Genomic DNA, 452765 nt, shown 5'->3' on the forward strand with positions numbered 1-452765 from the left:
TCCAAGGGATTCGGGCTGATCAACCGCTTCTCCGAAGACATCGATGTCACGGTGTTTCGGGACGATATCGGCGAGCCGGCGACGATTGAGGAGCTTGACGCGTTGAGCGGCAATAAGCGCCGGGCGCGCCTCGATGCGATCAAGGAGGCCTGCCAAGCCTATATCAATGGCCCGCTGCGCGGCGAGTTGACCGCGATCCTAGAGGACCGGCTCCGAGCCAGCGGCCTCGATGCGGGGGCGGCACGGGTTGAAGCCGACGACGCCGATGCTGACGGACAGACCCTTCTGATCTGGTATCCCGCGGCGACGCCGCGATCGGACTATGTGCGGGCGGCGATCAAGATCGAGTCGGGCGCCAAATCCGCGCTCGACCCGAACAGCGAAGTGCCGATCAAACCTTATGTTGACGATGATCTGCCGGCGCTCGATCTGACTGTTCCGGCCGTGCGCACGGTCGATCCCGTACGCACCTTCTGGGACAAGGTGGTGATCCTCCACGGGTTGCGGCGCTGGTTCGACAAGCGTGGCGAGCTGCGCGGGGGCGGCCAACGCGTGTCCCGTCATTATTATGACTTGCACATGCTCGCTGGGGACCCGGTCGGCGAAGCCGCCCTCGCGGACACGGCGCTCGGCATAGACTGCGTCGCGCATGCCCGGATGTTCTTCAATCGACCCGACTCCGATCTCGCGAGTGCTGCGCCCGGCTCGTTCGCGCTCGCCCCGCATGACGCGATGATCGATCAGTTGCGTGTCGACTACCGGGCCATGCAAGGCATGATCTTCGGCGACCCGCCGGCTTTCGAGGCGGTGCTCGCCAGCATCAGTTCGCTCGAGACCCGTCTGAACAATAAGGGTGCGCGCGAACGCGGGGCGGCGCGATGAAGCAGTCGGAGGGCGTTGTCGGCGGAGGGCAAGAGGCAGTCGCCAACCGCGCAGGCGAAGCGATCGTAATACCGCTGCGCAAGCGACGGCTCCCGAAATCCCTGCGGCTCGCCATGAAAGGGGATAGCTAAATCTACCCTCGTTCACGCTATAGCCCTCCAACGTCCCAATGAAATCAAGGCGCTGTGTTGCGATGTTGGCAAGCCAGAGTTCTCTACGCTATCATACGATGACGGCTCCTGCTTTATCCTATAGCGACCGAGCCTACTCCAGAGCCCTACTGCGAGCCTAGGTTCGCGAGTATTTGTGATATGCGAAGAAATTCTTGAGGCTGGTGAGAGCCGCCGTGGTCCTCACTTAAGAACTGCGATCAACTGGGCCACAAGCTTTTCGCGATCTGCGGCACGCAGCTTATCAAGATTGATCTGCTTCCATCGGACTGCCGGGAGCTCTGCCGCTCCACCGACGCCCAACAGAGCCCAATCCGGCTTCCCGCGCTTGAATCCGATCAGAAATTCCCGATGCTCCTCCGGCATCTTTCCAGATACCTCGGCGATCAAGTCCTCGCGGGCCTTCAACAGCTCATCCAGCGAGACTGGGTCTGACGTCATACCCTCGAAGCCGTGCTCGAATTCCTGGCGGATATCCTTTCGCCGCGGCACCACAACTTCCGAAATGGGCCGGTCATGGCTGATGAGATAGACGATGAAAGCGCGTCTCAGGTCGTCGCTTATGCCCTCATTCGCCAGAAGATCGCGGATGTCAAAAAGATCGCGAGGATGTTGGCGGTCAAAGGCGGCGACGATTTTCCCTGCGTAGAGGTCGGCGAAGGAGACGACCTGCGTTTCCGCAAAGCCAAAGCTCTCCTCGACGTTCGGAAGCACGGATCGCATCTCGGGATCGAAGACGCAGCCACGAAGGATAGGAGTCACTTCGATCTTGATCTGGGCGTCGGCCCTTTGAAGGGTCAGTTTGGTAACGATGCCTTCCGCGCGGTTTACGACCTCGTTCATTTTGACGCCCGGAATTCCCTTGGCAATGGCGACAGCCATTCTTTTCATGCCCGCATCGATCGCGGCCAATGATTCCGGCCGCCCGGCCACAGGTAGGTAGGTCAGGTCGATATCGACTGATAAGCGCGGCATATCGCGCACGAATAGATTGATTGCAGTCCCGCCTTTGAGAGCAAAATCCTTTTCCGCCGCAACGAATGGCAGGGTTTCGATCAGCAGCGCGACCTGATGCTGATAGCGCTCAGACAGGGGCACTGATATCCTCCGGCACGGTGATCAAGTATTTCGGATCAAGTTTTCCGCCTTTCACCAGCATGCGCTTTCCCTTCCCCAAATCGACCTTGTCACGGTCTATCCGCTTCAGCCATGAATGGTTGTGGCGGTCAGCGAACCAGAAGAACAGCCGTTTGACTTTCACGTTTCTGCAATCGTCCAGCAATTTTTGCAGCTTCCGGGGACCAAGATTGCGCAAGCCCTCAACGAGCATGTCGACCTGGCGGAAGCTCTCGTTGCTCGGCAACTCGTCGAGCAGTTCAAGCAACGCGCGTTCGGGCGATGAGACCGTCAGCGGCCATTCGCCCTCGCCCCATATCTGCTTGAACGGTCCTGCCCGGAATTCATCGGTGGCGACCCCGGTATTGCTCTGGACATTCCAGGCGTAGTTCTTGAGCCCCTTTGTCACGGGGGCGGCTTTGAAGAGCGTTGTGCTCTTGCGGAAGGTGAAGCGTTCTTTGAGCGGAAGCTTGGACAGCCATCCGGGCGGAGGATGCGGACCGTAGAGATAGACGACGGTCGGCCCATTTGCCCTGAGGTAGTGCGAAAAGCCTTGCAGTTCGAGCGCCGTTCGCCCTCCGACGATCAGGGGGCGCTCAAGCAGCGTCTGAAGCGATATGACAGCTTTTTGCCACGTCAGAGTGCCAAGCGGGCGCTTGAAAGTTCCACGCACCGGCTGAACCAGCCAGCCAGCCGAGACATACTGGCTGCGCAAGCCTGTCGAATAACCATGCTTCGTCATCCACCCGGAATCGACCAATAGGCCCTCCGGGAGGGTATGCTCGAGGAAGTTTAACTTTCCGCCAGAATGCTCAGTCATACTTAGCAATACGGCATTATTTCAAACCAAAGGCAAGTTTATGAATTTGCAAATTTGCTAAGCCTGACTATGCAGAAAGCTCATAGCCAAAACCAACTGGCGCCACCAGATGGTCAAAGACGCATCTGCTGGGTCTTGGAGCTTTTCAGCTGCCACGCTTGCGCGCGACACGCTCGGCTCGTGACAGATCACCGTCGTCTGGTCAATCACGACGGTCAAGCCGCCATCAGACACCGCGATCAAGTTGCTCGCCAGGCAGGCTCCCGCAAGTAGCTAAAGAACAAACCATGAACGAACGGTATCGGCGCACCGCGAAGGGGAAGCCGTCTTAAACGGGCCATGTCCGTGCGGCTCGAGGAAGACCGCGCGCCTCTGTTGCTTCAATGGGCAGGGCTGGCACAAGCCGCCCGTTGTCCTCGGACTCAAAACGCTGCCTGCCACGGGCCGTGTCGAAAAATGCTACATGAAGGAGCTGGGATCATGCGTTGCCCCCATCTCGGCCGAACACATCATTTCGGATTCCGTCTGCCGCGTATTGATGGCGACGGCGAGTTTTCGATCTCAGGCGTTCCCTGGCTGGAGGCGGGCGAAACGAAGATCATGGCGCCACCTCAGGCAAAATGTCTCTGTACCAAACACAACAGCGCGCTGAGCCCGCTCGATGCCGCTGCACATTATTTCTTCGCGTCGCTTAAGTCATATCTCGAACATGATGCCGGGTCGCGACACGCCATTCTATCCGGGCATGACCTCGAACGCTGGATATTGAAAATCGCCAAAGCAGCAGCCGTGTCCCGCAACCTGGCACGCGGAAGAGAACGACTGTCGGGTGCGTTTTCGCGGGATGAAGCAATTCTCGACATGCTTGACGACCCCCGACATTGGCCCGAAGGGGCGGGGCTTTAGCCGTCCGCGACCGGCGCCTTCCAACTCGGTATTAACGGTTAAGCTGATATTGGCTGTGATCGACAGACGACGTCATCGACAGCACAATGTGGGAATGGTCATGGCCGAGACGCAAATTGAATGGACCGACGCCACCTGGAATCCAGTTGCTGGCTGCTCCATCGTCAGCGCGGGCTGCACGAATTGCTATGCCATGGAAATGGCGAGACGACTTCAGGCGATGAATGTTCCGAAATATAAAGGACTCACGCGGCGCAGCGGAAAACGAACCGTTTGGAACGGCGTGGTCCGTGAAGACAAGGCCGCCTTGGACATTCCGCTGCGCTGGAAGAAGCCGCGAAAAATCTTCGTTAACTCGATGTCTGACCTGTTTCATGATCGGGTGACGGACGCCTTCATCCTGAGAGTGTGGGCCGTCATGCGTGCCACGCCCCACCATCACTATCAGATCCTTACCAAGCGTCCGGAGCGGATGGGGGCGCTGGTTCGCTCCAAGATCGGCGAAGTTCTGCCGAACGTATGGCTCGGCACCAGTGTCGAGAGCGCCAACGTCGCGGGTCGCATCGATCATTTGCGCACCATCCCGGCTGCAATCCGTTTCATCTCATTTGAGCCGCTGATCGGCCCGGTAGGGTCAGTCGATCTTCGCGACATCCATTGGGCCATCGTCGGCGGAGAAAGCGGAAGATCGGCTCGCCCGATCCGTGAAGAATGGATCGATGAAATCTTCGATCAGTGTGCGATGCACAACACCGCGTTCTTCTTTAAGCAGTGGGGGACATGGGGGAAAGACAACAAGCGTCGTTCCAAAAAGGCCAATGGGCGCGTATATCGCGATCAGGTCTGGGACGAAATGCCGAAGGCTTCGCTCGCGCTCTGAGAATGACGCCTCTGGATAGCAGGATTCATTGGGGGGCGAATGTCGAAAAAGCCGTATTCATGGGTCGCAGGCGCGGTTCTTGAGGAGCACTCAAGACGCAAGCACAAGGTCATCGCCGAATACGTCGCGCGATATCTGGCCGTGCGCTGCCAGCTTCCTCAACAGTCCCGGTTTCGTCTTGCCATTGTCGATGGTTTTGCAGGCGGCGGCCAATACAAGTGCGGCAGTCCCGGGTCTCCGCTGATCTTTATAAACGAGCTTCGTGTCGCGACGGAGCAATTCAACATCAAGCGTCAGGCCGAGGGGATGTCGCCGCTCGACATCGAATGCCTGCTCATCCTGAACGACTTCGACAAAGAGACTGTCGAGCTGCTGAAAACGAATGCCGCTTCGCTCATCGCCGTAATCAAGGAGAACGTGTCGAAGCTTCACCTTCGCGTCGAGTATCGGAATGAGAAGTTCGACGAACTCTATCCCGAGGTGAAGCAACTGCTCGAGCGCGGCAGCTATCACAACGTCCTCTTCAATCTGGATCAATGCGGAACAGGCAGCGTCGAAATCAACACGATCGGCGACATCGTCGCGTCGTTCACGTCGGTTGAAATCTTCTACACATTCGGCATCCAGACGTTGCTGACGTTCCTGCATCAGACGGACCGGGGCGCGCTGGCCAGGCAGCTTGCGCCGTTTGGCGTCAGTCCGGATGATCTATCGCAACTCGATAGTTTGATGACCAAGGACGCTTGGCTTGGCGCAGCGGAACGCATGGTGTTCGAGTCGTTTCGGCGCTGCGCGAACTACGTCAGTCCCTTTTCCATCCACAATCCGGACGGGTGGCGTTATTGGCTTATCCACTTCGCAAATTCGGTTCGTGCGCGTCAGGAATACAACAATATCCTGCATCAAAACAGCAGCGCCCAGGCACATTTTGGCCGGTCCGGTTTGCACATGCTGTCTTACGACCCGAGTGAAGCCGACAGCATGCTCTACGTGTTCGATGCGGCGGGAAGGGCGGAAGCAAAAAAGCAGCTTCACGATGATATTCCGCGGCTCATCACAAATTACGGCGATGCAATTCCGGTCGGTGAGTTTTACGCCAGCATCTACAACGCGACCCCGGCTCACATGCTCGACATCAACTCAGCGATCATCGAGAATCCGGACCTCGAGGTTATCACCGAACAAGGCGGCGGGGAGCGCCGCAAAGCCAACACGATCAAGACCAGCGACATCCTGCGCTTGAAACAGCAGCGCAGTTTCTTTCCGATTTTCTTTGAAAATCAAAGCAGGATAGGGAAGAAATGACGCACGCCATCGTGGTCGCATGACGATTGGTGCCCGAATGGCGGATCATCGGAATACGCTCGCCCTTGTCGCAGCCGCTGCCACCCTGGCGCTTGTATTGGGGTTTGCCTATGGCGCCACCTTCAATGGTGGTTGCGAGCAGATCAAGGATGCTCAATTTGGTTGTCTCGAATGGTGGTTTTCCCGCTACCAGACGTTGATCGCCATGTTTGGCGCGATTTTCGTTGCTTGGCTTAGCGTCCAGCCTGTTCTGAAGCAGCTCAAGCTGTCCTCGGTGCAGACCGCTGTCGCCTTGCAACAGGTTCACGCAGATCGTGAAAAACGGCTGGAGAACTGGCTCAAGCCAGAATTGGCCGCGCTGGAAAAACTGTCCGAAGACCTGGCGCGTGGCTATTATGAACGTGAGGATGACCATGGGGTGCTTCCTCACTGGGTATGGGATATGAACCAAACGGTCGACAGCACCCGCGGCCGTTTAATTCGGCGGTAGGACAGAAACTTCGGGCCTGCGGAGATAACAGCCGCCCGTCAAAACCTCATCGACATTCTCGGGCGGCTCACCAAGTGCATGTCAGACTACAATGGGTCTGTCTACGCTGACGATCCGGAGTACGATTTCTCCGACGACGACCGGGCGAAGATTGACGCAGCCGAGACCAAGGCGCGGGAAGATCTGCCGACCCGAATTGACGAGGCGTCAGTGGCGATCAAGAAATTCGCTGAAGCTGTGGCAGCGGACCTTCGGGAGTTGCGTTTGAAGCGTCGGCTCTATGATCAGATGCTGGCGAGCGCCAACCTTCCGGCGGAGAAGTTGGAATAAGGCGTCTGCGATCGCGTGAGACAACCGGCGATACGGATTCTTATCCGCGACGCGAATCAAACATGCGAGAGCTGTTCTCGCGAGGATTTCTGAAATGGCCGCTGATCGCCCCCGCCGGGTTTTCCTTGATGCGAACGTCGTGATCCGGGCCGGCAAGCCGCCCGGCGGTCCGCTGATCCCGCGGGTCGCTGATCTGGTAGACGCCGGCTATATCAAGGTTGTCACGACCGATCTTACAAAAATAGAGATCGCAAAAAAGCATGCGGCTAACGATTTCGAGGTCATCGGCGACCTGACCAGGAGACGAGTCCGCGACCTGGCTGATGAGATTCTCGCCGTTAAACTCCCCGAGATTTCTCCGGTTGAACTGCAGCAAAGACTGATCGAGAAGTATCATGCTGCGGTGGAGCAGATGTTCAGCTCGCTGCGAGCGGAGACGCTTTCGATCGATAGTGTGAAGCCGTCCGTCGTATTCGACGCATACGCGCGCAGGACCGGCCTGTTTGGCGACGACGCCAAGAAGGATCAATTTCCAGATGCCTTCATCTTCGAAGCCCTAAAAGCGACTGTCACGAAAAGCGATCCGCTGACGATCGTCTCGGACGACAAGGACTTTGCGGCGGTCATCAAGAACGCTGAGCATATCACCGGGCTGAGATCGATCGCGGATCTCTTCGCCAAGCTCGGGCTGACAATCGAAGCGGCCCCGGACGTCAACGATTTTGTGGATGACAATCGCGATGCGATCGTCGGGGTCGTTCATGAAGAACTCAATCAGTGGGGATTGCAGGTCAGCGATGTTGACGATGCAGAAATCGACGAAGCGGACGTGGAAAATGTGAACTTTCTCGACTTCAGGACATTTCGGACGATCGGCCCAGGCAAGGAGATTCTCGTCGTCGGGCGCATCGAGATGGACGTCAAAGTCTCCTACCACCATCCCGATTGGGACACCGCCACTTACGACAGCGAAGACAAGGTACTGCTGCCGCACCACACGGTGGAAGGCGAGAAGAACATAGATGTAGAAGCCAATTTTAGTATGACCCTGACCGTCGACAAGCACGGCAAGCCGACATCGGTTGCTGAGTTCTCGTTCGACGACGATGATTTCGTCTGGGTCGCGATCGGGCCAAACGACTTCGACTACAAATAGGTCTTTCGCGGCTCGTGAAATGGTTAGATTTCGCGCGGTGCGTACACGTTGTCCGGGTAGGGAAGCCTTTCGTTGACACGCCGTAGGAGCACAAGATAGCCCCGCACAGCCAGTTGGAGTTCGGCGCCATCACCCAGGGGCTTGTCTTTGAAGGCGTGAATGGTGTTGCGCCGCTCCTGCACCAGATCAAGGAGGGCATTCCCGTCAGCGCCGATGAGGTCATGCTCTTTCACGAAGATCTTCAGAGGCTGGAGCGTAAGTCCGTCAGGACTGAAAGCCTTTTGCTTTTTGTGATCGAACGCATTTGCCTTCTTGAGCACGTCCAGGTCGGCTTTGTAGTCCATGTAAAACACCGACAGGAGGAGTTTCAGCGTTCCTTCGAGCAGACTGCCGAGGTTCGACCAGGCGAGAATGAGTTCTCCGTCCGACAGCGCAGTGGAGGGTTCACGTAGCCACAAACGCAATGTCTTTGACAGCGACGCCTGCCAGTCGAGGCGGCTCTTGGTCAGCAGGCCCGCGGCTTCAACAGGCGCCCAGCCGTTGCTTGCTGCCCAAAAGGTCGCCAAGCCGCTGTTCAGTTTTTCGATCCGGGAAACGACGTCCTCGATTGTCATGCGTGACTTATCCGTCGCCAAGCCGAATCGGCCAGCCGTCGATTGGCAGGCCAGAGCTTTACGATCTGACGCAGCCCTCAGGCAACTCGGGGTTCAGAGGGCACGTCGTTAATTGGGGCTTATTGCGGCGCAGCATAAGTGCCGCACGTACGGTCCGACAACCCAGCGGGAGGCGAGATTCAGTGCATCCGCGAGTTCGTGAAACTAGAATGTTCGCGTGATAATCGATTCGATCTATCCCACCGTAGCTACGGACGATTTTGCGCGTCGCTTCTCGCAGCGCGGCGGAAATCTCATGTGGCTGCTCGGGGCTGGCGCTTCGGCGGCCGCCGGCATTCCGACGGCGTGGGACATGATTTGGGAATTCAAGCAGCAACTTTACGTCAGCCAGCGCCGCGTTTCTCCGAAATCCGTTCATGTCCCGGACGGAGATGTTCCGCGTGATGGGCCGATCGCTAGATCTCTACCGACGTCGGCACTCGGGTCGCTCTCCCCGGAAAGTGACGGTACACAAGACGACAGAATTCAAGAAGGACGAGATCGACGGCTGCATGGAAGCGCTGCATCAGTGCGAAGCGGTCGATCTCGTGCAGGTCGTGGAGGACGTCGGCTGGAGAGGTGTTCGCATCGATCGCGACCGCCAAAGCGGCAAAGGGAAGCCAACGGGTTATCCGGTCGATCGTGGTACCCTGATCCCGCTCGGAGACCGCGAGTGTCTGCTGTGGATGCATGGCGATGTAAAAGGCGTCGCGGAGCGCTCGTATTACCAAGGCGGCCGCAGCACGCCTCGTCCGATTCAACTGGTCCGTCATGCAGGGCACGGCTCGTGGGACGAAACCGCCCGGTCAGCTCTCGCGCTCGCGAAGATGGATTGGAACAACGACGCACTGTACGACATGCTGCCGGTGACCATGGCATACGCAAAAACGCTCGCGCGCGTTGTCAAACGAATGGACGGATTGGGCTCCGCTCCCTATCAATTTCGTTTCTTCATGTGACGTCGACTGGCCAACCGCGAGCCAGAATAATGATCCGAGTCAATTAGTTCCCGATATACAACAAGTGGATATTTCTGTGACAACATCTCTTGACGGAGAAATTCGCGACGGTCGCCATCATATGCAGGTCCGCGTCTATTTCGAAGATACGGACGCCGGCCAGATTGTTTATCACGCCAATTTCTTGCGCTTCATGGAACGGGGAAGAACGAATTACCTGCGTCTGCTCGGGACCAATCAGCGGGAGCTACTCAAAGAAGCGCACGACGATGCGCCAAGCTTCGCCTTCGTTGTCCGTTCAATGACAATCGATTTCCTAAAACCAGCGGCCTTGGACGACTTGCTTGATGTCATCACAATCCCCGCAGAGGTGAAGGGCGCATCGATTACCCTGCTGCAGGAATGTCGACGCGAAGACGATCTTTTGGTCGCGGCCCGCGTGCGGGTAGCATTTATCTCAGGCGGAAGGGCGCAACGGATCCCGAAGGCGCTACGGCTCGCTATGGAAGGAGCGTAGAGAATCTACGCTTGTTCACGCTATAGCCCTCCAGCGCCCCAATGGAATCAAGCCGCTGTGTTGCGATGTTGGCAAGCCAGAGTTCTCGGGCATCGTCTATCACGCCAATTATCTGCGCTACATGGAGCGCGGGCGCACCAATCATCTGCGGCTGATGGGTGCCGAGCAGCAGGCGCTGTTCGATCAGGTCGAGACGGAGGGTGCGGGCTTTGCCTTTGTGGTGCGCTCGATGCATCTGGATTTCCTCAAGCCGGCGCGGATGGACGACGTGCTCGACGTTGTGACATGGCCGGTTGCGGTGAAGGGCGCCTCCATCATGCTGGCGCAGGAGGTGCGGCGCGGTGAGGATGTGCTGGTCAAGGCCGAGGTGCGCGTCGCCTTCATCGGCGGCGGTCGGGCGCAACCGATCCCGAAATCGATCCGCACGCTGATGAAGGCCGATCTGATTTCGTGATCGCCCGATAGGGGAAGGCCTATCGACTCCGCTGGCCGCGGCGATAGATTTGCGGCCTCAATCCACCGATGAGGCCATCATGTTGCGCCCGCCGCTTCCGCCCTTCACCCGAGAGACCGCCGCGCAGAAGGCGCGCATGGCCGAGGACGCCTGGAATTCGCGCGATCCGGTGCGCGTCTCGCTTGCCTATACCGAGGACAGCCGCTGGCGCAATCGCTCGGAAGTGTTTCAGGGCCGCGAAGCGATCGTCGCATTCCTTACTCGCAAATGGGAGAGGGAGCAGGAGTACCGTCTGATTAAGGATCTCTGGGCTTTCGACGAACACCGCATCGCGGCGCGCTTCCAGTACGAATGGCACGACGCGAGCGGTCAGTGGTATCGCTCCTACGGCAACGAGCAGTGGGAGTTCGACCAGCACGGCCTGATGCGGCGGCGCGAGGCCTCGATCAACGACATCGCGATTGCGGAGCAGGATCGCCGCTTTCACTGGCCGGCGCCAGGATCGCGCCCGGCGGATGTGCCGGGGCTGGGCACCGATCCGTTCTGAATTGCTTCCTCTCGCTCTCCCCGCAGACGGACCGCAAGCGGGGTGGTGTGAAATCAGCGCCTCGCCAAAAACCTCGTGATCGCGCCACCCAGCTTTGCATTGTCCAGCGGTTGCGTCAGCGAATCCCTTGCCGTTGCCAGGACATGCTCCGGCACCTTGCCGTCGCGCAGCTCGCAGCACACCAGCGCAAACTCCAGGTCGAACTCCGGATGTGGCTGCACGGTCAGTGTCGCGCCGTTCGCGTAGAGCAGGCCGGCATGCGGCGTGAATTCTGAGGAAAGGATTGTCAGCGCATCGTTCGGTGGCTCGATGACCTGGTCCTGATGCGAGGCGGCGATGGCGACGGTTTCGCCCTGGACGATGCCGTTCTCCGGCAGCACCTGATAGACGTGCCGGCCGATGCCCCAGCCCTTCTCCGACTTCTGCACGGTGCCGCCGAGCGCCTGCGCGATCAGCTGGTGGCCAAAGCAGACGCCGACCATCCGCGTCTTGTTGGCGTAAGCCGTGCGCACGAAATTTTCCAGCGGCGCGATCCAGTCGAGCCCGTCATAGACGCCGGCGGCAGCTCCGGTAATCAGCACAGTGTCGAGCTTGCTCGGATCGGGCAGCGCATCGCCATTGGGGATGCTGACGACATCGACTGCGACCGTCGGATCCTCGGCGCGAACCATGCGCTCAAACATGTCCGGAAACGAGCCGTGCTGTTCGCGATATTTTGGCGGAACCCGTCCGGTCTCGATGATGGTGATGCGTGCCATGGGCACCTCAGGTAAGAGATCAGCCATATCCGTGCAAGCGTTCGATCATCCCGGCGTGGGTTGATCATCGAATGCGGCAAGTGACTTGCGCATGGTCTCGACGAGATCGAGCGCCACCGGCGAGGGGCTGCGCTGCGCCGGAAACACCGCGGAGAACTCGAAGTCGATGCGCGGCAGGAAGCGGCGCACGACGACGCCGCGTGTGGAAAATTCCTGCGCGGTGAAGGGATCGCAGATCGCGACGCCGAGTCCGGATGACACCAGGCCGCACATGATCTCGGACAGCGCGGTCTCGACCCGCAGCACGCGGCGGACATCGTGACGATGGAAGATCTGGTCGACGAGGTGCCGGCTCGACGATCCCGCCGACAGCGAGATGAAGGTCTCGCCCTCGAAATCACGCGGCTCGAGGACTTCCTTCTCGGTGAGGCGATGACCCATCGGCAGCACGGCGACGCGCGCCGGCGCCGGCAGCTTTTGACTCGGCAGGCCGGAATGCGCGATCGGCACCTCGGCAAAGCCGACGTCACATTGATTGTTCAGCACCCAGTCGACCACGATCGGCGAGATCACGCCGAAGAAGGCGAGGTTGAGGTTCGGCCGCTCCTTCAGGAAGTGACCGGTCAGTCGCGGCAGATAGCCGTTCGAAAGTGCGGGCAGTGCTGCGATCCGCAGCGAGCCGGTGCGGCGGCCGCGGATTTCCTCGGCTGCGGCGGTGATGCGTTCGAGGCCGATGAAGGAGCGCTCCACTTCGGTATAGAGCGCCATCGCTGCCGCGGTCGGCACGAGGCCCGTGCCGCGCCGTTCGAACAGCTCCATCTTCAGCAGCGCCTGGAGGTCGCGCAGCAACCGGCTCACCGCCGGCTGCGTGACGGTCATCAGCGCCGCCGCCTCGGTGACGCTGCCGGTGAGCATCGTCGCGCGGAAGGCCTCCACCTGCCGCGAATTGATCCGCGCCATCCCAAAATCCATTCATAATATTTAGGCATGCAGAGGGTGCCATTATTCATTGGACGATGGAAGCCGGGGTTTGCGATCTTTTTCATCAGAGCTGGAGACAGCCCGCTTTTTCGGCAGATTGGAGGGGTTCAACCCTCCGATCGCACCAAAACCGCGGAGCAGGGCCGGAGCCTTGCCCTGGGGCCGGGATCGGTGCGGAAGGAAATGCGGAAGGCGCTTTGGCGAGTGAGACTTGTCGGCACGTCACGTCATCCCGGTATTGGAGATCGGTCCACATGAAGACTTTTCGCCTTCTGACAGCAGCCAGCGTCGCGGCGCTCATTGCCGTCCCTTCGGTCGCCTCGGCCCAGCAAAAGACGCTCTATGTCGCCGGCTATGGCGGCTCGTTCGAGAAGACCATCCGCGACGAGGTGATCCCGAGCTTCGAGAAGGAGAACGGCGTCAAGGTCGAATACGTCGCCGGCAACTCCACCGACACGCTGGCGAAACTGCAGGCACAGAAGGGCAATCAGCAGATCGACATTGCCATCGTCGACGACGGCCCGATGTACCAGGCGATCCAGCTCGGCTTCTGCGGCAAGCTCAATGGTCTGCCCGCGGCCGATCTCTACGATACCGCGCGCTTCAAGGACGATCGTGCCGTTGCGATCGGCATCGTCGCGACCGGTCTGATGCACAACACCAAGGTGTTTGCGGAGAAGAGCTGGGCGCCGCCGACCTCGTGGAATGATCTGAAGGACACGAAGTACGCAAAACAGCTGGTCATTCCGCCCATCAACAACACCTATGGACTCGAAGCGCTGGTGATGCTGTCGAAGATGAACGGTGGTGGCGAGTCCAACGTCGAGTCCGGCTTCAAGATCTTCAAGGAGCAGATCAATCCGAACGTGCTCGCCTATGAGCCGTCGCCGGGCAAGATGACCGAGCTGTTCCAGTCCGGCCAGGCCGTGATCGCGGTGTGGGGCACCGGCCGCGTGCAGAGCTTTGCCAACACCGGCTTCCCCGTCGACTTCGTTTATCCCAAGGAAGGCGCGGCAACGCTGCTGACAACGGCCTGTCCGATCGCCAAGTCGAATGCCTCGCCGCTCGCCTCGAACTTCGTCAAGATGCTGCTTGATCCCAAGATCCAGCTCGTGATGCTGAAGGACTACGGCTACGGCCCCGTGCTGAAATCGCTGCTGGTGCCGCCGCAGCTCGGCAAGATGGCTCCGATCGGCGAACGCGCGGCCAAGCTCTACAATCCGGACTGGACGGTCATCAACGAGAAGCGCGAGGAGTGGACCAAGCGCTGGAATCGCGAGGTCGAGCGCTGATCTGATCGTCCGCAGCGGAGACAGCTCATGGCCTATCTCGAGCTCGATCGGGTGGCAAAACAGTTCGGCGCGCAGACCGTGGTCGATGACTTCAGTCTCGCGGTCGGCAAGGGGAGTTCATTTCCTTTCTCGGTCCCTCCGGCTGCGGCAAGACCACGACGTTGCAGATGATCGCGGGCTTCCTCGATCCCACGCGCGGCGCGATCCGCCTGGAAGACAAGGATCTGACCGCGATCCATCCGGCCAGGCGCGGGCTCGGCATCGTGTTCCAGAGCTACACGCTGTTTCCGCACATGACGGCGGCGGAGAACGTCGCCTTTGGTCTCGAGATGCGCAATGTCCCACGCAACGAGCGGGTCGAGCGCGTCGCTGCCGCGCTCACAATGGTGGGCCTCGCCGGCTACGAAGACCGCCATCCCCGCCGGATGTCCGGCGGCCAGCAGCAGCGCGTGGCGCTGGCGCGTGCGCTGGTGATCAAGCCGAGCGTGCTGCTGCTCGACGAGCCGCTCTCCAATCTCGACGCAAAACTGCGCGAGGAGATGCAGATCGAGCTGCGCCAGATCCAGCGCACCATCGGCACCACCACGATCCTCGTCACCCACGACCAGAACGAGGCGATGTCGCTGTCCGACCGTATCGTCGTCATGAGCCAGGAAAAATCGAGCAGATCGGCACCCCGCAGGAAACCTATGAGAAGCCGGCCTCGGCCTTCGTCTCGCAGTTTTTGGGCAAGACCAACGATTTTGCCGGGACGATCGATCGGACGGTGACGCCGGCGCGGTTGGTGGCGGGCGCCTGGAGCGCGCCGGCGACGGCCGGGCTCAGTGGCCCTGTCACCGTCAGCATTCGTCCTGAACGTATCGGCTTTGGCGATGCGGGCCTCGGCGCAAAGATCGTCGCGCGCATCTTCCAGGGCAATCACTGGCTGTTCCAATGCGACTGCGAATGCGGCCCGGCGATCGTGATCCGCCAGAACGACGGCAAGCCACAGCCGGCCGAAGGCGAGGCCGTTCACCTCACCTGGCGGCCCGAGGACATGAGCGTGCGCGCGAGGACCGTCGCATGAGCGGGGTCGCCGAGGAGCGCAACGCGCGCGCACCTTGGGCGCTGACAGCGCCCGCCTTGATGCTGTTCGTCGGCGTGCTGCTGATTCCGCTGGCGATGACCGTGCTGCTGTCGTTCCACGATTGGGGCCAGTACAAGGGCATCGAGCCGGTCTTCATCCTGAAGAACTGGCACGAGATCGCGACCGATCCCTATTACGCCGAAATGTTCTGGCGGACGTTTCGGATCGCGATCCTGACCACGCTGCTCACCGCTCTGCTCGGCGCGCCCGAAGCCTACATCCTCAACCGCATGAGCGGTCGCTGGAAGAGTTTTTTCCTGCTGGTCATTCTCGGGCCGCTGCTGATCTCCGTGGTGGCGCGCACGCTCGGCTGGGCGCTGCTGTTCGGCGGCAACAACGGCCTCGTCAACAAGCTCTTGATGTCGGCCGGGCTGATCCGCTTCCCCATTCCCTTCATGTTCACCGAGACCGGCATGGTCGTTGCGCTCGCGCATGTCATGATGCCGTTCATGGTGCTGTCGGTCTGGGCCGCACTGCAACGGCTCGATCCGCAGATCGAGAACGCCGCGATGTCGCTCGGTGCCGGCCCGGCGACCATCATCCGCCGCATCATCATGCCGCAGATCATGCCGGGCGTGCTGTCGGGCGCAATCATCGTGTTCTCGCTCTCGGCCAGCGCCTTCGCGACACCCGCGATCATCGGCGGTCGCCGGCTCAAGGTCGCGGCGACGCTCGCCTATGACGAATTCCTCAACACGCTGAACTGGCCGCTCGGCGCCGCGGTCGCCACGCTGCTGCTGGTGGCGTTGGTGCTGATCGTGGTCGGCAGCAACGCGCTGATCGAGCGCCGCTATGCGGAGGTGTTCCGATGAGACGGAACGGCCCGCTTGCGCTGATCTTCCACACCATCTTCGTTGTCGTGATGGTGGCGCCGATCCTGGTGGTCTGCCTCGTTGCCTTCACGCCGGAAGGCTTTTTGTCGCTTCCGACCAACGGCTTTTCGCTGCGCTGGTTCAGGGCGATCGGCAATTATCCCGAGTTCATCCACGCCTTCTGGGTCAGCCTTGGGCTCGGCGCGCTCTCGTCCTTGGTGGCGCTGCTGTTTGCGGTGCCGGCGGCGCTCGCGATCGCCCGTCATCGCTTCCGCGGCCGCGATGCGCTGGCGGCCCTGTTCCTGTCGCCGCTGATGATTCCGCATGTCGTGCTCGGCATCGCCTTCCTGCGCTTTTTCACCTCGGCCGGCCTCGGCGGCAGCTTTGCGGCGCTGATCATCGCGCATGTCATCATCGTATTTCCGTTTGCGCTCCGGCTGACACTCGCGGCTGCCACCGGCATGGACCTCTCCGTCGAGATGGCGGCGGTCTCGCTCGGTGCCGGTGGCTGGACGCTGTTTCGCCGTGTGACCTTGCCGCTGATCCTGCCCGGCGTCATCAGCGGCTGGGCGCTGGCTTTCATCCAGTCCTTCGACGATCTGACCATGACCGTCTTCCTTGCGGCACCCGGCACCGAGACGTTGCCGGTGCGCATGTTTCTTTATATCCAGGACAACATCGATCCGCTGGTGACGTCGGTCTCGGCCTGCGTGATCGCGATCACCATGACCGCCCTCATTCTGCTCGATCGCTTCTACGGGCTCGACCGCGTGCTCGCCGGCAAGGGCGACACGGGACGATAGGAGAATCTATGCCCAAGGACTATGACGTCGCCGTCGTCGGCGGCGGACTGCTCGGCTCCGCGATTGCCTGGGGCCTCGGACGGCTCGGCAAGAGCGTGGCCGTGCTCGACGAAGGCGACATCACCAAGCGCGCCTCGCGCGCAAACTTTGCGCTGGTCTGGGTCCAGAGCAAGGGCTCGGCATGCCGGCCTACACGGTGTGGACCGTGCGGGCGTCGCAGGCGTGGGGCAGACTTGCTTCCGAGCTGAAGCAACAGACCGGCCTCGATGTCTCGCTCCAGCAGAACGGCGGCTTTCATCTCACGCTCGGCGACGACGAATTCGGTCAGAGAGCCGAGCTGGTCAAGCGTATGCACAACCAGGCTGGTGCTGCCGACTACAAGATGGAGATGCTCTCGGCGTCCGAGGTGAAGAAGTCGCTTCCGCTGATCGGGCCGGAGGTTTCGGGCGGCAGCTATTGTCCGCTCGACGGCCACGTCAATTCGCTGCGCACCTTTCGCGCCTTCCACACCGGCTTCAGGGAATTCGGTATCGACTATTTCCCGGAGCAGCCGGTCTCGGCGATCAGCAGGAGCGGCGGCGAATTCCGCCTGAGCACGCCGACGGGCGAGCTTCGGGCCGCCAAGATCGTGCTGGCCGCCGGCAATGCCAACCAGACGCTGGCGCCGATGGTCGGCCTCTCCGCGCCAATGGGCCCGACCCGCGGCCAGATCGTGGTGACCGAGCGCACCATGCCGTTCCTGCCGCATCCGCTGACCACGATCCGGCAGACCGACGAGGGCACGGTGATGATCGGCGACAGCAAGGAGGACGAACTCGACGACCGCGCGCTGAAGCATTCGATCAGCGCGGTGATGACCGATCGCGCGCAGCGGATGTTTCCGCATCTCGCGCGGCTCAACGTGGTCCGAAGCTGGGCCGGCATTCGAGTCATGCCGCAGGACGGCTTTCCGATCTATGACCAGTCGGAGACGCATCCCGGCGCCTTCGTCGCCTGCTGCCATTCCGGCGTGACGCTCGCCTCCAACCACGCCTTCGAGATCGCGCGCATGGTCGCGCAAGGCGCGCTCGAGCCCGAGCTGGTCGGCGCGTTCTCGGCGAACCGCTTCGGCGGCGCGGGCGCTGCGAACACCAGCGGCTATTAGAGATATCAAGGAGCCAAGAGGCATCCCATGTTTAGACGATCCGAACAGGACAAGCGCCCACACGTGCAGATCTTCGTCGACGGCGTTGCCGTCGCGGCACGCCAGGGTGACACCGTCTCCGCCGCGCTGCTGGCATCCGGCCAGGACGCGCGACGTTCCACGGCAGTGAGCGGCGCGCCGCGTCTGCCCTATTGCATGATGGGCGTGTGCTTCGACTGCCTCGTCACCATCGACGGCGTCGGCAACAGACAAGGCTGCCTCGTGCCCGTCGCCGAGGGCATGCAGGTTGAAATCCAGAGGGGCAAGCGGGAGATCGGAAAATGACTATGGCTCCCAAGCGCGAAGATTACGACGTCGTGGTAGTCGGCGCCGGACCCGCGGGTCTCGCAGCCGCCACGACATCCGCTGAAGCCGGCTTGTCGACCCTGCTGCTCGACGAGAACATCGGTCCCGGCGGCCAGGTGTTTCGTGCCATCTCGTCCACGCCGGTGACCGAACGGAGCCAGCTTGGCGCGGACTATTGGATCGGTGCCGATCTCGTGCAGTCGCTCCGCGCAAGTAGTGCCGAGGTCATCCACCGTGCCACCGTCTGGAGCCTCGATCGGAACCTCGACATCGCAGTCTCGATCGGCGGCGCCTCGGCCTTCGTCAAGGCGAAGCGCGTCATCCTCGCCAGCGGCGCGCTGGAGCGGCCGTTTCCGATTCCAGGCTGGACGCTGCCGGGCGTGATGACGGCAGGTGCCGCGCAGACCATGCTGAAATCGTCGGCGCTGGTCCCGGATGGCCGCACCGTGATTGCGGGGCAGGGGCCGCTGCTCTGGTTGCTCGCGGCGCAGATCTTGCGCCTTGGGGGCCGCATCGACCGCATTCTCGACACCACCGCGCGCGGCAATTCTTTCGCGGCGCTGCCGCACGCGTTCGCCTTCCTGACCTCGCCCTATTTCGCCAAGGGCCTGTCGATGATGCGCGAGGTGAAGGCGAAAGTGCAGGTCGTCTCCGGCGTCACTGAGCTTGCGGCGATCGGCGATGGTCGGCTCACGAGCGTCAACTACGTCGCGGGCAGCAATCGCGAGACCATCCCGACGGATCTCCTGCTGCTGCATCAGGGCGTCGTGCCGAACGTCAACCTTGCGATGTCCGCAGACGTTGAGCATCGCTGGGACGAATTGCAACTGTGCTGGTCGCCGGTGCTCGACGCGAGCGGCAATTCGTCGGTTCCCGGCATCGCGATCGCCGGCGACGGCGCCGGCATCGGCGGCGCGAATACTGCCGTGGTCCGCGGTCGCATCGCTGCGCGCGCGGCGGTGGAAGCACTGGCGCCCGCCGCCGCTGCGAAGCTTCCCGCGATGGCGACGCTCCGCGCCGATCTCGCCAAGGCTGAGCGCGGGCGCATCTTCCTCGACACGCTGTTCCGCCCGTCGCCGCAGTTCCGCATTCCCTCGGGCGATACCATCGTCTGCCGATGCGAAGAGGTCACCGCAAGGACGTTCTCGACTCCGTCGCGATCGGCGCGACCGGACCGAACCAGCTCAAGGCCTATCGCCGCACCGGCATGGGCCCGTGCCAGGGCCGGCTCTGCGGCCTCACCGTCACGGAGCTGATGGCCCAGGTACGTAGCAAGAGCCCGCAGGAGATCGGCTATTATCGGTTGCGCGCGCCGGTGAAGCCGATCACGCTGGCCGAGCTCGCCGCCGTTCCGAAGAGCGAAGACGACGTCAAGGCGGTGGTGCGCGGATGACCGAAAACGTGGATGCGATCGTCGTCGGCGGCGGCATCCACGGATGCTCGACCGCGCTGCATCTGTGCCTGGCCGGCTTGAAGCCGGTGCTGATAGAGAAGGACTATGCCGGTCGGCACGCCTCGGGCGTCAACGCCGGCGGCGTGCGCCAGCTCGCGCGGCACATTCCGGAAATCCGCTCTCAATCCGCTCGATGGATATCTGGGAGAAGATCAAGGATATTCTCGACGACGATTGCAGCTTTGAAAGCCACGGCCAGGTACTTGTCGCCGAGAACGAGGAGGAGCTCGCGGTCTGCCGCGCACGTGTCGCCGAGCTCAACGCACTCGGCTTCACTCACGAAGAGCTGATCGACGCGGCTGAACTGCGCCGACTGGTGCCGGCCGTGGCCGAGACCTGTCCGGGCGGCGTGGTCTCGCGCCGCGACGGCGCCGCCAACCCCGCGCAGACAACGACGGCATTCCGGCGCAAGGCTGAGCAACTCGGCGCGACCGTGCGCGAGGGCGTAGCCGCCGGCAACATCCGCTACAGCGACGCGCTTTGGCATGTCGATGTCGGCCCTGAAACCTTTGCCGCGCCGGTGCTCGTCAACGCTGCCGGCGCCTGGGCCGGCAAGATCGCGGCTGCGCTCGGCGAGCCGGTGCCGGTCGAGACCGTGGCGCCGATGCTGATGATCACCTCGCGCGTGCCGCACTTCATCGACCCCGTCGTGATCCTGCGCGGGCGAAAGCTCTCCTTCAAGCAATTCTCCAACGGTACCGTGTTGATCGGCGGCGGCCATCTGGCCACCCCCTACCGGGATCGCAACGAGACGGTGCTGGACTGGAAGAGCCTCGCGACCAGCGCGCGCACCGTGTTCGAGCTGTTCCCGGTGATGCGCAGCGCCAGCATCGTCCGCGCCTGGGCCGGTATCGAGGCAAAAATGAAGGACGACATTCCCGTGTTCGGCCCGAGCAGCCGCCACAAGGGGCTCTATCACCAGTTCGGCTTCTCGCTGCACGGCTTCCAGCTCGGCCCCGGCGCCGGCGCCGTGATGGCGGAGCTGATCGTCAATGGCGGCACCCAGACCCGAATCGGCGATCTCGGCATCGACCGCTTCCATCCCTCCACGCTCTAGGAACAAGAGGACGTCATGAGCATCACCCGCAGCATCCGCACGCCCATCATGCACCGCGCCGTCGAAGCCAACGGCTTCGTCTTCGGCCTCGATCTTCGTGACCGATCTCTCCAGGAAAAAGGAAATGGATGCCGCCTGGACCGAGTTCTTCGGCGACAATCTGCCGGCCCGCGCCACCGTCGGCGTCGCCGATCTCGGCGGCGGCGCGCTGATCGAGGTGGTGGTCACCGCCCTCAAAGGCTGAAGTGCTCGCCGGCGGATCGGACCGATACGGCTTGATCTCGCTCGTCGACGGGTTTAGTTAAGCCAGCTCCCAACAAGGATATTCCCAGCCATGGATTTGACCCCGACCGCAACGCCTTTCCGCATTGCTCACGGGGAATTACATGCCTGCTTCGATCATCCTGTCGCGCCTGTCGCTATCCGCGCCTGACGGCCGCTCGCTTCTCTCCAACATCGATCTGACCTTCGGCGCCGAACGCGCCGGTCTTGTCGGCCGCAATGGCATCGGCAAGACAACTCTGCTGGCCGCGATCACGGGCGAGCACGTTCCGCAGTCGGGGCGTGTGATCGCCAGCGGAACCGTTGGACTGCTACGCCAGGACGCCCAGCTCCGCGCGGGCGCGACGGTCGTTGACCTCTTCGGCGCACGCGATGCCCTGGATCTGCTGCGCAAAGCGGAACGTGGCGAAGCATCGGCCGAGGATGTCGCCGAAATCGACTGGACTCTGGCGACGCGGCTCGCATCCGCCCTTGCTCGGGTGGGGTTCGATGTCGCACCCGACCTGGAATTGGACCGCTTGTCAGGCGGGCAGGTGACGCGCGTTCGTCTCGCGGCGCTGCTCTTCACCGGGCCGGACTTCCTGCTGCTGGACGAGCCCACCAACAATCTCGATCGGGACGGGCGCCGTGCCGTGATAGATCTCCTGTCCGCCTGGCGCGGCGGCGCGATCGTCGTCAGCCATGACCGCGCCCTGCTCGAGACGATGGACGCGATCGTCGAGCTGACATCGCTCGGAGCGACGCGCTATGGCGGCAATTGGAGCAGCTATCGCGCGCAGAAGTCCGTCGAACTCGCGGCCGTCAGGCACGACCTCGCGCATGCCGAGAAGCACCTGTCCGAGATCGACGGCAAGGCGCAGGAGGCGGCCGAGCGGAAAGCGCGCAAGGACAGAGACGGCAGGAAGAAGCGCGCCAAGGGCGATATGCCGCGTATTCTCGCCGGTGCACGTCGGGATCGCAGCGAGGACAGCGGCGGCAAGACTGCGCAGGTCACTGAGCGGCGGCGCGCCGAAGCGCTCGATGCGGTGGACACCGCGCGCCGGCGCATCGAGGTTCTTCAACCGCTGTCGGTAAAACTGCCTTCGACGCAGCTGCCGGCGGGGAGGGAGGTCGTTTGGCTCGATCACGTCAGTATCTTCTATCAGCCGGAGCAGCCGATCCTGCGCAATCTATCGCTCACCATCACAGGGCCGGAGCGCGTCGCGATTATTGGGCCGAACGGCTCCGGCAAGACCACACTATTGAAGCTCGTTGCTGGCGAGATGCGCCCCGTCTCGGGCACCGTGCGGGTCAGGCCTGACTTCGCGCTGTTCGACCAGAAGGTCAGCCTGCTCGATCCCGCGATCTCGATTCTGGACAATTTCGCGCGCCTCAATCCAAGAGCCGGCGCGAATGAGTGCCACGCCGCGCTGGCGCGCTTCATGTTTCGCGCCGATGCGGCCCTGCAGATCGTCGGCAGCCTGAGCGGCGGGCAGCTGTTTCGCGCGGGGCTTGCCTGCGTGCTGGGTGGATCGACCCCGCCGTCGCTGCTGATCCTGGACGAGCCGACCAATCATCTGGACCTCGAGGCCGTCGAAGCCGGCTTGAGGGCCTATGACGGCGCGCTGCTCGTCGTCAGCCATGACGAGGCGTTCCTGCAGGCCATCGGGGTCACGCGCCGGCTCGATCTCCTCGCCGGCCCCGATGGTGGCTGGATCAATGGACGGGTGCTGCGCGCCAATGGCGGGATCATCTGATCCCGCCCGATCGTCCGGATATATTCTTAAAAACCCGACGCTCCGCCCCCCAGCGCGTCGGGTGGAACGAATGAGTATCAATCGGTGATCCCAACGCCGTTGTTGTGACTCGCACCGCACCAATTGACCACTCCGGGAAACTACCGCGTCGGAACCAGGCTGCGCCTGCCTGTGCGCCGTGGCGTCTACGCGCTGCCACCAGGCTCCAGCGCTTCGCCCATCTCCAGCGGATGCGCCATGGCCTCGTGCAGCGCGTCGCGATCGAGCTCGCCCTCGGAGATGCTGATGACGACGCAGGCCACACCGTTGCCTATGAGGTTGGTCAGTGCGCGGCACTCACTCATGAACTTGTCGATGCCGACCAGGATCGCGATCGACTGGATCGGAATGTCGGGCACGATCGAGAGGGTCGCGGCGAGCGTGATGAACCCGGCGCCGGTCACGCCGGATGCGCCCTTCGAGGTGATCATGGCGATGCCCAGAATGCCGAGCTCCTGCCAGATGGTCAGATGGGTGTTGGTCGCCTGCGCCAGGAACAGCGTCGCCAGCGTCATGTAGATGTTGGTGCCGTCGAGGTTGAAGCTGTAGCCGGTCGGGATCACGAGGCCGACCACCGAGCGCGAGGCGCCGAGATGCTCCATCTTCTGGATCATCTGCGGCAGCACGGTCTCGGACGACGAGGTGCCGAGCACGATCAGCAGCTCGTCCTTGATGTAGGCGATGAAGCGCAGGATCGAGAAGCCGGCGAGCCTGGCGATCGAGCCCAGCACGATCAGCACGAACAGGATGCTGGTGAGATAGAACGTGCCGATCAGGGCGGCGAGGTTGAGCAGCGAGCCGAGGCCGTAGGCGCCGACGGTGAACGCCATCGCGCCGAACGCGCCGATCGGCGCCACGCGCACGATGATGCGGATGATGCCGAAGAACATCTTTGCGGCCTTGTCGATCGCCTCCGCGATCGGCTCGCCGGTCTTGCCGAGGAAGGCGATGGCGAAGCCGGAGAGGATCGAGACCAGCAGCACCTGCAACAGGTCGCCGCGCGCGATCGCGCCCACATAGCTGTCCGGGATGATCGCCATCAGATGGGCGACGATACCCTCTTCGTGCGCCTTAGTGACATAGGTCGCCACAGATTTCGGATCGATGGTGGCGGGATCGATATTGAAGCCGTGCCCGGGCTGGGAGATCTCGCCGACCAGGAGGCCGATGGCGAGCGCCACGGTCGAGACGGCCTCGAAGTAGATCAGCGACTTCAGTCCGACCCGGCCGACGCGCTTGAGGTCGCCCATCGAGGAGATGCCGTGCACCACGGTGCAGAAGATCACCGGCGCGATCATCATCTTGATCAGCGCGATAAAGCCGTCGCCGAGCGGCTTCAGGGCCTTGCCGAGGTCCGGGTAGAAGTAGCCGATCAGCACGCCGAGCGCGATCGCGATCAGCACCTGGACGTAGAGGACCTTGTACCAGGGCTGGTGCCGGCGGTGGACAGCTGGCTGGATCGCGACTTCTGTCATATGATTTGCCCCGGAACGCATTGATCTTGCATCATTTACATCATGTGATGTTCGCCGCATAAGCAACAATCACATTTTTGTCGGATCGCACGAAGGTCAATCGCTGCACCGCAATGGGGGGGACATGTCGCACGCAACGGGCTCGGACGAGCAGGCGCATAGCTATTTTCCGCGTTGGAAGTTGAAGAGCTCGGGCGTGATCATGCCGGAGGAGCGGCTGTCATGGGGACAGACCGTTGTTTCCGGTCTCCAGCATTGCGTTGCGATGTCGGGGTCGACGATCATCGCGCCGCTGCTGATGGGGTTCGATCCCAACGTTGCGGTGCTGTTCTCCGGCGTCGGCACGCTGATCTTCTTCGTCATCGTCGCGGGCCGGGTGCCGAGCTATCTCGGCTCGAGCTTCGCGTTCATCGCCGTCGTCATCGCCGCCACCGGCTATGCCGGGCATGGCCCGAACCCGAACCTGTCGGTTGCGCTCGGCGGCATCGTCGCGGCCGGTGTGCTGTACGGCGCCATCGCACTGGTCGTGATGTGGTCGGGGATCGGTTGGGTCGAGCGCTTGATGCCGCCGGCCGTGACCGGTGCCGTGGTTGCCGCGATCGGCCTCAACCTCGCACCCGTAGCGGTCAAGGCGGTGAGCGCCAACGCTTTCGACACCTGGATCGGACTCGCGACCGTTCTGATCATCGGCGTGGTCGCCGTGGCGGCTCCCGGCCTGTGGCGCCGCCTGCCGATCATCCTCGGCGCGATTGGCGGATATGTGTTGTACCTGCTGTTCGCGAACGGCCTCGGCTTCGGCAAGCCGATCGACTTCACGCAACTCGCGGCCGCGCCGTGGTTCGGCCTGCCGAACTTCACGACGCCGACCTTCCACGCTGATGCGATTGTTCTGATCGCGCCGGTTGCAATCATTCTCGTTGCCGGAATCTCGGTCACATCAAGGCCGTCGGCGCCATGACCGGCCGGAGCCTCGATGGCTATCTCGGCCGCGCGCTGTTCGCCGACAGCCTCGCGACGATCGTGGCCGCCTGCGGCGGCGGCACCGGGGTGACCACCTACGCCGAGAACATCGGCGTCATGGCGGCGACGAAGGTCTATTCGACTCTGCTGTTCGCCTTCGCCGCGACCGTGTCGCTGCTGCTCGGCTTCTCGCCGAAATTCGGCGCGCTGATCCTCTCAATCCCCGGTCCGGTCATTGGCGGACTTTCGATCGTGCTGTTCGGTTTGATCGCGGCGATGGCGGGCCGGATCTGGGTCGAGAACAAGGTCGATTTCGCGAACCCTGCGAACCTGATCACCGTCGCCGTGGCGCTGACCGCCGGCGCGGGCGACCTCACGCTGAAATTCGGCGCGTTCACCATCGGCGGAATCGGGACCGCCACTTTCGGCGCAATCATTCTCTACCAGATCCTGACCTCTCCGATCGCGCGCCGCGCGGAATGAATCCCAGGGATGCCCTGATGGATGGAACAAAACACCGGTTTCATCCATGATGAAGGGTCCCGGAGAAACCTCATGCCCCAGACCGATCTCTCAACCAACTTTCCCTCACGCCTCGGCAGCCGATATGCGCTGGTGACCGGTGCCTCCCAAGGCATCGGGCGCGCCGTCGCTGTCCGGCTCGCCCAGGAGGGGGCGACCGTTGCCATCAATTATGTCGATCATCCCGAGAAGGCGGAGGAGACGCTTGCGCTCGCAAGGACAGGATCGAATGATCGCGGCCATGGCAAGCTCGACCATGTCATCGTCAAGGCCGACGTCAGCAACGACCAGGAGGTGGCTGCGATGTTCGAGACGATCCTGACGCGCTGGAAGCGCCTCGACTGTCTCGTCAACAATGCCGGCTTCCAGCGCAGATCGCCGAGCGAGGCGCTCGACATCGAAACCTATCGCCGCATCATCGACGTCAATCTCAACGGATCCGTGCTCTGCGCGCAGAAGGCGCTGGCGCATTTCGTCGCGCGCGGCGGTGGCGGCAGCATCATCAACTGCTCCAGCGTCCACCAGATCATTCCGAAGCCGGGCTATCTCGCCTATTCGATCAGCAAGGGCGGCCTGGCCAATCTGACCCGCACGCTGGCGCTTGAATTTGCCGGCCGCGGCATTCGCGTCAATGCGGTCGGCCCCGGCGCGATCGATACGCCGATCAACGCAGCCTGGACCGGCGACGCCGAAAAGCGAGCCAATGTCGCAAGCCATATCCCGCTCGGCCGCGTCGGCACACCGGAAGAGATCGCCGCCGTCTTCGCCTTCCTCGCTTCGGATGACGCGAGCTACATCACCGGTCAGACCATCTACGCCTGCGGCGGTCTCACGCTATTTCCGGAGTTTCGCGAGAATTGGGCGAGCTAGAAGCGCGGATTCACGGACGAAACCATGAACTTGTCACTCCGGTGCCGACCTCTTCAAAAATCTCCTGCGATCAGGTTGTAAGAGCCCCGGCTGCCGCGGACATACTTCCTGGCCGCGGTGGCACATATCAAGTCGCGGTTGGAATCGAAAGCGTTCAGAAATCCCGATTCGCTGGATAGTGTGTTCGGTTGAATTCGCTTCAACGCGCCTTCGTCTATGAAGAACGAGGCCTCGATGGCGCTGTCGTGTCCCCAGAACCGCACGGCATGCTGCGTCCGGTCATATGAGCGGCTGTGATTTGGGAAGTCGATCATGATACAGGCCGATCAAGATGCAGGATCCGACGCCGGGGCGGAAGGAACGTCGGCAGAACGACGCGATTGCCATTCTCTCAAGTGAGGACCTGGCGCTGGGGTTACAACGCGGTTCGATGCCGATCGTTACAATAGTTTTTGCCGGGCCTCGCAATTCGGGGGAAGGTGACCTATATAGACCGGATCACCGCTCGCCCGTCGGCTGTTATCGGTGACTGAGAGCATTGCGCTCCCGCCGTAACCAACAGGCGGTCAATATGTCGGATTCTCCCGGATTCAGCCTTCGTGAGTGGCTCGTACCTCCAGTCTTGCTGCCGATCTTCTTCCTATTGCTGGTCGCTGCTTCGATGCTCATACAATGGTAGCCGCTCTCGGCGTGCCTTTGTCATCGGCTCAATCAAGCAAGTCGTCAGAAGTGATCCCGGCCTCGTTGACTTGCGAGTTGAGCACCAGGGCCATCGACGCCCTCAATCGTGCCCGCGAGATGCCGTCAGGAGACAAGCGCACGGCGGCAATGCGGAGCGCCGCGGTCCTTGGAAACGCAGCCGAGATCCTTGCGTATTTCTCGGTAACGAAGGGCGCAAGCAAAATGACCGTGCCACCAGAATCTCCCCATCGTGACGGAACTCTCTCCTGCAGTTAGGTCGGGCAGCAACACACGTGATATAGGCGCCAATGCTCGAGATCGATCTCCGTACGAGCCAGCGTCTCGGCGGCACAGAATCGTACGAGGATGCTCTGGCGGCAGAGAATGTCAGCCTGCGGCTTCTTCTGACCCAAGCCGAGATCAACACTAGGGATCTGCTTGCCAGGGCGGGCATCGACGCCAAAGAGCGAGAGACATCCGACAGGCTTCAGAAACTGATGCTTGAGGAGCTGCATCATCGCGTCAAGAACACGCTTGCAACGGTTTCGGCCATCGTCTCGCAGAGCCTACGCAACGTGCAAGGCGTAGACCACGCGCAGCAGGCTATCGAGGGCCGGTTACTGGCGCTCGGCCGGGCACACGATCTCCTCTTGCAGACGAAATGGTCCAACGCCGATCTCCGCCCGGTCGTCCGCAGCGCGACCGAAGCTTTCGACGACCGCAATGAATCGAAGTTCTTGATCTCGGGACCTGATGTCCGGATCAATTCGGGCGCCGTCATCGCCGTCGCGATGACGCTCAACGAGCTTTGCACGAACACCACGAAATATGGCGCGCTTTCCGTCCCGCAGGGGCGTGTCGATATCGTCTGGACGATTGCCCCGCAGACGCAACGCTTTCATCTGACCTGGACCGAGAAGGATGGTCCGTTGATCCGGCCACCTCAAAAGCGCAGCTTCGGAACGAGACTGATTGAAACCCTTGGTCGTCAACTTCAGGGCAACGTGGAATTGACCTATGCGGAGAGGGGCTTCGCATACGCGTTCGACGTTCCACTGATGTCTCTGAGTGTCCCGGCGCCAGCCGGCATGTAGCGCGCGAGGACACACGCCGACGCTCAACGAAAGGAGCCCGTATGTTTAAATTTCTGCAGTATCGTGCAAAAGCTGCCGCGTACGGCGAACTGGCCAGGAATTCGCCCGGCAAGGACGACACCCGTAAATTTGAGAAACTGCAGGACAGCCTCGTGTCGCGCGCGGACAACGAGCAGGTCCTCGCGGATCAATGCGTGGATGCAGTCAATGCCGGGGAGACGGAGCGATCGTGCGGTGCAGCCCTCGCGGCGGAGGAGGAGCGCGTTTTGCGGTGTCTCGGAGCGGCCGTCATCATGCAATGGAATTCTCTGCCGACGACGCTTCAACGGGAGATATTCGACACTGCCGGGTCGGTTGGAACATTGTTGGAGACAGCGGTGCTCCGCGGGCAACTCGCCCGGTTTCTTCACAAGCACAAGCATGATGTCGGTCCCCACAACGTCTGACGGAAGTCTCGCGATGCAATCCAGCAACAGTGGGACAATGGCGCGTTTTCGGTGTGTCGTTGTCGGTCGGCCAATCCGCGCCGCTGGCGCCCACCGCGCCCGAAGCGCCCGCGGGCAAGGCCGTCATCTCGCAGAAGCAGGCTGCGCCGCGGAGGCCGGCCGGGCCTTCGAAACAGCCGGCAGCGTCCGCAACGCAATGATGGGCGGATCGTTGCCCGGAGCGCGGGTGATCTGGCAAAACCTGATGGCGCGGACTACATCTGCGCCATGGCAGATCATCCGCTTGAGGACTTCATCGGCCGGCACGAAAAACTGTTCGTGCTGACGGGCGCCGGCTGCAGCACCAATTCCGGTATCCCCGACTATCGCGACAGCCACGGCAATTGGAAGCGGGCCCAGCCGGTCAACTTTCACGCTTTCATGTCCGAACAACCTACGCGCCAGCGCTATTGGGCGCGCAGCCTTATCGGCTGGCGGCGGTTCGGCCAGGCGCGCCCGAACGATGCGCATCATGCGCTCGCCCGGCTCGAGGCGAGCGGGCGTTGCGAGATGCTGCTGACCCAGAATGTCGACCGGCTGCATCAATCCGCCGGTCACCGGGAGGTGATCGATTTGCACGGACGGCTCGACCTGGTCCGTTGCATGGGCTGCGGCCGCAAGACGCCGCGCAACGAATTCCAGGATGCGCTTGGCCGCGCCAATGCTGAATGGCTGACGCTCGATGCGGCGGACGCGCCTGACGGCGACGCCGACCTGGAGCATGCGGATTTCTCGTCGTTCAAGGTGCCTGCTTGCGAAGCCTGCGGCGGCATCCTCAAGCCCGACGTGGTGTTTTTCGGCGAGAACGTCCCGCGCGACGTGGTCGCTACCGCGCAGGACCATCTGTCGCAGGCCGACGCGATGCTGATCGTCGGCTCGTCGTTGATGGTCTATTCCGGCTTCCGCTTCGTAAAGGCTGCCGCAGATCGGCAGATTCCGATCGCCGCGGTCAATCTCGGACGCACCCGTGCCGACGATCTCCTGACGCTCAAGGTCGAGGAGCGCTGCGAGGCGGCGCTCGCATTCCTGCTCTGATCAGGCGGACTTCGCGAGCACGCCCCTATCGCATAGGTGCCACGCGGAGGATGCGGATGGCTTCACCATTTGCACCGTCGCTGGTATGAAAATTGCTGCGGTTTCGATCTCAGTTTGACGATCAGCACGGAGTTTTCAGGAATGCTTGAGGGAGCCGAGGTGCGGCTTGCCGTCGATATCGGTGGCACGTTCACGGATATCGTGCTGGACGTGGGTGAGGTGCGCAAGACGCGCAAGGTGCTGACGACTCCGCAGCGGCCCGAGCAGGCGGTGCTGGACGGCATGCGGCTTATCCTTACCGATGCGCGCGCGCATATCAGCGACATCGACGTGTTTATCCACGGCACGACGCTCGCGACCAACGCCATCATCGAGCGGCGCGGCGCCAAGACCGCGCTGATCGCGACCGAGGGCTTTCGCGACGTGCTCGATATCGGCACCGAGAGCCGTTACGATCAGTACGACCTCAGCATCGACAAGCCGAAGCCGCTGGCGCCGCGCAGCCTGCGCTTCACCGTGCCCGAGCGCATCGATGCGCACGGCGCGGTTCGCCTCCCGCTGGATGAAGCAGCCGTGCAGGCGCTCGCGCCGAAATTGCGTGCGCTGAAGGTCGAGAGCGTCGCGATCGCCTTCCTGCATTCCTATGCCAATCCCGAGCACGAGCGCCGCACGGCAGCGATCATCAGTGAGGAGATGCCCGGCATCTCCGTGACGCTGTCCTCCGCGGTGTGCCCCGAGATCCGCGAATATGAGCGTACGTCGACAGCGGTCGCCAACGCCTATGTGCAGCCGCTGATCGACGGCTATCTCGCGCGCATGTCCGATGCCTTGCAGGTCGAGCAGTATCGCGGCGCGATCTATCTCGTCACCTCCGGCGGTGGCGTCACCTCGATCGAGACGGCGCGGCGCTTTCCCGTGCGTCTGGTCGAATCCGGCCCCGCGGGCGGCGCCATCTTCGCGGCGCAGATTGCGGCGCGTCTTGGCGAGAGCAAGGTGCTCTCTTTCGACATGGGCGGCACCACCGCCAAGATCTGCCTGATCGAGAAATACCAGCCCGAGACCTCGCGCGTGTTCGAGGTCGATCGTGCCGCGCGCTTCCTGAAAGGCTCGGGCCTGCCGGTCCGCATCCCCGTGATCGAGATGGTCGAGATCGGCGCCGGCGGCGGCTCAATCGCCCATCTCGACGCCATGAAGCGCGTCACGGTCGGTCCCGAGAGCGCATCGTCGGAGCCGGGGCCTGCCTGCTACGGCCGCGGTGGCCAGCGCCCGGCCGTGACCGATGCCGACCTTGCGCTCGGCATGATCGATCCTGACGCCTTTGCGGGCGGCACGATCAAGCTCGACCCGGAGCTCTCGAAACAGGCGCTGTTGCGTGAGGTCGGCGAGCCGCTGGGCCTGTCGGCGGAAACCGCGGCCTATGCCGTGCACGAGGTCGTCTGCGAGAACATGGCGAGCGCTGCGCGCGTGCACGCGGTCGAACGCGGCGAGATCGTCGGCCAGCACACTCTGATCGCCTTCGGCGGTGCCGCGCCGCTCCATGCCGCGCGCGTCGCCGAGAAGATCGGCGTTTCCAGGGTGATCGTCCCCTCGAATGCTGGCGTCGGTTCGGCGGTCGGATTCCTTGCGGCTCCCATCGCCTATGAACTCGTGCGCAGCCGCCACGTCCGGCTCGACGATTTCGACACGGGTGCAGTGTCCGACCTGCTTCAGGACATGGTCACCGAAGCGCGTGCGCTGGTCGAGCCGGGTGCTGCCGGCGCGCCGGTGCGGGAACGCCGCGCTGCGTTCATGCGCTATGTCGGCCAGGGCCACGAGATCACCGTCGAGCTGCCGAACCGGCCGCTGACCTCGGCCGATCTCGCCGGCCTGCGCCAAAAATTCGAAGCGGATTATTCCGCAATGTTCGAGCGTTCGATCCCGGGCGCGGCGATCGAGGTGCTGAGCTGGTCGGTGCTTGCGACCACCGAAGCGCGCAATCCGCCGACGGTTGCCGCCGTGACGCGCAAGCCCGCAGGCAAAGCGTCGGGCAGCCGCAAATTCTTCGACGGCCGGGCAGGCGGGGTGATCGAGATCCCGCTCTATCGCCGCGAGGACATGGCGCCGGGCGCGACGATTGCGGGTCCTGCCGTGATCGCGGAAGACGAAACGTCCACCTTCGTCTCGAACAGCTTCGACGCGCATATCGACGGTGCCGGCAGCATCGTCATGGAACGAAAGGCGGCCTGATCATGAGCAAGGCAAAAGGCGCGAGCCTGATCGACCTTCAGATCATGTGGCACCGGCTGATCGCCGTGGTCGAGGAGCAGGCGCAGGTGCTGCTCCGCACCGCCTTCAGCCCGATCGTACGCGAATGCGGCGACCTGTCGGCCGGCGTGTTCGACCTCAGGGGGCGGATGCTGGCGCAGGCGGTGACCGGCACGCCCGGCCACGTCAACTCGATGGCGGAATCGGTCAAGCACTTCATCAACCATTTTCCGCTGGAGACGATGAAGCAAGGCGACGCCTTCATCACCAACGATCCCTGGATGGGTACCGGCCACCTCAACGACTTCGTCGTCACCACGCCCTGCTTCAAGGACGGCAAGGTCGTCGCGCTGTTTTCCTGCACCAGCCACCTGATGGACATCGGCGGCATCGGCTTCGGCCCCGACGCCACCGACGTGTTCATGGAGGGGCTCTACATCCCGATGCTGAAGCTGATCGAGCAGGGCGTCATCAACGAGACGCTGATGGCGATGATCCGCACCAACACGCGACTGCCGATCGATACCGAGGGCGACACCTATTCGCTCGCCGGCTGCAACGATGTCGGCTGCGAGCGCCTGGTCGAGATGATGACCGAATTCGAGATCGACACCCTCGATGAGCTCGGCGACTACATCTGCGATCGCTCGCGCGAGGCGGTGCTGGCCGAGATCGCGAAATTGCCGAAAGGAAGCTGGCGCAACAGCATGGTGGTCGACGGCTATGACGCGCCGGTCACGCTGGCCGCGACGCTGACGATCTCGGACGACGGCATCCATGTCGATTTCGACGGCACCTCGGCCGCCTCGAAGTTCGGCATCAACGTGCCGCTCTCCTACACCACGGCCTATACCGTGTTCGGCCTCGGCTGCGTCGTCGCCTCGCAGATCCCGAACAATGCCGGCTCGCTCTCGGCGTTGACGGTCTCCGCGCCTGCTGGCGCCATCCTCAATGCGCCGAAGCCGGCGCCCGTGGCGTCGCGTCACATCGTCGGCCAGATGCTGCCCGACGTGGTGTTCGGCTGTCTGCGCCAGATCATTCCCGAGCGGGTGCCGGCCGAAGGCACTTCGTGCTTGTGGAATCTCAACGTGCGCGGACAGACCCGCAGCGGTGCTGGCGGCAATTACGGGTTCTCGATGGCGGTGACGTCCAACGGCGGCACCGGCGCGCGTTTCGGCAAGGATGGCTTGTCCGCGACCGCGTACCCCAGCGGCGTGCGCGGCACACCGGTCGAGATCGCCGAAACCCAGACGCCGTTGATCTTCTGGCGCAAGGAGCTGCGTCCCGACTCTGGCGGGGCGGGACGCACCCGCGGCGGCCTCGGCCAGATCATCGAGGTCGGCACCGGCATCGATGCGCCCTTCGACATCCTCGCGGCATTCGATCGCATCGACCATCCGCCACGCGGACGCGATGGCGGCCAGAACGGCGAGGCTGGTTGTGTTGGCCTGAAGTCCGGCCAAAAGATGCGTGGCAAGGGCTTTCAGACCATTCCGGCAGATGACCGGCTCGTGGTGATGACCCCGGGCGGTGGCGGCATCGGTACGCCCAGCGAGCGCGATCGCGCGGCCGTCAAGGACGATGTCGAGAGCGGGCTTGTGTCGTCAGACAGTGCGGCTGCGATGTACGGCTACACGCGGTGAGCCAACGAGAAAGCGTCGTCCCGGCTGTGACAGCCGGGACGACGCCTCGATGAACCGACGTTACGCCGCCGCCTTTTTCCGCGCCTGCTCGGCCTTGTACAGCTCGAACTCCTCCGCGATCGCTTTCACAATCGACGGCCGTTGCCGCAGGCGCTCGTAATAGGCCTTCACGTTCGGCCATTTCGAAAGCTCGATCGGCGGCGTCGCCATGGTCCAGTTGATGACCGTGACGAGATAGGCATCGGCAACGCTGAAATGGTCGAGCAGGAACTCGCGCCCCTTCAGGTAGTTGTCGAGATAGTCGAGCCGCGACAGGTTCTTCTCGAGTACGTAGGCCTTGACCTCCCGCGATGCCTTGCGGTCGAGCACGGGCACGAACAGGCCCTTGTGCAGCTCGGTGCCGATGAAGCAGAGCCATTGATGCAGCCGGGTGCGATCGATGCCCGCTGCGGCGCCGAGGCCGGACTGCGGAAAACGATCGGCGATATATTGCAGGATCGCGGCGTTCTCGGTCAGCACCACGCCTTCGTCGGTGCGCAGCGTCGGCACCAGGCCGATCGGATTGACGGTACGAAAGTCGGAGCCGTCCTTCAGCACCGTCTTGGTCGGGGGATCGACTTCGAGATAATTCGCCTCGGCGCCGGCTTCATAGAGCGCGACGCGCGTCGCCATGGAGCAGGCGAGCGGCGAGAAATAAACATCCATCGTGGGCCTCCTTGGGCAAATTCTCTTTGTGAGTGTCGCTCAACCTGGCCAGATTGATTTTTGTACTATCTTGCATAATATGTGGCGGGTCAAGGATTAATTTGCGACATGGTACAAAAATCAAAGCCACCGGCTGCGGCCACTGAACCCGGGCGCCGCGTCGAGCCTAAGCGTCGCGGACGGCCGCGCGCCTATGAGCCCGACGTCGCCCTCGGCAGGGCGCTCGATCTGTTTCGCAAGCAAGGTTTTGCCGCGACCTCACTCGATGATCTCAGCGAGGCCACCGGCATGAACCGGCCGAGCCTTTACGGCGCCTTCGGCGACAAGCGCGAGCTCTACATCAAGAGCTATCAGCGCTACCGCGAGGACGCGCGCGCCTCGATGGCCGAGATATTTCGAGAGGAGATGCCGGTGCGTCAGCGCTTGAGGGCATCTTCGCATGCGCGCTGAACATCTATCTCTCCGGCGAAACCGGTCCTCGCGGCTGCTTCACGGTGGTGACCGCGGCCTCCGAAGCGGTTGGCGATCCCGAGATCCGCGCGATGGTGGTGGATGGACTGACCGAGCTCGATAAGGCTTTTGCCAATTGCTTCCGGCGAGCCAAGGAGAAAGGCGAGTTGCCGGAGAGCGCCAACCCTGCCGTGCTGGCGCAGATCGCATCGGCGACCGTGCACTCCATTGCTATCCGCTCCCGCGCGCGCGTCTCGCGCAAGGAGCTGGAGGCCATTGTGAATGGCGCGATTGATGTGATGGTGGGAGCCAAGCTTAAGCCTTAGCCGCGTTACGCTGCCCGTATCTGTGCGAGGAAACGATCCACCTCGTCGCGCAGGCGCTGCGACTGCTTTGACAGCTCGATCGCCGAGACCAGTACTTCTTCCGCGGCCGTGCCCGTCGCGGCGATGCCGTCGGTGACGCCGGCGATGTTCTGCGAGACCTCGCCGGTGCGCGCTGCGGCCTGCTGAACGTTCTGCGCGATCTCCTGTGTCGCCGTGCCCTGCTGGCCGACGGCCGCCGCGATCGCGGCGGAGATTTCGTCGACCTGCTGGATCGTCGCGCAGATCGACTGGATGCCATTGACGGCGCCCGCGGTTTCACCCTGAACGGCCGTCACCTGCGCGCCGATCTCTTCGGTCGCCTTCGCGGTCTGGGTCGCGAGCGCCTTGACTTCGGAGGCGACCACCGCAAAGCCGCGACCGGCTTCGCCCGCGCGCGCGGCCTCGATCGTCGCATTCAGCGCCAGTAGATTGGTCTGCCCGGCGATGCCATTGATGAAGGAGACGACGTCGCCGATTTTTTGCGCGGCCTCTGCCAGACTCTGCACCCGTTCGTTGGACTGCCGGCCGTCGCTGGCGGCCTTGCCCACCACTTCGGTGCCATGAGCAAGGCGGCGGCTGATCTCGGTCATCGACGAGGACAATTCCTCCGCTGCGGCCGCCACCGTCTGCACATTTTCCGAGGCGAGCGCCGAGGCCGACGAGACCGCGCGGGTCTGATGGCGCGACTGCTCGACGATATCGGACATCGAGCGCGCGGTGTGCTCCATCTCGACCGCGGCCGAGGACACCGTGGTGACGACGTCGCGGATGCTGGCCTCGAAATTGTCGGCGAGTGCCGCGAAGGCGCGCCGCTTCTCGGCCTCGGACTGGGCCTTGGCCTCGAGCTGATCGGCCTGGAGCTTGCTGAAATTGACGGCGTTGTCACGGAACACCGCGACCGCCTTTACCATCGCGCCGACTTCGTCGTTCGTCTTGCTTTCGGGGACGGCGACGTCGATCCGGCCGTCGGCGAGCTCGCGCATGATGCTGGTGATGGAGAGGATCGGCCGCGAGATGCCGCGGGCAATGAGATAGCCGACGATCGCAGCCAGCACGAGCCCGAGCGCGGCGATGGCGATTGCGAGCATCCAGGCGCGGTCGGCGGAGGCCACGTAATCGGAATTGTCCATCACCAGCTCGACGGCGCCGAGCGGTTTTCCGGAAAAATCCTTGATCGGCCCGAGCAGCGCGGCGATCGGCGTCGTGTCGAGCTTGGCCTGCTTCACGGTGAAGCCGCCGCCGGCGGCGCGACTGTAGTCAGCCGGCTCGAAGAAGCTCTTGCCCTTCAGCGTGCCGCCGAACAGCTTGAGGCCCGCGCCATCGGCGAGATGGAAGGCGATGTCGACATGGCGGTTGAGCTTGAAATCCTCGATGAAGGATTGGCCGAAAGTCAGGCCGAACTCCACCGAGCCGAGATGTTTGCCGGCTTGGGCAATCGGAACCACGCCGCGGATGCCGAGCCCGGCGACGCCGCCTTCGAGGCCGACGACCACTTTGTGCTCCTGATTGGCGTCGACGACGGTCTTGCGGAAAGTCGAGAGGTCGTCGCCGAAGTTCGCCGGCTGGTGCACGCGCAGGAAGGACGTCGCGGGCGGCGTATGGAACTGGAACTGCTCGACGCCGTATTCCGACTTGGTGGCGGCGAACACCGGCCCGAATAGCCGTATCAGCGCCTCGCGATCCTGCCTGGCCATCGCCTCCTGCGTCGCCGGCATCGCGGCCACGACAGCGCTCATGGCGGCGGCGCGATGCGACTCTTCCGCGATCCGCGACAGCAGCGCATCATAATGGCTGCGGAGCTCGCGCTGGTCGGCGCGGTCGATGATGCCCGCGATGATCCACATGGCCCCGAGCACGGCAATCAGCGCGGTGGCCGCCGCCGTCAGCGCCAGCGCAACCGTGATCCGCATCCTGAGGCCGAGGGGAGAGCGCATGCCGGACCCGTTCGTTGAGCATTGATTAACAATGCCTATCAACTTCTCTCTAAGAGAGGGTGAACGGGGAGCATGGAGCGGGGGTATGGATGGGGACGCTATGGAGCCTTAATACCCCCTGCCGCGATCCACGACATTCTCCAGCGCGCCACCCGCCTCGAACCTTGCGATCTGCTCGGCGACATAGGCCGAGATCGCATCCGCGTCGGTGTCGGCGGCGTTGTGCGGGGTCAGCACGACCTTGGGGTGGGTCCAGAACCGGCTGTCCTTCGGCTGCGGCTCCTGCACGAAGACGTCGAGCGAGGCCGCACCCAACGTGCCGTCATCGAGGCAGGCCAGGATATCGGCTTCGTTCTGCAGGCCGCCCCGGCCGGCATTGATCAGCACGGGCGCGCCGAGCGGGCTATTGCGGTTGAGCTTTGTGAAGACGTCGCGGTTGAGGATGCCATTTGTGTCAGGCGTCAGCGGCAACAGCGACACCAGAATGTCGGTCTTGCGCAGGAACGCATCCATTCCGGCCGTGCCGTGGAAACACTCGACCCCCGCGATCGTGCGCGGGCTACGGCTCCAGCCGGCGAGCCGGAAGCCGAGCCGCCGCAGCACGTCGGCCGCGTCGGCACCGAGCGTGCCGAGGCCCATGATGCCGACCGTGACCGCGCTCGCCGGCCACTGATATCTGGGCTCCCAGCGCTTCGCGCGTTGCGAGTCGCGCAGGTAAAGCTCCTGGCGGTGGTGCATCAGCACGTGCAGCACGACATATTCGGTCATGCGATTGGTGAGATCCGGCACGGCGACGCGGACCAGCGGCACGTCAGGCAGGCTCTTGTCCGCCATCAGCGCATCGACACCGGCGCCGAGATTGAAGATCGCCCGCAGATTGGGGAAAGAGCCGAGGTCGCCCGGGACCGGCTTCCACACCGCGGCATAGTGCACCTCGGCGGGATCGAGACCGGTATCCGGCAGCACCACCACGCGGCGGCCGCCGCAGACCGCGTCGAAGCGGACCTTCCAGCGCTCCGGCAGCCAGTTCTGCTGCGTGCTGTTGATCAGGACGGCCAGTATGCCCACGGTCATTCGAAGTGCCTCATAAGGTTCCGCTTTTGAAGGCCCTCCTTGGCACGATCCGACGGATTTTTCTCGCAAATTCTTTCCGCAGCCCTGTCGGGGCGGGGCATAGTGGATCGTCTTCAAAACAAGCGTTCAGGGAAGGTGCTGTCCATGCTTTATGCGATCCTTTGCTATCACGACGAGGACTTCGTCGGCTCCTGGAGCAAGGACCAGGACGAGGCCGTGATGAAGAAGCTCGCCGTGGTGCAGGATAGGCTGAACCAACAGGGCCGGCTCGGGCCGGTGGCCCGGCTGCTGCCGACCACGGCGGCGGCGACGTTGCGCAAGGAAGACCCGCCGCTGGTGCTCGACGGCCCCTATGCCGAGACCAAGGAGCAGCTGCTCGGCTTCTACATCGTCGACTGCAAGAACCTCGACGATGCGCTCGACGTCGCGCGCGATCTTGGTGCGGCCAATCCCGGCGGCGCCTATGAGGTGCGGCCCGTCGGCGTATTCCGGCCCGGAGGAATTTCCGCGTGAGCGAGGCCGACACCGGCTGGATCGAGACCGCGCTGACCTCGGCGCGTCCGCAGGCGGTGGGTGCGCTGCTGCGCTATTTTCGCGATCTCGATACGGCTGAGGAGGCATTTCAGAACGCCTGCCTGCGCGCGCTGAAAACCTGGCCGCAGAACGGGCCGCCGCGCGATCCCGCGGCCTGGCTGATCATGGTCGGCCGCAATGTCGCGATCGACGAGGTGCGCCGCACCCGCAAGCAGCAGCCATTGCCCGAGGACGACCAGGCGATCTCCGATCTCGACGACGCCGAGGGCGCGCTCGCCGAGCGGCTCGACGGCTCGCACTACCGCGACGATATTTTGCGGCTGATGTTCATCTGCTGCCATCCGCAATTGCCGGCGACGCAGCAGATCGCGCTCGCGCTGCGCATCGTCTCCGGCCTAACCGTGAAGCAGATCGCGCGCGCCTTCCTGGTCTCGGATGCGGCGATGGAGCAGCGCATCACCCGCGCCAAGGCGAAAGTCGCGGAAGCCGGAACGCCGTTCGAAACGCCCGGCGCGATCGAGCGCTCCGAGCGGCTCGCCGGCGTCGCAGCGATGATCTATCTGATCTTCAACGAGGGCTATTCGGCAAGCGGCGACACTGCGGAGATCCGCAAGCCGCTGTGCGAGGAAGCGATCCGGCTGGCGCGGTTGTTGCTGCGCTTGTTTCAGGGCGAGCCTGAGATCATGGGCCTGACTGCTCTGATCCTGTTGCAGCACGCGCGCAGCGCCGCGCGCTTCGCTAAAGACGGCACGCTCATTCTCCTCGAGGACCAGGATCGCTCGCTGTGGAACCGCACCATGATCGCGGAGGGCCTCGCGCTGATCGACAAGGCGATGCGCCATCGCCGCAGCGGGCCTTACCAGATCCAGGCCGCGATCGCAGCGCTGCATGCGCGCGCGGCGAAGCCGGATGAGACCGACTGGACCCAGATCGACCTGCTCTACGGTGCGCTCGAAGTGGTGCAGCCCTCGCCGGTGGTGACGCTCAACCGCGCGGTCGCGGTCTCCAAGGTGCGCGGGCCGCAGGCCGCGCTCGACCTGATCGAGCCGCTGGCGCCGAAACTTGCCAACTACTTTCATTTTTACGGCGTGCGCGGGGCCTTCCTGATGCAGCTCGGCCGCAACGACGAAGCCCGTATCGCCTTCGACCGCGCCATCGCGCTGGCCAACACCTCGGCCGAGGCCGCCCACATCCGCATGCACATTGACCGCCTGATCCGGGACAGCCAGCCGAAGGGAGCCAATGGCGGCGCCCGGCAGGGTGCGAAGGCCAAGTAAGGGTCAAGCGACAGCAAATAATTCTTCCCGCCAATTGTCGGTCCCCGCCGTCTCCCTTCGTCTTAATCCCGTATCCAGGAGTCCTTTATGCTGAGAGCCATTGCCATTGTCGCTGTCCTGCTCGCGGCCGGGATCGCGGGCATCCTCGTTTTCGCCCTCACCAAGCCCGACACGTTCCGGGTCGAGCGCTCGCTCGCGCTGAAGGCGCCGGCCGAGGCGATCTATCCGCTCGTCTCCGATTTCCACTTCTGGACCAGCTGGTCGCCCTATGAGGGGCGCGACCCCGCCATGAAGCGCACCTTCGGAGGAACCGCGGCAGGGAAGGGCGCGACCTATGCCTGGGATGGCAACAGCAATGTCGGCGCCGGCCATATGGAGATCCTCGAGGCGAGCACGCCGTCGAAACTCCGCATCAAGCTCGATTTCGAGCGGCCTTTCGAGGGCCACAACACCGCCGAGTTCACCTTTATGCCGCAAGGCGATGCGACACTGGTCACGTGGGCGATGTACGGTCCGGCGCCCTTGATGTCGAAGGTGATGCAGGTCTTCATCAACATGGACACAATGATTGGCAAGGACTTTGAGGCCGGCCTCGCCGGCCTGAAGAAGCTCACCGAGAAGTAACGCCAGCCACCGCCCCAAGATGCAAAGAGACGGAAAGAGGAGAGAAACGATGGTCAGTGCCTATCTGTTCTATCAGGACACCTGTGAAGCGGCGTTCAACTATTACGCCAAGGTACTCGGCGGCAAGATCGACGCCATGATGCGTGTCTCGGATGCGCCGGCGGATATGCCGGGCGCGCCCGGCCGCGAGAAGACGATTATGCATGCGCGGTTGTCGTTGCCCGACGGCAGCGTGCTGATGGCCTCCGACGCGCCGCCCGAGCATGTTCAAAAGCCGCAGGGCTTTTCGATCTCGGTCACTGTCGCGGACCCGGCGGACGGCGAGCGCAAGTTCAACGCGCTTGCCGATGGCGGCATCGTCACCATGCCCTTCGGCAAGACGTTCTGGGCCAAGGGCTTTGGCATGTGCGTCGACAAGTTCGGTATTCCCTGGATGGTGAACTGCCCCGCCGAAGGAATGTAAGCGCACCCCTGCTGGTTCCCTGAGCTGCCGCTTCTTCTCTCGATTTTATCGAGAGAGGAAGCGCGGCTCGTCAGCGGATCGATCCCGTCACGTCCTCTCCGGGCGGCTGCGTCACGCAGTTGCGGCAGATCACGAGCTTCGAGCCGAGCTGCCTGTCGTTCTCGGCCTCGATCTCGTCTTGAACAGCCCACCATGCGTCGGAGTAGGGACGCAGCGTGGCCAGCACCCTCTGCCGCTCCGCATTGGGATCGCTCTCTGGTGCGTGTTTGCCAAGGCTGCGTTTTGTGACAGCAGGACGATTGGGATCCTGACCGAGTCCGTCCCACGCGATCGGACGACGTTCAGCCGCCGGCGCGCTTGCGCATCCCGCGAGCGCTGCGCAAAAACTGAGCAAGACGAGAATGTATCGAGCCATGCCGAACCTGCCGTGTGGTACGCCACGCAAATCCGCGTGGAAAACTTTGCATCGCGACGCTTACCCGGGACTTGAGGGAAAACGACGACACCGGCATGGCCGAAAGGAGATCGTGCGCTCGATTCAGTTTGCGAGAAGAGCGCGAGCGAGTTTGTGACGTGAAGCGAATTGCAGCGCACAACAATTGGCGCAAGATTAGGCTGTGAACTTCGCGCCCGAATCGTTAGCTTTGTTCACAATAACTACAAATTAGGGCGGACGTGACTTGGAAGGGAGCGACCGATGGCGGCGGCGCTACAAATCAACTTTGCTCTGTGGGGAATGCTGATCTGCGCGAGCGTGAAGCTTGCGCCGGTGGTGCAGATCGTTTTCCAGTAGACGCCGGTTTGCGACGGGACATCGGTGTCGTTTGGTCGACTGTATGCCAAGTCAACTTGGCCATGGTGTGACGCGATTCACGCTGCATATCGTGGTCGGCGCATGAGGCCATGCATCGGCACCGCCGCCTGCAACCGCATTGTCATCGACAGCGCGGATAGATCGCAGCGAGGTCGCGCCCCTTCAGCAAAAGCAACCGCGAGGTGAGGCCGCCGTGACGGCTGATCCAGTCGCGCACGGGGCCCGGATAGGCCGCAAGCACGGCTTCGGATGCTTCCGGCTCGGCATAGAAGCGTCCGCGCCGGTCGACTGAACGCGCGGCATGGAAACCGAGCACGGCGCGTTTGGTGACGCAGATGCGATCGCCCGGCACGATGCTGAGCACCAGCGTGCAGGCCGACAGGCAGGGACCGTCGATCACTACGCGATCGCCGGTCTCGCGCACCTTCTCGAACAGATCGAGGAACGGCCCGACCTGTCCGCCGGGACTCTGGATGATACGGATCTCCGCCCTGGCCGGGACGGAAGCGAGCAGCGCGGTTGCGAAGATCCAGGCCTTGACGAAAGCAATGCGTCGCATGAAGTCTCCACCAACTCGGTTCCGGTCGGGTGGGCAAGGCGTGGGGTGCTCACCATCGGCGCCGCAAATCCGGAGAACATGGTGGGCACGGCGCAAGAGCGCCTTTGCTCACCGTACAAAATTTACCCGTTCCGCCGTTCGCCACGCAGCGTCGGCAGGCCGATGCCGGCCGCATCGAAGCCGCCATCGACGGCCAAAATTTGGCCGGTGATGTAGCTTGCGCGCTCCGAGCACAAGAAGAAGATCGCTTCTGCGAGTTCCTCCTCCAGGCCGTAGCGGTTGAGCGGGATGGCATCGTGATAATCGGCGCGGATCTCCCGGGTATGCACCTGCTTCGCCATCGCAGTGTCGACCGGCCCCGGTGCGACCGCATTGACGCGGATGTTGAGCGAGGCGAGCTCGACCGCGAGCTGCTTGGTGAGGTGCGCAAGCCCGGCCTTGCTGGTGCCGTAGGCCGAGCGCAGCGTCGAGGCGCGTACGGCCGAGATCGACGTAATGTTGACGATGGCGCCGCCGCCTTGCTCGCGCATCAGCGGCGCGGCCGCCTTGGTGCAGAGGAACGGGCCGGTGAGGTTGACCGCCATGATCCTGTTCCACTCGGCATCGCTGGTCTCCAGCACCGGCGCGAACACCGCGACGCCGGCATTGTTGACGAGCGCGTCGAGCCGGCCGAAGCGGCTCATGACCGCGGCCATTGCAGCTCCCACGGCGCCTGCGTCCGACACGTCGCAGGTGATCGCCAGCGTGTTGTCGGGATTCTTCAGCGCCGCTGTGGCGGCCGCCTGCAGCTCTCCCTCGATATCGAGCAGCACCACGCGCCAGCCTTCGGCGAGAAAGCGCTTCACCGTCGCCAGCCCGATCCCGCGCGCGGCGCCGGTAATCAGAGCAACTCTGGCGGGGGAGGAGGTCATGGCGCGGTCCTTTGCTCGGACCCGCGGCATGACAGTTTAGTCGGTCCCGCGCAAGGGATCACGATGAGCGATCAGAATTTGGGGCCGACATATCTGAGGCGGCCGATGTCGGATTGTCCCTGCTCGGGGAATTCGAGCGTCGGCGTGACATGGCCGACAAGGATGCCGGCCGACACTGCGGTCTTGATGTACTTCGACTCTCCCGCGGCCAATTGGAACGTCACTGTGTTTTGAACCTCGGTCGTCGTTGTCACAACGTAGTTCCCCGGCGGGCGGTCGACAAAGTGAATCCGCCGGGCACGGACCTGCCGACGACTTCATTGTTCATCCGAATCTCGGGCTGAACGGCCGAGCCCTGGAACTTGCCCGGCCGGGTGAAATAGACACGGCCGAAACCCGGCTTCAGCGGCGGGATCTGCAAGGGCGGTTCATCGAGGCTGCGCGGGCTCGCGCAACTCGCCAACAAAAATCCGGCAAGCAAAAGCGGCAAAGCCCCGATCTTGGATGTCATACGCCCCCGTCTCAAAACGTTGGAGCGCCCAGCTCCAAATCGACGGAAAACAGCGAACGGCTGGTGATTGCCTCGCGGTTTCCTCGCTCCCAGAGGCAATTAGGCATACACGCATTGATTGTGCAATCGTTTTTCGACTAGCAAACAGAGCAATAACCAGCCGTCGACCATGCGCGGCGTCTGCCGCGATCGGCGTGGCCCGCAGCAGTGAAGCCGCGACTACGACAGCTCCGCAGATGCGCGCTGCATGTTCGCCGACATGTCAGCGGTCACCGCGCTCTGCTCCTCGACCGCGGCGGCGGTGGAGGCGATGAACTCGTTGACGCCGGCGATCGCGAGCTTGATCGCGGTGAGCGAACTCGCGACGTCGCCGGAGATCGTGTTCAGCGCGTCGATCTCGGAGGTGATCGTGTCGGTCGCCTGCTTGGCCTGGTTGGCGAGGCTCTTCACCTCGGAGGCGACCACCGCAAAGCCGCGTCCGGCTTCGCCCGCGCGCGCCGATTCGATCGTGGCGTTGAGCGCCAGCAGGTTGATCTGACCGGTGATGCCGGCGATCATCTCGACGATGCCGCTCATGGCCTGCGCGGCCGCGTTCAGCCGCTGCGCCTGGCCGTCGGCGGCCTCGACGCGGGTGGCCGCAACCCTGGAGCTCTCGCGCGACTTCGCCATGGTCTCGGAGATCTCGCGGATCGAGGCGCTCATCTCCTCGCTGCCCGCCGCGACCGCCTCGATCAGCCCGCGCGCATTCTCGGCCTTCTTGCGCCCGATCGCCTGCGCGGTGATGTCGGTGGCGTATTTCACTACCTTGTAGGGCTTGCCATTCAGATCGAAGATCGGGTTGTAGGACGCCTGGATCCAGATCTCGCGTCCTCCCTTGGCGATCCGCTTATATTCCGCGGCTTGGTGTTCGCCGCGATTGAGCTTCTCCCAGAACTGCCGATAAGCCGCCGAATTCTTCTCGCTCGGCTCGACGAACATGCTGTGGTGCTGGCCCTTGATCTCGGGCAGCGAATAGCCCATTGCGCCCAGGAAGTTCTGGTTGGCGGTGCGGATGGTGCCGTCCATGTTGAATTCGATCACCGCCTGCGACTTCTGAATCGCGGCAAGTTGGCCGTCATTGTCGGCGGCCTTCATCTTCTGGGCGGTCACGTCGGTTGCGAACTTCACCACCTTGAACGGCCGGCCCATCTCGTCGAGGATCGGGTTGTAGGTTGCCAGAATCCAGATTTCTTTAGCCCCCTTGCCGAGCCGCTTGTATTCGGCCGCCTCGAACTGGCCCCGGTTCAGCCGCGCCCAGAAATCGGCGTAGGCTGAGCTGGCACGATCCTCCGGCGTCACGAACATGCCGTGGTGCTTGCCCTTGATCTCGTCGAGCGAGTAACCCATCGCGTTGAGGAAGTTCTCGTTGGCGGTGACGATGGTGCCGTCCATGTTGAACTCGATGACGGCCTGGGCGCGGTTGATCGCGGCAAGCTTGCCCGCTTCTTCCATGCTCTTCATCTTGTAGGCGCTGATGTCGGTGGCGAACTTGATGAAGCTGACCACCTTGCCGTTCTCGTCGAGCAGCGGCGCGTAGGAGGCGTGGACCCAAAGTTCCTTGCCGTTCTTGCCGAACCGCCTGTATTGCGTGGTCTGGAACTCGCCGCGATTCAGGCTGGCCCAGAAATCACGGTAGCGGGCGCTCTCGCGCTCGGCCGGGCTGACGAAGATGCTGTGGTGCTTGCCCTTGATCTCCGCGAGCGAATAGCCGCTCATCTTCAGGAGATTTTCGTTGGCATCGAGAATGGTGCCGTCGAGACCGAACTCGATCACCGCCTGCGATCGGTCGAGCGCCTCGACTTCTGCGACCGCGTGCCTGACTTTCTTGCTCTGGAAATGGAACACCTGATGCTCCGCAATGATCTGGTGGCGAATCGACGGGGGTACCGCGTCGCTTAAACGGAAAAGTTGCATGGGCTCGTTGAGCAACTGTAAACGTCCGCACGCGGCTGCGGGGTTTCCGTAGTTGCACGTGCGATGACCACATCGTTCGGTTGACGCATCTTCTGGCTCCATAAGCACTGCGAAATTCATAAGTGAGCGATTTGCGACCGTAGTTCTACGGTCGCGTTCCGAAGGCATTTTTGTGTTCCGCCATCGATCCTTGCGGCGAGATGTCGGCGAGAGGGCAAGTCAATCGTCTTCCATGGGCGTGATGACCAGGGACGTGCCCAATGCCTGACGACCGCGAGCACCAAGTTCGAACTCTCTTCGCCGCCTATCTCGCCAATGACCGCCAACGGGTCAGCGATGCGCTCGCCGACGACTTCCGCTTCACCAGCCCGTTCGATGACGACCTCGACAAGGCCGCCTATTTCGAGCGCTGCTGGCGCGATACCGGCTGGATTGCGCGCCACGACATCGAGCGCATCTTCGTCGGGGGCAACGAGGCCTTCGTCACCTATCGCTGTCTGGCAACAGACGGCAGGAGTTTTCGCAATACGGAGTTCTTCACCTTCGCAGGTCGCAAGGTTCGCCGTATCGAGGTCTATTTCGGAGCCGCTTTTCAGGACGGCCGGTTCGTGCCGCAGTCGCGCTAGCGCCGCGACGACCTCTGAAATAATTTTTCACGGCCCTGTCTGCTTGGCAAAAGTTCGTTCGTCTTACCAGGGAGCGCGGGCCTTGCTGTCCGCCTATGTCCTCAGTGAGGAACCGCATGCGATTCATGATGCTGATGATTCCGCTCGGCTACGAGACGGCGCCGGCGGATGTGCAACTCGATCCCGAACGCGTCGCCGCGATGATGCGCTACAACGAGGCGCTGAAGGATGCCGGCGTGCTGATCACGCTGGACGGCCTGCATCCGCCGTCGACGGGCGCCCGCGTCTCGTTTGCGACCGGCCTGCCTGTCGTGACCGACGGCCCCTTCACGGAGGCCAAGGAAATGCTGGGCGGCTATTGGATGATAGAGGTCGGCTCGCGCGAGGAGGCGATCGCCTGGGCGAAGAAGTGCCCGGCCTCGGCCAATGAGATCATCGAGATCCGCCAGGTGCAGGAAATGTCCGACTTTCCGCCGGAGGTGCAGGCCGCCGCCGCCGGCTTCGACGATCTGAAGACCTAGTCGCGGCGGTTGCGCTTGACGCGCTTCTGTCGTCCATCGATCAACAAGGAGAGAACCGATGAGCGCCGAACACAAATTCCTCGCCGTCTATCTCGGCAGCATGAACGGGTCGAAAATGGCGGCCTGGAATGCGCTTCCCGAGGCCGAACGGAAGGCCAGGGAGCGCGAGGGCATGGCCGCCTGGTATGGCTGGGTCGAGAAGCACAAGGACGTCATCGTGGAGATCGGCGGCCCGCTCGGCAAGACCCGCAAGATCGACGCGAGCGGCATCGCCGAGGTCAGCAATGCGCTGACCGGTTTCACGGTGGTGCGGGCTGCCTCGCAGGAGGCCGCCGCAAAACTGTTCGAGAACCATCCGCACTTCGCGATCTTTCCCGGCGAGGCCGTCGAGGTCATGCCGGTGCTGGCCATCCCGCAGATGTAGGTCCGGGAACGTCGTGTCCGGGCGCGGTGCTGTCGCATCGGCCCGGGCCTGACCGTGGAAGCACGGGTTCACCACGCCCCATCGGCGCTAGTGACCTTCACCGCCGGCTCATGTAAAGGTCGTTCACATGAGCTGGCGCAAGGAGCAGGGCCGCGCGGAGCGCGGCTATCACCACGGCAATCTAAAGGAAGCCCTGTTGCAGGCCGCCCTCGGGCTGATCGCCGAGAAGGGCGCGGCCGGCTTTACCTTTGCCGATGCCGCGCGCATGGCCGGTGTCAGTGCTGCCGCGCCTTATCGGCATTTCCGCGACCGCGACGAACTGCTGTCCTCGATTGCCCAGCGCGGTTTTGAGCAGTTCGAAGCGCGTCTCACGGCCGCCTGGGATGACGGGCGCCCCGACACCGTCACCGCATTCGAGCGGGTCGGCCGGGCCTATCTCGCCTTCGCCCGCGAGGAGCCGGCTTTCTATAACGCGATGTTCGAATCCGGCCTGCCGGTCGATGCCAATGCAGCGCTGCAGGCCGCAAGCGAGCGTGCTTTTAACGTCATTCGCGCTGCCGCGGAGCGGCTGGCGGCGCTCGCCCCGCCCGGTACGCCGCGTCCGCCGGCCATGATGATGGCGCTGCACATCTGGTCGATGGCGCATGGCGTCGCCTCACTGTTCGCCCGCGGGGACGCCGCGCGCCGAAAACTGCCGATGTCGCCGGATGAGTTGCTCGAAGCCGAGGTGCTGATCTATCTGCGCGGCCTCGGCTTCCCGACCGACCGCAGACCGCAGGCGAAAAGCGCCGAGCCGCCGCCGGTGCCGCCGGAGGCATCCTCCGGTTCTGGCGTGCCGCCAGCGGGTCCTTGGGGCAAGCCGAAATAAAGTTGCGCAAATAATTCCGCTACCCTGTCAGGCCGCCAGCTTGACAAAATCGCGGGATGGTCTAGCTATGTAAATGTTATTTACATTCACAACGGCAGATGCCGTGATGGAGAAGGGAAATGGCCTACACCGCTGATGTCAATCGCTGGCGCGGCCCCTCGGACCAACAGCAACAGTATGAGCGGCCCCACATGCTCGATACCCCATGGCATCCCGGTTGGATTGCCGTGACCATCCTCGGCTTCATCATCTGGTGGCCGATCGGACTTGCCCTTCTCTTTTTCACACTCGGGAGCAGAAGAATGTCGTGCTGGAGCAACCAGGATCGCTGGCAGAACAAGATGGAGCGGATGCAGTACAAGATGGACCGCATGCGCGGTCGCATGGAGCGCCGTGGTTTCGGCTTCGGCTTCGGCCCGCCGTCCTCCGGCAACCGTGCGTTCGACGAATACCGCACCGAGACGCTGCAGCGGCTCGAGGAGGAGCAGGTCGAATTCAAGAACTTCCTCGACCGTCTGCGCCACGCCAAGGACAAGGAAGAGTTCGACCAGTTCATGGCCCAGCACAAGACGCGTCCGACCCCGCCGCCGGCCGACCAGCAGCAGGGCTGATCCCGACAAGATCGCACCTCTCAAAGCCTTCAGGCGCGTGCCCCCAAAGTCCTGATGGCTCCGAGCCGCCCGCTTGCGCACCCCGCAGGCGGGCGGTTTGGTTTTCAAGGGCCGGTCAGAACCTGGATCCCATCGTCAGGCGCCAAGACTTGCACCAAGACTTGCGCAAGCGAACTCGATCGGGCCAGGCGCGCAATGGCCGCGAGCTTCAGCGCGCCGTGGCGAGCTGCGCGCGGACCGATGTCAGGAAGTGCTCGTAGGCGTGATCGACGATCTCGTTGAGTGAACGCGTTCGCGCGAACATAGCCTTGGCCTCGGTGAGAAACTCGTCGCGGGTCGGAATCCTCGGCAGATGCAGGTGCGTCAGCGCATCGACGCCGTCATGCGCGCGATCGAGGATGTCCTGCAGCGTCGGCAGTTGCAATGCGGCCAGTTCGGCCCGGTGCAGCGCGGACGAGATCGCGTGCGCGAGCGCGTGCGCATCGAACCGCCCGGCAAGCTCGCGGGCTGCGCGATTGATGACGCGTGCGCCGAGCGGTTGCTCGTTGCGCAGCACCAGCTCGGGCGGCGTCTTCATGTTCCACACGATTCCGAACCAGGACAGCACCTTCAGGACGTAATAGGTCACGTCGATTTCCCACCAGCGAAAGCCTTGTCGCACGCTGCTCTGGTAGGCGTGGTGATTGTTGTGCCAGCCCTCACCCAAAGTGAGCAGCGCCAGCAGCCAGTTGTTGCGGGAATCGTCGCCCGTCACGTAGCGCTTGCGTCCATGCACATGCGCGAGGGAATTGATGCAGAAGGTCGCGTGATAGACCAGCACCGTGCTCCACAGGAAGCCGACGACCAGACCCGACCAGCCCGCAATCAGGAAGCAGAGCACCGCGAGCGTAACGGCCGGCAGAAGCTCCAGACGATGCAGCCACATCAGCTCCGGATAGACCGCGAGATCGCCGACTTTCACCAGGTCGGTGGCGTCATGGCGCCGGTCAAAGATCCAGCCGAGATGGCTGTACAGGAACCCGCGCTGACGCGGCGAATGCACGTCGTGTTCAGTGTCGGAATGCAGATGATGGTGCCGATGCTTGGCCGCCCACCACAACACGCTCTTCTGCGCGGTGCTTTGCGCGAGCAAAGCCAGGACGAACTGAAACACCCGGCCGGTCGCAAAAGCCTTGTGCGAGAAATAGCGGTGATAGCCTGCGCCAATGCCAAACATCCGCACGACATAAAGCGACGCGCAGATCGCGAGAGCCTGCCAGGTCACGCCTGACCAGATCGCCGCAATGCAGCCGAGATGGACCAGCAGGAACGGCACGGCAGAGGGGTACATGATGTCGTCGTGTTGGTCGTCGGCGGGCGCGTTGGGCGACATGTCTTGGCGTGACCTTGGGTGAGGGGTTTCGTGTCGGCAGCGAAGGCCGCCGGGTACGAAAAACCCGCGGATGGCAGACCACCGCGGGATCTTGAAAAAGATGCTTTGCGTGGGCATCCCGGCCAAAGCTGTTTCGGCCGAAAACTCAACCGACTATATGGTCGCGGATGCCTGGCTTGCAAGCACGTAGCCTCACGGGGACCTGCGGCATGGTGCTCGGATAGCGACAGTTCCGCTGACGTGCCGTGGCGCGCGGCTTGGCCGCGGCCTATATTCGACAGGCAAGAAGGATGCGTCAAAACTCCGGAAGCGACGATGGCACATGCTGCGATGTTGGCGAGCGACAGCCTCTGGCGAAACATTCGCGGCGAGGCGCAGCGCGCCGCTGCTGCCGATCCGGTCTTTGGCAAGGCCGTTGCCGACGCGATTCTGGCGCATGATGATTTTGCGGCGGCCCTGGCCGATCTGATCGGGCATCGCCTTGGGCGCAGCGCCGTTGAACGCGCGCGCTTCACAGCCTTTGCCCTCGATGCCTTTCACGGCTCACCCGAATTGATCGAAGCGGCCGGTTGCGATTTGCAGGCCATCGTGCGCAGCGATCCAGCCATCGCCAGCCTGCTGGCGCCGTTGCTGCATTTCAAGGGTTATGTCGCGCTGCAGGCCTGGCGTGTCTCGAACTGGCTCTGGCTCCGCGGCCACGTCGATGCGGCGCTGCTGTTTCAGAACGATGCGTCGAACGTCCTGCAAGTCAGCACTCATCCCGCCGCGCAGATCGGCTCGGCTGTCTATCTCGATCACGCCACCGGTATCGTGATCGGCGCCAATGTCGTGATCGGCGAGGACGTCACCATCCTGCAGAGCGTCAGCATCGGCCGCGGCAGTGAACTGCCGACGCGCTCGCCGCGCATCGGGCGCGGTGTCTATATCGGCGCCGGCGCGAGCATTCTCGGCGACGTCAGCATCGGCGATTTCGCAAAGATCGGCGCCGGCACGGTCGTGACGTCAGATGTGCCCGGCGGCTGCACCGCGGTCGGCAATCCCGCGCGGCTGACCAACTGCCCCGAGCCCGCTTCTGCGGCGTGATTCACCCTATCATCAGCTTTCAATCGTCGGAGCCTGCAATGAAGACGGCAATCGTGATCGGCGTTGGACCGGAGCGCGGCCTTGGGGCCCAGCTCTGCAAGCGTTTTGCAGCCGAGGGGCTCAGGGTGATCGTCGCGGGCCGGACGCAGCCGGCGCTGCAGGCGGTCGTGGATGACATCGCGAAGGCCGGCGGCGTGGCCACGCCGGTCGTCGCGGACGCGACCAAAGAGGGCGACATCACCGCCTTGTTCGATGCTGCCGGCGACGACCTCGACCTCGCGATCTACAACGCGGCAACAACACGCCGGGAAAGATCATCGAGATGGACGCCGAATATTTCGAGAATGCCTGGCGCGTGGTCTGCTTCGGCGGCTTCCTGTTCGGCCGCGAAGCGGTGCGCCGCATGGTGCCGAAGAAGACCGGCACGCTGCTGTTCACCGGAGCCAGCGCCTCACTGCGCGGGCGCTCCGGCTACGGCGCGTTCAACTCGGCCAAATCAGGCGTGCGCACGCTGGCGCAGGCCATGGCCAAGGAATATGCGCCCGACGGCATCCATGTCGGCCATGTCGTGGTCGACGGCGCCATCGCCGGCGACAAGATCTTCTCGCGCTTTCCCGACGCGGCGGGCCGCGAGGACAGCCTGATCAGCATTGCGGGCATCGTGGATGCCTTCGAATTCCTCTACCGCCAGCCCGAGCGGGCCTGGTCGTTCGAGCTCGACGTCCGGACCTCGAAGGAGAAGTGGTGAGGGTGGGGGCGCCGAAAGGCGTTGCAGGGAGGGAACCGACCGTGTTCCGGCCCGCACCTTTCTCCGGCAATCCCAGGCGACACCATGTCTCGCGCCCGGTGTCCCCAACCGCCTGCGCTGCCTCTCTTTCTCGCGGCCAAATTCGCCCCCGGTAACCCGGCATTAACCATCGTCGGGCTCTGGTAATGAGGGACAATCGCGCCCGGAGCTGTCGTCGAGGCCCTTAGTTTTGACATCTTGGCAGGGAATGCAGGCGGCGGCTTTGGACAAGCCCCTGCACCCCAGAAAGACAAGGCTTTGAGCGGGCTTGCCGGCCGCGCCGGTTCCAGCGCGGCTGTAGGGGAACCGGCCGCCATTTGGCTCGCCGGGGCATAGGTAACGATCGCCTTGAGAGGATACTGCTGATGAACCCGGCCGACGTGGCTCAGTCCGCCCTTCCGGTTGCCGCCTCCGCCGACGTGTCGCTGATCGCGCTGTTCTGGCAGGCTCACTGGATCGTGAAATGCGTCATGCTGGGCCTGCTGTCCTGCTCGGTCTGGGTCTGGGCCATCGCGATCGACAAGATCTTTCTTTACGCGCGCACCCGGCGTTCGATGGACCGGTTCGAACAGGCGTTCTGGTCCGGGGAGTCGATCGAGGAGCTCTATCGCACGCTCTCGGCCAAGCCGACCCATTCCATGGCAGCGTGTTTCGTCGCCGCGATGCGCGAATGGAAGCGCTCTTTCGAAAGCCACGCCCGCTCGGTCGCGGGCCTCCAGATGCGCATCGACAAGGTCATGAACGTCTCGATCGCCCGTGAGGTGGAACGGCTGGAACGCCGGCTCCTCGTGCTCGCGACCGTCGGCTCCGCCGGCCCCTTCGTCGGCCTGTTCGGCACGGTCTGGGGCATCATGTCGAGCTTCCAGTCGATCGCGGCATCGAAAAACACCTCTCTGGCGGTGGTCGCCCCCGGCATCGCGGAAGCGCTGTTTGCGACCGCGGTCGGCCTTATCGCCGCCATTCCTGCCACTATTTTCTACAATAAGTTCACTTCCGAGGTGAACCGGCAGGCCCAGCGGCTCGAGGGCTTCGCTGATGAATTTTCGGCCATTCTGTCGCGTCAGATCGACGAGCGGGGCTGACGGACGACATGTATAGTGTGAAGGCGAGATTGGGCACCAATCCATGGGCATGAACGTAGCCAGTTCGTCCGGAGGCGGCGGGCGCCGCAGCCGGCGCAAGCCGGTCATGGCCGAGATCAACGTCACGCCGATGGTCGACGTGATGCTGGTGCTGCTCATCATCTTCATGGTGTCGGCGCCGCTTCTGACCGTGGGCGTGCCGCTCGACCTACCGCAGACCCAAGCCAAGAGCCTCGACCAGAACGACCAGAAGCCGCTGCAGATGTCGGTCGACATCAAAGGCAAGGTGTTCATCAACGACGCCGAGGTGGCGCTGAACGAGTTGATCCCGAAGCTGAAGGCGATCACGGACGCGCGCGGCGGGCTCGAGGAGCGCATCTATCTGCGCGCCGATAAGAAGGCGGATTACGGCACGGTGGCGAGGGTGATGGGTTTGTTGTCGGGCGCGGGCTTTAAGAAGCTGGCGCTCGTCACCGAGGCGGATCAGGGGTCCTAAGCCGGTGAAGGTGAACGTCGACAAGACACTCGTTGCGTCGATTGCCCTCCACGTCCTCGTGATTGGATGGGGCCTGCTCACCTTTAGCAGCAAGGCCTTCATCGCGCCGGAGGAGTCGCTGCCGATCGACATCATCTCCACCGACCAGCTCGCGCAAATCACCAACGGGCAGAAGACCGGCAAGAAGGAAGAGCCGAGGCCTAAGGTCGAGAAGATCGCCGAGGCCAAGCCCGAGGAAGACGCCGTCGGCAAAGTCACCGAGAAGAAAGAGCTGATCAAGACCAACTCGACCCCCGATACGCCGCCGAAGCCTGTCGAAAAGCCGGTCGAGAAGAAGCCCGATCCGCCGAAGCCGGTCGCCGAGGCCAAGCCCAAAGAAGAGCCGAAGCCGCAGGAAAAGAAGCCCGATCCGGCCAAGGAAGATCCGATCGCCGAGCTCCAGAAGAAGCTGGACACCAAGAAGCCGCCGCCCAAGCTGGTTGAGCAAAAGGTCGCGGCCGTGCAGCCGCAGCAGCAGCCGAAGCCCAAGGAGCGCAGCTTCGACCCCGCGCAGATTCAGCGCGACCTCGACAAGCGTGCGGCGACCCGGCATGAGCTTGCCGGCGCGGCGCTGAATGCGTCCGCCTCGCTGGGCTCGACGTCAGGGACGGCCGCCACCAATGTCGCGACGTGGCAAGGTGCATTCCAGGGCGCCGTCAAGCGCTGCTTCACGCCCACCTATAACGGGCAGGACGCCAACCTGTACGAAGCCGACATCGACATTCCCATGAAGGTCGACGGATCGCTGGCCTCGGAGCCGGTCATCGTCGCGGTGCGAGGACCGTCGCGGTCGATCGCCCAGGCGGTGGCGGAGAGTGCCAAGCGCGCTATCGTGCAGTGCCAAGTCTATTCGTTCCTGCCGAAACAGCAATACGATAGCTGGAAGCTCATTCCGATGACCTTCGGCCTGAAAGATATGTTGTGACATCCGAACAAAAGAATTTTGCGATGAATGACGTTCGATCGATGAACCGCCGCCGTTTCATGACCCTGACCGGATCGACGCTTGCGTTGCTCGGGGGCGGCCAGGCCTTCGCCCAGCAGCCGCAGGGGCGGCTCCGCATCGATCCCACGGAGTTTCGTCCGATCCCGATCGCGATCACCAATTTCGTGCCGGGCTCGCCCGCCGACGGCGATGTCAGCAACGGCGTCACGCAGGTCATCACCAACAATCTGAAGCGCTCGGGCCTGTTCGCTCCGATCGACCAGGCCGCCTTCATCGAGCGCATCAGCAACATCGACGTCGCGCCGCAATTCCAGAACTGGAAGACCCTCAACGCGCAGGCCCTCGTCACCGGCCGCATGACGCGGCAGCCGGACGGCCGGCTCAAGGCCGAATTCCGCCTGTGGGACGTGGTCACCGGTCAGCAGCTCGCCGGCCAGCAATATTTCACCTCGCCGGAATATTGGCGCCGGATCGCCCATATCATCTCCGACCAGATCTACGAGCAGATGACCGGCGAGAAAGGCTATTTCGACAGCCGCGTCGTGTTCGTCGACGAGTCCGGGCCGAAAGAGCGCCGCGTCAAGCGGCTTGCGATGATGGATCAGGACGGCGCCAATGTGCGCTATCTGACCCGCGGTGCCGACCTCGTGCTGACGCCGCGCTTCTCGCCGAACTCGCAAGAGATCACCTATATGGAGTTCGGGCAGGGCGATCCGAAGGTCTATCTCTTCAACATCGAGACCGGCCAGCGCGAGATCGTCGGCAACTTCCCCGGCATGACCTTCGCACCGCGCTTCTCTCCTGACGGCCAGCGCGTCATCATGAGCCTGCAGCAGGGCGGCAATTCCAACCTGTTCGTGATGGATCTGCGCTCGCGCTCGACCACGCGCCTCACCGACACGCCGGCGATCGACACGTCTCCGTCTTACTCGCCGGATGGCACCCGCATCTGCTTCGAGTCAGATCGCGGCGGCAGGTCGCAGATCTATGTGATGGCGGCGGGCGGCGGACAGGCGCAGCGCATCTCCTTCTCCAAGGACGACAACAACGCCACCTATTCGACGCCGGTATGGTCGCCGCGCGGCGACTACATCGCCTTCACCAGGCAAGGCGGCGGGCAGTTCTCGATCGGCGTCATGAAGCCGGACGGCTCCGGCGAGCGGCTGCTCACCTCCGGCTATCACAATGAGGGCCCGACCTTCTCGCCGAACGGCCGCGTGCTGATGTTCTTCCGCGATCCCGGCGGCAATAGCGGACCGTCGCTGTTCTCCGTCGACATCTCGGGCCGCAACGAGTTGAAGGTGCCGACGCCGGGCTTCGCCTCCGATCCGGCGTGGTCGCCGCTGCTGTCCGCGACCGCGGGCCAATAGACCGCACGCGTCCTGCAACGCGCGACGTTTTCGAAAAAGAAGCGCCGATTTTTCGGGTTTCTGCGTGCGCGGCAAGCTTTCCTTCACCTTGTGCCCGGCAAGGCTTGCCTAGTTGCTTGATATTTCAGCGGAAACAGTTTCGCTATTGCCGAAAAACAACTCGACTTTAACGATGTTCCCTCAGAAAGGCTTCATCTGGTGTGGGTAAAAGTACGTGCCAAACAGGACGCGCGTACGAACCAAAATGCAGCTCGCAAGCCAGACAGGCGGCATCGATCAAAAACCCTCGAATCTTTCGGCGGCGCTGATCGATTCGCTGTTCGAAGCGTCCGGCCCGTTATTCGCGGGTGTCGTCTTCGTCGCCTTTGCGGCGGGCCTGACCGCGCTGAAGACGGGACAAACCCTGCTTTGGGCGTGCGCCCTGTTTCTTGTCGTTGCAGGCGCGATCCGGGTGTTCGATCTGCGGCGCTTCAACCCGCGCAAGTCGGCCCTCACCGCCGAAGAAGCTGCCAAGTGGCAGAAGCGTTATCGAATCGGTGCGTTGATTCAGGCTGCCGCGATCGGCACATGGTGCTCGATCGCCTTGCTGAGCAACGATGACGCCGTAGTCCACCTCATTGCTCTGTCCGTCACCACCGGAATCGTGGCCGGAGGAGCGGGAAGAGCTTACGGTCGGCCGTCAATATTTCACCAGCAGGCCGTTCTTCAGTTCGGTCCCGCGGTCATCGCCCTGGCAGTACGCGGCACGCCTTACTACATCGCGATGGCGTTCGTCAGCGGCGCGTTTCTGCTGGCGATCATGCAGCTCTCGGCCAACCTGCATAGAATATTCATGCGCGCGGTCGTGGCGCGTGAACGCGAAGCGGCGCTTGCCGGGCAGTTCGATACCGCCTTGAACAACATGCCGCACGGTCTGTGCATGTTCCGCGTCGACAGACAGCTCGCGGTGATGAATCACCGGTTCGGCGAGATGCTGGACCTCCCCAACGATCTCGTTCGGGGTGGCGCCACCGCGCGTGACATCCTGGCCGCGTGCGTCAGCTCCGGCTCCATCTCGGCCGCGAGCGGCGAGATGGTCATCGCCGGGATCGAGAGTTCGCAAGCGCAGCAGATCGTTACGATCGATCCTGACGCAGTACGAAACCGGTCATTGTCGTGGACGGTCCAGCCGATGGCCGACGGCGGCGCAGTGCTGTTGCTCGAGGACGTGACCGAGCGGCGCAATGCCGAGGAAAAGATCACGCATCTTGCCCGGTACGACGAATTGACGGCGCTCCCCAATCGCGTCCATTTTCGCAACCAGATCGAATCCCTGCTGGCGGCCTCCAGTCATTCCGACCGGCTCTCCGCGCTGCTGTTCGTCGACCTCGACCAGTTCAAGCAGGTCAACGACACGCTTGGCCATCCCTGCGGCGACCAGCTGCTGTGTGCGGTGGCCAACCGCCTGCGCGAGATGCTGCGGCCCGAGGACTTCGTCGCTCGCTTTGGCGGCGACGAGTTCGTCGTGTTCCAGCAGAACATCAACCTGGCCGAGGATGCAGCGAGCCTTGCCCGCCGTATCGTCGAGCGCCTGAGCGAGCGCTACCGGATCGACAATCACCTGGTCGAGATCGGCGCCAGCGTCGGCATCGCGCTGACGCCGCCGGAGGGCGTCAGCGCCGACACGCTGCTCAAGAACGCCGACATGGCGCTTTACCGCGCCAAGGCCGACGGTCGCGGCACCTTCTGCTTCTTCCGTGACGAGATGGCGGCCACCGTCGAAGCCCGCCGCATCCTCGAGCTTGACCTGCGCAAGGCGCTCGCCAACGAGGAGTTCGAGCTGTTCTACCAGCCGCTGGTCAATCTGAGGTCGGGCAGGATCACCACCTGCGAAGCGCTGCTGCGCTGGAATCATCCGGTCCGCGGCACGGTCTCGCCGGTCGACATCATCCCCGTCGCCGAGGACATGGGCCTGATCGTCGATCTCGGCCGCTGGATCCTGCGCCGGGCCTGCATGGAATGCATGAAATGGCCGGAGAGCGTCAGCGTCGCCGTCAACTTCTCGCCGCAGCAATTCCACCAGCGCGACGTGCTCAGCGAGATCCGCTACGCGCTCGAAGTCTCGGGCCTGCCGGCGCACCGCCTCGAGATCGAGATCACCGAATCCTCGCTGCTGCGCAATACCCAGCTCACCCACGATATCCTGTCGCAGCTGCATGCGCTCGGCGTACGCATCTCGCTGGACGATTTCGGTACCGGCTATTCGAGCCTCAGCTATCTGCACAACTTCCCGATGCAGAAGGTCAAGATCGACCGCTCCTTCCTCGAGGGCATCGACACCGATCGCCCGCTGACATTGTTGCGTGGCGTGGCGCGGCTGTCGGCAGACCTCGGCATGGCTGTCGTGGTCGAGGGCATCGAGACCAGCGAGCAGCTCGAGCTGATCAGCGCTGATGGCACCGTCACCGAAGGACAGGGCTACCTGTTCAGCCGTCCGGTTCCGGCGGTGCGGGTCCGGCAATTGCTCAATGCTTCGCATGGCAATCGCTTGCATGACCATCTGACCGTCGTCCCCTCGCGATCACTCGCCTAGTTTCGCGCGACGCTCCACCTTCACCTTGGACATGGGCCGCATCCGGGGTTTTGCGGGCCCAAAGGTTAACCCTAAGCCTCCTAAAGCTTTGCAATTATATTAAGGAACCTTTAATCTTTCGATACTCGCGGAAGTTGATTTGAAGTTGGGAGTATCGGATGTTGTCTCAGGCGGAGCCACGCAAGCCGTCGCTGGTGCGCGGCGCGGCGCTGTTCGATCGCATCGACTACCGGCTGATCGAGACTCCCGAAGACAGAGATGCAGTCTACTTTCTGCGCTACAAGGCGTATCTGAATAGCGGATTGATCCTGCCATCCGAGACCTGTCAGGTCCGCGATGTCTATGACGACGCACCCAACGTCTGGATATTCGGCGTTTACGTCGATGGAGAGCTGTGCAGTTCCGTCCGCATACATCTCCTGACGCAGGAATGGCGCATGTCCTATTCGACCGAATTGTATGGCGATTTTCTCCACAGACGCCTCGATCGGGGCGAGGTTTTCGTCGATCCAGCGCGGCTTGCCGCCGATCCCGAGAAAGCCAAGCGACTTCCGGAGCTCCCCTATCTGACCCTCCGGCTGGCCTATCTGGCTTGCGAATATTTCAATGCCGATACCGGCCTCGCGATGGTCCGTCCCGATCATCAGCCATTTTACCGCCGCGTGTTTTTGCATGAGCCCGTCGCCGAACCGCGCGCCTTTCCGGGCTGGCATACGATGAAGACGTCGTTGATGGCGTCCGATTTCAAGAACCTCCGGGAAAAGGTGCTGACACGCTTTCCCATCATGCGTTCGAACGCGTTTGAACGACGGATGCTGTTCGATCGCAATAATCAGCGCCAGGCTGTGCTGCGGCCGGTTCTCGTTTCAGCACCCCTCAGTCCTGCCTCTGCCGCGACCCTGGGCTGACCGGCTTCGGTTCCGTCCATTCGCCGCATTGTGTGGGCCCCCTCGGCCAGAGCCCAAAATTCCAGCAGAGCCGGGCTTTTTGCCGGCTCACGCCGCTTGCCTTCACCCTCGCGCCACATTTACAACCCATTAACCACAATGGGTGCTTTTCGCTGGTTGGGGGCATTTGACCGGCTGAGGCAAGGTTCCGTCAAGGTTGACGGAACGTTCGCTTAACCAACCCCCTGTAGACCGGACAGCAGTGGACGAACGTGAGCGTGGAGGCTCCGGAATGAAATATCCTATGCGTATCCTCCAGGGATTGAAGCTGGCCGCGGTGCTTGCCATCGCGTTGTCGATGGGCGCTTGCGCCAACAAGAACGTGGGTATGGACGCGAACGCGAGCGCGGCGACGCCGGGCAGCCAGCAGGACTTCGTCGTGAACGTGGGCGACCGCGTGTTCTTCGAGAGCGACCAGACCGATCTGACCCCGCAGGCGATCGTGACCCTCGAGAAGCAGGCGCAGTGGCTCCAGACCTATCCGCGCTACTCCTTCACCATCGAAGGTCACGCCGACGAGCGCGGCACCCGCGAATACAACATCGCGCTCGGCGCCCGCCGCGCCCAGTCGGTGCGTGCGTTCCTCGCCTCGCGCGGCATCGATGCGAACCGCATGCGCACGATCTCCTACGGCAAGGAGCGCCCGGTGGCCGTGTGTAACGACATCTCCTGCTGGTCGCAGAACCGCCGCGCCGTGACCGTGCTGAACGCGAGCTCCTGACACTCGGTCAGCTGCCGTTCATCTTTGGAAACTGAATATGCCGGCGCCCTCTCGGGCGCCGGTTTCGTTTCAGCGATCTGTGACAGAAACCCCGTGGTGCCAGTCACATTTTTGGCGTACTGCCTTTCAAAGTGTGGCGCGTCGCATGTTCCGTCGCAGATTTTGTTTTCGTCGTCAGGGCAAGATGTCATCCAAATTCAAGGCAATTAACGGCACCGTGGCGATCGCCGCGCTGCTCTCTTTGTGCTCGCCCGTTTTCGCCCAGTCGGACGACGGTGATCCCGAGATGCGGATCGAGCGGCTGGAGAACCAGCTGCGCCAGCTCACCGGGCAGAACGAAGAGCTGCAATATCGCAACCGCCAGCTCGAGGACCGGCTGCGGGCGCTCGAGGGCGGTGCGCCGGGCGCGCCCGGACAGGCGCCGGTACAGCCCAACGTCGCGGCCGTGCCGCCCGCCCAGGTCGCCCCTAGCTATCGCCAGCAGCCTCCGCAGCAGCAACAGGCTGTGCAGCCGGGTTACGAGCAGCCGCAGATCGCGGCTCCCGCGCCGATCGTTCAGGAGCAGCCGGGCCCCGGCGCGCCCGGCATGCGCCGCCGTGGTGATGCGTTCGACCCGAGCCAGAGTCCGAATGCGCCCGGCGCGCCGCGCGCGCTCGGTGGCGGTCAGCAGCCGATGCCGGCGGGCGCGCCGCTCGATCTCTCCAACAATGGCGGGCGCTATCCGCAGGCAGCGGCACCGGCTCAGCCCGGCTATCCGCAGGCTCAGCCCGGCTATCCGCCGCCGGCCGCGGGCACCGGGCTCGCAACACTGCCGCCCTCGGCGACGCCGCGCGACGAGTTCGACCTCGGCATCGGCTACATGCAGCGCAAGGACTATGCGCTCGCCGAGCAGACCATGAAGAACTTTGCGGCGAAGTATCCGAGCGACCCGCTGCTCGGCGACGCGCAATACTGGCTCGGCGAAAGCTATTTCCAGCGCCAGCAATATCGCGACTCGGCAGAGGCCTTCCTCGCCGTCACCACCAAGTACGACAAATCGGCCAAGGCGCCGGATGCGCTACTGCGGCTCGGCCAGTCGCTCGCCGCGCTGAAGGAGAAGGAGGCCGCCTGCGCCGCCTTCGGCGAGGTCGCCCGCAAATATCCGCGCGCCTCGGCCGGTGTCAAAGCCGCCGTCGACCGCGAGCAGAAGCGGGTGAAGTGCTGATCCGCAGGGTTGATCGCTGACACCAGGATGGTGCTGCGCTAAGGTCTGACGATTGCCAGGCAGCGTCATGTCAGACGACGACAACTCACCGATCTCGGCGCGCGAAGCGAAGCGCCTCTTCGACGACCTCAAAAGCGCGCCCGCGCTGGTGCTCGCGGTCTCCGGCGGGCCCGACTCGGTCGCGCTGATGTGGCTCGCCGCGCGGTGGCGGCGCAGCCTCGCGCGCGGCCCGGAGCTCACCGTCGTCACGGTCGATCATGGCCTGCGGGCGGAGGCGGCGCGCGAGGCGCGCGAGGTCAAGCGGCTCGCCACTGAACTCGGATTGACGCACCGGACGCTGCGCTGGCGCGATCCAAAGCCGGCAACGGGATTGCCTGCCGCCGCGCGCGAAGCCCGCTACCGCCTGCTCGCGCAAGCCGCGCGCTCAACCGGCGCGGGCCATGTGCTGACCGCCCACACCCGCGACGACCAGGCCGAGACCCTGTTGATGCGGCTGCTCCGCGGCAGCGGCATTGCCGGGCTGTCGGCGATGGCGCGGCTTTCGATGCGCGATGGCCTCGTGCTGGCCCGCCCGCTGCTCGATGTGCCGAAATCGCGGCTGATCGCCACCCTGAAGCGCGCCAGGATCGGGTTTGCCGATGATCCCACCAATCGCGACGCGGCCTTCACGCGGCCGCGGCTGCGGGCGCTGCTGCCGCAGCTTGCCGCCGAGGGCGGCGATGCCCGCACGCTGGTCCGTCTGTCGGCGCGGCTCGCCCGGGCGAATGCGGCGGTCGAGGTGCTGACCGACGGCGCCGAGCGGTTCCTCAATTTGCACGATCGCGGCGATGCGACGCAGCCGGGGTCCGCAGTTTCGAGGCCGCAGCCTTCGCGCGGCTGCCGGAAGAAGTCCGGCTGCGGCTCTTGCTGCGGGCGATCGACGCGCTCGGGCACGAGGGGCCGGCGGAACTCGGCAAGGTCGAGGCCCTGCTGACCGCGCTCGATCACGCCGTGGCGGCAAGCCCCGGTGCACCCGCAAACGGCCGTGCCATCCTGAAGCAGACCCTGGCGGGAGCCTTGATCAGCCTTGCCGGGGGGCGTATCCACATCGCGCCAGCGCCGGCCCGGCGGTCCCGAGGAAGCGTAAAGGGGGCCTGAACGGCGGATGAGGGCGGATCATGACACCGGCCGTTGCGACGGGCCGCCGTCAGGACACCTTAACCAGGCAGGAAAAACCCGGGCCTCGACGCCATTATTTCAGCGGGAATCGCTCTAAGATGGGATAAATAGTCCCATCTCGTTCCCTTGGCAGCGACCGGGACGGCACCTAAATTGTATACGTCTAACCGAGAGGATTCCTTGGGGATTTTCTCGTAGTGCCCAAGGATGAGGCCGCGATCCGCGCGACCACGAAGGAAGATCGATGAACGCCAATCTGCGCAATTTCGCCCTCTGGGTCATCATTGTTTTGCTGCTGTTGGCGTTGTTCACGCTCTTCCAGAATCCGGGCCAGCGGGCCTCCTCGCAGGACATCGCCTTCTCGCAGCTGCTGAGCGAAGTTGACCAGGGCCGGGTCCGCGACGTCGTGATCCAGGGTCCTGACATCCACGGCACCTTCACCAACGGCTCCAGCTTCCAGACCTATGCGCCGAACGACCCGACGCTGGTGAAGCGCCTGTACGACAGCAAGGTCCAGATCACCGCGAAGCCGCCCGGCGACAATGTGCCGTGGTTCGTCTCGCTGCTGGTCTCCTGGCTCCCGTTCATCGCTCTGATCGGCGTCTGGATCTTCCTGTCGCGGCAGATGCAGGGCGGCGCCGGCAAGGCGATGGGCTTTGGCAAGTCGCGCGCGAAGATGCTGACCGAGGCCCATGGCCGCGTCACTTTCGAAGACGTCGCCGGCGTCGACGAAGCCAAGCAGGACCTGCAGGAGATCGTCGAGTTCCTGCGCGATCCCGGCAAATTCCAGCGCCTCGGCGGCCGCATTCCGCGCGGCGTGCTGCTGGTCGGCCCTCCCGGCACCGGCAAGACCCTGATCGCGCGCGCGGTCGCGGGCGAAGCCAACGTGCCGTTCTTCACCATCTCCGGTTCTGACTTCGTCGAAATGTTCGTCGGCGTCGGCGCCAGCCGCGTCCGCGACATGTTCGAGCAGGCCAAGAAGAACGCGCCCTGCATCATCTTCATCGACGAAATCGACGCGGTCGGTCGTCACCGCGGCGCCGGTCTCGGCGGCGGCAATGACGAGCGCGAGCAGACGCTGAACCAGCTGCTGGTCGAGATGGACGGCTTCGAGGCGAACGAGGGCGTGATCCTGATCGCCGCGACCAACCGTCCCGACGTGCTCGATCCCGCGCTGCTGCGTCCGGGCCGTTTCGACCGTCAGGTCGTGGTGCCGAATCCCGACGTCGTCGGCCGCGAGCAGATCCTCAAGGTTCACGTCCGCAAGGTGCCCCTGGCGCCGGATATCAACCTCAAGACCATCGCGCGCGGTACGCCCGGTTTCTCCGGCGCCGACCTGATGAACCTCGTCAACGAAGCCGCCTTGACCGCTGCGCGCCGCAACAAGCGCATGGTGACCCAGGCCGAGTTCGAGGAAGCCAAGGACAAGGTGATGATGGGCGCCGAGCGCAAGTCGCTCGTCATGACCGAGGAAGAGAAGCTGCTGACGGCCTATCACGAAGGCGGCCACGCCATCGTCGGCCTCAACGTGCCCGCGACCGATCCGATCCACAAGGCGACCATCATCCCGCGCGGCCGCGCACTCGGCATGGTCATGCAGCTCCCCGAGCGCGACAAGCTGTCGATGTCCCTGGAGCAGATGACCTCGCGCCTCGCCATCATGATGGGCGGCCGCGTCGCCGAAGAGCTGATCTTCGGCCGCGAGAAGGTGACGTCCGGTGCGGCCTCCGACATCGAGCAGGCGACCCGCCTTGCCCGGATGATGGTGACGCGCTGGGGCCTGTCGGAAGAGCTCGGCACCGTCTCCTACGGCGAGAACCAGGACGAGGTGTTCCTGGGCATGTCGGTGTCGCGGACGCAGAATGCTTCTGAAGCGACCGTCCAGAAGATCGACTCCGAGATCGCCGTCTGGTCGAGGAAGGCTACAAGGAAGCGACCCGCATCCTCACCGAGAAGCACGCTGATCTCGAGGCGCTGGCCAAGGGCTTGCTCGAATTCGAGACACTGAGCGGCGATGAGATCATCGACCTGCTCAAGGGCAAGAAGCCGAACCGCGAGTCCGTGCTCGAGCCCGCCACGCCGCGCGCCTCTGCCGTGCCGCCGGCCGGCAAGCCGCGCCCGCGGCCCGATCCGGATCCCGGCCTGGAGCCGCAGCCGCAGGCCTGATTGCAAGCGGCAAATCGAATTGAAAAACGCGGCGGAAACGCCGCGTTTTTTGTTGGCATCCATCCCGTCGTTGCGAGCGCACCGAAGCAATCCAGAAATCTATCTGCGGAACGACTCTGGATTGCTTCGCTGCGCTGGCAACGACGCTGTGGATACGTCGTACCCATCGCATCCGCGGCGTGCCCGCGATGGTCGGCACGCTTCCGCTTTGCCCATCCTGCAATTCCCGTCACGATAACGATTGGACTCCGCCGGACGTCATGGCATCCTCCGTCCGGCCGCGCCCTCGAGAGCGCGTGCAAACAACAAGGGGGGGAGGGGAAAGCCGATGCGCTTTGCGAGGGCATTGGGCGCGCTGGGCGCCGTTTCAATCCTGCTGCTGCCTGCCGCTTCCGTCGCCGCCGAGATGCGCGGCGTCACCGCCACCGAGATCAAAATCGGCCAGACCATGCCCTATAGCGGGCCGGTGTCCGCCTTCGGCGCGCTCGGCAAGGGCGAGGTCGGCTATTTCAAGATGCTCAACGACAAGGGCGGCATCAACGGCCGCAAGGTCGACCTGATCTCGCTCGACGACGGCTACGCGCCGCCGAAATCGGTCGAGCAGACCCGCCGCCTGGTCGAGAGCGACGAAGTCGCGCTGATCTTCTCCTCGATCGGCACCGCGCATAACACGGCGATTGCAAAATATCTCCAGTCCAAGAACGTGCCGCAGCTCTTCGTCGGCTCCGGCGCCTCGAAATTCGCCGACATCGCGCAATATCCGCAGGCGACGATGGGCGTGCAGGCGCCGTTCCGCTACGAGGCGCGGCTCTATGCGCGCTATGCGCTGGCGAAAAACCCGAACGCGAAATTCGCCGTGATCTCGCAGAACGACGACTATGGCCGCGACTATCTCGCCGGTCTCAAGGATGTGCTCGGCGAGAAATACGATGCGAGCGTCACGACCGCGACCTACGAGATCCAGGACCCGACCATCGATTCCCAGATCGTGAAGTTGAAGGCATCGGGCGCCGACGTGCTTGTGATCGCGGCGACGCCGAAATTCGCGGCGCAAGCGATCCGCAAATCCTTCGAGATCGGCTGGCGTCCCATGACCTTCCTGTCCAATGTCGCGGTGTGGATCTCGACCGTGATGGAGCCCGCAGGCCTCGAAGCCGGCACCGGCATTCTCTCGACGGCTTACGTGAAGGACCCCGACGATCCCGCCTGGAAGGACGATCCCGGCGTCAAGGCCTGGCGCGATTTCATGACCAAATATGTGCCGGAGGCCGACCAGCACGACACCAACTACGTCAACGCCTATAACAGCGCGATGGCGCTGGAGGCGGTGCTGAAGGCGTGCGGCGACGATCTGTCGACCGAGAACATTTTGAAGCAGGCCTACGCGATCCACGATCTCGAATTGCCGATGCTGTTGCCCGGCATCAAGATCAACACTGGCACGAGCGACCACGTCCCGGTCGACCAGATGCAGTTCATGCGCTTCAACGGCAAGAGCTGGGAGCGCTTTGGCGAATTGCAGACGGGGAATTGATGGCTGATGTAGGATCGGTTTTGGTTGAGTCAGTTTTTCTGCATCTCCCCGCGGGGGCCGGCCAGATTGCGTTCCAGCGGCCGAAGAGGCTCTCATTTCCCCGCGCAAAATTCCGCCTCGACGGTCCGAACTAGAACAGGAGAACCGGACATGGCCGCTTTCCAGGAGGTTTTCCGCCGCTCCGGCATCGATGAGCGCCGTACCCCGCCAGGCGTGGTGGTGCCGTTCGGCGGCTCCAACATCGTGGCCCTGATCGATCCCGGAAGAAAGCTCAAGGTCGATCCCAACGCCCATGCCCTTGGAATCAAGGAGATCGATGGCGCCGATACGCTTAGACGCGTCATGCAGGCCAGAGACGCATTCTCCGCACCCGATATCGATCCGCAGCTCAGGGCGGCGTCACTTCCCGCCACCTTCAATGGTGATGCACGGTTTTTCGAAATCAATGGCCGGATTAAGCCGATTGGCTTTCCCGGTCTGGAAGTGGTGGCCCGGTCGGCCGACCGGAAGATCGAAGCCAAGCTCCATGTTGTCGTGCTGCCGGAAATCAAGATCAAGGTGGCGTTCCGCAACGTCATGGTTCCGGGCAGTGGCGGCGCTCCGATGTTTCACGCCAAGAAGCCCTGCAGCGAGCAAGATGAATTGCTGACGATGAACAATGTATGGAAGCCGCAGGCCAACATCCGGTTCGAGCGGGTGCCAAGCGACTGGCTCTTCATCGACGACTCGCAGGCTGCCGTCAAACAGGAGCTCGCCAATGCAAATGGGATGAACGATGCGAGCCGGGCGACCTTTCCCGATGTGATCGATGTCGAAAAACTGAAGAGCTTCTTTGCCAAACACAAAGTTCGGGGCGCCCATCTAACCATTTTATGTGTCGATAAGCTTCTGTCCAATGGCTCCTTCCCCAATGGCTCGTTTGCTCGATCGTTGGACCTTGCCTTTATCAGCTCGCAACGCGGGCCTAACACGTCTGCGCATGAAGCCGGGCATTTTCTCGGCTACTACTCGAAGAGCGCGACCAAACCTTGGGACAGCAACGGCCACACACTGGAGACCGATCCAAAAACCGGAAAAGAAAACAGGGCGGAAGACGTCAAGATGCTGATGCGCGACGGAGGCGCCGGGTGGAAAATTCCGTTCAATCTCGTCAAGGAGTTCCGCGACTTCCCCGGCTAGGTAGGCCACCATTCCTTAGGTCTCATCGTGAACCCCACTGCCGGAAATGGTCAAAATCCGAAAACACAATTTGAGTAAATTCAGTCCGTTAAGCCCCCATTTGAACGGACCTCAAATGGAGGCTTCAATGATCCTCCCCGTCGAAGAGCTCCCCGCCAGATCACGAACAGGGCATCGCGGCCGGGCTAAAATCGCCTCTTGCTGGCCATAATTTGGCGTACATTGGCCCGATCTGGGCGATGGCAGGGCAGTTGCAATGACGGCTCAGTCCCACAAGACCGCAGAACAGGAGTATGAGGAGCAGGTTCGCATCCTCATCCGTATCGTTTCAGCCTCCACTCTGGGGCTGCTCGCTTTGCCGCGGGCCTGCTGATCGGGACATTTCTGTTTTCATGATCGAAGATGAAGGCCCTCCTGGAGCTGCGTCCTCACTGCGACGTCGTAGCGGCCGCGCCTTCCGCATCGTCGCGGACGTGGATCACGGCGATGCCATCGCCATACACCCGCTTCCAGCCCTTGATATGATCCAGCATCTGCGCCGCCGGTGAGTCAGGCGTCAGCAGTGTCGCATCGATCCTGTTGTCGTCGAGCATACGCAGCAGGCCGGAGACGTCGCGCCCGTCTTCGGCGGCAAAGTAGTCCATCAAGAATTTTTCGCCATAAAGCTCCGATCGTCCGTCGACGAAAGGCCTGATGTCGCGGACGATGAGATAGCCGCCAAATCCGTAGGAATTAAAGATGCGCGCGGCCTTGCATTTAGCCAGCACGTCGACTGCCGCAACCGGCGTCTGCGCCGTGGAGAATTCGAAGGTGTGACGTGCCGCAAAGGTCGCGGTCGCGCTTGCGGTCGCGAGCACGATGGCCACCGCGGCCAGCGCCGCCGGGGCACCAGGAGCCATCCGCAAACCGCGCTGCGCATCAGAGGCCGGTCTGATCCAGCCGCTGAGCGGCTGCGCCAGCACCAAAGGGACGAGCACTCCAAACGTTTCGATGCTGCGGACGTGCGACAGCGCCATCCAGGTGGTGCCGAGGATCAGCAGCACGCGCGGCGGCGATAATGTCAGGGCGCGCATCAGGCCGAGACCGAGCAGTCCGAGCAGCGCGCCCGCGAACGGGCTGAAAGAGCTGAAATCGGCTGGCCGCCATTCGGCGATGACGGAGAACGATTTGCCGAGGCTGAGGATGCGAACGGCACCGAGCAGCGTGTCGAGGCCATAGGGCGTGCAGCAACTCGCGGTTAGCGCGCCGAGCCCGAATGCGGCCCAGCGCATCGCAACCGCCAGCCGGCGCGGCGCCGCCGCGCGCCAGAGCGCTTCGAGGCCGATTGCGCCAATCAGGGCGAGCCCGAGCACGAAGCCGCCGTGAAGATTGGCCCACAGCGTCATCAGCGGCAGCAGCAGGAAGGAGGGCGCGCTGCCGCGGTCGGCGGCGGCCATCAAGGCGCCGGTCCAGGCAACCATGACCGGCAACGCCAGCACATGCGGGCGGGCCAGCAGATGCGGCGCCGCCAGCGTCATCGCCAGCAGGCAGAACACCAGCGCATAGGACAGCTGGAGATGCCGTTGCAGGAAGGCCAGCAGCAATCCCATCGCCAGCGCGATCGCGGCCGCGGTCAGCACAACGGGCCCGGCCCATCCCCAATGCGAATAGGCCGTCGCGAACAGCACCTGGGACAGCCATGAGGTCGAGAGCCAGACATGACCCTGCTGCGTCAACGAATAGAGGTCGGTCCAGGGCACCGCGCGATGGTCGAGGATCCACTTGCCGACCTTGATCTGCCAGAGCGTGTCCGGATCGTGCAGCAGGCTGTCGCCGCGCACCAGCAGCAGCAGAAAGGTAGCGGCCGCGATGCACAGCGGTGCCAGATTGCGCTGGGCTCGCGCGACCGGAAGACTGGCCGCGATGGTCATGGCTTGGCCGGCGCGGCCGCATCCGGCACGCCATCCCGTACATGGATCACGGCGACGTTGTCGGCATAGAGCCGCTTCCAGCCCTTGATGTGATCGAGCACCTGGGCAGCCGGGCTGTCGGCGCCCATCAGCGTGGCGTCGATCTTGTACTCTTCCAGCAACCGCGTCAGGTTATCGAGCTTCTTGACCTCGACCCCCTTGAAGAAGTCCATCACGAACTTCTCGCCATAGAGCTCGGCGCGGCCGTCGACGAACACCGGGATGTCGCGCGAGATCAGATAGCCGCCGAACTGGTAGCCGTTGAGGATGCGCTGCGCCTTGCGTTGCTGGAGCAGGTCGACCGCGGCGACCGGCGTCTGGTCCATCGTGAAGGTGAAGCGATGATGCGACATATAGATCGAGGTCGTGGTCCAGGCCGCGGCGGCGATCATCAGCGCGCCGGTAATGGTGACGTAGCGCGCGGCCCAGCTCTCGCTGGCTTGCTCGTCAAATTGCGGCAGCGGCGATTTTTCACCGAGCGGCTTGGCCAGCACCAGCGGCACCAGAAAGGCAAAGGCCTCGATGCTCCTGACATGGGTGAGCCCCATCCAGGTGAAGAGCAGGATCAGCAGGATTCGCGGCGGCGACAATGTGAGGCCGCGAAACAGGCCGATCGCGATGAGGCCGAGGATCGCGCCTTCGAAGGCGGAGAACGAGGCGAAATTCGCCGGCATCCATTCCGAGATGACCGACAGCAGCTCACCTAGATTGAGGATGTTGGTCGCGCCCAGCAGCGTGCGCCAGCCATAGGGCGTGAAGCAGGCGGCTGCCATCGCGGCGACGCCGAACAGGAACCAGCGCGCCAGCAGCCGGACCTGCTTGCCGGAATCGAGCGTCCAGATTGCTTCGAGCGCCATCGGGCCGATCAGCGCGAGGCCGAGCACGAAGCCGCCGTGCAGGTTGGCCCACAGCGACATCAGCGGCAGCCAGGCCCAGGACGGCGTGACCTTGCGATCGGCGGCATTCATGAGAATGCCGACCCATGCGATCATGACCGGCAGCGCCAGCATGTGCGGTCGCGCCAGGATGTGGTGCAGCGACAGCAGCACGGCCAGCATCGCGAACAGCACCGAGCGCGGAATTTCGAGATGCGTGTCGAGCAGGTAGACCAAGATCGCGGCGGACGCGGCGATCGCGAGCGCGGTGAGGACCACCGGGCCGGCCCAGTCCCATTGCGCGTAGGACATCGCGAACAGGATCTGCGACAGCCACGACGTCGAGATCCATGGCTCGCCGGGCCGCGTGAAGGAATAGAAGTCGGTATAGGGCATGGCGTGGTGATCGAGGATCCACTGACCGATCTTGATCTGCCAGAACGAGTCGGAGTCCTGAAGCAAGGTGTCGCCGATGTAGAGGAAGAAGAGATAGGCGCCCGCGCCGACACACAGCGGCACCAGCGCTCGCGCGCGGCTCTGCACCGCAATGCTGTTGGTGAAGGATAGGGACATGCCGCCTCGTCTTGTTCTTGTCGGATTGACCGAGCGGGCGGCATTTGACCACGGCGGTCATAACTTCGAGTAAATCGGCGGTACTGGACGCACATGGCATTTTGCGCGACCTGAGTGCGCGCCTCGTCCTTCGAGACGACCGCTTCGCGGTCTCCTCAGGATGAGGCTAAGCGGCATCGGGGCTCGTCAAAACGACGGCCGCACGCTCGGTCCTCATCCTGAGGGCCCGCCAACGGCGGGCGTCTCGAAGGATGGCCACAGGGGAATCGCTCCCACATGCGATCGTCCTGTCCCCAAGGGAGGAATGGAGAGAGTGCCAGTGTATGTCCCGGCAATTTAACCGATTGTTTTCAAGTTCGGTTTACCATCGGCGAATACATACAAACGGTTCCGTGTTTACGCAGTCGAATTAACTGCAGCGCAAGTCCTTGCCTTTACGGTGGGTTCCATGGTCGGGCGGCGCTGGGAAGCCGAAAAGACCAGATCAGTTGAAGCCACGTGTATCCTTTGGAGCAGTCTATGAAGAACCTCGTTTCGCGTTTCGTGAAGGACGAATCCGGCGCCACCGCCATCGAATACGGCCTGATCGCCGCCGGCATCGCGCTGGCGATCATCACCGTCGTCAACAGCCTCGGCACCACGCTGAACGCCAAGTTCGGCTCGATCTCGTCCAGCCTCAAGTAAGCCGGACGATCAACGGAATAGCGAAGAGCCCCGTCATCGACGGGGCTCTTTTGCTGTGCCCGCAGCATCCGCGCGGGCATTCGGCAATCAGGCTTAAGCCTCCTTCAAGTCACTCGGGTGTATGGCTTGAACGGATCTGCGTCATCGTATTGCGTCAAAGGAAGCCGCATGGCCGAAGCTTCGCCCGCCCCGCCTGCTGTTGGTCGTCACGGCGTAGTCCCTGCAACGCTCCTCAACACCTCCTTCGTGCTGGCGATCGTCACGCTGGCGTATTTTCCGGCGGCCTATCTCACGCATGCGTGGATCTTTGGCGCGGACGGACGCGGCATCCCGACAGACTTCGTCAACGTCTGGGCGGCCGGAAAACTGGCGCTCGAGGGCCATCCCGCGCAGGCCTGGGACTGGGATATCCAGAAGCAGGTCGAGCTCGCGCTGCTCAAGCAGGATTTCGTCGGTCATTTCGCCTGGCATTATCCGCCGCCCTTCCTGTTCGTCGCGTCTTTTCTCGCGCAGTTTCCCTATGCGGTGGCTTTCATCGGCTGGGCCGCGTTCAGCATGGTGCCCTATCTCACCGTGATGCGCGCGATTATCGGGCGAAACGCGGGCCTGGTGCTTGCGATTGGATTTCCCGCCGCCTTCATCAACATCCTGGTCGGGCAGAATGGTTTTCTTACCGCGTCCCTGATCGGCGGCATGCTTTATCTGCTGCCGGCGCGACCGGTGCTGGCTGGAATCTGCCTGGGCCTTCTGAGCTACAAACCCCAATATGGACTGCTGTTTCCACTGGTGCTGATCGCCGCCGCCGAGTGGACGGTGCTTTTCACCGCCGCCATCGTCACTGTGACGATCGCAGGGGCATCCTGGCTCGCATTCGGGACCGAAAGCTGGCAGGCCTTCTTCCACTGGATTCCGATGTTCTCGCAGGCCTTCCTGACCGAAGGACGGGCGCCCTGGTTCAAGATGCAGAGCATCTTCGCGCTGGTGCGCTATGTCGGCGGCACCGAGCAGCTCGGATGGATCTTCCAGTGGGTGTTGACGGCAGCTGTTGCCGTCGTGTTGGTCGCGATGTGGCGGAGCAGGCTGCCCTACGCGCTGAAGGCGGCGATGCTCGCCGCGGCAACGCTGCTCACGACGCCCTATCTCTTCATGTATGATCTCGTTGTGCTGGGCATCGCGGTGGCCTTTCTCATCCGCGCCGGGCTCGATGAAGGTTTCGCGTGCCATGAGGTGATGGCGCTGGCGCTCGTGTTCGCGCTGCTTGCGACCTTCCTGTTTCTCGGGCAGCCCGTGGGCTTCCCGGCGATCCTCATCGTGTTCGGGCTGATCCTCGGCCGCTGCGCAGCCTGGCGGGCTGCCGAGGCGCGGGCTACCGAGGCGCGGGCTACCGAGGCTGCATCGATGCGACTCGCGGCAACGCGAACGAACTGAGAAGCCCGGGCAAGCTCCGATCGGGGTCTGCCGTGAGACGCTACCGCGAGGTCCGCTCGATGAGCGGGCAGCTTTCGAGGATCGTGCCAGGGCGGGCGCCCTCGATGGCGACGCAGGGCCTGGCGGGATCGATGGCAAGCGCGTAGCGGTCCAGCTGCGCGCTACGGTCCGGTTCGCCGCGCATGTGCAACTCGCGGAGACCGCCGGGCAGGGGAGCCTTCAATCCGGCGCGGATGCGCTGGTCGAAGATGCCGCCGGGGACGATGGGCACACCGATATCGGCGAGCAGGTAAAAGCGCGACTGCGGCGGAAGCTGCGGCGCGATATAAGCGAGCGGCTTGCCGAGGATGAAGTAGGTCGCGGGCTTATCGAGTTCATCGGCGATTTCCGGCCGGTAGGTCGCTGACCAGGGGCGGTGCCACCAGTCCGCAGGCTGTGACCACAGTGCGATCCCCGCTGCAACCGTCAACATCAGCGCGTTCAGCGGAGTGGAGGACGCCGTGGGCAATCTCGGCCGCCTGCTCGCAGCGAGGCGCGCGAGCAGCAGAACGATGATCGGGCCGCACAACAATTCCAGGACCACCGCATAGCGCTGGATCGAGAACAGGCCGAGCCACGCCAGGTACGACACAGCAAACAGCACCACCAGCTGCACGTCACGTCGCGTGAGGATCGCACGGTTGCGCATCATGCGCACAAGCAGGCCGAGCACGAGCAGGACTGCCACGACGGCGAAGCGCGCATCGCGGAACGGATGCTCCGCGCCTCTGTGGTCGCCTATCAGCCAGTAGAACGGATAGGCCAGTGCGTCGGACAGGCTGTGCGGCATGAACTGCGCGTCCATCAGATTGACGGGCACCACCTCGCCTGACTGGAAGACGGCATTGAACAGCGGAAAGATCGGATTGCCGGTGTCCCGCCAGGCGATCAGGCACCATTCGCCGCCGGTGAGCGCCGCGCCGACAATCCCGCCCAGTCCGAGCAGGACACTGGCCCGAAGCGGACGCGCGGCGGCAAGCAATGCTGCGGCTGCACCTATCGCGTACACGACATTGGTCAGCTTCAGCCCGACCGCGGCGCCGATCAGGAGCCCGGCCAGCAGATAGCGGACTGCGGGCCGGCGATCTGCTACCAGGATCAGAAGGAAACCGCCGATCACCGGCAATGCCAGCAGCACGTCGGAAAAGCTCGTGCCTACTTCCGAGAGCGTCATCGGACCCGAGGCCGCGATCGCGACGGCCGCAGCGATCGCAGCGAAGGTCGCGGCTTGTCCCAGCACCAGACGTGCAAACAGGCAAATCAGCGCGAGATTGAGGCCGTGAATTGCGCCGATGATCATCAGCCCATACGGCGATGGCAGGAAGTGCCGGAGGTAATAGACGGGAAAATAGACGATCGGATTGAAGTAGGTCTGAAAGCCCGGTGGGATCGCATCGACGCCATAACGGCCGTTGAGCACGGCCCAGACATTGTATTCGTGGTAGTTCTGCCAATCCCAGTTGACGTCCTCGCCCATTGCGAGGGTGTAGAGCGCGCCTGCCAGCATCGAGCAGACGACAATGGCGATGGGTGCAAGCGCCTTCCCGCGCAGGTCCATCGTCCATGATCGCCGCAGGCCTCCGGCCGCGGGTGCGGAAACGGCGTCGGGCAACTCGGCCGTGGTTGTCGTGCGCTGCAGCATCAAGACGCCACGTCTGATGGCAGCCCTTTTTCGAGAACGGGATGCGACGCAGAAAGTGGGCTTGTGTGGCGCATTGCCGAATTCCGGTTGATCCCCGTAGGACTATGGCCAGCCAGTTAAGGTTGCATGAATTGCGGCAGGAGCCGTTTGCGTGGCGTCGGCGTGGCTCGTCCTTGCGGCGAGCCTTTCATCGGCGACCGCGGTGTGACGCGAGCGATCCATCACGTATTTGCTTCTTGTCATCCCTCCTGAATAGTTGTTCAGTCCTTGCGGGCGATTTGCATCGATTGCAGTGACGAAGCGTTCGGCCGCGGGCGTGCGGCAGGCGTGTGGGACAGGAAGCGCGCCATGGTTTATCGGCGAACGCATCAAGTGGTTAAGCGCCTTGCGGCTCGGCGCAGCGCCATTCTGGCGGCGGCGAGGGAAGCCGCAGCCGAAGGCGGCATGGCGGCGGTGCAGATCGCACCGGTCGCGGTCCGGGCCAATGTGGCGGCCGGCACCGTCTATCGCTACTTCCCCTCCAAGGCGGAGCTGATCTCCGAATTGATCTCCGAGGTCTCCCGCGACGAGCTCGCGGCGATCCGGCGCGCGGCCGATGCCGCGCCTGGCCCGTCTTCCGCGCTGGCGGCGGCCGTGACCACGGTGGCCGTCCATACCCTGTCTCAGCGGCGCCTGGCCTGGGGCATCCTGGCCGAGCCTGTGGATGTCGATGTCAGCGCCTCCAGGCTTGCGAGCCGCCGCGAGATCGCCGGCGAGATCGCCGCCCGCATCGATGCCGCGGTGCGCGCCGGCCATCTGCCGGCGCAGGACACCGCGTTGGCTGCAACGGCGCTGCTGGGGGCGCTGCATGAGGCGCTGGTCGGGCCGCTCGCGCCGGACAATCTCGAGGATCCCGTCAAGATGCGCGATGCGGTGCAGACCGTGACGCTGCTTGCGCTGCGCGCCGTCGGCGTCATGGACGCCCGCGCCCGCGGTCTGGTGGTGCAGCAGACGCTGCTGCCGACGACCAAGGCGCTGGTCGGCGTTTAAAACGCCGCCGTGATCGGTGCGGCGGCCTGACCGTGCTCAGGCCTTTGCCTGAGCATGCTTTTTCGAGAAACCCGAGCACGCCCGCCGGATCGGCCGGCTACTGTGCATGGGGTTGTTTTCGCCGTTCTGGTTGGCCCGGCGATGGAGGACCTAGATATCTGCGTTGCCCTCGGGGCCGACGGAGGCGATGCGCACCATGTTGGTGGTGCCGGGAATGCCGAGCGGCACGCCGGCGACGATGATTACGCGCTGGCCGGCGCGGACGAAACCGTCGCGGAAGGCGATCTGGCCGGCGCGGCTGACCATGTCGTCCTGGTCGCGCGCGTCCTCCGCCACCACGCAATGCACGCCCCATACGACGGCGAGCCGGCGGCCGGCCTGGATGTTCGGCGTGATCGCCACGACCGGCGGCTTCGGCCGCTCGCGCGCCACGCGCACGGCGGTCGAGCCCGAGCTGGTCCAGCAGATCAAAGCGGGCAGGTCGAGCGTCTCGGCGATCTGCCGTGCGGCATCCGCGATGGCATCGCCGGCGGTGGATTCCGGCGGGGGGCGCTGTGCCGTCAGCACGGAGCGGTAAATCGGATCGCGCTCCACTTCCTCGCCGATGCGGTTCATGGTCGAGACCGCCTCGACCGGGAATTTACCGGCCGCCGATTCCGCCGACAGCATGATGGCGTCGGCGCCCTCGTAAACGGCGGTGGCGACGTCGGAGACTTCGGCGCGGGTCGGTACCGGCGACTGGATCATGGATTCCAGCATTTGCGTTGCGATCACCACCGGCTTGCCGGCGCGGCGCGCCATCCGCGTCATTTGCTTTTGAAGGCTCGGCACCCGCTCCAGCGGCAGCTCGACGCCGAGGTCGCCGCGCGCCACCATCAGCGCGTCTGAGGCCTCGATGATGTCCGCGAGCCGGTCGATCGCTTGCGGCTTCTCGATCTTGGCCATGACCGCGGCGCGGCCGCGAATCATCTTCTTGGCCTCGAGCACGTCGTCGGCGCGCTGCACGAAGGAGAGCGCAATCCAGTCGACGCCGGTGACCAGCGCGGCCTCGAGGTCGGCGCGGTCCTTCGGCGTCATCGCCGAGACCGGCAGGTCCGTATCCGGAAGGCTGACGCCCTTGCGGTCGGACATCTTGCCGCCGACGACGACGCGCGTCACCGCGTGTTCTTTCGTGGTTTCCTCCGCGATCAGCCGGACCTTGCCGTCATCGAGCAGCAGGGCATGGCCGGGCCGCAGCGCGGCCAGAATCTCCGGGTGAGGAAGATTGACGCGGGTGGCGTCCCCCGGGGTCTTGTCGGAATCGAGCGTGAAGGTCTGGCCGTTCTGGAGCTGGACCGCGCCTTCCGCGAAGGCGCCAAGCCGGAGCTTCGGGCCTTGCAGGTCGACCAGGATGCCGATCGGGCGGCCGTAGCTGCTCTCGACATTGCGGATCGTGGCCACCAGCTCCCGCATCTTGTCATGCGGGGTGTGGCTCATATTGATGCGGAACACGTCGGCGCCGGCCTCGAACAGGCGGCGGATCATCGCGAGATCCGAAGAGGCAGGTCCGAGCGTCGCGAGAATCTTGATACGGCGAAGACGCCTCATGGCTTATTTCCAGACGGTGGCGAGGGGGCTGGCGGAAGGCCAGGCGCGGCGGGGGGCGTACCACCGGGCGGGCTATTGGGCAAACCCGGAACACCGCCACCAGGGCCAAGGGGACCGGGCATCCCGGGGACACGTTGCTGGCCCGGTTGCTCGTTGGCATCGGTGAGCTGCACCGTCCAGGCCCGCTGCTCGCCGGTATCGACCTCGAAATAGCCGGTCCGGTCATAGCCGCGCGCCAGGCAGTCCTCGGTGCCGCGGATGGTGAATTCCTTGTCGCGCGAGCACATGAAAGCCTGCCCCGACCATTCGCCGCCGCGGTCATAGTCGATCGCGTAGATGTAATAATAGCGGGCGACCAGCGTGCCCCGCAGCAGGGTCTCGCAGGAGCGGGACGAGATGTTCCACCAGCCTTCGGTGGTCCAGCCGTCGGCGTCCTTGTAGCCAAGCGCAATGCCGACCCGGCTCGAGGTGTTGTTGCAAAGCCGGAAATCGGCTGAGGCCGGGCTGGTCCAGAGGCACAGCAAAGCAACCACGAGCACCGGGACCAACCGGGCGAGCAGGCGAAGGGCGGAGCGGGAAGATTCGGCGATCATTGTCGCGGAACGTATACCAGATGATTGACGATTTGGCGTAGGGCCGGGGAACTGCCTGTTGGGCTGTTTCGAGGCCGTTTGCGCCGCGATATGGCAAAATCTGTGACAGGACCCCACCTGATCCCGTAAGGGTGACCACCATCAAGGTCAGAGCGAAAAGAAAGGCCAAGGGAATCCAGCCATGGCAATCGACGACAAAACCAGAACGGAGCTCGAGGCGGCCGCTTTCCGGCGCCTGGTCGATCATCTGAAGACGCGGACGGACGTCCAGAACATCGATCTGATGAATCTCGCCGGCTTCTGCCGCAACTGCCTGTCCAACTGGCTCAAGGACGCCGCCGACGCGCGAGGCGTGAGCCTGAGCAAGGACGAGAGCCGGGAAGCCGTCTACGGCATGCCCTACGAAACCTGGAAGGCGAAGCACCAGGGCACGGCCAGCCCCGAGCAGCTCGAGGCGATGAAGAAGGTCCATCCCCACAGCCACTGAGCGGGCGTGCGGCTTGAGTCGCACCACACAACAGCTTTCTTCGCCTCCCCGCAGGAAGGTGTGGGCGCGCTGTGGACGAGCGCGATGCTCGCTTGAACGCAATCGGCGGCAACCCTAAGGGTCTCACCAGCACGCGCGGTGAGGATGCCGGCGTCACCTCGTTTTGCCAGTTCCATTGGGAGTACCTAGATGGCCACCTCCGCCGCCGTCCGCGACGACGAGCCCGCGACGAAATTTGCCAAGGACCAGCTCAAATCCATTATCGAGCGCATCGAGCGGCTGGAGGAAGAGAAGAAGGCGATCTCCGACGACATCCGCGACGTCTTCGCCGAAGCCAAGGGCAACGGCTATGACGTCAAGGCGCTGCGCACCATCGTGCGCATGCGCAAGCAGGACCCGAACGAGCGGGCCGAGGCCGAGACTATTCTCGAGACCTACATGCAGGCGTTGGGCATGATCTGAGGCGATGAGGCCGCAGCTTCACCGGTAGGAGTACCTCGTCCCGCCGCAGCGCACCCGGCTTGGGCAAAATCCGCTTGTCTGCTAGAGTGCCCGGTGAAGGGACCGAGCAATGGATGTGCCTGGACCCGAGCGCAGGCTCGCAGCGGTCCTCGCGGCTGACATGGTCGGCTTTAGCCGGCTCATGGAGGCCGATGAGGCCGGCACGCTTGCGCGCCTCAAGACCCACCGGATCGAGCTGATCGATCCGGCCATTGCCAAAAATCGCGGCCGCATCATCAAGACGACGGGCGACGGCATGCTCGTCGAATTCCATAGCGTCGTTGATGCCGTGCTGTGCGCTGCTGAAATTCAGAACCGGATGGGGCGACGCAATGCCGACGTGCCGCCGCCGCGATGGATACAATTTCGCATCGGCATCAATCTGGGTGACGTGATCGTCGACCAGAACGATATTTTCGGCGACGGCGTCAACGTCGCGGCACGGCTGGAGGCCCTGGCCGAGCCTGGAGGTATCTGCATATCGAGCGCCGTGCGCGACCAGCTCGGCGAGCGCCTTGATGGCGTTGCATTCGAGGATATCGGCGAGCAGAACGTCAAGAACATCGTCCGTGCGATCCGCGTCTACCGGATAAGACTGGAGGAGAGTCCGGCAAGCGCATCAGACGGCGCGAAGGGGGCTGCGAAGGCGACCGGCAAGTCGAAGAAGCCGTCCATCGCCGTGCTGCCCTTCGCCAACATGAGCGGCGACCCGGAGCAGGAGTTCTTTGCGGATGGCTTGACCGAAGACATCATCACCGAGCTTTCTCGTTTCCACGACCTGTTGGTGATCTCCCGCAACTCGACCTTCGTGTACAAGGGCAAGGCGGTCAAGGTGCAGGACGTCGGCCGCGAATTCGGCGTTGATTATGTCATAGAGGGCAGCGTGCGAAAGGCCGGAGATCGCGTCCGCGTCACCGTGCAGCTGATCGATGCGGAAACCGACCGGCACATTTGGGCCGAACGCTACGACGGCGAGCTCAAGGACATCTTCGCTATCCAGGACGAGATGACCCGGGCGATCGCCGCCACGTTGCCGGGCCGTGTCGAGGCGGCCACGCAGGATCGCGCCAACCGCAAGCCCACGGACAACATGGCGGCTTACGAGTGCGTGCTGGCCGCGAAGGTCTTACACCATCGCTCCAATCGCGAAGACAATGCGCGGGCGCAGCTCCTGCTCGACCGGGCGCTCGAACTCGATGCGAACTATGCTCACGCCCACGCGTGGAAAGCGTGCGTCCTGGGCCAGACCTGGGTCTATAGCTGGTGCGCGGATCGCGATGCCACGTTCCAGCAGGTGGCTTCGGAGCTGGAGACCGCGCTGGCCCTCGACGACAATGACAGCGACGTCCACCGCATTCTCGCGGCGCTCAATCTGAATCGCGACGACCATGACAAAGCCACCTACCATCAGGAGCGGGCGCTCGCGCTCAATCCGAACTATGACCTCGTGGTGGTGCAGCAGGGCGAACTGCTGACCTGGCTGGGCCGGCCTGAAGAGGGCATCGACTGGATCAAGAAGGCGATGCGGCTCAACCCGTATCATCCCGAACGCTTCTGGAGCCATCTCGGACGCGCCTATTATTGCGCCGAGAAATACGCGGAAGCCGCCGAGGCCATCTCACGGATCACGCGCCCCGATCACACCCATCACGCGTTCCTCGCCGCGATCTTTGCGCAGATGGGCAACGCGATTGCGGCCCGCGCGCATGCGGCCGAGGTTCTCAAGCGCGAGCCGGCATTTTCGGTGGCCAATCATCTCGCCACGCAGCATTATAAGCGCGACGTCGACCGTCAGCGCTACGAGGCAGGCCTTCTGGGGGCAAGGCTGCCGGCCTGATCGTCGATCCATCCAGGAGGAATCCGTGAGCGAGCCGCCATTGCCGCGCGAGGTGAGCCGAGTTTTCGAGGCTCTTCCGCCGCCGATCCGCCGGCGCCTTCTCGACGTGCGCAAGCTCATCTTTGCCACGGCCAAGGCGCATGACGAGGTCGGTTCGCTGACCGAGGCGCTGAAATGGGGCGAGCCAGCCTATCTCACCGAGCAGACCGGAAGCGGCAGCACCATCCGGCTCGGGCGCGTGAAAGACTCCGAGCATCCTGCGATTCTATTCAACTGCAAGACAACGCTGGTCGATACGTTTCGCGAGCGTTTTCCCGATCGGTTCGAATACCGGCAGACCAGGGCGTTGTTGCTGCCGATCGCGGGCAAGCTGCCCAAGCAGGAGCTCTCGATCTGCCTGTCGCTGGCGCTGACTTATCATCTGGATCGGCGAGGAAAGAAGGCGGGCTAGGCTGTCAGCCTCAGCGCAGCGCGGCGGTGCGCACGACGAACGACGTCGTTTCGAGCTTGGCAGTGGCACTGCCCGAGAAACTGTCGCAGGACAGGCCCTGCATGGGATCGTCGGTGAATCCCATCGCGATCACGGCCTGCGGCTTCACGAAATAACCGCGCAACGCAACCATATCGAGCTCGCCCATCAGCGTCACCGACATCGCGCGGCTGGCGCTTGGCGACAGCATCACGATCTTGAGCCAGATGCTCTCGCCCTTTGCGGCGGAGAGCCGGGTCGCGGTGGCGATCATGCCCTCGGTGCTCTTGCCGACGACGGTATTGATCTCGGTGGCAGGTGCGGAATTGCGTGCTGCGGATGCGGGACGGGCCATGCGCGGGATCGGCGCGGAGGCGGCAACGACGTTGGCGCGGTCGACCGAGGAGGCCGCCGCCGGCGCATAGGCCAGCGCCTGGTAGGCCGCGCTCGAGACGCTCGCGGTCGGCTGCGGATCGGTGGCGGCGAGTGCCTGGCGCGCCCTCAGGGCTGCGATCTGGGCTGGCGTTGCCTGCTGCGGCGTAGCCGGCGCATCCCAGAAGCCGCGGGCATTGATGATGTCGGCCGGGGTCTCAGGCTTGCTGTCAGAAGATTTGCCTGCGGCCGGCTTGTCAGCCACGGCCGCGGGTTTCGGCTTGGGCGGCGCAACGAGCTGCGCATCGGCGGAGGCGAGCTGGATCGCGGCGGCGATCTGCGGCTTGGCGCGCGGCGTCGGCACCGGATCGGCCGGTTTCGCGGCGGCTGCGACCAGGGTTGGCGCGGCCTTCTCGGTCGCGGCAGGCGCGCCCTCGTCATCCTCGTCGCTGCTGGTGGCGGGGGCCGACTTGCCCTTGAACAGGGCGGCGAAGAAGCCCGGCTTGCCGATGGTCGCGGCGTCGTCGCCATTGCCGCGCCGTTCGATATCGGCCTTGGCGAGCTCGTAACCCTTCAGCGGCGTGCCGTCGGTCGGGACGTGGACCGTGCGGCCGTCCGGGAACACGCGGACGAGCTGATCATGCGTCATGCGCGGCCAGTGCCGGATGCTGCCGGTGTCGAGATGCACGAAGGGCGAGCCGGAGGTCGGGTAGAAGCCGACGCCGCCGCGCTGCAGGCGCAGGCCGGCGAAACGGATCTGCTCCAGCGGTACGCCCGGAATGTAGAAGTCCATCGCATGGCCCAGCATGTGCTGGCTGAAGCGCGCCACGCCCGAGGAGCGGCGGCGGAGCATGGCGTTGGTGGCGGGGGAGCGATAGGAGGAGATGATCTGGATCGGCTGCTTGCCGTCGACGTCGCGATAGACTTCCCAGAGGATATCGAAGAGGTGACGGTCCATGACCGTCTCGTCCTGGGTGCGCCAGTCGCGCAGGAAGTGGTTGAGCGTCTTCAGCGCGGCTTCGTCGTAGCGGCCATCGCGTTTGAACGTGACTGTGAGATCTTCGCCGGAATGGGTGTGGTGGAAGGAGAGCGTCTTGGTCTCGTTCAGCGCGGCGGCGTTATGAACCGAACCGGCAGCCGCAAGCAGCACCAGCGAAGCGAGGCCGATCCGAGATCCGACCTTCACTCCCGCATGGGACAACGACACCGCAGCAAATTGGCGTACGAAACCAGCCAGCACGTATGAGCCCACCCAGTCGACGAGCGTTCAAAATGGACTCTCCCGCCAACCCCGTTAGCGCGCGAAAGAGGATGAACGCTTTGTTAAAGCGAGAAGGTTAATTCGAGGTTGACCTTCCCGCCCCCAAACCAAGTCAGACTGCGATCCTAAACGGCTGAGTGTGGCGAAAAAACGCCCGCTGCCGGAACCCGGGTAGCGAATGGTTAATGTTGAACGACCCCATCCACGGGACGGGGTCGCTGATTTCATTGAAGAATTCTGTGTGCTTAGGGGGCTCAGCGGGTGAACACCCGCTGTTGCTGGGGCCGGCGGCCGATCGGAGCCGGCGGCGGGGTCGGGGCCCCGAACAGCCGCTCGAAGAAGCTCGGACCGGACGAGCCGAAGCCGCCGCCATTGTTGGCCACCGCCACGCCGGACGGCAGCGTCGTCGCCGGGCGCGAATAGCTCGGCTGGGAGTGAGCGACGACGCTCTCCAGATCCTTGCCGCGGCTGTTCTTCAGGATGTTGATCATGGTCGCGTCGCGGCCATAGACGTCCTTGCGGAATTGCAGCTTGCCGCCGTCGTCCACGAATGCGGTCTGGTAGGTGATGTTGACCGGGATCGGCGTCGGGAATTTCAGATCGATCTCACCCGAACCGTACATGCCGCGAATGCGCTCCGGCGTGTACTTCTCGTTCGGCATGGTGATGTTGAGCAGCACGGAGGCGTACTGATCCGGATTCTGCACGCGCATGCAGCCATGGCTGAAGGCGCGCTCGTCCTTGGCGAACAGGTACTTGTCCGGCGTATCGTGCTGATAGACCAGGAACTTGTTCGGGAAGTTGAAGCGGATGCGGCCGAGCGCGTTGGCTTCTCCGGGCGGCTGCGAGATGTGCACCGAGCCGTCGCGGTTCTGCTCGAGCTTCAAGCCCATGCGCTGAAGCACGGTCGGGTCCTGCTGCAGCGCCGGCAGATATTCGCCATAGACGATCGACGGCGGCACGTTCCATGTCGGGTTGACCGTGATGTACTTCATCGTCTCGGTCAGCAGCGGCGTGGCGTGCTGGCCCGGCTTGCCGGTAACGACGCGGGTGGTCCAGACCTGCTGGCCGTGCTGCATCACCTTCAGCGTGTAGTCGGGAATGTTGAGGATGACATAGGCGTCGCCGAGCGAGGGCGCGCCGAGGTCGCGCGGCAGCCAGCGCCAGCGCTCCATGTTCACCAGCACGGTGTCGATCTGCTTGTCGCGCTTCGGGCTGTTCAGCGCTTTGACTGTCTTGTCGTCGAGGATGCCGGTCGCCTTGATCTCAGCGCCGTCCTGGAACTTTCGTACGGCTTCGGCGACCGCGGCGTCATAGTGATCATCGTTGGCGTTCTCGCTGATGCTGAGCTTGGCGCGGAGCTGCGGCACGCGCGGATCCTGCACCACGACTTCCGCCTGCTTCTTGCCCTTGGCGGGCGTGTACTTTAGCGCCGGGCCGTCGGTGATCTCGATCACCGGGCCGTTGCCCTGGCCGCGCAGCTGCGCGAGCTTCGCCCTCAGCTCCTTGTAGAGCTTCTGCGGCGGGTTATAGCTGTCGAGCGCGGCGGAGGCATCGGCTGCCGTCGAAACCTTGGTCAGCACTTCGTTCGGATCGACCGGATGCTCGGGATAGAGGATGTCGGCGCTGACCTGGGACCAGTGCATGCGGCCGCTCTGTGCCTGGCGCGCATAGTCGAACATGCTGGCGGTGAGTTTCAGCTCGGCATCGGCGAGCGCATCGGGCGTCGTGGCGGCGGCGAAATCCGGCACCGGATAGTCGGCGGGATTGAGACCGTCGGACGCTGCATCCTTCAGCCTTGCGATCACGCCCTTGGCCGCAGCAGTGAGGCTGCCGGCTTGGGTCCAGACCGGCGCGAAGTCGCGCGCGCCATAGAACTTCTCGACGGCGGCGCGCTCGTTCTTGCGGTCGAAATAGCGCGAGGTCTTGGCGCCCAAAGCGTCCTTGAGCTTGTCGGCGACCGGCTGGTCGGCAGCGGGAACGTTGCTCGCGGCCTTCACGGGCTCGCCGGCGGGGTTCGTTGCTGCCGTCGCCGGCGTAGCGGGAGTGGCCGCCGGCGCTGCTGCGGTATCAGCCTTGGCAGGTTCAGATTTGGCAGCTTCAGATTTGGCAGGCTCGGCCTGCGCCGGTTCGGTCTTGGCCGTTTCGCTCTTGGCCGTCTCGCTCTTCGGCGCGTCGGCTGACGGCGTGGTGGCGACGTCGGACGGCTTGGTCTCGACCTTGTCGGGGGCCGGTGCGGCTTCGGCCTTCACGGGTTCCTTCACGGATTCCTTCGCACTTTCCCTGGCGGCCTCCTTCGGCCCGTCCTGGACGGTGGCGATGGTGTCAAGCTTGATGTCGGATGCGGTCGGGGGCGGGACGTTTGCAGGCTCGGGGCGCGGGATCGCGGCTTCGATCGCGAGCTCGGCGGCGCTGCTGCGCGCCTGATCCTGTGCCAGCGCCGAGCCGGCCGATACCGTGAGGAAGGTCGCCGCGACCGTCATCAAGACACGGTCAAAACCTGCACGGTGGTTCAAACAGTCACGCATTGTGTCGCACCCCTTGGGTGAACTGCCCCTCGTGGAACAGCTTTCGTTATCGCCTGATTGAGTTTCGGCTAAACCGCGCCGGCCTCTCGAAAGTCGCACGCCTGCACGCAACGATTCCTACGCAGACGATATACAGGCCCCGAATTTGCGGCCAGCGCTACCCGGGACAACTCACGACAAACTGACTTCAAGCAGGCCTGTTTGCAACGGATTGTGCGGTTTCATCGCGCGCTTTTCCCGGTGTCTGTCACTTCCAAGTCACGGTTTGGCTTATCGCCGAATTTTGCCGTAATTCAACGGGTTGCGGGCGGAATGTCTGCGCGCGCGAACCTCCGTTCGCACGAGGTTCAGTGCGTCTCCTCGCCGCTTTTTCCGCCATGGCCGGGAACCCCGGCTTCGTCGAGTTTGCGGTAGAGCGTGGACCTGCCGATTTTGAGGCGACGCGCCACCTCGGACATCTGGCCGCGGTAGTGCGAGATCGCGAAGCGGATGATCTCGTTCTCCATGTCTTCCAGAGGACGGACATCGCCGGTGGGGGTCAACATCGAGAGAGACCCTGCCGGTGACAGCGGCGCGATCGGTATTTCGTTACCTGACACAACCGAAGGCGCTGCGATCGGCTCGATCATCAACGGCGCGGTCGGAATCTCAGTTCCGGAGTGCGGATGCGAGGCCAGCAGCGGGAAATCGTCAAGGCCCAGCTGATCGCCTTCGCTCATCACCACCGCGCGGTAGACCGCGTTTTCGAGCTGGCGGATGTTGCCCGGCCAGTCGAGCTGGGCGAGATGCGCCATGGCCTCACCGCTGACGCCGGAGATGGGGCGGTTCTCCTCGGCGGCAAAGCGCGCCAGGAAATGCCGCAGGAGATGCGGGATGTCCTCGCGGCGGGCTCTCAGTGAAGGGATCGTCAGCGGCAGCACGTGCAGGCGGTAGAACAGATCTTCCCGGAACTGTCCCTGCTTCACCCGCTCCAGAAGCTTGCGATTGGTCGCGGAGATGATGCGCACATCGACCTTCACGGGCTTGCGGCCGCCGACCGCCTCGACTGCGCCTTCCTGCAGGGCGCGGAGCAATTTGACCTGCGCGGTCAGCGGCAGCTCGCTGACCTCGTCCAGGAACAGCGTACCGCCATGGGCCTCGAGGAACTTGCCGGTATGCCGTTCGGTGGCGCCCGTGAACGCGCCCTTCTCGTGGCCGAACAGGATGGACTCGACGAGGTTGTCGGGGATCGCGCCGCAATTGACTGCGACGAAGGGCTTTGCCTTGCGCTCGCCGCTGCCGTGGATGGCGCGTGCGAACATCTCCTTGCCGACGCCGGACTCGCCTTCGATCAGCACCGGGATCGAGGAGTTCGCCGCCTTCTGGGCGGCGCGCATCACGCCAGCCATCGCGTCGGCGCGCGTGATGATGTCGGAGAAGGTCAGCCGGCCTTCGCGGCTGTGACGGATGCGTTGCAATTCGCCCTTGAGTGCGGAGGCGTTGAGCGCGTTGCGCAACGAGACCTGGAGCCGTTCAAGGCCGACGGGCTTGACCACGAAATCGGCTGCGCCGGCGCGCATCGCCGAGATCACATTGTCGATGCCGCCATGGGCGGTCTGCACGATGACGGGGACGCTGAGGCCCGCCTCGCGGATTTTCGCCAGCACGCCCATGCCATCGAGGCCGGGCATGACGAGATCGAGGATCACGGCGTCGATAACAGGTGCATCGGGCGCGGTGAGGGTTGCGATCGCGGCGTCGCCGGACTCGACGACGATCGTCTCATAGCCGCATTTCTGCACCATGTTCTCGACCAGACGGCGGGCTACGGCGTCGTCGTCGGCGATCAAAATACTGGCAGCCATGGTGCTCCCCGCACGCTACTACTATCTGTCTCGAATCGGGTCACTCTGGCCGAAGCCGATTAACGCACTCTTAAACGTTGATGCCCCCGCCCGCCGCAGCGTTTGTTGAACACAGGTTTCCCACATAATGACTTCGCGCTCCAAGTCTGCTCTGAAAAAGTCTGCTCTGAAAAAGTCTGCTCTGAAAAAGCCCGCTTTCCGCAAGCCCGCCACCAAGACATCTGCCGTCAAGAAATCCGCAGCCAAGGCAAAACCCTCCCCAAAGCCTGCGAGCAAGACCGGCAAGCTTCCGGAGTGGAACCTTGCCGATCTCTATTCCGGGATCGATGCGCCGGAAGTGGCGCGCGATCTCGAAACCATGGATGCCGATTGCGTCGCGTTCGAGACCGACTACAAGGGCAAGCTCGCGACAGGCACAGCAAACGAAAATGGCGGAAAATGGCTCGCGGAAGCGGTGCGACGCTATGAGGCGATTGATGATCTCGCCGGCCGTCTCGGTTCCTATGCCGGCCTCGTCCACGCCGGCGACAGCGTGGACCCCAAGATTTCAAAGTTTTACGGCGACGTTTCCGAGCGGCTGACGGCGGCGTCGACGCATCTTCTGTTCTTTGCGCTCGAACTCAACCGCGTCGATGACGATATTTTGAACCGCGCAATGCAGGCACCCGAGCTCGCGCACTACCGTCCGTGGATCGAGGACCTGCGCAAGGAGAAGCCGTACCAGCTCGACGACAAGCTCGAGCAGCTCTTCCTGGAGAAGGCGCAAACCGGTTATTCCGCGTTCAACCGGTTGTTCGACCAGACCATCTCCGGCCTGCGCTTCAAGATCGGGCCTAAGGAGCTCGCGATCGAGCCGACGCTGAATTTCCTGCAGGACCGCGACGGCGCCAAGCGCAAGGCTGCGGCGGAAGCGCTTGCGAAAACCTTCAAGGCCAATGAGCGTACCTTCGCGCTGATCACCAACACGCTCGCCAAGGACAAGGACATCTCCGACCGCTGGCGCGGTTTCAAGGATGTCGCGGACTCCCGCCATTTGAACAATCGCGTCGAGCGCGAGGTGGTGGATGCGCTGGTCGCCTCGGTCCGCGCGGCCTATCCAAGATTGTCGCATCGTTACTACGCGCTGAAGGCGAAGTGGTTCGGCAAGAAGCGGCTGGCCTATTGGGACCGCAACGCGCCGCTGCCATTCGCCGCGACCGACACCATCGGCTGGCCCGATGCGCGCAACATGGTGCTGTCGGCCTATCGCGGCTTCTCGCCCAAGATGGCCGATATCGCCGAGCGCTTCTTCACCGACCGCTGGATCGACGCGCCGGTGCGCCCGGGCAAGGCGCCGGGCGCCTTCTCGCATCCGACCACGCCGTCGGCGCACCCTTACGTGCTCATGAACTACCAGGGCAAGCCGCGCGATGTGATGACGCTCGCGCATGAGCTCGGCCACGGCGTGCACCAGGTGTTGGCGGCGAAGAACGGGGCGCTGATGGCGCCGACGCCGCTGACACTGGCCGAGACCGCCAGCGTGTTCGGCGAGATGCTCACCTTCCGGCGGCTGCTGGCGCAGACCAAGAGCGCAAAGCAGCGCCAGGCGCTGCTCGCGGGCAAGGTTGAGGACATGATCAATACCGTGGTGCGGCAAATCGCGTTCTATTCGTTCGAGCGCGCGGTCCACACCGAGCGCAAGAACGGCGAACTCACCGCGACGCGGCTCGGCGAGCTTTGGCTGTCGGTGCAGGGCGAGAGCCTGGGGCCGGCGATCGAGATCAAGGCGGGTTACGAGAACTACTGGATGTACATCCCGCACTTCATCCACTCGCCGTTCTACGTCTATGCCTATGCCTTCGGCGATTGCCTCGTGAACTCGCTCTATGCCGTCTACGAGAACGCGGCCGAAGGGTTTGCGGAGCGCTATCTCGACATGCTCGCCGCCGGCGGCACCAGGCATTATTCCGAGCTGCTGCGGCCGTTCGGCCTCGACGCCAAGGACCCGAAGTTCTGGGACGGCGGGCTCTCGGTCATCGCCGGCATGATCGACGAGCTGGAGGCGATGGGCTGAGGCGGCGGAACGCCGTGTTTTGCGGATGAATCGGTGTAAAACATCTGTTGAACTTCCGTCTGATCTGCGTTATACATATGTATAACGCAGATCCCTGGAAGACAGTTCAGGGGGTGGAAGGCCATGAAGATTGAGATCAAGAAGATTGGCAATTCGGACGGTGTGCTGCTGCCGCGCGAGTTGATGCAGCGGCTCGATCTCAAGCGCGGACAGCAATTGCACATCGTGGAATTGCCGGGCGGCGGCTTTCAGGCGCTGCCATACGATCCCGACTTCGAGCGGACGATGGAAATCGCCGACGAGATCATGGACAAGTACCGCGACACGCTTGCTGCGCTCGCGAAGCAATGAGCGAGCCCCAGGAGCCGCTCCGGGTCACGTACGGGCAGGCTGTCGCAATTCACAGCCGGCAGCTCCGTCGTTTCGGCGGTGCGCCGGGACTGCGCGATGAGGGCATGTTGCGCGCGGCGTTGGAGCGGCCGATCAACAAGTGGCGCTCCGAGCAGGCGCCGCTTGATGAGATCGCTGCCGCCTACGCATTCGGCCTCGCGAAAAATCATGCATTCGTCGATGGAAACAGGCGCATCGCCTTCATGGCGATGATGGTCTTTCTCCACAAGAACGGGGTCGCGTTTAGTCCCGATCCTGCGGAGGCCACGACCATCATCCTCTCGCTTGCAGCCGGTGAAGTCAGCGAGCAGAGCCTCGTCCGCTGGATCCGCGACAATCTGAATTCCAAATGACCTGATTTGGCGGAAAACTGCCCGACCATGCCGTTGCCCTGTCGGAGGGTTTAAGGTATCCCAGCCAAAGAATTCGAGTTTCGACTGGGGACATTCCATGGCTGACCATAGCGAAGTGGCGTACACCACCGCCGACGGCAACGACTACGTTGCCCACGAGCAGACCTACGAGGGCTTCATCAAGCTCGTGAAATACGGCACGGCCTCGGTTGCGCTCATCGTCATTCTGATGGCGATCTTCCTCACCTGAATCGTCTTCGGTGGCTGCCTAGGTCTGCGGCGGCAGCTGCCCACAAAATTTGCAAACAAGCCGGTCCCAAAGCCGGTATGCCACGTTGCGGGAGTAACGCTAAGTTTGTGCGCGCGCTTTTTCCCGCGTCGCCGGAGGGCCTATGAAGATCGCCGTTGCCAAGGAAATCGATCCGTCGGAGCCGCGTGTTGCCGCTTCACCTGATACGGTGAAGAAGTTCAGGGCGCTGGGCGCCGAGATCGCCATCGAGCCGGGCGCCGGCCTCAAATCGGGCCTGCCGGATTCCGAGTTCACCGCCGTGGGCGCCACGGTCAGCGCCGATGCGCTTGCTGACGCCGACATCATCATCAAGGTGAAGCGCCCCGAGGCGTCCGAGCTTTCGCAATACAAGCGCGGCGCGCTTGTCATCGCCATCATGGATCCCTATGGCAACGAGGCCGCGCTGAAGACGATCGCCGATGCCGGCGTGTCCGCTTTTGCGATGGAATTGATGCCGCGCATCACCCGCGCGCAGGTGATGGACGTGCTCTCGTCGCAGGCCAACCTCGCCGGCTACCGCGCCGTGATCGAGGGCGCCGAGGCCTTCGGCCGCGCCTTCCCGATGATGATGACCGCGGCCGGCACCGTGCCTGCTGCGAAGGTGTTCGTGATGGGCGTCGGCGTCGCCGGCCTGCAGGCGATCGCGACTGCGCGCCGTCTCGGCGCCATCGTCACGGCCACCGACGTGCGGCCCGCGACCAAGGAACAGGTCGAATCGCTGGGCGCAAAATTCCTCGCCGTCGAGGACGAGGAGTTCAAGAACGCGCAGACCGCCGGTGGCTACGCCAAGGAGATGTCCAGGGAGTACCAGGCCAAGCAGGCCGCGCTCACCGCCGAGCACATCAAGAAGCAGGATATCGTCATCACCACCGCGCTGATCCCGGGCCGGCCCGCGCCGAGGCTCGTCTCGGGCGAAATGGTCAAGTCGATGAAGCCTGGTTCGGTGCTGGTCGATCTCGCCGTCGAGCGCGGCGGCAATGTCGAGGGCGCCAGGCCCGGCGAGGTCGTCGACCTCGATGGCATCAAGATCGTCGGCTACACCAATGTCGCCGGCCGCGTCGCGGCCTCGGCCTCGAGCCTCTACGCACGCAATTTGTTCTCCTTCATCGAGACCATGGTCGACAAGAAGGAGAAGAAGCTCGCCGTCAACTGGGACGACGAACTCGTCAAGGCCACCGCGCTGACCAGGGACGGCGCCGTGATCCACCCGAACTTCCAGCCCAAGTCGGCTTAATTGGGCCCAAGGAGAGCCGCCATGGAGCATGCTGCACAACTCGTCGACCCCTTTATCTTCCGGCTGTCGATCTTCGTCCTAGCCGTCTTCGTCGGCTATTTCGTGGTGTGGTCGGTGACGCCGGCGCTGCACACGCCGCTGATGAGCGTGACCAACGCGATCTCCTCGGTGATCGTGGTGGGCGCGCTGCTCGCGGTGGGCGTCGCCAACGTATCGAGCGGTTCGGGCTGGGCGCGCGGCTTCGGCTTCGTCGCGCTCATCTTCGCCTGCGTGAACATCTTTGGCGGCTTCCTTGTCACCCAGCGCATGCTGGCGATGTACAAGAAGAAGTCGAAGTAAGCGGCCACCTCGGGCTGATGGGATCAATGGGGACCTGAGATGAGCGCTAATCTCTCTGCATTCTTGTATCTCGTGGCGGGGGTGCTGTTCATCCTGTCGCTGCGCGGACTCTCGAGCCCGGCGTCATCGCGCCAGGGCAATCTGTTCGGCATGATCGGCATGGCGATCGCGGTCGCCACCACGCTGGCGAACCATCCGCCGGCTGACGGCGTGGCCTGGCTGCTGGTCATCCTCGCGATCGCGATCGGCGGCGGCATTGGTGCGGTGGTCGCGCGTCGCGTGCCGATGACGTCGATGCCGGAACTGGTCGCCGCCTTCCACTCGCTGGTCGGCATGGCCGCGGTGCTGGTCGCCGCCGGCGCGTTCTACGCGCCCGAGGCCTTCGACATCGGCACTCCCGGCAACATCCATGCGCAGAGCCTGGTCGAAATGTCGCTCGGCGTCGCCATCGGCGCGCTGACCTTCACCGGCTCGGTGATCGCGTTCCTGAAGCTGTCGGCCCGCATGAGCGGCGCCCCTATCATCCTGCCCTTCCGCCACATCGTCAATATCGCGCTCGCGATCGCACTCGTCGTATTCATCGTCGGGCTGGTGATGTCGGGCAGTGCGTTCGACTTCTGGATGATCGTCATCCTGGCGCTGGCGCTCGGCGTGCTCATGATCATCCCGATCGGCGGCGCCGACATGCCGGTCGTGATCTCGATGCTGAACTCCTACTCCGGTTGGGCCGCCGCGGGCATCGGCTTCACGCTGGGCAATTCCGCGCTGATCATCACTGGTGCACTGGTCGGTTCATCGGGCGCTATTCTGTCCTACATCATGTGCCACGCGATGAACCGGTCGTTCATCTCGGTCATCCTCGGTGGCTTCGGCGGTGAGACCGCGGCGGCCGGGGCCGGAGCAGGCGGTGAGCAGAAGCCCGCCAAGCTCGGCTCGGCGGACGACGCAGCCTTCATCATGAAGAACGCTTCCAAGGTCATCATCGTGCCCGGTTACGGCATGGCGGTGGCCCAGGCCCAGCATGCGCTGCGGGAATTGGGCGACATCCTGAAGAAGGAAGGCGTCGAGGTGAAGTACGCCATTCACCCGGTCGCGGGGCGCATGCCCGGCCACATGAACGTGCTGCTGGCCGAGGCCAACGTGCCTTATGACGAGGTGTTCGAGCTCGAGGACATCAACTCCGAATTCGCGCAGGCCGACATCGCCTTCGTGATCGGCGCCAACGACGTCACCAACCCGGCGGCCGAAGAGGACAAGACCTCGCCGATCTACGGCATGCCCGTGCTCCAGGTCTGGAAGGCCGGCACGGTGATGTTCATCAAGCGGTCACTGGCGTCGGGTTATGCCGGTATCGACAATCCGCTGTTCTACCGCGACAACACCATGATGCTGCTCGGCGACGCCAAGAAGGTCACCGAGAACATCGTCAAGGCGATGTAGCGCCGGAGAGCCGCCGCAGCGATGACAGTCCTGAAATGGATCGCCATCGTCGTTGCGGCCGGCTATTTCGCGGCGCTCGTCGGGGTCTACGTGAAGCAGCGGGACATGCTGTTTCCGATTCCGACGACCGAGCGCAAGGCGCCGAACGCTGCGCGGCTTCCGGAGGCGGAGGAGCACGTCCTCACCACATCCGACGGCGAGAAGGTCATTGTCTGGCACGTACCGGCAGAGCCGGGCCGTCCCGTGGTGCTGTTCTTTCCAGGCAACGGCGACTTTCTCGCCGGGCGCGTCAGGCGGTTCAAGGGCATCATCGCCGACGGCACCGGTCTCGTCGCGCTGTCCTATCGCGGCTATGCCGGCTCAAGCGGTGCGCCGAGCGAGCAGGGGCTGTTGCGGGACGCCGCGGCCGCCTACGCCTTCGCGGCAGAACGCTACGATCCGCAGCGCATCGTCGCCTGGGGTTTCTCGCTCGGGACCGGTGTCGCGGTCGCAATCGCATCGGAGCATCCGGTCGGCAAATTGATTCTCGAGGCGCCCTACACCTCGACGGTCGATGTCGCCGCGTCGCTGTTTCGCTTCATCCCGGTTCGTCTCCTGATGCGCGATCAGTTTCGCTCCGACGAGCGCATCGCACGCGTCGCGGCGCCGCTTCTGATCATGCACGGGACCAATGATCGGGCGATTCCCATCGCATTCGGCGAGCGATTGTTCGCGCTGGCAAGCGGCCCCAAGCAGCTGGTGCGGTTTCCCGGCGGGGGACATGAAAATCTCGATGACTTTGGCGCCGTGCAGACGGCGCGGCGATCGTAAATGGCGGCTGAGGGCTGACGGGCGCGATCTTCTCGCGCATAATCGACCCCCACTCGCTTGGAGGAATTGTTGGCATGAGCGCACACGGACCGATGCCGCGGTCGTCCTGGATCTTCCCCGCCCTCGCGGTGCTGCTGTTCCTGATCGTCACCGCGACCGGCTACGGCTTCACCCTGACGGCCGGGGGCGCCCTGTTCGCGATCGTCCTGCTGGTGATCCTGTTCGGCACCGTGTTCGCGGCGGTGCATCATTCCGAGGTGATCGCGGAGCGGATCGGCGAGCCGTTTGGCACGCTACTGCTCACGCTCGCGGTCACCATCATCGAGGTCGCGCTGATCACCACCATCATGCTAGGCGACAAGCCGGCGCCGGAGCTTGCGCGCGACACCGTCTTCGCGGTGGTGATGATCGTCTGCAACGGCCTCGTCGGCCTCTGCGTCTTCATCGGTGGCCTGCGCTATGGCGAGCAGGGCTTTCAGGTCTCCGGCGCCAACGTCTATCTCAGTGGCCTGATTGCGCTGGCGACCATTACCCTGATCATGCCCAATTACACGCTGACGACGCCCGGGCCGGTCTATTCGGCGCTTCAGCTCGGCTTTGTTGATGTCGTCACGATCGTGCTGTATGGCGTGTTTCTCTATACCCAGACCGTTCTGCACAAGGACTACTTCGTTCACGAGCGGGCGGACGGCGAGGTCGGCGAGGCTCGCCTGTCGGGCAGGATGCTGGCGCTCAGCATCGCGCTGCTGTTGATCTCGCTGCTCGCCGTCGTTCTCCTGGCCAAGAAGTTTTCTCTGGTGGTCGACGCCGTCGCCGACAGGATCGGCGCCCCGCCGGCGTTTGCGGGCCTTTTGGTCGCCCTTCTGATCCTGATGCCGGAGGGCGTCTCGGCGATCGCCGCGGCCCGCAAGAACGACCTCCAGAAGAGCATTAACCTGGCGCTCGGTTCCTCGCTGGCCACCATCGGCCTGACCATCCCGGCGGTCGGGATCGCCACCTATGCGCTCGACCAGCAACTCGTGCTGGGCTTGAACCCCGCGAACACGGCGCTGCTGTTCCTGACCTTTCTGCTCAGCATGCTGACCTTCGGCACAGGCAGGACCAATGTCCTGTTCGGCCTGGTCCACATGGTGGTATTTGCCGTCTACGTGTTCATGGTGTTCGTACCCTGAACCGATTCCCCGAGGAGAGTTCCGATGCTTGCCGCCAGGTCCGAGGTTCAGGTCGACAATGACGAGGTCCGGGTGACCGAATGGCGGCTTGCCCCGGGCAGTGCGACCGGGCATCACACCCACGGAATGGACTATGTGATCGTTCCCGTCGTGGCCGGCGAAATGACCATCGTGGCGCCCGACGGGGAACGCTCCACGGCGCAGCTTGCGGCCGGCAAATCCTACTTCCGCAAGGCCGGCGTCCAACATGACGTACTTAACGAAACCTCAACCGAGATCGTGTTTCTTGAGATTGAGTTGAAGCCGTAAGGCACGCGTAACCTTTGCCATCGATCCGTCGCAGTTGATCCCTTACAATGCCCCAAAGTTCCCGCATCAGATCGCGCGGGGAGTGGCCGAGAAATGCTGAAATACCTCGCTAAAATTTCGATGGATATTTTCCCCTCGGTGCTCGCCACGATCATCGGGGCCTACATCGTTAATCACTACATCAACGCGAGGCCGGCGGCGGATACCCCAGCCGCGGTGGTGGCGCCTGCCGATGCCGGCAAGAGCGGCAAACCCGCCGATGTGGCCAACCTCCCGGGCCCCGGGGTCAAGGCTAAGGGCGTCTCTGAGAAGAGCATTTCCGAGAAGAGCGCGTCGGACAAGCCGGCGGCCGACAAGGCTGCCGAGGCCAAACCTGCCGAGGTCAAGCCTGCTGAGGGCAAGGCTGCCGAAGTCAAGGCTGCGGACGTGACGCCCGGCGAGACCGCTTCGCACAGCCGTACCGCGGCCCATGAAAAGTCGGTGGCCAAGTCCACTCCGGCTGCGCCGGTGGTCGACGCCAATTCGGCGCCGGCTTTGGCTTCTCCGGCCGCGACTCCCGATGCCAACGATCTGGCGCGGGCCGCCATCGAGCGCCTGCGCAAGTCGCCTGAGGGCAAAGCTGCCGAGAAGGCCGCAGAGGCCAAATCTTCCGAAATCAAGCCCGTCGAGGCCAGGTCTTCTGAAACCAGGCCAATCGAGCGGACGCCGGAGGCTGCCGTCCAGGAAGCCTCCCGCACGCCGGAAGCGCCCCGCATTGTGACGACGGTGCCGTCGACGATCCGCCCGTTGCCGCCGCCGATCAATGTGTCGACGCCATCACCTGAGGCCTATGGCAATGGTGGCGCGTCGCAGGCGAATCCCTCTTACACGGCCTCGGTCGGCGATGACGACCCGAATCGGCCGACGCCGCCGGCCGATATTCCGGTGCCGGTCATCGCGCCGCCGCTCGATCTGCGCGCAGATGCCGGCGCGACTGCGCCGCGGCCCAAGCCCAATGTGGCCGACGACATGCTATCGGGCATGAAGTCGATGTTCCACGCGGTTCTGCCAAAGAGCGCCACCCCCGACTAGCTCCAAGAGACCCTCAGCCGCCGACGCGGGCCAGGCCGCTGCGAGCGGCATCGTCGCGTGGGCGCAGGCTGACTGCCTTGTTGTAGGACGCCGCAGCCTTGGTCTTGTCGCCCAGCCGCTCGTAGGTCTGTCCCCGCATCGTCCAGACCTGGGCGTTGTGCGGATCGGCCTCTGCGGCCTCATCGAGATCGGCCGCCGCCTCCTTGACCTTGCCGATGGCGAGATAGCTGACGGCGCGGCCGAGCAGCGGCTCGGCTTTCTGCGGATTGAGCCCGCTTGCGGCCCCGAAATCGGCGATCGCGAAGTCGTGCTCGTTGTTGCCTTGGTAGAGCAGGGCGCGGCCGTAGAGCGCCTGCGCATTGTAGGGATCGAGCGCAACGGCACGATTGAACTCGTCGAGCGCTGCCTGCGTCTCGCCTGACTTCGCCAGGGCCTGGGCCTTTGTCGTGTGGATCTGCGCCTCGGTGACGTTGGCGGCGCTGACTGCGCTATCCGGCGCGGCCGCCGCCTTGGGCGCTTCCTGCGGCTTGTCCTTCTCCGGCATCAGCGAGCCGAGATCGAAGGAGCAGCCGCACAATGCGAGCCCCACCAACGTCAGCGCAAGCGGCTGGCGCCAGATCCGGCGCAACCGCGCCAAGCCGGGCTCGGGGAAAGGGGAGGCCATCTACGGTTCGCTCGCGCTGGTGCCGCATCTGTAGTGCCCCGTCCCAGAAAGGCACTGCTCACAAAATAATAACGCGGGCCGGGGGCCCGCGTCATTGAAAACTCAGTCCTGCAGCTTCGGCAAGATCAGCGCGGTCCGCGCGGACCTGCACCTGCACCCGGGCCGCTGCGACCGCCACGATCACCGCCGGGACCGGCGCCGAACACCGGCTTCGGCTTCATCGGCAGCAGGCCTTCGCGCTGCAGCTTCTTGCGGGCCAGCTTGCGCGCGCGGCGCACGGCTTCGGCCTTTTCGCGGGCCTTCTTCTCGGAGGGCTTCTCGTAGTGACCGCGGAGCTTCATCTCGCGGAAAATACCCTCGCGCTGCATCTTCTTCTTCAGCGCCTTGAGGGCTTGGTCGACATTGTTATCGCGAACGAGAACCTGCACGCGGCATCCTCTTCAGTAGATCGGATTTGAATTCTGGTAAGTCAAAGGGACGGCAAAAGCGCAAGCCCTTAACCTTGAGCGCGCGGATGTATCAGACAAAACCCACCATGTCCACCTGCCAAGCGGGATTTCGGGCCAAGTTCAGCCACTAAATGCGGCGAAAATGCTTCCTCGCGGCCCCGATTTCGGTGATTTGGTGCCGAGACGGGGGTCGCGACGGACATAGTTCGGGAATCTTTGGAAATCAGGGGAGACGCTACATGGATATGAGGAAATATGCTGCCGAGGCGATCGGCACGTTCTGGCTCACATTCGCAGGCTGCGGGAGCGCGGTCATCGCGGCCGGCTTTCCGCAGGTCGGCATCGGCCTGGTCGGCGTGTCCCTGGCCTTCGGCTTGAGCGTCGTCACCATGGCCTATGCGATCGGCCATATCTCGGGCTGCCATCTCAATCCGGCCGTCACGGTCGGCCTTGCCGCCGGAGGACGCTTTCCGGCAGGCCAGATCCTGCCTTACGTGATCGCGCAGGTCTGCGGAGCGATTGTCGCGGCCGAACTGCTCTATGTGATCGCCAGCGGCGCGCCCGGATTCGACCTCGCCAAGGGCTTCGCCTCCAACGGCTATGACGCCCATTCGCCTGGCCAGTACAGCATGGTCGTCTGCTTCGTTACCGAGGTGGTGATGACCATGATGTTCCTGTTCGTCATCATGGGCTCGACCCACGGCCGCGCGCCCGTGGGCTTTGCGCCGCTCGCGATCGGACTTGCGCTGGTGATGATCCATCTCGTCAGCATCCCCGTCACCAACACGTCGGTGAATCCGGCGCGCAGCACCGGCCCGGCGCTGTTCGTCGGCGGCTGGGCGCTGTCGCAGCTCTGGCTGTTCTGGGTCGCACCGTTGATCGGTGGCGCGCTCGGTGGGGTGATCTATCGGTGGCTCAGCGAGGAGCCCTCAGGCGTCGTCGCGGGCGCGAAGACGGCCTAGCCCGCATTTCTCACAGTGTTGAGGCGCATCGGGGCGCGAATCAGCGAAAGTTCTTTTGCGAGAAGGACTTCGCGGTGATTCAAGGAATGCCCCGATGCCGGCACAGTGTAGCGCAGAACGGTTTGATTTTGGAGAGGTGGAAGGCCGCATCGTGGAAGCGGCTTTTGATGGTGGCCTGGTGACGTCGGATGCGGGCGCGCTGCTGCTGGGCGCGTCTGATCGGGCGATTGATCTGGTGGGGCGCTTTGCCGATTGCTTTCGCGATCATCGCCGGGTGGACTTGATCGAGCACGCAGTCGGAACGTTGGTCGGACAGCGGGTCTTTGGCATCGCACTTGGCTACGAAGACATCAACGATCACGACGAGTTGCGGCACGACCCGCTGATGGCGGTGCTGGCGGGCAAGCTTGTTGCCAGGCGCGAGGACTGCGCACCGGTGGCCGGCAAGTCGACGCTGAACCGGCTGGAACTGGGCCGGGAGGAACCTTCGCGCTATCACAAGATCGCCTACGACGCGGCGGCGATCGAGGCGTTGCCGGTGACGCTGTTCCTGGAGGCGCACAAGCGACCGCCGCCGCAGATCATCCTCGATCTCGACGCCACCGACGATCCTCTGCACGGGCATCAGGAGGGGCGCTTCTTCCACGGCTATTACGACTGCTACTGCTATCTGCCGCTGTACGTGTTCTGCGGCCGGCATCTGCTGGCGGCCAAGCTGCGGCGCGCCGACATCGATGCCAGCGCAGGCAGTGTCGCGGAGATCGCGCGGATTGTCCGGCAAATCCGCGCCCGCTGGCCGTTCGTGCGCATCGTGCTGCGCGCCGACAGTGGCTTTGCGCGCGAGGCGCTGATGGCGTGGTGTGAGCAAAACCGCGTGGATTATCTGTTCGGGCTCGCCCGCAACACGCGCCTGGTCGCCATGATCGAGGAGGAGCTCGCCGCGGCGAGAGCCACAGCCGAGACGACCGGCCAACCGGCACGCCGCTTCAAGGACTTCCAATGGCGTACGCGCGACACCTGGAGCCAGGAGCGCCGCGTCGTCGCCAAGGCGGAGTGGACGCAAGGCGAGGCCAATCCGCGCTTCGTCGTCACCTCGCTCAAGCGCAGCGCGGCGGGCGTGCGGCAGCTCTATGAGGACATCTACTGCGCCCGCGGCGACATGGAGAACCGCATCAAGGAGTGCCAGCTCGATCTCTACGCCGACCGCACCTCGGCCGCCACCATGCGCGCCAACCAGCTGCGGCTGTGGTTCGCCTCGATGGCCTATGTGCTGATCTGTGCCCTGCGGCGCATCGGCCTTGCCGAAACCACCTTTGCGGACGCCACCTGCGGCACCATCCGCCTCAAGCTCCTCAAGATCGGCGCACTGGTGCGCATCAGCGTCCGCCGCATCAGGATCGCCATGGCCTCGGCCTGCCCAGCCGCTCAGCCGTGGGACACGCGGCTCGTCGCCTGGCCGAAGCCGCCAAGGCTCGCGCCTCGCCGGCCTGACACGCGACGCTACGACGCGCTCAATCGGCGGCATCACCAACAGGCCCAACGGAGACATTCAAAACCAAATCGCCGGCTGCGCCTTCAGCGCCACGGCTCCCCGTTGCCTTGCCAAATCCTCCTATCCTCCGTCGCTGAGCAATCGGTCGTGTGAGAAATGCGGGCTAGAAGCGTTTTCGAGCGAAGTGGACACCGGTTCGCGTAAAGAAAACGCGTCAAACCAGGACTCCCACCAAAAATGGGATCGCAGCTTTTGCTGCGGTCCCCTTACTTGCTTTTTGAAGCCCTGACTTCGGTGACGTGGCCCATCTTGCGACCGGGGCGCGGCGCGCCCTTGCCGTAGATGTGGACGGTCGCGCCCGGCACGCTCAGCCAGCTCTCGTAATCGTTGATCTCGTCGCCGATCAGGTTCGTCATGGTGACGATTTCGCCGTGGCGCACCGGCCTGCCGAGCGGCCAGCCGGCAATGGCGCGGATGTGCTGCTCGAACTGGGAGACCGACGCGCCGTCGAGCGTCCAGTGTCCGGAATTGTGCACGCGCGGAGCGATCTCGTTGACCAGCACCTTCGGCCCGGCGCCGTTGGCAAGCACGAACATCTCCACCGCGAGCACGCCGACATAGTCGAGCGCAGTCGCGATCTTGCCGGCGATGCTGCGCGCCTCTTCCGCCAGCGCATCCGGGATCGGCGCAGGTGCGCGGGAAATCTTCAGGATGTGGTCGCGATGCTCGTTCTCGGTGACGTCGAAGCATTCGACCTGGCCTGTGGCCGAGCGTGCGGCGATCACGGAGATTTCGCGCTCGAACGGCACGAAGGCTTCCAGGATCGCCGATTTGGTGGCGAGGCTGGTCCAGACCTTCGCGATGTCGTCGCCATCGCGGATCATGACCTGGCCCTTGCCGTCATAGCCGAAGCGGCGGGTCTTCAGCACGGCGGGGAGGCCGATCCTGGCGATCGCCTCGCGCAACGATGCGACCGAGGTGACGTCGGCGTAAGCGGCGGTGCCGATGCCGCGCCGCGTCACGAAATCCTTCTCGGCCAGCCGGTCCTGGGTGGTCTCGAGGATCTTGCGGTTGGGCAGCACCGGGCGGCGCGCGTCCAATACCATGGCGGCCGCGGCCGGCACGTTCTCGAATTCGTAAGTGATGACGTCGACGTCGTGGGCGAACAGCTCGAGCGCCTCGACATCGGCATATTCGGCGCAGGTTGCGTTCAGCACGACGTCGAAGGCCGGCGAATCCGGATCGGGCGAGAACACCTGGCAACGCAGGCCGAGCCGTGCCGCTGCCGTGGCCAGCATCCGTCCGAGTTGTCCGCCACCGAGGATTCCGATGGTGTCGCCCGGCTTCAGCTTCACCTGCTTTGCGTCAGTCACGCCTTGTCCTCCGGGCGCTCGGCAACCGTCTCGGTCTGAGCCTTGCGCCAAGCGGCCAGGCGGTCGGACAGGGCTGGATCGCACAGCGCCAGCACGGACGCGGCGAGCAGAGCCGCGTTGATCGCGCCGGCCTTGCCGATCGCGAGCGTGCCGACCGGAATGCCGGCGGGCATCTGAACGATCGAATAGAGCGAATCGATGCCCTTCAGCGTCCGGGACTCGATGGGCACGCCGAACACCGGCAGTTCCGTCAGCGCCGCCGCCATGCCGGGCAGATGCGCGGCGCCTCCGGCGCCGGCGATGATGACCTTGAAACCGGCCGTCTTGGCGCCCTTGGCGAAACTAAAGAGCCGGTCGAGGGTACGATGGGCCGAAACGATGCGGGTGTCGAAAGTGACACCAAGCGCTGTGAGCGTGTCGGCGGCGTGCCGCATCGTCTCCCAGTCCGACTGGCTTCCCATGATGATGGCGATCGGCGCGGTCATGACGTCAATTGTGCTCTGAAAACAGAAAGATAGGCCAGATTAACGGTTCCGGCCGGCGGCTCGCAAGGCGGTGGCAAGGAGAAGGGAATGCACTATCCTGTCTTGGTGAATCCCCGCAAGCCTTCATTGAGCAGGATGCCCATGAAGAAACCAAGAAGGGCGACCGCTGCGAAGGCCAAAAAGGGCCGAAAAACCAGCGGGAGCCGAACGAAAACTGCGCCCAAGCGGGCCGCGGCCAGGGCTGCGTCGCCGGGCCGCTCGCCCGCGGCCCGCGCTGCCGGGGAAACCAAGAATACCAGCAAGGCAATCATCCGCGGCCTGCGGACCAAGCTCACCCGGGCGCTGCGGCGCGTCGCCGAACTCGAGGCGGCGGCCGACACCGACTTCCTGCTGGACATACCCAACCGGCGCGGCTTCGAGCGCGAGCTCCAGCGTGCCGTCGCCTATATGAAACGCTACCGCGCCAGCGGCGCGCTGATCGTGCTCGACGTCGACCGGTTGAAGCCGATCAACGATTCCTTCGGTCACGGCGCCGGCGACAAGGTGCTGAAGGCGATCGCTGCGACGCTGACACGGCAGATCCGCGCCTCCGACGTGGTCGGCCGTCTCGGCGGTGACGAGTTTGCCCTGCTGTTGTGGAATCTCAGCGAGACCGATGCCAAGGCGAAGGCTGTGATCTTCGAGCAGGCGATCGACGATTTGTCGTTCGTCTTTCGCGGCCAGCAGGTCAGCGCGGGCGCCTCCGCCGGTGTCGCGCTGCTCGGTGCGCACTCCGATGCGGTCCGCGCGCTGGAGGAAGCCGATGCCGCCATGTATGTGCGCAAGGCACACCGGCGGCACGAGCCGCGGAGTCAGGCTTGCCAGCAGCTGACTTACAATGTTGCGAGATCTTCCGGCACGTTGCCGAATTTGCGCAGCAGCGTGGCGTCACCGAATTCGCCGGTCATGGGATCGCCGCTGCGGCTGAATGCCACCGCGCCGATATGGCCGGCACCGTGCGCCAGCGCCTCGGCGCGCCGCAAAGCGGCTGTCGAGCTCTGGCATTCCTCGGCCGCGCCCGCGACAGGCGATCCGTCGGCATCGATCAGGAAGGGCATTGCAACGTAGTAGGTTACGTCCGACATGGCGTTGCTCCAGTGTTGAGCTCAAGCGGCGCTGCTTTTGCTCCGCATCTTGCGGCGCGAGGTCTCGGGAATGCAGCCGGCCGAAATCGCTGCCTGCAATTCTTCCAGCTCGGCTTCGAGATATTCGTTGGCCATGATCAGCGCCTTGATGGTGCTGCGCAGATTGCCGTCGCACATCGCGATCGCCCGATCGCAGGCCTGTTCATAATGGCTGTTGTCGAGAAGGGTGGGGGCTGACATCTGCGGTGTCCTTGCGGGTTGTCCTCGGACGCTTCATTGAACGTTTCCTTGGGTGTTTCCTCGAGTGTTCCCTGGGGCGTCGGGGGCGGAATTTATGTTCCTCTTTTGTTCTTTTTGAGTCAAGCGGATTCCTGCGCGGCACTCCGCGAGCGCTCGCGGATCAGGCGATGATGTCGGGCGTAATCTGGTCTTCGATGAAGGCGATCCGGTCGCGCAACAACAGCTTGCGTTTCTTCAGTCGCTGTAGCCGCAACAGGTCGGGGGCGGGCGATTGATGCAGTGCATCGATCGCCGCATCGAGATCTCGGTGTTCCTGCTGCAACCGGGTAAGCTCGGCTTCGAGCTCGTCTTCATTGGTCATGTTTGCGGTGGCCGAAAACCGATAAGGCTGAGATTAAGGCTGTGGATGCCCTGTGGAAATTATCGTCCTTGCGCAGCGTGATCGCAAGCGATCTGCGACCTCCGCGCACCGCTCTCTCGTAAGATATTTCAACGATTCGCAAGCGCGTGGCGCAAGCACATTGATATCATGGATCTTTCACCGCGTGGTTCCGTACTCACGCTTCATTACATATGAATTTTCAAAAATGACGGTGCGACGACGGATACCCATCGACAGAACGAATCGGTGATGTAGACTTGCTCGTCCGGATCGAATCCAAGGTTTACCCCTACCGAGGAGGTTTCGAATGACAATTCAGGCACATCTGGTTGAATTGGAACGGAAGCACAAAACTCTCGAAAACGAATTGCACGAAGCTCTCGTGCACCTTTCAACAGACGACCTGCAAATTGTTGAGTTGAAGCGCCGGAAGTTGATGGTCAAGGACCAGATCGAACGTCTGAAGCACACCGGCGAAACGCTTCACTAGTCAGCCTCGTAACAGCGTCCAGTTTGACCGTATCCTTTCGGGCAGGGATGAGCCTTTGCGCTTATCCCTGCTCTCAGGTGCGCGCACGCGTTGCGCGGGCGTCAGCTTTTGTTGGGACGCGTTTTCTTGACGCGAGCCGGTCTCCACGTCGCTCGAAAATGCTCTAGCAGTCTGCTGAAGAACCCCCTCGCCACGGAGAGGGCTTGATGATTCACTTTATCATCTCGAATCGGCGGAGGCGATCATGCGCGGCAGGTTTACGGATCAGGGCGGCCTGTTTTCGTACATCGCGCCGGATAAGCGTGTGCCAGCGAACCACCCGCTGCGGAAGGTCCGGGAACTTGTCCGGGATGTTTTGAGTGATTTGAACCGCAGCCTTGGGAGGCTCTACGCCAGCGAGGGACGTCCTTCGATCCCTCCGGAGCAATTGCTAAGTGCGCTGCTGCTGCAGGTGTTCTACGGCATCCGCTCGGAACGTCAGTTGATGGAGCAACTGGACTACAATCTTTTGTATCGGTGGTTTGTGGGACTGTCGCCGGACGATCCGGTTTGGGACCCGACCACCTTCACCAAGAACCGGGAGCGGCTGCAGAACGGCGATGTATTCACGAAGTTCATGACCAGGCTTCTCAACCATCCACAGGTCAAGCCGCTGCTGTCGGACGAGCACTTCTCGGTGGATGGAACGCTGATCGAAGCCTGGGCTTCACAGAAGAGCTTTCGTCCCAAGGACGGCAGCGGCGACGATGATGACGGCGCGAACTTCCATGGCCAGAAGCGCAAGAACGACACCCACGCGAGCACCAGTGACCCCGACAGCCGGCTTTATCGCAAGGCGGCCGGACGGGAGGCCAAGCTTTGCTATATGGGCCACGCCACCATGGAGAACCGGCATGGGCTGGCGGTGGCCGGCAGGGTCACGCATGCCAATGGCACCGCCGAACGCCGGGCTTCGGAGACCATGCTGAAGGCGAGACGCAAAGCCGCAGGCCGCTGCATCACGGCCGGTGAGGACAAGGCGTACGATACCGCCGATCATGTCGCCAATCTTCGCGCCATCGGCGTGACGCCGCATGTGACACAGAACCAGGCCGTCACCAAAACCGGCAAGACCCGCAACAGCGCCATCGACGAACGAACCACGCGGCATCCAGGGTACGGCATGTCGCAATCGCGCCGGGCGATGGTCGAGTGCATTTTCGGATGGGGCAAGCAACACGGCACCATGCGCAAGACCAAACATCGCGGCATCGCTCGCGTCGCCGCCGACTTCCTGCTCAATCTGATCGCCTACAACCTGATCCGCATTCCAAAACTGCTTGCCCCTTAGCCACCCAGCGTCAGGGTGCCCCCAACACCAGGCTAGAAATCACATCCAACTCCGCCACGCCGCCCCAACAACGACCGGACAGAATAAGAAAACTCTCCATTTCAAGGTTTTTCAGCAAACTGCTAGATTTCTGCGAGCTCCGCGACGTGGTCTGCGATCGCGAGCGACGATGTCAGTCCCGGCGATTCGATGCCGAACAGATTGATCAAACCCGCGACGCCATGGTCGCGCGGACCCTGCATCAAGAAATCCTGCGTTGCCACGGCCGGCGGCACGATCTTCGGGCGGATGCCCGAATAGCTCGGCATCAACGCGCCGTCGGGAAGCGTCGGCCAATATTTGCGGATCGCGGGATAGAAGCGCTCGGCGCGCGACGGATCGACCTCATAGTCGATCGTCTCGATCCATTCGACGTCGGGGCCAAAGCGCGCCTGTCCTGCCATGTCCAAGGTGAGATGCACGCCGAGACCGCCGGACTCGGGCACGGGATAGATCAAGTGCGAGAACGGTGCGCGCGCGTTGCAGCTGAAATAGTTTCCCTTTGCGAGATAGGCCGGCGGAATCCGGTCGACCGGCATGCCGTCGATGTGGCGCGCCACGGTCGTCGCCGAAAGCCCGGCGGCGTTGACGAGCAAGCCGCATTGCAGCGTCATCGGCGCTTCGCCGCCGGCCTCGATCTCGATCATTCCGGCTTCCGCCTTGGCGCGGATCAGCGGCGTGTGAAAGGCAAAGGCTGCGCCGGCTTCCTCAGCTTCGCCGCGCAGCGAGAGCATGTAGGCATGGCTGTCGATGATGCCGGTCGACGGCGAGAGCAGCGCGGCGTCGCACGCCAGTGCCGGCTCCAGCGCGCGCGCGGCTTCACCCGAGAGCAACTGCATGTCGAGCACGCCGTTGGCCTCGGCATGCGCCTTGATCGATTGCAGCTTCTCGGCCTCCTTTGCATTGGTCGCGACGATCAGCTTGCCGCAATTCTTGTGCGGGATGCCGCGCTCGCCGCAATAGCGGTAGAGCGCGTGCTTGCCGCTGACGCACATGCGCGCCATCCAGCTTCCGGCGCGGTAGTAGATCCCGGCATGGATCACCTCGCTGTTGCGCGAGGAGGTGATGGTGCCGATGGCCTCGGCTTCCTCGAGCACGATCACTTCGCGCCCGGCCTGGGCCAGCTTCCGGGCCACCGCGAGCCCGACCACGCCGGCTCCGATGACGACGCAGTCGACCCTATCCATCGTGGTGCAGAAGTCCCGTTGAAGTTGCGGAGAGGGCCGGTGTGCCTGGAAACCGCGCCGCCGGGCCGACGTCCGTTAAGGAAGCATTTATCATGTCAGGGCAATTGCCGTAATTCGCGTCACATTTTTCTGTTGGGCGTACAGGCGTTTACCCGATCCAAACCCGCGAAGCCAGACAATCCGCAGTTGAAATCGCGGGTGGCTGATGGCTGAGAAGAACTGGCACGAAGGCAGCATGCTTCCGATTGCTGTGCAGGCCGTCGTGTGCCTTGCCAGCGCGGTCGCGCCGTCGCGTGCCCACGCGGACAGCCTTGTTCCGCCGAGCTATCTTGGCAATCTCGCCCCCAATCTGATCTGGGAAGCCCTGATCGGGGGCGTTGTCGTCTGTGCGTTGCTGGCTGCGATCGCGTTGTGGATCCATTCCGCGCTGCGCCGGAGCAAGCGTTCGCAGTTGCGGCGCAATGCCTTCGTCTCCTCCGCCATGAACAATCTCAACCAGGGCGTGGTGATGACGGATGCGCAGCGGCGCATCATCTTCTGCAACGACCGCTATCTCGAGATCTACGGCCTGACGCGCTCGGATTTGTGGACCGGCATGACCGGCTCCGACATCCTCGAGCTGCGGCGCCAGCGCGGCGTCCTCGCCGTCTCCGACGACGACTTCTACGACAAGGCGTCAAGCTCCAACGGCCTGATCAGCGAGCTGCCGGATGGCCGCGCCATCCTGGTCAAATACTTCATTCTGCCGAACGGCGGCTCGGTGGCGACCCATCTCGACGTCAGCGAGCAGCGCAAGCTGTCGCGGCAGCTGGCCTCGACCAAGCAATTCCTGGAAACGGTGCTGGACAACGTGCCGGCCTGCGTGGCCGCGAAGAACATCGAGGACGGCCGCTACATCTTTGCCAACCGCGCCTATGAGCGGTTCTGGGGCTTTTCGCGCGACCAGGTCGTCGGCAAGAATGCGCGCGAGTTGTTCGGCCCGAAATCGGCGGCGAGCATCGAGGCGACCGACCGCGCTGCGCTGCTGGCGCCGGAAGGACAGTATCGCAACGAATTCGAGGTCGAGGTCCAACGCGACCAGGCCCGGCGCATGGTGGCCTCGATCCGCATCGTGGTCCGTAACGAGAGCAACAAGCCGGAATTCCTGCTGGTGGTGTTCGAGGACATCACCGATCGGCAGTCGCTGTCGATGGAGCTGGAGAGCACCAAGAGGTTCCTCGAGCTTATCGTCGACAACATCCCGGTGGCGCTGATCGTGGAGCAGGTCAAGGATGGCCGCTACCTGCTCGCCAACCGCAGCGCCGAGACGATCCTCAACCGCAGGCGCGAGGAGGCGACCGGCCTGACCGCCTCCGACATCTTCAATGCCAAGGAAGCCAAGCTGATCATCGCCCGCGACGAGGCTGCGATCAAGAAGCGCGGGATGATCACCGAGGAGCATCCGATCTCCACCAAGGACGGCCTGCGCCTGTTCCTGACCCGGCGTGCCACCGTGCTCAACGACGCCGGCGAGCCGCAATATCTGATCAAGACCCACGAGGACGTCACCAACCGCCGGCAGACCGAGTCGCGGATGGCGCACATGGCCTATCATGACGGCCTCACCGATTTGCCGAACCGCGCCGCCTTCCTCCAGGCGCTGAACCAGATGATCGAGGCCTGCGAGGGGACCGACGAGGAATTTGCGGTTCTTTGCGTCGATCTCGACGGCCTCAAGGAAGTCAACGACGTGTTCGGCCATGCGCTTGGCGACAAGCTGCTGATCGAGGTGGCCCAGCGATTCCAGGACACCGCGCGCGGCGGCCTGGTGGCGCGCCTGTCCGGCGACGAATTCGGCCTGATCATCGACGGCAAGCAGCCCGATGCCGGTCTCGCGCTGGCGCAGCAGCTCGGCGAGGCGCTGGCGCCGGAATTCCACATCGACGGCCGCGCGGTCCGCGCCGGCATCACCACCGGCATGTCGATCTTCCCGCACAACGGCCCCGACGGTGCCTCGCTGCTCGCCAATGCCGGCGCGGCCCTGTTCCGCGCCAAGCAGAAATCGCGCGGCACGATCAGCCTCTACCAGCCCGAAATGGACCAGCAGATCCGCGACCGCCGCGTGCTGCACCAGGATCTGTCGAAGGCGATCAAGAACGGCGAGCTGTCGCTGGCCTTCCAGCCCCAGGGTATCGCGCGCAACAGCGTCGCCGAGAGTGAGATCATCGGATTCGAGGCCCTGGCGCGCTGGCAGCATCCGGTGCGCGGCCAGGTCTCGCCGGCCGAATTCATCCCGATCGCGGAAGAAAGCGGCCTCATTGTCGAGATGGGCGAATGGATCCTGCGCGAGGTCTGCCGCGAGGCTGCGTCGTGGCCGAAGCCGCTGCAGGTCGCGGTCAATCTGTCGCCGGCGCAGTTCATGCACGGTGACGTGGTCGGGCTCGTCCATGCGATCCTGATCGAGACCGGGCTTGCGCCTGGCCGGCTCGAACTCGAAATCACCGAGGGCGTGCTGATCGAGGACTTCGATCGCGGCCTGGCGCTACTGCGCCGCCTGAAGGCGCTGGGCGTCCGTATCTCGATGGACGATTTCGGCAGCGGCTACTCCTCGCTGAGCTATCTCCAGGCGTTCCCGTTTGACAAGATCAAGATCGACCGCGCCTTCATCATCAATCTCGGCCGCAATCCGCAATCGGCCGCGATCGTTCGCGCCGTGATCGATCTCGGTCACGGCCTCGAAATGTCGATCATCGCCGAGGGCGTCGAGACCATCGACCAGCTCGCTTTCCTGGCCAGGGAAGGTTGTGACGGTGTGCAGGGCTATTTGCTTGGCAAGCCGCTGCCGATCGCGAAATATGCCGGCCTCGTCGGCCGCATCGAGGCCATGGAGCTTGCGCTCAAGACCGGCTAGGGATGAGGGCGTTTCGTTTCGCTTCCACGCGACGGCTTCATGGTGGACTACGACCTCGCGATCATCGGCGGCGGCCTGAACGGCGTCAGCCTGGCGCGCGATGCGGCGGGGCGCGGGTTGCGGGTGATCCTCATTGAGCAGGGCGATCTGGCTGGTGCTGCCTCGTCCGCGACACCGCGGTTGATCCATGGCGATCTGTCCATGCTGGAGCGCCGTGGCTTCCGGCGGGTGCGCCGGGCCTTGGCCGAACGGGCGATCTGGCTTCGGATCGCGCCGCATCTGGTGCGGCCGATGAGTTTCGTGATCCCCGCACATTCCGACGAACGCCCGCCATGGCTGTTGCGCGCCGGACTATATGTTTATGACGCCCTCACGAACCGTGCCGGCCTGCCCGGATCGACCACCCTCGACATCACGCATCATCCGGTCGGCAACGCGCTGAAACGGCCGTTCGGCGTTGCGTTCGAATATGCCGACTGCGTCGTCGACGATTCACGCCTGGTGGTGCTCACGGCGCTGGATGCCGCCGAGCGTGGCGCCGCGATCCGGACCGGGGCGCGGTGCGTGCGCGCCGACAGGACCGACATCTGGCGGCTCGCGCTGATTGATCGTGGCCATCGCCGGGTGATCACGGCACATGCGTTGGCCAATGCCACCGGCGGCTGGACATCGATGGTCGCGGAGACCGTGCTGCGGCAGCCGCAGCCGGCCATGGCGGCCATGCAGATGAGCCAGATCGTCGTGCCCAAACTGTTCGAGTCCGACAACGTCTATGTGTTCCAGAACAGCGACGGTCGGCTGATTTTTGCCAGCCCGTTCGAGCGCGAGTTCACGCTGGTCGGCACGGTCACGCATGATTTCACCGGCGATCCCGCAATCGTCGCGATATCGGGCGCCGATGTCAGCTATCTCTGCGAGGCCGCGAGCCGCTATTTCCGCGAGCGCGTCGCTCCGACCGACGTGGTGCGCACGGTCTCCGGCGTCAATTTGACGCCCGCGTCGGCTCGGCGGCGCGACGGCACGACGCTGTTCCACGCACGTCGGCGCAAGGCGCCGCTGCTCACGATGTTCGGCGGCGACGTCACCACCTCGCGGCTGCGCGCGGAGCGAGCGGTGACGCGGCTGACGCCGTTCTATCCGATGTCGCCGCGCTGGACAGCCGGAGCAGCGCTGCCCGGCGGAGATTTTGCCTGGGATCGTTTCGAAACCGAAATCGACATTGCGCGCGACCGCTGGCGGTTTCTCTCCGAGCCGCAGGCGCGGCGCCTGGTTGCGGCCTACGGCTCGCGATTGCCAGCCGTGCTGGGCCAGGCGAAGACGCGCGATGAGCTGGGACCAGCCTTTGGCCCCGACCTGACCGGCGCCGAGGTGCGCTATCTCATGGCCCGGGAATGGGCGCGCTTTCCGGAGGATATCCTGTGGCGCCGCTCCAAGCTCGGCCTGACCATGCAGGCGGCGGACCGTGAGGCGCTGGCGGTGTTCATGACGGGTGTGAACGATCCGCCTCGAACCGGTTGAGCAAAGGCCGATCCGCCGCTAGCGTGCGGCGGCATCGGGGTTGGCAGGGAATATGACTGACGAGTTGCCCAGGACAGACGCCGCGGCCCATGCGGCTGGAGATGCGCATCCGCGCGCGGGCGAACCGCTGCTGCGCATCGAGGGTGTGGCCAAGACGTTCGGAACGTTCCGTGCGGTCGACGGCGTATCACTGGAGATCAAGGCCGGTGAGTTCTTTGCGCTGCTTGGCCCCAGTGGTTGCGGCAAGACCACGCTGCTGCGCATGCTTGCGGGCTTCGAGGCGCCGGACGAGGGACGCATCCTGCTCGGAGGCAAGGACATCGCGCAGGCGCTGCCGCATCAGCGCCCGATCAACATGATGTTCCAGAACTACGCGCTGTTTCCGCACCTGTCGGTGCGCGACAACATCGCCTTTGGCCTCAAGCGCGCCGGCATGGCACGCGCCGACATCGCAATGCGCGTCGCCGAGATGGTTGCGCTGGTGAAGCTCGACGGGCTGGAGAAGCGCAAGCCCGACCAGCTCTCCGGCGGCCAGCGGCAGCGTGTCGCGCTGGCCCGCGCGCTGGCGCGGCGGCCACAATTGTTGCTGCTCGACGAGCCGCTCGCGGCTCTCGACAAGAAGTTGCGCGAAAGCACGCAAGGCGAGCTGATGGAGCTGCAGCGCCGGCTCGGCATGACCTTCATTATCGTCACCCACGACCAGGAAGAGGCGATGACGATGGCTGATAGAATCGGCGTGATGAACGCCGGCAAGCTCGCCCAGGTCGCCGGCCCCCGCGAACTCTATGAGGCACCGCGATCGCGCTGGATCGCGGAGTTCGTCGGCGACATCAATCTGTTCGAGGCCGAGTCCAAATTGCGCGACGGTCATCGCCTGGTCATTGGCACCCGCGATGCGGGCACGCTGGTGGTGGCCGAGCCGCGCCAGCCCGTCGGCGAGAGCAGGTTTTCGGTCGCGATCCGCCCCGAAAAGGTCAAGCTGTCGCGTCGTGGTCCCCTCAGCGAGGCCGGCCGTGAAACCGCGATCAACCGGCTGGACGGCGTGATCGCCGACATCTGCTATCTCGGCGGCACCACCACCTACAAGGTGAAGCTCGATGCCGGCGGCATGGTGCAGGCGTCCGTCGCCAACAGCGCGCGCCTCGATGTCGATGCCTATAGCCTGAACCAGCAAATCGTCGCCTGGTTCTCGCCTGACGACTGCCTGGTGTTGTCGTCATGAGCGCGCGCCGGATTTTCGCGCGGCCGGCGCGCTTCGCCGCGATCGCGCCCTATGTCTGGATGGTGCTGTTCTTCCTGGTGCCGTTCGGCTTCGTGCTGAAGATCAGCCTGTCGCAGACGGCAATCGCGCAGCCGCCTTACGAGCCGGTGTTCGACCTGACGGCCGGGTGGACAGCGATCCGGGCGGCCTTTGCCGCGCTGGGACTCGACAATTTCCGGCTGATCGCCTCCGACGATCTTTATGTGTTCGCCTATCTGCGCAGCCTCACCGTTGCAGTGACGGCGACGGCGTTGCTGCTGCTGATCGGCTATCCCATCGCGTACGGCATGGCGCGGCTGCCGAAGCGTTGGCAGGCGGTGGCGATGGTGCTGGTGATCGTGCCGTTCTGGACCTCGTTCCTGATCCGCGTCTATGCCTGGATCAACATCCTCCAGCACGACGGCCTGCTCAATCAGGTCCTGCTGGCGCTGCATCTGGTCAGTCAGCCGGTGGTGTGGCTGTCCACCGACACCGCAATGTATATCGGCATCGTCTATTCCTATCTGCCGTTCATGATCCTGCCGCTCTACGCAACACTCGCAAAGATGGAGCCGGCGCTGGAGGAGGCGGCCAGTGATCTCGGCGCGCCGCCGTGGCAGGTGTTCTGGCTCGTCACCTTCCCGTTGTCGCTGCCGGGTGTCGGCGCCGGCGTGCTCTTGTGCTTCATCCCGATCGTCGGCGAGTTCGTGATCCCGGATCTTCTCGCGGGCTCCAACTCGCTGATGATCGGCCAGACGCTATGGCTCGAATTCTTCACCAACAAGGATTGGCCGGTTGCCTCGAGCGCGGCGATCGTGCTGCTGGCCGTGCTGCTGCTGCCGCTTCTGCTCTATGAGCGGCTGCAGCGGCGGCAGTTGGAGCAGCGGTGAGATGCGTAAACTCGGCCGCCTGTCCCGCTTCAATATCGCCTCGCTCGCGCTCGGGCTCGCCTTCCTCTACCTGCCTATCCTCATTCTCGTCATCTATTCCTTCAACGCCTCGCGGCTGGTGACGGTGTGGGGCGGCTGGTCGCTGCACTGGTATCACGAGTTCTTTGGCGACCGGGCCATGATCGAGGCGTCCTGGATGAGCCTGCGGGTCGCGGTTGCGTCCGCGACCATCGCCACGCTGATCGGTACGCTGGCCGCGGTGGCGCTTTCGCGCGGCGAGCGTTTTCGCGGACGTACGCTGTTCTCCGGGATGCTCTATGCGCCTCTGGTGATGCCGGAGGTGATTACGGGACTGTCGCTGCTGCTGCTGTTCGTCGCGCTGAACGCCGAGCGCGGCTTCTGGACGGTGACGATCGCCCACACCACGCTGACGATGTGCTTCGTCGCCGTCGTCGTGCAGTCGCGCCTCGGCTCGCTCGACCGCTCGCTGGAGGAAGCGGCGATGGATCTCGGCTGTGCCCCCGTCCGCGCCTTCCTGTCGGTGACGCTGCCGCTGATCGCGCCGGCGATCGTCGCCGGATGGATGCTCGCCTTCACGCTGTCGCTCGACGATCTCGTGATCGCGAGCTTCACCACCGGGCCGGGCTCCGCGACGCTGCCGATCCGGATCTATTCCGAGGTGCGGCTGGGCGTGAAGCCCGAGATCAATGCGATCTGCACGCTGGTGATCGCCCTGATCGCGGTCGTGATCGTCATCGCCTCGCTCGCCTCAAAGCTGTCGAGCTCGCAGGGCGAGAGCGCGGCGCCGCTGTAGCCCGCGCTGTCATTGCGAGGAGCTCTTGCGACCAAGCAATCCAGTCTGTCTCTGCAGAGGTAGTCTGGATTGACTCGCTCCGCTCGCAATGACGAACGCTATTTACGACTTCACGGCGCCCGCTGTCAGCCCGCCCACCATGTAGCGGCGGAAGGCGTAATAGACCGCGGCCGGCGGCAGCGCGTAGATGAAGCCGGTGGTCATCAGCAGCTCCCAGGGCGAGTCGTCGGCGGCGAGGAAATTGCCGAGTGCGACGGGAAGCGTGATGTCGCGATCATTCGAGAGCAGCAGGAACGCGTAGAGATATTCGTTCCACGCGAGCAGCACCGCATAGGTACCGATCGCGACCAGCGAAGGCATCATCAGCGGCAGATAGACGAGGCGGAATATCTGCAGCGTCGTCGCGCCGTCCATCACCGCGGCTTCGTCCAGCTCGACCGGCAGCTTGTCGGAGGCCTGCTTCAGCACCCAGATCGCGTAGGGGCTTGCGATCGTCACCATCGCCAGGATCAGCGCCCAGTGATTGTTGAGCAGGCCGTAATTGCCCATGGTGCGGTACATCGGAACCGCGAGGAACGCCGCGGGGATGAAATAGGTGAACAGCGCGAGGTTCAACACCATGCGTCCGCCCGGCACCTTCAGCCGCGAAATCGAGAACGCCGCGGCGGTGGCGATGAACAGCGTCAGCACGCCGACGGCAGCCGCGATCAGCGTCGAATTCCAGAACTGCGCGTAGAAGTCGCGCAGAAAATAATGCTGCTGCTTGAACACGATTTCGAAGTTGTGGAGCGTCGGATGGTCCGGCCACAGCTTGCCCGAGAACGCGTCCTCTTTCGGAGAGATCGCGAACAGGAACATGTGATAGATCGGGATCATCGTCCACAGGAAGACGGGAATGCCGATCAGGAGCAGCCGCGCTTCCGTCGCGACGTCACGGAGAGAGGGAAGCTTCATCGCGACAACCGTTTCATCATGAAATACACGAGCGGCAGGACGAACGGCATCGCGCAGACGATAGAGGCCATTGCGAGCGAGAGCTGGTCGAGCCGGAGATAGCGAATGCCGAGCGTCGCCAGCACGTGGGTGAGGTCGGCCGGGCCGCCGCCGGTGAGCAGATAGACGCTGTTGAAATCGCCGAGCGTCCAGATCATCGAGAGCAGCGTGCAGGTGATGTAGAGCGTCTGCATCGACGGCCAGGTGATGAAGCGGAATTTCTGCCACCAGCTGGCGCCATCGACTTCGGCGGCTTCGAACAGGTCCTGCGCGATCGCAAGGCGCCCGGTGATCAGGATCAGGGTCCAGAACGGCAGCGATTTCCAGATGTGCACGCCGATTGCCATGGTCAGCGCCACGGTCGGGTCGTTCAGCCAGTTGGGGCCGTCATCGCCGGTGAAAGAGAAAATGAGGTGGTTGATCACGCCCCATTCGGGGTTGAACATGAAGCGCACCGACAGGATGGTCGGGATCGACGGCACCGCCCAGGGCAGGATGAAGATCACCGAGAGCCATTTGATCCAGGTGCGCTGCTGGGCGAAGAAGCCGGACAGGAATAGCGCGATCAGCATCTTGATGTTGATGCCGATGACCAGGAAGATCAGCGTGTTGACCGCGGCGCGCGCGAAAATCGGGTCATTATACAGCGCGACATAGTTCGACGGGGCCCGCGCCAGCCACAGCCCGTAGCCGACGGGATAGACCACGAAGGCGAGGAAAACCAGCAGATAGGGCGCAAGCAGCGCGATGCCCCAGACCTGCGCCGGGGTCAGCCGCGGCGACAGGGGCGGGGCGGGGATCGACTGATCGCCAGAGAGCGTGATCGCCATTCTTCCAGGACTCTTCTTAAACCTTGAACCTCTCCCCGCTTGCGGGGAGAGGTCGGATCGCCCTCGAGCGATCCGGGTGAGGGAGTACAGGACTCACCGCAAGCACGGCTCGCGGATAGAGCCCTCACCCCAACCCGCTCCCCGCAAGAACGGGGAGAGGGAGGGGATCGAACTTAACCTACAACCTGCTTGATGCGAGCGATCAGTTCGTCGACCGCCTTGTCGACCGGGACCTTCTCGCTCACCACCCGGTTCATCGCCTTGGCCCAGACGTTCTCGTTGTTGAGGATCGTGAACTTCCAGTTCTTGGTGAAGTCGAACGGCGCGGTGCCGCCGGTGAACTGGTTATAGACCGCCTTGCGATGCTTGTCGGCCTGCCAGAACGGGCTGGCCTGGCTTTCCTTGGTCACCGGGAACCAGCGGCCGAGCGCGCCCTCGATGTAGGGACGGACGTTCTCCTCCTGGAGCAGGAAGCTGATGAACTGCTTGGCCTCGGGCTTGTTCTTGGCCGCGGTGAAGATCAGCCCGGTCTTGACGTCGGAGCGGTAGCGGATGGTCGAACCATCCGGTGCCTTCGGGAAGGACGCGGTGACGATGTCCTGCTCATAGGCCTTCTTGCCGGCATCGCGCTGCTCTTGCGTGAGCGCCTGGTTCTGCGAATCCTCGAACCACTTGGCCGCGATCGAGATCGTGAAATTGTGGGTCATCACGATGGTCTTGTTGTGGAAGGCGACGTTGTTGTCCGGATCCTTCCAGGTCGTGGAGGAGGGCGGGGTGCAGCCCTTGATGTAGGTGTCGGTGTAGTCCTTCAGCGCGTGGATCAAGCCGTCGCGCACCTTGGGATCGTCGACCAGGAGCTTGCCGTCATCGTCGACCAGCTTGACGTGGTAGGCGTCCATGAAGGTGTAGAACGACTGGAAGGCGTCGGTGGATTCCACGCCCATGGGCTGCCCGACGCCGTAGATGCGCTGGCCGGTGGCCTTGCGGATCCCCGGCTGCACCTTGTCGCACCAGAACGTCCAATAGCCCGCCCAGTCGGTCGGGATGTCGCTCAACTTGAAGCCAGCCTTCTCAAGCATGTCGCTCCAGATCTCGACATGCATGCTCTGCTGCTTCAGCGGGAAGCCGTAATAGGCCTTCTTCTTGGTGACGTCGTTATAGAGGATCGAAGCGTCCAGCGTGTTCTGCACGAACCGGTCCTTGATCGGCTCCATGACATCGGTCAGGTCCTCGAGCTTGCCCTCATAGGCCCACTTGCCCTGCGCCTGCACGTCATAGGAATCGGAATAGGCGACATCCGGCACGGTGCCGGCGTCGAGTGCGGCGACCGTCTTCGGAATCATGTCCTGGATCGCGTACTGGGACAATTCGACCTTGATGCCGGTCTTGGCTTCGAACTTCTTGATCGTGTCGATCAGCGCGTCGTCTTCGGAGCGATAAAAGCCCTTGCTCCACCAGACCGTGATCGTCTTTTGCTGCGCAAATGCGGGTGCAGCCGCTGCAAACAGCCCGGCCGCAGCGACCGCCAGTGATACTGCGCCAATAACCTTGAATTTCACGTTTTTCTCCCTCAAGCCGCCGGTGTTTTAACCGGTCGGATAAAACACTAGCGCATGGCCGCTATCCGATCTAGCGGCATGTTGTCAGACCTAGGTCGAGGGGTGTCGGGCTCTCGGAGATGCTTAACGCGCGCATCGATGCGATCGCCGCATCAATTCGCCCCGATCAATTCGCGTGATCGGCGGACGCCATCCTTAGTTGGATTTCGCGCCTTCTTTGGCGTTCTCCGCCGTCGGCGATCCCTCCGGCGCCTGTCGCTTTCCGCCGGTGATGCGCTGCTTCAACAGGTCGAGGAAAGGAGACGCCGCAGGCGAATGGCGGATCAGGGCCTCGGGATCGGGGAAGATCAGCGGATCGTCCCAGGGACCTTGCACCATGAACGGCAGTTGAAAGCCGGACGTCGTGTTGAGGCTCGCCACGCCCTTCATGTCGTATTCGCGCGTCGGCACCGATGCGGTGCCGGTCAGGGTGATCTTCGCAGCCGGCCCTTCGATACGGATGTCTTCGGCGGTGGCTATCCCGTCGGCGAATTTCACTGCAATTGTCAGATTGTCGTAAGGCGTCGAGCCGTTGCGGAAATTGCCGCCGCCGGACAATGGCCGGCGCTCGAGCCGCTTCAAGAGTTGCTCGGCATTGAAGCCTGCGATCGCGCCGTCGTGGCCGGTGACGGTGGCGGTGCCGTCGAGCGACTGCACCAGCCCGAACGGGCTCGAGCCGGAAGCGAGCAGCGACACGTTGATATTGCCGCGGCCGGACAGCTTGCTGACGCCGAACAGTTCGGAGGCGCAGGCCTTGAGGTCGACGTCGGTGAACTGGAATTGCGCCTTGATGTCGGCGACCGTGTCGGAGCGCGAGATGCCGAACGAGCCCTTGGCGATTCCGCCATAGACCTGGGCCTCGCCGACCGAGAGCGCCAGCGTGCCATTGCGCAAGTTTGCACCGATCGCGGTGCGCCCGAGCTTCGAGGCGCCGACCGTCAGCTTGGCGGCCGACAGACGCATATCGAGGTCGGTGGTCGAGAGGGCATTAAGATCGAACAGCTGCCTGTTCCAGTCGCGCGCGCCGCTCGCGAGCAGGCGGAAGGTGGAGATATAGGGCGTCAGGTCCAGCGCGTCGGCGGCGAGCGTCGCCTGCAGTGTCTGCCGACCGTTATTTGCATAGGTGATCACGCCTTCGGCGGTGTTGCCGTCGAGTTCGACATTGACATTGGTCAGCGCAATCGAGGCGCCGACCACATTGGCGCGCGCCTTCAGTGCGAAGCGGCCGAAGCCGCCGCTGCCGGGCTGCGGCTGGCCGGTCCAGCGCAACGCGTTGCGCAGGGACGGGCTGTCGATGGTGAGCGTACCCTCCATCATCGGGCTGGTGCGGTTGGCGACGCTGCCGTCGAAGGCGAGCTTGAGCGGCGCGCTGGCGATCCGCGCCTTCAGGCCCGAGCGGTCGCCCGAAAGCGCCGCGACGAAGTCGGCAAAGCTGATCGAGCCGTCGACGCGCTCGCCGCGCCAGTCGAACTGTCCGGTCGCGGCAAAGGAGCGCGAGATCGAGGGCCAGGCCAGCGACAGGTCGATATCCTCGAACTTCTCGGTGGCGTTGGTGGCGACGTCCTCGTAGTTGAGCACGCCGTCCTGGATCCTGATCTCGGAAAACGAGACCTGGTTCTCGGCGCCGGGCTTCATCGTCCGTGCGATGGTCTGGATGAAAGGGTGTCCAGTTGCTCTCACCGTCCGGCTTCAAGCTGACATGGATGTGCGGCCGCAGCAGCGTCAGGTCGGCGATCTCGAACCGTTGCAGCAAGAGCGGCAAGAGCCTGAGATTGGCGGTGAGCACGTCGACATGGAGCGCGGGGTCGGCGGTGCCGCCGCCCTTCAGGCCGACGTCATGGAAGGAGATGTAACTCGCAGGCAGCACAGAAATGTCGATGTCGCCGGCAACGCTGAGCTCGAGCCCGGTGACCTCGCGGATCTGAGCTTCCACTGCCTTGCGCAGCGCATCGCGGTTGATGAGCCAGGAGGTCGCGATCAGGGCGATCAGCGCCGCACCGAGCAGCGCCGCGATCGGCGTCCCGAGGCGCTTCATTCCTTGGGCCATGGTCAATGGCATGTCCTGATCGGGTTGGTCGCTGGAGCCGGAAGGGCGGGGCCGGAAACCTGCGCGCCCCCACGCCCAACTCCCGCAACTTGATGGGATTTCTTGTCGCTTTCAAGGCCGCGGACGGGTCTGCCCACGGCGTGAGCAGCTTCTAGCACCGGCTCTCGCAACGGAGAACCCCGTATCATTGACGGCTTCGGAGGATTTCGCCTAATAATCGCCGCCAATCAGGGCGCGACGCCTGCAGGCCGCAGCTTCAGTCGAGGGTTTTTGCATGAACAAGGTCTATCCTGACGCCAAGTCGGCTCTTGAGGGCGTTCTCAAGGACAACATGATGATCATGTCGGGTGGCTTCGGCCTCTGCGGCATCGCCGAGGTGCTGTCGGACGCGATCCGCGACTCCGGCGTGAAGGGTCTGACCGTCGTCTCCAACAATGCCGGCGTCGACGGCATCGGGCTCAGCCGCTTGCTGGAAACCCGCCAGATCAAGAAGATGATCTCGTCCTATGTCGGCGAGAACAAGCTGTTCGCCCAGCAATTCCTCGCCGGCGAGCTGGAACTCGAATTCAATCCGCAGGGCACGCTGGCCGAGCGCATCCGCGCCGGCGGCGCCGGCATTCCGGCCTTCTACACCAAGACCGGCGTCGGCACGCTGATCGCCGAAGGCAAGGAAGTGAAGGAATTCGACGGCGAGAAGTATCTGATGGAGCGCGGGCTGTTCGCCGACCTCGCCATCGTGCACGCCTGGAAGGGTGATACCGCCGGCAACCTGATCTACCGCAAGACCGCGCGCAACTTTAACCCGATGATGGCGACCGCCGCCAAGGTCACGGTGGCCGAGGTCGAGCATCTGGTTCCCGCCGGCGAACTCAACCCCGACCACATCCACACGCCCGGCATTTTCGTGAAGCGCATCGTCGAGGTCGGCACGGCCAAGAAGCGCATCGAATTCCGCAACACCCGCCCGCGCACCGCCGCCTAGGAGGAGAGTCACATGGCCTGGACCCGTGAACAGATGGCTGCGCGCGCCGCCAAGGAATTGCGCGACGGCTACTACGTCAATCTCGGCATTGGCATCCCGACGCTGGTCTCGAACTACATCCCCGATGGCGTCGACGTCAGCCTCCAGAGCGAGAACGGCATGCTCGGCATGGGCCCGTTCCCCTATGAGGGCGAAGAGGACGCTGACCTCATCAACGCCGGCAAGCAGACCGTGAGCGAGCTGCCCTCGACCTCGTATTTCTCGAGCGCGGATTCCTTCGGCATGATCCGCGGCGGCCACATGGATCTGTCGATCCTCGGCGCCATGCAGGTCGCCCAGAACGGCGATCTCGCCAACTGGATGATCCCCGGCAAGATGGTCAAGGGCATGGGCGGCGCGATGGACCTCGTCGCCGGCGTCAAGCGCGTCGTCGTGGTGATGGAGCATTCCGCCAAGGACGGCCCCAAGCTCCTGAAGACGTGCAATCTGCCGCTGACCGGCGAGCGCGTCGTCGACATGGTCGTCACCGATCTCGCCGTCTTCGCCATCGACAAGCACGGCGACGGCGGCATGGCGCTGATCGAGCTCGCCGAAGGCGTCACGCTCGACGAGGTCAAGGCCAAGACCGAAGCCGAGTTTCGCGTCGCGTTGAAGAATACGTAAGGTCTTCGCAGCTGGGGCGCGCATGACGATACGGACAGCGCGTCCCGAAGACGCCGGCTTCATCGTATAAACCATCCTGATCGCGGCCGCGGCCTGGTGCAGGCGCTGATCGAATCCGCGCTGGCAAGGGGAGGGCGGCCGGCTTCGGCCGCGCCACGATATCCTTCCTGATTGGCAACGAGCCGGCCGACCGCGCCTATGCCAAGGCCGGCTTTGTGTTCGCCGAAGAGAGGCGCGACCCGGCGTTCGAGGCGATCATCGGCGCGCCGGGCTTTCGCATGTTCGCGCGCCCGATTTGACTTCAAGAAGTCGCGCCCATCTGCGCCTCCTGTTAGAGGAGGCCGTCTTATGGGATCGCGTATTGCAGTTTTGTGAAACCCGGCCAAACGCCGCAGGCTCGGCTACTCCTTGACCGCGCCGGTGAGCGAAGACACGTAGTAATCCACAAACAGCGAGTAGAAGATCGCGACCGGCAGCGAGCCGAGCAGCGACCCCGCCATCAGCGCGCCCCATTGATAGACGTCGCCGGTGACGAGCTCGGTCAGGATCGCGACCGGCACGGTCTTGTTGGCGCCGCTCTGGATGAAGGCGAGCGCGTAGATGAATTCGTTCCAGGATAGCGTGAAGGAGAAGATGCCGGCCGAGATCAGGCCGGGCACCGCGAGCGGCAGCGTGATCCGCCGCAGGATCTGCAGCCGCGTCGCGCCATCGACCAGCGCACATTCCTCGAGCTCATAGGGGATCGACTTGAAATAACCGATCAGGAGCCACGTGCAGAACGGCACCAGGAAGGTCGGATAGACCAGGATCAGCGCCAGCGGCGAGTCGAACAGGCCGAACTGCACGACGACGGTGGCAAGCGGGATGAACAGGATCGACGGCGGCACCAGATAGGCCATATAGATGCCGAGGCCGACATAGGGGCTGCCGCGGAAGCGCAGCCGCTCGATGGCATAGGCGGCCAGCGTGCTGGCGATCAGCGACAGCGTGGTCGCGCCGATCGCCACCAGCATCGTGGTCCACAGCCAGCGCGGATAGGCGGTGTCGAACAAGAGGTGCTTGATGTGCGCCAACGTCGGCGAGGTGATCCAGAACGGATTGTGCTCCCGGAAATTCATCAGCTCGGCGTTCGGCTTGAATGACGTGATCGCCATCCAGTAGAACGGAAACAGCAGGATCAGCACGAAGCAGCCGAGCGGCAGATAGATCATCATCAGCCGGCGCAGCCCGGTATCCCAGGCCATGGTGTCGGGCGCCGCTTTCGCGTCGGCCACGGCGGCCGGCTGTGCAACGCTGTCAGTCATTGGCCTCTCCCTGCTGCCACTTGCGGCGCGCCAGGCCGAAATAGGAAAACAGCGTCGCGAACACCAGGAACGGAATCATCGACACGGCGATGGCCGCACCTTCGCCGAGTTCGCCGCCGGCGATGCCGCGCTGGAACGCGAGCGTCGCCAGCAAATGCGTCGAGTTGCCCGGTCCGCCGCGGGTGATGGCGTAGACCAGCTGAAAGTCGGTGAAGGTGAAGATGATCGAGAACGTCATGACGATGGCGAGGATCGGCATCATCATCGGGAAGGTGATGTAGCGAAAGCGCTGCCAAGCGCTGGCGCCGTCGAGCATGGCGGCTTCGTAGAGCGAGGGCGAGATGGTCTGTAAGCCAGCCAGCAGCGAGATCGCGACGAACGGAATGCCGCGCCAGATGTTGGCCGCGATAAGCGAGAACCGCGCCGGCCAGGGCGAGCCGAGGAAGTCGATGTTGGTCGTGCGCCAATGCAGCACGTCCACCAGCAGATAGGAAATGATCGAGAACTGCGGATCGTAGATCCACCAGAACGCCAGCGCGGAGAGCACCGTCGGCACGATCCAGGGAAGCAGGATGATCGCGCGCAGCAGGCTCTTGAACGGAAAATGGTTGTTGAGCAATAGCGCAAGCCAGAACCCGAGCGCGAACTTCCCGAAGGTCGCGATGCCCGTGTAGACCACGCTGTAGAATACCGCGTTCCACCACAGCGGATCGGTGAGCAGGTACTGGAAGTTCTCGATACCTATGAACTCGCCCTTGCGGCCGATCGTGGTGTCGGTGAAGGCGAGCCAGATGCCGAGCCCAAGCGGATAAGTCAGGAATACCCCGAGCAGCCCGATCGCGGGCGCGAGGCACATGGCGACCAGGAACGGCTTGTAGTCGAACAGGCGCACCAGCCAGTTCGGTTGCCGCTGGACCAGTGCGGGCGAGGGGAGGGTCGTCACGGACATCGGGTCGTTGTCCTGTCTATAAGAGTCACCACTTCGTCATTGCGAGCGAAGCGAAGCAATCCAGTCTGTCTCCGCGGTTGCAGTCTGGATTGCTTCGTCGTTTCACTCTTCGCAATGACGGTTGCTTTACCGTCGGCCGCTACTTCTGCCGCCTGAAATACCGCTTGCAGCGCTGCTCGGCTTCTGCGGCGGCGGCCTCCGGCGTGGCCGCGCCGGTCGCAACCGACGCGAACATCTGGATCAGCACGTAGTCGGCGCTGACGGCACCGGTCGCCGTCGAGATCGGGCCGGCATAGCCGTCGTAATAGGTGCTGTTCATGGTGTCCTTGAACAGCTTCACCTTGGGGTCCTGCGACCACACGGCGGCCTCGGCATAGGCTGCGAGCGGCTGCGCCCAGTAACCGGAATTGGCGTTGAGCCACGGCTCGTACTGGTCCTTCTCCAGCATGAATTGCAGGAAGGCCTTTGCGGCGTTGGGGTACTGGCTGTGCTTGAACACCATGGCATTCAGAGTCAGGCCAGCCATCGGCGAGACCTTGGCCACGCCCTTCGGCAGCAGCTGATGCTCGCTGTCGTCGGCGATTGCCTTGGTCGCCGGGTCGTTCTTCAGCGAGAAGTACAGCGAGACGCCGTTGGCCGTCAGCGCGATGTCCTGCGCGGCATAGGCGCGGTTGTTGCTGACGTCGTTCCACGATGTCGTGCCGGCGATGAAGGTCGGGTAGAGCTGCTTGACCCAGTTCAGCGCGGCGATCGTCTCCTTGCTGTTGATGATAACGTTGCCCTCTTCGTCCAGCAGTGCCGCGTTATGTGACCACAGCGCCCAGCTCGCAAAGCCGTTGCCGTCGCCCTTGGCGTTGCCGAGCGCGAAGCCGGCCGGCTTGCCGGCCTTCTGCAGCTTCTGGCAGAGGTCGAGGATGCCGGCATGATCTTCCGGCACCTTGTCGAAGCCGACCGATTGCAGGATCGACTTGCGGTAGATCAGCGGACCCGCGGTCGCGCCGAACGGCAGGCCGATCCAGGTGTCGCTCTTGTTCTTCTTGCCGTAACGCTGCGCCAGCGGCAGCCAGCCACCGTAACGCTTGCCGGCATAGTCGGCGACGTCGGTCAGCTCGATCAGCTTGTCGATATAGATGTGCGGCGCATCGGAGAAGCCGATGATGATGTCGGGGCCGGCGCCGGAATTGGCGGTGACCGCGGTCTGCTGGTTGATGTCCTCCCAGCCGACGAAATCGACCTTGACCTCGACGCCGGTTTCCTTGGTGAACTTGGCCGCATTGGCGCGGAACACGTCTTCGTCGGCCTGGACGAAGCGCACCGGCCGCAGCATGCGGAGCATTGCGCCCTTCTCGATCGGCAGTTTCGGCGCGGGGACGTCGGCGGCCTTGATCGCGGATTGAGCGTGCGCTGCAACACCAGTGGCAGCGACCGTTGCAGCGGACAGGCCCAGCGCCAAGGCATCACGACGCGTGATGTCGTTCCTCATCAGTTTCTCCCTATGATGTCTCCCTTCCCGGCGTTGATCGCCGGTGAAGGGCCGTTGTGGTCTTTCGGCGCGCTTTGCGCCGGCCGCCTTAGCTGTTCGGGCCGCGGTCCATGCTGACGGGCTGCCAGCGGCGGAGCGCGGTGTCTTGCAGCACCGACGGGTTCACGCAGCTTACCGGCCACATGCCCTGAAGCACCAGTGACAATTCGTAGCCCACCCGGCGCTTGCGCGCCTCGTCGAACCGTGCCGAGGCCGAGGCGACATGGGCGGTCAGGGTCACGTTCTCCATGCCGAGGATGGGGTTGTTGTGCGACGGCGGTTCCTTCTCCAGCACGTCGAGGGCGGCATGCGCGATCCAGCCCTCCTGCAACGCCTTGATCAGGCTCTCTTCGTCCACGGTGGCACCGCGCCCGGTGTTGATGAAGATCGAGCCCTTCTTCATCTGCCGAAAATGCTTCTCGGTCAGCATGTGATGCACTTCGGGCCGGGCAGGCGCATGCATCGAGACGAAGTCGGATTGCGACAGCACCTCGTTCAGCGTCGCCGGGATGACGCCATGATCCCACATCAGCGTTTCCTGGATGAAGGGATCGTAGGCCATCATGCGGAGCCCGAACGGTGCGGCGCGCTTCGCAACGGCACGCGCGACGCGGCCGAACGAGACGAAGCCGAGCGTCTGGCCCATCAGCCGCGGAACCTTCAAGAGCGCCGGACGGCCCTCGGCCCAGCGGCCGGTGCGCACCATCTTGTCCTGCTCGACCAGGCGGCGGAAACCGGCGAGCAGCAGCATCATGGCGTGGTCGGCGACCTCTTCGATGAAGGTGTCGGGGATGTTGGTGACGGGAATGCCGCGCGCGGTCGCGGCCTTCACGTCGACGCTGTCGACGCCGACCGAGCCGAGCGTGATGACCTTGCAGCTCTCCAGCGCGTCGATGATGGTCTTGGTGATCGGGATGCCCTTGGCGTAAATCGCGTCGGCATTCCTGGCGGCGGCGATGAACTCCGCCTCGTTGGCCGGCGCCTCGACGATCTCGGCATCGAGCGGATCGAGCGCTTCGCGCTCTAACGAATAGTCGCTGCCGGCGACCGTGAAGCTCGCGCCCTTTGGCGTCACCACCCTGTATTTCGGCATTTCCTGCTCCCGATTTGGTTTGTCGGTTCTTGTTGCGACCCGCATCCTTTGGCGGGCCTTTGCGTCTTTTACGCGAAATCGGCGCGGTCGCGTACAATTCCGGGTTGCCGCCGGCGGGATTATTTGCCGGTTTGGCCGGCATCGTCCGGGCTTCTACGGAGGCATGTAAGTAACTTGCTAAGGGGTCTCGCACTAAAAGTTGATTCAATTTCGATCGATTCCCTCAAGCGCCCGTATCCCTTTTTCCCCGGAGCCCACCCCGTGAAGTTGAGCAATCTGAAGATCGCCCCCAAGCTTGGCATCCTTGTCGGCGTCACCTTGTTCGGCCTCTGCGTGGCCGGAGTTCTCGCCGGCTATTTGATGAAGCGCGAGATGGTCAATGCGCGCATCGATCAGGCCAAAGCCATCGTCGAGATGGGCCGCAATTATGCGCTCGCGCTGAAGAAGCGCGTCGATGCCGGCGAGCTGACGAAGGACGCGGCCATGGCCGAGCTTCGCCGCTACGGCAATGCGATGACCTATGACAACGGCTCGGGTTATCTGTTCGGCACGTCGTATGACGGCATCACCCAGCTCGCGCCCGATCCGAAGCAGATCGGCACCAACCGCATGGAGGTCGAGACCAACGGCCGCAAGCTCTCCTGGGAGCTGATGAACGGCGCCAAGGCCAACGGCTCGATCCTGCTGCACTATGAATATGCCAAGCCGGGCGTGGAAGGCTTGATCCGCAAGCTTGGCTACGCCGTCGCGGTCCCCGGTTTCGATATGTATCTCGGCACCGGCGCCTATCTCGACGACATCGATGCCAAGATGAGCCCCGTGTTCTGGTCGCTTGGTCTCGCCATGCTCGCCATCGTGATCGTGGCCGGCGCCGTCGCCTGGCTGCTCGGCCGCAGCATCAGCCGTCCGCTGGCGCTGCTCGGCACCCGCATGAAGGATCTCGCCGACGGCAAGCTCGAGGGTGAGATCCCCGGCGTCGGCCGCGGCGACGAGGTCGGTGCGATGGCTGTGACCGTCCAGATTTTCAAGGACAACGCGGTCCGCATCCGCGACCTCGAGCAGACCGAAGCTGCTGCCAAGGAGCGCGCCGTGGCGGAACGCCGCAGCGCGATGGAGAATATCGCCAACGACTTCGAACGCAGCGTCAACGGCATCGTCCGCTCGGTCTCCTCGGCCGCGGCCGGCATGCAGTCGACCGCGCAGTCGATGACCGCGACCGCCAGCCACGCCTCGTCGCGGGCGGCGACGGTCGGTGCGGCCTCGCAGAAGGCCTCCGGCAATGTCGGCACGGTCGCCGCCGCCGCCGAAGAGCTGTCGAGCTCGGTTACGGAAATTTCCCGGCAGGTGACGCGCTCGACCGAAGTGGCGAGCCGCGCGGTCAGCGACGCCGAGCGTACCAACGCCACGGTGCAGGAGCTCTCGACCGGCGCCGAGAAGATCGGCGAGGTGGTCAAGCTCATTCATTCGATCGCGGCGCAGACCAATCTGCTCGCGCTCAACGCCACCATCGAGGCGGCGCGTGCCGGTGAATCCGGCCGCGGCTTCGCCGTCGTCGCCTCCGAGGTCAAGGCGCTGGCCAACCAGACCGCCAAGGCCACCGAGGAAATCTCCGCGCAGGTCGCGGCGATGCAGACCTCGACCAGCGATGCGGTCGCGGCGATCGGCGGCATCACCCAGACCATCGCCGAGATGAGCGAGATCACCGCAGGCATTTCGGCCTCGATCGAGCAACAGGGCGAAGCCACCCGCGAGATCGCCCGCAACATCCAGTCGGTCGCGGCCGGCTCGAGCGAGATCAACGCCAATATCGGCAGCGTCACCTCGGCCGCGGAAGCCACCGGCAGTGCGGCCAGCGACGTGCTCACCAACGCCCGCGAGCTCGACAGCCAATCCGGCGCGCTGCGCAGCGCCGTGGACGGCTTCCTCGCCAAGGTCCGCGCGGCGTAAGACAGGTCTCGTGCCCCGGACGCAGCGCAGCGCTTCTTTAGCCCGCATTTCTCACACGACCGATTGCTCAGCGACGGAGGATAGGAGGATTTGGCAAGGCAACGGGGAGCCGTGGCGCTGAAGGCGCAGCCGGCGATTTGGTTTTGAATGTCTCCGTTGGGCCTGTTGGTGATGCCGCCGATTGAGCGCGTCGCAGCGTCGCGTGTCAGGCCGGCGAGGCGCGAGCCTTGGCGGCTTCGGCCAGGCGACGAGCCGCGTGTCCCCACGGCTGAGCGGCTGGGCAGGCCGAGGCCATGGCGATCCTGATGCGGCGGACGCTGATGCGCACCAGTGCGCCGATCTTGAGGAGCTTGAGGCGGATGGTGCCGCAGGTGGCGTCCGCAAAGGTGGTTTCGGCAAGGCCGATGCGCCGCAGGGCACAGATCAGCACATAGGCCATCGAGGCGAACCACAGCCGCAGCTGGTTGGCGCGCATGGTGGCGGCCGAGGTGCGGTCGGCGTAGAGATCGAGCTGGCACTCCTTGATGCGGTTCTCCATGTCGCCGCGGGCGCAGTAGATGTCCTCATAGAGCTGCCGCACGCCCGCCGCGCTGCGCTTGAGCGAGGTGACGACGAAGCGCGGATTGGCCTCGCCTTGCGTCCACTCCGCCTTGGCGACGACGCGGCGCTCCTGGCTCCAGGTGTCGCGCGTACGCCATTGGAAGTCCTTGAAGCGGCGTGCCGGTTGGCCGGTCGTCTCGGCTGTGGCTCTCGCCGCGGCGAGCTCCTCCTCGATCATGGCGACCAGGCGCGTGTTGCGGGCGAGCCCGAACAGATAATCCACGCGGTTTTGCTCACACCACGCCATCAGCGCCTCGCGCGCAAAGCCACTGTCGGCGCGCAGCACGATGCGCACGAACGGCCAGCGGGCGCGGATTTGCCGGACAATCCGCGCGATCTCCGCGACACTGCCTGCGCTGGCATCGATGTCGGCGCGCCGCAGCTTGGCCGCCAGCAGATGCCGGCCGCAGAACACGTACAGCGGCAGATAGCAGTAGCAGTCGTAATAGCCGTGGAAGAAGCGCCCCTCCTGATGCCCGTGCAGAGGATCGTCGGTGGCGTCGAGATCGAGGATGATCTGCGGCGGCGGTCGCTTGTGCGCCTCCAGGAACAGCGTCACCGGCAACGCCTCGATCGCCGCCGCGTCGTAGGCGATCTTGTGATAGCGCGAAGGTTCCTCCCGGCCCAGTTCCAGCCGGTTCAGCGTCGACTTGCCGGCCACCGGTGCGCAGTCCTCGCGCCTGGCAACAAGCTTGCCCGCCAGCACCGCCATCAGCGGGTCGTGCCGCAACTCGTCGTGATCGTTGATGTCTTCGTAGCCAAGTGCGATGCCAAAGACCCGCTGTCCGACCAACGTTCCGACTGCGTGCTCGATCAAGTCCACCCGGCGATGATCGCGAAAGCAATCGGCAAAGCGCCCCACCAGATCAATCGCCCGATCAGACGCGCCCAGCAGCAGCGCGCCCGCATCCGACGTCACCAGGCCACCATCAAAAGCCGCTTCCACGATGCGGCCTTCCACCTCTCCAAAATCAAACCGTTCTGCGCTACACTGTGCCGGCATCGGGGCATTCCTTGAATCACCGCGAAGTCCTTCTCGCAAAAGAACTTTCGCTGATTCGCGCCCCGATGCGCCTCAACACTGTGAGAAATGCGGGTTAGCGGTGCGCTGCAGAGCCGGGGGCCCATGCCGCGGCAAACTGGGTCCCGGTTCAGCAGCGCATCACTGCGTGCTGCGCTGTGCCCGGGACACGAGACTTGTTGTGCATCCGCGGTGCGGAATTACTTGACCGCCGCGCCCTGGCGTGAGGCGATGACGACGCCGGCGAGCACCAGCGCATAGCCGATCAGGTGAAACGGCTGGAGCTTTTCACCGAGCAGCAGGATCGCCATCGCCGAGCCGAACACCGGCACTAGATGGAAGAACGGCGCGGCGCGGTTGGGCCCGATCAGCGCGACGCCGCGGTTGAAGAACAGATAGGCGAGCGTCGAGGGGAAGATCAGTATGTAGCCGAGCGTCAGTAGCGTCACGGTGTCGAATTGCATGACATTGCCGGACCACACCTCCCAGATCGCCGTCGGCAGCAGCATCATGGCGCCGCAGCAGGTGGTGAAGGACAGAAACGACAGCTGATGAACCTTCGGCCGGCGCGGGATGAAGGCGGAATAGATCCCGAATGCCACCAGCGAGGAGGCGAACATGATGTCGCCCCTGTTGAACGAGATGCTCGCCAGCGCCGCGAGGTCGCCGCGCAGGATGATGATCAGCACGCCGCCCAGCGAGATCGCGATGCCGGCGAGCTGCGCAGCCGTCAGCCGCACGCCGAACAGCACCAGCGACCACAGCGCCACGAACAGGGGACCTGCCGACTGGATCAGAAGCGCGTTCAGCGCTTCGGTATATTGCAGGGCCCAATAGGAGATCGCGTTGTTGAAGGCGAAGCCGACCAGCGACAGGAACAGCATCAGCGGCAGGCTTTTGCGCAAGGCCGGCCAGTCGCGCTTCAGATGCGGCCAAGAAAACGGCAGCAGGATCAGGAAAACGCCGAACCAGCGGATCGTCGTCACCGTCAGCGGCGGCACATGCGCGCCGACATGGCGCGCGAGCACGATGTTTCCGGCCCAGAACAGCGAGCTCAGGCTGAGCAGCAGGTAAGGCTGGTTGTTGAGCCAGCTGGCCGGACTCGAGGCAGGTGGCCCGGGCGAAGCGATCGTCATTGGCGTTGAAAATGAGCTTGCGCCGGATCGTTGTCGTGACACAAGTCACGCCGCCGCAATGCTACAATGCAGGCACATCCGAGGAGGCGCCATTGGCGGTCAATATGTTGGATGCATTCTTCATATGTGGGCGCTCTTTCCCTCTCCTCTCACAACGCAGGGCAATCGCATATGGGGGCGATTTCACTGTGGCCATCCTTCGAGACGCCCGCCGTTGGCGGGCCCTCAGGATGAGGACCGAGTGTGCGTCAGCGGTTTCAACAGGGACCGATGCCGCTTAGCCTCATCCTGAGGAGACCGCGAAGCGGTCATCTCGAAGGACGAGGTGCGCGCTCAGAGTGCCCAAACGCCATATGCGATTGCCCTGCTTCACAACGGGAGGCAAAGGCAGCAGCGCGCTCGGATGAACTAGCCCGCCTGCTTCCTTGACGCCACGAATACGCCCGACAGCACCAGGGCAAAACCGATGAGGTGGAAAGCCTGCGGGTGCTCGCCCAAAAACGCCATCGCCATGATCGAGCCGAACACCGGCACGACGTGGAAGAATGGCGCTGCGCGATTGGCGCCGATCAGCCTGACACCGCGGTTGAAGCAGAGATAGGCGAGCGTCGACGGAAACACCGACACATAGAACAGGGTCAGCAGGTTCGGTCCATCGAGCTTCATGACGGGGCGCGCAGACAGCTCCCAGATCTCGAGCGGAATGAGACAGGCGGCGCCGGCGCCGAAGGTGAAGGCAAGGAACGAGAGGCCGTGCATCGGCGGCCGCTTCAAGGTCAGCACCGAATAGAGCGCGAAGATGATCAGCGCGACGATGAAGATCAGGTCGCCCTTGTTGAAGGCGATGTTCGACAGCGTGGTGATATCGCCATGCAGCAGGATGATCAGCACGCCGCACATCGAGAGAGCCACGCCGAAGGCCTGCGCCGCGGTGAGGCGGATGCCGAGGATGACCAGCGACCACAGCGCCACGACCAAAGGCGCTGCCGACTGCAGCAGCAGGGTGTTGAGCGCCTGGGTATGCTCCAGCGCCCAATATTGCAGGGTGTTGAAGGCGCCGATCCCGGTGATCGACAGCACGATCATCAGGCCGAGCTTGCTGCGGATCGCGGGCCAGTCCCGGGCGAGATGCTTCCAGGCGAACGGCAGCACCAGCAGGAAGGCGAAGGTCCAGCGCAGGAAGGACAATGTCACCGGCGGGATATGGCCGGCGGCGAGCCGCCCCACCACCGCATTGCCGGCCCAGCACAACGCGGTGATGCTGAGCAGGAGATAGGGCTGGTTGGCGATCCGGTGCTGGCCGGATGTTTCGGCGCCGGTGGTCTGGCCGGTGGCGGACATTGTGATTGTTATGGCCCCGCGTGGAGTGCGCCAGTGATAACGCCAGGGCCACCAGCCCGGCGACGTCCGGGCCGGTCGAGACCCGGCCCGGTTCAAAGACACGGAAATCGAGGTTGCAGCAACGGGGCGGATGCATCGCCACCATGCAGCGGGCGGGGCTGCCTCTCACGCTTTGGTCGAAGGGAGCGCATTGGCTTGGAAGGTTTCCGGATTTTCCGGGGATATCAAAGGCTTGGATCGGGCGTTGGGTCCTCAAAAAGCCCCGTTCTTGCTTGCCTAGAGAGGCTGCTTCCTTTATCCGGTTGGCTGCCTCGCGTACGATCGGCTCCGGGCCGGGAATTGGGCTGGGCGCAGGCATGATCTCGGGAAAAGTGGGTACCGGTTTTCCGTTTGGATCATGCACCCATAGAGATCTAAATTCTTCGAAGGATTACCCGCGAATGGCCAATGTTGTCGTCGTCGGCGCCCAGTGGGGCGACGAAGGAAAGGGCAAGATCGTCGACTGGTTGTCGGAGCAGGCGGACATCGTCGCGCGCTTCCAGGGCGGCCATAATGCCGGCCATACGCTGGTCATCAATGGCGAGACCTACAAGCTCGCGCTGTTGCCTTCGGGCGTGCTGCGCCCGTCGAAACTGGCGGTGATCGGCAACGGCGTGGTGTTCGATCCGCAGGCCTTCCTCGACGAGGTCGCCAAGCTGCGGTCACAGGGCGTCACGGTCAGCCCGGACAATCTGCGCGTCGCCGAGAACGTGACCCTGATCCTGCCGCTGCACCGTGAGCTCGACGCCTTGCGCGAGTCCTCCAATGCGGCGACCGCGATCGGCACCACCCGGCGCGGCATCGGCCCGGCCTATGAGGACAAGGTCGGCCGCCGCGCCATCCGCCTGATGGACCTCGCCGACCTCGACACGCTCCCGCACAAGATCGACCGGCTCCTTGCGCACCACAACGCCTTGCGTCGCGGCCTCAACCTGCCGGAGTTCGACGGCAACGAGATCCTGAAGGAGCTGAGCGCGCTGGCGCCGCAGCTGCTGCCCTATGCCGAAACGGTGTGGCGCCTGCTCGATATCGAGCGGCGCGCGGGCAAGCGCATCCTGTTCGAGGGCGCGCAAGGTGCCCTGCTCGACGTCGATCACGGCACCTATCCCTACGTCACCTCGTCGAACACGGTGGCGGCGCAGGCCGCGACCGGAACGGGCATCGGTCCGGGCGGCGTCGGCTATGTGCTCGGCATCTGCAAGGCCTATACGACCCGCGTCGGCCAGGGGCCGTTCCCGACCGAGCTGCTGAATGAGATCGGCGAGGAGATCGGCCGTCGCGGCCGCGAGTTCGGGGTCAATACCGGGCGCAAGCGCCGCTGCGGCTGGTTCGACGCCGTGCTGGTCCGCCAGACCGTGCGGACCTGCGGCATCAACGGGCTGGCGCTGACCAAGCTCGACATTCTCGACGGCTTCGATTCGATCGAGGTCTGCGTCGGCTACAAGCTCGACGGCAAGGAGATCGATTATTTCCCGGCCGGCGAGGGCGCGCAGGCCCGGGTCGAGCCGATCTGGGAGACCATCGAGGGCTGGAAGGAGCCGACCGCCGGCGCGCGGTCCTGGGCCGATCTTCCCGCCCAGGCCATTAAATATGTCCGCCGGATCGAGGAATTGGTGGGGTGCCCGGTCGCACTGCTTTCCACCAGCCCTGAACGCGAGGATACTATCCTCGTACAAAACCCGTTTGAGGCTTAACGATCTCTTACCGGGACGCGCGTATAGTTGAGTTGAAATGGCTGATTACTATCCGCTGATCGCCCGCGCTATTGCCGCCCTGGACCCCAACGCTCCCGGCGAAAGCCGGCGCGCGCTCTATGAGCGGGCGCGCACGGCCCTGATCGCGCAGCTGCGCAGCGTGCAGCCGCCGCTCTCCGAATCCGAGATCACCCGCGAACGGCTGTCGCTGGAAGAGGCCGTCCGCAAGGTCGAATCGGAGGCCGCCCAGCGTGCCCGCGAGGCGTCGCGCCCCGGTGGCGGCGCCCGCAGCGGGGGCGGCAGCGGCGATGCGTTCCGAAGGGCCAGCACCCGCGCGGCCGACCACAACCCGTCCGCATCCCCTTCATCGGCCGCGCCGCCGCGGGCCCGTCCCGCAGCACCGCCGCCGCGCAACGATCGGCCGCCGCCTGGCGGCGACGACCAGAACGACGCGCCGCGTCCGCCCCGCGCCCCGCGTTTCGATGCGCCGCGCCAGCCGGCCGCGCCGGAGCCGCCGGCCGGGCGTGATCGCTCGCCCCCGCGCCGCCCGCCGGATGGCGGACCGCCGCCACCGCCGGCCCCCGGCGTACGCGGCTTCCGCGACATCACCGCCGACGTCAATGATCTCGGCGGCGCCGCCGCGCAGGCCAACCGCGCCGCGCGCCGCACTTACGCCAACGTGCCGTCGCCCTCGCCGGAATTCGACCGGCTCGAGCCGAGCCTGGAAAACCGCGCCGCCGAAGGCGACGCGCCCTATTCGTATGACGAATCGATGGAGGAGGCCGAGCGCTACGCGCCGCAGCCGCCGTCGCCGCGTCCGCGCGTCGCAGCCGATCGCGGCGCCAAGAAGCCGAGGCGCGCCGGCTCGATCTTTCCGTTCAAGAGCGCGATCGCCATCGGCATCGTGCTGATCCTGGTCGGCGCCGGCATCCTCTGGGGCAAGTCGCTGGTGCAGACCGCGACCAACATGCTCAAGTCCTCGCCCACCCAGGTGGTCGAGGCGCCGAAGGATGTCGCGCAGCCGCAGAGCAAGCCGAAGATTCCGGATCGCGTCGGCCAGCCCTCCGCGAGCGACCAGCCGGCCGCGCCCGTGGCGCAGAAGGTCGTGCTCTACGACGAGGATCCGTCCGACCCCAAGGGCAAGCAATATGTCGGCTCGGTGGTGTGGCGGCTCGAGCCGATCAAGGCGTCGGGCAACCAGAAGGCCGACGTCGCCGTGCGCGCCGATATCGAGATCCCCGACCGCAAGTTCAAAATGACGATGTCGTTCCGCCGCAACACCGACTCGTCGCTGCCGGCGAGCCACACGGCCGAGCTGACCTTCATCCTGCCGCCGGATTTTCCGGGCGGCGGCGTCTCCAACGTGCCGGGCATCCTGATGAAGTCGAACGAGCAGGCGCGCGGCACGCCGCTCGCGGGCCTCGCGGTCAAGGTCACCGACGGCTTCTTCCTGGTCGGCCTCTCCAACGTCGACGCCGACCGCTCCCGCAACGTCCAGCTCCTGAAGGAGCGCTCGTGGTTCGACGTGCCGCTGGTTTACGCCAACCAGCGCCGCGCCATCATCGCCATCGAGAAAGGCGCCCCCGGCGAGCGCGCCTTCAACGATGCCTTCGCGCAGTGGGGCGACTAGCAGTACTCCGTGAGACTTCGGCCTGCGTGGTTCGAGACGCCCGCCTTGGCGGGCTCCTCACCATGAGGGTTTGATATCTCGCCGCGAAACGAGACCTCATCCTGAGATCCCGCCCCTTGGGCGGGAGTCTCGAAGCATGGCCGCAGGTACGCTCTCCTACTGCGCGGCTGCTTCCCGCTTGCGTGCCGCGGTGGCGGCTGCGTGCTCACGGTCCATCACGGCCCGGCAGCCGGGGCTGACCTGCGCCTTTTTTTGCACCATGCAGGCCCTGATGCGCGAGATGTCCGGGATTTCGCTGGAGCACAGCCGCATCGCATCGCCCGAGCACATCTGCTGTGCTTCGGACGAGAAGGCCAAGCCGGGTGATGTCTGGAGTGCGATGGCGGTGGTGGCGAAGGCCAACAGCGAAGCGGTGGTCTTTAAGAGCGAAGCGATGGTTTGATAGCGTGTCATGCTGAATACGTCCCCGAGTTCCGTGGATTGAACCACTTGGTTTTTGGGGCGCCGCACGCGGCTTGATATGCCGCATGTCACAGCCTTCACGCCGGGACCTCAATCCCGCATGTGGTCGCTCGATCTCTCGTGATGTCCGAATCGAAAAGTGCTGCGCCGCCCGAGCGAAGTATGCGTCATTGTCAAAGAGCTGCAATGGGCGGCGCGAATGAATTCGCAATTGTTGCGCAAGCGTCACGCAAAATGTGAGACGTTCACATGCCGTGGCTCTGGAACACCTTGCTGCACGACCTCGACAGCTTGGCCCGGTGAGCCTGCAGGCAGGCCTGCACCGCACCGTCATTGCCGAGATCCTTGCGGCACAGCCGCGAGGCGTCACGCGAGCAGGCATTCTGCTCCTGCGGCGTGCCCATATGGCCTTGCGCGAAGACAGGCGCATTCGACAGGCCGCCGAGGGCCGAGAGGGTGATCGTCGCCAGCAACAGCAGTTTACGAGACATCGGCGGCTCCAGATCTGACAAGGGAATTCAAGGTCCAGTCTGAACCCGCCGCCTTGCCACTTGTTCCCCCAAACAGCGCGCAACCGCGCTATCCAAGGTTCCCGCCGCGCTGCTATAAAAGCTCAGGGCATGAGGAGTTCTCGATGAAACGCTATCTGGTGTTTGCACTCGTCGGTCCGTTCGTGGGCGGCTTCCTGCTGCTGCTGACGACGACCTACCAGTCCGGCTACTGGACCCAGACCAATCTCGGCGAGGTCGGCAAGCTGCTCGTCGTGTTCTTCAAGACGCTGCAATACAGCTATCTGTTCGGCTTCCTGCCGTCGCTGATGATCGGCGCGGTCGACGACATCCTGATTCATGTCAGGCGCATCGGGCCGGTGCTGCGGATGCTGCTGGTCGGCCTGTTCGCCTTCATCCTGGCGTCACTGACCTACGGCTCGCGCGGGTCGGATTCGGGCGCGGTGCAGTTCATCCTCTACGGCCTGGTTGGCTTCGTGCCGGCGGTGCTGTCCTCCTGGTTCGTGTATCGCTATGTCGAGGAGCCGCGGCCTGCGGCGGCGGCAAGCTGAGCGCGCGACCTTCGGACGCGGCGCAGCAACCTCTGCTGCGCTCGTGCGTTTCATGATGGACATGACCATGCCCGACGACGACATTCTCACGCCGCCCAAATCCCGCTCAGGGACGCAGTCGCGCGCCGGTTTTTCTGGGCGCGCGGCGCGCGGCCCGATCATCGACCAGGACGGCCACGAGATCCGTCCTGAAACCCTGGAGCAGGGGTTCCGCGAGTTTCGCTTTGAGTTCGGTCAGGGCAACCCGTTGTGCAATTTGACGCGCGAGCAGCGCATCGCGCGGCTCGAGGCGCTCGCCAAGCTGCTCGACGTCGCCTTCGTCCTGCCCGGCACCAATATCCGCTACGGCATCGACGGCTTGATCGGGCTGATCCCCGTTGTCGGCGACATCATCACCACCGCGATCTCGCTCTGGCTCGTGCGCGAGGCCCGCGCGCTCGGCGCGCCCTGGTACCTTACGGCCCGCATGCTCGGCAATGTCGCCCTCGACGGCGTGGTCGGCATCGTGCCGTTCGCGGGCGACGCCTTCGACGTCATGTTCCGCGCCAACATGCGCAACGTGCGCCTCTTGCGCCGCTGGCTCGACAAGCAGCCGCGCCTCTGACGCCCGCCCTTCAGAAACGCAAAAAGCGCGACAGCCTTTCGGCCATCGCGCTTTCTGCGCACATCGGAGACTTCAAGAAAATTTACGCCGCGTCGGCGTCGGCCTCGGCCACCGGCTCGGGCTTGCGGTGACGCGGCAGCGGGAAGGCCTCGCTCTCATAGAGCGAGCGGATGCCGTTCTGATCGAAGCGGGCTTCCTCGACCTGGAGATACGCGCCATTCAGCGAATCCGTCGGCAACTGCTCCATCGCGAACTGCACGGCCTCGGCCGCGGTGCCGAACCGGCGATAGGTGAAGCCTGCACGCTTCTTCTTGCGGATGGCAGCGGGGAAGAGTTCGGCGGAGGTGTTGAAGTTGAACGGACGCAGTGGACGCATGGTCAAAGACCTCGTGATCTTGTCTGGGGCTTTAAGCGCGTGGGGTTTGGGAGGGCGGAGGCCGCAATCAAGCGGGCCCGCCGCACATCATTTTCGATCACTAATATAGGCTGTTTTGACAGAAATGCGACCCCTGCGATGGGAGATGATGAATCCGCGCATGGCAGCCCCGCAGAGGCTATAATCATAGCTAATTCAAAGTCTTAAATGGTCTACAGCTTGCCGAGGAGCAGCAGGACGAGCAGCACCACCAGAACGACGCCACCGATCCCCATGCCGGAATGGCCCATGCCGTAGCCATAGCCGCCGATCCGGCCAGACCAGCCGCCCAACAGATAGATGATCACCAGGATGATCAGGATGGTCCCGAGTGACATGGCGTCCTCCCTGGCGGCCGGATTTGGCTCATCGGCTGCACCGCCAGACAAAAAAGCATATCGCGCCGTCGGGTTCCATCCAGGAACCCGACGGCGCGCAACCTTATTTCGGCTCTAGCTTCAGGGCCGCCGAGTTGATGCAGTAGCGCAGGCCGGTCGGCCCGGGTCCGTCAGGGAAGACGTGGCCGAGATGGCCGCTGCACTTGGCGCAAAGCACCTCGGTGCGGATCATGCCGTGCGTCGTATCCCGCTCTTCGTCGATATGGCTCTCGGCCGCGGGCGCGGTGAAGCTCGGCCAGCCGCAGCCGGAGTCGAACTTGGCGTGGGACTCGAACAGCACGTTGCCGCAGCCGGCGCAGACATAGGTGCCGGCACGGTGGTCGTGCTCATATTCGCCGGAGAAGGGACGCTCGGTCGCCTTCTCGCGCAGCACCGCGTATTGCATCGGCGACAATTCACGCCGCCACTGCTCTTCGCTCTTGATGACCTTGTCGTCGGTGGTTTTCGTCTTGGTGTCGGGCATGGGTCTCCCGTTTGTCTAGTGATCTCGTTCTTGATGATCTCGCGATCAGTTGGTGGCCTTGCTGGCACTCACCAGCGTCGGCTTCTCGATATAGTTAGCCGCGAACAGCTTTTTCAGGTTCTCGACCTTCGGGATGTCGTTATAGGCGATGTAGGGCTGGCTCGGGTGCAGCGTCAGATAGTCCTGGTGATAGGCCTCGGCCGGATAGAACGCTTCCAGCGGGCCGACCTTGGTCACGATCGGCTTGCTGAACACCTTCGCGCCGTCGAGCTGGGCGATATAAGCCTCCGCGACCTTCTTCTGCTCGTCGGAGGTGGTGAAGATGGCCGAGCGATATTGGGTGCCGCTGTCCGGTCCCTGGCGGTTGAGCTGGGTCGGATCGTGCGCCACCGAGAAGTAGATCTGGAGGATCTTGCCGTAGGAGATCTTCTTCGGGTCGAACTTGATCTCGACCGACTCGGCGTGGCCGGTCCGGCCGCTCGAGACAGTCTGGTAGTCGGCAGTCGCCTTGCTGCCGCCGGCATAGCCGGAGACGGCGTTGACGACGCCGGCCGTGTGCTGGAATACGCCCTGCACGCCCCAGAAGCAGCCGCCGGCGATCACCGCGGTCTGGATGCCGCTTGCGGGTGCTGCATCCATTGCGGGGGCAGGGATCACGACGGCGTCTTCCGCGGCCCGGGTCGGTGCGGCAAAGGCCAGCGTCAAGGCGGTGGTGGCGGCGAGCAGGGACAGGACGGAGCGGCGCATGGCGGATCCTCTTTCGGAAGGCCTGACAGCTTAGGGCGGTTGAGGGCGGGCGAACAGCCTGCCCGGCGTTTTCAGACATCGGAGATACGGGCGGACCGGGCGATTGTTACGGCCTGGGAGACACGAACCCGTGAAAAAGTCGCAACCCTTGGCCCGGCTTGGCGGCGTGGGAACTCCGGGCTAGATGAACCGGCGCGATCACTGATTGACTTAAAAATGTGGTGACTGGAGCTGATCTGACAACATGCTGCGCCTCGTCCCCCTGATATCAGTCATCCTCGTCTCCAGCTTTGCGATCGCTGCGGCGGAGCGGCAAGCCGGCGACGACCTCGCCATTTGCCGCGACCGCCAGGCTGATGCCCAGGCGCGGACGTTAGCCTGCGAGAACCTGCTCAACGCCGATCGCCTCACCGGCAAGGACAAGGCGGTCGCGCTGTCCGTGCGCGGCAATAATCTGATCAACAAGCGCGACTACGATCATGCGATCGATGTTCTGTCCACGGCCGCGGGCCTCGACCCCGACAATGTCATCATCCTCAACCTGCGCGGCCTCGCCTATGAGCGCACCGGCAAGGACGACCTCGCGATGGCCGACTACAGCCTCGCCCTCCAGAAGCGGCCCACCTACGGCGTTCCCTACAACAATCGCGGCGTCATCCAGCTGCGCCGCGGCGCACGCAAAGCGCGCTGGATGATTTCAGCCTGTCGATCAAATACACGCCAAAATTCATCCTCGGCTGGACCAACCGTGCCCGCGTGCGCACGCTGATGAAGGATTATGACGGCGCGCTCGCCGATTTCGCGGAAGCCGAGAAGATCGATCCGGCCGCGCAGCAGATCGCCGGCAACCGTTGCACCACCTACGGCCTGATGGGCAAGTACGACCAGGCTTTTGCCGCTTGCAACGGCCTGATCGAGAAGCAGCCGAGGAATGTCTACGCGATTAACAACCGCGCCGACGTCTATTTCATGAAGGGCGATTTCGAGGCCGCGCTGAAGGACTACAATACGGCGCTTCAGCTTAACCCGAACAACATCCGTGCCCATTCCGGCCGCGGCCAGGTCTACGAGCGCAACAAGGATCTCGCCCAGGCCCGGGCCGATTACCGCTCCGCGGCCTATTCGCTGACGAGGTTCGACGAGTTCGACGTTGCCCGCGCCCGCGCCATCGCGCAGGAGCGGCTCGCTGCGCTGACGCCGCAAACGCCGGGAGGCGCGCCTAGCGGCCGGCGCGTTGCGCTGGTGATCGGCAACGGCGCCTACAAGAACGTCCATGCTCTGCCCAATCCGCCGCGCGACTCGAAACTGATCGCGAGCGTATTGAAGGACGTCGGCTTCCAGACCGTGATCTCCGTCAGCGACCTCACCCGCGACAGGTTCTTCGCCGCGCTGAAGACTTTGCCGACGAAGCGGAAAAGGCCGATTGGGCGGTGGTCTATTACGCCGGCCACGGTTTCGAGATCGGCGGGGTGAACTATCTCGTTCCCGTCGACGCCAAGCTCGCCGTCGACCGCGATGCCGAAACCCAGGCCGTCGCTCTGGAGCAGGTGATCGCAGCGGTGGGCGCGGCAAGAAAAGTGCGTCTGGTGATTCTGGATGCCTGCCGCGACAATCCGTTCGCGCCGACCATGCAGCACACGCTGTCGTTGAAGCTGGTCGACAAGGGCTTCTCAAACATCGAGCCCGGTGCCGGCTTCATGGTGGTCTACGCCGCCAAGCACGGCGAGACCGCGATCGACGGCGACAATGGTGCCGACAGCCCGTTCTCCAGCGCGCTCGCCCGCGAGATCAAGGTGCCGAAGGTCGAGATCAAGCTGTTCGACATCGTCCGCGACGATGTCTGGTCCGTCACCAGGCACGAGCAGCAGCCGTTCACTTACGGCTCGCCGCCGGGACGGGAAGATTTTTATTTTGTCGCGGGGAAGTGAAGGCCGAGTGTGGGGTGCGACTCTCCGCGCGTCATTCGCGGTGCCGTAGGGGGCAAAGCGAAGCGTGCCTGCCGTTTTCATTGCATGCGTGGAGAGTTGATGGGCACGCCGCTTTGCGCCTCTGCCCACCCTACCGGAGCGGAGTTTTACACGACGATACTCAACCGCTTCGCCGCGCGCGTGATGCCCGTGTACAGCCACCGTGCCCGGCTCTCCCCAAACGCAAAGCTCTCGTCGAACAACACCACGTCGTCCCATTGCGAGCCTTGCGACTTGTGCACGGTCAGCACGTAGCCGTAGTCGAACTCGTCATAGGGCTTGCGCTGCTCCCAGGCGATCTGCTCGATGCCGCCCTCGAAGCAATCGGCGCGCACGGAGACCTTTGTGACCTTGTGGCCGAAATCCTCGTCGGGCGAGAGCCGCATGCTGAGGATGCGCGATTTCGAGCGCGAGGTATTGCGCGACTTCACGCGCCACAGGCCGCCGTTGAACAGGCCCTTCTTGCGGTTGTTGCGCAGGCAGACCAGCTTGTCGCCGGCGACCGGAAACACGTCCTCGATGTTCTGGCGCTGCCGCACCCGCATGTTGTAGGCACGTCGCGTGTTGTTGCGGCCGACCAGAACCTGGTCGGCGCCCATGACGCGATCGGGATCGAGCTCTTTGCGCGACACCACCTCGCTCTCGCCGTAACGGCCGATGTCGAGCTCGCGGCCTTCGCGGACATCCATCGACATCCGCACGATCGGATCGTCCTGGGCCTGGCGGTGCACTTCGGTCAGCATCGCGTCGGGCTCGGTATTGGTGAAAAAGCCGCCGCCCTGGATCGGCGGCAGCTGCGCGGGATCGCCGAGCACCAGCAGCGGACACTCGAACGACATCAGGTCGCGGCCCAATTCGGCGTCCACCATCGAGCATTCGTCGATCACGATCAGCTTGGCCTTGGAGGCCGGCGCGTCGTCCCACAATTCAAAGCTCGGCTGCTCCTCGCCGGATTCGCGGGCGCGGTAGATCAGGGAATGGATGGTGGAGGCGTCATCGCAACCCTTGTTGCGCATCACCAGCGCCGCCTTGCCGGTGAAGGCCGCGAACTTCACCTCGCCGTCGACGCCGTCGGCGATGTGCCGCGCCAGCGTGGTCTTGCCGGTGCCGGCAAAGCCGAACAGGCGGAACACCGGCGGCGTGCCGTTGCGGCCGGGTTTTGCCTTGAGCCAGTCGTCGACGGCTTTCAGAGCGGCATCCTGATGCGGAGTGAATGTGGGCATGACTGTCTTGAGAGGGGCGAAACGAGGCGATTCGCTGTCCCCAAACTAACCATTCGCCGCGCCCGTTCAAGCGCAGGGCCGCCACCGCTATGCCGCGACCAGCCGCGCATTTTGGATTGTGCCCGCATGGGGGCGGTGCGAGAGTTCGATCTCGAACCGGGGGAATGTGACTTGTGAACGCGATGGGGCTCACGGCCATCGATCTTGGGCTTCGCGGCGCAACGAGCGGCGTGTTCCTGTTGATCATTCTCGCCGCGCTGCTGCGTCGTGCGACCGGCCAGCAGGCGTTGTTGGGCATGGCCATGTCTGCCGGTGGCGTGTTCTACGCCATCACGACCGCCCCGTTCTTTCCCAAATCGTCATGGTGGTGGGTGTTGCCGATCCTGTCCGGACAGCCTGCCGTGTTTTGGCTATGGGCGCGCGCGGCGTTCGACGACGATTTCGTGTTGAGGCGCTGGCAGGGCGCGCTCTGGCTCGGCATCGTGGCTTTCGGCTTCGCGCTCACGCTGGGCTGGGCGTACTGGCCCGCTTTGGCCGGGGCCGGCGGTCGAGGCCTGGCGTTGGTTAATCTGGCGCTGGCTCTCGCGGCCGCGGTTCAGACCGTCAAGACCTGGCGCGCCGATCTGGTCGCGCGTCGCCGCCGGCTGCGGCTGGCGATGCTGGCCATCAATGTCGGGCTCATCGCGGTCGTCGCCGGCGCCGGCTTCGCCGCCATTCCTGTCGCAGTCCCCGGCGCGCCCGGCAGTCTGCCGACCGCGCTCAGCCTGTTCGTGGTGGCCATGATTGCCGGACTGGGGGCTTTTGCCGCGCAGCCGGCCGTGCCCGTCAACGACGCCATGGCGGCAATCGTATCCGGCAGCGGACGCGGTGCCGATCGTGCGCCTTCCGCGGGAAGGGGCGTGGTCGATCCGATCCTGCTGCGGCGGCTCGATCATCTGATGAGTGTGGAGCGGACCTACCGGCAGGAAGGTCTTGCGATCGGAGCGCTGGCCGCACGGCTCGACGTTCCCGAGCACCGGCTGCGCCAGGCCATCAATGAAGGGCTGGGCTATCGGAACTTCAATGCGTTCCTTAATCGCTACCGCATTGAGGATGCCAGGCTGGCGCTGTCCGATGTGACGCAACGGGAGGTCCCGGTGCTGACCATTGCCATGGATGCAGGCTTCCAGTCGCTCGGACCCTTCAATCGCGCCTTCAAGGCCGAGACCGGCGTGACCCCGACAGAATTCCGGCGCGAGGCGCTCAGCCGGCCGGAAACCGACGACAATCCCAAGGCCAACCAGACGCGCCGCGAAATCGGCTAGCCGATTTTTGGATCGGGCAAGAGGGCCGCGCTCCGATTAGGCAGACTGTCCGGCGAGAAACCCCTCGCCAACCAGGACGAGCCCCATCCATGTCCCATTCGACCGCCGCCCCCGCATCGGAACGATTGCACGCCCTCGATGCGCTCAGGGGAGGCGCCCTGCTGCTCGGCGTCGTCCTGCACGCGACGTTGTCATTTCTGCCCGGCTCGGCCCAATTCTGGTTGGTCAGGGACACCCATCCAAGCCTGCTGCTCGGGCTGCTGTCCTTCACCATCCACGTCTTCCGGATGACGACCTTCTTCCTGATGGCCGGCTTCTTTGCCCGCATGAGCTTTCATCGCCGCGGCACCTGGGGCTTTATCCGAGACAGGCTGCAGCGGATCGGGTTGCCGCTCGTGATCGGCTGGCCGATCGTCTTCGCGCCCATCGGCCTGATCGTGATCTGGGCATCTTCCTTACCGAATGCGAGCCCGTTCCACGGCGTGCGCAATTGGCCGCCGGTGCTGCCGAATTTTCCGCTGACCCATCTCTGGTTTCTCTATGTGCTGCTCGAGCTCTATGTTGCCATGCTTCTGCTGCGCGGCGCCATTGTCTGGCTCGATCTAGCGGGCACCTTGCGAACGTTCCTCGACCGTGCCTTCGCCGGGATCATGCGACATCCGCTGGCGCCGCTGGTGCTGGCAATCCCGATCGGCATCGCTTTCAGCCTCGACCAGCGCTGGACCAACGCAATGGGGGTGAGGACGCCGGATCAATCGCTCATTACCAACCCGCAGGCCTGGATCGGCTTCGGCACCGCCTTCGAGTCGGCTGGCTGTTGCATCGGCAAGTCGATCTGCTGCGACTGCTCGAGCGGCGCTGGCTCCCGCATCTCTTGCTCGCGATCGTCTTGATCCTGGTCAGCTTCGTGCTGTCAGGCGTGATCCTGTCCGCGCCCGGCGCACCGAAACTGCCGCTCAACGCTACCACGCTCAGGCTCGTCTCCGCCATCCTCTATGCACCGGCGATATGGATCTCGACCTTCGCGGCCATCGGCTTCGCGCTGCGCTTCATGTCCGGCTTCAGCCCGACCGGGCGCTATCTCGCCGATGCGTCCTATTGGCTCTATCTGATCCACTTGCCGATTGTGATGGCGCTGCAGGTCGCGCTGTCGCAACGTGACTGGCCCGGGCTGATCAAGTTCGCGATCATTCTCGTCGTCGCGATGCCGCCGATGCTCGCGAGCTATCATCTGCTGGTGCGCTTCACCTTCATCGGTGCGGTGCTGAATGGCCGCCGCGCCGAAAAGCGCGTTCTCCCGCAAGGCGGAATTGCGACGGCGTAGACAGCGCCGCCTCACGCATTAAGATGCCCGCAACAAAAAATAAGCGGGAGAAGCGTGATGAAGTTCGGCATCTTCTATGAGCTGCAATTGCCGCGGCCCTGGGTGGCCGGCGACGAGCTCAGGCTCTACCAGAACGCGCTCTCGCAGATGGAACTGGCAGACAAGCTCGGCTACGACCACGCCTGGGTCGTCGAGCATCACTTCCTCGAAGAGTATTCGCATTCGCCGTCGCCCGAGTCCTTCCTTGCCGCCGCGAGCCAGCGCACCAAGAACATCCGGCTCGGCCACGGCATCCTCCAGCTCACCACCAATCATCCGGCCCGCGTCGCGGAGCGCGTCGCGGTGCGCGATCTGCTCTCCAACGGCCGCTGCGAATTCGGCATGGGCGAGAGCGCGTCGATCACCGAGCTGACGCCGTTCGGCCGCGACATGGAGACCAAGAAGGAGGTCTTCGAGGAGGCCGTCGCCGCGATCTTCCCGATGTTCAGGGATGCGGGCTCCGAGCATCACGGCAAGTACTTCGACATCCCCTTGCGCAATGTCGTGCCGAAACCGGTGCAGAAGCCGCACCCGCCGCTGTGGATGGCCTGCTCGCAGCTGCCGACCATCGAGCGCGCGGGTCGTCATGGTTTTGGCGCGCTCGGCTTCCAGTTCGTCAGCGCGGATGCCGCGCATGCGTGGGTGCACGCCTATTACAATGCGATGGCCAAGCGGTTGCACAAGCTCGCCGACTACCAGATCAACCCGAACATGGCGCTGGTGTCGTTCTTCATGTGCGCCAAGACCGACGAGGAGGCGCGTGCGCGCGCCGATGGCGCCACCTTCTTCCAGTTCGCGCTGCGCTTCTACGGCGCCTCGCAGAACCGCCAGCGTCCCGCGCCCTACACCGTCAACATGTGGGACGAGTACAACAAGTGGAAGCGCGACAATCCGGAAGCGCAGGAGGCGGCCTTGCGCGGCGGCCTGATCGGCTCGCCGGAGACCATCCGCAAGAAGCTGAAGCGCTTTCAGTCGTCGCATATCGACCAGGTCATCCTGCTCAACCAGGCCGGCAAGAACAGCCACGAGCACATCTGTGAATCACTGGAGCTGTTCGGCCGCGAGGTGATGCCGGAGTTCCAGAACGATCCGGCGCAGGCGGCCTGGAAGCAGGGCGTCATGAGCGGCGAGATCAAGCTGGAAGAGATCGACACCCAGGCGTTCACCGACCGCTACGGCAAGCTCGCGATCAATGTCGCCCCGGCGAAGGCGGCGGCGGGGTAGGCATGCATGCAGACTTTTGATCGGGCAATCGCAGCGATCAAACTTACTCGCCACCGCATCTTCGTTGCCTGCTAGCTTGGATTGTCCCGGCGGCAATTGGCATCAGGCAGAGTCGACCCGAAACCAACGATAGCCATACCCGTCGAGTTCGATCTCGCCACCCGTGGTGCGCTTCGCCGGGTAGACACGATTTCCGAAAAGATCAGTCAGCTTGCGGTTGCTCGGAATCTCGTGAAGTACCGTCGTGCATTCGTTCGGCCCGAGGTTGTGCAGGATGAGCACCGATTTGGCTTCCAGCACATAATGCAGCACCAGGACCGACGAGGAGTCGGCTTGCGGCAGGATGCAATCGCCCCAGCCTATCTCCGGGCAGGATTGCCGCAGCTCGGTGAGCCGGCGCAGCCAATTGAACAGTGAATTCGGATCGCGCTGCTGCGCGGCGGCGTTGACGTGACTTGATCCGAACTCGCCATCGGTGATCACCGAGTGCAACAGACGTTCGTTCGGCGCCGTCGAAAATCCGGCATTGGGATCGTCCGTCCATTGCATGCACGTTCGAACCGGCCAGCGTTCGGGCAGGCAGAGATCGTCCCCCATTCCCAGCTCGTCGCCATAATAAATGACCGGCGTGCCGGGAAGACCGAACAGCAGACTGAATGCCAGTTCGATCCGGCGGCGATCATTGCCGAGCATGCCCGCCAGCCGCCGGCGAATGCCACGACCGTACAATTGCATCTTTGGTTCTGGCGCAAAGGCCGCGTACACCGGATCGCGCTGCTCGGACGGCAGGCGACCCAGGTCCAACTCATCATGATTGCGCAGGAATTGGGCCCACTGGGCCGATTTCGGCAGTTTCGGAAGTGCGGTCAGGCATTGTCGCAGCGGCTCGGCTCGCTCCTCGGCCAGCGACAGAAACAAGTGCTGGTTGACCAGGAAGGCAAACAGCATGTGAATGCGCGAGCCATCACCGAAATATCGGTGGAGCTCGGAGGCACGCACGTTGGCTTCGGCCAGCAGGACCGAGTCACCCTTGCGCCACGACAGGAAATCCCGCAGTTCGCCAAAGAATTCGTAGTGGCGTTTCGGCGATCGGTTCGGACGCACCTCCTCGACAACGAAGGGCGCCGCGTCGATCCGGAATCCGGAGACACCGAGCTCCAGCCAGAAGCCGAGAATCTTGAAGATTTCCTGGCGAACGGCGGGACAGGTGATGTCGAGGTCAGGCTGATATTGATAGAAGCGATGATAGTACCAGGCTCGCGCGCGCAGGTCGTAAGTCCAGACACTGGATTGGAAACCCGGGAAAACGACCCCGTCCGCGCTGTTCTCCGGCTCCGTGTTCGACCACACGTAGTATTTCCGATACGGCGACGCAGGGTCGGCTCGCGCCTGCTGAAACCACGCGTGCTGCTCCGAAGTATGATTGATCGGCAAGTCGACGATCAGCCGCAATCCGCGGAGCCTCGCTTGGTGACTGAACTCGACGAAGTCGCCGAGCGTGCCGAGGGCCGGCGCGATGTTGTAATAGTCGGTGACGTCGTAGCCGTGGTCGAGCCCCGGACTGGGATAGAACGGAAGCAGCCAAAGGCAGGTTACCCCCAGCTGTGCGAGATGATCCAATCGCTCGATCAGCCCTGCGAAGTCGCCGATGCCGTCCCCGTTGCCGTCCTTGTAAGTAGCGACGTTCAGGCTGTAGATGATGGCGTTCTTGTACCAGAGATCGAGCAAATTTCCCGTCCACAGCTGCAGCGGCACGCCAGAAGGCTTCAGCCTGCGGAGTAAGCCGACGCCATCGGATCACAACCGTCCAGCTTACCACTTGTTCCCGGGCGGCGACCGTGCGCGTGGCGCACGCTAACCCGAGCTGTTGAGTTACGGTTTCGAGGCAATCGAGTCTTCAGAATTTGGTCCGCGCAGATCGCGTTTGGATTGCCGATAGCCGCTGCCATGGAACGCGCATCTCTCAAGGCCGTTGCGTCTCGGCGGAACATCGGAGAAGAGCCGTATGCGCATTGCCCAGATTGCGCCTTTGGCCGAGAGCGTCCCTCCCAAACTCTATGGCGGCACCGAAAGGGTTGTCGCATGGCTCGTCGATGAGCTTGTGGAACTCGGACACGAGGTCACCTTGTTTGCAAGTGGAGATTCAAGGACGCGCGGCGCACTTCATCCGGTATGCCCTCGGGCGCTTCGCCTTGGTCGACCGCGCGCAGATCCGTCTGCGGCCTACGCCATTCTGCTCGAAGCGATGTCGCGGCGGACAAGCGCGTTTGATGTCATACACGCCCATATCGATTGGCTGCATTTGCCGCTGCTCACCAGATCGCGTGTGCCATTTGTCACGACACTGCATGGACGTTTGGATCTGCCCGGCTTGGCGAACGTGCTTCATGACTTTCCGAACGCCCGCTTCGTCTCGATTTCCGACAATCAGCGCCTTCCGCTGGCCGGTGCGAATTGGTGCGGCACGGTGTATCACGGCCTGCCTGAACAGCTGTTTCGTCCTTCATACCGTCCGGGAACGTATTTGGCGTTCTTAGGCCGGCTCACCGCCGACAAGGGTCCCGAACAGGCGATTCGCATCGCGCGTGCGGCCGGAATGCCGCTCCGGATCGCGGCCAAAGTGCCGCGAGGCGAGACCGGCTATTTCAAACGACAGCTGGAGCCGCTGATCGACGGCGATGAAATCCAGCTGATTGGCGAAGTCAACGACGCGGCGAAGCAGCCATTTCTCTCGGAAGCAGCGGCATTGTTGTTTCCGATCGACTGGCCCGAGCCATTTGGGCTGGTCATGATCGAGGCGATGGCCTGCGGTACGCCCGTGATCGCCTATCGATCCGGTTCGGTGCCGGAGGTGATTGACGAGGAGTCACCGGCTTTGTCGTCGAGAGCGAAGCCGAAGCCGTCGACGCGGTAAACCGACTGGGCCGAATAGATCGGCCCGCGGTCCGCCGGCGCTTTGAGCGGCGGTTCACCGCGAAGCGAATGGCGCAGGACTACGTCCACTGTTACCAGCATGTGCTGAATGCGCGAGACGACAAACGAACGATCGGACCGGAACGGGGACCACGCGCCGTTTCGGCAAAGTCGGGCTACCCTGCCGAGGACGACTGACGGTGCTTCGCCCAGCTCTGCACTCCGATATCCGGCCTTTCCACCATCAGCCTGCATTCGACCCTGACCTACCGCAAGCGTGCCTATGAGCGGCTCGGCATTTCCGCGCAGAACGAATTGTTTTCGATCGTGCTGGGCCTGCTCGCGGCGGCCGGTCGCCTGAACTGAGAGGGACGTCTCGGCCCGAAAAGCCGTTGGAACGATGGCGCAACATCCCGGTTCACAGGAAACAGAGATGGAGGTTCCCGATGCGCCGTGGAGATGAATCGAGCTACGCCGGCAAGCAAAAGCGGAACGTCACGCTGCGTGGGAGTGCGTCATGAACGAGGAGATGACGCGCTGCATCGAGACCTGCTTGTCATGCTACAAGACCTGCCTGGCGACAGCGATGAACCACTGCCTCGAAATGGGTGGCAAGCATGTCGAGCCCGCCCACTTCCGCCTGATGATGGCATGCGCGGAAATCTGTCGGACCTCGGCCCATTTCATGCTGATCAATACGCCGCATCACAAGCACACGTGCAAGGAGTGTGCGGAGATCTGTGCGGAGTGCGCCAGGGATTGCAAGCGGATCGGTGACATGGACGAATGCGCCGCCGTCTGCGAGGCCTGTGCCGAATCCTGCCGCAAGATGGCGGCATAAGCGGACGCGCGCCTTCAACTCCTGCACGGGGCCGGATGACCGCGCGCCGGCGCTAAGCCAATTCTGCTAGTTCTTTTTGGACCCCGCGATTTTCCCGAGAACCGCTCCTCGGAAGTCCCGAACCGAGACCGTGCGGCCGGTCTGATCTGCGATCCGCTTTGCGAGTTCAAGCGCCTCCGCTTCGTCGGCGAGGTCGGCAACCATCATCGAGAGAGCTCCGACACCGGCGCCGGTGATGACGATATTGTTGCTCTTGCCGGTATCACTCTTGTCGCTCACGGCTTGATTCCTGGGAGTCCGGACATGGCTCCAAAGAAAACAACTTAAAGGGCCCCCGCCGTCCGTCCGATAGCGGACATACGCGTCGAAAAATTCGACCCTAGATCGCATTCTGCTCGCGAAGTGTTTCAAAGCACTCGCAGGACCGTGCTTTCAATCCATCGAGGTCGAGGATGTTGATGATCCCGCGCGAGTAATTGATGAGCCCGGCCTCTTGAAGTTTTTGGGCGACCTCGGTGACCGACGTGCGGCGGACGCCGAGCATTTCAGACAGGAATTCCTGGGTGAGGTGAATGGTCATGCTTTGCGTCACCGAGCTCGTCTGCAGCAGCCACCGGCAAAATCGCTCTTCAATCAAATGCAGGGCATTGCAGGCGGCCGTCACGCGGGCCTGCGCAAGCAGGTTCTCGTTGAACCGCATGCACATCAGCTGAAGCGCTTTGCTGGTCTCGCCGTGCCGTCTCATGGTTGCAGCGGGAACGACGGCTGCGGTCATCGGGATCTGAATGATCGCCCGAACCTGCGACTTGTAGAGCCCGAACGTCGCGGCAGCACCAAACGCTCCGTCCTTGCCGACCGTCGAGGTCTCGACGGCCTTGCCGTTTCTCATGATCGTGAGGAGCGAGATCATGCCGCCGAAGGGAAAGTAGACCTGGTCGATTTCGTCGCCGACCTCGGCGAGCACCTTGCCTTGCGCCAGCGACATCACCGTCATCTGCGGCCGAAGCTGCTCAAATTCGGCCCGCGGCAGATTGGCCAGCAGGGAGTTGGCGAGCGGAGCGGTCGGCATTGTGTATCCCGCCCGGTCGGTCTGGGCCGTCTTCCGCGGGGATTGATGTAGCGTTCCGAGTTGACGCCTCCACGGGAATTTCTAGGTAGGCTACAAACCGGCAATTCGTCGGTCCGGTTTCCGACACATGCCAGGAGCTGAATTCCACGAGCGCTGTTAACTAGGCGCCCGATTTCCACGCAATACTAGGGCGAATGAAATATTTAATGTCCGGAATCGGACTCAAGAGGAAAGATGCCGCGATTCTTCTTCGTCGTCGTCGATGGCCGAAACATGGAAGTCCAGAACGACGGCTTGGAGCTGCCCGACCGCGACGCCGCCTGGGTCGAGGCAACGACGGCCCGCGGAGAGCTTCTCCGCGACCTCGACGGCAAGCTCGCACCCGGAGACCAGTGGTGCATGAAGGTCCAGGATGCTGCCGGGGCTGATATCTATCTGCTGGAGTTCAAGACCAGGGCGGTCTGACCAACCGACGCGCTGAAGGGCCTTCGAACTGCATCATCCGAGGGAACCGAAGCCTGCTGTTGTGTCCGGTATCCGACATAAGATAGTCTCACTCTCATCACCGTTCCGTCCGCGGCTTCGACCGGTGACTGAGAGAGGATCGTGCTCCCGCCGGGTTCATGGTGGTACCGATGCACGACTCCCAGCCCACAATGACGTCCTACCGTCTCAGGGTTCTGGCCAATGGGATCGAAGAGGAGTGGTCGGTTCCCCTGGACGGCAACGATGCGAGCGCGCTTTGGGACGAAGCCGCCGTAACAGCGTGCGACATGATCCGCGACATCAAGTTTGCCGGCATGAGGCCGGACCTCGACTGGCATTTCGAGTTCTGCGATCCCGCCGGCACCGTGATCAGCCGATTTTCGTTCAGGGCGGAGCGCCTCGCGTGACATCGGCTCGGCGCACCCCGAGGTCACGCGCTCAATTGATTGCGGACGGACGTCATTGCGCTTCCGGCCCGTCGCGACATGAAAAACGACGGCCGCACACCCGGTCCTCATCCTGAGGCCTCGCCAACGGCGGAGCGTCTCGAAGGATGGCCACAGCGGAATCGCTCCCACATGCGATGGCCTGAGGCCGCGTTCTCATCACGAGTAATTGGTGATAAGCATGCGGTGGGAATTCATGCCTGTCGGGGGACGCGAGAGTGGCAGCAAAGCTTGGCCAGATCATTCTTCTTTGTGCATTCGGGGTGCTCTCCGCGCTTGGCGCCGCCCACGCGACAACCGTTGTGGCGCTCGGAGCCAGCAACACCTTCGGTAAGGGCGTGACGCGTAGCCAAGCCTATCCCGCACAGCTTGAAACGCTTCTCCGTTCGAGGGGTCTTAACGTCCGCGTCATCAATGCTGGCGTCAACGGTGACACCACGGGAGGCATGCTGGCCCGACTGGATCGAGTGGTCCCGAAAGGAACGAGCGTTGTGATCCTTCAACCCGGCGGTAACGACCGGAGAAAACTAGCCTCCGACAACACCCCTGCCATCCAAAGTCGGCTCAGCGCAATGGGAATCAAGATTGTCATGCTCCCGAACGGGATGCTGCATGGACTCCCGCATCAGCCTGACGGGCAACATCTTACGCCGGAGGGCTATCACATGCTGGCAGAGGAGCTGGTTGGCCAAGTCGCCGCGGCGCTGGGGAAATAGCGTCAAACCGCCTCCTGAAGTCAAAAAATTCAAGTCGGAATCCTCAATGCTGCGTTGCCCCGAAGCTGACATTCGGAGGGCGCGATCGGGTTGCCACCACGACGCTATGCTGCCACCGCTGATTTTGGATCAGATACGTTCATGCCGTTCGTGAACGTCACAAGTGTTCTGAGCGCCAATTGTGCTGGCAAGCAAGGCTGCGAAATAATTCTCCTGAGCATGTCGTCCTGGCGGCCGCCCGTTCGACTGGATGTCGGCAACCCCGCCGAACAACTAGGAGAAATGCAATGGCTCAAGATCCTGGAATGAGAGGCGAGAAGATATACGAATGCGATCTCGCTCTCACGGGCGTAACGGATTATGGCGTAAGCATGGACGATATCCTTGCTGGCAAGCAAGCGGTCCCACTGCAGGGAGCACGCTTCGACCTCCATATCGATGGCCCCTGTCAGGGCCGCCTTTCGGGGCGCCAGCATGGCGTCGACTATCTGCGAATGCGCGCTGATGGTCGCATCGACCTGGACCTGCACGTTATCATCGGCACCGACGATGGGCATCGGATTGCGTTGTCGGGCGATGGCCAGGCGGCACTGCGAAACGGCGAGCCGGTGGTCGATATCTTTGCAAACATCCGGCTCACCACCGCCTCCAAAGCGTATGCATGGGTCAATCAACGGCAGATCTGGAGCGTCGGAACTGGCGACCTGGCCACGCGGAGGATCCGTGTCGCAGCGTATATGCAGTGATGGCGATACGCTGGACAAGCGGACATCGACGGGGCTCAGGGCGAGGCGTGATGATCGGTCCCCTTTCCGGCAAGTTGAAATTTGCCGTCCGCCTGATTACAATTAACAGATGATTGGAAGCGCCGAAGGCACTGACCTAATTCAGCATGGGGAACTCGCGGACTTGCCGCGTCTCCTCGCGCAGTCGCGAGCCATCGTCGAGGCAAGCAGGAACGCCATTGAGAGGAGCCAACGGTACATACAGCAGCACCGCTGGCAGCCCGACCGGCGACCGGAAAGTGAACGCCCCGCGCATGTTTAGGAACGTCCGGCGCGCCACCTTGTTTCCCGAACATGCCGCTGTACTTCTTCAATGTTCTCGATCCAGAGTCGTCCCCCCCGTGCAGGGCGAGGACTTTCCAGATGATGAAGCTGCTTGGCGTGAGGCCACGGTCTACGCCGGGCAGCTTTTGAAGGACGGCGGCGGACGGCTTCGGCCTGGCCAGGAATGGGCTTTGGAAGTCGCGGACGAAGCCGGCAAGCCAATCTTCAACATTCATGTCAGTACGAAGAACAAGAAGTAAGTGCGCCTCGGCCTGCTTTGCGATTGGCTTCGAGCCCACGTTACTGTTTTTGAGCCGCGGTAGCTGGCATTGTCACCTTCACACTCATGATGGGTGAACGGGCTGTCTCCAGCGCGTGAAGATAGCCACGGTCGAACTCCGCCACGTCTTCCAGTGCAGCCCGGTTCAGGAATTGCACCATATGATTTTGCCACTCAATCAGGCCTTGCTGTCTAAGCTCCTGAAGCGTCCTGTTGACATGGACGACTGAGAGGCCACATGCATCGGCGACGTTCTGCTGCGTAAAGGGGAGTTGGAAGCTGCTGCCATTTTCGAGGCTTCCGACGAGTTCTAATCTGGTGGCAATCTCGCAAAGGAGATGCGCAATTCTGCTCAGGGCCTGGCGCGATCCAAGGTTTTCAACCCACTCGCGATAGAGCGCAGCATGGATCAGCGTCTCGCGCCAAAACGCCTGCGTGATCCCGGGCGAGTCGTTCATGAGCTCCTTGAGATAGGCGTGAGGCACAGAAGCGACTGTCGAGTTGCCAACGCTGCAAAGCTCATGATCCATGACAGGCAGGTGCAGCGTGTGCAAATCCGGCATATCGCCCGCGACATAGAACGAAGAGATTTGGTTGCGGGCCGAGATCACCCTTTGACGCGACAGAAACCCACTCATCACAACCGTCGAATGCGTGGGCGTGTCGCCATGGCGCACGACATGTTCGCCATTGCCGAGCGTCTTGAGCTTGTATGGCATGCGTGCGAGCTTGGCTTGATCTTGCTCAGATAGACCGGCCACCGCCTGCAAGCGCGCGATCAGCTTACGATGGGGCACGACGGGCTCCCTATCCTTGATAGGCGGGAGCACCAAGGTCTCTCAGCCACCGACGCCTACGGCGCAGCCTCGGCCGGTGATGCCTTATTAACGCACGAGGATCGGCAGAGTTCAACTGGTGATTTGCCCGAGCTGGCAGTACCGCTGTTGGCCCTTAGCCAATGTCGCTGCTGCGTTTGTCGGTGCCCGCTGCTGTGGGCCATGCGGACCCGCTATCGTGCACGTGCGCGCCCGACCTATGGAGATATCCCCTGATATGTCTGTCCCTATTGCCAGGGACGGAGGTCGGGCGCCTGAGTGACGCAAGATAGAAGCGCAATTGGTTGCTGAGAAGGAGAGTAAAGCAGAACGCGACCGTTGTAATCGAGTCGGGGAGTAGCCATCTAACGAACTCAGCATCCGGCCCGCTTCAAGCGCCTGTCCGGACACGCGACGGTTAGCCACGCCAAATCCTACGGTCGATCACGGCCAACGGCACGTCGCCGTGACGTGCGCGTCACCCCGGTCAGGACAGCTCATGCCTACCGAACAAGCCGCCGTGCGGGTCGTCCACAAACCGTGGGGGGTTCGCGATCTGCAACCGTGGAGCAGCGTCGACGGGTCTGCTAGTGCCGTCGGAGAGCTGTGGTTCGAGCGAGCCAACAAGGATGCGCCCACCCCGGCGTTGCGTCTCAAGCTGCTGTTCACCAGCGAACCATTGTCGATCCAGGTTCATCCCGACGATACTTACGCACGAGCGATGGGGATGCCGAACGGCAAGAGCGAGGCTTGGTATATCCTCGCGGCCCGGCCCGACGCGCAGATCGGCGTTGGATTAAAGCACCAGATAACGCCACAACAATTGCGCGCGTCGATCCAGAACGGTTCGATCGCCGAACTCGTTCACTGGCGATCGGTTGCCAAAGGCGACGTCATCTACATCCCGGCCGGTACCATCCACACCATCGGCGCCGGCATCGTGCTCGCTGAAATTCAGCAGCGCAGCGACGCCACATTCCGCCTATTCGACTACGGCCGGCAGCGCGAACTGCACGAAGACAATGGGGTCGCCGTCGCCCACCCATGGCCGCTTCCAACGCCAGGCAATCCGACGCCCTTGACCGTAAATCGAACGGTATTGGTCGCGAGCAGGCATTTCGTTCTCGAGCGGCTTGAACTGCTCGAGGGGTCAAGCTGGGCGCTGTTTGCAGAACCGGAAACCTGGATTCTCACCCTCGACGGCCATGCGGCAATCGGCTTGACCGCGGCAGCTATCGGACATGCCATCTTCGTCGGTGGCGGCTGCATCAGCATAGAGGTTGGCAATAACGGATTGAGCGCGCTGATTGCGTATCCCGCAAGTCGCCCGACCGATTCCCTGTTGCAGAGGTTAAGCAAGCAACCTGCCAATCCAGCCGCGATCCCCGTTCCGCAATTTGCAGGCCTCGCATGACGCCGATTCGCCGCGTCGCCCTGATCGGCAATTCACTGCCTCGCCGCTGCGGTATCGCCACCTTCACGACCGACCTTGAACGCGCGATTTCGAATTCAAGGCCGGACCTGGAGACCAGCATTATCGCCATGAACGACCACGCGCAGACCTACGACTATCCCGGTTCGGTCGCATTCCAGATCAAGGATGACATCATTGGAGACTATGTGCGTGCCGCGGCCTTCCTGAACGCCGGTCGCTACGACGTCGTCTGCCTGCAACACGAATTCGGAATCTTCGGCGGCGAAGCCGGCGCTCACATTCTCGAGCTGCTTTCACGCCTCAGCATGCCGGTTGTCACGACACTACACACGGTGCTCGCCAAGCCGACTACCGCCCAGCGCGCGGTGATGGAGCGTATCGTCGAGGCATCTTCGAAAATCATTGTGATGGCCAACAAGGGACGCGAGATGCTGCGTAGCGTCTATCGCGTGCCGGACGACAAGGTCGAGGTCATTGCGCACGGCATTCCCGACTTTCCCTTTGTCGAGCCCGATGCTGCCAAGGCCAAACTTGGATTCAGCAACCGCTCGGTCATTCTGACTTTCGGCCTGCTCTCCCCCAGCAAGGGCATCGAGGTCATGATCGACGCCATGCCCTCGATCCTGGAGCGCCGCGCGGACGCGGTCTATGTCGTACTCGGCGCGACGCATCCCAATCTGGTGCGCGACCAAGGTGAGGCCTATCGCGAAAGCCTGATGAAGCGCGTGCGCGAACTTGGGGGTGAGAACCACGTCGTATTCCTCGACCAGTTCGTCGATCAGGCCACGCTGCTCGAATTCATCTCGATGTGCGACGTGTACGTCACGCCTTATCTCAACGAAGCGCAGATGACGTCGGGCACGCTGGCCTACAGCTTCGGTCTCGGGAAGCCGGTGGTTTCGACGCCTTATTGGCACGCGTTGGAGCTGCTGGATGACGGTCGTGGCGTCATCGTTCCCTTCGGCAACTCTGCCGCGACCGGCAAGGAAATTGCGCGATTGCTCACCGATACCCCTCGTCGTCAGGCGATGCGCGAGCGCGCCTACGCCGTCAGCCGATCGATGACATGGGTTCGCACGGCCGAGCGCTATATTGCCGTATTCGAAGACGCGCGGCAGGGCGACTGGCTCAAGGTGATCGCGCGCACCGGACCGGTTGCGATTGCGCACAGCCCTGCGGCGTCGGACATGCAGTTGGATCACTTTCTTTCCATGTGCGACGACACCGGCCTGTTCCAGCATGCGGTGCATTCGGTACCCGATCGCGCGCACGGCTATTGCGTGGACGACAATGCGCGCGCCTTGCTGCTCGCCTGCGCCCTCAACAATCCCGGCGAAAAACGTCTGCCTGAGGTTTTGACTGCCCGCTTTGCCGCGTTCGTGCAGCATGCGTGGAATCCCGACACCAGACGCTTTCGCAACTTCATGGGGTTCAATCGAACCTGGCTGGAAGACCACGGCTCCGAAGACAGCCATGGACGAACATTATGGGCGCTGGGTGAGTGCGCACGGAAGGATGCAAGCCCGTCGCGACGTCGATGGGCTGAAGCCTTGTTTGCCGAGGCGTTGCCGACTGTTGACGCCTTTGCTTCGCCGCGTGCATTGGCCTTTACCCTGCTGGGTCTGGACGGTTATTGCGCCGTCGTTCCCGATGACGCGCGCGCCCTGGAAATTCGGCATTCCCTTGCCGACAGGTTGATGTCGAGCCTCGCGTCGGTCGAAACGCCGGACTGGACGTGGTTCGAGGAGGGGCTGGCGTATGACAATGCGCGCTTGCCGCAGGCTTTGATGCTGACAGGCATGGCCACGCAAACGCCTGACTACCTCGATGCCGGCATGCGATCCCTGCGTTGGCTGATGAAACAGCAAACGGCTTCGACCGGGCATTTCCGTCCCATCGGCACCGCCGGCTTCGGCGAAGTGCGCCAACCGCCTCGCACGTTCGACCAGCAGCCGGTGGAAGCCACGGCGACGATCGCCGCCTGCCTGACCGCTTGGCGGGCAGACGGCGACGTCGAATGGAAAGCGATCGCAACCAGCGTTTTCGCCTGGTTTCTCGGCCGCAACGATCTATCGATCGTGCTCGTCGATGTCGAGACCGGCAGTTGCCGGGATGGATTGCATCCCGACCGCGCCAACGAAAACCGCGGCGGCGAGTCAGTCGTGTCCTATCTGCTCGGCCTTGCCGATATTCGTCAGCTTGCGCGCGTCAACGTCAGCGAAACACCCCCGGTGGCCTTTCGCGCCATCGGCGCCTGATTACATTGTTCCCTCCAGCGAACCGAGGACACCTTGTCGCACGCCACCTTCCTGAATCGGCAGGCGCTCTATCTGCGTCCCGACACCGCGCGCGTGATCGTACGCCCGTTCAAGCCGGCGACCGAACCGCGCGATCTCAACCCGACCGATAAGACCCGCGCCAACCACATCGTCGAACGGGTTCTCGCGCTGGACCCGATGATTGCGGCCAACCTGTTGGCGGATGTGCTGGAAAATTTTCAGGGCCGCCATCGTAACCTGCTGGAGACGTTCGAGGCGCGTACCGACGTCATGGAACAAGCGCTGGCAGCGCACGGGCCTTTTTCCAGCGTCCAGCGCCAATTGATCGGAGCCTATTTTCTGAACGAATACTCGTTCGAAGCCTCGGCACTGTTCAATCCCAGCATCGTGCCGCATCCCGACCAGTCGGACGCTCCGAGGGGCGGCTTGCGCTTTATTCTCAGCCTCCGCGCTGTTGGCGAAGGCCATATATCGTCGCTCACCTTTCGCGCCGGCACGATTGCTGCCGATGGCAGTCTGACCGTCGACCCAACAGCCCGCCTTGCTTCCAGCCCTCGGGTCAAGCTTCGCATACCCAAACCAGATGGCGACGACATCGAACTGACGTTCAATCCGGACGAGGAACTCAGTGAGCGCGTCATCTTTCCGGTTACGGAATCCCAGTCGAACGGCATCGAAGACGCCCGCTTCGTTGAATTCGGCGATGGCGGCCGGAAGACCTATTACGCCACTTATACCGCCTACAGCGGTAAGGCGATCTGCTCGGAGCTGATCGAGACCTGCGACTTCCTGTCGTTTCGAATGTCGCCGCTGCGTGGGACCGCCGCACGCAATAAGGGGATGGCGTTGTTCCCGCGCAAGATCGACGGCAAGTACGCCATGATCGCGCGTCAGGACAATGAGAACCTCTATCTGATCTATTCGGACGATTTGCATCAATGGGACGGCGGTCAGGCGATCCTGAAGCCGCAATTTCCCTGGGAGTTCGTGCAGATCGGAAACTGCGGTTCACCGATCGAACTCGATGAGGGCTGGCTGTTGCTCACGCACGGCGTCGGTCCCGTGCGAAAATATTCGATCGGCGCTGCCCTGCTCGACAAGAACGATCCATCCAAGGTCCTGGCGCGTTCGGTCGAACCGCTGCTGCATCCCGAGCCGTTGGAACGCGAAGGCTACGTCCCCAACGTGGTTTATACTTGCGGGGCGATGCGGCACAATGATCAGATCATTTTGCCCTATGCCGTGTCCGACACCTACTCGAACTTCGCGACCATCAAGACTGCAGCCCTAATGCGGGCCATGTCCTGATATGGACCAAGCCGCGCCCCCTAACCAACGTCGCTGATCCGTTTGTCCGTGTCCCTGTTGTGGGCCATGGGGACCCGCCATAGTGCGCGTGCGCGCGGCGCTCTTGACCCGTTGCCAACCTTCGCTAGCAACGCCAAATCTGAACAGAACTGCGGCTGAAAAGCGGGAGGTTGTGCAATGGATGCTTATACGGTTCGAGACGCCAAGCCCGATGAGCAACGCGAGCTAACGCGCCTCTGTGCGTGCGACGATGCACGCGGGACACGACGAAGCGTTCATCGATCGAACCATGCCCGCGCTTACGATAACTGTACCATTGATCAGTGCGAATTGGGTTCAAGTGGCAGAAGATCGCACCAGCGGAGTTGTCGGTGTCGTTGTGGTGACGCCGACCGCGCTTCAAGGAATTGCGCAGCTTTACGGCCTTTATGTTGATCCGGCACATTGGAAGCGAGGGATCGGCCGAGTTCTGTTCGGGGCGGCCGTAGCTCGCGCAAAAGGGATAAAAGCCGGAGCCCTCGTGATCACGGCCGAACCCTCTGCGGAAGGATTTTATAGTCGCATGGGAGCCATCAGGATCGGCGAAGGACCGTTTTACTTCTCGCCCGAAACCATACTGCCTTCCCTGCTGTACGTCATTCCACGCGCGACATCATAAGGCCGCCGCCGCATGGGGGCAGAGCGGAAGTTTGCCGCTGAGCGCCAAATCGACGCTTTTGCCCCATTGCCGAAGTTAACTACGCGGCAGGTGATTGACGCGGGTCCGTCTTTGGTCCATTTTTACCTTGGTAGATACGACCTGCTGCTTGCGCCCTCTGGGGAAGGTAAACGTATCATAGGCTTTTGAGCCCTTTGCCCGAACGAGCCGGGCCAGCAATGCAAGCCCTGGCACTTCTGTCTCGTTCAAGAGCAAAGGATGAAGACATGCGCGATTTCCGCAACGCCAAAGCCATGGCGCAAACGCTACGTTCGACCCTTGCTGCCAAGGGTATCAAGATCACCATTGGCCAAAGCCTCGAACTAATTGCCGCGATTTTCGGTCTAGCCGATTGGAATACGCTGGCTGCCGCAATCAACGCGGAGAAGGCTGTGCCTCGCGAGAAGGCCTCGCCGACGCCGGCTGTGGGAGGCAATTCATTTCCACCGCTTTCCGCCGAGCTCACTACGACGCTCCATCGGGCCATCGGCTTCGCCGGCCAGCGAAATCATGAATACGCCACATTGGAGCATCTGCTTCTTGCCCTGCTAGAGGACGCGGATGCATGGGCATCCGTGAGTGCTTGCAATGCCGATCCGAGTGGGCTCGCGGACAGGCTCGTTGACTATCTCGACCACGGACTGACGAAAATAGTCATGGAGAAACACGCGGAACCCAAACCGACCGCCGGATTTCAACGCGTTGTACAGCGTGCGGAGGTCCGGGGGAAAGCGTTGGGTCGCTCCATAGTAACCGGCGCAGATACGCTTGAGGCAATCTTTTACGAAACGCAGAGTCCAGCTGCGCGGTTTCTCGGTGAACAGGGAATTTCCTATCAGCAATTATTCGAAGGCGGTGCGACAGATCGCAGATGAACTCACCTAACGTGCACCCCACCGACAGGACACGCCCCAATATTGTCTGTCCCTATCGCTAGGGACAGACATCGGCGCCTGGGTTCGCTAGTCTGGCCCGGTTCACACGAGCATCCAGGAAGGCCGCTTTGAGCACCGCGCCGCGCATCGACATCGACCTCACCGCGTTCTGGGCCGATCCTTATCCAATGCTCGCAACGATGCGCAAGGAGGCGCCGATCGCCTTCGTGCCGCAGCTCGGCTCGACGCTGCTGACCTGCCGCGACGACATCTCGATCTCCGAGAAGCAGATCGACGTGTTCTCCTCGCACCAGCCCGCGGGCCTGATGAACCGGCTGATGGGCCACAACATGATGCGCAAGGACGGCGAGGCGCATCAGGTCGAGCGGCGCGCCATGTTTCCGACGGTGTCACCGAAGACGGTGAAGGCGCACTGGACCGCGCTGTTCCAGGCCCACGCCGATCGGATCGTCGAGGCGATTGCGCCCGGCGGCCGGATCGATTTGATGCGCGACTTCGCGCTGCCGTTCTCCGGCGAGTGCCTGAAGTCGATCACCGGCCTCACCAATATCGGTTTCGCCGACATGGATGCGTGGTCGCAGGGCATGATCGAGGGCATCGCCAATTATGGCGGCGATCCCGCGGTCGAGGCACGCTGTCACGCGGCGACGTCGGGCATCGATGCTGCGATCGACGACATCCTGCCGGTGATGCGCAAGCATCCTGACCAGAGCATTCTCGGCGTGCTGCTCGCCTCGGGTATGCCGATGGAGAGCGTGCGCGCAAACGTCAAGCTCGCGATCTCAGGCGGACAGAACGAACCGCGCAAGGCGATCGCCGGGACGGTGTGGGCGCTGCTGACCCATCCCGATCAGCTCGAGCTCGTGCGCAAGGGCGAGGTGACGTGGCTCGAGGCGTTCGAGGAATACGCGCGCTGGATCTCGCCGATCGGCATGTCGCCGCGGCGTATCGCCAGGCCGTGGTCGATCCGCGACGTCGCGTTCGAGCTTGATGAGCGCGTGTTCCTGATGTTCGGCTCCGCCAACCGCGACGAGAAGCATTTTGAGCGCGCCGACCAGTTCGACGTGCGGCGTGATACCTCCAAGAGCGTCGCCTTCGGTGCCGGTCCGCATTTCTGCGCCGGCGCCTGGGCCTCGCGCGCCATGATCGCTGACGTCGCGCTGCCGACATTGTTCGCGCGCGCTGGGCATATCGAGATCGCCGACGACGAGCCGGTGCGGATCGGCGGCTGGGCGTTCCGGGGCTTGCAGAATTTGCCGGTGAGATGGCTGCAATAGCCCAGCAAGGGTCTGTCCATCACGAGCGCCATGATGTGATCTTGCACCTGTTTTGCCCGACGTGTCAAATCTATTTCGGATAATACGCAAGCGCTTGCTTTTCGCACGCCCCGGCTACTGTGCATGGGGTTGTTTTCGCTTTTTTGCTCCGGCTGGGAATCCTATGAGCTCCCTTCACATCCGCGTGCAGAAAAATTCCATCTTCATTCGCTCCGCCGTTTGAAAGATTAATCATGCGCTCTGCCCCAGGGGCAGTGCGTGCATCGCTATTTTCCCGTACGTCTCGACACCTTTCCCGCCCCGCACCATCATCCCCCCGACATGAATGATGGCGGCCGTACGCGGCTGGGAGCCCGGAATGCAGCGTCGTAATTTTCTGAAACTTTCCGTTGGTACCGCAGCCGCGGCAGCGTTCGCGCCGCGTGCGAATGCGCAAGGCGCGGTGAAGGAAATTCGTATCGGCTACCAGAAGACCGGCGTGCTGGTCATCACGCGCCAACGGGCAACTCTGGAAAAACATTTCTCGCCGCAGGGCATCGACGTGAAATGGGTCGAGTTCTCCTCGGGGCCTCCGATGATGGAGGCGATGAATGTCGGCAGCGTCGATTACGGAGCGGTCGGCGATTCCCCGCCGGTGTTCGCCCAGGCCGCCGGCGCGGCGATCGTCTATGCTGCCGGCCAGCCCATCACCAACGGCCAGGGCATCCTGGTGCCCAAGGATTCGCCGATCCGCTCCATTGCCGACTTGAAGGGCAAGCGCATCGGCTTCACCAAGGGCTCCAGCGCCCACAATGTCGTGGTGCAGACGCTGGAGAAGGCGGGCCTGACCTACGCGGACATCACGCCGGTCTATCTGACGCCGCCGGACGCTGGTCCCGCCTTCGCCAATGGCAGCATCGACGCGTGGGCGATCTGGGATCCCTATTTCGCGATCGGCGAGACCAAACAGAACGGCCGCATCCTGATCAATGCGCGCGAGGTCACCAAGACCAACTCGTTCTACATCGCCAACCGCGATTTCGCGAAGAACCACGGCGCGATCCTGCAACAGATCGTCGACGTCACCACCGCGACCGGTCAATGGGCCGAACAGCACCGCGACGAGGTTGCCAGGTCGTTGGCCGCGATCACCGGCGTCCCGCTGGAGATTCAGGCCGTGGCGGCCGATCGTGCCAATTTCGTGATCGGCCCCGTCACCGACGACATCGTCGCGACCCAGCAGGGCGTCGCCGACCGCTTCTACAAGCTCGGCCTGATCCCGAAGCCGATCGTCATCCGCGACATCGTCTGGCGCAGCACGGCGACCTGATCGTGCCAACCAATCTCCCCATTTCAAAAGGGTTGAACATGAGACGTATCATTCAGCGTCTGATCGCGGCCATCGTGCTTTCGATCGGCATCGTCGCGGCGGCGGTCGGCACATCCTATGGTCAGGACAAGGTGGTCCGCATCGGCTACCAGAAATACGGCAAGCTGGTGCTGCTCAAGAGCAAGGGCACGCTGGAGCCGAAGTTGGCTGCCTCGGGCTACAAGGTGGTGTGGACCGAATTTCCGTCCGGCCCGCCGCTGCTCGAGGCGCTCAATGTCGGCGCGATCGATTTCGGCAACACCGGTGAAGCCCCGCCCATCTTTGCGCAGGCCGCCGGCGCGCCGATCCAGTATGTCGCCTATGAGCCGCCGGCGCCGAAGGGCGAGGCGATCCTGGTGCCGAAGGACAGTCCGCTCAAATCGGTGGCCGATCTCAAAGGCAAGAAGGTTGCGCTCAACAAGGGCTCCAACGTTCACTATCTCCTGGTCAGGGCGCTGGAGAAGGCGGGCATCAAATATTCGGAAGTTGAGCCGGTGTTCCTGGCACCTGCCGATGCGCGCGCCGCCTTCGAGCGCGGCGCGGTCGATGCCTGGGTGATCTGGGATCCATTCCAGGCTGCAGCGGAAGCGGCCACCGGTGCACGCGCGCTGGCCGACGGCACCGACATCGTCGCCAACTACCAGTTCTATTTTTCCTCGAAGACATTCCTCGACGGCAACCCGAAGATCGTCGACGCCGTGCTCGCCGAGCTGAGCGCAGTCGACGACTGGGCCAAGGGCGACATCCACGCGGTGGCCGAACAGCTGGCGCCCGCGATCGGCCTGTCCGTCCCGGTGGTCGAGGTCGCGTTGAAGCGGCAGTCCTATGGCATCAAGCCGCTCACCGACGCCGTCATCGCCGATCAGCAGCAGGTTGCCGACGCATTCCTCGCGCTCAACCTGATCCCCAAAGCAATCAAGATTTCCGACGTGGCGCGGAGGCCAGGAACATGAGCAAACGAAGTAACGCCAACATCCTCTGGTTCCTGCCGACCCACGGTGACGGCCGCTATCTCGGCACCGGCATCGGCGGCCGAGAGGTCAATTTCAACTATCTGCGCCAGATCGCACAGGCGGCGGATCAGCTCGGCTATTTCGGCGTGCTGTTGCCGACGGGACGGTCGTGCGAGGACTCCTGGGTCGTCGCGTCCTCGGTCGCACCGTTCACGGAGCGGCTGCGTTATCTCGTCGCCGTTCGTCCTGGCCTGCAATCGCCGACCGTGGCGGCGCGCATGACCGCGACGCTCGACCGCATCACCAACGGCCGGCTTCTCGTCAACGTCGTCACCGGCGGCGATCCCGTCGAGAACAAGGGCGACGGCATCTTTCTTGGCCATGACGAACGCTACGAGGTCACCCGCGAGTTCCTCAACGTCTATAGCAACCTGCTCGCCGGCAAGACCGTGAATGTCGAGGGCAAGCACATTCATATCGAGGATGGCAAGCTGCTGTTTCATCCCGTGCAGTCGCCGCGGCCGTCGCTCTATTTCGGCGGCTCGTCGGACGCTGGCATCGACGTTGCCGTCGACGCCGTCGACAAATATCTCACCTGGGGCGAGCCGCCGGCGCTGGTCGCAGAGAAGGTCGCGAAAGTCAGGCGCATCGCCGCTGCGCGTAGTCGCAAGCTGTCCTTCGGCATCCGCCTTCACGTGATTGTCCGCGAGACCAATGAAGAGGCCTGGCGCGCCGCCGATGAGCTGATCAAGCATGTCAGCGACGACACCATTGCGACGGCGCAGAAAAACTTTGCCCGGATGGACTCGGTTGGTCAGCAGCGCATGGCGCAGCTCCATGGCGGCAAGCGCGACAAGCTCGAGATCGCCCCGAACCTCTGGGCCGGCGTCGGCCTGGTGCGTGGCGGCGCCGGCACGGCGCTGGTCGGCGACGCCCAGACGGTCGCCGCGCGTATCAAGGAGTATCAGGATATCGGCATCGATACCTTCATCATGTCAGGCTACCCGCATCTGGAAGAAGCCTATCGCTTCGCAGAGCTGGTGTTCCCGCTGCTCTCGCTGGAACAGCCGAGCAACGTGACCAAGCTGCACTTCGATTACCGTCCGCAGCATCGGGTGTCGCAATCATGAGCTTGATCGATAGCGCTTCGCTTCCACGCAACCTCCGCCTGCCGCGTGTCGACGGCCTGGTCCAGTGGATCGTGCCGCTCGCTATTATCGCGATCTGGCAGGTGGCGAGCGTTACCGGCTTCGTGCCGGTGCGCGTGCTGCCGGCGCCGAGCGACGTCGCGCTCGCGGGCTGGAAGCTGCTGCTCTCCGGCGAGCTTATCCGCAACATCTGGGTCTCGTTCTGGCGTGCCTCGATCGGCTTCCTGATCGGCGGCAGCATCGGGTTTGCCTTCGGACTTGCGAATGGCCTGTCGCAGCTCTCCGCAAAACTCACCGATACCACGCTACAGATGGTGCGCAACGTGCCGCATCTGGCGCTGATTCCGCTGGTCATCCTGTGGTTCGGCATCGACGAGAGTGCCAAGCTGTTTCTCGTGGCGCTCGGGGTGTTCTTCCCGATCTACCTCAACACGCTGCACGGCATCCGCACCGTCGATCCGCAGCTGATCGAGATGGGCCGCATCTATGGCATGAGCGACGGCGAGCTGTTCCGCCGCGTGATCTTCCCCGGCGCGCTGCCATCGATCTTCGTCGGCATCCGTTTCGCGCTCGGCATCATGTGGCTGACCCTGATTGTCGCCGAGACCATCGCGGCATCGTCGGGCCTCGGCTATATGGCGATGCAGGCGCGCGAGTTCATGCTGATCGATGTCGTCGTGTCTCGATCCTGATCTACGCCCTGCTCGGCAAGCTCGCCGACAGCGCCTCCCGCCTGCTGGAGCGGGCGACGCTCTCCTGGCATCCCGCCTTCCAGAAACGTTGAGAGTGACATGCAGACAGCGCTTCGTACGTCTCTACCTGAAACCGAGCTCGCCAGCCGTGCCAATTTTGCGCCGGCGGCCCGTGTGGCGCGCCAAGAACGCCAAGAACAGCAAGAACGCCAAGTGTATACCAGCGGCCTTCCGCTCAGCATCCGCGGCTTGCGCAAGTCCTTCGGCGAGAACGAGGTGCTGCGCGGGATCGATTTGCACATCCCCGCCGGCCAGTTCGTTGCCGTCGTTGGAAAGAGCGGCTGCGGCAAGAGCACGCTGCTGCGCCTCATCGCGGGCCTGGAAAAATCGACGCCGGCAGCATCAGCTTCGGTGATGCGGCGGCGGTCCAGCCCGAGGATATCCGCGTGATGTTCCAGGAGCCGCGGCTGCTGCCCTGGGCACGGGTGTTGTCCAATGTCGAGGTCGGTCTCGGCCGCGACCGCGCATCCGGCGATGCGCAGTCGCGTGCCGAGAAGGCGCTTGCCGAGGTCGGGTTGACCGACAAGCGCGACCAGTGGCCGTCGGTGCTGTCGGGCGGCCAGAAGCAGCGCGTCGCGCTCGCCCGCGCGCTGGTCTCCCGTCCGCGTGTGCTGGCCTTCGACGAGCCGCTCGGCGCGCTCGATGCCCTCACCCGCATCTCGATGCAACGGCTGCTGGAGCGTGTCTGGCGCGACCAGGGCTTTACCGCGATTCTGGTGACCCACGATGTCGCCGAGGCGGTTGCGCTGGCCGACCGGGTGCTGGTGATCGACGAGGGCCGGATTGCCCACGACGTCACGGTTAACGCGGTCCGACCGCGCGAGCGCGGCTCAGCCGAGCTCGCAAGCCTCGAAGGCTCGATCCTGAACCATCTGTTGTCGGCGGACGATCGTACCTAAATAGAGAGGACCCCGTTTCGGGGACCATGCCATGAATGTAGTGCCCCGCGATCTCATGCCCGAAATTCCCGTCTCGTCTGCCGATTTTCGCGGCGCCATGCGCCATCTCACCGGCGGCGTCAGCGTCATCACGGCCGGGCGGGGCAAGGACATCACCGGCATGACGGTGACGTCGGTAACGTCGCTGTCGATCGATCCTCCGACGCTGCTGGTCAGCATCAACCGCGACGCATCGTCTTTCCCGCTGATCCGTCGCTACGGCGCCTTCGGCGTGAACATCCTCGCGGCCGATCAGCTCGATGTCGCCGAACGCTTTGCCGGCAAGGGTGGGCTGAAGGGGGCCGATCGTTTCGCTGGCGCCCGGTGGGTCACGGCTGTCTCCGGCGTTCCGCTGCTGGTCGGTGCGTTGTCCGCCGTCGATTGCGAGGTCGAGGAGATCGTCGAGCGCTATTCGCACGGCATCGTCATCGGCCGCGTCAGGGACATCAGGAATTCGGCCCGAACGGCGGCGCTCGCCTATTGGCACGGCCAGTATGTGGCGGTGGATCAGGACGAGGACGCCGCAAGGCTCGCCGACGTCAGCGTCCCCGCGCGCAGCCGCCGCGGCGTCTGATCGCCTCAGTCATCAAGCCGCGCAGGCTGGCCTTTTCTCCCTCATCGCTCTAGAAGCGCCTTGAGCCTTCTATCCGGGACGGCGATGGAGCGGAACGATGAAGCGTGTCGGGACCTGGGCCTTCTACGCCGTCGGCGCGCTGGCGATCGTCTATCTCGCGCTTTACGCCTATGCGATGGTCCGCGGTCAGCCATTCGTGCCCGGCGATCCCATCCATATTTTTCGCAAGCCCGACGCGCCGAGTTATTCGTGAGGTTTCGTAGGACCTCCTACCGTCCGTCAAGGGGGAAGTGTCCTTGCTGAACCCAGCATAGCGCCGTGCTCGACGCAGTCCAGGACGCTGCGCGCCGGCTTTGCCGGTGCCTTCGGCATCCTGGACATCGTCTGCGCGCGACGCTTGGCGATCGTCAGGTCGGGACGAAGGAATGGTCCGCGCCCGGCCGAACAAAGGAATGAGATTACGCTGTCGCGGTGATGTTTTCGCTGTTGTAGTCCGCATCGTAAGGGGTCTGCCGCCTGAGTGTCGTGCAGAGGGCAAAGAGCAAACGATCCCCGACGCTGCGCAGGGCGCGCGCGTGGCCATGTCCCCGCGCCCGCAAGGCATCATACCGTTTCCGGGTGGCCGCATCGTGTTGCATGGCGACACGAGACCAGTGATGGACCGCGCTCTGCAGCCGCCTGTTGCAGGCGAGGCGACGGACCACGAAGCGCTGCTTGCCGCTTTGCCGCGTCACCGGGGCAGCTCCTGCCAAAGCGCGCAGAGCATGGTAATCTCGTCTGCGCAGGGGCTCTGCGGCCTCGGCGAGCAGTGTGGCGAGATTGATCCTGCCGATACCTGGCCAGGAGCGTAGGATCGTCACGTCGCACTGCGCCGGGCTCTGCCCCGAGGCGCTCTCCTCTGCTTCGAGCTCGGCACAGAGACGGTCCAGGCTCTGATGAGCCTCCTTGATCTGCCGATTGACCAGATGCAGGCGCGCCGCCAGGCTGCGGATGTGGGCGCAGGCGGCCTCGGTCGTGCCTGACGCCACGAACAGCGGGGTCTCACGCAAGATCTTGAGCGCCGCCGCCGCATCGAAACGGCGGATACGATATGCACTCAGGATGCGCGCGATGGCCTTCTCGCTGGCCTTGGCCGCCCTGTCCGGGGTCGGCACCTTCTGCCAAAGGGCCAGGAACCATTCGTCGGCGACATCGTCGGTCAACTTGGTGGCTTGGGGATAATAGCGCCACAACTGCTGGCGAAGGCGGTTGGCGAGACGCGTGCGCTCCTGCTGCAGTTCGTCGCCCAAGCGCGACCACTCACGCAACTCGATCATCGTGGGATCATCAACCACAAGCCGGCGGAAGGCCGCGCGATCCGTGCGCAGCGAGCCTGCGAGCACATGGGCATCGCGGCGGTCGTCCTTGGCACCAGCTGCCGTGAAGCGATCACGGAAGCGGTCGAGCTGCTTGGGATTGATGGCAAACACCGCAAACCCGTGTTCGAGCAACATCTCCACCACCGGGCCGTGCGGCATCTCGATCGCCACGGCGATCTGTCCCGGTGCGGCCTTGGTCTTCTCAAGCAGCCAGTCATGGCTCTGCGTTGCCCAATCGATCCCGGCGAACCAGTGTGCATCTTCGATCATTTTGGGACCTCCTTGCTCTCAAAAGCGGGCCACCGCGATCTCGATCAATCCCTGTACTGGCGCTCTCGGCGCGAACCTCCTACTGGATATCGACCGCGGCCGCTCTGCCGGGGCGCGGCTCCTACGTCGGTGTTCAAGACACAGGTGGGCAAGGCTGCTCCCGGCGGATCGGCCCGCACTCCCAGTCTACACCGTTAGACTGGCTGCGAACCCAAAGGGTACAGGGTGGGTTAGCGAAGCGTAACCCACCATCTTTGCCGCCGCGAGAAGAGGTGGGTTACGCCTACGGCTAACCCACCTACGACACCTTCACCCTCGCAAAATCGCCAGCGCCAGTGCCTGTGCGCGCGGCACGATGCTGTCGAGCTCGAGATATTCCTCCGGCGAATGGGCGAGGCCGCCGACAGGTCCGACGCCGCAGATGGTCGGCGTGCCGACCGCGGCGGTGAAGCCGGAATCGGCACAGCCGCCGGAGAATTCGCCTTGCAACGTGGTGAGGCCGGCCTGCTTTGCGGCCGCCTGATAGTTTTCGAACAGCGCCTTCGAGCTCTCGCTCTGCACCACCGGCACGAACTCGCCCTTGATGGTCAGCACAGCACTCGTGCCGGGTACGTAAGGCGTCGCGACGATCTGTTCGATCTCGGCCATGACGGTGGCACGGTCCCTTGGATCGACGTAGCGCATGTCGATCTGGCCCTCGGCGTAAGGCGCGGTCGTGTTGACCGACTGGCCGCCCGAGATGAGGCCGACATTCAGCGTGATGCCCTTGGTGAGGTCGGTCAGCGCGTGGATCTGGATGATCTTGTGCGCGAGCTCGCCGACCGCACTGATACCCGCGGCGAAATTGGCGCCCGAATGCGCTGCCTTGCCCGTGACGGCCACATGCATGAAGATGCCGCCCTTGCGGCTGGTGACGACATTGCCTGTGGGGCGGCCCGGCTCGGAATTGAACACGGCGCGGGCAGAGCGCCCCTCGCGTTCGATCACCGGCCGCGACGAGGGCGAGCCGATCTCCTCGTCCGAGGTGATCAGCAGCTTGATCGGATGCGGGTTGCCGCCGAATTTGTGGAAGGCGGTGGCGACAAAGATGTTCATCACGACGCCGGCCTTCATGTCGGCGACGCCTGGTCCATAGGCGCGCTTGTCCTTGATGGTGAACGGACGGCGTCCGGCCTCGCCCTTGCCGAACACGGTGTCGCGATGCCCCATCAACAGCACCGGCTTCTCGTTGCTGCCGGGCTTTGCCACCTCGGCGTGGATCGCGTCGCCAAACGTGCCATGGCTCTCCCTGCGCGAGGGAATGCCGTGCTCGGCAAAGTGCCGCTCGAACCGCGCACCGACCGCATCGACGCCTTCCTTGTCATAGGACCCGGAATCGATGTTCACGACATCGCGCAGCAGATCGATCATCGCCTGCCGCTGCGACGCCAGCCAATCCGTGATTTGAGTCTCCGACATCGTCACTGTCCCCCAACTGATACTATGCTGCGCTTATAGAGCCCTCGTCGAGGATGAGGTAGGCGCTGAACGCGGGCACAGTGCGCAGAATCGCACGCCGGGCGACTCGGGGGCGCAGTCGTGTGGCCGCTTCGGACCCGCGACGGATCTCTCGTGCTCGGTTCAAACGGCAGCCGCTTAGCGGTTCGGTTCCGCCATTGCTTCGACACCGCGAAGCTGCGTGGTGACGGTCAACGCACCGATTTTCCGGCCCATGTCCTTGCCGACTTCGGTCGAGAACCGGTAGTGAAAGCCGGCCCAGATGCGGGCGTTGGCGACTTCGTCACTATAGTCCTGGAGCCGCGACCATTTGCGTGTGACGCCTGGCGCAGTGGGGCCGGTCAGCGAGAACTCCCCGAAATCTCCAACGACAGTCTGGAGCACGCCAGAAATCGCGGCCGAGACGATGCAGTGAGCGCAGGGATATTCCGGGTGCGAAGGCGTTTCTCCCAGCGGCAACCAGGACGGGTCGCGAGGCGTCGCCGCATTCGACGTCAGATCGGCGTTGCGTATGGCGGTGATCGGTCGCCAGAAATTGTAATGATACTTCGCGTCAAACACGGCAACGATGGCGTCGTTGCCCGCAATGGACGTCAATGCGAACAGTCGGGCGCAGTCGACGAGATCCATCCCCTTGGCCATCGCAGCCTGCCTCACGATCGGATTGTAGGTGCGAGCACCGACAAAAACCAGAATCGGCCGATCATCGTTTGCTCGGGCATTCGGGTCGGGCTGCTTCGACTGCCGACCTCGCGAATTTCGTTGACGTCCCGGGTCCACACCTCCGAACCAAGCGCCGGCGGGGGTCCAGGGCGAAACTGCGATCCGGAAGCCATGACCCAGGGCGTCGTTGCACCCGTGGTCGAGGAAAGCGGGATGGTGGTCGGAACGTAGGCGCCCGGCGTCGTGAGAGGTCGGTAAGTTTCCGGAGTGGCGCTGCCATCGTTCGCACGAAGCTCGATGATCTGCATCGCGGCTTCTTTGCCGAGGCCGATGCCGGCGATCTTGGATTCGCCGTCGGCGATCGGCTCCAGAGAGTTCGTCAGCGTCGCATCCAGGTCCGGCTTGAGATCAGGATAGATCCATAACAGCACGTCGTGAGCCGCAACTGCCGCCGCAGCTTCCCGCGACGTCGAACGTTCTGCGGGCAAGGAGATTTTGTAGGGTGCGTACCGGCGGTCGATGGCGTTGACGGCCTCGAACATTGCGACGTGCATCATGGACAGGGCGCGGCTGTGGGGCGCCGGAAGAATTTGCTTCTCGGCAGCGATCGCGTCGGCTTTTGCATTCCAATCCATGATCACGTCGGCGCGTGCAAGCGGTGTGGAGGCTGCGATCAGCGTAGCAATGAGGGACAGGCGGGAGATCGTCCACGACGAGTATTTCATGGCGTACCCTTTCGATTTTGAAGGACGTTTCGCCCGACCGGTGCGGCTCTGGCCGACATCACGTCGTGCTGGTCGAGGACCCTAGCTATCTCGATGCATATTGATTGTGAACTGCTTCACTCGCGGCCTCATTGCCGAGAAGCAGGTTTTACCGAACGGCAGAATAGTTGCCTCTAAATGGGTAGGCTTGGCTTACCGTTCGCGCTGCATTGTGGATTCGGCTATAGTCAGCAGAAGCTGCCAGTTGGACGTGCCGAAGTCCGTAGTTCGATTATCAAGGCAGCTCGCTCCGTCGGCAGGCCGTGCCTTGCTCTCGTTTCAGAGCATCTCTTCTAAGATTGCAATTTCACCGCTGTAACCTCAACGGAGAGAAACATGCCGTTGTTCATCTCGTACGTCTCCTACTCAAATTCCGGCATCAAGGGAATGGTGGACAAGCCGATCGATCGCACGACGGTCATCGGTGCGATAGTCGAGAAGGCCGGCGGGAAGCTCCAGGAGCTTTCATGACCACCGGCTCGCATGACGCGGTGCTCGTCACGGAATTCCCGGATGGCGCCGATGCCGTCGCCATCGGAATGGCCGCCGCTGCGAGCGGCGCCATTGCCAAGATCGAGACGGTGCGCGCCTGGAAGATGAGTGAATTCAAAACTATCGCAGAAAAGGCCGCGAAGCTTGCAACTGCCTACGTACCGCCGGGCAAGTAGGTCGACGCGAGCGCGGCGCCGCCATAAAGCCAAACACGTGGCCGGGTCGTCCCGACCGTCCATGCGTTTCACATGAATGCCCGGCGCCGGGCAATCATGTGACCAACAAGCTGTTTGCTCACGCCCCCACCATCGGCATCCGCGGATACTCACCCGGCGTGCCGGCGGGGGTGATCGGGATGCCGCCATCAGAATATTCGTTGAGCTTGTTGCGCAGCGTGCGGATCGAGATGCCAAGGATGTTCGCGGCATGCGTCCGGTTGCCGAGGCAATGTTTCAGCGTCTCAAGGATCAGGTCGCGTTCGACGTCGGCGACCGTGCGGCCGACGAGGGCCCGCGTCACCTGCTCGGCTGCCATGGTGGCATGTGCTACCGCCGGGACCGTCTTGGCGAGGTCGAGGCGGTCGCCGTCCGGGGTGAGGATCGCATCGGGTCCGATCTCGTCGCCCTGCGCCATCAGCACTGAACGGTGCATGGTGTTCTCGAGCTCTCGGACGTTGCCCTGCCAGCGGTTGATGGAGAGCACGCGGCGCGCTTCCGCCGAGATCGGCCGCACCGGCACGCCATTGGCCTCGGCATATTTCTTCACGAAATGCTGGGCGAGCTCGAGAATGTCGGCGGGACGCTCGCGCAGCGGCGGGATCTTCAGGTTCACGACGTTGAGGCGGAACAGAAGGTCCTCGCGGAACGTGCCTTCGCGCACGGCTTCCGCAAGATTGCGGTTCGAGGTCGCGATGATGCGGATGTCGACCGGCACCGGCTTGGTGCCGCCGACGCGGTCGATGACGCGCTCCTGGATGGCGCGGAGCAGCTTTGATTGCAGGCGAACGTCCATCTCGGAGATTTCGTCGAGCAGCAGCGTGCCGCCTGTCGCTTCCTCGAATTTGCCGATGCGGCGGGCGATCGCGCCGGTGAAGGCGCCCTTCTCGTGGCCGAACAGCTCGGATTCCAGGAGATGCTCGGGGATCGCGGCGCAGTTGATCGAGATGAACGGGCGCTTGGCGCGGGCCGAGCGGGTGTGAACGTAGCGGGCCAGCACTTCCTTGCCCGTTCCGGATTCGCCGGTGACCATCACCGAGGCATCGGAGCCTGCGATCTGCTGGGCGAGCTTGACGACGCGCGCCATGGATTCGTCGCGATAGATCAGCTCGCGGGAATCGTTAGCGACCGCTGCCAGCACCGCGGCGATCAGCTCCGGATCCGGCGGCAGCGGAATGTATTCCTTGGCGCCGGCGTGGATCGCGGCAACCGCGGCGCGGGCGTCGTTGGTGATGCCGCAGGCGACGATCGGCGCGTGGATGTGCTCGGCCTCGAGCCGCATCACGAGATCGCGGATGTCGAGGGCGACGTCGACCAGCAGGAGGTCGGCGCCCTTGCCGCCACGCAGCACGCGCATCGCCTGCTCGTGATCCTCGGCGTGGGTCACGGTCGCGCCGTTCTCCATCGCGATCTTGGTGGCCGTGGTGAGCTGGCCCTTCAATGTGCCAACGATGAGAAGCCGCATGTCAGTCTCCTGTCCGTCTGTTCGCGCTATCGCGCGTCAATCCTTTGCAAGCGCTAGCTGCGTTCAGTCTTGATGATTTCAGTCATGGTGACGCCGAGCTTGTCCTCGACCAGCACCACCTCGCCGCGGGCGACGAGCTTGTTGTTGACGTAGATGTCGATGGCCTCGCCGACGCGGCGGTCGAGCTCGAGCACGGTGCCGGGCCCGAGCTTCAACAGCTCCCCGACATCCATCTTGGAGCGGCCGAGCACGGCCGAGACCTGCACCGGCACATCGAAGACAGCCTCGAGGTCGGCGGCGACGCGCGAGGCATACTCGTCCTCGCTGTAGCTCACATCGGTGCCGGTCGGCGGCAATGGGCCGTTGAGGTCGGGCAGCGGGACCTGTCCGTCGTTGTCGGTCATGGCTTAATTCCCCCTGCGGGACGCGATATAGCGTCCGACCATGTCGTCGATCTTGGCCGCAATGGCGCTGCGCTCCAGCACGACGCCGCCATCGGCCCATTCGATCCGGCAGTCGCCGGTGGCAATGTCGGGCTCGGCCAGGATCACCAGCCGTCCTTCGAAGCCGCTCTGCTTGGCGAGCCGCTCGATCTTCTCGCGCGCGCTGTCGTAGAGCGCGTCGTTGATGCGAACGACGAGATGCGGCGTCGCGACCAGATGCGAGAAACAATCCTTGATCAGCGCCATGATCTCGCCGAGCGGCTCGGCGGCGACCAGGTCGGCGCATAGCTTGCGGGCCACGGCGAGCGCGACGTCGACCGCCTCGGTCTCCATCTTGCTCTCGATGTTGCCGATCCCTGCGGCGATGCCCCGGATCGCGATGTTGATCTCTTCCATGGCGAGCGCGACGCGGCGGTCGCTCTCGGCCTTGGCCTCGCGCTGGCCTGCGACAAAGCCGTCCTGATAGGCGCGCGCTTCGGCTTCCGCGAGCTTCTGTGCGACCTCGGCCGCGGTCGCGACCTTCTCGCGCGTCCGGTCCGGCGCGGCGAAGTCGGTGTCGAACAGGAATTTGGCCGGAGCGCCCATCAATACACCAGCTCGTCGTCAGCGCGGTTCTTGGTCAGCATGATCTCGCCCTTGGCAGCGAGGTCCTTGGCGAGGTTGACCAGCAGGGCCTGGGCCTCGTCGACGTCGCGCAGGCGAACCGGGCCCATCGCCGCCATGTCGTCCTGCAGCATCTTGGCCGCGCGCGAGGACATGTTGCCGAAGAAGAAGTTGCGGACATCCTCGTTGGCGCTCTTCAGCGCCACGCCGAGCTTGTCCTTGTCGACGTTGCGCATCAGCGTCTGGGCCGAGCCGGAATCGAGCTTGACGAGATCGTCGAAGGTGAACATCAGCGCCTTGATGCGCTCGGCCGATTCCCGATTGTCCTCTTCCAGCGAGGTGATGAAGCGGGTTTCGGTCTGGCGGTCGAAATTGTTGAAGATCTCCGCCATCACCTCGTGGGCGTCGCGGCGGCGGGTCTGCGAGAGGTTGGACATGAATTCGGTGCGCAGCGTCTTCTCCACGCTCTCGATCACCTCCTTCTGCACCGCCTCCATCTTCAGCATGCGGTTGACGACGTCGAGGGCGAGCTCCTCGGGGAAGATGCCGAGCACGCGCGCGGCATGTTCCGGCTTCAGCTTCGACAGCACCACGGCGATGGTCTGCGGATATTCGTTCTTGAGATAGTTGGCGAGAACCTCTTCCTGCACGTTGGACAGCTTCTCCCACATGTTGCGGCCGGCCGGGCCGCGGATCTCGTCCATGATGCCGTTGACGCGCTCGGGAGGCAGGTATTGCTGCAACAGGCGCTCGGTGGCGTCGAAATTGCCCATCAGCGCGCCCGAGGCGGACATGCGCGAAACGAATTCGAGCAGCATGTCCTCGACCGTGTCGACCTCGACGGTGCCGAGCGTCGACATTTCCAGCGAGAGCTGGCGCACCTCGTCGTCGTCGAGCAGGCCCCAGATCTTGCCGCCGTACTGCTCGCCCAGCGCGAGCATCAGGATCGCGGCGCGCCGCGGCCCCGCCAACGGCTCGGAACCCTTGCCGCTCTTGGCGCGGTCGCCGGCACGCTGACCGAGCGTGGAAATCACGCTGGTGATGTCGTTGGAGTTGGCGTTTTGCAGGTTTCCGGCCATGTCAGTTCACTTCTCGAATCATTTCGCGGGTTCGGTCAGCCATTGACGGATGATGGCGACGGTTTCGTTGGGGTTGCGCTCGGCGAGCTCGCCCACGCGATGGACGGACTGGGCGTGGACCTGGCCCTGGACGGTGGCGACGTCGATCGCGCTCGCGGCGGCGCTCGGCAGCAGCGCCTGGCCGCCGGCCGGCGCGGCCTCGTCCGAGGCGCCGGGGCCGGTGAGGGCGCCGGAGATGGCGGCGGCGACCTCCTCGGAGGCGAGGATCCGCTTGACCAGGGGCCGGATCACCATGAACAGCACGACCAGGCCGAGCAGCATCATCACGCCGAGCTCGACGAAGTACATGACGTCGTCTTTTGTGAATTGGAGCATGCCGAGGAAGCCGGAGGGCTCTGCGATCGGGGCGGTGGAGGGGGCATCGGCAAAGCGCAGATTGACGACCTCGACCTGGTCGCCGCGCTTCTGGTCGAAGCCGATTGCCGAGCGCACCAGGGTGGCGATGCGGTCGAGCTGCTCCTTGGTGCGATCGGTGTAGGCGAGCTCGCCCTTGTCGTTCTTGGTGTAGATGCCGTCGACCAGCACCGCGACCGAGATGCGGTTGACCCGGCCGGCCTCGGTCACTTCGGTTTTTGTGGTGCGGGAGATCTCGTAATTGTTGGTCTCTTCGGTCTTCTTGCTCTGGTCCTTCGCCGTCTGACCGTTGTTCTGCTGCTGGCCGGGGAGCTCGTTATTGACCGTGACCTGGCCGTTATTGTCGGCGGTCATGCTCTGCTCTTCGCGGGTCTGGCTCGAGCGAAGCACGCGGCCTTCGGGATCGAACTTGTCGGAGGTCTGGGTAACCTTGTTGAAGTCAAAGTCGGCGGAGAGCTGGACGCGGGCGCGGCCGGAGCCGACCACGGAGGAGACGATGTCCTCGACCTGCTTGCGCAGCCGCTTCTCGTAGGCGGTGCGGCGCTCGTCGCCGATCTCCTGATCCGGATCGGTCTGGGCACCATCGGCGAGCAGCTGGCCGGTTTCGTCCACGATCGAGACCCGCTGCGGCTTCAAGCCGTTGACGGCGGAGGCGACGAGGTGGCGGATAGCGCGGATCTGCTGGGCTTCGAGCGAGCCGCGGACCCGGACCACGATCGAGGCCGACGGCTCCGGCGCCTCGCGCGAGAACAGCGGACGCTCGGGCAGCACGAGGTGGACGCGCGCGGCCTGGATCCGGTCGATGGCGCGGATGGTGCGGGCGAGCTCGCCCTCCAGCGCGCGCAAATGATTGATGTTCTGGACGAAGGAGGTGGTGCCGAGCGCGTCCGACTTGTCGAACACTTCGTAGCCGACCCCGCCGCCCTTGGGCAGGCCGCCCTCGGCAAGCTTCATCCGCAGCCGTGTCACCTTGTCCTTGGGCACCATGATGATGGTGCCTTCGTTGCGCAGCTCGAACTGGATGCCCTGGCGTTCCAGATCCTTGATAATGCTGGAAGAATCTTCAACCGAGAGGTCGGTGAACAGCGTCGTCATCTGCGGCGTGGTGACGCGCATGATGACGAAGGCAAAGAAGCCGATGAGCGCGGCGGTCACCGCGATCATCGCCCCGAAGCGGGCGGCGCCGATACCTTTTAAGAAGTCCGCAAGACCTTGCAAGCAACCGCCCCGAAGCTTCGACCCGCAACCGAGCGGCCGAGTGGGCAATTATTGCCTAGGTGATGGTTTCGATATGGTTAACGAAGATTAAGAGCTCGGACAAAAGTAGCGCCAAAACGAAACATGAAAAAAATCGGCCTCGCAGAGCGGGGCCGATTTTCGTCAAAAGCAGCAGATTTCCGGATTGCTTATTGGCGATATTGCTGGATGCGGGTGGTGCGAAGGCCCGCCAGACCGTGCTGGTCAATGGAAAACTGCCAGGAGAGGAATTCGTCGACCGTCAGGGTATATCGGCTGCAGGCCTCTTCGAGCGAGAGAAGTCCGCCACGAACTGCGGCGACGACTTCAGCCTTGCGGCGGATGACCCAGCGTTTGGTGCCGGGGGCGGGCAGATCTGCAATCGTCAGCGGACTGCCGTCCGGCCCGATGACGTATTTTACCCTCGGGCGATGGGGTTCTGTCATGGCGTACTCACAAACTCTCAACCACTGAACTCACTTCGCAACCGTACGCATGCGGGCTTAAAAATCCGCTAAGCCTAAGGCTTCAATACAATTCTCCTTGAAACTTGCTGGAACGCTGCCGGCCCAGCGGGCTGAAAACACAATTTCAGCAGGCCGAGCGGGGTCTTCGTAAATACTTTACTAACGAACGAGGCCTGCACGGGGGATGCTGCAGAGCTCTCAACTATCGTCCTGGCGAAAGCCAGGACCCATACCGCGTGATCTATCGATGAGCGCGGGTCGCAGTGCCAAGAAAACTTCCTAACCACGGGTCTTCACCAAACTGCTCCCTGTGGTTATGGATCCCGGCTTTCGCCGGGATGACGCTTATAAATTAGCTGCCGGAGCTGCTGCTGGTTGCCACCACGCTCTTCACCTGGCTCAGCGTGTAGCTCTGGCCGTCGATGGTGAGCAGCGGCGGCGACTGGGTCAGGTCGACGGACGAGACCGTGCCCTGCACCTGCGCCGAGATGCCGACATTATTGTTCGCGGCGTCCTTGCCGGTCGCCGAGATCGTGTACTTGCCGTCAGGCCATTGGGTGCCGTCATTGCCCTGGCCGTTCCAGGTGAAGGGAATATCGCTGCCGGCACCCGCCGAATATTGGCCGGTGAACACGGTCTGGCCGCTGGAATTGGCGATGGAGATGTTGACCGTGGCGCTGGAGGGCACGCTGAGGTGCCAGGTCGCCGAGGATTGCGACATGGTCGCAGTGGTGCCGTCGACCACCGCGGACTTGCCGACGTAGTCCAGCGCCTGGGTCGCCTGCGTGGTCTGCTGCAGGGTGACGAGCTGCGACAGCGAGTCGTTGGTCTTGAGCTGCTGCTCGACCCCGGCGAACTGCACCAGCTGCTGGGTGAACTGGTTGGTGTCGAGCGGATCGAGCGGGTTCTGGTTCTGCAGCTGCGTCGTCAGCAGCGTCAGAAAGGTCTGGAAGTTGCCGGCGAGCGTCGCGCCCGCGGATGAACCGAGGCTCGAGCTCGACGAGGAGGACGACGACGTTTGCGTCGTGCCGGAGACGACGGCAGGTGCGGTGGCGGAATTCGTGGTGGTCATTTGCGAATATTCCTCACACTCTGATGTCGACGCCGCTGCTCGATCCGAGCATGCGGCCATAGCTGCGGCTCACGGGTGCGGCCGCGGCAGAATCGTCTTCACTGATGATCAGCCGGCGGGAATTGCCGGATTTGTCGTTGTTCTGGCCGGAGTTCTGTCCCGACGAATTCTGGTCGCGCAGGCTGAAGGAGAGCCCGTTGCTGCCGGTCTTGAGGCCGGCATCGTCGAGCGCGCGCTGCAATTGCGGCGCGTCCTGCCGCAGCATCTGCAGCGTCTCCGGTTTCTCGACGGTGAGATGCGAGGTGACCTGGCCGTTGCGGTCGACATTGATGCGGACGTCGATGCGGCCGAGATCGACCGGATCGAGGCTGATGTCGAAGCGCGTCTTGCCCGAGCGCGCGGCGGCCGCGATCTCGACCGGGATGCCGCTGATCGGCACGGCGTTCGAAGTCGCCGCGGTCGCGGTCAGCGTCGCGGTGGAAGCGGTAGCCGCCGATGTCGCATTGGTCAGCGGCGCCTGCACGGCGGAGGCCGCCTGCGCGCTGGCATCGGTCGTCGCAGCCGCAACGGCTTGCGGATCGGCATGCGCATGCGTGGTCGGCGCGGCCGGCGTCGCATCAGCCGTGCGATTGGCAGCATCGGCCTTGGCATCGGTCGCGGCGGCGTCGGCCTGCGGCTTTGCGGCTTGCGGATGCGCGGCGGCGTTGGCCGCCGTTGCGGTCGCGGCATTTTGCGCAGTGGTTGCGGCCTGCGCGGTCTTGCCGGTGTCCTGGCCGATATTGGAGACGTCGGTTTGACCTTGCGCAGTCGCCGCAGCCTTGAACGATGTCTTCGGCGTGCCCTGATCCGCTGCGGTGAGTTGCGCGGCGGTCGCCGTGGCATCCGTGGCGGTGCCGTCGGTCGTTGTAGCAGCCGCATCGGCGAGCGCGGCCTTCGCGTCGGCGGTTTTGCCGTCGGTCTTGGCGGTCTTGCCGGTCGCATCTAGCTTGGCGCCGGCGATCTGCGCTGCGGTCGAGGCGCTGGCGGCGATGCCGGCGGCTGCGATCGTCAGCGGCGAGGAGGCGGTGTTGGCAGCCTGGTTGGCGGCCGCATTCGGATCGAGCGGCACCACGGGCGCGGCGACGGGGACAGCGGTCGGATCGGGCGTCGCCGCCGGTGTCGCGGCGGCCTGTGCTGCGGCAGAGGCGTCAACTGCGGCGGCGAGGCCGTCGGTCTTGTCGCCTTTGGCGTCCTTGGTCTCCTGCGGCTTGTCGCCCGGCTTGGACGCGTCGCTCTTGTCCTTGGTCTTGGCCGTCGCCTTGGTCGGGTCGGCCGTCGTATCGCCCGCCGCTTGCGTCGGGGAATCCGTGTTGTCGCTGGCGTTGCTCTGCGAGGATTGATCGGTCGCGGAAGAGTCGCGCGTGCTCCGGTCGGACGAGGAGGACGATGCCGGGGACGACGAATCGCTCCGCCGCGGCGCGGTGTCCTGGCTCGCCGAGGAGGCGCTGTTGCTGATGGCCTGGGTGTTGCTGTCGACCAGCGCGCCGAAGGAGTCGCTCGGCGTCGAGTCCTTCGTGCTCTGCGGCCGGGCAGGCTTTTGTTGCGCGCCGGACACCTGCGCGCTTGCCGCTACGTCTGACGTGACACCAACCACAGGCGACCCCTTGAAAACATCTTCGGACGAGAAGGTCAGCAAGGAGCGGGCCAATCCTGTTAATTTGCAATTATTATAGCAAAATCAATAGTTTGAATCATTGACGGTGCCGCCGCCGGCTGCCCGAAAACCCCGTCATTTCTGCCGCCCCGGCAAGAATTGCCGTAAGCTTGGGGCGGTGCGATTGCTTCACCGGAATGCGGCCTATATTAAAGGGTGCTCTCAGCCGCTTTCGACCGGGCAGGCGTGCCCTTCGGGAACCGAAGTTCCCGGGGACTGCCGATGCCCCGGTCCAAGAGACCGGGAATCGCATCAGGAACGCGGATCGCCGCCGTCACAACCGCTTAGGCCCATGCTCAACAGTCTGGATCTCGAAGGTCGTCCTGAGGACACCAGGGTCGTCGTCGCTATGTCGGGCGGCGTCGATTCCTCGACCACGGCTGCGCTGTTGAAGGCGGAGGGCTATGACGTCGTCGGCATCACGCTGCAGCTCTACGACCACGGCGCGGCCACCCACCGCAAGGGCGCCTGCTGCGCCGGCCAGGACATCCACGACGCCCGCGACGTCGCCGCCAAGCTCGGCATTCCCCATTACGTGCTCGACTATGAGGACCGTTTTCGCGAGTCCGTCATCGACAATTTCGCCGACTCTTATGCGCTTGGCGAGACGCCGGTGCCGTGCATCGAGTGCAACCGCTCGGTCAAGTTTCGCGACCTCCTGAAGACCGCGCGCGAGTTAGGCGCGCAAGCGCTCGCCACCGGCCATTACGTCGCCTCGCGTCGCCGCGACGACGGTTCGCGCGCGCTGGTCTGCGCCGCCGACGGCGATCGCGACCAGAGCTACTTCCTGTTCGCGACCACGCAGGAGCAGCTCGATTTCCTGCGCTTCCCGCTCGGCGACATGACCAAGCCCGAGACGCGCGAGCTCGCGCGCCGCTTCGGTCTCTCGGTTGCCGACAAGCACGACAGCCAGGACATCTGCTTCGTGCCGACCGGCCGCTACACCGACATCATTACCCGCCTGCGTCCGAACGCGATGGACCCCGGCGACATCGTCGATCTCGACGGCCGCGTGCTCGGCCAGCATCACGGCATCGCCAATTTCACCATCGGCCAGCGCCGCGGCCTCGGTATCGCGGCCGCCGCGCCGCTGTTCGTGGTGCGGCTGGAGGCGGCCAACCGCCGCGTCGTGGTCGGCCCGCGCGATGCGCTGAGGATGCACAGCATCGCCTTGCGCGACGTCAACTGGATCGGCGGCGGCGACATCGACCGCGCGATCGGCAACGGCCTCGAGCTGTTCGTCCGCGTGCGCTCGACCCGCAGCCCCCAGCCGGCATGGCTGCGCGGCGCCGACGGCCGTTACGGGGTCGAGCTCGTCGCCGGCGAAGAGGGCGTCTCGCCGGGACAAGCCTGCGTGTTTACGACGCGCCTTCGGGGCAGGCGCGCGTGCTCGGCGGCGGCTTCATCCAGAGCGCCGCCGCAAAGGTCGCTGGCACACGGCGCGGCCGCTCGTGGAAGCGGTGCGCGGTTAATCATGACGAGGTTTAGCGCAACCGGTCGGGATGGCTTCACCTCTCCCGAAGGGAGAGGTCGGATCGCATCGATAGATGCGATCCGGGTGAGGGGTTACGGTCTCACTGTGCCCCGCGGCCCCTCACCCGGATTGCTGCGCAATCCGACCTCTCCCCATTGGGGAGAGGTGAAGTAAGGGCAGGGGCATGGCAGCAGACATCTCGCGAGCCGGGGTCGAGAAGGCCTATGGCCGCTGGGCGCCGGTCTACGATCTCGTGTTCGGCAAGGTGTTCGACGCCGGCCGGCAGTCGACCATCGCGGAGGCCGACCGCATCGGCGGCCGCATCCTCGACGTCGGCGTCGGCACCGGACTGTCGCTGTCCGACTATTCGCGCACCACAAAAATCTGCGGCGTCGACATTTCCGAGCCGATGCTGCGCAAGGCGCAGGCGCGCGTGCGGAGCTTGCGGTTGAGCAATGTCGAAGTGCTCTCGGTGATGGACGCCAAGAACCTCGCGTTCCCCGACGCGGCCTTCGACGCGGTGGTCGCGCAATATGTCATCACCGCCGTGCCTGATCCCGAAGGCACGCTCGACGAGTTCGTGCGCGTGCTCAAGCCCGGCGGCGAGCTGATCCTGGTCAACCACATCGGCGCCGAAAAGGGCCTTCGCAAACTCTCCGAGCTTGCCTTCGCGCCGCTCGCCCGGCGCCTCGGCTGGCGCCCGGAATTCCCGTGGCAGCGCCTGGTCGACTGGGCTGCGAAGCACGGCGGTATCACGCTGGCCGAGCGCCGCCCCATGCCGCCAATGGGCCATTTTTCGCTGATCCGCTACCACAAATCGTGATGTTCAGCTGTGGGAACAGGGCACGCGCCTCGCGCGTTTCCTGTTCATGCGCACCACATCAAACATCATTCTTGCGGGCCTCGTGATCGCAGCCTCCGGCGCCGCGATTGCGCAGGCCCCGCCCGCCCCGGCGACGCCGCCGCAAGCGACCGCGCCGCCGTCCCCGCAGCACGCGGCCGACTGCACGCCGCAGGACCGCCCGAACCGCGCCACCGCGCCCGATGGCACCACCACCGGCCAGTCCCGGGAACCGCTCGGCGACAAGCTGGCAAAGTCCGACGGCGTGCTCTGCCCGCCCGCCGGTGTCGACCCCGAAATGCACGCCCCAGCGCCGAGCACGGAAGGCAACATGCCCGTCATCCCGCCCCCGGTAGCCCCGGCGGCGACCCCACCATCAAGCCGAAATAAAGATTTCTCGCCCCGGCCCCCTTCGCCTCTCCCCACCGGGAGAGGCCGGAATCCGCGCGAGGCGCTGATTCTGGGTGAGGGGACCCCTCCGCGAGCCCGGTACCTGAAACAGCGCGATTCCGGCACCAAAATCACCCCACCCAAGCGCCCGCACTTTGCTTGACTTCCCGCCGGGCCCTTCATTATATGCCGCGCGTTCGCGAGATCGGCCTCATCAGGCCCTCGCGACCCTGTGGCGGGGTAGCTCAGCTGGTTAGAGCACGGGAATCATAATCCTGGGGTCGGGGGTTCGAGTCCCTCTCCCGCTACCAAGCTTCTTCCATAAATCAGAGACTTTCTGCTGAAGATTCAAGACTTTGTCGCTCCAGCGGCTGGTCCTTCTTTTGACGACTATCGTCCCGTGTACCCACCTTTGTACCCAGGATTTCGCGGCGGACGAGTCCTTGAGCCCCATTTGCCTCTTGCCGTCGGCGCCCCGATCCTGCCGGCCATGAAACTCTTCATCGCATCTGACCTGCACGGCGAATACTGGCCTCACGACTGGGACGTCCCGGAAGGACTCGATTTCGACGTGGCGATCTTCGCCGGCGACATCCACAATGCGCATCGGGTGGTGGGCTGGCTCACTAATCAGCGCGCTCTGTGGGGCAAGCCAGTCCTGTTCGTCGCCGGCAACCATGAATACTACGGGTCCATCCTGGAAGACGCTGCGGCCGTGATCAGAGAGCGGGCGCGCGGGACCAACGCGATTTTCCTGGACGCCGACGCGGTGCCCATCATCGACGGCGTCCGCTTCCTGGGCTGCACGCTCTGGACCGACTACCGTTTCGACGCGCACAACCAAGTCGCTGGACTTCACGCAGGCAGGTTCCTGAACGACTGCAAAATGATCAGGACCTCGGGCGGCGCGGAATTCCCGGCGCCGTTCACGCCGGTCGAGGCCTACAAACGGCACCTCGTCGAACGCCGCTGGCTGACCGACCGCCTGGCGGAAGATCACGACGGCCCGACCGTGTGCATTACGCATCACGGGATACACCCGGGATCGCGCCATGAGCGCTACGAGGGCGACGCGATCAACTCCTCGTTCATCAGCGATCTGTCCGACGTCATCGAGACGTACCGGCCCGCGCTGTGGGTGCACGGCCACGTCCACGACACCTTCGACTACACGGTCGGCGGCGGTGGCGACGGCGGGACGCGGATCGTCTGCAACCCGCGAGGCTATTCGCGCGGCGGCGGTGTGTTCGAAAATTCCGCCGGCTTCATCCCGGACCTCGTGGTCGAGATCCCGGAATGGGTGCCGCGTCCGCGCCCGTAACGAATTGGCAACGGAGAGCGCTCGCCATAAGGATGTCGCAGCGTCCGTAACGAATTTGCAGCGGGACCTAGCCTCCAGAATTCACTTCACCTGCGCGGGTTCAGCCTTTTCTGCGCGCGCCATAATAGGAACTAGTTCCCTGTCACGAGTCCTTGCGCCTCGGCAGCCGGCGCCGCCTTCCCGTCGACGACGAGGACGCCTGGTGGGCGAGCGTGCTGGCGGATCCCAAGGGCGGCGACGGCCAGGCCGCGCGTCGATCGCACGCTCGCGGAGATCAGGGCCTCGGAGCTCTGCGTCGAGTGTCTGAAGTGTTTCCGCATCGTCGCGCTCAGCCGCGAGGAAGCGCTGCGGCGATACGACGGCAACTCGCTATGGAAACTGGTCGCGATGCGATTGCTCGGCGACAGCTGCGCGCATCGGACAGGGCGTCACGAAGACGACGGCTGCTGGCCAGATCTGCGGTGAGGCTCGCGTTATACTATTTTCGCGGAAATAGTATAACTACCGCGCCCGCCGATCGTCACGTGGACCGCCGAGTGAGGGCGCGCCTGATGGATACCTAGGTTGTGTTAGCTTCCCGTTCGGCTAGTCGAGCCACCACAGGTTGTCTGCGCAGAGCGCCCATGACAGACCGGCGTCGATTCAGAGGATCACATCTGTCCGGATGACGCCGCGCCGGCTCTCAGGCCGGCCGATGATGACCGCCTCCGGCCGCGAGAACGAGGGTGCGAATTGCCAATCGAACAGCCTGCGCTGGCCGATCCGCATGTCGATCTCGTCATCGCGCGGCTGCCAGCCGGTTTGAAGCCGCTCCAGCAGGCGTTCCATCTCGGGCGTCATCAGTCCTCCGGAGGCGTGCGCTTCGCTAGGGCCCTCAGCAAATTTAGGCCGATGCGTCGACCGCGTTCGTCTTCGGCACTCCCGCCCGACTGCACATACCGCTTCGCTTCGTCGGCCGTCATGGCCTTGCCCGTCCAATCGTCCTTAATTGCGCCGCCGACCGCCGCGACGACTTCGATGAGGTCGCACAGCGCTTCTTTCTGCGCCGGGTTGTCCTCCTGCATAGCCGCGCTCATCGAAGTGGGCCCGGCGGCGTAGTAGCGCTCCAGCGCCAGGCGCACGCGCTCGCTCGAATAGCGGACCTCTTTGATCGTGCCCCATTTCAGGGTCAGATAATCGTCGCTCATCTAGGCAGCCTCGCCTGTTGAGCCGGCAGGCGCGATCGGCCGGCGTCGACGATACGCCTGCGCCACGGCAGCTCCGACAGCTCGCCGGCGACAACCGCCAGCAGCGCCAGGACGGCGAATGCGATCAGGACGGCCGCCATCATGCTGCGCCTCCTTCCGGCTCGCCGAGCGCGTACAGAGTGTTCAGCGTCCGCGCCCAGCCGTGCTTGCGGTCGAGCCAGATGAGCGTCGTCGTCGTCGCCTGGCTGCCGTCCGACATCCTCGGATGACCGGTCACGCGGCCCATCAGCGCCATCTCGTACTCGCCGCCGGGTCCGCGTCCGATCTTCAACGCCCAGCCCTCCAGCCGGGGGCCGGCCGCGAGCTGCTCCGCCGGCGGCTGCTCGCCGCGCAGGTAGGACGCCATCTCGTTACGTAGCGACTTTTCCTCGATTGACATCAGTGCCTCCGTGCGAATGCGTCCCGCGCTTCCAGCGTCGCGCTGACCAGGCGCTGCAGCTTGCGCATCGAAAACCGCTCCCGGATCCACGCGCGGCCGATGATCTCCAGTTCGTCGGCTGCGAGCGGCTCGTCGTGGGCGCGGGCCTCGTCCTCGGCGGCGAGATCGCGCATCACGAGGGCCGCCAGGCGCGGCAGGTGCGCCAGCGTCGGGGCGGGGATCTTGATCACGCGAAACCGATCGCGCAGCTGCGATGGCAGACGCTCCACGGAGTTGGCCGTGGCCAGGTGGATGACGTGCGACAAATCAAGCTCGGCCTCGACGCCACTCTCCCGGTATCTACGAGAAGTTTCAACTTCAAGGTGTGGCGTCATCGCGCTCCATAGATTCCCATTGTGGTCGGACGAGCCGGCCTTCTCGATCTCGTCGACGAGCACGATCGGGTTCGCTGTGCGCGACATCATGATCGCGCGCGCGGGCACCGACGGATGCGCGCTCGACCAGCCCTAGGCGTCCCGCCGAACATGCCGTCGAACGTGCTCGCTGCATCGAAACGGCTGACATAGAGATCCGGCGAGATGATCTCGGCGAGCCTCCTGATCAGACGCGTCTTGCCTGTCCCGGGCTGCGACAGCAGCAGGGTCGGCTTGATGCGCACAGGCTCGCCCGAGCGCAGGTCCTGCGTCAGCATCGCGACCTCGCGGTGCGCATGCGGATACTCGGCCTGCAGCTGCTCGCGGACAGCGGCGGCGTCCCGGCAGACCACGAGCGGCAGCGGCTCGTCGCGCAGATCGCGCCAGGCCTGCGGCAGGCCCTTCTCCTCGGCGCGGTCCTTGCGCAGGACGACGACGGTCGGCGCCGGTGGCTCCTTCTGCTCAGTGAGATCGGTCGTCGGAAAATCGTCCGCGTATGTGAGCTTGTCCGCCTCCCGCTCGGCGATCCTGAAAATGCTGACGGGCGGCTTGGAGCCGACCCATTCGCCGCGCGTCGCCAGCCACCACGCGTCGAGGCGGCCGCGCAGCCGCGCCTGGCGGCGCCCGGTCACGGATGTCTTGTGCCGCAGTAGCCATGTCAGCTGCGGCAGGACGGCATTGAACGATTCCGGCTTCTCCGGATCGCACAGCATCATCTGCCAGGCCAGGGCCAGCTCGCCGCACTCGTCCGTGTTCTGATCGAACAGCTCTTCGATGATCCACGCGATCTTGGCGCGCTCCGTCTTGCGGTCCGTGTCTCGCGCGGGTGGTTTGATGCCGAGCGGTCCGGCGACGCGAGTCGTGGCCTCGTGCATCGAATTAAACGCTTCGGGCCATGTGTCCTCTTCGAGCAGCCGCACGCAGATAGGAGTGGCGTCGTCGGCCGCGTGCGATACCTTGCGCCATTCTGTCTCGGCGATCGCGAAAAATTCGGTCGCGCTGCCCTCGACGAACTCGGCCGTCTTCCAGAGTTCCAATCTCGTCTGCGGCTCGATCACGTCGCCGTCGCTCAGCTTCAGCAGACCCTGCGCCGCGGCGACCGTCTCCCATCGCTTCACCGTCGCATCCTGCGGCAGCAGTGCGAGCAGCCGCCATGCGGCCGCCATCACGGCGTCGGATTCCAGCGCCTCCGCGACGCGAGTCAGATATGCGCCGCTGACGTCGCGCAGCGATCCGCTGCCCAGCAGGTTCAGCTCGAGATCGGGACGATGGCGCCGGGTCAGTGCCACCAGGTAATGCGCCGCGGCCGTCCAGGTCGGCATGCACACGGCGGTCGAGAGCCAGCGGAGGCGGTGTTGCATGTCGGCTTCCACGGTCATGGTCTTCTCCTTCGCGGTCTGCGGCGGCGCGCTCTCGGCCCTGTCCTCGTCGATCAGGCGGAGCAATTCGGCGGTGGACGAATCCTTAGGATCGAGGTATGTCATCTGTACCAAGTTGCCAACATTTGACAGTTATCGTCGAACATCTGACGACGTAAATCAAGGAGACCTCGATCCATGGCTAAGGATTCGAAAAGAAGTCCGCGCAATCCGAGCCGAGCGAAAACGCCCGCGAGGAACGCATTGCGTTGAGGGCGCACAAGGATCTGATCGACATCCTGGACAAGCGGGCCGAAGAGAAGTCGCAGTCACGGTCCGCCTACATCGAGTCCTTGCTAATTGCTTGGGTGAAGGCGGATCCTAGGAATCCGCGCATCGATAACCGGGGAAAACTCGTGCCTGACGCGCCGACGCCGGAAGAACTTGTGAGGGCGAATCCGAAGAGATACACGGACCGATGGGTACAATTTAACCGCGCATTCAACGCACTTTTCGGTACTGACATACCGCGAGAGTGGCGAGAGGAGTGGCAGGAACACTACGAAATCGAAAACGATTGATGATCCGGGTTCAGAACCCGTCGCCGGGAATTCCGTGGTATTTTTAAAGGGTTCCGGGGCCGTGGTCGCGCCGCCAGCATCGGCGCATGCGCCCACGATCTGTAGACGAGAATTGTCCTGCCTACATCTTGGTTCCTGCAACCATGCCATTGTCGGTGATTTGGATTGGTACGTCGAACGATCGTCGAACGATTGATGTTAGTAGTTGCGGATGAGCGGTCTGTCCCTTACCCTGGGTCGACCGCATGCAGAGCACCACACCGACCAGCACCGAAGTATTCGCGCGCCCGTTCGTCAACGGCGGCGACCTCGCGCGCCTGCATGGCATCGCTGGAATTCTGAGCCGCGCTGCGGACCCAGAGCGCCGCGATTTCATGCGCATGATCCCCGGCTGGACGCTCCACGATCGTGAGGACGAGCCGGCGTGCGACGTCCCGGACGATCAGCCAAAGAAGCGCTACGGTATTCTGCTGCCGTGCCAGCCGGATCCGACGTCGGATCCCGTGAAGACCGTTAAGCCTCACAAGGCACCGCGTCCCGGCCTACGCGGCCCGGGTTCGAAGCCGACCAGGCGATCGACGGCCGAATTCTCAGCGTCCTACGAACAGGCCGCCGATGACCGCCGCTGCCGCCGGATCAAAAAGGCCAAGGACAAGGCCGAGCACGAACTCGAGCTCGAAGCTGCGGCGCAGGCTTGCGGCATGACGCTCTACGAAGCGCGGTCGAAAGAGTTGGAGGGCGCAAAACAGGCCTGCGAGCGCGAACTGGCCGGTGGCCCCGAAGCGTCAGCTTACGATCATGCGCTCGTCGAAAGGGTCGCAAAGGCGCAGCACTTCGCGCAGCGCCGCGCCGACGAGGCGACCCGCGACGACTGCGGCGTGTTCCGCTGGGCGGGCGGTTTCGTCGTCGAGAGCTGCTGGCGTGCTCCGTTCGAGAAGCGCGGGCTCAAGTCCCGCGAGCATCCGCATTTTGAGCGCGTCGCCGCCTCGGCGGGCCGCCCGTCGAAGGGCAATCTGCTCGCTGGCGACGCGAAGGACGGCTGCTGGCGGCACGGCAAGAAGCTCTACGCGCTCGACCGTCTCTATCTCTACACATGTGTCGTCTGCAAGGACATGTGGCGCTTGGACGTCGACCGCGACTTCGCGTCCTTCGAGCACATGTGCTCCTGGATCGACTACATCGTTGAGGAGCACGACCTGCCGTGCCGGCCGCACTTCTACAGCGCGATCCCCGACGAACGCCGGCCTTGCGAGATCCTGCATCCGCACCTGTGGTTCCTGCTGCCGGAAGGCTGTGCGGTCTGGCCGGAATCGCCGGCGCGCCATCACGCCATGCTCAAGGCTGTCATCGAGGCGCTGGCGAAGGCGTTCGAGGCCGACAAGGGCGGTTGCACGCTGCCGCATATGGGTAAGAACCCGCTCTCGCCGCTCTGCGACGCGCACGTCATCGAGCCCGAGCGCATGCCGACCCTCGGCGAATGGTTCGAGGCTCTCGACTGCGAATTTGTTCCGGACTCGTCGCCGACGATGGCTCTGACCGTCTCGTCGATCCTCGAAGGCGCGTCGTGCCTGGGCGAGGAGTCGGCCGGATGGTTCAAGGTCGCGCAGGCGGTCGCCGGTCAGTACGGCCGTGACATGTTCAAGTCGGGCAAGGTCGACGTTGCCGCCGTGTCCACGTTCGCCAAGGCGATCGAGAAGGCGATCCGCGGTCCGCTGACGCAGGCTCTGCTTCCGAACCCGGGCAAGCAGGCCGCGACACTGGCCAAGATGATCACGAACGTCGCCGCCTACGTCGCCCGCACCTTTGACCCGTCCAAATTCGACAAGCAGCGCCGCAACAAGGGCGCTGCCGCCCATCTGATTGAGACGGGCATGACCCAGCTCGAGCGCGAGAAGGTCGGCGGCCGCTATGCCACGACCGTGCGCATGGGCAAGACCATCGAGGCCTTGGCCGAAGCGATCCGTCTCGATCTGCTCTGCGGCCGGGCGCCGACCATCGCCAGCGTCGTCGCCAAGGGCATCCGCTGTCTGAACACCGTGGCGCGCCACTTCGAGGCCGCCTATGCCATTGCAAAGTCGCGGATTCCGGCCTCGAAGGCCTCGGTGTCATTCCAGGGTCTGTTTTGGGGTAACCCTGCCCTTCCTGCCCTCAAGGGCTTCCCCAGCCAGGCCGCCGCCGGACCCAAGGCCCAGGATTCAACGCTGGCGCAGCCGGCGACCCCGGCAAATCCGGACAAACCCCTTCACCTCGAACCAGCCGACGGTGCCGATCCGGGTCCGGACGATCACGATCTCGTCGCCGGCATGTTCGATCGCATCGAGCATGGCCGGATCCATCGCGACAGGTCGTTACCGGCGCGGCGCATGGCGTCGTCATCGTCGCGCGGAGCCGGTCGGCGGCAAACCCAGACCAACCCTGTCGCGCTTCCTATCGGCGCCGCCTTCGCATCGTTCGTGTCAGCCGGCATCAGGTCGTTCCATCCGGCCAAGCGCAAGGCGGCCTAAGGGCCGGCAGCTGCACAATGCGCTCGCCTTCTCTCGTCGACGTCATCGTCACTGCGTAGCTCGGCGACACCATCGCGCGAAGCGGCCGGCAAATCCGGATCCTCATCATCCTTGCGTCGCAGGCCCTCATGGGCTCGATCGCATCGCCTGCGGCGCCGTGCGGCCGGAGGCTTCGTCCGCATCATCTCGACTTGAGTCTTGCCGGTTCAGCATCGATAACGTTGGCCCAAAGCCGTCGGCAGGGAAAATCGAGAGGCAGCGATGACAGAGAAGCTTCACCGTGACGATGTCAGCAGGATCCAGGAGATGGACTCCATGCGCATGACGCACTTCTTCCGTGCACCAGACCGTCCGGAGTCGAGGTTCGTGAAGACCAGTCGTCGGACTCCACAGGAGGTCAAGCGTGCGCAAGGACGCATGCGAACGGCCCGCTGGCGCGCCGACATGGATTCCCGGAAGGCGCCGACGGCGCAGCAGGTCGGCCTCGCGCTCGCGGTAGCGTTGGCGACTACGGAGGGGATCAGTCAGCTAAGCTTGCAGGACATGCAGCTCGTGCAACGTGCGCTCCATCATCTACGCTGCAACGGATTCGATATCGCCGAGGCCAAGAAGACGATGCGCCGTCTCCGGCGCCGGCTCGTCGACCCGCTTGATCGGCGCAGTGCACAGATGGAAGCCGGGGGCGAGCCGGCTTGTCCAAACTCCCATGGCGAGACGCTGTTTTAGCGAAGGGTTGGCCCGAACCGCCACAGACGTCGACCTTGGCGCGGAAAGCGACGAAGATTACCAATTCTTAGGCGGCCTCCGGATCCATCGCCAGATCCTTTCCGCGGATGCGGCTCATCCCTTTTCGCGAAGTCGTCATTGACCTTTGCCGGAGGCGGCGCGATCGTCACTTCGCTCGATCATGCCGGTCCAACGTGCTTAGCAGCCGAAGTCCTCGAGTCCACTATTGGCCGCGAGAACCTCTCGCGGATCCAGGGTCCGGTAGAATCCGCATCGTCCGGAATGCTCCCGAGGCGTCACATCTCGAAGACGACGCGCTCGGTGGACGCGTAAACGGCGCCGTCCTTCAGGAAAGCGACGGCACCACTCGAACGGCGTGACAAATGCCAGCACTCTCGGATGCATTGTATGACGGCGGCAGACGTTCTCCGCTACTTTCTGCTTCGGTCTGGTTGACCTTCGCTGAACGTGCGGCGATCGTATCTTGCTCCTACGCTTCACCGCATGTCGTGAAGCAAAACGAGGTGTCTCGATGAAGGCAGTTCTGATCGACCCGGCGGCAAAGACGGTCAAGGTAGTCGACGTGCACTCAGTCAGTAGGGCTACGAACATGTTGTTCGGCGAGAGGCCGACCCCTGTGCTCAGGCTTCCGCGCGGCGACGTCCTGCTGGCTGCCGCGGCCGCAGACGGAGCTGCATTCGTTCTCGGTGGGTCCCAGCCCATCGGTGGGCCTGGGCTCATCGTCGGCCGCAGACTCGATACAGGGGAGCGCGGGGCGCGCGGGTCAATCCAGATCATGTGACGCAGATGGTGCGCTGGACCTCCATCGAGATGTCGGAGACAGCGAAGGCGTTGAATAAGGTATGTGCGATCGAGATCGATCCGGAGCATCGTTCGATCGATGAATTCCTGATCGCACCGTCGATGCTCGCCTTGCAGCATCGGTTGGGTGGTGAGATCGGATCTGCTTTCGCGCTCCCGGGGGAGATGTTCTGTTTACCGCAGCAGATGCCGGAACAGATGAGCGGGAGTGGCGGAAGGACGATGCGACGTTCGCTGGTCGCTGCATCATTGTTGGTCATGATTCGCGCTCCGGGCGCTTCGTCGATGTCGCGGCATCGTTGGAAAATTTGCGAGAGAGCGTCTCGTTTCGAGGCTCGACCGACGGCAATTGGACTAGCTACGAGTGCGGACCTGAAGACTGAAAGGCGGGATGGCCGGGACGAAGGGACACGAGGCTCTGGACGATGAAAACGTTGAATTCGCACACCCTTGTTGAGCCCATCGGCGCTCTCCTCGAAGGGGTCACCAAATCTGAGCTGATGCCTCGGTTTTCCGGTCTAATCAGGAACGTGGTTTCGCAGAAGACGTCGGCCTTCGACGTGGTCAGCGAGGCCGACGAAGCCTCGGAGAAGCTGATTACCGACCGCCCATCCTGGCTTTTCCAAACGCCATCGTCGTCGGAGAGGAGGCGGCAGCCCGCGATCCGAGCTTGATCGGCAAGGTCGCCACCGAAGGGTTGGTTTTCGTGGTCGACCCCATCGACGGCACGAAGAACTTTGTGTTCGGCACGATGTTCGCCTGCGTCGCCAAGGGCGAAACCAACTTCGGCGCGATCCACGACCCGGTCGGTGTCTGCAATCCGAAGATGGCCCACGAAGCGCTGAAGGCCGAAGATAAGATCGGGACGATGCTTCCGTGCAACGTGGTCGTTCAGGAGGTCGATGGTGGGACGGAGGTCGCCGCCGTGGACCCCGTCGCGTCGATGCAAGCCATTCAGAACGCATCCTTGGCCAGCATCGCGAAGAAGGTCCGCAGCGAGTTGAAGGCGGCGGTCGAAGCGATCTAGCTCCTTCGGCCGTTTTTCGCATCGCTTCGGTTCGACGTCCCCGGCTTCGGTAAGGCCCTTGCAAGGTATGCACGACGCAGCCGCAGCCCGTGCCCGTGGTGACACGGCCCGGATCTGAAAATCATCCGCCGGAGGCGGCGGTCTCGCCGCCCGCTGGAAGCACCATGACCTTGGCTCCCGACAGCACACGTCGGTAGAGGTCGATCACGTCCTGGTTCATCATGCGAATGCAGCCGGAGGACATTGCCTGGCCGATCGACCATGGCTCGTTGGTGCCGTGAATCCTGTACAGCGTGTCCTTGCCGTCCTTGAAGAGATAGAGAGCGCGGGCGCCGAGCGGGTTCTGCGCGCCACCCTCCATGCCCCGAGCCCATTTGACGTATTTGTCCGGCTCGCGGGCGATCATGTCCTTGTGGGCGTCCAATGCGGCCATTCGCGTTTCATCGCTACATCGACGGTACCCGACCAGGCCATACCGGCCTTGCCGACGCCTACGCCGTAGCGCAGCGCCTTGCCGCCCTCCTGCATCAGATAGAGGAATCGGTTCTTCGGGTCCGACGGTCCCGGCAGGCTGCCCGGTGGGATCGTCGACGAGTTGACGCATGTAACGGGTCTTCAGGTCGCCGGCAGGAACAGCCGCAACGGTGTAGGCGCCGTCCGAGACCGCGCCATATCGCGGGTCGGACGTCGGTGCGTAGCTCGCGGCCGCGGCCTTCGGCATAAAGTCGGCGTCGGAGACGCAGCCCGCCAGCACCGCCGGCAGAAGCATCGCCACGGCACACAGCCCATTGCTTTCGAAGCGTCATGTTAAATCCTTGGGTCAGTCGGCCCACGTCGGGCCAGCTCGATCTGCAGCCTAAGCAGGCTTAAGAGCGGCTCCGTTGCTCACTTCTTTGCTGTGCGGGCGCGCGTCGGCGGCGACGCGCTTGAAGCCTTCAAAGTTCAAGGCCTGCGTCACTCGGTACTGGCCGACGATGTAGCCGGGCGTGCCCATCAGCCCCAGCGAGTCGGCCTGAGCAAGGTTGCGTCGCAGGAGCTTGGTGATGTCGTCGCCGTGGGCCTTCAGATCGGCATCGAGACGATCCATGTCGACCCCGGACTTCGCGATCGCTTCACGCATACGCTCGACCGGAATCTTCGGTCCGGGAATTCCCATCATCGCGAAGTGCGCGGCTTCGTAGCGGTCCTGATATTTCGCGGCCAGCGCCCACTGCGCACCTCTGATGGAATCCGGCGTCAGGATCGGCCAGTCCTTGTAGACGAGGCGGATCTTGCCGTCGGTCTTCACCAGCCGCTCGAGCTCGGGCTCCGCCTGTTTGCAGAAGGGGCAGTTGTAATCGAAGAAGGCGACGATGGTCAGATCTCCCTTCGGGTTTCCGGCGGTCGGCGCGGCCGGATCGTAGAGGATGGCTTCGCGCGAGATGTCCGCTTCGCTGGGAGCGTCGTCGGCGCGCGCGGGGCCGACCAGGTAGCGGAGGCCCGCGACGGCGATCAATTGGGCGAGCGTGCGTCTGGAGACGTGCTGAAGCATGTTGTCTTCCTTTTGGGAGTTGAGCTCAGTCGGCCGAGGTTGCCGCCGACAGTTTTCCGAGCAGGGCGTCGGCATCGACCGCGCCGACGATTTTGACCGTCGGATCGACGCTTCCGAGCGCACCGAACAGCAGAATGGTCGGAGGCCCGACGATGTCGAAGCGCTTCATCAGGGCTCGGCTCGCGCCGTCGACGGCGGTGACGTCGGCGCGCACCATTCTGAAGTTCTGTAGCCGCGCGCGGACTTCAGGTCTGCGCAGGACGGCATCCATCACCCTGCATTCGACGCACCACTCGGCGGAGAAATCGAGCATGACGGGCTTTCGGTCCGTGTCGGGCCGCGGCGAGTTCGTCGTCCAGGGCGGCGACCGATCTGATCGTTCGGATGGGGGCTTCGGGTCCGGTCTCGCGGCTCACGAACCGATCGAGAATGCTGGTCGCGTTGACACTGTCGTCGCCTGCCGATCCGATCATCAGGACCGACCCGATCAAGAGCGCGATGCTCGCCAAGCCCATGGACACGAAGCGCCATCGACTGTGCATCATCAAGAATTGCGTTCCGAGATAGACGGAGACACCTGTCGCGAGCGCGCCCCAAAGCTGCAGCGTGGTCTGCTGCGACAGAACGCGAGAGAAGATCGAGATCGTGACGGCGAGCGGGATGAAGCCGAAGGCATGCCTGACGCGAACGAGCCAGCGACCGGGCTTCGGCAGGAACCGCGGTCCCAACGCTCCGAAGACCAGAAGCGGCACGCCCATGCCGACGCCGAACAGAAAGAGGGCTGCCATGCCGCGCATCACGTCGCCTGATTTGGGTCAACTCGGCGGACGCAAGGTCGTGGCGCAGGCCGGCGATTCAGAAGTCTGATGGCAGGGGCCGGACCGGAGACGTTCTGACCTAGATCAATCGAGCCGGACTCGGTGCTGATACCATATCAACATCGCAATTTCGGAGACACGCGATGGCCATCAGGGACGTTCTGCTCACCTTGACCAGCTATCCGGAACCGACGCCGGTTTCGGTTATCGACCGCGCCGTATCGCTGATCTCACCATTTGCCGCGCACATCGCGGCGATCTCTTGTGAAGTCCATGTGCAGGTACCGGGGACTTTCCTGTCCGGGGCCGGCAATGTCGGATCAATCGTGGCCGGCGAAGCTCACAAGAGCAGGAAAAACGCGCAGGATCTGCTGGCGACTTTTGAAGGGGCCACCACGAAATCGGGGCTGCTGAACGAGATCATTCTCGAGCGTTGCCTGACGTCCGAGGTCCCGGACCTCTTGGTGGACTATGCTCGGCTGCGCGATCTCACCATTGTGCCGGTGCCGGAATCCTACGACCAATGGTACGCTGAAGCGATTATCTTCGGTTCGGGAAGACCGACGCTGGTGCTGCCGGAGGCCACCTCCTCCAAGGAAGCCGAGCTTAATAGGGTGATTGTTGCGTGGGACTTCAGCCGCGCGGCGGCACGAGCCGTCTCCGATGCGATCCCGATCCTGGAGAAGGCACGGAGGTGTTTATTCTCACGGTGACCAACGAGAAGGCGATTACGAGCCGGCGCTCGTCGTCCGAACTTGCGAAGAATCTCTCGCGTCATGGCATCGATGTGGTCGTCGAGGAGATCGACGCTGCGGGACGGGCCATCGGCGATGTTCTCGCGGCTCATATAGCTTCCCGCAGGGCGGATCTGCTCGTCATGGGGGCGTATGGTCATTCCCGCTTCCGAGAGTTCATATTGGGAGGCGCGACCCGCAGCATACTGACGAGGCCGCCAATTCCCGTGGTGTTGTCGCACTGAACCGATCGGCAACCGGCCAAGCTACCGCAGGGTGGGGCCTTCAGTTTCCTGAACGGTCAAGTGAAAGGAAGTTCGCTATGGGACACTTTCCGATGACCCGCCGGTCTCTCGTTTGGCTGCTGGCCGCAGCGGCGGGATCTGTTTTGAAGAATCTCAAGCAGCAAACCCCTTTCGGGTCGACGCGACCGCACCTGTGTTTGACCTGAGTCAACCCGCGTCGGCCGACACGTCGCCACATTAGCGCTAAACGCCAATTCAGGAGGACCACGATGCGACGCCCCGCGCTTGCGGCAGCCCTGCTGCTTTCGATCCTAGGCAGTCCCTCACTTGCGCAATCTCCTGCCGAACATGAAGGCCATCATCCGGATCAGAAGGAAGCGCCGGCCGCGAAGCCCGCCACGCCTTCGGAGGCGCCCCGCGGCACCGGCCCCTCGCAAGGCATGATGGGCGGCGGCATGATGAACATGATGGGCGGCAACATGCAGATGCCCGACATGATGCGGATGATGGGCATGATGCGCCAGTCCAGCGACGGCATGGGCGGCATGGATACGATCGATTACGTCGAGGGCCGCGTTGCGTTCCTCCGGACCGAGCTCAAGATCACCGACGCACAGCAGTCCGCCTGGAACGCGTTCGCCGACGCGTTGCGGACCAATGCCAAGACGCTTGGAGAGGTGCGCGATTCGATGATGATGGCGCAACAGAGCACCGGATCGCCGGACCTCATCCAAAAGCTGACGCTCCAGGAAAAATGGCTGGCGGCGCGCCTCGAAGGCACCCGTGCGATGAAGTCGGCGCTTGCCAACCTCGTCAGTAGCTTTTCCGACGAGCAGAAGAGGGCCACAGACGAGCTGCTGGCGCCGCAGATGGGGATGATGCCGATGATGTCGGCGATGCGGGGCGGCGCTACGACGGGTATGGGAATGCCGGGCGGCAAGCCGCCGAAATAGCCTCGGTCAGCCAAGCCGACCGAGTAGCGCAGCATTCCTCATTTCGCCGGTCGGGCAGGCAGGTCCTTCGCGTCGCCCGGCGTCGGCTTGGATTCGAGATCGGCGATCAGTTGCTTCATCTCGCCGATCTCCCGGACCTGGGCCTCGATGATCCCGTCAGCAAGCTTGCGCACCCTAGGATCCTTGATATGAGCCCGTTCGCTCGTCATGACAGCGATCGAGTGGTGCGGAATCATAGACTCCATGTAGGAGACGTCGCCCACCGTTTCCTGGCTCCGCACCAGCCACAGGGACCCTGCGAACGCAACGGCTGCCGCCAGCACGATCGTCGCGTTCGTCCTCGAGTCCTTGTACATGCTCCACATGAAGCCGAACATGATGACGGCCATCACGGCTCCCATCAGCAGGGCCATCCAGGCGCGGGTCTCGACTGAAGAACACGTGATCGAGGGCCCACGTGTTCAGGTACATCAGTCCGTACATGACGATGGTCGAAACCGCGATCATCGCAGCGAAACGGGCATAGGACATCGCCGGCGCTCCGGTTGGTTCATCGGGGAGCAATGGAGCGCGCACGCGAAAGTTCCTGACCAGAGAGTTCCGGTTGATCTGGCTCAACAATGATGGCAACGGCGCGCCTAAGCTCTCCAAAAGCATAGGAGCATGCCGATGTCCGTACAGGATCAACCGGGCTATCGAGAGCACCCCCAGGAGGGCATGTCCACCAAAGCCAAGGCCGGCATGGTCCTGCTGGGATTTCTGGCCATCGCCAGCGCGCTCCTCTTCACCGAGCACAGGGCTCACGTGATCGGCTTGCTGATCTGGTTGCCGCTCCTGGCCTGTCCGCTGATGCACTTCTTCATGCATGGAGGACACGGCCACCATCACGGCGGCGGCAGACCAAACGATTCGAGGAACGTGTGATGCACGATACCGCGCCCGCCTACAGCCTCTGGAGCCTCGTCATCGTCAACTCGGCGGTGTTTATCCTATTCGCCTACAGCTTCTTCGAGCCGCAGACCTCCCGCGACTGGCGCTCCTTCAGCGCCTTCAGCGCGTTCCTGGTCGCGCTGTTCGTGGAGATGTACGGCTTCCCGCTCACCATCTATTTCCTTTCGGGCTGGCTGCAGTCGCGCTACCCGAACGTCGACTGGTTCTCCCACGACGCCGGCCACCTGCTCGAGATGATGTTCGGCTGGAAGGCCAATCCGCACGCCGGACCGTTCCACATCCTGAGCTTCATCTTCATCGGCGCGGGGTTCATCCTGATCTCCGCTGCCTGGCGCGTCCTGTACGACGCGCAGCAGACGTGGAGCCTGGCGACCACCGGGCCGTACAGCTACGTCCGCCATCCGCAGTACGTTGGATTCGTCCTGGTGATGTTCGGCTTCCTACTGCAGTGGCCGACAGTCCTCACGCTGGCGATGTTCCCGGTGCTGACGATCATGTACGTGAAGCTCGCGAAGAACGAGGAGCTGGACGCCAGATCCGAGTTCGGCGAGGTCTACGCTAAGTACGCCGCGGAAGTCCCGGGCTTCATTCCGCGCCTGAGTCGGATTCTCGGTCCGGGCTCGTCGGGCAGCAGTCTTCACCACGGCTGACCGGGGCGGTCGCGATGCGCGAGACATTCGATCGCTGGCGTCCATCATCGATGCTCCTGGCGGCCTCCGGCGTCCTGCTGATCGGAGTCGGCACCTACTTTCTTTTCCTTCGGCCTGCGCTGCTGCCGGAGGACATCCGGTACATGAACCTGACCCCAGCCGAACTGCAGTCGATCGGGCCGAGGCTGACATCGTGGCTTACCCACGTATTTCAAGTGATGGGCGGCTACGTGGCGGCCACCGGAGTGCTCGCGCTCACGCTGGCGTGGACATCCTTCCGCAGCCGTCAGGCAGTCGCTGCGGCCGGCGCCGGAATCGCCGGCGGGCTCTCGATCGGGCTGATGGCCGCCGTCAACTTCATGATCCATTCCGATTTCAAGTGGGTCCTGCTCGGCTTGGCGCTCATTTGGGCGGCGAGCATCGCGACATTCGTCCGTGAATCCGCGGTTGCTCCGGAGCTCCGTTCGAAATTCTGACCTACGTCAATACCGGAGCGGCGGGTCCGGCCGACAATCCCTTTTCGAAAGGGCAGCCATGAGCGAGGCCGTATTCACCGCGAAGGGACTGACGAAGACCTACGTCTCCGGCGAGGTGATGGTGCATGCGCTCAACGACGTCGACCTCGAAATCGCCGAGAAGGAAGTGGTCGTGCTGCTCGGCCCGTCCGGCAGCGGCAAGACGACGTTGCTCAACATCATGGGCGGTCTCGACCGGCCGACCAGCGGCAGGCTGTTCTTCCGCGATCTGGATCTGACTGACCTAGAGGACCGCGAGCTTACGAAATATCGCCGCGATCACGTCGGCTTCGTCTTCCAATTCTACAATCTGGTACCGAGCCTCACGGCCTACGAAAACGTCGCGCTCGTCACCGAAGTCGCCAAGAACCCGATGCGGCCTGCCGAGGCCCTCGCGCTGGTCGGCCTCGAAGAGCGGATGCACCACTTTCCCGCCCAACTCTCCGGCGGCGAGCAGCAGAGGGTGGCCATCGCCCGCGCGATCGCAAAGCGGCCGGCGGTGCTGCTGTGCGACGAGCCGACCGGCGCGCTCGACTCGAAAACCGGCATTCGCGTTATCGAAGCGCTGCTGGGCGTCAATCGGCAACTCGGGACCACGACTGTCATCATCACCCACAACGCCAGCATCCAAGAGGTCGCGGACAGGGTGCTGTTCTTCGCCGACGGCCGGATCGCCCGTGTCCGGAAGAACGAGGCCCGGCGGGAAGCAGCCGAGCTCACCTGGTGACTGCATGAGCGCGCTCGACATCAAGCTGTTCCGGGACGTCAGGCGGCTCTGGGCGCAGGTCCTTGCCGTTGCGCTGGTCGTCGGAGGCGGCGTCGCGACGCTGGTGCTCGCGGTCGGCTCGCATCGCTCCTTGGAGGAGACCCGGATCGCGTACTACGAACGCTACGGCTTCGGCGACGTGTTCGCGGAGGCCAAGCGGGCGCCCAAGGCGCTCGCCGACAGGATCGGCGAGATACCGGGCGTCGCCGCGGTCGACGCCCGCATCGCCAAGCCGGCGTTGCTCGACATTCCTGGGTTTTCCGAGCCCGCCAGCGCGCGGTTCCTCTCGCTACCAGACAACAGCGAGCCGCATCTCAATCGCCTCTACGTGCGTTCCGGACGGCTTCCGGAGCCGGGGCGGGCCGAGGAGGTCGTCGTCAACGAGCCGTTCGCTCGGGCTCACGGTTTCTCGGAAGGGGCGCGGTTCTCGGCCATCCTCAACGGCAAGAAGCGCGAGCTCGTCATCGTCGGCACCGCGCTGTCCCCGGAGTTCGTCTACACAGTCGGACCGGGCGACCTGATGCCGGACGACCGGCGCTACGCCATCGTCTGGATGTCGGAAAAGGCGCTCGCCGGCGTCTACGATCTCGACGGCGCCTTCTCGGCCGTGTCGGTCAAGCTGCAGCGTGGCGCCTCCGAGCGCGAGGTGATCGCGCGGCTCGACATCTTGCTCGACCCTTATGGCGGGCAGGCGGCTCACGGCCGGAAGGATCAGACCTCGCATGCCTGGCTCGACCACGAGCTCGATATGCTCAACAATATGAGCCGCACGCTGCCGCCGATCTTCCTGCTGGTCGCGGCGTTCCTGGTCAATCTCACCCTGACCAGGCTGGTCGCGCTCGAGCGCGAGCAGATCGGCCTCCTGAAGGCGCTGGGCTACGCCGACAGCAGCATTGTGCTGCACTATTTCAAGTTCGTGGCGCTGATCGTCATCATCGGAGTCATCCTGGGCGGCGTCGTCGGCACGTGGCTCGGATATCGCGTCACCGCGCTGTTCGGGGATTTCTTCCACTTCCCCTTCCTGGTGTTCGCGAAGGCGCCGGATCTGTACGTCACCGCCGGCGCGCTCAGCGCAGCCGCCGCAGCGATCGGCGCGCTGCGGACGCTTCGCGAGGTCGTGAAGCTGCCGCCGGCCGTCGCGATGCAGCCGCCGGCCCTCCTGTGTACCGGCGGCTGCTCCCGGCGAGCGTCCAACTCGATCAGATCGTCTCGCAGCCCACGCTGATGATGATCCGCAACATCGCCCGCCATCCGGTTAGGGCAGCATTCACGACGCTCGGGATGGCGCTGGCAACCGCCATCCTGGTCGTCTCGCTGTTCACGCGCGACACCATGGAGCAACTGATCGACGTGACGTACTTCCTCGCCGATCGACAGGATGCGACCATCGGCTTCGCCGAGAAGCGGATCGAGAACGTCGTGCAGCAGGTGAACCGCCTGCCGGGCGTTCTGACGGCCGAGCCGTTCCGCGAGTTGCCCGTCCGAATCCGCCATGGCAACCTGGAGCGTCGGATCACGATCAGCGGCCGGCCCGCCGGTGCCGATCTGCGGCGCATCATCGACGCCGACCTCCGGCCGGTCGCACTTCGGGAGACCGGCCTCGCCATCTCCGCCATGCTCGGTCACATCCTCGGCGTACGGGCCGGCGACACTGTCGAGCTCGATCTGCTGGAGGGCGCCCGTCGCACGGTCGGCGTGCCGATCGTGGCGACCGTCGAGGACTATTTCGGCATCAGGGGCATGATGGACATCGAGGCGCTCCGCAAGCTGTTGCGCGAGGCGCCCGTCGTGAACAGCGTGAACCTTAGCCTCGACGAGAACCGCAAGGAGGACTTCTACGCGGCGGTGAAGTCCATGCCGACGGTCGGTGGGGTCGCGCTGCAGCGCGTATCGCTGGCGAACTTCCGCAAGACCGTTGCGCTGCTCATCACCACGATGGCGAGCATCTACACCGGGCTCGCCGCCGTGATCGCGTTCGGGGTGGTCTACAACAATGCCCGGATATCGCTTTCCGAACGGGCGCGGGAGCTGGCCAGCCTGCGTGTGCTTGGCTTCACGCGCGGCGAGGTGCTGCGCATCCTGCTGCTGGAGCTCGCGATCCTCACCCTGATCGCACAGCCGCCCGGCTGGGTGATGGGCTACGGGCTGGCGTGGATCATGAAGACGAACCTGGCCGGCGAACTGATGCGCGTCCGCCTCGTCGTCGAGCACTCGACCTACGTGGTCGCCACTTCCGTCGTGGTGCTGGCCGCCATCGCTTCCGCAGCGGTCATCCGCCAACGCATCGACAAACTGGACCTCGTCGCGGTCCTCAAGACGCGAGACTAGCCATGCCGGCAAAGTGGACCAAACGTATCATCGGCGCTGCGGCCTTAGCCGCGATCGCGGGAGGGCTGGCCTGGTTCGCCTGGCCCCGGCCGGTTCTCGTCGATCTCGCGACCGTCGCGAAAGGTCCGATCGAGGTCACGGCGGACGATGATGGCAAGACCCACGTTCGCCACGTCTACACGGTCTCGGCGCCCATCGCAGGAAAGGTCCTGAGGATTTCGCATCCGCTCGGCGAGCAGGGCCCGTCGCTTCACGTCGGCGACGAGGTCGTCGCCAACCAGACCGTCATCGCCCTGATGCAGCCGACATTGCCGGGCTTCATCGACGTGCGCTCGCGCGACCAGCTTCAGGCCGAGGTGCTGGCCGCGGACGCCGCCATCCAGCAGCAGGAAGCCGAGGTGCAGCGGATCCAGGCTGCGCTGGACTTCTCCAAGACCGAGTTTCAGCGGGCGCAGACGCTCTTGCGGACGCAGTCCACCTCGGCCCAGGCCTTCGACAAAGCAAAGTTTGACGTAGCCACTAACGAGGCGGCGCTGGCAAGCGCGAAGGCCCAGGTCGATATGCGTCGCGCGGTGCGTACCAGCCTGGCTGCCCGATTGATGGACCCAGCCAACGCCGCGCCATCAGCGGAGCCGACCTGCTGCGTCCGGGTGCTCGCGCCGGCGAGCGGACGTGTCCTGAAGATCATCCAGGACAGCGAGGCAACGGTCCTGCCCGGTACGCCGCTCATCGACATCGGCAACCCTCTCGATCTGGAGGTCGTGGCTGACCTACTCTCGACCGACGCCGTCCAGATCAAGGTCGGCGCGCCGGTCTGGATCGACGGCTGGGGCGGGGCGCCGATCACGGGTAAGGTGGCGCGTGTGGATCCCGCCGGCTTCCTCAAGATCTCGGCGCTCGGCATCGAGGAACAGCGGGTACGTGTGACCATCGACTTCAGTGACCCGCCCCAGGCGTGGTCGCAACTGGGACACGACTACCGTGTGGTCGTCCACGTGACCACTTGGAGCGCGCAGGGCGTCGTGGCTGTGCCGGTAAGCGCCCTATTCCGACAGGGTGATCAATGGGCCGTTTTTGCCGATGAGAACGGCCGTGCGCGGGCCAAGCCAGTTCAGATTGGTCACCGCAACAATCGGTTCGCCGAGGTGATGTCTGGATTGACTGAGGGGGATCAGGTCGTCGTACATCCGAGCGACCGAATTGCCGACGGAAGCAGGATTGCGCAGCGAGGCGCACCATAAGTAGAAGTGTATAAGATATCCAAGTTGTAGTAGCATATCGCGATATAGCGTTCCTCGGCGCCATCGTGCACGCAGAACGCCGCATCCGGTCCAGTGGCCGTCGCTGTTCGCACCACTATGCCGAGCGCGTCCAATCCTGCAGCCATTCGCCGAGAGGGCGATCTTGAGACCGGCCTGGCTGCGCTCGCTTTTAGCGACCTGAACGAGCGGTGGCTCCGCGGCAGCACCTGCTCCGCGCACAGCTAGTCGTGCGGATCGTGCCGATCGCACTCCGGGCACCGACCGTCCACGGCGGTGCCGAGCTGACGGCCGAACTCTTCCCTGAGAGCGTCCGATGGCCAGGTCTCGCCATCGCTCCTAACGATCTGTTTGGCGCGTTCGAAGGCATGGCTCTCGGCGGCATCGTCACCCACGCGGATGACCACCTCCTCATGGAAAGGGCAGACCATCGTGGCCCGGGTGGTCTCGAGTGCATAGTGCACGACTGCAGCGAGGTCGTCTGTGTGAAGGTTGGCGGACATCATACGATTCTCCTGCTCGAGTGCCCCCGATTGCGCCCTTTTGTTAGTCGGCAGACGGGCCTCGCCCGCCACAGCCGGTTGCCCCGGCTTGCACCGCCCGGATGCCAGTCAGCCCCGGCTTCCAGAAGGAGCGCCGAGGCCGATTTCCACTTTCGTTGAGTTCAGGGCTTCGGCGGTCCAACCGGCAGGGCCGACCGTAGTTCTACCGAACGGGCCGGCGGAGCTGCTCTAGGAGCCGACCCATGGTCGCGGTCGAAAGACCCAAGGAGTCCGAGGCTCCGCAACCGGGAACGGCACCGGCGCTCGCTCATGCCATTCGACACAATTAAGTATAGGCTCGAGCCGGCGGTTAGCCTTGACCTGCCTCAAACATGATGACCACGGCAGGGCCGCGCAAACCAAGATCGTCCTTGCGTAGCCAGCGGACAGAAACACGAACTGTGCTGCCAAGCCGAAAGAGGGAACGCCTTGCAAATAACTCCCTCTTCTGGAGCTCGGTCTCGAGGTCCCTGATCAACTCAACGCGCAGCATACCTCTAGCGCGCCGATGCGTTTCGGCTTTTCTTACTTGAGTGAGCGGATGTATTCGGCCAAATCCGATATTTCTGATCGCTGGAGCGACAGGCTTGGCATATTGGGGTGCGGCTTGAGCAGCAGGAACGCGAGATGGTTCTGATCGAACTCGGGCGTTCGCGCGACTTGGCTGAATGGTGGCGCATGGTCGATGGCATTCGTCTGGCTGGATTCGACGACATGACAGTTTGAGCACCAGCGTTTTGCGATGTCCTTGCCGTGTTGTGGATCGGCCACCGCGGATTGCGCCAGAATCGCGAACAAAAGAAATGCGAAGAAGGAGCATTTGAGTGCTTTTGACATGGTAGGTCTCTAAACGCTTTGGCTCGAGGATAGTAGACGGCACGACGACTACGATGGAAAGTCGGGACCCACCTTGTGGCGATCTGCATGCAGAGAACAGTGTGGGGCCCGTCGATAACCGGGAATCTCGCCTTTCGCTCCGCCTCCCGTTACTTCCGCTCGGCTGCAGCCTCCTGCTCCAGTCGCAAAATATGTGCGCGTAGCGCATCGAACCGCTCTTCGGCAACATCGCTGAACAACGGATCCTTAAGACCGGTTACCGCCGAGGCGATCTCCGTCCAATCCTGCGGCTTGAGCGCCTTAAGCGCAGCGGGAAAGAAGTCGCGATCTTCCATCATCATATGACGGCGCTCCTGCTCGATGAAATCGCGAACGATGGTATCCACATTTTGGCGGAGCACCTCACGATCCGCGAGCACGCTGTCGATCGCGTGAGCGACGCGACGCAAGCGTTCGGCCCCTTTTTGATGCTCGCGAGCTAGATCGCCGATCTTCGCAGCCGCAGCTGGATCACGAGCTTTTAGCTTGGCAAAGACGCGATCTTCCTGGGGATGATGATATACCTCCGGGTAGACTTCGAAATAGCTGAGTACGGCGCGAATGACTTCGTAGTCGGGACGGTCTCCGCGGTCGAACACCTCAAGTTCCCGCTCGAGGATGGCGAGCAGTGTCTCAATATTGCGATGCTCTTGCGACAGGCGTTCAATGATCATGGCAACACTCCATTGAGTGAACCGTTTGAAAGAATGATCCTCTGGCCTGTGTCTGCTTTGCGACAGATCAAATCTGGTAAATTTAGCATGCAGCCGCGCACGCTGAAATGAGTTTCGCCCGGGCAAAGGGGGCGACCAGCCTCACGCCATCACGGGGCCGCACGAAGCCGAGATCAATTGCTTCGGCCTAGATTCTTCCTGAATCGACCTCATGTGGTCGAGGACTGTGAGAGGCAATGCTGCGAACGCGATCAGAATCGCAAGACTGGCATCAACTCGGATGCTGCGTAACATGTTTCCGTCCCAACTCGCGGTCGGGCACCCACGGCAACACCGCGCGAGCGCATGCGGGCATCTTCATCGCCAAAACCGCATGCCGATTAGCAGTTCCGGCGACGGAAGGCAGAATGAGAGAGCAACCGCGCGCGCTAATGGAAGCGCAGCTCTTTAGCAGGCGATAAGGTCGGTATGTCCAAATCCCCTTGAGTAGTCGAGTAGCGAGACTATCGTGGGTGTCAGGCGAAAGACGCAGACCTCCGAAGTTTTCGGCATGGGGAGATCGAGGCTTTTCTGGTTCGGATATCGCGAGATCAAGAGCCGCAAGGCTTTTTCGAATTCGGCGGGATCAGTTACGAGCTTCGCACGTGCCGCCATCGATAGACCCGCGATGTCCATCACCCGGGCGGGATCGTCGTCCACCGTTAGCGAGACCCGATCGTCCCTCGCAAGGTTGGCGGCCTTCTGGCTGTCCGCTCCGCAAAGAAAATAGATGACGAGTCCATCGTTGGCGTAGCCAACGGTGGTCACCTGGGGCCAGCCGTCAGGTCGTACGGTAGCGATCCTGGTGGTCCGGTGCTGATCCAGAAGCCGAAGGATTTTCCGCCTGAACATTTCGTCCATTGGCCGCCTCCGATTTCAGTCAGTTTAGCCCCGTCGTAGCGGGCACGTTTTGAGGCAGGTCAAGTGTGGAGGAACGGCCGCGAAGCCTGGGCGCAGTCAGCGTGCCCATACGCCCGGGGCAATCGCGCCAATCGCTTTCGGCAGGCGCGGTGCCATTTGGCGGTCATACTTGTCGCTATAGCGAGCCCGATCACCACACGGGCTCACCCTTTGAGCTGCATCAAGCTGGCTTTCAAAGGCAGCGACATCATGTGGGTAGGAGGGCTGCTTCGATGCGCCGATTTGCCATGAAAGCTCTATTCTCGGCTCTGGCTTTCAGAAGAACCGAGAAGGAGCGAGTCGATTGGGATCGAAACATCTTGATCCTCTCGACGGCAGTGACCGTCGGGTTGGTTGCTCTCTATGTCTACGGCAAGGCAACCTCACGCTGGTGAACTGTTTCGCGGGAACGACTGCGATGATGCGATGCTTGCTGATACTTGCGACAATAGATCTATGGTCGAGCACCGGCGCCCGCGCGCTCGACGAGGAACAGCAACATGGCAAAGAGTTGTTACAAAGAATGTGCGCACGCTGTCACTCCGTTGGCAGGACCGGGGCAAGTCCTAACAGGCGAGCGCCGCCCTTTCGCAGCTTTAGCGAAACCAAGCTCTACGATAGTGACTTCCTGGAGCGACTACAGGAGGGCTACAGCAGCATTCATCCTTCAATGCCGACCTTCCGCTTCAACAGGGATGATGCGGTAGCAGCCTTGAACTACATGAAATCAATTCAGGAACCACCTAAGCCGGGACGCAAATAGCTGCGGAATGAGACCATGTCGTTTGAGCGGGTTCTGCGATGGGCCCTGGTTGCGATCGCAATCGCGGGATTGACCGCGGGTATTCTTGCGCGAGCCGCGGGTCGGCCTGATCTGGCCGACCTCGCATGGGCAATCGGCACGGCGCCCGTGATAGGAGGACTGGCGGTCTCGATCGTCAGGGATCTTCTGAGCGGTCGCCTTGGTGTGGACGCTATTGCGCTGCTGTCCATGAGCGCGGCGTTGGCGCTTGGCCAGCCGCTTGCAGGGGCCGTGGTCGCGTTGATGTATTCCGGCGGCAACGTGCTGGAAGACATCGCGGTCGCTCGCGCGGAGCGCGACCTGCGGTCGCTGGTGGATCGTGCTCCGCGCCAGGCCCATCGCAAGAGCGGCGAACGGATTGAAGATGTTCCGGTTGATGCAATCTCGGTCGGCGAAGGACTCCTGGTCCGGGCCGGTGAGATCATTCCGGTCGACGGAATTGTCGGCTCGGCTTTTGCCACCATCGACGAGTCCGCCGTTACTGGCGAACCAATCCCGGTCGAAAAAGCGCGTGGGAGTGCCGTTCTGTCAGGTTCGCTGAACGCGGGTGAGACTTTCGAGTTGACCGTGACTGCGCCGGCCGGCGAGAGCACCTATGCTGGCATCGTGCGCATGGTGACGGCGGCGCAAACGGCAAAGGCGCCCTTTGTGCGGCTTGCCGATCGCTACGCGCTGATCCTTCTGCCGGTGACGATTGCGATCGCCTTCGTGGCGTGGCGGATCTCCGGTGATCTGAGCCGCAGTCTTGCCGTACTCGTGGCGGCGACGCCTTGCCCGCTGATCCTGGCTGCACCGGTCGCTTTCATTGCCGGCGTCGCGCAAGCGGCGCGCCGCGGCATCCTGGCCAAGGGCAGTGGGGCGCTCGAGGCGCTGGCGCGCGCGCACACAGTGTTGTTTGACAAAACAGGCACCCTGACCGTCGGAGGGGCGCGGCTGCTTTCGATCGAGGTCGCACCGGGAGAGGACCCTGACGAGGTTCTAAGGCTCGGAGCATCGCTCGAGCAGGCTTCACATCATGTGCTTGCCAAGACCGTCGTAGCGGCGGCCATCGATCGTGGCCTCGAGCTGAAAGCACCCGAACAAGTCAAGGAGACGATGGGCTCGGGCTTGAGCGGCCTGATCGATGGACAGCGGGTCACCGCTGGCTCGCGGCAGATGCTTCCCTCGAATGCGGAGCTGTCGCCGTGGGAGCTGCGGGCAATCCGGCGCGCCTCGTGGCGCTCGGCGCTGATAGTCTTTGTCGCCATCGACCGGCGTATGATCGGCGCGCTGCTGTTGGCCGACGAGCTGCGGGCTGATACGCCGCGGGCGATCCGGCTGCTGCGCGACGCGGGCGTCGCGCGCATGGTGATGGTCACCGGCGACCGCGCCGCGGCGGCGCAGGCCATCGGAGCGGCCCTCGACCTTGATACCGTGCTGGCCGACCGCGTCCCTTCGGACAAGGTCGAGGCGGTGCGCACCGAGCAAAGGCTGCATCCGACAATCATGGTCGGCGACGGCATCAACGACGCCCCGGCACTAGCCGTAGCCGACGTCGGGGTCGCGCTCGGGGCGCGGGGCGCCAGCGCTTCATCTGAGGCGGCTGATGTGGTGATCTTGGCCGACCGCCTCGACCGTGTGGGCGAAGCGATCATAATTGCGCAGCGGGCGCGGCGGATTGCCCTGCAAAGTATTGTCGTCGGCATGGGGCTCTCGCTCGTCGCGATGGTCGCTGCCACTCTGGGTTGGCTCACCCCGGTGCCGGCGGCGATCGCGCAGGAGGTGATCGATGTCGCCGTCATCCTGAACGCGCTGCGCGCGCTCACTCCGGCCCTCGGCGCTGGTGGCCGTCGCATCACCCCGGAGCAGGGGCTGACATTGCGTCACGATCATCAGACCTTGTTCAGGGACCTCGACCGGCTGCGCAAGATCGTCGATGCCCTGGACGACCTGACGCCCGAAGCCGCCGGGACATTGATCGGAGAGGCCCAGCGGCTGGTTCAGGGCAGCGTCGTGAAACACGAGCGCGACGACGAAGACAGCGTCTATCCTAAGCTTGCGGAGGTGCTGCGCGAGCGCCATGGCCTCTCTGCCATGAGCCGCGCCCATCGCGAGATCCTGCATCTTGCCCGGCTGCTCAGCCGGATCGTCGAGGACATGCCCTCGGAGAAAATGGACCGCTATATCGTGCGGGACGCACAACGTGTGATCGAGGCGATCGAGACGCTGGTGCGCATGCACACCGCCCAGGAAGAGGATATCTACGAAGCCGTGTCGGCTTAGGCCCCAGTCTAGCGACACATCTCTCCATTCCGGCGCAAACGAGGTATGCCATCGCCAAGCAGGAAGTTGTTGACCCGCTGATACTCCCGAAATTTCCGCATGCTCTGTCCGTGGCGGAGCTGCTCGGGCAGTTGCGCGTGTCCGGCGCCGAGGGGTTGTCCGAATCGGAGATCAGCGCACGGCGAAAGCATTTCGGCGCGAACGCCATCGCCTCGCGACGTCCAGCCGGCGTGCTGCGCCTGCTGCTGCACCAGTTGAGGAGTCCAGTAGTCTATCTCCTGAGCGGCGCAGCCGGTCTGGCGTTCTATTTCGGCGAACTCGAGGAGGGCAGCGCCATCTTTGCGGTGCTTGCCATCAACACGCTGATCGGGTTCGTGACCGAGTTGAAGGCGGTCCGATCGATCGACGCTTTGCGCGCGCTCGGCACGCGGACCGCCCGTGTCCGACGCGAGGGGCGGGTTCATGTGATCCCGGCCGAGGAACTGGTTCCGGGCGATGTCGTGGTCTTGGAGGCTGGTGATGCCGTTTCGGCCGACCTGCGCCTCATTGAGACATCTCGTCTTTCAGCGGACGAGTCATCGCTGACCGGAGAATCAGTCGCCGTCGACAAGCAGATCGAGCGGGTCAGCACAGACACCCGTCTCGGCGATCGCGCGTCGATGGCGTTCAAGGGCACCGCGATTACGCGCGGCACCGGCGCTGGTGTCGTAGTCGCGACCGGCTTCCTTACAGAACTCGGCCGGGTGACGCGGCTAGTTCTTGAAGCCGATCCGGGCAGTTCGCCCATTGAGCGCAAGCTCGAGCGCCTGTCGGTGCAGCTCGTCTGGGCGACCATCGCTGTTGCCGTAATCATCGGTGCTGTTGGTCTCATGAGTGGGAAAGACCCTCTCCTGATGATCGAGGCATCTATCGCGCTCGCCGTTGCCGCGATTCCCGAGGGTCTGCCCATCGTCGCGACGCTTGCGCTCGCCCGTGGCATGTGGCGCATGGCGCAGCAAAATGCACTGATCGAACGTCTCTCGGCGGTCGAGACGCTCGGGGCGACCACGGTTATTCTCACCGACAAGACCGGTACTTTGACCGAAAATCGGATGACGGTGCGACGGCTCTGCACATCCTCAGGCGAGATCGAGCTCGGGACCGGCGCTCCAGAGGGAGGCGAGGGTCCGCAGGTCGCCGACGATCCGCAGGCGGCCGAATTGCTCCGGATCGCGGTCCTATGCAACGACGCGCATCTCGATGGTTCCGAGGAGCGCGGCAGCGGCGATCCCATGGAGATCGCGCTTCTGCGTGCCGGGCTACGCGCCGGCTTCAGGCGGACAGCCTTGCTGGAAGGGCACGGCGTCGTACGTAAGCATGCGTTTGATCCCGCGACCAAAATGATGGCGACCGTTCATGAGCATGGCGATGGTGTGCTGATCGCCGTGAAGGGAGCGCCCGAGGCGGTCCTGGCAGCAACAACGCTCGTAGCCGTCGGTAATAGCGAGGTCGCGCTTGATGACGCCATGCGAGCGGAGTGGCTCAGCCGAGCCGATCGGCTCGGCCATCAGGGCCTGCGGGTGCTCGCCTGCGCAACGAAAATCCATCAGCTGGCCGATGCTGTACCATACGACAGGCTGGTGCTTGCTGGTCTTGTTGGCCTGGAAGACCCCGCGCGGGCCGACGTGCCACCGGCCATCCAGGACTGCCGGCAATCGGGAATTCGCGTCGTCATGGTCACTGGCGATCACGTGGTGACGGCGAAAAGTATCGGCCGAGCCGTCGGTCTTGGGGAGAACGTTGCGAATGTCGTGGAGGGCAAGAATATCAGGCAGATGATTGAAACCGGGCAGCCTGCGCTCCGAGACATCGGAATTTTTGCGAGAGTAACTCCAGATGAAAAACTCGCCCTCGTCCGGACGTATCAGGCAGCGGGCGAGATCGTCGCGATGACGGGGGACGGGGTCAATGACGCGCCTGCTCTGCGGCAGGCCGATATTGGCGTGGCGATGGGATTGCGCGGCACCGATGTCGCTCGCGAGGCGGCCGCCATGATTCTGCTCGACGATTCGTTTCCGACCATCATCAGGGCCATCCGCGAGGGCCGCGTGATCTTCGCTAATATCCGTCGTTTCGTCGCCTACCTTCTGTCCTGCAATCTGAGCGAGGTGTTGGCGGTCGGCCTTGCCGTGTCGCTGGCGCTTCCTTCGCCGCTCCTGCCGCTGCAAATTCTGTATCTCAATCTGGTGACAGACGTATTCCCCGCTTTCGCGCTTGCCATGGGTGAGGGCGAGGAGGGCATCCTCAAGCGGCCGCCTCGCGATCCAAAAGAGCCCATCCTGGGCCGCCGGCAATGGATCACGATCGTCCTGCACGGGGCGGCGTTGACCGCCGGCACGTTCGGGGCGCTGGCTGCGTCGTCCTGGCTCGCTCTTGATGTCCGATCAACGGTCACCACCACGTTCCTCACGCTCGCCTTCGCCCAGCTCTGGCACGCGTTCAACATGCGTGATCAGCGCTCGCCGCTCTTCGTCAACGAGGTGACGCGGAACGGCTGGTTGTGGGGTGCGCTTTTGCTCTGTGCAACGCTGCTCGCTGTGCCACCCTATCTACCGTCGGCTGCGCATCTATTACAGCTTGCGCCCCCAACCGGTGCAATGTGGTCGATCGTGATTATCTTTAGTGTCGGACCGCTGATCGCCACGCAGACAGCCAGCGCAGCCGTCGGGGGATGGCTTACGGGAGTGCGGTGACGACGAGGAAGCTCTTGTCCTTCTTGTTGTCGACTGCTTCGGCTGCACGGAAGCGTATAGTTGCTCGCGGAAACCGCGCCACTGCAGCGCAGCCCGGATAACTCACAAAACAAGGGCAGCCGGGAGGTGGCGGCGAAGACGCTAGTTAAGCTATCCGAATAGATGCGCGAGCCAGTACGCCGCTCCGGCGGCCAATCCGCCCACGAGCAGCGTTTGCAACGCCGACTTGACCTTGTTGACGCCGGTGAAGTGTCCTTTGACGGCTCCAAAGCAGAGCAGGGCGACGCCGGTCGCGGCCACCGAGATCTGTAAGGCCGTCCCGATGTTCTGGGTGAACATGTAGGGCACGAGGGGAATCAGACCGCCCACCACATAGGACCCTCCGATCGTGGCGGCGCTGATCGGCGCGCGCTTCGGGTCGAGACGCTCCAGCCCCAATTCGAAGCGCATCATGAAGTCGACCCATCGCTGCCGGTTTGACGCGACCGCACCGACAACTGACTTGAGCACATCTCCCTCAAGACCATACTCGCGGAAGATCTGCTCGACCTCGTCAATCTCCCGCTCACGCATGTGATCGATTTCATGGTGCTCGCGCTGTTCTTCAGCGGCGTAATGCTCTGCGTCCGTGCGCGCGGCGAGATACCCACCTAGGCCCATCGCAATCGCGCCGGCCACGACCTCGGCCAATCCGGCAGTGACGATTACGTGCGTGTTGGTGACGGCCGCGGAAAGGCCCGCCGCCAGCGCGAACGGGACCGTCAAGCCGTCAGCCATCCCGATCACGACGTCACGGACGCTTTCGGAGGCGGTGAAGTGCTTTTCGATGTGCGGGGTGGCGGGCAAGGGGACGCTCCCGGTTGCGGTTCGGGGTTGCAGAGAGCTGCCTAGTCGGCAGCCCTCTTGCGGCCGGAGATCATGGAAGCCACCAGGTTCTCGCGATGCTCGAAGCTCGCGATCAACACGCCGAGGACATGCGCCACGACCAGGCCGACGGTCAGGTTGGCCAGGAATTCGTGAACGTGTTCGATCAGCTTGGAGCCCCAGTAGGCATCCGTAGTCATCATGTAGCCCGTCGCGCAGGTGCCGGCCAGCGCGACGATGAGGGCGATGATCATGGCAGCGCCGGCGGGGTTATGCCCGATGTAGCGGGGAGCCCTGAGCAGAGCGACATCGCGAAGATAGGCGAGCACCTCGCGTGGCGGACGAACGAAGTTCGAAAAGCGCGCATGTCGCGGGCCGACGAAGCCCCAGACGATGCGGATAGCGAGGAGGCCGGCGATGGTGTAGCCGGCCGCGACGTGCACCCGCTCGATCTCGTCACCGGTGGCGTAGGCCAGAACGAACAGGCTCGCCAGCGACCAGTGGAAGATCCGGACGAGCGGATCCCAGACCTTGACCGTGGCCGGCGGCATCGCGCCGCCGGCTCCGATCGTGTTGCTCACGGTTCTCATTTGCGGGCCGTCACATCTGGCCGATGATCTGGCCGTTGGTCGGGTCCACGAACAGCTCGACCCGGTTGCCGTTCTTGTCGAGCGTGTAGAGCTCCCCGCAAGCATGCTTGAGCTTGGCCTTCTGGACCTTGTAGCCCTGGGCCTCGACCTTGGCCTGCAATTGCGCGATCGGTAGCCACTGGGCCTCCGCGGCTGACGTGCACGGCTTGCCGAGGCTGCCGGCCTGGGCGGACGCCGCGCCGAGGGTCACGGCGGCGACGGTAAGGATGGCGATCTTGCGCATAGGTATCTCCTGACGGTTGCCGGCCGCACCATGCGCCGGCGATGCCGAGCAACCTGTCAGAAGCGGCCTGACCGCCGCCTGTTGAGCCAAGTCAGCTATTTGTCAGGTGAAATCTGGCATCCATATTTCCGGATGATGACGTTGCGCCCATACCGAATTCGCGCCCTGATCCTTGCCGCGGCCCTTGTGGCCGCGGGCGGCGGGGCACCGGCGTTCGCCCGCGACCACGATGACGCGCGGCGGGCCGTCGAGGCCGGCGAGATCCGTCCGTATGCCGATATTCTCAATGTGGTGAAAGGGAAGCTTCCGGGAGAGGTCGTCGGCGTGAAGCTCGAACGCGAAGCTGGTACCTGGATGTATGAGCTCCGCGTGATCGACGACAAGGGCCGGCTGTTTGAGGTGCTCTCGTGGAGGAACGGGGCTCGCATCCTGATTGCAGCGGCGGTCCTGAATTTTCCGTCTATATCCATGGCCGAGGGTGGAGTGAAACTCAGCCCTGAGCAGGCAATAAGCCTGGGAGTTCGCGTCGTTCATCCCGTTGCCAGTCCAACCGACAAGACACTGCCTTATCCGGCACAGATCGTAGTCCCTACGCCGCAAATGTGGGTTGTTAGCGCTCCTGTGGCCGGCATGGTAATCAACCTCTTGGTGGCGCGAGGTGACCGTGTCGCTGCTGGGCAGCCGCTCGCTTTCATGGAGAGCCCAGGCTTCGTGTCGCAGCAGCGCGACTACCTCCATGCCGTTGCGCAGGACGTCCTGGCAGCTCAGCAACTCAACCGCAACACCCAGCTATTTCAAGGGAATGCGGTAGCGCAACGCGTTCTTGAGGCGAGCCAGGCTGAGGCACGGCAAGCGAGCATTGCGGTCGCGGAGCGTCGTCAGATGCTTCGTCTCAGTGGCCTCTCAGATGAGACAATCTCAAAACTGACCAGCGAGGCAGCGATCAGCGCGACGCTTACGGTTGCCGCGCCGCGGAGAGCAGCGGATCCTTCATCGTGGTTACGTTGGTTACGGGAATGCCCGGGTAGAATACGGCAGCTTGGGCCAGACTATCCGTCAACTGGCGCAATTCGTACGCGGCAAGTTCCCAGTTCTTCGACTTGCCCGCGAACCACAGTTTCAGGTGCTGAAGCTGGGCCGCGTTCATAACTTCGACTAGGCGGGGCGCGTATTGTTTTACAGTTGGGGAAGGTTCGAAGTCCGATTGGGCAGTTGCCGATGTGCCAGCGCTTGCCAAGATCGCAAGAGCCAAGCACGAATTCCGTAGAGTCATTTAGCAGGTCTCCAGAAATGTCGTCCCTGAGGCGGTTGGTGTGGTGCTCGCCGAAGCTCCCACCAACTAGGGTCGGAGATGCCGCGCCAATTCCAACCAGGCCCCTGTCGCTCGAACCGCATCACGAGCCCTCATTGCTCCAATGTCTTCAGGAAGGCCATGAAATCGCCAACCTGGTCCGCGTCAAAACGAAATTCCGGCATCGTTGGGTGCCCCGTGACGATGCCCTCGGCCAGGGCCTCCTGCAGCATCTCGATTGGATATCGTTCGTGTAACGTCCTGAACGGGGGTGCGATCCTAAGCGGGCTGGGGCTGACCTTGTCGGTCGAGTGGCACTTCGCACAATACAGCAGCGCAAGGCGCCGGCCTTGCTCGACGCTTGAAGCCGCAGTTGGGTCTGAGGAGAGAAGAAAATTCGCAGCAAGCATGGCGCCTGCGATGGCACGTACAGTTCTCCTCACATCGCGCTCCATCAATGCGACATCATGACAGGAACGGTCATACTGCGGAACGTCTCCTGCGTGACACCGCCGAACACCGCTTCCTGGAATCGAGAATGGCCGTAACCGCCCATGACCAGTAGGTCGAGGCTTTCATCCGCAGCGATGGACAGGATGCTCGCTTGCAGATTACTACGGTCGGCTTGAAGCGAAACGGCCTTTGCCGGCAAGCCCTTCCGCGCGAGGTGCGTCAGGAGGCGTTCGGGCGATGCGTCGGACGGTACCTCGGATGCATTCAGGGTGACGGTCGTCAGAGCGTCTGCCTCGGTGATGAATGGCATCGCGTCCCGTAAGGCGCGGGCGGCAAGGCGACTGCCGTCCCAGCAGATGCCGACGCGTGCCGCCTTGAACGTACCCCGGAAAGTATAGGGAATGAACAGCAAGGGCCCACCCGACTGTAACAGAAGCTCCTTAGGAAGCTGGTTGTCGAACGTATCGCAATCAGGGTCGCCTTGTGACACGATCGTCAAATCATAGAGGCGAGCCGTTGCCCCAGCTTTCGAAACGGTCTCGGCAGGAGTCTCGCTCAGGGCGTATTTCCCGTAGTTGATTCGGGCGTTCTTCGCCTCGATCTCGAAAATGCGCAGTGCGGCTTGGGCGCGTTCCAGCGCACGTTCATACTCGAGTTGCAGCGATGCTGCGATGGCCGCGCCGCCTTCCGCAACAAAAGGCACGTTCGTCGAAGCATATCCTGTTGCAAGTGCATCCAGATGCGCGCCAGCACTCATCGCCAGGGAAACGGACGCATCGATGGCGGGGCGCGGCGAGCGCTCCGTTGGAATATGCACCAGTAGATCTTTGAACATGCGCGCCTCCCGTTTCGATCTTGCCGCCGAAGAGCAGCACATGTCGCCACTGGGAGTCTTGACGCACGTCAAAAGCGGTACCAGGAGCGCCGGATATCGTCCTAACCGCGTAGGCGGGAGTGCTAGACATGGCGCGGGTGGCATTGGTGACGGGCGGTACCAGAGGTATTGGTGCCGCCGTATCTCAAGCGCTTCAGACGGCGGGCTACCGCGTAGCTGCCACCTATGCCGGAAACGCCGAGGCGGCCAAAGCATTCATGAGCCGAACGAGCATCCCCTCCTATCAATGGGACATTGGTGATTTCGATGCTTGCGCCATCGGAGTGAAGTCCGTTGAGGCCTCGCTCGGACCGATCGACGTTCTTGTCAACAATGCCGGGATCGTTCGTGACGCGACGCTTCACAAGATGAGCAGGACGCAATGGGATGCCGTGATCCGCACCAATCTCGACGGTGCGTTCAACATGTGCCGACAGGTGATCGACGGCATGCGTGCGCGACGATACGGTCGAATCATCAATATCTCGTCGATCAACGGACAAAAAGGCCAGTTCGGTCAGACCAACTATTCTGCCGCGAAAGCCGGCGAGCTTGGATTCACCAAGGCGTTGGCGCTGGAAACAGCCCGCCTCAGAATCACGGTCAACGCCATCTGCCCGGGCTATATCCATACCGAGATGCTGGATGCCGTGCCGCGAAATGTGCTGGAGGAGAGCATTCTGCCGCAAATTCCGGTCGGCCGTCTCGGTCGACCGGAAGAGATTGCGCGCGCCGTCGTGTTTTTGGCGGCAGAAGAGGCGGGTTTCATCACCGGATCGACACTGTCGATCAACGGCGGCCAGTACATGACTTGAGCGTCAACCGACCGTTATCGCGTCCAACTAGCTCAAGACGTTCACTCCCGGGCCTTACGGATTTGAAACTGCGAGGCGCTTGGCAATCTCCGCGGAGATGAGATACGTGACCGCGATAGCGAATATCGTCGCCACGAGCGCCGCAGGAGGAGCGGTAAAGCCGAATAGCTGTCCCCACGGGCCGAGTGCAAGCCCAACGCCGACGATTAGGGCGCCGAGGGATGTCGCAATCAAGATGGTGTGAGGACGGTTTGCGCGCCATGGCTTCCGGCGGGACCTGATTACGAAAATCACCAGGATCTGCGTCGATATCGATTCCACGAACCAGCCGGTCTGGAACTGCGCCGCATTCGCTTCAAATAGCTTCAGAAGTACGGCGAAGGTAATCACGTCAAACACGGAAGAAACAATTCCCATGATGATCGTGAAACGAAGGATGCTTGCCATGTTCCAGGTTTCCGGTTGCGCAAGGTCTTCGCGGTCGACTTCATCGAAAGGGATGCCGATTTCGGAGAGGTCGTAGATCAGGTTGTTCAGCAGGATCTGCAGCGGGAGCAACGGCAGGAACGGAAGAACGATCGAGGCCAGGGCCATCGAGAGCATGTTGCCGAAGTTCGAGCTCGTTCCCATTCGGACATACTTCAGGATGTTGGCAAAAGTTCTGCGGCCTTCGCGCACGCCGGCCGAAAGGACTGAGAGATCGGGAGCCAGCAGGATCATGTCGGCGGCCGCGCGGGCGACTTCGGTTGCGCCCGTGACGGATATGCCGACATGGGCTGCATGGATGGCGGGGGCATCGTTGACGCCGTCCCCCATGAAGCCGACCACGTGATTGCGATGCCGGAGTGCAGCAATGATTCGTCGTTTCTGATCGGGATCGATGCGGGTAAACAGATCGATGTTATCGACCCGGGCCGTGAGCGCAGCGTCGCTGAGCTCCGAGATCTCGGCGCCGGTCATGATACGATCAGACTGAAGACCCACCGATCGCGCGACATGCGAGACCACTGCGCCGTGGTCACCCGAGAGAATCTTTACCGTTATGCCTAGCGAGGTAAGGGCTTCAATGGCTGAGGCTGCATCCTGCTTCGGTGGATCAGCGAAGACACAGAACCCGGTCATGGTCAGATCCGCCTCGTCGGCGACCGCAATCGTCTGCTGCTCATGCGGAACAGACCTGACGGCGACGGCAAGAAGCCGAAGACCGTCGCGGGCATATTGATCCTGAGTGTCCCTCATTTTTTGCTGCCAGGCGGCGTCGAGCGGATAGGACAGACCATCGATGTCCACGGCGACGCAGCGGGCCAGGACGGATTCTGGAGCGCCTTTTGCGATCAAGACGTGTTCGTCGTTCTGTGCCACCAGTACCGACAGGCACCTTCGCTCGAAGTCGAACGGCACTTCCGAGAGTCGAACCCAGCCATCTATGCTGCCGTTCCGCGCGGAGAGTATCGCATCGTCGAGGGGACTTCTGATGCCGGCCTGGAAGGTGCTGTTGAGGCACGCGAGGCTCAAGACCCGCTCGCTAGGTCGCCCCTTCGGATCGACATGTGCTTCGAGCGTGATTTTGGCTTCCGTCAGCGTGCCGGTCTTGTCCACGCAAAGCGTGTCCATGGCCCCCAGATCATGGATTGCGGACAGTCGCTTGACGATAACTTTTCGGTCCGCCAAGCGCAGCGCGCCGCGGGCGAGCGTCACCGTCATCACCATGGGCAGCAGCTCAGGCGTCAGGCCGACGGCGAGTGCGACCGCGAACAGGAAGGATTCCAGTGCGGCGCGTTGCGCGACGAGATGAGCAAACAACACAAAGAGGGTCAGAAAGAGCGTAAGCCGAAGGATCAGGAGTCCAAGCTTGTGCACACCCTGTTCGAGAGCCGTTGGCGGAGCATTGGCCGCCAGTGCCGCAGCGATCGCGCCAAACCGGGTCCGGCTTCCGGTTTTCACCACCAACATCCTGCCGCTTCCGCCGACGGTACTGGTTCCGGCGAACAGGGCATTCGTCGCCTCCGCCGGCGATGCCGCGGAGCAGGGATCGTCGGTCTTGAAAGCGGGAAACGGCTCACCCGTCATCAAGGCCTCATTGATCTGCAATTCCTGGGCATCAAGGACGATGCCATCGGCGGGTATGAGGTCGCCGACACGGAGCTTCACGATGTCTCCGGGGACGAGCGCCGTCACCGGTACCGTAACATCCCTGCCATCCCGGACGGCGTCGGCCTGAATGGCAACCGAGTCCCGCAACGCTTCGGCAGTCCGCTCGGCGCGATGTTCCTGAACGATGTCCAGTGTGAGGGACAGAGAGAGCACGGTTGCGATAATCGCGAAACTTCCAACGTCGCCGCTAAGTCCGGATACGAGCGCGGCCGCCAGGAGCATCGCAATCAAGGGGTTCCAAAGCCGTTGCCCGAACTTGCGCAGGACCGACCGGCGTTGAGAGGCATCAGCGTGGTTTGCTCCGAATATCGCGAGGCGCCGTTCGGCTTCGACCTGCGAAAGTCCGTCGGGGCCAGAGCCTAGCGCGCGGTAGAGGGCGTCCTTTGGTGTTTGCCAGAAGTCGGCTGCGGCCAAAACTGTGGCCGCGCTAGGCTGCTCGATCATCGAAAGGCTCGCCGGCTTGTTGGTCCCTCGACCAGCAAGGTAAGAGGCAGTTCAATCCTTGGCTTGATGCAGCTCAATTCGGTCTCAGACAACACAGTTAGGTTGCGGAGGCCAAAGGAGTTCACCATGTCGCCTCCTGCATCCGTCAACCGCCTTCCCATAGCTTCGAATTCTGACGAGGTCCCCGTCGAGCCCCAGGTGGTTGAGGCAATGGTGCCAACGCAGCCGTCCGGCTCCGATCCAGCCGTCGATGACATCGATCGATCCTTCCACGCAGCGCTGGCGCGGTTGACCGGCGGCGTCTCGCCGGCAGCGCTGGCGCTGGCTTTTGCCGACTGGCAACTGCACCTTCTGGCTTCACCCGGTAAGCGGGCCAGCCTTGCCGGCCGGGCGATCCAGAATGCGTTTGATCTCGTCGATGCCATGGTACCGAGGCATGCGGTATTCGAGCCTTGGTCCGTGATCCGGCCGCTGGAAAACGATCGCCGTTTCACAGGCTCCGATTGGGAGCTGCCATCCTTCAATCTCCTGGCCCAGGCTTTCCTGCTGAACCAACAATGGTGGCATTCGACGACGACCGGTATTCACGGACTGGCCCATTCGAACGCGGCGATCGCCGACTTCGCGCTTCGCCAATGCCTAGACACGGTGGCCCCGACGAATTTCGCCGTCAGCAATCCTGAAGTTCTGCGCAAGATCATGGAGACTGGCGGCGGCAACTTCGTCTATGGCCTGCACAACTTTGTCGAGGATTGGCAAGCCCTGCTCGCCGGTGCAAGGCTAAGGAGCGATCAGACTTATGTGGTGGGTAAAGACGTTGCCATCACACCCGGCAAGGTCGTCTATCGCAACGAGCTGATCGAGCTCATCCAGTATTCCCCGACGACGCCGACCGTGCGGCCCGAACCCGTTCTGATCGTGCCTGCCTGGATCATGAAGTACTACATTCTTGACCTGACGCCGCGTAATTCTCTCGTCCGTTATCTAATCGAGAGCGGCTTCACTGTCTTCATGATTTCATGGAAGAACCCCACACCCGAATATCGCAATTTCAGTCTCGAAGATTACCGCGAGCTCGGAGTGGATGCCGCGATCACTACCGTCAACTCGCTTCGTCCTGGACAGCCTATCCACGCCGCCGGCTACTGCCTTGGCGGTACACTGTTGTCGATCGCGGCGGCCAGGCTGGCTCGCGAGCGGCCCGACTGCCTGCGAACGGTGACGCTGCTCGCGGCGCAAACCGATTTCACGGAAGCCGGCGAGCTCACCTTGTTCATCAATGAAAGCCAGGTCGCTTTCCTGGAGGATATGATGTGGCGGCAGGGGCTGCTCGCAGCGGCACAGATGGCCGGGGCCTTTCAGATGTTGCGAACCAATGACCTGCTTTGGTCGCGCGTCGTGCGGGACTATCTGATCGGAGAGAGGGCCGCGCCAAACGAACTGATGTCGTGGAACGCCGATGCCACGCGAATGCCCTACCAAATGCATTCGGACTACTTGCGGCGCCTGTTCCTCAATAATGATCTGGCCGAGGGGCGCTATCAGGTCAATGGCAGGCCGGTCTCGCTCGCGGATCTGCACATACCGATGTTTGTCGTCGGCACGTTGCGCGACCACGTCGCGCCGTGGAAGTCGACGTACAAGATCAACTTCCTTGCCGATGCGGACATCACCTACGTTCTGACGAGTGGCGGACACAATGCCGGCATTGTCGCGCCTCCCGGCCAAGAGGGGCACAGCTATCAGGTGCGTACAAAGAAGGCTCATGATCCCTATCTCGGCCCGGACGAATGGATCAAGCGCGCACCGTCCCACGAGGGATCATGGTGGACGGAGTGGACGCGATTTCTCGCCGCGCATTCCAGTCAGCCTGTTCCGACCTGCTTGGCGGCAGACACAGGACAGAAGAGCGCGCCCTTGGATGAGGCACCGGGCTCTTACGTGCTCGAGCAGTAGACGCGGCCCAGCGCCGGCGCTTCCATGGTGTCGGCCGCTCCGGCAGACGATCATCGTTCGCGAATTGCTGGAAGCCCGCTTGCAATCTCTTCGTGCACGAGATCGCCGGTCGACGCTCTTAGCTCGCGCCCGAGTTTGTCGCGAGCAGCTTCTTCGATGCGGGCAGCAAAGCCAGGCTCTCGATCCATAAGGCTATGTAAGTCAGTCGCGTCCAGGATGAGGAGGCGAGTAGGTTGGGTAGCTATGACCGTTGCCGAACGGCGAGCATGCCGCAGCACAGCAATTTCGCCAAAGAAATGACCGGAGCCCAGACGCACCGGCCTATGTCGCAGTTTGATCTCCACCTCACCATCGGCGATCAGGTACATCGAATGTGCAGGCTCGCCCCGCCGGGTTATAACGGACCCGGCATTAAGCTTCTGGGCCCGCAGCATCTTCATGATCTCGCCGATCTGGAGGGCGCTCAACTCGCTGAACAGCGGAATGTGGGCAACGAGGCTCCAGGTAATGATGAAATCGCGGCGATGTACCTCGTTGGCGAAAGCGGTCGCAACAATGCCTACGGGCAAAGCGACCATAAGCAAACCTGCGAAAATGGTGCAGCCCGCAATGAAGCGTCCGATCGCCGTAACTGGAACGACGTCGCCATACCCGACTGTACCAAGCGTCACGATCGCCCACCATAGAGCGTTCGGTATTGTCCCGAATTTTTCAGGCTGGACCGCGCTCTCGGCGAGATGCATTAGCCCGGCTGCGATCAGTGCCGTGCCAAGTAGAATCACAAAGCATCCCGTGAGAGCGTGCCTCTCAGCGTAAAGCGCCTCCAACAACGAGCCAATCGCAGGTGAATAGCGTGCCAATTTCAGGAAACGCACCAAGCGCAACACCAGCAAGGTCTTGAGTTCCGGAGCTGCGAATGGAGCCAGCAAAAGCGGCAGTATGGCGGCGAGATCGATGATTCCGTTGAGGCTTGCCGTAAAACGAAGTCGTGACCCGAGTGCTCCAAAGTGTCGCCATGGTGCGTGCTCCGCCGCGGTCCAGACCCGCGCCAGATACTCTGCACAGAAGATCGAAGCCACCATGATTTCGATGGCCTGAAAACCTGAGGTATACCGACGGGCCAAATCGGGAACGGATTCGCAAACGGTGGCCAGGAGGCTGACGACGATCGCTAGTATCAGGCCGGTATTCACCGCCCAACTTGCGGCGCCGTGGGGAAAGCCCTGCTCCAGGATGAGGTAGATCTTGCGACGCAGAGTCGTCACTCGTTCCACGAGGGCTACCCAATTATTGCCTGATCAGGCGTCCAGATTGCGCAGGCGCTGGCGGTTGCGAAGTTCGATCTGCCGGGCGCCGGAAAAGCCGAGAATGCCCTGGGCGTGAAGCTGCGAGAGCGCCCGCGACACGGTCTCCAGCGTGAGGCCAAGATAGTCGCCGATGTCGCGGCGGCACATCGGCAGCGCCATCATGCCCGCGACGGCGAGGCGGCGGTCCATTTCGAGCAGGAAGGTCGCGACCCGCTCCATCGCGGTCTTGCGTCCGAGCAGCAGCATGTGGTCTTCGGCGTGACGCAGCTCGCCAGCGGTCATGGCCCAGAGCTTACGGGCGACCTGCACGTCGGTGCCGGCAGCCTTTTCCAGGCTTACGCGCTTCACCAGGCGAACATTGGTGTCGATGATCGCCTCGGCAGCAAGGCGGTGGCTGGCGCCGGATTCGAGGCCGAATACGTCGCCGGGCAGGTGGAAGGCGCCGATCTGGCGGCGGCCGTCGGAGAGGAGCTTATAGGTGCGGACCGCACCTGACACGACCTGGTAGACGTATTCGGCCGGCTCGTCCTCACCATAGATCTCCTCCTCCTTGCGGTACGAGAACTCAGTGGCGACGAGGCCGACATGGCCGGCGATCGCGCCGAACTGGTCGGAGACGGGATGAACAGGGGCAATCTTGCCACGAACTTGCGTGTTGATCGCTTGGGTGTTGAGCGTCTGGGTCAGCATCTGCGCCATCTCCGTTGTGATGGCACTTTGGTACGCGGTATCGGGTGGTTCGAAAATTTCGCGAGATATCTTAAGGGGGCGCCCTTACGTAGAATCCCGTAGGTTAATTCCGGCGACGGCTCTGGATGGCGTGGCGAATCCGTTTGACCAGATTTTCGTCGAGAAGCGGCTTCAAGATCACATCTTTTACGCCTGCCGCTGCAGCCCGGGCCGAGATATTGCCGTCCGGGTAGCCGGTGATCAGGATCACTGGGGTGTCGCCGTCGAACTGGCGCAGCCGGTCGGCGAGCTCGATGCCGTTGATATCGGGCATCTTGTAGTCGATCACGTAGCAGTCCGCGCCGGGCAGGCTCGCAGCGTTGAGCAGTGCTGTGGCATTCCGAAACGTCCGCACGGCAAAGCCGTCGGTTTCCAGAAGAAAGCGCAGCGATCCCAGCACAGCGTCGTCGTCGTCGACCACGTAGACGATGGGCTGTGCCGACGATGCCATGGGTAGCCGCTGATGGCGCGAGCCGAGTTCGATCATCCGGATCGCGTAGCACAGGCGGACCAGCCCGCCTTGACTTGTCTCAAACCGGTTGGCCTCAATCCTTCAGCATGCCGGCGCGCATTGCGAGGCGCACCAGTTCCGAGAGACTGCCCGCCTGCATCTTGGTCATGACATTGGCCCGGTACACCTCGATGGTGCGCGGGCTGATGTCGTACTCGCGAGCGATCAGCTTGTTGGAAAGCCCCGCGACCAGCCCCTCCATGACCTGGCGCTCCCTTGGGCTCAAGGAGGCGACGCGGGCGGCAATGTCCTGGACCACGGCCCCGCTCTGGGCAGCCGGTTCGGCCTGGCGGATGGCGGTCTCGATCATGGCAGTGAGGCGGTCATCCTCGAACGGCTTTTCCAGGAAGTCGACGGCGCCAAGCTTCATTGCCTCGACCGCGAGCGGAACATCGCCGTGGCCGGTCATGATCAGGATCGGAAACGGCGAGTGCTGATCCTTCATCAGCTTCAGGAGCTCGATCCCATCTAGGCCCGGCATCCTGATATCGGAGACGACACAGCCGAAGGCGAGGCGGGGCAGGTCGTCGAGGAAGCTTTGCGCGTTGTCGAACAAGGTGACGCCAAAGCCTGCGGAATCCAACAGGAAGTTCAGCGAGTCCCGCATCGCCTCGTCGTCGTCGATGATGTAAACATGTCCCTTGGTGGTCATTGCTCAGGTCTCGTCGGCTGCCGGCAAGGTGAAGCGGAATGTCGCACCGCCCGATGCATTGTTCTCGGCGACCATGCGGCCGCCGTGAGCCTCGATGATCGAGCGGCTGATCGACAATCCCACACCCATGCCGGTCTCCTTGGTGGTGAAGAAGGTTTGAAACAGGTTTGGAATGACATCGTCCGGAAGCCGGAGCCGGTATCCGACACTTCCACCTCGATCATCTCGTCACCAACGCGCCGATTGGTGACGACGAGCTCTCGTTGCTGAGACTGCGCCATCGCTTCCAGCGCGTTGCGGAACAGATTGACCAGAACCTGCTGGATCTGCACGCGGTCGGCGAGGACCAGGTCGGCAGTGGGATCGAGGCTGAAGCGGAGCTGCACGTTCTGTTCGCGCGCGCCGGCAAGTCCGAGCGCGCCGGCTTCCTCGATCAGTTTCGACAGGCTCTCGACCCGCTTCTCGGATCGCCGCGGGAGACGAAGTCGCGCAGGCGTCGGATGATCTGGCCCGCGCGCAACGCCTGCTCCGAAGCGCGATCGAGCGCGTTCTCGATCTTTGCAGCGTTGGGATCGGTACTACCGGCCAGCAACCGTCGTGACCCTTTCATGTAATTGCTGATTGCCGCCAGGGGCTGGTTGATCTCATGGGCGAGGGCCGAGGCCATCTCGCCCATCGCCGTCAGCCTCGAGACATGGACGAGCTCGGACTGCAATTCCTGGAGCCGGGCCTGAGTCTGCTGGTGCTCCGTGAGGTCGCGCACGAAGCCCGTGAAAAAGGGCTCGCCGCCGGACTGCATCTCGCCGATCGACAGATGCATTGGGAATTTCGTGCCATCGCGGCGCTTGCCGGTTACGATGCGGCCGATGCCGATGATGTGCGGATCATTCGTCGAGCGATAGCGCGCGATGTAGCCGTCGTGTCGGGTTCGGTCGGGCTCCGGCATCAGGATGCTGACGTTCTGGCCGATCGCCTCCTGCTCGGACCAGCCGAACAGGCGCTCGGCGGCGGTCGAGAACAGCTGCATGATACCGTGACCGTCGATAACGATCATGGCGTCGGGAATGGTGTGCAGGATGGAGCGCAGGTGAGTCTCGCGCGTGCGCAGTGCTTCCTCGACCTGCTTCTCCTTGTCGATATCGAGGAAGATGCCGGACAGATGCCGCGCGAGCCCGGCATCATCCCTGATCAGGCCGGCGCGGGCCCTGATCCATTTGCCCCGATCGGAAGCGCCGGCAATCCTGAAAGAGACGTCGAAGCTGCCGCCGTGGTCGGTGACTTCTCTGATCGCAGCCTCGACGCGCTCGCGGTCCGCGGGCGCAAGACGCGACAGGAAGAGATCATAGCTCGCAGTCGCGCCCCGTTCGATGCCGAGCAGCATCCGCGCGGTCTCTGACCATTCCAGCTCGCGCGTCGCGAGGTCGAGATCCCAGGTGCCGACGCCGAACCCCTCGATCCGGACCCGGAAATGCTCGCCACGATGGTCGTCGGGCGGATGCGTGACGCGGGTCGGCGACAAATGCTTGCTCCAATTTGGTGGCGAAGAGCCGCGAGCCTGCCGGTAATTTCGCTCAAGGTAGCCTCCGAGGCAAGTTCCGATCTCTCATTTCGTCGGCGGATTTTCCGCTTCATGATGCGGAGCAATTTGATCTACCTCATTCTGCCGCGCTGCTACGGGCTTAAAAATGTGTACGAAAAGCTCACCTCGCCGGAGACTCCCGATGACATACGCGACCGTGATGGTTAGCCTGGCGCTGGATCAGCTCAATACCGCGCGTCTTCAAGTCGCGGGCGAGCTCGCCGAACGATTCGAGGCTGATATCGTCGGGATCGCTGCGGCGCGATCTGCCCCGCCGCTTTATTTCACTGATGGCGCCGAGGCCCAGCGACTGATCGATCAGGAGGAGGGCTCCGTCAAGCGACGCCTTGCTGATCTGGAGGCGCAATTCCGCGCCGCGACCCGGGCGCGCAGTGGGCGTGCGGAATGGCGCAGCGCTATGGATTTTCCCGCACGATACGTCCTGGCGCAGGCGCGTTGTGCCGACATCATCGTCAGCAGCGGGCAGAGCTCGACCTTCTCCGATGCCTTTTCGACGGCAAACCCAAGGGATCTGGTAATGCAGACCGGCCGGCCGCCGCTGGTCGTGCCTGATCAAACCAACTGGCTCGATCTGCGCAGCGTGCTGGTGGCCTGGAAGGACACGCCGGAGGCGCGGCGGGCGGCGGCCGATGCGCTGCCGATGCTGCGCAAGGCCAAGGACGTCGTCGTCGTCGAGATTCCGGAAACGAACGACGACCGCTCGGCGGTGATGGCGCATGTCAGCGACGTCGCCGCCTGGCTCGCCCGCCACGGCGTCACCGCGACCGCGCGGGTCACGGAGGCGGGAAACGCAACCGCCGCCGTGCAACTGGGGAGGGTTGCCGACGATGTCGGCGCGAGCCTGATCGTCGCGGGTGCCTACGGTCATTCCCGCTTCCGCGAGCTGATTCTCGGCGGCGTCACGGAATATCTGGTTACGCAAACTGCGCGCTGCGTGCTGTTGTCGCACTGACGGTCCGCGCCGCACGGACAAATCGATGAGGACGTGCCGTGTACAAATTCCTTGAGCAGACCGCCGAAAGTTACATGACGCGCCACGTCAGGACGGTGCAACGCGACCACAATCTGCTCGCGCTCAGCGAGATGTTCGAGCAGGACGATTTCAACTCCTATCCGGTCGAGGACGATGGTCAGGTCGTCGGCATCGTCACCAAATTCGATATCCTGAAGTGCTTTGCCTTCACGCCGAGCCAGATGCTGCCGCGCTATCACGACTTGATGAGCCGCAAGGTCGGCGACGTCATGACGCCGGAGTTCATCTATGTCAGCCCCGACACGCGGCTGACGCGCGTGCTCCAGATCATGGTCGAGCACCGCATCCGCAGCATCATCGTGCTCGACGGCACCCAGAAGCTGGTCGGAATCATCGCGCGCGAGGACGTCATCGCGGCGCTGAAGGCGACCGCGAGCGACTGACGAAACGTCCTTAAATCCTGCGATTCCAGGCTCCGTGTTTTCCTGGAGGCCGCGACACGCAATGCGCTCGACGCGACGTCCAAGCGGTTGATATCGCTCGCCGACCGGCAGCAGCCTCCCGTTAACAGAAATCCATCCAGCTTGATTTCAATCAATTCCCCGCGAGGATGAATGTGGTTTCTGGCAGCGTGTTCTTTCAGAGAGAATCCGCGATGCCCCAGCCTTCCATCTCGAAAACCATGACGACAGGCGAAAGCGGTCTGGCGCTCGTCTTCGCGGTCACTGCCTTCCTGTGCCTGATCGCCTCGGCCAAGGCGCTCGATGCGCCATTCGCCTTCCATGCTGCGCTCAGCGCGGCGGCGAGCCTGGCCGCGGTGTTCTTCATCATCAATCGCTACTACGATCGCCCGGCGACACTGCCGCCCGCGGAGATCAACGGTCGGCCCAACTACAACATGGGCCCGATCAAGTTCACCGCATTCATGGCGATGTTCTGGGGCATCGCGGGCTTCCTGGTAGGGCTGATCATCGCCTCGCAAATGGCCTGGCCCGCGCTGAACTTTGATCTGCCCTGGATTCAATTCGGCCGGTTGCGGCCGCTGCACACCTCAGCCGTGATCTTCGCCTTCGGCGGCAACGTGTTGATCGCGACATCCTTCTACGTGGTGCAGAAGTCCTGCCGCGCGCGGCTTGTCGGCGATCTCGCGCCCTGGTTCGTCGTGCTCGGCTATAACTATTTCATCCTGATCGCCGGCACTGGCTATCTTCTCGGCGTCACCCAGTCCAAGGAATATGCCGAACCGGAATGGTACGCCGATCTCTGGCTGACCATCGTCTGGGTCACTTATCTGTTCGTCTTCCTTGGCACGATCATCAAGCGCAGGGAACCGCACATCTTCGTCGCCAACTGGTTCTATCTCGCTTTTATCGTGACGATCGCGGTTCTGCACCTCGGCAACAACCCCGCGCTGCCGGTGTCGTTCTTCGGCTCGAAATCCTATATCGCCTGGGGCGGCATCCAGGATGCCATGTTCCAGTGGTGGTACGGCCATAACGCGGTTGGCTTCTTCCTGACCGCCGGCTTCCTCGCCATCATGTACTACTTCATTCCCAAGCGAGCGGAGCGGCCGATCTATTCGTATCGGCTCTCGATCATCCACTTCTGGGCGCTGATCTTCCTCTACATCTGGGCCGGTCCCCACCATCTGCACTACACGGCGCTGCCGGACTGGACGCAGACGCTCGGCATGACCTTCTCGATCATGCTGTGGATGCCGTCCTGGGGCGGCATGATCAACGGCCTGATGACGCTGTCGGGTGCCTGGGACAAGCTGCGCACCGACCCCGTGCTGCGCATGCTGGTCGTCTCCGTCGCCTTCTACGGCATGTCTACCTTCGAAGGCCCGATGATGTCGATCAAGGTGGTCAATTCGCTCAGCCACTACACCGACTGGACCATCGGCCACGTGCATTCCGGCGCGCTCGGCTGGGTCGGGTTCGTCTCCTTCGGTGCGCTGTACTGCCTGGTGCCGTGGGTCTGGAATCGCAAGGGTCTTTACAGCCTGAAGCTCGTCAACTGGCATTTCTGGATCGCGACGCTCGGCATCGTTCTCTACATATCCGCGATGTGGGTGTCGGGCATCCTGCAGGGCCTGATGTGGCGTGCTTACACCTCGCTCGGCTTCCTCGAATATTCCTTCATCGAGACCGTCGAGGCGATGCATCCCTTCTACGTCATCCGCGCCGCCGGCGGCGCGCTGTTCCTGATCGGCGCGCTGATCATGGCCTACAATCTCTGGATGACGGTTCGCGTCGGCGAGCAGGAAGTCCAGATGCCCGCCGCTCTTCAGCCGGCGGAATGAGGAGCTTCCCATGTCGTTCTGGACACGCCATCAAATCTTCGAAAAGAACTCGATCATCCTGGTCGTCGGCATTTTGCTGGTGATCGCGATCGGCGGTCTCGTCGAGATCACGCCGCTGTTCTACCTCAAGAGCACGATCGAGGTGGTCGACGGCGTCAGGCCCTACACGCCGCTGGAGCTCGCCGGCCGCAACATCTATGTCCGCGAAGGCTGCTATCTCTGCCATTCGCAGATGATCCGTCCGTTGCGCGACGAGGTCGAACGCTACGGCCACTTCTCGCTCGCCGCCGAGAGCATGTTCGATCACCCGTTCCAGTGGGGGTCGAAGCGCACCGGGCCTGACCTTGCCCGCGTCGGCGCCAAATATTCCGACGACTGGCACGTCACGCATCTGACCAATCCGCGCGCGATCGTGCCGCAATCGGTGATGCCGGGTTATCCGTTCCTCAGTTCAACCGAGGTCGATCCCAGCACGATTGCCGACCACATGCGCACGCTGCGGACCGTCGGCGTTCCCTATACCGACGACCAGATCGCCAACGCGGGCGCTGACATGAAGGCCCAAGCCGATCCTGATAATGCCGGCACCGATGCCTTCACCAAGCGCTACGCCAAGGCCGTCGTGCGCAATTTCGACGGCAAGGCCGGAACGCCGACCGAGATGGACGCGCTGATCGCGTATTTGCAGATGCTCGGCACGCTGGTCGACTTCAAGCTTTACAACGAGAAAGCCAATCTTCGCTGAGAAGGCATCACCGATGAAAGCCATCCTGACACTCGACAATCTCGCCTCCGGTCTCGTGACCACGATCTGGACGCCGGTCTTCGTCGCGATCTTTCTCGCGATCATCGCCTACGCATTCTGGCCCCGCAACAAGGCCGCCTTCGACGAAGCAGCCAGTCTGCCGTTGCGGGAGGAGTAAGAGCTCATGACCGATCATCAAAGTGAATTCGATTCCGTCACCGGCAGGTCCACGACCGGCCATGAGTGGGATGGCATCAAGGAGCTCAACACGCCGCTGCCGCGCTGGTGGGTGATGACGTTCTATCTCACCATCATCTGGGCAATCGGCTACTGGATCGTCTATCCGGCCTGGCCACTGATCTCCAGCAATACCAGGGGGCTGATCGGCTATTCGTCGCGCGCCGACGTCGCGGTCGAGCTTGCCAATCTCGAGAAGATCAGAGGTGACAAGATGGCCGCACTCGGCGCGGCCTCGCTCGCCGACATCGAGAAGGATCCGGCCTTGCTTGCGCTGGCGCGCGCCAAGGGCAAGACCGTGTTTGGCGACAATTGCGCGCCGTGCCACGGCTCCGGCGCGACCGGCGCCCGGGGATATCCTAACCTGAACGATGACGAGTGGCTGTGGGGCGGCACGCTCGACCAGATCATGCAGACCATCCAGTATGGCGCGCGCTCCGGCCATGCCAAGACGCATGAAGGCCAGATGCTCGCGTTCGGCAAGGACGGCGTGCTGAAGCCGGACGAGATCGTCACGGTGGCGAACTATGTGCGCTCGCTGTCGGGCCTCTCGACCCGGAAGGGCTACGACGCCGCCAAGGGCGCGAAGATCTTTGCGGACAATTGCGTCGCCTGCCATGGCGATGGCGGCAAGGGCAACCAGGAGCTCGGCGCGCCCAATCTGACCGACCAGATCTGGCTCTATGGCTCGGATGAGGCGACCCTGATCGAGACCATCAGCCAGGGCCGCGCCGGCGTCATGCCGGCCTGGGAAGGGCGGCTCGATCCCGCCACCATCAAGGTGATGGCGGTCTACGTCCACTCGCTGGGTGGCGGAAAATAACTAAGCAGACAGGGGCGAACAAAATCGCCCCCGTTTGCGCTGGATCAATCGACCCATCGGCGTCGGGTCTAGGTTTAATCGCACCTTTTCGAGACAACGATCGCGATGAACAAGGCCGTGAACCCGAACGAGCTCACATCGGATGACGATTACGGGCCGCTCTACGCAGCCCGCAAGAAGGTGTATCCCCAGAGCGTCCACGGCACCTTCCGCCGCATCAAATGGGGCCTGATGGCGTTCTGCCTCGGCATCTACTACCTGCTGCCTTTTGTACGCTGGAATCGTGGTCTTGGTGCGCCCAGCCAGGCCGTGCTGATCGACCTGCCGAACAGCCGCTTCTATTTCTTCTTTATCGAGCTGTGGCCGCAGGAGGTCTATTACTTCACCGGTCTGCTGATCGTTGCCGCGGTGACGCTGTTCTTGATGAACTCGGTCGGCGGTCGCATCTGGTGCGGCTATCTCTGCCCGCAGACGGTCTGGACCGATTTGTTCTACGCCGTTGAGCGCTTCGTCGAGGGCGACCGCCGCGAGCGGATGATGAAGGACAAATCGGCCGGCGCGCTGACCATTCGGCGCGTCTCCGAGATCGCGCTCAAGAATTTCATCTGGCTGTTGATCGCCTGGTGGACCGGCGGCGCGTGGGTGCTCTATTTCAACGACGCGCCGACGCTGGTGAAGCAGCTGCTGACCTTCCAGGCGCCAATGATCGCTTATATCTGGATCGGCATCCTCACCGCGACGACCTACGTGCTCGCCGGCTTCATGCGCGAGCAGGTCTGCACCTATATGTGCCCATGGCCGCGCATCCAGGCCGCGCTCACTGACGAATGGGCGCTCAACGTCACCTATCGCTACGACCGCGGCGAGAAGCGCACCTCGGTGAAAAAGGCCGCGGAGCTGCGCGCGCTCGGCGAACATGTCGGCGATTGCGTCGACTGCTATCAATGCGTCGCGGTCTGCCCGACCGGCATCGACATCCGCAACGGGCCGCAGCTCGAATGCATCCAGTGCGGGCTCTGCATCGACGCCTGCGACAACGTCATGACCAAGATCGGTCGGCCGAAGCGGCTGATCGGCTATGATAACGACATCAACATCCAGCGCCGCCAGGAAGGCAAGGCGCCGATCTATCGCATCGTCCGTGCCCGTACCGTCGCCTACAGTGCGATCATCGCGGCGGTCGGCGGCATCATGCTCTACGTGCTCGCGACCCGCACTCTGCTCGATGTCAACGTGCTGCACGATCGCAATCCTCTTGCGGTCAAGCTCAGCGACGGCTCGATCCGCAATGCCTATACGGTGCGGCTGCTCAACAAGAGCGGCTATGACCGCGTCGTCGCGATCGACGCGGACGGCCCGGTCAATTCCACCATCCACGTCGTCGGCGTCGATTCGGTGACGCCTGATCGGCCGATGATCGTGATCCCCCGCGACTCCACCAGTGAGCTGCGGCTGCTCGTCACCGCGCCGGCCGACAGCAATCCGGAGAAGTCGATCCCCGTGCGCTTCCACGTCACCGATATCGGGCTCGGCGAGGTCGCGTCCACCACCGACAATTTCGTCGCGCCGTAAGACCAGGAGACTGCCATGGCCACCAAGCCGCTGACCGGAATCAAAGTGTTCCTGATGCTGGTCGCTTTCTTCGGTGTCGTGATCGGCGTCAATGTCACTATGATGAAGCTCGCGATCGCGACGCTGCCCGGCACCGACGTCGACAGCCCCTATGCCGCGGGCCTCGCCTATGACCGCGAGATCTCGGCGGCACAGGACCAGGCCACGCGCAAATGGAAGGTGAGTGCGCATATCGAGCGGCGCGCCGACGGCCATGCCGTGCTTCAGGTCGAGGCGCGCGATGCCGCCGGCCAGCCGGTGACCGGATTGAAATTTGGCGGACGCCTGGAACGGCCGACCGACAAGCGCGCCGATCTCGCAGTCGAGCTCGCTGAAGCCGGCATCGGCACCTATCGCGGCAATGCCGCCTTTGTTGCGCCTGGCCAGTGGGATCTTGTCATCGAGGGCGAGGCCAGGGGGACGCGCGTCTTCCTGTCGCGCAACCGGGTGATCCTGAACTGAAGGGCTCGCCATGCAGGTGACACGCGATTTCTCCCACTACGTCCGCACTGCGGGCGCGGGCGTCCAGCACATCGATCTCGCGGTCGAAGGCGTTCACTGCGCCGGTTGCATGGCCAAGATCGAGCGCGGCCTGTCCGCCATCCCCGATGTCACCCTGGCGCGCGTGAACCTCACCGACCGGCGCGTTGCGCTGGAATGGAAAGAGGGTACGCTGGATCCTGCCCGTTTCATCGATCGGCTCGACGAACTCGGCTACAAGGCCTATCCATACGAGACCGAGAGCGCGGAGGCGACCGAGGTCGCGGAATCGCGCTTCCTGCTGCGCTGCCTTGGCGTCGCAGCGTTCGCCACCGTGAACGTGATGATGCTGTCGATCCCGGTATGGTCGGGCAACGTCTCGGACATGCTGCCGGAGCAGCGCGATTTCTTCCACTGGCTGTCGGCGATGATCGCGCTGCCCGCGGCGGCTTATGCCGGCCAGCCGTTCTTCAGCTCGGCCTGGCGCGCGCTGTCGAACAAGACCACAAACATGGATGTGCCGATCTCGATCGGTGTGTGCCTTGCGCTCGGCATGTCCGTGGTCGAGACCATCAACCACGCCGAACACGCCTATTTCGACGCGGCGATCATGCTGCTGACCTTCCTGCTGGTCGGTCGTTTCCTCGACCAGAACATGCGGCGGCGGACCCGCGCGGTCGCCGGCAATCTCGCGGCGCTGAAAGCGGAGACCGCAGCGAAGTTCATCGGGCCCGACGAAATCTCGCAGGTGCCGGTCGCCGCGATCCATCCCGGCGATATCGTGCTCTTACGGCCCGGTGAGCGCTGCGCAGTCGACGGCACCGTGATCGAAGGCCGTTCCGAGATCGACCAGAGCCTGATCACAGGCGAAACGCTCTATGTCACGGCGGAGCAGGGCACGCCTGTTTATGCCGGCTCCATGAATATCTCCGGCAGCTTGCGTGTGCGGGTTGCGGCCGCGTCGGAAGCAACGTTGCTCGCCGAGATCACGCGGCTGCTCGACAACGCGCTCCAGGCACGCTCGCGCTACATGCGGCTCGCCGACCGCGCCTCGCGGCTCTATGCACCGGTCGTGCATGCGACCGCGTTGATCACCATTCTGGGCTGGGTCATCGCGGGCGCGACCTGGCACGATGCGATCGTAACGGGCGTTGCGGTGCTGATCATCACCTGTCCCTGTGCGCTCGGGCTTGCGATCCCCACCGTACAGACGGTGGCCTCGGGCGCGATGTTCAAGTCCGGCGTGCTGCTCAATTCCGGCGACGCGATCGAGCGCCTCGCTGAAGCCGACCACGTCATCTTCGACAAGACAGGCACGCTTACGCTGCCCGATCTCGATGTAACCAATGCGGCCGACATTCCCGCCGGCATTTTTGAACTCGCCGGCCGCCTCGCGTTGTCGAGCCATCACCCGGTCGCCGCCGCGGTCGCGCAGGCCGCCGGAGCAAAGTCGCCGATCGTGGGCGCGGTCGAGGAGGCCGGGCAGGGCGTCCGCGCAGCGGTGGATGGTGTTGAGATCCGCCTTGGCCGTCCCTCCTTCTGTGGCGCCGAGGCGTTGGTCGCTGGGGCCGCGCTTGATCCCGAAGCGTCCGTCGTGGCCTTTAGCAGGGGCGCCGAAAAGTTCTTCCTCACCGTGCGCCAGGGTCTACGTCCGGATGCCCAAGCCGTGATCGCCGCGCTGAAGGATCGTAACATTGGCATCGAGATACTCTCCGGCGATCGCGAACCAGCGGTGATCGCGGCGGCCCATGCGCTCGGCATCGCCGAATGGCGCGCCGGCGTCACACCGGCCGACAAGATCGCGCGGATCGAGGAGCTGAAGCGGCGCGGCGCAAGGGTGCTGATGGTCGGCGACGGCATGAACGATGCGCCGTCACTGGCGGCCGCGCATGTCTCGATGTCGCCGATCTCGGCTGCGCATCTGAGCCAAGCCACCGCCGATCTTGTCTTCCTTGGCCGGCCGCTGGCCCCTGTCGTCGCCGCCATCGATTCCGCGCGCAAGGCGCTGCATCTGATGCGGCAGAACCTCTGGCTTGCGATCGGCTATAATGTGCTGGCCGTGCCGGTCGCGATCAGCGGCGTGGTGACGCCCTTGATTGCCGCGGCCGCCATGAGCGGCTCCTCGATCCTGGTGATGCTGAACTCGCTGCGCGCCCGGAGCGCCTCGCGGGAGATCGTGTGATGGAGATCCTGGTCATCCTGGTGCCACTGGCGCTGATGCTTGGCGGTGCGGGCCTTGCCGCCTTCCTCTGGTCGCTCCGCAGCGGCCAGTATGACGATCTCGACGGTGCCGCCTGGCGGGCGATTGCCGATGAAGATAGTGAGGCGCCATCGCTTCAGCCCAAGGCCCGGACGCCAGCATCTGGCCGTGAACTGCGCCCACTTTGACCTGGCGCAATGCAGGCGCGCCGCACTGCGGCAGGACGTTGCGACTGTTCAAAATTTGGGAGGTTGCCATGACACCGGTCACATCGTCGGCGTCGATCATGAGCAGGTTGTGGGGAAGAGTTGCGGATTGGTTCGGGCGATTTCGCGAATCCGCGGAGATCCGCGCACTTAGTGCCTCCGAGATCGTGTCCATCGCGCGCGACCTTCGCATCCCGCGAGCTGAGTTTGAGGCTCTCGTTGCTCATGGCCGGCATGGTGCCAGGGAATTGTCACGGCTGCTCGATGTGCTCGGGATTGATGAAAGGTCAATTGCGCGCAAGGAGCCAGGCGTGTTGCGCGACTTGACATTGGTGTGCGCACTTTGTGTAGCAAAGTCGCGATGCAACCGTGAGACGAAGGCAGGAACGGCGGCTTTGCAATATCCAGAGTACTGTCCCAACGCTTACATGATCGATGCGCTTAGAAAGGAATCTTCAAAACCCGAGGTGCTCGACTTTCTTCGCGGGCCTGCTTGCTGCTGATTGCTTTGACGATGGCCTCGGCGGGCGTGAGATACGGAGCCTCGTGAGGAGCCCCGAGATTACGACGTGGACCCATTAACGCACGGCGACAGCCTGATTGATGCAAGTTGGATGGATTTTGCAAGTCAAGCCGCCTCGTGACCGCCCCTGGATTGTCTTCTATTTTGATTGACACAGGCACCATGCTGATGCTCCCGCAATGGAGGTTGCCTCGCGTGCTCATCCTTGTAGGACTTACGTACAGGTGTACTGTCCCATCATGCCGGCGTCCTCATGTTCGAGGATATGGCAATGGTACATGAATGGGTGTCCACGGGTTGCCGGCTTCGTGAACCTGACTAGAAGTTCGGCCTTGCTTTCCACAAGGACGACGTCCTTCCAGCCAGTCAGATGATCGGGCGGCGGTTTGTCGTCCAGGGAAAGGATCCGGAACAACGCGCCGTGCACGTGGAAGGGATGCGCCATTCCGATGGAGTTGATTTCCCAGATTTCGCTCGTTCCGAGCTTCGTCTCCACATCGATCCGCTTTGGGTCGTGCGTGCGTCCGTTGATCCCGATCAGGGCCGGCAGGCCATCATGATTGTCCATGCGCGTCCGTTGACCGCACACGCCGTTGTTGAGGACGAAACTCCGCCGCTGCACCGCCTGACTCGTCGCAATCGCTGAAGGTTCGACGAGTTGCGATGGCAGCCGCCTCGCCGTCTCAGACGCAGAACCAACCTCGAAGCGGATCACGGGAACATATTCGTCGGTACCAGCGTCGGAGATGGCGCCAAACAGCCCCATGGACCGATCGGGTCCCGTCAGGAGAACCACGGGCTGACCACCCGAGAAATCGACCAGGATCTCGAAACGCTCGGCCGGAGAAATGCGCAGCACCGACATCGGCACAGGCCGAGAGAGAAAGCCACCGTCGGAGGCAATGACATGAAAGGCGCGACCGTCTTGAAAGCGCAATTCGAAGTTCCGGGCATTCGATCCGTTGAGGAGCCGTAGACGCACCCACCCTGCCGGTACCTCGGCGGTCGGCGTAATCGCGCCGTTGACGATGACGGTATCTCCGCGAACGCCATACACGACATCGAGTTCGCCCAGATCGTAACCGATCGAACCGTCTGTGTCGTCGATGACCCGATCCTGGATGATGAGAGGCAGATCATCCACTCCGAAATGATCAGGCAGGCCTAGGTCAGTTCCGTCTTCGACAATGATAAGCCCGGCAAGACCGAGATAGACTTGCCGGCCCGTGTCGTGATGCGGATGGGGGTGATACCAGAGCGTCGCGGCCGGCTGGTCGATCGACAGTGTGGGCCGCCAGGTTGCCCCTGGTTCGATCTTTCGCTGAGGACCTCCATCGGCATCTCCCGCGACCAGCAAGCCGTGCCAGTGGACCGTAGTCGCAACGCCGAGCTCGTTGCGCACATTCATCTCGACATGGTCGCCCCGCCGGAATCGAAGCACGGGACCGAGGATCGGCCCAGAATAGCCGAACGTCTTCGCAAGCTTCCCGCTCAGGAATGCATGAGCGCCGACCCCCGCTCTGAGCTTGACGACATTGTTCTGCTGTCTTGCGTCGATCAGCGGCGGAATCGGAAGGCGGCCTCCGCCGCGTGTTATCTCGCCTCGGCCGAACCGGACATCCAGCATCGTCGCCGAGGCGACGGCGCCCGTGCCGACGATGAGCGATCGACGTGTGATCATCGCGGCCTCCGACGATAGCCAGCGCCCGCTCGCTGGCAAGGCGAAGAAGGTCTCGCCTTGCTAGTGATGGTGGCCATGTTGCGGTGCCGAAGCATCGGACGCATACCCGCGCAACTCGGCATATTTGGCCAACTGTGTCTGATCGAGTACGGCCGCCGTGAGCAGGTGATACTTGAGATGTGCTTCCCGAAGCTCGCCTTGCGTCTTGGAAATTGCGGACGTCGCCGTTTCGAGGCTCGCGAGGGTGATCGTGCGACCCGAGAACTGCCGATCCAGATCGCTCTCCTGTTCGATCAGCCTGTTGCCGATCGGCGTGGTGTCCGCCTTCATCTGCGAGAACATTTCCTCCACCTTGCTCCGCTGATCTGGGCTCAATCCAAGCTGGTCAGCCAACTCTAGGACATGTGAGGGACCCGGATATCCGTTGAGTTCGGCCACGAGCGCGAGGGCCATTCCGCGCCCGGCGCGAAGGTCGGCGATCTGCTGATCCGAGAGCGCCTTGACGTGTCGCGACTGCATGCCGGCGTAAGGTGTTTGTGCCCAGACCAACGCTGGGGCGAGCAAGGCAAGAACGATAGGAATCGCTTTCATCGAGCGGGCTCCGACTCTGGGCATTCGGCGATGTCCGCAATCTGCTCTATCGCGAGGGCTTGGGGAAGCGCATTCGGCTCACGGTTATGTCAGGGGAGCGGCGGTTGATTTAGCCCGAGCGTTCCTGCTTCCCCGCCAGGATGAAGACCGGTACCGACGCGAGCTGAATGGCGATCGAGAACGCGATCAGCGCGGGCCGCGAATATTCGTACAGCAGGCCCGTCACGATACTGCCGGCGAGCCATCCGACGCCGTAGCCCGCATAGTAAAGCCCGAATGCGAAGTTGCGCTTTCCCTCCGGCAGCACTTCGGCAACGATGGCCTTGAGCAGCGTGTCCTGGATCGCGTAGCCAACGCCCCAGAGCAGCATCCCAAAAAGAACGATCCAGAAGCCGCCGAGGAACACGAAGGGCGAGAATGCTGCGGAGACGCAAACTGCCGCGATCACGATAGGAATCCCGACTCGGTCGTAGGCCTTGCCGAAGACCAGGTTCGCCAGTACCCCGAAGGCCGTCGAGATAGCGAGCATCACGGGAATCCACTGATCGGGCGCGATCTTCGTCTTGGACAGATGGTAGGAGATCAGCTCGAAGCTCATCAGCCCGGCGGCGAATAGGACGCCGGCCAGCACGTACAGCCAATACGCCGTGCCGAAGTCTTTGGCCGGGGCCGTATGGCCCCGCTCGAGCCGCGACGGCAGCGGGAAATTGACGCGGGCGACCACCAGCGCCACGAGCGCGGCCACGGCTGAGATCGTCAGGAAGGCGTACCCGGTCCGGAAGTCTCCCTTTAGCAGAAGTACCAGCGCGATGACGAGGGCCCGATCGTCGCACCGACCTCGTCTAACGCGGTGTTCAGCGCGTAGCCCCACCCTTGCCGAGCTCGCCCGTCGTATAGGAGAGCATCGCTTCGACGGTCGGCTTGCGCAGCGCCCGCCCAATCCGCTCCGCCAGGACGAGCGCGGCGGCGACCTGCCAGCTTCCGGCGAGCGCCATGGCCGGCACAGCGAAGAGATTGATGACGTAACCGACGAACGTGATCAGCCAGTAGCGGCTTGTGCGGTCGGCTGCGTAGCCGGCCGGCAGGCGCAGCGCGTAGCCGAGAAACTCGCCGAGCCCCGCTGTGACGCTGACGATGACCGCGCTCGCGCCAAGCGACGCCATGAATGGTCCGTTGATGCTCCCGCCGCCTTCGTAGGTGATGTCGCCGAACAGGTTGACGATCCCGGTGGTCATCACGAAGAGAAAGGCCGGTGAACTGATCGAGGCCGGTCGAGCCATGGAGCGAACTCCTTGCGCCGGCGTCGACCCCCGTGGCGACCGACCGGTTATGATGTATCGTCGGCAACCTTGCAGGACCGAGCCGGTTCCTGCTTTTACGGAACCCGATAAAGGCGCACCGCGCTGCCGCACTAACTTAGCCGCCGTCGGGGCCTAGCGGACATTGCCTTCCCTGTATCATGCCGCTGTGTTTATGAGTGCACGGCCTATTAGACTGCACGGCTATGAGTGGCTGCGGAATGCGCAAGGTGAGCGTCGAACGCCGAAGCCACGCTCCTCACTAAGAATTCTGCCCCGGCGTTCACTGATAGGCCGTTCTTGGTCATTGTCACGGCGCCATGAGCGATGAGACTATCAATCCGAGCGCGATCAACTACGGCGGACTCCTGGTCGCGGCCATGCAGACGCGATACTTGGCGGAGATCAACCGCAAGATCGCACATAATTCGCTCGATGATAGCGGCGCGGAACCGATCTTCGTCGGTTAGCACGTAGCCTTTCGTCGTGGCGAGGCGCTCCTCGGCAATGCGGGCGAGATAATCGCGTATGGGAACGACGTTCTGGACGAAGCCCTGAGGCATGCGGCCGATGGCGCTGGCGCCAAGACCGATGAGCGTGTCTGCTGTGTCGTCGGTGTATCCCTGGAAATTCCGTCGCAATCTGCCTTCCCGCGCTGCGGCGACAAGGCTGTCGTTGGCAAGCGCGAAGTGATCGAGGCCAATGCGCACGTACCCTGCATCAAGCAAGGCTTGAGCAATGGCATCTGACTGGAGATGCCGCTCAAGGCTGTCTGGGAGCGTGTCATCGGAGATCGTCCGCTGATGCTTCTTGAATGATGGCACATGGGCGTAGCCGAAGACCGAAAAGCGGTCGGGGCGCAGCTCGAGACATTTGCCAACGGTATCCAGGCAGGATTCCACCGTCTGCAGGGGAAGGCCATAGAGGAGGTCAAAGTTGATCCGGCCTATGCCCGACGCAGCCGGTCGACAGCGGTCGCGGTCTGATCGAAACTCTGACGCCGGTTGATGGCCTGCTGGACGGCTGGGTCGAAGCTCTGAACACCAAGGCTCGCGCGGTTGACCCCGCAGGAGCCGAGCGCCTCCGTCATCGGCTCCGTCAGGGTACGGGGATCTATCTCGATGGCGATTTCGGCATCGGGAAGGACGAGAAACGAAGACCGCAAGACACCGACCAGCTGCGCGAACGTCTCCGGTCGCATGACGGTCGGCGTGCCGCCGCCAAAGTGGATGTGAGAGACGGGCAGCCTCTCTCCGATCGCCTCAGCGGTAAGCTGCGCCTCGCGGCGCAGACCGGAGGCGTAGAGGGCGATTGGCTCATCGTGCTTCGTTACGGAGGTATGGCATCCGCAGTACCAACACATCGAGCGACAAAATGGCACGTGCAGGTAAAGCGAAGCCGGCTGCTGGAGCGGCACAGATTTGAGCCATTTTCGATAATCGACTTCGCAAATCTCGGGCGAGAAGTGCGGGGCGGTTGGATAGCTCGTATACCGAGGAGTCTGTCGTTGCCATAGGATTGCACCAAGTCTGGTCGCATGTGCGGTCCTCCATCTCGGGACTAGCTAACGCAGCGATGCCCAGACGACCTTGCTCTGGCTCAATTCCACTGTCGTATCAGAACTTTATGTTTCTCCGCGAAGCCTCGTTACATTCCGAAGGAGCATCGCAATCGTTGGCTGCGAGAGCTCGACAGCGAGCCGGCTATTTGATCGATGTCAATGAGAGACCTAAGACCAGCAATAATCTTGGGTTCAGAGAAGAGAGGATAGAACAATGCTGGAAGAGGTCGTCGAGTTTGCGGGCGAAGCGTTGCCCGGTGGGAATGCTGAGCCGCCGTGCTCCGAAACCGATTTCCTGCTCGAACTCGGTGATCGTTTGCGGCGCTCGCGCATGCATTGCAGCATGTCGCGTCGGGAGCTCGCCCGCAGGTCCGGCATTTCGGAGCGATACATCGCTCAGATCGAGAGCGGGAAGGGCAACGTCTCGATTGTCCTCCTGCTGAGGCTGGCTTTGGCTATCCACCGGAGCCAGCGACCTGCGGCCTGAGATCGTGCTCTGGACTGACACTAATGTGTGGCAAGCATCTGCGGATGCAATGGTTCTACTCAGAGCGCGCATTGCTCAGCGTCGGCAGCAGCAGTCGGACCTATCAGATAGCTGAAGGGTATTCGGGGCCAGGCGGGCCACCACAATGTTGGCGAGAACCATGAGCGTCCCTGTAGCCGGGAGGTTGGAATGACCATTCGCCGATTGCTGCACAATTGCGCTGCGCCTGCAGACGAGATCAGCGAACTCTACGCGGCCTACCGAAAGACACTGCATGGTCTCTGCCTGGTCGACCGCGACGACCCCATTTGTGAGATGGTCGCTCGGCGGATCATCGAGATCGCCGAAGCGGGGATTCGGGATCCAAAGCAGATATCTCGAATGGTAATCGAACAGTTTGATTGTGGCTGATCAGCCGTCAGGCAGCGCGCAGTGCTCGCCAGCATCTGCGCCTGTGAGGCTGGGCAATGGTGCGGACGGAATTAAGTACCAGGAGAATTGAGATGACCGGCCTTCAGAGCGCGTTCGTCAAGGCTCATGAAAAGAATATTGATCGCTATCATCGTTTGCTGAAAGCACGCCTTTCAGACGTCGAGCGCAATTACATTGAGAGCCGCATCTTGGCAGAGCGGGCTGCGCTTCAAGCGCTTGCGACGACCGATGACCGTTAGCCAGCGGCGACTGTTATGACTGCTTGACAGGATCAAAACCTTCTGCTGTCGCCCGCCGTTATTGCATCAGCAATCGATAGCAGCGGATTTTTCATCGTGGTGATGGAACCGCTTCCAAAGGTGAGCGGCGAGAACGATCGTCAGCATCACGGCAAATTCGGCGGACAACAATGCCGTTGCTGTGATCAGGAAGGCGAGCAACCTGCGCCACGACGCTGTCGCGGCCTCTCCAACGGCATAAGGAAGAATATCCGGGAAAGCCAAATGGCGGAAGCCGGTAAGGATGACAGCCAGCACAGCGCTTGCGAGTATGAAGAAAACCAGGTTTCGGGTAATCGTCGCCTCCTGAGGGCGTGACGGAACGATGCCACACCGGGCCGCAGGTTTCCATTGCGGATCATTCCTGAGGGGCGCGTCGCTCATGGCCGAAGGACGGCTGCGCCCACGAGCTTGCCGTCCCGAAGGAGAGTGACCGCCTCGTTGGCCTCGGCAAGCGGAAAAACGGTCGTATGGGTCCGGATGTTAGCGTTTGCCGCGGCGGCGAAAAAATCGGTACCGTCCTTTCGTGTCAGGTTTGCCACCGACACGATCTGCCGCTCGCCCCAGAGAATATTATAGGGAAAAGTTGGGATATCGGACATGTGAATGCCGGCACATACCACGCGTCCGCCTTTACGCACCGCGCGTAGGGCGAGTGGCACCAATACTCCAATCGGTGCGTAGATGATGGCGGCATCGAGCTCGGTCGGCGGGGTATCCTCCGAAGCGCCAGCCCAATCTGCGCCGAGTGAATGCGCGAGCTTCTGCGCTTTCGTGTCGCCGCGGCGGGTGAAGGCGTAGACTGTTCGTCCTTGCGTGCGGGCGACCTGCGCCACGATATGGCCGGCAGCTCCAAAGCCATAAATGCCGATCGTTTTGCCATCGCCAGCCGCCACCAGCGATCGCCAGCCGATCAGCCCGGCACAGAGCAACGGCGAAAGGGCTGAGTCCTCGCCATGCTCACCGAGCGGAAAGCAATATCGGGCATCGGCGACGAGATGGCTCGCGAAGCCACCGTCGCGCGTGTAACCGGTGAATTTGGGACGATCACAGAGGTTTTCCCTGGCCGCGCGGCAATAGGAACATTCGCCGCAGGTGTAGCCGAGCCAGGGAACACCTACACGCATGCCCAGCCTCAGGGCGTCGACGCCTGCACCCAACGCATCGATGCGGCCGACGACTTCGTGGCCCGGGATGATCGGATAGGGGATACCGGGCAGCTCACCGTCCACCACGTGCAAGTCGGTCCTGCATATGCCGCAGGCACCTACCTTGACGCGAACTTCGCCGGGGCCGGGGACCGGATCGGTCGCTGCTGAAACGTCAACGGCGCGCCGCGCGCTGAGAGAACCATCGCGTGCATGTCGCAATCTGCTATAGTTCGTAGAGCATCGTCCAGCCGTGTCTTGCCGGCTCCGCCGTCAGGTTGCGACTTTTGCTAAGGAGAGGCAACAGGCGGCTTCCGCAGGCTCTTGACTGTCATCGCAACTAATGGCGTGAGAACCGGCAACAGGGCGCTCAATGGGTGGTGAACTGCACCCGTGACTTGAGCCTGGAGGGCGCGCGCCTCAACTTGGAGGGCTTCGATCGCTGCGCCATGGATCTCGTTGGCGAGTTCGACTTCGCGTCCTGACGGCCGACGCCCCGCGATCGCGAGGAGGACCGCCGCGATGGAAAAATTGATCACGCCGAGGATTGCCGCTGCGATGATCGCGTTCCAGATGTGGACAAGGGCAAAATAGGCAGCGAGCTCGAGCATCAGCAGACCGAAAGCTGCGATCAGCGCCGCGAACGCTCGCAAGCCCAAGCCGATCAAAAGGTGCCGTAGTCTGATGTCGGCGATGATCCTGTCGGTGCGCCAGAGCACACGCAGGTGATTGATGATGTTTTCGCTATTCACCTAATGTCTCCTCAGCATGAAGCCGACGACCACTCCGGGGGCGAAAGCTGAAGCGACCGACGCCACAGGGCGCTCGGTAATCAGGTCATGGAGCTGCTCCTGCTCCTCACCTAAGGTCCCGCCCAGCTCCGCCAGCGCGGCCTTGATCTGATCGGCTGAAGCCTCCGCGCGGTCCTTCGACGTATTAAACGACTGCTCAGCCGTGCTCAGCAGGCGCGCGACGTCGACCTTCATCGCTCTCAACTCATCGTTCAGCCTGCCGGTATCGAACATTGGTGGTCTCCATTTGAATGCAGCCAGCGTATCCGAGCCGCGCCGATAGCTTTTGATTTGGGTCAACGACGCTTCCGGCGCGCGTGTTTGAGACAGGTCAATCCAGACGTCCTTGGACGACCTAAAAATCAAGGCGGATCGAGAGTGATCCCATGAGGATACAAGCGTGAACTCGGAACCAATGTTGCTGGCGACGCCGTCTGGCGACGGGCTCGAACTGCGGCCTGAGGGGCCATGGATCGCCGCCAACGTGTCGCGGCTCGAAGCGCTCTCTCTCGCGGCAAGAGCGGCTGTCGATCGATCGAAGGCAGTGACGCTTGATATGGCCGGTGTCAGCGAACTCGATACGCTCGGCGCCTGGCTTCTGGAGAAACTATCGCGTAGGGCAGCATCCTCCAGCCGATCGGTCGAGGTGGTTGGAATAGCCGACAATTTCGCCGGCCTGTTGGACGAAGTGCGTCAGGTCAACCGGCACAACCCATTGCCGACACCTACGCCCAACCCGGTTTTGCATGGGCTGCACGATCTCGGCAAGTCGACGGTTGATGCGCGGGAAGACATCAGGATCTTCCTTCAGATGCTCGGCGCACTGTTCATGTCTCTGGCGGGGATCTTGCGCCGGCCGCGGTCCTTGCGGCTGACGTCACTGGTCTACCAGCTCTACCGCATCGGCTGGCAGGCGATCCCGATCGTCATGCTCATCACCTTCCTGATCGGCGCGATCATCGCGCAGCAGGGCTTTTTTCATTTCCGCAGGTTCGGTGCCGAGTCCTACACGGTCGACATGGTCGGCATCCTGGTCCTGCGCGAACTCGGCGTCCTGATTGTCGCCATCATGGTCGCCGGGCGCTCGGGCAGCGCCTATACCGCTGAGCTGGGCTCGATGAAGATGCGCGAGGAGATCGATGCGCTCTCGACCATGGGGCTCGATCCCGTCGACGTTCTGATCCTGCCCCGGGTGGCTGCCCTGGTCATCGCGCTGCCAATTCTCGCCGTCATCGGCTCGATCGCGGCGCTTTATGGCGGCGGCCTGGTCGCGCAGTTTTATGGCGACTTGGGCCCGGCAATCTACATTGCGCGCCTGCACGAGGCCATTTCCGTCACCCATTTCGAGGTCGGCATCCTGAAAGCGCCGTTCATGGCACTGGTGATCGGGATCGTCGCCTGCAGCGAGGGATTGCGCGTCAAAGGCAGCGCCGAATCGCTTGGTCGGCAGACGACGACCTCGGTGGTGAAGTCGATCTTTCTGGTGATCGTGCTCGACGGCCTCTTCGCGATCTTTTTTGCCTCGATCGGAATGTGACGATGTTGGATTCAGTGCAGGGGTCTGCGATCCGCGTCCGTGACCTCGTGGTCGGCTTCGGTCGGCAGACCGTGCTGGACCATCTGTCGCTTGACGTCCGCCGCGGGGAAATCCTGGGCCTGGTCGGTGCTTCCGGCGGCGGCAAGTCGGTCCTGATGCGCACCATCATCGGGCTCGTTCCGCGGCGAGTGGGCACCATCGAAGTAATGGGACAGCCGATCGGAAGTGCGCACGACCGCAGCGCACGTGGAGCGGCCGGCACATGGGGCATCCTGTTCCAGCAGGGCGCGCTGTTCTCCTCGCTGACGGTCCGGCAGAATGTCCAGTTTCCGCTGCGCGAAAACCTCGTCCTGTCTCGGGATCTGATGGACGAAATCGCGATCGCCAAGCTTGAGATGGTTGGACTACGGGCCGAGGATGCCGACAAATATCCGTCCGAGCTGTCGGGCGGCATGACCAAACGCGTTGCGCTGGCACGCGCCCTGGCGCTCGATCCGCCAATCCTGTTCCTGGACGAGCCGACCTCCGGTCTCGATCCGATTGCGGCCGGTGACTTCGATGCCCTGATCAAGACTTTGCAGAAGACCCTGGGGCTCACTGTGCTCATGGTGACCCATGATCTCGCAAGCTTGACCACAGTCTGCGACCGCGTCGCGGCGCTGGCCGACGGCAAGATCGTGGCAATCGGTCCGATGCGCGAACTTCTTCAATCCGAGCATCCCTGGGTGCGAGCCTATTTCCACGGCAAGCGCTCCCAGATGCTGCAACCCCACATGAGATGAGACATGGAAACCCGCGCTCCCTATGTGCTGATCGGCGCCTTCGTGCTGGCTGCGATCCTTGCGGTCTTCGGCTTCGTCTATTGGCTGAACAATACGGGCGGCATTGGGCCGCGCACGACCTATCATGTGCAATTCCAGGGACCGGTGCCTGGGCTTCTGGTCGGTGCCGGCGTGCTATTCAACGGCATCCGCGTCGGCGAGGTAACAGAACTTGGTCTCGCGCAGGACAATCCGCGTTTCGTCAACGCGACGATTTCGGTCGCGTCTGCGACCCCCGTGCGGGCCGACACGAGGGTTGGCCTCGATTTCCAGGGGCTGACCGGCGTGCCGGTGGTGGCGCTCGAAGGCGGCACGAGCGTCGCCAAATCGGGCGAGGTTGTGACCTTGATCGCCGACGCCGGCGCGGGGCAGAGCATGACCCAGGCGGCACGCGATGCGCTGCGGCGGGTCGATTCCGTGCTGGAGGACAACGCCGGTCCGCTGAAGGATACGATCGCGAATTTCAAGTCGTTCTCGGACGGGCTTGCGCGTAACACTGGCAAGCTCGACGGCATCGTTGCCGGCATTGAGAAGATGACGGGTGGCGGAGCGTCGGCGCCGAAGATAACCTATGACCTGCGCGCACCGCAGGATATCGGGCCGGTCGGCAAGACGCTTTCCGCCTCCTTGGCAATTCCCGAGCCGACCGCGGTCGCGATGCTCCAGACGCAACGCATGCTGTTCTCGCCGGTTCGGGACACCCCGGGCTTTGCCGAGTTCCTGTGGTCCGACAGCATTCCAAAGCTGGTGCAGGCGCGTCTGATCGACAGTTTCGAGAACTACGACATCGCCCACGCTCCGTTGCGCACTGATCTCGGCCAGGCGGACTATCAGCTCCTGATCGATATCAGGCGCTTCCGCATCGCGACGAATGACGAGCCGCGAGCGGAGATCGTCCTATCGGCGCGGATCGTGAACAAGAACGGTGGGTTGATCGCATCACGCATCATCGAGACGAGCGAGAAACTCGACAAGGTCGAACCTGCCGCCTCAATTGCGGCATTCGAAGCTGCGTTTTCGCGCATCGCGAAGGAGCTAGTTCATTGGACGGTCGCGTCAGCCGGGGCGGAGTAACAACTCTGGAAAAGCGGCCCCGGTCTTGATGAGGATCAATTAGTTGGCCTGGACGAGGCTTATCTTGGCGGGGAAGGAGAACCCAGATGCCCATCAAGGACGTCTTTTTGCCGCTGGTCGGTGAACCCAACGTCTCGGCGCTTGCTGCAATTGAGAAATGCGTGGCCGTCGCGGCCAATTTAGGCGCGAGGATCACAGCGGTCGCGGTTGAACAAGACATAGTGGCGCGGCCGAAAGTGGTGATCTCCGCTGATCTGGACAATGCCGCAGAAACTGAAGCCTTTCGCAGTGTGACAGATGCGAAGAGCCTTCTGAAGGCCTTCGAAAGCGACGCTTCGCGCGTCGGGGTCCGGGCCGAGAGCCGTTTGCGCAAAGTTGCGCCACAAATGGTTGCGACGGTCCTGGCGGAATGCGCAAGATTCAGTGACCTCACGTTGATACCCGTCAAATCACACGACAGCCGAACGGAAGCGATCGTCGAGGCGTTGCTGTTCGAATCTGGTCGTCCCCTTCTCCTCTGTCCCGAGGAACGCGCGGGCGAATTACGGCCGACCTTCGACGACGTCATGATTGCCTGGGACAGTTCGGCGCGCGCGGCTAGGGCCGTCGGCGATGCGTTGCCGATCCTCCAGGAGGCGAATTCGGTTCGGCTCGTCACTGTCACGGATGAGAAGAGCGAAGCCATCATGCAGTCTGGGACGCAGGTGCTCGATCACCTCAGGGAACATGGCGTCTTTGCGGAATTTGAAACCGTGCGGATCGACGGTAGCTCTATCGGCATGGTGCTCGCGAACTGGGCGCATCTTAACGGCATTGATGGCATGGTGATGGGGGCCTACCGCCATTCTCGGCTAAACGAGAACATCTGGGGCGGCGTCACGAAGACCATCCTCGGCAAGCCGCCGTGCTGGGTTTTGATATCGCATTAGGGGCGCCAAGGATCCAGCCCGCGGCCCACGCCCACACGAGGATGGAAGTTGATGTCGACTTACCGTCTGGACAATTTGCTATCGCCTCGTTCGGTGGCGCTCGTCGGGGCCAGCCTTCGCCAGGTTTCCGTTGGCCGCGCCATTCTGGAAAACATCCGCAAGGCGCAATTCAAGGGCGAGTTTGGCCTGGTCAATCCACGCTACGCGGAGATCAGCGGCATCCCGGCCGCAAGGAGTCTCGATAAGCTCTCGTTCGTGCCCGAGCTCGTCGTGATCACGGCGCCGGCGCAAGATGTTCCCGACATCATCAATCAGGCGGGTCAGAGAGGTTCGGCAGGTGCCCTGATCGTAACAGCGGGGCTCGGCCACGGTCCTGGATCTCTCGAGCAGGCCGCGATCGCTGCAGCCCGGCGATGGGGCATGCGGCTGATCGGTCCCAATTGCCTGGGCATCATGATGTCGGGCGTCAGCCTCAACGCCAGCTTCTCCGCCCACATGCCGGGCGCGGGAAGCCTTGCTCTGATTTCACAATCGGGGGCGATCGCCGCTGGAATGGTGGATTGGGCCGCTCAGCGCGGCGTCGGCTTCTCAGGAATCGTCTCGATCGGCGACCAGCTCGATGTCGATGTGGCTGACCTCCTCGACTATTTCGCGCTGGACAGCAACACGCGCGCTATCCTGCTCTACATCGAGGCCATCAAGGACGCGCGCAAGTTCATGTCGGCGGCGCGTGCCGCCGCACGGGTTAAGCCCGTCGTCCTTGTGAAATCCGGGCGCATGGCGCAAGGTGCGAAGGCTGCGGCAACACACACTGGGGCGCTTGCCGGGGCGGATGCGGTCTACGACGCGGCGTTCCGCCGCGCTGGCATGGTTCGTGTGTCCGATCTGCGCGAGTTGTTCGATTGCGCGGAGACGCTCGGTCGCGTCGAATCTCCGAGCGGAAAGCGGTTGGCCATATTGACCAACAGCGGGGGCATCGGCGTTCTGGCGGTCGACCGGCTCGTCGAGCTCGGCGGGATTCCCGCGCCGATGACGCCTGAGACGCGACAAAAGCTCGATGCGGTGCTGCCGCCGACCTGGTCGGGCGCAAATCCCATCGATATCGTGGGCGATGCCGACGCGTCGCGCTATGCGGCGGCACTGGATCTGCTGCTGGCCGATCCTGGAAACGATGCCGTTCTCGTGCTCAACGTCCAGACTGCGATCGCTTCTGCCCGCGAGATTGCGAACACGATCGCCGAGCTCGTCCAGAAATACCGCGCGCAGCATCGGCGCTGGGCGAAGCCGGTGCTCGCCGCGTGGGTTGGAGCCGATCAGGAGATCATCACAACGCTGAGCAGTGCCGGCATTCCGAACTATCCGACCGAGGATGATGCGGTGCGCGGATTCATGCATCTGGTGCGGCATAGGGAGGTCGTGGAGGAGCTCACGCAGGTTCCTCCGGCCATGCCAGACAGGTTTGCTCCCAACATTGAAGCCGCAAAGAAGATCGTCGCAAACGCGATCGCGGACGGGCGGTTATGGCTCGACCCGGTCGAGATCAAGCGGCTGCTCGAAGCATACGATATAGCGATGGTGCCCACCTACGCGGCTGCTAATGTCGAGCAGGCCGTCGAGTACGCCAAGGAGATGTTCGCGCAGGGCGTGACCGTCGTGCTCAAGATTCTGTCCCCCGATATCGTCCACAAATCTGATGTCGGCGGCGTCGTTCTTAATCTGACCACGACTGAAGCCGTGCGGTCCGCCGCAGCCGACATTCTCGCGCGCGCCAAGCGTCTGCGTCCGGAGGCCCGTGTCTCCGGTATCATCGTTCAGGCAATGGTTGTGAAGGCAAAGGCTCGCGAACTGATCCTGGGCCTTGCCGATGACCCGACCTTTGGCACCGTCGTGGTCTTCGGACGTGGCGGCACCGCAGTCGAGATCATCAATGACAAGGCGCTCGCGCTCCCGCCGCTCGACCTGCAGCTTGCTCGAGATCTCATTGATCGAACCCGCGTCTCCCGAGTGCTTCGCGCTTATCGGGACGTCCCTGCCGTCAAGCAGGATGCAGTCGCCATGGTGCTGGTGAAGTTGGCGCAGATGGCTGCCGACATTCCGGAAATCCGCGAGCTCGACATCAACCCTCTGCTGGCCGACGAGTCCGGCGTCACGGCGATCGATGCACGGCTTGCGATCGGAGAGGCGAGTCGGAAATTTGCCGGCACAGGGCCGGCTAATTTTGCCGTTTGCGCTTATCCCAAGCAATGGGAGCGCCATCTCCAGGCTAAGGGCCGGCTGGCGAGTGTTCGTGCGGCCGATACGACCAGAGGACGAGCCGACCATTCATGAGTTTCTGAAGCATGTCACCCCGCACGACCTTCGCCTGCGGTTCTTCGCTCCCATGAAGGAGTTCACGCACCAGTTCATCGCGCGCCTGACCCAGCTCGACTATGCGCGGGCAATGGCGTTCATTGCGTTTGACGAGCAGACTAACGAAATGGTCGGCATAGTCCGGCTTCACTCGGACTCGATCTACGAGAGCGGCGAGTACGCGATCCTACTACGCTCCGATCTCAAAGGTCGGGGACTGGGATGGAGTCTGATGCAGCTCATCATTGAATATGCGAAATCCGAAGGTCTTAGGATTATCTCCGGCGAGGTCCTGCAGGAGAACATCACGATGCTAGATATGTGTAGGCAACTAGGGTTCAAGGTGAAGCCCGATCCGGTTGAACCGGGCATCTGCGAAGTACGGTTGGAGCTGTGATCGAGCAGTTTGTGATTGGTCTCGGGTCTCACTCGGACCCGTCCAGCCAATCGTAACAAGAACCGCTCCCAAGCTCGACGCCGGTGAGACAGGTGGTAATATTTTGGCGTTGCGAGCGGAGCGGGTGGTTCGCGGAGCGGTCAACGCGTACTCGAGTTGTTCCATTTGTTAGTCGAACCGGCTACTGCGAGAGCTATCAGGTCGATAGCGCGTCGAGCACGCGTTCCAACCTTGAACCGAGCAAAGCATTGATGTTGCCTCAACTGCAATATGGAATCACCGCGAAGGTCCTACATTGGACCATTGTCGTCCTTCTGCTCATTCAATATCCCATCGGTTGGCTGATGCCGGATATCCATCGCGGCATGCAGCCCGGTGTAGGAATGACCCTGCACGTTTCGATCGGATTGGTCTTGCTGATCCTCATTGTGCTTCGCTTCGCGTGGCGCCTTACTCATCCAGTCGCGCCCGAGAGCTCGTTGCCAATGTGGCAGAGGCTGACTTCCGAGGTCGTGCACTGGATGCTGTACTTGATGGTGCTGCTGACGACTGTCAGCGGCTGGCTGTTCGCTTCATTCCGTGGCTGGTCGATCTCTTTCTTTTACTTGTTTCCATTTCCGATGCTCTTCTCTAACAATCCGGCAGCAGGCAAAGCTATCGATGGTCTGCACCAGGCTGCCGAATGGTTTCTCTTGATTTTGGTCAGTGCACACGTAGCTGCCGCTCTTATTCACCTGATGTATTATCGAGATCGCGTCATGGCGCGCATGTTGTCTCGCTGAGGTGCCAGTACCCCGCTCTGGAAAATAGCCGGCTGTTACCTTGGTCGGTGCGCTCGCGCAGCGTGAGATCGCTTTCAGATCCGGCAAGTGCGGCAGCGAGGAAACCGGGAGGCTCCGTCGTGTCGCCGGTCTCCTCGTAAGGTGGTCGCGATGAGCCTGAGACGGTTCCCCGGAACGGGCCTCTTTCCCGCGAATTGATTTGGCGGACAACTGCAGAAAGTGGAGGAGATCATGAAGCCAATTCTACTAGCGGTTACGTGCCTGCTGGCTCTGATGTCGGTTTCGCCGGCGGAAGCAAAGGGCTGCATTAAGGGAGCCATTGTCGGCGGCGTGGCGGGCCACATGGCCGGACACGGCAAGCTCGGCGCCGCCGCGGGATGCGCGATCGGCCACCATGAAGTCAACAAGCAGAAGAACCCGAATGACTCGAATGCCCAGACGCCGTCGGGTCAAAAGTAGCGAGCGTCGCACCGGACTTCATTGGAGTGCCGGATGAAGATCCGCTCCCACTCGGAGAGCCACATCGTAGAGCTTGAGGACGGCTCGCGCTGGCAGATCTTTCCGGGTAATCTCGACCTGACGCTCGACTGGAAGCCCGAGACCGAATTGGCGGTGGTCAGATCCGAGGACGACGTCGCCACGCACGAACTGCTTGGCGGCGGCGGCAAGGTACGGGTGAGGCCGGCAGGCGAGAGCTCGTCAAGGATGCGCTGAAGGACGGCTGACGAACGTGCAGTTGCAGAGGACTCCGCGACCCGCCTGGGAGCAGGCTGCAATTGCCCTGGTAGACGAAAGACCCGATTGATCGCCGAAGCCCAGAGGTGCAGGCGTTTGGCAGCTTCCATCACGGATCCGGAGGTGATCCAGCGGCTCACCGCCTTGGCCCAAGACTACGATCCGTAGGCAAGGAGGCCGCGCCGGCGAAGGCCGCAAAGCCTGCGAACCGTTCCGGTCGCCAGCGCCATCGGGACGAAGCCGAGCGAGGCCACCAGCGCGGTCATCGCGACGGGGTGGCCTCGGCAATGGCGTGGCGGAATCGTCGCCCTCGGCGATCGATGAGCGGATCTGTTGGGTCAGCATGATCAAGCCGTTCGAGGTGTGGCCTCGCTGGGCCACGACGACCGGGTCGTCGTCCACGTGACCACCTGGAGCGCTCCGCACGCCCCAACCGTGCCGGTAAGCGGGTTTTTCCAAAGGCGACCAGTGGGCCGTTTTTGCGGACGACGGCCGGCGCGCCAAAACCGTTCCGGTCAGCATCGGCCGCCGGAACAACCTGATGGCGGAGGTTTTGTCCAGCCTCGCTGCGGGGCACATGGGTGGTGCTGCACTCGAGCGACTGGGTCACTCATGGACGCGGGATCGCGCAGCGGGAAGGGCGCTAGAGCAGGCACTCGACGGCTCACCTCGGCTCTCCCGTGCCAGAGCCAATCGCAGAAGGGCCGATCCGATGGTCGACCGGAGAGGAAACGGGCCCACTCCCAAAGGCCTCTCTCGTCGGCGAAAACGGGCGTCTCAGAGGTCTTTGCGCGCGCCCCGGGTACCTGGTCGGGTCCGACCCGCACGCCAAACTCGATTAGTTCATTCGCGAACGCTTCAGAAACCTCCTGACCGAGCAGCGAACGCGGCTTAGCTTCCCATCTTTTCCGGACGGGATCCCAGCATCGTTTTTTGACCGAAATAGCCACATTCCGGTGGCGCTGCGGGGATCTAGAGGAGCCAGCGGCCTCCTACTAGAATGCGCCTCTGAGGGCAGCTCCAACAAGAGAGGGCGCTCTGCCCAAATGAAGCCGAACGGTGTTTGTGTTTCGGCATGGAATAAGGACCCCGTTTTCGGGGTGATCGGCATCCAATCGGGACCCCGGGATAAGGGTCCACAGTGGCTTCCATCGAGTCATGGAAGCCGAGGTTGGGATGCTGGTGGTGGAGACGATTGGTAAGATCCGTCGCGCCTACTTTGTTGATGGTCGTCCGATCAAGGCGATCTGCCGAGAACTTGGCGTATCGCGGAAGGTGGTTCGCAAGGTCATTCGTTCTCAAGCGACGGAGTTCCGGTATGAGCGCGAGACGCAGCCGCTCCCGAAGATGGGTGCCTGGAGTGCCGAGCTTGACCGGTTGCTGGCAGGGAATGAGAGCAAGGCGGCGCGGGAACGGCTGACGCTGATCCGGCTATTCGAAGAGCTTCGCGGCCTGGGTTACGCCGGCGGCTATGATGCGGTTCGTCGATACGCACGACGGTGGAGCAAGGAACGCGGCAGCTCGACAGCGTCGGCCTATGTGCCGCTCAGCTTTGCACCAGGTGAAGCCTACCAGTTCGACTGGAGCCACGAGGTCGTCCTGCTGAGCGGCACCACGGTGATGGTGAAGGCTGCTCATGTCCGGCTCTGTCACAGCCGCATGCTGTTCGTGCGGGCCTATCCGCGGGAGACGCAGGAGATGGTGTTCGACGCCCACGACCGGGCGTTCGCCCTGTTCAAAGGCACCTGCACCCGCGGCATCTACGACAACATGAAGACCGCCGTAGAGACGATCTTCGTCGGTAAAGGCCGTCTCTACAATCGCCGCTTCCTGCAGATGTGCAGCCACTATCTGGTCGATCCGGTCGCCTGTACGCCAGCGTCGGGGTGGGAGAAGGGGCAGGTCGAGAACCAGGTCGGGCTGGTCCGGGAACGCTTCTTCACGCCGCGGCTGCGGTTCAAAAACCTCGACGAGTTAAACGCCTGGCTGCTCGACAAATGCATCGCCTACGCCAAGGCTCATCGTCATCCGGAGCTGGCCGATCAGACGATCTGGGACGTGTTCGAAGCCGAACGCCCCAAACTCGTTCCCTATGCCGGCCGTTTCGACGGCTTCCATGCAGTGACAGCATCTGTCTCGAAGACCTGCCTGGTGCGCTTCGACAACAACAAGTACTCGGTCGCAGCCAGCGCAGTCGGACGACCGGTCGAGGTTCAAGCCTATGCCGATCGCATCGTGATCCGTCAGGACGGCCGGATCGTTGCCGAGCATCCGCGATCCTTTGGCCGCGGCGATACCGTCTACGACCCCTGGCATTATGTGCCGGTGCTCGCTCGCAAACCCGGCGCCTTGCGCAACGGTGCTCCCTTCAAAGACTGGGTGCTGCCGGCCGCGATCGAGCGGGTCCGGCGCAAGCTGGCCAGCACCGACGATGGCAATCGGCAGATGGTCGACATCCTCAACGCGGTGCTGACTGACGGTCTGTCCGCGGTGGAAGCGGCCTGTGCCGAAGCGCTCAGTCACAGCGTCCATTCCGCCGATGTCGTGCTCAATATCCTGGCCCGTCAACGTGAACCCGCCCCACCGGCCAACATCATGACGCCGGCCGCACTGACGCTGCGCCATGCACCGATCGCCGATTGTGCCCGCTACGACAACCTCCGGAGGACCATCTGATGGAACGAACCCAAATCTTTGACCTCATGGGCGAGCTCAAGCTCTACGGCATGAAGGCCGCCTTCGATGAGATCATGGCAACTGCGGTCAAGCGCCAGCACGAACCCCAGCGCATTGTCGGCGACCTGCTCAACGCCGAGATCAACGAGAAGCAGGCCCGCTCGATCAAGTACCAGCTCACCATCGCCAAGCTGCCGCTTGCCAAGGACATCGCCGACTTCCAGTTCGACGGGACGCCGATCAATCAGACTCTCGTCAATGATCTCGCTGGCGGCGGCTTCATCGCCCAGCAACGCAACGTCGTCCTGGTCGGCGGAACCGAGCCCGCTTCATAATGCTCACCTTTCTATCTCGTTAGAGTTCCAGTTCTTTTTGTAGCGGAGTGCCGGACGGCGGACGTCTGAGGCGCCGCGCGGTGGCGGCTCGTTTGACGTCAGCACGCTCAAGATCGGCTGCTTTGATGATCCAAGGTGCCCCTTTGCAAAGCTGGCCCGCCGCGAGCTGGTCGTCCTTGATCAGACGTCGCACGGTTGATGGGCTGACGGAGAGGGCCGCGGCCGCCTCGTCCAGAGTGACCTCGCCGCGGTCGTGGCGCTCGCCTTCACGATAGGCTGCGACGTCGTTGTGGCTGCGCAAGCTGCACACTCGCGACTTGGTCCAGCCATTGCCGCGCCCCGTGGTCTTGCCGGAGCGGTTTAGCACCGACGCGATCGCTTTGTCCGGCATCTGCCGCGCCAGCACGCGCACGAGATCGACTGTCTCTCCCGCTGCGCTCCAGCGGTGCTGGCCGGAGCGATTCTTCTTGACCTTGAGAGCGGAGTGGTCACCGCCGTGCCAGCGGATCACCAGATCGAGCGTGGTGTCCTCGACGCGGACGACGATCTCGTCGATCAGCGTTCGCACGATCCGCTTGCGCGTCTCGGGGGCCACGCTGGCACTCGACCAAGCACGCTCCAGGTCGGCGCCTAGCGTCATCAGCCGCTCCCGGTCGGCAGGTGTGAGATCAACAGCGGGCGAAGCCGTCAGTGCGTCCAGCTCGGTCTCCAGATTGCGCGCGACCGCCAGCCGGTCATTCCATCGCTTTTCCAGCTCGGCGGCGACGAGACGATTGGCGGGATCGACGGCATCGTATTGGCGGCGCGCCCGCCCGACCTCATAGCGAGCCTGCTCCAGCGCCAGTTCGACTTGGCCGCGTTTGTCTTCGTTCGCACGGCTGCGCGCAGCCTGCGCGGCGAGTGCCGCCTCGATACCGAGCGGCTGCAGGCGCTCGACCACCTCGGCGGCCACGTCACGATCGATCCGCATGCCGCCGAACGAGATGCAAGGGTCACCGCCATGATTGTTGGCGCCGCCCCGACAATGGTAGCGACCGGTGTTGCCGTCCTTGCCGGAGTAGGCGACGTGAAGTTTGCGCCCACAATGGCCACAGCGCAGCAGGCCGGCGAGCAGAGCCTCACCTCGGCGCAGGGCACCGCGGCTCATCGGGTTCTTGCCGTTGGCGTTATCCGCAATCAGGCCGAGGTTCCTCTCATGGTCCGCCCAGCTCAGATAACCCTCATGATGGTTCGGAATCAACACCTCCCAATCCTTGCGCTCCCTCTTGAAGCCGCGAACCACCTTCTTGCGGCCGGCCTCGATGCTGATGCGGCTGCCAGTGCGCCCGAATGCATACGCGCCCGCATAGATTGGGTTGGTCAGAATGTGCAGGATCGTGTTGTAGACCGGCAGCTTCCACTCGACCAGGCGGCCTTCGGCGCCATAGGTGACGGCCGGCAGCGGAACGCGCTCGTGTCTGAACCAGAGGTGCACCTGACGCACCGACTGCATCTCGGTGAACTTGGCAAAGACGAGCGCAATCGCCTCGCCGACGCGCCGATCCGGGTCCTTCTCGATACGGTTGTGGCCGACCCGCACGTAGCCGACGGCGACCGTCATGAACAGCTCGCCCCGGCGCGCCTTCTGCTTCAGCGCTTCGAGCGAACGCTGGCGCAGTACCGACAACTCCATCTCGCTCATGGTACCCTTCATGCCGAGCAGTAGGCGATCGTTGGGCTGTCGCGGATCGTAGACGCCGTCCTCGTCGGCGATCAGTGTGCCGACGAGACCGCAGAACTCGAGCAGGGTGTGCCAGTCGCGACCGTTGCGTGCGAGCCGCGACGCTTCGATCGAGACCACGACTCCGACGCGCACCTCACAGATGGCGGCCAGCAGCTTCTCGAAGCCGGGCCTCGCGACGCCACCACCGGAGCGACCGAGATCGTCATCAATGACGGCAACATCGCTCCAGCCCAGCTGTCGCGCGCGCTCCGGCAAATTGTACTGACGGCGCTTACTTTCCAGGTTGTGGGCGACCTGATCAGGCGTCGACTGACGGATGTAGACGACGGCCTGACGGGCGAGGTGCTCAGGCGTGACCTTGCTCATGAGCGGCCTCCCTCGTCTCTGCGGTTGGCGTGCCCGTCTCGATATTGGCGCCGTCGGCGAGGGCCTCGACCAGCAGCCTCTCGATCAGGCGGACGAGAGTGCTTCTCTGCGACGCCGGAATCGCGGGCGTCTGGCGATCCTCCTCGAACAGGCTTCGTTGCAAGTAGCGTCTTGGTTGCATGATCCCCTCCTTCACGCAGGGGCCGCGCCCCGCCTCGAGAGGCGATAAGCACATCGATTCGCGCCCGCAGCTCGACGAGCCTTTCGACAGCCAACCGAGGGCTTGCTGTGAGCGTTGCAGAGCGAGCAATATCCTCGCTCATCCAGGCCGGGATTAGGGCGAGTGTCCCGTCGGGCTGCACCACGACCAAATGGTCCTCGCCGGCGAAGCGCTTGCGGTGCTCGACCTGCACCATCTGCCCGGCCCGAGGATGGAACGGATAGAGGATCAAAACCTCGAACGCCAGACACCCGGCATTGTGACGCTGTCTCGACGGGCACCGGCAAGACCCATCTGGCCATCGCTATCGCGCGAAGCTGCATCCGATCCGGCGCCCGTGGCCGCTTCTATAACGTCGTCGACCTCGTCAACCGGCTCGAGACCGAGACCCGCAACGGTCGGCAGGGACGGCTCGCCGAGCATCTGACCCGCATGGACTTCATCGTTCTCGACGAGCTGGGCTATCTGCCGTTCGCGCAATCCGGCGGTCAGCTCCTGTTCCATCTCATCAGCCGGCTCTACGAGCGCACCTCGATCATTGTCACCACCAATCTTGCGTTCGGCGAATGGCCGAGCGTGTTCGGCGATGCCAAAATGACCACCGCGCTACTCGACCGATTGACCCATCACTGCGACATCGTCGAGACCGGCAACGACAGCTGGCGATTCAAAAGCCGCGACGATGTTCAAACAACCCGCGCTCGCGCCGTCTCCGCAACCCCGACCAGCTCCGACGACCCGAGCGCTACCAGCAGAGCACGCCGCTCAAAGGGGTCCCTTTTGGATGCCGATAGGGGGTCCCAGTCGAACGCCGATTGACAGTTGCAGCACCGCGCCTACGTTGCCGACGCATCGATCTCCTCGTTCGAGGTGCACAACCTGCCGGCCTTCCTGAAGCGGGCCAGGAGGCATGGCGGCCTGACCGAGTACTCCGGCTATCTCGAGACCGCACTGATGCCGCTGCATGCGCTGCTGCAGGCAGCCAAGCCCTTGGTGATCAAGAAGGGCGAGGCCGGCCACCCGGCGCTGCCGAAGACACCGGAGCAGATCGCGCGCGAGGCAAGCCAGATGACATGCCAATGCTGCGGCGGCCTGTTCCTGGCGAACACCGGCAGCATGGCCCACCATGGATACCGCCGCCCCGGCGAAGGCTGGCAGACAATGTCCTGTATCGGCGCAAAGTCCGTGCCGTTTGAGGTCGGACGCGGGCGCCTGGGCGAGCATATCGAAGATCTGAAGGCTTGGGAGGCGGAGGCCGTCGAAGAGCGCGCCGCCGTCGCCGGCGAGATGCTCCCGGTCACGATTATCTACCGCAGCCACACCGGCCAGCGGGACCACCGGGGACGGCTCCCCATGGTGCGGCTCGCCGTCACCCGCGAGTCCTTCGACGTCGAGAAGACCGCGCACGCCGACGACTTCAAGCGGAACGGCATCACGACCTTCGCCGTCGAACTGGCGGATGATCTCGCCCGCCGCGACCGCGAGATCCAGGGCGTCGGCGACGAGATCCGCGCGCAGCAGGCCCGCTACGACGGCTGGAGGCAGACACACCGCTGGGATCCGGATGCGTCTGCCTGGAAGGCACTCTATCGACCGGCCCCGGGCAGCACGGCGGTCAGGTCGAAACGACGCGGAACGGATGCTCGGCTAATCATTCAGATTTTCCGACAGATTTTCCGACGCCTCATGCAAATTCGTGGGCAGCCACGTGTTTCAGCCTCTGACGTCGTCGCCAGTCGATGATCAAACAGACGCCCGCAGCAAACAACACAGCAGATAGCAGCAAGCCTCCCCTGCGGCCGTCTCGGTGGCCGTGAGAATGCTGCGGATTGGCGCGAGCCGAACATACACGAACGCAAATACCGCGAGGGCCAAGAAGGCAGTCGTCAGAACTGTCAAGCGCTCGGGGATCGTAAAACTATGCGATGGGGCACCGAGCGACTCAGGAGTAAATTTCCGCTGGATGTTCTCACTCACTCTTGGACAAGAAGTGGCCATTGCCTCCTCGCAAAGAGAGAGGACAACATCGCCAACACCGGGAGGCGGCGGTTCTCCGTATTTGACGTGATCGCGTGCCAAGGTTTCAATTCTGGACCTTATGAATCTTTGTGCTGGTATCGTCGTTGCCGCCTGAACAACCATCTCGCGTGCCAGTTCCCGCGAACCTCGAGGCCCTCCTCTCCAGGCTTGATGCGATGACGTCTCGACGTCACCCCCATCGGTCGGAATGTCGTCTGCCCGCACGCTAGGTGTGGGGGCGACAGCTTCCAGCCAGTTCATCAGAGACGACCATCGAACGCCGTCTTCCACCCTCTGAAAGAGATCCGGTACGTAGCCGTCGCGGAGCAGGCGATTCCAGACGGGAGCGTCTAATTTGCCAATTTCTTCGCTGCCGTGATGATGCGAGTGATCGTCAGGCTCTTTCTCGTCGCTCACGTCATCCCGCTGCAGCTTCAACGCTTTGGCGATTGCAGATGTTATCACGCAGCTCCGCGTGCCCGGCATCGTCTCTGCATACTCCATCCACAGTGCCCGCATCATGGTGTCGCCATTGGCGGCCAGCTCTGCGATCTCAAATGGTTGCAGCGACCGGTGCTGCTTCCTGTTGTCGATTGCGTTCTTGGAGTTCGTGCCTTTGCCCATGTAGGAGGCCGCGCTCTGAATTTTCTCGGCTATGACTACGTGCTGTTGCTCGCAGGCTGCCGCATAGCCCCGCGCCCGCAGCTCCTCGATATATCGACTGACAAGCGCCTCGCAGGCCGCACGGATCACGGCTTGATCAGTCGTCGACACGAGGAACGCTAGGTGTTGGTGAATGTGCCACCCGGTGTTCAATGAGAACGTGACTTCCGGCGCAACGATTACTCCTATGCCATCGACGTCGGCCCGAATCTTGGTCCATGCTCTGCCGGCCCGAGCGGCGCGGCTGGCCTCCGATACCGCGGTTTTCAATTCGGCGAGGCCATGACTGCGCTCATGACTGATCGTCAGCGTGATCGCCGCGACTGAGCCGCCACCGGCGACGGTCGCCTCGAATGCTTCAGATACGCGTGTTCTTCGCTCCGCTGCGGCCCTGCTGGAGCAGATCGGGCAAAGCCAAGGAGACCCACATCGGTAGATGCCAGTTGCGAAAGCCCTCGTCCGAGCCCCGATCTGCTTGACATAAATCCCAACGAGGTCGTTCGAGTTCGAAGCATACCCATAGGGGAGGGTCGCTTGTAGCGGGCGCGCGGCTCTTGTCCTGAACGGGCATGCGCCGCGCGAGGCCAACCGGGTCCCGGTCCCGCGCGGCGTTCAACCCGCACACAACCCGCTAAGATGATCCCATTCGGGACGAGCCACCACGGAAGAAGTGGGCTCCCGGCCGTCCTCGAAGAGCGCCGCGCTCGGGGCCGAAAGTACCTCGGGGTCTTTGAGCGCGGCGCACACCCACCAGCGGACTTGCCCGACCCAATGGCGTTATTCAACCGCCAGGATTGCGAGTGGCTCACTGGAGTCGTTTGCGAATTCCGACGAGCGGCGACGCAGAAGGAACGAAACGCCGCAGAGCGTTCCTTTTCTCCACATGACGCGGCAGATGAAGATTGCAGAATGTCCGTCGAACGACAGCACAAATTCGTTCGCAAACACGTAGTACGGCGTGGAGATGCAGGCGCCCAGGGCGGTGATGTCGCGCACAATACACGGATGGGTCCCGCGAATTTCACCAAATGACAACCGCGCCGGCCGGTTCACCGGCGTGCGCTCCATTGCACGACGTTCGATCATGGCGAGATGCTCCAAAATGAAAAGGTGACTTTACGAAGTCAATTTCCCGGTCCCGCCGATAGCCCGGAAAACGGCAATGTCCGCATGTTGAGCCGCTCGGGCTCGCACTAACAAGCAGCGTTGTTGTCTTATTAAAATTGGATCGAAGTTAGTGGTTAACTCCAAGCCCGGTAAGCCGAAAGAAAGACCGAATGACCAATCAACCTGACCAGACCATCGGACTGACCGATCTACTCGCGCTTTCGGAAGACGCGCGGCTAGGACGGGCCGCCGACGCGCTCGAAAAAGATCGCAGCCGCTGCGCCGCAGCTTCAACGCCTAGCCGATACCTTGGAGATGCTGACCGCATTGCTCGCAAGCTGCACCGGCGTGGGCTCTGCTCGGTGTTACGCCGAAGGCGAGCGGTTTGGCAAAGAAGTGCCGCTGAACTATTTGCGCACCGGCGACGGCGCGAAGCCGTTCGCGTGCGACGCCGACAGCGCGGAGATCGGCAATGACTGATCGCGCCATAGTCGCCGCGCTCAATGGATTGTCCGATAAGCTTAATGAAGCCGCCGCGGCTCTAGATACCGTCAGCCGCTACGCTTACAGCAACAACCTTGTGCCGCGCCTTGAGCACGGTTCGCCGCTCGCGCGTATGGTCGAGCAGTGCGACCGCGCAGCCGCCATGATGCCGGAGCCGCGCGAGCCGACTAAATGGGACCCGCCCGAAAGCTGTTAGCGCTGATGTCCCAACCCGATGCCCAGCACAAGGGCTTTCTGACGAAGGGCACCAATCGTGCGCTTCATCTGCTTCGATATCTTCAGCACGGGGGTGCGTTGCTTGGAATGGCTCTTGAGCGACTTAAGATCAGCCGCAGTCCATTCGCGGCGAGCGGGCGTCTTGGTCTTCTTCGTCTTCGCTGTTCTCACTGATCGCTTCCGTTATCGTGATTGGAGCGGGGCTGTTAGCACAACGCGTGGAGTCGTCAACTAACTAATAGGTATTGCGGCGACCGTGCACTTAACTGCTGCCGCGAATATGTTCCGCGCGCGATGATAAGGCGGGCCGAGTGGCTCACCGCTCCGGCGCGGAGGAAACTTGGCGGTGCCTTAGCGCCGCTCCTGCAAGCTCAAGTCCTGCAGCCGCGTCTTCACTTGCTCTTCGCCTTGGATTTCTTCTTCGGCACCGCGCCCGCAGCGGCTTCCCGCGCGAGCCGCTCGGCCTTCAGCCGCTCTCGATTCTGAGCGAAGGCCTGCTCGGCGAGCGCGTGCTCGGACATGGCCTTCACCGCGTCGACCTGGCGGAAGGCCTTGCGTGCTTCGCGCTCCGCATTGCTGACTGGTTTCGGCGGTTGGTGGTCACCAAAGGTCTTTGTCATCTTGTCTCGATCCAGACGCTGCTCGAAAGTCAGGTCAATTCTTGCTTGTCGGCCCGGCATCTCGCGCCAGGCGCTCCGCCCTGAGACGCTTGTGGTTTTCCTGAAACTCGGGATCGGCGTGGCTGTCGGCGATCGTTTGCCGCGCCCCGATTGGATTTTGCGCCTTCCGGTCCGCTTCATCCGCGAGCTGTTGCTCGGCGGAGCGCTTCCGTTTGGTCATTGCTCGATCCTTGTCCGGAACTATTGGAATGATTCCCCGGGAACAATAGAGGCTTGTCGCGCAGGCGGCGACCTCAAAAGTGCGGGGCGCCCGGCCCGAGGGTCCCAGCGCACCGGCGAAGCTGCCCCACAAATGCTCGGGTTACATTGCGTCACAGCATGCTCTACACTAGAGCAATCGTAGACGATTTTGGAGGTAAGCACATGTCCTATGCCTATAAGCTGAATGAAGACGTTCGCCACCAGCCCCAGGGTCCACAAGGACGTGCAGCCATTGATCCGGCAATGGTTTACACCATCGTTCAATGTATGCCGATCGAGGCAGATGGACGTCTTCGATACCGTATCAAGAGCAAGTCGGGGAATGTCGAGCGAGTCGTGACTGAAGATCAGCTGTCGTACTTTCAGTGATTTGGCGCGCTTGTTTGCAGAAGGAGTTTCGTCGTGCTGAATGATCGAGAAAATATCCTGATCGCGCTTCGAGAGAAGCCGCTCAAGGTCTACGAAGTCATGAAACGCGCCAATGTCGCGAACGAGGAAGTTTGCCAGTCCCTGCTGTTGAAAATGCGAGACGAAGGCTCGGTGAAGTTCGATATCCACAAAGGGCGATGGCTCATCGGATGAGCTGCCAATTGCAGCGACGGCCCAGGCATGCGTTCTTTTCCGGCATGCCTCTCTCTTTTCAGAATATCTTCCTCGTTGCCTAAGTCGCTGGCTTGGCCCAGTTGCCAAGCCACCACAAGCACAATCAGCTGCTCGCCCTGTTCAAACACCCTCCGCTTCACCTACCGTTGCAGCCGAGGAATTCGTGCAGAACGCGAGCGGGCGCCGAAGCCGCTCGATGCTGCCGGCGAAATTGGAACCTCAGCCAGCGGTTCCCCAAGCTCGCGTGGAACCCAACTATCTAACATACATCAACTTTTTTCGGCCGCCCTCGGCAGTGTTGCGGATTCGCGACAGCAACGATGGAGGGCGAGGACTAGGTTTCGCAAGGCACGTGGGCGAACACGTCGTGCTTTCAACCTTTCCTTTGGGGAGACATTCGAATGAAAAAACTTCTACTTGTTGCGAGCGGAGCACTGGCGCTCGGTCTGTCGGCTCCCGCCAGCGCGGCGGATCTGGCGGCCCGGCCTTACACCAAGGCGCCGCCAGCGGCCGTCGCAACTGTCTACGATTGGAGCGGCTTCTACATCGGCGCCAACGGCGGTTGGGGTTCGAGCCACAACAGCTGGGATTCGGTGCCGCCTTTCCTGGTGGGCCCCGAAGGTTCGCACGATGCGACGGGCGGCGTTGCTGGTGGTCAGGTTGGTTATCGCTGGCAGACCGGCACCTGGGTGTTCGGCCTCGAAGCCCAGGGTGACTGGGCCGACCTGCGAGGCAGCAACCTGAGCACCCTGTTCGGACCGGACTTCCGCAACGATTCACGGATCAACGCGTTCGGTCTGTTCACCGGCCAGATCGGCTGGGCCGCCAACAACGTCCTGTTCTACGTCAAGGGCGGTGCTGCCGTGACCGATAATCGCAACCGGATCTACTCGACCGCGACCGGCGCTCTGCTGGCCAGCACCGGCGACGACACAAGGTGGGGTGGTACGGTCGGAGTGGGCCTGGAATACGGATTCGTGCCCGGCTGGTCGGCCGGCGTCGAGTACGATCATCTGTTCATGCAGGACCGGACCCTCACCTTCACGGCACCCGGTGGCGTAGCATTCGGTGCGGATCGCATTCGTCAGGACGTCGATCTCGTCACGGTCCGCGTCAACTACAAGTTCGGCGGCCCCACCGTGGCACGCTACTAAGATTTCAATATTCCGTTCCCGTGAAACTTGCCCGACCGCATCGCGGCCGGGCTTTTCTTCTGAGCACCGGTTGCGTCGCCCTTTTTCTCGCGCTCCTCTCGTGCCCGGTCGACCGCTCCGCCCTGTGGCTGGCCGCTCACCTTGGCGCCCGGAAGGTGATCCTGGCGCTCCAACTCGCGATCGATGACCTCGCGAGATCCTTCTGCGGGCTCCTTGTCGAATGGGCTTGGGCGCTCGCTGCTCATGGTCGTGTCCTTCTCTGCTGATTGTGTGATTCTCTACGCGTGCGGGCATCGCGCTCGGCGACGTAGCGCTCGTGTTCCGAGATCGCGCGGTTTGCCATCAGGATCCTGTTGGTCTGGCCCTCCTCGATCATTGTCGTAAGGCGCTGCACCAGGAAGACGCATGTCTCGAACTCATCGCGGATTGCGCCGCTGCGCGCCAGAAAGTCGAACGCGATTTCGTAGGCCTGTGCCGCGGCCGGTTGCCGATAGTCGTTGAACAGGATGTGCTTCATTCCGAGAAAAGAGCGGCTCGGGCACATCGTTCCTATGTAAGAACGATCGCGTCGCCTCGCGTGGCATCTGTTGACAGGCGATCGCGCGCGCCCGGTTCCTGTGTCGCCATCCTGTCAATCCCTCTCCGTAAAAATATTCCACTTTACCGAAATTCGGAAATGGCGTATGTGTTGCGGCATCCCGGCTCATCCTTGAGGGGCGATCTCGTGTCGTCTTGTTCGCGAGCCGGGCTTGCGGTGGACGCGGGCAGCGTTGGGCGCGAGAGGTGCGGGCAGGGCGGGTAGTCCCTGTGAGCCCGAAACCGCGTGCCGACGAGCGGCGCTGTCCAGGTTCGTCTCGCCCGCATTCTTCCGGCAACGTCGACAACGCCGGAAGATAATGCGGCGAGCCAGCGAGCCGTGCGTACGGCAAAACCGTGTGGTCCTGGCCGTCGTTGCTACGGCCAAGCTTTCGCGGAGGTGTGGAGCGCCCAACCGGGTCAACCGCATCGCCAATCTGCGAGGCGAGGGAGGCCAGAAGGAACTCGGCTCCCGGGAGAGCACGGCATAAGCCGTCAACCCACTGCGCAGGAAGGCCGAGTGATTGGCACCACCTGTATGCTGCTGTGCGGTCTCCTTCCGCACCATTTTCGTGCAGCGGACCGCGGGTGCGAGGTCAGCACCCGGCCTTCCCTGCGCCCTCTTGGACAAGAGGGGGCGCGACGAAGCAAAACTCGGGCGAATTGCGCCGCGAGAATGAAGGCGCGTGTGCGGTTTGAGAACCGAAGCCCGGGGCAGGTCTGACGCTCGAAAATTGATTCTGCGAAATTGATTCTGCGAAATTGATTCTGCGAGATCGTGCCGGGCGCGCAGGAACTCTTGCACCTGATCGACGCTTGAATCAGCGGGTCAGCCTCGCTGATGGCTGGCCTGCGTGGCCCCGCCTCCCCAGCCCCACAAGCCCCCAAGGTGGGGTCGCGCTTGATGACAGGAGATGCCATTGGCCGAGCCGACCGAGCAAGAGATCAGAGAACGCGCCCACCAATTGTGGGAGCGTGCCGGCAAGCCCGAAGGCCGCGAAGACGAGTTCTGGCACGCGGCCGAGCAGGAGTTGCGCAACGAGGACAAGTCGAATCCGATGCGGACGCCGGACACGCTGTGACCAGCAAGCCATGCCCCTTCTGCCGCGGTCTGGGATGGGTCTGCGAAAACCATCCACTCCGGGCCTGGAGCGAGGAGGCGGGCGGATGCCGTTGCGGCGAGGGCATGCCTTGCACCTGCAATACGACTGAGGATCCCGAGACGCGAGCCGTGATCATCGAAGCGGACACGACCTGGCATTAGCCGCGCTTCGCGGGGCAAGATGCGTTTGTAGCTTCGCGCTTCGAGCTGTCGCGAACACGTCGCTCGACCGCGGCGAAGAACGCATCAACGCCGCTTGCAATGTTTAGTAAATGGTGGTTCACTAAACAAATCGAGCCTGCCGGGCCTCTAGAATCCGGGTGGCGCGAGGAAACGCTAGTTTAGTTATTCAGCTCGTCACGGACTGTGTCGCTCTGCTCGAAGCATTCGGGCGGACAGGAAAGCCGCGCCATCTCGATGGCCGGCCCACTCGGAGGGAACGTGCAATGAAACGGACGATGAAGACGCTTGTTGTGGCATGCGGGGCCGTTGCCGCCGCATTCGGCGTCGGAGCGGGGACTACGCCCGCGCAGGCGCAAGGCAAGACCATCACGCTGTGCTGGGCCGCATGGGACCCCGCCAACGCGCTGGTCGAATTGTCGAAGGACTTCACCGCCAAGTCCGGCATCGGCATGAAATTCGAATTCGTGCCGTGGACCAATTATGCCGATCGATTCCTGAACGAACTCAATTCGCACGGCTCGCTGTGCGATCTCATCATCGGCGATTCACAATGGATCGGCGGCGCCGCGGAGAACGGCCAGTACGTCAAGCTGAACGATTTCTTCAAGAAGGAAGGAATCAGCATGGACGACTACATGCCGGCCACGGTGGTCGGTTATTCCGAGTGGCCGAAGAACACGCCGAACTACTGGGCGCTGCCGGCGATGGGCGATGCGGTGGGCTGGACCTATCGCAAGGACTGGTTCGCGCGGCCCGACGTGCAGAAGGACTTCAAGGCCAAATACGGCCGCGACATCGGCGTGCCGAAGACGCTCGATGAGCTCCGCGACATCGCGCAATTCTTCCAGGGCCGCGACATCGACGGCAAGAAGGTCTATGGCGCCTCGATCTATACCGAACGCGGCTCCGAAGGCATCACCATGGGTGTCTCGAACTACCTCTACGACCACGGCTTCAAATACGACGACCCGAAGAAGTCCTATGCGATGGACGGGTTCGTGAACTCGGCCGGCGCGGTGAAGGGGCTCGAGGCCTACAAGGAACTCTACAAGTGCTGCACGCCGCCGGGCGCCTCCAATTCCTACATGTCGGAGGGGCTTGATGCCTTCAAGTCCGGCCAGGTCGCGCTGCAGATGAACTTCTTCGCCTTCTTCCCGGGCCTCTACAAGGACCCGAATGTCGGCGGCGACAAGATCGGCTTCTTCGTCAATCCGGCCGGTCCCGCCGCGCAGGCGACGCAGCTCGGCGGACAGGGCATCTCGGTGGTCTCCTATTCCAAGAACCAGCCCGAGGCGCTGCAATACATCAAGTGGTTCTCCGGCGGCGACGTCCAGAAGAAGTGGTGGGCGCTCGGCGGCTATTCCTGCGCCAAGTCCGTGCTGAACGATCCGAGCTTCCCGACCAGCGCGCCATTCGCCAAGGAGTTCCTGCAGTCGATGGGAATGGTCGTCGACTTCTGGGCCGAGCCGTCCTACGCCCAGCTGCTGCAGGCCGAGCAGAAGCGCGTGCATGACTATGTGGTGGCCGACAAGGGCACTGCGCAGGAAGCGCTCGACGGTCTGGTGAAGGACTGGAAGGCGATCTTCAAGGAAGAAGGCAAGAAGTTCTAAGCCAAGCCGTCCGGAGCGCGTGCGCTCGCGCTCCGGACTTTCCTTCGCGATGACCGGAGCCGTCGTATCGTCGACGCCCCGGTGCCAGGATCGGTCGCTGCAATGAACGAATTGAGTGCCTCTTCGCGGATCACCTATCGGGCCGTCATGGTCCGGCCAGGCGTGGCGCGTCGTATCCGGGGCCTGTCGGACAAGACGCTCGCCTGGCTCTTCATCACGCCGACGATCGTGCTGCTGCTGGCGATCAATATCTTCCCGCTGCTGTGGACGATCTATCTCTCGTTCACGAACTACCGTGCCAATCGCGCCAATGTGCCGACGATCTGGCTGGGGGCCGACTGGTATCAGTCGATCCTGACCGATCCGGACATCTGGGCTGCGATGCAGGTGACGGCGCATTTCGTGATCTGGACCGTGGTGATCGAGACCGTGCTCGGATTTGGCCTTGCCTACCTCATCGACAAGAAATTCCGCGGCCACGGGATGTGGACCACGATCATCCTGCTGCCGATGATGCTGTCACCCGCCGTCGTCGGCAATTTCTGGACGTTCCTTTACCAGCCGCAGATCGGCTTGTTCAACTACGTCATCGCCTTCTTCACCGGACGCGCGGCCTCGTCGTTCCAGATGCTGGGCGACGTCACGCTGAGTCCCTGGGCCATCGTCATCGTCGATGCCTGGATGTGGACGCCCTATGTGATGCTGATTTGTCTCGCAGGCCTGCGCTCGATCCCGGACTACATCTATGAGGCGGCGGAGGTCGACCGCGCGTCGAAATGGCGGCAGTTCTGGTCAATCACGCTGCCGATGGCGCTGCCGTTCATCATGCTGGCGGTGCTCTTCCGCGGCATCGAGAATTTCAAGATGTTCGACATGGTCAATCTGCTCACCGGTGGCGGGCCGGGCTCGACCACTGAAGTCGCGTCGATCACGCTGAAGCGGGCGGCGTTCGAGAGCTGGCGCACCGGCTATTCCTCGGCCTTCGCGATCATCCTGTTCGTGACGGTGTTCGGCCTCGCCAACATCTACGTGAAGGCGCTGAACAGGGTGAAAAGCCGATGACCTCAGCCACCACAGCCCATTCCGTCGTCGAGCCGTCGACCGCGACGCGGCGCTTTGCCGGCTCGCTCGTCGTGCTCTATGCGATCGTCACCATGATCCCGCTGGTGTGGATCATGCTGACCGCATTCAAGTCGCCGGACGATGCGATCTCCTATCCGCCCAAGGTGATGTTCAAGCCGTCGCTCGAAGGCTTCTGCAATCTCTTCACGACGCGCTCGCGCCAGACCCCGGAGTTCATCCGTTCGCTGGGGCCGCCGCAGGGGCTTTGCGACAGCATCGCGCGCAGCCGCAACATGGTGGTCGCCGGTCCCTCGAACTACGTGCCGCGCTTCGTCAATTCGCTGATCATCGCCTTCGGCTCGACCGTGCTCGCCGTCGCGCTCGGCACCTTGTCGGCCTACGGCTTCTCGCGCTTCCGCGTGCCCCTGAAGGACGATTTGCTGTTCTTCATCCTGTCGACCAGGATGATGCCGCCGATTGCGGTCGCGATCCCAATCTATCTGATGTACCGCACCATCGGATTGTCGGACACAAGGCTCGGCATGATCCTGCTCTACACCTCGGTCAACGTCTCGCTCGCGGTCTGGCTGCTCAAGGGTTTCATCGACGAAATTCCACGCGAGTACGAGGAGGCGGCGATGATCGACGGCTACACCCGCTTCCAGGCCTTCGTGAAGGTGGTGCTGCCGCAGGCGACGACCGGAATTGCGGCGACCGCGATCTTCTGCCTGATCTTCGCCTGGAACGAATACGCCTTCGCGGTGCTTCTCACCTCGGGCAACGCACAGACGGCACCGCCCTTCATTCCGATCATCATCGGCGAGGGCGGGCAGGACTGGCCCGCAGTGGCCGCCGGCACGACGCTGTTCCTGGTGCCGATCGTGGTGTTCACGGTGCTGCTGCGCACGCATCTGCTGCGGGGCATCACTTTTGGAGCCGTCCGCAAATGAGTATCGATGCCACCCCGTCCCTCGCGCGTCGCGGTCTTGCTGATCGCGTACTGCGCCGTGGTCCGTTAGAGGCCGCAGCGACCGCGATCATCGCCGCCGGCGTCGTGATGCTGATGCAGCCATTCTCCCTGACGCTGTATTCCTGGTCGTTTGCGACGACCCTGTTCGGCACGGTGATGTTCACCATTGTGTCGAAGGTTCGGGAGTAGGGCGCGATGGCACAGATCAGGGTCGAGGCGCTCGACAAGTCCTTCGGGACGTTTCATGCGGTCAAGTCCGCCAGCTTCACGGTGGAAGACGGCCAGTTCCTTTGCCTGCTCGGACCGTCCGGCTGCGGCAAGACCACGACGCTCCGCATGATCGCCGGCCTGGAGCTGCCGACGTCAGGCACCATCCGGCTCGATGGCGAAGACGTGACGATGAACCGCGCATCGGCGCGCGACATTGCCTTCGTGTTCCAGCTGTTCGCGCTCTATCCGCACATGAATGTCCGGCGCAACATCGGCTTTCCCCTGAAATGCGAGGGGATCGGTGCGGCCGAGCGCGACCGGCGGGTCGTCGAGGCCGCGCGCATCCTGCGGATCTCGCACCTGCTCGACCGATCGGTGTCGGGCCTCGCCGGCGGCGACCGTCAGCGCGTCGCGCTGGGGCGGGCGATCGTGCGGAAGCCGAAATGTTTTCTGATGGACGAACCGCTCGGCGCGCTCGATACCGAGATGCGCGAGGCGATGATCCATGAGCTGCGGGCTCTGCATGACCGGCTGGGCGCGACGACCGTCTATGTCACGCATGACCAGCTCGAGGCCATGGCGATGGCGGACAGGATCGCAGTGATGAACAATGGCGTGGTCGAGCAGGTCGCAAGCCCGCGCGACATCTACGACCGGCCGGCTTCGCTGTTCGTCGCGGATTTCATCGGCTCGCCGCCCATGAACTTTCTGCCGTTCCGTAGTGGCCTGCAGACCGGCGCAGAGGCGATCCGGCTCGGCGAGCGCGACGTCGCGATTCCGGCTGCGCGCGAGGCGATGGCGGACAGCGAGCTCGTGCTCGGGGTACGGCCCGAGCATGTGCGGTTCACCGATCGCGGCATGGTTCGCGGCGAGGTCTATGGCACGGAATATCTGGGCACGACGCAGATCGTGACCGTGACGACGCACTACGGTGCACTGAAGGCCCGCGCATCCAGCAGCACATCCTTCCGCACGGGCGAGACCGTCGGGCTCGATTTCCGGCCGGATACGCTGTCGATCTTCGACAAGAGGTCGGGCCGGGCCATTCGCACCGCGCTGCATGAGGGGGCACGCATGGCTGAGGTCGAGATCAACGCCGTTTCCAAGACCTTCGGCAAGACGGAAGCCGTGAACAATCTGTCGCTGACAATTGGCGACGGCGAGTTCGTCGCATTGCTCGGGCCGACCGGTGCCGGCAAGACCACGGCGCTGCGTTTGATCGCCGGATTGGAGCAGCCGGACAGCGGTTTGATCTGCATCGACGGGCGCGACGTGACCGGCGATGCACCGGCAGACCGCGACGTCGCCTTTGTCTTCCAGCAATATTCGCTGTATCCGCACCTGACCGTGTTCGAGAACATGGCCTTCGCGCTGCGCGCGCCGACCCGCCGCGTGGCTGAAGTCGATATCCGCGCGAAGGTGCAGGAGGTGGCGCGTCTGCTTCATATCGAGACCAAGCTGGACAACAAGGCGACGCAGCTGTCGGGCGGGCAGATGCAGCGCGTCGCGATCGGGCGGGCTCTGGTCCGTTCGCCGTCGATCTACCTGATGGACGAACCGCTCTCCTCGCTGGATGCCAAGCTGCGCGGCGAACTGCGGCTCGAGCTCAAGCGCATCCAGGTCGATCTCGGCGCGACGATTCTCTATGTCACCCACGACCAGACCGAGGCGATGACGATGGCGTCGCGCATCGGCGTGATCGAAGGCGGGCGGCTGATGCAGATCGGATCGCCGCGCGAGATCTACGAGAACCCGATCAACGCGCATGTCGCGGCAAGGCTGGGCCAGCCGACGATCAATCTGCTGCCGGCGGCCCTGTTCGGCGGCGTGCCCGATGGCGCCGAGACAATTGGTGCGCGGACCGAGCACCTGACGATTGCGCGCGGCGGCGGCGACGTGTCGGCGACCGTCAAGCGGGTCGAGCATCTCGGCGACCAGAGCCATCTCCATCTCGACCTCGCCGGCCGGCCGGTTGTGACGCTGGCGGATCCCGAAGCCGGCTTCGGCGCCGGAGACGTGGTGTCGCTCCGTCTGAACAAGCCGCTGTTTTTCGATGCGAAGGGCTGGAGGGTAGCGGCATGAGCCTTGATCGGGCAGCCAGGGAAAAACTGGTGCGAGCGCTGGCGGGCTCGGTGATCGAGCACGCCGAGGAGTTGACGAGCCTCGACCAGGCGATCGGCGATGGGGATCACGGGCTGAACATGAAGCGGGGTTTCGAGGCGGTGCTCGCGGCGTTGCCGGGCCTTGCCGACAAATCGCTCCCGGAGATGCTGAAGGCGATCGGAATGACCCTGGTCATGAAGGTCGGCGGCGCTTCGGGGCCGCTGGTCGGCACATTCTTCATGGAATTGGGCAAGGCACTTCCGGAGCAGCCAAGCCGGGCCGATCTCGTCGCAGCGACGGAGAAGGCGATCGAAGCCGTCAAGGCGCGCGGCCGTTCTGAGGCGGGGCAGAAGACGCTGCTGGATGTCCTGGTGCCGGTTCACGCCGTGCTGGCGGGAGGCGGCGATGCCAAGGCAATTGCGGCCGAGGCTGTGCAAGCGGCCGATCGCACCACGCCGATGCAGGCGATTCGCGGCCGTGCGTCGTTTCTTGGGGAACGTTCCATCGGTCATATGGACCCGGGCTCGCGCTCGGCGTCCCTTCTGATCGGCGCAGCAGTTGAGACACTGGAGTTCGAGGTCAATACATGAGCAGTTCACGTCCCGGCAATGTCGGAATTGTCATCGTGTCGCATTCACCGAAGATCGCGGAAGGTGCGGCCGATATGGTGCGCCAGATGGTTGGAGACGCGGTGCCGCTGGCCTGGACCGGCGGCGATGTCGATGGCGGGCTCGGTACGAACGTTGCAGGAATCCTCGAGGCGATCGAGACAGCCTGGTCACCGGCAGGCGTCGCGATCCTTGTCGATCTCGGTGGTGCCGAGACCAATTCGGAGATGGCGGTGGAGATGCTCCCTGAGGATCGGCGTGCCCGCGTCCTGGTTTGCAATGCCCCGGTGGTTGAGGGAGCCGTGATTGCTGCGACCGAGTCTTCGGGCGGTTCGCCGCTGGCCGCCGTCAAGCGCAGCGCGGAGGAATTCTATGCATGATGCCAACGCCAACCGGGCGGCCCAGACGTTTGCGCAGCTGACCGCCTCGGCGGTCCTCGTCAATCCGGTCGGCCTGCACGCGCGACCATCGGTGAAGCTCACGCAATTGGCAAAGGGCTTTGCCGCAAAGATCGAAATTGCGCTTGCTGCCGACGGACCCTGGACGGACGCCAAGAGCCCGGTGAAGGTGATGCGCGTGAAGGCGCCGCAGGGCGCAACACTGCATTTCCGCGTCGCCGGTCCTGACGGCGAGGCGGCGCTCGCGGCCATGCTGGCGCTGGTGCATGACGGTTTCGGCGAGGCCTGAGATCGTGGGCGAGATCCATCTCACCGGCCATCCCGCCTCGCCAGGTCTCGCCATCGGCCCGGTCGCCATGCTTGCGACCGAAGTGGCGAGCAGAGCCGCGAAGGGTGATCCCGCTCACGAGGCCGCAGCGCTGAAGGCAGCGATCGAGGGGGCCTCGATGGATCTCGCCGAGCTGATCGCGACTGTTCATGGTGAAGCCGCGGAGATCCTGGAATTCCAGGTCGCGATGCTCGGTGACGATGCGCTTGCGGAGCGGGCTTACGAAGCTGTTGCGGCCGGTGCTGCTGCCGATGAGGCCTGGCGCGCAGCACTCGACGCGGAGATCGCAGGCTATCGCGCGGCGGATGAGGAATACTTCCGGGCCCGTGCCGCGGATCTGGTCGACATTCGTGATCGCGTGCTCGCAGGTCTGAATGGTGCGGATGCGGTCGCAAAGATCTCCGGTGCGTCCGTCGTCCTGGGTGAGGACATTTCGCCGTCGACGTTCCTGGCCGTCGACTGGACCCGTGGCGGCGCTATCGCGCTCGCTAGCGGATCGCCGTTCTCGCATGTCGCGATGCTCGCGCGGTCGCGCGGCGCACCCATGGTGGTCGGATTGGGGCCATTGCCGTGGAACGGGAAACCGCCGTCACTGGCGATGGTCGACGGCGACACCGGCACCGTGATCTTTGATCCCAAGCCGGAAACGCGTCGCCTGTTCGAGCACCGCATGGCGGCTGCCAACGTCGCACAGATCGCCGCCGACGCCGGCCGCCTCAAACCGGCGCTGACGGTCGATGGGCGGCGTATCGCCGTCCTGCTCAATGTTGCCGCGCCTGAAGATCTTGTGGGCCTTGATCCCGCGATTTGCGACGGCATCGGCCTCGTGCGGACGGAGTTTCTGTTCGAGGGATCGAGAGGCCTGCCCGACGAGGAAGCGCAATATGCGGTCTATCGGTGCATTCTCGAATGGGCCGCGGGGCGGCCGGTGACGATTCGCACCCTCGATGCCGGCGGTGACAAGCCCATCGCCGGCTTGACGGTCGATGGCGAGCGCAATCCATTCCTGGGCCAGCGCGGGATACGGCTCTCGCTTGCGCGGCCGGAGGTGTTTCGCGTGCAGTTGCGGGCGCTGTGCCGTGCGGCCGTCCATGGGGCGCTGAAGGTGATGTTGCCGATGATCGCGGTCCCCGTTGAGCTCGATCGTGCCAACGCCATGCTGGATGCGGAGGTTGTGGCGCTCAGGGCAGACGGCATCGCCTGCGCCCGGCCGCCGCTCGGCATTATGGTCGAGATTCCCGCGGCAGCGCTATGCGCGGAGGATTTTGGCGCGGCGTTCTATTCCATCGGGTCGAACGACCTCACCCAATATACGATGGCTGCGGCGCGCGATATCGGTGCTGTCGCCGACCTCAACGATGCCGGCCATCCGGCGGTGCTGGCGCTGATCGCGCGCACCGTCGCGGCCGGGCGCAAGCGCGGCGTCGAGGTCTCGCTCTGCGGTGATGCCGCGGCCGATACGCGCTTGACCAATGCGCTGCTGGCGGCGGGCCTGACGACCCTCTCGGTCTCGCCGATTGCGGTGGCGCGGCTCAAGGCCGCCATCGCCGGGGTGACCGCATGACCGACGATGCAGCCGAAGATACAAGCCGTCCCGGCGACAGCAATGTCGCAGACTACAAGCTCATCCTGCGGCGGGCCCTCGACAACCGGCCATCCGGGACGCGATTGAAGCTCGCGGCCGCGCTCGGCAAGAACCGCTCTTTCGTGAGCCAGATCACCAATCCAGCCTATCTCGTGCCGATCCCGGCGAAGCATGTCCCCATTATCTTCGAGGTCTGCCACCTCGCAGGTGCCGAGCGCGCGGCTTTCCTCAAGGCCTATGGGCGCGCGCATCCGGGGCGGCTGCGCGGCGCTCATCGCGAGGCGCGCACCCGTGTCGTTACCGTGACGGTGCCCGATCTCGGCGACGACAAGAAGAATCGCGCGCTCGAGCAGCTCATCGTCGATTTCGCTGCTCAGCTTGCGCGCTACGCCGAAAGCATCGGCTGACGAATTCGGACTGCAAAAAGACAACCGGGAGGACGCCATGAAAAAGCTGATCAACAGCGCCGACACGGTGCTCGAAGAGAGTCTCGACGGATTGGCGGCTGTACATTCCGATATCCTGGTGCTCGGCGCCGAGCGGAAGTTCGTGCGTCGCCGTACCCTGAAGCCGGGCAAGGTTGCGCTCATCTCGGGCGGCGGCTCGGGGCATGAACCGCTCCATGCGGGCTTCGTCGGCGTCGGCATGCTCGATGCCGCATGTCCCGGTCAGGTCTTCACGTCGCCGACACCGGATCAGATGATCGAGGCGGCCGAGGCCGTCGACACCGGGGCAGGTGTGCTCTTCATCGTCAAGAACTACGAAGGCGACGTGATGAATTTCACCATGGCCGCCGAGATGGCCGGGCGCGAGATCGCCAGCGTGGTGTCCAATGACGACGTCGCGGTCGAGAAATCGACCTACACCACCGGCCGTCGCGGCGTCGCAGGCACGCTGATCGTGGAAAAGATGGTGGGCGCCGCGGCCGAAAAGGGCATGTCGCTCGCGGCGCTCAAGACGCTCGGGGATGATGTCAATCGGCGCACACGCTCGATGGGGTGGCGCTGCTGCCGTGCACCGTTCCGGCGGCGGGACGGCCGAACTTCACCCTCGCTGACAACGAAATGGAAATGGGCGTCGGCATTCACGGCGAGCCGGGTCGCCGCAGGGTGCCGCTGGCATCTGCCGATGCGATTGCCGCCGAGATGCTCAACGCCATCCTGGGCGATCTCGCACCGGGCAAGGGCAGCGAAGTCCTGCTTCTGGTCAACGGGTTCGGAGCGACGCCGCTGATCGAGCTCTATCTGATGGCCAATAGTGCCAAGCGGATTCTCGACGGTGCCGGGGTCACGGCGACGCGTTTCCTGACCGGATCCTATGTGACATCCCTCGACATGGCCGGTGCCTCGATCACCGTCTCCGTACTCGACAGCCGGTCAAAGGAATTGTGGGACGCTCCCGTTCATACCGCGGCGCTCCGTTGGGGCATCTGATCGATCAGGCTCACGTGCGGATCACAAAGCCCTTGGCGAGATGATTCCGCACGAAATAGATCATCGCGATTCCCGGCACGAGCGCGAGCACGGTCATCGCCATGACGAGGCCGAAATCGGTTCGGAAGCCGAACAGCGCGTTGATGGCCATGGTGATCGGCTTGCCGCCGGTCGTCGTCAGGATGCGCGCCAAGACCACCTCCACCCAGGAGAAGATGAAGCAGAAGAACGCGGTGACGCCGATGCCCGGCGCAATCGCTGGAATGAGATGGCGGAAGAAGAAACTGACGAGCGAATGGCCATCCAGAAAGGCCGTCTCGTCGAACTCGCGCGGCACCGAGGCGATAAAGCCCTCCAGTATCCAGATCGAGATCGGGATGTTGAAGACGCAGTGCACCAGCGCGATGCCGAGCGGGGTATTCTCCAGGCCTACTTGCGCGAACAGCACGAAGATCGGTAACGATAGTACGACGGTCGGGGTGATGCGGAACACGAGCAGCAGGAAGAACAGCTGCCGGTCGCCGGCAAAGCTGTAGCGCGCGAACGCGTAGGCCGCAGGCAATCCGACACCGAGGCACAGTGCGACGTTCAGAACGACGTAGATGATGGAATTGAGGATCGCTTCCTTCAGAACCGGCGAATAAAGAATGTTCTGGTAATTGATGAGGCTGAAATGCCCTTCCGCGATCCCGGCTCTCGGCAGCGTCGAGACGAAGCTGGTGATGATGGTCTGCGCCAACGGCACCAGGACGAAGACGCCGACCATTGCGAACAGGACGATCCGCCCCGCCGATGACAGCGATTTCACCTGGTCGACTCCATGGCGACAGGCGCCCGGGGGCTCGTGGCCGCCTTGAAGGTCCACGCGACCGTCAGGACGATCAGGAAGTAGACGATCGAGCGGGCGGCGGACGGTCCGTAGTTGAAGGACCGGATTTCCTCGCTGAGCTCGAGGCTGAGGAATGCGGTGGCGCTGTCAGGGCCTCCGGCGTTGATGCGGAAGGCTTCGACATAGATCATGAAACTGTCCATGAAACGAAGCAGCACGGCCATCGACAACACGGCTTTCATTTTCGGCAGCTCAATGAAGCGAAACACCTGCCATGGCGATGCCGCGTCGATGGCCGCGGCCTGATAGTACGCAGGCGGAATGCTGGAGATGCCGGCATAGGCGAGCACGACGACGAGCCCCAGCCAATGCCAGGTGTCCATCACCACCAGCACGATCCAGGTGTGCAGGGCATTAAACTTGTAGTCAAAGCCCACGCCCAGCCAGGCCAGCAACCGGCCGGCGAGACCGATATTGGGATTGATGAAGTTGAGCCAGATCACCGGGATCATGTTCCAGGGCACCACGAGCGGCGCGGTGATCAGAACGAGGACGGTGCTGACGACGAAGCGGCGCGATCGTTGCAGCAAAAGCGCAATCCAGATGCCGAGCGGCAACTGGATCGACAGGACGATGAGCGAGAACAGAAAACTGCGGCCCAAGCTCGCGTAGAAGCGTTCGGAAGTGACGATGTTGCGGTATCAATCGACGCCGACCCAATAGGGATTGTCCAGGCTGAACAGGTCCTGGAAGGAGTAATTGGTGACGGCGACCAGAGGGAGGATTCCGACGAAGGTCACGATGACCAGTGCGGGAAGCACAAGGAACCAGGCTCTGTTGTCGTATGGCTTCATTTCAGACAATTGCAACGGGGGACACGGCCGGCACAAAAAAGGCCTCGATTGACACCGAGGCCTTCTCAGCATTCCAGATCGAGCCAGAATTAGCCTGTCAAACGACAGAAGTCCAAGACACAGCAGCGCAGCCCAGTTCCGCGCGGCGATCATGTGTCGTCGGTGCGGGCGGCCGTCGCGCTATGGCGCGGCGGCTTTGGTCGCGATCGCATGCAGCGCTCCCGTCATCGCGGTGACGGCCGCCTTGGCGGGTTCGCCAATGCCGTGACGGCCGGCGAGGTAGGCCGGATCGTTGTAGGACAGCCAGGTCGCGCCTCGCTCGTCCTGCCAGACCAGCACCTTCAGCGGCAGGTCGATGCCGACAGTCTGCGCCTGTTGCATCAACGGCGTGCCGCCCTTGGCATTGCCGAAGATGAGAAGGTCAGTCGGCCGCAGCTTCAGGTCGACCGCGATCGCACCGGCGGCATGATCGACGTGGGCAAACACGGTGAGGCCCTTGGCCTTCACCTCCGCCTCGAGCCGCTTCATGGTGTCCGCAGGTCCAAAACTGCTCTTGATCGTGATGAGTCCGTCCGTAGCCATGGCTTGGCCCTCCCATAAACATGTTGCTGCGACCAGAGCAAGGAATGGCCCGAAAACAGGACATTTACCGCACGCCGCGACGATTGCATGTTAGGTTGTGCTAGAAGGAGTGAGCGTTGACGCGCTCACTCCTGCCTTGGTTGCGCTGAGAATGGCGGAGCCGGTTGCTCGGGCGATGGCCGCCAGCTCCGATACCAGCTCGCCACATTCCACGTCGTGACATCCCACCCCGAGATGTCGGTCATGAGGTTGTTGACGGCGCCGCCGGTGATGTAGCGCGACAGCAGCGGCAGGAAGATGTTGGCCTCGCAGAAGATCTCATTGACCTTGATCAGCAGCGCGGCGCGCTTCACCGGATCGAGTTCCTGTTGCGCGGCCTTGTAGGCCTTGTCGGCCTCCGGATCGGACCAGCGCGAGACGTTGCGGCCGAGCCATTTGTTGTCCTTGTTGGCGATCTCCCAGGAGACGCACTGGTTCAGGAACCGCTCCGGATCGGGCTGCGGCATCGTCGTGTTGTACATCTCCATGTCGCAATAGAATTTCGAATAGGTGTCGGGGTTGCCGACGTCGGAGGAGAAGAACACCGATGCGGTGACCGATTTGAGCTCGATCTCGATTCCGGCCTTCTGGCAGGCCTGCTTGATGATGGCCTGCGTCTTCTGACGCGGGGCGTTGATCGAGGTCTGGAATACGTATTTGAGCTTCTTGCTGTCCTTCTCACGGATGCCGTCGGCACCCATCTTCCAGCCGGCCTCATCGAGGATCTTGTTCGCCTTGTCGACATTGAACTCGTAGACCAGCTTGCTCGACTTGAACTGGCGGGGCTGGTTGACGAAGCTTGCGGTTGCGACGGCGCCGCGGCCGTAGATGAATTTCTGGATCCCGTCGCGATCGATCAGCAGGTTGAGCGCCCGGCGCACGGCCGGGTCGGACAGCGTCGGGTGTTTCGCCTTGACGCTGGAACGTTCGCCGTTGACCTCGGTCCACGGGTCCGTGGTATTGAGGATCATGAACTCGACGCCGCCGGAGGTTGTGAACTCTACCTTGCCCTTGCCACCGGCCTCCATGCGCTTGAGGATCTCGTCCTCGACCAGCAGATTCCAGGCATAGTCGTATTCGCCGGTCTGCAGCACGGCGCGCGCCGCAGAGACCGCATCGCCGCCGCCCTTGATCTCGAACGTATCGAAATAGGGCTGGTTCTTGACGTGGTAGTCAGGATTGCGTTCGGCCCGGACCAGATCGCCCGGCTTGAACTCGACGAATTTGTAGGGACCAGTGCCGACCGGCTTCAGATTGCCGGGTGCGTCGCGCGATTTCGCACCAACATACTCGCCAAAATGGTGTTTCGGCAGAATCTGGCCGACCGCGCCGACGAACGGATCGGCCCAGAACGGGGTCGGGGCCTTGAAGGTCACCTTGACGGTGTGGTCGTCGATCTTCTCGACAATGATATCCTTGTAGGATCCCGTGGTGTAGGCCGCGGTGGCGAGATCAGCGGCGTAGGTCCAGGTGAAGACGACGTCGTCGGCGGTGAAGGGCTTGCCGTCATGCCATCGCACCCCCTGCTTCAGCTTCCAGATCACGGTGGTGCCGTCGGCGGAGAGACCGCCATTCGCCTTGGTCGGGACCTCGGCGGCGAGGCAAGGGATGAGATTGCCTTCCTTGTCCCAGCCGGCGAGCGGCTCGAAAAGACGCGCGAGGCGACCTGGTCCTTGGTGCCGAGCGCGAAATGCGGATTGAGCAGCGTCGGCGCCTGCCAGAGCAGAAGCTTGAGCGGACCGCCGCCGCCGGCCTTGGTCGGCTTGTAGGCGAGCGTAGCGTCCGCCATCGCCACGTCGTTCCAGAGCAGGATCTGGCTCGCGACTGGAGCTGCTATCCCGACCGCGGCCATTGTCTGGATGAACGCGCGTCGCGACAGCGTGCCTTGCTTCACCTCCGCGATGAAGCCGCGAATGTGGTTTTCGTCCATCAAATGACCTCCAACCGTCAAACAACAGTCGTCACCGGCGCCCCATCATGTTGCATCAGGGACAAGGCGGCAATGCCGGCAATTTCGGAAAGCCCTGCGGCGAAATAGCGAGCGGGGAACGCGCCGCAGGCCGCCATGCGATCTGCGGGATGCGGCCATGCGCGTGGTTCCAGACTTCGGTAATCCGTTGCCCTCTACCGCGCGCGCGTCACTATATTGGCTCCATAATTGCGACCGGAGCGGCCTGCGCGGCGCTCCGCGACGAGGGCTACGCGATGGACGATACGATTGGCTTCCCCGACCCCGGCCTCGATTTGTCGGATGGATTCAAGCCGCACACCTCGCACTGGGGCGTGTTTTCCGCACGCAACGGCGCTGCCGGGCTGGAGGTGAGGGCCTATGCGGGCGATCCCGATCCGAACGGCATCATCGACAATTTCCCCGGCGCATTGCGTCACCAGGCGCGTATCGCCCAGCCCGCTATCCGCCGCGGCTGGCTCGAGCGCGGGCCCGGTCCCGATAACAGGCGCGGCCGCGACGAATTCGTCTCCGTTAGCTGGGAGAAGGCGCTCGATCTGCTCGGCGATGAGCTGGCGCGCATACGCGATACGCGCGGCCCCGGCGCGGTGTTCGGCGGTTCCTATGGCTGGTCGAGCGCGGGCCGGCTGCATCACGCACAGAGCCAGGTGCATCGCTTTCTCAACATCGCGATGGGCGGCTATGTCCGTTCGGTGAATTCCTATTCCTCGGGCGCGTCCTCGGTGCTGCTGCCGCAGATCATGGCGGGCTACGAGGACATCACAAAGCGCAACGTCACCTGGGAGCAGATCGCGGCCGAGACGGAGATCGTGCTCGCCTTCGGCGGCATGGCGCTGAAGAACTCGATGGTGGCCGGCGGCTCGATCAGCAAGCATGTCGAACGCGGTGCGATGGAAGCGGCGCGGAAGCGCGGCTGCGAGTTCATCCTGATGAGCCCATTGCGGGATGATCTGCCTGTCGAGGCCGGCGCTGAATGGATGACATGCATCCCCGGCACCGACACCGCGCTGATGCTCGGCATGGTCCACACGCTGGTCAGCGAAGGTCTGCATGACCAGGCCTTCCTCGATCGCTACACCGAAGGATGGCCGGTGTTCTTGCGCTATCTCGGCGGCGAGAGTGATGGCCTGGCCAAGGACGCCGCATGGGCCGCCGCGATTTGCGGGGTCGACGCGGACACGATCCGAACGCTGGCGCGTCGGCTTGCCGACAAGCGCGCGCTCATCACCTTCTCGCATTCGCTGCAGCGTGCCGAACATGGCGAGCAGCCGGTTTGGATGGGCATGGTGTTGGCGGCAGCCCTCGGCCAGATCGGCCTTCCCGGCGGCGGCTACGCCTACTCACTGGGCGCGATCGGCTATTACGGCCGCCGCGTCAACGACGTGCCGGGGCCGACGCTCGGGCAGGGCCGCAACGGCGTCCGTGATTTCATTCCGGTGGCGCGCATCGCCGATATGCTGCTCAATCCCGGCAGCACCTATCGCTACAATGGCGAGACGCGCACCTATCCGGATATCCGCCTGGTCTATTGGGCAGGCGGCAATCCGTTCCATCATCACCAGGACATCAACCGCCTGCGCAAGGCGTTTGCAAAAGTCGACACGCTCGTCGTGCACGAGCTTGCCTGGACCGCGACCGCGCGCCACGCCGACATCGTGCTGCCCTCGACCATGACGCTGGAACGCGAGGATATCGGTTATTCCACCAACGATCCCTTGATGGTCGCGATGCACCGCATTGCCGAGCCGTATGGCCTTGCGCGCGACGATTACGATATCTTCGCCGATCTCGCCGATCGCCTCGGCGCCCGCGAGCCCTTCACCGAGGGACGCACGTCGCGAGAGTGGCTGGAGCATCTCTACGAGCCGACCCGCGCCTCGCTCGCCAAGCGCGGCTTGGAGGCGCCGAGCTTCGAGGAGTTCTGGCAGCGCGGCAGCCTGGTCGTGCCGCAGCAGCCCGACGATGGCGGCCGGCTGCGCAGTTTCCGCGAGGACCCGGTGGCACACGCGCTGCCGACGCCGAGCGGACGCATCGAGATTCACTCCGCGAAGATCGCCGGACATGGCGACGCGGATTGTCCGGGCCATCCGGTCTGGCTCGAGAAGAGCGACATGCCGAAACCCGGCGCACCGTGCTTCCTCGTCGCCAACCAGCCGGTGACGCGGCTGCACAGCCAGCTCGACTTCGGCGGCCATTCGCTGGCCGCCAAGCATCGCGGCCGCGAGGTCGCCCGCATGAATCCGCGCGACGCTGACGCGCGCGGCATCAAGGACGGCGACATCATCCGCCTGTTCAACGAACGCGGCGCCTGCCTGGCCGCGGTGCACGTCACCGACGGCATCGCGCCCGGTGTGGTGCAGCTGCCGACCGGCGCCTGGTACGACCCGATGGACCCTGAGGACGACGCGTCGCTCTGCGTCCACGGCAATCCGAACGTGCTGACCCGCGACATCGGTACCTCGTCCTTCGCGCAGGGCTGCACCGGTCAGCTCACGACCGTGGAGGTGGAGAAGTTCACCGGCAATCTGCCGCCGATCCGGGCGTTCGATCCGGTGTAGCTAACCGCGCGCGACCCGCGTCATCTCCGCGCGATACCAGTCGCCGATCTCGCTCGCGGTCATCAGCGCGACGCCGTCATGGCCGATGACGTAATCGAGCAGCTGTTCGAGGTATTTGATCCGGTGCGGAACGCCGGTGATGTAGGGATGGATCGAGATCGCCATCACCCGCGCGTTATCGGCGCCTTCGAGATACAGCCGGTCGAACTGGTCGATGCCGCGCTTCAAAAATTGGTCGGACGGCATATGCTGGAGCGCATGAACGACGATGTCGTTGGTCTCGACCGTATAGGGAATGGTCGTGATCGTGCCGTGCGGCGTTGCGATGTCCTGCGGCAGATCGTCGATCACCCAGTCCGCGACATATTCGATGCCGTTGAGGCGCAAGAGGTCGAGCGTTTCCTCGGTCTCGGTCAGGCCCGGGCTCTCCCATGAGCGGGGCGCGCGTCCGGTGAAGTTGGCGATGGTCTCGACCGAGCGCTTGATCGCATCGGCCTGATCGGGAAGCCTGTGCATAGGGCCTTGCATGAAGCCGTGGCCCATGAACTCGAATCCGGCCTCGCGCGCGGCGGAGGCGACGCGCGGATAGGCGTTGCAGACGTCGGCATTCGCGGCCAGCGTGACCTTCATGTTGCGATCCGTCAGGGCCTTGAATTGGCGCCAGAAGCCGGCGCGCATGCCGTACTCGTGCCACGACCAGTTCGGCACGTCGGGCAGCAGCGGCTGGCCCATCGGCGGGCTCAAGACGACGCGCGGCATCGCGTTCTCGATCCGCCATTCCTCGACGTTGAGGATCACCCACACCGCGAGGCGCTTGCCGTTCGGCAGCTGAAGCTTCGGCCGGTCGATCAGGGCCTGATAGGGAATGCGGTCACTGAGAGCCATCGTGAGCCTCCTGCCTTAAAAGCTGAAACTATTTTGTGCCGGCGGTGACGCGCGCCATCACCTGCTCGGCCATCAGGATCATCGAGCGGCGGCCGAGTTCGTGGTCGCGCCAGTCCTTGCCGGCATAGAGCAGCGTGCCGAACTCGCCGACCTCCTCCTGAAACGCCAGGATCTGGTCGGCGACGCTGTCGGGCGTGCCGTAGATGATCAGCTTGTCGCAGACGGATTCGAGCGTGACCTCGTCATCCGGCTGGTCGCGCCGTGTCTTGAACAGCTCGATGCGCCCGTTGCGCTTCAGCTTGGTGAAGAGCGAGCGGTAGTAATACACGTAAGGGCTGTCGGGATCGGTGGCGTAAGCCTTGGCGGTCGCCATGTCGTTCGCCACAAACACGCTCTTGGCCACGCGCCAATTGCCGGGATCGACCGTCCTGCCGACGCGCTCGCAGCCCTCGACATATTTCGGCCAGTGGCTCTTCACCCACCTCGGCATCAGAAAGTTGGCCGAGATCGGATCCCAGCCGCGCGCGGCCGCCTCGGTGACGCCTTTGGAGAACGGCGCGACGGCGGTGACGACGATCGGCGGATGCGGCCGCTGCAAGGGGCGGGCGATGAAACCCTGGCCGATGTCGGCCATCAGCGTCTTCTCGGTCGTGATGTTCCAGAACTTGCCCTCGATGTTGTAGGGCGGCTCGCTCGCCCAGATTTGCAGCACCTGGTTGATCGCCTCGAGGAACATGGCGTTGCGATCGCGTTCGAGGGTGCCGAACAGCTCGGCATCCGAGAGCAGGCCGCCCGGGCTGATTCCGAAGATCAGGCGGCCGTCAAGCATGTGGTCCAGCATCGCGATGGTGGCGGCGACGGTGGCCGGATGCACGTTCGGCATGTTGACGGTACCGGTCCCGAGCTTGATCTGTTTCGTCGCAGCCGCAATCCAGGCCAGGAATGCGACGCAGGAGGTGATGTTCTCGGCCTGGTCGGTGACGTGCTCGCCGACATAGGCCTCGCTGAAGCCGAGCTCGTCGGCGAGCAGGAATGCCTCACGATCCTCCTGCAGGGACTGTCGCCAGTCCTTGTCCAGCGGATGGATCGGCATCGTGAAGAAGCCCAGTTTCATGGCCGGCACCTTTATTGTTGTTGTGGAGAACTCAGGCCTGCGTTCCCATCAGCTTGTTCACGGTGGTTCGCAAATGCCTGCGCATCGCCTCCATCGCGCGCATGCGATCGCGCTGCTCGATCGCATCGATCAGTGCGTCGTGCTCGGCAAAGGAGGAATAGTCCTCCGGCGGACGCTCCGGCCTGGTATCGAGCCATCGCCACACCACCGCGCGCCGGACGTCGTCGACGGTCCGATGGATTGCCGACAGCAACGGATTTCCGGTCGCTTCCGCGATCAGCCGGTGCAGCCGCCCGTCCAGCGTCTCGTAGTCCTTCCACGTCTCGGCCTCCCGCATCTGCCGCGCCAGCGCGCGCATGCCCTCGATCTGCTTGAAAGTGGCGTTGACCGCGGCAAGGCTTGCGATCTCCGGCTCCAGCACGAGCCTTGCCTCCATCGCATTGCGCGGACTTGTGCTGTCGCGCAGCGCGTCGAGATTGGCGCTGCCGTTGTCCGTGGGCGCGCGGACGAATGTGCCGCGCCCGACCTCGCGCGAGAGGCGCCCGTCCAGCTCGAGACGCGCGAGCGCCTTGCGGATCTCGTTGCGCGAAACGCCGAACTGCGCCGCGAGTTGTCGCTCTGGAGGAAGGCGCGTGCCGGGTCCGCCTTCAGTCAATCGAGCCAACAAATCGAACACCGCTCAATCCCCTCGCAACCAATATCAACCAATCTCCATTTAACGCGCGCGGTGTTCACAAATGCAAGACCAAAACGATCAAGTCGAAAGTTTGGCGTTGACTTCCGTGCATTTGAGGGCGAGGCTTCAACCAATCAAAAAGCCAATTGTAAAATTGGTTAACCAATGGGCGAGGATCGTTGCGATGGTCGAGTCTGCCAGCGTTCGCACGTCAACCGACATGCCGATTCCCGACAGGATGAAGGCCTGGGTGCTGGGCGACCCCGGCCAGCTGCGTCTTGCCGAAAAGCCGGTGCCGATGCCGAAGCGCGCGGAGGTGCTGGTGCGCATCGATGCGGTCGCGATCTGCGCAACCGATCTGGAGATCATCGAGCACGGTACGCCGGCGCTGATCCAGGGCGGTCCGCCCTTCAACAAAAACTTCACGCCGGGTCACGAATACATGGGCACGGTCGCCGCGCTCGGTCCGGGCGTCGACGAATACAAAATTGGCGAGCGCGTCACGGTCGAGATCCATGCCGGCTGCGGCCAGTGCAAGCGGTGTCGGCAGGGCATGTACACCTCCTGCCACAACTACGGCCTGAACTACGGCGATGTCGACAAGGGCCATCGCGCCAACGGCTTCACCACCGACGGCGGCTTCGCCGAATATGCCGTCAACCACATCAATACGCTGTCGCGCGTGCCCGACGACATGAGCGACGAGGAGGCGACATTGGTCGTCACCGCCGGCACCTCGATGTACGGCCTCACCGAGCTCGGCGGCCTCGTCGCCGGCGAGAGCGTCATCGTGACTGGACCCGGCCCGATCGGCCTTCTCGCAGTGGCGGTTGCCAAGGCGCTCGGCGCGAGCCCGGTGATCCTGTCGGGCACCCGCGACGCCCGCCTTGCGATCGGCACCAGGCTCGGCGCCGATCGCGTCGTCAACGTGCGTAACGAGGATCTCGTCTCTGTCGTCAAGGAGATGACGGGCCGCGGCGCCGATTATGTCGTCGAATGCGCCGGCACCGACACGGCGATCAACGAAGCCGCCAAGATGGTCAATCGCGGCGGCAAGATCTGCCTCGCGGCATTTCCGCACGAGCCGGTGCTTGCCGACATCGGTGCTCTCGTGAAGAACAACATCTATGTCTACGGTATCCGCGGCGAAGGCAAGAGCGCCACCCATCGCGCCATGGCGCTGATGGCGGCCAAGCGGTTCGACGCCACGCTGATCCATACCCACACATTTCCGCTCGCGGATCTGCCGATGGCGCTGCACTACGCGCGCAATCGCATCGACGACGCCATCAAGGTCGTCGTCAAGACCCACGGTGCGGTGACCCAGACCAGGAAGGAAGTGGCGTGACGACGCCACCCTATGGCCACTGCTAGCATCTGGAAGGAAAACGCTCATGTCGGACTCAAATCCCCGCGCTCACTGGCCCGTCGAAGTGCAGCGCGAATACGAAGAGGGGCGTAACAGCGGCTGCGTCGGCAGCGTGCTGGTGTCGGAGACTGATCGCGTGCGCGTCTGGCACCTGTCGATTGCGCCGGGCAAGCGCTGCGGCTTCCATCGCCATGTGCTGACCTATTTCTGGACGGCGCACAATCCGGGCAAGGCGCGCGGCTATTTCGAGGACGGCCGCATCGTCGATGTCGAGCACTACAAGGGCGAGACCAGGCATCTCGCCTTCGGCGCCGGCGAATACATGGTGCATGCGGTCGAGAACATCGGCACCACGGAGCTGCTGTTCACGACCGTCGAGTTCCTCGACAGCGCCAACAAGCCGCTGACGGTGCCCGACAGCGTGCGGCTGGCGATACCGCAAGGCGCCGACATCAAGATGGCATCATAGCCGGGCAGGTTCGGCACACGGGAATTCGGTATGGGTACGAAAGCCAAGGCAATTCGCATGACCGCGCAGGGCGGTCCTGATGTCCTGAAGCTGGAGACGGTCGAGTTGACCGCGCCCGGCAAGGGCGAGGTCCTGATGCGGCAGACCGCAATCGGCCTCAATTTCATCGACGTCTATTTTCGCGACGGCTCCTACGCGCTGGATCTCCCGGCTGGGCTCGGCGCGGAAGCCGCGGGCGTGGTCGAGGCCATTGGCGAGGGTGTGACCGAGTTCAAGATCGGCGACCGCGTCGCTTATGGTGGCTCGGCGCCGGGCGCTTATGCGACCCACCGGCTGATGCCGGCTGCGCGGCTCGTTCCTATTCCGCAATCCGTGAGCGACGAAGCCGCCGCAGCCGTGCTGATGAAGGGCATGACGGCGGAATACCTGCTGAATCGGTGCGTTCCGGTCAAGCCGGGTCAGCAGGTGCTGTTCTACGCGGCCTCGGGCGGCGTCGGCCTGATCGCCGGCCAATGGGGCAAGCATCTCGGCGCCCGCATGATCGGCGTGACCAGCGGTGGAAAGAAAGCGGAACTCGCGCTCGCGCACGGCTACGATGCCGTGATCGATCGTAAGAGCGAACGGATTCCAGAGCGGGTAAAGGCGCTGACCGGCGGCAAGGGTGTCGCGATCGCCTATGATTCCGTCGGCAAGGACAGTTTTGAGGCCACGCTCGCCTCGCTCGCGCCGCGCGGGTTCTTCGTCACCTTCGGCGCCACCACAGGCGCGCCGCCGCCCCTCGAGGCGGTATTGCTCCAGAAGAACGGATCTCTATTACACGCGGCCGACGCTTGCGACCTACATCGCCGCACGCGAGGATCTGGTAGCATCGGCCGCTGCCGTGTTCGATCTGGTCGGAAGGGGCGTCATCAAGCCGATGATCGGGCATCGCTATGCACTGTCCGATGCGGCGACGGCGCACCGTGATCTCGAGGCCGGATCGACAAGGGGATCGTCGCTGCTGATACCCTGATTTTTCTGATGGAGGCGGAAAGCTGCCGCTTTCGTGCGACCTGCTAAAAACGAAGACAAGAATTTCGGTTGCGTGCGTAAACAGGAGGAGGGCCGGGAGCGGATGGGTCAAGTCGCAGGATTGTTGCTCGATTCCATCGTATCCGGCATTCTCGTCGGTGGCTTCTACGCTGCCATGGCGGTCGGCATCTCGATCGCCTTCGGCATGCTCGGGATCAGCAACATTGCGCATCCGGCCCTCATCCTGCTCGGATCGTTCATCGTCTATGTGCTGAATTCCCGGTTCGGCTGGGATCCGATCCTCGTGGGTGTGCTCGCGACCGTTCCGTTCTACGTCCTCGGCACGTTGCTCTACACCGCCTATGAGTTCGCCTTCGAGCGGCGCGGCACGCAATTGATCCGAGGCCTTGCGTTCTTCTTCGGCCTGCTCTTCATCACCGAGGTCGGCCTACAGCTGATCTTCGGTGTCGATTACCGTCTGGTCGAGGCGCCCTACATCGGGCCGTCCTACAATTTCGGGCCGGTCTCGCTGCCGGTCAGGATGCTGATTCCGTTCCTGGCGTCGGTCTTGCTCCTGATCGGCCTGCAGCTGTTCTTCACGCGGACCTTCACCGGGCGTGCCATCATGGCGGTGGCGCAGGACAAGTTCGCGCTGCAACTGATGGGCGCAGCCCCCGTTCGCATCAAGCGCATTGCCTTTGGCCTCTCGACGGCGACCGCGGCGATGGCCGGCTCCTTCCTCATCATTCTCCAGCCGGTCGAACCGTCGATGGGCCGCGATTATATCGGGAGAATTTTTGCGATCTGCGTTCTCGGCGGCATCGGCTCCTTGCCGGGCACTTTCATCGCGGCCGTGATCGTGGGCGTGGCGGAGAGCATCACCGCGACCTTCTACGGTCCGTCATGGTCGCCCGCGATCGCATTCGGCTTCCTGCTGATCGCGTTGGTGGTCAGGCCGGCCGGCCTGTTCGGGAGAGCTTGATGTCGAACGGGCGCTTCATCCTGCTCGCCTGCATGGTCGGCGTCGCGCTGGTCGCAGCCAGCACGTTCGTGACGAACGAATATTATGTGTTCGCCGCGTACTTCGTCCTTCAGTACGTCGTGCTGGCGACCGCCTGGAATATCCTCGGCGGCTATGTCGGTTACGTTAATTTCGGTACCACCGCGTTCCTCGCCATCGGCCTCTATAGCGCAGCCGCCTTGAACAAATGGCTCGACCTGCCGATTCCCATCCTCATTCCCATCGCAGGTGTGCTCTGCGGCGGCGTCGGCCTTGCCATGGGCTATCTCACGATCCGGCTGCGCGGCGTCTACTTCACCATCGCGACGCTGGCGCTCTCGGTCGTGGTCCAGACCTTCATCACCAACTGGGACTATGTCGGCGGCTCGCGCGGCATCTACATCATGAGGCCGACCGACCTTCCGGTGTTCGGCAATTATGTTGCTTATCTCTTCTTCCTGATGACGGTGCTCGCGGTCGCTTCCGTCGTCATCGCGCGGGTGATCGAACGCTCGACCTTCGGCTTCGGCCTTGCGGCCATACGCGACGATGAGACGGCGGCCGCCGCATCCGGCGTTCCGGTGCTGCGGCTGAAGCTGGTCGCTGCCGCCATCAGCGGCGCCCTGATGGGCATGGCCGGCGCGCCGCTGCCGTTCTATTTGACCTATGTCGAGCCGACCTCCTCGTTCAGTCTCGCCTATACCGTCAACAGCGTCGCGATGCCGCTGGTCGGCGGCACCACGAGCTGGCTCGGTCCCGTAATCGGCGCTGTCCTGCTCGGCACCATGCAGCAGGCCATGACGGTCTTGATTTCGTCGTCGGTCAATCTGCTCGTTGTCGGCGTGCTGCTCGTGATCTTCGTGATCGCCGCGCCGAACGGAATTCTGGGGCTGATCCGCTCCATGGGCGGCAAGAAGCCGGACCCCGAGACAAATCCTCTCGCCGCGATGCTTGTCACCGAGAAGCGGAGCAGCCAATGACGATCGACGCGAGCGCGACAACGAACGAGCTGATTTTGGATGCGCGGGGCATCACCAAGCGCTTCGGTGGCTTCGTCGCGCTCAACAATGTCGATCTCGCGGTGCGGCCCGGCGAGAGACTTGGGCTGATCGGACCCAATGGATCAGGGAAGAGCACGCTGACCAACTGTCTGTGCGGCGCGCTGAAGACGGACGGCGGCTCGATATCGTTCGCGGGCAGGGCGATCGACAATCTCTCGTCCTATCAGCGCGCACGGCTCGGACTTGGCCGCAGCTTTCAGCTGCCGCGGCCGTTTCACAGCCTGTCCCTGCTCGACAATCTCCGCATCCCGCTCGTCTATGCCGTCAATGCACGCGGCGGCGCGCATCTGACCGAGCAACAGATCCGCACGCGCAGCACGAACCTGCTCGGCGAGTTCGGCCTCGGCAGCAAGCTGCATCGGCTGCCGGGCGATTTGACCCAGGTCGAGATGCGCAAGCTCGAACTGGCGCGCGCCATGGCGACGGACCCGACACTGCTGGTGTCCGACGAGGCTCTGGCGGGCCTGTCGCATTCGGAGGTCGACGAGATCCTGGCGCTGCTGCGCGCGCTGAACAAGCGCGGCGTCGCCGTGATCTTCATCGAGCACATCATGCGCGCGGTGATGGCGTTCTCCGAGCGCCTGGTGGTGCTCGTGGCCGGCGAGAAAATCGCGGACGGTACGCCGAACGACGTGATCGCCGATGAACGGGTGATAGGGGCGTATCTTGGCCAGTAGCATTCGCATCGACAACATCAATGCCGGCTACGGAGCGGTCCGCGTCCTGCACAACGTGTCCATGAACGTCGCCCCGCGCGAGACGGTGACCCTGCTCGGCACCAACGGCAACGGCAAGAGCACGCTGATCAAGACCATCATGGGCGTGGTGCGGCCGAGCTCGGGACGCATCGTGGCGACCATCGACGGCAAGGACCACGACCTGATCGGCAAGGAGACCGAGGAGATCATCGACCTCGGCGTGGCGCTGGTGCCGGAGGGACGGCGGCTGTTTCCGCGCCTCACGGTCGAGGAGAATCTGCTGCTTGGTGCCTACCGTCCGACGGCGCGGGCACGGCTGAAGGACAACATGGCCTATTGCTATGAGGCCTTCCCGCGGCTTGCAGAGCGCCGCGCGCAGCTCGCCGGCACGATGAGCGGCGGCGAGCAGCAGATGTTGGCGCTGGCGCGGGCGCTGATGTCGGCGCCGAGCATTTTGATCGTCGACGAGCCGTCGGTTGGGCTCGCGCCGTTGTTCGTCAGCCGAACCATCGACATGATCGCGCAGCTGAAGGAGCGCTATCACCTGACTGTGCTGATGGCGGAGCAGAATTTCACGCAAGCGATGCGGATCGCCGACAAGGGCTATGTGATCGTTCACGGCGAGATCGCCTTCCGCGGCGAAAGCGCGGAGGAGATGCGGCAGAGCGACCTGATACGACAGCATTATCTCGGCATGTAGAACTCAAATATAAAGCAGGGAGGAAGACGTGAGGATGTTTCGGCTGAATGGTTCGAGGGGCGTCATGCTGGCGCTCTCGACAATAATTGCCGCGTGTGCGTTCACCGGCACCGCGCGCGCGGCGGATCCGATCAAGATCGGCTTCGGCATACAATTGACGGGACCGCTCGCCGGCAACGGCAAGGCCGCGCTGCTTGGTGCGCAAATCTGGGCCGACGAGGTCAACAAGGCCGGCGGTCTGATTGGCCGGCGGGTCGAGCTCGTGCCTTATGACGACCAGAGCAATCCCGGGCTCGTGCCCGGCATCTATTCCAAGCTGCTCGACGTCGACAAGGTCGACCTGCTGCTGTCGAACAACACCAACCAGACCGCACCGGCGATGCCGACGATCATCCAGCACAAGCGGCTGATCATGGGCATGTTCGCGCTCGCCATCAACGAGCAGTTCAAATATCCCGGCTATTTCCAGATCCAGCCCTATGGTCCGAACGGCAAGGACTCGCTGACCCGCGGCTTCTTCGAGAATGCGATCGCGATGGATCCGAAGCCGACCACGGTGGCGTTGGTCGGGGCGGATGCGGAATTCTCCAAAAATGCGCTGGAAGGCGCCCGCATGCAGGCCAAGCGGCTCGGCCTTACCGTCGTCTACGACAAGGTCTATCCGCCGACGACGGTGAATTTCACGCCGGTGCTGAAGGCGCTGCAGGCGACGTCGCCCGACCTGGTGTTCGTCGCGTCTTATCCGTCCGATACGGTCGGCATCATCCGCACGGCGCACGAGATCAATCTCGAGCCAAAGGTGTTCGGCGGCGCCATGGTCGGCACCCAATATGCCGCGATCAAGCAGCAGCTCGGCGAGGCGCTGAATGGCGTCGTCTCCTTCGAACAGTATATCCCCGAGCCGACCGTCAAATTCCCGGGAATCGAGGACATGCTGAAGAAGTACCAGGCCAAGGCGGCGGAGGTCGGCGTCGACGCGCTCGGCTATTACGTGCCGGCGTTCGTCTATTCAGCGCTCCAGGTCCTGGGCGAAGCCGTGACCAAGACCGGCGGCGTCGATCAGCAGAAGCTGATCAGCTACATCCACGGCAACACGTTCCAGACCGTGGTCGGCGATATCGCCTTCGGTCCTGACGGCGAGTGGGTCGAGCCGCGCATGTTCGCGGTGCAGTTCCGCAACATCAAGGGCAACGATATCCAGCAGTTCACCCAGGCCGGCAAGGAAGTGATCATCTTCCCGCCGAAGTACAAGTCCGGCGATCTGGTCTATCCCTTCGCCAATGCCCAGAAGGCCGCGCAGAACTGAAGCCGGGTTCCGCATCAAAACAAGAAACGAGACGTCATGACTGAAACGATCGGCATGCTCGGCATCGGAATCATGGGCTCCGCCATGGCGGGGAACCTGATAAGGGCCGGCTTTGCCGTGGTCGGCTACGATCCCGTGCCGGCGGCACGGGATCGTCTTTCCGACATGGGCGGCAAGGCGCTGTCGTCGCCGAAGGATGTGGTTGAGGCCGCCGCGATCAGCTTTGCTTCGCTGCCTGGCAGCGCTGCGCTCACGGAGGTCGCAGCCAGCGTCGCCGCTGCGAGTGGCTCTGGACAGATTGTGATTGAATGCTCGACGCTGCCGCTCTCCGCCAAGCGTGAGGCGTGCGCCGTGATGGAGAGCGCTGGCAAGATCTTGCTCGATTGCCCCGTCAGCGGCACCGGCGCGCAGGCCGCAACCGGGGATCTCGTGATCCTCGGCAGCGGCGACGAGCTGGCGTTCAAGCGCTGCGGGCCGGCCTTCGCCGGGATGTCGCGGCGGCAGGTTTATCTCGGCCGGTTCGGCACCGGCAGCATCATGAAATACATTGCCAATCATCTGGTGACGATCCACAACGCCGCGGCAGCGGAAGCGATGCTGCTCGGCATGAAGGCCGGGATCGATCCCGGCCTGGTCTACGATACGCTTGCCGACAGCGCCGGGACATCGCGCATGTTCCAGATGCGCGGGCCGCTGATGCGCGACGAGAACTACGACAATCCGACCGCGACCATTCGAACGCATCTAAAAGATCTCTCCATCATCTCAGGCTTCGCCACCGAGCTCGGATGCACGCTGCCGGTCTACGCAGCCGCTGTACAGCTCTATCACGCCGGCGAGGCGCTCGGCTTTGCGGCGCGCGATACGGCGTCGATCTGCGCGGTGCTGGAGCACATGAACGGTTTCGACCGTCACAGCGGCGCAGACGCGCCCACACTTTCGTCCTCCCAATCGTAAAGGAAGAGCCATGTCTGCCTATTGGTGCGCACGCGTTCACGTGACCGATCCCGAAACTTACGGGAAGTACGCCGCTCTCGCCGGGCCGGCGATCGAGAAGCATGGCGGCGTGTTTCTCGCGCGCGGCGGCAAGCAGGTGATCCTCGAGGGCGGCAATTACGAGCGCAGCATCGTCGCGCGCTTCCCGAGCCTCGATGCCGCCGTGAAATGCTACAACTCGCCCGAATATTCCGAGGCGCTCAAATACACCATTGGGACTGCAGAGCGCCACATGGTGGCGGTCGAGGGACTTGATTAGACCGTGTTGAAGGAAACTGGACCGTCGCCTGACAGCAGGTTCAGGCGACGGTCCAGTGCGAACTCAGCGAACTTGGGGAAGTTGCAAGGACGCGCGCAGACGCTAACCCGGCCGTCGAGGGCATATCAAGTTTCGCTGTGTTGCAACGGCGAGAGATTCATTGCCAAAGTTCACCCGCGCAAAATGCCGCCTGAGATTTGGGTGCTTCGCCGCGCCTCTCCGACTAGTAAAGTCAACGAAATTTGACAAATTGTTATCTCGCGGGAAAGGCTCATCGGCTGAGATGCCGATGCGCGCCAACCGTGAATTAAGTCGCGCCGGACCGGTTCCCGAGAAAGTGAACCGGCCCTTGAAACGGGAGCTTGGGCGCGCGAGCCCGTTTCCGACTATTGCGTCCCTGCCGGCGGTTTGCGAGCATGTCTCCCGGTTAGACCGGGAGTCACGGCGGCATGAGCACGAAGATGACGATCAATCGGGTTGCCGGTGCTGTCGTGATCGGAATGGCCTCGCTAGGTGTGCTCAGCCCGGCGAAGGCGCAGACGGGCCAAGCCGCGCCACCGGCGGTTGGCGTGATGGAAACGGTCAATCGGCCCGTTACCCAATCGAACGAGTTTTTGGGGCGCATCGAATCGCCAAATCGCGTCAGCGTGGTTGCCCGCGTGACCGCCTTCCTGGAGAAGCGCAATTTTGTCGAGGGCGCCGAGGTAAAGACCGGCGATTTGCTGTACGAACTTGAGCGTGGCCCGTTCGAGGCGGACCTTGCGGCCAAGAAGGCCCAAGTCGCCCAGTTGCAGGCGACGCTCGCCAACGCCAAGCTGACGACGGAACGTGCAAGGACATTGTTGGGCGGCCCGGCGGGCCAGCAGTCGACTTACGATGCTGCGGTCGCCAATCAGCAAAGCCTCGAAGCCCAGGTCCAGGGCGCACAGGCGCAGGTCGATCTGTCGCAAATCAACCTCGATTACACCCAGATCCGGTCGCCGGTTGACGGCATGATCGGCCGCACGGCGGTGACGCAGGGCAACGTCGTTTCGCCGAGTTCGGGCGTGCTGACCACAATCGTCAGTCAGGATCCGATGTACGTGGTCTTCCCGGTGTCCGTGCGCGAGGCCCTGACCTTGCGCGACCGCTATGTGACGCGCGGCGGGTTCAAGGCGGTTGTGATCCGGATCCGATTGTCGGACGGTCGCCTTTACGAGCAGACCGGCCAGCTCGATTTCGTCAACAACACCATCGCCCAGAATACCGATACAATCGCGCTGCGCGGCACGATTCCAAATCCGCCACTCTATGAGCGGTCTTCGACCCAGGGCTCCGTACGCGAACTGACCGATAATGAGTTTGTCACGGTCCTTCTGGAGGGCGTCGAACCGGTCGAGGTTTTGGCGATTCCCCGCGCGGCGGTGCTCTCCGACCAGCAGGGTGATTACGTCTACGTGGTCGGTGACGACAACAAGGCCGAGCAGCGGCGTGTTCAGCTTGGACAGTCCACCTCGACCGTCGCCTCGATTACGTCTGGCCTCAAGCTTGGTGAAAAAGTCATCGTCGAAGGTCTCCAGCGGGTGCGGGTAGGACAGCCTGTATCGCCCGGCCCGGCGAGCGCATTGTTGCAATCCAGCATGAAGGCGACTGCGGACGATGCCGGCGGCCAGAAGGCCAGCAACGGCATTGGGCCGAAGCCGAAGGGCAATGCCCCATGATCTCGTCCGTCTTCGTCGACCGCCCGCGGCTTGCGATCGTCATCGCGTTCGTGATCACGATTGCGGGCGCGCTCGCGCTGCTGCAGATTCCGGTGGCGCAATTCCCCGATATCGTGCCGCCGCAAGTGACCGTCAGCGCCAATTTCCCCGGCGCGTCGGCCGAGGTCGTGGAGTCCAGTGTCGCGCAGCCGCTCGAGGCGCAAGTCGTCGGCGTCGACAAGATGCTCTATATGAAGTCGACCAGCGGCAACGACGGCAGCTATACGCTGACCGTGTCGTTTGCGCTCGGCAGCAATCCAGACATCAATACGGTCAACGTCAACAACCGGGTGCAGAGCGCGCTTGCGCAGCTTCCGACGGAGGTCCAGGCACAGGGCCTGACCGTGCAGAAAAAATCCTCCGCGGTGCTTCAGTTCCTCGTGCTTTACAGCAACAACGGTGCGCAGGACCCGCTGTTCATCACCAATTATGCAATCATCAACGTGCTGGACGCGATCTCACGGACGCCGGGCGTCGGCCAGGCGACGCTGTTTGCCAGACTGAATTATTCGATGCGGATCTGGTTCGATACGCAACGCTTGACCAGCCTCAATCTCGCACCCTCCGACGTAGTTGCGGCAATCCGCGCGCAAAGCGTTCAGGCTCCGGTCGGCCGTATTGGCGCACGCCCGATCAGCGACGAGCAGCAATTCCAGTTCAACGTGCAGACGCAGGGGCGCCTCACGACCTCGACCCAGTTCGGCAACATCGTGCTGCGGGCCAACACGGACGGATCGGTGCTGCGCATTAAGGATGTTGCCCGGGTCGAGATCGGCGCCCAGAACATGGACAGCGAATCCCGCATCGACGGTAATCCCGGTGTGCCAATCGGCATCTATCTGGCGCCGGGCGCCAACGCGGTGACGACGGCGAAAGCGGTGCAGGATACCTTGACCAAGGCGTCGGCCCGCTTTCCGCCGGGCCTGAGCTATCTCGTCCAGTACGACTCCACGACCTTCGTGTCCGACACGGTCAAGGAGGTGCTGAAGACGCTCGGCGAGGCCTTCGTTCTCGTTGTGATCGTCGTGTTCCTGTTTCTCGGGAATTTGCGCGCGACGATCATTCCTGCGGTTGCGGTGCCGGTCAGCCTGATTGGCGCCTTTGCCGTGCTGCTTGCGCTCGGCTACTCCGCCAATACCGTATCTCTGCTCGCGATGGTGCTTGCGATCGGCATCGTGGTCGACGATGCAATCGTCGTGGTCGAGAACGTCGAACGGGTGATGGAGGAAGAGCCCGATCTCTCTCCCGCGGACGCAACCAAGAAGGCGATGAGCCAGATCACGGCTCCGATCATTGCGATCTCGCTCGTCCTGCTGTCGGTGTTCGTCCCGATCGCCTTTATTCCCGGCATCTCCGGAACGCTGTTCCGGCAATTCGCGGTGACGATCAGCGCGGCCATGGTCATCTCCGCCCTGAACGCATTGACCTTGTCGCCGGCGCTGTGCGCGGTGTTCCTGCGCCATACCGGGCCACGCCACGGCATCATGGGCCGCGTGCTTGGCGGCATCGACTGGGTTCGCGACCGCTATGCCGGCGTCGTGGGCCGGCTGCTGCGGGTGTCCGTGTTGTCGCTGGTTGCGGTGCTGGTGTTCGCCGGCGGCATTTTCGGCGTCGCGAAGATTACGCCGACGGGATTCCTGCCCGAGGAAGATCAGGGGGCGTTCTTCATCGCCGTGCAATTGCCCGACGGCGCCTCGGTGGCACGCACCAGCCAGGTCGCCAAGCAGGTTGAGGACCTGCTGAAAAAGATGCCCCAGATCGACCACGTGCTCGCGATCATCGGCTTCTCGTTGCTCGACGGCGGCAACGAGCCGAACGCAGCCTTCATCGTCGCGCGTATGAAGCCGTTCGCGGATCGTCAGGCGGCAACCGATACAGTGCAGGCCACGATCCGGCGGACATTCGTGGAGGGCGCGCAAATTCGTCAGGCCAACATCCTGCCGTTTAACCTGCCTCCGATCATAGGTCTGTCGACCTCGGGCGGATTCGAGTATCAGCTCGACGCGCTCGAAGGTCAGGATCCGGCCGCGCTCGGCAGTGCGATGGGCGGGCTGGTCGGCGCCGCCAACCGAGATCCGCGGCTGACCCGTGTGTTCTCGACCTTCACCGCGACCAACCCGTCGATCTTTCTCGACATCGATCGGGCCAAGGCCCAGGCCCTCGGCCTCAACATGAGCGACGTTTTCACGGCGCTTCAGGCCACGCTCGGCGGCATCTACGTCAACAACTTCAATTTGTTTGGCCGCACCTGGCAGGTCAACGTGCAGGGCGAGGCCGGCAATCGCGGCGACATTCCTGATATCTGGCAGATCTATGTGCGCAATGCGACCGGCGAGATGGTGCCTATCCGTTCAATCGCGAGCCTGAGGATCGTTACCGGACCGCAGGTCATCACCCGCTACAACAACTATCGCTCGGTGACGATCAATGGCGGGCCAGCGGCCGGCGTCTCCTCGGGAACGGCGATTGCGGCCATGGAGGAGTTGTCGAAATCGACCTTGCCGGCCGGCTACTCCTATGAGTGGACCGGGACGGCCTATCAGGAGCAGGCCGCCTCCGGGCAGACCGGGATCATCCTCGGCCTCGCGGTGCTGTTCGCCTATCTCTTCCTGGTGGCGCTGTACGAGAGTTGGACCATCCCGGTGCCGGTGCTGCTGGCGGTTACGGTCGGCGTGCTCGGCTCCTATCTCGCCATCAAGGTTGCCGGCCTCAATCTCGATCTCTACGGCCAGATCGGCCTCGTGGTGCTGATCGCCCTCGCGGCCAAGAACGGCATCCTGATCGTCGAGTTCGCCAAGGAGCAGCGCGAAGCCGGTCGGTCGGTGGTGGACGCGGCGGTGTTGGGCTCGCAGATGCGCTTTCGTGCCGTCATGATGACTTCGATCGCCTTCATCCTCGGTCTGGTGCCGTTGGTGGTCGCGACCGGCGCCGCCGAGATTAGCCGCAGGGCCGTCGGCACGGCGGTGTTCGGGGGCATGCTCGCGGCGAGTTCGATCGGCATTTTTCTGGTGCCGATGCTCTACGTGACATTCCAGAACTGGCGAGAAGCCGCAAAGCGGCTGTCGAGCAGGAAACAATCGTCGGAAAAAGCCTAGCGATCAGTCCGAACTATTGCCCATTGGCAATGGCGACCGCGGCCTCTACCGTATTGTCCAGGATCTCTTCGGACAATTGCTTGTCATTGACCGCCCGTGACAATTGCAATGCGCCGATCATGGTCGCATAGATCGTGGTCGCTTTGCGCCGACGCTCCTTCGCGGTGCCCTGCCTGATCTGCTCCGCCATCAGCACGATGATGTCGGCGACCTTGCCGGTGAAGGCATCGCGTGTCGCCTTTGGATGCCGCGCGATCTCGGCGACCAGCGCGGCGGCCGGGCAGCCGGTGGCGGCGCGGTCGCGGTGCCGTGCCGAGAGATAGTCGCGGATCGTGGTCTCGAGCGCGATGCCGTTTTCCAGATTGGCCTTGTGCCGCTCTTCGCGCCGGGTGAGCGCATCGGTCAGCACTTCCCGCACCAGATCCTCCTTGGAGGCGAAGTGCGAATAGAAGGCGCCGTTGGTGAGGCCCGCCTCTGACATGATGCCGGCGAGGCCGACTGCGGCTATTCCGCTCTCGCGGAACTGCGCCGAGGCGACATCGAGGATGTGCCGGCGGGTTTCGTCCTTGTGTCCCTTGTCATAGCGCATGGGCCTAACTCCTCCTGTCTGCCTGCCTGGAAGTACCGGCCACAGGATCGTGAGCGACTTGCTATTGCATTACGATCATAATAAAGAATTATAAGCGTAATGCAATGGGTGACGCGCCGGCGGCAGCCCCGAAAGACAACAGGACCTCAGGAATGTCAGTCGAGGACGTCGCCGCACCGTCTTTGCCCGCAATGGAAGCCCCGGGGCGCAGCGCGGTTGCGCCCCGCAGCGCGCCAACATCCGCCGATCAGCGGCGCGTCGCGCTCCTGACGGCACCGATCCTGCCGACGCTGCTCAAGCTCGCGCTGCCGACCGTGACCGTCCTGGTGGCGCAGACCGCGGTCAACATCGCCGAGGCCTATTGTGTCGGCTATCTCGGCACCGATGCGCTGGCCGGTGCGGCGCTGGTGTTTCCGATCTTCATGCTGATGACCATGATGTCGAACGGCGGATTCGGCTCCGGCGTCGCCTCGTCGGTGGCGCGCGCGGTCGGCGCAGGCCGCCGCGACGATGCGGATGCGGCACTGTTCCACGCCATCGTGCTTGCGATCATCGCAGGCGCGCTGTTCACGCTCGGCGTGCACTTCGGCGGCCCGGCGCTGTTCCACGCGCTCGGCGGCCGCGACGGCGCGCTCGACGCGGCCATCACCTATTCGAGTTATCTGTTTGCTGGCGCGATTCCGTCTGGATCGTCAACCTCCAGGCGGCCGCGCTGCGCGGCTCCGGCAACGTCAAGGTGCCGGCGCTGGTGACGCTAATCGGCGCGATCGTTACGATTCCGGTCTCGCCGCTGCTGATCTTCGGCTTCGGACCTGTCCCAAGTCTCGGCATCGGGGGCGCCGGCATTGCCTTCGGCCTCTATTACGGGGCGGCCATGCTGTTCCTGCTGCGCTATATGTCTTCGGGCGCATCAGGCCTGAGGCTCCATATCGTGCCGCTGCGCGCAAAGATCTTCGGCGACATGTTGAAGGTCGGCATCCCGACCGCGTTCAATGCCGTGCTGACCAACGTCACCGTCATCCTCGTCACCGGCGCGGTTGGCCTGTTCGGCACCTCCGCGCTCGCCGGCTACGGCATCGCCTCGCGGCTCGACTACATCATGATCCCGCTGCTGTTCGGCATCAGCACGGCCACCCTGACCATGGTGGGCGTCAACATGGGCGCAGGACAGACCGCGCGGGCGCAAAGGATCGGCTGGGTCAGCGGCGCCGCCGGCCTGATCATGACCGGCTCGATCGGTCTGCTGGTCGCGATCTTTCCGGCAGCCTGGCTATCTCTTTTCAGCCACGACGCCGACGTCGTGAACGAAGGCATGGCGTACCTGCGTATCGTGGCACCAGCCTATGCCGCGCTGGGCTTCGGCTTCGTCACGTCCTTCGCAGCGCAAGGCACGGGACGGGCGATGGGTCCGCTGCTGTCCGCGGTGGCGCGCATCCTGATCGCAGCAGGGGGCGGCTGGATTGCGGTTGCGTATTTCGGCGCGGGAATGACCGGGCTCGCCGTCATGGTAACGGCGTCGCTCGCCGCCTATGCCGTGATCTGCGTGCTGATCATGCTGTCGCCCTCGACCTGGCGCGCCGCGCCGCGCGGGTAACGCCGATCAGCGGATGCTGGTGGCGCCGGACTGCCATCACGGACGGTTCAGCGCGGCGAACTTCAGGGCGGCAAGGGCGGTCATGGCGGATCTCCTTGGGGATCGTGCCGCCATTCTCGCGTTCTCGACGCGAGTTTGCCGTGATACACCTTGCGCTTGTCGCCAAGGCAGTTCGTTTCTCATTTGCCGCCGAAATGGAGAAGCGTTGTTCGGCGCAGGCGGGAAATATGGATTTCCATTTCATTGATTTCGCTTGGCGGAGAAGCGAATACGGTTCCAATCATTGCCGCTGAGTTATGGAGACCAAGATGTCGCTTCGCCCCGCCCTGATCCTCGCAACCGTGCTCGCCGCTTGGTCGGCGGCAGCAGGTGCCGAGACCATCAAGATCGGCGTAACGCCGGGCCCGCACGCGCAGATCTTCGAGGCGGTGAAGCCGGTTGCCGCCAAGCAGGGGCTCGACATCCAGCTCATCGAGTTCTCCGACTATGTGGTGCCGAATGCGGCGCTCGATTCCGGCGACATCCAGGCCAATTCGTTCCAGAACCAGCTTTATCTCGACAACCAGAAGGCCGACCGCGGCTACAAGATCGAACAGGTCGGCCTCACCGTGAATTTCCCGATCGGCGTCTATTCGAAGAAGCACAAGGCCTTTGCCGACATTCCCGAGGGCGGCAAGATCTCGATTCCAACGATCCGACCAATGGGGGCCGCGTGCTGCTGCTGCTCCGCGACAAGGGTGTGATCAAGCTGAAGGAGGGCGTCGGCTTCAGGCCGACCGTGCTCGACATCACCGAGAATCCCAAGAAGCTGAAGTTTATCGAGGTCGATGCGGCGCAGGCGCCGCGCGCGCTCGACGACGTCGACGCGGCCGCGATCAACACCAATTATGCAACCCAGGCGGGCCTCGATCCCGTCAAGGATCCGATCCTGCGCGAGGACCCCAAGGGCCCCTATGTCAACCTGATCGCGGTGCGCAGCGCCGACAAGGACAAGCCCTGGGTCAAGACCCTGGTCGACAGCTATCACACGCCCGAGGTGAAGGAGTTCATCCTCACCAAGTTCAAGGGCGCGGTGCTGCCGAGCTGGTAGGCAATCTGCCTCGCCGAGGTCCAGCGCAGGAGACCGATCCCGGCGGGCAGCCTTGCGCATTGTCTGCTTGTCTCGGGCCACGGCAACCGACATCATCGGGGCCGTGGCCATCCTCGCCCGACAGGGGTCGTATGAAACGCTTTGCAAACCTGAAACGCCTGGGATTTTTCACGCGGCTGCTCGATGAAGCCCCGCCGGCGGAGCGGTATCGCTTCGCCGCCGAGCAGATCGTGCGGGCCGAGAAGGCCGGTCTCGATTCCGCGTGGATCGCGCAGCACCATTTTCACGAGCGCGAGGGCGGACTGCCGTCGCCCTTCACCTTCCTCGGCTATGTCGCGGCCCAAACCTCGCGCATTCGCCTCGGCACCGGCATCGTCACCCTGCCGCTGGAGAGCGCCGTGCGGGTGGCGGAAGACGCGGCGGTGCTTGATCTGCTCTGCAACGGCCGGTTCGAGCTCGGGGTCGGTACCGGCGGCAACCTGTCCGCCTTCGCGGCCTTTGGCCTCGACGGCACAGAGCGTAACGAGATCTTTGCGCGCAATCTGGAGATCGTCCGCAAGGCGCTCACCGGCAAGCCGCTCGACGGCGGCGACACGCTCTATCCGCAGCGGCCGCAATTGGACAAGCGCATCTGGCAGGCAACATTTTCGGTGGCAGGCGGCGCCCGCGCCGGCAAGGCTGGAGACGGCCTGCTGCTCTCGCGTACCCAGCCGCGGGCCAAGGACGCGCCAAAAGCCACGCTTGCCGAGATCCAGAACCCGATCATCGACGCCTATCTGGCGGCGCTGCCGTCGGGCGCCGAGCCGCGCATCATGGCGTCGCGCAGCGTGTTCGTTGCCGACGATCATCGCGAGGCCCTGCGGCTCGCCGATATCGGGCTGCGCCGTGCGCTGCCGCAGTTCATGAAGAGCGGTCACCTTCCTCCCGGCGAGACGCTGGACGAGATGATCACGGCGTTCGACACCCATGTCGGCGGCGCCGACGAGGTCATTGCCTCGCTGCGAACCGACGCCACGCTGGAGCGCGTGACCGATCTGGTGTTCCAGGTTCACTCGGTCGATGCGCCGCACCCCTATGTCCTGCGCTCGATCGAGCTGGTGGCCGACAAGGTCGCACCGGCGCTGGGGTGGAGCCGGACGGCGCCCGGCGTGGCGCTGGCAGGCTAGTTTTTGGATTGTACGAGGCCTTATGATGAGTACGCCTGACATCATCGATACGCTCGCCGGGATCAAGCCGGGATCGGCGCTTGACGCCATTCGCGCACGGCGCCTGCAGGCGCGCGAGAACGCGCAGAAGAGCTATCTCTCGCTGTTCGAGCCGATCGACGCCGGCGACGTCTCGCTGCTCGAACGCGCCGCGGTCGCGGCCTTCGTGACCGGGCTCCATGGCGAGTCCCCCGTTGCCACCTTCTATCGCGAGAAGCTTGCAGCGACCGCGGGTGGCGCGGACCTGCTTCAAGCGATCGATGCCGAGATCGCGCGGGGCAAGACCTCGGGTCCGTATGGCTCGTTTCCGGCGGGTCCACTGTCCGTCGAGAACACAGCCGGTCTCATTTACCGCGTGAGTGCAGCGAGCAAGTCCGTTCTCGGTACCAGGCTCGTCGCGGCGCTCGAGCACGCGCATCTCCTGGTGTTCCGGCCGCGCGATGCGGCGTCCACCGACATGAAGGCGTTGCTGGCCGCCGACTGGTCGAACACCGGCATCGTCACCTTCTCCCAACTCGTCGCGTTCCTGTCGTTTCAGGTGCGGGTCGTCAGCGGCTTGCGCACGCTCGCCGCGGCGAGCGCATAGGAGGAGACCGCATCATGAGCGCCACCGTCAATCCGCCCGTCGTTTTCACCCAGGATGAACTCGGCTGGGTCTCCTGGATCGAGCCGTTGCCCGAGGCCGAGCTCACCGAGCGGCATTTCGCCGGCCTTGTCGATCGCGCCCGCGCCAAGTCGGAATATTTCCGCCTGCTGGTGCGCGATCCCGAGGTGCTGGAAGCCCGCACCAAGACCGACAAGGACATCTTCTACAACACAACCGACGGCCTGCCGCGCGCCGAGCGTGAGCTCGCGGCGGCTGCGACCTCGCGCTACAATGGCTGCATCTATTGCGCCTCGGTGCATGCGCGCTTCGCCAGCACCTATTCCAAGCGCCGCGACGACGTGCAGAAGCTGCTCGACGAAGGCGTCAGCGCCGATCTCGGCGAGCGCTGGAATGCCGTGGTCAAGGCGTCGGTGGCGCTGGCATCGACGCCGATTGCGTTCGGTCCTGATAACATCGCGGAGCTGCGCCGCGCCGGTCTCGACGATGCCGAGATCGTCGACGTCATCAACGGCGCCTCGTTCTTCAACTGGGCGAACCGGCTGATGCTGTCGCTCGGCGAGCCCTCGAAATAGCCGGTCTCACCGGCACAAGAACTGCTGCTTGTTTGTAACACCTGACAGGATGGAGCCTCGCATGAGCAACATCAATCGCAGAACCCTGGTCAAGGGCTCGCTCGCCGCCGCAATCGCGGGAACGGCGCTTTCGCGCGCCGCCTTTGCCGACAGCGCCGAGCCGATCCTGCTCGGCGTCAGCGGTCCCCTCACGGGACCGAACGCGCAATATGGCGCGCAATGGAAGCAAGGCTTTGATCTCGCGCTCGACGAGATCCTGGCCGGCGGCGGCATCAACGGCCGCAAGCTCGCCTACAGCTTCGAGGACAGCCAGAGCGACCCGCGCCAGTCGGTGGCGATCGCGCAGAAATTCGTCTCCGATCCCCGCATCGTCATGGAGCTCGGCGATTTCTCCAGCCCCGCCTCGATGGCGGCCTCGCCGATCTATCAGCGTGGCGGCCTCGTGCAGTTCGGCTTCACCAATTCGCACCCCGATTTCACCAAGGGCGGTGACTTCATGTGGAGCACGTCGGTCAGCCAGGCCGACGAGCAGCCGCTGCTGGCGGCCTATGCCGTGAAGAAGCTTGGCCTGAAGAAGCTCGCTGTGCTGCACCTCAACACCGACTGGGGCCGCACCAGCCGCGATTACTTCAACAACGCCGCCAAGGAATATGGCGCGGAGATCGTCGTCACCGAAGGCTATATCGCCGAGGAGCGCGACTTCCGCTCCACGCTGGTCCGCGTGCGCGACGCCAATCCGGACGGCCTGATCCTGATCTCCTATTATTCGGACGGGGCGCTGATCGCGCGCCAGGCGCGCCAGGTCGGGTTGAAGCAGACGATCTGCGCCGCGAGCTCGGTCTACTCGCCGAAATTCCTCGAACTCGGCGGCGACGCCGTCGAGGACGTCCATGTCGGTACGCGCTACTTCCCTGAGGATCCGCGTCCCGAGGTGCAGAAATTCATCGCCGGCTTCAAGAAGAAGTACAATGGGGTCGAGCCCGATGCCTTCAACGCCTACGCCTATGACGCGATGAACATGGCGGCCGCCGTGGTGAAGATCGGCGGCACCGATCGCAAGGCCATCCGCGACGCCTTTGCCAAAGTGAAGGACGTCCCGAGCGTCATTTTCGGCACTGCGACGTTCGACGTCGCCAGCCGCCGCGTCAAGGGTGCGATGAATGCCGAACTCGTCGTGCGCAAGGGCCAGTTCGCGCTTTGGGACGGCAAGCCGACCTGACATGATGGCCGGGGCGCCAGCTTCGGCCGCTTTTCTCTCATTGGGACCTTCGCGTGTCTTCCTGGCTCGACTACACCATCAACGGGCTGATCGTCGGCAATGTCTACGCCCTCGTTGCGGTCGGGCTCGCGCTGATCTTCGGCGTCAGCCGGCTGATCAACTTTGCGCAGGGATCGATCTATCTCGTCGGCGCCTATATCGGCTGGGTCGCGGTTGTGCAGCTGCATACGCCGCTGCCGCTCACCATCATCTTCGTCGCGGTGGTGGCTGCGCTGGTCGGGCTGATCATCGAGCGGTTCGGCCTGCGGCCGCTGCAGAACTCGGTGCGCATCGCACCGTTGCTGGCGACGATCGGCATCAGCTTCGTGCTCGATCAGCTGGTGATGCTGACCTTTTCGCCCAATCCGCGCGCGCTGCCGAGCCAGTTGCCGGACGTGCGCTTCCAGGTCGGCGGCGGCACGATCGGGCCGCTTGATCTCCTCATCGCCGGTGTCGGCATCTCCAGCGCGCTCTCGCTGTTCGTGTTCCTGCGTTACAGCAAGCTCGGCTGGGCGGTGCGCGCGGCCTCGCAGGACCGCGACGCCGCGATGCAGATGGGCGTCGATGTCAACCGCGTCAATCAGGCGGTGTTCGGCATTGCGGCTGCGTTGGGCGGCGTCTCCGGCCTGCTGGTCGGCATGTATTACAACCAGATCGACACCGCGATGAGCCTGCAGGCGACGCTGAAGGGCGTCGTCGCCGAGGTGGTCGGCGGCGCCGGCAACGTGCCCGGTGCTGTTGTCGGCAGCATGCTGCTGGGACTGGTCGAAAGCTACGGCGTCGCCGTGTTCGGGACCAGCTACCGCAATCTGTTCGCGTTCCTGCTGCTGGTCGTCGTGCTGGTGCTGCGGCCGAACGGCCTGTTTGCCAGCGCCCGGCAAGCACCGCCCGAACCGCTCACCGGCACGTTCATCGCGCCGAGCCGGCCGGTGCGCATTCCGCGCTGGGCCTTGCTGGCCGCGCTCGCGGCGTTCGCGGTCCTGCCGGTGCTTCCGGTGTCCTTCTACGTGCTCCAGACCCTGATCAACGCCTGGCTGCTCGGCATGCTTGCGCTGAGTCTTACGCTGGTTGCCGGCACGATCGGACAGGTTTCGCTGGGGCACGCCGCGCTGCTCGCGATCGGCGCCTATACGTCGGCGCTGCTCTCGCTGACATTGGCCGTTCCCGTCGGCCTCGCGATCATCGCCGGCGGCCTGATGAGTGCCGCGCTCGGCACGATCCTGATCTCGCCGTCGTTCCGGCTGCGCGGGCATTACGTCTCGATCGCAACCCTCGCCATCGGCGAGATCGTGTCGCTGGTGATCTTGAACTGGGAAAGCGTCACCCGCGGCCCGATCGGCATCTCCGGCATCCCGCCGCTGTCGCTGTTCGGCTACGATCTGATCAGCCCCACGTCCGTGTACTGGTTCAGCTTTGCCGTGATGGTCGCGCTGGCGTTGCTCCAGACGCGTCTGCTCTCATCGCATCTTGGCCGCAGCTTCCGCGCCATCCGCGACGACGATATCGCCGCACGCGCCTATGGCCTCAGCCTGAACCGCTACAAGTCGCTGGCCTTCATCTTCGGCGGGTTCGCCGCCGGCATCAGCGGCGGTATCGCCGCGCATCTTTATTCCTACATCAACCACGAGACCTTCAACACCCAGCAGTCCATTCTGGCGCTGACCGTCGTGATCCTCGGCGGTCTCGGCAATGTCGTCGGAGCCATCGTTGGCGCGGTCGCGCTGGTCGGCCTGCCGGAGGTGTTCCGGATCGCGGCGGAGTATCGCATCCTGATCTACGGCATCGTGCTGCTGCTGCTGGTCCGGTTCAGGCCGCAGGGCCTGTTGGGGACGATCTGATGGCGGAGGCGCATGCACCGCTGTTGTCCCTGCGCGGCTTGACCCGCCGCTTCGGCGGACTGACAGCCGTGGACGGCATCGATCTCGATCTCGCCACGGGCGGGCTCGTCAGCATCATCGGCCCGAACGGCGCCGGCAAGACCACGCTGTTCAATCTCGTGACCGGGCTCGATCGGCCCGATGCGGGCGAGGTTCGGTTCGAGGGACAGGACATCACTGGCCTCTCGCCGGAACGGCTGGCCGCCCGCGGCATCGCGCGCACGTTCCAGCTTGGCCGCGTTTTCGGCAATCTCAGCGTGATGGACAATGTCCTGATCGGCGCGCACACTCGGCTGCGCGCGGTCAGGCCGGCTGTGCCCGTGATCGGCCCGTTGTTCGAATTGGGGCTCGCGCTGCTCCGTCCCTCCAGCGTCAAGGCCGAGGAAGAGTGGCTGCGCGAAGAGGTCAAAACCATTCTCGCCCGCTTCGGCGAGCGGCTGCTGCCGCGGATCGACCAGCCCGCCTACAGCCTGTCCTACGCCAACCGCCGCCGCGTTGAGATCGCGCGTGCGCTGGCGCTGAAGCCGCGCCTGCTGTTGCTGGACGAGCCGACCGCCGGCATGAATCCGAGCGAGACCGCGGAGATGCAGGGCCTCATCGCCGAATTGAAGGCGGAAGGGCTGACTATCCTTCTGATCGAGCACAAGCTGGAGATGGTGATGCGCCTGTCCGACCGCGTCATCGTCATGGACGAGGGCAAGAAGATCGCGGAAGGGCCCGGCGAAGATGTGCGCAACGATCCCAAGGTGATCGAGGCCTATCTCGGTCACGGCCTGTCGGGAACGGCGGAACAGGAGAGCGCGGCATGACCACGAGCGCACCCGAAACGCTGCTGGCGCTGACTGATGTCAACACCTTCTATGGCCAGGCCCAGGTGCATTTCGACCTGTCGATCAGGGTCGGCCGCGGCCACATCGCCTGCCTGCTCGGCGGCAATGCCAGCGGCAAATCGACGACGATGAAGATCATCCTGGGCCTTGTGAAGCCGCGCTCGGGCGAGGTGACGTTCGACGGCGCCTCGCTGATCGGGCTGACCACGCCGCAGATCGTCCGCCGCGGCATCGCCTCGGTGCCGGAGGCGCGGCGGTTGTTCGGGGATATGAGCGTCCGCGAGAACATTTTGATGGGCGCTTTCGTGCGCAATGATCGCGAGGCGATTGCGCAGGATCTCGATAAGATGCTGACGTTGTTCCCGAAGCTCGGGCAGCGGCTGTCGCAGCGCGCGGGCTCCTTGTCCGGCGGCGAGCAGCAGATGGTCGCGATGGCGCGCGCGCTGATGGGCCGTCCGCGCATGATCGTGATGGACGAGCCGACCATGGGCCTGTCGCCGCTCTATGTCGATCGCGTGCTGGAGCTGATCCGCACCATCAACCAGGAGGGCGTCTCGGTCTTCATGGTCGAGCAGAACGCCAGCCTCGCACTCGAGATCGCGCACGAAGCCTATGTGCTCCAGACCGGCAGGATCGTGCTGTCGGGATCAGCGCGCGTGCTGAAGGACGATCCCCGCGTGCGCGACGCCTATCTCGGCGGCTCGGAGGCGGCGTAGGCGGGCATGCACGAAAATCGTCCCGATCGCGCGGGATTGCACTGGTCCGTATGATCATTCTATGGAAAGATCATACCGTTGACGCAACGAGGCGCGCGGCGGGATGAGTTTCGTGACGAAGTCTTTGCGGGCGGCCCAGCCCGGATTGGTGCTGCTGTTCGGCGGGCTCGTCGCCGCAAATATTGCCGCATGGGCCTTGGCTTTTCTGGCGTTCGGCGACCGGCCCGCGGTGATGGCGACCGCGCTGCTGGCCTGGGTGTTCGGCCTGCGCCACGCCGTCGATGCTGATCACATCGCCGCGATCGACAATGTCGTGGGCAAGCTGATGCAGACAGGCGATACGCCGCGCAGTGTCGGCCTCTATTTCGCGCTCGGCCATTCCACTGTTGTTGTGATCGCGACCGTGCTGCTCGCGCTGGGCGTCGTCAGCCTTGGCGGCGACAGCCTGCTCAAGAATCTCGGCAGCCTGATCGGCACCTCGGTGTCGGCGCTGTTCCTGCTCGTCATTGCCGCCATCAACCTCGCCATCTTCGCCGGGCTGTGGCGAGCGTTTCGCGCGGCGCGCGAGCAGGGCGTTCATGACGCGGCCGGGCTCGACGCGCTGCTTGCCAATCGCGGATTTCTCGCCCGCCTGCTCGGCCCGATGTTCCGCCTGGTGACAAAACCCTGGCACATGTTCCCGCTCGGATTGCTGTTCGGGCTCGGCTTCGACACCGCGACCGAGATCGGCCTGCTCAGCATCTCCGCCACCGAAGCGGCGCGCGGCGCGTCGCTCGCCGATATCCTGGTCTTCCCTGCGCTGTTCGCATCGGGCATGGCGCTGGTCGACAGCGCCGATTCCGCGCTGATGGTGAGCGCCTATCGCTGGGCCTTCGTCGATCCCATGCGAAAGCTCTGGTACAACCTCACCATCACCGGCGCGTCAGTCGCGGTCGCGCTGTTCATCGGCGGCATCGAGGCGCTTGGCCTTCTCGCCGACCGGCTTTCGCTTTCCGGCGGCGTGTGGGCGCTGGTCGATGCCCTCAACGAGTCGCTCGCGAATGTCGGCTTCGCGGTGATCGCGCTGTTCGTGATTGCCTGGCTCGTCTCAAGCCTGCTCTACCGCCGCATGTTCGCAGATGCGCGCGCCGCGACGCCAGATGGTCTCGATGCGACCGAGGCGGCCTGAACCCGGCCGCGGTTGCGTCGTTCTCGCGGCGCTCCCGGCCTTCGTCTTTGTCGCCGCTGACCGCAATGCCTTCGCGCAGACCGAACTGCCGCCGATCCAAATTAGCGGCGGCGAGGCGCCGCATCGCAAGAAGTCGTCCACGCCGCGACCCACTGTCAGGCCCGCAGCGGCGCCCCGCCATGCCGTCGCCCCGCCGACGCCTGCTTCTGCAGGCATCGCCTCCGGCGCCAAAGGCGCACCAAGCATGGCGAGCGAGCTCACCATCTCCGGCGAGGCGCTCAATGCGCGCATCTTCACGCGGCCGGGCGAAGCTCTCGAAGCAGTTCCAGGCCTGATCGTCACCCAGCATTCCGGCGAGGGCAAAGCCAACCAGTATTTTCTGCGCGGCTACAATCTCGACCACGGCACCGATCTCGCCATCACCGTCGATGACGTTCCCGTCAACATGCGTACCCACGCGCATGGCCAGGGCTATGCGGACCTGAACTGGCTGATCCCGGAAACCATCGGCGCGATGGATGTGCGCAAGGGGCCATATTTTGCCGACGAAGGCGATTTCGCTTCGGTCGGCAGCATCCATATCGGCCTGGTTGACCGCACCGAAAGCGACCTGGCGCAGGTCACCGTTGGCAGTTTTGGCTATCGCCGGCTGCTCGGTATGGACTCCGCCAAAGTCGGCGGCGGTTCGCTGCTCGCGGCCGGCGAGATCGGCGCCTATAACGGCCCGTGGGACAATCCGGACAAGGTGCGGAAGCTCAACGGCCTCCTGCGCTACACCCGGGGCACCGCGATCGACGGCATTTCCGTCACCGGCATGGCCTATGCCAACAAATGGAATTCCACCGACCAGGTGCCGCAGCGCGCGATCACGAGCGGTTTGCTCGACCGCTTCGGCTCGGAGGATCCGAGCGACGGCGGCGACACCAACCGCTTCGCGCTGTCGGGCCGCGTCGCGCAGAGCGACGATCTCGGCTCCTGGAAGGCCAACGCTTACATCGTGAAGAGCCAACTCGACCTCTTCAACAACTTCACCTACTTTCTCGGCGATCCCGCACTCGGCGACCAGTTTCATCAGCACGACGACCGCCTGATGGCCGGCGCCAATATGTCGCGCACGCTGAACGGCTCGTTCGCGGGCCTGCCGATGCAGACCACCTTTGGCCTGCAATCGCGCTATGATGCGATCGATCTGGCGCTGACCAACACCTTCCAGCGCGGCTTCCTGTCCAATGTTCGCAGCGACAAGGCCGGCGAGGGCAGCGTTGGAATCTTTGCCGAAAACACCGTGCGCTGGACCGACTGGCTCCGGACCACGGTGGGCTGGCGCGGTGACTACTACGCGGCCGACGTGACCTCGCTGTTCAACGCGAGCAATTCCGGGCGCGTCGATGCCTCGCTCGGCAGCCCCAAATTCAGGATGGTGCTGGGCCCTTTCAACCAGACCGAATTCTTCCTCGGTGCAGGCTATGGCATGCATTCGAACGACGCCCGCGGCGCGACCACGACGGAAGACCCGAGCGATCCCGCCACAAAATCTCGCCGTCGCCGCTCTTGGCGCGCACGCGCGGCGCGGAGGTCGGCGTTCGCACCAAAGTTATTCCCGGCCTCGACTCGTCGTTCAGCGTCTTCATCCTCGACCAGGATTCCGAGATCCTGTTCTCCGGTGATGCCGGCGACACCGAGGCGACGCGGGCCAGCCGCCGCTATGGCTTCGAATGGACCAACCATTATCGCCCGAAATCCTGGATCGACATCGACGCCGATCTCGCGATGACGCATGCGCGGTTTCGCGGCACTGACGATGAGCAGGCCGCGGTCTACGCTTCGCTCGCCGGCTATCCGGAGGCGCAGATCGGCAACTCGCCCGGCAACTACATTCCGAATGCGCCGCCGATGGTCGCCTCCGCCGGTATCACGCTCGGCGAACAAACCGGTTGGTTCGGTGGTTTGCGCTGGCGTTATCTGGCGGCGAGCCCGCTGACCGAAGACAATGCGTTCCGCTCGTCAGCGACCAGCATCTTCAATGGCCGCCTCGGCTATCGCGCCGACAATGGCTGGCGCATCCAGCTCGACGTGCTCAATCTCTTCGACACGCATGCAAACCAGATCACCTACGCCTATGGTTCGCTGCTCAAGACCGATACGCTCACCAATCTCTGCATCGGCGGCGTGGCGCCTGCCGCTGTCTGCCAGAACGGCGTGATGGACTACGTGCTGCACCCGGTCGAGCCGTTGACGTTTCGTCTGACCGTGGCTGGGACGTTCTAGTGCCGCAGGCTCCGTAACCTCTCCCGCTTGCTTGCAGGAGAGGTCGCGCCGAAGGCGCGGGTGAGGGCTTTCTCCTCTTGGGGAGTCCCACTGTGGAGAGACCCTCTCCCCAACCCTCTCCCGCGAGCGGCAGGGCTGTCCGGGGAATGATTCACTGTGTCGCGGTGCATGCTCGGCAAAACCGAGGCAAATCGGTTTTTTCTGGTTGTCGAGACACAGAAGGCCGAGCTTGCGATTTCGTGATAGCATCTTTAGTAGGCTGCTTGAACCGATCGATCGGCGGCAGTTCCAGACGGCTGTGGATCGTCTGGACGGGGATGCCTATGACAAGTCGTTCAAGAGCTGGGATCACCTGGTGACGCTGATCTATGCGCAGTTGAGCGGGAACAACAGCCTGCGCGCCGTGGTGACCGGCTTCAACGCCAATCCCCAGCACCACTATCATCTGGGCACCGGCACGTTGTCGCGCTCGACGCTGTCGGATGCCAATGCCCGCCGCCCGCCCGGCGTTTTTACGCAAACTTTTGCCAGACTGTCGGCGATGGCGAGCCGGCAGTTGCGGAGCGAAGGCCAGGAGATGGTGCGACTGATCGACGCCAGTCCGATCCCGCTTGGCAAGGTTTGCACTTGGGCGACGTGGAACGGGCGCATCCGTGGCATGAAGCTGCACGTGGTCTACGATCCCAAAGGCGATGTCCCGAAGTGCGTCGAGGTGACAGATGCGAACGTCAATGACATCGAGATCGGTCGCCATGTCCCTATCCAGGCCGGCACAACGTACGTGTTCGACAAGGGATATTGCCGCTTCGACTGGTGGAAGAAGATCAATGACAACAAGGCCTTTTTCGTCACCCGGGCGAAGACGAGCATGCGTCTTCGCAAGATCAAGGGATGCACTAATCGCAAGTGCAAGGGCGACGGCTTCAAGGTCATCGCCGATGACGAGGTGAAGCTCACCAGCAAGGGCGACTCGCGGCTGCCAATACCGCTGCGGCGCATCAAGGTCAGGCCGGAGAACGGCGGCGTGATCACGCTTCTCACCAACGATATGACCCGAACGGCCGTCGAGATCGCCGGCCTCTACAAGTGCCGGTGGCAGATCGAACTCCTATTCCGCTGGATCAAGCAGCATCTCGACATCCGCAAGTTCCTCGGCACCAACGATAATGCGATCCGCCTGCAAGTGCTTGCTGCGATGATTGCCTACCTGCTGCTACGCATCGCTGCGCGGGCCAACTGCATCAAAATGCTTCCCCTCAGGCTGGCCCAACTTGTCGGCCAGTTCCTGTTTACCCGCCGATCCATCGCAACCATCGATAAGCCGCCTCCCATCAACCCCAGCCGTCGACAATCCAGAACATCACCCGACCAGATGGAGCTCTGCTATGCCTGAGTTTCCCCGGACAGCCCTGCGCGAGCGGGAGAGGAGCGCACCACCTTCGTGGTGCATAAATTTAAGCCGACGCCGCGCTCGGCACTGGCTCCACGGGCTGATCGTCGCCATTGGGATCGCCCGGGGCGGTCGCCCAGGCCAATTCCACCAGCGTCACGAACCTGCGTCCGCCGCCGTCGAGCTGGACGACGATCAGGCCCTGCTCCTCCATATAGCCGAGCAGGCGCTGGGCCCGGCGCAGCGAATGCGAGCCATAGGCGCGCGCGATCGCGGCATCGCCGGGGCAGGGCCAGCCTTCCTTGGCGGCGCGGGCGATCATCATGAATACGCCCTGCATGTCGTCGGGCAGGATCGAGGCGCGCAGCGTCACCTCCTGCCAGGCATCGTCCTCGGCGATATCAGCGCCGAGGCCGGCACGCGCATGTGTCAGCATGCGGCGGAATTCGCCGAGGTCGGGCACCGCCGCGCCAAGACCCTCGATGCGGCAGCGGACTACGAATTCCTGATAGAGCACGCCAATGGCGCGGAAGCCGGCATCGGGCGCAGCCAGCACGGCACGCAACGTCCGATCCACGCGCTCGCGCCGATCTGCGAGCTCTTCGGCACTGACCGGGACCTCGACCACCTCGAGGCTGACCTCGGGCGCCGCTGCCTTGGCCGCGCGGAGCTGCTCGAGCAGATCAGGCGCCGGCCGGCGCTGTGCGCGGGTTGTCTCCAGGGGCGGCGCGGCGAGGATCACGGCGCGGGCATCCTCCAGCGCCGCTTCCGGCATCGGCAGCAGCCGCGGCGTCGAATTGCGCGGGGAGGTCGCGGTCGGGCCGATGTTCAGCCGCAGCGGACGGCGTGACAGCGCAGGGCCCAGCGCCAGGAATTGTCCGCGTTCGAGATCGCGGAAGGCTTCAGCCTGCCGCCGCTCCATGCCGAGCAGATCGGCGGCGCGCGCCATGTCGATGTCGAGGAAGGTCCGGCCCATCAGGAAGTTCGAGGCCTCGGCCGCGACGTTCTTGGCGAGCTTTGCCAGGCGCTGGGTCGCGATGATGCCGGCGAGGCCGCGCTTGCGGCCGCGGCACATCAGATTGGTCATGGCGCCGAGCGAAAGTTTGCGCGCTTCGTCGGACACTTCGCCCGCGACCGCCGGCGCAAACAGCTGTGCCTCGTCGACCACCACCAGCATCGGGTACCAATGGTCGCGTTCCACGTCGAACAGGCCGCCGAGGAAGGCGGCCGCGCGCCGCATCTGGTTCTCGGCATCCAGCCCTTCGAGATTGAGCACGGTGGAGACCCGATGCAGCCGGACGCGTTCGCCTGCGACCTGAAGGCCGCGCTCGGTGTGATCCTCGGCCTCGATCACCAGATGGCCGAAGTGCTCGGCCAGCGTGACGAAATCGCCTTCGGGGTCGATGATGGCCTGCTGCACCCAGGGCGCGCTCTGCTCGAGCAGGCGCCGCAACAGATGCGACTTGCCGGAGCCGGAATTGCCCTGCACCAGGAGACGGGTCGCCAGGAGTTCCTCGAGGTCCATGGCCGCCGCGGCGCCCGCCGTGGTCAACCCCATCTCGATCGCAACCGTCATGTCCGACTCAGGCCCTTCCATTCGCGGACAGCGGCTTACCAATCGGATCGGGATGCGTCGAGCGAAACAGGACCCATCGCGCCGGATTGCCCACGGTGGATTTCAGTCGAGATCTGAAAGCCGTGGACGTGCATGCCGGCGCGTGGCCCGAATCGTCGAGGATTTCAAATTTCGGCAAAACAGCAGTCGCTTGAGAGCAACCCGGCCGTCGGACCTTCCGGGATGCGGAATATCCAGTGCGTCCTTGTATGCATTATCCCAGTTGCCATGCCTGGCGGGTTTGCCTTAGATGCGGCCGACACATCCGCGGATGTCGAGGGAACGAACATGGCGCGTAACGTTCTGATTCTGGGAGCTTCCTACGGCTCGCTGCTAGGCACCAAGCTGCTGATGGCCGGGCACAACGTGACCCTGGTCTGCCGCGCCAAGACCGCGGAGCTGATCAACCGCGACGGGACCGAGGTGCGCATCAAGCTGCGCGACGAGGCCGTGCACCGGGCGATCTCCTCGCGCGACCTGCCCGGCAAGCTCGACGCGGTCACGCCGCAGAATGTCGACGTCTCCCGTTACGATCTCGTCGGCCTTGCGATGCAGGAGCCGCAATACACCAACCACACGGTTCGCATGCTCATGGCCAAGATCGCCGCGGCGAAGCTGCCGTGCCTCTCGATCATGAACATGCCGCCGCTGCCTTATCTCAAGCGCATTCCGGCGCTCGCCGACATGGATCTCGAGGAGGCCTACACCAATGCGCAGGTGTGGGAGCGGTTCGAGCCGGGGCTGGTGACGCTGTGCTCGCCCGATCCGCAGGCCTTCCGTCCGCCGGAAGAGGCGGCGAACGTGCTGCATGTCGGCCTGCCCACGAATTTCAAGGCCTCGGCCTTCGCCGACGAGAAGCACAACAAGGTGCTGCGCGAGCTCGAGGCGGACATCGACGCGGTGACGCTCGCGGGCCAGGACGTGCCGGTAAAGCTCAAGGTGTTTGACTCGCTGTTCGTGCCGCTGGCGAAATGGTCGATGCTGCTCACCGGCAACTACCGCTGCATCACCCCGCACGAGCCGCAGTCGATCCGCGACGCCGTGCACGGCGATCTCGCGCGGTCGCAGACGATCTACGACCACGTCGATGCCATCGCCCGCCGCCTCGGCGCCGATCCGCAGGACCAGGTGCCGTTTGCGAAATACGCCAAGGCCGCCGAAAGCCTGCTCAAGCCGTCGTCCGCGGCGCGGGCCGTGGCCAGCGGTGCGCCGTTCATCGAGCGCGTCGACCTTCTGGTGAAGTTGATCTCGCATCAGATCGGCGCGCCCAATGCCGAGATCGACCGCACGGTCGATACCGTCGACCAGAAGCTGAACGAGAAGATCGTGCAGGGCGGATCTGGCGGGCAGTAGCGGCGCACGTCGCGTGATCAGGTCGGGATGCCCGGGCGACGGGCAAAACAGCTGCAAGGGCTGTCAACCCGCGTTGGCGAAAATATTCCACTTTACCGAAATTCGGAAATGGCGTATGTGTCGTCCATCCCGGCTCATCCTTGAGGGGCGATCGTACGTCGTCACTGATTGCGAGTCGGGCTTGCGGTGGACGCGGCAGCGTCGGCACGAGGGGTGCGGGCAGGGCGGGTAGTCCCTGTGAGTCCGAAACCGCGTGTGGATGAGCGGCGCTGTTAGTTCGTCTCGCCAACATTCTTGCGGCGCGTGTGCACACTGCTGCGAGACCCTGTGGCATCAGGCGAGCGTGCGTACGGCAAAACCGTGTGGTCTTGGCCGTCGTCGCTACGGTCAAGCCTTTGCGGAGGTGCAGGGAGCCCAAACGGGTGAAGTGCATCGTCAATTCGCAGGGCGAGGGAGGCCAGAAGGAACTCGGCTCCCGGGAGAGCACGGCATAAGCCGTCAACCCACTGCGCAGGGAAGGCCGAGTGATTGGCGCCACCTGTATGCTGCTGTGCGGTTTTCCTGTGCTACGTTTCGCGCAGCAGACCGCGGGTGCGAGGTCGGCACCCGGCCTTCCCTGCGCCCTCTTGGACAAGAGGGTGAGTGATCAAGCAAAGCTCGGGCGATTACGCCGCGAGGATGCGAAGGCGTGTCTGCAATTCAAAATGCAAACTGAAAGAGCGAGACTGCCGCCTCATACTCCGTCATTGCGAGCGCAGCGAAGCAATCCAGAGTCTTTCCGCGGAGGGATTCTGGATTGCTTCGCTGCGCTCGCAATGACGATGTGGAGACTGCGCGCCTGGCTTTTTTCGGTAAATGGATGTTGCGACGCAACGCAGTCATGCGGTTAAATCGGGCACGCAATCACCTGGGAATTCGAGAGTGTCGTCGGGAAACGAGCAGGCCAGGCCTTTTCAAGCTCAGCCTCTTCAGGCAGAGCCGTTCAGCGTCAAACGCGCAGCACTGGCCGCCACCGTCGGCAACATGCTCGAGTTCTACGACTTCATCACCTACAGCTTCTTTGCGATCCAGATCGGCCACACCTTCTTCCCGACCGGAAGCGAGTACGGCAGTCTGATGCTGTCCCTTGCGACCTTCGGCGCCGGGTTCGTGACGCGGCCGATCGGTGGCATCGTGCTCGGCATCTATTCCGACCGGATCGGGCGGCGGCCGGCCATGCTGCTGAGCTTCGCGCTGATGGGGGCGGCGATCCTGACCATCACGTTCACGCCGTCCTACAATACGATCGGCATCGCTGCGCCCGTCATCGTGATCGCGGCCCGCACGGCGCAGGGATTTGCACTCGGCGGCGAGGTCGGGCCGACCACCGCCTACCTGATCGAGATCGCCCCAATCGAGCATCGGGCGCTGGTGGTGGCATGGCAGCCGGCGAGCCAGGAGATCGCCGCAACGGCGGGGGCGCTCGTCGGCGTCATCCTCAGCAAGATGATGGCCCCGGAGATGCTGGATGCCTATGGCTGGCGAGTGGCGTTTCTGATCGGCGCGGTGTGCCTGCCGTTCGGCGTCTGGATGCGCAGGACGATGCCGGAGACGATCCCGCAGGCTGAAGCCGGTGTCGCGGCGAAAGAAGGCGCGGGCCATTTCTCGCAGGCCCGCAGTCACACCGGCCTGATCGTGCTGGCGCTGATGGTTCTGGCCAGCGGCACCATCTCGACCTATGTGACGCAATACATGACGACCTATGCGCAGAACACGCTGCATGTCTCGTCGACACTCGCCTTCGCTGTGTCGCTCGTCAGCAACGGAATTCAGTTTGCGGGTGCACTGGTCGGCGGCTGGCTCGCCGATCGTCTTGGCCGCAAGCCAGTCATGATCTGGCCGCAGCTCGCAACGCTGCTGCTGACCTATCCGGTCTTCCTGTGGATCGTCCATGCGCCCGGCACGCTGTCGCTGCTGGTCGGCTTCGGCGTGCTCTCCGTCATCGGCTCGCTGCCTTTCACTGCGTTCTATGCGACGTTCACCGAGGCGCTGCCCCAGAACATCCGCGGCGGCGTGTTCGCCACCGTCTACGCGGTCGCGATCGCGAGCTTTGGTGGCACGGCGCAGCTCGTGGTCACCTGGTTGCTCCATGTCACCGGCGATCCGCTGGCGCCGGCCTGGTACCTGCTGCTTGCCGCGATCATCGGACTTGTCGCGATGAGCCTGATGCCGGAGACTGCGCGTGTGACGCAGCGCGATCGGATCTGAAAGGTCCGGCGCTCGCAGCCTGGTGATTTGCGTTTCGCCGGCAGTTATTGGCGAATGCCTCGCCTGAAGGATCAGGGCAAGACACTGGGGCGAGACACTGGGGTAAGGCATCAGGAAGGATTAACCGATGAGCATTGAAACCACCATGACAGCCGACGTCGTCAGGCTGACGAAAGTCGCCCCGGTGTCGCGCCGCGGGTTCATGAGCGCCACGGCGGCCGTTGCTGCGGGCTACACGCTTGCGGCAGGGCCGGTCCGCGCCGAGGTGATTACGACCGACACCAGCGGCCTCCAGGCTGGTGATGCCAAGATCAAGGTCGGTTCCGAGGAGATGCCGGCTTATTTTGCCCGCCCCGCCGGTAACACCAAGGCGCCGGTGATCATCGTCGCGATGGAGATCTTTGGCTTGCACGAATACATCAAGGACGTGACGCGGCGCCTTGCCAAGCTCGGCGCCTTCGCAGTTGCGCCCGACTATTACTTCCGCAAGGGCACGGACCTCACCAAGATCACCGATATCAAGGACCTCTTGCCGATCGTCAACGCCAAGCCGGACGCCGAGCTGCTGTCCGATCTCGACGCGACGGTGGCCTGGGCGGGATCGCAGGGCGGCGACACCGCGAAGCTCGGCATCATCGGTTTCTGCCGCGGCGGCCGCACGGTCTGGGAATATGCCGCCCACAGCGGCACGCTCAAGGCCGGCGTCGCCTTCTACGGTCCGCCGGTCGATGCGCCCAATCCGCTGTGGCCGAAGAGCCCGCTGCAACTCGCGCCCGAGATGAAGGCGCCTGTGCTCGGCCTCTATGGCGGCGCCGACACCGGCATTCCCGTGGCCCAGGTCGAGCAGCTCAAGACGGCGCTCGAGCAGAACAAGAAGACGGCCGAATTCAAGATCTATCCCGAAGCGCCGCACGGTTTCCATGCCGACTATCGCGGTAGCTATCGCAAGGACGCGGCGGAGGATGCCTGGAAGCAGGCGCAGGCCTGGTTCAAGAAATGCGGCGTGTTGAGCTGACGCTGAACAGCAAGGGGCGGCCGATCGGCCGCCCTTTTTAAGCGGCCTGTCTCACTTCGTCATCGCGCCATAGACGATGTCCTGCACCTGTTCGCGATAGTATTTCCTGAGCTCGCCGGGCGCCGCCGTTCCCACCACCACGACAAGCCGTTCCTTCGGATCGCAGAAGAACTGCGTCCCGTAGGCACCATTCCAGGTGAACTCGCCGGGATTGCCGGGAACCGACGATAGTCCTTCGCTGGTGCGGACCGCGACCGCAAGGCCAAAACCGAAGCCCGCGCGATGCGGCTCGATATTGGCCACGTTGTTCTTGATCTCAGGGCCGAGATGGTTGCTCGTCATGTGGTGCACCGTCTTGGGCGAGAGGATGCGCTGGCCCTCGAGCTCGCCGCCATTGAGCAGCATCTGGCCGAAGCGGACGTAGTCGCCGACCGTCGCAAACGAACAGGCGCCGCCGCAATCGAACTTGGTCGGCGTGTCCAGCAGCTTGATGGCCTGCGGCTTGCCGCTCAGCGGGTCATTGGCAAAGGGACGAGCGAGGCGCGGGCGCTGTGCGTCGGTCGGGTGAAAGGTCGCGTCCTTCATGCCGAGTGGTTGCCAGACATTGGCGGCGAGATAGTCGCCGAGCCGCTGCTCGCTGACCTTCTCGACCACCGCGCCGAGGACGTCGATCGAAAAGCCGTATTCGAACTCGGTCGAGGGTTGATGCACCAGCGGCAGTTTTGTGATGCGCTCGATGAAGGCCTGCGTGTCGCCTTCGATCGCAGGTGCCGTGCCTTCGGGATATTCCCGTGCCAACACGCTGGAAGAGTCCGGGCGACCGCCATACATCAGGCCGGACGTGTGCCGATATAAATCGTGAATGAAGATCGGTGACGCCTGCTGTTCGAGCTTCAACGAACCGTCGGCCTGTTGAACGCCGACCTTCATGTCGGCAAACGCGGGATAGTAATCGGACAGCTTGGCCTGGAGCGGCAGCTTGCCCTGCTCCATCAGCGTCAGGCCTGCCACCGCCGCCATTGGCTTGGTCATCGAGGCCAGCGCAAACATCGCATCGATCGGCATCGGCGTGCCCTTCGCGGGATCGAGCATGCCGTAAGCCTTGTAGTGCACGAGCTTGCCGTCGCGTGCGATGGCGACGACCGCGCCGGGCACGCGCTTGGCAGCGATCTCACGGGCGAAGAAATCGTCGAGCCGTGCAAGACCTTGCTTCGAGAAGCCGACATCGTCGAGACTGGCCTCGGGCAACGGCGCGGCGCGCGCCGCTCCGAACGTGATGGTGGCAGCCGCCGCGATCATGACGATTGTCTTGTTCATTAAATCCTCCCAGGCCGCGAGCTCGCTATGCGAGTGGCTCGCTCGACGCCTAGATCACGACCGCGCCAGAGCCAAGTCAAGCGCGGGCAAGGCATGTCTGAGACGCGTCCGGAACCCTATAAGCCGTCCGTCGCCCGCCCGCCACAGCGCATCGAGACCGTGCCGATAGGTCGGATAGGCCAGCGCGACGCCGAGCTCGCGTTTCAGCCGCGCGTTGGAGACGCGGGCGCTGCTGGCATAGAAGCTGCGCGCCATCGCCGACATCTCGGCGGTCGCGAATGCTTCTTCGTCCGGCGGCGCGATGCCCATCAGCTGCGCGGCGTAGGCGATCACGTCCTGGGCCGGGGCGGGCTCGTCGTCGCAGACGTTCCAGGTGCCGCCGCTGCTGTGGTTGATCGCGGCCACGATGGCGCTGGCGATATCGTCGACATGAATGCGGTTGAAGATCTGGCCGGGCTTGATGATGCGGCGTGCCGTGCCGCTGCGCAGCGTCACCAGCGCGTTGCGGCCGGGGCCGTAGATGCCGGCAAGCCGCAGGATCGCGACGTCGCCGTGTGCCGTATCCGTCCAGGCCTGCTCCGCCGCGACCCGCATCCGCGCGCGGTCGAGACCCGACTGCGGCGGCGTGCTCTCGTCCACCCACCCGCCGGCGTGATCGCCGTAGACGCCGATGGTGGAGAGATAGACGACCTTGCGGCGGCCCGCCGCGAGCGCGTCACCGAGCGCCGCGAGCGCGGGGTCCCCGGTGCGGCCCGGCGGAATCGATATCAGAAGGACATCGGCATCGCTGATACGGTGGACGGTCGCGTCAGCCGGGCGGCTGCCGGAAAAGCCATGCACCTCGATCCCCGCAAGGTCGACCCGCGCGGCGGGATCGCGGACCGTGCCGGCCACATGCGAGAAGCCGCCGCCGAACTTGCGGACGAAGTGCCGGGCGCTGTAGCCGAGGCCGAGGATGAAGAGCCGCATGCGTCTCCCGTGAGTTCCCGTTCGCGCCGCAGCGCACCTCCGCTCATAAGAGATTTTTGGGTCCGGCAAAAGATAATGCGATTTTACTCGCCGGCCGCCTCGGGTGATGGTCGCTCGTGACAGGGAGGCGGCGACCATGCAGGCGGACGTGGCCATCATAGCGCCATCCGGCGCGGCGGAGCTGGTCCGGAACGCGGCCGCGCTGATCTTCGACGTCGACGGGACGCTGGCCGAGACGGAGGAGCTGCATCGGCGGGCCTTCAACCACGCCTTTGCGCGTCAAGGTCTCGACTGGCATTGGGACCGCGCCGCCTACAAGGATTTGCTGCGCGTGACCGGCGGCAAGGAACGCATCCGCGCCTTCCACACCAGGCAGTTGGTCGCGCCGCCGCTGTCGGATGCCGATATCGCCGAGCTCCATGGGATCAAGACCGCCCATTATGCCGAACTGGTCGAGACCGGTTGCTGCCCCTTGCGGCCCGGTGTGATGGACCTGCTCGCCGAGACCAAGGCGCGTGGCCAGCGGCTCGCGATTGCGACCACGACGTCGCACGGCAACATCGATGCGCTGCTGTCGCGGGCGCTGGGGACATGCTGGGCCGCGGGTTTTCATGCGATCGTTGCCGGTGACGATGTGAGGCACAAGAAGCCGGCGCCCGATGTCTATCTCGAAGTTCTGGCGCGGCTGAAGCTGGCGCCATCCGACTGCGTCGCGATCGAGGATTCCGCCAACGGGCTGATCGCGGCCTCGCGGGCCGACATTCCCGTGCTGATCACCCGCAGCACGTTTTTCCGGGATGATGATTTCAGCGCGGCGCGGGTGGTGCTGGACGATCTGTCGGAACTCGCCGCCAAACAAAAGACTGAAAAACAACCCCATGCACAGTAGAACGCTGCTGCGGTCAGTGCACCCGGTGGCTCGCTCTATCGTCCTCAGCCTGCTCGACAATCTGCGCGATCGGGCTCGACTGGTGATGCACCAGAAGCCAACCGTCGCCGACGCGCCGAAAATGATTGGCCGCGGCGAGCGCGGTGCCGTCGACGATCTCGATGCAGAGCACGCGCGCACTGTCGCCGTCGACGATCGCCTGCGGCTCGGCGCAGACGATCTGCGGACGTTCCGGATTCTGCAGGATGTCGCGCCAGCTTCCGATCACGGTGTCGTGGCCGACGATCGCAGGCCAGCCGGGATGAATGCAGGAAATGGCGTCATCATCCGCCCACATCCGTTTCATCTCGTCGAAATCGCCGGTCGAAAAGGCGGCGTAGAAAGCCGCGTTCGCGGCGATGACCTTGTTGTCCTTTGCCATGCCTCTCGGGTGCGGCAACGGCAGGCAAAAATCAAGCGCGACTTCAGTCCGACTTTGAACGCAGTGCAACATTGCTGCCCACTTTATGGTCACGCCGAAACGAGCGTCTCGACGGCGCGCCGCGCACCTTGCTTGTAGAGACGGCCCAGCGCCGCCGTCACGGCTTCACGCAGCCGCGGCTCGGCGCCAAGTGGCCCGAACACCTTTGTGACGCCGAGCAATGCGGGCGCCAGCCGTTCCGCGACGGGACCGGCCTCGCGTGCCAGCCCCGCGAGCTCGGCGGCGAGGGGATCGCGAACGTCGATGGCGCGGCCCTGCTCATCGCGCGCAGTGACGTAGCGCATCCAACCCGCCACGGCGAGCGCGTGCGTCGCGATCGGCAGGTTTTTGGCGAGGCGATCCTGCATGGCGCCGAGCAGGCGCTGTGGCAGCTTTTGCGAGCCGTCCATCGCGATCTGCCAGGTGCGGTGATGCAGCGCCGGATTGGCGAAACGCTTGAGCAGCGAGATGCGATAGGCGGCGAGATCGGTGCCCGCGGGCATCGTCAACGTCACCGCGGCCTCTTCCATCACTCGCGCGGCGAGGCGCGCGAAATGCGGATCCTGCATGGTGTCGGCGATGGTCTCGTAGCCGGCGAGATAGCCGAGATAAGCGAGCGCGGAATGGCTGGCATTGAGCAGCCGCAACTTCATCAGCTCAAACGGCTTGACGTCGGCGACGAGCTCGACGCCGGCAGCAGCGAGATCGGGCCTGCCCGCGGCAAAGCGATCCTCGACCACCCATTGCGTGAACGGCTCGGTCATAACAGGCCAGGCGTCACGCATCCCGAGGGCCGCGGCGACCGCATCGCGGTCGGCATCCGTCGTTTCCGGCACGATGCGATCGACCATGGTGCAGGGAAGGCAACGTTATCCGCGATCCATTTGCCGAGTTCCGTCGACCAGAGGGTCGCAAGCTGCGTCACGATCCGCTGCACGGTGCGGCCATTGGCGGCGAGGTTGTCGCAGCACAGGACGGTGAACGGCGAAAGTCCCTGCGCCCGTCGCCGCGCCAGCGCGGCCACGACGAAGCCGGGCGCCGAGCGTGGCGCGTCAAAATTGTCGAGATCGTGCACGACATCAGGATGCCCCTCGTCGAGATCGCCGGTCTGCGGCGTGTGGCAATAGCCCTTCTCGGTGACGGTGAGCGAGACGATGCGAATGGCGGGATCGGCCATCCGATCGACCAGCGCAGCCGGCTTCTCGCGCGCAACGACGCTGTCGAGCAGGGCGCCGATGACGCGATGCCCGGTGCCTTCGGCGGCGCGCTCGGCGATCGTGTAGAGATGATCCTGCGGGGCGAGGGCGTCGCGCGTCTCCGGACTGCGAAGGCTCGCGCCGATAATCCCCAGGCATTGGCGCCTGCGGCAAGACAATCGTCGATGACGACGGCCTGATGAGCGCGATGAAACGCCCCGAGGCCGAGATGCACGATCCCGGGCGTGATGCGCGAGCGGTCATAGGCCGGGCGGCGGACGCGAGGGGCCAGCCGGTCGAGATCTGAGCGGCCAAGGCGCGTTGAACTAAGCCGCATGGTCGTCTCTCCCTGTATTTGGCCGCTGCTTGACATGGTGGCTGTCCTCGGTCAATGCTCTGGTCAATTGGCAAGGCCAATTCTCCAAAATTGGCGAGCCGCCGGATCGGCCGGTGCGACCTATCGGGGAGGCCAGCGTGCCGCTGAAAGCTGTGGAGGCGAGACGGCTCTATCGCCAAATCGCCGATCAATTGCGAAGCCTGATCGACGGCGGCGAGTACGCCGTCGGCGGCCGCCTGCCGACCGAGCGCGAGCTCGCCGATCAGCTCAGGGTATCGCGGCCCACGGTGCGCGAAGCCCTGATCGCGCTCGAAGTGGAAGGACGCGTCCGCATTCGGGTCGGGTCCGGCATCTATGTGATCGAGCCTTCGGATGCCGCGCCGGCGCCGTCCGCCGTCATCGAGGGACCGTTCGAGCTGTTGCGCGCCCGCGAATTCCTCGAAAGCGCCATCGCCGAGCAGGCCGCGCGCGTCGCGACCAGGGACGATCTCGCACGCATCGATGCTGCTCTCGTCGCGATGGAGAACGTCGCGCACCCCGGCGAGGCCTCGATGGTTCATGACCGTGCCTTCCATATCGCGATCGCCGGATGCCTCGGCAACGCCGTGCTGGTGCGCGTGGTCGGCGAACTGTTCGACCAGCGCCTCAATCCCTATTTCGCGCAGCTTGCTCACTATTTCGAGAATCCCGGCACGTGGCGCACCGCGCTTAGCGAGCACCGGGCCGTGCGCGATGCCATTGCGGCGCGTCAGCCGACAGCGGCCCGCGACGCAATGCGCGATCACCTCGCGCACTCGCAGGAGCGCTTTGCGCAGAATTTTGGCGCCGAGACCGTCCCGGGATCGCCGGCGATGCGGAAACGGACCGCGCGATCCGCGGCAAGGCCGGCGAAACCAATACGACCGTCGAAGAAGCCGGCCCAAAGCGGCAGCGTGCGCGGGCGGTGAAGACAATGACGATACCTCTGACTGCCGAAATACATGGGACTTTCCAAATGACATCGACCTCTCTCGCCGCAACTCTGTTCGGCCCCGAAGACCTGCGCATGATCGAGCATCCGCTCGACAAGCTGGCCGACGGGATGGTGCGCATCCGTTTCGGGGCCGGCGGCATCTGCGGCTCGGACATGCATTATTTCCGCCACGCCCGGACCGGCGATTTCGTGGTGAAATCGCCGCTCGTGCTCGGTCACGAGATCTCGGGCCAGGTCGTGGAGATCGCGGGTGCGGCAGCCAACTTGAAGGTCGGCGACCGCGTTGCTGTCAACCCGTCGCGCTGGTGCGGCCATTGTGGCGCCTGCCGTGAGGGCCGCCAGAATCTCTGCGAAAATATCTACTTCATGGGTTCGGCGTCGAAGACTCCGCACATGCAGGGCGGGTTTGCCAATTATTTCGACGCGATCCCGGCGCAGTGCGTCAAGATCCCGGACCATGTGTCCTATCAGGCTGCGGCGCTGGCCGAGCCGCTCGCGGTCTGCCTGCACGCGGTCGCGCGCGCCGGCAACATCCAGGGCAAGCGTGGCATCATTTTTGGCGCCGGCCCGATCGGGCTTCTGACCATGCTCGCCGCACACCGCGCCGGCATGGCTGACGTCACCGTTGCCGACATCGCACCGGCCCCGCTCGCCTTCGCGACCCGGCTCGGCGCATCGCATGTCGAGAATGTCGCAAACGGTGAAGAGGGCCTGAAGGCGCAAGCGGCGTCGCGTCCCTACGACGTCGCGTTCGAGGTCTCGGGCACGGCCGCGGGGCTCGCAAGCGCGATAGGCATTGTCAGGCGCGGCGGCGTCGTGGTGCAGATCGGCAACCTGCCGGGCGGCCAAATTCCGACGCCTTCGAATGCCGTGATGGCAAAGGAAATCGACCTGCGCGGCTCGTTCCGTTTTGGGCTCGAATTCATGACGGCGGTTGAATTGATCGGTGCAGGCAGCGTCGACGTGCTGTCGCTGGTCACCGCGGAGCGACCGCTCTCGACCGCGCCCGACGCGCTGCGATTGGCGCTCGACCGCTCGCAGAGCGTCAAGGTCGTGCTGACCGCGAATTGATAGGAGGAAACGTACATGATGCTCGAGGGATGGCGCTGGTACGGGCCCAATGACCCCGTGTCCCTGGATGATGTCAGGCAGGCCGGGGCGAGCGATATCGTCTCGGCGCTGCATCAGGTGCCGATTGGCGAGGCCTGGACGCGCAAGGCGGTCGAGGAGCGCAAGAATTTTATCGAGAACGGCCAGCCCGGCCGCTCGCAGCTGACCTGGTCGGTGGTGGAATCGATTCCGATCCCCGACGACGTCAAGCGCCTCGGGGCCAAGGCCACGCAGTCGATCGAAGCGTGGATCGCAAGCCTGGAAGCGGTGGCCGCCTCCGGGATCAAGATCATCTGTTACAATTTCATGCCGGTGGTCGACTGGTGCCGGACCGATCTGGAATGGGAGCTGCCGAACGGCGCCCGCGCCATGCGCTTCGACCAGGACCGCTTTGCCGCGTTCGAGCTGCACATCCTGAAGCGGCCGGCGGCCGTGCAGGAATATTCGCGAGAGCAGCAGGCGCGCGCGAAAGCGCTGTTCGACAAGATGAGCCAGGCCGACATCGATTATCTCATCATGGCCATCGCCAGCGCGCTGCCGGGCTCGACCACCGAACCGTTGACCATCCCGCAATTTCGCGACCGGCTAGAGACCTATCGCGACATCACGCCAAAGATCCTGCGGCAGCATCTCGCCGAGTTCCTCGCGCGTGTCGCGCCGGTCGCCGAGCAACTCGGGGTGTCGCTGACCCTGCACCCGGATGATCCGCCGCGGCCGCTGTTCGGCCTGCCGCGCATCGCCTCGACGGCCGACGACTACCAGGCGCTGTTCGATGCCGTACCGTCCAAGGCCAACGGCATCTGCCTGTGCACCGGCTCGCTCGGCGTGCGCGCCGAGAACAATCTGCCTGCGATGGCAGAACGCTTCGGCCCGCGCATTGCTTTCGCCCATCTGCGCGCGACCAAGCGCGACGCCGATGGTCTGACGTTCTACGAGTCCGATCATCTCGACGGCGACGTCGACATGGTCGCGGTGCTGAAGGCGCTCTTGAAGGAGAATGCGCGCCGTTCGCCGGACAAGCGGATCGTCTTTCGCCCCGATCACGGCCACCGGATGCTGGACGATCTCGCCGCGACCAAGCGCACCAATCCCGGCTACACTGCAATCGGCCGCCTCCGCGGCCTCGCCGAGCTCCGCGGCGCGATCCGCGCGATCGAGCATAGATGATTGCGCGAAACTCGATCTACTCCGCAATGACGAATGTTGAGACGGCAAGCCCTCATCTATCACCGTCGCTCTTCGAGGCTCCCGGCGCGATTCTCTCCGTCATTGCGAGCCCCGGCCGCCAGCCACGCCAAGATCATCTCCACGATCTGGCTCCTGCTCTTTGCCAGCACCCTGGGCTCGCTGAGGTCGCGGTCGAACAGCGCGCCGAAGGTGTGGCGGTTGGCGACCCGGAAGAAGCAGTAGGAGGAGATGGCCAGATGCAAATCGATGGCGTCAACGTCGCCGCGGAAGGCGCCCTCGGCGCGACCGCGCTTCAAGATGCCGTCGAGCGTTGCGATCACGCTGGCGTTGAGCTGGCGCAGCTGCAGATTCTGCTTCAGGTGCTTGCCGTGGTGGATGTTCTCGATTGAGACGAGTCGGATGAAGTTCGGATTGCGCTCGTCGTGGTCGAAGGTGGCCTCGATCAGCCGGCGCAGGCCCTCGCGCGCGTCGCAGCTGGCGATGTCGAGCTGGTCCTCCAGCGCGCGGATGCTGCGATAGGCTTCTTCCAGCACGGCGAGATAGAGCTGCTCCTTGCCGCCGAAATAATAATAAATCATCCGCTTCGAGGTGCGGGTCCGCGCCGCGATCGCGTCGACGCGGGCGCCGGAATAGCCCTCGGAGGCGAATTCGGCCATCGCCACTTCGAGGATGTCGCGCTTGGTGCGCTCGGGGTCGTTGGTGCGCTTCGATGGGGGTGGCATGCGCTCGAGCATCACGGTTTCTCCCGGCCGTTTCTATGGATCACCTTGAAGGTGAAGGCAAATTTCGGCCAATCCGACTCGCCTGCTGCAGACTTGCGTAAACGTACTAGTTCGTACATTATGGATTGAAACGACGATTGCGGCAATCAAAAGCAAAAAAGCGCTCACGGCCGGACGGGCCAGAAGCGAGCCGCGACCGCCATCGCACACGGGGAGGAATTTTGATGAGCTCGACCTCAATTGCATCGCTGCATGCGGCATCCAGCGCGGAAACGCCGCAAAACAAGCTGCCGAAGCGCGCCGCGCTCGTCAGCTTCGTCGGCAGCATGCTCGAATACTACGACTTCTTCATCTACGGCACCGCGGCGGCGCTGATCTTTCCAAAAGTGTTCTTCGCCAATGTCGACCCGTCGACCGGGACGCTGCTCGCGCTGCTGTCGTTCGGCATCGGCTATATCGCGCGTCCCGTCGGCGCCGTCATCCTCGGTCATTTCGGCGACCGCATCGGCCGCAAGACGGTGCTGCTGTTCACGCTGGTGGTCATGGGTTGCTCGACGCTGGCGATCGGCCTGCTGCCGGATGCCAAGACGATCGGCAACGCCGCGCCCATCATCCTGACGCTGCTGCGCCTGTTGCAGGGCCTGTCGGCGGCGGGCGAGCAGAGCGGGGCGAACTCGCTGACGCTGGAGCATTCCGCCAATTCCAACCGCGCCTTCTTCACGAGCTGGACCCTGAGCGGCACCCAGGCCGGCGCGATCCTGGCGACGCTGGTGTTCATTCCCGTTGCCAGCATGCCGGAAGAGCAGTTGCTGAGCTGGGGCTGGCGCGTTCCGTTCCTGCTGTCCGCGCTGGTGCTGCTGGTCGCCTATCTGGTGCGGCGAACCATGCCGGAAACCCCCGTATTCGAGGACATCAAGGGCAAGGCGCAAGTGGCGCGCTTTCCCGTGGTCGCGCTGCTGCGAGACTACTGGCCGGACGTGCTGCGCGTCATCGTCTGCGCGCTGATCGCGACCGTCAGCACCATGACCGCAGTGTTTGCGCTCGGCTATGCCACCAGCAAGTTCGGCGTCGCGCGGCCGACCATGCTGTGGGCTGGCGTGCTCGGCAATGTCGTGGCGCTGTTCGCCCAGCCGCTCTGGGCCTTGCTCGCCGACAGGATCGGCCGCAAGCCGGTATTCATCGGCGGCGTGCTCGGCTGCGCCGTGCTGCTGTTCCCCTATTTCATGCTGGTGACGTCGGGCATCACGCCCGCGATCTTCGCCGCTTCGATCGGCCTGTACATCATCTACTCCGCGCCCAACGCGATCTGGCCGTCGTTCTATGCGGAGATGTTCGAGGCGCGCGTGCGCTATTCCGGCACCGCGATCGGCACTCAGCTCGGCTTCCTCGCCGCCGGATTCACGCCGCTGGTGAGCGCGAGCCTCGTCCGCGAAGGACCGAACGGCTGGATCCCGGTTGCGATTTTCGTCGCCGGTTGCTGCGTCGCCTCGGCCGCGGCGGCATCGACCGCGCGCGAAACCCACAAGGTCGACATCGCCGATCTCGGCAAGCGGCGCGCCTAGGTAAGAGACAGGACAACGATCGCATGCTGACCAACGCCGTTCCGACCACGCTCGGCCCGATCGTCGGGCTCGAGCAGGACGCCGCCCGTGCCTTCAAGGGCGTGCCGTTCGCGACTGCGCGACGCTTCGCCGAGGCGACGCCGCCGCCAGCGTGGACGGGGCCGCGCCAATGCACGGATTACGGCCCTTATGCGCCGCAGCCCGGGCATCTCGATCAGGCAGAAGAATGCTGTCTCAGCCTGAATATCTGGACGCCGACAGGGGTCGATCGCCCGCTGCCGGTGCTGTTCTTCATTCATGGCGGTGCCTTCGTCACCGGCGGCGGCGCCGATTATGACGGCGCATTCCTTGCTGCGCATGGCCCGGCCGTCATCGTCACCATCAACTATCGGCTCGGCCCGCTCGGCTTCCTGCAGCTGCATCGCCATGGATTGGGCGAAGCCAACAATCTCGCGATCTCGGATTCGCTTGCAGCACTCGACTGGGTCCATGCCAATATTGTGAATTTCGGCGGTGATCCGAACCGGTTGACGCTGTCGGGCCAGTCGGCCGGCGCCTCCATGGTGATTGCGCTCGCAACGCTGCCGCAGGCCAAGGGCAAGTTCGCCCGCGCGCTCGCGCTGAGTGCGCCGGGGCGCGACATCATGAGCGCCGATCATGCTGACGCTGTTGCGCGTCGCGTCATCGACGAGCTCGAGCTTGCGAGGACCCTGCCGCGATGGCCCCCGTGCCGCTGCCAAAACTCTTCGCCGCGGTGGAACGCGTCGGCCGCAGGATCGCCGATGAAACCACCTCAGGCACCATGTTCGGCCCGGTGCTCGACGGCACCGTGATCCCGCGCGAGCCGCGCGATGTCTTCGCCGCGGGAGGCTTGCGCGACATTCCGATCTGGCTCGGCTCCTGCCGCGACGAGATGGTGATGTTTTTGAAGAGCACGCCGCCGGCCGCGATGATCCGCACCACCGAGCGCAATGTGCGCGCCGCGTTCGGCGATGCCGGCTGGGAGCGCCTGCTGGCCTGTTATCGCGGCTCGGCGCGCGTCGACGAGGATCCGTACGAGGCGCTGCTGTCGGATGCGTTCTGGCATCGCCCGATGGCCGATCTTGCGCGAAGCCACGCCGCCGCAGGTGGCGCGGTGTGGCTGAGCCGGTTCGACCATCGCCCCGCGCTGCAGCCGTTCCTGTCGCAAGGACCGACCCACGGTGCCGACAATGCCTGTCTCTGGGCGCATCTGCCCAACTTCATCGATCGTTCGATCCTGAAGCGCAGGGGCGGCCCGATGACCCCGGCCGATATCGACGTCACCGCACGGTTTCAGACGAGCCTGCTGCGCTTCGTGACGTCAGGCGCGCCTGATGTCGCGGAAGCCTGGCCACGGTTTGAGCCGGCCAGCGAGCCACTCGCAATCTTCGGCCAGCCGTTTCATATTGTGCCTCTCAACGAAAACGTGCGCTCCCGCCTCTGGGCGGAACTGAGCACCGGCAGCAACGACAAAAACAACATGCGGGAGGCGGTATGAGCATCTTGAACAGGAAAGCCGCGTCGTCCGCTAAGTCGATCGTTTCGTTCCTTGTGATGCTGGCGGCTTCGTCCGCATCGGCGCAGATCGTCGCAACGCCTGTTCCCGGAGACCCCGTCAGCATCGATAGCGGCGCGGTCTCCGGCCAGGTGCTGCCGTCGAGCGTAAGAGCCTATTTCGGCATTCCCTTTGCCGCGCCGCCGCTCGGTGATTTCCGCTGGCGCGCGCCGCAGAAGGTCGAGGCGTGGCAGGGCGTCTATCACGCCGACCGGCTGGCGCCCGAATGCATCCAGGTGCTGCGCCGGCACAATCTCAATCATTATTTCGGCGAGGAGCCGACCAGCGAGAACTGCCTCTATCTGAATATCTGGGCGAGCGCCGATGCCAAGCCGGGCGCAAAGCTGCCGGTCGTGGTCTGGATCTACGGCGGCGGCTTCACGCTCGGCTCCAGCGGCATGGCGATGTATGACGGCGAGAACGTCGCGAAGAAAGGCACGATTTTCGTCAGCTTCAACTACCGCGTCGGCATTCTGGGCAATCTCGCCCATCCCGAGCTGACCGCGGAATCGCAAAACCACGCCTCTGGCAATTACGGCCTGATGGACCAGGTCGCGGCGCTGCAATGGGTCAAGCGCAACATCGCGCAATTCGGCGGCGATCCCGACAACGTCACCATCACCGGCCAGTCGGCCGGCGCGATGTCGGTGTCGGCGCTGGAAGCGAGCCCGCTCGCCAAGGGCCTGTTCGATCGCGGTTTCGCGATGAGTCTGAGCATGTTCGACAACCGCTTCAAATTCCCGGCGCTGCCGGCGGCCGAGAAGATCGGCCTCGAGGTGCAGTCGGCACTTGGCGCGTCATCATTGGCGGAGATGCGACAGATCCAGGCCGACAAGATTCTGGCAGTTCAGAAGGACTGCCAGCTCGGCTGCGCCGGCACGATCTCGGTCACGCCTGACATCGACGGCTATGTGCTGCCCGACACGGTCCCGAACATCTTTGCGGCCGGACAGCAGAACGATGTCGCCACCGTTGCCGGCTTCACCCGCGACGAAAGCTCGAACGACCTGCGCACCGCAGGAACGTTAGACGTCTATGTCGCGGCCGCGCGAAAACTCTATGGCGACCAGGCCGATCGCTTCCTTGCGCTCTATCCGGCCAAGACCGATGGTGAGGCAAAGTCCATGGGCCTGCTCGCCGCGCGCGAGGGGCTGGTCGAGATCGGCACGCGCAACTGGGCGGAAGCCCAGGCGAAGACCGGCAAGGCGCCGTTCTACATGTACATGTTCTCGCGGGTGCATCCGTTCGCGCCTGGTGTGGAATTCTTCGACAGCCCGCAGAAGATCGGCGCCTATCACACCTCCGATGTGCCTTACTGGTTCGGAACGCAGGACGCCTTCAACAAATTCCGCACCACCCGCAACTGGAGTTCGACCGCGCGCTGTCCGAACGCATGATGGACACGCTCGTCGCTTTCGCGCGTACCGGCAATCCCGCCACGCCGGCAACGCCGTGGCCGCAATGGAAGCAGGACGCGCAGGCCTATGTCGAGTTCGGCGACGAAACCGGCGTGCGCGAGGAGAACCGGGCACGGCTCGATTTCCACACGCCTGCCAACGTCACGCCCTCGACGCCGCGTGTCTCGCGCGACTAATTTACCGCAGGGCCTATCATCAGGCGCGCACCTGTAATCTGCTTCACACGCGGAAGCGCCGATATACGCTAGATAAAGTCAGGCCCCGCGACCGCAGGGCCGGCTTCGGAGCTGGCGATGATGGCTGCACTGGCAAAGGCAATATCCCGCGCGACGAGAACCAACGTCGACGTCGAAACCCTGAAGATCCTGGTGATCTTCTCGGGCGCGGGCCTGCTGGTCTCGCTCGTGGCTGCGATGATCTACGGACAGGCTTTCAACGCGGCTCTGTTCTGAGCGCGTTGCGATCGGTCAGGCCACCGGATCTTTGGAGCGATCCGAACGGGTTCGGTTCTCGGGCGCCAACGGCGGCGCGCGCCGCAGCGGTGCGTCCTGTCGTGGTGCGGCGTCGCTGGCCGAGATGTGCTCGACCGGCGCGGAGCCGCTGTCGCGATAGGCGACGATCCAGATCAGAAAGCCCAGGACTGCCAGCCCGGCGCCGACCGGACCGGTGGAGGTCCAGCCAAGTCCCTGGCGAATGGCGAGGCCGCCGAGAAATGGGCCGAGCGCATTGGCGGTGTTGAACGCCGAATGGTTGAGCGCGGCTGCGAGTGCCTGTGCGTCTCCTGCGACGTCCATCAACCGCGTCTGCAGCACGGCCCCGAGCGCGACGCTGGCGCCGATCGCGAAAATGTCGATCGCGAGCAGCCAGGGATTGCCGGCGGCAAGCGGAAACGCCAGCAGCGCGACGGCTGCAAACAGCAGGATGACGCCCGCCGTCGGCATCAGCGCGCGATCGGCGAAGCGCGGCACGAACAGATTGCCGAGCGTGGCGCCGATGCCGAAGATCGCGAGAAAGAACGGAATGACCTCGGTGCTGACCTTGGTGACCTCGATCAACGTCGTCGCCAGATAGGTGTAGACGGCAAACATGCCGCCAAAGCCGATGGCGCCGATCGCCAGCGTGATCCAGACGCGGCCGCTTCGGAGCGCGCCGAGCTCGCGCAGCGGATCCGACCGGCCGGCCTGGTCGCGGGGCGCGAACAGCGCGCACAGCAGCATGGTGAGCAGTGCCAGCACGGAGACCAGGCCAAAGCTCGCCCGCCAGCCCACCGCCTGGCCGATCAGATTGGCCAGGGGCACGCCGATGATGGTGGCACCGGTCAGGCCGAGCATCACCTGGCCGATCGCCCGCGAGCGACGGTCTTGCGGAACGAGCGAGGCCGCGACCAGCGCGGCGATGCCGAAATAGGCGCCGTGGGGCAGGCCAGAGAGAAAGCGGGCTGCGATCATCCAGCCAAAGCCCGGTGCAAGCGCGGTGAGGGCGTTGCCGACCGCGAACACGGCCATCAGCGCCAGCAATTGCGTGCGCCGGGCGAACCGCGCACCGAGCACGGCAATCAGCGGCGCACCGAGCACCACGCCGAGGGCATAGGCGCTGATGGCGTGTCCGGCGGTCGGCTCGTCGATATGAAGGTCGGCCGCGAAAAACGGCAGCAGGCTCATCGATGCGAACTCGGTGGTTCCGATCGCAAACCCGCCCATCGCGAGCGAGAACAGCACGATGGCGAGGTGAGGGGAGCGGAAGCCGAGTTCGATGTCGTGCTTGGCGAGGTCGCGTGAGGCGAGGTCGTCATGTGTCCTGCATTGGTGGCGTCGAGGGGAACCAGCCCGGCAAACGTCGCCACCCCTGCAGTGTTTGTTTGCTCTACTTAAACCCGCGGCAGTCCGCGTCAACACCGGAAGTGCCACGTAAGGCAGGGCGCATATCAGCGTCCCGGTCTGCTCAGGGCATCCGCGTCAATGTGTCTCGTGAAGCAGGCTCAAGACGCCTTGAGGCGTTCACCGCGCGGCCAAAGACGTCCCTCACATCATGATCGATCAGAACTGCACTTCGCCCGGAATGTCGTCAGCGCTGAGGCCGACGGTCTCATAGGCCTTCAGCAGCCATTCGCGGGTCTGGCCAAGCGAACGGTTGTAGTCAGCCCAGGCGCTGAGGAAATCTTTGTAGCGGCGATCGGCCTCGGCGCGGATGCCGAGATTGGTCGGCAGCGTCAGGATCGGCCGCGGGATCGCGAGCTCGCCAAGCGTCGGATTCTTCTTCAACGTGAAGATCGACAGCACCGCCAGCGAGACGTTGCAGTCGGCGCGGCCGGTCGACACTGCGAGGATCGCCTCGTCGCGCGTCTTGAAGCCGAGAATGTTCGCCTTCGGGCAGTAACGGCGCGCGATGGTCTCGTGCGTCGAGCCGATGTCGACGGCGATCTTGACCTCGGGCTTGTTGAGCTCGGACCATGTCTGCGGCTTGGCAAACCCCTTCTTGGTGATCACGGTGAAGGAGTGCACCAGGATCGGGGTCGAGAAGTCGATGACCAGCGAACGCTCCGGCGTCGGGTTCACGGCGAAGGCGAGGTCGATCTTGTCGGCCTGCAGGTCGAGGATCTGGTTGCCCCAGGTCGATTCCAGCATCTCGACCTTGGCCCCCAACTTGGCAGCGATGTCGGTCGCCATGTCGATGCAGGCGCCGGACCACTGATTGGTCGCGAGGTCCTTGTGGAAATAGGGATCCTGGCCGGCGATGACCGCGATGCGCAGCACGCCGCTCTTCTTGATGCGATCGAGGGTGGAGGCCGGCGCGGTGTCGGCCTTGGCCGAAGCGGTCGCGGCCATTGCGGCGCCCGCCAGCGCGACGGTGGTGAGTGCGTCCCTGCGGTTCATGGGCAGTGCTCCTGGGGAATGGGGATCATCAACTCCGGCCGTTCGATTATTTCTGTATTCAGGCTATAATGCAATATGGTATTGCAGCTCTGCCGGCGTTTTGATCGGCGAGGCAGATCTGAATCTAATCCGTTGGCAAAGCGAGAGAAAACGTCGTGGTGCCGCGCTGGACCAGGGTCGGTCCGCGGGTGCCGGGATTGAGAGGAGAATGTCAGTGCGTGCTGTTTTCGTCGATGCGAACGAGACCCTGGCGGCGGTGACCGACAAGCTGCTGCGCGTCGACGATCTGCCTGTCAGCATCAACCGCAATCCCTCGATCAAGCCCGACGATCTGCCCGGCCTGCTCGGCGATGCCGAGATCATGATCGTCGACCACACCGCGGTGCCGACGCCGATCGCCGCGACCTGCAAGGCGCTGAAGCACGTCGTCTTCCTCGGCACCGGCGCGCGCAGCTACATGAATCCGGACGAGCTTAGCCAGCGCGGTATCTCCGTGCACACCATCAAGGGCTATGGCGATACGGCCGTGGCCGAATGTGCGATCGCGCTGATGTGGGCCTCGGCCAAAAGCTTCGGCGAGATGGACCGCGGCATGCGCGAGGGCAATTGGTTGCGTCGGGATGCGGTGCAGCTCACCGGCAAGACGCTCGGCCTGATCGGCTTCGGCGGTATCGCGGCGGAAGCCGCGCGCCTGGCGGCGGGCTGCGGCATGAAGGTGATGGCCTGGAACAGGACCCCGAAGACGCATCCGGGCGTCGAATTCGTGCCGCTTGAGACGCTGCTCGCCGAGAGCCACGTCGTCTCGCTGCACCTTCTGCTCAACGACGAGACCAAAGGCTTTCTGTCGCGCGAGCGCATCGCCCAGATGCGCCCCGGCAGCATTTTGATCAACACCGCGCGCGGCGCTATCGTCGACGAGGACGCGATGCTCGAGGCGCTGCGCTCGGGCCACATTGCCCATGCCGGCCTTGACGTGTTCACCGTCGAGCCGCTGCCGTCAGGTCATGCCCTGACAAAACTGCCGAACGTGACGCTGTCGGCGCATTCGGCCTTCCGTACGCCGGAGGCAAGCGACAATCTCATCGGCGCGGCGCTCGATCACTGCCGCCGCATCGTCGTCACCGGCAAGTAAGAGGACATCCCATGTCGGATATCACCCGCATCGACCAGAACGCCCGCCGCAGCCGCGCTCCGTGTTCGGCGATCTCGTCTTCCTCGCCGGCCAAGTGGCGGACACCAGGACCGCCGACATCACCCAGCAAACGAAAGAGGCACTGGCGAAAGTCGACGACATGCTGGCGCGCGCCGGCACCGACAAGTCGCGCCTGCTCAGCGTGCAGGTCTGGCTCAGGACCATGGACGATTTCGACGCGATGAACGCGGTCTATGATGCCTGGGTCGTGCCGGGCAACGCGCCGACGCGGGCATGCGGCAAGGTCGAGCTCGCCGATCCCGCCTATCGCATCGAGGTGATCGCGATCGCCGCGCGCGGCTGACATGCGCATCGACACCCCTTGCATGGGCTGCATTGGCCTTGCACCTTATTTACGCCTGTCCTACGCCACCTCGGAATAAAATCTGCGCGAAGCCTTGAAGCGCATCGCCGAAGCCTGCAGGGAGCTGTCATGACCATTCGCAACACTCGCACCGGGGGCCAGATCCTGATCGACCAGCTGGTCGCCCAGGGCGTCGATCGCGTTACCTGCGTGCCGGGCGAGAGCTATCTCGCGGCGCTCGACGCGCTGCATGACAGCCCGATCGATGTCGTGATCTGCCGCGCCGAAGGTGGTGCTGCAATGATGGCGGAAGCCTATGGCAAGCTCACGGGACGGCCGGGCGTATGCTTCGTCACCCGCGGCCCCGGCGCGACCAATGCCAGCCATGGCGTCCATATCGCGATGCAGGACTCGACGCCGATGATCCTGTTCGTCGGCCAGGTCGACACCGGCATGCGCGAGCGCGAGGCGTTCCAGGAACTCGATTACAAGGCGGTGTTCGGCTCCATGGCGAAATGGGCGGTCGAGATCGATCGTCCCGATCGCATTCCGGAGCTGGTCGCGCGCGCCTTCCGCATCGCCATGCAGGGCCGTCCGGGTCCCGTGGTGATCGCGCTGCCGGAGAACATGCTGACCGAGACCGCAGCTGTTGCCGATGCGATGCGGATCGAGCCGGCGGTGAGCTGGCCCGCGCCCGCCGATATCGAGCAGGTCAGTGCGATGCTCGCCGGCGCCAAGGCGCCGCTCGTCATCCTCGGTGGCTCGCGCTGGACCGATGAAGCCACCAAAAGCATCGCGCGCTTTGCCGAACGGTTCGACCTGCCGGTCGCGACGTCGTTCCGCCGGGCCTCGCTGATCGACGCCGACCATTCGCACTATGCCGGCGATCTCGGCATCGGGCCGAGCCCGGGCCTGAAGGCGCGCATCGACAACGCCGATGTCATTCTGCTGATCGGCGGCCGCATGTCGGAGATGCCGTCCTCGTCCTACACGCTGCTCGACATTCCGACGCCGAAGCAGAAGCTGATCCATGTGCATCCGGGCTCGGAAGAGCTCGGCCGCATCTATCAGCCCGCGCTCGCGATCCAGGCGACGCCGGCCGCGTTCGCCGCCGCGGTCGAGACACTGAAGCCCGCAGGCTCAGTTGCCTGGAAGGGCGAGGCGGCCAAGGCGCACGCCGATTATCTCGCCTGGACCGACAAGGCGCGCGAGCTGCCGGGCACGTTCCAGTACGGTCAGGTCATGACCTGGCTGCGCGACCGCCTGCCGAAGGACGCGATCGTCTGCAACGGCGCCGGCAATTATGCCGGCTGGATCCATCGCCATCACCGCTTCCACAGTTTTGCCTCGCAGCTTGCACCGATCTCGGGCTCGATGGGCTATGGCGTGCCGGCGGGCGTGCTCGCGAAGCGGCAATATCCGGATCGCGTCGTCGTCGCCTTTGCCGGCGACGGTTGCTTCCTGATGAACGGCCAGGAATTCGCGACCGCCGTGCAATACGACGCGCAGCTGGTGGTCATCGTCGTCGACAATTCGCAATACGGCACCATCCGCATGCATCAGGAGCGCGACTATCCCGGCCGCGTCGTCGGCACCCAGCTCAAGAACCCTGATTTCGCGATGTACGCGAAGGCCTTCGGCGGCCACGGTGAGCGCGTCGAACGCACCGAAGAATTCGCGCCGGCATTCGAGCGGGCGCTCGCGTCGGGCAAGCCGTCGATCCTCCATTGCATCATCGATCCCCGCGCGATCTCGGTCGGCAAGGATTTCACGCCGGCGGTGAAGGCGTAAGCGATGTCGCAAGCCCGCCACGTCGCCATTATCGGAGCCGGCGCGGTCGGCGTGATCAGCGCCATCGAGGCGCTGCGCGAGGGTCATCGCGTCACGCTGATCGATCCCGGCGAGCCCGGTGGCGAACAGGCGGCGAGCTACGGCAATGCCGGCTGGCTGTCCTCGCATTCGGTGATCCCGCCGGCGGAGCCGGGAGTCTGGAAGAAGGTGCCTGGCTATCTCCTGGATCCGCTCGGCCCGCTCGCGATCCGCTGGTCGTATCTGCCGACGGCGCTGCCCTGGCTGATCAAGTACCTGCTGTCGGGCTGGACCGAGGCGCGCGTCGAGAAGACGGCCTTTGCGCTGCGCGACTTGTTGAAGGATGCGCCGCTGTTGCACCGCAAGCTTGCGGTGGAGGCGGGCGTTCCTGAATTGGTCGAGCGCAATGGCGTGATGCACGTGTTCAGGTCGCGCGGCAATTTTGACAACGATCTCGGCTGGCGCCTGCGCAAGAAGGTCGGCGTCAACTGGATGGAGCTGAACGCCGACGAAATGCGTCAGCGCGAACCGGATCTGCATCCGCGCTACACCTTCGGCGTGGTGGTGGAAGAGGCGGGCCGCTGCCGCGATCCCGGTGCTTACGTTGCAGCGCTGGCCCAGCACGCGCTGGCGAGCGGTGCCAAGCTCGTGCGCGCCAGGGCGACGGGTCTCAAGCTGAATGGCAACAAGCTCGTCGCGGTCCTCACCGAGACCGGCGAGATCCCTGCGATGCCGCAGTGGTCGCGGCCGGCGCGCATTCAAAACGGCTCACGGCGTCCGTCGGTGATCCGCTGCCGCTCGAGACCGAGCGCGGCTATCATGTCATGATCGAGAACCCGGAATCGGGTCCGCGCAGCTCGATGATGGCGTCCGACGCAAAAATGGTGGTGAACTGGACCGACAAGGGCCTGCGCGCCGCCGGCACGGTCGAGATCGCCGGCCTTGAGGCCGCGCCGAACTGGAAGCGCGCCGAGATTTTGCGCAACCACCTCCTCGGCATGTTCCCAAAATTGCCGAAGGACATTCCGGCCTCGCGCATCAAGACGTGGTTTGGGCATCGGCCGAGCATGCCGGACGGCATTCCCTGCATCGGCTATGCCCGCGCATCGCGCGACATCGTCTATGCCTTCGGCCACGGCCATATCGGCCTGGTCAGTTCGGCCCGCACCGGCCGCCTCGTCGCGCAGCTCCTGAGCGGCAAGCAGCCGGAAATTCCGCTCGCACCGTTCGCGCCCACCCGCTTCCTCTGAGATCGCATCCATGACCCCTGCAGCCAGCTCGCTTTCCCGCATCGCCCGTGGCGGCAAGGCCATCTACGGCGCGCCGCTCGGCATCTTGATGCTGGAGGCGCGCTTCCCCCGTATTCCCGGCGACATGGGCAATGGCACGACCTGGCCGTTTCCGGTGCTCTATCGTGTGGTGAGCGGCGCGTCGCCGGAGAAGGTGGTGCTGAAGGGCGCCGCCGGCCTGTTGCCTGATTTCATCGATGCGGCCAAGGATCTGGTGCGGCTCGGGGCCGAGGCCATCACCACCAATTGCGGCTTTCTCTCGCTGTTCCAGAAGGAGATCGCGGCCGCCGTCGGCGTTCCCGTTGCGACCTCGTCGCTGATGCAGGTGCCGTGGGTGCAGGCGACCTTGCCGCCCGGCAAGCGCGTCGGCCTCGTCACGGTGTCGGGCTCGACCCTGACGCCGGCCCATCTCGAAGGCGCCGGCGTGCCGCTCGATACGCCGCTGGTCGGCACCGAGCAGGGCAAGGAATTTTTCCGCGTGCTGATCAAGGCCGAGAAGGACGACATGGACATCGGCTTGGCCGAGCGTGACGTGGTCGAGGCCGGCAAGCAGCTGGTCGCCAAAAACCCTGACGTCGGCGCCATCGTGCTCGAATGCACCAACATGCCGCCCTATGCGGCCGCGTTGCAGGCGGAAGTGGGGCTGCCGGTCTACGACATCTATTCCATGATCACCTGGTTTCATGCTGGACTGCGCCCGCGCACGTTCGCCTGAGTCCGGCTGTCGCAAAGCTCTTCACAACCTCTGCTCTCCTTTGCATTGCAATCACGCCCGCAGCCCCGGTATATTGGGCTGTGCTCGGTGATGAATGCAGCTGATGAAGAGCAACGTGGAACTGGTCTCCGACAGTATCGTCGATCGCGTCTATGAACAGCTCAAGGCGATGGCCGTGAGCTATGAGTTCAAGCCGGGCGAGCGACTCAACGAAGGCGAGCTGGCGAAACGCCTCGGCGTCAGCCGCACGCCGCTGCGCGAAGCGCTCAACCGTCTCAACACCGAGGGCTTCCTGCGCTTCACGCCGGGCAAGGGCTTCTTCTGCCGCGAGCTCGACGCGCACGAGATCTTCGATCTCTACGAGTTGCGCAAGTCGATCGAGGTCGCCTCGGTCCGTCTCGCCATCAAGCGCGCCAGGGATGAGGACATCGACGCGCTGCTGAAATTTCTCGAAGCCACCGGCCCCGATCCCGGAGAGCGCACCTCGGTGGAGCTCGTCGAGCTCGACGAGACCTTTCACGAGCGGCTGATGGCGATGTCCAACAATGCCGAGATGCTGCGCGTGCTGCGCAACGTCAACGCCCGCATCCGCTTCGTGCGCTGGATCGACATGGACAGCATCAACCGCTCCAACACCCAGGCCGAGCACCGCGCGGTCGTCGAAGGATTGAAGGCGCGCAACGAAGAGGCTTGCGTCTCGGTGCTGGAGAAGCACATCGACCGCCGCCTCGATCGCATCACGTCCGCGATCAAGGAAGGCTACGCGCAGATCTACATGCCGGCTGCGGCGAGGTCCGCGGCGAACTGAGGTTCTCCTTCCTTCTCCCCTTGTGGGAGAAGGTGGCGCGAAGCGCCGGATGAGGGGTATCTCTCGGCGTGTACGGATGCGCATGAATGCGCGGAGGCAACCCTCACCCAAGTGAATTTGTGTCGACCTTCAGTGATGCCCTCTCCCACAAGGGGCCCACAAGGAGAGGGCGCAGCAATGCGCATCACGCTCTCGTCTCACAAGGACAGCGCAAAACAGCAGCTATACAATCCGTCATGCCAGACGGTCAGAGCTTTCGCGCCCGAATATCGCTAGCGTGCCGCTCTAACACGGAGACCCGCGGTGCATAGCCCCCAACCCGATCCCGGCTCGCGAAGCAGTGGCGACTGGCCGTCCCAGCTCTATCGCATCCTGAAAGCCGCCGACGTCAGGCAGATGTCGTATGTGCCGGATGCCGGCCACAGCCAGCTGATCCGCCTGTTGTCGGCCGACCGCGACGTCACCACCAACGTGCTGACCATGGAGGAGGAGGGCATCGCCATTGCCGCGGGCGCCTGGCTTGGCGGCCAGCGCAGCGTGCTGCTGATGCAGTCGAGCGGCGTCGGCAATTGCATCAACATGCTGTCGCTGTCGGCGATCGGCCGCTTTCCGCTGCTGATGCTGGTGACGATGCGCGGCGAATGGGCCGAGTTCAATCCCTGGCAAGTGCCGATGAGCCGGGCGACGCAGCCCTCGCTGGAGGCGATCGGCCTGAAGGTGATGCGGGCGGAGACGGCGGAGGATCTGGTCGAGACGGTCGAGTCGGCCGCTTCGCTCGCCTACTGGTCCGACCAGCAGATCGCGGTTCTGATCGGGCAGCGCCTGATCGGCAAGAAGAAGTGGTGATATCGATGTCCGTTCCATCCCAACTCGATCGCCGTGCCGCCGTCGCGGCCCTCCTGGAGGAATCGCGGGGATACGCTGGTGGTTTCCGGCCTCGGCTCTCCAACCTACGACCTGCATTCCGTCGGCGACCACGACGGCAATTTCTATCTGTGGGGCGCCATGGGCGGCGCCGCGCTCATCGCGCTTGGACTGGCGCAGGCGCAGCCGGCAAGCACGTTCTCGCCTTGACCGGCGACGGCGAACAGCTGATGGGCCTCGGCGGCATCGCCACCATCGGCGTTGCGCGCCCGCGCAATCTCGACATCGTCGTAATCGACAACCAGCATTTCGGCGAGACCGGAATGCAGGAGAGCCACACCCGGCGCGGCGTCGATCTCGCGGCGATCGCCGCCGCCTGCGGCTTTGCCGCGACCGGAACCGTGCGGACGCTCGAAGAGGTGCAACGCCTCGCGACGCAAATCGCCGAGCCGGCCGAGGGCCCGCGGCTTTTTGTCATCAAGGTATTGGCGGAAAATCCGCCGCGCTCGCTGCCCTCGCGCGATGCCGTCTTTATCAAGAACCGGTTCCGTGCTCATCTCGGCTTCGCGGCGGCTTGAACGGGAGTATTCTCCGGGATAGTTCGCTCGCGGCAGCTATCCTGGAGTGAGACCCATGAAACTATCCGGCAAGGTCGCCGCCATCACCGGCGCGGCACGTGGCATCGGCAAGGCCTGCGCCAAGCGATTCCTCGATGACGGCGTCAAGGTCGTGATCTCGGATGTCGATGCCCATGGTCTGGCTGCAACGGCCGCCGAACTCGGGCGGCCGGACGCCTTGCGGACCGTGGCCGCCAATGTCGCCAGGCGCGCCGACGTCGATCAGCTCGTCGCGACCGCTGCGAAGGAGTTCGGCCGGCTCGACATCATGGTCAACAATGCCGGCGTCGCCCGCAACCGGGACATCCTGGAGATCTCCGAACAGGAGTTCGACGAAATCATCGGCATCAATCTGAAAGGCGCGTTCTTCGGCGTGCAGGCCGCGGCAAGACAGATGATTGCGCAAGGTGGCGGCGGGGTCATCATCAACATGTCTTCGGTGAACGCGCTGCTGGCGATCCCGGCGCTCGCGACCTACGCGATGTCCAAGGGCGGCATGAAGCAGTTGACTTCGGTCGCCGCCGTTGCGCTCGCCCGCACAACATCCGCGTCGTCGCGGTCGGCCCCGGCACGATTTTGACCGACATGGTGGCGTCCTCCATCTACACCTCGGAGGATGCCCGCAAGACCGTGATGTCACGCACGCCGGCCGGCCGCGGCGGTGAGCCGAGCGAAGTCGCCTCCGTCGTTGCATTCCTCGCCAGCGACGATGCATCCTACATCACCGGGCAGACGATCTATCCCGATGGCGGGCGATTGATCCTGAACTATACGGTGCCGGTGAAGGAGAAGTAATCCGCTGAGGCAGTCTGGATTGCCTCGCTGCGCTCGCAAGGACGATGCCGTGGCACGTGCGCTCCTCACACTCGGTGTCATCGCCCGGCTTGACCGGGGCGATCCAGTATTTCCGTGACGCCTGTGGTTGAACCGAAACACCGCGGCGTACTGGATGCCCCGCTTTCGCGGAGCATTGCGTTGGCTGTGTGGGGCAGCTCGGGCAACGCGGAGCCTCACTCCGCGGCGATCGTCATGCCGTAGCCGAGCCGCTTCGAGATGTGGCCGGCGCAGTCGCGCAGGGCATGGGCAATCGGGCTGTCCCAGCGAGCATCGAAGGTGCCTTCGGGGCCCATCGCGGTGATCACCAGCGCGACATGGCCGGCATGGTCGAACACCGGCGCGGAGAACGCATTCACGCCGGGCAGGGGATCACCGAGGGCGCGGGCGAGCCCGTGCTTGCGGACTTCGCTCAGCATCTCGGCGACCTTGGCGCCTTTCACCGGCCGCTTCGGATTGTAGCCGACGCCCTGGCGATCGAGCCCGCTTTCGAGCGCGGCGTTGATCGTCTTCTCCGGGAGGAAGGCTGCAAAGGCGCGACCGGTCGCGGTTTCCAGCAGCGCCATCACCGAGCCGGCGCGCATCACGATGTGCACGGGCTGGCCGGGCTCCTCCAGCTGCACCACGGTCGGGCCATGCGTGCCCCAGACCGCAAGCGAGACCGCATGTCCGATCTGACTCGCGAGGCCTGCAATCTTCGGTTGGGCGATGCGCACACCTGACAGACGCCGCAGGCTGATCAGGCCGAGCTCGAGCGCGAGCGCGCCGATCTCGTAGCGGCCGGTCGTTTCATCCTGTTCGATCAAGCCGATGCGCGAGAAGCTGGCGAGATAAGGATGCGCCTTGGCCGGCGTCATGCCGGCCTCGCGCGAGATCGCGCAGCATCATCGGCTCGCCGCTTTTAGCGAGCGCGCGGAGTAATTCTCCGCCGACCTCGATCGACTGGATGCCGCGGCTTTCTCTCTTCATGCGCCTCCGATGCGCCTCGTTTCCGCCGCGTCGCGCTTGGCGGCGCTGTCGGCGAGATGGCGGCCGGCAATGTAGCCGAAGGTCAGCGCCGGCCCAAGCGTGATGCCGGCGCCGGGATAATTGCCGCCCATGATGCTCGCCATGTCGTTGCCGGCGGCATAGAGCCCGGGAATCACCCGGCCCTCGGCGTCGAGCGCGCGCGCGTTCTCGTCGGTGACAATGCCGGCATAAGTGCCGAGATCGCCGATCACCATCTTGATGGCGTAGAATGGCCCGTTCTCGATCGGCGCGATACAGGGATTGGGGCCGTGCATGGCGTCGCCCTGGTAGCGGTTATAGGCCTTCGAGCCTTTGCCGAAAGCTGCGTCATGCCCGAGCGGCGCGGTCGCATTGAATTGCCTGACCGTCTCGGTGAACGCCGTCGCGTCGATGCCGGCCTTCGCCGCCAGCGCTTCGAGCGTCTCCCCGCGCATGAGATAGCCGGTATTGAGATGATGACCCAGCGGCATCGGGAACGGCGGCACGCAGCCGAGGCCGTATTTGCGCAGCGTCGGATGATCGCAGACGAGATAGGCCGCGATCTCCTCGCCGGGCTTTGCGGCCTTGAGCATGGCCTGGACGAAGTCGTGATAGGAATTGCCCTCATTGGCAAAGCGCTTGCCGTCGCGCATCACCGCGATCACGCCGGGCTTCGCGCGATCGATGAAATGCGGCATCACGCCCTTCGAGCCGTCCTTGCGCGTGGTCAGCGACACCGGTACCCACGCTGCCGCGTTCGGCAGCCGGTCCTCGATATGTCCCCCGGCGCTTTCGGCGAGGCGCAGGCCGTCGCCGGTGTTGCCGGTCGGACCCGGCGAAAAATGCTCATGGCCGGTCGGCGTATGCGGAAACATCTTCTTGCGCCGTTCGACATCGTGCGGGAAGCCGCCGCAGGCGAGCACGACGCCTCGTCGCGCGCGAACGCGCACGTCACGTCCCTCGCGCGAAACGATCGCGCCGGTGACGGTGCCGTTCTCGACCGTCAGCTCGCGCACCGGCGAGGACAGCCACATCGGTACCTTCAGGTCCTGCGCGGATTTCGCGAGGCGGCCAGCCAGCGCGTTGCCGTTGGTCAGCGTCATGCCGCGGCCGTAGCGCAGCACGTCCATCAAATGCCGCGACAGGCGCTTTGCGACATAGACCGCCGAGTTCAGCGACTTCGTCACCCGCATGAAATGGATAATCTCCTTGCCGGATCCCAGCATCATGCCGAACACGGTGAGCTCGGGCAGCGGCATGCCGAGCGTCCTGATCTGGTCGCCGAGCTCGCGGCCGTCGAATGGCCGCGTCACCATGGAGCGGCCACCTTGCGCGCCGCCGGGCGCTTCGGCGTGATAGTCCGGAAACACCAGCGGCATGTCGAAGCGCAGCGCGGTCTTGGTGGTGAAGAAATCCACCGCCTCGGGGCCTGCACTGAGGAATGCATCGACGCGCGCGGCGTCGAAATTGTTGCCGGCTTCGTGCCGCAGGTAAGTGCGGGCCTGCTCCGGCGTCTCCTCGATACCATAGGCTTTCGCCAGCGACGTGCCGGGAATCCACAGCCAGCCGCCGGAGCGGGCGGTGGTGCCGCCGAAGCGCGGTTCCTTCTCGACGATCAGCACGTCGAGGCCGTGATAGCGTGCGGTAATCGCGGCCGACATGCCGGAGCAGCCCGATCCGGCCACGAGCACGTCGCACTCGTAAGTCTCAATTGCGTTGCGCTCGTTGCCGGTCATGTCTCACCTCACTTCTTCAAAAGCGGACATTTGGATTCGGAGACCGGGCGATAGGCGTCCTCGCCTTTCACGGTCTTGATGATCTCCAGGTAATCCCAAGGCTCCTTCGACTGCTCGGGCGACTTTACCCTGGCCAGATACATGTCGCGGATGACGCGGCCGTCCTCGCGCAACCTGCCGCCATGGACGAAAGTGTCCTCGATCGGCAGCTCGCGCATCTTGGCCATCACCTTGGCCGGATCGTCGGTACCGGCGGCCTTGATGCCCTTGAGATAATGCAGCACCGAGCCGTAGACGCCGGTCTGGATCATGGTCGGCATCACATTGGTGCGCGCGAAGAATTTTTTCGACCAGGCGCGGGTCTGATCGTCCATGTTCCAGTACGATGCCGTGGTCATGTAGGTGCCCTGCGCGGCCTTGAGCCCGATCGCGTGCACGTCGGTGTCGAACATCAAGAGGCCGACGAGCTTCTGGCCGCCCTGGACCAGGCCGAACTCGCCGGACTGCTTGATGGCGTTGTCGGTGTCCTGGCCCGCATTGGCGAAGGCGACCACGTCGGCCTTCGAGCTCTGCGCCTGCAGCGCAAAGGAGGAGAAGTCGGCCGTATTGGTCGGATGCTTGACGCCGCCCAGCACCTTGCCGCCCATCTCGTTGATGAAGCGGGTGGCGTCCTTCTCGAGTTGCTGGCCGAAGGCATAGTCGGCGGTGATGAAGTACCAGGATTTTCCGCCTTCCTTGATGACGGCGGAGGCCGTCACCTTCGACAGCGCGTAGGTGTCGTAGGTGAAGTGCACGGTATTCGGGCTGCACAGCTCATCGGTGAGCGAGCTCGCGCCGGGACCGGAGAGCAGGGCGATCTTGTTGCGCTCGCGCACCATGTTGTGCACGGCGATGGCAATGCCCGAATTGGGAATGTCGACGACGGCATCGACCTTGCCGTTGTCGAACCAGCCGCGCACGATATTGACGCCGACATCGGTCTTCATCTGGTGGTCGGCGCTGATGATCTCGATCGGCTTGCCGAGCACGGTCGGCCCGAACTCCTCCACCGCTATCTTGGCGGCCTCGACCGAACCCGGCCCGCTGTTGTCGCGGCCCCAGCTCGACAGATCCGTCAGCACCCCGATCCGCACCACGTCGTCGGAGACTTGCGCGCTCGCGGCTGTGGTCATCGCAGCCGAAGTCATGGCCGCGAGCATGGCGCAGGCCAAAAGCCCCTCATCGTCGTTCCTCTCTCTTATGGGCCGCTTGGCGCGACCGGTTGTTCTGGTAGGAAGTTAGATAATGGCGAATTAGTTTGTCAATGGCGAATAAACCGGCGGAGCGGGTTCCTGCCTCAACACCCGTCATTGCGAGCGCAGCGAAGCAATCCAGAATCTTTCCGCCGAAACAGTCTGGGTTGCTTCGTCGCAAGGGCTCCTCGCAATGACGGGGTGTGGGAACGGCGGCGCTAAAATCTCGCATTGTGATCTCGGCCGGAGGCAATGCCTCCGCAGGTTGCAAGCCTCGTCGCGATTGGCCATGATGTCCTCTGGAATTTTTGAGGCGCATGGCGATGACGGCAGCAGCGGGGGTCTCCGGCGCGGCGGAGAGGTCGACGACGGCGCATGTGGTGTGGGCGAGCGCGCTTGGCACTGCGATCGAGTGGTACGACTTCCTGATCTACGGCACCGCCGCAGCGCTCGTGCTCAACAAGCTGTTCTTCCCGAGCTTCGATCCCTTTGTCGGCACGCTGGCGGCGTTCTCGACTTATGCGGTCGGCTTCGTGGCGCGGCCGATCGGCGGCGCGATCATCGGGCATTATGGCGACCGGCTTGGGCGCAAGACAATGCTGGTCGCGACCATGATCGCGATGGGGCTCGGCACATTCCTGATCGGCTGCCTGCCGACCTACAGCCAGATCGGTGTCTGGGCGCCGATCTTCCTCGTCATCCTGCGTTTCATCCAGGGCATCGGGCTCGGCGGCGAGTGGAGTGGCGCGGTCGTCATGGTGGCCGAGCACGCCGGCAACCGGCGCGGCTTCTACGGTAGCCTGGTGCAGATCGGCTTTCCCGTCGGCGTTGCCGCCTCCACCGGCATCTTCGGGCTGGTGACGCAATTGCCCGAAGCCGACTTCTTGAGCTGGGGCTGGCGCGTGCCGTTCTTGATCAGCATTCTGCTGGTCGGCATCGGCTTCATCGTGCGGCTCAAGCTCGCCGAGACGCCGCACTTCAAGGACGTGGTCGAGCGCAAGGAGGTGCTGGCGCAGCCGGTTTGGGAGGTGCTTCGCCGTGACTGGCGCAGCTTTCTGCTGGCGATCGGCATCACGGTGTCGGAGGTCGGGCTCGCTTATCTGCTCACCGTTTTCACCGTGGTCTATGCCACGACAAAGCTCGGCCTGCCGCGTCAGGTGATCCTGAATGCGGTGGTCTATGCTGCGATCGTCGAATTCGCGACGCTGCCGCTCGCGGGATGGCTGTCCGATATCTTCGGCCGCAAGGCACTGTATCTGGCCGGCGGCGTGTTCTCGGTGGCGCTGGCGTTTCCGCTGTTCTGGTTCCTCGACACCAGGGATCCCGCCCTGATCACGCTCGCGCTCGTGGTCACGATGACGCTGACGCACGCGCTGCTGTTCGGGCCCAAAGCGGCATTCATGCCGGAGCTGTTCCGCACCCAGGTGCGCTACAGCGGCGCTTCGCTTGGTGCCAACGTTGCGGCCGCACTCAGCGGCGGCTTTTCCCGCTGATCGCGACCGCGCTGCTCGCCTGGGCAGGCTCGTACTGGCCGGTGTCGCTCTACATCATTGGGCTCTCGATCATCACGATCGTCGCGACCCTGATGGCGCCGGAGACGGCGCGCGACACGCTGAAATCCTGAGAGCGGCTAACGGCAGGCAGGATCCGCGGCTGCAGGAAATACCAGGAAGGTGATGGTCGCCGGCGCAAGCCGGATCGTGCCCGCCGATGCTGTGCGGAGCTCAATCCGGGGCAGTTCGTCATCGGCACTCAGCGCGAGCGTCCTGCCGTTCAGCTGCACGGTCGCGCCTTGCAGCTGCGTCGCATGCAACGTGTATCGCTCGGCGGGATGTGACAGCGTCAGGGCCGATGATGCATGCCGCGACGCGTTGATCGCGAGCACGGACACCACGCCCCGTAGGCCCGGATGGCAATGTGCGTAGAGATAGAGATCAGGCGCGGCGACTGAGCTCCCGTCGAGCACGACCGTTCCCATCAGCCGGTGCCAGAGCAGTGCAGCCCAGTAGTTCGGCCGGGGACGGAACGTCCTTCGTCGAGCAGGCCGTAGTCGCTTGCGGCCAGGGTGTTGTGCATCACCACTTTCACGCCCGCTCTTGCCAGCCGCCCGAGCTGGTCGAGATAGCGGAACGTGTCGAGAAAAGTCTTGTCCCAGCGATTGCCCCCGCAGGCGGCATCCGCGGTCTCCGTCAGCCATAACGGCTTGCCCGGCTCGAATCTGTCGCGCAGCGCGCTGTAGATCGCGAAGGTCGCATCGGTGCGCGCCAGCCATTGCGCCGAAAGTGCCCGCGCCGGATCGTCGCGGCCACCGCAGCGCGGCGAAAGCGCATTGTAGTGATGATAGGAGAAGCGATCGAGGCCGGGGCCGGACGCGGCAAGCAGGTCACGGGTGGTGAGGCCCGACCCGGATGGCGACGGCGTATCGCCGATCGAACCCGGACCGACGATCAGCGTCTCCGGCGCAGCGCGCCGCATCCATTCGCGAAAAATCTGAAGTCGCGGCCATAGGCCTTCGCATCATATCCAGGCGGTGCACCGTTCGTCGCGGCGAGTGTTGGCTCGTTCATGAATTCCACCGCAGCGATACGGCCACCGAACGAACGCGTCGCGTCGATCAGGCGCTCGGCCTGATCGGTCTTCCACGCCCCATCCGCATCGCGGCTGCCCGGACTGATCGCAAAGGAGGTCACGATTTCCGCATCGACCGCGCGCGCGAAGGCGATGACGCCGCGCCATTGGTTACGGCCGAGCACGGAATCGAATCCCGGCGGGGCTTGGCCGGCGCAGGGTCGACGTCGGCAAAGAACGTCGCGTTGGCCCAGGTGCCGCTCACGCGCAGATAGGCCGGTGCCAGGGCGGCGGCGAGCTTGCGCAGCCGCGCATTGGCAAGATCGATCGGCGGCCGCGTGCCGTAACGATGCCGCGCATCAAACGCGCGCATTGTTCGCGGGTAGGGCTTCCAGAATTGGCCGCCGGTCACTTCCGTCATTTCGATGTTGTAGGATTGAAAGCGCGGATCGACCGTGCCGATCGCTTTCAGCTTTGCCGGCGCGATGGACACAACACCGGCGCGCGCCGCGCACAACGTTGCGGCACTCAGCAGCGCCATCGTTGTCGTGCCTGCGGCGCGAACGAGCCCGCGCGATCGAAGCCATCGATTTGTATACACGTTCTGACGCCTTCTTATGCGCCGCTGCCAAAACCAAATGCAGCGGCCCGAACCATTAGCCGCGTTTATACGCCGAATTTTTACTTCAATTTTACTTCGCAAAGTTCCGCCTCTTGCCTTGCACGCAATGATCACATCCGCAGCCGATCAATGGCGATCGGTGCGAGCGTTCATCGTAACCAACGAGGGTTGCCATGCCTGATGGGACTAAGGGGACGTTCACTTCCGATCCGGCGGGAACGGGGGCCGGAACGGACGTCAAGTCGACGAGAAGGCTGAGCCGGCGCACACTCTTGAAGGGTGCGGCGGCCGTTGCGGGCGCAGCCGCAGGGTCGGACGCGATCCGCGGATTCCCGACCATCTGGGCGCAGGAGATCAAGGACATCGAGCTGCGCCATGTCGGCGTCTCCTATTCCGTGGTGAAGGCGATCGGCGACCAGGCCGCCAAGGATCTCGGCTTCAAGGTGACGATGCAGAGCCTCGATACCTCCGCTGTCGCCGACCTCGAGGGCTGGCAGGCCAAGCTCGCCGCCAAGCGCAGCGTGATCCAGGGCATCGAGGTCAAGAAGATCAAGGAGTTCGACAACATCCTGCCGATCTTCACCAAGGGCGAGATCGACGGCCACTCGCCGCCGGTTGCGGCCCGATCGCGATCGGCACCGGCGGCGTCGGTTCGATCCGCGTACCCGCGTCGTTCTGCGGCGTGTTCGGGCTGAAGCCGACCTTTGGCCTCGTGCCGCGCTCGCCCGGCTTCTCGCCGCCGTCCTGGGCCTCGCTCGCGCATACCGGGCCGATCACGCGCACGGTTGCGGATGCCGCGCTGGTGCTGGAGATCATCGCTGCTTACGATCCGCGCGATCCCGCGAGCCTGCCGGTGTCGCCGCGCCGCTTCGATACGAACGCGTCCTCATTGAATGGCGTTCGCATCGGTGCGAGCGCCGATCTCGGCTACGCTCGATCAGCGCTGACGTCCGCGCGGCGTTCAGCAAGGCGCTCGCCATTCTCGATTGCTGCGGCGCGCAGGTCACCATCGACGGGCCGGGCCTCGATCCCGGCATTCTCGAGCACACGCTGAAGCCGATCGCCTTCACCGAACAGGCGGCCGCGGTGGCGACCAAGAGCACGGCCGATCTCGCCAGTTCCGAAGCCGAGTATCGCGATCTCGTCAGGGCCGGCCGGCACTACAGCGGTACGGACTATATCGAAGCCGGCTATCGGCGCGGCCGGGCCCGTAGCGCATTCCTGAAATTGTTCGAGCGTGTCGATGCGCTGGTGACGCCGACGGTCGTGGTGACCGCATTCGAGGCCGGCCGGATCGGCGTCGACACGATCGACAGCAGCAAGGTCGATCCGCATCTCGGCTGGTCGCCCTTCACCTGGCCGATCAATCTCGCAGGTCTGCCCGCCGCGACGCTGCCGTGCGGCTTTGACCGTGACGGCATGCCGATCGGGCTTCAGATCGTCGCGCCCTGGCTCGACGAACCTATGATCTTCCGGATTGCAGCCGCGTTCGAGCAGGCCCAGCCCTGGTCGAAATTCTGGCCGCCGCTGGCCCTGCGCGAACCGGACCGTGCCCGCGCGAAGGCTTGAGGCAAATCCGGTCTGGAACTGACCGGCCGCCGTCTTGCCAGCAGGCTCCGCGCGCTCGAAAATTTTTTGACCGCCTCTTGAAACCGACATCCCTTCTTCTAAGTCATTTTTCGCCGCGAGAGCGGTGTGCCGGGCGCCCGAGTGGGCCCGGCACGGGCGCTGGACCGGTGTCTTCGGACCCCGTCTGAAAACCCTGTCCTGCGTTCCTTCGTATCCATCTTGCTCTTTGGAGGACTTGGTTATGAGGACCACATTCGACTTCGCGCCGCTGTGGCGCTCCACCATCGGTTTCGATCACCTGGCCGACCTCGTCGACAGCACGCTGCGCCAGGCGACGGAGGACAACTACCCCCTTATAACATCGAGCGGTCCGGCGAAGACCACTACCGGATCAGCCTCGCCGTGGCTGGCTTCGGCGTCAACGACATCACGGTGACGGCCGAACAGAACGCGCTCACAATCGAGGGTCGGAAGCCCGACGACGCGACGCGTGAATATCTCTATCACGGCATCGCTGCGCGTCCATTCCGGCGCGTATTCAATCTCGCCGACTATGTTCAGGTGAAGCAGGCGTCCTTCCAGGACGGCCTCTTGATCGTCGACCTCGTCCGAGAGGTCCCGGAAGCGATGAAACCGCGCCGGATCCAGATCGCGGGCGCGGCTTCACCTGCATCTCAGATCGAGCAGAAGAAAGCAGCCTGACGCGCGATCGATTGGCGGAACGCGGCGCTCAGATGCGCGCCGCGCTCCCGGATGCATGAAGGAGAAAACCATGGCTTTTCGTGATCTCATTCCCTGGTCAAGGAGCCAGGAGCTTGCGCCGGTTCGCGACAACTTCGATCCGTTCCTGACGCTTCATCGCGAAATGAACCGTCTGTTCGATGACGTGTTTCGCGGCGTCGCCGGAGCCAACCTTTCGCCGATGATGGAAGGCCGTTTCGGCTGGCCCAAGGTCGAACTGAGCGAGACCGACAAGATGCTGACCGTCACGGCCGAACTTCCGGGACTGACGGAGAAGGATGTCCAGGTCGAAATCGCTCACGGCGTCCTCACGCTCCGCGGCGAAAAAGAAGGCCGAGCGCAACGGCGAAGGCAGGTATTTCACCGAACGCTACTACGGCGCCTTCGAGCGGCAGGTCCCGCTCGATGACGTCGAGGAAGACAAGGCCGAGGCCTCGTTCAAGAACGGTGTTCTGACCGTGTCGCTGCCGAAATCCGAGAAGGCGCGGGAAGGCGTCAAGCGTATCGCGATCAACACGCACTGACTTGAAGGCGGATGGCGGCGGTGCTCGCCGCCACCGCATCATCAACCTACCATCCCTTCGAAAGGAGCGTCAGGGAGGCACAACCGATGACCAACGTGAACACGAATTCGGGCAATCTCGACCCGCTGTTTCATCCGGCGGCGCACTACGGCTCGCCCGCTGATGTCCTGAATGCAGAAGAGCTATCTGCGCCGGAGAAGCGGATCATCCTGTCGTCCTGGGCGTCCGATATGTACGCGGTCGAATCCTGCCCCGCCTTGCGTGAAATTCCCGGCGTGAGCCATACCGTCCGGCTCGCCGATATTCTCGCGGCCCTGCGCCGGCTCGACGGCGACAATGACGACGACGACCCGCCGCGCGGCGGCGGTGTCCCGATGCGTCTGCGGCGGCCTTGGGCCGCCGCAGAGCGGCGAGGCGCATGATGCTCACGCAGACTGTTCTCGCTCTTGTGCTGCTCGGCCAGGTCTCCGCGGCCTGGACCGTTCCGTTGCTGGCCTTGCAAGGCTGGATGGACACGCCGCGCGACGACGCGTGAAGCGGATCTCGAACCTCAACCACAGGCGATGCGAAGGGTCATGAAGACGTATACTGTGCGCTTGCTTTCACTTGTGTCGCTGGTGCTGACGCTCACGGCGTCACATCCTGCGGCAGGCCAGGTCCCCGACCTGAAGACGGGTGGCTCGGTGCCGACCCTGGCGCCGCTGGTCCGTCAGGTGACGCCGGCGGTGGTCAACATTTCCGTGCACGGCCGCGTGCGCGAGGACAATCCGCTCTATCGCGATCCGCTGTTCCGCCAGTTCTTCGACGTTCCGAAACAGATCGAGAAGGAAGTCAGCGCAACCGGCTCCGGCGTCATCGTCGATGCCCGGAGCGGCTACGTGCTGACCAACAACCACGTGGTCGAAGGCACGTTCGCCGTCCAGATCACGACCAAGGACGGCCGGCAGTTCTCCGCGAAGGTCGTCGGCCGCGATCCGCCCACCGACGTCGCGGTGCTCCAGATCCAGAACCCGGCCGGGCTCAAGGCGCTCCCGCTCGGCGACAGCGATGCGCTCGAGGTCGGCGACTTCGTGCTCGCGATCGGCAATCCCTTCGGCCTCGGCCAGACCGTGACGTCAGGCCTCGTCAGCGCCCTTGGCCGGACCGGCCTCGGCAAGCAGGGGTTTGAGGATTTCATCCAGACCGACGCCGCGATCAATCCCGGCAATTCCGGTGGAGCGCTGGTCAGCTTGCACGGCGAGCTGGTCGGTATCAATTCGGCCATCATCTCGCCCGCCGGCGGCAATGTCGGCATCGGCTTTGCCATCCCGGTCAACATGGCACAAGGTGATGGAGCAGATCATCGCGACCGGCCGGGTCGAGCGCGGCCGCATCGGCATTTCGCTGAAGGACCTGCATCCGTCCGTGAACAGCGGACGCAACGAAGGCGCTGCCATCGCCGAAATTGCCCCGGATTCGCCTGCGGAAAAGGCGGGCCTGCGCAAGGGCGACATCGTGACCGCGGCGGACGGCCGCCCGATCCGCACCGCCGCCCAACTCCGCAACACGATCGGACTTGCGCGGATCGGCGAGGACGTGAGGCTTGCGCTGCTGCGCAATGGCGCACCCTCAACGTGGTCGTGCGAGTGGCCCCGGCGCGCGAGCCAGGCAATGCGTTTGCAGGGGGCAACCGGCTCGTCCGCTAAGTCGATCGCAGGAGACCTGACCTCAGCAAACGCCGGCGGCCGCCCCCCAGCGAGCCCCGTCACCGGGCAGCTCATGCCGCCCGATCATCGAGCTCGCCCTGGAGATCCCTGATCAGCCGCCGCTCGCGCTCTATGCGTTGCCGATAGAGTTCGCGCTCTTGCTCGGTCCTGGCGCTGGCAAGAAGGAGTTCGTAGTGTCCGATCACCTTCTCGCTGCCTCGAATGAGCAGGTCGCGGGCGGCGTTCATTGCAACGCTCCCGTCGTATCGATCGGCGCCTTCGAGGCGAACAAGGAAACCGGGAAAGCCGCGGCGGCGAGGCCATCAAGGGCTGACTGCTCTTCTGCCAGGCGTCTCTCGATGTACTGGCGTTCTATCTCTGTCAGCCTGGTCTTCAGCAGCCGCCGATAACGGTGGATGTTATTCCTGTGCGCGCGAATTTGAGGCAGAGATTCGTTGAGCATCATCGTCTCCCGACGGTCGCGTTGGGTCCTTTGAGTTTGGAGAGTGAGAAAGAGATTTCTCGGCGCAAAAATATGCAGCTGAAAATCGCTGTCAAGATCTTCGAGATGTTGCTGCGCTTGCGAACTTCGCGCGGCGGTTCTCAAGACAGCTCGATCGGCACGCCCATGCCGCTGAGCTCTTCGTCCAGCCGCAGATAGTGAGCGAGGTAGTCATGTAGCGCGGTTGCCGCCTTCGAGGTGGCACCGCCGGATTTGTAGAGCAGCAACTCGATCTTCGGCAGCGGGGGCAGGCCCTCGTTCGGGCCGATCTCGCGCATCGCGGGCACCAGTGCGCTACGGCCGAGCACCGTGACCGCCATGCCGGCAAACGCCGCGGCCTGGAGGCCGCCAACGCTTTCGCTGACGCAGGCGACGCGCCAGCGCAAATTGGCGCGCTCCAGCGTATCGATGGCGTAATCGCGATAGATGTTGCCGGGCGGCAGGAGCGCGAGCGGGATCGGGCGCTCCTGATGCGCGGCGGATTGCTCGCCCGTCATCCAGACCAGCTGCTCGCACCGCACCACCTGGCCGCCGGTGAAGTCATTCATGCGGGTGACAAGCGCGATGTCGACGTCGCCGCGCTTGACGAGACCGACCAGCGGCGTCGACAGCGCGCAGTTGAGCTCGACCTGCACGCGCGGAAAGGATTTTCGGAACACGCTGAGGATCGAGGGCAGCATGAAGGCCGCGTAGAGGTCGGGTGTGCCGAGCACGACCTGGCCCTCGATCTCCTGTGATGCTAGCTGCGAAATAAGCTCGTCATGCAGCCGCAGGATGGATTTGGCGTAGGTGAGAACCGTGGTGCCGTCGTCGGTCAGCATCAGCCGCCGGCCCACATGCTCGAACAATTGCTTGCCGGTGAGCTCCTCCAGTCGCTGCAATTGCAACGTGATCGCCGGCTGGGTGCGGCCCAGCCGGCGCGCGGTCTCGGTGATGCTGCCGGTGTCGACCACCGAGATCAGCGACCGGAGCATGCGGATGTCGAGACTGATGAGGTTCATGCGGCGTCCATGTCGCCCAGAATTTATGCAAGTTCCATGCTACGGCCAGGCCGCGGGTTGGCCGCGGATTCGCAGCGGCGGGGCGCTCCGCCCTTCATGGCTGCCGCGTCCCGGCCGTCGAGCGTTGCTGGAATACGGAATATCGACTATCAGCCGTATCGGCGATGATGAGCCGCCCAAGAAATTCGAAAGGAACGAACAAGATGGAGAAGACGTCACCAACGCGACGTGAGTTGCTCGCAACCGCCGCGGCGGCCACCGCCGCTTCGATCGTGGAGGTTGCTCCTGCCGCAGCGCAGGCCGCGCCCAAGCCGATCTTCCCGGTGCCGATGGTCACGATTCCGATCGTCGGCGAGACCCAGGTGTTCCAGGTCCGCCGCATCTATTGCATCGGCCGCAACTATGCCGCGCACGCGATCGAGCGCGGTTCGGATCCGAACCGCGAGCCGCCGTTCTTCTTCCAGAAGCCGACGGACGCGATCCAGAACGTCGCGATCGGCGAGGTCGCCGACCATCCCTATCCGTCGCTGACCAAGAACTATCATCACGAGGTCGAGCTGGTCGCCGCGCTGAAATCCGGCGGCACCAATATTCCGGCCGAGAAGGCGCTCGATCACGTCTACGGCTACGCGCTCGGCCTCGATATGACCCGGCGCGATCTCCAGAACGGCATGGCCGCGGAGAAAAAGCCCTGGGAGATCGGCAAGAGCTTTGATCATGCCGCGGTGCTCGGCCCGATTCATCCCGCGAGCAAGACCGGCCATTTCGAGAAGGGCGCCATTTCGCTCGCGATCAACGGCACCGTGAAGCAGAGCTCGGATCTCGGCAAGATGATCTGGAGCGTGGCCGAACAGATCGCAAAGCTCTCGGAAGCGTTCGAGCTCAAGGCCGGCGACATCATCTATTCCGGAACGCCGGAGAATGTCGGACCGGTTGTGAAGGGTGACGTCTTGCTGTGCAAGCTCGAGGGCCTGCCGGATATGTCGATCAGGATCGTCTAGTCTAGGCTGCAGCCTTCGGCCGCAGCCGGTCGACTGTCCGCGCGATCAGCGACGCGACTTCTGCTATCTTCGGCCCAATCCGAAACTCCGGCCCGGCGACGACAACCGACAGGCGGCGGTCGCCGATCGGCAGCGGGATCGCGGCGCCGGCGAGGTCGCGGCTATAGTCGGCAAAGCTCTGACAGTAGCCGCGCTCGATTGAGTTGCGCAGCTCGGCCTCGACCGCCTCGATGCTGATCGGGGTCGAGGGGCCATATTGCTTGAACTCGATCTTGCGATAGACGGAGTCGCGCTCGTCCGGCGAATATTGCAGCAACAGCGCGCGGCCGCTCGCGGTGGCGTGGATCGGCACGCGGTGGCCGATGGTCGCAAAATAACGGATCGCCGCCCTGGACTCGACGACGTCGATGAACACCGCCATCACGCCCGCCGGCGCCACGATCGACGCGGTCTCGCCGGTTTCGGCGGAGAGGTCGGCGATCAGCGTATGCGTCCACGGCGGCAGCGGCTCGACCTCGGAAATCATCCGCGCCATCGCGAGCCATCGCGGCGTCGGATAGAATCCGGCACGCGGACGCGGTTCGTAGAGATAGCCCTTCTCCGACAGCGTCGCGAGCAGGTTGAAGGTCGACGAACGCGGCCAGCCGAAATGATCGGCGATCTCGGCAAGTGTCGCCGGCTTCCTCGTCTGCGCGAAGAATTCCATGATCTCCAGGACGTTTGCGGCTTGGCGAACGATCATGGCGGGGCTTTGCGTCCTGATCTAGGGCTGGCCGAGGATCTTCTTCGCGGCGCGAAGATGCGGCTTGTCGATCATCTGGCCGTCGAGCCGCAGCGTGCCGGAATTCGGATTGCTCGCGAATGCCGCGATCACCTTCTCCGCCCAGTTGCGCTCGGCGTCGGTCGGCGCGAACGCCGCGTTGACGACATCGACATGTTTCGGATGGATCAGCGCCTTCGCCGAAAACCCGTCGCGCCGCGCTGCGCGCGTTTCCTGCTCGAGGCCTGCGAGATTGTCGATGTCGGTGTAGACCGTGTCGATTGGCGCCACTTCCGCTGCGGCCGCTGCCATCAGGCAGAGATCGCGCGCGAGGCGATAGGGGCTGTGGAATACACCGCCCGATGCCTTCTCGGTCGCGCCGAGCGAAGCCGAGAGATCCTCCGCGCCCCACATCAATCCGGCGAGGCGAGGGGAGCAGCCCTTGTAGCTGCCGAGGCCGAAGATCGAGCCGGCGGTTTCCGTCGCGACGCAGACGATGCGCGTCGTGCCGACCGCGATGCCGGCCGCCGCTTCCAGGGCCTCGAGCCAGGTCGCGACTTGCCGTACGTCGTCGCCACCTTGCGATTTCGGCAGCACGATGCCATCGGGCTTGCCTGGCATCACCGCGGCGAGATCGGTCAGCGTCATGCCGGTGTCGAGCGCGTTGACGCGGACATAGAGCTGATGCGGGCCGCGAGAGCCCTTCAGCATCGCCAGCGTCAGCCCGCGTGCCTCCGGCTTCTTGTCGGCGACGACGGAATCCTCGAGATCGATGATCAGCACGTCGGCCTTGCCTTCGCTCGCCTTCTCGAATTTGCGCGGGGAATCGCCCGGCACGAACAGCATCGAACGCATCAGACCGGCCTCTTGTGCATCATCGCCATGCGGCGGCATTTGCCGACGATCTCGTCGTTCTGGTTCAGGGCGTGATGCTCGAATTCGACGATGCCCACTCTCGGGCGCGATTTGGATTCTCTCAACGAAAGCACCTTCGTCGTCGCCCGCAGCGTGTCGCCGTGGAAGACCGGTTTCGGAAAAGTCACGTCGGTCATGCCGAGATTGGCGACGGTGGTCCCCATGGTCGTATCATAGACCGTCATGCCGATCATGATGCCAAGGGTGTAAAGGCTGTTGAAAATGCGCTGGCCGAACTCGGTCTTTTCGGAGAAATGCGCGTCGATGTGCAGCGGCTGCGGGTTGAGCGTCAGCAGGCTGAACATGGTGTTGTCCATTTCCGTGACGGTCCGGGTCAGCGGATGCCTGAACTCCTGGCCCACGGAAAAGTCCTCGAAATAAAGTCCGGCCATCGCGGTTTCCTCCCTGTATCGCTGCGATTTGGCCAGCGCCTGCGTCTAGGGCGGCGCCGCCAGGTGAACTGCCTTCTGCTCTGCGAGCCGCTCGATCTCGCCGGCGGAGAAGCCGGCCTCGCGCAGAATGTCGCGGCCGTGCTGGCCGAGCATCGGTGCCGGGCCAGCAGCCTCCGGCTGGGTCACGCTCCAGGTCGAGGGTACGCGCATCTGGCGGATGCGGCCTTCCACGGGGTGATCGACCGTCTCGAAGAAGTCGATCGCCTTGAGGTGCGGATCCTCGAGAATCGTCTCCAGCGTGTGCATCGGCATCACCGGAATGTCCGCGTCCTCCAGCAGCTCGCGCCATTCGGCGCTGGTTCGCGTGAGGAAGATGTGACCGATCTCCTCGTAGATCTCGTCGATGTGTTTTGTGCGCGCCGCGTGGTTGGCAAAGCGCGGCTGATCGAGGAAATGCGGCTGCCCGATCGCCTCGAAGAAGCTGCGCCAGTGCTTGTCATTGTAGATGAGCACGCAGAGATAGCCGTCGCTGGTCCTGTAGGGACGGCGATAGCGCGACAGCAGGCGGGCATATCCGCCATGGTCGAGCGGCGGATCATAGGTGAGCCCGCCCAGATGGTCGACCAGCACGAACTCCGTCATCGACTCGAACATCGGCACGTCGATGCGCTGGCCCACACCGGTGCGCTGCTGGTGCATCAGCCCGCCCATGATGGCATTGACCATCATCAGCCCGACAATGCGGTCGGCGATGGTTACGGGCACGTAACGCGGCGTACCGTCGCCGGCGGTCGCGAGCAGGGTCGGAATCGTGGCGGCGCCCTGGATCAGATCGTCGTAGGCGGGCTTGGCGGCATAGGGGCCTGACTGGCCGTAGCCGAATGCCCCGACATAGACCAGCGACGGATTGATCGAGCGAAGCGTTTCGTAGTCGAGGCCGAGCCGCGCCATCGCCTGCGGGCGCACGTTATAGACGAGCGCGTTGGCGCTTTTCGCCAGCCGCAGCAGCGTATCGCGCCCTTCTTTCTTCTTGAGGTCGAGCACGATGCTGCGCTTGCCACGATTGGCATTGAGGAACATCCCGCCCATGCCGGGTGTGCGCCCGGGGCCGATCTGGCGCACGATGTCGCCCTCGGGGCTTTCGACCTTGATGATGTCAGCGCCCATGTCCGCCAGCACCTGGGTGCCATAAGGACCCATCAGCACGGAAGTGAGGTCGAGAATGGTGAAGCCGGCGAGCGGTCCCATAGGGGCCTCTTCTGAAATTCACATACGTGGAGTTAGAATTCATAAATCGGCGATGTCAATTCGGGCTGTCTGCCCAACGGTGCATAGCTCCATGCACAATTCATATACTTGACATATAAATTCACGTATATGTACATTTTCTTCAAGCAAAAATGGAGCGAGGCCGAACGGCTCGGCAGCAAGCGGCTGCCGTTTTCGGCGTGGGGACGCCTCAGGGAGAATGACATGACGAAGAATCTGGTCCGGGCTGCAGCCGTGTTCGCCTTGTCGCTGCCGGTCTCGACACTGCCGGCGCAGGCGCTTGAACTGAAAGTCGCCGACAGCTTCCCGGCCGGACATTATCTCGTCCGCCTGATGCTCAAGCCCTGGATGGACGACGTCACCAAGCGCACCAACGGCGCGGTGACGTTCACCTATTATCCGAACCAGCAGATCGGCAAAGCCGCCGACATGCTGCGGTTGACGCAATCGGGCGTGGTCGACATCGGCTACATCGGGCCGTCCTACGTCTCCGACAAGATGCCGCTGTCGGAGGTTGCGCAATTGCCGGGCGCGTTCTCAACCAGCTGCCAGGGCACACTCGCCTATTGGAAGTCCGCGCGCGAAGGCGTGCTGGCCAAGCAGGAATACGCGCCGAACAAGATCAAGCTGCTGATGGCGGTGGTGCTGCCGCCCTACCAGGTGTGGACCGTCAAGTCGAAGGTCGAGACCACCAAGGACATGCAGGGCCTGAAGTTGCGCACCACCGGCGGCGCGCAGGATCTCACGCTGCGCGCGCTCAATGCAGTGCCGGTGCGCATGGCCGCGCCCGATGCCTATGAGTCGCTGTCGCGCGGCACGATGGATGGTCTGCTGTTCCCACTGGACAGCGTCGTGGCCTACGGCCTCGACAAGCTGGTCAAGCACGCGACCGAAGGCGTCAGCTTCGGCAGCTTCATCGTCGCTTATTCCATCAACCAGTCGGTCTGGGACAAGCTGCCCGACGACGTGAAGACCGCGATGAACGAGGCTTCCGAAGCGATCACGCCGAAGGCTTGCGCCGACGTCGACAAGGAAGGCGAAGTCACCAAGAAGCACATGCAGGACGAAGGTGTCAGCTTCGATCCGCTGCCGGAAGCGACGGGCGCCGAGATGAAGGACAAGCTCAGGGGCGTCGGTCACGAATGGGCAGCCGGTCTCGACAGCCGTGGCAAGCAGGCGTCCGCCGCGCTCAAGGAGTTCGAAGATCTGCTGGCCGCCGGAAGCAAGTAATCCGAAAATCGAACAGGGAGGCGCGAAATGATCGAACGGGCGGGGCATGTGCTCGGCGTGCTGGAGCGCGCGCTGACGGTGATCGCGGTGCTGTTCATGTTCGTGATCATGGTGCTGGTCGTGACCGACGTGTTCATGCGCTATGCACTGAACAGCCCGTTCTCCTTCACCTATGATCTGATCGGACTTTATCTGCTCGCGGGCGTGTTCTTCTTCACGTTGTCGGATGCCTTGCGCGAGCATGTCCATGTCGGCGTCGACATCCTGTTGTCGCGCTTCTCGCCGGTGGGGCGGCGGCTGTCCGAGATCGTGACCGCGCTCGCGGGCCTGTTTGTGTTCGTCCTGATCTGCAAGGTCGGGTTCGAGCGCGCGCTGGAGAATTACGAGCAGCATGACGTCCTCTCGGGCGCCATTCCCTGGCCGACCTGGATTTCGGCGGCGCTGGTGCCGTTCGGCTGCGGCGTGCTGGTGCTGCGGCTGGCGCTCCAACTGGTCGGCAATGTGCTGAGCCTCGTCAGCGGGCGCGACCTCTATCCGCTGCCGCCGGTGACCGGTGTCGGCGAAGCGCGCGGCTTCGAGTAACGGCGGATATCCATGACACCTCTTATCGTTCTCGCTTTGCTGTTCGGCCTGCTTGCACTCGGCACGCCCGTCGGTTTTGCCATGGCCTTTTCCGGCTCGGTCGGCCTCGTGATGGTCGGCGGCTTTCCGACCCTATCAGGCATCCTGGAGACGGCGCCGCTCTCGACCGTTTCCTCCTACGAGTTGATCACCATTCCGATGTTCCTGCTGATGGCGGACCTCGTGCTGCTGTCCGGTGTTGCCGATGATCTGTTCAAGACAGCCTCGGCCTGGGTTGGCCGCGTGCCGGGTGGCCTCGGCATGGCGACCGCGCTCGCCGGCGCCGGCTTCGGCGCGATCTGTGGCACCTCGACGGCGTCGGCTGCGACGCTGTCCTCGACCAGCCTTCCCGCGATGATCCGCCAGGGTTATGAGCCGAAGATGGCCGCCGGCGTGGTCGCGATCTCGGGCACGCTCTCGATGTTGCTGCCGACCAGCGTCGCGCTCGTCATCTTCGGCCTGCTCGCCGAGGTGAACATCGGCAAACTCCTGATCAGCGGCATCATCCCCGCGATCCTCGTCACCTTCACCATCATGGCCACGATCTACTTCCTGGTCTGGCAGGATCCCTCGCGCGCGCCGGCCGCGAAATCGGTGCCGTGGCGGGAAAAATTCTCGCTGTTGTGGCAGGTCTCGCCGATGGTGGTGCTGTTCTCGATCGTTACGGGCACGATCTATCTCGGCGTCGCGACGCCGACGGAAGCCTCCGCCTTCGGTGCGTTCGGCGCCTTCCTGCTCGCGATCGTCAAGGGCAAGATCACGCCGACCTCGCTCTACAAAACGCTGCTGCGCGCCTGCCACGGCACCTGCATGATCATCATGATCCTGGTTGGTGCCTCGATCTTCGGCTATTTCTTCACGCTCACCCATGTGACGCAGGATCTCGTTGCGTGGATCGGCTCGTTGCCGGCCTCGCGGTGGGTGATCATCACGCTGATCCTGTGCGGCTATATCGTGCTCGGCTCGTTCATGGACCAGATCGCGATCCTGGTGCTGACCGTGCCGATCGTGCTGCCGCTGATCAAGACGCTCGGCTTCGACCCGATCTGGTTCGGCGTCATCAAGATCGTCACCGCCGAAGTCGGCATGATCACGCCGCCGGTTGGGCTGAACTGCTTCATCGTCGCCCGCTATGCCAAGCGGCCGGTCGCGGAGGTGTTCCACGGCACCTTCCCGCACTTCATCGCCCACCTCATTGCGATCGCGATTCTGGTGGCGTTCCCGTCTATCATCCTCTGGCTGCCCTCGCAGATGGGGCGCTAGGCATAACGAGCCTCCACAAGGAGACCATCATGGATTTCGCGCTCACCGATCAGCAGGAAGCCATTCGCGACGCCATCGCCAAGATCTGCGAAGGCTTTCCCGATGCCTATTGGCTTAAGAAGGATCACGACGGCGGCTTCCCGCATGACTTCCACAAGGCGCTGGCCGACGCCGGCTGGCTCGGCATCTGCGTGCCGGAAGCTTACGGCGGCTCGGGGCTCGGCATCACCGAAGCCGCGATCATGATGCGCACGATCGCTGAATCCGGCGCCGGCATGTCGGGCGCCTCCGCGGTGCATATCAACGTGTTCGGTCTCAATCCCGTCGTCGTGTTCGGCACCGAGGAGCAGCGCAAGCGCATGCTGCCGCCGATGGTCGAGGGCCGCGAAAAGGCGTGCTTCGCGGTCACCGAGCCCAACACCGGCCTCAACACCACCCAGCTCAAGACCCGCGCCGTCGCCAAGAACGATCGCTACATCGTCAACGGCCAAAAGGTCTGGATCTCGACCGCGCAGGTCGCGCACAAGATCCTGCTGTTGGCGCGCACCACGCCGCTGGAGGAGGTGCGCTCGCCGACGCATGGGCTCAGCCTGTTCTACACGGATTTCGACCGCAAGAAGATCAAGGTCCATGAGATCGAGAAGATGGGCCGCAAGGTCGTCGATTCCAACGAGCTGTTCTTCGAGGATTTCGAGATCCCGATGGAGGATCGCATCGGCGAAGAGGGCAAGGGTTTCCAGTACATTCTCGAAGGCATGAACCCCGAACGTATCCTGATCGCGGCGGAAGCCGTCGGCCTCGGCAAGCTCGCACTGTCGCGCGCGACCGAATACGCCAAGACGCGCGTCGTCTTCAATCGTCCGATCGGCAAAAATCAAGGCATTCAGCATCCGCTCGCAGTGAACTGGGTCGAGCTCGAAGCGGCCTGGCTGATGGTGATGCAGGCCGCCTGGCAATACGACAAGGGCTTGCCCTGCGGCGCCGGCGCGAATGCTGCGAAATACTTCGCAGGCGAAGCCGGTTACCATGCCTGCGAGCAAGCGGTGATGACACATGGCGGTTTCGGCTACGCCAAGGAATTCCATGTCGAGCGCTATTTGCGCGAGGTGCTGATCCCGCGCATTGCGCCGGTCAGCCCGCAACTCGCGCTCAGCTTTATTGCGGAGAAGGTGCTGGGCCTCGCGAAGTCATATTGAGGCGGCAATGCCCGGGGACACCGCGCCAATCGACTTCTCCGGCCTGATCCGTGAGGGCGATCTCGTGGTGTGCGGCCAGGCGACGGCAGAGCCGCTCACCCTGACCGAAGCGCTGATGGCGCAGGCGGGAGATCTGCCGGCATTCCGCATGATGGTCGGGCCGATCTTCTCGGAGACGTTCTCCGCGGCCTGCGCGCCCAACGTGTCGTTTACAAGTTATGGCGTGATCGGAAATGCGCGGCGGCTCGCCAGGGCCGGGCGGCTCGATGTGATCCCGAGCAACTACAGCGCCTTTTGTGCCGACTTCGCCTCGCGCCGCCATCAGGCCGATGTCGTCCTGGTGCAGCTTGCGGAGTCCCGGGAAAGACTCAGTGCCAGTCTCTCCAACGATTACGTCATCGATGCCGCGCGCGGCGCGCGTCTCGTGATCGCCGAGATCAACCCGGAGGCACCTTTCACGTTCGGGGCTGAATGGCCGAGCGACGTGCCGATCCACATCCATGTGGCGGCCCGACGCCCGCCGGTTGAATTGGCGTCGCCGCCGCTCGATGATATCTCACGACGCATCGCCGGGCACGCGGCGAGCCTGATCGCGGATGGCAGCACGCTCCAGTTCGGTGTGGGGCGCATTCCGGACGCGATCCTCTCGTCGCTCTCCCACGCACGCAATCTCGGCGTTCATTCCGGCCTGATCAACGATGCCGTGGTCGACCTTGTCGAGCGTGGCGTGGTCACGAATGCGGAGAAGGGAATCGATCCGGGGATCACGGTCACCAACCAGGTGATCGGCACCAAGCGACTCTATCGCTTCGTGCACGAGAACAAGGCGGTCGCAGTGCGGCCGACGTCCTACACGCACGGCCAGGACGTGCTGGCGCGGATCAACCGGCTGGTCGCGATCAATTCGGCGCTTCAGGTCGGGCTCGATGGCAGCGTGAACTCCGAGACGCTGAACGGCGTTGCGATCGGGGCCATCGGCGGGCAGCTCGATTTCGTGCGCGGGTCCAATGCGTCTCCCGGCGGACGGGCGATCATCGCACTGCCGGCGATCGCATCGGATGGCACCAGCCGGATCGTCGCCCATGTCGAGACGGTGACGACACCCCGCGCCGATGTGGACGCCATCGTCACCGAATGGGGCGTCGCCGAGTTGCGCGGCTGCGGTCTTGCCGAGCGCGCGCGGCGGATGATTGCGATCGCGGCACCGGAGCACCGCGACGCACTGTCGGCACAGCTTTGCGGCGTGGCGCGCTAGCTCAGTTCATGGGGCGCTGGCTGTCGTTCGGCCCGATGATCCCGGGGAGGCGGCATGAACCTCGCGAGCTTTCTGAAACAGGAGGCCTATTCGGCCGCGATCCGCTCCATCGCCATGCTGCGAAGCCGGGCACGCTGGATCTTCACGCCGTTGGCGCTGTCGGTCACGGGGAAAGCCTCCACGACATAGATCCGCGCCGGGACCTTGTAGCCGGCGAGCCGCTCGCGCAGACGGGCCGTCAGCACCTCCTGTTGCGGCGACGAAGTGCCGGCCGGAATGACAAAGGCGACGCAGCGCGCCTGGCCCTTCAGCTCGACCGCGACGACCTGGGCATCGGCGACGCCGGCACAGGACTTGAGCTCGTCCTCGACCTCGCCGGGCGCGACCAGGAAGCCGCCGAGCCGCATCGCGTCACCCGCGCGCGTCTCATAGACGAAGGCGCCGCCGCGAAGCCGGCCGATGTCGCCGGTGCGGAAGAAGCCGTCTGCGGTGATCGCATCGCGCGTCGCATCGGGGTTGTTGAAATAGCCAAGGAAGAGCGACGGCGCGCTGATCTCGATCTCGCCCGAGACGCCTTGCGCTGCAAGCTCGCCGGTCTCGGTGTCGCGCACGCGGACCTTGGCGTGGGGGGACATCGGCCAGCCGCCGCCCTCGATGCGATCGGCGAAGGCGTCGCCAGGGCGGGCGATCGAGAACAACGCCTGCACCTCGCTCGAGCCGTAGAGGCCGAATAGCGGCACGCCGCGCGCCTCGGCCTGCGCAGCCAGTTCGCGCCAGCCGGGCTGGAACGCTGCGAAGCCGCAGACTTCGAGATGCGGGAACGGACGTGGCTCATCGGTCAGCGCAAGGATGCGGCGGAACATCTCGTCGGAGCCGAAGGCGTGCGTGATCTTGCGCTCGCTGAGGATTTTCAGCGCCGGTGCCGCCTCGAAGGCGTCGAGCACATGGGCGGTCGCGCCGGCTGCGATGAAGCCTAGCAGGCTCGTCATGCCAAAGGTGCCGCAGAATGGCAGCATGGTCAGCAGCGAGTGACGTTCCGGCGAGAGCTGCAGCGCCCCGGCAACGGAGTTGGCGTGGCTCGCCAGCGTTCGCTGCGAGTGCGCGACGAGCTTGGGCCCTTTGGTGGTGCCGGATGTGGTGTAGAGCAGCACCGGCAGGTCGACGTCATCTCGCGGCGCCGGGGCGGGCGGGTACGGCTTGTCGAACGCATCGAAAGGAATGCAGGGCCATTGCGCGGGGAGGGCATCCGCGCCGACCACTGCGAGCTTTTGCAGCGCGGGCACCTCAGCCTTGGCGACATCAGCGAGGATCGCGGCAAAATCGATCGAGCGGAACGCCGCCTCGACGATCAGCAGCCTGGCGCCCGACAGTTTCAGGAGGTGCGCGACTTCCGCGCTGCGGTAGCGCGTGTTGATGGCGGCAACGACCGCACCCAGCCGGGCTGCGGCGAACAGCAGCGCGATCCATTCGACCCGGTTGACGAGCCAGACCGCGACCACGTCGCCCTTGCCGATACCCTGCGCGGCAAGCCAGGCGGCGGTCTGCGCGATCATCCCTGAAAATTCCGCGCGCGACACCGGCGTACCGTCGAACACGAAGGCGGGATCGGCGGCGGTCTCCGATCCGATCAGCGAATGCAGTGAAACATCGTCGGCTTTCATGGCGACCGGAGTAACCCGATCGCGCAAACCTGTCTACTTGGTGCCGAACATCCGGTCGCCGGCATCGCCGAGGCCCGGCACGATGTAGCCGTGGTCGTTGAGACGTTCATCGATGGCGGCGGTCCAGACCGGCACGTCCGGATGCTCGCTCTGGAACTTCGCGATGCCCTCGGGCGCGGCCAGGAGGCAGACGAAGCGGATGTCGCGGGCGCCGCGATCTTTCAACAGCGAGGCGCCGGCGCAGGCTGAATTGCCAGTTGCCAGCATCGGGTCCATCAGGATCACGGTGCGGTCCGACAGGTCCTGCGGGGCCTTGAAGTAATATTCCACGGCCTGCAATGTATCAGGGTCGCGGTAAAGCCCGATATGGGCGATGCGGGCCGAGGGCATCAGCGCCAGCATGCCGTCGAGGAAGCCGACGCCGGCGCGCAGGATCGGCGCCAGCGTGAGCTTCTTGCCGGCGATCTTCGGCGCCTGCATCGGCGAGATCGGTGTCTCGATCTCGACCAGCTCCAGCGGCAGGTCGCGCGTCACCTCGTAGCCGAGCAGCATCCCGATCTCGTTCAGGATTTCGCGAAAGCTCTTGGTCGAGCGGTCCTTCTCCCGCATCAGGGAAAGCTTGTGCTGGACCAGCGGGTGGGCGACGACATTGACGCTGCTTGTGCTCATGAAACCGATCTACACGGTTCCACGAAACTGCACCAGACCGACGGCGCGTTTTCCGCAAGGAGAGGCGGCGCAGGCGGGTGCGCGACCGCCGTTCGCGCCCGATTGCTTGCCTCGTAGGCAGCCATGGTCAATGCGCGGTCGACCCCGTGAAGTCTAGACCGAGCCCGCGGGCCGCGAGCGTGATCACGATCGTCAACACCGCACCCCAGACCAGGCTCAGCGTCATGGTCAGGATGGTCGTGGTGACCGCGTGTTCGAGATGTCCCCTAAAGAGCGGCATGCCAGTTCCTCAGCAAGCGCACCACCAGCACGATCAGAGGATTGCCGCAGTTCTCGAGGTCAAGCTCGAAACGCTCGGCGGGGAACACCAAGGCGCAGCGCGCCGGCGCGCTCTGACGGTTGGCGAAATCCACCGCGGAGCCCTTGAATATGAACAGGCCGCCGATGCGTCCATTCGCTTCGCGCGCGACCCAGAGGCCGGTGTTGTTGCGCCCGATGAAGAAGACGGGGATGGCGGCACTGACGACATCCGGATCGAGTGGCTTGAGTGCAGCCGCCTGCTTCGTGTCGGCTTGACGATGGGAGGCCTGAAGGGCAATTGCGGCCATGGCGGCCTCTTCACACATCTGCAAGGTCATGGGAGCCTCCCTGCTGTTCAGACGTTCAGGTGCCAGACATAGATTGCGGTCTTCAGCGCGATGAGCGCAGTGAGCACGCTGCCCATCGTAAGAACCGCCAGCGCGCGCAACGCAAGGCGCTTGAGTTGGGCCTTGCGTGCCGTCGATATCCGCGCCGCGCGTTGAGCCCGGTTGAACGGCCGTTCAAGGCCATGTGTCAGCGTCGACATCCCAGAAGTCCTTGTCCCGGGGGCGAAGAGACAGCCGCCCCAATCCGCTTCTCATGATGAGCATCGCAGCATAGGAATGCGAGACGGACGGCAGCATTGTCGTATAGGAACGCCATAGGGCCTCGTGCTCGATCAGCTGAAGTTCTCGCAAGCCGCCGGTTCATAGAGCGGATCCGGGGCGGGACGCACGTTGGGGACGCTTGGTCGCGATATCTCTACGGCCAATGCCTGAACTTCGACCAAAGCCGACAGCAGTGCGAGCGCGAGGTCGCCGTGGCATCCCTCGACAGCTGCGTCCAGCCAATCCGGCAGCTCGCGTTCACGCGAGAGCGCGCAATGCCATTCACCTTCGTCATAGGCGATCCGGCGGACGTGCCACAGCGGCAGTTCGAGCTCCATCAACGCCAGCGCCGCGTCGGCCCAGGCCTCCGCGTCGATCAGGCGCATGAGGCGGGCGGTGCGCTCGGTCTGTCCGAGCGAGGGAAAGCGGCGGCAGGACCTGTCGATGATCTCGAGCATCAACGGCCGCGTTAAGCCCTGCGCATTGCGCAGGCGGTCGCCGAGCGAGGGCAAATCGTAGTTTCGCAAAGCGACGGTCATCTCGGGCCTCCTGGAATTGGCGTCAGTCAGTCGGCCGCTTCAGGATGGCGGGAAGGGCATTGGAAAACGAGATGGGAAGGGGAGGCGAGATATAAGGATTTCATAAGTGTGGAGCTGAGGGATGCGCCACTTCCTCCTCCGTTGTCGTCCCGGCGAAGGCGGGACCCATAACCACAGGATGTGGTTTGGCGGAGGATCGCAGTTCGGTAATACGACCGACAACAATCGATAGATTCCGCGGTATGGGTCCCGGCCTTCGCCGGGACGACGGGCTGAATCGCCTAGCGGGCGTTGCCCGGCCGCGCCACCGGCGCCCGCCCTTTATGAGATTCCTATAACTTCGCCATAGCCCACGTCTCGAAAACCTATGGCTGCGGTGGCACTTCAGCACGGTCAAAAAGTCCCGCTTGGGGCCGTGGAAATGCGTTGCGCTTCTCTCCACGAGCTCCGCCGGGACCCCCAGAAAGTGTTGCTCCCGAGAGAGGGATGCAACGAGGAGCAATCCCATGATGGACATTCTGACGCTGGCGCTCGGCTTCGGCTTCTTTGCCCTTGCGATCGGCTACACCTACGCCTGCGAACGGCTGTGACGGAGCGAACCATGATCTTCGATTATGCGCTTGCCGGTGCCGTCTCGTTCGGCCTCCTGATGTACCTCACCTACGCGCTGCTGCGGCCGGAACGGTTCTGAGCCGTGCTGCTGCTTGTCGAATTGCTGCTGGCCGACGTTGCGCTCGCCGGCTGCCTGCTTGTGGTGCTCCTGCCGCTGCTGCGGCGGACACCAGGCCTGAAGGGTTGATGCCATGACTGTGATCGGTTGGTTCCAGATCATTCTTTTCTGCATTGTCATCATCGCGCTCACAAAGCCGCTTGGCTGGTACATGACGCGGGTGTTCAACGGCGAGCGGACGTTGCTCTCGCCGGTGCTGCGTCCGATCGAGGCCGGCATCTACTGGATCTCAGGCGTCGACGAGAAGCGCGAGCAGCATTGGCTGACCTACACGGTCGCGATGCTGCTGTTCCATGTCGGCGGCTTCCTCATGATCTACGGCGTGATGCGCCTGCAGGCCGTGCTGCCCTTCAATCCGGCGGGGCAGGGTGCGGTCGCCGAGGACCTCTCCTTCAATACGGCGATCTCCTTCATCACCAACACCAACTGGCAGAACTACGGCGGCGAGAGCACGCTCTCCTATCTAGCGCAGATGCTGGGCCTGACGCACCAGAATTTTCTGTCGGCGGCCACCGGGATTGCGCTCGCGGTCGCCCTGATCCGCGGCTTCTCGCGCGCGTCGGTGCGCACCGTCGGCAATTTCTGGGTCGACGTCACCCGCACCACGCTTTACGTGCTGCTGCCGATCTGCGTGGTCTACACGCTGTTCCTGGTCTCACAGGGCATGCCGCAGACGCTGGGCGACTATGTCGAGGCCACCACGCTAGAAGGCGCCAAGCAGACCATCGCCGTCGGCCCGGTGGCCTCTCAGGTCGCGATCAAGATGCTGGGCACCAATGGCGGCGGCTTCTTCAATGCCAACGCCGCGCACCCGTTCGAGAATCCGACCGCGCTGTCGAACTTCGTGCAGATGCTGTCGATCCTCGCGCTGGGCGCGGCGCTGACCAACGTGTTCGGCCGCATGGTCGGCAATCAGCGTCAGGGCTGGGCGATCCTGGCCGTGATGGGCGTGCTGTTCGTCGCGGGCGTCGCCGTCACCTATTGGGCGGAAGCCAATGGCACCTCGACGCTGCAGGCGCTCGGCCTCGCCGGCGGAAACATGGAGGGTAAGGAAGTCCGCTTCGGCATCGTCGCATCCTCATTGTTTGCGGTGATCACCACCGCCGCGTCCTGCGGCGCGGTCAACGCCATGCACGACAGCTTCACCGCGCTTGGCGGCATGATCCCGCTGATCAACATGCAGCTCGGTGAGATCATCATCGGCGGCGTCGGCGCCGGCCTCTATGGCATGCTGCTGTTCGTCGTGCTCGCGATCTTCGTCGCCGGCCTGATGGTCGGCCGCACGCCGGAATATGTCGGCAAGAAGATCGAGGCGCGCGAGGTCAAGATGGCCATGCTCGCGATCCTGGTGCTGCCGCTGATGTATCTCGGCTGGACCGCAGTCGGCGTGGTCTATCCGGCGGCCGTCGCCTCGATGGCGAATGCCGGTCCGCATGGCTTCACCGAGGTGCTCTACGCCTTCACCTCGGCGACCGGCAACAACGGCTCGGCCTTCGCAGGCCTCAGCGGCAACACCTTGTTCTACAACCTCACGCTTGCCAGCGCGATGTTCGTCGGCCGTTTCTTCATGATCATCCCGGCGATGGCGATCGCGGGCTCGCTGGCCGCGAAGAAATCCATTCCGCCGTCGGCGGGCACGTTCCCGACCACCGGCGGATTGTTCGTCGGCCTCGTCGTCGGCGTGATCCTGATCATCGGCGGCCTCACCTTCTTCCCGGCCCTCGCACTCGGCCCGATCGTCGAGCATCTCGCGACGAACGCCGGTCAAGTCTTCTAATCGACAGCCTTCTGATTGTTTGGAGTGACCTCCATGGACACCATGAAACTGCAAAAGCGCGCGTCCGTCTCGGCGATGCTCGATCCCAAGATCGTCGTGCCCGCGATCCGTGCATCCTTCACCAAGCTCAATCCGCGGCTGATGATCAAGAACCCCGTGATGTTCGTGGTCGAGATCGTGGCCGCGCTCACCACGGTGATTTTTCTGCGCGACCTCGTCACGGGTGGTGCGGATCTCGGCTTCACCTTCCAGATCATCCTCTGGCTCTGGTTCACGGTGCTGTTCGCCAATTTTGCTGAAGCCGTAGCCGAAGGCCGCGGCAAGGCGCAGGCCGATTCGCTGCGCAAGACCCGCACCGAAAGCCAGGCCAAGCTCCTGACCGGCGCCGGCCCGGCCTTCAGCCTCGTGCCGGGCACAAGCCTGAAGGTCGGCGATATCGTGCTGGTCGAGGCGGGCGACACCATCCCCTCCGACGGCGAGGTGATCGAGGGCGTCGCGTCCGTCAACGAAGCTGCCATCACCGGCGAATCCGCGCCCGTCATTCGCGAGTCCGGCGGCGACCGCTCGGCGGTGACCGGCGGCACGCAAGTGCTGTCCGACTGGATCCGCGTCCGCATCACGGCGGCGCAAGGCTCGACCTTCATCGATCGCATGATCAAGCTGGTCGAGGGCGCCGAGCGGGCAAAGACGCCGAACGAGATCGCGCTCAACATCCTGCTCGCCGGCCTCACCATCATCTTCGTGTTCGCCACCGTCACCATTCCGAGCTACGCGGCTTACGCCGGCGGCTCGATCTCGATCGTCGTGTTGGTCGCGCTGTTCGTGACGTTGATCCCGACCACGATCGGTGCGCTGCTCTCGGCGATCGGCATCGCCGGCATGGACCGCCTGGTGCGTTTCAACGTGCTGGCGATGTCCGGCCGCGCGGTCGAGGCCGCCGGTGACGTCGACACGCTGCTGCTGGACAAGACCGGCACCATCACCCTCGGCAATCGCCAGGCGACGGCGTTTCATCCGGTGCGGGGCGTCAGCGAGCAGGAATTGGCGGACGCTGCCCAACTCGCCTCGCTCGCCGACGAAACGCCGGAAGGCCGGTCCATCGTGGTGCTGGCCAAGGACAAGTACGGCATCCGCGGCCGCGACATGGCCGAGCTCGGTGCAACTTTCATCCCGTTCACGGCGCAGACCCGCATGAGCGGTGTCGATGCCGGCGGCTCGTCGGTGCGCAAGGGAGCCGTCGATGCCATGCTGAACTATGTCGGCGGCGGCGCCGCTGGCCGTCGCTTCCGGCAATACGGCGCGCGCGATTCAGCCCGCCGGGCTCTCGGATATCGGTCGTGAGGTGCAGACCATCGCGGACGAAATCTCGAAGGCCGGCGGCACGCCGCTTGCGGTCGCCAGGGACGGCAGGCTGCTCGGCGTCATCCAGCTCAAGGACATCGTCAAGGGCGCTATCCGCGAGCGATTTGCCGAGCTGCGCCGCATGGGTATCCGGACCGTCATGATCACCGGCGACAACCCGATGACGGCGGCCGCGATCGCGGCGGAGGCCGGTGTCGACGATTTCCTGGCGCAGGCGACGCCCGAGGACAAGCTCAAGCTGATCCGCGACGAGCAGGCCAAGGGCAAGCTGGTCGCGATGTGCGGCGACGGCACCAATGACGCGCCGGCGCTCGCGCAGGCCGACGTCGGCGTCGCCATGAACACCGGCACGCAGGCCGCGCGCGAGGCCGGCAACATGGTCGACCTCGATTCCAACCCGACCAAGCTGATCGAGGTGGTCGAAATCGGCAAGCAGCTGTTGATGACGCGCGGTGCGCTGACGACCTTCTCGATCGCCAACGACGTCGCAAAATACTTTGCGATCATCCCGGCGATGTTCCTGGCCTTCTACCCGCAGCTCAACGTGCTCAATGTGATGAACCTCTCGAGCCCGCAGAGCGCCATCCTGTCGGCGATCATCTTCAACGCGCTTGTCATCATCGGTTTGATCCCGCTGGCACTGAGAGGCGTCGCCTACCGCGCGGTCGGTGCCGGCGCGCTGCTTCGCCGCAACCTGCTGATCTACGGTCTCGGCGGCATCGTCATTCCCTTCATCGGCATCAAGGCGATCGACCTCGTCGTTGTCGCCTTGCACCTGGCCTAACGCCGTCAGTGCGAGGAGCGAAGCGACGAACCATTCCAGACTGCCTCTGTGGAAAGACTCTGGATTGCTTCGCTTCGCTCGCAATGACGAGAGAAAATTAGGAGATACATATGCTCAGAGAAATCCGCCCCGCCATCGTCCTCCTGCTGGTGCTGACCGCCATCACCGGCCTGGCCTATCCGCTCGCCATGACCGGCATTGCCGGCGCGGTCTTTCCGGCTCAGGCGCAAGGCAGCCTGATCGAGAAGGACGGCAAGGTGGTCGGCTCCGCCCTGATCGGCCAGGAGTTCAAGGACGACAAATATTTTCACGGCCGCCCCTCGGCGACGCTGGCGCCGGACCCGAATGATTCGACCAAGACGGTATCGGCGCCCTACAACGCCGCCAATTCCGGCGGCTCCAACCTTGGCCCGACCAGCAAGGCGCTGGCCGACCGGCTGAAGGAAGACGTGGACAAGCTCAAGGCCGAGAACCCGAACGCCGCCGTGCCGGTCGATCTGGTCACGACCTCGGCCAGCGGCCTCGACCCGGACATCTCGTCGGAAGCGGCGCAATTCCAGGTGCCACGCGTGGCCAAGGTGCGGAATATGCCGGAAGACGCGGTCAAGCAGCTCGTGGTTTCGAACACCCAGGGCCGTCTGCTCGGCCTGCTTGGCGAACCGCACGTTAACGTATTGGCACTGAACCTCGCGCTCGATCGCGCCGCCGCGAAGTAGCGGTCTAGGCTCGCGGCGCCCGGATGATTATATTGGCCTGATGGTCCGAGAGCGCCGCGATCCCGAACAACGTCCGTCTCCGGAGGCTCTGCTGGAAGCTGCGCGCCGGGAGGAGGGTGCGACCGGCAAGCTGAAGATCTTCGTCGGCGCCGCCCCCGGGGTCGGCAAGACCTACGAGATGCTGCAAAGCGCCCACGCCAGGTTCAAGGCAGGCATCGATGTCGTGGTCGGCTTCGTCGAGACCCATGACCGCGCCGAGACCGAGGCGCTGGTGCGGGGGCTTGAAGTGATCCGCGCAAGCGGCTCGACTACCGCGGCCAGATCGTCGAGGAGATGGACCTCGATGCGGTCATCGCGCGGCGCCCGAAGATCGCGTTGGTCGACGAGCTCGCCCACACCAATGCCATCGGCAGCCGTCACCCCAAGCGCTATCTTGACGTCGAGGAGCTGCTCTCCCACGGCATCGACGTCTACACCGCCGTCAACATCCAGCACATCGAGAGCCTGAACGACGTCGTCGCGCAGATCACCCATGTGCGGGTGCGCGAGACGGTGCCGGATTCGATCTTCGACCGCGCCGATGCGATCGAGCTGATCGACCTCACGCCCGACGATCTGATCCAGCGGCTGCGTGAGGGCAAGGTCTACGTCCCCAAGCAGGCCGAGCGAGCGCTGGAGCATTATTTCTCGCCGGGCAATCTGACCGCGCTGCGCGAGCTCGCACTACGGCGTACGGCGGAGCGGGTCGACGAGCAGCTGCTCACTCACATGCAGGCGAACGCCATTGCCGGTCCCTGGGCCGCGGGCGAGCGCTTCCTCGTCTGCGTCAGCGAGGACCCGCGTGCGGCCGGCCTCGTGCGCTACACCAAGCGGCTGGCCGACCGACTGCATGCGCCGTTCACCGCGATCTCGATCGAGACGCGACGCTCGCTTCAGCTCTCGGAGCAGGAGCGCGACCGGTTGGCCGATACGCTGCGGCTCGCGGAGTCGCTCGGCGGCGAGGCGCTGACCATTCCCGCCGTCGGCCGCCGTATCGCCGACGATGTCATCAATTTCGCGCAAGGCAACAACGTCACCCAGATCGTGATCGGAAAGTCGACGCGCTCGCGCTGGTTCGAGATGACGCGCGGCTCCGTCGTGCATGATCTGGTGCGCCGCGCCGGCAATATCAGCGTTCACGTCGTCCCCGGCGACGAGTTGCCGGACGAAGCGGCGCGCAAGACGGCGGTGCAGACCGCGGCGCGATCCGAACCGTTCGATCCGCTGCCGTACCTGAAGGCGCTCGGCATCGTGCTGGTCGGCCTCGGCGCGGCGGTGCTGCTGCAGCCGCGCTTCGGCATCGAGAACGTGGATCTCGTGCTGCTCACCGCCGTGGTGGCGGTCGCGGTGCGCTATGGCTTGTGGCCGTCGCTGCTCGCGAGCCTCGCAGCGTCGCTCGCCTATAATTTCTTCTTCCTGCCGCCGGTCTACACCTTCACCATCACGGATCCGACCAACGTCGCGGCGTTCTTCTTCTTCATGCTGATTGCGATCCTGGTGTCGAATGTCGCCGCGCGCGTACGCACGCAAGCCGACACCGCGATCGGCCGCATCCGGACCACCGAGCAGCTCTATGCCTTCAGCCGCAAGCTCGCCGGCACCGCCACGCTCGACGACGTGCTGTGGGCGTCAGCCTATCAGATCGCGCTGATGCTGAAGGTCCGGGTGGTCCTGCTGCTGCCGGAGGACGGGCTCCTGACGGTGAAATCCGGCTATCCGCCGGAGGACCAGCTCGACCAGGCCGATCTTGCCGCGGCCAACTGGGCCTGGAGCAATGATCGCTCCGCCGGCCGCGGGTCCGATACGCTGCCGGGCGCCAAGCGGCTGTTCCTGCCCATGCGCACCGGGCGCGGCCCGATCGGTGTCATCGGCATCGACAATGATCGCACCGGACCGCTGCTGACGCCGGACCAGCGCCGGCTGCTGGACGCGCTGGTGGATCAGGGCGCGCTCGCGGTCGAGCGCGTGCTGCTGGTCGAGGACATGGACCGGGTCAAGCGTACCGTCGAGTCCGAGCGGCTGCGCTCCGCGCTGTTGACGTCGATCTCGCACGATCTGAAAACGCCGCTCGCCTCCGTGCTGGGCGCGGCGTCAACCATGCGCGATCTCGCCGGCGCGCTGTCCGACACCGAGAAGCGCGATCTGCTCGCGACCGTGATCGACGAGTCCGAGCGGCTCAACCGCTTCATCGCCAATCTGCTCGACATGACCAAGCTCGAATCCGGCGCCATCGTGCCCAATACGGCGCTGCACGATCTCGGCGAGATCGTCGGCAGCGCGCTGCGGCGGGCATCAAAGATCCTGGGCGCGCACAAGGTCGAGCTGGTTCTGGCCGCCGATCTGCCGATGCTCGAGCTCGACGCCGTGCTGTTCGAGCAGGTGCTGTTCAACCTGCTCGACAATGCCGCCAAATATTCGCCACCCGAGACCACGGTGGCGATCAAGAGCCGGCGCGAGCGTGATCAGGTGCTGCTGGATATCGCCGACGAGGGCGCCGGCATCCCGCCCGACGAGCTCGAGAGCGTGTTCGACAAGTTCTATCGTGTGCAGAAGGGCGACCATGTCCGTCCCGGCACCGGGCTCGGGCTTGCCATCTCGCGCGGCTTTGTCGAGGCGATGGGCGGCACGGTCGCGGCTGCCAACCGCAGTGACCGGAGCGGCGCGGTCCTCACCATCCGTCTGCCCGTTCCGGCACAGACCCACGCATTGGATACCGCCGCATGAGTGCTGCTCCGATCAAGGTTCTGGTGATCGACGATGAGCCGCCGATCCGCAAATTGCTGCGGATGGGGCTTTCGACGCAGGGCTACGAGATACTGGAGGCGTCGAACGGCAAGATCGCGCTGGAGAAGCTTGCCGAGGATCCCGCGCTGATCATTCTCGATCTCGGCCTGCCCGACATTCAGGGTCACGAGCTGCTGCGCACCATCCGCGCCCGCAATGAAGCCGTGCCGATCGTGGTGTTGTCGAGCCGCGGCGACGAGGCGGGCAAGGTGCAGGCGCTCGATCTCGGTGCCGATGATTATCTGACAAAGCCGTTCGGCATGGACGAGCTTTTGGCGCGGCTCCGCGCGGCCTTGCGCCACCAGCTTCAGGTGCAGGGCGAGCGCCCGATCTTCCGCTCCGGCGATCTCTCCGTCGATCTCGTTCGCCGCATCGTCAAGCTTGGCGAGCGCGACGTCAAACTGTCGCCGAAGGAATACGACCTGCTGCGCGTTCTGGTGCAGCACGCCGGCAAGGTGCTGACCCATCGCTTTCTGCTGAAAGAGCTCTGGGACGAGCTCACCGACGCGCAATATCTGCGCGTCTATGTCCGCCAGCTTCGTCAGAAGATCGAGGCGGACCCGGAGCGTCCGCAATATGTGCTGACCGAGACGGGCATCGGCTATCGGCTGAAGGCGGGCGATTAGGCTCCGTCCGCCAGCTGCAACTCATGGTATGGCACGAGTCTGCATCAACACCGTCAATCCAGAGTCCCTCCGCGGAAAAGTTCTGGATTGCTTCGCTTGCGATCGCAATGACAGGATGAATTACCCCGCCTTCCTGTGCCGCGCCGTCGCCCGCTGCGTCTTCCTGGCAGCCCGCTGCCGTCCAGTCGCCCGCCGCGCATGCGACTTCGCCGTCGTCTTCTTCCCGCCGCGCCGTTTCAGGCTCTGCTTCAGCGCATCCATCAGGCTGACGACGTTGCTCGGCCGTTCCTCGCGCTCCGGCAGCTCGATGGTCTTGCCGCTGGCCTTGCGTTTCACCAGCGCTTTCAGCGCGGTCTCGTAGTCGTCCTTGAATTTGCTCGGGTCGAAATGCGCCGCCTTGGTGTGGAGGATGTGCCCGGCGAGCTCGACCATGTCCTTGGTGATCTTCGGGCTCTTGATGTCGTCGAAGAACTGGTCCTGATCGCGCAGCTCGTAAGGGAAGCGCAGCGTGGTGCCGAGCAGGCCCTTGCCAAGCGGTTTGATCGCGATGATGTGCTCGCGATTGGTGAGCACGATCTTGGCGAGCGCCACGCGGTCCTGGTCCTTCATGGCGTCGCGGATCACGGCAAACGCATCCACCGCAGCCTTGCCGTCGGGCGCGATGTAGTAGGGATGGTTGAGATAGCGCTGGTCGATCTCCTCGCTCGGCACGAAGCTTTCGATGTCGATGGTGTGATTGCTCTCGATCTGGACGGCCTCGAGCTCCTCCGGCTCGATCTCGACATATTTGCCCTTACGCAGCTCGTAGCCGCGGCCCTTCTGGTCGCTCTCGACGATGTCGCCGGTCTCGGAATCGACCATCTGCTGCTTCAGCCGGTTGCCGGTCTCGCGGTTGATCATGTGAAACCGGGTCTTCTCGGCCGCGGTCGCGGCCGGATAGAGCACGACCGGGCAGCTCACCAGCGAGAGCTTCAATGTCCCTTTCCAATAGGCGCGGGGAGCCATTCCATTCTCCAGCGTTTTCAAGGCGTTTCGGAACTCCAACCCGGGTTGGGGGTTTTGGTTCCGGGTGGGACTCTGGCCGTGATAGGCTTGGATATGCGTGCAAGAATGCAGGACCGGCAGTGCTGAGAAACCTCTCCACCTATCGCAAGAAGCGGGATTTCGAGATCACGCCCGAGCCTTCTGGGGCGACGGCGGTGGCCCCGTCGACGCAGCGGCGTTTTGTGATCCAGAAGCACGATGCGACGCGGCTCCATTACGATCTGCGGCTGGAGTTCGATGGTGTCTTCAAGTCATGGGCCGTGACAAAGGGACCCTCGCTCGACCCGCACGACAAGCGGCTGGCGGTCGAGGTCGAGGATCACCCGCTCGACTACGGTGATTTCGAAGGCACCATTCCGGAGGGCCAGTATGGCGGCGGCACGGTGATGCTGTGGGACCGCGGTTATTGGGAGGCGGAGGATCCCGAACGGGGCTTCAAGAAGGGCGACCTGAAGTTCACGCTGCACGGTGACAAGCTCCACGGCAGCTGGGTGCTGGTGCGGATGCGCAATGACCGTACCGGCGGCAAGCGAACCAACTGGCTCCTGATCAAGCATCGCGACGAATATGCGCGAGAGGGCAAGGACAACACCATTCTCGATGAAGACAAGTCGGTCGCCTCCGGGCGTGCGATGGAGCAGATCGCCGAGGGCAAGGGAAGGGCGCCAAAGCCTTTCATGCAGGCGAATAGCGCCAAGGGCAAAGCCGATGCGGTCTGGCAGTCCAATCGCGCCGAGGAGCCGAAAGGGCGTACTGTCAAGCCGGCGCCGCGCACGGCGTTGAAGAGCGGCAGGAAAGCAGCCAAGGCGGCGACCGCCAAGAAGGTCTCGGAGATGCCGGAGTTCGTGGCACCGCAGCTCTGCACCTCGGTCGAACGGCCGCCGGCGGGCGATGGCTGGTGTCACGAGATCAAGTTCGACGGCTATCGCGTGCAGCTTCGGGTCGAGGACGGCAAGGCGACGCTGAAGACCCGCAAGGGTCTCGACTGGACCGACAAGTTCGCTTCGATTGCGAAGGAGGCTGGCGCGCTGCCGGACGCGCTGATCGATGGCGAGATCGTCGCGCTCGACCACAACGGCGCGCCGAATTTTTCCTCGCTCCAGGCCGCGCTGTCGGACGGCAAGACCGAGGACCTGATCTTCTTCGCCTTCGACCTCCTGTTTGCCGAGGGCCTCGATTACCGCCCTCTGCCGCTCGGTGAACGCAAGGAGCGCCTCAAGGCGCTCCTCGAAACGCGCAAGAAGAAGACGAGCCAGGTCCGCTATGTCGAGCATTTCGAAAGCGGCGGAGATGCGGTGCTGCAATCGGCCTGCAAGCTCGAGCTCGAAGGAGTCGTGTCCAAGAAGCTCGATGCGCCCTATCGCTCTGGCCGGACCGAGAGCTGGACCAAGGCCAAATGCCGGGCCGGTCATGAGGTCGTGATCGGCGGCTACAAGACCACCAACGGCAAATTCCGTTCGCTGATGGCCGGCGTACATCGCGGCGATCATCTCGCCTTTGTCGGCATGGTCGGCACCGGCTTTGGCGCCGACAAGGTCAAGCGCATCATGCCGTTCCTGAAGCAGGCGGCGTCGAGCGAAAACCCGTTCGGCGGCAAAAATGCGCCGAAGAAGACGCGTGACGTGCACTGGGTCAAGCCGGAGCTGGTGGCCGAGATCGAATTTGCCGGGTTCACCGCCGATGGCAACATCCGCCAGGCCGCGTTCAAGGGCCTGCGGCAGGACAAGCCGGCCGAGGAGGTCGAGGCGGAAACACCTGCGGATACCAAGCTCACGCAGCCTTCCGCCCGCAAGCGCGCTGCAGCGAAGCCGGCCAAAGCGAAGGGCACCGCCGAGGTGATGGGCGCCATCATCTCGAAGCCGGAGAAAGAGTTATGGCCGGACGGCGGCGACGGCGAGGGCGTCACAAAGCTTGATCTTGCGCGCTATCTCGAGGCCGTCGGCGAATGGATGATCGTGCACCTCAAGGGCCGGCCATGCTCGCTGATACGCGCACCCGATGGCATCAAGGGCGAGTGTTTCTTCCAGCGCCACGCCACGCAGGGAACATCCAATCTTCTGGAACTCGCAAAGTCTCCGGCGATCGCAAGCCGTATTTGCAGGTCGACCGTGTCGAGGGGCTTGCGGCGGTCGCTCAGATCGGCGGCGTGGAGCTGCATCCCTGGAATTGCGCGCCTGACGCCTATGACACGCCGGGCCGGCTGGTGTTCGATCTCGATCCCGCGCCGGAGGTGAGGTTTGCCGATGTCGTCGAAGCGGCAAAGGAGATGCGCCAGCGGCTCACCGACCTCGGCATGGAGAGCTTTTGCAAGACGACGGGCGGCAAGGGCCTTCACGTCGTGGTGCCGCTGCTCCACGGCGCACGCGACAAGGTGAGCTGGAAGGAAGCCAAGGCGTTCGCGCAAGGCGTCTGCCAATGGATGGCAGATGAGGATCCCGAGCGCTATCTGCTCAATATGTCCAAGAAGCTGCGCAAGGGAAAGATCTTTCTGGACTATCTGCGCAACGATCGGATGTCGACGGCGGTCGCGCCGCTATCGCCGCGTGCCCGCGATGGCGCGACCGTGTCGATGCCGGTCACCTGGGCGCAGGTGAAGGGCGATCTCGATCCGAAGAAATTCACGGTGAGAACCGTGCCCGCGTTGTTGTCGCGTTCGAAAGCCTGGAGCGGCTACGACGAAGCGGCTACGTCGATCAAGGTGGCAATGAAGAAGCTGGCGGGGAAACGAAGTAGGGTGGGTTAGCGAAGCGTAACCCACCACTTCGTTGACGCGAAAAAAAAGAGGTGGGTTACGCCTTGCGGCTAACCCACCACCCTATGGAAGCTAACTAGATCCGTCCCATCAGCAGCAGGATCAGCAGGATGATGATCACGAGCCCGAGGCCGCCGCCGCCGTAATACCCGGTGCCGTAGAACGGGCCACCGCCAATGCCGCTGAAGCCGCCGAGCAGGGCGATGACCAGGATGATCAGAATGATCGTACCGATAGACATGCGAATCTCCTCCAGCCCTTTGTCAGAGGGTTGTGTTTGTACGTTGTGCCCACGGCAACTTGCCGCAGGTTTGAAAGTTCCGCATGTGAAACAGGATCGCAGGCGCGAACCGCATGGAACCTTTGACCATCCAGCCGGCATGACTATGTGAGGATCAATCAGTACAGGGCAGGGCCATGTCAGCACCGCTTGTCGTTTCAATTCCGCATCGCCTCGGCCGCGAAGAGGCGGTGCGCCGGCTCAAGACCGGGCTCGGCCGCGCCGCAGCAAGCATTCCCGTGGTGCAGGTCGAGGAGGAGCGCTGGAGCGGCGACACTCTGGCCTTTCGCATCCGCGCGCTCGGGCAGATCGCGACGGGCCAGGTCGATGTCGCCGACGATCGCGTCAAGGTCGAGGTGGTGCTGCCGTGGCTGCTGCAGCGCTTTGCCGAGATGGCGCAGGCGACCATCCGCAAGCGCGGACAATTGCTGCTGACCAAGGGCGAGGGAAAATAGCCGTCAGGCGCGCGCGGGTTTCCGCGCATGACGGATGGCGCTTGCCGCGCGGGCCTCGACGACCGCAGCAGGAAAGTCCCGAAACGCCTGCGCGAGCGCCAGCTCGTTGCCCGCAAAGCCCGGCGCGGTAAAGCCGCTGATGTCGACGGTTGCGTCAAACCCTTCCAGTGTGGGCCATTCCCGCCCCGCTTGCGTGAAGGGCGCGAACCGGCGTGCGACCACGACGACCGCGGCAGCGCGGCCGCGGCGACGGGCAAAGGCAATGACATGGTCCGCGTGTGCGCCACGGACGTTGAGCGGCTGATAGTCGCCCTGCGCGAAGACGTCGCCGAGTTCTTTACGCAGCCTGAGGAGATGCCGCGTCCAGGCGAGCTTGAGCTGTCCGTCCGGCCAGCTCTTGATCAGTCCATTCCAGTGCGGCGTTTCTAACGAACTCAAGGCCGCCTGGCGTCCGGCAAAATCCACGGGGCGGCGGTTGTCGGGATCGACCAGCGACAGGTCCCAGTATTCGGTGCCCTGGTAGAAATCGGGCACGCCCGGCAGCGTCGCCTTCAGCGTGAGTTGGCTCAGCGAATTCAGCGCACCGAGCAGCGCGACACGGCGTGCGAGGGTCTGTAGCGCCTCCAGGAATTCGCCTGACAGTGCGGGATCGAGGATTTTCTCGATGAAGTTCCGGACGCCGCTCTCATAGGCCTCATGTGGATTGAGCCAGCTCGTTTCTTCCTTGCCCTCGCGTGCGGCTTTCAACGCATAGGCCTGGATCCGCTCGACGAAACTGCCATCAATCCCCTCGAGCGGCCAGGCGCCGAGCAGGGTCTGGTAGAGCATATATTCGAATGTCGCCGATGGCGCGCGCAGATTGCCCTGGAGCGCGAGATGCGGCGCGTTCAGCACCTTCCAGCGCGAAACCGCGCTGGTCCATTCGCCCGGAATTTCGCTGAGCGCCGCGATCCGCGCACGGGCGTCCTCGCCGCGCTTGGTGTCGTGGGTGGCGGTCGCCGCCATCCCCTGCGGCCATTCCCTGGCGCGGGCCCGCATCGCCTCGTGGAAGGCGGGAATGCTGAGGCCCTTGCTTGCGGGATCGCCGCCGACCTCGTTCAGCGCCAGCAGCCGGTGGAATTGATAGAACGCGGTGTCCTCCAGCGATTTTGCCATCATCGGCCCGGTGAATTGCTGCACCTTCAGCGCAAAACGGCGCACGCGCGGAGCGCTGTGCGGCGGGCGGTCGGGCTTGAGCAGGTCCATGGTCAGCGCGTCGCGCAGGAAGTCGAAAATGCCCTCGTCGGCGGCGAACCATTCGGCGCGGGCGCGCTCGATGGTGTCGTCGATCAGTTTCCGGTCGAGCGCCGTCGGTCCGCTATGCGTCAAATAGGTGCGATAGACCGGGAAGTGCAGCACATACAATTCCAGTGCCTGCCGCAAACTGTCGGCGGAAAAATCGCGGGTCGAGTAGTGCCCGTTGGCGATGCGCGCGAGCAGCCGGGTCAGCACGGTAAATTCGCTGGTCAGCAGTGTCTCCAGCACGCGCCGCTTGGCGTCCTTGACGTAAGGCGCGAGTCGCGGCGGCCGGTTGCTGATCTGGCGCCAGGTCTCGTCCAGCGCCTCCAGCCCCTTGGCGTCGACCAGAACCTGGGTAATGGCGTTCATCCACTCATAGCCGGTGGTGCCCTGGACGCCGGCGAAATGCGGCAGTCGTTCGTGTTCGCACAGGATCTTTTCGATCACCGTGTAGAACGGCTTGGTGTTGCCTTGCGCGTCGCGCACCAGCCGGCGCAGCCGCTGGCAATATTGCGCGGGGTCGCGCAGGCCGTCGATATGGTCGAGGCGAATGCCCTGCAGCTTGCCGTCGGCAACGAGCTGCTTCACCAGCCGGTGCGTGGCCGCGAAGGTGCTCGCGTCCTCGACACGCAGGCCGGCGAGCCCGTTGACGTCGAAGAAGCGGCGATAATTGATGTCGCTGGAGGCGAGCCGCCAGTGCCCGAGCTTGTAGTTCTGCCGCTCCAGCAGATGATGCAGCGCCAGCGTTTGCGCCGGGCGATCTTTTCCCGCGCGGTAGGCGCCGAGGCCGTGCGCGATGATGTCGGCGGCGCCGGCGATCTCTTTCAGTTCGGTCTTGAAGCCGGGAGCTTCCTTGCGGTTCGGCCGGCGCAAGCCGGTATAGCGCGCGGCGAGCGAGAGCAGGCGTTTGCCCGCCGCGGTCTCGGCGGCGTCCGCCTCCTTCACGATCATCCGCAGCAACTCGCCATAGCGCTCCGGCGCGATCGGCAGGCGATGCTCAAAGTACCAGGCGGAAAAGCTGCCTTCGTCGCAATCGTAGCGGAGCGCGATGTCGCCGCGCTCCAGCGCCTCGCCATAGGAAGAGCCGAGGATCGGCAGCAGCACGCCGCCGCGGGCGCGGTAAGCCAATTGATCCCAGTCGATATCGAAGGACACCGCGTGTGGCGAGGCCTGGCCCCATTCCAGCACGTCCAGCCACCAGGGATTGTCGGCAAAATGCACGCCGACATGGTTCGGCACGAAGTCGATGATGAGACCGAGACCGTGCTGCGCGAGCGCGTCGCCGAGCCGCGCAAAGCCGGCCTCGCCACCAAGCTCCGGATTGAACTGGGTGTGATCGACGGTGTCGTAGCCGTGGGTCGAGCCCTTGCGCGCCTTCATCACCGGCGAGGCGTAGAGATGCGTGATCCCGAGCGCCTTCAGGTAAGGCACCGCCGCCGCGGCCTTGTCGAAGTCGAAATCCGCGGTGAGCTGGAGCCGGTAAGTTGCGAGGGGAATCGCGGAGGGCATTTCAACTTCCGAGATGCCAGATCACCGACCAGGGTGGAAGCCGATCGCCGCTTGCGCTGCCCCAGATCGGCGCGCCCGCATTGCTGATGGAATGTGCGATATCCTTGTCCGACAGATTGGCAGTCAGGCGCAGCGTGGCGCCGTCGCCCATCCGCCAATGCGCGACGAGCAAGCCGTTGTCGGAAGCTTCGGCGCCGCCGAAGCTCGCGTCTTTGAGCCGCGGGGCGATCTCCTTGCGACGAACCGCGAGCAGCTCTCGCACCAGCGCGAGCCGGGTGCCCTGCGCCGGCGTGCGCCCGGTCCAGTCCAGCACGGCCGATTGCAGCGTTGCCGGATCGAACGGATCCGGCACGTCGTCGCCATATTTCTCGTAGGCCCAGGCGTATTCCTGCCGGCGGCCTTTGCGGACAGCGTCGACAAGGCCGCCATGGAAATCACAGAAGAACGGAAAGGGGGCCGTCGAGCCCCATTCCTCACCCTGAAACAGCATCGGCACCATCGGTGCGAGCAACGTGACCGCAAGTGCAGCCTCGATCTGCTGCGGCGATGCCAAGCTTTCCAGGCGGTCGCCGAGCGGGCGATTACCGATCTGGTCGTGGTTCTGCAGGAAGTTGACGAAGCTTGTCGGCGGCAATTCGCCGCTCGCTTCGCCGCGCGGCTTCTTGCCCCAGAATTCCGAGATCTCGCCCTGGTAGACGAAACCCGAACCGAGTGCGCGTGCGAGATCCAGGCGGGGCGTCTGGTAGTCGGCGTAGTAACCGGCGAGTTCGCCGGTCAGCATCACATGCCAGACGTGGTGATAATCATCGTTCCACTGCGCGCGATATTTGCCGTTCGGCGGCTCCTGTGCGGCATCAAGCAGGCTCGCACGGTTGTCGCCGTTCTCCAGCACCAGATGAATGTGCCGCCCGGTGGCCTTGGCGAGCTCACCGGCGGCCGCGCTGAGGTCGTGCAGCACTGATTGTTCACCGGGGATCGCCATGATGTGGTTGGCGGCATCGAGCCTCAACCCGTCGAAACGGTAGTCGCTGAGCCAGGACAACGCATTCTCGACGGCGAAGGCCCGCACCTGCGGCACGCGATAATCGATGGTGCTGCCCCAAGGGGTGTGCGCGTCGGTGAAGAACGTCGGCGCGTAGCGGCCGAGGTAGTTTCCCTCGGGACCGAAGTGATTGTAGACGACGTCCAGGAACACCATCAGCCCGCGCAGATGGGCTTCGTCGATTAGCGTCTTCAGCTGTTCGGGGCGGCCATAGGCGCTGTCGGGCGCGTACCAGAGCACGCCGTCATAGCCCCAGCCGCGGCCGCCGGCGAAGTCGGCCAGCGGCATCAGCTCCAGCGCCGTGATGCCGGTCGCGACGAGATGATCGAGCTTGTCGATCATGGCGCGGTAGGTGCCTTCGCCCGTGAAGGTGCCGACATGGGTCTCGATCAGCACGGTCTCTTCCCAGGGGCGGCCGCGCCAATCCTTCGCGCGCCACGCAAACGCGTCGTGATCGATCACCTCGCTCGGGCCGAACACATCTTCCGGCTGAAAGGCCGATGCCGGATCGGGCACGTCGATCTCGTCGTCAATCCGAAACTTGTAGGTGCTGCCGACCGGCAGCCCGGCGATCTCGGCGACATACCAGCCATCCTGCCGGCGCTGCATCGCGTGCCGTGTTTCGAGCAGGAGATCGACGCGACGCGCACCAGGCGCCCACAAACGGAACGATATGCCGTCCTTGGTCGGCTTCGCCCCGAACGACGCCCTCATAGCGCCCCCGCGAAGGCGAGCACGGAGCGCGGCGGCGCCTTGCTGTCGCTTCCGGACAGGAAATCAACGCTGTTCAGCTTGGCATCCGTCGTGTTCAGGATCTGCTGCCAGCTCTTGTATTCGGGCATTCTGGGCAATTTGAATGCGATCTCTTCGGGGGCGGCGTTCAATACGATAAAGATCGCCGCGCTGCCCGGTTCCATCGGCCCCATCACATAGGCGAGGAACCGCCCCTCCGGGAACTTCCAGTCGTTTTCGGTCATCTCGTCGCCGGCGGGCGTCAGCCACAGCGCGCCGTAGGAGATGCCGTCCTTCGGGCGGCCGTCGAGCCAGCGATGGCTGCGAAGTTGCGAGAACCGGCGGCGGATGTCGGCGAGATCGGCGACGAAATCGACCATGTCGTCGCCGTCCTTGCCGAGATTGTCCCAGCCGACCCAGCCGACCTCGTTGTCCTGGCAGTAGGCGTTGTTGTTGCCAAACTGTGTGTTGCCGACCTCGTCGCCGGCGAGGATCAGCGGAATGCCTTGCGCCAGCATCAGGCAGGCCAGCACGTTCTTGCGCAGCTGCCGCCGCAGGCTGAGGATATTCGGATCGTCGGTCGGGCCCTCGACACCGCAATTGTTGCTGTGGTTGTCGCTGGAGCCATCGCGATTGTCTTCGCCGTTGGCCTCGTTGTGCTTCTCGTTATAGCTGAACAGGTCGGCGAGCGTGAAACCGTCATGCACGGTGATGTGGTTGATGCTGGCGCGCGGCCGCCGTCCGTCATGGTTGAACAGGTCGGAGGACGCCGTCATGCGGCTGGAGATGTCGCCGATCAGGCTGCCTTCCCCGCTCCAGTAGCGGCGCATGGCGCTGCGATAGCGGTCGTTCCACTCCGACCATTGCGAGGGGAATGCGCCGACCTGATAACCGCCGAGGCCAAGGTCCCAGGGTTCGGCAACGAGCTTGACAGTCGCGAGCACCGGGTCCTGCCGGACCGCGGTGAGAAAGGAGATGCCGCGATCATAGCCGTTCGGACCGCGTGCCAGCGTGGTGGCGAGGTCGAAGCGGAAACCGTCGACATGGCAGACCTCGACCCAGTAGCGCAGCGAATCCATCACCATCTGCAGCACGCGCGGATGGGTGAGGTTCACCGACGAGCCGCAGCCGGTGAAGTCGTCGTAGTAGCGCGGGTTATCGCGGTTCAGCCAGTAATAGGAGGCATTGTCGATGCCGCGGTAGCACAGCGTCGGCCCGAGATGATTGCCTTCGGCGGTATGGTTGTAGACGACGTCGAGCATCACCTCGATGCCGGCATCGTGCAGGCGCGCTACCGTGGTGCGGAAGGAATCGAGCGCGTTGTCCTGGGCATAGCGCTGCTCCGGCGCAAAGAAGGACAGCGTGTTGTAACCCCAGTAATTGACGAGCTTCTTCTCCACCAGCACGCGGTCGTCGACGAAGGCGTGGATCGGCAGGAGCTCGATCGTGGTGACGCCGAGCTTCTTCAGATGCTCGATCATCGCCGGCGACGACAGGCCGCCATAGGTGCCGCGCAAATTCGGCGGCACGTCGTCGCGCTTCTGCGTCAGGCCCTTGACATGGGCCTCGTAGATGATGGTGTCTTCCCAGGGGATGTTGGGGCGGATCTCGCGCCGGCCCCAGTTGAAGGTCTCGTCGACCACGACGGCCTTGGGCATGCCGCGCGCATTGTCGCGTCGGTCGAACGACAGATCCTCGCGCGCCGAGCCGGTGCGATAGGCGAAATGCGCGTCACTCCACACCAGCCGTCCGGCAAGCCGCTTGGCGTAGGGGTCGAGCAACAATTTGTTGGCGTTGAAGCGGTGGCCGTGCTCGGGCTCGTAGGGGCCGTGCACGCGGTAGCCGTAGAGCTGGCCCGGCGAGACGTCGTTGAGGTAGCCGTGCCAGACGTCTTCGGTACGCTCCGGTAATTCGATGCGCTCCAGCTCGCGCCGGCCCTGGGGGTCGAACAGGCAAAGCTCGACCTTCTGCGCGTTCGCTGAGAACAGCGCGAAATTGGTGCCGCGTCCGTCCCAGCTTGCGCCGAGGCGTGCGTGCGATCCAGCAGTCAGACGCATCGGTCAGCTTTCCGGAACGAGGAAGATCGCGGCGAGCGGCGGAATGGTGAGGCGGAGCTCGGGCGTCTTGCCGTCAACGGTGTGGACCTCGCCGATGTTCCCGACATTCGTGCCGCCATAATGGGCGGAGTCCGAATTGAACGCCTCTTTCCACTTGCCGGCAAACGGCACGCGAACGCGGTAGTTGCGGTAGACGTTCGGCGAGAAGTTGACGATCGCCAGGCAGCGCGCGTGCTCGTCAAATCCCTTGCGCATCCACGCGAACACGTTGCGGTTGGCGTCATCGGTGATCAGCCATTCGAATCCGGCCTGGTCGCAATCCATCTGGTGCAGCGCCGGCACCGCGCGGTAGAGCCGGTTGAGGTCGCGGATCAGTGCCTGGATGCCGGAATGATATTTGTATTCGAGCAGGTGCCAATCGAGCGACTGATCGTGATTCCATTCGCGGCTCTGCGCGATCTCCGCGCCCATGAACAAAAGCTTCTTGCCGGGGTGGCCGAACATGAAGCTGTAATAGGCGCGCAAGTTCGCAAAGCGCTGCCATTCGTCGCCGGGCATGCGACCCAGGAGCGAGCGCTTTCCGTGAACGACCTCGTCATGCGACAGCGGCAGGATGAAGTTTTCAGAGAACGCGTAGTGCAGACCGAACAGGATATCGCCGTGATGATGCTTGCGGTGGATTGGATCCTTGCTGATGTAGTTCAGCGTGTCGTGCATCCAGCCCATATTCCACTTGTAACCGAAGCCGAGCCCGCCGAATTCCACCGGGCGCGAGACCTGCGGCCATGCCGTGGATTCTTCGGCCGCGGTGGTCGCCTGCGGGAAGCGCGCGAACAGTTCGGTGTTGAAGCGGCGCAGAAAGTTGATGGCCTCGATGTTCTCGCGGCCGCCATACTGGTTCGGGATCCACGCGCCGGGCGGGCGGCTGTAATCGAGGTAGAGCATGGACGCGACCGCATCGACGCGCAGGCCGTCGATGGCGTAGCGCTCGAGCCAGAACAGTGCGTTCGACACCAGGAAGTTCGTGACTTCGGTGCGGCCGTAATTGTAGATCAGCGTGCCCCAATCGAGGTGGCGGCCCTGCAGCGGGTTGGCGTGCTCGTACAGCGAGGTGCCGTCAAAGCTGCCGAGCCCGTGCGGATCGTCCGGGAAATGACCGGGCACCCAGTCGAGCAGCACGCCGACGCCTTCGCGATGGCAGGCATCGACCAGCGCCGCGAAATCTTCCGGCGAGCCGAAGCGGCTGGTCGGTGCATAGAGACCGGTCGGCTGATAGCCCCAGGAGCCGTCGAACGGATGCTCGCTGACGGGCAGGAATTCGAGATGGGTAAAGCCCATGTCGCGCGCATAGGCCGGCAGCTGCTCGGCGAGCTCGCGATAGGTCAGCCACTCGTCGCCGTTCTTGCGTCGCCACGAGCCGAGATGGACCTCATAGATCGACATCGGCGCCGAGAGCGCGTTGATGCCGTCGGGCGCAGGACGCGGGCGTGGCAAATGCGCTTCGTCGAACACGATGGAGGCCGTCTTCGGCCGAACCTCACTGGCAAACGCCAGCGGATCGGATTTCAGCGGCAGCAGATGGCCGTGTGGGCCGATGATCTCGAACTTGTAGTGGTCGCCGGCCTTGGCGTGCGGAATGAACAATTCCCAATAGCCGGCGCCGCGCACCCGCATCGGGTGACGCCGCCCGTCCCAGAAATTGAAATCGCCGACCACGGAGACGCGTCGCGCATTCGGGGCCAGCACCACAAAGCCGATGCCGTCGATGCCCTCCAGCCGCATCGGATGCGCGCCGAGCTTGTCGTAGATCCGCTGATGGGTACCTTCGCCGAGCAGATAGAGGTCGAAATCGGTCAGGATCGGCGGGAAGCGATAGGCATCCTCGAACTCGACGACGTTGTCGCCGAATTTGGCGCGGAGCTGGTAATGCTTCGAGCCGTTGGGCAGGGCGCCGATGAACAGGCCGGACTCGTGGACGCGGTCAAGCTGGGCGACCTCGCCGTGCTCGCCGACGGCCTCGACGTTCGAGGCTTCGGGCAGGAAAGCGCGCACCACGCTCTTGCTCCCTTCGGGATGCAGTCCGAGGTAGTGGAAGGGGTCGGAGTGGCGGCCCTCGATAATCGCGTAGGCTTCGGCAGGCAGTTTAGGCATGGGCTTCGCTCTCGGCATTGGACAGAATGCGAAGCAGGGCGGTCAGCGGCGCATTGAGGCCCTCCGGCCGGTGGGACAGCTCGTACTCTACCTCGTCGAACACTTGATCAAGCAGGAAAAACCTTAACATGCTTTCCGCGGAATGGTTCTTCGCTGGCCAGAGCCGCCGATCGGTCATCGCCTCGCGATAGGCGGACAGGAAGGTTGCCGTGGCGCGTTCGCGCCATTCGTCCAGCGCGGCCGTGAGCCGGCCCTGCTCGTCGCTGCCTCCGGAGATCGCCCGGTTGAGTGCCGCGTTAACCGAAAGATCAATCGAGCGGACCAGACCCGCGACGTCGCGCGCGGCAGGCAGCTTGCGCCGCTTGTCGGCCAGCGCGAGACGCGGATCGCCGTCGAAATCGATGATGAAGATGTCGTCCTTCACGATCAGAGTTTGCCCGAGGCGGAAGTCGCCATGATGACGGATGTTCAACCCGCCGATGTCGGATGGCAAGAGCGCGTTGAGGTGGTCGGGCAGCGTCGCGCGCACCGCGACCAGCTGGTCGACCAGCGGACGATCGCCCTCGCGCAGGCCGTCCCGGCTCTCGGCCAGCAGGTCGAATAGCCGCTCCGCTCGTTGCTTAAGGTCGGACGCCCATTGCTTGACGTGCGCAGGAGTGATCGGCTCGGGGGCAAGATCGGCAGGTTTTGCGGCGGCGAGCGCCATGTGCAACTCGGCGAGCCGCCGGCCGGTCTGCGCCATGAAGTGCAGATAGGGGCCCTGCTCCTGGGTCTCGCGATGGATTTCATTCGGCGGCAGCACACGTTGCTCGTCGATATAGCGGTCGAGATAGCCCGTGGTGACGGCCCAGCCGTCGCCCTGGTTTTCGACAAAGGCGTGCAAGACACCGAGCGCGCTGCGGCTGTCGCCTTCGACCAGCTCGACGCTGCCAAGCAGTGCGGGTGTGTTGGGGAAGCGCACGACCTCCGTCAGATAGTGGCCGATCTCGATCTCCGGGTTGGCACCGCTTTCGAGCTGGCGATAGATCTTGGCGACGTATTGGTTGTCGACCAGCGCGGTGCTGTTCGACTGCTCGACCGCACGGATGCGCGCGGGCTCCTTCACGATATATTCGGAGAACAGGCTGGTCGGCTTGAACTCGAGCCGCAGATTGTTTTCTTCGACTACCAGGTTCTGCGACAGGTTGCGCAGGAACAGGCCGATGAAGATCTGGTCGGTCGCGACGTCAAGCAGCGTGCCTTCGCGCGCGCCCTGGCGCACGGCCGCGAGCGCCTTCGGGTTGAAGCGTTCGCGGTCGAAGCGTACCCACTCGATCTGCATCGGGACCACGTAGCGCGTGGCGACGCCACGCGGGGCCGCTTCGAAGAACGCGATCCAGGGCCGGTTGTCTCCGATGTCGCAGAACGGCACCGCCGAGGTCAGCGTCGTCTTGATGTGCTTGGGATTGTGCTCGGGGTACCATCGCGTTCGTGCCAAAAATCCCGGCAGGACGTCGCGTTCGAATACGCCGCGCTCGCGGGCGAGCGACACCCAGTTCGAATTCACCGGCACCACCAGCGTCTCGAACTCGGGCACCGCGCGCGGCGTCATCGGCTCGGACTTGTCGCGCTCCTGAAGCTGGAACCAGTAGAAGCCGTAAGGCCCCAGCGTGATCATGTAGGGCAGCTCCCCGATCGCGGGGAAGCGGGTGCGGCCGAGCATTTCCTGCGGGATGCGGTCCTTCCACGGCGACAGATCGAGCTCGGTCGCCTGCGCCGCGCGCGACAGATTCGCGACGCAGAGGATCACCTCGTCGCGATATTGCCGGACATAGGCGAGCACGGCGCGGTTGGCCGGACGGATGAAGGTCATGGTGCCGCGGCCAAAGGCCAGCGTCGACTTGCGCACCGAGATCAGCCGCTTGGTGGCGCTGAGCAGCGACGACAGACTGCGCGACTGCGCCTCCACGTTGACCGAGTCATAGCCGTAGACGGGATCCATGATCGGCGGCGCATAGAGACGGGCGGGATCGGCGCGCGAGAAGCCGCCATTGCGGTCCGGGCTCCACTGCATCGGCGTGCGCACGCCGTTGCGGTCGCCGAGATAGATATTGTCGCCCATCCCGATCTCGTCGCCGTAATAGATGATTGGCGTGCCGGGGAAGGACAGCAGCATCGAGTTCATCAGCTCGATCTTGCGCCGGTCATTGTCCATCAGCGGCGCAAGACGCCGGCGGATGCCGACATTGATGCGCGCGCGGGGATCGTTGGCGTAGGTGGTCCAGAGATAGTCGCGCTCGACGTCGGTGACCATCTCCAGCGTCAGCTCGTCGTGGTTGCGCAGGAACAGCGCCCATTGGCAGCTCGCGGGAATGTCCGGCGTCTGCCGCAGAATGTCGGTAATCGGGAAGCGGTCCTCCTGCGCGATCGCCATGTAGATGCGCGGCATCAGCGGGAAATGATAGGCCATGTGGCATTCGTCGCCACGGCCGAAATATTCCTGTACGTCCTCCGGCCATTGATTGGCCTCGGCCAGCAGCAGCTTTCCCTTGGAGTAGGCGTCCAGCTCCTGGCGCAGGCGCTTGATGATGGCGTGCGTCTCGGGCAGGTTCTCGTTCGAGGTGCCCTCGCGCTCGCAAAGATAGGGAATGGCGTCCAGCCGGAAGCCGTCGACACCGGCGTCGAGCCAACGCTTCATCACCTGGATGATGGCGCTGACGACGCGCGGATTGTCGAAATTGAGGTCGGGCTGGTGCGAGAAGAAGCGGTGCCAGTAGAACGCGCCAGCCTCGGGATCCCAGGTCCAGTTCGACTTCTCGGTGTCGGTGAAGATGATTCGCGTGCCCTGGTATTTCTGGTCGGTGTCGCTCCAGACATACCAGTTGCGGGCGCTCGAACCGGCAGGGCTGCGGCGCGCGCGCTTGAACCATTTGTGCTGGTCCGAGGTGTGGTTGACCACGAGCTCGGTGATGACGCGCAAGCCACGCTTCTGCGCCTCCTGGATGAAGCGCTTGAAGTCCTTCATCGTCCCGAAATCAGGATTGACCGCGCCGTAATCGCCGATGTCGTAGCCGTCGTCGCGGCCGGGCGAGGGGTAGAACGGCAGCAGCCACAGCGCGGTGACGCCGAGGTCCTGCAGATAGGGCAACTTCTCGGTCAGCCCCGCGAAATCGCCGATGCCGTCATTGTTGCTGTCGGCAAAGGCCTTGACGTGGAGCTGGTAGACGATGGCGTCCTTGTACCAGAGCTCATCCACGGCCTCGGCAGCCTCGGCCTTCTTGGTGTCGACGGAAGACAGTACATTCATGGCGTGATCCTTACGCCAGGCAGCGGAAGATGAGCGCCGGATCGCGGTCGGGATCGATACGCAACCTGATGCCGCCCCATTCGATGCGGGACTGTTCGCCTGTCATGAGATTTTCGAGGGCGGTGACGTGGCGGCGCTCGCCGCCGGCATCGATGGTGAGGCCGCCGAGCGGCAGCCAGAACTCGCGCAGGTGGCGCGAGAGGGCGACGGCGACGACAACAGTGTTGGCCGGTTCGCCCGCCTCCTTGGCAAAGGCAATGGTCTCGCCGTCATCGATGCCGAGGAAGCGCAGATTGGTGGTCTGCTGCAGCGCCGCGTTGTCGTTGCGGATGCGGTTGAGCGCGGTGATGTAGGGCTTGATGTTGCCGGGCCGGTCCCAGTCGCGCTGCCTGATCTGGTACTTCTCGGAATCCTGATATTCCTCGCGGCCGGGGATAGCCTCGTGCTCGAGCAGTTCGAACCCGCTATAGACGCCGTAATTGCCCGATAGCGTTGCGGCCAGCGCGAGCCGCGACTTGAACGCCCAGGCCTCACCGCTCTGGAGGTGATAGAGCAGCAGGTCCGGCGTGTTGACGAACAGGTTGGGCCGATAAAAGTCCCGCTCCGGGTAACGCGTCAGTTCGCCGAGAGATTGCTCCAGCTCCCACTTCCCGGTGCGCCATGGGAAATAGCTGAAGGATTGCGCGAAGCCGAGCTTGGCGAGGCCCTTCATCAGCTTCGGCCGCGCAAAGGTCTTGGAGAACAGGATCACCTCCGGATGGCGCTGACGAATGTCGCGGATCAGCCACTCCCAGAACGGCAGCGGCGCGGTGTCGTGATTGTCGATCGCGAAGATGGTCACACCATGGTCGATCCAGAACAGCATCGCGTCGCGAAACGCGTTCCAGAGCCCGACCCGGTCGACGGAGGCGAAATCGGGGATGACGATATCCGAATAGGGACCATCCGCCGTGCGCACCGAACGGTCCGGCCGCCATTTGAACCACTCCGGATGCTGCGTCAGCCAGGGATGGTCCGGCGAGCACTGCACGGCGAAATCGAGCGCGAGCTCGAGCCCGTATTCGAGGCAGGTCGCGACCAGCGCGCGGAAATCCTCGATGGTGCCGAGCTCGGGATGCAGCGCATCGTGGCCGCCCTCGGCCGCGCCGATCGCGTAGGGCGAGCCGGGCTCGCCCTCATTTGCCACCGGCGAATTGTTGCGGCCCTTGCGGCGGGTGCGGCCGATCGGGTGGATCGGCGTGAAGTACAACACGTCAAAACCCATCGCGGCGATGTCGGGCACCCGCGCGATGCAGTCGCGGAGCGTGCCGTGCTGGCCGGCGACCCGGCTCTGGCTGCGCGGCATCATCTGATACCAGGCGCCGAAGCGCGCTCTATCGCGGTCGATGATCAACGGAAACAGCGGCGAGCGGGTGAGGTCGGGTCGCGCCTGGCTCTCGGCCATGGCCTCCCTCAATTCGGTCGCAAGCAACGGCGCGACATCGCCGCTGTCGAGATAGTTTTCACATTGCCTGGCGATCACGGCCGCGGCGTCCTCTCGCGCGCCATGCGCCTTGGTCAGGAGGCCCGCGCCCTCGATCGCATCAAGGGTGACGTCGCCGCCGGACAGCTGCTTGCGCTCGAGCCCGTGACGCCAGGTGGCGAATTCGTCGGTCCAGGCCTCGATGGCGTAGACATATTGACCTGATACGACCGGTGTGAACGCACCGGACCAGCGGTCGTCGCCATGGTGGGTCATGATCTCGCGCCGCCATTCGCGGTCCTGCTCGCCGCGCCAGATCAGCGCGGCGCTGATTGTGGCGTCGCCGTCGCGATAGATGTCGGCCCACACCTCGACGCGATCGCCCGCGATCCGCTTCACGGCGAAGCGGCCGCCATCAATCAGGGGATAGACGTCTTCGATCAGGAAAGCGCTGCCGGCAGCGGCGCTCTCGACAGTTTGAATTGTCTTGTTCACGGTGATGCCATTGACAAGAGTGCAGGGGCCCGTTTCCCTTGTCGGGAACCTACGCTTGTTACTTATATAGAAAGCCGCTTGCGTGTCATTGGTTCCCTCGGGAACGGCAGGCGCGCTTTGCGAGTTAAGTGCGGCTAACTTCTTCCGCGACCACGTTAAAATCGATGCCCCCGGCCTGAGAATGGCCTGCAAACCGCGTGCCGAATGGACCTTTTAGCCCAAGCCCGGATCAAGGGCGTTCAATCCGAATTCGTCGATGCCCTCGGAAAGCTGCGGGTCACCGCGCCCGACGCGCTGAAATCGATCCTCGACGCCCTGCCGGAGAAGCGGATCTACCGCTTCGTCAGCGGGCCGGTCGTGGTTCGCGCTCTCGGCGGTGCCCGCACCGAACTGGCCGCCCTCGGCGCTGCGCCCTTGCAATGGCAAATCACCGGCAGCGGCAATGTGATCGCGCAAGGCGAGACGCGCGAACCCGTGATCGCCTGGCCCGACGGCCTGCCGCTTGGTTATCACCGGCTGACGCTGACCGACGCGGCAGGCGCAACGGAAGAGGTGCCGATGATCGTGGCACCCGAGCGCGCCTTCGGCGGCGATTTCGACCGCGGCTGGCTGGTCGCCGTGCAGCTCTACAGCGTCCGCTCGGACCGCAATTGGGGCATCGGCGATTTCACCGATCTGGCCGGCCTGGTCAGGCTCGCCAAACAGCTGGGCGCCGACGGCGTCGGGCTCAACCCGCTGCATGTCCTGTTCGACGATCATCCGGCCGATTGCAGCCCCTATTCGCCGAACAGCCGGTTGTTTCTCAATCCGCTCTATATCGACGTCGAGGCCATCCCGGAATTCTCGCCAGACCTCATCCCGGACGCGGCTGCGACCGCCGCGCGGCTGCGCGAGGGCGATCGTGTCCCGTACGCGGATATGGCGGCTCTCAAATGGCGGGGCCTGCGCGCCGCCTTTGACAGTTTCGTGAAAAGCGCGAGCGGCGTCCGCCGCAATCAGTTCGATGCCTTCCGCGCGGACCGGGGGCCGCTGCTGTCGCGCTTTGCCTGCTTCGAGGTTCTCAGGCATCGTTTCGGGAGGCCATGGTGGGACTGGCCGGTGGAATGGCAGCAACCCGATGATGCCAAATGCGCCGAGCTCCGCAAGGGGCCCGACAGCCGCGAGGTCGAGTTCGTCGAATTCGTGCAATGGACCGCCGACGCGCAATTGCACGCGGCCAAGGAGCTGTCGGCCCAACTCGGCATGCGCGTCGGGCTCTATCTCGACGTTGCCGTCGGCGTACAGTCCAACGGCTTCGATGCCTGGAATGAGCAGACGGCGATCTCCCGCCACCTTGCGGTCGGCGCGCCGCCCGACGTGCTCAATACCGTCGGGCAGGATTGGGGCCTCGCCGGCTTCAATGCCGGCGGCCTGGAGGCGCAATCCTTCGTGCCGTTCGCCAACATGGTGGCCGCCTCGATGCGCCATGCCGGCGCGATCCGGCTCGATCACGTGCTCGGCCTGAAGCGGTTGTACCTGGTGCCGCGCGGCTTCAAGCCCGACAACGGCGCCTATGTGCAGATGCCGCTGGAGGCGCTGCTGGCCGCAGTCGTGCGCGAGAGCGTCGCCCACAAATGTATCGTGATCGGCGAAGACCTTGGCACCGTGCCGGAAGGTTTTCGCGAGACCATGCAGGATTTCGGCATCTGGTCCTATCTCGTCATGATGTTCGAGCGCGACGATGCCGGCTATTTCCGCAATGTCGATCACTACCGGCCGAACGCGCTGGTCACGCTGAACACGCATGATCTCTGCACCTTTGCGGGTTGGCGCTCCTTCAGCGACCTCAGGATGAAGCGCTCGCTCGGGCTCGATCCCGGCGAGGACGACCAGGCGCGCTGGAATGCGCTTGGCGGGCTCGACCAGATCCTGCGTCAGAACGGCATCATGGCCAACGATCTCTATTCCGTGCTCAATTTCCTGTCGCGCACGCCGTCGCGGCTGCTCGCGGTGTCTATGGAAGACCTGCTCGGCGTGGTCGACCAGCCCAACATTCCCGGCACGATCGACGAGCATCCGAACTGGCGCCAGCGCCTGCCGGTTGCGCTCGACAAGGTCACCCCCAAGATCGATCTCGCGGCTTTGAAGGCCGCGACGCGGGAACGTTCGCTGACCGGCGGGAGTTGATACGCGGGTATTTTTCAGGCTCGCAAGACATTGTCAGAGAAGATCGAGGACTATGCGCTGATCGGCGACTGCGAGACCGCGGCGCTCGTCGGGCGCAACGGCTCGATCGACTGGCTGTGCTGGCCGGCGTTCGATTCCGATGCCTGCTTTGCCGCGATCCTCGGCACGCCGGAGAATGGCCGCTGGCTGATCGCTCCGGACGGGGATGGCACCAGGACGTCTCGCCGCTATCTCGGCGATACCCTCATTCTCGAAACGCGCTTTGAGACGGAAAGCGGCGCCGTCGCGCTGATCGACTTCATGCCGCCGCGGGGCAAGGCCTCCGACATCGTGCGGCTGGTGCGTGGCCTCACGGGCACCGTGAAGATGCGGATGGAACTCGTGATCCGCTTCGGCTTCGGCGTCGACATTCCCTGGGTGCGGCGGATCGACCATTCGCTGCTGGCGATCGCGGGTCAGGACATGACGGTGCTACGGACGCCGGCCAAGACCCGCGGCAAGGATTTCACGACGGTCTCCGAATTCGAGGTCAAGGCCGGCGAGACCGTGCCGTTCGTGCTGACCTATGGTCCCTCGCATCTCGATCCGCCCGAGCCGATCGACCCGGAGCTCGCTCTCGAGGAGACCGAAAAGTTCTGGAAGGACTGGTCCAGCCGCTCCACGCATGACGGCGAGTATCGTGACCTCGTCATGCGCTCGCTGATCACGCTGAAGGCGCTGACCTTCGGTCCGACCGGCGGCATCGTCGCCGCGCCGACCACGTCGCTGCCGGAAAAACTCGGCGGCGCCAGGAATTGGGACTACCGCTTCTGCTGGTTGCGCGATGCCACGTTCACGCTGCTGGCGCTGATGAACTCGGGCTACTCCGAGGAAGCCTCGGCCTGGCACAGTTGGCTGCTGCGCGCGGCCGCCGGCTCGCCCGCCAACATGCAGATCATGTACGGCATCTGGGGCCAGCGGCGGCTGCTGGAATGGGAGGCGGGCTGGCTCGATGGTTACGAGGGCGCCCAGCCGGTGCGCATTGGCAACGCCGCCCATGCCCAGCTCCAGCTCGACGTCTATGGCGAGCTGATCGACGCCTTCCACCAGTCGCGCATGGCCAAGCTCAAGCTCGACGATGAAGCGACCTGGGCGCTGGAATGCGCCGTGCTGCAGCATCTCGCCGAGGTCTGGGATCATCCCGACCACGGTATCTGGGAGCGCCGCGGCAAGCCGAAACACTACGTCTTCTCCAAGGTGATGACCTGGGTCGCATTCGATCGCGGCATCAAGAGCGCCGAGACCTTTGGCTTCAAGGCGCCGCTCTTGCATTGGCGCACCTTGCGGGAGGCCATTCACCGCGACGTCTGCAACAGGGGTTTTGACGCGGAGGAGAACGCCTTCGTCGAATCCTATGGCTCAAAACTGCTCGATGCCAGCGTGCTGCTGCTGCCGGGCGTGGGCTTCCTGCCCGCGGACGATCCGCGCATCCGCGGCACCATCGCCGCCATCGAAAAGCACATGATGCGCGACGGCTTCGTGCTCCGGCACGATCCGCGCGAGATCTCCGAAGAGAAGCAGCCGATCGAGGGCGCGTTCCTGGCCTGCACCCTGTGGCTGGCCGACGCCCATGTGCTCGCGGGCGATCTCGGCAAGGCGCAGGCGCTGTTCGACCGCGTCGCGGCCCTCGCGAACGATCTCGGGCTGCTGGCCGAGGAATATGATTCCGTCGCACGCCGCCAGACCGGCAACTTCCCGCAGGCGCTGACCCACATCGCGCTCGTCAACACTGCGCACAACCTCTCGGCGGCCCGGCACGCGAGCGAGAAGCCTGCGATGCAGCGATCGAAGTAGTGACTTAGCTAGCCGGCCGCGTTCCGCTTCAGGATCATCTCCATCGCTTCCGCAAAACCATCCTGTTCGTTGGTTGCGGTGACGTTGGTGGCCTGCTCCTTGACGTTGTCGGTGGCGTTGCCCATCGCGATCGAGACGCCGCTGACACGGAACATCGCAAGGTCGTTCTGCATGTCGCCGATGGTTGCGACCGCGTCGGTGGAGATGCCGAGGCGCTTGGCCATCGCTTGCACGAAGGTGCCCTTGTCGAAGCCGGGCGGGGTGATGTCGAGATAATAGGTCTGCGAGCGGACGGCAGTGGCCTCGCTGCCGAGCGCCTGCTGCATCGCCTTCTCGCAAGCTTCGAGGCCCGCCGCATCGGCGCTGGCGCCGACGATCTTGCAGGCGCTGGCGAGATAGGGTGAGAAATCCGTTACGATGGTCGGGTCGGAGCGGATCGTGTGCTGCTCGTGCGCGACATATTTGCCGGTCGGGTTGTCGATCAGCCATTTGTCGGAGGTGAACAACCAGACGTCGGCGCCGAATTCACGGAGGATCCGCAGTGACCGCTCGGCGGCGCCTTTCGGAATCAAATGCTGCTCGACCGGCTTCATCTCGGGGTCGACGATCGAGGAGCCGTTGAACGCGCCGACCGGCAGCCAGAGCGCCAGCGGCTCGATCAAAAAGCGCATACCGATGGTAGGCCGACTGGAGGTGATGGTGAAGCCGATGCCGGCCTGATGCAGCCGCTGCACCGCGGACCTCGCGCGCGCCGTCAGCGTTTTGTCTTTGGTTAGAAGCGTCCCGTCGACGTCGGAGACCACGAGTGAGATTTTCGTCATGGCAAGTCCTTACGGGTTCACGGCCTTACGGTTACACGGCCTCAGGGTTTCATGGCCTCAGCGTTTCCCGCCGTCGAATTTAGCTGCCGTATGATGCCGTCGACGATCGCCTCGACCGATTCGTCGATCGACGCCGTGATGACGTGCTCGCTCGCTGCGGGCGGCTCCAGCGTATTGAACTGGCTGGTGAGCAGCCCGGGCGGCATGAAATGACCCTTGCGGAGCGCGAGCCGGTCGGCGATCAGCTCCTGCGTGCCCTTCAGGAACACGAAGCGCACGTCGTCGCGTCCGCGCAGCAGCACGTCGCGATAAGTGTGCTTGAGCGCCGAACAGGCGATGATGACATGCTCGCCCTTGTTGCAGACCCGCGCGATCTCGTCGGCGATGGCGTTGAGCCAAGGCCAGCGATCCTCGTCGGTGAGCGGATGACCGGCTCGCATCTTCTCGACATTGCTCGCTGGGTGGAAGCTGTCGCCGTCCTCGAACCGCCAGCCGAGCCGCTTGCCGAGCAATTCCGCCACCGTGCTTTTGCCCGAGCCCGACACGCCCATCACGATCAACGCACAAGGTGCTTTAGCGCCCGCCACGAGATCCCCCGGAAGCGCGGCCTGGTCGACCAGCCAGACGGTCTCGCCATTCGAGCGCGCGCGTACGGCTGGCAGAGTCTCGCCATTGAGGAGGCGCGTCAAGATCGGCTGCTTGTCGTGCCCGGCAATCTCGAACAGCATCTCGCGGCAGGAGGCCAGCGCGGGAAGCGTCAGCGAGACCCGCGGCACGAAGGGCGCGACATTAGCCTTGGGGACGCCGACGACCCAGCATTCGGTCTCCTCGACGGCGGGATAGCCGGGAAACAGCGAGGCGGTGTGACCGTCAGGCCCCGCGCCCATCAGGACGAGATCGAACAGCGGCCGCGCCGGATCGAGGCTTTCAGAACCGTAAAAGGCCTGCAGCTCGCGCGCATAGGCTTCCGCACTCTTGTCGGGGGTCTCGGCCGTGGTCGGGATCGGATGGATATGGCCCGATGGCGCGTTGCGATCGAGGAAGGTTGCGCGGGCGATGCTCATGTTGTTGAGAGGATCGCTCTCGGGGACAAAACGCTCGTCGCCGATGAACCAGTGCACGCGATCCCACGGGATTTTGTCACGCCAGGCCTCGCTGCCGAGCAGCTGATAGAGCTTCTTCGGGCTGGAGCCGCCGGTGAGGCAGATCGCGATGCGGCCAGCATTTGTCGAAATCCGGGCCATCACCCGCTCGGCCGCCGCCTGAGCGAGCGCCTCGGGGTCGGCGACGACGATCAGCTTCGGCTCCCCGGCCGCCGCCATCATGAGAATTTCCGCCAGCTTCGGCCATCGCGCCGCAGCAGCTCATCGGCACAGGCCGGGCCGTCGCTGCCGGCGGGGTAGGTTTCGATGCCGTTGGTGCCTGCGTTCTTCCAGGCGTCGAGGAATGGCTGCACCGCCTGCCATCCGGCTTCGATGCCGTCGGCGCGCTGGAACAGGATGTTGTCGCCGATCATGCAGTCGTAGATCAGCGTCTCGTATCCGGTCGAGGGATCGGCCCGGAAATAGTCGCCGTAGCGGAACTTCATCTCGACGCCGTCGATAGTGATGCTCGGTCCCGGAATCTTGGCGTTGAACTGAAGCTCGATCGTCTCGGTCGGCGCAATGCCGATGGTGAGGAAATTTTGCGAGAGACGGTCGACCGCCGTGCCGGAGAACATCGAGAGCGGCGCCTGCTTGAACTTGATCGCGACTTCGGTGCGCTTGTGCCCCAGCGCCTTGCCCGTGCGCAGATAGAACGGCACGCCGGCCCAGCGCCAATTGTCGATCATCAGCTTCAGCGCGACAAAAGTCTCGGTGCTGCTGCCCGGCTTGACGTCGTCGGTCTTGCGGTAGTCCGGGATTTCGTCGTCGCCGATCCGGCCCGCGAGATATTGCGCGCGGACAGAATTCCTCAGCGCCTCCTCGTGACTCGGCTGCTGGATCGCGGTCAGCACCTCGGCCTTTTCGGAGCGCACGGAATGGGCGTCGAAACGGGCCGGCGGTTCCATTGCGACCAGCGACATCAGCTGGAACAGATGGTTCGGCACCATGTCGCGCAGCGCGCCGGTGGCATCGTAGAATCCGCCGCGATGGCCGACGCCGAGCTTCTCCTCGACCGTGATCTGAATATGGTCGATGTGGTTGCGATTCCAGATCGGCTCGAACATGCCGTTGGCAAAGCGCAGCACCAAAATGTTCTGCACCGTCTCCTTGCCGAGATAATGATCGATCCGGTAGATCTGGTGCTCGTCCATGATTTTCAGCAACTCGGCATTCAGCGCCCGCGCCGAGGCAAGATCGGTGCCGAACGGCTTTTCGATCACCAGCCGCCGCCAGGTGCCGCTCTCCTTCATCATGCCGGTGCGGCCGAGCTCGCGCGCGGTCGGCGCGAACGCAGCTGGCGGAGTCGCCAGATAGAACAGGCGATTGCCGCCGGTGTCCTGGGCGCATTCGAGCGTGTCGAGATGCGCGTGCAGTCGGTCGAATGACGGCGGGTCTTTCGCATCGGCTTCGACGAAGCTCACGCGCTCCAGGAGTTTCTTTGCGATGACGTCGTCCACAGGACGGGTTGCGAATTCGTGCAGCCCTTTCATCAGGCCCTCGCGGAGCTCGTCATCCGACATGGCGTTGCGGCCCACACCGACGACGCAAAATTTCTCCGGCAGCAAATGTTCTGCGGCAAGGTTGTAAAGCGACGGGATCACAAGGCGGTGCGTGAGGTCGCCGGTGGCACCAAAAATGACGAAGGCGCAATTTTCCGGCTTGCGCTTGGGCGGCTGGTCTTTTGTCACGAATGATCGGCCTTCGCTGTCTTGCTTGCTGCTTCGACTTCTTATTTGGGTTTCGAAGCGTCTGGCTGCTTCGGCTCCTTGTGGCCGCCGAACCCCGCACGCATTGCGGAGAGAATTTTTCGGCGAAGGTGTGTTCCTTGCGGGAACGGAAACGTGTGTAGAGCGCGGCCGTCAGGACTTCGGCCGGCACGGCCTCGTCGATCGCCGCATTCACGGTCCAGCGGCCCTCGCCGGAATCTTCCACAAAGCCGGAATATTCAGCCAGTGCAGGGCTGTCGGCGAGCGCGGTCGAGGTAAGGTCGAGCAGCCACGACGGGATCACGCTGCCGCGCCGCCAGACTTCGGCGATGTCTGCGAGATCGAAATCGTAACGATGATCGGCCGGCAGGGCGTCGATATTGGCGTTCTTGAGAATGTCGAAGCCTTCGGCATAGGCCTGCATCAGGCCGTATTCGATGCCGTTGTGGATCATCTTGACGAAATGGCCCGCGCCGACGGGACCGGCATGGATGTAGCCCTGCTCGATGCGCGGATCGCGTCCGTCACGTCCTTCGGTGCGCGGGATGTCGCCGGCGCCGGGCGCAAGGGCTGCAAAGATCGGATCGAGCCGGTCGACCACCGGCTTCTCGCCGCCGATCATCATGCAATAGCCGCGGTCGAGCCCCAGACGCCCCGGAGGTACCGACGTCGACATAGTGGATGCTGCGCGCCTTCAGCGCCTTGCCGCGGCGAACGTCGTCCTGCCAGAAGGTGTTGCCGCCATCGATGATGACGTCGCCTTCCTGCATCACGCCGGCAATCGTGTCGATCGTTTGCTCGGTGATGCGGCCCGCTGGCAGCATCACCCAGGCGGTGCGCGGCCGTTCCAGTTTCGCGATGAACTCCTCCAGCGTCGCCGAGCCGACTGCGCCATCCGCGGCGAGACCGGCGACGGCCTTGGCGTCCTTGTCATAGACCACGGTCGAATGGCCGTGGCGCATCAGCCGGCGAACGATGTTGCCGCCCATCCGGCCGAGGCCGATCATGCCGAGTTGCATTGAGATATTCCTCTTAGTTCAGCGCGTCAGTGAGCGCGGCGTTGAGCGCCGCGAGACCTTTCTTGAGCGCACCCTTCAGGTGCACCCGAAGCGCGCGCCGGCCGCGCTCGGTGAGCACGTCGAAATCGCCACGCGCCTGCGCCGCTTTGATCACGCCAAAACTTGCCTTCTGGCCCGGCACGGCCAGATCCTTGGCATCATCGGCGGTGATCTGGAGGAACACGCCGCTGTCGGGCCCGCCCTTGTAGGCTTGCCCGGTCGAGTGCAGGAACCGCGGTCCGAATTCGGCGGCGGTCGCGACATGCCGCTTTTCGCGTACTTCGAGGCGCATCGCCTGAAGCGCGTCGATCGTCGCCTTGTCGCGTGCGATGTAGCCGAGCAAGGCGACATAATCGCCATGGCCCGAACGCGACAGATGCGCCTTCAGCCAGGAGGTGAGATCGCCATTGGCACCGGCTGCGCGCAACGCCTTGGCGTTGGCCGCGTCGGTGTAGAGATCGGCTTCATCGGTGCTGACCACCGGCTCTTCGGCCGGCAGCGCCCCGGTCTTCTCGAATGATGCGGTGAGCTCGCGGGTCTTGATCTTGGCCGCCTCCACGTCGGGCTGGTCGAACGGGTTGATGCCGAGGATCGAGCCCGCCACCGCGGTCGCCATCTCGAAACGGAAGAACTCCTGCCCGAGATGGTCGATCGATTTCATCACGATGCGCACGACGGGATGACCGGCCGCCTCGATCCCGGCAAGCGCGGAATCGTGCGCCGCGTCTGTCTCGCCCTCGGTGCGGATGTCGATGAAGAAGCGATCGCTGCCGTAGAGCGAGGATTCGCCCAGCGGCTCGCCGGCAATCGGGATCAGGCCCTTGCCCTCCTTGCCGGTCGATTCCGCGATCAGCTGCTCGGCCCAGGCACCGAAATCGGCGATCTTCTTCGACGCCAGGATCGTCACCTTGTCGCGGCCTTCGAGGCCGGCAAGGCCCATGGCGAGGCCGAGCTGGACGCCCGGATTCTCGCTTGGCGGCACGTCCGGTCCGCAGGAGCGCGCCATCGAGAGCGCATGCTTGACCAAGGTCCTGACGTCGATGCCGGCCGTGGCCGCCGGCACCAGGCCGAATGGCGATAGCACCGAATAGCGGCCGCCGATCGATGGTTCGCCGTGGAAAATGCGGGCGTAGTCGAGCTTCTTCGCCGCCTTGTCCAGCGAGGAGCCCGGGTCGGTCACCGCGATGAAGCGGAAGCCGGTCTTGGCCTTCGGGCCGAGGGCCTGCGCGACGCGCTCATGGAAATAATCCTTCATCGCGTTCGGCTCGGTGGTGCCGCCGGATTTGCTGGAGACGATGAACACGGTCTTGGCGATGTCGATCTTGGCCTCCATCGCCCGCACCTGCCCCGGATCCGTGGAATCCAGCACGTGCAGCTTCGGGAAGCCCGCCTTCTTCGGAAAGGTCTCGGCCAGCACTTCCGGCCCGAGGCTCGATCCGCCCATGCCAAGCACGACGGCGTCGGAGAAGTTCTGGCCCTTCACGCGGTTGGCATAGTCCTCGTAGTCGGCGACATCGGCTTTCGCCGCGCTGTCGAGCCAGCCCAGCCATTTGTCCTCGTCCGTCCCGGTCCAGACCGACTTGTCGCGCTGCCACAGCTTGCGGATCTTGGCCGACGCGCGCCATTCCTCGGTGCTCTTGGCCATGGCCTTGCCGAGGCCGTCACCCAGCGAGAGCTGCTGGCGGTCGATTGCGGGTCCGAGCACGGTTGCGCGCTTGTGGGCAACGGCGCCGTAGAGCTTGTCGGCGGCGTCGGCGAACTGCTTGACGCCGTCCTTGACGAGCTCCTCGGTGATGGCATCGAGCGAGATGCCGGAGCGCTCCAGCTCTTCCAGCACGCGGCGGGCGTCGTCGACGTTCTCCTCCAGGCTGTCGCGCAGCTTGCCGTGGTCGCGGAATGCATCCAGCGTCGCCGGCGGCATGGTGTTGATGGTGTCGGGGCCGATCAGCTCCTCGACATAGAGCACGTCGCTGTAGTCCTTGTTCTTGGTGCCGGTCGAGGCCCACAGCATGCGCTGCGGCTTGGCGCCCTTGGCGGCGAGCTTGTCCCAGCGCGGGCCCGAGAACAGGCGCTTGTAATCCTGATAGGCAATCTTGGCGTTGGCGATCGCGACCTTGCCTTTCAGCGTGGCGAGGCGCTCCTTCTCGGATGGATCGTTGGCACGCGCGATCTTCTCGTCGAGTTGCTTGTCGACCATGGAATCGATGCGGCTGACGAAGAAGCTCGCCACGCTGGCGACATGCGAGGGGTCGCCGCCGCCGGCGACATACTTCTCGAGACCGGCGAGATAGGCCTCGGCGACCTCCAGATAGACAGCTTTCGAGAACAACAGCGTGATGTTGATGCTGACGCCGTCGCCGATCAGGGTTTCGATCGCCGGCAGGCCCTGCGGCGTCGCCGGCACCTTCACCATCAGGTTCTTGCGGTTGACGTCCTTCCAGAGCCGCCGTGCCTCGGCGACGGTACCGGCGGTGTCCATCGCCAAATAGGGCGAGACCTCGAGGCTGACATAGCCGTCATGGCCTTTGAGCCGGTCATAGACCGGCCGCAGCACGTCGGCGGCGTTCTGGATGTCCTCGACGGCGACCGCCTCGAACAGGTCGGCCACGGTCCGGTCGCCGCGCTTCAGCGCCTTGCCGATCGGGGCGTCGTATTCGTCCGAGCTGCCGATCGCCTTCTCGAAGATCGATGGATTGGAGGTGACGCCCTTGACGCCGTCGGTGTCGATCAGCCGCTTCAGGTCACCCTTGGCGATGAAGCCCCGGGCGAGGAAGTCGAGCCAGACGGCTTGTCCGTGCTTTTCCAGTTCTTTGACGGGATTCATGATGCTTATTGATCTCCAAGCCTGCGGGCAGAGGGGGTTTCCGCGCCGGTCCTGACGCGCTATCCTTTAGCTCACATGCTCCCGGGAGGGAACCAATCAAGGGCATTGGCGTCATTCTCTCAGTTTAACTCCGTCGCGATCATGGCGATCCAGGCGGGAGTCGTGCTTTTGCGTAATAAAAAGTTGGCCGGGATGGTTCGGCTGAGGTCTCGTTGCGTGAGGGCATCGGTCGCGTCGCGGAGTGTCGTCAGCGGTTATCGGTCCGTCTGATCGTCATCGGCTCGGTCGCGAATGGCCATGCTGGGGGAAGCATGCACGCACGTTCTGACGGCGTTGCCGTCGCCGATCGCCGGCCATCGATGGCGTCGGCCGTGTGCATCGGCGCATCTCATGAACTCGACATCGCTCAATGCGTGATGCGGCTCGTGCTCGCAGCCGCGGATTCAGCCCATGCGTCGCATCGCAGCAGGAAGATGAACGGGGCGCGCAAGGCATCGCCCTGCAAGCGTCATAAGTTTGCCGCTGGCAGCTTGTCATGTTGCAGTGCCGGAGGGAGTGGTCCCCGGTATTGCCCGGATGTGGCGAACGAGTGACATTTTTGGGAAATGAGCGAAGATGGACAGAGATTCGCACAAATTACAGGCAAGTGCCTGTTCGTAATTCAGCGAGTGCCTACCTTGTACGTTGCGTCGTCTCGGCACCCGGGTGTCCAATGATGGTCATGTGCTCACGCTGATTCGAGAAGCGGCCTGAGGAACGGTCCAGTAACTGCTTTCGTTTCAGCTTGTAGCGGAACTCACGCGGAGAGGGATCATGTACAACGATTCTCTATTCAACGCTTTCGCGAAGTCGTTCGAGGCGAGAAGCCAGCACGACATGTCGATGGCGGAATACCTGGAATCGTGTCGAAGCGATCCCATGAAATACGCGAACTCGGCCGAACGGTTACTGGCGGCGATCGGCGAGCCCCAGACGATTGACACGGCCAAGGACCCACGCCTTGGCCGTATTTTTTTGAACCGCACGATCCGCACCTATCCGGCCTTCGCGGGCTTCTACGGTATGGAAGAAACCATCGAGCGCATCGTCGGTTTCTTCCGACATGCGGCGCAGGGCCTGGAAGAACGCAAGCAGATCCTCTACCTGCTCGGACCGGTCGGCGGCGGTAAATCCTCGCTCGCCGAGCGGCTGAAGTCGCTGATGGAGGTGCATCCGATCTACGTGCTCAAGGCCGGCGATGAACTCTCGCCGGTGTTCGAGAGCCCGCTCAGCCTGTTCGATCCCGATCAGCTGGGGCCGATGCTGGAAGAGAAGTACGGCATTCCGCGCCGTCGTCTTACCGGCTTGATGAGCCCGTGGTGCTACAAGCGGCTGGAGGCCTTTGGCGGCGACATCTCGCAATTCCGCGTCGCCAAGATTCAGCCGTCGCGGCTGCGCCAGATCGGTATCGCCAAGACCGAGCCCGGTGACGAGAACAACCAGGACATCTCCTCGCTGGTCGGCAAGGTCGATATCCGCAAGCTCGAAACTTACGCGCAGAACGATCCCGACGCCTACAGCTATTCCGGCGGCCTCAACCGCGCCAATCAGGGCGTGCTCGAGTTCGTCGAGATGTTCAAGGCGCCGATCAAGATGCTGCATCCCTTGCTGACCGCAACGCAGGAGGGGAACTATATCGGCACCGAGAATATCGGCGCGATCCCGTTCACCGGCGTCATCCTCGCGCACTCCAACGAGGCGGAGTGGTCGAGCTTCAAGGCCAACAAGAACAACGAAGCCTTCATCGACCGTATCTGCGTCATCAAGGTGCCGTACTGCCTGCGGGTCACCGAGGAGCAGAAGATCTACGAGAAGCTGATTCAGGGCTCCGAGCTCGCGGCCGCACCTTGCGCGCCCTCGACGTTGGAAACGTTGGCGCGATTCTCGGTGATGTCGCGCCTGCGCAAGCACGAGAACTCGACGCTGTTCGGCAAGATGCGGGTCTACGACGGCGAGAGCCTGAAGGAATCCGATCCGAAGGCGCGCAGCGTCCAGGAATATCGCGATGCCGCAGGCGTCGACGAGGGCATGGACGGCGTCTCCACCCGCTTCGCCTTCAAGATATTGGCTGCGACCTTCAACCACGATCCGCAGGAGGTTGCCGCGGACGCCGTGCACCTGATGTACGCGCTGGAGCAGTCGATCCGCCGGGAGCAGCTGCCCGAGGAAGTCGAGAAGCGCTATCTCGAATTCATCAAGGCCGACCTCGCGCCGCGCTACGCCGAGTTCATCGGCAATGAGATCCAGAAGGCCTATCTGGAATCCTACTCCGACTATGGCCAGAACCTGTTCGACCGCTATGTCGATTATGCCGACGCCTGGATCGAGGACCAGGATTTCAAGGACCCCGACACCGGCCAGCTGCTTGATCGCGAATTGTTGAACCAGGAATTGACGAAAATCGAGAAGCCCGCGGGCATCGCCAATCCCAAGGACTTCCGGAACGAGGTCGTCAAATTCTCGTTACGATCCCGGGCCCAGAACGGCGGCAAGAATCCGACCTGGACCTCCTACGAGAAGATTCGCGATGTGATCGAAAAGCGGATATTCTCTCAGGTCGAGGATCTGCTTCCGGTGATCTCGTTCGGGTCGAAGAAGGACGGCGAGACGGAGAAGAAGCACGGCGAGTTCGTCGCACGCATGGTGGAGCGCGGCTACACCGAGCGTCAGGTTCGCCGACTGGTCGAATGGTACATGCGCGTGAAGCAAGCCGGTTGAGGCGGATGAGAAAGTGGCCATTCACATTATTGACAGGCGCCTGAATCCAGGCGGCAAGAGTCTTGAGAACCGGCAGCGGTTCTTGCGTCGGGCCAAATCCCTGGTGCAGGGCGCCGTCAAGAAGACCTCGCAGGAACGCGACATCAAGGACGTCCTGGAGGGTGGTGAGGTCACGATACCGCTCGACGGCATGCACGAGCCGCGTTTCCGCCGCGAAGGCGGAACGCGCGACATGGTGCTGCCCGGCAACAAGAAGTTCATCGAGGGCGACTACCTCCAGCGCTCCGGCCAGGGCAGCGCCAAGGATTCCGGTCCCGGCGAAGGCGACAGCGAGGACGCCTTCCGGTTCGTGCTGAGCCGCGACGAATTCGTCGATCTCTTCCTGGACGATCTCGAACTGCCGGATCTCGCCAAGCGCAAGATCGCTCAGACCGAGAGCGAAGGCATCCAGCGCGCCGGCTACACCACGTCGGGGTCGCCCGCAAACATCTCGGTCAGCCGCACCGTAAAGCTCGCACTGGCCCGCCGCATCGCGCTCAGGCGTCCCAGCAAGGACGAAGTCGAAGCGCTGGAAGCCGCGATCGCTGCCTGCACCGACCAGGACGAGCGCGCGGAGCTCATGGCCCGGCTCGAAAAGCTGAAGGCGAAGACCAAGCGCATTCCCTTCATCGATCCGCTCGACATCCGCTACCGCCGTTACGAGAAGGTGCCGCGGCCGGTAGCGCAGGCCGTGATGTTCTGCCTGATGGACGTCTCCGGCTCGATGTCCGAGCACATGAAGGATCTGGCAAAACGCTTCTACATGCTGCTCTACGTATTCCTGAAGCGGCGCTACAAGCATGTCGAGATCGTCTTCATCCGCCACACCGACCGCGCCGAGGAGGTCGACGAGCAGACCTTCTTCTACGGCCCGGCCTCCGGCGGCACGCTGGTCTCCAGCGCGCTGCAGGCGATGCACGAGATCGTGCGCGAGCGCTTCAATCCGGCGGACTGGAATATCTACGCGGCGCAAGCCTCCGACGGTGACAATTCCTATTCCGACGGCGAGCTCGCCAGCCTGCTGCTGACCGAAAAGATCCTGCCGGTCTGCCAGTTCTTCGCCTATCTCGAGGTCGAGGAATCCGGCGGCAGCGCCTTCGATCTCTCCGATTCCTCGCTCTGGACCCTTTACGAGCGCCTGCGCAACAGCGGCGCACCGCTCTCGATGCGCAAGGTCAGCGAGCGCAGCGAGATCTTCCCGGTGTTCCACGATCTGTTCCAGCGCCGCGAGACTTCTCAGGAGAAAGCCGCTCCATGACGGAACGCTTGTTCGAAGGCGCCGATTGGGATTTCCACACCTTGCAGCGCATCATCGATGCCTGCGAGGAGGTGGCGTTGAAGGATCTCGGGCTCGACGTCTACCCGAACCAGATCGAGGTGATCACCGCCGAGCAGATGCTCGACGCCTATTCGTCCGTCGGCATGCCGCTGTTCTACAAGCACTGGTCGTTCGGCAAGCATTTTGCGTATCACGAGGCGTCGTATCGCAAGGGCCTGATGGGCCTCGCCTATGAGATCGTGATCAACTCCTCGCCCTGCATCTCGTATCTGATGGAGGAGAACACGGCGACGATGCAGACGCTGGTGATCGCGCACGCCGCGTTCGGCCACAACCATTTCTTCAAGAACAATTACCTGTTCAAGCAGTGGACCGATGCGGAAGGGATTCTCGACTACCTGGATTTTGCCAAGAACTACGTCATGCAGTGCGAGGAGCGCTACGGCCGCACCGAGGTCGAGCGCACGCTCGACGCCGCGCATGCGCTGATGTCGCACGGCATCGACCGCTATCCCGGCAAGAAGAAGCTCGACCTGCGCGAGGAAGAGAAGCGGGCAGGGCGCCGCCGCCAGCACGAAGAGGAAGTCTTCAACGATCTCTGGCGCACCGTGCCCAAGGGCGCATCGAAGACCCGGGCCGCGATCTCCCTCGAGCGGCGCCGCAAGCTGCTCGGCCTGCCGCAGGAAAACCTGCTCTATTTCCTGGAGAAGAGTGCGCCGCGGCTCGCCCCTTGGCAGCGCGAGTTGCTGCGCATCGTCCGCCACATCGCGCAGTATTTCTATCCGCAGAGCCAGACCAAGGTGATGAACGAGGGGACGGCGACCTACGTCCACTACCGCATCATGACCCAGCTGCATCAGCAGGGCCGCATCACCGACGGCAACTTCCTCGAATTCCTGGGATCGCACACCAATGTGGTGTTCCAGCCCGAATTCGACGATCAGCGCTTCTCGGGCTTCAACCCCTATGCGCTGGGCTTCGCCATGATGCAGGACATCGAGCGCATCGTCGCCAGCCCGTCGGACGAGGACCGCGAGTGGTTCCCCGATATCGCCGGCAAGAACGACGTCATGGGCGTGCTGCGCGACGTCTGGGCCAATTACCGCGATGAAAGCTTCATCGCCCAGTTCCTGAGCCCGAAGCTGATGCGGCACTTCCGCATGTTCCATCTGCACGACGACCCCGAGGAGCGCGCCGGCATCCGGGTTGACGCCATTCACGACGACCGCGGTTTCCGCCGCGTCCGCCGCGAGCTGGCGCGGCAGCACGACGTCGGCTACATCGACGCCAATATCGAGGTGGTCGATGTCGATCTTTCCGGCGACCGCCGGCTGATCCTGCATCACCGCGTCATCAAGGGCTCCCAGCTCAACGAGACCGATGCCAAGCGGGTGCTCCAGCATCTCGCCGATCTCTGGACCTACGACGTCGCGCTGATCGAGGTCGACGGGAGCGACAAGGTGCTGCGCGAATACGTCGTGAGCCCGCGGCCGATCACGGCGGCGGCGTAACGGCGCTGACTGCGCTGAAGTGATAAGGCGAGATGCACGTCAATGTGCCCTCGCCCCTTGTGGGAGAGGGCAGCGACGCCGGCAGACACAAGCTCACTGGGTGAGGGGTATCTCTCCGCAGTTTCCCGTGTCGATGGAGACCCCTCATCCGGCGCTTCGCGCCACCTTCTCCCACAAGGGGAGAAGGAAGGGGTTCGTGGCTGCACAACAGTTGCTTTAGGCTAGCCCTTCTTCGCGGGCTTCTTCTTGACCTTGGACGCATTCAGCTCCACCGCCGCGCGGATCAGTGCCCTCAGCGCCTTTTCGTTGATCTTGGCGCCCTCGGGAATATCGATCGCGCGCCGCACATTGCCATCGAGGCTGGAATTGAACAGGCCGGCCGGGTCGTCCAGCGCCGCGCCCCTGGCAAAGGTCAGCTTGACGAGAGCCTTGTAGGTCTCGCCGGTGCAGATGATGCCGTCGTGCTCCCACACGGGAACGCCGCGCCATTTCCATTCCTCGACCACGTCAGGGTCGGCCTCCTTGATCAGCGCGCGGATTCGCTTCAGCGTCTCGCCGCGCCAGTCGCCGAGCTCCTTGATCCTGCCGTCGATCATCTTGGTAGGCGAAGCTCCGTCCGCGTCCTTCGCGCCGGTCTTGTTGGCGGTCACCGCTTTCTTCATGCTCTCGCCCCGTTCACGCGTTGCTACGACGACCAAGATAGGGCAGCGCGAACAGATACAGTCCGGTCGCGAGCAGCGGGAACAGCGGCACGAAGGTCAGCAACCCGATCCACGTCGCTTCAATCTGCATGATCAGCGCAACGATGTTGGCAATCACGGCAAGGGTGAAGGCAACCGACAGCCAGCGATGGATCTGTCGGATCCACATGTTCGAACTCATCTGGGTCTCCTGTGCGAATGTTCGGAATGGATGTCGGCGGCCGGGCTATTCGGCCCGCGCCAGCAGCTCGTCCAGCTTGGTGAAAAACTGCTTCCAGCCGGCATGCGCGCCGCCATAGGCCTGCTTCTGGCTGGGACGGAAGCCCGCCTGCTCGACGCGCAGATGCGTGCCTGATCCTTGCGGGGTGAGCGTGAACGTCACCACGCTCTTGAGGTCGTAGGCTGGATCCTCATGCGTGAAATTCCAGGTGTAGGCCAGCGTGCGCGGCGGCTCGATGGCGAGCACTTCGCAGTCGAGCACGCCGCCCCATTCGCCGCGCAGATTGAAGCGATGACCGACCGTCGGCTTGAAGTCGTTCTTCATCAGCCATTCCTCGATCAGATGCGGCTGTGTCAGCGCGCGCCACAGCCGCTCCGGCGGATAAGCAAATTCCCGCTCGATCACCACGGAACGTGTTTCGGTCGCAGCCTCAGTCATTGGTCCATCCTCTTCAGCAGATCGTCGAGCGCATCGAGCCGGTTCTGCCAGAAGCCCGCCATCTGGCTGGTCCAGTCGATCAGCGGATTGAGCGCGCCGGGCTGCGCGCTGTAATGGGTCTGGCGCCCTTCATGGCGGTCACGCACCAGGCCAGCCTGCCTCAGCGCACCCAGATGTTTTGACACCGCCGGCTGGGAAACACCGGATCGCGCGGTCAGTGCCCCGACCGTCTGCTCGCCCTCGCGACAAAGCCGCTCGAAGATTGCCCGCCGGGTTGGGTCGGCGAGCGTCCGAAACAGAAGATCGGCGGCGGACATGCGGAATCCATAACTCCAAGATTATGGATTAACTCATAACCATGGGGTTATAGGTATGTCAAGCGGGATGGAGCAATGACGGAGAATTCGCGGCGCCCTACGGCCGCAGATACAGATACCCCTGAGACTGCAGCTCGGCCAAACGCACCACGCCGCCCTTCTCCGCGCTCACGAACCCCGGCAGCAGATCCGTTAGCGTGATGTTCTGCGCCTTCATGGTGTTGCCGCAGGCGGCGAGCTCGACGCCATCCCTGGAGAAATCGCCGATCCGCTTGCTGACATCCGGGTTGGCCTGCGCCGAGTGGAACGCCTTCAGCGCCGGCCCGTGGATCACCAGCGCGATCGTGACATGGTCGGGGCCGCCGACGCCGTCGATGTGGTTCTGGATGTTGCCGAGCACGAAATTGACCTTGTCGGCATCGCTGAGGTGATAGACGACCTTCAGTCTGTCTGACTTCGCTTTCGTTGCCGCCTTGGCGCGCGAGGCTTCAAACGCCGCGCCCAGCGCCGAGACGGTGCTCCACAAGATGTTCCGGCGGTTCATGGCGATCTCCTCAAAGCATGATCCGGAAAAGTGCGAAGCGGTTTTCCGGAAAGATCATGCGCAAACAGTAACGGCGACCAGCTTTCGCCGGAGGCATATCACTTGTGGCGGAGCGCGGCGAGTTCCTTGCGGTCGGTCACGAGCGCGGCGCATTCGCCGGTATCGGTCCGGTCGAGCCTGAAAATCCCGTCGTCGTGGCCTGCAACCAGCGATCGCTCGGCCTCGTCGTCCGGCTTGTCGTGCAGCCAGACCCTGACGCTCGCGAGCCTCACGATGGCGGATTTGTCGTCCTTCGAGAGCGCGACGCCGATACCGCCGCCCTCGCAATCGACGCCGCAGCCGAGCCGGACCTCGCCGCCGTCCTTGGTGAGCACCACGTGGTCACAGGAGCCGCTGGAGTCGAAATCGCCGCTGCGGTGGCGATACCGGAAGCCGAGCCGGAACGAATTGTGGAGCTGCTTGTCCTCGCTGTCGGTCTCGGCCGAGACCAGCAGCTTCATCGAAGCGACCTTCTGGTTCGGATGCCGCGCCAGGTGCCCGGCATCGTAGCGGCGGACGAAGCAGGCATAAGCCGTCGTGCCCGCATACATGCGCGCGTTGAAGGTTTCGGCCTCGGTCGTGCTCGCCTCGCGGACGTCGTCGACGTCCTCGGCGCGGGCGAGGCCGATGAAGGCGACAATGGCAAGCGGAAGGATGAGGGCAAGCTTCATGGTCGCACCGGATACGTCAGCCAATGACGGCCCGCATCGGCAGGGTGGGGGCCAACTGGCCGTTAGTCGCGAGCCGGACACGGTGCGTTCAACTGCGCCTCCCGCGGGCAGCCTCGCGCAAGGCTCGAGGCTTAACCCCTTGGGAGCGTGGGGCGCGGATAGACCCCGGGTTGTTGCAAACGGCTGGAGGCGACCGAAAATGTCGAAAGTCAGAACTTGCCCAATCTTGCGATCGGCTATTCGCGAGCCCGGCTGCTGATGTTTTTCGGCGGCAGCCTGCTGCTGACGCTGCTCTGTGCCGGGCTCGCATTCAGCTGGCAGGACGGCAAGAGCATCACCACGTTCGAGGTCGCCGCCTGCTATGTCGGCGCGGTGTTTTTCGGCCTTGGCACCTGCAGGATGCTCTGGCGGCTGATCTCCGCCCGACAGCCGGTGGTCTTCATCAGCCGTGTCGGTATTCGCGACACCAGGCTCGCCGACGAGACCATCGCCTGGAGCGCCGTGCGAAAGATCATGCTGTGGGAGCGGCGCGCACAGAAATTCGTGGTGCTCAAGGTCGATCCCCTTGTCGCCAAGCGATTCTCCGGAGGATTTCTGACGCAGGCCTTGTCGATGATGAGCAAAGCGCTTGGCGCCGACGGCGTGATCGTCAATGCGGGCGGCCTGACCATGAACATCGAAACCTTGCTCGAGACCTGCAAGCTATATTGGGGCGTCGGACGACCGGCCCATTCGGACCACGCCGTGCCGGAGCCTCAGCCGGCGCCGGAGCCAGTCAGCTAGATTTCACCAAAGCGGGCCTCGCGATCATGCCGGCCGAACCCGCCCGGCACCCTGTCTCTCCCCTTCTACGGAGCCGCCATAGGCCCTCCGAGCGATGCCTTAGTCGCAGGTAGGGCCAGGAAGGTTCAGGCAATTGTAAGCCCTTGCTCCCCGGAACTCGTCTCGGCGATTCCTTCGACGTTGTCCCGGTTCGTTAATGTGATAGCGTTCACACGCGATTGTTTCTCGAAGTCGTAGGCTGGGGCCGCCTCTTGTAGGTTTTGTGGAGTCCCCCGCAATGGGCGAAATTCGCAACTTCAGATCCGGGAATCACAACGAGCCGCCTCCGCACGGCGGAATGCCTCGTCGTCTCGCCGCTATCATTGTCGGCGACATCGCATCCTACAGTCGCTTGATGCAGGCGGACGAGGAAGGCACGCATGTCCGCGTCAAGCGGATCGAGCGGGACCTCATCGAACCCAGCATCGTCGAGCATCATGGAAGTTTAGTGAAGACCACCGGCGATGGCTTCATCGCCATCTTCGATAGCCCCGTCGAGGCCGTTCGATGCAGTATTGTCATCCAGCAGAACCTCATCGGCCGCAATGCCTCGATACCGAGGGACTCCCGGATCGAATACCGGATTGGCGTCAATCTCGGTGATGTCATCGTTGAGCCGGACGACGTCTACGGCGATGGCGTCAATATTGCGACACGCATCGAAGGCATTGCCGAACCCGGTCAGGTCTACATCTCCGGCGCGATCTACGAGCAGATCAAGCACAAGGTGGTGTGCGGCTATGAATCGCTCGGGGATCGCAAGGTCAAGAACATCACGGATCCCGTGCGCATCTATCGTGTGCTGCCGGACGCAGATGCAGTCGGCAGGACGCGTGGCCGGCGCGAGAATACCCTGATCTTTCTCCTGGGCATCACCGTGCTGGTGATTGCCGCGGGCGTGCTCTGGTATTTGCTGGCGCAGCCGCAGGGCAGGGTGGGCCAGCAGGCCGCGACGCCGGCCGCTGCTCCGGCCGCATCACCGATCCCGCAGCCGTCGCCGCGCGAGGCGGCGACGCAGACACCGCAACCGTCTCCCTCATTGGCGTCGGCGCCTGCGTCGCCCACTCCGGAGCCCAGCCAACCGACAGCGGCACCCGTCCGTGAACCCGAGATGATCGCCGTTCGCGGCGGCAGCTTTGCGATGGGAAGCAACGATGATCCGACCGAACGTCCTGTCCACCAGGTCACGGTCAAGCCATTCTCGATCGGAAAATATCCGGTGACAGTGCAGGAATGGAACGAGTGCGCCGCCGCCAAGGCGTGCGGATTCACGGCCACCGGCAAGGACGATGCGCCGGTCACCAATGTGAGCTGGACCGACGCACAGCAATATGCCGCCTTCCTCGTGCAAGCGACGAAGAAGCCTTACCGGCTCCCAAGCGAAGCCGAATGGGAGTATGCGGCGCGCGGCGGGACGTCGACAAAGTATTGGTGGGGCGACAAGTCCCAGCAGGGCATGGCCGGGTGCAAGGACTGCGGGGATGCCGTGGCCGAGCAGCCGGCGAAAGTCGGCAGCTTCAAGCCCAATCCTTTCGGTCTCTACGATATGGGCGGCGGCGTCGATCAATGGGTCGAGGACTGCTGGCACAGGACCTATCAGGGCGCGCCCAATGACGGTTCGGCATGGAGCGGTGGGGACTGCAACTCGCACGTCCTGCGCTCGGGCTCCTGGAAGAACGACTCGAGATACGTACGGCCGTCCAACCGCGACGGTTACGATACCAATGTTCGTTACCCGACGCATGGATTCCGCGTCGCGCTCAGTCCTTAACTGCCGGAGTAGATTGATGCACATCCTTCGCTGCGTGGCGCTGTCAGCGGTGCTCGCATTGCTCCCGGGCATGGCCTTCTCGCAGGGCAAGACTGCTCCAAAGGACGCAAAGGTCTATTTTATCACGCCGTACGACGGGCAAAGGGTGCGCGGCGGGTTCCTGGTCCGGTTCGGCCTGCGCAACATGGGCGTGACGCATGCCGGCGACGACTATCAGAACGCCGGCCACCATCATTTGCTGATCGACGTCAACGATCCCATCGATCCGAAGGAGCCGATCCCGCAGGACAAGTCGCATCTGCATTTCGGGGCGGGGCAGACCGAGACATTTCTCGAGCTTCCGCCCGGGACCCACACGCTGCAACTGGTGTTGGGCGATGCGAAGCACTATCCGTTCGACCCGCCTGTCGTGTCGGACAAGATCACCGTGCGCGTCAGGCAGCCGCCTCGGCGCGGCAAATGATCAGCGCAGGCTGGCGTTGAACTTGTCCAGCGCCGCCGATCCCGGGCAGAGCGTGTCGGCTTCCAGCGAGTTGAGCGGCGTCTCGACCGTGTTGAGATGGCTGTGCAGATCTTCCGCATCGGGGTCGACGTAGAGCAGCCCGGTCACAATCTGGCCCTTGGCGGCATGCCTCGCGAGGAAGGTCTGGGCGCCGAGCCGGTCATGCGGATCGTAGTCGGCGTCGATCTTGCGCAGCGCGATCTTGCTGCCGTCATGCTGCTCGACCACCTGCACCGTACCCGGCGCATAGTCCACCGCGATGGGATCGCGGCCGACCAGCACGTCGAGCCGGTTCACGGCGTCGTTATGCTCGCGGACATAATCAAAACTCTTGGTCGAGCCGGCGTGGTTGTTGAAGGCGATGCACGGGCTGATGACGTCGATGAAGGACGCGCCCTTGTGGCCGATCGCAGCGGCGATCAGCGGCACGAGCTGGGCCTTGTCGCCGGAGAACGAGCGCGCCACGAAGGTCGCACCGAGCTGCAGCGCGATCGCGGCCAGGTCGATGGCGTTGTCGGTGTTGGTCACGCCCTTCTTCGACTTCGAGCCGCGGTCGGCGGTGGCCGAGAACTGCCCCTTGGTGAGGCCATAGACGCCGTTGTTCTCGACGATATAGGTCATGTTGACGCCGCGCCGGATCGAATGCGCGAACTGGCCGAAGCCGATCGAGGCGGAATCGCCGTCGCCGGAGACGCCGAGATAGATCAGATCGCGATTGGCGAGGTTGGCCCCGGTCAGCACGCTGGGCATGCGGCCGTGCACGGAGTTGAAGCCGTGCGAATTGCCGAGGAAGTAGTCCGGCGTCTTCGACGAGCAGCCGATGCCGGAGATTTTGGCCACCCGATGCGGCTCGATCGAGAGCTCGTAGCAGGCTTCGATGATCGAGGCCGTGATCAGATCATGGCCGCAGCCGGCGCACAGCGTCGAGATCTTTCCTTCGTAGTCGCGATGCGTGTAGCCGAGCTCGTTCTTCTTGAGGCCCGGGTGGTGAAATTTCGGCTTTGCAATGTAGGTCATGACACGGCCTTGCGGAGCGGGGTCACCTTGAGGTGATCCTGGTGGTCGCCAATGGCTTTTGCGATATAGCGGGCGGTAATCGGGGTGCCGTCATAATGCACGATCGGCACGAGGCGGACGGGATCGATGCCGTTCTCGTTGACGATGAGCTGACGCAGCTGGCTGTCGCGGTTCTGCTCGACGACATAGACGAAGTCGTGCTCGGCCAGGAAGCTCGCCACGCTCGAATGGAACGGGAAGGCGCGAATGCGCAGGCGGTCGAGCTGATGCCCGCGCGCCTCAAGTAATCCGATCGCCTCGTCCATCGCGGGCGAGGTCGAGCCGAAATAGATGACGCCATATTTGGTCGGCCGCTCCGCATTGGCCTGCAGCGGCCGCGGCACGAGGTCCTGCGCGGTCTCGAACTTGCGCACGAGACGCTGCATGTTGTCGGCATAGACCGAGCCTTCCTCGGAATAGCGCGCATAGCGATCACGCGACGTGCCGCGGGTGAAATAAGAGCCCTTGGTCGGGTGCGTGCCGGGATAGGTGCGGTAGGGAATGCCGTCGCCGTCGACATCGAGGTAGCGGCCGAAATCACGGCCTTCTTCCAGCATCTCCGCCGTCATCACCTTGCCGCGGTCATACTGCTTGGAATCGTCCCATTTCAGCGGACGGCAGAGCCGGTGATTCATGCCGATGTCGAGGTCGAGCATCAGGAAGATCGTGGTCTGCAGCCGCTCGGCGAGATCGAAGGCGGCGGCCGCGAACTCGAAGGCCTCGGCCGGATCCTCCGGGAACAGCAGCACATGCTTGGTGTCGCCGTGCGAGGCGTAGGCGCAGGCGATGATATCGCATTGCTGGGTGCGGGTCGGCATGCCCGTCGAGGGGCCGGCGCGCTGGATGTTCATGATCACGGCCGGGATCTCGGCAAAATAGGACAGGCCGATGAACTCGGTCATCAGCGAGATGCCGGGGCCGGATGTCGCGGTGAAGGCGCGGGCGCCGTTCCAGGACGCGCCGATGACGATGCCGATCGAGGCCAGCTCGTCCTCGCCCTGCACGATCGCGTATTTCGCCTTGCCCGTCTCGGGATCGTGCCGGTACTTCTTGCAATGGGCGGTGAAAGCCTCCGCCACCGACGACGACGGCGTGATCGGATACCACGCGCAGACCGTTGCGCCGCCATAGACGGCGCCGAGCGCAGCGGCGCTGTTGCCCTCGATGAAGATGCGGTCGCCGACCTTGTCGGACTTCTTCACTCGCAGCCCGATCGGGCATTTCAGGTTCTGCAGCGCCCAGTCGCGCCCCAAATGCAGCGCATGAACGTTGGAGGAGAGCAGCTTCTCCTTGCCCTTGTATTGCTCGCCGATCAGCTGCTCGATCAGCTTCGGGTCCATATCAAGCAGCGCCGAGAGCGCGCCCAAATAGATGATGTTCTTGAACAGCTGGCGCTGGCGCGGATCGGTGTAGGTCGAGTTGGTGATCGCGGTCAGCGGCACGCCGATCACGGTGATGTCGTCGCGGAATTTGGTCGACGGCATCGGCTTGGTGGAATCGTAGAACAGATAGCCGCCGGGCTCGATGCCGGCGACGTCCTTGTCCCAGGTTTGCGGGTTCATCGCCACCATCATGTCAACGCCGCCGCGGGCGCCGAGATGGCCGTCTTCCGTCACGCGCACCTCGTACCAGGTCGGCAGGCCCTGGATGTTGGAGGGGAAGATGTTGCGTGGGCTAACCGGCACGCCATGGCGCAGGATCGCGCGTGCGAACATTTCGTTGGCGCTGGCCGAGCCCGAGCCGTTGACGTTGGCGAAGCGGACGACGAAGTCGTTTACGCTGCTGATCGGCTTTTTGTCGGACATGTCGAACCTGCGTGGGTCATCTCGATGAAATATTTCTGCATGTCCCAGGCACCGGTGGGACAACGCTCGGCGCACAGCCCGCAATGCAGGCAGACGTCCTCGTCCTTGACCATCACGCGCCCGGTCTTGAGGTCTGAGGACACATACAGGTCCTGATCCGGATGCGGTGAGGGTGCCTTCAGGCGCTGGCGAAGATCGGTTTCGTCGCCATTCTCTGTGAAGGTGATGCAGTCCATCGGGCAGATGTCGACACAGGCATCGCATTCGATGCAGAGCGAAGTGGAGAACACCGTCTGGACGTCGCAGTTCAGGCAGCGATGGGCTTCGCCGAGCGCGAGCTTGACGTCGTAGCCGAGCTCGACCTCGGTGCGGATGTCCTTCAGCGCGACCACCTTGTCGCGATGCGGCACCTTGAAGCGCTTGTCATTGGAGATGTCGTTGTCATAGCTCCATTCGTGGATGCCCATCTTCTGCGAGGAGACATGCACTTCAGGCAGCTGCCGTTCGGTGATGTCCTCGCCCGACAGCAGCTTGTGGATCGACAGCGCGGCGTCGTGACCCTGCGCCACCGCCCAGATGATATTCTTCGGCCCGAACGCGGCGTCGCCGCCGAAAAACACTTTTGGATTGGTCGAGACGAACGTCTTCGGATCGACTTTCGGCATGTGCCATTTGTCGAACTCGATGCCGCAATCCTGCTCGATCCAGGGGAAGGCGTTCTCCTGGCCGACCGCGACCAGCACGTCGTCGCATTCGACGGTCTGGTCGGGCTCGCCCGACGGCACGAGATTGCGGCGGCCCTTGGCATCGTATTCGGCCTTCACCTTCTGGAAGGTGATGCCGGTGAGCTTGCCGTTGTCGTGGATGAAGGCGACCGGGACGAGGAAGTTGAGGATCGGAATGTCCTCGTGGATCGCGTCCTCCTTCTCCCAAGGCGAGGCCTTCATCTCCTCGAAGCCGGAGCGCACGATCACCTTGACGTCCTCGCCGCCGAGCCGGCGCGCGGTGCGGCAGCAATCCATCGCGGTGTTGCCACCGCCGAGCACGATCACGCGCTTGCCGATCTTGTCGGTGTGGCCGAACGACACGGACGAGAGCCAGTCGATGCCGATGTGGATATTGCCAGCCGCTTCCTTGCGTCCGGGAATGTCGAGCTCGCGGCCCCGCGGCGCGCCGGAGCCGACGAAGATTGCGTCGTACTTCTCCGCGAGCAGGGCTTTCATGCTCTCGATGCGTTGCCCGCCTCTAAACTCGACGCCGAGATTGAGGATATAGCCGGTCTCCTCGTCGATCACCGAATTGGGCAGGCGGAATTTCGGGATCTGCGTGCGCATCATGCCGCCGGCTTCGGGATCACCGTCGAACACGGTGCAGTGATAGCCGAGCGGCGCCAGATCGCGCGCCACCGTCAGCGAGGCGGGACCACCTCCGACGAATGCGACTCGCTTGCCGTTCCTGGCTGAAGGCTTCGGCAGGCGCTGCGTGATGTCGTCCTTGAAGTCGGCGGCGACGCGCTTGAGGCGGCAAATCGCCACCGGGGTTTCCTCGACGCGCCCGCGGCGACACGCCGGCTCGCAGGGACGATCGCAGGTGCGTCCCAGAATTCCGGGAAACACGTTCGATTTCCAATTGATCATGTAGGCGTCGCTGTAGCGGCCTTGTGCAATCAGTCGGATGTATTCGGGAACCGGGGTGTGCGCAGGACAGGCCCATTGGCAATCGACCACTTTGTGAAAGTAGTCGGGGGCCGCGATATCGGTCGGTTTCATTCCTACCCTGTCCGCACAGGCTCAAAGACCCGGCGGCCTTTTCTTGAGCTTGTCGAACGCTTAACGCGCCGCGATCTGGTTTCTGAATGACGTCATTGGGTTAGCTTATTAGAACCGGTCCGAAGTACAACGGCAAATTTGGGTGATCACCGGCTTTCATGGGAGCTGCGCGCGGACAGCATTAACCGCCGCGCGCACCAATGCGGCGGTGCAATATGTTGCGCTGCGTGTCAGAGCTTCAGCTGCGCGCGATCTCGCCCTTCGCGAGATCCCACATCAGCGCATAGGTGTCGACGGAGACGGGAAGCGGGAAGGGCGCGGCCGCCGGGCCGGTGAAGCGTTCGGCGATGACAGCGGAGACCGCGCCGACATGCGTGCCGTCGATCAGCACGAACCAGTCGCGTGCGCCTTCGTTGCGCACCGCTGGAATATCCGCCGTAGCGCCCGACAATTCCGGTTCGCTCTCGATCAGATGCATCGAGATGATGCCCTCGCGCTCTCCGGGCGCCAGCTTTTCTTGCAGTGCATCACGCCATGCGCCGGCATTGTCGGCGGTGGGGCGCAGCCGCACGAGGCCGAGCACGGCACCGCGGCCGGTGCCCTTGCTGATGGTGATGCGTGCGACCACCCGCAGCATGTTCTTGAAATGCGCCATGGTCCGCCGCGACCATTCGGTCTGATTGGCGAGCCGCACCCGGTAGGCGGGACTGTCGAGCACGTCGAGCGTCGCGGTCGAATACAGCGAGAGATATTTGGGATCGGCGGCATGCGCGACGTAGCGCCGCGCTTCCAGGAAACCCTCGATCGCGACGCGCTCTTCCAGATGCTCGCGATCGTACCAGCGGTTGAAATCGGCCTCATCGGCTGCATCGATATTCATCGACGTCAGCAGCATGCCTTTCCCGGCGAGCGGCATTTTCTTGTCCTTCTTGATAGACCCTCATGGTGAGGAGCCACGAAGTGGCGTCTCGAACCATGAAGGCCCCGCAGTAACATCTCGGCGCTTCATCCTTCGAGACGCGCTCTTCGAGCGCCCCTCAGGATGAGGGGATAGAGTTCATCGCGCGGTCTTCGATGCGAGGTCGGCGATCGACTTCATGACCGCGTCCCGCACGCCGGCATCATAGAGCGAATGTCCGGCTTCTTCCACGATCCGGATCTCGGAACCCGGCCAAACTTTCGCGAGCTGCGCAGATGTCTCAGGAGGGCACAGCAGGTCGTAGCGGCCCTGCACGATGATGCCGGGAATGCCGGCGAGCCGGGCTGCGTTTCGCAACAGCTGATTCTCGCTCATGAAGCTGTCGTGGATGAAGTAATGCGCCTCCATGAACGGCGTCGCCGGCAATGTGCGCCAGACATTCAGCGAGGCGAGGTCGATCCGCGTCTTTGCCGGCTTGTGCTCCGATAGAGCGCGCTCGGTGTCGTGCCAGGCGCGCGCGGCAGGTCCGTGCACGGCCGGATCGGCATCGAGGATGCGGCGATAATAGGCGTCCACCGGTTGCGCGCGTTCCTCCGGCGGCAGCACGCTCAGAAAATCGTCGTGCAGTCCGGGATAGAATTGCGGCAGGCGCAGCGTAAAACCGGCCTCGACTTCCGCTCGCGTGCCCAGAAATGTGGCGCGCAATGCGATGCCGGAGACGCGCTCGGGATGGGCTTGTGCAAAAGCCAGCGCCAGCGTCGCACCCCAGGAGCCGCCGACCACCATCCAGCGTTCGAAGCCGAATTTTTCTCGGATCTTTTCCATGTCCGCGATCAGATGCGCCGTCGTGTTGTGCGCGCGCGAGCCCTTGGGGCGGCTGCGGCCGCAGCCGCGCTGGTCGAACAACACGGCATGCATACGCTCGGGATCGAACAGGCGGCGATGATCCGGCTGGCAGCCGCTGCCGGGCCCACCATGCAGATAGATCGCGGGGATGCCGTCGGCGCGGCCGACGCTTTCGACGTAGAGTTCGTGGCCGTCGCCGACGTCGAGCATCTCGGAGGTCAGCGGCGCAAAGGGATCGGCACGTCTGGCCGATGCGGCCGCGTCGGCGTCAGGCATCATTCCCGGATTCCAGAGTGCCGCCGGCGAAGTTGCGATAGAGGAAGCGGTTGGTCTCGCCCTCGGCCTCGCGCTCGGCCTGCTTGAAGATGGTCTCGTGCAGCGGCGACAGCGCGCAGGCGGGGTCGGTGTTGGCGGCGTCACCCGTCAGTGCAAAGGCCTGGCAGCGGCAGCCGCCGAAATCGATCTCGCGGAACTCGCAAGACTTGCACGGCTCCTTCATCCAGCCGGTGCCGCGATAGCGGTTGAAGGCGTCCGAGTTCTGCCAGATCCACGCGATCGAATGGTTGGAGCGAACCGATTCGAAATCGAGCCCGGTGATGCTCTCGGCGGCGTGGCAGGGCAGCACCTTGCCGGCCGGCGAGATGTTGAAGAACTGCCGTGCCCAGCCGCCCATGCATTTTTTCGGCCGCAGCGCGCGCGTAGTCGGGCACGACGTAATCGATCGTCAGCCGGCCCTTCAGCCGCTCGCGCGCCTCCTCGACCAGGCGGGTGCACTCGTCGAGCTGCGCCACCGTCGGCATCAGCGCGGCGCGGTTCTTCAGCGCCCAGCCGTAGTACTGGACATTGGCGACCTCCAAGCGGTCGGCGTCGAGATCGATCGACATCTGGATGATGTCGGGGAGCTGATGCAGATTCTGCCGGTGCATCACCGCGTTCACGGTGAGCGGCAAATCGAGCTCGCGCGTCCACTTCGCGACCTCGAGCTTCTTGCGGTGGCCGTTCTTGTAGCCGGCGACGCGGTCGGCGAGGCCTTCTTCGACGCCCTGAAAACTGATCTGCACATGGCAGAGCCCGGCATCCGCAAGCTCGCTCAGCCGCTCGCGCGTCAGCAGCACGGCCGAAGTAATGAGGTTGGTATAGAGGCCGACGTCGCTGGCGTGCTTGACCAGCTCGACCAGATCTTTCCGCGCCGTCGGCTCGCCGCCGGAGAAATGCACCTGCAGCACGCCGATCTCGGCGAGCTCGCTCAGCACCTTCTTCCATTCGTCCGTCGTCAGCTCCTTGCCGGAGCGGTCGAGCTCGACCGGGTTGGAGCAGTACGGGCATTGCAGCGGGCAGCGGTGCGTGATCTCGAGCAGCACGGCGAGCGGAATGCCAAATGTCTCCGCCGTCGAACGGCTTTTCTCCAGCACCGCGAGGCTGTCGCTGGCGTCGGGGATGGTCGGGAGCACATCGCTCATGGCGTCTTCTCCCGGGCTTCGGTCAGAAAGCCCTTGTCGGCGAGATCCTGCAGCATGACGATGACGTCGGCGAGGATCGCCTCGCGCGGTGCGGCGTATTTCGCCGCCAGCTGGTCGGATACGTCGCCGACATTGCGCTTGCCGTCGCAGAGCTGCAAGACCTCGACCGCGATCTCGTCAGGCGCCAGCACGCGTTCCGGCGCCAGGATCACCCAGACTTTTCGCGTCTCGTCATATTTCAGCTTGGCATGCCGCGGCAGCACCGGGCGGCTTGCCTCGCTGACGCTGATGTTCCGCGGCCCGGCCATTGCGGTTCCTCTTTAACTCGCTTGGGGCACGAACGCGCCCGGCGGAATGTTGCCTTCGACATAGGCGTGCTGGAGCGCATCGAGCTGCACCCACAAGACGTTGGTCTTGAAGATCAGCGCGTTGCATACCTGCGCGCTGCTCCGGCGTCGTGGCGTGCGCCTTGACGTAGTCGAGCGCGAAGCCGGCATCGCGCGGTGCCTGCGCCAGCCGTCGCTTGAAGTAGCTCATGATGTCGGGATTGACGAAGTCGTAATGCTCCAGCATGCCGGAGATACGCTCCTCGTGCAGGTTCGGCGCGAACAGTTCGGTGAGCGAGGAAGCGATCGCCTCCAGCGGGCTCTTTTCGCGGCAGTAGTGCACGTAGGCCTCCACCGCGAAGCGCGTTGCCGGCAAGATGCCTTCGGTGGATTCCACGTAAGATGTGTCGAGCCCGAGGCCCTCAGTCAGCTTCAGCCAGCGCTCGATGCCGCCCTCGCTGCCGACGTCGCCGTCATGGTCCTCGATGCGGTGGCGCCATTCCAGCCGCGTAGCGCGGTCGCGAAAGCGCGAGATCACGACCGCGTCCTTGATCGGGATCGTGCTCTGGTAATAGTAGCGGTTCAGCGCCCAGGCCTGCACCTGGCCCTTGTTCAGCTTGCCGCCATGCAAAAGCTTATGAAACGGATGCAGGCTGTGATAGCGCGTCGCCCCGATGTGGCGCAGCGTCGCCTCCAGCTCCTCGGCAGAGTTGAGCCTGATGTCCTTGCCGACCGAGAGCGCAGTCATTCCAGTCATGGACGCGGCATTCACAGCACGATCTCCGTTCCGTCGGCGGGTATCTGCCAGCCCGCCGCCTCGGCCGTCTTGCGTTCAGGCGTGTCGGGCAGCAGCGCCGGGTTCGAGTTGTTGATATGGAGAAACATCTTCCTGTCGATATTGAGATCGGCCAGCCGCGCGATCGCACCATCGTGGCCGGACATCGCGACATGGCCCATGCTCTTGCCGGTCTTGTGGCCGAGGCCGGCTTTGATCATCTCGTCATCCTGCCAGACCGTGCCGTCGAAGAACACGAGCGCCGCGCCGTCGATCTCGGCCTTGAGCGCGTCGGTGATGTCGGCGCAGGCGGCGATGAAGTAGAAGCATTTTCCGGTCGACTTGTCCGTGATCTTCAGCCCCAGCGTATCGCCGTCGCCGCTCGCGCCGCCGGGATGCGCCTTGCCTTCGAGATACCAGGCCGATTTGCCCGGCACTGCGAAGGGCCGCACCTCCAGCCCAGAGCGCGCACCGTCGGTGAGCCGCGGCTCGAAGGGCTCGCCGATGCCGATCGGCTGGCGCTTCACGTGTGTCTCGTTCAGCACGCTGAAGATGCTGTTGCTCTTCAGGATCGCCAGCACCTTCTCGTGCGCATAGACCGTGAAGGGCGAACCCTCGCGCATCGACAGCAGGCCCGCGACCGCGTCGACTTCGCTGTTGGTCAGGATCACGCCTGCGATCGGCGTATGGCGCAGCGCGCCTGCCTTGGGATGCAGCTGCGGCGTGGCATTCAGTTGGTGGCGCAAATCAGGGGAGGCGTTGACCAGGAACCAGTGCTCGCCGTCGCCGCTGAAGGCAACCGAGGCCTGGGTCCGATAAAGCTCATGGCCGTCGAGACGGGCCGCCCGGCAACCCTCGCAGCCGCAATTCCATTGCGGGACTCCGCCGCCGGCCCCGGCGCCCAGGACGACGACGCGAAGCATGATCCGTCTCCTGGAAGCAACGTCGCCAGGTGGATCTTGAGGCCAACACAGTTTCCCTCAACCGGAAACCGATCGTGACCGGCAGACCCACCTGCGCAAAACGCGTACTCACCAACCGCTTACTTGCGGGTGGCGCTCACATACATGTTGATTTCCATGCCGCAGGGCACTTCAACGATCTTGGGGGCTTTCAGGCCATTTTGGCGCTCCATTCTTGAGATTTCGGACGTATCCGCCCGAGGGCTAAGTTACTGCGGACGCAAAAGTTCGCCAGTGAAATTTTCCCGAGAACGTCATGTTGCGCCGCGAAAAATGGTGGTGGAACATCACTTCTCGCGGCGCTGCCTTGCGCCGGGCGCATTCGGTCGCGAACCCTGCCCTGATAAAGCAGTTGTGAGTGCAGTGCAGCTTTCAATCCGGTACAGGCGCCCCAAGTGGAAATCGGTGATGCCCAAATACTTCTTCAACACCCGTATCGGCGATGAATTGATCGTGGATCCCGACGGCGAGGATCTCCGCAATCCCGATCGCGCCTGGGAGGTTGCCCGCCAGATGATCCTGGAGGTGGTGAAGTCCGAGGGCGCCCAGCCGGCGCTGATGGAGGCCGTGATCGAGGTCACCGACGTCGAAGGCGAGATCGTGCTGGAATTCCCCTTCACTGAGGCCCTGCTGGACATCCCGGACCAGTCCGTGACGCGGCATTAGGAGGCATGGCCGTACCCCGGCGGAAGCGAACACTCTCTCCTCTCGTCATTGCGAGTTGGGACCGGCTTGAGGAGCCGACGCGCGCTGAATGAAACTTTTCACGGGTGGGCGAAGGCGGTAGACTGGAGCGCCGTCGGCAAAGAGGTCGATTACTCTCTGGTGCGTGAGAGCCCGGTTGCGAGTTGGACCCGGGTTGCCTGGATGACCCACACTGGCGCGGAGGAGCCGCAAGGCTCTGGAGCACGCTTCCTAGCATTCTTTTCTGACAGGCGCCTATGCCGCCGGCGCCAAATGTTGAGGAGAGAAGCATGGATATTTTGTACGAGCGGGTGGCAGGCCTGGACGTGCACAGGGACACGGTCGTGGCCTGTGTGCGGATCATGGTCGATGGCAAGGCGCAGCGGGAGTGCCGGACCTTTTTGGCCACGACGGAGCAGCTTGTGGAACTGCGAAGGTGGCTGGAAGAATGCCGGTGCACGCATGTGGCGATGGAGGCGACGGGAGTCTACTGGATGCCGGTGTTCCGGATCCTGGGCGAAGGCGCCTTTGACCTGATCATCGCCAATGCAGCGCACATCAAGAACGTGCCGGGACGCAAGACCGACATGAACGATGCGATGTGGATTGCCGATCTGTTGGCCTGCGGGCTGATCAAGGGCAGCTTCATTCCGGAGGAGGAGGTGCAGGAGCTGCGCGCGCTGACGCGGACGCGCAAGCAACTGGTGCGCGAGCAGACGCGGCACGTGCAGCGGATCGACAAGACGCTGGCGGAAGCCAACATCAAGCTCGGCTCGGTAATCTCCGACATCATGGGCGCGAGCGGGCGGCGGATCATCCAGGCGATGATCGAGGGCGTGCGGCAGCCGAACAAGCTGGCCGAGCTTGCCGGCAAGCAGATCAAGGCGTCGCCAAAGGAGCTTTACGATGCGTTGCACGGGCGCCTGACGGATCACCACCGCTTCCTGCTCGCGCTTCATCTGCGCCAATGGGATGGTCTGGATGAAACGATTCGCAAGCTCGATGCCGAAATCGCTCAGCGGATCGAGGGCATGGAAGCGGAAATCGATGGCGGCAAAACCCCTTTCGCCACCTGATCGAATTGCTGACCACGATTCCGGGGTCAGCGCAGTGGCGGCGCCAGCCATTCTGTCCGAGATCGGCGCCGACATGAGCCGTTTCCAGACCGCCGGCCATCTCGTCGCCTGGGCCGGACTGTGTCCCGGGCAGAACGAGAGCGCCGGCAAGCGCAAGTCCTCGCGCCTGCGCAAGGGGCACCGTGGCTCAAGACCATGCTCGTTCAATGTGCCTGGGCCGCCAAGCGCGCAAAGAACAGCTACTACCGAGCCCAATTCTTCCGCTTGCAGGCCAAACGCGGGCCGCAAAAAGCCATCTGTGCCGTCGCCGCCTCGATCCTCACCGCCATCTATCACATCCTCAAGAACGGCACGGAGCACCATGACCTCGGCGCCGACTACTTCGACCGCCGGCCCACCGAGGTCAAAGCAAGCCGACTGGTCGCACGTCTCAAAAAGCTCGGCTTCGCCGTTCAACTCCAGCCCATAGCGGAGGCCGCCTGACGCCAAACGACCAACCGTTTCTTCCTAGCCCTTGCGACGAAGCAATCCAGACTGCCTCTGCGGAGGGATTCTGGATTGCTTCGCTTTGCTAGGAATGACGGGGTTTTCCCCGCGAAATCCGCATGGCTTTGCCGCGTTGCCGGCGCTAAAAGACGCCGGTCACACGGAGCACGTCATGCAAGATCTCTGGCGCCTGTCGGCCGCCGACCTCGCCACCCTCGTCAAGTCCAAGAAAGTGTCTGCCCGGGAGGCGGCCAAGGCCGGTCTCGACCGTCTGGATGCCGTCAATCCTCAACTCAATGCCGTGATCGACCACCGGCCCGAGGACGTGCTCAAGCAGGCAGATGCCGTCGATGCCGCCATCGCCAAGGGCGAGGACCCCGGCGTGCTCGCCGGCGTGCCCGTCACCATCAAGGCCAATGTCGACCAGGAGGGCTTTGCCACCACCAACGGCCTCAAGCTGCAGCGCGACCTGATCGCGCGCGAGGACAATCCGGTGGTCGCCAATTTCCGCAAAGCCGGCGCCGTCCTGCTCGGCCGCACCAATTGCCCGGCCTTCTCCTATCGCTGGTTCACCACCAATCTGGTCCATGGCGACACCAAGAACCCGCGCGACGCCGCGCTGACCCCGGGCGGCTCGTCCGGCGGCGCCGGCTCGGCGGTCGCGGCCGGCATCGGACACATCGCCCACGGCACCGACATTGCCGGCTCGATCCGCTATCCCGCCTATGCCTGCGGCGTGCACGGCCTGCGCCCGACCTTGGGCCGGATCCCCGCCTTCAACCCGGCGCTGCCGGAGCGCCCGATCGGGCCGCAGATCATGGCGGTGTCGGGACCCCGCGCGCACCGTCAACGACTTGCGGATTTCCTCGCTGCCATGTCGGCCCGCGACGCCCGCGATCCCTGGTATGTGCCGGCGCCGCTCGAGGGCCCGGCCGTGCCGAAGCGCGCCGCGCTCTGCCTCAACCCGGACGGCCTTGCGACCACGCCCGAGGTGAAGGCGGCCGTGACCGACGCCGGCAAGCGCCTCGAGCGCGCCGGCTGGACCGTCGATGTGATCGAAAACACCCCGCCGATGCGCGAAGCCGTCGACTGGCAGCGCAAGCTCTGGCTTGGCGACGCCTACGAGGCGCAGCTGGAAATGGCCGAGCGCGAGGGCGATCCCGGCGCACTGGCGTGCCTGCGCGGCAACCGCGCCAAGGTGACGCCGATGGATCAGGCCAACTACGCCCAGGCGCTGACCCGCCGCGCCACGCTGACCCGCGACTGGATGCTGTTCTTCGAAAAATATGCCGTCGTGCTGACGCCGGTCTCGGGCGAGCTGCCGTTCCCCGATCACCTCGACCGCAAGGACGCCGCTTCCTTCGAGCGCGTCTGGGAGGCGCAGCTGCCGCAGATCGCGATTCCGTTCATGGGATTGCCGGGCCTCGTGGTCTCGACCGGCCTCGTCGGCAAGACGCCGGTTGGCGTGCACATCGTCTCCGGCCGCTATCGCGAGGATCTGTGTCTGCTCGCCGGCGAAGCGATCGAGGCGGGCGGCGTGCCGCAATCGCCGATCGACCCCGCGGGTTAGCGATGTCCGCGATCTACGACTTCAAGGCCAATTCGCTTCTCGGCGACGAAGTCGCCCTGCGCCAGTTCGAGGGGCAGGTGCTCTTGATCGTCAACACCGCGAGCAAATGCGGCTTCACGCCGCAATATCGCGGACTGGAGGACCTGCACCGCGATCTGCGCCGCGCGGCTTCTCGGTGCTGGGCTTTCCCTGCAACCAGTTCGGCGCGCAGGAGCCGGGGCAGGCGGCCGAGATCCAGGCGTTCTGCTCGACCAATTACGACGTCACCTTTCCCTTGTTCGAGAAGGTCGACGTCAACGGCGCCCACGCGCATCCCCTGTATGAGTACCTGAAACGTCAGCAATCCGGCCTGCTCGGCGCCTCCATCAAATGGAATTTCACCAAATTCCTGGTGGACCGTGCCGGCCAGGTGATCGCGCGCTATGCGCCGACCGCGCGGCCGGAAGCATTGCGGCAGAAGATCGAGACCCTGTTATGAGCGAGACAATCATGAGCGACGAATTTCCGGACCGCCTCTCGGTCGACCCCAACAGTCCCTATTACAACGCCGACATCCTGTCGCGCGACGTCGGCATCCGCTTCAAGGGCATCGAGAAGACCAATGTCGAGGAGTACTGCATCAGCGAAGGCTGGGTCCGCGTCACCGCCGGCAATGCCAAGGACCGCTACGGCAACCCGCTGACCATCAAGGTGCATGGGTCGGTGGAGCCGTATTTCAGGGACAAGAAGTAAGCGCTCCCTCCTCGTCTCGCGAGGAGCGGACACTCTCTCCTCGTCATTGCGAGGAGTGCACTCTTCCTCCTCGTCATTGCGAGGGACGCATTCTCCTCCTCGTCATTGCGAGGAGCCCTTGCGACGAAGCAATCCGGGCTGCCCGTACGGAAAGAGTTCTGGATTGCTTCGCTGCGCTCGCAATGACGGAGGATGAGGAGACGCCTTGCGTCTCGCACTCACCGCCCTGAGACGCTCAGATCAGCGTCTCGTACAGATCCGTCCAGTCCGGATTGACGCTCTCGATCAATGCAAGCTTCTTTGCCCGGCTGCCGCCCTTGATCTGCTTCTCGCGCGCAAGCGCGTCGGTCATGGTCGCATGTAGCTCGAACCAGACGAGGAGTTTGCAATCGTACTTCGAGGAGAAGCCCTTCACGAGGCCCTCGCGATGCTCGAACGCGCGGCGCGGCGGATTCGAGGTTACGCCGACATAGATCGTCCCGTTGCGACGATTGGCGAACATGTAGACGCATGGCTGCTTCATGGTTGCGCTCGATACAACGAGAGCCTTCAGGATAACACAGCCTAGACGGAATTGCGAGCGACGCTTGTGATAGGAGCGATGAATCGTAGCGCTCCCTCCACGTCATTGCGAGCGCAGCGAAGCAATCCAGAATCTTTCCGCGGCGGCAGTCTGGATTGCTTCGTCGCAAGAGCTCCTCGCAATGACGGTGGAGAGAGCCGGGCCGTTTGCCGGCAGCCTTCATCTGCGACGCACGGTGATGCGGAATTGCGCGAGGTGCCGCCACATACTCCGTCATTGCGAGCGCAGCGAAGCAATCCAGAATCTTTCAGCGGCGGCAGTCTGGATTGCTTCGTCGCAAGAGCTCCTCGCAATGACGATGGAGGGAGCCGGGCCGTTTGCCGGCAGCCTTCGTCCGCGATGCGCCGTGGTGCGGAATTGCGCGAGGATGCCGCCACATTCTCCGTCATTGCGAGCGCAACGAAGCAACCCAGAATCTTTCCGCAGAGACAATCTGGATTGCTTCGTCGCAAGAGCTCCTCGCAATGACGAGGGAGGGAACCGGGCCGTTTGCCGGCAGCCTTCGTCCGCGATGCACGGTGGTGCGGAATTGCGCGAGATGCCGCCACTCACTCCGTCATTGCGAGCGCAGCGAAGCAATCCAGAATCTTTCCGCGGCGGCGGTCTGGATTGCCTCGTCGCACGCTCCTCGCAATGACGGTGGAGGGAGCCGGGCCATTTGCTGGCAGCCTTCGTCTGCGATGCGCCGTGGTGCGGAATTGCGCGAAGGCGCCGCCACATTCTCCGTCATTGCGAGCGCAGCGAAGCAATCCAGAATCATTCCGCAGAGACAGTCTGGATTGCTTCGTCACAAGAGCTCCTCGCAATGACGGTGGAGGGAGCCGGGCCGTTTGCCGTCAGCCTTCGTTTGCGATGCACGGTGGTGCGGAATTGCGCGAGGTGCCGCCACACACTCCGTCATTGCGAGCGCAGCGAAGCAATCCAGAATCTTTCCACAGCGGCGGTCTGGATTGCTTCGTCGCAAAGGCTCCTCGCAATGACGGTGGGGAGCGAGCGTGCGTCTCCGCTACGACAGCCGCATATCCAGCAGCCTGCGCCCTTCGCCCTTGAGCAGCTTCTTCACCGCGCTCGACGCCACGACCTCGCCGTCATTGGCGTAGGCTTCGTGGTTCTTCTCGATGTCGTCGAGGCGGTAGAGGTAGTTCACCATCACGCCGGCGGATCTGCGCATGCCCTTCGGCGAGAGGTCGCCGAGCCAGTTGATGCGCTCGAGGCGGGCGCCGTTGCCGAGGTGGAAGCGGGCGACGGAATCGATCAGGCGGCCCTTCGGCGTGCGCGCCTTCAGGAAGTAGTAGGCTGCCAGCGGCTCGATCACGCCGCGCAGCTGCGCGGTCGTCTCGGGGTTCTCGAACCATTTGGGATCGTCGAGGCGCTTCAGCACCTCGCGATCCTCCTCCGACAACGGCAAATCCTTGTCCTGCTTCAGCCATGGCATGAAGCCCGGGACCGGCGACAGCGTCACGAAGGTGTCGAGCTTCGGCGTCTCGCGGCGCAGCTCCTCGACCACCTGCTTGATCAGGAAGCTGCCGAAGGAGATGCCGCCAAGGCCGCGCTGGGTGTTGGAGATCGAGTAGAACACGGCGGTGCGCGCCTTCCCGATCGGAAGATACTGCCGATCGACGGCGAGCAGCGGCGCGATCGCGCCGGGAATGGTCTCCGTCAGCGCGACCTCGACGAAGATCAGGGGCTCGTCGACCATCGCGGGGTGGAAGAAGGCGTAGCAGCGGCGGTCGACCGGATCGATGCGGCGGCGCAGATCGTCCCAGTCGCTGATCTCGTGGACGGCTTCATAGCGAATGATCTTTTCGAGGATGTTGGCCGGGGTCGACCAGTCAATCCGGCGCAGCACGAGAAACCCCCTGTTGAACCACGAGAAGAGAAGATGCGAGATGTCGCGGTCGAGCGCGGCGAGATCGGTATGTCCGTTCATCATGCCGAGCAGATCGGCGCGCAGCGCGACGAGATCGCCGGTGCCGCCCGGCGCGCGGTTGAGACGGCGAATCAGCTCCTGCCGCCGCGGTTCGGAGGCGAAATGCAACGCGCTTGCGTCCTCGTCGTCCGGCTTGGCACGCCATTTCTCGATTGCCTGTGCCAGCCGTTCCCGGTCCGGGCCGAAATCGCGCACCAGCGCCTCGAAGAAGGCGCGGCGTCCTGCCGCATCCAACTCATGGTAGATGTCGAGCACTTCACGCGCCATGGCGGTGGCGGAGGCTTCGCCCCGGCCCGATAGCAGCGCGCCGCAGAGCTCGATCAGCCCGTCGGCGTTCTGTTTGGTATCGGCAGAATCGCGGCGCAGCAGCGTGCGGCCGCGCTCGGAGATGGTGGCGAGCAGATCGGAGAAGAAGGCGTTAGCCATCTGGGCCTTTCGAAACCGGGTTTGTGCGGTGCGGAAGCTTACACGGGATTTAGGCGGAAGCCGATCACAATCAAGCAGGCGAATTTGGCAACTTTAGCTGGGCCGTGCGTTTCGAGAAGGCGGTCATGCCCGGCGAGGAGCGTCATGTAGTGAGGCGTGCTAATCCCAAAATGCGCTGTCATGCCCCGGCTTGACCGGGGCATCCAGTACGGTGTGCCGAGTATGAACGACAGCTTGGAGGTGGAAGTCCTCTATCCAGCCTGATGACGGCGAAGGATTAGCGAAGCGCAAGGGCGTCATCGTGAGGTGGGGTCTGAAGACAGCGTGGAGCAAAGCCGCGGCTCGATGGACAAACACCGGATAACGAGGCCTACCCGGCCGGACGAGCGAGCCGTTGATCGCGAAGTCCACGGTCATCAAGGGCCGGGGTGGTAGATCCGGCGGGCGTGCGGCGAAGGCGGTCGGTCTTACCTCGGGAGGTCTGCACGGTGTCCCGGCAACGGGACTGAGGTCGCCGCAAGGCGGCCTGATCGCCGCGCAGAAGTCAGCAGAGGGCATAGTAGGCGGCGGCGCGCCGCCGAAGGCCTGAACGCTGGAAGTGGTCAGTAGAGCGGTCGATCTCGTGCGAGCCATGCGGCAGAAGAATCAGATTGAACTGAACTCGGGCACCGGAGCGAAGGGTGAAGCCCTGACCGCCGCCGCCCGAGAGACCGAAGCAAGTGCGGCGAAGGCCAGCCTCGAACACCCGGCGGTCGCAGGACCGTCGATGGAAGCAGTTGTCGAGCGTGAGAACCTGAAGAAAGCGTTGGCGCAAGTGACGCGCAACAAGGGCGCGGCAGGCGTCGATGGGATGACCGTCGGCGAACTGCCGGCCTATCTGAAGGAGCACTGGCTCGCGATCCGGACCCAGCTATTTGGCGGCACCTACAAGCCACAGCCGGTACGGCGGGTGGAGATACCGAAGGCGTCGGGTGGCCTGCGGCCGCTCGGCATCCCGACGGTGCTTGACCGCTTCATTCAGCAGGCGGTGTTGCAGGTGCTGCAGGCAGATTGGGACGGAACGTTCTCCGAGGCGAGCTTCGGCTTCCGGCCGAACCGCTCGGCGCATCAGGCGGTGGAACGGGCGCAGGCGTACATCGCGTCCGGGTACGCCTTCGTTGTGGACATCGACCTGGAAAAGTTCTTCGACCGGGTCAACCACGACATCCTGATGGGGCTCATTGCCAAACGGGTTGCTGACAAGCATCTCCTGAAGCTCATCCGCGCCTTCCTGAATGCGGGTGTGATGGAGGGAGGATTGGTCAGTCCGACGGAGGAGGGCACGCCGCAAGGTGGACCGCTCTCGCCACTGTTGTCGAACCTGATGCTGGATGTGCTGGACAAGGAACTGGAGAAGCGCGGCCATCGCTTCGTGCGCTACGCCGACGACTGCAACATCTATGTGCGCAGTCAGAAGGCGGGCGAACGGGTGCTGGCGGGCATCGAAAAGTTCCTCGAAACGCGTCTCAAGCTGAAGATCAACAGGGCCAAGAGTGCGGTCGCCAAACCGAGCGCCCGCAAGTTTTTGGGCTTTAGCTTCACCGGCGGGACAGCACCGCGGCGGCGCATTGCGCCGCAGGCGATCGCCCGCTTCAAGCGCGAGTTCGGGAGCTGACGCGGCGCACGGGCGGGCGAAGCCTCGTGCAGATCGTCAAGGAGCTGTCAATCTACCTGATCGGGTGGCGCGGCTACTTCGGCTTCTGCCAAACGCCGTCGGTGCTGCGCGCCCTTGATGAGTGGATCAGGCGACGGTTGCGCGCCATCGTCTGGAAACAGTGGAGATGCGGACGCACCCGCTTCGATGAGCTGCGACGCCGCGGCGTCGGCCGGGACCTAGCGGCGAAAACCGCCGGCAGCCCACGTGGCCCTTGGCGGCTCGCTCAAAGCCCCGCGCTCAACACTGCTTTGCCAAACGCCTTCTTGCGTTCACTCGGCCTACGCTCCATCGCAGCACTGCGACCCGCTTAATCCAGCGAACCGCCGGATACGGACCCGTACGTCCGGTGGTGTGGGAGGGGTGAAGCCGTGAGGCTTCCCCTATCCCGATCCGCGACCAATCGGTTCAATCACTGTTGTCTCGGAGTACTGGATCGCCCGGTCAAGCCGGGCGATGACACGGAATGTGTCGCAAACTCCGTCGGCGTCCGCCCGGTCACCTGACGGAACGCGGCCGAGAACGCCGGGACGCTGGCATAACCAAGTTGCGTCGCGAGCTGCTTCACCGAGACACTCGCATCCGTCGACAGCCGCTGGACCGCCGCCGCAATCCTCGCGCGCTGGCACCAGCTCTTGAAGCTCAGCTGCGTCTCCGTGGAGAACAGCCGCGACAGCGTGCGCGCGGAGGTGCCGACCTCGCGCGCCAACGTGTCGATGTCGTGCAGGCCGGTGGGATCATCGAGCACGATCATCGCGGCGCGCCGGCAGCGGGGCTCGCGCGGCAGCGGCACGAAGGTCGCGGAATCCTCGGCCTGATGCAACTCCAACATCACCAGATGCACCAGCAGCTCGGTGCGCTCCTCGGTGTTGCGCGGGTCGAACAGCGCGAGGATGGCCTGATTGAGCAGCGGCGACACCCGCACCACGAATTCCCGGGTTAATCCCTCATAGCGCTGCTCGCGCTTCAGCCAGGGCAGATCGAAATACAGCGTACGCATCTCGATGTCGGCGAGCACGTCGATGGCGTGCTCAAGCCCGGCCGGCACCCAGACCGCGCGGTCCGGCGGCACGAGCCAGCGTCCCCCGGGCGTCGTCACCTGCATCGTGCCCTTCGCGGCATAGACCAGTTGCGCCTCGCGGTGCATGTGCGGATCGAGCCGCAGGCCCTTGGGATAATCGCGCGCGACCAGGTGCACGCCCTCGGTGGAGCGATGGTTGCCCCGGACCTCCCTAAGGATTGGCGTTTCGACGACACTCATTGGCAGCATCTCGTCATGGTCCCGACATATAACTCATTTCCGAGCAGGAGAGGATCGTATGAACAGCCCGAGCCGGGTCATCAGTTTCGCCAACGCAGGTCATTTCATCGACCATTATGCGATGCTGATCTTTGCCGCCGCCGTGATCATCATGGGACCGGCGCTCGGCATGGCCTATTCGGAACTGCTGCCCTACGCCACGCCCGGCTTCATCGCCTTCGGCGCCGGCTCGCTGCTCACCGGCTGGCTCGGGGACCGCTGGAGCCGCCGCCACATGATGCTGATCTTCTTCGTCGGCATCGGCGCGTCCATGATCTCGGTCGGCTTCGTGCAGACGCCGGCACAACTCGGCGCGGCGCTGTTTGCGATCGGCGTGTTCGCCTCGATCTATCACCCCGTCGGCACCGCGATGATCGTGTCCTATGCCGACAGGCTCGGCCGCGAGATGGGGCTGAACGGCGTCTGGGGCAATCTCGGCGTGGCCTCGTCCGCGCTGGTTACCGGCGTGATCGGCCAGTATCTCGGCTGGCGTCTCGCGTTCATCGTGCCCGGCATCGTCACCATCCTGATCGGCGTGGCCTTTGCCATGATGGTCGTGCATGAGGACCGCAAGGGTTCGAAGCAGGCGGCGGCTCAAGCGCGTGTCGCCAAGCAGGACATGTGGCGCGTGGTGCTGTCGCTGCTGATCGTGGTGATCGCGATCTCCACGACCTTCAATGCCGTCACGGTGGCGCTGCCGAAGCTGTTTGCCGAGCGGCTCGCAGACCTGACCAGGAGCCCGGCGCTGCTCGGCGTCATCGCGGCCTGCGTCTATGTGTTCGGTGCGATGACGCAGTACACGATCGGCCGCCTGCTGGATCGCTATTCGCTGAAGACGGTGGCACTGCCGCTGTCCTTCATGCTGGCGCCGTTCCTCTATCTCGCCGCGAGCCTGTCCAACCTGCCGCTGATTCTGGTGTCGATCGGTATCGTCATGGGCGCGTTCGGACAGGTCACGGTGAACGACGCCATGGTCGGCAAATACACCAGCGAGGAATGGCGCTCGCGCGCCTATGCGGTGCGCTATTTCATCGGCTTCACCGCGGCGGGTGCGTCCGTGGGCCTGGTTGCCTGGCTCTACGAGCAGGGCGGCTTCGTCACCATGCTGCACGCGTTTGCCGCGCTCTGCCTGCTCGCGATCGCGGCGGCGATCATTCTCCCGCGCGAGATCCGGACGCCGGCGGCGGCGTGAAGTCTCGTGTCCCGGACAAGCTGCAACGCGTGAGCGTTGCGGCGCAGAGCCGGGACCCAGGAGCTACGATTTCCCGTGTCGCATGGGGCCCCGGCTCTGCAGCGCACCGCCGAAGTGGCGCTGCGCTGCGTCCGGGGCGCGAGCGGGGCGCTGTGACGGAGGAGGGGGACGCCGCGCACATCACCCACGATGCCATCATGCCGGTGTTTTGCCCGACGGAGCAAGTGATTTCGGCAGGGCCGAAATTCTTCAAGCTCTTTCAGCCCCGACTCTACTGTGCATGGGGTTGTTTTCGACTTTCGCCTCCAGCCCCCGCCGTGAGGGCTGCGGGAACCCGCTCCACCTCCCGCGGGTTCTATCCCGGTGGCTCCGGCACCTTGCCGGGGCGGGTGAAGGGGGAAGACATTTGCATGCAGTGGAGCCTGCTCCGGCCGGTCGGCCTTGCCCCCGCGGCGCTTGTCCTCACCGCCATCGCGGCGAGCGCCGAGGGCGGCAAATCGGCCGGTCCGTCCGAATTCCTGCTGGTGGCGCAGATCGTGCTGCTGATCGCGGTGGGGCGCGGCCTCGGCGAGATCATGCAGCGGATCGGCCAGCCCTCGGTGATCGGCGAATTGCTCGCCGGCATTTTGCTCGGGCCGTCGCTGTTCGGCTGGATCTGGCCTGAGGCGCAGCACGCGATCTTCCCTGCGGCGCCCGAGCAGAAGGCGATGATCGACGGCATCGCCCAGTTCGGCATTTTGCTGCTGCTCCTGCTCACCGGCATGGAGACCGACCTCAAGCTGGTCAAAAAGGTCGGCAAGGCCGCGATCTCGATCTCGATCGCCGGCATCCTGGTGCCCTTCGCCTGCGGCTTTGCGCTGGGCGAGTTCCTGCCCGATGCGCTGTTGCCCAAACCGGAGCAGCGCCTGGTGGCCTCGCTGTTCATGGGCACGGCGCTGTCGATCTCCTCGGTGAAGATCGTCGCTGTGGTCGTGCGCGAGATGAATTTCATGCGCCGCAATGTCGGCCAGATCATCGTCGCGACCGCCGTGATCGACGACACCATCGGCTGGATCATCATCGCCGTCATCTTCAGCCTGGCCTCGCAAGGCACGCTGGATATCGCCTCGGTGGCGAAGGCCGCGCTGGGCACGCTCGCCTTCCTGGCCATCAGCTTCACCAGCGGCCGGCGGCTGGTGTTTCAGCTGATCCGCTGGGCCAACGACAACCTCGTCAGCACGGCTGCGGTCATCACCGTGATCCTGCTGCTGATGGGCGCGATGGCGCTGATCACCCATGCGATCGGCGTCCACACCGTGCTCGGCGCCTTCGTCGCCGGCATCCTGGTCGGGGAATCGCCGATCCTGACGCGGCAGATCGACGAGCGTCTGCGCGGGCTGATCTCGAGCTTCTTCATGCCGGTGTTCTTCGGCCTTGCCGGCCTCAGCGCCGACCTCTCGGTGCTGCGCGATCCCCGCCTGCTGATGCTGACCGGCCTCCTCGTCGTGATCGCCAGCGTCGGCAAGTTCGGCGGCGCCTTTCTGGGCGGCACATTGGGCGGCCTGAGCACGCGCGAATCGCTGGCGCTCGCGAGCGGGATGAATGCGCGCGGCTCGACCGAGGTGATCATCGCCACCATCGGCCTGTCCATCGGCGTGCTCAGCCAGAACCTGTTCACGATGATCGTGACCATGGCGATCGTGACGACGATGGCGATGCCGCCGATGCTGCGTGCAACTCTCGCGAAGCTGCCGATGAACCGGGAGGAGAAGGAGCGGCTGGAACGGGAGGAATTCGAGAAGCGCGGCTTCATCGCCAATCTCGAACGTCCGCTGCTGGCGGTCGACGAGAGCCTTAACGCCACCTTTGCCTCGCACATCATGGGCCTGATGGCCGGCATGCGCGGCCTGCCCATCACCGTGCTGCATATCGGCAAGCGTGCCAAGGAGCAGGAGAAGGTTCGCGACGAGGAGGAGAGCCACGAGGCCGTGGTGAAGAAGGCGGCGGAGACAGTGTCTCAGCAACGGTGACGGCGACGCCGGCGGCGTCGATGTCGTCACCCGTGCCAGGCGCGCGGAACTCGGCGAGACCATCGCCAATGAAGCGCGCAAGGGCTTCGATCTCCTCGTCGTCGGCGTCGACAAGGTCACTGCCGGCAAGGACCGGTTCGATCGAAAGATCGAGGACAT

The 452765-nt window shown here is 63.7% G+C and carries 395 protein-coding genes, 1 tRNA gene and 58 pseudogenes (2 of these 454 running past the window's edge); 271 read left to right on the plus strand and 183 right to left on the minus strand.

Features of this window, described 5'->3' with window-relative positions:
• Window positions 1-882 carry the 3' portion of a nucleotidyl transferase AbiEii/AbiGii toxin family protein gene (locus ACTGJ9_RS12365; RefSeq protein WP_456677261.1) on the plus strand. The gene continues 198 nt to the left of window position 1, outside the view, so only the last 882 of its 1080 coding nucleotides appear in the window; its start codon lies off the left edge, out of view; the stop codon is at window positions 880-882.
• A gap of 353 nt (window positions 883-1235) precedes the next feature.
• Here the strand turns inward: ACTGJ9_RS12365 and ACTGJ9_RS12370 are convergent, their stop codons facing one another.
• From ACTGJ9_RS12370 to ACTGJ9_RS12380, 3 genes are read right to left on the minus strand one after another with little or no spacing between them, the layout of a single operon-like run.
• A complete protein-coding gene (locus tag ACTGJ9_RS12370) occupies window positions 1236-2150 on the minus strand; it encodes a nucleotidyl transferase AbiEii/AbiGii toxin family protein (RefSeq protein ID WP_456677262.1) in 915 nt (304 codons plus the stop codon).
• Window positions 2137-2988, minus strand: coding sequence for a type IV toxin-antitoxin system AbiEi family antitoxin domain-containing protein (locus tag ACTGJ9_RS12375; RefSeq protein ID WP_456677263.1), 852 nt, complete (start codon window positions 2986-2988; stop codon window positions 2137-2139). The genes ACTGJ9_RS12370 and ACTGJ9_RS12375 overlap by 14 nt, the downstream gene beginning before the upstream one ends.
• Before the next feature lie 57 nt (window positions 2989-3045).
• Window positions 3046-3231, minus strand: a complete 186-nt coding sequence (locus tag ACTGJ9_RS12380; protein WP_456677264.1) for a hypothetical protein — start codon at window positions 3229-3231, stop codon at window positions 3046-3048.
• Between the two features lie 237 nt (window positions 3232-3468).
• Between ACTGJ9_RS12380 and ACTGJ9_RS12385 the strand changes: the two genes are divergently transcribed.
• The 6 genes from ACTGJ9_RS12385 (at window position 3469) to ACTGJ9_RS12410 (ending at window position 8055) form a co-directional block, all read left to right on the plus strand.
• A complete protein-coding gene (locus ACTGJ9_RS12385) occupies window positions 3469-3894 on the plus strand; it encodes a hypothetical protein (RefSeq protein ID WP_456677265.1) in 426 nt (141 codons plus the stop codon).
• 100 nt (window positions 3895-3994) lie between these two features.
• Entirely contained in the window at window positions 3995-4774 is a 780-nt protein-coding gene (locus tag ACTGJ9_RS12390) for a phage Gp37/Gp68 family protein (RefSeq protein WP_456677266.1), read from the plus strand.
• 39 nt (window positions 4775-4813) lie between these two features.
• Window positions 4814-6079, plus strand: a complete 1266-nt coding sequence (locus tag ACTGJ9_RS12395; protein ID WP_456677267.1) for a three-Cys-motif partner protein TcmP — start codon at window positions 4814-4816, stop codon at window positions 6077-6079.
• A gap of 19 nt (window positions 6080-6098) precedes the next feature.
• Window positions 6099-6569, plus strand: coding sequence for a hypothetical protein (locus ACTGJ9_RS12400; RefSeq protein WP_456677268.1), 471 nt, complete (start codon window positions 6099-6101; stop codon window positions 6567-6569).
• Window positions 6570-6647: 78 nt separating this feature from the next.
• Complete coding sequence (locus tag ACTGJ9_RS12405; RefSeq protein ID WP_456677269.1) at window positions 6648-6899, plus strand: hypothetical protein; 252 nt, start codon at window positions 6648-6650, stop codon at window positions 6897-6899.
• A 94-nt stretch (window positions 6900-6993) separates the two neighbouring features.
• Window positions 6994-8055, plus strand: coding sequence for a PIN domain-containing protein (locus ACTGJ9_RS12410; protein ID WP_456677270.1), 1062 nt, complete (start codon window positions 6994-6996; stop codon window positions 8053-8055).
• 23 nt (window positions 8056-8078) lie between these two features.
• Here the strand turns inward: ACTGJ9_RS12410 and ACTGJ9_RS12415 are convergent, their stop codons facing one another.
• The gene (locus tag ACTGJ9_RS12415) at window positions 8079-8669 is read right to left on the minus strand and encodes a hypothetical protein (protein WP_456675391.1); all 591 of its coding nucleotides are present in this window, start codon (window positions 8667-8669) and stop codon (window positions 8079-8081) included.
• Between the two features lie 500 nt (window positions 8670-9169).
• On the opposite strand from ACTGJ9_RS12415, the gene ACTGJ9_RS12420 reads away from it, so the two are divergent.
• From ACTGJ9_RS12420 to ACTGJ9_RS12435, 4 genes are all read left to right on the plus strand, one after another.
• Window positions 9170-9667, plus strand: coding sequence for a hypothetical protein (locus ACTGJ9_RS12420; protein WP_456675390.1), 498 nt, complete (start codon window positions 9170-9172; stop codon window positions 9665-9667).
• Between the two features lie 76 nt (window positions 9668-9743).
• On the plus strand, window positions 9744-10184 hold the full coding sequence (ybgC, locus tag ACTGJ9_RS12425; protein WP_456678509.1) for a tol-pal system-associated acyl-CoA thioesterase: 441 nt from the start codon (window positions 9744-9746) through the stop codon (window positions 10182-10184).
• Window positions 10185-10206: 22 nt separating this feature from the next.
• The gene (locus ACTGJ9_RS12430) at window positions 10207-10638 is read left to right on the plus strand and encodes a YbgC/FadM family acyl-CoA thioesterase (RefSeq protein WP_456678510.1); all 432 of its coding nucleotides are present in this window, start codon (window positions 10207-10209) and stop codon (window positions 10636-10638) included.
• Between the two features lie 79 nt (window positions 10639-10717).
• Window positions 10718-11185, plus strand: a complete 468-nt coding sequence (locus tag ACTGJ9_RS12435) for a nuclear transport factor 2 family protein (protein ID WP_456677271.1) — start codon at window positions 10718-10720, stop codon at window positions 11183-11185.
• 53 nt (window positions 11186-11238) lie between these two features.
• Here the strand turns inward: ACTGJ9_RS12435 and ACTGJ9_RS12440 are convergent, their stop codons facing one another.
• Window positions 11239-11943 (minus strand): type 1 glutamine amidotransferase, encoded by a 705-nt coding sequence (locus tag ACTGJ9_RS12440; protein WP_456677272.1) that lies wholly within the window; start codon window positions 11941-11943, stop codon window positions 11239-11241.
• 45 nt (window positions 11944-11988) lie between these two features.
• Window positions 11989-12903: a LysR substrate-binding domain-containing protein gene (locus tag ACTGJ9_RS12445; RefSeq protein ID WP_456677273.1), complete on the minus strand. Its 915-nt coding sequence runs from the start codon at window positions 12901-12903 to the stop codon at window positions 11989-11991.
• Between the two features lie 275 nt (window positions 12904-13178).
• Here ACTGJ9_RS12445 and ACTGJ9_RS12450 point away from each other — a divergent pair, with 275 nt between their 5' ends.
• The 10 genes and pseudogenes from ACTGJ9_RS12450 (at window position 13179) to ACTGJ9_RS12495 (ending at window position 22974) form a co-directional block, all read left to right on the plus strand.
• The gene (locus ACTGJ9_RS12450; RefSeq protein ID WP_456677274.1) at window positions 13179-14216 is read left to right on the plus strand and encodes an ABC transporter substrate-binding protein; all 1038 of its coding nucleotides are present in this window, start codon (window positions 13179-13181) and stop codon (window positions 14214-14216) included.
• A 27-nt stretch (window positions 14217-14243) separates the two neighbouring features.
• Window positions 14244-15282: pseudogene (locus tag ACTGJ9_RS12455) on the plus strand (ABC transporter ATP-binding protein).
• Window positions 15279-16154: an ABC transporter permease gene (locus ACTGJ9_RS12460; RefSeq protein ID WP_456677275.1), complete on the plus strand. Its 876-nt coding sequence runs from the start codon at window positions 15279-15281 to the stop codon at window positions 16152-16154. The pseudogene ACTGJ9_RS12455 and the gene ACTGJ9_RS12460 overlap by 4 nt, the downstream one beginning before the upstream one ends.
• Complete coding sequence (locus tag ACTGJ9_RS12465) at window positions 16151-16957, plus strand: ABC transporter permease (RefSeq protein ID WP_456677276.1); 807 nt, start codon at window positions 16151-16153, stop codon at window positions 16955-16957. The genes ACTGJ9_RS12460 and ACTGJ9_RS12465 overlap by 4 nt, the downstream gene beginning before the upstream one ends.
• A gap of 8 nt (window positions 16958-16965) precedes the next feature.
• Window positions 16966-18101: pseudogene (locus ACTGJ9_RS12470) on the plus strand (NAD(P)/FAD-dependent oxidoreductase).
• 27 nt (window positions 18102-18128) lie between these two features.
• The gene (locus ACTGJ9_RS12475) at window positions 18129-18425 is read left to right on the plus strand and encodes a (2Fe-2S)-binding protein (protein ID WP_456677277.1); all 297 of its coding nucleotides are present in this window, start codon (window positions 18129-18131) and stop codon (window positions 18423-18425) included.
• Window positions 18422-19839: pseudogene (locus ACTGJ9_RS12480) on the plus strand (FAD/NAD(P)-dependent oxidoreductase). The gene ACTGJ9_RS12475 and the pseudogene ACTGJ9_RS12480 overlap by 4 nt, the downstream one beginning before the upstream one ends.
• Window positions 19836-20956 (plus strand): annotated as a pseudogene (locus ACTGJ9_RS12485) (NAD(P)/FAD-dependent oxidoreductase). The pseudogenes ACTGJ9_RS12480 and ACTGJ9_RS12485 overlap by 4 nt, the downstream one beginning before the upstream one ends.
• A gap of 15 nt (window positions 20957-20971) precedes the next feature.
• Window positions 20972-21200 (plus strand): annotated as a pseudogene (locus ACTGJ9_RS12490) (RidA family protein).
• Window positions 21201-21342: 142 nt separating this feature from the next.
• On the plus strand, window positions 21343-22974 hold the full coding sequence (locus ACTGJ9_RS12495) for an ATP-binding cassette domain-containing protein (RefSeq protein ID WP_456677278.1): 1632 nt from the start codon (window positions 21343-21345) through the stop codon (window positions 22972-22974).
• Between the two features lie 185 nt (window positions 22975-23159).
• Here the strand turns inward: ACTGJ9_RS12495 and ACTGJ9_RS12500 are convergent, their stop codons facing one another.
• A complete protein-coding gene (locus ACTGJ9_RS12500; protein WP_456677279.1) occupies window positions 23160-24488 on the minus strand; it encodes a dicarboxylate/amino acid:cation symporter in 1329 nt (442 codons plus the stop codon).
• A 124-nt stretch (window positions 24489-24612) separates the two neighbouring features.
• Between ACTGJ9_RS12500 and ACTGJ9_RS12505 the strand changes: the two are divergent.
• Both ACTGJ9_RS12505 and ACTGJ9_RS12510 read left to right on the plus strand, forming a co-directional pair.
• Window positions 24613-25931: pseudogene (locus ACTGJ9_RS12505) on the plus strand (solute carrier family 23 protein).
• A 72-nt stretch (window positions 25932-26003) separates the two neighbouring features.
• A complete protein-coding gene (locus ACTGJ9_RS12510; protein WP_456677280.1) occupies window positions 26004-26840 on the plus strand; it encodes an SDR family oxidoreductase in 837 nt (278 codons plus the stop codon).
• Window positions 26841-26893: 53 nt separating this feature from the next.
• On the opposite strand, the gene ACTGJ9_RS12515 is transcribed toward ACTGJ9_RS12510, so the two are convergent.
• Window positions 26894-27154, minus strand: a complete 261-nt coding sequence (locus tag ACTGJ9_RS12515; RefSeq protein ID WP_456677281.1) for a DUF1488 domain-containing protein — start codon at window positions 27152-27154, stop codon at window positions 26894-26896.
• 675 nt (window positions 27155-27829) lie between these two features.
• On the opposite strand from ACTGJ9_RS12515, the gene ACTGJ9_RS12520 reads away from it, so the two are divergent.
• The 5 genes from ACTGJ9_RS12520 to ACTGJ9_RS12540 all read left to right on the plus strand — a co-directional run bounded on the left by ACTGJ9_RS12520 (window position 27830) and on the right by ACTGJ9_RS12540 (window position 34022).
• Window positions 27830-28615, plus strand: a complete 786-nt coding sequence (locus ACTGJ9_RS12520) for a sensor histidine kinase (protein WP_456677282.1) — start codon at window positions 27830-27832, stop codon at window positions 28613-28615.
• Between the two features lie 41 nt (window positions 28616-28656).
• Entirely contained in the window at window positions 28657-29061 is a 405-nt protein-coding gene (locus ACTGJ9_RS12525; RefSeq protein ID WP_456677283.1) for a hypothetical protein, read from the plus strand.
• A 267-nt stretch (window positions 29062-29328) separates the two neighbouring features.
• The gene (locus tag ACTGJ9_RS12530; RefSeq protein WP_456677284.1) at window positions 29329-30135 is read left to right on the plus strand and encodes an NAD-dependent protein deacetylase; all 807 of its coding nucleotides are present in this window, start codon (window positions 29329-29331) and stop codon (window positions 30133-30135) included.
• A 141-nt stretch (window positions 30136-30276) separates the two neighbouring features.
• Window positions 30277-32361 carry a hydantoinase/oxoprolinase family protein gene (locus ACTGJ9_RS12535; protein WP_456677285.1) on the plus strand — a complete coding sequence of 695 codons (2085 nt, stop codon included), beginning with the start codon at window positions 30277-30279 and terminating at the stop codon, window positions 32359-32361.
• A gap of 2 nt (window positions 32362-32363) precedes the next feature.
• Window positions 32364-34022: a hydantoinase B/oxoprolinase family protein gene (locus ACTGJ9_RS12540; RefSeq protein WP_456677286.1), complete on the plus strand. Its 1659-nt coding sequence runs from the start codon at window positions 32364-32366 to the stop codon at window positions 34020-34022.
• A gap of 60 nt (window positions 34023-34082) precedes the next feature.
• Here ACTGJ9_RS12540 and ACTGJ9_RS12545 read toward each other — a convergent pair whose 3' ends face one another.
• Window positions 34083-34727 (minus strand): glutathione binding-like protein, encoded by a 645-nt coding sequence (locus ACTGJ9_RS12545; protein WP_456677287.1) that lies wholly within the window; start codon window positions 34725-34727, stop codon window positions 34083-34085.
• 108 nt (window positions 34728-34835) lie between these two features.
• Here ACTGJ9_RS12545 and ACTGJ9_RS12550 point away from each other — a divergent pair.
• Window positions 34836-35503: pseudogene (locus ACTGJ9_RS12550) on the plus strand (TetR/AcrR family transcriptional regulator).
• Window positions 35504-35508: 5 nt separating this feature from the next.
• On the opposite strand, the gene ACTGJ9_RS12555 reads toward ACTGJ9_RS12550, so the two are convergent.
• Together ACTGJ9_RS12555 and ACTGJ9_RS12560 are read right to left on the minus strand one after the other, a co-directional pair.
• Window positions 35509-37476 (minus strand): cache domain-containing protein, encoded by a 1968-nt coding sequence (locus ACTGJ9_RS12555; protein WP_456677288.1) that lies wholly within the window; start codon window positions 37474-37476, stop codon window positions 35509-35511.
• A gap of 108 nt (window positions 37477-37584) precedes the next feature.
• Window positions 37585-38550 (minus strand): 2-hydroxyacid dehydrogenase, encoded by a 966-nt coding sequence (locus ACTGJ9_RS12560; RefSeq protein ID WP_456677289.1) that lies wholly within the window; start codon window positions 38548-38550, stop codon window positions 37585-37587.
• Between the two features lie 144 nt (window positions 38551-38694).
• Here ACTGJ9_RS12560 and ACTGJ9_RS12565 point away from each other — a divergent pair, with 144 nt between their 5' ends.
• From ACTGJ9_RS12565 to ACTGJ9_RS12580, 4 genes are all read left to right on the plus strand, one after another.
• Window positions 38695-39063: a YciI family protein gene (locus tag ACTGJ9_RS12565; RefSeq protein WP_456677290.1), complete on the plus strand. Its 369-nt coding sequence runs from the start codon at window positions 38695-38697 to the stop codon at window positions 39061-39063.
• Window positions 39060-40361 carry an RNA polymerase sigma factor gene (locus ACTGJ9_RS12570; protein ID WP_456677291.1) on the plus strand — a complete coding sequence of 434 codons (1302 nt, stop codon included), beginning with the start codon at window positions 39060-39062 and terminating at the stop codon, window positions 40359-40361. The genes ACTGJ9_RS12565 and ACTGJ9_RS12570 overlap by 4 nt, the downstream gene beginning before the upstream one ends.
• A gap of 87 nt (window positions 40362-40448) precedes the next feature.
• On the plus strand, window positions 40449-40985 hold the full coding sequence (locus ACTGJ9_RS12575) for an SRPBCC family protein (protein WP_456677292.1): 537 nt from the start codon (window positions 40449-40451) through the stop codon (window positions 40983-40985).
• Window positions 40986-41034: 49 nt separating this feature from the next.
• Window positions 41035-41448, plus strand: coding sequence for a VOC family protein (locus ACTGJ9_RS12580; RefSeq protein WP_456677293.1), 414 nt, complete (start codon window positions 41035-41037; stop codon window positions 41446-41448).
• A gap of 70 nt (window positions 41449-41518) precedes the next feature.
• On the opposite strand, the gene ACTGJ9_RS12585 is transcribed toward ACTGJ9_RS12580, so the two are convergent.
• The 5 genes from ACTGJ9_RS12585 to ACTGJ9_RS12605 all read right to left on the minus strand — a co-directional run bounded on the left by ACTGJ9_RS12585 (window position 41519) and on the right by ACTGJ9_RS12605 (window position 46127).
• Complete coding sequence (locus ACTGJ9_RS12585) at window positions 41519-41863, minus strand: hypothetical protein (RefSeq protein WP_456677294.1); 345 nt, start codon at window positions 41861-41863, stop codon at window positions 41519-41521.
• A 520-nt stretch (window positions 41864-42383) separates the two neighbouring features.
• Entirely contained in the window at window positions 42384-42821 is a 438-nt protein-coding gene (locus ACTGJ9_RS12590; protein ID WP_456677295.1) for a hypothetical protein, read from the minus strand.
• A 122-nt stretch (window positions 42822-42943) separates the two neighbouring features.
• Complete coding sequence (locus ACTGJ9_RS12595) at window positions 42944-43732, minus strand: SDR family NAD(P)-dependent oxidoreductase (protein WP_456677296.1); 789 nt, start codon at window positions 43730-43732, stop codon at window positions 42944-42946.
• A 71-nt stretch (window positions 43733-43803) separates the two neighbouring features.
• On the minus strand, window positions 43804-43956 hold the full coding sequence (locus tag ACTGJ9_RS12600) for a hypothetical protein (protein WP_456677297.1): 153 nt from the start codon (window positions 43954-43956) through the stop codon (window positions 43804-43806).
• A 506-nt stretch (window positions 43957-44462) separates the two neighbouring features.
• Window positions 44463-46127, minus strand: a complete 1665-nt coding sequence (locus ACTGJ9_RS12605; RefSeq protein WP_456677298.1) for a methyl-accepting chemotaxis protein — start codon at window positions 46125-46127, stop codon at window positions 44463-44465.
• 329 nt (window positions 46128-46456) lie between these two features.
• Between ACTGJ9_RS12605 and ACTGJ9_RS12610 the strand changes: the two genes are divergently transcribed.
• From ACTGJ9_RS12610 to ACTGJ9_RS12630, 5 genes are all read left to right on the plus strand, one after another.
• Window positions 46457-46822, plus strand: a complete 366-nt coding sequence (locus ACTGJ9_RS12610; RefSeq protein WP_456677299.1) for a nuclear transport factor 2 family protein — start codon at window positions 46457-46459, stop codon at window positions 46820-46822.
• Between the two features lie 116 nt (window positions 46823-46938).
• Entirely contained in the window at window positions 46939-47343 is a 405-nt protein-coding gene (locus tag ACTGJ9_RS12615; protein WP_456677300.1) for a YciI family protein, read from the plus strand.
• 58 nt (window positions 47344-47401) lie between these two features.
• Window positions 47402-47767, plus strand: coding sequence for a hypothetical protein (locus tag ACTGJ9_RS12620; RefSeq protein WP_456677301.1), 366 nt, complete (start codon window positions 47402-47404; stop codon window positions 47765-47767).
• Between the two features lie 127 nt (window positions 47768-47894).
• Entirely contained in the window at window positions 47895-48635 is a 741-nt protein-coding gene (locus ACTGJ9_RS12625; RefSeq protein ID WP_456677302.1) for a TetR/AcrR family transcriptional regulator, read from the plus strand.
• A gap of 119 nt (window positions 48636-48754) precedes the next feature.
• Window positions 48755-49246: a DUF2852 domain-containing protein gene (locus tag ACTGJ9_RS12630; RefSeq protein WP_426409171.1), complete on the plus strand. Its 492-nt coding sequence runs from the start codon at window positions 48755-48757 to the stop codon at window positions 49244-49246.
• Window positions 49247-49454: 208 nt separating this feature from the next.
• Here the strand turns inward: ACTGJ9_RS12630 and ACTGJ9_RS12635 are convergent, their stop codons facing one another.
• Window positions 49455-50618 carry an acyl-CoA desaturase gene (locus tag ACTGJ9_RS12635; protein ID WP_456677303.1) on the minus strand — a complete coding sequence of 388 codons (1164 nt, stop codon included), beginning with the start codon at window positions 50616-50618 and terminating at the stop codon, window positions 49455-49457.
• A gap of 315 nt (window positions 50619-50933) precedes the next feature.
• On the opposite strand from ACTGJ9_RS12635, the gene ACTGJ9_RS12640 reads away from it, so the two are divergent.
• From ACTGJ9_RS12640 to ACTGJ9_RS12705, 14 genes and pseudogenes are all read left to right on the plus strand, one after another.
• Window positions 50934-51701 carry a serine O-acetyltransferase gene (locus ACTGJ9_RS12640; RefSeq protein WP_456677304.1) on the plus strand — a complete coding sequence of 256 codons (768 nt, stop codon included), beginning with the start codon at window positions 50934-50936 and terminating at the stop codon, window positions 51699-51701.
• Between the two features lie 38 nt (window positions 51702-51739).
• Window positions 51740-52449, plus strand: a pseudogene (locus ACTGJ9_RS12645) (SDR family NAD(P)-dependent oxidoreductase).
• A 404-nt stretch (window positions 52450-52853) separates the two neighbouring features.
• On the plus strand, window positions 52854-53570 hold the full coding sequence (tolQ, locus tag ACTGJ9_RS12650) for a protein TolQ (RefSeq protein ID WP_027532430.1): 717 nt from the start codon (window positions 52854-52856) through the stop codon (window positions 53568-53570).
• A 43-nt stretch (window positions 53571-53613) separates the two neighbouring features.
• Window positions 53614-54066 (plus strand): protein TolR, encoded by a 453-nt coding sequence (tolR, locus tag ACTGJ9_RS12655; RefSeq protein ID WP_456677305.1) that lies wholly within the window; start codon window positions 53614-53616, stop codon window positions 54064-54066.
• Window positions 54067-54070: 4 nt separating this feature from the next.
• Window positions 54071-55030, plus strand: coding sequence for a protein TolA (locus ACTGJ9_RS12660; RefSeq protein WP_456677306.1), 960 nt, complete (start codon window positions 54071-54073; stop codon window positions 55028-55030).
• Between the two features lie 41 nt (window positions 55031-55071).
• Window positions 55072-56421, plus strand: a complete 1350-nt coding sequence (tolB, locus tag ACTGJ9_RS12665) for a Tol-Pal system beta propeller repeat protein TolB (protein ID WP_456678511.1) — start codon at window positions 55072-55074, stop codon at window positions 56419-56421.
• Between the two features lie 244 nt (window positions 56422-56665).
• Complete coding sequence (locus ACTGJ9_RS12670; RefSeq protein ID WP_456677307.1) at window positions 56666-58993, plus strand: putative bifunctional diguanylate cyclase/phosphodiesterase; 2328 nt, start codon at window positions 56666-56668, stop codon at window positions 58991-58993.
• A gap of 158 nt (window positions 58994-59151) precedes the next feature.
• Window positions 59152-59901 carry an N-acyl amino acid synthase FeeM domain-containing protein gene (locus tag ACTGJ9_RS12675; protein ID WP_456677308.1) on the plus strand — a complete coding sequence of 250 codons (750 nt, stop codon included), beginning with the start codon at window positions 59152-59154 and terminating at the stop codon, window positions 59899-59901.
• Between the two features lie 271 nt (window positions 59902-60172).
• Entirely contained in the window at window positions 60173-60661 is a 489-nt protein-coding gene (pal, locus tag ACTGJ9_RS12680) for a peptidoglycan-associated lipoprotein Pal (RefSeq protein WP_456677309.1), read from the plus strand.
• A 184-nt stretch (window positions 60662-60845) separates the two neighbouring features.
• Window positions 60846-61865, plus strand: a complete 1020-nt coding sequence (ybgF, locus tag ACTGJ9_RS12685; RefSeq protein ID WP_456677310.1) for a tol-pal system protein YbgF — start codon at window positions 60846-60848, stop codon at window positions 61863-61865.
• A gap of 67 nt (window positions 61866-61932) precedes the next feature.
• Window positions 61933-63002: pseudogene (gene tilS / locus ACTGJ9_RS12690) on the plus strand (tRNA lysidine(34) synthetase TilS).
• Window positions 63003-63267: 265 nt separating this feature from the next.
• A pseudogene (gene ftsH, locus ACTGJ9_RS12695) lies at window positions 63268-65189 on the plus strand (ATP-dependent zinc metalloprotease FtsH).
• Between the two features lie 328 nt (window positions 65190-65517).
• Window positions 65518-66723, plus strand: coding sequence for an ABC transporter substrate-binding protein (locus ACTGJ9_RS12700; RefSeq protein WP_456677311.1), 1206 nt, complete (start codon window positions 65518-65520; stop codon window positions 66721-66723).
• A gap of 150 nt (window positions 66724-66873) precedes the next feature.
• Window positions 66874-67902, plus strand: coding sequence for a hypothetical protein (locus ACTGJ9_RS12705; protein ID WP_456677312.1), 1029 nt, complete (start codon window positions 66874-66876; stop codon window positions 67900-67902).
• A gap of 428 nt (window positions 67903-68330) precedes the next feature.
• Here the strand turns inward: ACTGJ9_RS12705 and ACTGJ9_RS12710 are convergent, their stop codons facing one another.
• Window positions 68331-69812, minus strand: a complete 1482-nt coding sequence (locus ACTGJ9_RS12710; protein WP_456677313.1) for a hypothetical protein — start codon at window positions 69810-69812, stop codon at window positions 68331-68333.
• The gene (locus ACTGJ9_RS12715) at window positions 69809-71299 is read right to left on the minus strand and encodes a hypothetical protein (protein ID WP_456677314.1); all 1491 of its coding nucleotides are present in this window, start codon (window positions 71297-71299) and stop codon (window positions 69809-69811) included. Before ACTGJ9_RS12715 ends, ACTGJ9_RS12710 begins: the two co-directional genes overlap by 4 nt.
• Before the next feature lie 519 nt (window positions 71300-71818).
• On the opposite strand from ACTGJ9_RS12715, the gene ACTGJ9_RS12720 reads away from it, so the two are divergent.
• Together ACTGJ9_RS12720 and ACTGJ9_RS12725 are read left to right on the plus strand one after the other, a co-directional pair.
• Window positions 71819-71983, plus strand: a complete 165-nt coding sequence (locus ACTGJ9_RS12720) for a Flp family type IVb pilin (RefSeq protein ID WP_456677315.1) — start codon at window positions 71819-71821, stop codon at window positions 71981-71983.
• Window positions 71984-72151: 168 nt separating this feature from the next.
• Complete coding sequence (locus tag ACTGJ9_RS12725) at window positions 72152-73411, plus strand: glycosyltransferase family 87 protein (RefSeq protein ID WP_456677316.1); 1260 nt, start codon at window positions 72152-72154, stop codon at window positions 73409-73411.
• A 40-nt stretch (window positions 73412-73451) separates the two neighbouring features.
• On the opposite strand, the gene ACTGJ9_RS12730 is transcribed toward ACTGJ9_RS12725, so the two are convergent.
• Window positions 73452-75092 carry a glycosyltransferase 87 family protein gene (locus ACTGJ9_RS12730; RefSeq protein ID WP_456677317.1) on the minus strand — a complete coding sequence of 547 codons (1641 nt, stop codon included), beginning with the start codon at window positions 75090-75092 and terminating at the stop codon, window positions 73452-73454.
• Between the two features lie 348 nt (window positions 75093-75440).
• On the opposite strand from ACTGJ9_RS12730, the gene ACTGJ9_RS12735 reads away from it, so the two are divergent.
• Entirely contained in the window at window positions 75441-76121 is a 681-nt protein-coding gene (locus tag ACTGJ9_RS12735; protein WP_456677318.1) for a helix-turn-helix domain-containing protein, read from the plus strand.
• A 150-nt stretch (window positions 76122-76271) separates the two neighbouring features.
• On the opposite strand, the gene pyk is transcribed toward ACTGJ9_RS12735, so the two are convergent.
• Together pyk and ACTGJ9_RS12745 are read right to left on the minus strand one after the other, a co-directional pair.
• Window positions 76272-77708 carry a pyruvate kinase gene (gene pyk, locus ACTGJ9_RS12740; protein WP_456677319.1) on the minus strand — a complete coding sequence of 479 codons (1437 nt, stop codon included), beginning with the start codon at window positions 77706-77708 and terminating at the stop codon, window positions 76272-76274.
• Window positions 77705-78301, minus strand: coding sequence for a DUF1036 domain-containing protein (locus tag ACTGJ9_RS12745; RefSeq protein WP_456677320.1), 597 nt, complete (start codon window positions 78299-78301; stop codon window positions 77705-77707). Before ACTGJ9_RS12745 ends, pyk begins: the two co-directional genes overlap by 4 nt.
• Before the next feature lie 181 nt (window positions 78302-78482).
• On the opposite strand from ACTGJ9_RS12745, the gene ACTGJ9_RS12750 reads away from it, so the two are divergent.
• The 4 genes from ACTGJ9_RS12750 (at window position 78483) to ACTGJ9_RS12765 (ending at window position 81577) form a co-directional block, all read left to right on the plus strand.
• Window positions 78483-78788 carry a DUF1244 domain-containing protein gene (locus ACTGJ9_RS12750; protein ID WP_456677321.1) on the plus strand — a complete coding sequence of 102 codons (306 nt, stop codon included), beginning with the start codon at window positions 78483-78485 and terminating at the stop codon, window positions 78786-78788.
• A gap of 189 nt (window positions 78789-78977) precedes the next feature.
• Window positions 78978-79250, plus strand: coding sequence for a DUF2312 domain-containing protein (locus tag ACTGJ9_RS12755; RefSeq protein ID WP_007596286.1), 273 nt, complete (start codon window positions 78978-78980; stop codon window positions 79248-79250).
• 109 nt (window positions 79251-79359) lie between these two features.
• A complete protein-coding gene (locus tag ACTGJ9_RS12760; protein ID WP_456677322.1) occupies window positions 79360-81126 on the plus strand; it encodes an adenylate/guanylate cyclase domain-containing protein in 1767 nt (588 codons plus the stop codon).
• Between the two features lie 25 nt (window positions 81127-81151).
• Window positions 81152-81577 (plus strand): DUF1801 domain-containing protein, encoded by a 426-nt coding sequence (locus ACTGJ9_RS12765; RefSeq protein ID WP_456677323.1) that lies wholly within the window; start codon window positions 81152-81154, stop codon window positions 81575-81577.
• A gap of 10 nt (window positions 81578-81587) precedes the next feature.
• Here the strand turns inward: ACTGJ9_RS12765 and ACTGJ9_RS12770 are convergent, their stop codons facing one another.
• The 3 genes from ACTGJ9_RS12770 to ACTGJ9_RS12780 form a co-directional block, all read right to left on the minus strand.
• Window positions 81588-83219 (minus strand): DUF882 domain-containing protein, encoded by a 1632-nt coding sequence (locus tag ACTGJ9_RS12770; RefSeq protein ID WP_456677324.1) that lies wholly within the window; start codon window positions 83217-83219, stop codon window positions 81588-81590.
• Between the two features lie 263 nt (window positions 83220-83482).
• Window positions 83483-85756, minus strand: a complete 2274-nt coding sequence (locus tag ACTGJ9_RS12775; RefSeq protein ID WP_456677325.1) for a L,D-transpeptidase scaffold domain-containing protein — start codon at window positions 85754-85756, stop codon at window positions 83483-83485.
• Window positions 85757-86103: 347 nt separating this feature from the next.
• Window positions 86104-87600, minus strand: a complete 1497-nt coding sequence (locus ACTGJ9_RS12780) for a sigma-54-dependent transcriptional regulator (protein WP_456677326.1) — start codon at window positions 87598-87600, stop codon at window positions 86104-86106.
• Between the two features lie 127 nt (window positions 87601-87727).
• Here ACTGJ9_RS12780 and ACTGJ9_RS12785 point away from each other — a divergent pair, with 127 nt between their 5' ends.
• The 11 genes from ACTGJ9_RS12785 to ACTGJ9_RS12835 all read left to right on the plus strand — a co-directional run bounded on the left by ACTGJ9_RS12785 (window position 87728) and on the right by ACTGJ9_RS12835 (window position 97060).
• Window positions 87728-89653 (plus strand): M3 family oligoendopeptidase, encoded by a 1926-nt coding sequence (locus ACTGJ9_RS12785; RefSeq protein WP_456677327.1) that lies wholly within the window; start codon window positions 87728-87730, stop codon window positions 89651-89653.
• Window positions 89654-89776: 123 nt separating this feature from the next.
• Window positions 89777-90004 (plus strand): AbrB family transcriptional regulator, encoded by a 228-nt coding sequence (locus ACTGJ9_RS12790; protein WP_456677328.1) that lies wholly within the window; start codon window positions 89777-89779, stop codon window positions 90002-90004.
• Window positions 90001-90396: a type II toxin-antitoxin system death-on-curing family toxin gene (locus ACTGJ9_RS12795; RefSeq protein WP_456677329.1), complete on the plus strand. Its 396-nt coding sequence runs from the start codon at window positions 90001-90003 to the stop codon at window positions 90394-90396. The genes ACTGJ9_RS12790 and ACTGJ9_RS12795 overlap by 4 nt, the downstream gene beginning before the upstream one ends.
• Window positions 90397-90493: 97 nt before the next feature.
• A complete protein-coding gene (locus tag ACTGJ9_RS12800; RefSeq protein WP_008136857.1) occupies window positions 90494-90646 on the plus strand; it encodes an aa3-type cytochrome c oxidase subunit IV in 153 nt (50 codons plus the stop codon).
• Between the two features lie 142 nt (window positions 90647-90788).
• Complete coding sequence (locus ACTGJ9_RS12805) at window positions 90789-91919, plus strand: Re/Si-specific NAD(P)(+) transhydrogenase subunit alpha (RefSeq protein WP_456677330.1); 1131 nt, start codon at window positions 90789-90791, stop codon at window positions 91917-91919.
• A gap of 21 nt (window positions 91920-91940) precedes the next feature.
• Entirely contained in the window at window positions 91941-92258 is a 318-nt protein-coding gene (locus tag ACTGJ9_RS12810; RefSeq protein WP_027532463.1) for a proton-translocating transhydrogenase family protein, read from the plus strand.
• Between the two features lie 39 nt (window positions 92259-92297).
• Window positions 92298-93698, plus strand: coding sequence for an NAD(P)(+) transhydrogenase (Re/Si-specific) subunit beta (locus tag ACTGJ9_RS12815; protein WP_456677331.1), 1401 nt, complete (start codon window positions 92298-92300; stop codon window positions 93696-93698).
• A gap of 21 nt (window positions 93699-93719) precedes the next feature.
• Window positions 93720-94508 carry an alpha/beta hydrolase gene (locus ACTGJ9_RS12820; protein ID WP_456677332.1) on the plus strand — a complete coding sequence of 263 codons (789 nt, stop codon included), beginning with the start codon at window positions 93720-93722 and terminating at the stop codon, window positions 94506-94508.
• A 74-nt stretch (window positions 94509-94582) separates the two neighbouring features.
• Window positions 94583-95680, plus strand: a complete 1098-nt coding sequence (locus ACTGJ9_RS12825) for a calcium:proton antiporter (protein WP_456677333.1) — start codon at window positions 94583-94585, stop codon at window positions 95678-95680.
• Between the two features lie 24 nt (window positions 95681-95704).
• Window positions 95705-95989, plus strand: a complete 285-nt coding sequence (locus tag ACTGJ9_RS12830) for a cupin domain-containing protein (RefSeq protein WP_456677334.1) — start codon at window positions 95705-95707, stop codon at window positions 95987-95989.
• A gap of 93 nt (window positions 95990-96082) precedes the next feature.
• Window positions 96083-97060 (plus strand): hypothetical protein, encoded by a 978-nt coding sequence (locus ACTGJ9_RS12835; protein ID WP_456677335.1) that lies wholly within the window; start codon window positions 96083-96085, stop codon window positions 97058-97060.
• A 13-nt stretch (window positions 97061-97073) separates the two neighbouring features.
• Here the strand turns inward: ACTGJ9_RS12835 and ACTGJ9_RS12840 are convergent, their stop codons facing one another.
• Both ACTGJ9_RS12840 and rpsU read right to left on the minus strand, forming a co-directional pair.
• Window positions 97074-97724 (minus strand): tetratricopeptide repeat protein, encoded by a 651-nt coding sequence (locus tag ACTGJ9_RS12840; protein WP_456677336.1) that lies wholly within the window; start codon window positions 97722-97724, stop codon window positions 97074-97076.
• Between the two features lie 125 nt (window positions 97725-97849).
• Entirely contained in the window at window positions 97850-98152 is a 303-nt protein-coding gene (gene rpsU, locus ACTGJ9_RS12845) for a 30S ribosomal protein S21 (protein ID WP_071909764.1), read from the minus strand.
• Between the two features lie 260 nt (window positions 98153-98412).
• Between rpsU and aqpZ the strand changes: the two genes are divergently transcribed.
• Together aqpZ and ACTGJ9_RS12855 are read left to right on the plus strand one after the other, a co-directional pair.
• Window positions 98413-99135, plus strand: a complete 723-nt coding sequence (gene aqpZ, locus ACTGJ9_RS12850; RefSeq protein WP_456677337.1) for an aquaporin Z — start codon at window positions 98413-98415, stop codon at window positions 99133-99135.
• 94 nt (window positions 99136-99229) lie between these two features.
• Window positions 99230-100561: pseudogene (locus ACTGJ9_RS12855) on the plus strand (IS1380 family transposase); the annotation flags it as partial.
• Between the two features lie 332 nt (window positions 100562-100893).
• On the opposite strand, the gene ACTGJ9_RS12860 reads toward ACTGJ9_RS12855, so the two are convergent.
• Both ACTGJ9_RS12860 and purE read right to left on the minus strand, forming a co-directional pair.
• Complete coding sequence (locus tag ACTGJ9_RS12860) at window positions 100894-102000, minus strand: 5-(carboxyamino)imidazole ribonucleotide synthase (RefSeq protein ID WP_456677338.1); 1107 nt, start codon at window positions 101998-102000, stop codon at window positions 100894-100896.
• On the minus strand, window positions 101997-102485 hold the full coding sequence (gene purE, locus ACTGJ9_RS12865) for a 5-(carboxyamino)imidazole ribonucleotide mutase (RefSeq protein ID WP_456677339.1): 489 nt from the start codon (window positions 102483-102485) through the stop codon (window positions 101997-101999). The genes ACTGJ9_RS12860 and purE overlap by 4 nt, the downstream gene beginning before the upstream one ends.
• 141 nt (window positions 102486-102626) lie before the next feature.
• On the opposite strand from purE, the pseudogene ACTGJ9_RS12870 reads away from it, so the two are divergent.
• Window positions 102627-103334, plus strand: a pseudogene (locus ACTGJ9_RS12870) (GGDEF domain-containing protein); the annotation flags it as partial.
• Between the two features lie 23 nt (window positions 103335-103357).
• Here the strand turns inward: ACTGJ9_RS12870 and ACTGJ9_RS12875 are convergent.
• The 3 genes from ACTGJ9_RS12875 to ACTGJ9_RS12885 form a co-directional block, all read right to left on the minus strand.
• Window positions 103358-103609, minus strand: a complete 252-nt coding sequence (locus tag ACTGJ9_RS12875; RefSeq protein WP_148753968.1) for a hypothetical protein — start codon at window positions 103607-103609, stop codon at window positions 103358-103360.
• A 21-nt stretch (window positions 103610-103630) separates the two neighbouring features.
• The gene (locus ACTGJ9_RS12880; protein ID WP_456677340.1) at window positions 103631-103849 is read right to left on the minus strand and encodes a hypothetical protein; all 219 of its coding nucleotides are present in this window, start codon (window positions 103847-103849) and stop codon (window positions 103631-103633) included.
• Window positions 103850-104009: 160 nt separating this feature from the next.
• The gene (locus ACTGJ9_RS12885; RefSeq protein WP_456677341.1) at window positions 104010-104210 is read right to left on the minus strand and encodes a YdcH family protein; all 201 of its coding nucleotides are present in this window, start codon (window positions 104208-104210) and stop codon (window positions 104010-104012) included.
• 328 nt (window positions 104211-104538) lie between these two features.
• Here ACTGJ9_RS12885 and ACTGJ9_RS12890 point away from each other — a divergent pair, with 328 nt between their 5' ends.
• A complete protein-coding gene (locus ACTGJ9_RS12890) occupies window positions 104539-104721 on the plus strand; it encodes a YdcH family protein (RefSeq protein ID WP_456677342.1) in 183 nt (60 codons plus the stop codon).
• Window positions 104722-104965: 244 nt separating this feature from the next.
• Complete coding sequence (locus ACTGJ9_RS12895) at window positions 104966-106051, plus strand: IS5 family transposase (protein ID WP_456677343.1); 1086 nt, start codon at window positions 104966-104968, stop codon at window positions 106049-106051.
• Between the two features lie 122 nt (window positions 106052-106173).
• Here ACTGJ9_RS12895 and ACTGJ9_RS12900 read toward each other — a convergent pair whose 3' ends face one another.
• Window positions 106174-107277 carry an NAD(P)/FAD-dependent oxidoreductase gene (locus ACTGJ9_RS12900; protein WP_456677344.1) on the minus strand — a complete coding sequence of 368 codons (1104 nt, stop codon included), beginning with the start codon at window positions 107275-107277 and terminating at the stop codon, window positions 106174-106176.
• 205 nt (window positions 107278-107482) lie between these two features.
• Here ACTGJ9_RS12900 and ACTGJ9_RS12905 point away from each other — a divergent pair, with 205 nt between their 5' ends.
• From ACTGJ9_RS12905 to ACTGJ9_RS12925, 5 genes are read left to right on the plus strand one after another with little or no spacing between them, the layout of a single operon-like run.
• Window positions 107483-110167, plus strand: coding sequence for a sensor domain-containing protein (locus ACTGJ9_RS12905; RefSeq protein ID WP_456677345.1), 2685 nt, complete (start codon window positions 107483-107485; stop codon window positions 110165-110167).
• A gap of 39 nt (window positions 110168-110206) precedes the next feature.
• On the plus strand, window positions 110207-111685 hold the full coding sequence (locus ACTGJ9_RS12910) for a glycerol-3-phosphate dehydrogenase (RefSeq protein WP_456677346.1): 1479 nt from the start codon (window positions 110207-110209) through the stop codon (window positions 111683-111685).
• 52 nt (window positions 111686-111737) lie between these two features.
• Window positions 111738-112907, plus strand: a complete 1170-nt coding sequence (locus ACTGJ9_RS12915) for an ABC transporter ATP-binding protein (protein WP_456677347.1) — start codon at window positions 111738-111740, stop codon at window positions 112905-112907.
• Window positions 112904-113815 (plus strand): ABC transporter permease, encoded by a 912-nt coding sequence (locus ACTGJ9_RS12920; RefSeq protein ID WP_456677348.1) that lies wholly within the window; start codon window positions 112904-112906, stop codon window positions 113813-113815. Before ACTGJ9_RS12915 ends, ACTGJ9_RS12920 begins: the two co-directional genes overlap by 4 nt.
• A 1-nt stretch (window position 113816) precedes the next feature.
• Window positions 113817-114629, plus strand: a complete 813-nt coding sequence (locus tag ACTGJ9_RS12925; RefSeq protein WP_456677349.1) for an ABC transporter permease — start codon at window positions 113817-113819, stop codon at window positions 114627-114629.
• 102 nt (window positions 114630-114731) lie between these two features.
• On the opposite strand, the gene ACTGJ9_RS12930 is transcribed toward ACTGJ9_RS12925, so the two are convergent.
• From ACTGJ9_RS12930 to ACTGJ9_RS12945, 4 genes and pseudogenes are all read right to left on the minus strand, one after another.
• Window positions 114732-115583, minus strand: coding sequence for a carbohydrate ABC transporter permease (locus ACTGJ9_RS12930; RefSeq protein WP_456677350.1), 852 nt, complete (start codon window positions 115581-115583; stop codon window positions 114732-114734).
• Window positions 115580-116452 (minus strand): carbohydrate ABC transporter permease, encoded by an 873-nt coding sequence (locus ACTGJ9_RS12935; protein WP_456677351.1) that lies wholly within the window; start codon window positions 116450-116452, stop codon window positions 115580-115582. Before ACTGJ9_RS12935 ends, ACTGJ9_RS12930 begins: the two co-directional genes overlap by 4 nt.
• A gap of 173 nt (window positions 116453-116625) precedes the next feature.
• On the minus strand, window positions 116626-118011 hold the full coding sequence (locus ACTGJ9_RS12940) for an ABC transporter substrate-binding protein (protein WP_456677352.1): 1386 nt from the start codon (window positions 118009-118011) through the stop codon (window positions 116626-116628).
• Window positions 118012-118206: 195 nt separating this feature from the next.
• A pseudogene (locus ACTGJ9_RS12945) lies at window positions 118207-120097 on the minus strand (AsmA family protein).
• Between the two features lie 274 nt (window positions 120098-120371).
• Here ACTGJ9_RS12945 and ACTGJ9_RS12950 point away from each other — a divergent pair.
• Window positions 120372-121079, plus strand: a complete 708-nt coding sequence (locus tag ACTGJ9_RS12950) for a CoA transferase subunit A (protein ID WP_045002771.1) — start codon at window positions 120372-120374, stop codon at window positions 121077-121079.
• A gap of 12 nt (window positions 121080-121091) precedes the next feature.
• A complete protein-coding gene (locus ACTGJ9_RS12955; protein WP_456677353.1) occupies window positions 121092-121742 on the plus strand; it encodes a 3-oxoacid CoA-transferase subunit B in 651 nt (216 codons plus the stop codon).
• 401 nt (window positions 121743-122143) lie between these two features.
• Here ACTGJ9_RS12955 and ACTGJ9_RS12960 read toward each other — a convergent pair whose 3' ends face one another.
• From ACTGJ9_RS12960 to ACTGJ9_RS12975, 4 genes are all read right to left on the minus strand, one after another.
• Window positions 122144-123046 carry a carbohydrate ABC transporter permease gene (locus ACTGJ9_RS12960; RefSeq protein WP_456677354.1) on the minus strand — a complete coding sequence of 301 codons (903 nt, stop codon included), beginning with the start codon at window positions 123044-123046 and terminating at the stop codon, window positions 122144-122146.
• Window positions 123039-123995 carry a carbohydrate ABC transporter permease gene (locus ACTGJ9_RS12965; protein ID WP_456677355.1) on the minus strand — a complete coding sequence of 319 codons (957 nt, stop codon included), beginning with the start codon at window positions 123993-123995 and terminating at the stop codon, window positions 123039-123041. The genes ACTGJ9_RS12960 and ACTGJ9_RS12965 overlap by 8 nt, the downstream gene beginning before the upstream one ends.
• 139 nt (window positions 123996-124134) lie before the next feature.
• Window positions 124135-125478: an ABC transporter substrate-binding protein gene (locus tag ACTGJ9_RS12970; protein ID WP_456677356.1), complete on the minus strand. Its 1344-nt coding sequence runs from the start codon at window positions 125476-125478 to the stop codon at window positions 124135-124137.
• An 88-nt stretch (window positions 125479-125566) separates the two neighbouring features.
• Complete coding sequence (locus ACTGJ9_RS12975) at window positions 125567-126610, minus strand: C-terminal binding protein (protein ID WP_456677357.1); 1044 nt, start codon at window positions 126608-126610, stop codon at window positions 125567-125569.
• A 261-nt stretch (window positions 126611-126871) separates the two neighbouring features.
• Here ACTGJ9_RS12975 and ACTGJ9_RS12980 point away from each other — a divergent pair, with 261 nt between their 5' ends.
• Window positions 126872-128557, plus strand: a complete 1686-nt coding sequence (locus ACTGJ9_RS12980) for a methyl-accepting chemotaxis protein (protein ID WP_456677358.1) — start codon at window positions 126872-126874, stop codon at window positions 128555-128557.
• Between the two features lie 205 nt (window positions 128558-128762).
• On the opposite strand, the gene ACTGJ9_RS12985 is transcribed toward ACTGJ9_RS12980, so the two are convergent.
• The 3 genes from ACTGJ9_RS12985 to ACTGJ9_RS12995 all read right to left on the minus strand — a co-directional run bounded on the left by ACTGJ9_RS12985 (window position 128763) and on the right by ACTGJ9_RS12995 (window position 132655).
• Window positions 128763-130160, minus strand: a complete 1398-nt coding sequence (locus tag ACTGJ9_RS12985; RefSeq protein ID WP_456673068.1) for an IS1380 family transposase — start codon at window positions 130158-130160, stop codon at window positions 128763-128765.
• A 218-nt stretch (window positions 130161-130378) separates the two neighbouring features.
• A complete protein-coding gene (locus tag ACTGJ9_RS12990; RefSeq protein ID WP_456677359.1) occupies window positions 130379-131314 on the minus strand; it encodes a DMT family transporter in 936 nt (311 codons plus the stop codon).
• Window positions 131315-131722: 408 nt separating this feature from the next.
• Window positions 131723-132655 (minus strand): DMT family transporter, encoded by a 933-nt coding sequence (locus ACTGJ9_RS12995; protein WP_456677360.1) that lies wholly within the window; start codon window positions 132653-132655, stop codon window positions 131723-131725.
• Window positions 132656-133095: 440 nt separating this feature from the next.
• On the opposite strand from ACTGJ9_RS12995, the gene ACTGJ9_RS13000 reads away from it, so the two are divergent.
• The 3 genes from ACTGJ9_RS13000 to ACTGJ9_RS13010 all read left to right on the plus strand — a co-directional run bounded on the left by ACTGJ9_RS13000 (window position 133096) and on the right by ACTGJ9_RS13010 (window position 136460).
• Window positions 133096-134388, plus strand: coding sequence for an adenylosuccinate synthase (locus ACTGJ9_RS13000; protein ID WP_456677361.1), 1293 nt, complete (start codon window positions 133096-133098; stop codon window positions 134386-134388).
• Between the two features lie 37 nt (window positions 134389-134425).
• Complete coding sequence (locus ACTGJ9_RS13005) at window positions 134426-136018, plus strand: hypothetical protein (protein ID WP_456677362.1); 1593 nt, start codon at window positions 134426-134428, stop codon at window positions 136016-136018.
• A 136-nt stretch (window positions 136019-136154) separates the two neighbouring features.
• Window positions 136155-136460, plus strand: coding sequence for a hypothetical protein (locus ACTGJ9_RS13010; RefSeq protein WP_456677363.1), 306 nt, complete (start codon window positions 136155-136157; stop codon window positions 136458-136460).
• A gap of 265 nt (window positions 136461-136725) precedes the next feature.
• Here the strand turns inward: ACTGJ9_RS13010 and ACTGJ9_RS13015 are convergent, their stop codons facing one another.
• Window positions 136726-136971: a hypothetical protein gene (locus ACTGJ9_RS13015; protein WP_456677364.1), complete on the minus strand. Its 246-nt coding sequence runs from the start codon at window positions 136969-136971 to the stop codon at window positions 136726-136728.
• A 143-nt stretch (window positions 136972-137114) separates the two neighbouring features.
• Between ACTGJ9_RS13015 and ACTGJ9_RS13020 the strand changes: the two genes are divergently transcribed.
• Together ACTGJ9_RS13020 and ACTGJ9_RS13025 are read left to right on the plus strand one after the other, a co-directional pair.
• Window positions 137115-137540 (plus strand): DUF5413 family protein, encoded by a 426-nt coding sequence (locus ACTGJ9_RS13020; RefSeq protein ID WP_456677365.1) that lies wholly within the window; start codon window positions 137115-137117, stop codon window positions 137538-137540.
• A 61-nt stretch (window positions 137541-137601) separates the two neighbouring features.
• On the plus strand, window positions 137602-138144 hold the full coding sequence (locus tag ACTGJ9_RS13025) for a DUF4112 domain-containing protein (protein WP_456678512.1): 543 nt from the start codon (window positions 137602-137604) through the stop codon (window positions 138142-138144).
• Between the two features lie 82 nt (window positions 138145-138226).
• Here ACTGJ9_RS13025 and ACTGJ9_RS13030 read toward each other — a convergent pair whose 3' ends face one another.
• The 4 genes from ACTGJ9_RS13030 to msrA all read right to left on the minus strand — a co-directional run bounded on the left by ACTGJ9_RS13030 (window position 138227) and on the right by msrA (window position 140167).
• The gene (locus ACTGJ9_RS13030) at window positions 138227-138520 is read right to left on the minus strand and encodes a hypothetical protein (RefSeq protein WP_148754538.1); all 294 of its coding nucleotides are present in this window, start codon (window positions 138518-138520) and stop codon (window positions 138227-138229) included.
• 212 nt (window positions 138521-138732) lie between these two features.
• Entirely contained in the window at window positions 138733-138897 is a 165-nt protein-coding gene (locus ACTGJ9_RS13035; RefSeq protein WP_187436663.1) for a DUF3309 family protein, read from the minus strand.
• A 103-nt stretch (window positions 138898-139000) separates the two neighbouring features.
• Window positions 139001-139420, minus strand: a complete 420-nt coding sequence (msrB, locus tag ACTGJ9_RS13040) for a peptide-methionine (R)-S-oxide reductase MsrB (protein WP_456677366.1) — start codon at window positions 139418-139420, stop codon at window positions 139001-139003.
• Between the two features lie 45 nt (window positions 139421-139465).
• Window positions 139466-140167 (minus strand): peptide-methionine (S)-S-oxide reductase MsrA, encoded by a 702-nt coding sequence (gene msrA / locus ACTGJ9_RS13045; protein WP_456677367.1) that lies wholly within the window; start codon window positions 140165-140167, stop codon window positions 139466-139468.
• 244 nt (window positions 140168-140411) lie between these two features.
• Between msrA and ACTGJ9_RS13050 the strand changes: the two genes are divergently transcribed.
• Together ACTGJ9_RS13050 and ACTGJ9_RS13055 are read left to right on the plus strand one after the other, a co-directional pair.
• Window positions 140412-140936 (plus strand): tetratricopeptide repeat protein, encoded by a 525-nt coding sequence (locus tag ACTGJ9_RS13050; protein WP_456677368.1) that lies wholly within the window; start codon window positions 140412-140414, stop codon window positions 140934-140936.
• 101 nt (window positions 140937-141037) lie between these two features.
• Window positions 141038-142095, plus strand: a pseudogene (locus ACTGJ9_RS13055) (caspase family protein).
• A gap of 146 nt (window positions 142096-142241) precedes the next feature.
• On the opposite strand, the gene ACTGJ9_RS13060 reads toward ACTGJ9_RS13055, so the two are convergent.
• Window positions 142242-143357: an ATP-dependent DNA helicase gene (locus ACTGJ9_RS13060; RefSeq protein WP_456677369.1), complete on the minus strand. Its 1116-nt coding sequence runs from the start codon at window positions 143355-143357 to the stop codon at window positions 142242-142244.
• A 182-nt stretch (window positions 143358-143539) separates the two neighbouring features.
• On the opposite strand from ACTGJ9_RS13060, the gene ACTGJ9_RS13065 reads away from it, so the two are divergent.
• The 4 genes from ACTGJ9_RS13065 to ACTGJ9_RS13080 all read left to right on the plus strand — a co-directional run bounded on the left by ACTGJ9_RS13065 (window position 143540) and on the right by ACTGJ9_RS13080 (window position 147248).
• Window positions 143540-144661 carry a helix-turn-helix domain-containing protein gene (locus ACTGJ9_RS13065; protein WP_456678513.1) on the plus strand — a complete coding sequence of 374 codons (1122 nt, stop codon included), beginning with the start codon at window positions 143540-143542 and terminating at the stop codon, window positions 144659-144661.
• Window positions 144662-144750: 89 nt separating this feature from the next.
• On the plus strand, window positions 144751-145554 hold the full coding sequence (locus tag ACTGJ9_RS13070) for an acyltransferase family protein (RefSeq protein ID WP_456677370.1): 804 nt from the start codon (window positions 144751-144753) through the stop codon (window positions 145552-145554).
• Window positions 145536-145985: a hypothetical protein gene (locus ACTGJ9_RS13075; RefSeq protein ID WP_456677371.1), complete on the plus strand. Its 450-nt coding sequence runs from the start codon at window positions 145536-145538 to the stop codon at window positions 145983-145985. Before ACTGJ9_RS13070 ends, ACTGJ9_RS13075 begins: the two co-directional genes overlap by 19 nt.
• 57 nt (window positions 145986-146042) lie before the next feature.
• A complete protein-coding gene (locus ACTGJ9_RS13080) occupies window positions 146043-147248 on the plus strand; it encodes an LLM class flavin-dependent oxidoreductase (protein WP_456677372.1) in 1206 nt (401 codons plus the stop codon).
• A gap of 102 nt (window positions 147249-147350) precedes the next feature.
• Here the strand turns inward: ACTGJ9_RS13080 and ACTGJ9_RS13085 are convergent, their stop codons facing one another.
• Window positions 147351-149003, minus strand: a complete 1653-nt coding sequence (locus ACTGJ9_RS13085; RefSeq protein WP_456677373.1) for an alpha-amylase family protein — start codon at window positions 149001-149003, stop codon at window positions 147351-147353.
• Window positions 149004-149253: 250 nt separating this feature from the next.
• Here ACTGJ9_RS13085 and ACTGJ9_RS13090 point away from each other — a divergent pair.
• The 3 genes and pseudogenes from ACTGJ9_RS13090 to ACTGJ9_RS13100 all read left to right on the plus strand — a co-directional run bounded on the left by ACTGJ9_RS13090 (window position 149254) and on the right by ACTGJ9_RS13100 (window position 151002).
• A pseudogene (locus tag ACTGJ9_RS13090) lies at window positions 149254-150359 on the plus strand (glycosyltransferase family 4 protein).
• A 27-nt stretch (window positions 150360-150386) separates the two neighbouring features.
• Window positions 150387-150527: pseudogene (locus tag ACTGJ9_RS13095) on the plus strand (LuxR family transcriptional regulator); the annotation flags it as partial.
• A 151-nt stretch (window positions 150528-150678) separates the two neighbouring features.
• Complete coding sequence (locus ACTGJ9_RS13100) at window positions 150679-151002, plus strand: four-helix bundle copper-binding protein (RefSeq protein WP_456677374.1); 324 nt, start codon at window positions 150679-150681, stop codon at window positions 151000-151002.
• Between the two features lie 66 nt (window positions 151003-151068).
• Here the strand turns inward: ACTGJ9_RS13100 and ACTGJ9_RS13105 are convergent, their stop codons facing one another.
• Window positions 151069-151281: a hypothetical protein gene (locus ACTGJ9_RS13105; protein ID WP_456677375.1), complete on the minus strand. Its 213-nt coding sequence runs from the start codon at window positions 151279-151281 to the stop codon at window positions 151069-151071.
• 100 nt (window positions 151282-151381) lie between these two features.
• The gene (locus tag ACTGJ9_RS13110) at window positions 151382-152071 is read right to left on the minus strand and encodes a Crp/Fnr family transcriptional regulator (protein ID WP_456677376.1); all 690 of its coding nucleotides are present in this window, start codon (window positions 152069-152071) and stop codon (window positions 151382-151384) included.
• Between the two features lie 234 nt (window positions 152072-152305).
• Between ACTGJ9_RS13110 and ACTGJ9_RS13115 the strand changes: the two genes are divergently transcribed.
• From ACTGJ9_RS13115 to ACTGJ9_RS13135, 5 genes are all read left to right on the plus strand, one after another.
• The gene (locus tag ACTGJ9_RS13115; protein ID WP_456677377.1) at window positions 152306-152536 is read left to right on the plus strand and encodes a DUF6894 family protein; all 231 of its coding nucleotides are present in this window, start codon (window positions 152306-152308) and stop codon (window positions 152534-152536) included.
• A gap of 170 nt (window positions 152537-152706) precedes the next feature.
• Window positions 152707-152964: a DUF6894 family protein gene (locus tag ACTGJ9_RS13120; protein ID WP_456677378.1), complete on the plus strand. Its 258-nt coding sequence runs from the start codon at window positions 152707-152709 to the stop codon at window positions 152962-152964.
• Between the two features lie 257 nt (window positions 152965-153221).
• A complete protein-coding gene (locus ACTGJ9_RS13125; protein WP_456677379.1) occupies window positions 153222-153719 on the plus strand; it encodes a GDSL-type esterase/lipase family protein in 498 nt (165 codons plus the stop codon).
• A 287-nt stretch (window positions 153720-154006) separates the two neighbouring features.
• Entirely contained in the window at window positions 154007-154465 is a 459-nt protein-coding gene (locus tag ACTGJ9_RS13130) for a DUF3237 family protein (RefSeq protein WP_456677380.1), read from the plus strand.
• 380 nt (window positions 154466-154845) lie between these two features.
• A complete protein-coding gene (locus ACTGJ9_RS13135) occupies window positions 154846-155028 on the plus strand; it encodes a DUF6894 family protein (protein WP_456677381.1) in 183 nt (60 codons plus the stop codon).
• Between the two features lie 40 nt (window positions 155029-155068).
• On the opposite strand, the gene ACTGJ9_RS13140 is transcribed toward ACTGJ9_RS13135, so the two are convergent.
• Window positions 155069-155845: a Crp/Fnr family transcriptional regulator gene (locus tag ACTGJ9_RS13140; protein ID WP_456677382.1), complete on the minus strand. Its 777-nt coding sequence runs from the start codon at window positions 155843-155845 to the stop codon at window positions 155069-155071.
• A 517-nt stretch (window positions 155846-156362) separates the two neighbouring features.
• Between ACTGJ9_RS13140 and ACTGJ9_RS13145 the strand changes: the two genes are divergently transcribed.
• The 13 genes and pseudogenes from ACTGJ9_RS13145 to ACTGJ9_RS13205 all read left to right on the plus strand — a co-directional run bounded on the left by ACTGJ9_RS13145 (window position 156363) and on the right by ACTGJ9_RS13205 (window position 169721).
• On the plus strand, window positions 156363-157277 hold the full coding sequence (locus ACTGJ9_RS13145) for a class I mannose-6-phosphate isomerase (protein WP_456677383.1): 915 nt from the start codon (window positions 156363-156365) through the stop codon (window positions 157275-157277).
• The gene (locus ACTGJ9_RS13150) at window positions 157274-159556 is read left to right on the plus strand and encodes a glycosyltransferase family 4 protein (protein ID WP_456677384.1); all 2283 of its coding nucleotides are present in this window, start codon (window positions 157274-157276) and stop codon (window positions 159554-159556) included. The genes ACTGJ9_RS13145 and ACTGJ9_RS13150 overlap by 4 nt, the downstream gene beginning before the upstream one ends.
• Before the next feature lie 33 nt (window positions 159557-159589).
• On the plus strand, window positions 159590-160885 hold the full coding sequence (locus tag ACTGJ9_RS13155; RefSeq protein ID WP_456677385.1) for a glycoside hydrolase family 130 protein: 1296 nt from the start codon (window positions 159590-159592) through the stop codon (window positions 160883-160885).
• A 289-nt stretch (window positions 160886-161174) separates the two neighbouring features.
• Window positions 161175-161543: a GNAT family N-acetyltransferase gene (locus tag ACTGJ9_RS13160; protein WP_456677386.1), complete on the plus strand. Its 369-nt coding sequence runs from the start codon at window positions 161175-161177 to the stop codon at window positions 161541-161543.
• 266 nt (window positions 161544-161809) lie between these two features.
• Window positions 161810-162457, plus strand: coding sequence for a glyoxalase superfamily protein (locus tag ACTGJ9_RS13165; protein ID WP_456677387.1), 648 nt, complete (start codon window positions 161810-161812; stop codon window positions 162455-162457).
• A gap of 128 nt (window positions 162458-162585) precedes the next feature.
• Window positions 162586-163755 carry a cytochrome P450 gene (locus ACTGJ9_RS13170; protein WP_456677388.1) on the plus strand — a complete coding sequence of 390 codons (1170 nt, stop codon included), beginning with the start codon at window positions 162586-162588 and terminating at the stop codon, window positions 163753-163755.
• 358 nt (window positions 163756-164113) lie between these two features.
• On the plus strand, window positions 164114-165064 hold the full coding sequence (locus ACTGJ9_RS13175; RefSeq protein ID WP_456677389.1) for a sulfonate ABC transporter substrate-binding protein: 951 nt from the start codon (window positions 164114-164116) through the stop codon (window positions 165062-165064).
• Between the two features lie 38 nt (window positions 165065-165102).
• Complete coding sequence (locus ACTGJ9_RS13180; protein ID WP_456677390.1) at window positions 165103-166056, plus strand: sulfonate ABC transporter substrate-binding protein; 954 nt, start codon at window positions 165103-165105, stop codon at window positions 166054-166056.
• Window positions 166053-167186, plus strand: coding sequence for an FMNH2-dependent alkanesulfonate monooxygenase (ssuD, locus tag ACTGJ9_RS13185; RefSeq protein WP_456677391.1), 1134 nt, complete (start codon window positions 166053-166055; stop codon window positions 167184-167186). Before ACTGJ9_RS13180 ends, ssuD begins: the two co-directional genes overlap by 4 nt.
• Window positions 167183-167988, plus strand: a pseudogene (ssuC, locus tag ACTGJ9_RS13190) (aliphatic sulfonate ABC transporter permease SsuC). Before ssuD ends, ssuC begins: the two are co-directional and overlap by 4 nt.
• A gap of 7 nt (window positions 167989-167995) precedes the next feature.
• A pseudogene (locus ACTGJ9_RS13195) lies at window positions 167996-168855 on the plus strand (ATP-binding cassette domain-containing protein).
• Window positions 168856-168886: 31 nt separating this feature from the next.
• Complete coding sequence (locus tag ACTGJ9_RS13200; protein ID WP_456677392.1) at window positions 168887-169468, plus strand: flavin reductase family protein; 582 nt, start codon at window positions 168887-168889, stop codon at window positions 169466-169468.
• Window positions 169469-169565: 97 nt separating this feature from the next.
• Window positions 169566-169721: a hypothetical protein gene (locus ACTGJ9_RS13205; protein ID WP_456677393.1), complete on the plus strand. Its 156-nt coding sequence runs from the start codon at window positions 169566-169568 to the stop codon at window positions 169719-169721.
• A 205-nt stretch (window positions 169722-169926) separates the two neighbouring features.
• On the opposite strand, the gene ACTGJ9_RS13210 is transcribed toward ACTGJ9_RS13205, so the two are convergent.
• From ACTGJ9_RS13210 to ACTGJ9_RS13225, 4 genes are all read right to left on the minus strand, one after another.
• Window positions 169927-171096 (minus strand): IS110 family transposase, encoded by a 1170-nt coding sequence (locus ACTGJ9_RS13210; protein WP_456677394.1) that lies wholly within the window; start codon window positions 171094-171096, stop codon window positions 169927-169929.
• 309 nt (window positions 171097-171405) lie between these two features.
• Window positions 171406-172554 carry a M20 family metallopeptidase gene (locus ACTGJ9_RS13215; RefSeq protein ID WP_456677395.1) on the minus strand — a complete coding sequence of 383 codons (1149 nt, stop codon included), beginning with the start codon at window positions 172552-172554 and terminating at the stop codon, window positions 171406-171408.
• Window positions 172555-172731: 177 nt separating this feature from the next.
• On the minus strand, window positions 172732-173235 hold the full coding sequence (locus tag ACTGJ9_RS13220; protein ID WP_456677396.1) for a vanadium-dependent haloperoxidase: 504 nt from the start codon (window positions 173233-173235) through the stop codon (window positions 172732-172734).
• An 11-nt stretch (window positions 173236-173246) separates the two neighbouring features.
• A complete protein-coding gene (locus tag ACTGJ9_RS13225) occupies window positions 173247-173981 on the minus strand; it encodes a hypothetical protein (RefSeq protein WP_456677397.1) in 735 nt (244 codons plus the stop codon).
• 375 nt (window positions 173982-174356) lie between these two features.
• Between ACTGJ9_RS13225 and ACTGJ9_RS13230 the strand changes: the two genes are divergently transcribed.
• Both ACTGJ9_RS13230 and ACTGJ9_RS13235 read left to right on the plus strand, forming a co-directional pair.
• The gene (locus ACTGJ9_RS13230; RefSeq protein WP_456677398.1) at window positions 174357-174491 is read left to right on the plus strand and encodes a hypothetical protein; all 135 of its coding nucleotides are present in this window, start codon (window positions 174357-174359) and stop codon (window positions 174489-174491) included.
• Entirely contained in the window at window positions 174488-174688 is a 201-nt protein-coding gene (locus tag ACTGJ9_RS13235) for a GYD domain-containing protein (protein WP_456677399.1), read from the plus strand. Before ACTGJ9_RS13230 ends, ACTGJ9_RS13235 begins: the two co-directional genes overlap by 4 nt.
• Window positions 174689-174806: 118 nt before the next feature.
• Here the strand turns inward: ACTGJ9_RS13235 and flbD are convergent, their stop codons facing one another.
• The 8 genes from flbD to ACTGJ9_RS13275 form a co-directional block, all read right to left on the minus strand.
• Entirely contained in the window at window positions 174807-176192 is a 1386-nt protein-coding gene (gene flbD / locus ACTGJ9_RS13240) for a sigma-54-dependent transcriptional regulator FlbD (RefSeq protein WP_456677400.1), read from the minus strand.
• Between the two features lie 53 nt (window positions 176193-176245).
• Window positions 176246-176596, minus strand: a complete 351-nt coding sequence (gene fliN, locus ACTGJ9_RS13245) for a flagellar motor switch protein FliN (RefSeq protein WP_456677401.1) — start codon at window positions 176594-176596, stop codon at window positions 176246-176248.
• Between the two features lie 3 nt (window positions 176597-176599).
• Window positions 176600-177220 carry a FliH/SctL family protein gene (locus ACTGJ9_RS13250; protein ID WP_456677402.1) on the minus strand — a complete coding sequence of 207 codons (621 nt, stop codon included), beginning with the start codon at window positions 177218-177220 and terminating at the stop codon, window positions 176600-176602.
• The gene (gene fliG, locus ACTGJ9_RS13255; RefSeq protein ID WP_456677403.1) at window positions 177220-178317 is read right to left on the minus strand and encodes a flagellar motor switch protein FliG; all 1098 of its coding nucleotides are present in this window, start codon (window positions 178315-178317) and stop codon (window positions 177220-177222) included. The genes ACTGJ9_RS13250 and fliG overlap by 1 nt, the downstream gene beginning before the upstream one ends.
• Window positions 178318-178335: 18 nt before the next feature.
• Window positions 178336-179949, minus strand: coding sequence for a flagellar basal-body MS-ring/collar protein FliF (gene fliF / locus ACTGJ9_RS13260; RefSeq protein ID WP_456677404.1), 1614 nt, complete (start codon window positions 179947-179949; stop codon window positions 178336-178338).
• 188 nt (window positions 179950-180137) lie between these two features.
• On the minus strand, window positions 180138-180413 hold the full coding sequence (gene sciP, locus ACTGJ9_RS13265; protein ID WP_002714638.1) for a CtrA inhibitor SciP: 276 nt from the start codon (window positions 180411-180413) through the stop codon (window positions 180138-180140).
• 373 nt (window positions 180414-180786) lie between these two features.
• Window positions 180787-181506, minus strand: coding sequence for a flagellar hook assembly protein FlgD (locus ACTGJ9_RS13270; protein WP_456677405.1), 720 nt, complete (start codon window positions 181504-181506; stop codon window positions 180787-180789).
• 13 nt (window positions 181507-181519) lie between these two features.
• Complete coding sequence (locus tag ACTGJ9_RS13275) at window positions 181520-183139, minus strand: flagellar hook-length control protein FliK (RefSeq protein ID WP_456677406.1); 1620 nt, start codon at window positions 183137-183139, stop codon at window positions 181520-181522.
• Between the two features lie 352 nt (window positions 183140-183491).
• Here ACTGJ9_RS13275 and mnmA point away from each other — a divergent pair.
• The 5 genes and pseudogenes from mnmA (at window position 183492) to ACTGJ9_RS13300 (ending at window position 187225) form a co-directional block, all read left to right on the plus strand.
• Window positions 183492-184671, plus strand: a pseudogene (gene mnmA / locus ACTGJ9_RS13280) (tRNA 2-thiouridine(34) synthase MnmA).
• Between the two features lie 186 nt (window positions 184672-184857).
• Entirely contained in the window at window positions 184858-185496 is a 639-nt protein-coding gene (locus ACTGJ9_RS13285) for a class I SAM-dependent methyltransferase (protein ID WP_456677407.1), read from the plus strand.
• Window positions 185497-185542: 46 nt separating this feature from the next.
• A pseudogene (locus tag ACTGJ9_RS13290) lies at window positions 185543-185904 on the plus strand (hypothetical protein).
• Window positions 185905-186138: 234 nt separating this feature from the next.
• Window positions 186139-186215: transfer RNA gene (locus ACTGJ9_RS13295), tRNA-Met, on the plus strand.
• 179 nt (window positions 186216-186394) lie between these two features.
• A complete protein-coding gene (locus tag ACTGJ9_RS13300) occupies window positions 186395-187225 on the plus strand; it encodes a metallophosphoesterase (protein ID WP_456677408.1) in 831 nt (276 codons plus the stop codon).
• A 642-nt stretch (window positions 187226-187867) separates the two neighbouring features.
• Here ACTGJ9_RS13300 and ACTGJ9_RS13305 read toward each other — a convergent pair.
• The 6 genes from ACTGJ9_RS13305 to ACTGJ9_RS13330 are packed head-to-tail and all read right to left on the minus strand — an operon-like array spanning window position 187868 to window position 190757.
• Window positions 187868-188065 (minus strand): hypothetical protein, encoded by a 198-nt coding sequence (locus ACTGJ9_RS13305; protein ID WP_456677409.1) that lies wholly within the window; start codon window positions 188063-188065, stop codon window positions 187868-187870.
• Window positions 188065-188412: a hypothetical protein gene (locus tag ACTGJ9_RS13310; RefSeq protein WP_456677410.1), complete on the minus strand. Its 348-nt coding sequence runs from the start codon at window positions 188410-188412 to the stop codon at window positions 188065-188067. The genes ACTGJ9_RS13305 and ACTGJ9_RS13310 overlap by 1 nt, the downstream gene beginning before the upstream one ends.
• A complete protein-coding gene (locus tag ACTGJ9_RS13315) occupies window positions 188409-188555 on the minus strand; it encodes a hypothetical protein (RefSeq protein WP_456677411.1) in 147 nt (48 codons plus the stop codon). Before ACTGJ9_RS13315 ends, ACTGJ9_RS13310 begins: the two co-directional genes overlap by 4 nt.
• Window positions 188552-188851: a DUF6634 family protein gene (locus tag ACTGJ9_RS13320; protein WP_456677412.1), complete on the minus strand. Its 300-nt coding sequence runs from the start codon at window positions 188849-188851 to the stop codon at window positions 188552-188554. Before ACTGJ9_RS13320 ends, ACTGJ9_RS13315 begins: the two co-directional genes overlap by 4 nt.
• The gene (locus ACTGJ9_RS13325; protein WP_456677413.1) at window positions 188851-189315 is read right to left on the minus strand and encodes an AAA family ATPase; all 465 of its coding nucleotides are present in this window, start codon (window positions 189313-189315) and stop codon (window positions 188851-188853) included. The genes ACTGJ9_RS13320 and ACTGJ9_RS13325 overlap by 1 nt, the downstream gene beginning before the upstream one ends.
• Window positions 189312-190757 (minus strand): hypothetical protein, encoded by a 1446-nt coding sequence (locus ACTGJ9_RS13330; protein ID WP_456677414.1) that lies wholly within the window; start codon window positions 190755-190757, stop codon window positions 189312-189314. Before ACTGJ9_RS13330 ends, ACTGJ9_RS13325 begins: the two co-directional genes overlap by 4 nt.
• A gap of 691 nt (window positions 190758-191448) precedes the next feature.
• Between ACTGJ9_RS13330 and ACTGJ9_RS13335 the strand changes: the two genes are divergently transcribed.
• The 3 genes from ACTGJ9_RS13335 (at window position 191449) to ACTGJ9_RS13345 (ending at window position 195235) form a co-directional block, all read left to right on the plus strand.
• On the plus strand, window positions 191449-193707 hold the full coding sequence (locus ACTGJ9_RS13335; protein ID WP_456677415.1) for a hypothetical protein: 2259 nt from the start codon (window positions 191449-191451) through the stop codon (window positions 193705-193707).
• Between the two features lie 261 nt (window positions 193708-193968).
• Window positions 193969-194433, plus strand: a complete 465-nt coding sequence (locus tag ACTGJ9_RS13340; protein ID WP_456677416.1) for a hypothetical protein — start codon at window positions 193969-193971, stop codon at window positions 194431-194433.
• Between the two features lie 532 nt (window positions 194434-194965).
• Window positions 194966-195235, plus strand: coding sequence for a hypothetical protein (locus ACTGJ9_RS13345; protein ID WP_456677417.1), 270 nt, complete (start codon window positions 194966-194968; stop codon window positions 195233-195235).
• Here ACTGJ9_RS13345 and ACTGJ9_RS13350 read toward each other — a convergent pair.
• Window positions 195228-195515: a hypothetical protein gene (locus ACTGJ9_RS13350; RefSeq protein ID WP_456677418.1), complete on the minus strand. Its 288-nt coding sequence runs from the start codon at window positions 195513-195515 to the stop codon at window positions 195228-195230. The two genes, ACTGJ9_RS13345 and ACTGJ9_RS13350, sit on opposite strands and share 8 nt — an antisense overlap.
• A 165-nt stretch (window positions 195516-195680) precedes the next feature.
• Here ACTGJ9_RS13350 and ACTGJ9_RS13355 point away from each other — a divergent pair, with 165 nt between their 5' ends.
• Together ACTGJ9_RS13355 and ACTGJ9_RS13360 are read left to right on the plus strand one after the other, a co-directional pair.
• Window positions 195681-195929, plus strand: a complete 249-nt coding sequence (locus tag ACTGJ9_RS13355) for a hypothetical protein (protein WP_456677419.1) — start codon at window positions 195681-195683, stop codon at window positions 195927-195929.
• Complete coding sequence (locus ACTGJ9_RS13360; protein ID WP_456677420.1) at window positions 195926-196282, plus strand: inositol monophosphatase family protein; 357 nt, start codon at window positions 195926-195928, stop codon at window positions 196280-196282. The genes ACTGJ9_RS13355 and ACTGJ9_RS13360 overlap by 4 nt, the downstream gene beginning before the upstream one ends.
• A gap of 121 nt (window positions 196283-196403) precedes the next feature.
• Here ACTGJ9_RS13360 and ACTGJ9_RS13365 read toward each other — a convergent pair whose 3' ends face one another.
• The 4 genes from ACTGJ9_RS13365 to ACTGJ9_RS13380 form a co-directional block, all read right to left on the minus strand.
• Window positions 196404-197051 (minus strand): L,D-transpeptidase, encoded by a 648-nt coding sequence (locus ACTGJ9_RS13365; protein WP_456678514.1) that lies wholly within the window; start codon window positions 197049-197051, stop codon window positions 196404-196406.
• Window positions 197052-197138: 87 nt separating this feature from the next.
• Window positions 197139-197813: a DsbA family protein gene (locus ACTGJ9_RS13370; RefSeq protein WP_456677421.1), complete on the minus strand. Its 675-nt coding sequence runs from the start codon at window positions 197811-197813 to the stop codon at window positions 197139-197141.
• 25 nt (window positions 197814-197838) lie between these two features.
• Window positions 197839-198126, minus strand: a complete 288-nt coding sequence (locus ACTGJ9_RS13375; protein WP_456677422.1) for a thioredoxin family protein — start codon at window positions 198124-198126, stop codon at window positions 197839-197841.
• The gene (locus tag ACTGJ9_RS13380) at window positions 198059-198601 is read right to left on the minus strand and encodes a cytochrome c biogenesis protein CcdA (RefSeq protein WP_456677423.1); all 543 of its coding nucleotides are present in this window, start codon (window positions 198599-198601) and stop codon (window positions 198059-198061) included. Before ACTGJ9_RS13380 ends, ACTGJ9_RS13375 begins: the two co-directional genes overlap by 68 nt.
• Window positions 198602-198774: 173 nt before the next feature.
• Between ACTGJ9_RS13380 and ACTGJ9_RS13385 the strand changes: the two are divergent.
• Window positions 198775-199610 (plus strand): annotated as a pseudogene (locus tag ACTGJ9_RS13385) (universal stress protein).
• A gap of 440 nt (window positions 199611-200050) precedes the next feature.
• On the plus strand, window positions 200051-200563 hold the full coding sequence (locus tag ACTGJ9_RS13390; protein WP_456677424.1) for a Spy/CpxP family protein refolding chaperone: 513 nt from the start codon (window positions 200051-200053) through the stop codon (window positions 200561-200563).
• Between the two features lie 38 nt (window positions 200564-200601).
• On the opposite strand, the gene ACTGJ9_RS13395 is transcribed toward ACTGJ9_RS13390, so the two are convergent.
• Complete coding sequence (locus tag ACTGJ9_RS13395) at window positions 200602-200976, minus strand: DUF305 domain-containing protein (RefSeq protein WP_456677425.1); 375 nt, start codon at window positions 200974-200976, stop codon at window positions 200602-200604.
• Between the two features lie 256 nt (window positions 200977-201232).
• On the opposite strand from ACTGJ9_RS13395, the gene ACTGJ9_RS13400 reads away from it, so the two are divergent.
• The 7 genes from ACTGJ9_RS13400 to ACTGJ9_RS13430 are packed head-to-tail and all read left to right on the plus strand — an operon-like array spanning window position 201233 to window position 207014.
• On the plus strand, window positions 201233-201487 hold the full coding sequence (locus ACTGJ9_RS13400) for a DUF2933 domain-containing protein (RefSeq protein ID WP_456677426.1): 255 nt from the start codon (window positions 201233-201235) through the stop codon (window positions 201485-201487).
• Window positions 201487-202164 (plus strand): methyltransferase family protein, encoded by a 678-nt coding sequence (locus ACTGJ9_RS13405; RefSeq protein WP_456677427.1) that lies wholly within the window; start codon window positions 201487-201489, stop codon window positions 202162-202164. The genes ACTGJ9_RS13400 and ACTGJ9_RS13405 overlap by 1 nt, the downstream gene beginning before the upstream one ends.
• Window positions 202165-202214: 50 nt before the next feature.
• A complete protein-coding gene (locus tag ACTGJ9_RS13410) occupies window positions 202215-202640 on the plus strand; it encodes a hypothetical protein (RefSeq protein WP_456677428.1) in 426 nt (141 codons plus the stop codon).
• 58 nt (window positions 202641-202698) lie between these two features.
• Window positions 202699-203406 carry an ABC transporter ATP-binding protein gene (locus ACTGJ9_RS13415; protein WP_456677429.1) on the plus strand — a complete coding sequence of 236 codons (708 nt, stop codon included), beginning with the start codon at window positions 202699-202701 and terminating at the stop codon, window positions 203404-203406.
• 4 nt (window positions 203407-203410) lie between these two features.
• Window positions 203411-204670, plus strand: a complete 1260-nt coding sequence (locus tag ACTGJ9_RS13420; protein ID WP_456677430.1) for an ABC transporter permease — start codon at window positions 203411-203413, stop codon at window positions 204668-204670.
• Window positions 204670-205773, plus strand: coding sequence for an ABC transporter permease (locus ACTGJ9_RS13425; protein ID WP_456677431.1), 1104 nt, complete (start codon window positions 204670-204672; stop codon window positions 205771-205773). The genes ACTGJ9_RS13420 and ACTGJ9_RS13425 overlap by 1 nt, the downstream gene beginning before the upstream one ends.
• A gap of 2 nt (window positions 205774-205775) precedes the next feature.
• Complete coding sequence (locus tag ACTGJ9_RS13430) at window positions 205776-207014, plus strand: efflux RND transporter periplasmic adaptor subunit (RefSeq protein ID WP_456677432.1); 1239 nt, start codon at window positions 205776-205778, stop codon at window positions 207012-207014.
• Between the two features lie 242 nt (window positions 207015-207256).
• Here the strand turns inward: ACTGJ9_RS13430 and ACTGJ9_RS13435 are convergent, their stop codons facing one another.
• The 4 genes from ACTGJ9_RS13435 to ACTGJ9_RS13450 form a co-directional block, all read right to left on the minus strand.
• Complete coding sequence (locus ACTGJ9_RS13435; RefSeq protein ID WP_456677433.1) at window positions 207257-207538, minus strand: hypothetical protein; 282 nt, start codon at window positions 207536-207538, stop codon at window positions 207257-207259.
• 561 nt (window positions 207539-208099) lie between these two features.
• Window positions 208100-208411, minus strand: a complete 312-nt coding sequence (locus tag ACTGJ9_RS13440) for a c-type cytochrome (protein WP_456677434.1) — start codon at window positions 208409-208411, stop codon at window positions 208100-208102.
• A 149-nt stretch (window positions 208412-208560) separates the two neighbouring features.
• Window positions 208561-209124 carry a hemerythrin domain-containing protein gene (locus tag ACTGJ9_RS13445; protein WP_456677435.1) on the minus strand — a complete coding sequence of 188 codons (564 nt, stop codon included), beginning with the start codon at window positions 209122-209124 and terminating at the stop codon, window positions 208561-208563.
• Window positions 209125-209571: 447 nt separating this feature from the next.
• Window positions 209572-210024, minus strand: coding sequence for a pyridoxamine 5'-phosphate oxidase family protein (locus ACTGJ9_RS13450; RefSeq protein ID WP_456677436.1), 453 nt, complete (start codon window positions 210022-210024; stop codon window positions 209572-209574).
• Window positions 210025-210484: 460 nt separating this feature from the next.
• Here ACTGJ9_RS13450 and ACTGJ9_RS13455 point away from each other — a divergent pair, with 460 nt between their 5' ends.
• The 3 genes from ACTGJ9_RS13455 to ACTGJ9_RS13465 all read left to right on the plus strand — a co-directional run bounded on the left by ACTGJ9_RS13455 (window position 210485) and on the right by ACTGJ9_RS13465 (window position 215859).
• Window positions 210485-210826, plus strand: coding sequence for a c-type cytochrome (locus tag ACTGJ9_RS13455; RefSeq protein ID WP_456678515.1), 342 nt, complete (start codon window positions 210485-210487; stop codon window positions 210824-210826).
• 15 nt (window positions 210827-210841) lie between these two features.
• Window positions 210842-213127, plus strand: a complete 2286-nt coding sequence (locus tag ACTGJ9_RS13460; protein WP_456677437.1) for a heavy metal translocating P-type ATPase — start codon at window positions 210842-210844, stop codon at window positions 213125-213127.
• 137 nt (window positions 213128-213264) lie between these two features.
• Complete coding sequence (locus tag ACTGJ9_RS13465; protein ID WP_456678516.1) at window positions 213265-215859, plus strand: cation-translocating P-type ATPase; 2595 nt, start codon at window positions 213265-213267, stop codon at window positions 215857-215859.
• 150 nt (window positions 215860-216009) lie between these two features.
• Here ACTGJ9_RS13465 and ACTGJ9_RS13470 read toward each other — a convergent pair whose 3' ends face one another.
• From ACTGJ9_RS13470 to ACTGJ9_RS13480, 3 genes are read right to left on the minus strand one after another with little or no spacing between them, the layout of a single operon-like run.
• Window positions 216010-216705: a VIT1/CCC1 transporter family protein gene (locus tag ACTGJ9_RS13470; RefSeq protein WP_456677438.1), complete on the minus strand. Its 696-nt coding sequence runs from the start codon at window positions 216703-216705 to the stop codon at window positions 216010-216012.
• A gap of 41 nt (window positions 216706-216746) precedes the next feature.
• The gene (locus ACTGJ9_RS13475; RefSeq protein ID WP_456677439.1) at window positions 216747-217313 is read right to left on the minus strand and encodes a cytochrome b/b6 domain-containing protein; all 567 of its coding nucleotides are present in this window, start codon (window positions 217311-217313) and stop codon (window positions 216747-216749) included.
• Between the two features lie 10 nt (window positions 217314-217323).
• Window positions 217324-217596, minus strand: coding sequence for a PepSY domain-containing protein (locus ACTGJ9_RS13480; RefSeq protein WP_456677440.1), 273 nt, complete (start codon window positions 217594-217596; stop codon window positions 217324-217326).
• A 468-nt stretch (window positions 217597-218064) separates the two neighbouring features.
• Between ACTGJ9_RS13480 and ACTGJ9_RS13485 the strand changes: the two are divergent.
• Window positions 218065-218580: pseudogene (locus ACTGJ9_RS13485) on the plus strand (efflux RND transporter periplasmic adaptor subunit); the annotation flags it as partial.
• Between the two features lie 420 nt (window positions 218581-219000).
• Here the strand turns inward: ACTGJ9_RS13485 and ACTGJ9_RS13490 are convergent.
• Window positions 219001-219342, minus strand: coding sequence for a c-type cytochrome (locus tag ACTGJ9_RS13490; protein ID WP_456677441.1), 342 nt, complete (start codon window positions 219340-219342; stop codon window positions 219001-219003).
• Complete coding sequence (locus ACTGJ9_RS13495) at window positions 219342-220175, minus strand: universal stress protein (RefSeq protein ID WP_456677442.1); 834 nt, start codon at window positions 220173-220175, stop codon at window positions 219342-219344. The genes ACTGJ9_RS13490 and ACTGJ9_RS13495 overlap by 1 nt, the downstream gene beginning before the upstream one ends.
• A gap of 128 nt (window positions 220176-220303) precedes the next feature.
• On the opposite strand from ACTGJ9_RS13495, the gene phbB reads away from it, so the two are divergent.
• A complete protein-coding gene (gene phbB, locus ACTGJ9_RS13500) occupies window positions 220304-221029 on the plus strand; it encodes an acetoacetyl-CoA reductase (RefSeq protein WP_456677443.1) in 726 nt (241 codons plus the stop codon).
• Between the two features lie 54 nt (window positions 221030-221083).
• On the opposite strand, the gene mgtA is transcribed toward phbB, so the two are convergent.
• A complete protein-coding gene (gene mgtA, locus ACTGJ9_RS13505) occupies window positions 221084-223627 on the minus strand; it encodes a magnesium-translocating P-type ATPase (RefSeq protein ID WP_456677444.1) in 2544 nt (847 codons plus the stop codon).
• 210 nt (window positions 223628-223837) lie between these two features.
• On the opposite strand from mgtA, the gene ACTGJ9_RS13510 reads away from it, so the two are divergent.
• Entirely contained in the window at window positions 223838-225583 is a 1746-nt protein-coding gene (locus ACTGJ9_RS13510) for a PHA/PHB synthase family protein (RefSeq protein ID WP_456678517.1), read from the plus strand.
• A 50-nt stretch (window positions 225584-225633) separates the two neighbouring features.
• On the opposite strand, the gene ACTGJ9_RS13515 is transcribed toward ACTGJ9_RS13510, so the two are convergent.
• From ACTGJ9_RS13515 to ACTGJ9_RS13540, 6 genes and pseudogenes are all read right to left on the minus strand, one after another.
• Complete coding sequence (locus ACTGJ9_RS13515; protein ID WP_456677445.1) at window positions 225634-226848, minus strand: ion transporter; 1215 nt, start codon at window positions 226846-226848, stop codon at window positions 225634-225636.
• Between the two features lie 33 nt (window positions 226849-226881).
• Window positions 226882-227580, minus strand: a complete 699-nt coding sequence (locus ACTGJ9_RS13520) for a helix-turn-helix domain-containing protein (protein WP_456677446.1) — start codon at window positions 227578-227580, stop codon at window positions 226882-226884.
• 103 nt (window positions 227581-227683) lie between these two features.
• Window positions 227684-228106: a response regulator gene (locus ACTGJ9_RS13525; protein ID WP_456677447.1), complete on the minus strand. Its 423-nt coding sequence runs from the start codon at window positions 228104-228106 to the stop codon at window positions 227684-227686.
• 58 nt (window positions 228107-228164) lie between these two features.
• Window positions 228165-228782: a response regulator FixJ gene (gene fixJ / locus ACTGJ9_RS13530; RefSeq protein ID WP_456677448.1), complete on the minus strand. Its 618-nt coding sequence runs from the start codon at window positions 228780-228782 to the stop codon at window positions 228165-228167.
• A gap of 3 nt (window positions 228783-228785) precedes the next feature.
• Window positions 228786-229063, minus strand: a pseudogene (locus ACTGJ9_RS13535) (ATP-binding protein).
• A gap of 152 nt (window positions 229064-229215) precedes the next feature.
• Window positions 229216-230301 carry a PAS domain S-box protein gene (locus ACTGJ9_RS13540; RefSeq protein WP_456677449.1) on the minus strand — a complete coding sequence of 362 codons (1086 nt, stop codon included), beginning with the start codon at window positions 230299-230301 and terminating at the stop codon, window positions 229216-229218.
• Window positions 230302-230503: 202 nt separating this feature from the next.
• Here ACTGJ9_RS13540 and ACTGJ9_RS13545 point away from each other — a divergent pair, with 202 nt between their 5' ends.
• The 11 genes from ACTGJ9_RS13545 (at window position 230504) to ACTGJ9_RS13595 (ending at window position 240465) form a co-directional block, all read left to right on the plus strand.
• Complete coding sequence (locus ACTGJ9_RS13545) at window positions 230504-231334, plus strand: universal stress protein (RefSeq protein ID WP_456677450.1); 831 nt, start codon at window positions 230504-230506, stop codon at window positions 231332-231334.
• 38 nt (window positions 231335-231372) lie between these two features.
• Entirely contained in the window at window positions 231373-231798 is a 426-nt protein-coding gene (locus ACTGJ9_RS13550; protein ID WP_456677451.1) for a CBS domain-containing protein, read from the plus strand.
• Between the two features lie 212 nt (window positions 231799-232010).
• The gene (ccoN, locus tag ACTGJ9_RS13555) at window positions 232011-233660 is read left to right on the plus strand and encodes a cytochrome-c oxidase, cbb3-type subunit I (RefSeq protein ID WP_456677452.1); all 1650 of its coding nucleotides are present in this window, start codon (window positions 232011-232013) and stop codon (window positions 233658-233660) included.
• A gap of 10 nt (window positions 233661-233670) precedes the next feature.
• Window positions 233671-234405, plus strand: coding sequence for a cytochrome-c oxidase, cbb3-type subunit II (gene ccoO, locus ACTGJ9_RS13560; protein ID WP_456677235.1), 735 nt, complete (start codon window positions 233671-233673; stop codon window positions 234403-234405).
• Window positions 234406-234418: 13 nt separating this feature from the next.
• Window positions 234419-234583 (plus strand): CcoQ/FixQ family Cbb3-type cytochrome c oxidase assembly chaperone, encoded by a 165-nt coding sequence (locus tag ACTGJ9_RS13565; RefSeq protein WP_027528922.1) that lies wholly within the window; start codon window positions 234419-234421, stop codon window positions 234581-234583.
• A 6-nt stretch (window positions 234584-234589) separates the two neighbouring features.
• Window positions 234590-235465: a cytochrome-c oxidase, cbb3-type subunit III gene (gene ccoP, locus ACTGJ9_RS13570; RefSeq protein WP_456677453.1), complete on the plus strand. Its 876-nt coding sequence runs from the start codon at window positions 234590-234592 to the stop codon at window positions 235463-235465.
• A 105-nt stretch (window positions 235466-235570) separates the two neighbouring features.
• Complete coding sequence (gene ccoG, locus ACTGJ9_RS13575) at window positions 235571-237037, plus strand: cytochrome c oxidase accessory protein CcoG (protein ID WP_456677454.1); 1467 nt, start codon at window positions 235571-235573, stop codon at window positions 237035-237037.
• A gap of 15 nt (window positions 237038-237052) precedes the next feature.
• The gene (locus ACTGJ9_RS13580; protein WP_456677455.1) at window positions 237053-237538 is read left to right on the plus strand and encodes a FixH family protein; all 486 of its coding nucleotides are present in this window, start codon (window positions 237053-237055) and stop codon (window positions 237536-237538) included.
• Window positions 237539-237548: 10 nt separating this feature from the next.
• Window positions 237549-239738, plus strand: a complete 2190-nt coding sequence (locus ACTGJ9_RS13585) for a cation-translocating P-type ATPase (protein ID WP_456677456.1) — start codon at window positions 237549-237551, stop codon at window positions 239736-239738.
• The gene (ccoS, locus tag ACTGJ9_RS13590) at window positions 239738-239944 is read left to right on the plus strand and encodes a cbb3-type cytochrome oxidase assembly protein CcoS (RefSeq protein WP_456677457.1); all 207 of its coding nucleotides are present in this window, start codon (window positions 239738-239740) and stop codon (window positions 239942-239944) included. The genes ACTGJ9_RS13585 and ccoS overlap by 1 nt, the downstream gene beginning before the upstream one ends.
• A 68-nt stretch (window positions 239945-240012) precedes the next feature.
• Window positions 240013-240465, plus strand: a complete 453-nt coding sequence (locus ACTGJ9_RS13595; protein WP_456677458.1) for a DUF6455 family protein — start codon at window positions 240013-240015, stop codon at window positions 240463-240465.
• A 234-nt stretch (window positions 240466-240699) separates the two neighbouring features.
• Here ACTGJ9_RS13595 and ACTGJ9_RS13600 read toward each other — a convergent pair whose 3' ends face one another.
• From ACTGJ9_RS13600 to hemN, 5 genes and pseudogenes are all read right to left on the minus strand, one after another.
• Complete coding sequence (locus ACTGJ9_RS13600; RefSeq protein WP_456677459.1) at window positions 240700-242112, minus strand: multicopper oxidase domain-containing protein; 1413 nt, start codon at window positions 242110-242112, stop codon at window positions 240700-240702.
• A 114-nt stretch (window positions 242113-242226) separates the two neighbouring features.
• Complete coding sequence (locus ACTGJ9_RS13605) at window positions 242227-242757, minus strand: hypothetical protein (protein ID WP_456677460.1); 531 nt, start codon at window positions 242755-242757, stop codon at window positions 242227-242229.
• 109 nt (window positions 242758-242866) lie between these two features.
• On the minus strand, window positions 242867-243502 hold the full coding sequence (locus ACTGJ9_RS13610; protein ID WP_456677461.1) for an MFS transporter: 636 nt from the start codon (window positions 243500-243502) through the stop codon (window positions 242867-242869).
• A 109-nt stretch (window positions 243503-243611) separates the two neighbouring features.
• Complete coding sequence (locus ACTGJ9_RS13615) at window positions 243612-244037, minus strand: hypothetical protein (RefSeq protein WP_456677462.1); 426 nt, start codon at window positions 244035-244037, stop codon at window positions 243612-243614.
• A gap of 209 nt (window positions 244038-244246) precedes the next feature.
• Window positions 244247-245594 (minus strand): annotated as a pseudogene (gene hemN, locus ACTGJ9_RS13620) (oxygen-independent coproporphyrinogen III oxidase).
• A 236-nt stretch (window positions 245595-245830) separates the two neighbouring features.
• Between hemN and ACTGJ9_RS13625 the strand changes: the two are divergent.
• The 3 genes from ACTGJ9_RS13625 (at window position 245831) to ACTGJ9_RS13635 (ending at window position 246774) form a co-directional block, all read left to right on the plus strand.
• A complete protein-coding gene (locus ACTGJ9_RS13625; RefSeq protein ID WP_456677463.1) occupies window positions 245831-246103 on the plus strand; it encodes a helix-turn-helix domain-containing protein in 273 nt (90 codons plus the stop codon).
• Window positions 246104-246292: 189 nt separating this feature from the next.
• Window positions 246293-246514, plus strand: a complete 222-nt coding sequence (locus tag ACTGJ9_RS13630; RefSeq protein ID WP_456677464.1) for a hypothetical protein — start codon at window positions 246293-246295, stop codon at window positions 246512-246514.
• A gap of 92 nt (window positions 246515-246606) precedes the next feature.
• Window positions 246607-246774 carry a hypothetical protein gene (locus tag ACTGJ9_RS13635; protein ID WP_456677465.1) on the plus strand — a complete coding sequence of 56 codons (168 nt, stop codon included), beginning with the start codon at window positions 246607-246609 and terminating at the stop codon, window positions 246772-246774.
• 66 nt (window positions 246775-246840) lie between these two features.
• Here the strand turns inward: ACTGJ9_RS13635 and ACTGJ9_RS13640 are convergent, their stop codons facing one another.
• The 4 genes and pseudogenes from ACTGJ9_RS13640 to ACTGJ9_RS13655 all read right to left on the minus strand — a co-directional run bounded on the left by ACTGJ9_RS13640 (window position 246841) and on the right by ACTGJ9_RS13655 (window position 248986).
• Window positions 246841-247197: a hypothetical protein gene (locus ACTGJ9_RS13640; protein ID WP_456677466.1), complete on the minus strand. Its 357-nt coding sequence runs from the start codon at window positions 247195-247197 to the stop codon at window positions 246841-246843.
• Window positions 247194-248176: pseudogene (locus ACTGJ9_RS13645) on the minus strand (zinc-dependent alcohol dehydrogenase family protein). The gene ACTGJ9_RS13640 and the pseudogene ACTGJ9_RS13645 overlap by 4 nt, the downstream one beginning before the upstream one ends.
• A gap of 75 nt (window positions 248177-248251) precedes the next feature.
• Entirely contained in the window at window positions 248252-248713 is a 462-nt protein-coding gene (locus ACTGJ9_RS13650; RefSeq protein WP_456677467.1) for a phage holin family protein, read from the minus strand.
• Complete coding sequence (locus ACTGJ9_RS13655; protein WP_456677468.1) at window positions 248714-248986, minus strand: hypothetical protein; 273 nt, start codon at window positions 248984-248986, stop codon at window positions 248714-248716.
• Window positions 248987-249152: 166 nt separating this feature from the next.
• Here ACTGJ9_RS13655 and ACTGJ9_RS13660 point away from each other — a divergent pair, with 166 nt between their 5' ends.
• The 10 genes and pseudogenes from ACTGJ9_RS13660 to ACTGJ9_RS13705 form a co-directional block, all read left to right on the plus strand.
• Window positions 249153-250289, plus strand: a complete 1137-nt coding sequence (locus ACTGJ9_RS13660) for an MlaE family ABC transporter permease (protein ID WP_456677469.1) — start codon at window positions 249153-249155, stop codon at window positions 250287-250289.
• Window positions 250290-250291: 2 nt separating this feature from the next.
• Window positions 250292-251071 carry an ABC transporter ATP-binding protein gene (locus ACTGJ9_RS13665; protein ID WP_456677470.1) on the plus strand — a complete coding sequence of 260 codons (780 nt, stop codon included), beginning with the start codon at window positions 250292-250294 and terminating at the stop codon, window positions 251069-251071.
• 3 nt (window positions 251072-251074) lie between these two features.
• Window positions 251075-252184: an ABC-type transport auxiliary lipoprotein family protein gene (locus ACTGJ9_RS13670; protein WP_456677471.1), complete on the plus strand. Its 1110-nt coding sequence runs from the start codon at window positions 251075-251077 to the stop codon at window positions 252182-252184.
• 86 nt (window positions 252185-252270) lie between these two features.
• Window positions 252271-253113: a universal stress protein gene (locus tag ACTGJ9_RS13675; RefSeq protein WP_456677472.1), complete on the plus strand. Its 843-nt coding sequence runs from the start codon at window positions 252271-252273 to the stop codon at window positions 253111-253113.
• Window positions 253114-253164: 51 nt separating this feature from the next.
• A pseudogene (locus ACTGJ9_RS13680) lies at window positions 253165-255859 on the plus strand (bifunctional acetate--CoA ligase family protein/GNAT family N-acetyltransferase).
• Between the two features lie 251 nt (window positions 255860-256110).
• Entirely contained in the window at window positions 256111-256641 is a 531-nt protein-coding gene (locus ACTGJ9_RS13685) for a cytochrome b (protein WP_456678518.1), read from the plus strand.
• 231 nt (window positions 256642-256872) lie between these two features.
• Window positions 256873-257100, plus strand: coding sequence for a hypothetical protein (locus ACTGJ9_RS13690; RefSeq protein WP_456678519.1), 228 nt, complete (start codon window positions 256873-256875; stop codon window positions 257098-257100).
• A gap of 33 nt (window positions 257101-257133) precedes the next feature.
• Window positions 257134-257355, plus strand: coding sequence for a hypothetical protein (locus ACTGJ9_RS13695; protein WP_456677473.1), 222 nt, complete (start codon window positions 257134-257136; stop codon window positions 257353-257355).
• Window positions 257356-258552: 1197 nt separating this feature from the next.
• Window positions 258553-260074: pseudogene (gene istA, locus ACTGJ9_RS13700) on the plus strand (IS21 family transposase).
• Window positions 260052-260372 (plus strand): annotated as a pseudogene (locus tag ACTGJ9_RS13705) (ATP-binding protein); the annotation flags it as partial. The pseudogenes istA and ACTGJ9_RS13705, both read left to right, overlap by 23 nt.
• Window positions 260373-260406: 34 nt before the next feature.
• Here ACTGJ9_RS13705 and ACTGJ9_RS13710 read toward each other — a convergent pair.
• From ACTGJ9_RS13710 to ACTGJ9_RS13720, 3 genes and pseudogenes are all read right to left on the minus strand, one after another.
• Window positions 260407-262476, minus strand: coding sequence for a recombinase family protein (locus tag ACTGJ9_RS13710; protein WP_456675589.1), 2070 nt, complete (start codon window positions 262474-262476; stop codon window positions 260407-260409).
• Window positions 262457-262657, minus strand: a complete 201-nt coding sequence (locus tag ACTGJ9_RS13715) for a hypothetical protein (protein WP_456675590.1) — start codon at window positions 262655-262657, stop codon at window positions 262457-262459. The genes ACTGJ9_RS13710 and ACTGJ9_RS13715 overlap by 20 nt, the downstream gene beginning before the upstream one ends.
• A gap of 64 nt (window positions 262658-262721) precedes the next feature.
• Window positions 262722-262928 (minus strand): annotated as a pseudogene (locus ACTGJ9_RS13720) (DUF5372 family protein); the annotation flags it as partial.
• Between the two features lie 41 nt (window positions 262929-262969).
• Here ACTGJ9_RS13720 and ACTGJ9_RS13725 point away from each other — a divergent pair.
• Window positions 262970-263515: pseudogene (locus ACTGJ9_RS13725) on the plus strand (ATP-binding protein); the annotation flags it as partial.
• A 3-nt stretch (window positions 263516-263518) separates the two neighbouring features.
• Window positions 263519-264439, plus strand: a complete 921-nt coding sequence (locus tag ACTGJ9_RS13730; protein WP_456677474.1) for a hypothetical protein — start codon at window positions 263519-263521, stop codon at window positions 264437-264439.
• Here the strand turns inward: ACTGJ9_RS13730 and ACTGJ9_RS13735 are convergent, their stop codons facing one another.
• The gene (locus tag ACTGJ9_RS13735) at window positions 264440-265489 is read right to left on the minus strand and encodes a hypothetical protein (RefSeq protein WP_456677475.1); all 1050 of its coding nucleotides are present in this window, start codon (window positions 265487-265489) and stop codon (window positions 264440-264442) included.
• Between the two features lie 666 nt (window positions 265490-266155).
• Window positions 266156-266464, minus strand: a complete 309-nt coding sequence (locus ACTGJ9_RS13740; protein WP_456677476.1) for a PilZ domain-containing protein — start codon at window positions 266462-266464, stop codon at window positions 266156-266158.
• Between the two features lie 336 nt (window positions 266465-266800).
• Between ACTGJ9_RS13740 and ACTGJ9_RS13745 the strand changes: the two genes are divergently transcribed.
• Window positions 266801-266965: a hypothetical protein gene (locus ACTGJ9_RS13745; protein ID WP_456677477.1), complete on the plus strand. Its 165-nt coding sequence runs from the start codon at window positions 266801-266803 to the stop codon at window positions 266963-266965.
• Window positions 266958-267185: a hypothetical protein gene (locus ACTGJ9_RS13750; protein ID WP_456677478.1), complete on the plus strand. Its 228-nt coding sequence runs from the start codon at window positions 266958-266960 to the stop codon at window positions 267183-267185. The genes ACTGJ9_RS13745 and ACTGJ9_RS13750 overlap by 8 nt, the downstream gene beginning before the upstream one ends.
• Here the strand turns inward: ACTGJ9_RS13750 and ACTGJ9_RS13755 are convergent.
• From ACTGJ9_RS13755 to ACTGJ9_RS13765, 3 genes are all read right to left on the minus strand, one after another.
• The gene (locus ACTGJ9_RS13755; protein ID WP_456677479.1) at window positions 267182-267376 is read right to left on the minus strand and encodes a hypothetical protein; all 195 of its coding nucleotides are present in this window, start codon (window positions 267374-267376) and stop codon (window positions 267182-267184) included. The genes ACTGJ9_RS13750 and ACTGJ9_RS13755 overlap by 4 nt on opposite strands.
• Window positions 267377-267597: 221 nt before the next feature.
• Complete coding sequence (locus ACTGJ9_RS13760; RefSeq protein ID WP_456677480.1) at window positions 267598-267825, minus strand: hypothetical protein; 228 nt, start codon at window positions 267823-267825, stop codon at window positions 267598-267600.
• Between the two features lie 34 nt (window positions 267826-267859).
• A complete protein-coding gene (locus ACTGJ9_RS13765; protein WP_456677481.1) occupies window positions 267860-268045 on the minus strand; it encodes a hypothetical protein in 186 nt (61 codons plus the stop codon).
• 203 nt (window positions 268046-268248) lie between these two features.
• Here ACTGJ9_RS13765 and ACTGJ9_RS13770 point away from each other — a divergent pair, with 203 nt between their 5' ends.
• The 3 genes from ACTGJ9_RS13770 to ACTGJ9_RS13780 all read left to right on the plus strand — a co-directional run bounded on the left by ACTGJ9_RS13770 (window position 268249) and on the right by ACTGJ9_RS13780 (window position 269843).
• A complete protein-coding gene (locus ACTGJ9_RS13770; protein ID WP_148750868.1) occupies window positions 268249-268455 on the plus strand; it encodes a hypothetical protein in 207 nt (68 codons plus the stop codon).
• A 33-nt stretch (window positions 268456-268488) separates the two neighbouring features.
• The gene (locus ACTGJ9_RS13775; protein WP_456678795.1) at window positions 268489-268668 is read left to right on the plus strand and encodes a hypothetical protein; all 180 of its coding nucleotides are present in this window, start codon (window positions 268489-268491) and stop codon (window positions 268666-268668) included.
• 422 nt (window positions 268669-269090) lie between these two features.
• Window positions 269091-269843: an outer membrane protein gene (locus ACTGJ9_RS13780; RefSeq protein WP_456677482.1), complete on the plus strand. Its 753-nt coding sequence runs from the start codon at window positions 269091-269093 to the stop codon at window positions 269841-269843.
• Here the strand turns inward: ACTGJ9_RS13780 and ACTGJ9_RS13785 are convergent.
• Together ACTGJ9_RS13785 and ACTGJ9_RS13790 are read right to left on the minus strand one after the other, a co-directional pair.
• The gene (locus ACTGJ9_RS13785; protein ID WP_456677483.1) at window positions 269840-270088 is read right to left on the minus strand and encodes a hypothetical protein; all 249 of its coding nucleotides are present in this window, start codon (window positions 270086-270088) and stop codon (window positions 269840-269842) included. The genes ACTGJ9_RS13780 and ACTGJ9_RS13785 overlap by 4 nt on opposite strands.
• Window positions 270085-270360 carry a hypothetical protein gene (locus ACTGJ9_RS13790; protein ID WP_456677484.1) on the minus strand — a complete coding sequence of 92 codons (276 nt, stop codon included), beginning with the start codon at window positions 270358-270360 and terminating at the stop codon, window positions 270085-270087. Before ACTGJ9_RS13790 ends, ACTGJ9_RS13785 begins: the two co-directional genes overlap by 4 nt.
• Window positions 270361-271339: 979 nt before the next feature.
• Between ACTGJ9_RS13790 and ACTGJ9_RS13795 the strand changes: the two genes are divergently transcribed.
• The 13 genes and pseudogenes from ACTGJ9_RS13795 (at window position 271340) to dhaK (ending at window position 282011) form a co-directional block, all read left to right on the plus strand.
• The gene (locus tag ACTGJ9_RS13795; RefSeq protein ID WP_456677485.1) at window positions 271340-271501 is read left to right on the plus strand and encodes a DUF2934 domain-containing protein; all 162 of its coding nucleotides are present in this window, start codon (window positions 271340-271342) and stop codon (window positions 271499-271501) included.
• Between the two features lie 478 nt (window positions 271502-271979).
• Window positions 271980-273314 carry an ABC transporter substrate-binding protein gene (locus ACTGJ9_RS13800; RefSeq protein ID WP_456678520.1) on the plus strand — a complete coding sequence of 445 codons (1335 nt, stop codon included), beginning with the start codon at window positions 271980-271982 and terminating at the stop codon, window positions 273312-273314.
• 102 nt (window positions 273315-273416) lie between these two features.
• Window positions 273417-274376: a carbohydrate ABC transporter permease gene (locus ACTGJ9_RS13805; protein WP_456677486.1), complete on the plus strand. Its 960-nt coding sequence runs from the start codon at window positions 273417-273419 to the stop codon at window positions 274374-274376.
• Window positions 274373-275326: a carbohydrate ABC transporter permease gene (locus ACTGJ9_RS13810; RefSeq protein WP_456677487.1), complete on the plus strand. Its 954-nt coding sequence runs from the start codon at window positions 274373-274375 to the stop codon at window positions 275324-275326. The genes ACTGJ9_RS13805 and ACTGJ9_RS13810 overlap by 4 nt, the downstream gene beginning before the upstream one ends.
• Window positions 275323-275535 (plus strand): hypothetical protein, encoded by a 213-nt coding sequence (locus tag ACTGJ9_RS13815; protein ID WP_456677488.1) that lies wholly within the window; start codon window positions 275323-275325, stop codon window positions 275533-275535. The genes ACTGJ9_RS13810 and ACTGJ9_RS13815 overlap by 4 nt, the downstream gene beginning before the upstream one ends.
• 6 nt (window positions 275536-275541) lie before the next feature.
• Window positions 275542-276630 (plus strand): annotated as a pseudogene (locus ACTGJ9_RS13820) (ABC transporter ATP-binding protein); the annotation flags it as partial.
• Window positions 276631-277638 carry an ABC transporter ATP-binding protein gene (locus tag ACTGJ9_RS13825; protein WP_456678521.1) on the plus strand — a complete coding sequence of 336 codons (1008 nt, stop codon included), beginning with the start codon at window positions 276631-276633 and terminating at the stop codon, window positions 277636-277638.
• Window positions 277635-278249 (plus strand): dihydroxyacetone kinase subunit DhaL, encoded by a 615-nt coding sequence (gene dhaL / locus ACTGJ9_RS13830; protein ID WP_456677489.1) that lies wholly within the window; start codon window positions 277635-277637, stop codon window positions 278247-278249. The genes ACTGJ9_RS13825 and dhaL overlap by 4 nt, the downstream gene beginning before the upstream one ends.
• Window positions 278246-278647 (plus strand): dihydroxyacetone kinase phosphoryl donor subunit DhaM, encoded by a 402-nt coding sequence (gene dhaM / locus ACTGJ9_RS13835; RefSeq protein ID WP_456677490.1) that lies wholly within the window; start codon window positions 278246-278248, stop codon window positions 278645-278647. The genes dhaL and dhaM overlap by 4 nt, the downstream gene beginning before the upstream one ends.
• Entirely contained in the window at window positions 278640-278954 is a 315-nt protein-coding gene (locus tag ACTGJ9_RS13840; protein WP_456677491.1) for an HPr family phosphocarrier protein, read from the plus strand. Before dhaM ends, ACTGJ9_RS13840 begins: the two co-directional genes overlap by 8 nt.
• Entirely contained in the window at window positions 278932-280557 is a 1626-nt protein-coding gene (ptsP, locus tag ACTGJ9_RS13845) for a phosphoenolpyruvate--protein phosphotransferase (protein WP_456677492.1), read from the plus strand. Before ACTGJ9_RS13840 ends, ptsP begins: the two co-directional genes overlap by 23 nt.
• On the plus strand, window positions 280554-280985 hold the full coding sequence (locus ACTGJ9_RS13850; RefSeq protein WP_456677493.1) for a hypothetical protein: 432 nt from the start codon (window positions 280554-280556) through the stop codon (window positions 280983-280985). The genes ptsP and ACTGJ9_RS13850 overlap by 4 nt, the downstream gene beginning before the upstream one ends.
• A 37-nt stretch (window positions 280986-281022) precedes the next feature.
• Window positions 281023-282011 (plus strand): annotated as a pseudogene (gene dhaK, locus ACTGJ9_RS13855) (dihydroxyacetone kinase subunit DhaK).
• A gap of 10 nt (window positions 282012-282021) precedes the next feature.
• Here dhaK and ACTGJ9_RS13860 read toward each other — a convergent pair.
• The 4 genes and pseudogenes from ACTGJ9_RS13860 to ACTGJ9_RS13875 form a co-directional block, all read right to left on the minus strand.
• Window positions 282022-282819, minus strand: coding sequence for a carbohydrate ABC transporter permease (locus ACTGJ9_RS13860; protein WP_456677494.1), 798 nt, complete (start codon window positions 282817-282819; stop codon window positions 282022-282024).
• Window positions 282816-283694 (minus strand): annotated as a pseudogene (locus tag ACTGJ9_RS13865) (carbohydrate ABC transporter permease). The gene ACTGJ9_RS13860 and the pseudogene ACTGJ9_RS13865 overlap by 4 nt, the downstream one beginning before the upstream one ends.
• A gap of 180 nt (window positions 283695-283874) precedes the next feature.
• Entirely contained in the window at window positions 283875-284276 is a 402-nt protein-coding gene (locus tag ACTGJ9_RS13870; protein WP_456677495.1) for a DUF302 domain-containing protein, read from the minus strand.
• A 125-nt stretch (window positions 284277-284401) separates the two neighbouring features.
• Window positions 284402-286245 (minus strand): annotated as a pseudogene (locus ACTGJ9_RS13875) (peptide ABC transporter substrate-binding protein).
• 275 nt (window positions 286246-286520) lie between these two features.
• On the opposite strand from ACTGJ9_RS13875, the gene ACTGJ9_RS13880 reads away from it, so the two are divergent.
• Entirely contained in the window at window positions 286521-288842 is a 2322-nt protein-coding gene (locus ACTGJ9_RS13880; protein ID WP_456677496.1) for a molybdopterin guanine dinucleotide-containing S/N-oxide reductase, read from the plus strand.
• Here the strand turns inward: ACTGJ9_RS13880 and ACTGJ9_RS13885 are convergent, their stop codons facing one another.
• The 3 genes from ACTGJ9_RS13885 to ACTGJ9_RS13895 are packed head-to-tail and all read right to left on the minus strand — an operon-like array spanning window position 288843 to window position 291517.
• A complete protein-coding gene (locus tag ACTGJ9_RS13885; RefSeq protein WP_456677497.1) occupies window positions 288843-289727 on the minus strand; it encodes a polysaccharide deacetylase family protein in 885 nt (294 codons plus the stop codon). It lies immediately after the preceding gene.
• Window positions 289728-289755: 28 nt separating this feature from the next.
• Window positions 289756-290841 carry an LLM class flavin-dependent oxidoreductase gene (locus ACTGJ9_RS13890; RefSeq protein WP_456677498.1) on the minus strand — a complete coding sequence of 362 codons (1086 nt, stop codon included), beginning with the start codon at window positions 290839-290841 and terminating at the stop codon, window positions 289756-289758.
• Window positions 290842-290872: 31 nt separating this feature from the next.
• Window positions 290873-291517 carry a FadR/GntR family transcriptional regulator gene (locus tag ACTGJ9_RS13895; RefSeq protein ID WP_456677499.1) on the minus strand — a complete coding sequence of 215 codons (645 nt, stop codon included), beginning with the start codon at window positions 291515-291517 and terminating at the stop codon, window positions 290873-290875.
• A 184-nt stretch (window positions 291518-291701) separates the two neighbouring features.
• Between ACTGJ9_RS13895 and ACTGJ9_RS13900 the strand changes: the two genes are divergently transcribed.
• From ACTGJ9_RS13900 to ACTGJ9_RS13955, 12 genes and pseudogenes are all read left to right on the plus strand, one after another.
• Window positions 291702-292865 carry a zinc-dependent alcohol dehydrogenase gene (locus tag ACTGJ9_RS13900; RefSeq protein ID WP_456677500.1) on the plus strand — a complete coding sequence of 388 codons (1164 nt, stop codon included), beginning with the start codon at window positions 291702-291704 and terminating at the stop codon, window positions 292863-292865.
• A 46-nt stretch (window positions 292866-292911) separates the two neighbouring features.
• Window positions 292912-293355 (plus strand): hypothetical protein, encoded by a 444-nt coding sequence (locus tag ACTGJ9_RS13905; RefSeq protein ID WP_456677501.1) that lies wholly within the window; start codon window positions 292912-292914, stop codon window positions 293353-293355.
• A gap of 30 nt (window positions 293356-293385) precedes the next feature.
• A pseudogene (locus ACTGJ9_RS13910) lies at window positions 293386-294367 on the plus strand (quinone oxidoreductase family protein).
• Window positions 294368-294469: 102 nt separating this feature from the next.
• Window positions 294470-295348, plus strand: a complete 879-nt coding sequence (locus ACTGJ9_RS13915; RefSeq protein WP_456677502.1) for a branched-chain amino acid ABC transporter permease — start codon at window positions 294470-294472, stop codon at window positions 295346-295348.
• Entirely contained in the window at window positions 295348-296346 is a 999-nt protein-coding gene (locus tag ACTGJ9_RS13920; RefSeq protein ID WP_456677503.1) for a branched-chain amino acid ABC transporter permease, read from the plus strand. The genes ACTGJ9_RS13915 and ACTGJ9_RS13920 overlap by 1 nt, the downstream gene beginning before the upstream one ends.
• Window positions 296343-297104: an ABC transporter ATP-binding protein gene (locus ACTGJ9_RS13925; protein WP_456677504.1), complete on the plus strand. Its 762-nt coding sequence runs from the start codon at window positions 296343-296345 to the stop codon at window positions 297102-297104. The genes ACTGJ9_RS13920 and ACTGJ9_RS13925 overlap by 4 nt, the downstream gene beginning before the upstream one ends.
• Window positions 297094-297825 carry an ABC transporter ATP-binding protein gene (locus tag ACTGJ9_RS13930; protein WP_456677505.1) on the plus strand — a complete coding sequence of 244 codons (732 nt, stop codon included), beginning with the start codon at window positions 297094-297096 and terminating at the stop codon, window positions 297823-297825. The genes ACTGJ9_RS13925 and ACTGJ9_RS13930 overlap by 11 nt, the downstream gene beginning before the upstream one ends.
• A 34-nt stretch (window positions 297826-297859) precedes the next feature.
• Window positions 297860-299131 carry an amino acid ABC transporter substrate-binding protein gene (locus ACTGJ9_RS13935; protein ID WP_456677506.1) on the plus strand — a complete coding sequence of 424 codons (1272 nt, stop codon included), beginning with the start codon at window positions 297860-297862 and terminating at the stop codon, window positions 299129-299131.
• Between the two features lie 36 nt (window positions 299132-299167).
• On the plus strand, window positions 299168-300088 hold the full coding sequence (locus ACTGJ9_RS13940) for an NAD(P)-dependent oxidoreductase (protein WP_456677507.1): 921 nt from the start codon (window positions 299168-299170) through the stop codon (window positions 300086-300088).
• A 10-nt stretch (window positions 300089-300098) separates the two neighbouring features.
• Window positions 300099-300386, plus strand: coding sequence for a DUF1330 domain-containing protein (locus ACTGJ9_RS13945; RefSeq protein WP_456677508.1), 288 nt, complete (start codon window positions 300099-300101; stop codon window positions 300384-300386).
• 449 nt (window positions 300387-300835) lie between these two features.
• Window positions 300836-302086 (plus strand): efflux RND transporter periplasmic adaptor subunit, encoded by a 1251-nt coding sequence (locus ACTGJ9_RS13950; RefSeq protein WP_456677509.1) that lies wholly within the window; start codon window positions 300836-300838, stop codon window positions 302084-302086.
• Window positions 302083-305220 carry an efflux RND transporter permease subunit gene (locus ACTGJ9_RS13955; RefSeq protein WP_456677510.1) on the plus strand — a complete coding sequence of 1046 codons (3138 nt, stop codon included), beginning with the start codon at window positions 302083-302085 and terminating at the stop codon, window positions 305218-305220. Before ACTGJ9_RS13950 ends, ACTGJ9_RS13955 begins: the two co-directional genes overlap by 4 nt.
• 13 nt (window positions 305221-305233) lie before the next feature.
• Here the strand turns inward: ACTGJ9_RS13955 and ACTGJ9_RS13960 are convergent, their stop codons facing one another.
• Window positions 305234-305809, minus strand: coding sequence for a TetR family transcriptional regulator (locus ACTGJ9_RS13960; protein ID WP_456677511.1), 576 nt, complete (start codon window positions 305807-305809; stop codon window positions 305234-305236).
• 152 nt (window positions 305810-305961) lie between these two features.
• Here ACTGJ9_RS13960 and ACTGJ9_RS13965 point away from each other — a divergent pair.
• The 12 genes and pseudogenes from ACTGJ9_RS13965 to ACTGJ9_RS14020 all read left to right on the plus strand — a co-directional run bounded on the left by ACTGJ9_RS13965 (window position 305962) and on the right by ACTGJ9_RS14020 (window position 320387).
• Window positions 305962-307403: pseudogene (locus ACTGJ9_RS13965) on the plus strand (MATE family efflux transporter).
• 296 nt (window positions 307404-307699) lie between these two features.
• Window positions 307700-308493, plus strand: a pseudogene (locus tag ACTGJ9_RS13970) (MetQ/NlpA family ABC transporter substrate-binding protein).
• 131 nt (window positions 308494-308624) lie between these two features.
• Window positions 308625-309659 carry a putative FMN-dependent luciferase-like monooxygenase gene (locus tag ACTGJ9_RS13975; RefSeq protein ID WP_456677512.1) on the plus strand — a complete coding sequence of 345 codons (1035 nt, stop codon included), beginning with the start codon at window positions 308625-308627 and terminating at the stop codon, window positions 309657-309659.
• A gap of 25 nt (window positions 309660-309684) precedes the next feature.
• Window positions 309685-310284, plus strand: coding sequence for a CMD domain protein (locus ACTGJ9_RS13980; protein ID WP_456678522.1), 600 nt, complete (start codon window positions 309685-309687; stop codon window positions 310282-310284).
• Between the two features lie 14 nt (window positions 310285-310298).
• The gene (locus ACTGJ9_RS13985; protein ID WP_456677513.1) at window positions 310299-310877 is read left to right on the plus strand and encodes an alkylhydroperoxidase domain protein; all 579 of its coding nucleotides are present in this window, start codon (window positions 310299-310301) and stop codon (window positions 310875-310877) included.
• Between the two features lie 61 nt (window positions 310878-310938).
• Window positions 310939-312096, plus strand: a complete 1158-nt coding sequence (locus tag ACTGJ9_RS13990; RefSeq protein WP_456677514.1) for an ABC transporter substrate-binding protein — start codon at window positions 310939-310941, stop codon at window positions 312094-312096.
• A 53-nt stretch (window positions 312097-312149) separates the two neighbouring features.
• A complete protein-coding gene (locus tag ACTGJ9_RS13995) occupies window positions 312150-313973 on the plus strand; it encodes an ABC transporter permease (protein WP_456677515.1) in 1824 nt (607 codons plus the stop codon).
• Window positions 313973-314821, plus strand: coding sequence for an ABC transporter ATP-binding protein (locus tag ACTGJ9_RS14000; protein WP_456677516.1), 849 nt, complete (start codon window positions 313973-313975; stop codon window positions 314819-314821). Before ACTGJ9_RS13995 ends, ACTGJ9_RS14000 begins: the two co-directional genes overlap by 1 nt.
• Window positions 314818-315558, plus strand: coding sequence for an ABC transporter ATP-binding protein (locus tag ACTGJ9_RS14005; protein WP_456677517.1), 741 nt, complete (start codon window positions 314818-314820; stop codon window positions 315556-315558). The genes ACTGJ9_RS14000 and ACTGJ9_RS14005 overlap by 4 nt, the downstream gene beginning before the upstream one ends.
• A gap of 103 nt (window positions 315559-315661) precedes the next feature.
• A complete protein-coding gene (locus ACTGJ9_RS14010; protein WP_456677518.1) occupies window positions 315662-316726 on the plus strand; it encodes a HoxN/HupN/NixA family nickel/cobalt transporter in 1065 nt (354 codons plus the stop codon).
• Window positions 316707-318994: pseudogene (locus ACTGJ9_RS14015) on the plus strand (TonB-dependent receptor). The gene ACTGJ9_RS14010 and the pseudogene ACTGJ9_RS14015 overlap by 20 nt, the downstream one beginning before the upstream one ends.
• Window positions 318995-319223: 229 nt before the next feature.
• Window positions 319224-320387 (plus strand): IS4 family transposase, encoded by a 1164-nt coding sequence (locus ACTGJ9_RS14020; protein ID WP_456677519.1) that lies wholly within the window; start codon window positions 319224-319226, stop codon window positions 320385-320387.
• Window positions 320388-320448: 61 nt separating this feature from the next.
• Here the strand turns inward: ACTGJ9_RS14020 and ACTGJ9_RS14025 are convergent, their stop codons facing one another.
• Window positions 320449-321960, minus strand: a complete 1512-nt coding sequence (locus ACTGJ9_RS14025; protein WP_456677520.1) for a helicase HerA domain-containing protein — start codon at window positions 321958-321960, stop codon at window positions 320449-320451.
• Between the two features lie 327 nt (window positions 321961-322287).
• On the opposite strand from ACTGJ9_RS14025, the gene ACTGJ9_RS14030 reads away from it, so the two are divergent.
• The 3 genes from ACTGJ9_RS14030 (at window position 322288) to ACTGJ9_RS14040 (ending at window position 326614) form a co-directional block, all read left to right on the plus strand.
• Window positions 322288-323352, plus strand: coding sequence for a ketopantoate reductase family protein (locus ACTGJ9_RS14030; protein WP_456677521.1), 1065 nt, complete (start codon window positions 322288-322290; stop codon window positions 323350-323352).
• A gap of 1023 nt (window positions 323353-324375) precedes the next feature.
• Complete coding sequence (locus tag ACTGJ9_RS14035; protein ID WP_456678523.1) at window positions 324376-325599, plus strand: MFS transporter; 1224 nt, start codon at window positions 324376-324378, stop codon at window positions 325597-325599.
• Between the two features lie 127 nt (window positions 325600-325726).
• Window positions 325727-326614 (plus strand): dienelactone hydrolase family protein, encoded by an 888-nt coding sequence (locus tag ACTGJ9_RS14040; protein WP_456677522.1) that lies wholly within the window; start codon window positions 325727-325729, stop codon window positions 326612-326614.
• Between the two features lie 51 nt (window positions 326615-326665).
• Here the strand turns inward: ACTGJ9_RS14040 and ACTGJ9_RS14045 are convergent, their stop codons facing one another.
• The gene (locus ACTGJ9_RS14045) at window positions 326666-327931 is read right to left on the minus strand and encodes a serine hydrolase domain-containing protein (RefSeq protein WP_456677523.1); all 1266 of its coding nucleotides are present in this window, start codon (window positions 327929-327931) and stop codon (window positions 326666-326668) included.
• Between the two features lie 54 nt (window positions 327932-327985).
• The gene (locus ACTGJ9_RS14050) at window positions 327986-328900 is read right to left on the minus strand and encodes an SDR family oxidoreductase (protein WP_456677524.1); all 915 of its coding nucleotides are present in this window, start codon (window positions 328898-328900) and stop codon (window positions 327986-327988) included.
• A gap of 136 nt (window positions 328901-329036) precedes the next feature.
• Here ACTGJ9_RS14050 and ACTGJ9_RS14055 point away from each other — a divergent pair, with 136 nt between their 5' ends.
• Window positions 329037-329789, plus strand: coding sequence for an HAD family hydrolase (locus ACTGJ9_RS14055; protein ID WP_456677525.1), 753 nt, complete (start codon window positions 329037-329039; stop codon window positions 329787-329789).
• A gap of 13 nt (window positions 329790-329802) precedes the next feature.
• On the opposite strand, the gene ACTGJ9_RS14060 is transcribed toward ACTGJ9_RS14055, so the two are convergent.
• Window positions 329803-330210: a nuclear transport factor 2 family protein gene (locus ACTGJ9_RS14060; protein WP_456677526.1), complete on the minus strand. Its 408-nt coding sequence runs from the start codon at window positions 330208-330210 to the stop codon at window positions 329803-329805.
• 89 nt (window positions 330211-330299) lie between these two features.
• A pseudogene (locus ACTGJ9_RS14065) lies at window positions 330300-331782 on the minus strand (mannitol dehydrogenase family protein).
• Window positions 331783-331919: 137 nt separating this feature from the next.
• Here ACTGJ9_RS14065 and ACTGJ9_RS14070 point away from each other — a divergent pair.
• The 3 genes from ACTGJ9_RS14070 to uxuA are packed head-to-tail and all read left to right on the plus strand — an operon-like array spanning window position 331920 to window position 335032.
• On the plus strand, window positions 331920-332729 hold the full coding sequence (locus ACTGJ9_RS14070) for a FadR/GntR family transcriptional regulator (protein ID WP_456677527.1): 810 nt from the start codon (window positions 331920-331922) through the stop codon (window positions 332727-332729).
• Between the two features lie 47 nt (window positions 332730-332776).
• Window positions 332777-333826, plus strand: a complete 1050-nt coding sequence (locus ACTGJ9_RS14075; RefSeq protein WP_456677528.1) for an L-idonate 5-dehydrogenase — start codon at window positions 332777-332779, stop codon at window positions 333824-333826.
• Between the two features lie 15 nt (window positions 333827-333841).
• Window positions 333842-335032, plus strand: a complete 1191-nt coding sequence (gene uxuA, locus ACTGJ9_RS14080) for a mannonate dehydratase (protein ID WP_456677529.1) — start codon at window positions 333842-333844, stop codon at window positions 335030-335032.
• A 59-nt stretch (window positions 335033-335091) separates the two neighbouring features.
• Here uxuA and ACTGJ9_RS14085 read toward each other — a convergent pair whose 3' ends face one another.
• On the minus strand, window positions 335092-335787 hold the full coding sequence (locus tag ACTGJ9_RS14085) for a TetR family transcriptional regulator (RefSeq protein ID WP_456677530.1): 696 nt from the start codon (window positions 335785-335787) through the stop codon (window positions 335092-335094).
• Between the two features lie 212 nt (window positions 335788-335999).
• On the opposite strand from ACTGJ9_RS14085, the gene ACTGJ9_RS14090 reads away from it, so the two are divergent.
• The 6 genes from ACTGJ9_RS14090 (at window position 336000) to ACTGJ9_RS14115 (ending at window position 340783) form a co-directional block, all read left to right on the plus strand.
• Window positions 336000-337337 (plus strand): MFS transporter, encoded by a 1338-nt coding sequence (locus tag ACTGJ9_RS14090; protein WP_456677531.1) that lies wholly within the window; start codon window positions 336000-336002, stop codon window positions 337335-337337.
• Between the two features lie 23 nt (window positions 337338-337360).
• Window positions 337361-338170 carry a carboxylesterase family protein gene (locus ACTGJ9_RS14095; RefSeq protein ID WP_456677532.1) on the plus strand — a complete coding sequence of 270 codons (810 nt, stop codon included), beginning with the start codon at window positions 337361-337363 and terminating at the stop codon, window positions 338168-338170.
• Window positions 338140-338856 (plus strand): carboxylesterase family protein, encoded by a 717-nt coding sequence (locus ACTGJ9_RS14100; protein ID WP_456677533.1) that lies wholly within the window; start codon window positions 338140-338142, stop codon window positions 338854-338856. Before ACTGJ9_RS14095 ends, ACTGJ9_RS14100 begins: the two co-directional genes overlap by 31 nt.
• Window positions 338853-340310, plus strand: coding sequence for a carboxylesterase/lipase family protein (locus ACTGJ9_RS14105; RefSeq protein WP_456677534.1), 1458 nt, complete (start codon window positions 338853-338855; stop codon window positions 340308-340310). Before ACTGJ9_RS14100 ends, ACTGJ9_RS14105 begins: the two co-directional genes overlap by 4 nt.
• Window positions 340307-340507: a hypothetical protein gene (locus ACTGJ9_RS14110; protein ID WP_456677535.1), complete on the plus strand. Its 201-nt coding sequence runs from the start codon at window positions 340307-340309 to the stop codon at window positions 340505-340507. Before ACTGJ9_RS14105 ends, ACTGJ9_RS14110 begins: the two co-directional genes overlap by 4 nt.
• A 117-nt stretch (window positions 340508-340624) precedes the next feature.
• Window positions 340625-340783: a hypothetical protein gene (locus ACTGJ9_RS14115; protein ID WP_456677536.1), complete on the plus strand. Its 159-nt coding sequence runs from the start codon at window positions 340625-340627 to the stop codon at window positions 340781-340783.
• Window positions 340784-340798: 15 nt separating this feature from the next.
• On the opposite strand, the gene ACTGJ9_RS14120 is transcribed toward ACTGJ9_RS14115, so the two are convergent.
• Both ACTGJ9_RS14120 and ACTGJ9_RS14125 read right to left on the minus strand, forming a co-directional pair.
• Window positions 340799-342049 (minus strand): MFS transporter, encoded by a 1251-nt coding sequence (locus ACTGJ9_RS14120; protein ID WP_456677537.1) that lies wholly within the window; start codon window positions 342047-342049, stop codon window positions 340799-340801.
• A gap of 318 nt (window positions 342050-342367) precedes the next feature.
• Window positions 342368-343204: a transporter substrate-binding domain-containing protein gene (locus ACTGJ9_RS14125; RefSeq protein ID WP_456677538.1), complete on the minus strand. Its 837-nt coding sequence runs from the start codon at window positions 343202-343204 to the stop codon at window positions 342368-342370.
• Between the two features lie 214 nt (window positions 343205-343418).
• Between ACTGJ9_RS14125 and ACTGJ9_RS14130 the strand changes: the two genes are divergently transcribed.
• From ACTGJ9_RS14130 to ACTGJ9_RS14170, 9 genes and pseudogenes are all read left to right on the plus strand, one after another.
• Window positions 343419-344336, plus strand: a complete 918-nt coding sequence (locus ACTGJ9_RS14130) for an NAD(P)-dependent oxidoreductase (RefSeq protein ID WP_456677539.1) — start codon at window positions 343419-343421, stop codon at window positions 344334-344336.
• Between the two features lie 11 nt (window positions 344337-344347).
• Window positions 344348-344700 (plus strand): annotated as a pseudogene (locus ACTGJ9_RS14135) (RidA family protein).
• Window positions 344701-344829: 129 nt separating this feature from the next.
• Window positions 344830-346491 carry a thiamine pyrophosphate-binding protein gene (locus tag ACTGJ9_RS14140; RefSeq protein WP_456677540.1) on the plus strand — a complete coding sequence of 554 codons (1662 nt, stop codon included), beginning with the start codon at window positions 344830-344832 and terminating at the stop codon, window positions 346489-346491.
• Window positions 346492-346494: 3 nt separating this feature from the next.
• Window positions 346495-347759, plus strand: a pseudogene (locus tag ACTGJ9_RS14145) (NAD(P)/FAD-dependent oxidoreductase).
• Window positions 347760-347769: 10 nt separating this feature from the next.
• Window positions 347770-348513: an aspartate/glutamate racemase family protein gene (locus ACTGJ9_RS14150; protein WP_456677541.1), complete on the plus strand. Its 744-nt coding sequence runs from the start codon at window positions 347770-347772 to the stop codon at window positions 348511-348513.
• Window positions 348514-348616: 103 nt separating this feature from the next.
• Window positions 348617-349321 carry a GntR family transcriptional regulator gene (locus ACTGJ9_RS14155; RefSeq protein ID WP_456677542.1) on the plus strand — a complete coding sequence of 235 codons (705 nt, stop codon included), beginning with the start codon at window positions 348617-348619 and terminating at the stop codon, window positions 349319-349321.
• A 303-nt stretch (window positions 349322-349624) separates the two neighbouring features.
• Entirely contained in the window at window positions 349625-350167 is a 543-nt protein-coding gene (locus ACTGJ9_RS14160) for a thiamine pyrophosphate-binding protein (protein ID WP_456677543.1), read from the plus strand.
• 5 nt (window positions 350168-350172) lie between these two features.
• Window positions 350173-350763, plus strand: a pseudogene (locus tag ACTGJ9_RS14165) (thiamine pyrophosphate-dependent enzyme).
• A 55-nt stretch (window positions 350764-350818) separates the two neighbouring features.
• A pseudogene (locus ACTGJ9_RS14170) lies at window positions 350819-351597 on the plus strand (SDR family NAD(P)-dependent oxidoreductase).
• A 215-nt stretch (window positions 351598-351812) separates the two neighbouring features.
• Here ACTGJ9_RS14170 and ACTGJ9_RS14175 read toward each other — a convergent pair.
• The 3 genes and pseudogenes from ACTGJ9_RS14175 to ACTGJ9_RS14185 all read right to left on the minus strand — a co-directional run bounded on the left by ACTGJ9_RS14175 (window position 351813) and on the right by ACTGJ9_RS14185 (window position 355558).
• Window positions 351813-352605 (minus strand): annotated as a pseudogene (locus tag ACTGJ9_RS14175) (IclR family transcriptional regulator).
• Window positions 352602-354359, minus strand: a complete 1758-nt coding sequence (locus ACTGJ9_RS14180) for an FAD-dependent oxidoreductase (protein WP_456677544.1) — start codon at window positions 354357-354359, stop codon at window positions 352602-352604. Before ACTGJ9_RS14180 ends, ACTGJ9_RS14175 begins: the two are co-directional and overlap by 4 nt.
• 8 nt (window positions 354360-354367) lie before the next feature.
• On the minus strand, window positions 354368-355558 hold the full coding sequence (locus ACTGJ9_RS14185; protein ID WP_456677545.1) for an ABC transporter substrate-binding protein: 1191 nt from the start codon (window positions 355556-355558) through the stop codon (window positions 354368-354370).
• A gap of 356 nt (window positions 355559-355914) precedes the next feature.
• On the opposite strand from ACTGJ9_RS14185, the pseudogene ACTGJ9_RS14190 reads away from it, so the two are divergent.
• A pseudogene (locus tag ACTGJ9_RS14190) lies at window positions 355915-357215 on the plus strand (MFS transporter).
• 6 nt (window positions 357216-357221) lie between these two features.
• On the opposite strand, the gene ACTGJ9_RS14195 reads toward ACTGJ9_RS14190, so the two are convergent.
• From ACTGJ9_RS14195 to ACTGJ9_RS14210, 4 genes are read right to left on the minus strand one after another with little or no spacing between them, the layout of a single operon-like run.
• Window positions 357222-357569, minus strand: a complete 348-nt coding sequence (locus tag ACTGJ9_RS14195; protein ID WP_456677546.1) for a hypothetical protein — start codon at window positions 357567-357569, stop codon at window positions 357222-357224.
• On the minus strand, window positions 357569-358066 hold the full coding sequence (locus ACTGJ9_RS14200) for a hypothetical protein (protein WP_456677547.1): 498 nt from the start codon (window positions 358064-358066) through the stop codon (window positions 357569-357571). The genes ACTGJ9_RS14195 and ACTGJ9_RS14200 overlap by 1 nt, the downstream gene beginning before the upstream one ends.
• Window positions 358039-358344, minus strand: a complete 306-nt coding sequence (locus tag ACTGJ9_RS14205; protein WP_456677548.1) for a hypothetical protein — start codon at window positions 358342-358344, stop codon at window positions 358039-358041. Before ACTGJ9_RS14205 ends, ACTGJ9_RS14200 begins: the two co-directional genes overlap by 28 nt.
• A complete protein-coding gene (locus ACTGJ9_RS14210) occupies window positions 358278-358895 on the minus strand; it encodes a hypothetical protein (protein ID WP_456677549.1) in 618 nt (205 codons plus the stop codon). The genes ACTGJ9_RS14205 and ACTGJ9_RS14210 overlap by 67 nt, the downstream gene beginning before the upstream one ends.
• Window positions 358896-358954: 59 nt before the next feature.
• Between ACTGJ9_RS14210 and ACTGJ9_RS14215 the strand changes: the two genes are divergently transcribed.
• The 3 genes and pseudogenes from ACTGJ9_RS14215 to ACTGJ9_RS14225 all read left to right on the plus strand — a co-directional run bounded on the left by ACTGJ9_RS14215 (window position 358955) and on the right by ACTGJ9_RS14225 (window position 361052).
• Window positions 358955-359476 carry a hypothetical protein gene (locus ACTGJ9_RS14215; protein ID WP_456677550.1) on the plus strand — a complete coding sequence of 174 codons (522 nt, stop codon included), beginning with the start codon at window positions 358955-358957 and terminating at the stop codon, window positions 359474-359476.
• Window positions 359386-360350 (plus strand): annotated as a pseudogene (locus tag ACTGJ9_RS14220) (amidase); the annotation flags it as partial. The gene ACTGJ9_RS14215 and the pseudogene ACTGJ9_RS14220, both read left to right, overlap by 91 nt.
• A gap of 241 nt (window positions 360351-360591) precedes the next feature.
• Window positions 360592-361052: pseudogene (locus tag ACTGJ9_RS14225) on the plus strand (Hsp20 family protein).
• Window positions 361053-361149: 97 nt separating this feature from the next.
• Here the strand turns inward: ACTGJ9_RS14225 and ACTGJ9_RS14230 are convergent.
• A complete protein-coding gene (locus ACTGJ9_RS14230) occupies window positions 361150-361392 on the minus strand; it encodes a hypothetical protein (protein ID WP_456678796.1) in 243 nt (80 codons plus the stop codon).
• Here ACTGJ9_RS14230 and ACTGJ9_RS14235 point away from each other — a divergent pair.
• The 3 genes and pseudogenes from ACTGJ9_RS14235 to ACTGJ9_RS14245 all read left to right on the plus strand — a co-directional run bounded on the left by ACTGJ9_RS14235 (window position 361276) and on the right by ACTGJ9_RS14245 (window position 363300).
• A pseudogene (locus ACTGJ9_RS14235) lies at window positions 361276-361615 on the plus strand (Hsp20/alpha crystallin family protein). The gene ACTGJ9_RS14230 and the pseudogene ACTGJ9_RS14235 sit on opposite strands and share 117 nt — an antisense overlap.
• A gap of 86 nt (window positions 361616-361701) precedes the next feature.
• Window positions 361702-362037 (plus strand): hypothetical protein, encoded by a 336-nt coding sequence (locus tag ACTGJ9_RS14240; RefSeq protein ID WP_456677551.1) that lies wholly within the window; start codon window positions 361702-361704, stop codon window positions 362035-362037.
• A gap of 153 nt (window positions 362038-362190) precedes the next feature.
• Window positions 362191-363300 (plus strand): annotated as a pseudogene (locus ACTGJ9_RS14245) (trypsin-like peptidase domain-containing protein).
• A 71-nt stretch (window positions 363301-363371) separates the two neighbouring features.
• On the opposite strand, the gene ACTGJ9_RS14250 reads toward ACTGJ9_RS14245, so the two are convergent.
• Genes ACTGJ9_RS14250 through ACTGJ9_RS14260 form a run of 3 tightly spaced genes read right to left on the minus strand, consistent with a single transcriptional unit; the run spans window position 363372 to window position 364803 of the window.
• On the minus strand, window positions 363372-363548 hold the full coding sequence (locus tag ACTGJ9_RS14250) for a hypothetical protein (RefSeq protein WP_456677552.1): 177 nt from the start codon (window positions 363546-363548) through the stop codon (window positions 363372-363374).
• Entirely contained in the window at window positions 363545-363907 is a 363-nt protein-coding gene (locus tag ACTGJ9_RS14255; RefSeq protein ID WP_456677553.1) for a hypothetical protein, read from the minus strand. The genes ACTGJ9_RS14250 and ACTGJ9_RS14255 overlap by 4 nt, the downstream gene beginning before the upstream one ends.
• Complete coding sequence (locus tag ACTGJ9_RS14260) at window positions 363904-364803, minus strand: LysR substrate-binding domain-containing protein (RefSeq protein ID WP_456677554.1); 900 nt, start codon at window positions 364801-364803, stop codon at window positions 363904-363906. Before ACTGJ9_RS14260 ends, ACTGJ9_RS14255 begins: the two co-directional genes overlap by 4 nt.
• Window positions 364804-365006: 203 nt before the next feature.
• On the opposite strand from ACTGJ9_RS14260, the gene ACTGJ9_RS14265 reads away from it, so the two are divergent.
• Window positions 365007-365804, plus strand: a complete 798-nt coding sequence (locus ACTGJ9_RS14265; RefSeq protein ID WP_456677555.1) for a fumarylacetoacetate hydrolase family protein — start codon at window positions 365007-365009, stop codon at window positions 365802-365804.
• A gap of 1 nt (window position 365805) precedes the next feature.
• On the opposite strand, the gene ACTGJ9_RS14270 is transcribed toward ACTGJ9_RS14265, so the two are convergent.
• Genes ACTGJ9_RS14270 through ACTGJ9_RS14285 form a run of 4 tightly spaced genes read right to left on the minus strand, consistent with a single transcriptional unit; the run spans window position 365806 to window position 369119 of the window.
• A complete protein-coding gene (locus ACTGJ9_RS14270) occupies window positions 365806-366546 on the minus strand; it encodes an IclR family transcriptional regulator (protein WP_456677556.1) in 741 nt (246 codons plus the stop codon).
• Between the two features lie 21 nt (window positions 366547-366567).
• Window positions 366568-367419, minus strand: coding sequence for an HpcH/HpaI aldolase/citrate lyase family protein (locus ACTGJ9_RS14275; RefSeq protein WP_456677557.1), 852 nt, complete (start codon window positions 367417-367419; stop codon window positions 366568-366570).
• Complete coding sequence (locus ACTGJ9_RS14280; RefSeq protein ID WP_456678524.1) at window positions 367419-367907, minus strand: MaoC family dehydratase; 489 nt, start codon at window positions 367905-367907, stop codon at window positions 367419-367421. Before ACTGJ9_RS14280 ends, ACTGJ9_RS14275 begins: the two co-directional genes overlap by 1 nt.
• Before the next feature lie 9 nt (window positions 367908-367916).
• Complete coding sequence (locus ACTGJ9_RS14285; RefSeq protein WP_456677558.1) at window positions 367917-369119, minus strand: CaiB/BaiF CoA transferase family protein; 1203 nt, start codon at window positions 369117-369119, stop codon at window positions 367917-367919.
• Window positions 369120-369344: 225 nt separating this feature from the next.
• Between ACTGJ9_RS14285 and ACTGJ9_RS14290 the strand changes: the two genes are divergently transcribed.
• The 5 genes from ACTGJ9_RS14290 to ACTGJ9_RS14310 are packed head-to-tail and all read left to right on the plus strand — an operon-like array spanning window position 369345 to window position 374705.
• A complete protein-coding gene (locus ACTGJ9_RS14290; protein ID WP_456677559.1) occupies window positions 369345-370370 on the plus strand; it encodes a TRAP transporter substrate-binding protein in 1026 nt (341 codons plus the stop codon).
• Window positions 370371-370397: 27 nt separating this feature from the next.
• Window positions 370398-370952, plus strand: a complete 555-nt coding sequence (locus tag ACTGJ9_RS14295) for a TRAP transporter small permease (RefSeq protein ID WP_456677560.1) — start codon at window positions 370398-370400, stop codon at window positions 370950-370952.
• Window positions 370953-370964: 12 nt separating this feature from the next.
• Entirely contained in the window at window positions 370965-372254 is a 1290-nt protein-coding gene (locus tag ACTGJ9_RS14300; RefSeq protein ID WP_456677561.1) for a TRAP transporter large permease, read from the plus strand.
• Window positions 372255-372283: 29 nt separating this feature from the next.
• Window positions 372284-373450, plus strand: coding sequence for an acyl-CoA dehydrogenase family protein (locus ACTGJ9_RS14305; RefSeq protein WP_028174522.1), 1167 nt, complete (start codon window positions 372284-372286; stop codon window positions 373448-373450).
• 7 nt (window positions 373451-373457) lie between these two features.
• On the plus strand, window positions 373458-374705 hold the full coding sequence (locus ACTGJ9_RS14310) for an acetyl-CoA hydrolase/transferase family protein (RefSeq protein WP_456677562.1): 1248 nt from the start codon (window positions 373458-373460) through the stop codon (window positions 374703-374705).
• An 86-nt stretch (window positions 374706-374791) separates the two neighbouring features.
• Here the strand turns inward: ACTGJ9_RS14310 and ACTGJ9_RS14315 are convergent, their stop codons facing one another.
• From ACTGJ9_RS14315 to ACTGJ9_RS14340, 6 genes are all read right to left on the minus strand, one after another.
• Window positions 374792-376366 (minus strand): AMP-binding protein, encoded by a 1575-nt coding sequence (locus ACTGJ9_RS14315; protein WP_456677563.1) that lies wholly within the window; start codon window positions 376364-376366, stop codon window positions 374792-374794.
• 33 nt (window positions 376367-376399) lie between these two features.
• The gene (upp, locus tag ACTGJ9_RS14320; RefSeq protein ID WP_456677564.1) at window positions 376400-377035 is read right to left on the minus strand and encodes a uracil phosphoribosyltransferase; all 636 of its coding nucleotides are present in this window, start codon (window positions 377033-377035) and stop codon (window positions 376400-376402) included.
• Between the two features lie 127 nt (window positions 377036-377162).
• A complete protein-coding gene (locus ACTGJ9_RS14325; protein WP_456677565.1) occupies window positions 377163-377315 on the minus strand; it encodes a hypothetical protein in 153 nt (50 codons plus the stop codon).
• Window positions 377302-377673 carry a hypothetical protein gene (locus ACTGJ9_RS14330; protein WP_456677566.1) on the minus strand — a complete coding sequence of 124 codons (372 nt, stop codon included), beginning with the start codon at window positions 377671-377673 and terminating at the stop codon, window positions 377302-377304. Before ACTGJ9_RS14330 ends, ACTGJ9_RS14325 begins: the two co-directional genes overlap by 14 nt.
• 17 nt (window positions 377674-377690) lie before the next feature.
• On the minus strand, window positions 377691-377882 hold the full coding sequence (locus ACTGJ9_RS14335; RefSeq protein WP_456677567.1) for a hypothetical protein: 192 nt from the start codon (window positions 377880-377882) through the stop codon (window positions 377691-377693).
• A gap of 132 nt (window positions 377883-378014) precedes the next feature.
• Window positions 378015-378482: a hypothetical protein gene (locus tag ACTGJ9_RS14340; RefSeq protein ID WP_456677568.1), complete on the minus strand. Its 468-nt coding sequence runs from the start codon at window positions 378480-378482 to the stop codon at window positions 378015-378017.
• A 601-nt stretch (window positions 378483-379083) separates the two neighbouring features.
• On the opposite strand from ACTGJ9_RS14340, the gene ACTGJ9_RS14345 reads away from it, so the two are divergent.
• The 6 genes and pseudogenes from ACTGJ9_RS14345 (at window position 379084) to ACTGJ9_RS14370 (ending at window position 387300) form a co-directional block, all read left to right on the plus strand.
• Window positions 379084-379173, plus strand: a complete 90-nt coding sequence (locus ACTGJ9_RS14345; RefSeq protein ID WP_091879689.1) for a K(+)-transporting ATPase subunit F — start codon at window positions 379084-379086, stop codon at window positions 379171-379173.
• 112 nt (window positions 379174-379285) lie between these two features.
• Complete coding sequence (kdpA, locus tag ACTGJ9_RS14350; RefSeq protein ID WP_456677569.1) at window positions 379286-380989, plus strand: potassium-transporting ATPase subunit KdpA; 1704 nt, start codon at window positions 379286-379288, stop codon at window positions 380987-380989.
• Window positions 380990-381022: 33 nt separating this feature from the next.
• Window positions 381023-383135, plus strand: a pseudogene (gene kdpB / locus ACTGJ9_RS14355) (potassium-transporting ATPase subunit KdpB).
• Window positions 383136-383245: 110 nt separating this feature from the next.
• On the plus strand, window positions 383246-383851 hold the full coding sequence (locus ACTGJ9_RS14360) for a K(+)-transporting ATPase subunit C (protein WP_456677570.1): 606 nt from the start codon (window positions 383246-383248) through the stop codon (window positions 383849-383851).
• A 40-nt stretch (window positions 383852-383891) separates the two neighbouring features.
• Window positions 383892-386614 (plus strand): annotated as a pseudogene (locus ACTGJ9_RS14365) (DUF4118 domain-containing protein).
• On the plus strand, window positions 386611-387300 hold the full coding sequence (locus tag ACTGJ9_RS14370) for a response regulator (RefSeq protein WP_456677571.1): 690 nt from the start codon (window positions 386611-386613) through the stop codon (window positions 387298-387300). Before ACTGJ9_RS14365 ends, ACTGJ9_RS14370 begins: the two are co-directional and overlap by 4 nt.
• Before the next feature lie 120 nt (window positions 387301-387420).
• Here ACTGJ9_RS14370 and ku read toward each other — a convergent pair whose 3' ends face one another.
• On the minus strand, window positions 387421-388305 hold the full coding sequence (gene ku, locus ACTGJ9_RS14375; protein WP_456677572.1) for a non-homologous end joining protein Ku: 885 nt from the start codon (window positions 388303-388305) through the stop codon (window positions 387421-387423).
• On the opposite strand from ku, the pseudogene ligD reads away from it, so the two are divergent.
• Window positions 388275-391087, plus strand: a pseudogene (gene ligD / locus ACTGJ9_RS14380) (DNA ligase D). The gene ku and the pseudogene ligD sit on opposite strands and share 31 nt — an antisense overlap.
• Before the next feature lie 85 nt (window positions 391088-391172).
• On the opposite strand, the gene ACTGJ9_RS14385 reads toward ligD, so the two are convergent.
• On the minus strand, window positions 391173-391337 hold the full coding sequence (locus ACTGJ9_RS14385) for a DUF3309 family protein (RefSeq protein ID WP_084298933.1): 165 nt from the start codon (window positions 391335-391337) through the stop codon (window positions 391173-391175).
• 176 nt (window positions 391338-391513) lie between these two features.
• Between ACTGJ9_RS14385 and ACTGJ9_RS14390 the strand changes: the two genes are divergently transcribed.
• The gene (locus ACTGJ9_RS14390; RefSeq protein ID WP_456677573.1) at window positions 391514-391831 is read left to right on the plus strand and encodes a polyhydroxyalkanoic acid system family protein; all 318 of its coding nucleotides are present in this window, start codon (window positions 391514-391516) and stop codon (window positions 391829-391831) included.
• A 3-nt stretch (window positions 391832-391834) separates the two neighbouring features.
• On the opposite strand, the gene treY is transcribed toward ACTGJ9_RS14390, so the two are convergent.
• The 6 genes from treY to ACTGJ9_RS14420 are packed head-to-tail and all read right to left on the minus strand — an operon-like array spanning window position 391835 to window position 405843.
• The gene (gene treY, locus ACTGJ9_RS14395; RefSeq protein ID WP_456677574.1) at window positions 391835-394618 is read right to left on the minus strand and encodes a malto-oligosyltrehalose synthase; all 2784 of its coding nucleotides are present in this window, start codon (window positions 394616-394618) and stop codon (window positions 391835-391837) included.
• A gap of 1 nt (window position 394619) precedes the next feature.
• On the minus strand, window positions 394620-396374 hold the full coding sequence (gene treZ / locus ACTGJ9_RS14400) for a malto-oligosyltrehalose trehalohydrolase (RefSeq protein WP_456677575.1): 1755 nt from the start codon (window positions 396372-396374) through the stop codon (window positions 394620-394622).
• Window positions 396371-398449, minus strand: coding sequence for a glycogen debranching protein GlgX (gene glgX, locus ACTGJ9_RS14405; RefSeq protein ID WP_456677576.1), 2079 nt, complete (start codon window positions 398447-398449; stop codon window positions 396371-396373). The genes treZ and glgX overlap by 4 nt, the downstream gene beginning before the upstream one ends.
• 3 nt (window positions 398450-398452) lie before the next feature.
• Window positions 398453-400600 (minus strand): 1,4-alpha-glucan branching protein GlgB, encoded by a 2148-nt coding sequence (glgB, locus tag ACTGJ9_RS14410; RefSeq protein ID WP_456677577.1) that lies wholly within the window; start codon window positions 400598-400600, stop codon window positions 398453-398455.
• A complete protein-coding gene (gene treS / locus ACTGJ9_RS14415) occupies window positions 400593-403886 on the minus strand; it encodes a maltose alpha-D-glucosyltransferase (RefSeq protein WP_456677578.1) in 3294 nt (1097 codons plus the stop codon). Before treS ends, glgB begins: the two co-directional genes overlap by 8 nt.
• A 10-nt stretch (window positions 403887-403896) precedes the next feature.
• A complete protein-coding gene (locus tag ACTGJ9_RS14420; RefSeq protein WP_456677579.1) occupies window positions 403897-405843 on the minus strand; it encodes a maltotransferase domain-containing protein in 1947 nt (648 codons plus the stop codon).
• 204 nt (window positions 405844-406047) lie between these two features.
• Here ACTGJ9_RS14420 and malQ point away from each other — a divergent pair, with 204 nt between their 5' ends.
• Both malQ and ACTGJ9_RS14430 read left to right on the plus strand, forming a co-directional pair.
• Complete coding sequence (gene malQ / locus ACTGJ9_RS14425; RefSeq protein WP_456677580.1) at window positions 406048-408009, plus strand: 4-alpha-glucanotransferase; 1962 nt, start codon at window positions 406048-406050, stop codon at window positions 408007-408009.
• 30 nt (window positions 408010-408039) lie between these two features.
• Window positions 408040-409842 (plus strand): glycoside hydrolase family 15 protein, encoded by a 1803-nt coding sequence (locus ACTGJ9_RS14430; RefSeq protein ID WP_456677581.1) that lies wholly within the window; start codon window positions 408040-408042, stop codon window positions 409840-409842.
• An 8-nt stretch (window positions 409843-409850) separates the two neighbouring features.
• Here the strand turns inward: ACTGJ9_RS14430 and ACTGJ9_RS14435 are convergent, their stop codons facing one another.
• From ACTGJ9_RS14435 to ACTGJ9_RS14455, 5 genes and pseudogenes are all read right to left on the minus strand, one after another.
• Window positions 409851-410663 (minus strand): HAD family hydrolase, encoded by an 813-nt coding sequence (locus ACTGJ9_RS14435; RefSeq protein ID WP_456677582.1) that lies wholly within the window; start codon window positions 410661-410663, stop codon window positions 409851-409853.
• A gap of 41 nt (window positions 410664-410704) precedes the next feature.
• A complete protein-coding gene (pgl, locus tag ACTGJ9_RS14440; RefSeq protein ID WP_456677583.1) occupies window positions 410705-411988 on the minus strand; it encodes a 6-phosphogluconolactonase in 1284 nt (427 codons plus the stop codon).
• Window positions 411985-413496 carry a glucose-6-phosphate dehydrogenase gene (gene zwf / locus ACTGJ9_RS14445; RefSeq protein ID WP_456677584.1) on the minus strand — a complete coding sequence of 504 codons (1512 nt, stop codon included), beginning with the start codon at window positions 413494-413496 and terminating at the stop codon, window positions 411985-411987. The genes pgl and zwf overlap by 4 nt, the downstream gene beginning before the upstream one ends.
• A gap of 41 nt (window positions 413497-413537) precedes the next feature.
• Window positions 413538-414533: pseudogene (gnd, locus tag ACTGJ9_RS14450) on the minus strand (phosphogluconate dehydrogenase (NAD(+)-dependent, decarboxylating)).
• Between the two features lie 13 nt (window positions 414534-414546).
• Window positions 414547-417396: a bifunctional transaldolase/phosoglucose isomerase gene (locus ACTGJ9_RS14455; protein ID WP_456677585.1), complete on the minus strand. Its 2850-nt coding sequence runs from the start codon at window positions 417394-417396 to the stop codon at window positions 414547-414549.
• 813 nt (window positions 417397-418209) lie between these two features.
• Between ACTGJ9_RS14455 and ACTGJ9_RS14460 the strand changes: the two genes are divergently transcribed.
• Genes ACTGJ9_RS14460 through ACTGJ9_RS14470 form a run of 3 tightly spaced genes read left to right on the plus strand, consistent with a single transcriptional unit; the run spans window position 418210 to window position 422982 of the window.
• On the plus strand, window positions 418210-420153 hold the full coding sequence (locus ACTGJ9_RS14460) for a PrkA family serine protein kinase (RefSeq protein ID WP_456677586.1): 1944 nt from the start codon (window positions 418210-418212) through the stop codon (window positions 420151-420153).
• Between the two features lie 19 nt (window positions 420154-420172).
• Entirely contained in the window at window positions 420173-421450 is a 1278-nt protein-coding gene (locus ACTGJ9_RS14465) for a YeaH/YhbH family protein (protein WP_456678525.1), read from the plus strand.
• A complete protein-coding gene (locus ACTGJ9_RS14470) occupies window positions 421447-422982 on the plus strand; it encodes a SpoVR family protein (protein WP_456677587.1) in 1536 nt (511 codons plus the stop codon). The genes ACTGJ9_RS14465 and ACTGJ9_RS14470 overlap by 4 nt, the downstream gene beginning before the upstream one ends.
• A gap of 221 nt (window positions 422983-423203) precedes the next feature.
• Here the strand turns inward: ACTGJ9_RS14470 and ACTGJ9_RS14475 are convergent, their stop codons facing one another.
• The 6 genes from ACTGJ9_RS14475 to ACTGJ9_RS14500 all read right to left on the minus strand — a co-directional run bounded on the left by ACTGJ9_RS14475 (window position 423204) and on the right by ACTGJ9_RS14500 (window position 425912).
• Complete coding sequence (locus tag ACTGJ9_RS14475) at window positions 423204-423644, minus strand: DUF1801 domain-containing protein (protein WP_456677588.1); 441 nt, start codon at window positions 423642-423644, stop codon at window positions 423204-423206.
• A gap of 13 nt (window positions 423645-423657) precedes the next feature.
• A complete protein-coding gene (locus tag ACTGJ9_RS14480; RefSeq protein ID WP_456677589.1) occupies window positions 423658-423864 on the minus strand; it encodes a hypothetical protein in 207 nt (68 codons plus the stop codon).
• Between the two features lie 45 nt (window positions 423865-423909).
• The gene (locus tag ACTGJ9_RS14485; protein WP_456677590.1) at window positions 423910-424341 is read right to left on the minus strand and encodes an SRPBCC family protein; all 432 of its coding nucleotides are present in this window, start codon (window positions 424339-424341) and stop codon (window positions 423910-423912) included.
• On the minus strand, window positions 424338-424658 hold the full coding sequence (locus ACTGJ9_RS14490) for an ArsR/SmtB family transcription factor (RefSeq protein ID WP_456677591.1): 321 nt from the start codon (window positions 424656-424658) through the stop codon (window positions 424338-424340). The genes ACTGJ9_RS14485 and ACTGJ9_RS14490 overlap by 4 nt, the downstream gene beginning before the upstream one ends.
• A gap of 97 nt (window positions 424659-424755) precedes the next feature.
• Entirely contained in the window at window positions 424756-425202 is a 447-nt protein-coding gene (locus tag ACTGJ9_RS14495) for a DsrE family protein (RefSeq protein WP_456677592.1), read from the minus strand.
• Between the two features lie 98 nt (window positions 425203-425300).
• Window positions 425301-425912, minus strand: coding sequence for a hypothetical protein (locus ACTGJ9_RS14500; RefSeq protein ID WP_456677593.1), 612 nt, complete (start codon window positions 425910-425912; stop codon window positions 425301-425303).
• Between the two features lie 216 nt (window positions 425913-426128).
• On the opposite strand from ACTGJ9_RS14500, the gene ACTGJ9_RS14505 reads away from it, so the two are divergent.
• The 3 genes from ACTGJ9_RS14505 to ACTGJ9_RS14515 all read left to right on the plus strand — a co-directional run bounded on the left by ACTGJ9_RS14505 (window position 426129) and on the right by ACTGJ9_RS14515 (window position 428968).
• A complete protein-coding gene (locus ACTGJ9_RS14505) occupies window positions 426129-426695 on the plus strand; it encodes an STM3941 family protein (protein WP_456677594.1) in 567 nt (188 codons plus the stop codon).
• 277 nt (window positions 426696-426972) lie between these two features.
• The gene (locus tag ACTGJ9_RS14510; RefSeq protein ID WP_456677595.1) at window positions 426973-428505 is read left to right on the plus strand and encodes an SUMF1/EgtB/PvdO family nonheme iron enzyme; all 1533 of its coding nucleotides are present in this window, start codon (window positions 426973-426975) and stop codon (window positions 428503-428505) included.
• Between the two features lie 16 nt (window positions 428506-428521).
• On the plus strand, window positions 428522-428968 hold the full coding sequence (locus ACTGJ9_RS14515) for a DUF4399 domain-containing protein (RefSeq protein ID WP_456677596.1): 447 nt from the start codon (window positions 428522-428524) through the stop codon (window positions 428966-428968).
• On the opposite strand, the gene ACTGJ9_RS14520 is transcribed toward ACTGJ9_RS14515, so the two are convergent.
• From ACTGJ9_RS14520 to pqqA, 11 genes and pseudogenes are all read right to left on the minus strand, one after another.
• Window positions 428969-430024, minus strand: coding sequence for a 2-oxoacid:ferredoxin oxidoreductase subunit beta (locus ACTGJ9_RS14520; protein ID WP_456677597.1), 1056 nt, complete (start codon window positions 430022-430024; stop codon window positions 428969-428971).
• Window positions 430021-431868, minus strand: coding sequence for a 2-oxoacid:acceptor oxidoreductase subunit alpha (locus ACTGJ9_RS14525; protein ID WP_456677598.1), 1848 nt, complete (start codon window positions 431866-431868; stop codon window positions 430021-430023). Before ACTGJ9_RS14525 ends, ACTGJ9_RS14520 begins: the two co-directional genes overlap by 4 nt.
• The gene (locus ACTGJ9_RS14530; RefSeq protein ID WP_456677599.1) at window positions 431838-433637 is read right to left on the minus strand and encodes an FAD-dependent oxidoreductase; all 1800 of its coding nucleotides are present in this window, start codon (window positions 433635-433637) and stop codon (window positions 431838-431840) included. The genes ACTGJ9_RS14525 and ACTGJ9_RS14530 overlap by 31 nt, the downstream gene beginning before the upstream one ends.
• 238 nt (window positions 433638-433875) lie before the next feature.
• Entirely contained in the window at window positions 433876-434553 is a 678-nt protein-coding gene (locus tag ACTGJ9_RS14535) for a hypothetical protein (RefSeq protein ID WP_456677600.1), read from the minus strand.
• Window positions 434554-434694: 141 nt separating this feature from the next.
• Entirely contained in the window at window positions 434695-435681 is a 987-nt protein-coding gene (gene pip / locus ACTGJ9_RS14540; RefSeq protein WP_456677601.1) for a prolyl aminopeptidase, read from the minus strand.
• A complete protein-coding gene (locus tag ACTGJ9_RS14545; RefSeq protein ID WP_456677602.1) occupies window positions 435671-436075 on the minus strand; it encodes an SPASM domain-containing protein in 405 nt (134 codons plus the stop codon). The genes pip and ACTGJ9_RS14545 overlap by 11 nt, the downstream gene beginning before the upstream one ends.
• A pseudogene (gene pqqE, locus ACTGJ9_RS14550) lies at window positions 436074-436862 on the minus strand (pyrroloquinoline quinone biosynthesis protein PqqE); the annotation flags it as partial. The pseudogene pqqE and the gene ACTGJ9_RS14545, both read right to left, overlap by 2 nt.
• Window positions 436859-437170 carry a pyrroloquinoline quinone biosynthesis peptide chaperone PqqD gene (pqqD, locus tag ACTGJ9_RS14555; RefSeq protein ID WP_200469521.1) on the minus strand — a complete coding sequence of 104 codons (312 nt, stop codon included), beginning with the start codon at window positions 437168-437170 and terminating at the stop codon, window positions 436859-436861. The pseudogene pqqE and the gene pqqD, both read right to left, overlap by 4 nt.
• Before the next feature lie 12 nt (window positions 437171-437182).
• A pseudogene (pqqC, locus tag ACTGJ9_RS14560) lies at window positions 437183-437936 on the minus strand (pyrroloquinoline-quinone synthase PqqC).
• 20 nt (window positions 437937-437956) lie between these two features.
• Window positions 437957-438886, minus strand: coding sequence for a pyrroloquinoline quinone biosynthesis protein PqqB (gene pqqB, locus ACTGJ9_RS14565; protein ID WP_456677603.1), 930 nt, complete (start codon window positions 438884-438886; stop codon window positions 437957-437959).
• A gap of 119 nt (window positions 438887-439005) precedes the next feature.
• Entirely contained in the window at window positions 439006-439098 is a 93-nt protein-coding gene (gene pqqA / locus ACTGJ9_RS14570) for a pyrroloquinoline quinone precursor peptide PqqA (RefSeq protein ID WP_456677604.1), read from the minus strand.
• 235 nt (window positions 439099-439333) lie between these two features.
• On the opposite strand from pqqA, the gene ACTGJ9_RS14575 reads away from it, so the two are divergent.
• The 5 genes and pseudogenes from ACTGJ9_RS14575 (at window position 439334) to ACTGJ9_RS14595 (ending at window position 443473) form a co-directional block, all read left to right on the plus strand.
• The gene (locus ACTGJ9_RS14575; RefSeq protein ID WP_456677605.1) at window positions 439334-439591 is read left to right on the plus strand and encodes a DUF6894 family protein; all 258 of its coding nucleotides are present in this window, start codon (window positions 439334-439336) and stop codon (window positions 439589-439591) included.
• Between the two features lie 308 nt (window positions 439592-439899).
• Window positions 439900-441168 (plus strand): annotated as a pseudogene (locus ACTGJ9_RS14580) (IS110 family RNA-guided transposase).
• 175 nt (window positions 441169-441343) lie between these two features.
• Entirely contained in the window at window positions 441344-442741 is a 1398-nt protein-coding gene (locus ACTGJ9_RS14585; RefSeq protein WP_456677606.1) for an amidase family protein, read from the plus strand.
• A gap of 2 nt (window positions 442742-442743) precedes the next feature.
• Window positions 442744-443219 (plus strand): annotated as a pseudogene (locus tag ACTGJ9_RS14590) (glutathione peroxidase).
• Window positions 443216-443473 carry a DUF3297 family protein gene (locus ACTGJ9_RS14595; RefSeq protein ID WP_456677607.1) on the plus strand — a complete coding sequence of 86 codons (258 nt, stop codon included), beginning with the start codon at window positions 443216-443218 and terminating at the stop codon, window positions 443471-443473. The pseudogene ACTGJ9_RS14590 and the gene ACTGJ9_RS14595 overlap by 4 nt, the downstream one beginning before the upstream one ends.
• A 235-nt stretch (window positions 443474-443708) precedes the next feature.
• Here ACTGJ9_RS14595 and ACTGJ9_RS14600 read toward each other — a convergent pair whose 3' ends face one another.
• Together ACTGJ9_RS14600 and ACTGJ9_RS14605 are read right to left on the minus strand one after the other, a co-directional pair.
• Window positions 443709-443996 (minus strand): GIY-YIG nuclease family protein, encoded by a 288-nt coding sequence (locus ACTGJ9_RS14600; protein WP_456677608.1) that lies wholly within the window; start codon window positions 443994-443996, stop codon window positions 443709-443711.
• A 1066-nt stretch (window positions 443997-445062) separates the two neighbouring features.
• Window positions 445063-446412: a malonyl-CoA decarboxylase gene (locus tag ACTGJ9_RS14605; RefSeq protein WP_456677609.1), complete on the minus strand. Its 1350-nt coding sequence runs from the start codon at window positions 446410-446412 to the stop codon at window positions 445063-445065.
• A 631-nt stretch (window positions 446413-447043) separates the two neighbouring features.
• Here ACTGJ9_RS14605 and ltrA point away from each other — a divergent pair.
• Together ltrA and ACTGJ9_RS14615 are read left to right on the plus strand one after the other, a co-directional pair.
• Complete coding sequence (ltrA, locus tag ACTGJ9_RS14610; protein WP_456677610.1) at window positions 447044-448066, plus strand: group II intron reverse transcriptase/maturase; 1023 nt, start codon at window positions 447044-447046, stop codon at window positions 448064-448066.
• Window positions 448067-448092: 26 nt separating this feature from the next.
• On the plus strand, window positions 448093-448419 hold the full coding sequence (locus ACTGJ9_RS14615) for a group II intron maturase-specific domain-containing protein (protein WP_456677611.1): 327 nt from the start codon (window positions 448093-448095) through the stop codon (window positions 448417-448419).
• Between the two features lie 98 nt (window positions 448420-448517).
• On the opposite strand, the gene ACTGJ9_RS14620 is transcribed toward ACTGJ9_RS14615, so the two are convergent.
• Entirely contained in the window at window positions 448518-449366 is an 849-nt protein-coding gene (locus ACTGJ9_RS14620; protein WP_456677612.1) for an AraC family transcriptional regulator, read from the minus strand.
• Window positions 449367-449424: 58 nt separating this feature from the next.
• Here ACTGJ9_RS14620 and ACTGJ9_RS14625 point away from each other — a divergent pair, with 58 nt between their 5' ends.
• Both ACTGJ9_RS14625 and ACTGJ9_RS14630 read left to right on the plus strand, forming a co-directional pair.
• On the plus strand, window positions 449425-450597 hold the full coding sequence (locus ACTGJ9_RS14625) for an MFS transporter (RefSeq protein ID WP_456677613.1): 1173 nt from the start codon (window positions 449425-449427) through the stop codon (window positions 450595-450597).
• 410 nt (window positions 450598-451007) lie between these two features.
• A pseudogene (locus ACTGJ9_RS14630) lies at window positions 451008-452765 on the plus strand (cation:proton antiporter domain-containing protein); it runs 508 nt beyond the window's last position.

The organism is Bradyrhizobium sp. RDM12 (genome assembly GCF_051917485.1).
Taxonomy (GTDB): Bacteria; Pseudomonadota; Alphaproteobacteria; order Rhizobiales; family Xanthobacteraceae; genus Bradyrhizobium.

Coding starts and splice junctions, on each gene's coding strand:
- ACTGJ9_RS12590 (WP_456677295.1), bottom strand. CDS start 42,821: ATGCGACGCATTGCTTTCGTCAAGGCCTGGATCTTCGCAACCGCGCTG.
- dhaL (WP_456677489.1), top strand. CDS start 277,635: ATGAGCCTTGATCGGGCAGCCAGGGAAAAACTGGTGCGAGCGCTGGCG.
- ACTGJ9_RS14575 (WP_456677605.1), top strand. CDS start 439,334: ATGCCCAAATACTTCTTCAACACCCGTATCGGCGATGAATTGATCGTG.
- ACTGJ9_RS14475 (WP_456677588.1), bottom strand. CDS start 423,644: ATGAAGAAAGCGGTGACCGCCAACAAGACCGGCGCGAAGGACGCGGAC.
- fliN (WP_456677401.1), bottom strand. CDS start 176,596: ATGACCGACAACGACGGACAGGTCCCGCTGCCCGACCTCAACGGCCCA.
- ACTGJ9_RS13440 (WP_456677434.1), bottom strand. CDS start 208,411: ATGTCAAAAGCACTCAAATGCTCCTTCTTCGCATTTCTTTTGTTCGCG.
- ccoN (WP_456677452.1), top strand. CDS start 232,011: ATGCCCCAGCCTTCCATCTCGAAAACCATGACGACAGGCGAAAGCGGT.
- ACTGJ9_RS14105 (WP_456677534.1), top strand. CDS start 338,853: ATGAGCATCTTGAACAGGAAAGCCGCGTCGTCCGCTAAGTCGATCGTT.
- ACTGJ9_RS13320 (WP_456677412.1), bottom strand. CDS start 188,851: ATGTCAATCGAGGAAAAGTCGCTACGTAACGAGATGGCGTCCTACCTG.
- ACTGJ9_RS13070 (WP_456677370.1), top strand. CDS start 144,751: ATGTCCCATTCGACCGCCGCCCCCGCATCGGAACGATTGCACGCCCTC.
- ACTGJ9_RS14055 (WP_456677525.1), top strand. CDS start 329,037: ATGCAGGCGGACGTGGCCATCATAGCGCCATCCGGCGCGGCGGAGCTG.
- ACTGJ9_RS14490 (WP_456677591.1), bottom strand. CDS start 424,658: ATGTCCGCCGCCGATCTTCTGTTTCGGACGCTCGCCGACCCAACCCGG.
- ACTGJ9_RS13670 (WP_456677471.1), top strand. CDS start 251,075: ATGGAAACCCGCGCTCCCTATGTGCTGATCGGCGCCTTCGTGCTGGCT.
- ACTGJ9_RS13600 (WP_456677459.1), bottom strand. CDS start 242,112: ATGCTGGATGTCCGGTTCGGCCGAGGCGAGATAACACGCGGCGGAGGC.
- ACTGJ9_RS14510 (WP_456677595.1), top strand. CDS start 426,973: ATGGGCGAAATTCGCAACTTCAGATCCGGGAATCACAACGAGCCGCCT.
- ACTGJ9_RS12895 (WP_456677343.1), top strand. CDS start 104,966: ATGCGCGGCAGGTTTACGGATCAGGGCGGCCTGTTTTCGTACATCGCG.
- ACTGJ9_RS12630 (WP_426409171.1), top strand. CDS start 48,755: ATGGCCTACACCGCTGATGTCAATCGCTGGCGCGGCCCCTCGGACCAA.
- ACTGJ9_RS14385 (WP_084298933.1), bottom strand. CDS start 391,337: ATGTCTATCGGTACGATCATTCTGATCATCCTGGTCATCGCCCTGCTC.
- ACTGJ9_RS12555 (WP_456677288.1), bottom strand. CDS start 37,476: ATGCGCTCTCCCCTCGGCCTCAGGATGCGGATCACGGTTGCGCTGGCG.
- ACTGJ9_RS13380 (WP_456677423.1), bottom strand. CDS start 198,601: ATGGCAGCCCTCTTTCTGTTCGGCGTCGGCATGGGCGTGCCGCTTCTG.
- ACTGJ9_RS12835 (WP_456677335.1), top strand. CDS start 96,083: ATGCTGAAATACCTCGCTAAAATTTCGATGGATATTTTCCCCTCGGTG.
- ACTGJ9_RS12640 (WP_456677304.1), top strand. CDS start 50,934: ATGGCACATGCTGCGATGTTGGCGAGCGACAGCCTCTGGCGAAACATT.
- ACTGJ9_RS14310 (WP_456677562.1), top strand. CDS start 373,458: ATGCCCGGGGACACCGCGCCAATCGACTTCTCCGGCCTGATCCGTGAG.
- ACTGJ9_RS13025 (WP_456678512.1), top strand. CDS start 137,602: ATGACCATGCCCGACGACGACATTCTCACGCCGCCCAAATCCCGCTCA.
- ACTGJ9_RS13160 (WP_456677386.1), top strand. CDS start 161,175: ATGCCCGCGCTTACGATAACTGTACCATTGATCAGTGCGAATTGGGTT.
- ACTGJ9_RS14050 (WP_456677524.1), bottom strand. CDS start 328,900: ATGCGGCTCTTCATCCTCGGCCTCGGCTACAGCGCCCGGCACTTCGTC.
- ACTGJ9_RS13605 (WP_456677460.1), bottom strand. CDS start 242,757: ATGAAAGCGATTCCTATCGTTCTTGCCTTGCTCGCCCCAGCGTTGGTC.
- ACTGJ9_RS14110 (WP_456677535.1), top strand. CDS start 340,307: ATGATGGACACGCTCGTCGCTTTCGCGCGTACCGGCAATCCCGCCACG.
- ACTGJ9_RS12710 (WP_456677313.1), bottom strand. CDS start 69,812: ATGACCATCGCGGCCAGTCTTCCGGTCGCGCGAGCCCAGCGCAATCTG.
- ACTGJ9_RS13340 (WP_456677416.1), top strand. CDS start 193,969: ATGACAGAGAAGCTTCACCGTGACGATGTCAGCAGGATCCAGGAGATG.
- ACTGJ9_RS12990 (WP_456677359.1), bottom strand. CDS start 131,314: ATGACGATCGCTTCGCCCGGGCCACCTGCCTCGAGTCCGGCCAGCTGG.
- treY (WP_456677574.1), bottom strand. CDS start 394,618: ATGCCCTCCGCGATTCCCCTCGCAACTTACCGGCTCCAGCTCACCGCG.
- ssuD (WP_456677391.1), top strand. CDS start 166,053: ATGAGCAAACGAAGTAACGCCAACATCCTCTGGTTCCTGCCGACCCAC.
- ACTGJ9_RS14125 (WP_456677538.1), bottom strand. CDS start 343,204: ATGAACCGCAGGGACGCACTCACCACCGTCGCGCTGGCGGGCGCCGCA.
- ACTGJ9_RS12715 (WP_456677314.1), bottom strand. CDS start 71,299: ATGTCCCTATCCTTCACCAACAGCATTGCGGTGCAGAGCCGCGCGCGA.
- pal (WP_456677309.1), top strand. CDS start 60,173: ATGAAATATCCTATGCGTATCCTCCAGGGATTGAAGCTGGCCGCGGTG.
- ACTGJ9_RS12960 (WP_456677354.1), bottom strand. CDS start 123,046: ATGACTGACAGCGTTGCACAGCCGGCCGCCGTGGCCGACGCGAAAGCG.
- msrA (WP_456677367.1), bottom strand. CDS start 140,167: ATGCGCCGCTCCGTCCTGTCCCTGCTCGCCGCCACCACCGCCTTGACG.
- ACTGJ9_RS12720 (WP_456677315.1), top strand. CDS start 71,819: ATGAAGAACCTCGTTTCGCGTTTCGTGAAGGACGAATCCGGCGCCACC.
- kdpA (WP_456677569.1), top strand. CDS start 379,286: ATGACTGTGATCGGTTGGTTCCAGATCATTCTTTTCTGCATTGTCATC.
- ACTGJ9_RS14500 (WP_456677593.1), bottom strand. CDS start 425,912: ATGAAGCTTGCCCTCATCCTTCCGCTTGCCATTGTCGCCTTCATCGGC.
- sciP (WP_002714638.1), bottom strand. CDS start 180,413: ATGACAGAACCCCATCGCCCGAGGGTAAAATACGTCATCGGGCCGGAC.
- ACTGJ9_RS12910 (WP_456677346.1), top strand. CDS start 110,207: ATGGTGGACTACGACCTCGCGATCATCGGCGGCGGCCTGAACGGCGTC.
- ACTGJ9_RS12525 (WP_456677283.1), top strand. CDS start 28,657: ATGTTTAAATTTCTGCAGTATCGTGCAAAAGCTGCCGCGTACGGCGAA.
- ACTGJ9_RS14525 (WP_456677598.1), bottom strand. CDS start 431,868: ATGTCCGACAAAAAGCCGATCAGCAGCGTAAACGACTTCGTCGTCCGC.
- ACTGJ9_RS14520 (WP_456677597.1), bottom strand. CDS start 430,024: ATGACCTACATTGCAAAGCCGAAATTTCACCACCCGGGCCTCAAGAAG.
- ACTGJ9_RS13120 (WP_456677378.1), top strand. CDS start 152,707: ATGCACGACTCCCAGCCCACAATGACGTCCTACCGTCTCAGGGTTCTG.
- ACTGJ9_RS13175 (WP_456677389.1), top strand. CDS start 164,114: ATGCAGCGTCGTAATTTTCTGAAACTTTCCGTTGGTACCGCAGCCGCG.
- ACTGJ9_RS13200 (WP_456677392.1), top strand. CDS start 168,887: ATGAATGTAGTGCCCCGCGATCTCATGCCCGAAATTCCCGTCTCGTCT.
- ACTGJ9_RS13800 (WP_456678520.1), top strand. CDS start 271,980: ATGAAGACGCTTGTTGTGGCATGCGGGGCCGTTGCCGCCGCATTCGGC.
- ACTGJ9_RS12735 (WP_456677318.1), top strand. CDS start 75,441: ATGGTTTATCGGCGAACGCATCAAGTGGTTAAGCGCCTTGCGGCTCGG.
- ACTGJ9_RS13545 (WP_456677450.1), top strand. CDS start 230,504: ATGACATACGCGACCGTGATGGTTAGCCTGGCGCTGGATCAGCTCAAT.
- ACTGJ9_RS14340 (WP_456677568.1), bottom strand. CDS start 378,482: ATGACCGTCGCTTTGCGAAACTACGATTTGCCCTCGCTCGGCGACCGC.
- ACTGJ9_RS12905 (WP_456677345.1), top strand. CDS start 107,483: ATGGCTGAGAAGAACTGGCACGAAGGCAGCATGCTTCCGATTGCTGTG.
- ACTGJ9_RS12775 (WP_456677325.1), bottom strand. CDS start 85,756: ATGCGTGACTGTTTGAACCACCGTGCAGGTTTTGACCGTGTCTTGATG.
- ACTGJ9_RS13005 (WP_456677362.1), top strand. CDS start 134,426: ATGGCTGATTACTATCCGCTGATCGCCCGCGCTATTGCCGCCCTGGAC.
- ACTGJ9_RS14025 (WP_456677520.1), bottom strand. CDS start 321,960: ATGACGGTTGCGATCGAGATGGGGTTGACCACGGCGGGCGCCGCGGCG.
- ACTGJ9_RS13460 (WP_456677437.1), top strand. CDS start 210,842: ATGTCGTTTGAGCGGGTTCTGCGATGGGCCCTGGTTGCGATCGCAATC.
- tolR (WP_456677305.1), top strand. CDS start 53,614: ATGGGCATGAACGTAGCCAGTTCGTCCGGAGGCGGCGGGCGCCGCAGC.
- ACTGJ9_RS13635 (WP_456677465.1), top strand. CDS start 246,607: ATGACCGGCCTTCAGAGCGCGTTCGTCAAGGCTCATGAAAAGAATATT.
- ACTGJ9_RS13425 (WP_456677431.1), top strand. CDS start 204,670: ATGATGATCCGCAACATCGCCCGCCATCCGGTTAGGGCAGCATTCACG.
- ACTGJ9_RS13770 (WP_148750868.1), top strand. CDS start 268,249: ATGTCCTATGCCTATAAGCTGAATGAAGACGTTCGCCACCAGCCCCAG.
- ACTGJ9_RS12410 (WP_456677270.1), top strand. CDS start 6,994: ATGGCCGCTGATCGCCCCCGCCGGGTTTTCCTTGATGCGAACGTCGTG.
- ACTGJ9_RS14195 (WP_456677546.1), bottom strand. CDS start 357,569: ATGGGAACGGTCGTGCTCGACGGGAGCTCAGTCGCCGCGCCTGATCTC.
- ACTGJ9_RS13310 (WP_456677410.1), bottom strand. CDS start 188,412: ATGAGCGACGATTATCTGACCCTGAAATGGGGCACGATCAAAGAGGTC.
- ACTGJ9_RS13975 (WP_456677512.1), top strand. CDS start 308,625: ATGAAACGCTTTGCAAACCTGAAACGCCTGGGATTTTTCACGCGGCTG.
- ACTGJ9_RS12510 (WP_456677280.1), top strand. CDS start 26,004: ATGCCCCAGACCGATCTCTCAACCAACTTTCCCTCACGCCTCGGCAGC.
- ACTGJ9_RS13815 (WP_456677488.1), top strand. CDS start 275,323: ATGAGTATCGATGCCACCCCGTCCCTCGCGCGTCGCGGTCTTGCTGAT.
- ACTGJ9_RS13920 (WP_456677503.1), top strand. CDS start 295,348: ATGTCGAACGGGCGCTTCATCCTGCTCGCCTGCATGGTCGGCGTCGCG.
- ACTGJ9_RS13880 (WP_456677496.1), top strand. CDS start 286,521: ATGGACGATACGATTGGCTTCCCCGACCCCGGCCTCGATTTGTCGGAT.
- ACTGJ9_RS13180 (WP_456677390.1), top strand. CDS start 165,103: ATGAGACGTATCATTCAGCGTCTGATCGCGGCCATCGTGCTTTCGATC.
- ACTGJ9_RS14270 (WP_456677556.1), bottom strand. CDS start 366,546: ATGATCGTTCGCCAAGCCGCAAACGTCCTGGAGATCATGGAATTCTTC.
- ACTGJ9_RS12575 (WP_456677292.1), top strand. CDS start 40,449: ATGCTGAGAGCCATTGCCATTGTCGCTGTCCTGCTCGCGGCCGGGATC.
- ACTGJ9_RS12395 (WP_456677267.1), top strand. CDS start 4,814: ATGTCGAAAAAGCCGTATTCATGGGTCGCAGGCGCGGTTCTTGAGGAG.
- ACTGJ9_RS13810 (WP_456677487.1), top strand. CDS start 274,373: ATGACCTCAGCCACCACAGCCCATTCCGTCGTCGAGCCGTCGACCGCG.
- ACTGJ9_RS13220 (WP_456677396.1), bottom strand. CDS start 173,235: ATGGCCAAGGGGATGGATCTCGTCGACTGCGCCCGACTGTTCGCATTG.
- ACTGJ9_RS14100 (WP_456677533.1), top strand. CDS start 338,140: ATGTTCGGCCCGGTGCTCGACGGCACCGTGATCCCGCGCGAGCCGCGC.
- pyk (WP_456677319.1), bottom strand. CDS start 77,708: ATGAGGCGTCTTCGCCGTATCAAGATTCTCGCGACGCTCGGACCTGCC.
- ACTGJ9_RS14335 (WP_456677567.1), bottom strand. CDS start 377,882: ATGTCGACGCTGACACATGGCCTTGAACGGCCGTTCAACCGGGCTCAA.
- tolB (WP_456678511.1), top strand. CDS start 55,072: ATGAACCGCCGCCGTTTCATGACCCTGACCGGATCGACGCTTGCGTTG.
- ACTGJ9_RS14250 (WP_456677552.1), bottom strand. CDS start 363,548: ATGAACGCCGCCCGCGACCTGCTCATTCGAGGCAGCGAGAAGGTGATC.
- ACTGJ9_RS13235 (WP_456677399.1), top strand. CDS start 174,488: ATGACCACCGGCTCGCATGACGCGGTGCTCGTCACGGAATTCCCGGAT.
- ACTGJ9_RS13900 (WP_456677500.1), top strand. CDS start 291,702: ATGGTCGAGTCTGCCAGCGTTCGCACGTCAACCGACATGCCGATTCCC.
- ACTGJ9_RS13145 (WP_456677383.1), top strand. CDS start 156,363: ATGCCTACCGAACAAGCCGCCGTGCGGGTCGTCCACAAACCGTGGGGG.
- ACTGJ9_RS12915 (WP_456677347.1), top strand. CDS start 111,738: ATGACTGACGAGTTGCCCAGGACAGACGCCGCGGCCCATGCGGCTGGA.
- ACTGJ9_RS12705 (WP_456677312.1), top strand. CDS start 66,874: ATGGCCGCTTTCCAGGAGGTTTTCCGCCGCTCCGGCATCGATGAGCGC.
- ACTGJ9_RS12530 (WP_456677284.1), top strand. CDS start 29,329: ATGGCAGATCATCCGCTTGAGGACTTCATCGGCCGGCACGAAAAACTG.
- ACTGJ9_RS13230 (WP_456677398.1), top strand. CDS start 174,357: ATGCCGTTGTTCATCTCGTACGTCTCCTACTCAAATTCCGGCATCAAG.
- ACTGJ9_RS14470 (WP_456677587.1), top strand. CDS start 421,447: ATGACGGAACGCTTGTTCGAAGGCGCCGATTGGGATTTCCACACCTTG.
- ACTGJ9_RS13520 (WP_456677446.1), bottom strand. CDS start 227,580: ATGCTGACCCAGACGCTCAACACCCAAGCGATCAACACGCAAGTTCGT.
- ACTGJ9_RS12610 (WP_456677299.1), top strand. CDS start 46,457: ATGCCTGACGACCGCGAGCACCAAGTTCGAACTCTCTTCGCCGCCTAT.
- ACTGJ9_RS13850 (WP_456677493.1), top strand. CDS start 280,554: ATGACCGACGATGCAGCCGAAGATACAAGCCGTCCCGGCGACAGCAAT.
- ACTGJ9_RS14545 (WP_456677602.1), bottom strand. CDS start 436,075: ATGGGCGGCTGGGCACGGCAGTTCTTCAACATCTCGCCGGCCGGCAAG.
- ACTGJ9_RS13315 (WP_456677411.1), bottom strand. CDS start 188,555: ATGATGGCGGCCGTCCTGATCGCATTCGCCGTCCTGGCGCTGCTGGCG.
- ACTGJ9_RS13030 (WP_148754538.1), bottom strand. CDS start 138,520: ATGCGTCCACTGCGTCCGTTCAACTTCAACACCTCCGCCGAACTCTTC.
- ACTGJ9_RS13390 (WP_456677424.1), top strand. CDS start 200,051: ATGATGGGCGGCGGCATGATGAACATGATGGGCGGCAACATGCAGATG.
- ACTGJ9_RS13115 (WP_456677377.1), top strand. CDS start 152,306: ATGCCGCGATTCTTCTTCGTCGTCGTCGATGGCCGAAACATGGAAGTC.
- ACTGJ9_RS14265 (WP_456677555.1), top strand. CDS start 365,007: ATGGAGAAGACGTCACCAACGCGACGTGAGTTGCTCGCAACCGCCGCG.
- ACTGJ9_RS14595 (WP_456677607.1), top strand. CDS start 443,216: ATGAGCGAGACAATCATGAGCGACGAATTTCCGGACCGCCTCTCGGTC.
- ACTGJ9_RS13395 (WP_456677425.1), bottom strand. CDS start 200,976: ATGGCCCTGCTGATGGGAGCCGTGATGGCCGTCATCATGTTCGGCTTC.
- ACTGJ9_RS13665 (WP_456677470.1), top strand. CDS start 250,292: ATGTTGGATTCAGTGCAGGGGTCTGCGATCCGCGTCCGTGACCTCGTG.
- ACTGJ9_RS13760 (WP_456677480.1), bottom strand. CDS start 267,825: ATGACAAAGACCTTTGGTGACCACCAACCGCCGAAACCAGTCAGCAAT.
- phbB (WP_456677443.1), top strand. CDS start 220,304: ATGGCGCGGGTGGCATTGGTGACGGGCGGTACCAGAGGTATTGGTGCC.
- ACTGJ9_RS13580 (WP_456677455.1), top strand. CDS start 237,053: ATGGCCACCAAGCCGCTGACCGGAATCAAAGTGTTCCTGATGCTGGTC.
- ACTGJ9_RS12955 (WP_456677353.1), top strand. CDS start 121,092: ATGGCCTGGACCCGTGAACAGATGGCTGCGCGCGCCGCCAAGGAATTG.
- ACTGJ9_RS12390 (WP_456677266.1), top strand. CDS start 3,995: ATGGCCGAGACGCAAATTGAATGGACCGACGCCACCTGGAATCCAGTT.
- ACTGJ9_RS13100 (WP_456677374.1), top strand. CDS start 150,679: ATGAACGAGGAGATGACGCGCTGCATCGAGACCTGCTTGTCATGCTAC.
- ACTGJ9_RS13940 (WP_456677507.1), top strand. CDS start 299,168: ATGACTGAAACGATCGGCATGCTCGGCATCGGAATCATGGGCTCCGCC.
- ACTGJ9_RS13050 (WP_456677368.1), top strand. CDS start 140,412: ATGCTGCGCCTCGTCCCCCTGATATCAGTCATCCTCGTCTCCAGCTTT.
- ACTGJ9_RS14600 (WP_456677608.1), bottom strand. CDS start 443,996: ATGAAGCAGCCATGCGTCTACATGTTCGCCAATCGTCGCAACGGGACG.
- ACTGJ9_RS14090 (WP_456677531.1), top strand. CDS start 336,000: ATGAGCTCGACCTCAATTGCATCGCTGCATGCGGCATCCAGCGCGGAA.
- ACTGJ9_RS12585 (WP_456677294.1), bottom strand. CDS start 41,863: ATGGCTCGATACATTCTCGTCTTGCTCAGTTTTTGCGCAGCGCTCGCG.
- ACTGJ9_RS12805 (WP_456677330.1), top strand. CDS start 90,789: ATGAAGATCGCCGTTGCCAAGGAAATCGATCCGTCGGAGCCGCGTGTT.
- ACTGJ9_RS12985 (WP_456673068.1), bottom strand. CDS start 130,160: ATGCCGGCACAGTGTAGCGCAGAACGGTTTGATTTTGGAGAGGTGGAA.
- ACTGJ9_RS14005 (WP_456677517.1), top strand. CDS start 314,818: ATGACCACGAGCGCACCCGAAACGCTGCTGGCGCTGACTGATGTCAAC.
- ACTGJ9_RS13210 (WP_456677394.1), bottom strand. CDS start 171,096: ATGATCGAAGATGCACACTGGTTCGCCGGGATCGATTGGGCAACGCAG.
- ACTGJ9_RS12795 (WP_456677329.1), top strand. CDS start 90,001: ATGAGCGAGCCCCAGGAGCCGCTCCGGGTCACGTACGGGCAGGCTGTC.
- ACTGJ9_RS13165 (WP_456677387.1), top strand. CDS start 161,810: ATGCGCGATTTCCGCAACGCCAAAGCCATGGCGCAAACGCTACGTTCG.
- ccoS (WP_456677457.1), top strand. CDS start 239,738: ATGGAGATCCTGGTCATCCTGGTGCCACTGGCGCTGATGCTTGGCGGT.
- ACTGJ9_RS14115 (WP_456677536.1), top strand. CDS start 340,625: ATGATGGCTGCACTGGCAAAGGCAATATCCCGCGCGACGAGAACCAAC.
- ACTGJ9_RS14000 (WP_456677516.1), top strand. CDS start 313,973: ATGGCGGAGGCGCATGCACCGCTGTTGTCCCTGCGCGGCTTGACCCGC.
- ACTGJ9_RS13905 (WP_456677501.1), top strand. CDS start 292,912: ATGTCGGACTCAAATCCCCGCGCTCACTGGCCCGTCGAAGTGCAGCGC.
- ACTGJ9_RS12405 (WP_456677269.1), top strand. CDS start 6,648: ATGTCAGACTACAATGGGTCTGTCTACGCTGACGATCCGGAGTACGAT.
- ACTGJ9_RS12930 (WP_456677350.1), bottom strand. CDS start 115,583: ATGAAGCTTCCCTCTCTCCGTGACGTCGCGACGGAAGCGCGGCTGCTC.
- ACTGJ9_RS14260 (WP_456677554.1), bottom strand. CDS start 364,803: ATGAACCTCATCAGTCTCGACATCCGCATGCTCCGGTCGCTGATCTCG.
- ACTGJ9_RS13980 (WP_456678522.1), top strand. CDS start 309,685: ATGAGTACGCCTGACATCATCGATACGCTCGCCGGGATCAAGCCGGGA.
- ACTGJ9_RS13890 (WP_456677498.1), bottom strand. CDS start 290,841: ATGAAACTGGGCTTCTTCACGATGCCGATCCATCCGCTGGACAAGGAC.
- ACTGJ9_RS13925 (WP_456677504.1), top strand. CDS start 296,343: ATGACGATCGACGCGAGCGCGACAACGAACGAGCTGATTTTGGATGCG.
- ACTGJ9_RS13695 (WP_456677473.1), top strand. CDS start 257,134: ATGAAGATCCGCTCCCACTCGGAGAGCCACATCGTAGAGCTTGAGGAC.
- ACTGJ9_RS14295 (WP_456677560.1), top strand. CDS start 370,398: ATGATCGAACGGGCGGGGCATGTGCTCGGCGTGCTGGAGCGCGCGCTG.
- ACTGJ9_RS12840 (WP_456677336.1), bottom strand. CDS start 97,724: ATGGCCTCCCCTTTCCCCGAGCCCGGCTTGGCGCGGTTGCGCCGGATC.
- ACTGJ9_RS12545 (WP_456677287.1), bottom strand. CDS start 34,727: ATGGATGTTTATTTCTCGCCGCTCGCCTGCTCCATGGCGACGCGCGTC.
- dhaM (WP_456677490.1), top strand. CDS start 278,246: ATGAGCAGTTCACGTCCCGGCAATGTCGGAATTGTCATCGTGTCGCAT.
- pgl (WP_456677583.1), bottom strand. CDS start 411,988: ATGATGGCGGCGGCCGGGGAGCCGAAGCTGATCGTCGTCGCCGACCCC.
- ACTGJ9_RS12750 (WP_456677321.1), top strand. CDS start 78,483: ATGGCAATCGACGACAAAACCAGAACGGAGCTCGAGGCGGCCGCTTTC.
- ACTGJ9_RS14345 (WP_091879689.1), top strand. CDS start 379,084: ATGATCTTCGATTATGCGCTTGCCGGTGCCGTCTCGTTCGGCCTCCTG.
- ACTGJ9_RS13885 (WP_456677497.1), bottom strand. CDS start 289,727: ATGGCTCTCAGTGACCGCATTCCCTATCAGGCCCTGATCGACCGGCCG.
- ACTGJ9_RS12935 (WP_456677351.1), bottom strand. CDS start 116,452: ATGGCGATCACGCTCTCTGGCGATCAGTCGATCCCCGCCCCGCCCCTG.
- ACTGJ9_RS13710 (WP_456675589.1), bottom strand. CDS start 262,476: ATGAGCAAGGTCACGCCTGAGCACCTCGCCCGTCAGGCCGTCGTCTAC.
- ACTGJ9_RS12790 (WP_456677328.1), top strand. CDS start 89,777: ATGAAGATTGAGATCAAGAAGATTGGCAATTCGGACGGTGTGCTGCTG.
- glgB (WP_456677577.1), bottom strand. CDS start 400,600: ATGCCTAAACTGCCTGCCGAAGCCTACGCGATTATCGAGGGCCGCCAC.
- ACTGJ9_RS13130 (WP_456677380.1), top strand. CDS start 154,007: ATGGCTCAAGATCCTGGAATGAGAGGCGAGAAGATATACGAATGCGAT.
- pqqA (WP_456677604.1), bottom strand. CDS start 439,098: ATGGAGCGCCAAAATGGCCTGAAAGCCCCCAAGATCGTTGAAGTGCCC.
- treS (WP_456677578.1), bottom strand. CDS start 403,886: ATGAATGTACTGTCTTCCGTCGACACCAAGAAGGCCGAGGCTGCCGAG.
- ACTGJ9_RS13020 (WP_456677365.1), top strand. CDS start 137,115: ATGAAACGCTATCTGGTGTTTGCACTCGTCGGTCCGTTCGTGGGCGGC.
- ptsP (WP_456677492.1), top strand. CDS start 278,932: ATGACGGTTTCGGCGAGGCCTGAGATCGTGGGCGAGATCCATCTCACC.
- ACTGJ9_RS14530 (WP_456677599.1), bottom strand. CDS start 433,637: ATGAAACCGACCGATATCGCGGCCCCCGACTACTTTCACAAAGTGGTC.
- ACTGJ9_RS12565 (WP_456677290.1), top strand. CDS start 38,695: ATGCTTTATGCGATCCTTTGCTATCACGACGAGGACTTCGTCGGCTCC.
- pqqD (WP_200469521.1), bottom strand. CDS start 437,170: ATGGCCGGGCCGCGGAACATCAGCGTCAGCGAGGCAAGCCGCCCGGTG.
- aqpZ (WP_456677337.1), top strand. CDS start 98,413: ATGGATATGAGGAAATATGCTGCCGAGGCGATCGGCACGTTCTGGCTC.
- ACTGJ9_RS13625 (WP_456677463.1), top strand. CDS start 245,831: ATGCTGGAAGAGGTCGTCGAGTTTGCGGGCGAAGCGTTGCCCGGTGGG.
- ACTGJ9_RS14330 (WP_456677566.1), bottom strand. CDS start 377,673: ATGACCTTGCAGATGTGTGAAGAGGCCGCCATGGCCGCAATTGCCCTT.
- ACTGJ9_RS13640 (WP_456677466.1), bottom strand. CDS start 247,197: ATGAGCGACGCGCCCCTCAGGAATGATCCGCAATGGAAACCTGCGGCC.
- ACTGJ9_RS13480 (WP_456677440.1), bottom strand. CDS start 217,596: ATGCGCAAGATCGCCATCCTTACCGTCGCCGCCGTGACCCTCGGCGCG.
- ACTGJ9_RS13840 (WP_456677491.1), top strand. CDS start 278,640: ATGCATGATGCCAACGCCAACCGGGCGGCCCAGACGTTTGCGCAGCTG.
- ACTGJ9_RS13740 (WP_456677476.1), bottom strand. CDS start 266,464: ATGATCGAACGTCGTGCAATGGAGCGCACGCCGGTGAACCGGCCGGCG.
- ku (WP_456677572.1), bottom strand. CDS start 388,305: ATGGCTCCCCGCGCCTATTGGAAAGGGACATTGAAGCTCTCGCTGGTG.
- ACTGJ9_RS13000 (WP_456677361.1), top strand. CDS start 133,096: ATGGCCAATGTTGTCGTCGTCGGCGCCCAGTGGGGCGACGAAGGAAAG.
- ACTGJ9_RS14200 (WP_456677547.1), bottom strand. CDS start 358,066: ATGCGGCGCGCTGCGCCGGAGACGCTGATCGTCGGTCCGGGTTCGATC.
- ACTGJ9_RS13350 (WP_456677418.1), bottom strand. CDS start 195,515: ATGACCAACAATGATGCAGCGACCAGCGAACGTCGCATCGTCCTTCCG.
- ACTGJ9_RS12950 (WP_045002771.1), top strand. CDS start 120,372: ATGAACAAGGTCTATCCTGACGCCAAGTCGGCTCTTGAGGGCGTTCTC.
- ACTGJ9_RS14185 (WP_456677545.1), bottom strand. CDS start 355,558: ATGCTCGCGGCCATGACTTCGGCTGCGATGACCACAGCCGCGAGCGCG.
- ACTGJ9_RS14585 (WP_456677606.1), top strand. CDS start 441,344: ATGCAAGATCTCTGGCGCCTGTCGGCCGCCGACCTCGCCACCCTCGTC.
- ACTGJ9_RS13950 (WP_456677509.1), top strand. CDS start 300,836: ATGAGCACGAAGATGACGATCAATCGGGTTGCCGGTGCTGTCGTGATC.
- ACTGJ9_RS13490 (WP_456677441.1), bottom strand. CDS start 219,342: ATGGAGCGCGATGTGAGGAGAACTGTACGTGCCATCGCAGGCGCCATG.
- ACTGJ9_RS12965 (WP_456677355.1), bottom strand. CDS start 123,995: ATGTCCGTGACGACCCTCCCCTCGCCCGCACTGGTCCAGCGGCAACCG.
- ACTGJ9_RS12620 (WP_456677301.1), top strand. CDS start 47,402: ATGAGCGCCGAACACAAATTCCTCGCCGTCTATCTCGGCAGCATGAAC.
- ACTGJ9_RS13615 (WP_456677462.1), bottom strand. CDS start 244,037: ATGGCTCGACCGGCCTCGATCAGTTCACCGGCCTTTCTCTTCGTGATG.
- ACTGJ9_RS13060 (WP_456677369.1), bottom strand. CDS start 143,357: ATGCCCACATTCACTCCGCATCAGGATGCCGCTCTGAAAGCCGTCGAC.
- ACTGJ9_RS12495 (WP_456677278.1), top strand. CDS start 21,343: ATGCCTGCTTCGATCATCCTGTCGCGCCTGTCGCTATCCGCGCCTGAC.
- ybgF (WP_456677310.1), top strand. CDS start 60,846: ATGTCATCCAAATTCAAGGCAATTAACGGCACCGTGGCGATCGCCGCG.
- ACTGJ9_RS12810 (WP_027532463.1), top strand. CDS start 91,941: ATGGAGCATGCTGCACAACTCGTCGACCCCTTTATCTTCCGGCTGTCG.
- ACTGJ9_RS12815 (WP_456677331.1), top strand. CDS start 92,298: ATGAGCGCTAATCTCTCTGCATTCTTGTATCTCGTGGCGGGGGTGCTG.
- ACTGJ9_RS12595 (WP_456677296.1), bottom strand. CDS start 43,732: ATGACCTCCTCCCCCGCCAGAGTTGCTCTGATTACCGGCGCCGCGCGC.
- ACTGJ9_RS12830 (WP_456677334.1), top strand. CDS start 95,705: ATGCTTGCCGCCAGGTCCGAGGTTCAGGTCGACAATGACGAGGTCCGG.
- ACTGJ9_RS13410 (WP_456677428.1), top strand. CDS start 202,215: ATGCTCCTGGCGGCCTCCGGCGTCCTGCTGATCGGAGTCGGCACCTAC.
- ACTGJ9_RS14275 (WP_456677557.1), bottom strand. CDS start 367,419: ATGCGTTCGATGCTGTTCGTGCCGGGCGATTCCCCGCGCAAATTCGAG.
- ACTGJ9_RS13450 (WP_456677436.1), bottom strand. CDS start 210,024: ATGGACGAAATGTTCAGGCGGAAAATCCTTCGGCTTCTGGATCAGCAC.
- ACTGJ9_RS14140 (WP_456677540.1), top strand. CDS start 344,830: ATGACCATTCGCAACACTCGCACCGGGGGCCAGATCCTGATCGACCAG.
- ACTGJ9_RS14305 (WP_028174522.1), top strand. CDS start 372,284: ATGGATTTCGCGCTCACCGATCAGCAGGAAGCCATTCGCGACGCCATC.
- ACTGJ9_RS14060 (WP_456677526.1), bottom strand. CDS start 330,210: ATGGCAAAGGACAACAAGGTCATCGCCGCGAACGCGGCTTTCTACGCC.
- ACTGJ9_RS14240 (WP_456677551.1), top strand. CDS start 361,702: ATGACCAACGTGAACACGAATTCGGGCAATCTCGACCCGCTGTTTCAT.
- ACTGJ9_RS14435 (WP_456677582.1), bottom strand. CDS start 410,663: ATGACGAAAATCTCACTCGTGGTCTCCGACGTCGACGGGACGCTTCTA.
- ACTGJ9_RS12515 (WP_456677281.1), bottom strand. CDS start 27,154: ATGATCGACTTCCCAAATCACAGCCGCTCATATGACCGGACGCAGCAT.
- ACTGJ9_RS13080 (WP_456677372.1), top strand. CDS start 146,043: ATGAAGTTCGGCATCTTCTATGAGCTGCAATTGCCGCGGCCCTGGGTG.
- ACTGJ9_RS12635 (WP_456677303.1), bottom strand. CDS start 50,618: ATGTCGCCCAACGCGCCCGCCGACGACCAACACGACGACATCATGTAC.
- ACTGJ9_RS13990 (WP_456677514.1), top strand. CDS start 310,939: ATGAGCAACATCAATCGCAGAACCCTGGTCAAGGGCTCGCTCGCCGCC.
- ACTGJ9_RS12920 (WP_456677348.1), top strand. CDS start 112,904: ATGAGCGCGCGCCGGATTTTCGCGCGGCCGGCGCGCTTCGCCGCGATC.
- ACTGJ9_RS12730 (WP_456677317.1), bottom strand. CDS start 75,092: ATGCTGCAGCGCACGACAACCACGGCCGAGTTGCCCGACGCCGTTTCC.
- tolQ (WP_027532430.1), top strand. CDS start 52,854: ATGAACCCGGCCGACGTGGCTCAGTCCGCCCTTCCGGTTGCCGCCTCC.
- ACTGJ9_RS12615 (WP_456677300.1), top strand. CDS start 46,939: ATGCGATTCATGATGCTGATGATTCCGCTCGGCTACGAGACGGCGCCG.
- ACTGJ9_RS12970 (WP_456677356.1), bottom strand. CDS start 125,478: ATGAGGAACGACATCACGCGTCGTGATGCCTTGGCGCTGGGCCTGTCC.
- ACTGJ9_RS14485 (WP_456677590.1), bottom strand. CDS start 424,341: ATGACTGAGGCTGCGACCGAAACACGTTCCGTGGTGATCGAGCGGGAA.
- ACTGJ9_RS13960 (WP_456677511.1), bottom strand. CDS start 305,809: ATGCGCTATGACAAGGGACACAAGGACGAAACCCGCCGGCACATCCTC.
- ACTGJ9_RS13400 (WP_456677426.1), top strand. CDS start 201,233: ATGTCCGTACAGGATCAACCGGGCTATCGAGAGCACCCCCAGGAGGGC.
- ACTGJ9_RS14030 (WP_456677521.1), top strand. CDS start 322,288: ATGGCGCGTAACGTTCTGATTCTGGGAGCTTCCTACGGCTCGCTGCTA.
- ACTGJ9_RS13365 (WP_456678514.1), bottom strand. CDS start 197,051: ATGCTTCTGCCGGCGGTGCTGGCGGGCTGCGTCTCCGACGCCGACTTT.
- ccoO (WP_456677235.1), top strand. CDS start 233,671: ATGTCGTTCTGGACACGCCATCAAATCTTCGAAAAGAACTCGATCATC.
- ACTGJ9_RS12700 (WP_456677311.1), top strand. CDS start 65,518: ATGCGCTTTGCGAGGGCATTGGGCGCGCTGGGCGCCGTTTCAATCCTG.
- ACTGJ9_RS12755 (WP_007596286.1), top strand. CDS start 78,978: ATGGCCACCTCCGCCGCCGTCCGCGACGACGAGCCCGCGACGAAATTT.
- msrB (WP_456677366.1), bottom strand. CDS start 139,420: ATGCCCGACACCAAGACGAAAACCACCGACGACAAGGTCATCAAGAGC.
- ACTGJ9_RS12675 (WP_456677308.1), top strand. CDS start 59,152: ATGTTGTCTCAGGCGGAGCCACGCAAGCCGTCGCTGGTGCGCGGCGCG.
- ACTGJ9_RS12825 (WP_456677333.1), top strand. CDS start 94,583: ATGAGCGCACACGGACCGATGCCGCGGTCGTCCTGGATCTTCCCCGCC.
- ACTGJ9_RS14150 (WP_456677541.1), top strand. CDS start 347,770: ATGACCCCTGCAGCCAGCTCGCTTTCCCGCATCGCCCGTGGCGGCAAG.
- ACTGJ9_RS13035 (WP_187436663.1), bottom strand. CDS start 138,897: ATGTCACTCGGGACCATCCTGATCATCCTGGTGATCATCTATCTGTTG.
- ACTGJ9_RS13325 (WP_456677413.1), bottom strand. CDS start 189,315: ATGATGTCGCGCACAGCGAACCCGATCGTGCTCGTCGACGAGATCGAG.
- ACTGJ9_RS13585 (WP_456677456.1), top strand. CDS start 237,549: ATGCAGGTGACACGCGATTTCTCCCACTACGTCCGCACTGCGGGCGCG.
- ACTGJ9_RS12820 (WP_456677332.1), top strand. CDS start 93,720: ATGACAGTCCTGAAATGGATCGCCATCGTCGTTGCGGCCGGCTATTTC.
- ACTGJ9_RS12580 (WP_456677293.1), top strand. CDS start 41,035: ATGGTCAGTGCCTATCTGTTCTATCAGGACACCTGTGAAGCGGCGTTC.
- ACTGJ9_RS13430 (WP_456677432.1), top strand. CDS start 205,776: ATGCCGGCAAAGTGGACCAAACGTATCATCGGCGCTGCGGCCTTAGCC.
- ACTGJ9_RS13690 (WP_456678519.1), top strand. CDS start 256,873: ATGAAGCCAATTCTACTAGCGGTTACGTGCCTGCTGGCTCTGATGTCG.
- ACTGJ9_RS13715 (WP_456675590.1), bottom strand. CDS start 262,657: ATGCAACCAAGACGCTACTTGCAACGAAGCCTGTTCGAGGAGGATCGC.
- ACTGJ9_RS12785 (WP_456677327.1), top strand. CDS start 87,728: ATGACTTCGCGCTCCAAGTCTGCTCTGAAAAAGTCTGCTCTGAAAAAG.
- ACTGJ9_RS14460 (WP_456677586.1), top strand. CDS start 418,210: ATGTACAACGATTCTCTATTCAACGCTTTCGCGAAGTCGTTCGAGGCG.
- ACTGJ9_RS14315 (WP_456677563.1), bottom strand. CDS start 376,366: ATGAAAGCCGACGATGTTTCACTGCATTCGCTGATCGGATCGGAGACC.
- ACTGJ9_RS14040 (WP_456677522.1), top strand. CDS start 325,727: ATGAGCATTGAAACCACCATGACAGCCGACGTCGTCAGGCTGACGAAA.
- ACTGJ9_RS12885 (WP_456677341.1), bottom strand. CDS start 104,210: ATGACCAATGAAGACGAGCTCGAAGCCGAGCTTACCCGGTTGCAGCAG.
- ACTGJ9_RS13955 (WP_456677510.1), top strand. CDS start 302,083: ATGATCTCGTCCGTCTTCGTCGACCGCCCGCGGCTTGCGATCGTCATC.
- ACTGJ9_RS13065 (WP_456678513.1), top strand. CDS start 143,540: ATGGGGCTCACGGCCATCGATCTTGGGCTTCGCGGCGCAACGAGCGGC.
- ACTGJ9_RS14290 (WP_456677559.1), top strand. CDS start 369,345: ATGACGAAGAATCTGGTCCGGGCTGCAGCCGTGTTCGCCTTGTCGCTG.
- ACTGJ9_RS12475 (WP_456677277.1), top strand. CDS start 18,129: ATGTTTAGACGATCCGAACAGGACAAGCGCCCACACGTGCAGATCTTC.
- fixJ (WP_456677448.1), bottom strand. CDS start 228,782: ATGACCACCAAGGGACATGTTTACATCATCGACGACGACGAGGCGATG.
- ACTGJ9_RS14495 (WP_456677592.1), bottom strand. CDS start 425,202: ATGAACCGCCGGAACATCTTGTGGAGCACCGTCTCGGCGCTGGGCGCG.
- ACTGJ9_RS14455 (WP_456677585.1), bottom strand. CDS start 417,396: ATGAATCCCGTCAAAGAACTGGAAAAGCACGGACAAGCCGTCTGGCTC.
- ACTGJ9_RS12415 (WP_456675391.1), bottom strand. CDS start 8,669: ATGACAATCGAGGACGTCGTTTCCCGGATCGAAAAACTGAACAGCGGC.
- ACTGJ9_RS12625 (WP_456677302.1), top strand. CDS start 47,895: ATGAGCTGGCGCAAGGAGCAGGGCCGCGCGGAGCGCGGCTATCACCAC.
- ACTGJ9_RS12760 (WP_456677322.1), top strand. CDS start 79,360: ATGGATGTGCCTGGACCCGAGCGCAGGCTCGCAGCGGTCCTCGCGGCT.
- ACTGJ9_RS13305 (WP_456677409.1), bottom strand. CDS start 188,065: ATGACGCCCGAGATGGAACGCCTGCTGGAGCGGCTTCAAACCGGCTGG.
- ACTGJ9_RS13285 (WP_456677407.1), top strand. CDS start 184,858: ATGGCAGCAGACATCTCGCGAGCCGGGGTCGAGAAGGCCTATGGCCGC.
- ACTGJ9_RS12400 (WP_456677268.1), top strand. CDS start 6,099: ATGACGATTGGTGCCCGAATGGCGGATCATCGGAATACGCTCGCCCTT.
- ACTGJ9_RS13915 (WP_456677502.1), top strand. CDS start 294,470: ATGGGTCAAGTCGCAGGATTGTTGCTCGATTCCATCGTATCCGGCATT.
- ACTGJ9_RS13010 (WP_456677363.1), top strand. CDS start 136,155: ATGGCCGCAGGTACGCTCTCCTACTGCGCGGCTGCTTCCCGCTTGCGT.
- ACTGJ9_RS13655 (WP_456677468.1), bottom strand. CDS start 248,986: ATGTTCGATACCGGCAGGCTGAACGATGAGTTGAGAGCGATGAAGGTC.
- ACTGJ9_RS13300 (WP_456677408.1), top strand. CDS start 186,395: ATGAAACTCTTCATCGCATCTGACCTGCACGGCGAATACTGGCCTCAC.
- ACTGJ9_RS14625 (WP_456677613.1), top strand. CDS start 449,425: ATGAACAGCCCGAGCCGGGTCATCAGTTTCGCCAACGCAGGTCATTTC.
- ACTGJ9_RS14155 (WP_456677542.1), top strand. CDS start 348,617: ATGAAGAGCAACGTGGAACTGGTCTCCGACAGTATCGTCGATCGCGTC.
- ACTGJ9_RS13435 (WP_456677433.1), bottom strand. CDS start 207,538: ATGATGTCCGCCAACCTTCACACAGACGACCTCGCTGCAGTCGTGCAC.
- ACTGJ9_RS14215 (WP_456677550.1), top strand. CDS start 358,955: ATGCCTGATGGGACTAAGGGGACGTTCACTTCCGATCCGGCGGGAACG.
- uxuA (WP_456677529.1), top strand. CDS start 333,842: ATGATGCTCGAGGGATGGCGCTGGTACGGGCCCAATGACCCCGTGTCC.
- ACTGJ9_RS12780 (WP_456677326.1), bottom strand. CDS start 87,600: ATGGCTGCCAGTATTTTGATCGCCGACGACGACGCCGTAGCCCGCCGT.
- ACTGJ9_RS13225 (WP_456677397.1), bottom strand. CDS start 173,981: ATGAAATACTCGTCGTGGACGATCTCCCGCCTGTCCCTCATTGCTACG.
- ACTGJ9_RS12745 (WP_456677320.1), bottom strand. CDS start 78,301: ATGATCGCCGAATCTTCCCGCTCCGCCCTTCGCCTGCTCGCCCGGTTG.
- ACTGJ9_RS13420 (WP_456677430.1), top strand. CDS start 203,411: ATGAGCGCGCTCGACATCAAGCTGTTCCGGGACGTCAGGCGGCTCTGG.
- ACTGJ9_RS14620 (WP_456677612.1), bottom strand. CDS start 449,366: ATGAGTGTCGTCGAAACGCCAATCCTTAGGGAGGTCCGGGGCAACCAT.
- ACTGJ9_RS12925 (WP_456677349.1), top strand. CDS start 113,817: ATGCGTAAACTCGGCCGCCTGTCCCGCTTCAATATCGCCTCGCTCGCG.
- ACTGJ9_RS12460 (WP_456677275.1), top strand. CDS start 15,279: ATGAGCGGGGTCGCCGAGGAGCGCAACGCGCGCGCACCTTGGGCGCTG.
- ACTGJ9_RS12875 (WP_148753968.1), bottom strand. CDS start 103,609: ATGTCGGACGTAACCTACTACGTTGCAATGCCCTTCCTGATCGATGCC.
- ACTGJ9_RS12975 (WP_456677357.1), bottom strand. CDS start 126,610: ATGCCGAAATACAGGGTGGTGACGCCAAAGGGCGCGAGCTTCACGGTC.
- treZ (WP_456677575.1), bottom strand. CDS start 396,374: ATGAGGGCGTCGTTCGGGGCGAAGCCGACCAAGGACGGCATATCGTTC.
- ACTGJ9_RS13985 (WP_456677513.1), top strand. CDS start 310,299: ATGAGCGCCACCGTCAATCCGCCCGTCGTTTTCACCCAGGATGAACTC.
- ACTGJ9_RS14515 (WP_456677596.1), top strand. CDS start 428,522: ATGCACATCCTTCGCTGCGTGGCGCTGTCAGCGGTGCTCGCATTGCTC.
- ACTGJ9_RS13525 (WP_456677447.1), bottom strand. CDS start 228,106: ATGATCGAACTCGGCTCGCGCCATCAGCGGCTACCCATGGCATCGTCG.
- ACTGJ9_RS13455 (WP_456678515.1), top strand. CDS start 210,485: ATGCGATGCTTGCTGATACTTGCGACAATAGATCTATGGTCGAGCACC.
- ACTGJ9_RS13335 (WP_456677415.1), top strand. CDS start 191,449: ATGCAGAGCACCACACCGACCAGCACCGAAGTATTCGCGCGCCCGTTC.
- pip (WP_456677601.1), bottom strand. CDS start 435,681: ATGATGCCTGACGCCGACGCGGCCGCATCGGCCAGACGTGCCGATCCC.
- purE (WP_456677339.1), bottom strand. CDS start 102,485: ATGACCGCGCCGATCGCCATCATCATGGGAAGCCAGTCGGACTGGGAG.
- upp (WP_456677564.1), bottom strand. CDS start 377,035: ATGAGCACAAGCAGCGTCAATGTCGTCGCCCACCCGCTGGTCCAGCAC.
- ACTGJ9_RS12385 (WP_456677265.1), top strand. CDS start 3,469: ATGCGTTGCCCCCATCTCGGCCGAACACATCATTTCGGATTCCGTCTG.
- glgX (WP_456677576.1), bottom strand. CDS start 398,449: ATGCGTCTGACTGCTGGATCGCACGCACGCCTCGGCGCAAGCTGGGAC.
- fliG (WP_456677403.1), bottom strand. CDS start 178,317: ATGGCCGGAAACCTGCAAAACGCCAACTCCAACGACATCACCAGCGTG.
- ACTGJ9_RS14360 (WP_456677570.1), top strand. CDS start 383,246: ATGCTCAGAGAAATCCGCCCCGCCATCGTCCTCCTGCTGGTGCTGACC.
- ACTGJ9_RS13790 (WP_456677484.1), bottom strand. CDS start 270,360: ATGAAGCACATCCTGTTCAACGACTATCGGCAACCGGCCGCGGCACAG.
- ACTGJ9_RS12725 (WP_456677316.1), top strand. CDS start 72,152: ATGGCCGAAGCTTCGCCCGCCCCGCCTGCTGTTGGTCGTCACGGCGTA.
- ccoG (WP_456677454.1), top strand. CDS start 235,571: ATGAACAAGGCCGTGAACCCGAACGAGCTCACATCGGATGACGATTAC.
- ACTGJ9_RS12560 (WP_456677289.1), bottom strand. CDS start 38,550: ATGACCGTGGGCATACTGGCCGTCCTGATCAACAGCACGCAGCAGAAC.
- ACTGJ9_RS12520 (WP_456677282.1), top strand. CDS start 27,830: ATGCTCGAGATCGATCTCCGTACGAGCCAGCGTCTCGGCGGCACAGAA.
- ACTGJ9_RS13205 (WP_456677393.1), top strand. CDS start 169,566: ATGAAGCGTGTCGGGACCTGGGCCTTCTACGCCGTCGGCGCGCTGGCG.
- ACTGJ9_RS13780 (WP_456677482.1), top strand. CDS start 269,091: ATGAAAAAACTTCTACTTGTTGCGAGCGGAGCACTGGCGCTCGGTCTG.
- ACTGJ9_RS12670 (WP_456677307.1), top strand. CDS start 56,666: ATGCAGCTCGCAAGCCAGACAGGCGGCATCGATCAAAAACCCTCGAAT.
- ACTGJ9_RS14480 (WP_456677589.1), bottom strand. CDS start 423,864: ATGAGTTCGAACATGTGGATCCGACAGATCCATCGCTGGCTGTCGGTT.
- ACTGJ9_RS14605 (WP_456677609.1), bottom strand. CDS start 446,412: ATGGCTAACGCCTTCTTCTCCGATCTGCTCGCCACCATCTCCGAGCGC.
- pqqB (WP_456677603.1), bottom strand. CDS start 438,886: ATGCTTCGCGTCGTCGTCCTGGGCGCCGGGGCCGGCGGCGGAGTCCCG.
- ACTGJ9_RS13595 (WP_456677458.1), top strand. CDS start 240,013: ATGACACCGGTCACATCGTCGGCGTCGATCATGAGCAGGTTGTGGGGA.
- ACTGJ9_RS13250 (WP_456677402.1), bottom strand. CDS start 177,220: ATGGGCGCTCCGGCCAAATTCCTGTTCGACACCGACTTCGCCGCGCCG.
- ACTGJ9_RS12445 (WP_456677273.1), bottom strand. CDS start 12,903: ATGGCGCGGATCAATTCGCGGCAGGTGGAGGCCTTCCGCGCGACGATG.
- ACTGJ9_RS13565 (WP_027528922.1), top strand. CDS start 234,419: ATGAAAGCCATCCTGACACTCGACAATCTCGCCTCCGGTCTCGTGACC.
- ACTGJ9_RS14535 (WP_456677600.1), bottom strand. CDS start 434,553: ATGCCGCTCGCCGGGAAAGGCATGCTGCTGACGTCGATGAATATCGAT.
- ACTGJ9_RS13495 (WP_456677442.1), bottom strand. CDS start 220,175: ATGTTCAAAGATCTACTGGTGCATATTCCAACGGAGCGCTCGCCGCGC.
- malQ (WP_456677580.1), top strand. CDS start 406,048: ATGGACCTTTTAGCCCAAGCCCGGATCAAGGGCGTTCAATCCGAATTC.
- ACTGJ9_RS13685 (WP_456678518.1), top strand. CDS start 256,111: ATGTTGCCTCAACTGCAATATGGAATCACCGCGAAGGTCCTACATTGG.
- ACTGJ9_RS14180 (WP_456677544.1), bottom strand. CDS start 354,359: ATGACCGGCAACGAGCGCAACGCAATTGAGACTTACGAGTGCGACGTG.
- ACTGJ9_RS13345 (WP_456677417.1), top strand. CDS start 194,966: ATGAAGGCAGTTCTGATCGACCCGGCGGCAAAGACGGTCAAGGTAGTC.
- ccoP (WP_456677453.1), top strand. CDS start 234,590: ATGACCGATCATCAAAGTGAATTCGATTCCGTCACCGGCAGGTCCACG.
- ACTGJ9_RS13355 (WP_456677419.1), top strand. CDS start 195,681: ATGAAAACGTTGAATTCGCACACCCTTGTTGAGCCCATCGGCGCTCTC.
- ACTGJ9_RS13215 (WP_456677395.1), bottom strand. CDS start 172,554: ATGTCGGAGACTCAAATCACGGATTGGCTGGCGTCGCAGCGGCAGGCG.
- ACTGJ9_RS14285 (WP_456677558.1), bottom strand. CDS start 369,119: ATGGGACCGCTCGCCGGCTTCACCATTCTCGACCTCACTTCCGTGCTG.
- ACTGJ9_RS12800 (WP_008136857.1), top strand. CDS start 90,494: ATGGCTGACCATAGCGAAGTGGCGTACACCACCGCCGACGGCAACGAC.
- ACTGJ9_RS14095 (WP_456677532.1), top strand. CDS start 337,361: ATGCTGACCAACGCCGTTCCGACCACGCTCGGCCCGATCGTCGGGCTC.
- ACTGJ9_RS13510 (WP_456678517.1), top strand. CDS start 223,838: ATGGTGCCAACGCAGCCGTCCGGCTCCGATCCAGCCGTCGATGACATC.
- ACTGJ9_RS14085 (WP_456677530.1), bottom strand. CDS start 335,787: ATGCTCGAGCGCATGCCACCCCCATCGAAGCGCACCAACGACCCCGAG.
- ACTGJ9_RS12535 (WP_456677285.1), top strand. CDS start 30,277: ATGCTTGAGGGAGCCGAGGTGCGGCTTGCCGTCGATATCGGTGGCACG.
- ACTGJ9_RS12500 (WP_456677279.1), bottom strand. CDS start 24,488: ATGACAGAAGTCGCGATCCAGCCAGCTGTCCACCGCCGGCACCAGCCC.
- ACTGJ9_RS12995 (WP_456677360.1), bottom strand. CDS start 132,655: ATGTCCGCCACCGGCCAGACCACCGGCGCCGAAACATCCGGCCAGCAC.
- ACTGJ9_RS14370 (WP_456677571.1), top strand. CDS start 386,611: ATGAGTGCTGCTCCGATCAAGGTTCTGGTGATCGACGATGAGCCGCCG.
- ACTGJ9_RS13270 (WP_456677405.1), bottom strand. CDS start 181,506: ATGACCACCACGAATTCCGCCACCGCACCTGCCGTCGTCTCCGGCACG.
- ACTGJ9_RS14325 (WP_456677565.1), bottom strand. CDS start 377,315: ATGCCGCTCTTTAGGGGACATCTCGAACACGCGGTCACCACGACCATC.
- ACTGJ9_RS13750 (WP_456677478.1), top strand. CDS start 266,958: ATGACTGATCGCGCCATAGTCGCCGCGCTCAATGGATTGTCCGATAAG.
- ACTGJ9_RS14010 (WP_456677518.1), top strand. CDS start 315,662: ATGAGTTTCGTGACGAAGTCTTTGCGGGCGGCCCAGCCCGGATTGGTG.
- ACTGJ9_RS13935 (WP_456677506.1), top strand. CDS start 297,860: ATGTTTCGGCTGAATGGTTCGAGGGGCGTCATGCTGGCGCTCTCGACA.
- ACTGJ9_RS14035 (WP_456678523.1), top strand. CDS start 324,376: ATGCTCGAGTTCTACGACTTCATCACCTACAGCTTCTTTGCGATCCAG.
- ACTGJ9_RS12450 (WP_456677274.1), top strand. CDS start 13,179: ATGAAGACTTTTCGCCTTCTGACAGCAGCCAGCGTCGCGGCGCTCATT.
- ACTGJ9_RS13745 (WP_456677477.1), top strand. CDS start 266,801: ATGCTGACCGCATTGCTCGCAAGCTGCACCGGCGTGGGCTCTGCTCGG.
- ACTGJ9_RS12440 (WP_456677272.1), bottom strand. CDS start 11,943: ATGGCACGCATCACCATCATCGAGACCGGACGGGTTCCGCCAAAATAT.
- ACTGJ9_RS12465 (WP_456677276.1), top strand. CDS start 16,151: ATGAGACGGAACGGCCCGCTTGCGCTGATCTTCCACACCATCTTCGTT.
- ACTGJ9_RS12375 (WP_456677263.1), bottom strand. CDS start 2,988: ATGACTGAGCATTCTGGCGGAAAGTTAAACTTCCTCGAGCATACCCTC.
- ACTGJ9_RS13150 (WP_456677384.1), top strand. CDS start 157,274: ATGACGCCGATTCGCCGCGTCGCCCTGATCGGCAATTCACTGCCTCGC.
- flbD (WP_456677400.1), bottom strand. CDS start 176,192: ATGCGGCTTCTCATCGTTGGCACATTGAAGGGCCAGCTCACCACGGCC.
- ACTGJ9_RS13785 (WP_456677483.1), bottom strand. CDS start 270,088: ATGAGCAGCGAGCGCCCAAGCCCATTCGACAAGGAGCCCGCAGAAGGA.
- ACTGJ9_RS13445 (WP_456677435.1), bottom strand. CDS start 209,124: ATGATCATTGAACGCCTGTCGCAAGAGCATCGCAATATTGAGACACTG.
- ACTGJ9_RS12890 (WP_456677342.1), top strand. CDS start 104,539: ATGACAATTCAGGCACATCTGGTTGAATTGGAACGGAAGCACAAAACT.
- ACTGJ9_RS13015 (WP_456677364.1), bottom strand. CDS start 136,971: ATGTCTCGTAAACTGCTGTTGCTGGCGACGATCACCCTCTCGGCCCTC.
- ACTGJ9_RS12540 (WP_456677286.1), top strand. CDS start 32,364: ATGAGCAAGGCAAAAGGCGCGAGCCTGATCGACCTTCAGATCATGTGG.
- ACTGJ9_RS13825 (WP_456678521.1), top strand. CDS start 276,631: ATGGCTGAGGTCGAGATCAACGCCGTTTCCAAGACCTTCGGCAAGACG.
- ACTGJ9_RS13630 (WP_456677464.1), top strand. CDS start 246,293: ATGACCATTCGCCGATTGCTGCACAATTGCGCTGCGCCTGCAGACGAG.
- ACTGJ9_RS12900 (WP_456677344.1), bottom strand. CDS start 107,277: ATGGATAGGGTCGACTGCGTCGTCATCGGAGCCGGCGTGGTCGGGCTC.
- ACTGJ9_RS13415 (WP_456677429.1), top strand. CDS start 202,699: ATGAGCGAGGCCGTATTCACCGCGAAGGGACTGACGAAGACCTACGTC.
- ACTGJ9_RS13945 (WP_456677508.1), top strand. CDS start 300,099: ATGTCTGCCTATTGGTGCGCACGCGTTCACGTGACCGATCCCGAAACT.
- ACTGJ9_RS12435 (WP_456677271.1), top strand. CDS start 10,718: ATGTTGCGCCCGCCGCTTCCGCCCTTCACCCGAGAGACCGCCGCGCAG.
- ACTGJ9_RS13870 (WP_456677495.1), bottom strand. CDS start 284,276: ATGGCTACGGACGGACTCATCACGATCAAGAGCAGTTTTGGACCTGCG.
- ACTGJ9_RS13370 (WP_456677421.1), bottom strand. CDS start 197,813: ATGCTTCAGCACGTCTCCAGACGCACGCTCGCCCAATTGATCGCCGTC.
- ACTGJ9_RS13675 (WP_456677472.1), top strand. CDS start 252,271: ATGCCCATCAAGGACGTCTTTTTGCCGCTGGTCGGTGAACCCAACGTC.
- ACTGJ9_RS13375 (WP_456677422.1), bottom strand. CDS start 198,126: ATGCTCGATTTCTCCGCCGAGTGGTGCGTCGAATGCAGGGTGATGGAT.
- ACTGJ9_RS13475 (WP_456677439.1), bottom strand. CDS start 217,313: ATGAGAACCGTGAGCAACACGATCGGAGCCGGCGGCGCGATGCCGCCG.
- ACTGJ9_RS14390 (WP_456677573.1), top strand. CDS start 391,514: ATGTCAGCACCGCTTGTCGTTTCAATTCCGCATCGCCTCGGCCGCGAA.
- ACTGJ9_RS13405 (WP_456677427.1), top strand. CDS start 201,487: ATGCACGATACCGCGCCCGCCTACAGCCTCTGGAGCCTCGTCATCGTC.
- ACTGJ9_RS14300 (WP_456677561.1), top strand. CDS start 370,965: ATGACACCTCTTATCGTTCTCGCTTTGCTGTTCGGCCTGCTTGCACTC.
- ACTGJ9_RS13805 (WP_456677486.1), top strand. CDS start 273,417: ATGAACGAATTGAGTGCCTCTTCGCGGATCACCTATCGGGCCGTCATG.
- ACTGJ9_RS12880 (WP_456677340.1), bottom strand. CDS start 103,849: ATGTCAGCCCCCACCCTTCTCGACAACAGCCATTATGAACAGGCCTGC.
- ltrA (WP_456677610.1), top strand. CDS start 447,044: ATGCGGCAGAAGAATCAGATTGAACTGAACTCGGGCACCGGAGCGAAG.
- ACTGJ9_RS13110 (WP_456677376.1), bottom strand. CDS start 152,071: ATGCCGACCGCTCCGCTCGCCAACTCCCTGCTGGCCAATCTGCCGCGG.
- ACTGJ9_RS13765 (WP_456677481.1), bottom strand. CDS start 268,045: ATGACCAAACGGAAGCGCTCCGCCGAGCAACAGCTCGCGGATGAAGCG.
- ACTGJ9_RS14045 (WP_456677523.1), bottom strand. CDS start 327,931: ATGAACAAGACAATCGTCATGATCGCGGCGGCTGCCACCATCACGTTC.
- mgtA (WP_456677444.1), bottom strand. CDS start 223,627: ATGATCGAGCAGCCTAGCGCGGCCACAGTTTTGGCCGCAGCCGACTTC.
- ACTGJ9_RS14075 (WP_456677528.1), top strand. CDS start 332,777: ATGACATCGACCTCTCTCGCCGCAACTCTGTTCGGCCCCGAAGACCTG.